At 43.8% G+C, this 461373-nt stretch carries 374 protein-coding genes, 6 tRNA genes and 5 pseudogenes (2 of these 385 only partly in view); 173 read left to right on the forward strand and 212 right to left on the reverse strand.

Annotated elements, in window-relative coordinates; genetic code table 11:
• Together AACM02_RS04315 and purD are read right to left on the reverse strand one after the other, a co-directional pair.
• Nucleotides 1–703, reverse strand: the 5' portion of a protein-coding gene (locus tag AACM02_RS04315) for a hypothetical protein (RefSeq protein WP_339116169.1). It extends 284 nt beyond the left edge of the window; 703 of the gene's 987 nt are visible here — the first part of the coding sequence; it begins with the start codon at nucleotides 701–703; its stop codon lies off the left edge, out of view.
• Nucleotides 704–744: 41 nt separating this feature from the next.
• Nucleotides 745–2016, reverse strand: a complete 1272-nt coding sequence (purD, locus tag AACM02_RS04320; RefSeq protein ID WP_332457113.1) for a phosphoribosylamine--glycine ligase — start codon at nucleotides 2014–2016, stop codon at nucleotides 745–747.
• A gap of 133 nt (nucleotides 2017–2149) precedes the next feature.
• Between purD and AACM02_RS04325 the strand changes: the two genes are divergently transcribed.
• From AACM02_RS04325 to AACM02_RS04375, 11 genes are all read left to right on the forward strand, one after another.
• Nucleotides 2150–3100, forward strand: a complete 951-nt coding sequence (locus AACM02_RS04325) for a nitronate monooxygenase family protein (protein ID WP_339116170.1) — start codon at nucleotides 2150–2152, stop codon at nucleotides 3098–3100.
• 104 nt (nucleotides 3101–3204) lie between these two features.
• A complete protein-coding gene (locus AACM02_RS04330) occupies nucleotides 3205–5346 on the forward strand; it encodes a S9 family peptidase (protein WP_332457111.1) in 2142 nt (713 codons plus the stop codon).
• Between the two features lie 61 nt (nucleotides 5347–5407).
• Complete coding sequence (locus tag AACM02_RS04335; protein WP_214025021.1) at nucleotides 5408–6235, forward strand: MBL fold metallo-hydrolase; 828 nt, start codon at nucleotides 5408–5410, stop codon at nucleotides 6233–6235.
• 12 nt (nucleotides 6236–6247) lie between these two features.
• Nucleotides 6248–7456, forward strand: a complete 1209-nt coding sequence (locus AACM02_RS04340; RefSeq protein WP_214025022.1) for a glycosyltransferase family 4 protein — start codon at nucleotides 6248–6250, stop codon at nucleotides 7454–7456.
• A 101-nt stretch (nucleotides 7457–7557) separates the two neighbouring features.
• Nucleotides 7558–8763, forward strand: coding sequence for a UDP-N-acetyl-D-mannosamine dehydrogenase (wecC, locus tag AACM02_RS04345; RefSeq protein WP_339116171.1), 1206 nt, complete (start codon nucleotides 7558–7560; stop codon nucleotides 8761–8763).
• A 4-nt stretch (nucleotides 8764–8767) separates the two neighbouring features.
• The gene (gene wecB, locus AACM02_RS04350; protein WP_332457108.1) at nucleotides 8768–9928 is read left to right on the forward strand and encodes a non-hydrolyzing UDP-N-acetylglucosamine 2-epimerase; all 1161 of its coding nucleotides are present in this window, start codon (nucleotides 8768–8770) and stop codon (nucleotides 9926–9928) included.
• A complete protein-coding gene (locus AACM02_RS04355; protein WP_339116172.1) occupies nucleotides 9925–11157 on the forward strand; it encodes a glycosyltransferase family 4 protein in 1233 nt (410 codons plus the stop codon). The genes wecB and AACM02_RS04355 overlap by 4 nt, the downstream gene beginning before the upstream one ends.
• Complete coding sequence (locus tag AACM02_RS04360) at nucleotides 11138–11863, forward strand: bifunctional 2-polyprenyl-6-hydroxyphenol methylase/3-demethylubiquinol 3-O-methyltransferase UbiG (protein ID WP_214025305.1); 726 nt, start codon at nucleotides 11138–11140, stop codon at nucleotides 11861–11863. Before AACM02_RS04355 ends, AACM02_RS04360 begins: the two co-directional genes overlap by 20 nt.
• Entirely contained in the window at nucleotides 11860–12597 is a 738-nt protein-coding gene (locus tag AACM02_RS04365) for a glycosyltransferase family 2 protein (protein WP_339116173.1), read from the forward strand. The genes AACM02_RS04360 and AACM02_RS04365 overlap by 4 nt, the downstream gene beginning before the upstream one ends.
• A 41-nt stretch (nucleotides 12598–12638) precedes the next feature.
• Nucleotides 12639–13175 (forward strand): RNA methyltransferase, encoded by a 537-nt coding sequence (locus AACM02_RS04370; protein WP_332457176.1) that lies wholly within the window; start codon nucleotides 12639–12641, stop codon nucleotides 13173–13175.
• Nucleotides 13172–13537, forward strand: a complete 366-nt coding sequence (locus AACM02_RS04375; RefSeq protein WP_332457106.1) for a DCC1-like thiol-disulfide oxidoreductase family protein — start codon at nucleotides 13172–13174, stop codon at nucleotides 13535–13537. Before AACM02_RS04370 ends, AACM02_RS04375 begins: the two co-directional genes overlap by 4 nt.
• Here the strand turns inward: AACM02_RS04375 and AACM02_RS04380 are convergent.
• Entirely contained in the window at nucleotides 13534–14802 is a 1269-nt protein-coding gene (locus AACM02_RS04380; RefSeq protein ID WP_332457105.1) for a peptidase U32 family protein, read from the reverse strand. The two genes, AACM02_RS04375 and AACM02_RS04380, sit on opposite strands and share 4 nt — an antisense overlap.
• Before the next feature lie 220 nt (nucleotides 14803–15022).
• Here AACM02_RS04380 and AACM02_RS04385 point away from each other — a divergent pair.
• The 12 genes and pseudogenes from AACM02_RS04385 to AACM02_RS04440 all read left to right on the forward strand — a co-directional run.
• Nucleotides 15023–15379 (forward strand): annotated as a pseudogene (locus AACM02_RS04385) (ecotin family protein); the annotation flags it as partial.
• A gap of 21 nt (nucleotides 15380–15400) precedes the next feature.
• Nucleotides 15401–15808: an ecotin family protein gene (locus tag AACM02_RS04390; protein WP_339117430.1), complete on the forward strand. Its 408-nt coding sequence runs from the start codon at nucleotides 15401–15403 to the stop codon at nucleotides 15806–15808.
• A gap of 218 nt (nucleotides 15809–16026) precedes the next feature.
• Nucleotides 16027–16350, forward strand: a pseudogene (gene rpsF / locus AACM02_RS04395) (30S ribosomal protein S6); the annotation flags it as partial.
• 96 nt (nucleotides 16351–16446) lie between these two features.
• Nucleotides 16447–16713, forward strand: coding sequence for a 30S ribosomal protein S18 (gene rpsR / locus AACM02_RS04400; RefSeq protein ID WP_071136196.1), 267 nt, complete (start codon nucleotides 16447–16449; stop codon nucleotides 16711–16713).
• 18 nt (nucleotides 16714–16731) lie between these two features.
• Nucleotides 16732–17175 carry a 50S ribosomal protein L9 gene (gene rplI / locus AACM02_RS04405; protein ID WP_339116174.1) on the forward strand — a complete coding sequence of 148 codons (444 nt, stop codon included), beginning with the start codon at nucleotides 16732–16734 and terminating at the stop codon, nucleotides 17173–17175.
• 116 nt (nucleotides 17176–17291) lie between these two features.
• Nucleotides 17292–20165, forward strand: coding sequence for an ATP-binding protein (locus tag AACM02_RS04410; protein ID WP_339116175.1), 2874 nt, complete (start codon nucleotides 17292–17294; stop codon nucleotides 20163–20165).
• A 239-nt stretch (nucleotides 20166–20404) separates the two neighbouring features.
• Nucleotides 20405–21280 carry a DUF2589 domain-containing protein gene (locus AACM02_RS04415; RefSeq protein ID WP_332456622.1) on the forward strand — a complete coding sequence of 292 codons (876 nt, stop codon included), beginning with the start codon at nucleotides 20405–20407 and terminating at the stop codon, nucleotides 21278–21280.
• A 4-nt stretch (nucleotides 21281–21284) separates the two neighbouring features.
• Complete coding sequence (locus AACM02_RS04420; RefSeq protein WP_339116176.1) at nucleotides 21285–21983, forward strand: hypothetical protein; 699 nt, start codon at nucleotides 21285–21287, stop codon at nucleotides 21981–21983.
• Nucleotides 21984–22568, forward strand: a complete 585-nt coding sequence (locus AACM02_RS04425; RefSeq protein WP_339116177.1) for a hypothetical protein — start codon at nucleotides 21984–21986, stop codon at nucleotides 22566–22568.
• Between the two features lie 9 nt (nucleotides 22569–22577).
• On the forward strand, nucleotides 22578–23837 hold the full coding sequence (locus tag AACM02_RS04430) for a S8 family serine peptidase (RefSeq protein ID WP_339116178.1): 1260 nt from the start codon (nucleotides 22578–22580) through the stop codon (nucleotides 23835–23837).
• 7 nt (nucleotides 23838–23844) lie between these two features.
• Nucleotides 23845–24048: a hypothetical protein gene (locus AACM02_RS04435; RefSeq protein WP_339116179.1), complete on the forward strand. Its 204-nt coding sequence runs from the start codon at nucleotides 23845–23847 to the stop codon at nucleotides 24046–24048.
• A gap of 530 nt (nucleotides 24049–24578) precedes the next feature.
• On the forward strand, nucleotides 24579–24950 hold the full coding sequence (locus AACM02_RS04440) for an AraC family transcriptional regulator (protein ID WP_332456618.1): 372 nt from the start codon (nucleotides 24579–24581) through the stop codon (nucleotides 24948–24950).
• Nucleotides 24951–25048: 98 nt separating this feature from the next.
• On the opposite strand, the gene AACM02_RS04445 is transcribed toward AACM02_RS04440, so the two are convergent.
• From AACM02_RS04445 to AACM02_RS04495, 11 genes are all read right to left on the reverse strand, one after another.
• Nucleotides 25049–26248 (reverse strand): acetate kinase, encoded by a 1200-nt coding sequence (locus AACM02_RS04445; RefSeq protein ID WP_332456617.1) that lies wholly within the window; start codon nucleotides 26246–26248, stop codon nucleotides 25049–25051.
• Between the two features lie 28 nt (nucleotides 26249–26276).
• Nucleotides 26277–27251, reverse strand: coding sequence for a 3-hydroxyacyl-CoA dehydrogenase family protein (locus tag AACM02_RS04450; protein ID WP_332456616.1), 975 nt, complete (start codon nucleotides 27249–27251; stop codon nucleotides 26277–26279).
• Between the two features lie 19 nt (nucleotides 27252–27270).
• Nucleotides 27271–28284, reverse strand: coding sequence for a phosphate acetyltransferase (pta, locus tag AACM02_RS04455; protein ID WP_332456615.1), 1014 nt, complete (start codon nucleotides 28282–28284; stop codon nucleotides 27271–27273).
• A gap of 84 nt (nucleotides 28285–28368) precedes the next feature.
• A complete protein-coding gene (argH, locus tag AACM02_RS04460) occupies nucleotides 28369–29664 on the reverse strand; it encodes an argininosuccinate lyase (RefSeq protein WP_339116180.1) in 1296 nt (431 codons plus the stop codon).
• A 44-nt stretch (nucleotides 29665–29708) separates the two neighbouring features.
• Nucleotides 29709–30776 (reverse strand): M20/M25/M40 family metallo-hydrolase, encoded by a 1068-nt coding sequence (locus AACM02_RS04465; RefSeq protein ID WP_339116181.1) that lies wholly within the window; start codon nucleotides 30774–30776, stop codon nucleotides 29709–29711.
• 14 nt (nucleotides 30777–30790) lie between these two features.
• Nucleotides 30791–31576 (reverse strand): acetylglutamate kinase, encoded by a 786-nt coding sequence (gene argB / locus AACM02_RS04470; RefSeq protein ID WP_214062068.1) that lies wholly within the window; start codon nucleotides 31574–31576, stop codon nucleotides 30791–30793.
• Nucleotides 31573–32526 carry an N-acetylornithine carbamoyltransferase gene (locus AACM02_RS04475; protein ID WP_339116182.1) on the reverse strand — a complete coding sequence of 318 codons (954 nt, stop codon included), beginning with the start codon at nucleotides 32524–32526 and terminating at the stop codon, nucleotides 31573–31575. The genes argB and AACM02_RS04475 overlap by 4 nt, the downstream gene beginning before the upstream one ends.
• A gap of 17 nt (nucleotides 32527–32543) precedes the next feature.
• Nucleotides 32544–33671 carry an aspartate aminotransferase family protein gene (locus AACM02_RS04480; RefSeq protein WP_339116183.1) on the reverse strand — a complete coding sequence of 376 codons (1128 nt, stop codon included), beginning with the start codon at nucleotides 33669–33671 and terminating at the stop codon, nucleotides 32544–32546.
• A 90-nt stretch (nucleotides 33672–33761) separates the two neighbouring features.
• Nucleotides 33762–34736 (reverse strand): N-acetyl-gamma-glutamyl-phosphate reductase, encoded by a 975-nt coding sequence (argC, locus tag AACM02_RS04485; RefSeq protein ID WP_332456611.1) that lies wholly within the window; start codon nucleotides 34734–34736, stop codon nucleotides 33762–33764.
• A gap of 14 nt (nucleotides 34737–34750) precedes the next feature.
• On the reverse strand, nucleotides 34751–35935 hold the full coding sequence (gene argG / locus AACM02_RS04490) for an argininosuccinate synthase (RefSeq protein ID WP_332456610.1): 1185 nt from the start codon (nucleotides 35933–35935) through the stop codon (nucleotides 34751–34753).
• Nucleotides 35936–36018: 83 nt separating this feature from the next.
• On the reverse strand, nucleotides 36019–36633 hold the full coding sequence (locus tag AACM02_RS04495) for a GNAT family N-acetyltransferase (RefSeq protein WP_339116184.1): 615 nt from the start codon (nucleotides 36631–36633) through the stop codon (nucleotides 36019–36021).
• Between the two features lie 409 nt (nucleotides 36634–37042).
• Here AACM02_RS04495 and AACM02_RS04500 point away from each other — a divergent pair, with 409 nt between their 5' ends.
• Nucleotides 37043–38368: a lysine 2,3-aminomutase gene (locus tag AACM02_RS04500; RefSeq protein WP_339116185.1), complete on the forward strand. Its 1326-nt coding sequence runs from the start codon at nucleotides 37043–37045 to the stop codon at nucleotides 38366–38368.
• A gap of 8 nt (nucleotides 38369–38376) precedes the next feature.
• Here the strand turns inward: AACM02_RS04500 and AACM02_RS04505 are convergent, their stop codons facing one another.
• The gene (locus AACM02_RS04505) at nucleotides 38377–39294 is read right to left on the reverse strand and encodes a hypothetical protein (RefSeq protein ID WP_339116186.1); all 918 of its coding nucleotides are present in this window, start codon (nucleotides 39292–39294) and stop codon (nucleotides 38377–38379) included.
• A gap of 81 nt (nucleotides 39295–39375) precedes the next feature.
• Complete coding sequence (locus AACM02_RS04510) at nucleotides 39376–40197, reverse strand: AraC family transcriptional regulator (RefSeq protein ID WP_332456606.1); 822 nt, start codon at nucleotides 40195–40197, stop codon at nucleotides 39376–39378.
• A gap of 387 nt (nucleotides 40198–40584) precedes the next feature.
• Between AACM02_RS04510 and AACM02_RS04515 the strand changes: the two genes are divergently transcribed.
• The 5 genes from AACM02_RS04515 to tal all read left to right on the forward strand — a co-directional run bounded on the left by AACM02_RS04515 (nucleotide 40585) and on the right by tal (nucleotide 45733).
• Entirely contained in the window at nucleotides 40585–41349 is a 765-nt protein-coding gene (locus AACM02_RS04515) for a ParA family protein (RefSeq protein WP_332456605.1), read from the forward strand.
• A 125-nt stretch (nucleotides 41350–41474) separates the two neighbouring features.
• Nucleotides 41475–42377, forward strand: coding sequence for a ParB/RepB/Spo0J family partition protein (locus tag AACM02_RS04520; RefSeq protein WP_332456604.1), 903 nt, complete (start codon nucleotides 41475–41477; stop codon nucleotides 42375–42377).
• A 5-nt stretch (nucleotides 42378–42382) separates the two neighbouring features.
• Nucleotides 42383–43024: a DUF5683 domain-containing protein gene (locus AACM02_RS04525; protein ID WP_339116187.1), complete on the forward strand. Its 642-nt coding sequence runs from the start codon at nucleotides 42383–42385 to the stop codon at nucleotides 43022–43024.
• A gap of 45 nt (nucleotides 43025–43069) precedes the next feature.
• Nucleotides 43070–44728 carry a lytic transglycosylase domain-containing protein gene (locus AACM02_RS04530; RefSeq protein ID WP_339116188.1) on the forward strand — a complete coding sequence of 553 codons (1659 nt, stop codon included), beginning with the start codon at nucleotides 43070–43072 and terminating at the stop codon, nucleotides 44726–44728.
• Nucleotides 44729–44776: 48 nt separating this feature from the next.
• Complete coding sequence (gene tal / locus AACM02_RS04535; RefSeq protein ID WP_339116189.1) at nucleotides 44777–45733, forward strand: transaldolase; 957 nt, start codon at nucleotides 44777–44779, stop codon at nucleotides 45731–45733.
• 55 nt (nucleotides 45734–45788) lie between these two features.
• Here the strand turns inward: tal and tsf are convergent, their stop codons facing one another.
• From tsf to AACM02_RS04560, 5 genes are all read right to left on the reverse strand, one after another.
• Complete coding sequence (gene tsf / locus AACM02_RS04540) at nucleotides 45789–46610, reverse strand: translation elongation factor Ts (protein WP_332456600.1); 822 nt, start codon at nucleotides 46608–46610, stop codon at nucleotides 45789–45791.
• A 147-nt stretch (nucleotides 46611–46757) separates the two neighbouring features.
• Nucleotides 46758–47618: a 30S ribosomal protein S2 gene (gene rpsB, locus AACM02_RS04545; RefSeq protein WP_339116190.1), complete on the reverse strand. Its 861-nt coding sequence runs from the start codon at nucleotides 47616–47618 to the stop codon at nucleotides 46758–46760.
• A gap of 183 nt (nucleotides 47619–47801) precedes the next feature.
• A complete protein-coding gene (gene rpsI / locus AACM02_RS04550; RefSeq protein ID WP_332456598.1) occupies nucleotides 47802–48188 on the reverse strand; it encodes a 30S ribosomal protein S9 in 387 nt (128 codons plus the stop codon).
• 4 nt (nucleotides 48189–48192) lie between these two features.
• Entirely contained in the window at nucleotides 48193–48648 is a 456-nt protein-coding gene (gene rplM / locus AACM02_RS04555; RefSeq protein ID WP_339116191.1) for a 50S ribosomal protein L13, read from the reverse strand.
• A 222-nt stretch (nucleotides 48649–48870) separates the two neighbouring features.
• Nucleotides 48871–49329, reverse strand: coding sequence for a hypothetical protein (locus AACM02_RS04560; RefSeq protein ID WP_339116192.1), 459 nt, complete (start codon nucleotides 49327–49329; stop codon nucleotides 48871–48873).
• Nucleotides 49330–49421: 92 nt separating this feature from the next.
• Here AACM02_RS04560 and AACM02_RS04565 point away from each other — a divergent pair.
• A tRNA-Arg gene (locus AACM02_RS04565) sits at nucleotides 49422–49495 on the forward strand.
• Nucleotides 49496–49556: 61 nt separating this feature from the next.
• Here AACM02_RS04565 and rbr read toward each other — a convergent pair.
• From rbr to lon, 5 genes are all read right to left on the reverse strand, one after another.
• Complete coding sequence (rbr, locus tag AACM02_RS04570; protein ID WP_332456634.1) at nucleotides 49557–50138, reverse strand: rubrerythrin; 582 nt, start codon at nucleotides 50136–50138, stop codon at nucleotides 49557–49559.
• 104 nt (nucleotides 50139–50242) lie between these two features.
• The gene (locus AACM02_RS04575) at nucleotides 50243–51250 is read right to left on the reverse strand and encodes a phosphatase PAP2 family protein (protein ID WP_339116193.1); all 1008 of its coding nucleotides are present in this window, start codon (nucleotides 51248–51250) and stop codon (nucleotides 50243–50245) included.
• A 6-nt stretch (nucleotides 51251–51256) separates the two neighbouring features.
• Entirely contained in the window at nucleotides 51257–53128 is a 1872-nt protein-coding gene (locus AACM02_RS04580; protein ID WP_332456594.1) for an ABC-F family ATP-binding cassette domain-containing protein, read from the reverse strand.
• 102 nt (nucleotides 53129–53230) lie between these two features.
• Nucleotides 53231–55279, reverse strand: a complete 2049-nt coding sequence (locus tag AACM02_RS04585) for a helix-hairpin-helix domain-containing protein (RefSeq protein ID WP_339116194.1) — start codon at nucleotides 55277–55279, stop codon at nucleotides 53231–53233.
• 99 nt (nucleotides 55280–55378) lie between these two features.
• On the reverse strand, nucleotides 55379–57847 hold the full coding sequence (gene lon, locus AACM02_RS04590; protein WP_339116195.1) for an endopeptidase La: 2469 nt from the start codon (nucleotides 57845–57847) through the stop codon (nucleotides 55379–55381).
• A gap of 188 nt (nucleotides 57848–58035) precedes the next feature.
• Between lon and AACM02_RS04595 the strand changes: the two genes are divergently transcribed.
• The 3 genes from AACM02_RS04595 (at nucleotide 58036) to AACM02_RS04605 (ending at nucleotide 61284) form a co-directional block, all read left to right on the forward strand.
• Nucleotides 58036–58695, forward strand: a complete 660-nt coding sequence (locus tag AACM02_RS04595; protein ID WP_332456591.1) for a methyltransferase — start codon at nucleotides 58036–58038, stop codon at nucleotides 58693–58695.
• Between the two features lie 81 nt (nucleotides 58696–58776).
• Entirely contained in the window at nucleotides 58777–60384 is a 1608-nt protein-coding gene (locus AACM02_RS04600) for a sialidase family protein (RefSeq protein ID WP_339117431.1), read from the forward strand.
• Between the two features lie 30 nt (nucleotides 60385–60414).
• Nucleotides 60415–61284 (forward strand): alpha/beta hydrolase, encoded by an 870-nt coding sequence (locus AACM02_RS04605; RefSeq protein WP_332456590.1) that lies wholly within the window; start codon nucleotides 60415–60417, stop codon nucleotides 61282–61284.
• A gap of 8 nt (nucleotides 61285–61292) precedes the next feature.
• On the opposite strand, the gene AACM02_RS04610 is transcribed toward AACM02_RS04605, so the two are convergent.
• The 11 genes from AACM02_RS04610 to AACM02_RS04660 form a co-directional block, all read right to left on the reverse strand.
• A complete protein-coding gene (locus AACM02_RS04610) occupies nucleotides 61293–62459 on the reverse strand; it encodes an ATP-binding protein (protein ID WP_339116196.1) in 1167 nt (388 codons plus the stop codon).
• Between the two features lie 146 nt (nucleotides 62460–62605).
• Nucleotides 62606–62818, reverse strand: a complete 213-nt coding sequence (locus AACM02_RS04615; protein ID WP_339116197.1) for a hypothetical protein — start codon at nucleotides 62816–62818, stop codon at nucleotides 62606–62608.
• Nucleotides 62819–62822: 4 nt separating this feature from the next.
• On the reverse strand, nucleotides 62823–63155 hold the full coding sequence (locus tag AACM02_RS04620) for a hypothetical protein (RefSeq protein WP_339116198.1): 333 nt from the start codon (nucleotides 63153–63155) through the stop codon (nucleotides 62823–62825).
• A 295-nt stretch (nucleotides 63156–63450) separates the two neighbouring features.
• A complete protein-coding gene (locus tag AACM02_RS04625) occupies nucleotides 63451–64176 on the reverse strand; it encodes a head GIN domain-containing protein (protein ID WP_214063620.1) in 726 nt (241 codons plus the stop codon).
• A 60-nt stretch (nucleotides 64177–64236) separates the two neighbouring features.
• On the reverse strand, nucleotides 64237–65538 hold the full coding sequence (locus tag AACM02_RS04630) for a TolC family protein (RefSeq protein ID WP_214063619.1): 1302 nt from the start codon (nucleotides 65536–65538) through the stop codon (nucleotides 64237–64239).
• Between the two features lie 5 nt (nucleotides 65539–65543).
• Complete coding sequence (locus tag AACM02_RS04635; protein WP_332456588.1) at nucleotides 65544–66647, reverse strand: efflux RND transporter periplasmic adaptor subunit; 1104 nt, start codon at nucleotides 66645–66647, stop codon at nucleotides 65544–65546.
• A 47-nt stretch (nucleotides 66648–66694) separates the two neighbouring features.
• Nucleotides 66695–68017 carry an ABC transporter permease gene (locus AACM02_RS04640; RefSeq protein ID WP_339116199.1) on the reverse strand — a complete coding sequence of 441 codons (1323 nt, stop codon included), beginning with the start codon at nucleotides 68015–68017 and terminating at the stop codon, nucleotides 66695–66697.
• 25 nt (nucleotides 68018–68042) lie between these two features.
• A complete protein-coding gene (locus tag AACM02_RS04645; RefSeq protein ID WP_339116200.1) occupies nucleotides 68043–69305 on the reverse strand; it encodes an ABC transporter permease in 1263 nt (420 codons plus the stop codon).
• 5 nt (nucleotides 69306–69310) lie between these two features.
• Nucleotides 69311–70027: an ABC transporter ATP-binding protein gene (locus tag AACM02_RS04650; protein WP_339116201.1), complete on the reverse strand. Its 717-nt coding sequence runs from the start codon at nucleotides 70025–70027 to the stop codon at nucleotides 69311–69313.
• Nucleotides 70028–70164: 137 nt separating this feature from the next.
• A complete protein-coding gene (locus AACM02_RS04655) occupies nucleotides 70165–72234 on the reverse strand; it encodes a TonB-dependent receptor domain-containing protein (RefSeq protein ID WP_339116202.1) in 2070 nt (689 codons plus the stop codon).
• Nucleotides 72235–72275: 41 nt separating this feature from the next.
• Nucleotides 72276–72920: a protein-L-isoaspartate(D-aspartate) O-methyltransferase gene (locus AACM02_RS04660; RefSeq protein WP_339116203.1), complete on the reverse strand. Its 645-nt coding sequence runs from the start codon at nucleotides 72918–72920 to the stop codon at nucleotides 72276–72278.
• A gap of 297 nt (nucleotides 72921–73217) precedes the next feature.
• On the opposite strand from AACM02_RS04660, the gene AACM02_RS04665 reads away from it, so the two are divergent.
• The 14 genes and pseudogenes from AACM02_RS04665 (at nucleotide 73218) to AACM02_RS04730 (ending at nucleotide 87426) form a co-directional block, all read left to right on the forward strand.
• Complete coding sequence (locus AACM02_RS04665) at nucleotides 73218–74189, forward strand: C40 family peptidase (protein ID WP_339116204.1); 972 nt, start codon at nucleotides 73218–73220, stop codon at nucleotides 74187–74189.
• A gap of 64 nt (nucleotides 74190–74253) precedes the next feature.
• Complete coding sequence (locus AACM02_RS04670; RefSeq protein WP_339116205.1) at nucleotides 74254–75291, forward strand: dipeptide epimerase; 1038 nt, start codon at nucleotides 74254–74256, stop codon at nucleotides 75289–75291.
• 57 nt (nucleotides 75292–75348) lie between these two features.
• The gene (locus AACM02_RS04675; protein WP_332456581.1) at nucleotides 75349–75714 is read left to right on the forward strand and encodes a DMT family protein; all 366 of its coding nucleotides are present in this window, start codon (nucleotides 75349–75351) and stop codon (nucleotides 75712–75714) included.
• A 661-nt stretch (nucleotides 75715–76375) separates the two neighbouring features.
• Nucleotides 76376–76567 (forward strand): recombinase family protein, encoded by a 192-nt coding sequence (locus AACM02_RS04680; protein WP_339116206.1) that lies wholly within the window; start codon nucleotides 76376–76378, stop codon nucleotides 76565–76567.
• A pseudogene (locus AACM02_RS04685) lies at nucleotides 76548–76667 on the forward strand (recombinase family protein); the annotation flags it as partial. The gene AACM02_RS04680 and the pseudogene AACM02_RS04685, both read left to right, overlap by 20 nt.
• Before the next feature lie 6 nt (nucleotides 76668–76673).
• Nucleotides 76674–76904 carry a helix-turn-helix domain-containing protein gene (locus AACM02_RS04690; RefSeq protein WP_339116207.1) on the forward strand — a complete coding sequence of 77 codons (231 nt, stop codon included), beginning with the start codon at nucleotides 76674–76676 and terminating at the stop codon, nucleotides 76902–76904.
• Nucleotides 76905–77164: 260 nt separating this feature from the next.
• Entirely contained in the window at nucleotides 77165–78712 is a 1548-nt protein-coding gene (locus AACM02_RS04695; RefSeq protein WP_339116208.1) for a vitamin K epoxide reductase family protein, read from the forward strand.
• Nucleotides 78713–78813: 101 nt separating this feature from the next.
• Entirely contained in the window at nucleotides 78814–79977 is a 1164-nt protein-coding gene (locus AACM02_RS04700) for an IS4 family transposase (protein WP_339116209.1), read from the forward strand.
• A gap of 129 nt (nucleotides 79978–80106) precedes the next feature.
• A complete protein-coding gene (locus AACM02_RS04705) occupies nucleotides 80107–80310 on the forward strand; it encodes a TIGR04149 family rSAM-modified RiPP (RefSeq protein WP_339116210.1) in 204 nt (67 codons plus the stop codon).
• A gap of 512 nt (nucleotides 80311–80822) precedes the next feature.
• Nucleotides 80823–81704, forward strand: a complete 882-nt coding sequence (locus AACM02_RS04710; protein WP_339116211.1) for a GLPGLI family protein — start codon at nucleotides 80823–80825, stop codon at nucleotides 81702–81704.
• 73 nt (nucleotides 81705–81777) lie between these two features.
• Entirely contained in the window at nucleotides 81778–84396 is a 2619-nt protein-coding gene (locus AACM02_RS04715) for a carboxypeptidase-like regulatory domain-containing protein (RefSeq protein ID WP_339116212.1), read from the forward strand.
• A gap of 87 nt (nucleotides 84397–84483) precedes the next feature.
• Nucleotides 84484–84705, forward strand: a complete 222-nt coding sequence (locus AACM02_RS04720) for a TIGR04149 family rSAM-modified RiPP (RefSeq protein WP_339116213.1) — start codon at nucleotides 84484–84486, stop codon at nucleotides 84703–84705.
• Between the two features lie 135 nt (nucleotides 84706–84840).
• Nucleotides 84841–85704, forward strand: coding sequence for a GLPGLI family protein (locus AACM02_RS04725; RefSeq protein ID WP_339116214.1), 864 nt, complete (start codon nucleotides 84841–84843; stop codon nucleotides 85702–85704).
• Between the two features lie 213 nt (nucleotides 85705–85917).
• Nucleotides 85918–87426 (forward strand): IS5 family transposase, encoded by a 1509-nt coding sequence (locus AACM02_RS04730; RefSeq protein ID WP_339116215.1) that lies wholly within the window; start codon nucleotides 85918–85920, stop codon nucleotides 87424–87426.
• Between the two features lie 858 nt (nucleotides 87427–88284).
• On the opposite strand, the gene AACM02_RS04735 is transcribed toward AACM02_RS04730, so the two are convergent.
• The 5 genes from AACM02_RS04735 to AACM02_RS04755 form a co-directional block, all read right to left on the reverse strand.
• Nucleotides 88285–88668 carry a DUF3037 domain-containing protein gene (locus tag AACM02_RS04735; RefSeq protein WP_332456580.1) on the reverse strand — a complete coding sequence of 128 codons (384 nt, stop codon included), beginning with the start codon at nucleotides 88666–88668 and terminating at the stop codon, nucleotides 88285–88287.
• Nucleotides 88655–89437, reverse strand: coding sequence for a HipA family kinase (locus tag AACM02_RS04740; RefSeq protein WP_332456579.1), 783 nt, complete (start codon nucleotides 89435–89437; stop codon nucleotides 88655–88657). Before AACM02_RS04740 ends, AACM02_RS04735 begins: the two co-directional genes overlap by 14 nt.
• Nucleotides 89434–89982: an isochorismatase family protein gene (locus tag AACM02_RS04745; RefSeq protein ID WP_339116216.1), complete on the reverse strand. Its 549-nt coding sequence runs from the start codon at nucleotides 89980–89982 to the stop codon at nucleotides 89434–89436. Before AACM02_RS04745 ends, AACM02_RS04740 begins: the two co-directional genes overlap by 4 nt.
• A gap of 107 nt (nucleotides 89983–90089) precedes the next feature.
• Complete coding sequence (locus tag AACM02_RS04750; protein WP_339116217.1) at nucleotides 90090–91214, reverse strand: TIGR04133 family radical SAM/SPASM protein; 1125 nt, start codon at nucleotides 91212–91214, stop codon at nucleotides 90090–90092.
• Entirely contained in the window at nucleotides 91211–91675 is a 465-nt protein-coding gene (locus tag AACM02_RS04755; RefSeq protein ID WP_339116218.1) for a radical SAM-associated putative lipoprotein, read from the reverse strand. The genes AACM02_RS04750 and AACM02_RS04755 overlap by 4 nt, the downstream gene beginning before the upstream one ends.
• Before the next feature lie 215 nt (nucleotides 91676–91890).
• Here AACM02_RS04755 and AACM02_RS04760 point away from each other — a divergent pair, with 215 nt between their 5' ends.
• On the forward strand, nucleotides 91891–94284 hold the full coding sequence (locus AACM02_RS04760) for a TonB-dependent receptor (protein ID WP_339116219.1): 2394 nt from the start codon (nucleotides 91891–91893) through the stop codon (nucleotides 94282–94284).
• Here AACM02_RS04760 and AACM02_RS04765 read toward each other — a convergent pair whose 3' ends face one another.
• Together AACM02_RS04765 and AACM02_RS04770 are read right to left on the reverse strand one after the other, a co-directional pair.
• Entirely contained in the window at nucleotides 94285–95706 is a 1422-nt protein-coding gene (locus AACM02_RS04765) for an amino acid permease (protein ID WP_339116220.1), read from the reverse strand.
• A gap of 1 nt (nucleotide 95707) precedes the next feature.
• Nucleotides 95708–96385 carry a DUF554 domain-containing protein gene (locus AACM02_RS04770; RefSeq protein ID WP_339116221.1) on the reverse strand — a complete coding sequence of 226 codons (678 nt, stop codon included), beginning with the start codon at nucleotides 96383–96385 and terminating at the stop codon, nucleotides 95708–95710.
• A 173-nt stretch (nucleotides 96386–96558) separates the two neighbouring features.
• Between AACM02_RS04770 and AACM02_RS04775 the strand changes: the two genes are divergently transcribed.
• From AACM02_RS04775 to AACM02_RS04790, 4 genes are all read left to right on the forward strand, one after another.
• Nucleotides 96559–96993: a DUF4494 domain-containing protein gene (locus AACM02_RS04775; RefSeq protein WP_339117432.1), complete on the forward strand. Its 435-nt coding sequence runs from the start codon at nucleotides 96559–96561 to the stop codon at nucleotides 96991–96993.
• Entirely contained in the window at nucleotides 96990–97652 is a 663-nt protein-coding gene (locus AACM02_RS04780) for a YggS family pyridoxal phosphate-dependent enzyme (protein ID WP_339116222.1), read from the forward strand. Before AACM02_RS04775 ends, AACM02_RS04780 begins: the two co-directional genes overlap by 4 nt.
• A 74-nt stretch (nucleotides 97653–97726) precedes the next feature.
• Nucleotides 97727–98704 carry a dihydroorotate dehydrogenase-like protein gene (locus tag AACM02_RS04785; RefSeq protein ID WP_214062991.1) on the forward strand — a complete coding sequence of 326 codons (978 nt, stop codon included), beginning with the start codon at nucleotides 97727–97729 and terminating at the stop codon, nucleotides 98702–98704.
• Complete coding sequence (locus tag AACM02_RS04790) at nucleotides 98701–99642, forward strand: hydrogen peroxide-inducible genes activator (RefSeq protein ID WP_214062990.1); 942 nt, start codon at nucleotides 98701–98703, stop codon at nucleotides 99640–99642. The genes AACM02_RS04785 and AACM02_RS04790 overlap by 4 nt, the downstream gene beginning before the upstream one ends.
• A gap of 99 nt (nucleotides 99643–99741) precedes the next feature.
• Here the strand turns inward: AACM02_RS04790 and AACM02_RS04795 are convergent, their stop codons facing one another.
• Nucleotides 99742–100020, reverse strand: a complete 279-nt coding sequence (locus tag AACM02_RS04795; RefSeq protein ID WP_332456570.1) for a hypothetical protein — start codon at nucleotides 100018–100020, stop codon at nucleotides 99742–99744.
• Between the two features lie 94 nt (nucleotides 100021–100114).
• Between AACM02_RS04795 and AACM02_RS04800 the strand changes: the two genes are divergently transcribed.
• The 4 genes from AACM02_RS04800 (at nucleotide 100115) to AACM02_RS04815 (ending at nucleotide 104974) form a co-directional block, all read left to right on the forward strand.
• Nucleotides 100115–100348 carry a hypothetical protein gene (locus tag AACM02_RS04800; RefSeq protein ID WP_238868102.1) on the forward strand — a complete coding sequence of 78 codons (234 nt, stop codon included), beginning with the start codon at nucleotides 100115–100117 and terminating at the stop codon, nucleotides 100346–100348.
• A gap of 4 nt (nucleotides 100349–100352) precedes the next feature.
• Nucleotides 100353–100625, forward strand: a complete 273-nt coding sequence (locus tag AACM02_RS04805) for a type II toxin-antitoxin system RelE/ParE family toxin (RefSeq protein WP_339116223.1) — start codon at nucleotides 100353–100355, stop codon at nucleotides 100623–100625.
• Nucleotides 100626–101441: 816 nt separating this feature from the next.
• A complete protein-coding gene (locus AACM02_RS04810; protein ID WP_339116224.1) occupies nucleotides 101442–103889 on the forward strand; it encodes a TonB-dependent receptor in 2448 nt (815 codons plus the stop codon).
• Between the two features lie 32 nt (nucleotides 103890–103921).
• On the forward strand, nucleotides 103922–104974 hold the full coding sequence (locus tag AACM02_RS04815) for a DUF4249 domain-containing protein (protein WP_339116225.1): 1053 nt from the start codon (nucleotides 103922–103924) through the stop codon (nucleotides 104972–104974).
• Between the two features lie 61 nt (nucleotides 104975–105035).
• Here AACM02_RS04815 and AACM02_RS04820 read toward each other — a convergent pair whose 3' ends face one another.
• A complete protein-coding gene (locus AACM02_RS04820) occupies nucleotides 105036–107411 on the reverse strand; it encodes a TonB-dependent receptor (protein ID WP_339116226.1) in 2376 nt (791 codons plus the stop codon).
• Nucleotides 107412–107635: 224 nt separating this feature from the next.
• Entirely contained in the window at nucleotides 107636–107986 is a 351-nt protein-coding gene (locus tag AACM02_RS04825) for a hypothetical protein (RefSeq protein ID WP_214062618.1), read from the reverse strand.
• A 109-nt stretch (nucleotides 107987–108095) separates the two neighbouring features.
• On the opposite strand from AACM02_RS04825, the gene AACM02_RS04830 reads away from it, so the two are divergent.
• From AACM02_RS04830 to acs, 4 genes are all read left to right on the forward strand, one after another.
• Nucleotides 108096–108632 (forward strand): HD domain-containing protein, encoded by a 537-nt coding sequence (locus AACM02_RS04830; protein WP_214062619.1) that lies wholly within the window; start codon nucleotides 108096–108098, stop codon nucleotides 108630–108632.
• Between the two features lie 90 nt (nucleotides 108633–108722).
• Complete coding sequence (locus AACM02_RS04835; RefSeq protein ID WP_339116227.1) at nucleotides 108723–109307, forward strand: nucleotide exchange factor GrpE; 585 nt, start codon at nucleotides 108723–108725, stop codon at nucleotides 109305–109307.
• Between the two features lies 1 nt (nucleotide 109308).
• Nucleotides 109309–110460, forward strand: coding sequence for a molecular chaperone DnaJ (dnaJ, locus tag AACM02_RS04840; RefSeq protein WP_339116228.1), 1152 nt, complete (start codon nucleotides 109309–109311; stop codon nucleotides 110458–110460).
• A 206-nt stretch (nucleotides 110461–110666) separates the two neighbouring features.
• A complete protein-coding gene (gene acs, locus AACM02_RS04845; protein ID WP_339116229.1) occupies nucleotides 110667–112571 on the forward strand; it encodes an acetate--CoA ligase in 1905 nt (634 codons plus the stop codon).
• Nucleotides 112572–112583: 12 nt separating this feature from the next.
• Here acs and AACM02_RS04850 read toward each other — a convergent pair whose 3' ends face one another.
• From AACM02_RS04850 to lysS, 22 genes are all read right to left on the reverse strand, one after another.
• Nucleotides 112584–112901: a PG0541 family transporter-associated protein gene (locus tag AACM02_RS04850; protein WP_214061991.1), complete on the reverse strand. Its 318-nt coding sequence runs from the start codon at nucleotides 112899–112901 to the stop codon at nucleotides 112584–112586.
• A 65-nt stretch (nucleotides 112902–112966) separates the two neighbouring features.
• Nucleotides 112967–116125 carry an efflux RND transporter permease subunit gene (locus AACM02_RS04855; RefSeq protein WP_339116230.1) on the reverse strand — a complete coding sequence of 1053 codons (3159 nt, stop codon included), beginning with the start codon at nucleotides 116123–116125 and terminating at the stop codon, nucleotides 112967–112969.
• Between the two features lie 13 nt (nucleotides 116126–116138).
• Complete coding sequence (locus AACM02_RS04860; protein ID WP_339116231.1) at nucleotides 116139–117194, reverse strand: efflux RND transporter periplasmic adaptor subunit; 1056 nt, start codon at nucleotides 117192–117194, stop codon at nucleotides 116139–116141.
• 50 nt (nucleotides 117195–117244) lie between these two features.
• Nucleotides 117245–118753, reverse strand: a complete 1509-nt coding sequence (locus AACM02_RS04865; protein ID WP_339116232.1) for a TolC family protein — start codon at nucleotides 118751–118753, stop codon at nucleotides 117245–117247.
• Nucleotides 118754–118883: 130 nt separating this feature from the next.
• On the reverse strand, nucleotides 118884–119651 hold the full coding sequence (locus tag AACM02_RS04870; protein WP_332456559.1) for a LytTR family DNA-binding domain-containing protein: 768 nt from the start codon (nucleotides 119649–119651) through the stop codon (nucleotides 118884–118886).
• Nucleotides 119652–119669: 18 nt separating this feature from the next.
• A complete protein-coding gene (locus tag AACM02_RS04875; RefSeq protein ID WP_339116233.1) occupies nucleotides 119670–120794 on the reverse strand; it encodes a sensor histidine kinase in 1125 nt (374 codons plus the stop codon).
• Between the two features lie 100 nt (nucleotides 120795–120894).
• Nucleotides 120895–121506 carry a porin family protein gene (locus AACM02_RS04880; protein ID WP_332456557.1) on the reverse strand — a complete coding sequence of 204 codons (612 nt, stop codon included), beginning with the start codon at nucleotides 121504–121506 and terminating at the stop codon, nucleotides 120895–120897.
• A 215-nt stretch (nucleotides 121507–121721) separates the two neighbouring features.
• Nucleotides 121722–122648 (reverse strand): dihydrodipicolinate synthase family protein, encoded by a 927-nt coding sequence (locus tag AACM02_RS04885; RefSeq protein ID WP_339116234.1) that lies wholly within the window; start codon nucleotides 122646–122648, stop codon nucleotides 121722–121724.
• 41 nt (nucleotides 122649–122689) lie between these two features.
• Entirely contained in the window at nucleotides 122690–123976 is a 1287-nt protein-coding gene (locus AACM02_RS04890; RefSeq protein WP_339116235.1) for an MFS transporter, read from the reverse strand.
• On the reverse strand, nucleotides 123966–125075 hold the full coding sequence (locus AACM02_RS04895) for a cyclically-permuted mutarotase family protein (RefSeq protein WP_339116236.1): 1110 nt from the start codon (nucleotides 125073–125075) through the stop codon (nucleotides 123966–123968). Before AACM02_RS04895 ends, AACM02_RS04890 begins: the two co-directional genes overlap by 11 nt.
• Nucleotides 125076–125229: 154 nt before the next feature.
• Nucleotides 125230–125397, reverse strand: coding sequence for a hypothetical protein (locus AACM02_RS04900; protein ID WP_339116237.1), 168 nt, complete (start codon nucleotides 125395–125397; stop codon nucleotides 125230–125232).
• Between the two features lie 124 nt (nucleotides 125398–125521).
• Entirely contained in the window at nucleotides 125522–127210 is a 1689-nt protein-coding gene (locus tag AACM02_RS04905; protein WP_339117433.1) for a hypothetical protein, read from the reverse strand.
• A gap of 49 nt (nucleotides 127211–127259) precedes the next feature.
• Nucleotides 127260–128153: an IS3 family transposase gene (locus tag AACM02_RS04910; RefSeq protein WP_339116238.1), complete on the reverse strand. Its 894-nt coding sequence runs from the start codon at nucleotides 128151–128153 to the stop codon at nucleotides 127260–127262.
• Entirely contained in the window at nucleotides 128150–128449 is a 300-nt protein-coding gene (locus tag AACM02_RS04915; protein WP_071135911.1) for a transposase, read from the reverse strand. The genes AACM02_RS04910 and AACM02_RS04915 overlap by 4 nt, the downstream gene beginning before the upstream one ends.
• A 42-nt stretch (nucleotides 128450–128491) precedes the next feature.
• Nucleotides 128492–129685 carry an AGE family epimerase/isomerase gene (locus AACM02_RS04920; protein ID WP_339116239.1) on the reverse strand — a complete coding sequence of 398 codons (1194 nt, stop codon included), beginning with the start codon at nucleotides 129683–129685 and terminating at the stop codon, nucleotides 128492–128494.
• A 203-nt stretch (nucleotides 129686–129888) separates the two neighbouring features.
• Complete coding sequence (locus AACM02_RS04925; RefSeq protein ID WP_339116240.1) at nucleotides 129889–130623, reverse strand: nucleotidyltransferase family protein; 735 nt, start codon at nucleotides 130621–130623, stop codon at nucleotides 129889–129891.
• Between the two features lie 36 nt (nucleotides 130624–130659).
• Entirely contained in the window at nucleotides 130660–132087 is a 1428-nt protein-coding gene (locus AACM02_RS04930) for a phosphotransferase (protein WP_339117434.1), read from the reverse strand.
• A 4-nt stretch (nucleotides 132088–132091) separates the two neighbouring features.
• Entirely contained in the window at nucleotides 132092–134017 is a 1926-nt protein-coding gene (locus AACM02_RS04935; RefSeq protein WP_339116241.1) for an NAD(+) synthase, read from the reverse strand.
• A gap of 69 nt (nucleotides 134018–134086) precedes the next feature.
• Nucleotides 134087–134821, reverse strand: a complete 735-nt coding sequence (locus tag AACM02_RS04940; protein ID WP_339116242.1) for an HAD family hydrolase — start codon at nucleotides 134819–134821, stop codon at nucleotides 134087–134089.
• A 66-nt stretch (nucleotides 134822–134887) separates the two neighbouring features.
• Nucleotides 134888–136231, reverse strand: a complete 1344-nt coding sequence (locus tag AACM02_RS04945; RefSeq protein ID WP_332456539.1) for a glucose-6-phosphate isomerase — start codon at nucleotides 136229–136231, stop codon at nucleotides 134888–134890.
• A 13-nt stretch (nucleotides 136232–136244) separates the two neighbouring features.
• Nucleotides 136245–137243, reverse strand: coding sequence for an NAD(P)H-dependent glycerol-3-phosphate dehydrogenase (locus tag AACM02_RS04950; protein WP_332456538.1), 999 nt, complete (start codon nucleotides 137241–137243; stop codon nucleotides 136245–136247).
• Entirely contained in the window at nucleotides 137240–138988 is a 1749-nt protein-coding gene (gene lysS / locus AACM02_RS04955) for a lysine--tRNA ligase (protein ID WP_332456537.1), read from the reverse strand. The genes AACM02_RS04950 and lysS overlap by 4 nt, the downstream gene beginning before the upstream one ends.
• A 389-nt stretch (nucleotides 138989–139377) precedes the next feature.
• On the opposite strand from lysS, the gene AACM02_RS04960 reads away from it, so the two are divergent.
• The 13 genes from AACM02_RS04960 (at nucleotide 139378) to AACM02_RS05020 (ending at nucleotide 153491) form a co-directional block, all read left to right on the forward strand.
• Nucleotides 139378–139890, forward strand: coding sequence for an NAD(P)H-dependent oxidoreductase subunit E (locus AACM02_RS04960; RefSeq protein ID WP_332456536.1), 513 nt, complete (start codon nucleotides 139378–139380; stop codon nucleotides 139888–139890).
• The gene (locus tag AACM02_RS04965) at nucleotides 139887–143021 is read left to right on the forward strand and encodes an FAD-dependent oxidoreductase (RefSeq protein WP_339116243.1); all 3135 of its coding nucleotides are present in this window, start codon (nucleotides 139887–139889) and stop codon (nucleotides 143019–143021) included. The genes AACM02_RS04960 and AACM02_RS04965 overlap by 4 nt, the downstream gene beginning before the upstream one ends.
• A gap of 17 nt (nucleotides 143022–143038) precedes the next feature.
• On the forward strand, nucleotides 143039–144796 hold the full coding sequence (locus tag AACM02_RS04970) for an NADH-dependent [FeFe] hydrogenase, group A6 (protein WP_339116244.1): 1758 nt from the start codon (nucleotides 143039–143041) through the stop codon (nucleotides 144794–144796).
• A 244-nt stretch (nucleotides 144797–145040) separates the two neighbouring features.
• Complete coding sequence (locus tag AACM02_RS04975) at nucleotides 145041–145382, forward strand: transcriptional regulator (protein ID WP_214024824.1); 342 nt, start codon at nucleotides 145041–145043, stop codon at nucleotides 145380–145382.
• 1 nt (nucleotide 145383) lies between these two features.
• Entirely contained in the window at nucleotides 145384–145794 is a 411-nt protein-coding gene (locus AACM02_RS04980) for an ATP-binding protein (RefSeq protein WP_214024823.1), read from the forward strand.
• A 41-nt stretch (nucleotides 145795–145835) separates the two neighbouring features.
• The gene (locus tag AACM02_RS04985) at nucleotides 145836–147227 is read left to right on the forward strand and encodes a [Fe-Fe] hydrogenase large subunit C-terminal domain-containing protein (RefSeq protein WP_339116245.1); all 1392 of its coding nucleotides are present in this window, start codon (nucleotides 145836–145838) and stop codon (nucleotides 147225–147227) included.
• On the forward strand, nucleotides 147208–147558 hold the full coding sequence (locus AACM02_RS04990) for a DRTGG domain-containing protein (RefSeq protein ID WP_214024821.1): 351 nt from the start codon (nucleotides 147208–147210) through the stop codon (nucleotides 147556–147558). Before AACM02_RS04985 ends, AACM02_RS04990 begins: the two co-directional genes overlap by 20 nt.
• Before the next feature lie 29 nt (nucleotides 147559–147587).
• A complete protein-coding gene (locus AACM02_RS04995) occupies nucleotides 147588–148301 on the forward strand; it encodes a PHP domain-containing protein (RefSeq protein WP_339116246.1) in 714 nt (237 codons plus the stop codon).
• Nucleotides 148294–148860 (forward strand): ATP-binding protein, encoded by a 567-nt coding sequence (locus AACM02_RS05000; RefSeq protein WP_332456531.1) that lies wholly within the window; start codon nucleotides 148294–148296, stop codon nucleotides 148858–148860. Before AACM02_RS04995 ends, AACM02_RS05000 begins: the two co-directional genes overlap by 8 nt.
• A 24-nt stretch (nucleotides 148861–148884) precedes the next feature.
• Nucleotides 148885–149286: a (2Fe-2S) ferredoxin domain-containing protein gene (locus tag AACM02_RS05005; protein WP_339116247.1), complete on the forward strand. Its 402-nt coding sequence runs from the start codon at nucleotides 148885–148887 to the stop codon at nucleotides 149284–149286.
• 16 nt (nucleotides 149287–149302) lie between these two features.
• The gene (locus AACM02_RS05010; protein WP_332456530.1) at nucleotides 149303–151141 is read left to right on the forward strand and encodes an NADH-quinone oxidoreductase subunit NuoF; all 1839 of its coding nucleotides are present in this window, start codon (nucleotides 149303–149305) and stop codon (nucleotides 151139–151141) included.
• Between the two features lie 19 nt (nucleotides 151142–151160).
• Nucleotides 151161–152936 carry an NADH-dependent [FeFe] hydrogenase, group A6 gene (locus AACM02_RS05015; RefSeq protein WP_339116248.1) on the forward strand — a complete coding sequence of 592 codons (1776 nt, stop codon included), beginning with the start codon at nucleotides 151161–151163 and terminating at the stop codon, nucleotides 152934–152936.
• 51 nt (nucleotides 152937–152987) lie between these two features.
• Nucleotides 152988–153491, forward strand: a complete 504-nt coding sequence (locus AACM02_RS05020) for an NAD(P)H-dependent oxidoreductase subunit E (RefSeq protein ID WP_332456630.1) — start codon at nucleotides 152988–152990, stop codon at nucleotides 153489–153491.
• Nucleotide 153492: 1 nt separating this feature from the next.
• Here AACM02_RS05020 and megL read toward each other — a convergent pair whose 3' ends face one another.
• Nucleotides 153493–154692: a methionine gamma-lyase gene (gene megL, locus AACM02_RS05025; RefSeq protein ID WP_339116249.1), complete on the reverse strand. Its 1200-nt coding sequence runs from the start codon at nucleotides 154690–154692 to the stop codon at nucleotides 153493–153495.
• A gap of 225 nt (nucleotides 154693–154917) precedes the next feature.
• Here megL and glyA point away from each other — a divergent pair, with 225 nt between their 5' ends.
• From glyA to AACM02_RS05040, 3 genes are all read left to right on the forward strand, one after another.
• Nucleotides 154918–156198 carry a serine hydroxymethyltransferase gene (glyA, locus tag AACM02_RS05030; RefSeq protein WP_071137653.1) on the forward strand — a complete coding sequence of 427 codons (1281 nt, stop codon included), beginning with the start codon at nucleotides 154918–154920 and terminating at the stop codon, nucleotides 156196–156198.
• Nucleotides 156199–156209: 11 nt separating this feature from the next.
• Entirely contained in the window at nucleotides 156210–158300 is a 2091-nt protein-coding gene (recG, locus tag AACM02_RS05035; protein ID WP_339116250.1) for an ATP-dependent DNA helicase RecG, read from the forward strand.
• Between the two features lie 132 nt (nucleotides 158301–158432).
• Complete coding sequence (locus AACM02_RS05040; protein WP_339116251.1) at nucleotides 158433–159569, forward strand: ATPase; 1137 nt, start codon at nucleotides 158433–158435, stop codon at nucleotides 159567–159569.
• Between the two features lie 280 nt (nucleotides 159570–159849).
• Here the strand turns inward: AACM02_RS05040 and AACM02_RS05045 are convergent.
• From AACM02_RS05045 to AACM02_RS05130, 18 genes and pseudogenes are all read right to left on the reverse strand, one after another.
• A pseudogene (locus AACM02_RS05045) lies at nucleotides 159850–160980 on the reverse strand (transposase); the annotation flags it as partial.
• Between the two features lie 111 nt (nucleotides 160981–161091).
• Nucleotides 161092–161994: an ectonucleotide pyrophosphatase/phosphodiesterase gene (locus AACM02_RS05050; RefSeq protein ID WP_339116252.1), complete on the reverse strand. Its 903-nt coding sequence runs from the start codon at nucleotides 161992–161994 to the stop codon at nucleotides 161092–161094.
• A gap of 55 nt (nucleotides 161995–162049) precedes the next feature.
• Nucleotides 162050–164236: a TIM-barrel domain-containing protein gene (locus tag AACM02_RS05055; protein WP_339116253.1), complete on the reverse strand. Its 2187-nt coding sequence runs from the start codon at nucleotides 164234–164236 to the stop codon at nucleotides 162050–162052.
• Between the two features lie 198 nt (nucleotides 164237–164434).
• Entirely contained in the window at nucleotides 164435–165796 is a 1362-nt protein-coding gene (locus AACM02_RS05060) for a Gfo/Idh/MocA family oxidoreductase (protein WP_339116254.1), read from the reverse strand.
• Between the two features lie 35 nt (nucleotides 165797–165831).
• Nucleotides 165832–168084 carry a GH92 family glycosyl hydrolase gene (locus AACM02_RS05065; protein WP_339116255.1) on the reverse strand — a complete coding sequence of 751 codons (2253 nt, stop codon included), beginning with the start codon at nucleotides 168082–168084 and terminating at the stop codon, nucleotides 165832–165834.
• Between the two features lie 7 nt (nucleotides 168085–168091).
• On the reverse strand, nucleotides 168092–170350 hold the full coding sequence (locus AACM02_RS05070) for an alpha-galactosidase (protein WP_339116256.1): 2259 nt from the start codon (nucleotides 170348–170350) through the stop codon (nucleotides 168092–168094).
• Nucleotides 170351–170422: 72 nt separating this feature from the next.
• On the reverse strand, nucleotides 170423–172450 hold the full coding sequence (locus tag AACM02_RS05075; protein WP_339116257.1) for a beta-galactosidase: 2028 nt from the start codon (nucleotides 172448–172450) through the stop codon (nucleotides 170423–170425).
• Nucleotides 172451–172560: 110 nt separating this feature from the next.
• Nucleotides 172561–174402, reverse strand: a complete 1842-nt coding sequence (locus AACM02_RS05080; protein WP_339116258.1) for a metallophosphoesterase — start codon at nucleotides 174400–174402, stop codon at nucleotides 172561–172563.
• A gap of 11 nt (nucleotides 174403–174413) precedes the next feature.
• The gene (locus AACM02_RS05085; protein WP_339116259.1) at nucleotides 174414–175079 is read right to left on the reverse strand and encodes a lysoplasmalogenase; all 666 of its coding nucleotides are present in this window, start codon (nucleotides 175077–175079) and stop codon (nucleotides 174414–174416) included.
• An 11-nt stretch (nucleotides 175080–175090) separates the two neighbouring features.
• Nucleotides 175091–176677 (reverse strand): GH39 family glycosyl hydrolase, encoded by a 1587-nt coding sequence (locus AACM02_RS05090; RefSeq protein WP_339116260.1) that lies wholly within the window; start codon nucleotides 176675–176677, stop codon nucleotides 175091–175093.
• Nucleotides 176678–176679: 2 nt separating this feature from the next.
• Nucleotides 176680–177750, reverse strand: a complete 1071-nt coding sequence (locus tag AACM02_RS05095) for a hypothetical protein (protein ID WP_339116261.1) — start codon at nucleotides 177748–177750, stop codon at nucleotides 176680–176682.
• Nucleotides 177751–177804: 54 nt separating this feature from the next.
• Nucleotides 177805–180021: a GH92 family glycosyl hydrolase gene (locus AACM02_RS05100; protein WP_339116262.1), complete on the reverse strand. Its 2217-nt coding sequence runs from the start codon at nucleotides 180019–180021 to the stop codon at nucleotides 177805–177807.
• Nucleotides 180018–182312, reverse strand: a complete 2295-nt coding sequence (locus AACM02_RS05105) for a DUF4091 domain-containing protein (protein ID WP_339116263.1) — start codon at nucleotides 182310–182312, stop codon at nucleotides 180018–180020. Before AACM02_RS05105 ends, AACM02_RS05100 begins: the two co-directional genes overlap by 4 nt.
• 78 nt (nucleotides 182313–182390) lie before the next feature.
• On the reverse strand, nucleotides 182391–184013 hold the full coding sequence (locus AACM02_RS05110) for a SusD/RagB family nutrient-binding outer membrane lipoprotein (protein ID WP_339116264.1): 1623 nt from the start codon (nucleotides 184011–184013) through the stop codon (nucleotides 182391–182393).
• An 18-nt stretch (nucleotides 184014–184031) separates the two neighbouring features.
• Nucleotides 184032–187406 carry a SusC/RagA family TonB-linked outer membrane protein gene (locus AACM02_RS05115; RefSeq protein WP_339116265.1) on the reverse strand — a complete coding sequence of 1125 codons (3375 nt, stop codon included), beginning with the start codon at nucleotides 187404–187406 and terminating at the stop codon, nucleotides 184032–184034.
• A gap of 313 nt (nucleotides 187407–187719) precedes the next feature.
• Entirely contained in the window at nucleotides 187720–189162 is a 1443-nt protein-coding gene (locus AACM02_RS05120; protein WP_339115938.1) for a transposase, read from the reverse strand.
• A 120-nt stretch (nucleotides 189163–189282) separates the two neighbouring features.
• Nucleotides 189283–190461 carry a FecR domain-containing protein gene (locus AACM02_RS05125; protein WP_339116266.1) on the reverse strand — a complete coding sequence of 393 codons (1179 nt, stop codon included), beginning with the start codon at nucleotides 190459–190461 and terminating at the stop codon, nucleotides 189283–189285.
• A gap of 84 nt (nucleotides 190462–190545) precedes the next feature.
• Nucleotides 190546–191079 (reverse strand): sigma-70 family RNA polymerase sigma factor, encoded by a 534-nt coding sequence (locus AACM02_RS05130; RefSeq protein ID WP_339116267.1) that lies wholly within the window; start codon nucleotides 191077–191079, stop codon nucleotides 190546–190548.
• A 254-nt stretch (nucleotides 191080–191333) separates the two neighbouring features.
• Here AACM02_RS05130 and AACM02_RS05135 point away from each other — a divergent pair, with 254 nt between their 5' ends.
• The 3 genes from AACM02_RS05135 (at nucleotide 191334) to AACM02_RS05145 (ending at nucleotide 196669) form a co-directional block, all read left to right on the forward strand.
• Nucleotides 191334–192854, forward strand: coding sequence for a TldD/PmbA family protein (locus tag AACM02_RS05135; RefSeq protein WP_339116268.1), 1521 nt, complete (start codon nucleotides 191334–191336; stop codon nucleotides 192852–192854).
• Entirely contained in the window at nucleotides 192851–194170 is a 1320-nt protein-coding gene (locus AACM02_RS05140; protein ID WP_339116269.1) for a TldD/PmbA family protein, read from the forward strand. Before AACM02_RS05135 ends, AACM02_RS05140 begins: the two co-directional genes overlap by 4 nt.
• Nucleotides 194171–194407: 237 nt before the next feature.
• Nucleotides 194408–196669, forward strand: coding sequence for a transglycosylase domain-containing protein (locus AACM02_RS05145; protein WP_339117435.1), 2262 nt, complete (start codon nucleotides 194408–194410; stop codon nucleotides 196667–196669).
• 26 nt (nucleotides 196670–196695) lie between these two features.
• Here AACM02_RS05145 and AACM02_RS05150 read toward each other — a convergent pair whose 3' ends face one another.
• The 6 genes from AACM02_RS05150 to serC form a co-directional block, all read right to left on the reverse strand.
• A complete protein-coding gene (locus AACM02_RS05150; protein WP_339116270.1) occupies nucleotides 196696–198003 on the reverse strand; it encodes a tetratricopeptide repeat protein in 1308 nt (435 codons plus the stop codon).
• Between the two features lie 129 nt (nucleotides 198004–198132).
• Nucleotides 198133–200646 carry a M56 family metallopeptidase gene (locus AACM02_RS05155; RefSeq protein WP_339116271.1) on the reverse strand — a complete coding sequence of 838 codons (2514 nt, stop codon included), beginning with the start codon at nucleotides 200644–200646 and terminating at the stop codon, nucleotides 198133–198135.
• 12 nt (nucleotides 200647–200658) lie between these two features.
• Nucleotides 200659–201960 (reverse strand): M56 family metallopeptidase, encoded by a 1302-nt coding sequence (locus AACM02_RS05160; protein WP_339116272.1) that lies wholly within the window; start codon nucleotides 201958–201960, stop codon nucleotides 200659–200661.
• Between the two features lie 74 nt (nucleotides 201961–202034).
• Nucleotides 202035–202397: a BlaI/MecI/CopY family transcriptional regulator gene (locus AACM02_RS05165; protein ID WP_214062023.1), complete on the reverse strand. Its 363-nt coding sequence runs from the start codon at nucleotides 202395–202397 to the stop codon at nucleotides 202035–202037.
• A 134-nt stretch (nucleotides 202398–202531) separates the two neighbouring features.
• Nucleotides 202532–203464 carry an NAD(P)-dependent oxidoreductase gene (locus AACM02_RS05170; RefSeq protein ID WP_339116273.1) on the reverse strand — a complete coding sequence of 311 codons (933 nt, stop codon included), beginning with the start codon at nucleotides 203462–203464 and terminating at the stop codon, nucleotides 202532–202534.
• A gap of 119 nt (nucleotides 203465–203583) precedes the next feature.
• Nucleotides 203584–204651 carry a 3-phosphoserine/phosphohydroxythreonine transaminase gene (gene serC, locus AACM02_RS05175; RefSeq protein WP_332456513.1) on the reverse strand — a complete coding sequence of 356 codons (1068 nt, stop codon included), beginning with the start codon at nucleotides 204649–204651 and terminating at the stop codon, nucleotides 203584–203586.
• 429 nt (nucleotides 204652–205080) lie between these two features.
• Between serC and recR the strand changes: the two genes are divergently transcribed.
• The 5 genes and pseudogenes from recR to AACM02_RS05200 all read left to right on the forward strand — a co-directional run bounded on the left by recR (nucleotide 205081) and on the right by AACM02_RS05200 (nucleotide 209030).
• Nucleotides 205081–205707 carry a recombination mediator RecR gene (gene recR, locus AACM02_RS05180; RefSeq protein ID WP_214063213.1) on the forward strand — a complete coding sequence of 209 codons (627 nt, stop codon included), beginning with the start codon at nucleotides 205081–205083 and terminating at the stop codon, nucleotides 205705–205707.
• Nucleotides 205704–206138, forward strand: a complete 435-nt coding sequence (locus AACM02_RS05185) for a hypothetical protein (RefSeq protein WP_214063214.1) — start codon at nucleotides 205704–205706, stop codon at nucleotides 206136–206138. The genes recR and AACM02_RS05185 overlap by 4 nt, the downstream gene beginning before the upstream one ends.
• Nucleotides 206135–206662: a GNAT family N-acetyltransferase gene (locus AACM02_RS05190; protein ID WP_214063215.1), complete on the forward strand. Its 528-nt coding sequence runs from the start codon at nucleotides 206135–206137 to the stop codon at nucleotides 206660–206662. The genes AACM02_RS05185 and AACM02_RS05190 overlap by 4 nt, the downstream gene beginning before the upstream one ends.
• 4 nt (nucleotides 206663–206666) lie before the next feature.
• Nucleotides 206667–207230, forward strand: a complete 564-nt coding sequence (locus AACM02_RS05195) for an L-threonylcarbamoyladenylate synthase (protein ID WP_339116274.1) — start codon at nucleotides 206667–206669, stop codon at nucleotides 207228–207230.
• Nucleotides 207231–207239: 9 nt separating this feature from the next.
• A pseudogene (locus AACM02_RS05200) lies at nucleotides 207240–209030 on the forward strand (chloride channel protein).
• 11 nt (nucleotides 209031–209041) lie between these two features.
• Here AACM02_RS05200 and AACM02_RS05205 read toward each other — a convergent pair.
• Nucleotides 209042–211300 carry a trypsin-like serine protease gene (locus tag AACM02_RS05205; RefSeq protein ID WP_339116275.1) on the reverse strand — a complete coding sequence of 753 codons (2259 nt, stop codon included), beginning with the start codon at nucleotides 211298–211300 and terminating at the stop codon, nucleotides 209042–209044.
• Between the two features lie 86 nt (nucleotides 211301–211386).
• Here AACM02_RS05205 and AACM02_RS05210 point away from each other — a divergent pair, with 86 nt between their 5' ends.
• Nucleotides 211387–212169: a TIGR02757 family protein gene (locus AACM02_RS05210; RefSeq protein WP_339116276.1), complete on the forward strand. Its 783-nt coding sequence runs from the start codon at nucleotides 211387–211389 to the stop codon at nucleotides 212167–212169.
• A 10-nt stretch (nucleotides 212170–212179) separates the two neighbouring features.
• Here the strand turns inward: AACM02_RS05210 and prfB are convergent.
• Together prfB and AACM02_RS05220 are read right to left on the reverse strand one after the other, a co-directional pair.
• Nucleotides 212180–213293 (reverse strand): peptide chain release factor 2 gene (prfB, locus tag AACM02_RS05215; protein WP_332456505.1). Its coding sequence is split into 2 segments (ribosomal slippage): nucleotides 212180–213229 and nucleotides 213231–213293, totalling 1113 coding nucleotides; the frame shifts between segments, so codons are not numbered across the junction.
• Between the two features lie 116 nt (nucleotides 213294–213409).
• Entirely contained in the window at nucleotides 213410–214384 is a 975-nt protein-coding gene (locus AACM02_RS05220) for an NlpC/P60 family protein (protein WP_339116277.1), read from the reverse strand.
• Between the two features lie 181 nt (nucleotides 214385–214565).
• Between AACM02_RS05220 and AACM02_RS05225 the strand changes: the two genes are divergently transcribed.
• The 8 genes from AACM02_RS05225 (at nucleotide 214566) to AACM02_RS05260 (ending at nucleotide 220578) form a co-directional block, all read left to right on the forward strand.
• Nucleotides 214566–215174, forward strand: a complete 609-nt coding sequence (locus tag AACM02_RS05225) for an HAD family phosphatase (protein ID WP_332456502.1) — start codon at nucleotides 214566–214568, stop codon at nucleotides 215172–215174.
• A 296-nt stretch (nucleotides 215175–215470) separates the two neighbouring features.
• Nucleotides 215471–216775 carry a methionine adenosyltransferase gene (gene metK / locus AACM02_RS05230; RefSeq protein WP_332456501.1) on the forward strand — a complete coding sequence of 435 codons (1305 nt, stop codon included), beginning with the start codon at nucleotides 215471–215473 and terminating at the stop codon, nucleotides 216773–216775.
• 6 nt (nucleotides 216776–216781) lie between these two features.
• The gene (locus AACM02_RS05235; RefSeq protein WP_339116278.1) at nucleotides 216782–217393 is read left to right on the forward strand and encodes a TIGR00730 family Rossman fold protein; all 612 of its coding nucleotides are present in this window, start codon (nucleotides 216782–216784) and stop codon (nucleotides 217391–217393) included.
• 22 nt (nucleotides 217394–217415) lie between these two features.
• Nucleotides 217416–218279 carry a DUF4271 domain-containing protein gene (locus tag AACM02_RS05240; protein WP_339116279.1) on the forward strand — a complete coding sequence of 288 codons (864 nt, stop codon included), beginning with the start codon at nucleotides 217416–217418 and terminating at the stop codon, nucleotides 218277–218279.
• Between the two features lie 6 nt (nucleotides 218280–218285).
• Nucleotides 218286–219050, forward strand: a complete 765-nt coding sequence (locus AACM02_RS05245) for a uroporphyrinogen-III synthase (RefSeq protein ID WP_339116280.1) — start codon at nucleotides 218286–218288, stop codon at nucleotides 219048–219050.
• A 134-nt stretch (nucleotides 219051–219184) separates the two neighbouring features.
• Nucleotides 219185–219595 carry a ribonuclease P protein component gene (locus AACM02_RS05250; RefSeq protein WP_332456497.1) on the forward strand — a complete coding sequence of 137 codons (411 nt, stop codon included), beginning with the start codon at nucleotides 219185–219187 and terminating at the stop codon, nucleotides 219593–219595.
• Nucleotides 219589–219864: a membrane protein insertion efficiency factor YidD gene (yidD, locus tag AACM02_RS05255; RefSeq protein ID WP_332456495.1), complete on the forward strand. Its 276-nt coding sequence runs from the start codon at nucleotides 219589–219591 to the stop codon at nucleotides 219862–219864. The genes AACM02_RS05250 and yidD overlap by 7 nt, the downstream gene beginning before the upstream one ends.
• 9 nt (nucleotides 219865–219873) lie before the next feature.
• Entirely contained in the window at nucleotides 219874–220578 is a 705-nt protein-coding gene (locus AACM02_RS05260; protein WP_339116281.1) for a TatD family hydrolase, read from the forward strand.
• A 28-nt stretch (nucleotides 220579–220606) separates the two neighbouring features.
• Here the strand turns inward: AACM02_RS05260 and AACM02_RS05265 are convergent, their stop codons facing one another.
• Together AACM02_RS05265 and AACM02_RS05270 are read right to left on the reverse strand one after the other, a co-directional pair.
• Nucleotides 220607–221230, reverse strand: coding sequence for a ribonuclease H family protein (locus tag AACM02_RS05265; RefSeq protein ID WP_332456493.1), 624 nt, complete (start codon nucleotides 221228–221230; stop codon nucleotides 220607–220609).
• 7 nt (nucleotides 221231–221237) lie between these two features.
• Nucleotides 221238–221687 (reverse strand): hypothetical protein, encoded by a 450-nt coding sequence (locus tag AACM02_RS05270; protein WP_339116282.1) that lies wholly within the window; start codon nucleotides 221685–221687, stop codon nucleotides 221238–221240.
• Between the two features lie 138 nt (nucleotides 221688–221825).
• On the opposite strand from AACM02_RS05270, the gene AACM02_RS05275 reads away from it, so the two are divergent.
• The 4 genes from AACM02_RS05275 to AACM02_RS05290 all read left to right on the forward strand — a co-directional run bounded on the left by AACM02_RS05275 (nucleotide 221826) and on the right by AACM02_RS05290 (nucleotide 225634).
• Nucleotides 221826–222992: a C1 family peptidase gene (locus AACM02_RS05275; protein WP_339116283.1), complete on the forward strand. Its 1167-nt coding sequence runs from the start codon at nucleotides 221826–221828 to the stop codon at nucleotides 222990–222992.
• 16 nt (nucleotides 222993–223008) lie between these two features.
• On the forward strand, nucleotides 223009–224322 hold the full coding sequence (murF, locus tag AACM02_RS05280; protein WP_339116284.1) for a UDP-N-acetylmuramoyl-tripeptide--D-alanyl-D-alanine ligase: 1314 nt from the start codon (nucleotides 223009–223011) through the stop codon (nucleotides 224320–224322).
• A 202-nt stretch (nucleotides 224323–224524) separates the two neighbouring features.
• The gene (locus AACM02_RS05285) at nucleotides 224525–225031 is read left to right on the forward strand and encodes a hypothetical protein (protein WP_339116285.1); all 507 of its coding nucleotides are present in this window, start codon (nucleotides 224525–224527) and stop codon (nucleotides 225029–225031) included.
• A gap of 45 nt (nucleotides 225032–225076) precedes the next feature.
• Nucleotides 225077–225634 (forward strand): hypothetical protein, encoded by a 558-nt coding sequence (locus AACM02_RS05290; RefSeq protein WP_214062696.1) that lies wholly within the window; start codon nucleotides 225077–225079, stop codon nucleotides 225632–225634.
• 3 nt (nucleotides 225635–225637) lie between these two features.
• Here the strand turns inward: AACM02_RS05290 and AACM02_RS05295 are convergent, their stop codons facing one another.
• From AACM02_RS05295 to AACM02_RS05310, 4 genes are read right to left on the reverse strand one after another with little or no spacing between them, the layout of a single operon-like run.
• Complete coding sequence (locus AACM02_RS05295) at nucleotides 225638–226771, reverse strand: metallophosphoesterase (RefSeq protein ID WP_332456488.1); 1134 nt, start codon at nucleotides 226769–226771, stop codon at nucleotides 225638–225640.
• Between the two features lie 15 nt (nucleotides 226772–226786).
• Nucleotides 226787–227899 (reverse strand): metallophosphoesterase, encoded by a 1113-nt coding sequence (locus AACM02_RS05300; protein ID WP_339116286.1) that lies wholly within the window; start codon nucleotides 227897–227899, stop codon nucleotides 226787–226789.
• 6 nt (nucleotides 227900–227905) lie between these two features.
• Nucleotides 227906–228508, reverse strand: a complete 603-nt coding sequence (locus tag AACM02_RS05305; RefSeq protein ID WP_339116287.1) for a lysine exporter LysO family protein — start codon at nucleotides 228506–228508, stop codon at nucleotides 227906–227908.
• Nucleotides 228505–228786 carry a LysO family transporter gene (locus tag AACM02_RS05310; RefSeq protein WP_214063068.1) on the reverse strand — a complete coding sequence of 94 codons (282 nt, stop codon included), beginning with the start codon at nucleotides 228784–228786 and terminating at the stop codon, nucleotides 228505–228507. Before AACM02_RS05310 ends, AACM02_RS05305 begins: the two co-directional genes overlap by 4 nt.
• Nucleotides 228787–229014: 228 nt before the next feature.
• Here AACM02_RS05310 and AACM02_RS05315 point away from each other — a divergent pair, with 228 nt between their 5' ends.
• The 5 genes from AACM02_RS05315 to AACM02_RS05335 all read left to right on the forward strand — a co-directional run bounded on the left by AACM02_RS05315 (nucleotide 229015) and on the right by AACM02_RS05335 (nucleotide 235268).
• Complete coding sequence (locus tag AACM02_RS05315; protein ID WP_339116288.1) at nucleotides 229015–231480, forward strand: TonB-dependent receptor domain-containing protein; 2466 nt, start codon at nucleotides 229015–229017, stop codon at nucleotides 231478–231480.
• 11 nt (nucleotides 231481–231491) lie between these two features.
• On the forward strand, nucleotides 231492–232169 hold the full coding sequence (trmD, locus tag AACM02_RS05320; RefSeq protein ID WP_214063483.1) for a tRNA (guanosine(37)-N1)-methyltransferase TrmD: 678 nt from the start codon (nucleotides 231492–231494) through the stop codon (nucleotides 232167–232169).
• Between the two features lie 102 nt (nucleotides 232170–232271).
• The gene (locus tag AACM02_RS05325; RefSeq protein ID WP_339116289.1) at nucleotides 232272–232637 is read left to right on the forward strand and encodes a carboxypeptidase-like regulatory domain-containing protein; all 366 of its coding nucleotides are present in this window, start codon (nucleotides 232272–232274) and stop codon (nucleotides 232635–232637) included.
• Nucleotides 232634–233698, forward strand: coding sequence for a TIGR04133 family radical SAM/SPASM protein (locus tag AACM02_RS05330; RefSeq protein ID WP_339116290.1), 1065 nt, complete (start codon nucleotides 232634–232636; stop codon nucleotides 233696–233698). The genes AACM02_RS05325 and AACM02_RS05330 overlap by 4 nt, the downstream gene beginning before the upstream one ends.
• A gap of 190 nt (nucleotides 233699–233888) precedes the next feature.
• Nucleotides 233889–235268 (forward strand): tyrosine phenol-lyase, encoded by a 1380-nt coding sequence (locus AACM02_RS05335; protein ID WP_339116291.1) that lies wholly within the window; start codon nucleotides 233889–233891, stop codon nucleotides 235266–235268.
• On the opposite strand, the gene hydE is transcribed toward AACM02_RS05335, so the two are convergent.
• From hydE to AACM02_RS05380, 9 genes are all read right to left on the reverse strand, one after another.
• Nucleotides 235217–236335, reverse strand: coding sequence for a [FeFe] hydrogenase H-cluster radical SAM maturase HydE (gene hydE, locus AACM02_RS05340; protein ID WP_339116292.1), 1119 nt, complete (start codon nucleotides 236333–236335; stop codon nucleotides 235217–235219). The two genes, AACM02_RS05335 and hydE, sit on opposite strands and share 52 nt — an antisense overlap.
• Nucleotides 236332–237513 carry a [FeFe] hydrogenase H-cluster maturation GTPase HydF gene (hydF, locus tag AACM02_RS05345; RefSeq protein ID WP_339116293.1) on the reverse strand — a complete coding sequence of 394 codons (1182 nt, stop codon included), beginning with the start codon at nucleotides 237511–237513 and terminating at the stop codon, nucleotides 236332–236334. Before hydF ends, hydE begins: the two co-directional genes overlap by 4 nt.
• An 8-nt stretch (nucleotides 237514–237521) precedes the next feature.
• Nucleotides 237522–238943 carry a [FeFe] hydrogenase H-cluster radical SAM maturase HydG gene (gene hydG / locus AACM02_RS05350; RefSeq protein ID WP_339116294.1) on the reverse strand — a complete coding sequence of 474 codons (1422 nt, stop codon included), beginning with the start codon at nucleotides 238941–238943 and terminating at the stop codon, nucleotides 237522–237524.
• A gap of 89 nt (nucleotides 238944–239032) precedes the next feature.
• Nucleotides 239033–240118 (reverse strand): TerC/Alx family metal homeostasis membrane protein, encoded by a 1086-nt coding sequence (locus AACM02_RS05355; RefSeq protein ID WP_339116295.1) that lies wholly within the window; start codon nucleotides 240116–240118, stop codon nucleotides 239033–239035.
• A 195-nt stretch (nucleotides 240119–240313) separates the two neighbouring features.
• Nucleotides 240314–241336, reverse strand: a complete 1023-nt coding sequence (locus AACM02_RS05360; RefSeq protein WP_332456477.1) for a PmoA family protein — start codon at nucleotides 241334–241336, stop codon at nucleotides 240314–240316.
• 115 nt (nucleotides 241337–241451) lie between these two features.
• A complete protein-coding gene (locus AACM02_RS05365; RefSeq protein WP_339116296.1) occupies nucleotides 241452–242834 on the reverse strand; it encodes a Gfo/Idh/MocA family oxidoreductase in 1383 nt (460 codons plus the stop codon).
• 34 nt (nucleotides 242835–242868) lie between these two features.
• A complete protein-coding gene (locus AACM02_RS05370; protein ID WP_286849356.1) occupies nucleotides 242869–244230 on the reverse strand; it encodes a Gfo/Idh/MocA family protein in 1362 nt (453 codons plus the stop codon).
• 38 nt (nucleotides 244231–244268) lie between these two features.
• On the reverse strand, nucleotides 244269–245609 hold the full coding sequence (locus AACM02_RS05375) for a Gfo/Idh/MocA family protein (RefSeq protein ID WP_214063794.1): 1341 nt from the start codon (nucleotides 245607–245609) through the stop codon (nucleotides 244269–244271).
• A gap of 4 nt (nucleotides 245610–245613) precedes the next feature.
• A complete protein-coding gene (locus AACM02_RS05380) occupies nucleotides 245614–246474 on the reverse strand; it encodes a sugar phosphate isomerase/epimerase (RefSeq protein ID WP_286849358.1) in 861 nt (286 codons plus the stop codon).
• 438 nt (nucleotides 246475–246912) lie between these two features.
• Between AACM02_RS05380 and dapA the strand changes: the two genes are divergently transcribed.
• From dapA to AACM02_RS05430, 10 genes are all read left to right on the forward strand, one after another.
• Nucleotides 246913–247821, forward strand: a complete 909-nt coding sequence (dapA, locus tag AACM02_RS05385) for a 4-hydroxy-tetrahydrodipicolinate synthase (RefSeq protein ID WP_339116297.1) — start codon at nucleotides 246913–246915, stop codon at nucleotides 247819–247821.
• Nucleotides 247822–247873: 52 nt separating this feature from the next.
• Nucleotides 247874–248479 (forward strand): riboflavin synthase, encoded by a 606-nt coding sequence (locus AACM02_RS05390; protein ID WP_214062742.1) that lies wholly within the window; start codon nucleotides 247874–247876, stop codon nucleotides 248477–248479.
• An 11-nt stretch (nucleotides 248480–248490) separates the two neighbouring features.
• On the forward strand, nucleotides 248491–249036 hold the full coding sequence (locus tag AACM02_RS05395) for a nitroreductase family protein (RefSeq protein WP_286849364.1): 546 nt from the start codon (nucleotides 248491–248493) through the stop codon (nucleotides 249034–249036).
• A 132-nt stretch (nucleotides 249037–249168) separates the two neighbouring features.
• Nucleotides 249169–250512 carry a hypothetical protein gene (locus AACM02_RS05400; protein WP_214062744.1) on the forward strand — a complete coding sequence of 448 codons (1344 nt, stop codon included), beginning with the start codon at nucleotides 249169–249171 and terminating at the stop codon, nucleotides 250510–250512.
• Between the two features lie 110 nt (nucleotides 250513–250622).
• Entirely contained in the window at nucleotides 250623–251984 is a 1362-nt protein-coding gene (locus AACM02_RS05405; RefSeq protein ID WP_332456472.1) for a hypothetical protein, read from the forward strand.
• Nucleotides 251985–251997: 13 nt separating this feature from the next.
• Nucleotides 251998–252624 (forward strand): LPS export ABC transporter periplasmic protein LptC, encoded by a 627-nt coding sequence (lptC, locus tag AACM02_RS05410; RefSeq protein WP_339116298.1) that lies wholly within the window; start codon nucleotides 251998–252000, stop codon nucleotides 252622–252624.
• A gap of 26 nt (nucleotides 252625–252650) precedes the next feature.
• Nucleotides 252651–253913 (forward strand): hemolysin family protein, encoded by a 1263-nt coding sequence (locus AACM02_RS05415; protein ID WP_214063234.1) that lies wholly within the window; start codon nucleotides 252651–252653, stop codon nucleotides 253911–253913.
• A gap of 199 nt (nucleotides 253914–254112) precedes the next feature.
• Entirely contained in the window at nucleotides 254113–255063 is a 951-nt protein-coding gene (locus tag AACM02_RS05420) for an IS30 family transposase (protein WP_238866016.1), read from the forward strand.
• A 138-nt stretch (nucleotides 255064–255201) separates the two neighbouring features.
• Nucleotides 255202–257337, forward strand: coding sequence for a peptidylprolyl isomerase (locus AACM02_RS05425; RefSeq protein WP_339116299.1), 2136 nt, complete (start codon nucleotides 255202–255204; stop codon nucleotides 257335–257337).
• 255 nt (nucleotides 257338–257592) lie between these two features.
• Nucleotides 257593–258915, forward strand: a complete 1323-nt coding sequence (locus AACM02_RS05430) for an ammonium transporter (protein WP_286849376.1) — start codon at nucleotides 257593–257595, stop codon at nucleotides 258913–258915.
• 31 nt (nucleotides 258916–258946) lie between these two features.
• Here the strand turns inward: AACM02_RS05430 and ppk1 are convergent, their stop codons facing one another.
• Both ppk1 and AACM02_RS05440 read right to left on the reverse strand, forming a co-directional pair.
• Entirely contained in the window at nucleotides 258947–261034 is a 2088-nt protein-coding gene (gene ppk1, locus AACM02_RS05435) for a polyphosphate kinase 1 (RefSeq protein WP_339116300.1), read from the reverse strand.
• Nucleotides 261035–261070: 36 nt separating this feature from the next.
• Nucleotides 261071–261433 carry a four helix bundle protein gene (locus AACM02_RS05440; protein WP_214063169.1) on the reverse strand — a complete coding sequence of 121 codons (363 nt, stop codon included), beginning with the start codon at nucleotides 261431–261433 and terminating at the stop codon, nucleotides 261071–261073.
• Between the two features lie 227 nt (nucleotides 261434–261660).
• Between AACM02_RS05440 and AACM02_RS05445 the strand changes: the two genes are divergently transcribed.
• On the forward strand, nucleotides 261661–262158 hold the full coding sequence (locus AACM02_RS05445; protein ID WP_339116301.1) for a metallophosphoesterase: 498 nt from the start codon (nucleotides 261661–261663) through the stop codon (nucleotides 262156–262158).
• Here the strand turns inward: AACM02_RS05445 and AACM02_RS05450 are convergent.
• Nucleotides 262155–262790 (reverse strand): LysE family translocator, encoded by a 636-nt coding sequence (locus tag AACM02_RS05450; RefSeq protein ID WP_214063171.1) that lies wholly within the window; start codon nucleotides 262788–262790, stop codon nucleotides 262155–262157. The genes AACM02_RS05445 and AACM02_RS05450 overlap by 4 nt on opposite strands.
• A 135-nt stretch (nucleotides 262791–262925) precedes the next feature.
• On the opposite strand from AACM02_RS05450, the gene purL reads away from it, so the two are divergent.
• The 11 genes from purL (at nucleotide 262926) to cysK (ending at nucleotide 277541) form a co-directional block, all read left to right on the forward strand.
• A complete protein-coding gene (purL, locus tag AACM02_RS05455; protein WP_339116302.1) occupies nucleotides 262926–266609 on the forward strand; it encodes a phosphoribosylformylglycinamidine synthase in 3684 nt (1227 codons plus the stop codon).
• Nucleotides 266610–266705: 96 nt separating this feature from the next.
• Nucleotides 266706–269093 carry a TonB-dependent receptor gene (locus AACM02_RS05460; protein ID WP_339116303.1) on the forward strand — a complete coding sequence of 796 codons (2388 nt, stop codon included), beginning with the start codon at nucleotides 266706–266708 and terminating at the stop codon, nucleotides 269091–269093.
• A gap of 20 nt (nucleotides 269094–269113) precedes the next feature.
• Nucleotides 269114–269860, forward strand: a complete 747-nt coding sequence (locus AACM02_RS05465) for a hypothetical protein (protein ID WP_214063350.1) — start codon at nucleotides 269114–269116, stop codon at nucleotides 269858–269860.
• 101 nt (nucleotides 269861–269961) lie between these two features.
• On the forward strand, nucleotides 269962–270363 hold the full coding sequence (locus tag AACM02_RS05470; RefSeq protein WP_339116304.1) for an acyl-CoA thioesterase: 402 nt from the start codon (nucleotides 269962–269964) through the stop codon (nucleotides 270361–270363).
• Between the two features lie 53 nt (nucleotides 270364–270416).
• Nucleotides 270417–271523, forward strand: a complete 1107-nt coding sequence (gene dprA / locus AACM02_RS05475) for a DNA-processing protein DprA (RefSeq protein ID WP_214063353.1) — start codon at nucleotides 270417–270419, stop codon at nucleotides 271521–271523.
• 90 nt (nucleotides 271524–271613) lie between these two features.
• On the forward strand, nucleotides 271614–272072 hold the full coding sequence (gene bcp, locus AACM02_RS05480) for a thioredoxin-dependent thiol peroxidase (protein WP_332456467.1): 459 nt from the start codon (nucleotides 271614–271616) through the stop codon (nucleotides 272070–272072).
• 65 nt (nucleotides 272073–272137) lie between these two features.
• A complete protein-coding gene (recA, locus tag AACM02_RS05485; protein ID WP_339116305.1) occupies nucleotides 272138–273151 on the forward strand; it encodes a recombinase RecA in 1014 nt (337 codons plus the stop codon).
• An 80-nt stretch (nucleotides 273152–273231) separates the two neighbouring features.
• Entirely contained in the window at nucleotides 273232–273417 is a 186-nt protein-coding gene (locus AACM02_RS05490) for a hypothetical protein (protein ID WP_214062531.1), read from the forward strand.
• Between the two features lie 85 nt (nucleotides 273418–273502).
• Complete coding sequence (locus AACM02_RS05495) at nucleotides 273503–275491, forward strand: DUF4954 family protein (RefSeq protein WP_339116306.1); 1989 nt, start codon at nucleotides 273503–273505, stop codon at nucleotides 275489–275491.
• Nucleotides 275492–275766: 275 nt separating this feature from the next.
• Nucleotides 275767–276588, forward strand: coding sequence for a serine O-acetyltransferase EpsC (gene epsC, locus AACM02_RS05500; protein WP_214062529.1), 822 nt, complete (start codon nucleotides 275767–275769; stop codon nucleotides 276586–276588).
• A 44-nt stretch (nucleotides 276589–276632) separates the two neighbouring features.
• Nucleotides 276633–277541 (forward strand): cysteine synthase A, encoded by a 909-nt coding sequence (cysK, locus tag AACM02_RS05505; protein ID WP_339116307.1) that lies wholly within the window; start codon nucleotides 276633–276635, stop codon nucleotides 277539–277541.
• Here the strand turns inward: cysK and mfd are convergent.
• Complete coding sequence (mfd, locus tag AACM02_RS05510) at nucleotides 277521–280847, reverse strand: transcription-repair coupling factor (RefSeq protein WP_339116308.1); 3327 nt, start codon at nucleotides 280845–280847, stop codon at nucleotides 277521–277523. The genes cysK and mfd overlap by 21 nt on opposite strands.
• Nucleotides 280848–280993: 146 nt before the next feature.
• Between mfd and AACM02_RS05515 the strand changes: the two genes are divergently transcribed.
• Together AACM02_RS05515 and glgP are read left to right on the forward strand one after the other, a co-directional pair.
• Nucleotides 280994–282643, forward strand: coding sequence for a glycosyl transferase (locus AACM02_RS05515; RefSeq protein ID WP_339116309.1), 1650 nt, complete (start codon nucleotides 280994–280996; stop codon nucleotides 282641–282643).
• Between the two features lie 157 nt (nucleotides 282644–282800).
• Complete coding sequence (gene glgP / locus AACM02_RS05520; RefSeq protein ID WP_339116310.1) at nucleotides 282801–285368, forward strand: alpha-glucan family phosphorylase; 2568 nt, start codon at nucleotides 282801–282803, stop codon at nucleotides 285366–285368.
• A 159-nt stretch (nucleotides 285369–285527) separates the two neighbouring features.
• Here glgP and AACM02_RS05525 read toward each other — a convergent pair whose 3' ends face one another.
• The 5 genes from AACM02_RS05525 to AACM02_RS05545 all read right to left on the reverse strand — a co-directional run bounded on the left by AACM02_RS05525 (nucleotide 285528) and on the right by AACM02_RS05545 (nucleotide 290596).
• Nucleotides 285528–285983 (reverse strand): AraC family transcriptional regulator, encoded by a 456-nt coding sequence (locus AACM02_RS05525; protein ID WP_332456461.1) that lies wholly within the window; start codon nucleotides 285981–285983, stop codon nucleotides 285528–285530.
• A 21-nt stretch (nucleotides 285984–286004) separates the two neighbouring features.
• Complete coding sequence (locus AACM02_RS05530) at nucleotides 286005–286400, reverse strand: hypothetical protein (protein WP_339116311.1); 396 nt, start codon at nucleotides 286398–286400, stop codon at nucleotides 286005–286007.
• 180 nt (nucleotides 286401–286580) lie between these two features.
• Nucleotides 286581–288260 (reverse strand): hypothetical protein, encoded by a 1680-nt coding sequence (locus AACM02_RS05535; protein ID WP_339116312.1) that lies wholly within the window; start codon nucleotides 288258–288260, stop codon nucleotides 286581–286583.
• Nucleotides 288261–288576: 316 nt separating this feature from the next.
• Nucleotides 288577–289338: a hypothetical protein gene (locus tag AACM02_RS05540; RefSeq protein ID WP_339116313.1), complete on the reverse strand. Its 762-nt coding sequence runs from the start codon at nucleotides 289336–289338 to the stop codon at nucleotides 288577–288579.
• Between the two features lie 190 nt (nucleotides 289339–289528).
• Nucleotides 289529–290596 carry a SusC/RagA family TonB-linked outer membrane protein gene (locus AACM02_RS05545; protein WP_339116314.1) on the reverse strand — a complete coding sequence of 356 codons (1068 nt, stop codon included), beginning with the start codon at nucleotides 290594–290596 and terminating at the stop codon, nucleotides 289529–289531.
• A gap of 75 nt (nucleotides 290597–290671) precedes the next feature.
• Between AACM02_RS05545 and AACM02_RS05550 the strand changes: the two genes are divergently transcribed.
• A complete protein-coding gene (locus AACM02_RS05550; protein ID WP_339116315.1) occupies nucleotides 290672–290977 on the forward strand; it encodes a transposase in 306 nt (101 codons plus the stop codon).
• A gap of 50 nt (nucleotides 290978–291027) precedes the next feature.
• On the forward strand, nucleotides 291028–291783 hold the full coding sequence (locus tag AACM02_RS05555) for an IS3 family transposase (RefSeq protein WP_339117436.1): 756 nt from the start codon (nucleotides 291028–291030) through the stop codon (nucleotides 291781–291783).
• Nucleotides 291784–292706: 923 nt separating this feature from the next.
• On the opposite strand, the gene AACM02_RS05560 is transcribed toward AACM02_RS05555, so the two are convergent.
• The 8 genes from AACM02_RS05560 to AACM02_RS05595 all read right to left on the reverse strand — a co-directional run bounded on the left by AACM02_RS05560 (nucleotide 292707) and on the right by AACM02_RS05595 (nucleotide 306333).
• Nucleotides 292707–294143, reverse strand: a complete 1437-nt coding sequence (locus AACM02_RS05560) for a RagB/SusD family nutrient uptake outer membrane protein (protein WP_339116316.1) — start codon at nucleotides 294141–294143, stop codon at nucleotides 292707–292709.
• Nucleotides 294144–294156: 13 nt separating this feature from the next.
• A complete protein-coding gene (locus AACM02_RS05565) occupies nucleotides 294157–297252 on the reverse strand; it encodes a TonB-dependent receptor (RefSeq protein ID WP_339116317.1) in 3096 nt (1031 codons plus the stop codon).
• A gap of 897 nt (nucleotides 297253–298149) precedes the next feature.
• Complete coding sequence (locus tag AACM02_RS05570; protein ID WP_339116318.1) at nucleotides 298150–298674, reverse strand: lipid-binding protein; 525 nt, start codon at nucleotides 298672–298674, stop codon at nucleotides 298150–298152.
• A gap of 26 nt (nucleotides 298675–298700) precedes the next feature.
• Nucleotides 298701–299390 carry a BT_2262 family domain-containing protein gene (locus AACM02_RS05575; protein ID WP_339116319.1) on the reverse strand — a complete coding sequence of 230 codons (690 nt, stop codon included), beginning with the start codon at nucleotides 299388–299390 and terminating at the stop codon, nucleotides 298701–298703.
• A gap of 24 nt (nucleotides 299391–299414) precedes the next feature.
• Nucleotides 299415–300893 carry a SusD/RagB family nutrient-binding outer membrane lipoprotein gene (locus AACM02_RS05580; RefSeq protein ID WP_339116320.1) on the reverse strand — a complete coding sequence of 493 codons (1479 nt, stop codon included), beginning with the start codon at nucleotides 300891–300893 and terminating at the stop codon, nucleotides 299415–299417.
• A 15-nt stretch (nucleotides 300894–300908) separates the two neighbouring features.
• Nucleotides 300909–304130, reverse strand: coding sequence for a SusC/RagA family TonB-linked outer membrane protein (locus AACM02_RS05585; RefSeq protein WP_339116321.1), 3222 nt, complete (start codon nucleotides 304128–304130; stop codon nucleotides 300909–300911).
• 563 nt (nucleotides 304131–304693) lie between these two features.
• Complete coding sequence (locus AACM02_RS05590; RefSeq protein WP_339116322.1) at nucleotides 304694–305716, reverse strand: FKBP-type peptidyl-prolyl cis-trans isomerase; 1023 nt, start codon at nucleotides 305714–305716, stop codon at nucleotides 304694–304696.
• Nucleotides 305717–305748: 32 nt separating this feature from the next.
• On the reverse strand, nucleotides 305749–306333 hold the full coding sequence (locus tag AACM02_RS05595) for an FKBP-type peptidyl-prolyl cis-trans isomerase (RefSeq protein ID WP_339116323.1): 585 nt from the start codon (nucleotides 306331–306333) through the stop codon (nucleotides 305749–305751).
• 121 nt (nucleotides 306334–306454) lie between these two features.
• On the opposite strand from AACM02_RS05595, the gene AACM02_RS05600 reads away from it, so the two are divergent.
• The 8 genes from AACM02_RS05600 (at nucleotide 306455) to AACM02_RS05635 (ending at nucleotide 316023) form a co-directional block, all read left to right on the forward strand.
• Nucleotides 306455–307162, forward strand: a complete 708-nt coding sequence (locus AACM02_RS05600; protein ID WP_214024799.1) for an NAD-dependent deacylase — start codon at nucleotides 306455–306457, stop codon at nucleotides 307160–307162.
• A 265-nt stretch (nucleotides 307163–307427) separates the two neighbouring features.
• The gene (gene mutS, locus AACM02_RS05605) at nucleotides 307428–310016 is read left to right on the forward strand and encodes a DNA mismatch repair protein MutS (protein ID WP_339117437.1); all 2589 of its coding nucleotides are present in this window, start codon (nucleotides 307428–307430) and stop codon (nucleotides 310014–310016) included.
• Complete coding sequence (locus AACM02_RS05610) at nucleotides 310013–310618, forward strand: thymidine kinase (RefSeq protein WP_339116324.1); 606 nt, start codon at nucleotides 310013–310015, stop codon at nucleotides 310616–310618. The genes mutS and AACM02_RS05610 overlap by 4 nt, the downstream gene beginning before the upstream one ends.
• Nucleotides 310619–310686: 68 nt before the next feature.
• Complete coding sequence (locus AACM02_RS05615) at nucleotides 310687–311157, forward strand: hypothetical protein (RefSeq protein ID WP_214024797.1); 471 nt, start codon at nucleotides 310687–310689, stop codon at nucleotides 311155–311157.
• Nucleotides 311158–311302: 145 nt separating this feature from the next.
• Nucleotides 311303–311590, forward strand: coding sequence for a type II toxin-antitoxin system RelE/ParE family toxin (locus tag AACM02_RS05620; protein WP_332457335.1), 288 nt, complete (start codon nucleotides 311303–311305; stop codon nucleotides 311588–311590).
• Entirely contained in the window at nucleotides 311571–311873 is a 303-nt protein-coding gene (locus AACM02_RS05625) for a helix-turn-helix domain-containing protein (RefSeq protein ID WP_332457334.1), read from the forward strand. Before AACM02_RS05620 ends, AACM02_RS05625 begins: the two co-directional genes overlap by 20 nt.
• Nucleotides 311874–311974: 101 nt before the next feature.
• The gene (locus tag AACM02_RS05630) at nucleotides 311975–314254 is read left to right on the forward strand and encodes an ATP-dependent helicase (protein ID WP_332457333.1); all 2280 of its coding nucleotides are present in this window, start codon (nucleotides 311975–311977) and stop codon (nucleotides 314252–314254) included.
• A 122-nt stretch (nucleotides 314255–314376) separates the two neighbouring features.
• Nucleotides 314377–316023, forward strand: coding sequence for a diphosphate--fructose-6-phosphate 1-phosphotransferase (locus AACM02_RS05635; RefSeq protein WP_214062407.1), 1647 nt, complete (start codon nucleotides 314377–314379; stop codon nucleotides 316021–316023).
• 108 nt (nucleotides 316024–316131) lie between these two features.
• Here the strand turns inward: AACM02_RS05635 and rpoC are convergent, their stop codons facing one another.
• From rpoC to AACM02_RS05805, 34 genes are all read right to left on the reverse strand, one after another.
• The gene (rpoC, locus tag AACM02_RS05640) at nucleotides 316132–320418 is read right to left on the reverse strand and encodes a DNA-directed RNA polymerase subunit beta' (RefSeq protein WP_339116325.1); all 4287 of its coding nucleotides are present in this window, start codon (nucleotides 320416–320418) and stop codon (nucleotides 316132–316134) included.
• 25 nt (nucleotides 320419–320443) lie between these two features.
• On the reverse strand, nucleotides 320444–324256 hold the full coding sequence (rpoB, locus tag AACM02_RS05645; RefSeq protein ID WP_339116326.1) for a DNA-directed RNA polymerase subunit beta: 3813 nt from the start codon (nucleotides 324254–324256) through the stop codon (nucleotides 320444–320446).
• Between the two features lie 97 nt (nucleotides 324257–324353).
• Complete coding sequence (gene rplL, locus AACM02_RS05650; protein ID WP_214062091.1) at nucleotides 324354–324731, reverse strand: 50S ribosomal protein L7/L12; 378 nt, start codon at nucleotides 324729–324731, stop codon at nucleotides 324354–324356.
• A gap of 47 nt (nucleotides 324732–324778) precedes the next feature.
• Nucleotides 324779–325303: a 50S ribosomal protein L10 gene (rplJ, locus tag AACM02_RS05655; protein ID WP_339116327.1), complete on the reverse strand. Its 525-nt coding sequence runs from the start codon at nucleotides 325301–325303 to the stop codon at nucleotides 324779–324781.
• A 21-nt stretch (nucleotides 325304–325324) separates the two neighbouring features.
• Entirely contained in the window at nucleotides 325325–326023 is a 699-nt protein-coding gene (rplA, locus tag AACM02_RS05660) for a 50S ribosomal protein L1 (protein ID WP_214024406.1), read from the reverse strand.
• A gap of 20 nt (nucleotides 326024–326043) precedes the next feature.
• Nucleotides 326044–326487 (reverse strand): 50S ribosomal protein L11, encoded by a 444-nt coding sequence (gene rplK, locus AACM02_RS05665; protein WP_214024407.1) that lies wholly within the window; start codon nucleotides 326485–326487, stop codon nucleotides 326044–326046.
• A gap of 73 nt (nucleotides 326488–326560) precedes the next feature.
• Nucleotides 326561–327103: a transcription termination/antitermination protein NusG gene (nusG, locus tag AACM02_RS05670; RefSeq protein WP_332457328.1), complete on the reverse strand. Its 543-nt coding sequence runs from the start codon at nucleotides 327101–327103 to the stop codon at nucleotides 326561–326563.
• Nucleotides 327104–327121: 18 nt separating this feature from the next.
• Nucleotides 327122–327313 (reverse strand): preprotein translocase subunit SecE, encoded by a 192-nt coding sequence (gene secE, locus AACM02_RS05675; protein WP_332457327.1) that lies wholly within the window; start codon nucleotides 327311–327313, stop codon nucleotides 327122–327124.
• 20 nt (nucleotides 327314–327333) lie between these two features.
• Nucleotides 327334–327406, reverse strand: a tRNA-Trp gene (locus AACM02_RS05680).
• A 58-nt stretch (nucleotides 327407–327464) separates the two neighbouring features.
• Nucleotides 327465–328652, reverse strand: coding sequence for an elongation factor Tu (gene tuf / locus AACM02_RS05685; RefSeq protein ID WP_339116328.1), 1188 nt, complete (start codon nucleotides 328650–328652; stop codon nucleotides 327465–327467).
• A 112-nt stretch (nucleotides 328653–328764) separates the two neighbouring features.
• Nucleotides 328765–328836 (reverse strand) — tRNA-Thr (locus AACM02_RS05690).
• A 6-nt stretch (nucleotides 328837–328842) separates the two neighbouring features.
• A tRNA-Gly gene (locus AACM02_RS05695) sits at nucleotides 328843–328915 on the reverse strand.
• Between the two features lie 69 nt (nucleotides 328916–328984).
• Nucleotides 328985–329067, reverse strand: a tRNA-Tyr gene (locus AACM02_RS05700).
• A 10-nt stretch (nucleotides 329068–329077) separates the two neighbouring features.
• Nucleotides 329078–329151 (reverse strand) — tRNA-Thr (locus AACM02_RS05705).
• Between the two features lie 107 nt (nucleotides 329152–329258).
• The gene (gene raiA, locus AACM02_RS05710) at nucleotides 329259–329555 is read right to left on the reverse strand and encodes a ribosome hibernation-promoting factor, HPF/YfiA family (RefSeq protein WP_332457325.1); all 297 of its coding nucleotides are present in this window, start codon (nucleotides 329553–329555) and stop codon (nucleotides 329259–329261) included.
• A 13-nt stretch (nucleotides 329556–329568) separates the two neighbouring features.
• On the reverse strand, nucleotides 329569–330459 hold the full coding sequence (locus tag AACM02_RS05715) for a tyrosine recombinase XerC (protein WP_339116329.1): 891 nt from the start codon (nucleotides 330457–330459) through the stop codon (nucleotides 329569–329571).
• A gap of 58 nt (nucleotides 330460–330517) precedes the next feature.
• Entirely contained in the window at nucleotides 330518–330709 is a 192-nt protein-coding gene (rpsU, locus tag AACM02_RS05720; RefSeq protein WP_332457323.1) for a 30S ribosomal protein S21, read from the reverse strand.
• A 240-nt stretch (nucleotides 330710–330949) separates the two neighbouring features.
• Entirely contained in the window at nucleotides 330950–332368 is a 1419-nt protein-coding gene (locus AACM02_RS05725; RefSeq protein WP_339116330.1) for a sialate O-acetylesterase, read from the reverse strand.
• Between the two features lie 238 nt (nucleotides 332369–332606).
• Nucleotides 332607–333497 carry a LamG domain-containing protein gene (locus AACM02_RS05730; protein WP_339116331.1) on the reverse strand — a complete coding sequence of 297 codons (891 nt, stop codon included), beginning with the start codon at nucleotides 333495–333497 and terminating at the stop codon, nucleotides 332607–332609.
• Nucleotides 333498–333661: 164 nt separating this feature from the next.
• Nucleotides 333662–334243: an LUD domain-containing protein gene (locus AACM02_RS05735; protein WP_339116332.1), complete on the reverse strand. Its 582-nt coding sequence runs from the start codon at nucleotides 334241–334243 to the stop codon at nucleotides 333662–333664.
• Nucleotides 334230–335621 (reverse strand): lactate utilization protein B, encoded by a 1392-nt coding sequence (locus AACM02_RS05740; RefSeq protein WP_339117438.1) that lies wholly within the window; start codon nucleotides 335619–335621, stop codon nucleotides 334230–334232. The genes AACM02_RS05735 and AACM02_RS05740 overlap by 14 nt, the downstream gene beginning before the upstream one ends.
• Nucleotides 335615–336355, reverse strand: a complete 741-nt coding sequence (locus AACM02_RS05745) for a (Fe-S)-binding protein (protein ID WP_339116333.1) — start codon at nucleotides 336353–336355, stop codon at nucleotides 335615–335617. The genes AACM02_RS05740 and AACM02_RS05745 overlap by 7 nt, the downstream gene beginning before the upstream one ends.
• A 42-nt stretch (nucleotides 336356–336397) precedes the next feature.
• Complete coding sequence (locus tag AACM02_RS05750) at nucleotides 336398–338227, reverse strand: sodium:solute symporter family protein (protein ID WP_339116334.1); 1830 nt, start codon at nucleotides 338225–338227, stop codon at nucleotides 336398–336400.
• A 98-nt stretch (nucleotides 338228–338325) separates the two neighbouring features.
• Nucleotides 338326–340236, reverse strand: a complete 1911-nt coding sequence (locus AACM02_RS05755) for a DUF4838 domain-containing protein (protein WP_339116335.1) — start codon at nucleotides 340234–340236, stop codon at nucleotides 338326–338328.
• 129 nt (nucleotides 340237–340365) lie between these two features.
• Nucleotides 340366–342282 (reverse strand): DUF4838 domain-containing protein, encoded by a 1917-nt coding sequence (locus AACM02_RS05760; protein WP_339116336.1) that lies wholly within the window; start codon nucleotides 342280–342282, stop codon nucleotides 340366–340368.
• Between the two features lie 9 nt (nucleotides 342283–342291).
• Nucleotides 342292–343230, reverse strand: coding sequence for a Tat pathway signal protein (locus tag AACM02_RS05765; protein ID WP_339116337.1), 939 nt, complete (start codon nucleotides 343228–343230; stop codon nucleotides 342292–342294).
• A 23-nt stretch (nucleotides 343231–343253) separates the two neighbouring features.
• Complete coding sequence (locus AACM02_RS05770; protein ID WP_339116338.1) at nucleotides 343254–344330, reverse strand: Gfo/Idh/MocA family oxidoreductase; 1077 nt, start codon at nucleotides 344328–344330, stop codon at nucleotides 343254–343256.
• An 11-nt stretch (nucleotides 344331–344341) separates the two neighbouring features.
• Entirely contained in the window at nucleotides 344342–345067 is a 726-nt protein-coding gene (locus AACM02_RS05775; RefSeq protein WP_339116339.1) for a hypothetical protein, read from the reverse strand.
• Between the two features lie 22 nt (nucleotides 345068–345089).
• A complete protein-coding gene (locus tag AACM02_RS05780) occupies nucleotides 345090–345845 on the reverse strand; it encodes a sugar isomerase domain-containing protein (RefSeq protein WP_339116340.1) in 756 nt (251 codons plus the stop codon).
• Nucleotides 345846–345856: 11 nt separating this feature from the next.
• Nucleotides 345857–346906: a hypothetical protein gene (locus tag AACM02_RS05785; protein ID WP_339116341.1), complete on the reverse strand. Its 1050-nt coding sequence runs from the start codon at nucleotides 346904–346906 to the stop codon at nucleotides 345857–345859.
• 101 nt (nucleotides 346907–347007) lie between these two features.
• A complete protein-coding gene (locus tag AACM02_RS05790; RefSeq protein WP_339116342.1) occupies nucleotides 347008–348597 on the reverse strand; it encodes a family 20 glycosylhydrolase in 1590 nt (529 codons plus the stop codon).
• Nucleotides 348598–348653: 56 nt separating this feature from the next.
• Nucleotides 348654–349709 carry a hypothetical protein gene (locus tag AACM02_RS05795; RefSeq protein WP_339116343.1) on the reverse strand — a complete coding sequence of 352 codons (1056 nt, stop codon included), beginning with the start codon at nucleotides 349707–349709 and terminating at the stop codon, nucleotides 348654–348656.
• A gap of 126 nt (nucleotides 349710–349835) precedes the next feature.
• Nucleotides 349836–351254, reverse strand: a complete 1419-nt coding sequence (locus tag AACM02_RS05800; RefSeq protein WP_339116344.1) for a RagB/SusD family nutrient uptake outer membrane protein — start codon at nucleotides 351252–351254, stop codon at nucleotides 349836–349838.
• An 11-nt stretch (nucleotides 351255–351265) separates the two neighbouring features.
• Nucleotides 351266–354370, reverse strand: a complete 3105-nt coding sequence (locus AACM02_RS05805; RefSeq protein WP_339116345.1) for a TonB-dependent receptor — start codon at nucleotides 354368–354370, stop codon at nucleotides 351266–351268.
• Between the two features lie 811 nt (nucleotides 354371–355181).
• On the opposite strand from AACM02_RS05805, the gene AACM02_RS05810 reads away from it, so the two are divergent.
• The gene (locus AACM02_RS05810) at nucleotides 355182–355925 is read left to right on the forward strand and encodes an IclR family transcriptional regulator C-terminal domain-containing protein (protein ID WP_339116346.1); all 744 of its coding nucleotides are present in this window, start codon (nucleotides 355182–355184) and stop codon (nucleotides 355923–355925) included.
• A gap of 58 nt (nucleotides 355926–355983) precedes the next feature.
• On the opposite strand, the gene AACM02_RS05815 is transcribed toward AACM02_RS05810, so the two are convergent.
• The 22 genes from AACM02_RS05815 to dnaK form a co-directional block, all read right to left on the reverse strand.
• Nucleotides 355984–356265: an RNA-binding protein gene (locus AACM02_RS05815; protein WP_214025316.1), complete on the reverse strand. Its 282-nt coding sequence runs from the start codon at nucleotides 356263–356265 to the stop codon at nucleotides 355984–355986.
• 55 nt (nucleotides 356266–356320) lie between these two features.
• Nucleotides 356321–356746: a cold-shock protein gene (locus tag AACM02_RS05820; protein WP_214025315.1), complete on the reverse strand. Its 426-nt coding sequence runs from the start codon at nucleotides 356744–356746 to the stop codon at nucleotides 356321–356323.
• Nucleotides 356747–356831: 85 nt separating this feature from the next.
• Nucleotides 356832–357962: a nitronate monooxygenase family protein gene (locus tag AACM02_RS05825; protein ID WP_339116347.1), complete on the reverse strand. Its 1131-nt coding sequence runs from the start codon at nucleotides 357960–357962 to the stop codon at nucleotides 356832–356834.
• 425 nt (nucleotides 357963–358387) lie between these two features.
• Entirely contained in the window at nucleotides 358388–358807 is a 420-nt protein-coding gene (locus AACM02_RS05830) for a hypothetical protein (protein WP_339116348.1), read from the reverse strand.
• Between the two features lie 6 nt (nucleotides 358808–358813).
• Nucleotides 358814–359500 (reverse strand): PP2C family serine/threonine-protein phosphatase, encoded by a 687-nt coding sequence (locus AACM02_RS05835; protein WP_339116349.1) that lies wholly within the window; start codon nucleotides 359498–359500, stop codon nucleotides 358814–358816.
• Between the two features lie 3 nt (nucleotides 359501–359503).
• Nucleotides 359504–364834: a methylation-associated defense system ATP-binding protein MAD8 gene (locus AACM02_RS05840; protein ID WP_339116350.1), complete on the reverse strand. Its 5331-nt coding sequence runs from the start codon at nucleotides 364832–364834 to the stop codon at nucleotides 359504–359506.
• Nucleotides 364835–364840: 6 nt separating this feature from the next.
• Nucleotides 364841–366382 carry a methylation-associated defense system protein MAD7 gene (locus AACM02_RS05845; RefSeq protein ID WP_339116351.1) on the reverse strand — a complete coding sequence of 514 codons (1542 nt, stop codon included), beginning with the start codon at nucleotides 366380–366382 and terminating at the stop codon, nucleotides 364841–364843.
• Nucleotides 366379–370461 (reverse strand): methylation-associated defense system protein kinase MAD6, encoded by a 4083-nt coding sequence (locus AACM02_RS05850; protein WP_339116352.1) that lies wholly within the window; start codon nucleotides 370459–370461, stop codon nucleotides 366379–366381. The genes AACM02_RS05845 and AACM02_RS05850 overlap by 4 nt, the downstream gene beginning before the upstream one ends.
• Nucleotides 370446–371864 carry a methylation-associated defense system restriction endonuclease subunit S MAD5 gene (locus AACM02_RS05855; RefSeq protein ID WP_339116353.1) on the reverse strand — a complete coding sequence of 473 codons (1419 nt, stop codon included), beginning with the start codon at nucleotides 371862–371864 and terminating at the stop codon, nucleotides 370446–370448. Before AACM02_RS05855 ends, AACM02_RS05850 begins: the two co-directional genes overlap by 16 nt.
• Nucleotides 371861–373933, reverse strand: coding sequence for a methylation-associated defense system DNA methyltransferase MAD2 (locus tag AACM02_RS05860; RefSeq protein ID WP_339116354.1), 2073 nt, complete (start codon nucleotides 373931–373933; stop codon nucleotides 371861–371863). Before AACM02_RS05860 ends, AACM02_RS05855 begins: the two co-directional genes overlap by 4 nt.
• A 7-nt stretch (nucleotides 373934–373940) precedes the next feature.
• Complete coding sequence (locus AACM02_RS05865) at nucleotides 373941–374789, reverse strand: nucleotidyl transferase AbiEii/AbiGii toxin family protein (RefSeq protein ID WP_339116355.1); 849 nt, start codon at nucleotides 374787–374789, stop codon at nucleotides 373941–373943.
• Entirely contained in the window at nucleotides 374767–375765 is a 999-nt protein-coding gene (locus AACM02_RS05870; protein WP_339116356.1) for a type IV toxin-antitoxin system AbiEi family antitoxin, read from the reverse strand. Before AACM02_RS05870 ends, AACM02_RS05865 begins: the two co-directional genes overlap by 23 nt.
• 314 nt (nucleotides 375766–376079) lie before the next feature.
• Nucleotides 376080–377054, reverse strand: a complete 975-nt coding sequence (locus tag AACM02_RS05875; protein ID WP_339116357.1) for a DUF5712 family protein — start codon at nucleotides 377052–377054, stop codon at nucleotides 376080–376082.
• 4 nt (nucleotides 377055–377058) lie between these two features.
• Nucleotides 377059–377643: a BfmA/BtgA family mobilization protein gene (locus AACM02_RS05880; RefSeq protein WP_339116358.1), complete on the reverse strand. Its 585-nt coding sequence runs from the start codon at nucleotides 377641–377643 to the stop codon at nucleotides 377059–377061.
• Nucleotides 377644–377852: 209 nt separating this feature from the next.
• The gene (locus AACM02_RS05885; RefSeq protein ID WP_339116359.1) at nucleotides 377853–378578 is read right to left on the reverse strand and encodes a hypothetical protein; all 726 of its coding nucleotides are present in this window, start codon (nucleotides 378576–378578) and stop codon (nucleotides 377853–377855) included.
• Complete coding sequence (locus AACM02_RS05890) at nucleotides 378532–378924, reverse strand: hypothetical protein (RefSeq protein WP_339116360.1); 393 nt, start codon at nucleotides 378922–378924, stop codon at nucleotides 378532–378534. The genes AACM02_RS05885 and AACM02_RS05890 overlap by 47 nt, the downstream gene beginning before the upstream one ends.
• A complete protein-coding gene (locus AACM02_RS05895; RefSeq protein ID WP_339116361.1) occupies nucleotides 378921–379271 on the reverse strand; it encodes a helix-turn-helix domain-containing protein in 351 nt (116 codons plus the stop codon). The genes AACM02_RS05890 and AACM02_RS05895 overlap by 4 nt, the downstream gene beginning before the upstream one ends.
• 119 nt (nucleotides 379272–379390) lie before the next feature.
• Nucleotides 379391–380149 carry an NYN domain-containing protein gene (locus tag AACM02_RS05900; protein WP_339116362.1) on the reverse strand — a complete coding sequence of 253 codons (759 nt, stop codon included), beginning with the start codon at nucleotides 380147–380149 and terminating at the stop codon, nucleotides 379391–379393.
• Nucleotides 380150–380258: 109 nt separating this feature from the next.
• Nucleotides 380259–381017 carry a hypothetical protein gene (locus tag AACM02_RS05905; protein ID WP_339116363.1) on the reverse strand — a complete coding sequence of 253 codons (759 nt, stop codon included), beginning with the start codon at nucleotides 381015–381017 and terminating at the stop codon, nucleotides 380259–380261.
• Nucleotides 381014–382273 carry a site-specific integrase gene (locus tag AACM02_RS05910; RefSeq protein WP_339116364.1) on the reverse strand — a complete coding sequence of 420 codons (1260 nt, stop codon included), beginning with the start codon at nucleotides 382271–382273 and terminating at the stop codon, nucleotides 381014–381016. Before AACM02_RS05910 ends, AACM02_RS05905 begins: the two co-directional genes overlap by 4 nt.
• Nucleotides 382270–382839: a helix-turn-helix domain-containing protein gene (locus tag AACM02_RS05915; RefSeq protein ID WP_339116365.1), complete on the reverse strand. Its 570-nt coding sequence runs from the start codon at nucleotides 382837–382839 to the stop codon at nucleotides 382270–382272. The genes AACM02_RS05910 and AACM02_RS05915 overlap by 4 nt, the downstream gene beginning before the upstream one ends.
• Nucleotides 382840–383069: 230 nt before the next feature.
• Nucleotides 383070–384992, reverse strand: coding sequence for a molecular chaperone DnaK (gene dnaK / locus AACM02_RS05920; RefSeq protein ID WP_214025313.1), 1923 nt, complete (start codon nucleotides 384990–384992; stop codon nucleotides 383070–383072).
• 222 nt (nucleotides 384993–385214) lie between these two features.
• On the opposite strand from dnaK, the gene AACM02_RS05925 reads away from it, so the two are divergent.
• Nucleotides 385215–386735 carry a DUF4301 family protein gene (locus AACM02_RS05925; RefSeq protein WP_339116366.1) on the forward strand — a complete coding sequence of 507 codons (1521 nt, stop codon included), beginning with the start codon at nucleotides 385215–385217 and terminating at the stop codon, nucleotides 386733–386735.
• Between the two features lie 40 nt (nucleotides 386736–386775).
• On the opposite strand, the gene AACM02_RS05930 is transcribed toward AACM02_RS05925, so the two are convergent.
• On the reverse strand, nucleotides 386776–389691 hold the full coding sequence (locus AACM02_RS05930; protein ID WP_339116367.1) for an insulinase family protein: 2916 nt from the start codon (nucleotides 389689–389691) through the stop codon (nucleotides 386776–386778).
• A gap of 330 nt (nucleotides 389692–390021) precedes the next feature.
• Here AACM02_RS05930 and AACM02_RS05935 point away from each other — a divergent pair, with 330 nt between their 5' ends.
• From AACM02_RS05935 to AACM02_RS05980, 10 genes are all read left to right on the forward strand, one after another.
• Nucleotides 390022–394374 (forward strand): CusA/CzcA family heavy metal efflux RND transporter, encoded by a 4353-nt coding sequence (locus AACM02_RS05935; protein ID WP_339116368.1) that lies wholly within the window; start codon nucleotides 390022–390024, stop codon nucleotides 394372–394374.
• A 49-nt stretch (nucleotides 394375–394423) separates the two neighbouring features.
• A complete protein-coding gene (locus AACM02_RS05940) occupies nucleotides 394424–395557 on the forward strand; it encodes an efflux RND transporter periplasmic adaptor subunit (protein ID WP_339116369.1) in 1134 nt (377 codons plus the stop codon).
• A gap of 103 nt (nucleotides 395558–395660) precedes the next feature.
• Nucleotides 395661–397598: an OmpA family protein gene (locus tag AACM02_RS05945; protein WP_339116370.1), complete on the forward strand. Its 1938-nt coding sequence runs from the start codon at nucleotides 395661–395663 to the stop codon at nucleotides 397596–397598.
• A 75-nt stretch (nucleotides 397599–397673) separates the two neighbouring features.
• Nucleotides 397674–398597, forward strand: a complete 924-nt coding sequence (locus AACM02_RS05950; protein ID WP_339116371.1) for a J domain-containing protein — start codon at nucleotides 397674–397676, stop codon at nucleotides 398595–398597.
• Nucleotides 398594–398887, forward strand: coding sequence for a chaperone modulator CbpM (locus tag AACM02_RS05955; RefSeq protein WP_214062720.1), 294 nt, complete (start codon nucleotides 398594–398596; stop codon nucleotides 398885–398887). The genes AACM02_RS05950 and AACM02_RS05955 overlap by 4 nt, the downstream gene beginning before the upstream one ends.
• A gap of 44 nt (nucleotides 398888–398931) precedes the next feature.
• The gene (locus AACM02_RS05960; RefSeq protein WP_339116372.1) at nucleotides 398932–399834 is read left to right on the forward strand and encodes a DUF4835 family protein; all 903 of its coding nucleotides are present in this window, start codon (nucleotides 398932–398934) and stop codon (nucleotides 399832–399834) included.
• Between the two features lie 7 nt (nucleotides 399835–399841).
• Nucleotides 399842–401500 carry a DNA repair protein RecN gene (gene recN / locus AACM02_RS05965; protein WP_339117439.1) on the forward strand — a complete coding sequence of 553 codons (1659 nt, stop codon included), beginning with the start codon at nucleotides 399842–399844 and terminating at the stop codon, nucleotides 401498–401500.
• A 45-nt stretch (nucleotides 401501–401545) separates the two neighbouring features.
• A complete protein-coding gene (gene rlmB, locus AACM02_RS05970; protein WP_339116373.1) occupies nucleotides 401546–402289 on the forward strand; it encodes a 23S rRNA (guanosine(2251)-2'-O)-methyltransferase RlmB in 744 nt (247 codons plus the stop codon).
• An 81-nt stretch (nucleotides 402290–402370) separates the two neighbouring features.
• Nucleotides 402371–402748: a RidA family protein gene (locus AACM02_RS05975; RefSeq protein ID WP_339116374.1), complete on the forward strand. Its 378-nt coding sequence runs from the start codon at nucleotides 402371–402373 to the stop codon at nucleotides 402746–402748.
• On the forward strand, nucleotides 402745–403119 hold the full coding sequence (locus tag AACM02_RS05980; RefSeq protein ID WP_286847016.1) for a YccF domain-containing protein: 375 nt from the start codon (nucleotides 402745–402747) through the stop codon (nucleotides 403117–403119). Before AACM02_RS05975 ends, AACM02_RS05980 begins: the two co-directional genes overlap by 4 nt.
• Here AACM02_RS05980 and tatC read toward each other — a convergent pair whose 3' ends face one another.
• Together tatC and AACM02_RS05990 are read right to left on the reverse strand one after the other, a co-directional pair.
• Nucleotides 403120–403947 carry a twin-arginine translocase subunit TatC gene (tatC, locus tag AACM02_RS05985; protein ID WP_286847018.1) on the reverse strand — a complete coding sequence of 276 codons (828 nt, stop codon included), beginning with the start codon at nucleotides 403945–403947 and terminating at the stop codon, nucleotides 403120–403122.
• Between the two features lie 98 nt (nucleotides 403948–404045).
• Complete coding sequence (locus tag AACM02_RS05990) at nucleotides 404046–404255, reverse strand: twin-arginine translocase TatA/TatE family subunit (RefSeq protein WP_214062638.1); 210 nt, start codon at nucleotides 404253–404255, stop codon at nucleotides 404046–404048.
• Nucleotides 404256–404534: 279 nt separating this feature from the next.
• On the opposite strand from AACM02_RS05990, the gene AACM02_RS05995 reads away from it, so the two are divergent.
• The 15 genes from AACM02_RS05995 (at nucleotide 404535) to AACM02_RS06065 (ending at nucleotide 416713) form a co-directional block, all read left to right on the forward strand.
• Nucleotides 404535–405986 carry a family 10 glycosylhydrolase gene (locus tag AACM02_RS05995; protein ID WP_339116375.1) on the forward strand — a complete coding sequence of 484 codons (1452 nt, stop codon included), beginning with the start codon at nucleotides 404535–404537 and terminating at the stop codon, nucleotides 405984–405986.
• Nucleotides 405987–406105: 119 nt separating this feature from the next.
• A complete protein-coding gene (locus tag AACM02_RS06000) occupies nucleotides 406106–406549 on the forward strand; it encodes a Fur family transcriptional regulator (protein WP_286847023.1) in 444 nt (147 codons plus the stop codon).
• Between the two features lie 380 nt (nucleotides 406550–406929).
• A complete protein-coding gene (locus tag AACM02_RS06005) occupies nucleotides 406930–408192 on the forward strand; it encodes an adenylosuccinate synthase (RefSeq protein WP_339116376.1) in 1263 nt (420 codons plus the stop codon).
• Nucleotides 408193–408212: 20 nt separating this feature from the next.
• Nucleotides 408213–408509 (forward strand): hypothetical protein, encoded by a 297-nt coding sequence (locus AACM02_RS06010; RefSeq protein ID WP_339116377.1) that lies wholly within the window; start codon nucleotides 408213–408215, stop codon nucleotides 408507–408509.
• 81 nt (nucleotides 408510–408590) lie between these two features.
• Complete coding sequence (locus AACM02_RS06015) at nucleotides 408591–409274, forward strand: zinc metallopeptidase (RefSeq protein ID WP_332456255.1); 684 nt, start codon at nucleotides 408591–408593, stop codon at nucleotides 409272–409274.
• Nucleotides 409275–409289: 15 nt separating this feature from the next.
• Complete coding sequence (locus tag AACM02_RS06020) at nucleotides 409290–409448, forward strand: hypothetical protein (protein ID WP_339116378.1); 159 nt, start codon at nucleotides 409290–409292, stop codon at nucleotides 409446–409448.
• 216 nt (nucleotides 409449–409664) lie between these two features.
• Nucleotides 409665–410381, forward strand: a complete 717-nt coding sequence (locus AACM02_RS06025) for a pirin family protein (RefSeq protein WP_339116379.1) — start codon at nucleotides 409665–409667, stop codon at nucleotides 410379–410381.
• A 67-nt stretch (nucleotides 410382–410448) separates the two neighbouring features.
• Nucleotides 410449–411399 (forward strand): TIGR01777 family oxidoreductase, encoded by a 951-nt coding sequence (locus AACM02_RS06030; RefSeq protein WP_339116380.1) that lies wholly within the window; start codon nucleotides 410449–410451, stop codon nucleotides 411397–411399.
• A gap of 3 nt (nucleotides 411400–411402) precedes the next feature.
• A complete protein-coding gene (locus AACM02_RS06035; RefSeq protein ID WP_339116381.1) occupies nucleotides 411403–411939 on the forward strand; it encodes a DUF1697 domain-containing protein in 537 nt (178 codons plus the stop codon).
• Nucleotides 411940–411947: 8 nt separating this feature from the next.
• On the forward strand, nucleotides 411948–412514 hold the full coding sequence (locus AACM02_RS06040; protein WP_214062008.1) for a YdeI family protein: 567 nt from the start codon (nucleotides 411948–411950) through the stop codon (nucleotides 412512–412514).
• 31 nt (nucleotides 412515–412545) lie between these two features.
• A complete protein-coding gene (locus tag AACM02_RS06045) occupies nucleotides 412546–412908 on the forward strand; it encodes a DUF1801 domain-containing protein (protein ID WP_339116382.1) in 363 nt (120 codons plus the stop codon).
• 1 nt (nucleotide 412909) lies between these two features.
• Nucleotides 412910–413752 carry a VOC family protein gene (locus tag AACM02_RS06050; protein ID WP_339116383.1) on the forward strand — a complete coding sequence of 281 codons (843 nt, stop codon included), beginning with the start codon at nucleotides 412910–412912 and terminating at the stop codon, nucleotides 413750–413752.
• Between the two features lie 178 nt (nucleotides 413753–413930).
• Nucleotides 413931–414365, forward strand: coding sequence for an SRPBCC domain-containing protein (locus AACM02_RS06055; RefSeq protein WP_214062011.1), 435 nt, complete (start codon nucleotides 413931–413933; stop codon nucleotides 414363–414365).
• On the forward strand, nucleotides 414355–416238 hold the full coding sequence (locus AACM02_RS06060) for a gamma-glutamyltransferase (protein ID WP_339116384.1): 1884 nt from the start codon (nucleotides 414355–414357) through the stop codon (nucleotides 416236–416238). Before AACM02_RS06055 ends, AACM02_RS06060 begins: the two co-directional genes overlap by 11 nt.
• Before the next feature lie 55 nt (nucleotides 416239–416293).
• Complete coding sequence (locus AACM02_RS06065; protein WP_214062025.1) at nucleotides 416294–416713, forward strand: VOC family protein; 420 nt, start codon at nucleotides 416294–416296, stop codon at nucleotides 416711–416713.
• A gap of 35 nt (nucleotides 416714–416748) precedes the next feature.
• On the opposite strand, the gene AACM02_RS06070 is transcribed toward AACM02_RS06065, so the two are convergent.
• The 5 genes from AACM02_RS06070 to AACM02_RS06090 all read right to left on the reverse strand — a co-directional run bounded on the left by AACM02_RS06070 (nucleotide 416749) and on the right by AACM02_RS06090 (nucleotide 424449).
• On the reverse strand, nucleotides 416749–418011 hold the full coding sequence (locus AACM02_RS06070) for a PQQ-dependent sugar dehydrogenase (RefSeq protein WP_332456263.1): 1263 nt from the start codon (nucleotides 418009–418011) through the stop codon (nucleotides 416749–416751).
• A 249-nt stretch (nucleotides 418012–418260) separates the two neighbouring features.
• Nucleotides 418261–419250 carry an aldo/keto reductase gene (locus tag AACM02_RS06075; RefSeq protein ID WP_339116385.1) on the reverse strand — a complete coding sequence of 330 codons (990 nt, stop codon included), beginning with the start codon at nucleotides 419248–419250 and terminating at the stop codon, nucleotides 418261–418263.
• Between the two features lie 104 nt (nucleotides 419251–419354).
• Complete coding sequence (locus AACM02_RS06080; protein WP_214061954.1) at nucleotides 419355–419813, reverse strand: 8-oxo-dGTP diphosphatase; 459 nt, start codon at nucleotides 419811–419813, stop codon at nucleotides 419355–419357.
• Between the two features lie 52 nt (nucleotides 419814–419865).
• A complete protein-coding gene (locus AACM02_RS06085; RefSeq protein WP_332456266.1) occupies nucleotides 419866–423111 on the reverse strand; it encodes a PDZ domain-containing protein in 3246 nt (1081 codons plus the stop codon).
• A 195-nt stretch (nucleotides 423112–423306) separates the two neighbouring features.
• A complete protein-coding gene (locus AACM02_RS06090; protein ID WP_332456267.1) occupies nucleotides 423307–424449 on the reverse strand; it encodes an iron-containing alcohol dehydrogenase in 1143 nt (380 codons plus the stop codon).
• Between the two features lie 400 nt (nucleotides 424450–424849).
• Here AACM02_RS06090 and AACM02_RS06095 point away from each other — a divergent pair, with 400 nt between their 5' ends.
• The 4 genes from AACM02_RS06095 to ovoA all read left to right on the forward strand — a co-directional run bounded on the left by AACM02_RS06095 (nucleotide 424850) and on the right by ovoA (nucleotide 430179).
• Nucleotides 424850–425416: a LemA family protein gene (locus tag AACM02_RS06095; RefSeq protein ID WP_332456268.1), complete on the forward strand. Its 567-nt coding sequence runs from the start codon at nucleotides 424850–424852 to the stop codon at nucleotides 425414–425416.
• Complete coding sequence (locus AACM02_RS06100) at nucleotides 425417–427363, forward strand: DUF2207 domain-containing protein (RefSeq protein ID WP_339116386.1); 1947 nt, start codon at nucleotides 425417–425419, stop codon at nucleotides 427361–427363. It begins immediately after the preceding gene.
• Nucleotides 427364–427414: 51 nt separating this feature from the next.
• Complete coding sequence (locus tag AACM02_RS06105) at nucleotides 427415–427984, forward strand: GNAT family N-acetyltransferase (protein WP_332456270.1); 570 nt, start codon at nucleotides 427415–427417, stop codon at nucleotides 427982–427984.
• A 71-nt stretch (nucleotides 427985–428055) separates the two neighbouring features.
• On the forward strand, nucleotides 428056–430179 hold the full coding sequence (gene ovoA, locus AACM02_RS06110) for a 5-histidylcysteine sulfoxide synthase (protein ID WP_339116387.1): 2124 nt from the start codon (nucleotides 428056–428058) through the stop codon (nucleotides 430177–430179).
• Between the two features lie 34 nt (nucleotides 430180–430213).
• Here the strand turns inward: ovoA and AACM02_RS06115 are convergent, their stop codons facing one another.
• The 4 genes from AACM02_RS06115 to gdhA all read right to left on the reverse strand — a co-directional run bounded on the left by AACM02_RS06115 (nucleotide 430214) and on the right by gdhA (nucleotide 436379).
• Nucleotides 430214–430669, reverse strand: coding sequence for a PEGA domain-containing protein (locus AACM02_RS06115; RefSeq protein WP_214024874.1), 456 nt, complete (start codon nucleotides 430667–430669; stop codon nucleotides 430214–430216).
• A gap of 117 nt (nucleotides 430670–430786) precedes the next feature.
• On the reverse strand, nucleotides 430787–433654 hold the full coding sequence (locus AACM02_RS06120; RefSeq protein ID WP_339116388.1) for a PD-(D/E)XK nuclease family protein: 2868 nt from the start codon (nucleotides 433652–433654) through the stop codon (nucleotides 430787–430789).
• Nucleotides 433655–433659: 5 nt separating this feature from the next.
• Nucleotides 433660–434907 carry an OFA family MFS transporter gene (locus tag AACM02_RS06125; RefSeq protein ID WP_339116389.1) on the reverse strand — a complete coding sequence of 416 codons (1248 nt, stop codon included), beginning with the start codon at nucleotides 434905–434907 and terminating at the stop codon, nucleotides 433660–433662.
• A gap of 134 nt (nucleotides 434908–435041) precedes the next feature.
• On the reverse strand, nucleotides 435042–436379 hold the full coding sequence (gene gdhA / locus AACM02_RS06130; protein WP_214062563.1) for an NADP-specific glutamate dehydrogenase: 1338 nt from the start codon (nucleotides 436377–436379) through the stop codon (nucleotides 435042–435044).
• 331 nt (nucleotides 436380–436710) lie between these two features.
• On the opposite strand from gdhA, the gene trmB reads away from it, so the two are divergent.
• Genes trmB through AACM02_RS06160 form a run of 6 tightly spaced genes read left to right on the forward strand, consistent with a single transcriptional unit; the run spans nucleotide 436711 to nucleotide 447491 of the window.
• Nucleotides 436711–437451 carry a tRNA (guanosine(46)-N7)-methyltransferase TrmB gene (gene trmB, locus AACM02_RS06135; RefSeq protein ID WP_214063683.1) on the forward strand — a complete coding sequence of 247 codons (741 nt, stop codon included), beginning with the start codon at nucleotides 436711–436713 and terminating at the stop codon, nucleotides 437449–437451.
• A gap of 18 nt (nucleotides 437452–437469) precedes the next feature.
• Nucleotides 437470–438579, forward strand: a complete 1110-nt coding sequence (locus AACM02_RS06140; protein WP_339116390.1) for an Mrp/NBP35 family ATP-binding protein — start codon at nucleotides 437470–437472, stop codon at nucleotides 438577–438579.
• Entirely contained in the window at nucleotides 438576–439109 is a 534-nt protein-coding gene (locus AACM02_RS06145) for an NUDIX domain-containing protein (RefSeq protein ID WP_339116391.1), read from the forward strand. Before AACM02_RS06140 ends, AACM02_RS06145 begins: the two co-directional genes overlap by 4 nt.
• A 37-nt stretch (nucleotides 439110–439146) precedes the next feature.
• Nucleotides 439147–442140 carry a tetratricopeptide repeat protein gene (locus AACM02_RS06150; RefSeq protein WP_339116392.1) on the forward strand — a complete coding sequence of 998 codons (2994 nt, stop codon included), beginning with the start codon at nucleotides 439147–439149 and terminating at the stop codon, nucleotides 442138–442140.
• A gap of 20 nt (nucleotides 442141–442160) precedes the next feature.
• Nucleotides 442161–443855: a hypothetical protein gene (locus AACM02_RS06155; protein WP_339116393.1), complete on the forward strand. Its 1695-nt coding sequence runs from the start codon at nucleotides 442161–442163 to the stop codon at nucleotides 443853–443855.
• Between the two features lie 57 nt (nucleotides 443856–443912).
• Nucleotides 443913–447491: a glycosyl hydrolase gene (locus tag AACM02_RS06160; RefSeq protein ID WP_339116394.1), complete on the forward strand. Its 3579-nt coding sequence runs from the start codon at nucleotides 443913–443915 to the stop codon at nucleotides 447489–447491.
• A 41-nt stretch (nucleotides 447492–447532) separates the two neighbouring features.
• Here AACM02_RS06160 and AACM02_RS06165 read toward each other — a convergent pair whose 3' ends face one another.
• From AACM02_RS06165 to AACM02_RS06235, 15 genes are all read right to left on the reverse strand, one after another.
• A complete protein-coding gene (locus AACM02_RS06165) occupies nucleotides 447533–447841 on the reverse strand; it encodes a hypothetical protein (protein WP_214063150.1) in 309 nt (102 codons plus the stop codon).
• 108 nt (nucleotides 447842–447949) lie between these two features.
• Nucleotides 447950–448519: a sugar O-acetyltransferase gene (locus AACM02_RS06170; RefSeq protein WP_332457194.1), complete on the reverse strand. Its 570-nt coding sequence runs from the start codon at nucleotides 448517–448519 to the stop codon at nucleotides 447950–447952.
• 130 nt (nucleotides 448520–448649) lie between these two features.
• Nucleotides 448650–449345, reverse strand: coding sequence for a sugar-binding protein (locus AACM02_RS06175; protein WP_339116395.1), 696 nt, complete (start codon nucleotides 449343–449345; stop codon nucleotides 448650–448652).
• A 30-nt stretch (nucleotides 449346–449375) separates the two neighbouring features.
• Entirely contained in the window at nucleotides 449376–450203 is an 828-nt protein-coding gene (locus AACM02_RS06180; protein ID WP_339116396.1) for a DUF4838 domain-containing protein, read from the reverse strand.
• A gap of 542 nt (nucleotides 450204–450745) precedes the next feature.
• Nucleotides 450746–451246: a secondary thiamine-phosphate synthase enzyme YjbQ gene (locus tag AACM02_RS06185; protein ID WP_214062197.1), complete on the reverse strand. Its 501-nt coding sequence runs from the start codon at nucleotides 451244–451246 to the stop codon at nucleotides 450746–450748.
• Between the two features lie 37 nt (nucleotides 451247–451283).
• On the reverse strand, nucleotides 451284–451985 hold the full coding sequence (locus tag AACM02_RS06190) for a triose-phosphate isomerase (RefSeq protein WP_339116397.1): 702 nt from the start codon (nucleotides 451983–451985) through the stop codon (nucleotides 451284–451286).
• 39 nt (nucleotides 451986–452024) lie between these two features.
• Nucleotides 452025–452630, reverse strand: coding sequence for an SIS domain-containing protein (locus AACM02_RS06195; RefSeq protein ID WP_339116398.1), 606 nt, complete (start codon nucleotides 452628–452630; stop codon nucleotides 452025–452027).
• Nucleotides 452627–454042: an L-fuculokinase gene (locus tag AACM02_RS06200; protein WP_339116399.1), complete on the reverse strand. Its 1416-nt coding sequence runs from the start codon at nucleotides 454040–454042 to the stop codon at nucleotides 452627–452629. The genes AACM02_RS06195 and AACM02_RS06200 overlap by 4 nt, the downstream gene beginning before the upstream one ends.
• 1 nt (nucleotide 454043) lies before the next feature.
• Nucleotides 454044–455360 carry a neutral/alkaline non-lysosomal ceramidase N-terminal domain-containing protein gene (locus AACM02_RS06205; RefSeq protein ID WP_339116400.1) on the reverse strand — a complete coding sequence of 439 codons (1317 nt, stop codon included), beginning with the start codon at nucleotides 455358–455360 and terminating at the stop codon, nucleotides 454044–454046.
• 13 nt (nucleotides 455361–455373) lie between these two features.
• The gene (locus AACM02_RS06210) at nucleotides 455374–456354 is read right to left on the reverse strand and encodes a hypothetical protein (RefSeq protein WP_339116401.1); all 981 of its coding nucleotides are present in this window, start codon (nucleotides 456352–456354) and stop codon (nucleotides 455374–455376) included.
• 1 nt (nucleotide 456355) lies between these two features.
• Entirely contained in the window at nucleotides 456356–457525 is a 1170-nt protein-coding gene (locus AACM02_RS06215) for an amidohydrolase family protein (RefSeq protein WP_339116402.1), read from the reverse strand.
• 41 nt (nucleotides 457526–457566) lie between these two features.
• The gene (locus AACM02_RS06220) at nucleotides 457567–458346 is read right to left on the reverse strand and encodes an SDR family oxidoreductase (RefSeq protein ID WP_339116403.1); all 780 of its coding nucleotides are present in this window, start codon (nucleotides 458344–458346) and stop codon (nucleotides 457567–457569) included.
• Between the two features lie 6 nt (nucleotides 458347–458352).
• Nucleotides 458353–459309 carry an aldo/keto reductase gene (locus AACM02_RS06225; protein WP_286879894.1) on the reverse strand — a complete coding sequence of 319 codons (957 nt, stop codon included), beginning with the start codon at nucleotides 459307–459309 and terminating at the stop codon, nucleotides 458353–458355.
• Nucleotides 459310–459361: 52 nt separating this feature from the next.
• Nucleotides 459362–460630 carry an MFS transporter gene (locus AACM02_RS06230; protein WP_339116404.1) on the reverse strand — a complete coding sequence of 423 codons (1269 nt, stop codon included), beginning with the start codon at nucleotides 460628–460630 and terminating at the stop codon, nucleotides 459362–459364.
• Nucleotides 460620–461373 carry the 3' portion of a dihydrodipicolinate synthase family protein gene (locus tag AACM02_RS06235; RefSeq protein WP_339116405.1) on the reverse strand. 119 nt of this gene lie beyond the right edge of the window, so only the last 754 of its 873 coding nucleotides appear in the window; its start codon lies off the right edge, out of view — the gene reads right to left on this strand; the stop codon is at nucleotides 460620–460622. Before AACM02_RS06235 ends, AACM02_RS06230 begins: the two co-directional genes overlap by 11 nt.

Consider the following 461373-nt stretch of genomic DNA (forward strand, 5'->3'; position numbering starts at 1 on the left):
TGAAAAACAAGAAAAGCAGCATTGTCCCGATAAAACCCCATTGCGGGACAGAAAAACCGGGCGTCCGCGTAAAGTTGTAGATCTCGGCGAAACCTTTAAAAGGTTCGATAAAGCCGGAGATGTTATCCCCAAAGACATAGAACACAAAAGCAATCCAAAACACCAGTATTATTCCAAAAATAGATGCTATAAAAGATCGGAAGTTTATTCTGCCCATCGCCGATAACCCAATTAACCACAAGGGCACAAACAATAACGCGTGGATTTGAAAGATTCCGGCAATGGCTATCAACGCACTAAACTGATAAGCAAACCGGTGGGAATGGTGGTACTGATACGATGCCAGTAACGGAAAAAGGGACCAGAGAACGAAGATGAGCCCCGGAAAATCGGGAGTCATTCTCAGAAAAAACGGATGGACACTAAATAGAATCAGCGGAACATAAAAGGGCATCGCTGTTCGCATGCGGATCACACCGTAGCGGACGTTCAATTCGGAAAGAAGATAAGATATAATGAAAACACAGAATGTGCTCGCTAAAAACGAGAGAAGGGGATTTTCGAGAAAAACAGGTTCGATATAGGGCCAGATAAAGCCGGTATTGTTTGCCGGAAAATCAGGTAAGCCCTTTTTCAAAAACATCAGAAAACGCAACGCGATGACGGTAATAGAAACAACTAGTGAAATGAATCTGGATTCCACAAAAAAAGATTTGAAGTTTCTAACCAGCAAAGTGTTCATTTTTATCTTAAGTCAAAGCCGATGTCTTTTCTGAAATAGCTGTTTTCGAAAGAGATTTTTTCGATATTTTTATAGGAATTTTCAAGCGCTTCATTCATTGTATGCCCATATGAGGTTACAGCTAAGACACGTCCGCCTGATGTTACGGGTTCGTCATTTTTTAACGTTGTCCCGGCATGAAAAACAATGGAATCCTTTATCTGTTCAATTCCCGATATTGTTTTCCCCTTTTCGTAACTGCCTGGATATCCCCCAGAAACCATCATCACGGTAACAGCGTACCTGTTATCGATTTCCACTGTTTTTGTATCCAGAGTTTCGGTGGCTACACTTACAAAAAGGTCCAGAATGTCTGACTTGACAAGCGGCAATACCACCTCCGTTTCAGGATCACCCATCCGCACATTGTATTCAATCACTTTCGGCTCACCATCTATATTAATCAACCCGAAGAAGATAAAACCCTTGTAGTCGATCTTTTCTGCCTTAATTCCGTTGACAGTGGGAAGAACAATCCGTTGTTCCACCTTTTCCATAAACTTGGCATCAGCGAAAGGAACAGGGGAAACCGCACCCATGCCCCCGGTGTTTAGCCCGGTATCACCCTCCCCAATACGTTTGTAGTCTTTGGCAACAGGCAGGATTTTGTACGACTTTCCGTCGGTCAGCACAAAAACCGAACATTCAATCCCCTTTAAGAACTCTTCGATAACCACTTTGTCGCTTGCAGAACCAAACATCCCGTTGAGCATTTCCCAAAGCAGGCGTTTGGCCTCGTTTAAATCGTCAATGATGAGCACCCCTTTTCCGGCTGCCAACCCATCGGCTTTGAGTACATAAGGAGGCTGCAATGATTCCAGAAAATAATTTCCCTCTTCAATGTTTTCTAGCCTGATCGTTTTGTATCGCGCCGTGGGGATATTGTGTCGGCTCATGAATTCTTTGGCAAAATCCTTGCTCCCTTCCAGCTGGGCCCCCTTTTGGGAAGGACCGATAACGGCAACGTGGCACACGTCCTCGTCATTGCGAAAATAATCGTAAATTCCCTGAACAAGCGGATCCTCCGGCCCAACCACGATCATGTCCACATCGTTTTCCAAAGAAAACGATTTTAACGCCTGAAAGTCTGTCGGAGAGATGGCAACGTTTGTTCCCAACGATGCAGTCCCCGCATTTCCGGGCGCAATAAACAAGTTGTTCAAGTACTTGCTGCTACGCATACGCCAGGCAAAAGCATGTTCACGCCCACCGGAGCCAAGAATTAATACGTTCATAGTCAACTGGAAGAGAAATTTACGCCAATAATCATCTGTTGGACGTACAAAACTACTAAAATTAAATTAAACAATAAACTTCTAAAAGCTTTTCTTGATAACGTTTTGAAAAAAAATTACCTTTGCGTGAATTATGGAAAAAAACAAAATTACCCAATTGTTTGGCATAAGATATCCCATCATTCAGGCCGGAATGGTTTGGTGTAGTGGATGGCGATTGGCATCGGCAGTAAGTAATTCAGGGGGATTGGGCTTGATCGGTGCAGGTTCGATGCATCCTGAAACGTTGCGTGATCACATAAAAAAATGCAAGATGGCTACCGGTAACCCTTTTGGAGTAAATATCCCGCTGATGTATCCACAAATTGAAGAGATCATGCAAATCGTGATGGATGAGAAAGTAGCCATTGTCTTCACATCGGCAGGAAATCCAAAAACGTGGACCGCAAAACTGAAAGCCGAAGGCATTATCGTCGCGCACGTGGTATCCGGTTCGAAATTTGCATTGAAATGCGTTGAAGCGGGTGTGGATGCTGTTGTTGCAGAAGGTTTTGAAGCTGGAGGGCACAACGGACGAGAAGAAACCACCACGCTAGCGCTTATTCCGCAGGTGCGAAAAGTCACCGGTTTGCCGCTTATTGCCGCCGGAGGAATAGCAACAGGCGAAGGAATGGCCGCTGTTTTTGCGCTTGGGGCCGAGGGTGTACAGGTGGGTACACGTTTTGCGCTTACTGAGGAGAGCTCAGCCAGTGATGCATTCAAGCAGAAGTGTATTTCTCTGAAAGAGGGTGACACCATACTTTCACTGAAGAAAATCAGTCCCACCCGATTGGTGAAAAATGATTTTTATCATCAGGTACAGGAATTGGAAGATAGGGGTGCATCTGCTGACGAACTTCGCTCGTTGCTGGGGCGCGGTCGTTCAAGACGCGGTATATTTGAAGGAGATCTGGTGGAGGGTGAACTGGAAATTGGACAAGTTGCATCGCTGATAGATACTGTTGTTCCTGCGGAGCAGGTGGTCGAAGGGATGATGAAAGAATATTACGAGGCAGTTGAAAAATTGAACAGGATTGTATTTTAATCTTATCCTCCCACAACTGCCGCTGACTTGCCTGCATACAGGAAGGGTTAAACCTGGAGTGATGTTCCGGCTTCGTGTGGAAGGGTTTATAAGTAAAATTATTTATGAGAAAATATTTTATTTTTCTTTTATTATCTGTTTGCACAAGCTTGCTGTTTGCCCAACAAAACAAGTTGTTCACGTTGGACGAACTTATCCCGGGAGGAAAAAACTTTTACAGTTATTATCCGCAAATAGGCGAACAATTTCAATGGCACGACGATGAGTTGATGATGCTCAGGGACGACTCCGTCTTCCGGGTCGACCCGTTGAATCCTAACCACAAAAAATTTGTTTTCCGGTTCGATGAAATCCGGAAAAAAGAAAAAGGCGGGGGAATTGTTTCCCGTGTGAGTTTTGACAGGGAAGGCAGCGATAACCTGGTATTTTCATCGGCTAAGGGCACGGGTGTGTATGACTTGAAAACCAGACAGGTAATCTTGTCTGTTGATTTTCCCGAAAACAGTGCCAACCAGGAACTTTCTCCCGACAATGTTTATCTGGCCTATACAAAAGAGAATAACTTGTATATAACGGACGGAACAGGTAAAGAGACGGCAATCACTTCGGAAGAAAACAAGGGGATTGTTTGTGGTCAGGCGGTTCACCGGGATGAGTTCGGAATTAAAGGAGGAATCTTTTGGTCACCCGGTGGAAACAAACTGGCGTTTTACCGGATGGATGAAACCATGGTTGCCAGTTATCCGGTTGTGGATATCTCTGCCCGGACCGCAACGGAGAAAAGCATTCGGTATCCGATGGCCGGAGAAAGCAGTCACGAAGTGGCGATCGGTGTTTATAACGTAAAGACCGGGCAAACCGTTTACCTGAAAACAGGTGAACCCAGGGACAAGTACCTGACAAACGTGGTTTGGAGTCCCGACGAAAAATTTATATATGTAGCCGAACTTAACCGTGAACAAAATCACTTGAAGATGAACCGGTACGACGCAGGGTCGGGTGATTTTGATAAAACACTTTTTGAAGAAACACATCCGAAGTACGTGGAGCCTGAAAATCCGGTTTTGTTTGTGAGGAACAACCCCGCTCAATTTGTCTGGCAAAGCGAACGGGACGGATTCAACCACCTGTACCTGTACGATACGTCGGGCCGATTACTGAAACAACTCACCCGGGGAGATTGGGAAGTAACGGATGTTATCGGTTTTGACGGAAAAGGACAACACCTGTTTTTTGTCTCAACCCAGCCCAGCCCTTTAGAAAGGCATGCTTACAGCGTAAATTTAAAGAGCGGAAGCATCCACCGACTCACCAATGTTCCGGGCATGCACACCATTGCCGTCAGCAATTCTGGAAGATACCTGGTCAGCCGTTATTCAGCCAGCGATAATCCCGGTAAAGTTGATATTATCGACTTGAAAAACGCCAAAACGGTTACACTAACCTCCGCTCTAAATCCTTTTGCCGGAATCAGTATGCCTCGTGTTGAACTAGGAAGCCTGAAAGCTGCCGACGGTAAAACCGATTTATTTTACCGGATGGTAAAGCCCGCTAACTTCGATGCGGCAAAGAAATACCCTGTGGCCATATATGTTTACGGTGGTCCGCATTCACAATTGGTGCAGAATCGCTGGAGATACGGTTCGGGCGGTTGGGAAACGTATATGGCACAGAAAGGATACCTTGTTTTTGTGTTGGATAACCGGGGTACATCGTTTCGAGGACGAGCCTTCGAGGATGTTACTCACCGTAGGCTTGGTGTGGAGGAGGCCAAAGACCAGATGTGCGGTGTGGAATTCTTGAAATCACTGCCTTACGTGGATGCCGGCCGGCTGGGTGTTCACGGCTGGAGCTATGGCGGATTTATGACAATTAACATGTTACTGCGCTACCCGGAGGTATTTAAGGTGGGCGTTGCCGGTGGTCCTGTGATCGATTGGAAATATTACGAAGTGATGTACGGTGAACGTTACATGGATACGCCTCAGGAGAATCCGGACGGTTACGCGAAGACAAGTTTGCTGAACAAAGCTGGTAGGCTGAAATCGAGGCTGCTTATCATTCACGGTGACGAAGATCCGGTAGTGGTGATGCAGCACAGCTTGCAGTTCTTGAAATCGTCGATTGGTGCAGGCACGCATCCCGACTTTTTCGTCTACCCCGGACACGAGCATAACATGATAGGCCGGGACCGTGTGCATCTGCACGAACACATCACACGCTATTTTGAGGATTTTTGCCGGTAGCGAAGGTAGGTCGGATTACGCACAAAAATCATAAATTGTTCGTACCTTTGTCCGTTAGAATATGCAACATAACTTATTTTCTTCCGATAAATTCTCGTTCTTCAGTTTGGGCAGCGGTAGTTGCGGTAATTGTTATTACCTGGGAAACAGCCACTACGGGATGCTTATCGATGCTGGATTGGGGCCACGTATTATCAAAAAAAGATTGGGTGATCACGGTATCGATTTTTCGTCAATTTACGCCCTTCTGGTGACACACGACCATTACGACCACATAAAATCAGCAGGGTACCTGAGCGAAAAACTTAATATACCGGTCTATGCTACAGAGAAGGTACACCGGGGCATTCGTAACTGTCCCCTTGTTAAAAACACCATCAACGGTGCAACTAAACGAATTATAGAGAAGGGAGAGTCGTTTCAGATAGAAGATTTTAGGATTACCGCTTTCGATGTCCCGCACGACAGCAGCGACAATGCCGGTTATTTTTTTGAGTTCGGTAATCACAAGCTTACACTGGCAACCGACATCGGGGCTATAACCGATGATGTAGCCTATTACGCCGGAAAAGCTAACCACCTGGTTATTGAAAGCAATTACGACGAAGAAATGCTTCTTAACGGAAGGTATCCCTATTTCCTTAAACAGCGAATCAGTAACGGAACGGGACACTTGAGCAACCGGCAGACTGCTGAGTTTTTGGCAAACAACTGTTCACCTCATCTCCGGAATATCTGGCTTTGCCACCTGAGCGGTGATAACAACAGTCCCGATCTGGCATATGAGACGGTGAAGAATGAACTTGTCGGCAAAGGTATAGAGGTGGGAGTGAATATAAATTTAGGCGTTTTCCGCCGGAATGTGTTGTCTTCGAAAATTGAATTTTAAATTCCGCTGTAAATGAAAGTATTGTACGTTTTTGGAGGAATTCCACCTTATGCCAATGCTTTGTTGAATAAGCTGGCTGATAAAGGAGTGGAAGTTGTGGTGGTTGTTCCTCCGAAAAAAAGTACAATGATTGGAAAAGGCGTAAGGGTGATTGGCCGGGAGGTGGCAAATTACAGGGTTATAACGAGTGAAGAAAGAAAATCGCTGCTGGGCAAAACCGGCTTCAGGGAACTTCCTTCCATCATATACAGAGAGAAGCCTGATATTTTTGTCGTAGGCTGGCCTTTTTTCTTGCAGTATTTCACTCAACCTGAATTAAGGAAAGCTTTAAAGGAGACCAAATCCAAATTTGTGATGCGCGAAATCCCTTTTCAGGTTCCACCCTATGGAAAACTCAGCTCCTTCTACAAAGAAAACCCTGTATACGATGAAGATATGAACCTGCTGAATAAAGGGTTGTTTTTCCACATACGGCAGAAACTCGTTGCAGAAATCAGGAAATACTGTTACTCACACGCTGATGGTGCGGTAGTCTATTCGTCTGTAGGGAAAGAGATCTTGCCTACTTATAACCTATCCGAAAAGTCGGTGTTTGTTACCTACAACTCAAACAATTCCGAGGAATTGCTCCGGATCAGACAAGAACTGTCCAAAGAACAACCTCTGTTGCCTCAAAATGATCACAGGATGATTCATATCGGAAGGTTGGTGAAATGGAAAAGGGTGGATTTATTGATGGACGCTTTTTCAAAAGTACTATCGCATTTCCCCGGTGCGGAGCTGGTGATCGTAGGAGATGGCCCCGAAATGGAAAATCTGAAAAAACAAGCCCGTGACTTGAAGATCGGCAGCCGAGTTATTTTTACCGGAGAGATTTACGATAATTTATTGATAGGAAGATACTTCTTGGCGTCATCGGTTTATGTTTTGGCAGGAATGGGGGGGTTGTCCATCAACGATGCCATGACGTTCTCCCTTCCGGTAATATGTTCGGTATGTGACGGTACCGAGCGGGATCTGGTTTACGAAGGGAGTAACGGATTCTTTTTCCGGGAAAATGATGCCGTAGATCTGTCCGAAAAGATAATTGCGCTGTTTAATGATCCCGGCTTAAGAAAAAAAATGGGAGAACATTCCTTCGAAATCATCAAAAATAAGGTCAACCTGGATACGGTCAGCGATAGGTATGTAAATGCCTACAAAACTATTTTATCGAATTGATTTGTCTTTCTCCCGTCAAAGAAAATGGGTATATATGTGGCGTTAACCGTTTTATTAGGAATTTTACGCTTATTTTTGTAGTTGAATTAATGGATTAGTATATGAAAGCTTGTTTTATTGGATTGGGTTATATAGGTTTGCCGACAGCTGTAATCGCGGCTGATAACGGTATTGAAGTAATCGGTGTAGACATTAATCCCGAAGTAGTGAAAAGTGTGAATTCCGGGAAAGTTCATTTCTCAGAACCCGGATTGGATAAGATATGCAAAAAAGTCACTTCCAACGGAAATCTTAAGGCATATACTGAGCCGCAAGCAAGTGATGTTTACGTCATTGTGGTGCCCACCCCGTTTAAAGGAAATCATGAACCCGACGTCTCGTACGTGGAGTCTGCTGTCACCACCGTTCTTCCTTACTTGAAGGAAGGAGATTTGTGTATTATTGAGTCAACATGCCCTGTGGGCACCACGGAAAAGATGGCAGAGTTGATTTATTCCGAAAAGCCTGCGTTAAAAGATAAAATCTATTTGAGTTATTGTCCTGAAAGAGTATTGCCGGGAAATACCGTTTATGAATTAATTCACAACGACCGTGTGATAGGAGGTATCGACGAAGGATCCTCGGAAAAAGCTGCCGGCTTCTACAGCCATTTTGTGAAAGGATCCCTGTACAAGACAAATGCGCGTACTGCCGAAATGTGTAAACTGACAGAGAATGCTTCTCGCGATGTGCAGATTGCTTTTGCTAACGAGCTTTCCATCATATGTGAGAAAGCCCATATCAATGTCTGGGAACTGATCGAGCTAGCCAACAAACATCCCCGTGTAAACATTCTTCAACCCGGAAGTGGGGTGGGAGGACATTGTATTGCCGTGGATCCCTATTTCATCACTTCAGAATTTCCGATTGAGTCTCAACTGATAGGAAAGGCCCGTGAAATAAACAATTACAAAGCTTTTTGGTGTTCAGAGAAAATTCTTTCCACGATGAAGGATTTCAATTTACGCGAAGGCCGGGAACCTGTTGTGGCTTTGATGGGGCTTTCTTTTAAGCCGAACATCGAAGATTTGAGGGAGTCACCTGCCAAATACATTGTCTCGAAAGTAATGCAAGGGCATAACAACGCTGATTTCTTAATCGTTGAGCCCAATATAGAGACGCATAAGGTTTTTAAGCTTACCGATTATGCGGAAGCGTATGACACGGCCGATATAGTTGCGTTTCTGGTAGCTCATAAGGAGTTTAAGAAGTTGATTTTCAGAGATGATAAGGTGATCCTTGATTTCTGTGGGGTTTTTAAAAAATGAGGGTATGCGAAAAAAAATAATGCTTGTTTTTGGAACCCGTCCCGAGGCTATAAAAATGGCTCCGTTGATTAGGGAGTTTCAGAAATATCCCGATAAATTTCATGTTCTTGTTTGTGTAACCGGGCAACACCGGCAAATGTTAGATCAGGTTCTTCGTCTGTTTGAAATAAGACCCGATTATGACTTGAATGTTATGAAAAGCAATCAGGACTTATACGACATAACATCCAGCATATTAACGGGTATGAGGGATGTGCTGAAGCAGTCGCAACCCGATTGGGTGATTGTACATGGCGACACAGCCACTTCCACGGTAACCGCGTTGGCTGCTTTTTACCAGAAAATACCGGTAGCGCATGTCGAAGCAGGGCTGAGAACACACAACATGTACAGCCCTTGGCCGGAAGAAATTAACCGTCAAATCACAAGCCGGATAGCCACATACAATTTTGCACCTACTCCCTTAAGCAAGCAGAACCTGTTGGATGAGGGAATCAAAGAAAACAGTATTTCAGTAACAGGAAATACGGTTATTGATGCGCTGTACTGGGTTACTCAAAAAATAAAAACCGATAAAAACCTTCGGAAAGAGATCGAGGAAACCCTAATCCGGAGTGGGTTGCCCGAAAAAATGGGCGGAAGCCTTACCCCGCAACTTGTATTAATTACCGGCCACAGGAGGGAAAATTTTGGTGAAGGATTTACACATATTTGCCAAGCAATAAAAACGTTATCGGAAAAGTTCCCCGAAACTCATTTCATTTACCCAATGCACCTTAATCCGAATGTGCGCGAAACCATTCGTGAGGTGTTTAGTGATGATAAGCACGAAAACCTCCATTTAATAGAACCCCTGGATTACCTGCCTTTTGTCTACCTCATGGAAAAGAGCAGGTTGATCCTGACCGACAGTGGAGGAATTCAGGAAGAAGCTCCAGGCTTAGGTAAGCCGGTTCTGGTCATGCGGGATACCACGGAGCGTCCCGAAGCACTGGAGGCCGGGACAGTCAGGCTGGTCGGAACGAACTACAGCCTGATTGTGTCAGAAACCTCCCGGCTTTTATCGGACGATAGCTATTATTATTCTATGTCAACCAGAACCAATCCATACGGTGACGGCAAGGCATGTGAACGTATCGTTGAGAAAATGTTGGAAATAGCATGAACGTACTTATAATCAGCACATCCGATATTCACGGCGGGGCAGCCATTGCAGCTTTCCGGTTGATGAATGCTCTCCGTGCCAAGGGGGTAAGGGCGAAGATGCTGGTTCGTGATAAACGTTCTGACAATGAGTATATTATGCAAGCAGGCGGCAAAATTCAAAATAACCTGCATTTTTATGGGGAGCGCGGACAAATATTTTTGCAAAACCGGTTATCGCGGGAGAACCTTTTTGATGTTTCCATCGCCAATACCGGAATTTCCGTTACCCGGCTTCCCGAATTTAAGCGAGCTGACATTATTCATCTACACTGGATCAATCAGGGGATGTTATCGATCAGCGAAATCGGAGAGATCCTTGCCAGCGGTAAAAAGGTGGTGTGGACGATGCACGATATGTGGCCCTTCACCGGAATTTGTCATCATGCCGGACCGTGTGCACGCTTTCATCATTCATGCGGAAATTGTCCATACTTGAAAGCTCCATTGGAGAACGATCTTTCTCACCGGATTTTTCGAAAAAAACAGACGGCATACGATCAGGGAAAAATAGAATTTGTGGCCTGCAGCCAGTGGCTTGGAAGGCTAGCAGAAAAAAGTCCACTTACAACAGGACGCCGGGTAGTTTCTATTCCAAACCCCATCGATACGCAAAGGTACTTTCCCAAAAATAAGGAGGAAGCAAAACAAAAACTGGGCTTACCTGCGGACAAAAGGATTATTTTGTTTGCCGCGGTTAAAGCTTCCGACAAACGAAAAGGGATGGACTACTTGATAGAAGCCGGCAAACGACTTAACAACAAAGAGGTGCTGTTTCTGATTGCCGGGACAAACGGGAACGAAATTGCACAGCAACTGCCGGCCTTGTCCGTGAATACCGGATTTGTTGCCCCGGATAGAATGCCGGATCTTTATAATGCTGCCGATGTTTTTGTGACACCTTCACTGCAGGAGAACCTACCGAATACCCTTATGGAGGCTATGTCATGCGGTACACCTTGTGTTGGATTCAATACCGGGGGAATCCCTGAAATGATTGACCACCGAAAAAACGGATATGTGGCCGAATATAAGGACGCTGATGACTTAACCCAAGGTTTGCAGTGGATCCTTTTTGAAGCTGACTTCCGGCAGCTTTCGGAAAATGCCCGAAAAAAAGTATTGTCGGAATACGCAGAGGAAATAATTGTCAACCGCTATTTAACGATTTATGCAGAACAATCCCAATAATATTACCGATCAGTCGCACTGGGAGGCATACTGGTCGGACTATCAATTTGACAAGATTCCTCGCAGCGTGGTTTTCGGAAAATTTATACCGAAACTCAGCGGAGCCAAAAGTTTTATCGAAATCGGCGGTTTTCCCGGTATTTTTGCGGCGTATTTTTACAAGCAGGGTATTCCGGATGTTACCGTACTCGACTTTTACATGAATACTGCTATCGTCCGTAAGTTTGAGGCGGTCAATAATCTTCCGGAGCATACCATCCGGTGTATTGATGGCGATTTTTTCGAAATTTCGTCCGAAAAAAAATACGATGTAGTCTTCTCATCGGGATTTATCGAACACTTTCAGGACACGCGCGACGTCATTGCACGGCACGTGGACTTGCTCTCGGAAAACGGACATTTACTCCTGCTGGTCCCTAATTTTCTCGGGTTGAACGGAAGAATACAACAATGGTTGGATAGGGAAAATCTGGAAGCACATAACCTGAAATCGATGGAGATCCCACGTTTGAAAGGCATTATGCAGGAATTCGATTTAAAGGAGGTTGAAATTGAATACCTGGGGAAGCCTATGCTTTGGCTGGAGCCGAAACCCAAAAATAAGCGTATCCGAAAATGGGTGAAAATGTTGAGTTATGCCGTTAAACTTTTTCCGGTGAAGGGACGGTTCCTTTCGCCGTTTATTGTTGTTTACGCCCGCAAATGAAATCGCTTTCCGTAATAACCGTTACCTACAACGCAGGAAAAACGTTGGAACGGACGCTGAAAAGTGTTCGCGAACAAACGTATCCGTATGTGGAACATATTATTGTGGACGGAAAATCGAAAGACAATACCCTTGCGTTGATCCAGCAGTATGAGAATCCCAAACTGAAATGGAAGAGTGAGCCGGACAACGGGTTGTACGACGCAATGAATAAAGCCGTAACGATGGCTACGGGTGACTATCTTTGCTTTTTAAATGCAGGTGATATGTTTTTTCTGCCGGAGACAGTAGAGAACATGATGAATTCTTTCGAACCCGCTTCGGCCCCTGACATCTTGTATGGTGAAACGGCTATTGTCGGTGATAACGGGGAATTTTTGTTTATGCGTCGACTAAGTGCACCCGAAACCCTTTCCTGGAAAAGTTTTAAGCAAGGAATGCTGGTGTGCCATCAGGCGTTTATGGTCAAGAAATCGATTTTTGAGCCTTACGACCTGAATTATCGTTTTTCTGCGGATGTGGACTGGTGCATCCGCATGATGAAAAAATCCCGCTACATCCGTAATACACACCTGACGCTTATTAATTACCTGAACGAGGGAATGACTACGGCCAACCGGAAGGCTTCGCTCAAGGAGCGGTACCGGATCATGGTGAAGCATTACGGACAGGTATCAACTTTCCTTCACCATGTTTGGTTTGCAGTGCGAGCCGTAATAAAACCTGAAAAATAACCTCCCCTTTCTCTTAAGTGATGGGGAGAGAAACAGAGATGATGTACAGAAGAAAACTCAACGTTGAGGAACTCAACAGAATAAGTGTTAAAGAATTTCGAGAAGCACCCAAAATCCCCTTGGTGGTGGTGTTGGACAATGTGCGCAGCCGACACAACATCGGTTCGGTTTTTCGCACATGCGATGCTTTCCGGGTGGAGGAGATTATCCTTTGTGGCATTGCTGCCCCACCGCCCGATGCCGAAATTCATAAAACGGCACTGGGTGCTGAAGATTCGGTGAAATGGAGGTATTTCGCGGAACCTATTTCGGCGATTAAAGAATTGAAAACGAACGGGTATACCGTTTTTTCCATAGAGCAGACCCGGAACAGCCTTTCGTTGGAAACCCTGACGTTGGACCGGCGGAGAAGATATGCCGTTATCCTTGGACATGAAGTACATGGTGTGCAACAGGAAGTTGTTGATGCTTCGGACAACTGCATCGAAATTCCGCAGTACGGTACCAAGCACTCACTGAATGTTTCGGTTACGGCGGGAATAGTGATTTGGGATTTTTTCAAACAACTGTCGGAATGACTGTTTACTACGATAATTGGTGCAAAAACTGCACCCGGTTGATGAACCTGATCCGTCAGTTAGATTGGTTTAATCTTATCTCATGCAGAGAGTTACGTAATGAAGAGCATACGAAAATTGCACCCGGGTTGAATCTGACTTTGGCGGAAGAGCAATTGGCATCTGTTCACAAAGGGATATGGAAATACGGATACGATTCGCTGTATCGGACTATTCTCCGGCTTCCGCTGTTCTGGTTGCTTGTTCCGGCTTTCTGGGTATTGAAAATCACCCGGTTGGGCTCTTGTTTGTATAAACAATTGGCTGTAAACAGGCATATAGTTCCGTTGCATTGCCGGCAAAAAGACTGCGAGAGGATTTAACGTTCGTGAGCTGTCCCGCGGCGTTCAGCCTTTACCATTTTGTAAAGCTGGTCGTTTGGGCGGATTTTCTCGGGCGTTTTTATCGAGAAGTGATCGCCTTTAACTGCTTCGGAAACTTGCCTCAAATGGACTCGGATATCTTCTGCCGTCACAAAAACCGCGCCGGTGGTCGGTCCGGTGATCAATAACTCATCGCCTTCCTTAACCGGTTGGGCTTCTACCAAAAATTCCGTAACGCCGATGTTCCCGAAATGCTTAATGGCTTTGCCCACATAAACTTTTCTTTTTGTTGCCCCTGAACCGTACCGGTGCGTCCATTCACCCAACCGTTGGCCGAGGTAATACCCGTCCCAGAATCCGCGATTAAAGACGGTGGCCAGCTTTTCGTTCCATGTATCGATTTTTTCCTGCGAAAACGTATCGTTGCAGTAGGCCTGGGCCGCTTCTTTGTAGCACGAGGTTACTGTCCGGACGTACTCCGGGCCGCGGGCACGGCCTTCAATTTTAAAGACCCGGACACCCGCATCCATCATCTTGTTCATGAAATGGATGGTCTTGAGGTCTTTGGGAGACATGATGTACTCGTTGTCAATTTCCAGCTCGATTTCGCTGTCCTTGTCCTTTACGATATATCCACGGCGGCAAATCTGGTTGCATGCTCCCCGGTTTGCCGACAGATTTTTTTCGTGTAAGCTTAGATAACATTTGCCTGAAACAGCCATACATAAAGCACCGTGCGCGAACATTTCTATGCGTATCAGATCACCCGACGGGCCCTTTATCTGCTGTTCGACGATGTCTTTGTGAATGGAAGCTACCTGATCGAGGTTGAGTTCGCGAGCCAACACCACCACATCGGCAAACTGGGCGTAAAACCGTAACGATTCGGTGTTGGTGATATTCAGCTGGGTAGACAAGTGTACTTCCACTCCAATGCTTCGGGCATACATCAACACCGCCACGTCTGCTGCGATGATTGCTGATAAATTGGCTTCCCTGGCTGCATTCACCACTTTTCGCATCAGCTCCATGTCGTTGTCATAAATAATGGTATTGACGGTCAGGTAACTTTTTATTTTATTTTCCCTGCAGATCTCCGCAATTTTGTGCAGGTCTTCCACGGTGAAATTGTTGGACGACTTGGCACGCATGTTCAGCCCCTCGATGCCAAAATAGATAGAATCAGCACCTCCCTGAATGGCAGCTGTCAGTGATTCGTAGGAACCTGCCGGTGACATGATTTCGTAATCGTGAATTTTTTTCATCTCTGTGATTTTTTGAGATACAAAAATACGACTTTTTACGCAATAGGCATAGAACTATTTGAATAAGGAAACGTTTAACAGATAACAAAACCCTAAAATAGCTATTATGAAAAAGTTTTATTCCCTTCTTTTCTTACTTACACTTTTGGTTTTACTTACAAACTGTTCGCAAGGGAAATCGACATCATCTGACAATCCTGATCGGTTGGATTCAATAGAGATGACTGGAATCCTGAAAAAATATCCTCATCCACAAGGTTATCAAAAATATGTCATTTCCGTGCCCGGGAAGCCTGATGAATCTCAATTTATCGTTGAGATAATCCCGGGTAAGACGATGCAAATGGATGAATGCAACGATTATAGCTTACAGGGTGAGTTTGTAGAAGATTCTTTTGCCGATGAAGATGTGTTACGCTACATTTAACGGTCGGAAGGGGAAGTGGTGCAGACGTTGCTGGGATGTGCAACAGACAGCCTGCACACCGAGTTTGCTCGTGGGATGCCGGTTTTGGTCGATTATAACAGTTTAAGACCCACGGTTGTTTATCTCCCAAAAGATATTGAATTGAAGCATACCGTGTGGAAAGTTGCCGAAATGATTCAGGTTGAGCACGATCCCGAAAATAAGCTCTTTGAAAAACGTCCTTTCGACCTGACTAAAGACAAATACGACGGTTATATATTACAATTGCCAGCAGGCTCTGAAAATTCAAAAATAGAACTTGTTGTAGGTATCACGAAAAAAGTGGATTGCAATCGGCATCGTCTTATCGACGTAACTTTCGGAGATGCCGGAGACATGAATTTTTCTCCCCACATGTTTATGATTTTTGATTCGGACGGTGAAATTGCGTCTACGCAGATGGGTTGCCCAGACAGGGAGCTGACCGGGAAATTTATCTACGGGGAAACAAGAAGGATACCGTATACAACAGATCCCCTGATTATTTTTATTCCTAAAGGATTTGAACTTCGCTACCGGATTTGGGAAAGTGTCGTATAGAAAGTAGCTTTTTCCGTGAATGTATTATTCCAGAAGTTGTTTTGTCCGGTTAAACGACGGTCACTATCTCTGTTTTCTTTATCCGAATAGTGTACGAATTTCAGTCTTTTATCTTTTTTATTGGGCTTAGGACTTTGTTTTTAGCGTATTTTATTGTATCTTTGCCGTCCGAAAAATAATTTTTCGGTTTAAATCATTAATAATTAATTCATTTTAGTATGAACAATTACGAAACCGTTTTCATTTTGACTCCCGTTTTGTCTGATGTACAGATGAAGGAAGCGGTTGAAAAATTCAAGAACCTCCTCACGGACCAAGGGGCTGAAATTGTAAACGAAGAAAACTGGGGATTACGTAAGCTGGCTTACCCCATCGACAAAAAAACAACCGGCTTTTATACGTTTCTGGAATTCAAAGCCGACCCGTCAGTGGTTGCCAGACTTGAGGTAAACTTCCGTCGCGATGAGCGTGTGATTCGTTTCTTAACCATCAAGCAGGATCATTTTGCATTTGAATACGCCGAGAAAAGACGAAACAACAAAGGCGGCAAGAAGCAGGAAGCCCGTATTCAGGATACGGCTAAAGAAACCGTTAAGGCGGGAAAAAAAGTTGAATTAGAGGAAAAGGAGGATTAAAAGATGGCTAAACAATCAGAAATCAGATATTTGACTCCCGTATCGGTGGATGTTAAAAAGAAAAAGTATTGTCGTTTCAAAAAGAACGGAATCAAGTACATCGATTACAAGGATCCCGAATTTTTGAAAAAGTTCCTGAATGAGCAGGGGAAAATTCTTCCACGCAGAATAACAGGTACATCGCTTAAATTTCAACGTCGTATCGCGCAAGCAGTTAAGAGAGCACGTCACATAGCATTGCTTCCGTACGTAACCGATTTAATGAAATAAAAAGAAGGAGGAAAAGTTATGGAAGTAATTTTAAAGGAAGATGTAGTTAATTTAGGCTACAAAGACGATATAGTAAACGTAAAGAAAGGATATGCCCGCAATTATCTTATCCCACAGGGAAAAGCCATCATTGCTACCGAATCTTCGAAAAAAGTGCTGGCGGAAAACCTGAAACAACGGGCTCATAAGCTGGAACAGATTAAAGCAGCAGCTATGGCTCTGGCCGAAAAGATGGAAGGTGTATCCCTTACCATCGGAGCAAAAACCAGTTCCACCGGAACGATTTTCGGGTCGGTTACCAACATTCAGATTGCCGATGCCTTAAAGGAAAAGGGTTTTGATGTGGAAAGAAAAACCATTGTTATAAAAGATTCTGTAAAAGAAGTAGGGAACTACGTGGCTGTCGCCAAGTTGCACAAAGAAGTGTCTGTGGAAATTCCATTTGAAGTAGTGGCAGAATAATATACAAGGAATAATATTTTTTAAAAGCTGATAAAATTTGTATTTATCAGCTTTTTTTTATTACATTTGCAACGATGCGGATATCTGTTGTTTACCGCCAAGAGACACGGAAAATAATGAATTTATTGGTAAAATACGTTCATGTTTCCCGCCAGCAGTTAACTCAGCTAACTGTTAGGGCGGTGGTTTTTTTATTTTTGACAGTTGTTTCGTGTACAAGAACGGGAAACACCACAATTGAGAGCACTGCATTTAAAGACAGTCTGGAGAAAAAAGTATATTCACGCAACTTTCCTGCCGACTCAGTATTACTCCTGCTGAACAGTTTTACGGCATCCAAAAACTACGCCGGTATTTATATCACTAGTTGTGAGCTTGGTAACAGGTATCGGGCACAATCTGACTTTTCCAATGCGATCGACTATCATCAGCAATCGTTAAATGCTGCCCTCCTCTTGAAGGATACAATTTATATTGCACAAGCTTACAACAATATTGGAACCAACCTGAGAAGGATCGGCGTCCTTCCCGAAGCGTCCGACTACCACTATCAGGCCCTTCAGATTACAGAGAGCTTTCAAGATGTCAACGATAAGGCGAACCAAAAAAACAGGGTTATGGCCCTGAATGGTATTGGTAACATCGCGCTTTCCATAAACGATTTTACCGAGGCCGAAAATAAATTCAGGGAAGCACTCAAGGGAGAAGTCACCATCGAAAGTAATCTCGGTCAGGCCATAAACTATGCCAATTTAGGAGCTATTTACCAAATGAGGAAGCAGTATGATTCGGCGTTCTATTATTACGATCTTTCTATGATTAAAAACCAATTGATTGGATCAAAATTGGGGATCGGGCTTTGTCATACGCATTTTGGCGAAATTTTTGAAGATCAAAATGAATATCAAAAAGCAGAAGATGAGTATCGGAAAGCTTATGTTGTAATGGACGGAATGGACGATAAGTGGCATTGGCTTGTCTCTTGCCTGGCCGTTTCCAGGATCAATCTTAAGTTGGACAATTTTGATGAAGCACTCAGGTATCTCGAGAAAGCTAAAGAGACTGCAGAGGAGATCAGATCTCCCGAACATTTGTCGGAAGTCTATGCTTTGTACGAGATGTACTATAGTCGGATCGGAAAATACAGAGATGCGCTAGAAAACAATAAGTTAAGCGTAATGTACCAGGACAGTATCCTTAGCATACAGAAGAATAATCAGGTAACGGATATACGCATCAATTATGAACGCGAAAAAAATTTGAAGTTTATTGATCAGTTGAACAGGGAAAGGGAGATGCAAGTGCGTGAGACCAGAATTATACTTACGGCATCTGCTGCAGCATTATTGTTATTGATATCCTTGTCTGTAACGTTGTGGTACGCTTTTTTACAACGTACCAAGAAAAATAAAACGTTGCGAAAAATAGATAGGGTTAAATCGAATTTCTTCACCAATATCACCCATGAATTCCGGACACCTTTAACAATAATACTTGGACACAGCAGGCAGCTGCAGAACAAAAAAGTCCCGCTTGAAGAAGAAAAGTATTACCTTTCTGCTATCGAGAAACAAGGTGAACAGATGCTGCGTCTGGTAAATCAGCTGCTCGATATAACTAAAATAAGTTCCGGACTGGATAAACCGGTATGGAAAAACGGTAACATTGTAACTTTTATAGGGATATTGATTGACCGGTATCGTTTATTTGCGAACGACAAGAACATATTTATCTCTTTCTATCCCCAAAGTCCACTTATTGAGATGGATTTTGTGCCTAACTATATAACCGACATTTTTCAGAATTTACTTTCCAATGCTATTAAATATACCTCAAATCACGGATTGGTTAGTGTTTTAATTACGGCCGATGAGAAGGATGTGAAATTAAAAGTGACTGATAATGGTGTGGGTATAAGCGAAGATGATTTCGAAAGAATATTCGATCTTTTTTATCAGGTGCCTAATTCGGGAGATAAGCAGGGCAGTGGGATTGGACTGGCTTTTACCAAACAGCTGGTAGAGCATATGAATGGAACCATAGAGGTGAAGAGCCAGCTTAACAAAGGCTCGGAGTTTACCGTTACACTTCCGTTAAGAACAAACGAGAAAGTGAATATCGAGAAATGGGAACCAGGCAGTGATTCACCTTATAATACAAGTTTTTCTGTAGATTGGAAAGATGAATCAAAAGCATGCCAATCAGTATTTGAGGAAGAGGTGCCTCACGTGGATGGCAAACCCTCCATTTTACTGGTAGAAGACAACCCGGATGTCCTCTTTTATGTTCAATCACTTTTAAAAGACGAGTATAACGTCATTGCAGCCGTTGACGGTGTAGACGGTATGGAAAAAGCCCTCAGGCTGATACCCGATATCATCATAACTGATGCGATGATGCCTCGTAAAGATGGATTGACCTTATGTAAAGAAGTGAAATCTTCAACAATTTTAAATCATATTCCGGTTATTGTGATCACGGCAAAGACTACTTCCGAAGATATGCTGACCGGACTTAAGTGCGGTGCAGATGTGTATATCAGAAAACCTTTTCAGCCCGAGGAACTCTTGATCAGAATTTCAAACCTGCTGGAATTTATTAAGGTCATGAAAGTAAAGTATATGAAGGCAGTATTGGAGGAAGGTTCAAAAGAACCTATGGATGCCAATATGATTTTTCTTCATAATGTTACTAATTTAATTTTCAAAAAAATATCCAATCCCAATCTGGGTCCACAACAAATAGCTGACTCATTGAATATTAGTCCTTCGCAGCTTAACCGAAAAGTGAACGCTATTTCGGGATTTTCTTCTTCCGCTTATATTCTTCATGTGAAAATTGACTACTCCAAAAAGTTACTGGCCAAGCGTGACAAAAACATTGGGGAAGTGGCTGAAGCATGTGGCTTTCTTGATGTGTCTTATTTTTCCCGAATATTCAAGAAAATTACAGGAGTTACTCCAACAGCCTATCGAAATCTGCCTCAATAACTTTTGTTTTTTTTAATGATGTTAACATGTTTACATTAAGCTTATTATGTTTTTTGCTACGTCGTTTTAGTACAAATCAAAAGAAGTTAATGTTCAAAATGTCCAAATTTTTGTCAGAATTGTCCTAATTTTTTTTCAAATCCACCCTTAATTTTATCAACGATAAGTCAGCAGATTGTACGGCTTGAATCTTTATCGCAAATAAATTCTATTGTTTTTATTATTAAAATTAATGCACGATGAAAACTTTAAAATCGGTCTTGGAACAAGACTACAGTAAAAAAACAAAAAGTGAACTGATTGAGATGCTTGCGGGGCTGGAAGATGTACTATCCCCTTCGGTATACGAACAGATTAGCGGGATTGATCCTTCTGAATTGCAGGGACTTACAAAAAAAGAAATTATAGACATTATCGACAATTTTAAAACCGGATACGACCAGAAATGGGAGAGCTCTGTCGCCAGAGCTTCATCCGATGCGTTAAAATTAATCTTCGGACAAATGGCTGAAGACGATAAGATTTTTATTACCTCAGATGCTGCCAGTGCAGATTTTGCCGCAGAGCTAGGGAGTATTGATTTCGCAACAATTATTGGTGGACCGTTGGATGCTTGCGTAAAAGCGCAATCGAACGCATCGATAAGCACCGTGAGCTTCATTAACGAGGTGGGATTTGAGACAGACACATCCGGTACAAAAAAACTTAGGATGGCGGAGTTCAAGTACAAGAAAAATGTTCCTAATCCTGAATATGATCCTGCAAATCCGGGTACTACCTCTCCGACAATTCAACAAGATTCAGAAATAAATGTACCGTTTATCGCCTTACTCAATGTACCGAGTTTCCGGATTGAATCGTGCGAGGTGGACTTCAACGTTAAGCTTAACTCTACCTACACGAAAAACGTAAGCAGTGAATTTGGTATCAATGCCGGAGCTTCTGGCGGTTGGGGGCCGGTAAAATTCAAAGTGGATGTTTCCTACAAAAGATCGTCAAGTACAGGTATTAAGGTTGAAAAAGAATATTCTTTAGGCGTCAAGGTCAGGGCAACCAACGATGAAATGCCGGCCGGTCTGGAAAAAGTACTGGGTTTATTGGGTTCAACAAACTAAGATCATGATTAAACTTTCAGACTACCTGGATTATCTCTACAGCGAGATAATCCAGGCTCGTAAAAAAGCAGATGAAAAGTCAGTTCTTGTGGCCAAAGAGTACGCCAACCACGAATACCTGAAGTTTTTTAAGGCTCCGAGATTTGCTTTTCCAGCTATAAAAATGGACATACCATTGAAAGTGAGTGATATAAGTGCTCAGTCGAAATACAACTTCAAGCTCGATGACGAGAAGTTCCTGAATGATTTAAATGAACGAATTGAGGCTGTAAATAAAGAAAAGCAACTGAACATTTCTCCTGTTACGAGAGAGCAGATACAAAATCCCGAATTTAAACAACTCTTTAAAACGCTTGAGAAAAAGGATCAAAAACTGGTTAGAAATATCGGCGACGAAGTAAAAAAACTAGATGTTTCCCCTCAAATCAAATCGTTGAGCCTTGGTGTGTTCAGGCCTCAGGATGTCACCGCTGTGACGGAGGGTCTGGAAATGAAAAGAATATTGTCAGAAGCTATAGCCAATAGTTATTCGTTGGTATCTACCAAGTTGAACGATATCTATATCGACCCGAATACCTCCGGGACGGAAGACAAGGACAAGTTGTTTATTAATCTTCATATTGAGATGGAAGAAGAGGGGCTGCGAATTAAAACGTTTACGGATAAAAATGGCCAAACAATCGAAGAAATCATTTTTGAATAGATGAAAGAATTTATCCATAACAAAGTCAGGGTTATCGACGATTTTTTTGCGGAGTTTAATCAGGTCCAAAAGTTATTTGCCGGAAAATCATTCGATTTTGAGCATCGGTTAAACGCTTTCCTGACTAGATTATCCGATTATTTTGAAAACAGAGGAGAAAGCTCTAAAGAATCGGAAGCTCTTAGGATAAGGAACATGCTCCTAACGGTAAAAAGAGGTTTTGATCCCTCCAAAATGGAAAAGATAAGTTCCGGGAAAGGAGAATTGTTGTGGGGGTTTTCTTACAACGGAATCGAGAGTCTTGACCGGTTGTTGCAGGAGGTTTACAAAAAAGAAATCACAAAACTCGATGAGGGTGAAGAAATTCTCTCCAACTTAATTCTTAACCTTTGTCAACAAGGAGTCTTATCGGACGAAAAGCTGAAAGATCTGGACACTATTCCCAAGATCGAGGTTTACTGGAGCTATCTGCTTTCTCAAAACGGAACTATTTCCGTAATAAACAAAAAACTACTCACGAATTTAATACCGGAAGATATTTACTTGCTTGTCGAAAAAGTTGTTTACAAAATCACTACTCAATGAAATAAAATTATGGCAAAAAACAGGTACATTGTTTTGCTGGACAGCCAAAACGAAAAATCGATCCGTAACGTGGAGAAAGGATTCTCCGTAAGCGTTACCTCATCGGAGTATTTATCGAAAGATAACCGCTCGTTTAACATTATCGACAATAACAATGCCGTTCTTTACAAAAACCTGGGAGTGGTAGTGGTTGACGATGTAGATGAAGAACAGCTAACCCGGTCGATAGCCGACAGTAAAAGCCCGGTTATCTATTTTGAAAAGGAAAGGGAGTTTTTTCCTGCCGATGAATTTACCTTTATTGACGATTTGAAGACAAACGTTGATCAATTGAAGAACAAAATTCTGGAACTGGAAAACTACATCCGGAGAAAACCGATTCCAAAACCGGCTGTAACGGACTTGGAGTGGGGGTTGAAAGCTATTGGAATGGGAGAAACCCAATTTTCGGGCAAAGGAATAGATGTTTGCATACTCGATACCGGATTCGATGTTTCGCATCCCGATTTTGTAGACAGGATTGTTGAAGGGAAATCCTTCATCGAAGGTGAAGATTGGGATAAAGATCCTAACGGACACGGAACACATTGTGCCGGTATTGCTTGCGGGAATGTTAGAAACGATACCGGCAAGCGGTATGGGATTGCAAAAGACAGCAACCTGAAAATAGGAAAAGTACTTTCCAACAATGGAAAGGGAACAACCAGCAGTATTATCGATGCGATTGACTGGGCTATTACTAAAAAATTCCGAATAATCTCCTTGTCCCTGGCTTCACCGGTGAAGCTGAACGAAAAGCCTTCTGTCCTTTTTGAGACTGTGGGAATCAGGGCTCTGGATAGCAATTGCCTGATTATTGCAGCTGCAGGCAATGATAGTAAAAGGCCTGCATTGCCCGTTCCGGTTTCTGCACCGGCAAACTCTCTCTCCATCATGGCTGTTGCAGCCATTGATAATCAGATGCGGGTTGCCCGGTTCTCTAACGCCGGGATCAATGCGGCTACCGGAGGCAATGTCAATGTTTGTGCGCCAGGAGTGGATGTGCTGAGTTCTTATCCGAAGAAAAGTGGAAATTCAGGAAATTATGTCTTGTTGAGTGGAACAAGTATGGCCACTCCCCATGTTTCTGGACTGGCGGCGCTTTATATGGAACAATTTCCGGATCTGAACACCCGGGAAATTTGGGAGTTACTTGAAGGCAAAGCAAAACCGATTGAAAATCTCAAATATAGGGATATCGGGAAAGGGTTGATTCAGGTTATCCAATGATAAGAATATGAAAACATACTTTGGAGTTATACAGAACGGTAGGTCTTTTAAGGAAGTTAAAATGAGATTAACCGGCTTGGGCATAAAAATAAGCAAATATTATCCAAGATTAAAGATTGTTAAGTTTGAAACTGAAAAAGAAGTTTCCGAAGCCAAATTTGATTTTTTTATTACAATAGAGGAAGAGAAAGAAGATTTCTTTATTCAATAATTTTGTGTTTTCTCCGCACATAGAGCTCCGATATTCATTGGGGCTTTTTTAATTGCTTGAAATGCAATGGTATATGAGGCAATTGAAATAATCTCCCTTCGCAGATTTATCTTTATCCAATCCAAACTTTATTCATATTTTTAGATCGTATTTAGTTGTTTATAAGTTAGTTATTCGAGAGATAATGTGTGTGGAATACAAATATGCGAAATGTTAATGCTCACTGAGTCCTAAATTTTGTGTAAATAATCCTAACGTTTTTTTCTACCTCGAATTATTTTTGTATGAGAATGGATGCATTGCCAATAAAAGGGCCCTCGATGTATCTCTTTAAAAAATTATAATGTTTAACATGCGCGATATTCTGTTGTTGGATACTTTTCAAGCCCTTTTATTATTCTTCATATAGCTTAACGGTGTCTTCGGATTTGGTTGGAAGATAAGTCCATAAGGATCTGTTCATTCTGACTGATCATCAGCACCTGTCTGTAATACCTATATTCATGTAGTAAAACAAAAAAGATAAAAACATGAAAACAGCTCTCAAAAACGAAACAAGACCGATGCGGGTGAATATGTTTTTTCTTCAAAAGGTTACCGATATTATCAACCAAAAAATATCTGACCCCGGCCTGTCTCCCGGTTCAATAGCAAAAGAGTTAAACATGAGCGTGTCTCAGCTTAATAGAAAAATTAATGCGGCTTCGGGATATTCAACCAACGCTTATATCATTCAGTTGAAAGTCAATCACGCCAAAAAACAGCTGGTTCACTTTGATAAAAATATTGGTGAAATTGCCAAGAACTGCGGTTTTATTGATCTGGCCTATTTTTCTCGTACGTTCAAAAGGCATACAGGAGTTACTCCATCACATTATCGCAATTTTGTTCAAAGAACCTGAATCGGTTGTATAAATATAAACTCTACTCTAAAATTTCCTATGTAAAAACGCCGCCAGGTGGAGGTTATCCTCTGGCGACGTTTTTTGATAGTCAAACGTTACTTCCCCAATATCTGCATGGTGTCTTTTGCGATGGTCAATTCTTCGTCGGTGGGGATGATGAGTACTTTCACTTTTGACGACGGTTTGCTGATCACAACTTCTTTCGCACGAACCGATCTGTTTAATTCTTCATCAAGTTCAATGCCCATATACTCCATGTTTTTACAAACGACACTCCGGGTAATTGCCTGGTTTTCACCAACGCCACCCGTAAATACCAAGATGTCCACTCCGCCTAAAACAGCGCTGTATGCACCTATGTATTTTTTTATGCGGTAGTCGTAAGTGTTTAGTGCCAGAATCGCTCTCGGATTGTTTTCTTTTATTCCGACCTCTATCTCACGCATATCCGATGAGATTCCTGAGATTCCCAAAACACCTGAAAATTTATTCAACAGGGTGGAAATGCCTGAAGCGCTCATGTGTTCTTTTTCCATAATATAGGATATAACCCCCGGATCCAGGTCTCCTGACCGGGTTCCCATCATCAGGCCTTCAACGGGAGTCATCCCCATACTCGTATCCACCGATTTGCCGTTTTTTATAGCCGTTATGGAAACGCCGTTACCGATATGGGCAGTGATGATTCGTTGAGATTCGTAGGGGACATTCAGGAACTCGCAGGCTCTTTTAGAAACGTACCGATGGCTCGTGCCGTGAAATCCATACCGGCGGATGCCGTATTTTTCGTAAAGCGAGTAGGGCAATCCGTAAACATAGGCATAATCGGGCATGGTCTGATGGAAGGCCGTATCAAAGACACTTACCTGTGGCGTATGGGGCAACAGTTCCTGAATGGCGTAAATACCTTTGAGGTTAGGGGGATTATGTAAGGGAGCCAACTCAATACACTCTTTCAGCATTTCTATGACCTCTTCGGTGATGAGCACGCTCTTGTTGAAACGTTCCCCGCCGTGTACCACGCGGTGTCCGACAGCATCAATTTCATCGAGTGACCGGATGCATCCGTATTTCTCACTCAACATGACACCGAAAATGTATTCAATCCCTGCACGATGCTCCAGGATTTCTCCTTCGAGCTGAACTTTCTGCCCATCGGGAAGTGTGAGTTTCAAGAATGAGCCTTTCATGCCAATCTTTTCCACACCGCCTTGTGCAATAACCTCGTTGCTTCTCATATCGAAAAGCTTGTATTTTATGGAAGAACTTCCGCAATTTAATACTAATATCTTCATTTCAACAACTTATGATTTCTGACTTTTCTCAATTAAACAACGATTTATTTTCGGAAATTACGTTTCCGTTCTCATCATAGATGTAGAAGCCCTTACTTGTCCGAACGCCAAGCTGATTGGAACGGTAAAGTTTCCACAACAACGGATTGGGTTTGTAATGTGTCTCTCCAAAATCGTTAAACATGGCTTCCATTATAGTGACAATACGTTCAATACCAATGATGTCCGCCATTCTGAAAACACCGTACCGCTGTCCGTAAATGATGGTAAACGTTTCTTCAATGCTCTGCATGCTGCTCACCCTCTCCAACAACATCTGGCAAGATTCGTTGAGCATTGTCGTCAGTAAGCGTATGCTTACATTACCGTTGCTTTCATTTATCCGGTGAGGCCGGTAATTGATAAGTTGGGCGAAAATTTCCATTCTATTGTACACCTCTTCCGATGTGTACATTCCCTTTACGATCTCGAGAATCCGGGCATCGGGATGAGATACGGGAAAATAGAGGCTGACGCAGCGCTCTTTATGAACAAGGTCAGCTGCCAATTCACTGATAATGACGGTAGGGCCGTTAGTAGCGATAATGGCATCGGGTTCCAGGATCTCATCCAGTATTTTAAAAATATTCTTTCGAACGGGTGTGCTGCGGCGTCCCGATTCTGAATATCGGGTACACTCAATGACCAGGTCGCATCCGGTAAAATCATCGTAGCTCAGTGTGGGAGTGATCCGGTTCATGATAACCTTTTTCTCCGACTGCGTCAATCCCCATTTGCTGATTTTCTGATCCATTACCCGGTTCAGTTCTTCAAAAACGATGTCGATACGTTCTTGAGATTCATCCATAAAAACCACATCCATCCCTGCCGAAGCTGTCAGGCTGATTATGGTTCGCCCTTCTTTTCCGGCCCCTACAACACCTATTCTAGAGAAGAGCGCTTTCTTCTCATGGCTTATGTTGAGTCCGTACTTCTCGATAGGTTCAATGATTAATTCACTCATTATTCTATTTTTTTGAATTCTATTTTTTTGATTTTGCAGCAATGGACTGATTCGCTGCTATGGCAACCATTTTGTAAATGTCATCAACCGAACATCCGCGGGATAAATCGTTTACCGGAGCTGCCATCCCTTGTAAAATGGGGCCAACCGCTTCGGCATTGCCTAACCGCTGGACAAGTTTGTATCCGATATTCCCGGCTTCCAACGTGGGAAAAACCAATACGTTGGCCTGCCCTGCAATCGCACTTCCGGGAGCTTTGCTTGCACCAACAGATGGAACCAGCGCAGCATCGGCTTGGAGCTCTCCGTCAATGAGCAGATCGGGAGCGATCTCTTTGGCAATGCGGGTAGCTTCCGCCACCTTATCAATCATTTCGTGCTGGGCACTTCCTTTGGTCGAAAAACTTAACATAGCCACGCGCGGTTCAACCCCAACAATGCCGCGTGCGGTTTGTGCCGATGCTATAGCAATGGATGCCAGCTCCTGTGCAGTAGGATTGGGCATGACTGCACAATCGGCAAAAATAAGGATGCCGTCTTTCCCGTATTGCGTTGTTTTCGTAAACATAATAAATGCTCCGGATACTACGCTTACTCCCGGTGATGTTTTGATGATCTGCAAAGCCGGGCGGAGCACATCGCCAGTAGTATTTTGTGCGCCGGCAATTTCGCCGTCCGCATCACCGTTTTTAATCATCAGGCATGCCAGATAGAGCGGGTCTTCCACCAAAACGGCCGCTTTCTCGGGTGTCATTCCTTTGGCCTGCCGGAGTTTCACCAACAGGTCAATGTAGGTTTGTTTTTTGTCGTGGTTCTTAGGATCGATAACGAGGGTTTTCCCAATATTTTTCAATTCAAGCTGATTAGCCAGCAAGTTAATTTCTTGCGGATCTCCGAGGAGAATTATTTCTGCCACCCCATCCCGGACAAGCTGGTCTGCAGCCTGAAGAGTGCGAGTTTCCGTCCCTTCAGGGAGAACGATTCGTTGTTTATCGGCTTTTGCACGCTCGATAATTTCGTTAATTAAGTTCATAGATTTTGTATGACGATTTGAAATTAATCATCTACAAAAGTAATAAAAAAAGCGATATGAGGCTTGCAAATGGTTAGGAGAAAATTAGCAGATTCCTTTCATTGCGTTTTCCATTTTTGTTCGAATCTCATTCGTACATAGATTTCCAATGCTTCCCGCGTGTGTGTGGTTAAGAGCAGGTTGAAAGGCAAAAGTACCTTCCTGCACCTCCAGTCCGATTTGTTTGTAAGCTTCACGGAACGGAATACCCTGTAGGACAAGTTCGTTGACTTTTTCCACCGTGAAGAGATAGCGGTATTTTTCGTCTTTCAAAATATTCTTGTTTACTGAAATATGTGAAAGCATAAAATGAGTCATTTCGAAGAGCGTGTGCAACGCTTCAAGTGCCGGAAAAAGAGTTTCTTTCAGCAATTGGAAGTCACGATGGTATCCGTGGGGCAGGTTGGTGGTCATCAGGGCGATTTCGTTGGGAAGACTTTGTAACCGATTGCTGTGCGCGCGGATAAGCTCCCAGACGTCGGGGTTCTTTTTGTGCGGCATAATACTCGATCCGGTAGTCAGGTTGTCAGGGTAGGAGATAAATCCATAATTTCCAGATAGATACATGCAGTTGTCGGCAGCCAGCTTATTAAGCGTTGATGCGAACGACGCTACGCTGAAAGCGAGGATCCTTTCGGTTTTTCCTCTTCCCATCTGTGCTGCAACCGCGTTGTAATTCAGGGTTTCGAAATCGAGTTCACGTGTGGTCATCTCTCTATCGAGCGGGAATGAACTACCGTATCCGGCAGCAGAACCGAGAGGATTCTGATTGGCAACCCGCCACGCGGAAACCAGTGTATGCATATCGTCCACGAGCGTTTCGGCGTATGCTCCGAACCACAGTCCGAAAGATGATGGCATTGCTATTTGTCCGTGGGTATATCCGGGCAGCAGGACCGATCGGTGTTTTTCACTCAGCAACTGCAATAAGTCGAAAAGCTGCAAGGCATCTGCTTTTATTTTCCGGATTTCGTCCTTGAAGAAAAGCTTCAGATCCACCAATACCTGATCGTTTCGCGAGCGCCCAGAATGGATCTTCTTCCCTGTTTCACCCAGCGTTTCGGTGAGCATTGCCTCTATTTGCGAATGGATATCTTCAGCATCGGTGTTGAGGTTGAAATTTCCTTTTTCCACTTCAGCGAGGATCTTTTGCAATTCCAGGCGCAATGTTTCTTCTTCGGTTTTTTTTAGTAATCCGATTTTTACCAACATCTTTATGTGCGCCATCGAACCCATGATATCGTATTTTGCCAGCCGCAAATCGAATTCCCGGTCCTTTCCCACCGTAAAGTTTTCTACTGACTTATCGGCATCGAAGCCTTTGTTCCAGATTTTTGCCATAGTTTCTCTTTCTAAATCTATCCGCTGATTGACGGAAGAGTTTTTTATTTGATGATTTTTGTCATTTCTTCGATAAAACGGATGTATCCGGCTATTCCGCTTTCCAGTTCGCTGACCAACACGAATTCATCGGCCTGATGGGAGCGGGCCGATTCGCCCGGACCCATTTTGATGGCCGGACAGGAAATACGCATCCAGTCCGAAGTAGTGGGGGAGACATATGTTTTCACTCCTAATTGCCCGATTGCTTTTATCAACAGGTGATCGGATGGCGTAGCCGAACTTTTGTTAGTGAGGTTTCGGGCGGAGAGTTTGCTTTTTACGTTAACCCGGAGAAGTTGCAGGATTTCCGGATTGGTGTATTGGTCGGTTGGACGGATATCCACTACAAAAGTACATTTATCCGGAACAACGTTATGTTGCGTACCGGCGGAAATCTGTGTAACGGTAAGTTTCACTTCGCCCATTGTCGGTGATATCTTGTCAAACTTAATCGATCTCATCGTCTGGATATCCTCCAGGGCGATATACAGCGCATTCACGCCCTCGTCTCTCGCCGCATGTCCGCTCACACCAGAAGCCATTCCATCGATAACCAGTAGCCCTCGCTCGGCAATGGCAGCCTGCATCCCAGTCGGTTCGCCTATAAGGGCAAAATCAATGTCCGGAAGTTCTTTTGAGAGACGAGTCATCCCGTTTGGCCCCGAATTTTCTTCTTCGCAGGATAAAACCAGCACAAGGTTAAAAGGCAGTTCCGATTCATAAAAATGCAAGAACGTTTGCAACAGACAAACTACACTTGCCCCAGCATCGTTGCTGCCTAGCCCGAAAATGTGGGTGTCGGATAAAGGCGGATTAAACGGATCGAAAGTATAGGTTGCAGCAGGCCTTACGGTATCGATATGCGAATTGAGCATTAGTGTTTGCTTCGCCATGTTGTGGTGTGGCTGACGGGCAATGATGTTGTTCCCTGACCGTTCCGTCTCTACCCCTCTTTCGGAAAGATAGCTGCACAAAAAATCACTCCGCACTTTTTCTTCGCCTGAAAAAGATTTCAGAGAAACCAATTCTTTCAGCAGGTTGGCCGAACGACGGATATATTCTTTGTTCATGGGCATCTTGACTTTTATCCAATTAACCTTGTCCCTGTTTTCTTCAGTAAATTTCTCGCATGTAGGATCACAACTTCGGATACGCCTTCCTGTATGGCGTTAAATGAATTGTCGAGCTTGGGGATCATCCCGTCGGCAATCACGCCTTGCCCTTTCAGCTGGATAAATGCTTCCCGGTTTATCAATGGGATCAGGCTGTTTTTGTCATTGATGTCCCGCAAAACACCTTCTTTTTCGAAACAGTAATACAACGTAGTGCGATAGTGCTTCGACAACGCTACGGCAAGCGATGAGGCCACTGTGTCGGCATTGGTGTTGAGCAGCGAACCGTTGCCGTCATGGGTGATTGCGCAAAAAACCGGGATAACGTCGTTTTCAATGAAAGTGGAGAGGAGTTTACCGTCCATTTTCCATGTGATGGGGTCGCCTACGAATCCGAAGTCGATGGGTTCCGGGTTCCGGCGTTCCGATGGAATACAGTTGGCATCAACTCCCGAAAGTCCGATAGCGTTGCATCCGATTTTTTGCAGGGCAGCGACGATACTTTTGTTGATCCATCCGGCATAAACCATCGTTACCAATTGCAATGTCTCGGCATCCGTAACCCGTCGGCCTTCAACCATTTTAGTCTTGATTCCCAGTCGTTCGGCCATTTTTGAAGCCATTACTCCGCCGCCGTGAACGAGCAATTTCCTTCCTTTCAACTGGTGGAAGTCATTTAGGAAACCAGTTAAAGCTTCAGGGTTATCGACAATGTTTCCGCCAATTTTTACGACAGAAAGTGAGTTGTGAAGTATCATAATGCCAGCAAGATTTCTTTCAAGACCGTTTGTGCTGAAACCACACGGTTGGCAGCTTCGGGAATGACAATCGACTGCGGACTTTCGATGACCTCATCGGTCACGATCATGTTGCGGCGTACGGGAAGGCAGTGCATAAAATAAGCATTGTTGGTAAGGGCCATTTTGGGGGTATCAACCGTCCAGGATCTGTCCGTACTTAGGATTTTTCCGTAATTCGGGTCTCGGTACGCCGCCCAGTTTTTCGCATAAATGAAGTCGGCATCCCGGTAGGCCTTTTCCTTGTCGTATTCCACGATGGCTTTGCCTACAAACTTATCGTCCAGCTCATATCCTTCCGGATGAGTGATTACAAACTCGTAATCCGTTGCGTTCATCCATTCGGCAAACGAGTTGGGGACTGCCTGGGGCAGCGCTTTCGGATGCGGTGCCCAGGTGAGGACAACCTTCGGTCGGGCCGTTTTTTTGAATTCTTCAATGGTGATAAGGTCGGCAAAACTTTGAAGCGGGTGTCGCGTGGCAGCTTCCATACTGAAAACCGGCCTCCCGGAATATTGGATAAATTGATTGATAATCACTTCGTTGTAGTCGTCCGCTTTGTTTTCAAATTGTGCAAACGAACGCACGCCGATAACGTCGCAGTACGCACCCATTACAGGAATAGCTTCGAGGATGTGTTCCGGCTTGTCGCCATCCATCACTACTCCACGCTCTGTTTCGAGCTTCCATGCCCCCTGGTTGATATCCAGCACGATAACGTTCATGCCCAGGTTTATTCCGGCTTTTTGTGTGCTTAACCGGGTGCGTAAGCTCGAATTAAAAAAGATGAGCATCAGGGTTTTGTTTTTGCCGAGATGTTGATCGACGAAAGGATTCTCTTTGACGTATCTGGCTTTTTGCAGGGCGGACGGTAAATCGCCGATATCCTGAACGCAGGTGAAATGTTTCATACCATAGACTTTTAACGTTAAACTTCCAAGAGCTTTTTTGTTTCTTTCAAAAAAATATCGATTTCTTCTTTCTTTACCGAAAGCGGGGGTAGTAAACGCATTACGTTATTTTTCGCTCCGCCTGTAAAGATATGACTTTTAAACAATAACTTGTCGCGTATATCGGAGTATTCGGGGGCTGGATCAATTCCCAGCATCAATCCCCGGCCGCGAATTTCTTTAATTCCGTTTAATTTCGATAGTTCGTCTTGCAAATAGTTACCTGCCTGGGATGCATTTTCAACCAACGCCTCGCCTTTCATCACATCCAGGACGGCTATTGCCGCAACACAGGCCAGGTGATTCCCTCCGAAAGTGGTTCCCAGCATTCCCTTTTTTGCTTCGAATTCAGGTGAGATCAACATGCCACCAATCGGAAAACCGTTACCCATTCCTTTTGCCAGGGTGATGATGTCGGGTCGGATACCGGCGTGCTGATGGGCGAAGAAACGTCCCGTGCGGCCGTATCCCGATTGAATCTCATCGAGAATAAGAACCACACGATGTTTATGGCAGGCCTTTTCAAGCTGTTGCATAAACCCGTCTTCGGGAACGAAAATTCCGGCTACGCCCTGAATTCCTTCCGCGATAACGGCTGCGACATCGCCTTTTTCCAGTTCACGCAGTATCTTGTCGGTATCGTTCAGGGGGATGAATGTTACTTCGTGCCCGGTGTTGAAAGGCGATTGGATCGACGGGTTGTCGGTTATGGCAACAGCACCCGATGTGCGTCCGTGGAACGATCCACTGAACGCGATTATTCGCTTTTTTCCCGTGTGGAAAGAGGCCAGTTTCAACGCATTTTCATTGGCTTCGGCCCCACTGTTGCAAAGAAAAAGCGAATAGTCGGGATAACCGCTTTGCTCCCCCAGCTTTTCGGCAAGCTCTGTTTGCAGGCTGTTGATAACGGAATTGGAATAAAACCCGATTTTTGCTGCCTGGTCCTGAATGGCTTTTACGTAAGCAGGATGGGAATGGCCGATGGAAATCACGGCGTGCCCCCCGTAAAAATCGAGGTATTCCACACCGTTCCTGTCCCATACGCGGCAACCCTTTGCGCGGACAGGTTCAATATTCCACAAAGAATATACGTCAAACAGATTCATTTTAATTGTGAATTATTAATTATTTGATAGCAGACTTCAGACACCAGACATACAAAAATCTTAAAGTCTGGCTTCAGTCGGCAGAGCGAATCAAAATACGCTTCCTTTTAATCTTAATCCCATGGTCTCATCCAGCCCGAACATCAGGTTCATATTCTGTACTGCTTGTCCTGATGCTCCCTTCAACAGGTTGTCAAGAACAGAAGTTATGTGAATATATCCGTTGTGAAATCCGATGTGAAGCAGGCATTTATTGGTGTTTACCACTTCTTTCAGGCTGATTGGCTCATCCGAAACGAAAACAAAAGGCGAGGTCTTGTAATACTCCTTGTAGTAATTGATCACTTCGGTTTCGGACATCAGGTTATCCCACCGGGTGTACACACTGGCGAAAATCCCCCGGGTAAAATCACCGCGCATGGGAATCCACTGTATGGGTGGCAGCACCTTGTTTCCGGCAGCTTTTAACGTTCGTTCAATTTCCGCTAAATGCTGGTGGGTAAAAGGTTTGTAAACGGAGATATTGTTGTCCCGATAACTGAAATGCGTGGTGCCCACAGGCTTTTTTCCGGCACCGGTCGATCCGGTGATGGCATGTACGTGAATGTCGTCCGTCAACTTATTCAACGCTGCCAGCGGCAGCAAAGCCAACATGATTGACGAGGAAAAACACCCCGGATTGGCCACGCTGTTTGCTTTGCGGATTTGTTCCCGATTGAGTTCGCATAACCCGAAAACAAAATTCCGCTCACCAAACACCGGATCGTTGCGAAAATCATTTCCCAGGTCAATTACCTTGCAAGCCGCAGGGATATCATTCTCGTTAAGAAAGGCACGTGAAAGTCCGTGGCCGAGGCAAAGAAAAATGACATCCGGATGTCCGGTATTGTCGGAAAACGTTATGTCGGTTTCGCCCAATAAGTCACGGTGTATACCGGCAACCGGCATTCCGGCGGAGCTCGAACTGATTACCGACTCTAACGTCACCCCGGGATGATTCAGCAGGATACGGAGCAGTTCGCCGGCAGTGTAGCCGGTCCCTCCGGCAATGGATACTTTAATCATTTTATCGATTAAGACTATTTATGAATTGTATAATATATCTTCAACGGATTCGAAATTACCTTGGTAAAACCAATGACGTCTTGTCCGGTAAACGATTTGTTCACTTCACCATACTCTCCGAAAACCGGATTCATCAAATCGTAATCCGTGCTGCAAGCCAATACCGAGAAATGGTAAGGACGAAGCTCTACATCCACTTCACCCGTAACAAACTGCTGGGTGTCATCCAAAAACGTTTCAATATTGCGCATAACGGGTTCCAGGTACTGGGCTTCATGCATCAACTGCCCGTACCAGTTCGATAGCTGATCTTTCCAATAGAGTTGTTGCTTAGTAAGCACGTGCTTTTCCAACAAGTGGTGTGCTTTTACCAGAATCAGGGGTGCCGGAGCTTCGAAGGCAACCCTTCCCTTTGTTCCGATAATGGTGTCGCCTACATGAACGTCCCTGCCAATACCGAATCGGGATGCCCATTTGTGCAGTGTGCGGATAACGTTTACGGGTGACATTTTCTCACCGTTCAGGGAAACCGGTTCTCCTTTTTCAAAACCAATCTTTATTCGCTCCACGCCGTGATCAGAGACTTGTGAGGGGTAGGCTTCTTCGGGAAGAATGCCTGATGACTTCAACGTTTCAACGCCACCAACACTTGTTCCCCACAACCCCTGGTTGATGGAATATTTCGATTTTTCCCAAGAAAAATTAAATCCGTTCGATTTCAGGTAATCAATTTCTTCCTGACGCGATAACCCTAACTCCCGGATAGGAGCGATAATCTTTACATCGGGAGCCAACACTTCAAAAACCAGGTCGAAGCGTACCTGATCATTCCCGGCACCGGTACTTCCGTGGGCAACATATTCGGCACCGATTTTTTTTACGTGTTCCAGCACCGATAGGGCCTGGAAGAAACGTTCGGAACTGACAGAAAGAGGGTAGGTGTTGTTTTTAAGAATATTGCCGAAAATCAGATACCTGATGCCTTTTTCGTAATAATCGTTTACGGCATCAATTGTTGTATGGGATAACGCTCCCAGGATCTTGGAACGCTCTTCAATGCCTTTCAGCTCTTGGTCTGAAAAACCGCCAGTGTTGACAATTACTGTATGTACCTCCAAATTGCGTTTGTTGATAAGATACGGCACACAAAATGAAGTGTCGAGACCGCCGCTGAATGCCAAAACTACTTTTTGTTTCATATATTTTAGGCTTTTTGGTTACCTGTTGTTGGCTATTGGCCCTGCATTGAACCGGAGAGGCGAACAGCAAATAACCGTGATTATTATTTTTTATACATTTTATTCGGAGCTTTCTTCTTTATGATCGGTTTCACTACTTTTTTTGCAAACGAACTGGCTGCAACTTCTTTCTGTGCCGGATCGTACAATAGCCCTGTGCAAAGGCACATTTTGTAGTTGTTGCGTTGAAGAATATCGAAATTCCGGCAACCCTGACAACCTTTCCAGAATTCTTCATCGTCGGTAAGCTCGGAAAAGGTTACCGGCTTAAAGCCCAGTTCAGTGTTCATCTTCATTACTGCCAGTCCGGTAGTAATGCTGAATATTTTAGCGTGTGGAAATAGCTTCCTGGAAAGATCAAAAATTTTTCGTTTTATTTTCCGGGCTAACCCCATGTTCCGATAATCGGGATGCACAACAAGTCCCGAGTTGGCAACAAACCGCTGGTGGCTGAACGTCTCAATATAGGCGAACCCCACTAGCTTATCCCCATCCAGCGCTATGACCGCCTTGCCGGCATTTATTTTTTCCGCGACGTACTCTGCGCTCCGTTTGGCAATACCTGTACCGCGTGCCTGAGCCGATTCGTATATTAAATCACACACTTCCTGTGCGTATTTTGCGTAAGCGGAAGTAGCTATATAAATTTCCACATCCATTTTGTGTAATAAAATTTTTTATAAATGATAAATAAAAGAAGGATTTACTTGTACGGTTGCAACGTAATAGGGTTGATTTTTACGGCTATAACCTAAAATCCGTAAAAACCGGAAGGGTTAGTGGCATCGTCGGACTAAATCCATAACGATGTATCTGGGAACGATATGTGTTAGTAATACTTTCATTGGATGTGCAAAAGTAACACTTATATTTAATAAAAACGAGAAAACGACAGGAAATTTCATCTAAAAAAATAAAATAGAAATTCTTGCCAAATTATTAAAAAAAAGCGTAAAGAGTGTTTACAAATGATGGGTTGTTTTTTGATTTCCCTATTTTTGTAAAATGATGTGAGTGATTTTTATGTCATTTGCAGTGAGTTACACATCGGAAAAATCAAGAACAAAAATGAATTACAAGAGTTATACCCGACACAATTTTACAGAGTTACCACAGATATCCAACCTATCATCCGAACAAATTGAAGCCATTCGGGTGGTAGGAAATGTTCTTCCCTTCAAGTCGAACAACTATGTAGTAGAGCAACTGATCGATTGGAACAATATACCCGACGATCCCATTTTTACGCTTACTTTCCCGAGAAAAGAGATGTTGTCGAAACAACATTACGATAAAGTGACAAATTTATTGCAATCAGGAGCAGATCCGCGGGTTGTTAAAAATGAGATAAACAAAATCAGACTGAAGTTAAATCCGAATCCGGCAGGACAGGAGAGCAACATTCCTCTGTTTGAAGGGGAGAAGCTGCACGGAATCCAGCATAAATACCGGGAAACAGTGTTGTTTTTCCCTAGCCAGGGACAAACTTGTCACGCTTATTGCACGTTTTGTTTTCGCTGGCCGCAATTTACAGGAATGAGCGAACTAAAATTTGCGATGAAGGAAGCCGCTCTGCTTCACAAATACCTGCTTAAACACCCTAAAGTTTCTGATGTGCTGTTTACCGGGGGAGATCCTTTAACGGCAAATGCAAGAATTTTATCGGCTTACATAGAACCGCTTTTATCGAAAGAGTTTAGCCATATACAAAACATACGGGTTGGTTCTAAATCACTTGCTTACTGGCCCTACCGGTTTTTGACGGATAAAGATGCCGACGACCTTCTTTTTTTATTCGAAAAAGTAAATAGAGCAGGCAAGCACCTGGCATTTCAGGCACACTTCAATCATCCCGATGAATTAATGACAGATGCTGTTAGGCGGGCGATTGAGCGGATACGGAATACCGGAACGCAGATCCGGACTCAATCACCGTTGTTACGAAACATCAATGATAATCCGGAAACCTGGTCGAAGATGTGGAAAGAGCAGGTCCGTTTGGGGCTTGTCCCGTATTATATGTTTGTTGCCCGTGATACCGGCTCGAAAGCGTTTTTTGAAGTCCCTCTGGCAAGGGCTTGGAATATCTTCAGGAAGGCTTATACGAACGTAAGCGGAATTGCCCGAACGGTTAGGGGTCCAAGCATGAGTTGCGGTCCCGGCAAGGTCCAAGTCCTGGGAGTAGCTGAAGTGAAAGGGGAGAAAGTATTTGTTCTCCGGTTTCTACAGTGCCGCAATCCCCACCTGGTGGATGTCCCTTTTTTTGCAAAATACAGCGCTTCAGCTACGTGGTTTGATGATCTTAAACCGGCTTTCGGTGAGAAAGAATTTTTCTTTGAGGAGGAAAAATTACCGGGAAAAGGAGACAGAGGCAGTACATTTTTGTGGGAATGATTAGGCTTTCACTGCTTCTGGTTCCACTTCAAATAAACATCCGCCACCGATGGATGCACTTCTTTCCTTAACATGTCGACCAATTCATTATCTTTCATCTCCTGTTGATGTTCTTTTAACGCTATCCAAAGTTCTTTAACTACTCTGCTGCCTCCGGCATTGTAAATTTGCTTCGCAGCGTGGTGAAAATTACTTTGATACCATCCGTAGTTTTTGCTAGTCATGCCTTTCCCCGCGTCATCGTAATTGTTTTCAAAGTCGACCAGGGAGGTGTAGCGGTATTCCGATGAACCCGCACCGATAACCATCTCCGGAAAAGTTTCCAAAGCAGGCAGAAGCTCAGGTTGTTTTTCCGCGACAAAAGAGTGTAGCATAATATTGACAAACAATTCACTCAGCCATTTTCTATGCATTTTTAACCCGGCTTGGGCGTGATAGGAATGGCCCATCTCGTGTAAGGCCAAGAGGTCGAAAAAAGGTTGCATGCTGTAGCTCCCATCGGTTTGGCGATAGGCATTCTGGATGCGCTCAACCAATGCTGGAGGCAATTGTTCCAATGATGGCAAGAAACTTTTCCAGAACGGATTATCTTCCGATGCCACAGCCAACCGGTAATAATCCAAGTTGTGTGGCATTCCATAAACAGGAAATCTGGCGTATTGTTCCCAGTGTTGCGGGGCGAGTATGAAAAGTGTTGTCTTTGGCGTGAAAGCGATCTCTTTCCTGAAATAAGAAACAGCGTTTTCTATAAAGGCGGCTATTTTGTCTGCCCTTTCCTTACAGCCGGGACTGAAATAATATGTTTGAGAATAGCCTGTTAATTGCTCCAGGGGTAAGTTCTTGTGTTCCTGGCTTTTGTTTTCCTGAGCAGTTGATAAACTGCAAATTAACCACAGTATGGATGCGACATAAGTTGAAATTTTCATTTAATTACAGTTTAAAGGGGATGTTAATTTCAACAAATATAGATGCTGCACCAGCCGTGTGCATAGTAAAAAATCGACACTTTAAAAGTTCAGGTCTTTTTGCATTTTAATAGCGGTATTCCGGAGTTGTTTTTCAATTTCTGACGGATTTGCCCCGGCAAAAATTTTGAAATCTTTTATCAGGTGCATCTGATCGTAGTAGCCCGATTTGTACGCGATACTTATCCAATCCATTTCGGGAAATGCTTCGTGTAGCCTGTAAGCCTTCGAAAATTTCAGGATCCGTGCATAACTCTTGGGATTCATTCCGATTCTTTCTTTACACTTTCTTTCGAATTGTTTGATGCTCAGACAAGATAGCGACGCTGTTTTTGTGATGCTTAAATTACCGTCGTTTATGTACAGCGCACGTAAGGCTTTATCGAAAGGTTGCTGTTTATTAATACTGTGCAACCGTTCCAACAGAAAGTTTTCCACAAGCCTTTTCCCAACCTCCAAGTCAGTAATTTCAGATAGTTGTTCAGTTAAGATTTTCATTTTTGATCCGAAAAGATCCCCTGCATTAAAACCTTCGTCAAGTAGTTCATACATCGGAACTTTTAGTATCCGGAACATTGCACCGGGTAGAAAATCCACGCGAATTGCTTTTAATCGGTTGTGCACTTTGATATTTACACGTGAAACTTGTGGGCCTAACAAGACACTCAAAGGTTGTTGGGTGAATTCAACCTCTCTGTTTTTATTCATTGAAATCGGATTTCTGCAATAAAAAATCAATGATTGGTAGGGAGTGGGAGGGTAGGGCGATACCGCACTCCGGGTTCCAATGGGCAGATGAGCTTCTACCGTGGAAATATTTAATACAACTTCTTGTAAGGCCGTATGCGGTATGAATGTTTTCATTTTCCTTTTTTATTACCGTCGTTTTGTCTTAGGTAAATGATATTTACTTTCCGTATAGTTATTTAAAATGATTCTATATTATATCTTTGCAAATATACTATAAGAATAGCCGAATGATACCCAACGAGATTTTTTTTTCCGAAAACAGTGCTTGTTGTTTTTTTGATGATCAATCAACTTTAGCATGTATTACGATGGCAACTATTTCCCGGGGCCGGGTAATTTCGGAAAGCATGCGTCGACCATAATCAGGAAGATGGATTTCTAACAAGGAGAATTATTCCCGGAGTACTCATTTTTTCAACAAAAAACAGAACGTTTTATTTAATTAACATAGAATTATGGGAATTATTGCTTATTTTGCTTTTTCAATTGGGAGATTATTAAATGGGCAAAATTATTGCATTGGCAAATCAGAAAGGTGGCGTGGGAAAAACCACTACTACTATTAATCTAGCAGCATCGTTGGCTGCTTTGGAAAAGAATGTGCTTGTTGTGGATGCCGATCCTCAGGCGAATGCTTCGTCGGGATTGGGTATTGATATTCGGACGTTGAAATACACGATTTACGAGGGGCTTATCGGCAAATGTAAGCCAGCTGACGCAGTGATGAAAACACCTTTTGAGAATATCGACATTCTTCCCTCACACATTAACCTGGTAGGAGCAGAGTTGGAGATGGTCCAGATGGAAAATCGTGAAAGGCGTTTGCGCGATCTGCTGAATCCGCTGCGGGCCACTTACGATTATATCCTTATCGATTGCTCCCCGTCGCTTGGTATTATAACTGTGAACGCTTTGACAGCTTCGGATTCCGTTATTATCCCCGTTCAATGTGAATATTTTGCCCTGGAAGGGTTGAGTAAGTTGCTGAACACCATCAAGATAATCAAATCGAAACTGAATACAAGCCTCGAGATTGAAGGTTTTGTGCTTACCATGTACGATTCCCGCCTGCGTTTACATAATCAAATATACGAAGAGGTAAAGAGCCACTTTAAGGAACTTGTCTTTAATACGGTTATTCAGCGAAACATCACGCTCAGTGAATCGCAGAGCCATGCTAAACCGGCGCTAATGTACGATGCCGGATCACGGGGAGCCATTAACCATATGCAGTTGGCACAGGAATTAATCGAGAAAAATGTTTAACTTTGTAATAAGAAGATTGATTAAAGATCGAAAATAGATTGATGCGGATTAACTGCTCTCAGCTTATCTCCGTTCAATCTCATTCAGTCTCGACGAAGTTTCAATCTCCATTCAATCTATAGATTATGGCAAAAAAAAACGCACTAGGAAGAGGCTTAGACGCACTTATTACTTTTAGTGAAGTTGAATCGCAAGGCTCTACGTCCATCAGTGAGGTAGAACTTTCGAAAATGTTTCCTAATCCCGACCAGCCCCGGCGTGTTTTCGATGAGGAGTCTCTTGAAGAGCTGGCTACATCCATTCGGAAAATAGGGCTCATTCAGCCGGTAACGTTGCGGCATGAGGGTGATGACTCTTACCAGATCATTGCCGGGGAACGCAGATACAGAGCCTCGTTGATGGCCGGCTTGACTTCTATCCCTGCGTACATAAAAGCTGCGGATGACGACGAGTTGATGGAGATGGCACTGGTTGAAAATATTCAGCGCGAAGACCTTAACTCCATCGAAATAGCTCTGGCTTATCAAAACCTTATTGATTCACTTTCGCTTACCCAGGAACAATTGAGCGATCGAGTGGGGAAAAAACGGGCAACCATTACCAACTACCTGAGATTGCTGAAACTCCCTGCCGAAGTACAAATGGGAGTGAAGGACAAAAAAATAGATATGGGCCATGCACGAGCATTGGTTACTATGAACGATCCGGTGGCACAGCTCTCCCTATACAACCTTATCCTGGAAGATGGATTATCGGTCAGAAGCGTGGAGAAAATTGTCCGTGAGTATGCTGAAGGAAAACCGTTGAATGAAAAATCTGGCAAAAAGAATGGTAAGAACCGGGAGAATCGTTCGGGAAGTTCCTTTGTCGATGATTTTGATGCGTTGAAGCAACACCTTTCCAACTATTTTAAAACCGATGTTCAATTCAACTGCAACAAAAACGGCAAGGGGAAAATTACGATCCCCTTTTCCTCTGCTAAAGATTTGGAACGGATTATCGGTATGTTTGATACAATGAAGAAGTAACGTTTATGCTGAAATACCGGAACATTGTTTGTTTAATATTCATCAGTGCCGCCTTTCAGTTAACAGCGCAGCAAAACACGGTTCCACAGCACCCTGACTCCATTAAAGTTGTTTCTCTCCCAGACACCATCATAGGGGAAAAAACGTTCAAACCCGATCCAAAGAAAGCCGTGATATATTCGGCCATTTTTCCGGGATTGGGGCAGATATACAACAGAAAGTACTGGAAATTGCCCATACTTTACGGTGGGTTTGTAGGGCTTTCATACGCTATATCCTGGAATAACAGCCATTATCAGGATTATTTTGATGCACAAAGGGCCTTGCTGGACGATGATCCGACCAATGATCATGTTTGGGGGAACATGTTGCCCTACGGAATGGACCCGGAAACAGCAGACAAGAATTGGTTTTCCGGAGTGTTGAAAGACAGAAAAAACTACTTCAGGTATTACCGGGATTTCAGTATAATTTTAACCGTGGCACTTTATGGGCTTGGGATTGTGGATGCCTACGTAGATGCACAATTATTTGAATTTGATGTGAGCCCCGATCTTTCGATGCGTGTGGAGCCGGTAATTTTCAAAAAGGCAGATTCAAATTACCTGGCGGATTCTTACGGATTTAGATGCAGTTTTAGTTTTTAAGATTACAACCGGAAGCTCTTTGCGGGTTTCCCTGAAAAAGAGAGAATGAAAAAGTTTTTTTTGATCCTGTTTTCGTGTGGAATAATTAGTACAACCATTGTTTTTGCACAAGAAAATTTGCACCCAAACAAAGATAATATTCAGGATAACTCCATCGTTGCACCCGAAAGCCTGAACGAACACCTGGCTACGTTACTGCATGAGTGGCAGATCGATTTTTCAAAATCGGATAACATGTGCAGGCAAGGCGCAAATGTAGTCTTTCATGATAGTGTTTACACCCAATGTCTTTATGATATGCCTACGGAGATGGAATTATCCTATAACCAGGTGGTCAGACAGTACATCGATATGTACGCCAACCGTCGACGCGATATGGTAGGATATATGCTAACTATCGGTAAATACTATTTTCCAATGTTTGAAGAAGCTCTGGATAAATACGGCTTACCTCTGGAATTAAAATATCTACCAGTAATTGAGTCGGCACTTAATCCGGTGGCTGTTTCGAGGGTGGGAGCAACGGGCTTGTGGCAGTTTATGCTGAGGACGGGACAAGGTTACGGACTTCAGATAAACAGCCTTGTTGATGAGCGCCGTGATCCGCATAAATCGACCGAGGCAGCCGCACGATACCTTAAGGATCTTTATGCAATCTACGGTGACTGGAACTTGGTTATTGCTGCTTACAACTGCGGGCCGGGCAATGTAAATAAAGCCATAGCCCGAAGCGGAGGCAAGCGCGATTACTGGCAAATCTATTACAACTTGCCGCGGGAGACCCGCGGTTATGTGCCTGCATTTATTGCAGCGAACTATATCATGAATTTTTACGATAAGCACAATATCTGTCCGATAGAGTCATTTCAGGAGATGATCGCCCTCGATACTGTACACGTGGAGAATCAGGTGCACTTTAACCAGATAGCCGAGGTTCTGGATATTCCCCTAAGTGATATCCGGCGGTGGAATCCCCAATTTAAAAAGGACAGGGTACCGGGTAACTATCAACGGTATGCACTTGTTTTGCCTATCAATAAGATGTATGCGTTTCTCGAAAAGAAAGATGAAATAATGAATTTTCGGAGAGATGACTATATTACGCATCGCGAAAATACCGATGGATATCTGGCTTCGTCAGGATCATCCGTCTCAGGAAACGGAGAAAATGTTTATTATAGGGTAAGAAGAGGGGACAACCTTTCGAAGATCGCATCCAGGAACGGAGTTACTGTCTCACAACTCCGCTCATGGAATAACTTAAGGTCTACCCGGATTTCTGCAGGCAAAAATCTTATCGTCAGGAAGAAAGCTGTTGATCCTGCCGTACTGGAGACGGATGCAGCCACGATGGCACAGCAACCCACAAATCCAGAAACTGCAACAAAGACTGTGAATGCATACTATCGGGTACGCAACGGCGATAATCTGGGCAAGATCGCTCAGAGAAATAGAGTGACGGTGGCACAGCTGAAATCGTGGAACGGATTACGGTCCGACCGGCTTTCGGTAGGAAAACAGCTGATTGTAAATAAGAAAACCGTTACCGTTGAAGAACCACAACCTGTTCAACAGACTGCTGAAACGACTACCTCGGCTAAGGATGGTTCCGGTATTATTTCCAATTACCTGAAACAGCAGCTCGAGGAAAGCACAACCGATGAAACGGAAGTTGTAACCGGTGCTTCAATGGAAGCGGAATAAGCGCTATTGCGCCATACTGTTTATTGTTAAATTTAATTTCTCAGCATTATGAACCTGCTTGAGCAACTAAAAACCTATACCCAGGTTGTTGCGGATACGGGTGATTTTTCATCGGTTGAAATTTATAAACCCGTTGACGCTACCACTAACCCTTCGTTAATCTATACTGCTTCACAGGATACCCGGTACAGACACCTGATTGACGATGCTATCGATTTTGCCCGGAAATCAACGTCAGACAGGCAGGTACAACTTCCTAAAGCCATGGATAAATTAGCCGTGAACTTTGGGTTGGAAATTTTAAAGATAGTTCCCGGGAGAGCTTCAACGGAAGTCGATGCGCGACTATCTTTCGATACGGATGCAACAGTAGTCAAGGCCCGCGAAATTATCGGATTGTACGAATCTGCAGGAACTTCCCGTGAACGGGTACTGATAAAGATTGCTTCTACGTGGGAAGGAATAAAGGCGGCGGAAATCGTTGAAAAAGAAGGAATACATTGTAACCTCACCCTCCTCTTTTCCAAGGTACAAGCTGTTGCTTGTGCCGAAGCCGGTGTACGATTAATTTCACCGTTCGTGGGAAGGATTCTCGATTGGCATAAAAAAAACCTCGGTGTAGCAGACATACCGGCTGTGGAGGATCCCGGAGTGATTTCGTTGACTGGGATATTTAATTATTACAAGAAGTTTGGTTATCCAACCCAGGTAATGGGTGCGAGCTTCCGTAATATTGACGAGATCTGCGAGCTGGCTGGATGTGATCTGCTCACTATTTCCCCGACGTTGCTCAGGGAGCTCGAAGCCACAGAGGGTATACTGACGAAAAAACTGGATGCAGATCAGGCCCGTGAAATGGCTATCGAAAAAATTACCGTTGACGAAAAAACCTTCCGGTGGATGATGAACGAAGATGCAATGGCTACCGAAAAATTGGCCGAAGGCATCCGCAACTTCACCAGAGATCTGATTAAACTGGAGAAGCAGATGGAAAAGCTGTTGTAACAAAAAAAGTAAGGGCGGAACTTAAAGTCCCGCCCTTAGCCCTTATCTCTCTTCGTTATGCGTTCAACGATACCCGTTTGAAAACGGTTACGGTAAGGTCTTTGTTGTTTTGTTTGAGATACTGATCAATGGTCAGTTTGTTATCTTTGACGTATTCCTGTTGCAGTAGTGTTGATTCTTTGTAGAACTTCTGCAAAGCGCCTTCAGCAATTCTGTCTAACAGGTTCTCCGGTTTCCCGGCTTCACGTGCTTTTTCGCGTGCAATTTCCAGTTCCTTCTCTTTAACTTCTGCCGGAATAGTATCGGGTGTTACCGAAATTGGATTCATTGCCGCTACCTGCATTGCTACGTCTTTTGCTATGTCTTCAGCCACTTCTTCCTTGTTGAATCCAACAAGGGTCGCCAACTTGTTTCCCATGTGAATATAGGAAACCACCGATGGTGCGGAAATGTGTTCAAAATAACCCAGTTCCATTTTTTCGCCGGTAGCGCCGATCTTATCCATAATTAACTGGGAAACGGTTCCGTTGGGAAGTTGGATATTCAGCAAATCCTCCAACGTCTCGGGTTTATGATCGATAGCTGCATCCAGTATCAGTTGAGTCAATGCGATGAATTCTTCATTTTTAGCAACAAAGTCGGTTTCGCATTGCAATGCTACTACTGCAGCATAGTTTCCTTGAGCTTTTGCAAGCACACACCCTTCACTTGCTTCGCGATCTTCGCGTTTGGCGGCAACTGCCTGCCCTTTTTTGCGGATAATCTCTACTGCTTTGTCAAAGTTGCCGTTTGCTTCATTTAATGCATTTTTGCAATCCATCATTCCCGCTCCTGTCATTTTACGTAAATGCTGGATTTCTGCCATTGTAACTGCCATATTTCTATGTTTTTTTAAGTTGTTTTCTTTTTAGATTTCAAAGAAGAGACCTTAGACCGCCTCGCTGGTAGATTTCAGACGTTGGAACATTGAAGCATCCAAGTGTCTGTTATCTTGACATCTGATAGCTGGCCGTTGTTGTCCGTATTATTCTTCAACGTCTGCGTCTTTAGCGTATTTGCTTACTACAGATGCATTGATAGCATCTTTGTCTTCTTTCTTAACGCGCTCTCTCTTAGCTACTTTTGATTTTCTTTCCCTGCGAGGTACTGCACCTTCCTCTTCTTGGTCTTCTGCTACGCTGGCATCGGCTTTTTCAATTTTACGCTCATCCAGGCCTTCTTTTATTGCTTCACAAAGATATCCGAGGATCATGTCTACGGCTTTTGCAGCATCATCGTTTGCAGGAATTACGAAATCAATGTCGTTCGGATCAGAGTTGGTGTCAACAATACCGAATACGGGAATGCCAAGTTTGTTTGCTTCTTTCACAGCAATCTGTTCTTTCATTACGTCAACAACGAAAAGAGCGGATGGTAGACGGGTAAGATCCTGAATCGAGCCGAGCATTTTTTCGAGTTTAGCACGCTGACGGGTGATTTGCAGTTTTTCGCGTTTCGACAACGTGTCAAATGTTCCGTCCTTAATCATCTTATCAATGTTACTCATTTTCTTCACTGCCTTGCGGATAGTGGGAAAATTGGTAAGCATGCCACCAGGCCAACGCTCTATAACGTAAGGCATATTGATGCTTTGTGCCTTTTCTTCAATAACCGGTTTTGCCTGTTTTTTAGTCGCTACGAAGAGTATTTTTTTGCCGGCTTTGGCAATTTGTTTTAAAGCCGCTGCGGCTTCTTCGGTTTTTGCAATTGTTTTGTAAAGGTCGATAATGTGAATACCGTTGCGCTCCATAAAAATATAGGGAGACATTGCAGGATTCCATTTCCTTTTCAAGTGGCCGAAGTGTGCTCCTGCCTCAAGTAGTTGGTCAAATTCTAATTTTGCCATTGTTTGTGTTGTTTTTTTATTCGTTTACATTCTTTTTCTTAGTCGAACCGTAAGGTAAATTACCGAAGCGATTATTCCCGGTAATGTCCTTACGATTTAGATACTAAACGTCACTAAGTGGAACCGGTTTGTGCGGTTCTTATATATCTTTCCGGCAAAAGAACCGGTGAATATATCCAAAAATTAACGTTTTGAGAATTGGAATCTCTTCCTTGCTCCGGGACGCCCTGGTTTTTTACGTTCAACAACGCGGGGATCGCGGGTCATAAAGCCTTCGGCTCTTAACGCAGGTTTATCTTCGGGGTTTAACTTCACCAATGCACGTGCAATAGCTAGTCTTGCTGCTTCCGATTGTCCTTTGTATCCACCGCCCTGCAGGTTGATCTTGATATCGTATTTTTCAGTCACGTTGAGTTTATTCAACGGTTGTTTCACGATGAACTGCAGAATGGATGAAGGAAAATAATTTTCAAGTTCGCGTTTGTTGATAACGATCTTGCCTGAACCTTCACTCATGAATACACGAGCTACAGCGGCTTTGCGTCTTCCAATTGAATTTATTACGTCCATCTTATTATTTGAGTGTATTAATATCTATTTGTTTGGGTTTTTGAGCTTGATGCGGATGTTCGTTTCCAGCATACACGTAAAGATTGTTCAGAATAGCATCGCCGAGTTTATTCTTCGGCAACATCCCTTTTACCACTTTTCGGAAAAGCCTGTCGGGGCTTTTTTTCATAAGATCGGCAGGAGTGGATACCTTTTGACCGCCGGGATAGCCCGAGTGACGGTAGTAAACCCTGTCTGTCCATTTATTGCCCGTGAGTTCAACTTTGTCGGCATTCACGATAATCACGTTATCACCACAATCCACGTGCGGAGTAAAGCTTGGTTTGTACTTGCCTCTCAACAGTTTTGCCACCTTAGAACTTATACGTCCTAACGATTGGCCGCTCGCATCAACCAAAACCCATTCTTTCTGAGCCGTTTCTTTGTTTACGGAAATGGTTTTATAACTTAAAGTATTCACTTTTTTTTGTTTTTAAATCGTTTAATAAAATTAAGTTCTGATTTTCGCTCCCCGTTTTGTCTGGCTAAGGGACTAAATGGCAAATAAAAAGCTATAAATCAAACTTTTAAGTAATAAATTTTAATAATCGGACTGCAAAGTTACAATAATTCAGGTAATTAACAAAGCGTTTTTAGACGAAAATATGCATAATAACTCTAATTTTTTTGAGTCTGCGCATGATTAGAATACCCGTATCTCGTCGTAAAAGGGAGATCTCCCAATAAGAACATGGATTCCGACAGAAAATCCTCTTAAATCAGATTGTTGTATGGGAAAGCTATAACCAAACTGTAACCGGGTCAGGTTAAAGAATGTAATCCCCACGCTGGGTTTAATATTTTTGGTTGATACTGATATTTCGTTGATTATGAAATGTTTCCAGGTTTTATTCAGGTGTATTTCCGGCGCAGGGGAGAATTTTCCGTTTTCTCCGTATAAGTAGGTGCCTATGCCGACAGTAAAAGGACCGTGCGAGGTGTGTCTCTGTAAATTGTGGTCTACCCGGTATTCCACCCCTAAAAATCCGGTGTGTGCCTGCATGTGATCGTAACCCAGGTTTAAAGCAAAATTATGTTGTGAAAAGATTGCACCAATAAATGCAACTAAAAATAAGACAGTTAATACGGATACTTTCTTCATAGAATCATTTTTCCTACAAATATAAAACATAAAAACATTTGTGTAGTTTTAAAAATTGATTTAACTTTGCAGGCGAAAATTACAAAAACAACGGCCCCGTAGCTTAACTGAATAGAGCATCTGACTACGGATCAGAAGGTTACAGGTTTGAATCCTGTCGGGGTCACAAAAAAAGCGCTACGAAGAGCGCTTTTTTTATTTTGCCATTTTTCGCATCACATTCTCTATCAATAATCCGCACTGTTTTTGGGTTCGAAATAGGCTTGCGGATGCAGGCAGGTCGGACAGTTTTTCGGCGGTTTCTTGCCTGTAAACACATAACCGCAGTGGCGGCAATACCATTCGATCTCTTCCTCGCGTACAAAAACAGTCCCGTCCTGTACCCTTTGCAGTAGCTTCAGGTATTTTTCCTCGTGGACTGCTTCCGCTTTGGCAATCATTCGGTACATGGTGGCAATTTCCTTGAATCCTTCTTCTTCGGCCACTTCGGCGAAATGAGGATAGAGATCGGTCCACTCTTCGTTCTCGCCTTCAGCGGCGGCTTTTAGGTTTTCCGCAGTTGTGCCGATCATTCCTGCCGGATAAGTTGCTGTAATTTCAAGCATTCCGCCTTCCAGGTATTTAAACATACGTTTTGCGTGCACCATCTCCTGGTCTGCGGTTTCCAGGAAAATGGCCGAAATTTGCTCATACCCTTCTGTTTTGGCCTGTTTTGCGAAGAATGTGTAGCGCATTCTTGCCTGAGATTCGCCTGCAAAAGATTTCAGCAGGTTCTGCTCTGTTTGGGTTCCCTTTACACTTTTCATAATTGGTTGTTTTATAAAATTTTAAAATATATTACTCTCACAAAGATACAAAATTAAATAACCGTTTTAGCGCTCAACTTATCTGCAGGTCAAAATTTAAATTATGTCTAAATAGTTGTCTGTTTTGTCGGATTTGGGCTTCCGGTCTCAACCGAACCCCGGCGGCCATATAGCTTATCGAAAGACAACGCGAACAAACCATAAAAAGCGAAGGCACTCATGAAACCGGCAAAAACATCAATCAGGTAATGCGCTTTGATATATACGGTTGCTCCGCAGAGAAGAGCGTATAACGGGAAAACAATGAACATTATTCTTTTATTATTTCTATATAACCACATCATCAGTATAGTGGATATGCCCACGTGCGAACTTGGAAATGCGGCAGTGGGCCGTTCTCCCATTGCCTGCAATACCCTGACACAACGGTTGAATAATCCATCCCCATAACCGGAAACGGGCAACAGTTCGCTGTTGTAATAAAAATAATTGCCAACATTCAAAAAAAATCCGTTTTCTGCATTCTCTGTTCCTATAACCGGAAAATAAAATTGCGGGCCGGTGACGGGAATAAAGATAAACAAGAAATAATAAAGGAAAAACGATCCCAAGAATATGAAAGTTAATTTGTCGAACTTCTCCCGTTGATAAAAGAAACAGTACAAAATGACGAACATCATCATGGGAAAATAGAAGAAATACCCCATGTAGAATGCTTCGCTAATCCACTCCGAGGAAAAATGCTTCGAAAAGGCCAGGGCCGGCTGAAACCCAAAGATAGATTGCTCTGCGGAAGCAAAAACGTGGTCCAGGTTCCCAAATATTTTATTGAATTCGTAGGTTTCAGGATACCAGTAAGTGATAAGTCCTACGGAGAAGAGGACACGGACGAAAGCCGTTGCCGGTGCAAAGTTAAGCATAGACGTGGCGGAATAGGCAAGAAACATTCCGCTGATAATTAGCATACGAGCCAACAAGAAGGAACCCGGATTATCCAGTCTGTTCCAGAGAACGATGACAATGACAGAGGTAATTGCGACATAACCGGCTGTGAGAATTTCTACTCCGAAGAAGTTCCTCTTTTTTCTGAAGGATGTATAGTTTTTCTCTGGCATAAGAAGTCAGGCGAATTCGCTCAGCTCCAGCCAGCGATAGGTCTTTTCGTCAATCAGGCTGACGACTTGCGATATGCGGTTTGATGCGTTGATTAGCTCTTCTGACGAGAGATCCCCCGATGAGAGTTGTTGTGCCAATTGTTCTTTTTCCGTTTCAAGGCGTTGGATTTCTGCCTCCAGCCCCTCAAATTCCTGTTTTTCCCTGAACGTGAGTTTGGTCTTCTCTTGTTGGACAGGTTTTTCTGAAGTTTTTATCGGCTTTGGTGGTTTTGTTTCTTCGGCAACCCGTTTGTCTTCCAATGATTTCCAGTCGCGGTATTGTGTGTAGTTCCCCGGAAAATCCTGGATCTCGGCGTCTCCGTGAAAACAGAGCAGGTGATCCACCACCTTGTCCATAAAATAGCGGTCGTGGGAAATAACGATCAGGCAGCCTTTAAATCCGATGAGGTATTCTTCCAGTATGTTGAGTGTAATGATATCGAGATCATTTGTAGGCTCGTCAAGGATCAGGAAGTTGGGGTTTTTGATAAGCACGGTACAGAGGTGCAGTCGGCGTTTTTCACCACCGCTCAGCTTGTAGACGAAATCGTGTTGCTTGGCCGGAGCAAAGAGAAAATGCTGCAGGAACTGTGATGCCGTGAGTTTGTTCCCATTGCCCAGATCTATGACTTCGGCTATTTTCTGGACGGCGTCAATGACCTTGGTCTGTTCATCAAACTGCAGCCCTTCCTGACTGTAATACCCGAAGTTCACCGTTTCTCCGATATCGAAGTTTCCTGAATCGGGTTGTTCGATCCCCAGTAACATTTTTATGAACGTCGATTTGCCGGTGCCGTTGTTACCGATAATCCCCATTTTTTCGTACCGGGTGAAAATATAGTTGAAGTCGTCGGTAATCTTAATGTCGCCAAAACTTTTGGTAATGTGGTTGGCTTCGAATATTTTTTTGCCGATATACGAACCTTTCGCCGAGAGTTTTATGTCGTTGGCTTGGTTGCGTTGTTTGACCTGCTCTTCCAGTTCGTAAAACGCGTCAATGCGCGATTTTGCTTTGGTAGCACGGGCCTGCGGTTGCCGGCGCATCCAGTCGAGCTCTTTGCGGTAGATGTTTTGTGCGCTGTCAGCTTCGGCATTCTGTACGACGATGCGTTCACCGCGCTTTTCCAGGTAATAGGCATAATTGCCTTTGTAGGAGTAGATTTGACGATCGTCAATTTCGATGATTTGCGTACATACCCTATCGAGAAAATAGCGGTCGTGAGTAACCATCAGTAAACTGATGTTCGAGCGGGAAAGATACTCCTCCAGCCATTCCACCATATCCAGATCGAGGTGGTTGGTCGGTTCGTCCAGCATGATCAGTTCCGGCTCCGAGATAAGGGTGTTTGCCAGCGCTACCCGCTTGACTTGCCCGCCGGAAAGTTCGCCGATCTTCTGATCGAGCTGAAAGATCTTCAGCTGGCTGAGAATCTGCCGGATGCGCTGTTCGTAGTCCCAGGCTTTGAGCAAATCCATTTTTGCTAAAATTTCATCCAGCTCCAGATGATTGCCGGATTCCATGATCTCTTCGTATCGCGCAATTACTTTCACCGCTTCGTTTTCGGTTTGAAAACAAGCTTCGAGTACCGTGAGTCCGGGATCAAACTGCGGCGATTGTTCCAGGTAGGCAAACCGGATATCGTTTCGGAAAACAACTCTCCCATTATCGCTGGGTTCCTTTCCGGCGATGATGTTCAGCAATGAGGTCTTTCCCGCGCCGTTTTCTGCAATCAGACCGATTTTGTCGCCTTCGGCAACCCCGAAAGAGATGTTGCGGAAAAGCATCCGATCGCCGAAGCTTTTGGTTAGCGTATCGATTTGCAATAATGGATTTGCCATAGTTGAGTAAATTTTGCCTTTGGCGATCGTCACGTTAGTGTGGACCCTGTATTTTGTGCGATAAACGCCGGTACAAAAGTACGAAACTATTTGGGATTAAACTCAAAATTGCCATTGCCAATAAGTAAACAGGTCTGTTCGGCGGTTGCCGCTGATCCGCTCTGTTCCCGAGCCTATGGTTTCACGGTCGAAATAACGTGTATGCCCGATCTTTACGGAGAATGACAGCCGGGGGGTGAAAGCATATCTGCCTGATGCTGCAAGCCTTATGCCTTTGCCGTGGAACGACGGCATATAAAAGGTCGTCAGGAGGTTTCTTTCGTAAGAATAGAGCCTGGTGGCATAGGTGTCTGATTTAAAATATCCGGCGAAGAGGTCGCCCCGGATCTTTTTGCCGCCGCGATAGCCGGCATGTTGAGAGAGCATAAACCCTTTTTCCTGTGGAAAATGTTTCCTGCAGAACAGGGAGGCATCAAAAGTAGTTCTGAAATCCCATCCGCTTTTCAGCACATGATTATACCGGAGCCTGATTTTTTGCGTGCTGTGCGGTAAAACCGTTCTGGAATTTTCGTCGGGATAGCCTGCATTCTGCTCTTTCTGTTTGATTTTATACCGCAGCTCGAAGTTGGCGTTCTGGTTCACGGCATACGTTCCCAAAAAATAGAAGTCGAATCCCGCAGACGGCTTATCCACCTGACTTTTCGGCCAGGGAAAACGGAAGAGGTCGATATACGTTGTTGCCGATACCTTTTGCAGCGGACTGAAGGTGACGCCTAAATAGAATCCGTTCTCGTTTTGAACCCGGCTCCCTTCGGAAAATGCCTGCGCATGCATTGCGTTGTAAGAAATGGGGAAATGGCGGTAAAGCGCCGACAGGGAGAAAAGCCCGGACGGGGTATATTGAATCATGTGGGTGGTTGCTGTGGCTCCGTTTCTGGCCACTGCGGTTTCCCCGGCAAACGCCAACCGGTTTAAGCGGTACGAGTAATCAATGCTTGCATTGAAATGGGACGAGTCCCGCAAACTGTAATAGTTGTATTCGCGAACAACCGGGCAATACATACGGCTATAGGCGTGATATACACCGCTCACGCCTAACTGAAGCTGCTCGTTGTGGTAGTTGATATTCACCCCCGTTACCTGTTCACGCGAATTGTTTTTTTTCTCTATTTCCGAAGGCGTTCTGTGATACCCATCGGTCTTGAACGAGGTTATTTCTCCGTCGCGGGAAAGATTGGCATCAAATCTTTTGTTGGAGTAAAAAGGGATAACGGTTATTTTCCCTGCCTGGAAGACAGCAGCTGCACCACGAAAAAATCCACTTTCGGCGGTGGAGAAATGTCGTTTAGGTCCCTGTGTCCGGCGGATAATGGTGTTGGTGCCCCAGGATTTGGAGATCATAAAGTCGTTGTTGAGTATTAATCCTTGTCCGAACGATAGGCGATAATCGCCCACGGCAAGGGTTTTAAGCTTTCCCAGTTCGCGAATGATCAGGTGCAGTCCGTAATGATCGTATCCCACGGGATAGTTTTTCTGCAAAAACGGCTCGCCGGGATCTTTTTCGCCCACCAACCCAAACTGAATTTTATCGCGATAAGTGAATGCGTATTTCATCGAAGTATAAAAATCCTCTCCCCGGTATTTCCGATTGGGATAACGCTGAAGAATGCTGTCGGCAAACTCTCCGTATCCTGCCCGGTTCTGAAGGGTCTTGTCGAACCGGGATTGAACTTCGTGTCGCCCCCGACTGAGCATTTCCTGCACCGTTGGTTGTTCTTCCTCCGCTTTGCCCGCGAAAAAAAACGGCAGGATCAGTTCTACAGTTTTAAAATCGAGAAAAGAGACATTCCGGAGTTCAAATACCGTGTAGACCGGCCGGTTCTTATCCAGAAATTCGGCTATGTGAGCCGCTTGTTCAAAATTGATCAGTGGAAACTGCTCCAGTTGTTCGCGGGAAACCCGGTTTAAATTCATGGGGTTGCCCTCCAGCATCGTTAGTTCCTGAAACATGTTTTCGATGGTGGTATCGTCCATTCCCTCTTCTGCAAGCTGTGCCAGATAGGAGCGCCAATCGTTTGATTGCGACTTGGCAAAAGAGCATTTTGCACAAAGAGTAACGGCAAGAATGATATGAAAAACCCAAAATTTCATTCATCACTGAGCTAAAAGCCGGGATTTTTACAAATATAACCTCCTCGGAACGATTTTCCCAATAATTGATGAACAAAAGTTCGGGTAAGGATAGTCGCCTTACTCTTTTTCTGCCGGAACGATAAAATTCTTGGGGTTTTCCACTTTTTCTTCCAGCAGGGCAAACTCCAGCACTTGCTTCACATCTTCCACATAGTGAAAGTTCAAACCTGCCACATACTCGGGTTTGATTTCAAGAATATCTTTTTCGTTCTCTTTGCAGAGGATGATGTCGGTAATTCCGGCACGCTTTGCTGCCAGAATTTTTTCCCGAATTCCACCAACCGGTAGTACTTTTCCCCGCAGCGTGATTTCTCCCGTCATGGCCAGATTGTTCCGCACTTTACGTTGCGTATAGGCTGAGGCCAGTGATGTGATCATGGTTATTCCCGCCGATGGCCCGTCTTTGGGCATGGCGCCTTCGGGAACGTGAATGTGCGTGTTCCAGTTCTCAAAAATAGCGGGGTCAATATCCAGCAGGTCGGCATTGGCGTGTATGTACTCCATCGCCAGCATAGCCGACTCCTTCATCACGTCGCCCAGGTTTCCGGTGAGCGTAAGTTTTGAGCCCTTTCCTCGACTCAGCGAACTTTCCACAAAAAGGATCTCTCCCCCTACGGCTGTCCAGGCCAACCCTGTAACCACTCCGGCATAGTCGTTGCCCTGGTAACGGTCTTTGCTGTATTCTTCCATGCCGAGGTACTCCGTGACATCAGTAGGTTTCAATACCTTGGGATACTCTTCATTTCCAGCTATCTTCCGGGCAATTTTCCGGGTTACCTTTGCAATTTTCTTGTCCAGTTCCCTTACCCCCGATTCGCGGGTGTAATCTTCGATGATCTTCAGTAAGGCCGGTTTAGAAATGCTGAAAGCCTTCTTCTTTATGCCGTGATTTTCCAGCTGTTTTGGGACGAGGTGACGATAGGCGATTTCTATTTTTTCATCGCTGATGTAGCCCCCAACGTTTATCAACTCCATCCTGTCGAGAAGAGGTTGGGGGATAGTGTTCAGGTTGTTTGCCGTAGCGATGAACATCACTTTTGAAAGGTCGTAATCGATGGAGAGGTAATTGTCGTGAAATGCAAAATTCTGTTCAGGATCAAGCACTTCGAGCAGCGCCGATGCCGGATCGCCCCGAAAGTCGTTACCCACTTTATCTATTTCATCCAGCACAAAAACCGGGTTTGAACTTCCTGCTTTTTGAATGTTCTGGATAATTCTTCCGGGAATGGCCCCGATATAGGTGCGGCGATGGCCGCGAATTTCAGCTTCATCGTGCAGACCACCCAGTGAAACGCGGATATACTTCCTGTTCAATGCTTCAGCAATCGATTTTCCGAGAGATGTCTTACCTACCCCGGGAGGGCCGTAAAGGCACAATATCGGAGATTTTAAATCGCCTTTCAGTTTCAAAACAGCCAGATGCTCGATAATGCGCTCTTTCACTTTTTCCATTCCAAAATGGTCGCGATCGAGAATTTTCTGTGCATTCTTCAGGTTGAAGCTGTCTTTGGTATACTCATTCCACGGCAACTCCACAATGGTCTGAAGGTAGCCGAACTGGACCGAGTAATCGGGTGACTGCGGATGTAACCTTTCCAGTTTACTGATTTCTTTTTCGAAAATATCAGCTACTTCCTGGTTCCACTTCTTCGTTTTTCCCTTTTTACGAAACTCAGCGATCTCTATTTGCTGAGTGTTGCCGCCCAGTTCTTCCTGAATGGTTTTTATCTGTTGTTGTAAGAAATATTCTTTCTGTTGCTGGTTGAGGTCCTCGCGGGTTTTCATCTGGATATTCATCTTCAACTCCAGTACTTGTGTCTCGCGGTTAAGGATCATCAGCAGCCTGTATGCTTGTTCCTTTTCGTCACTTATACTCAACAGCTCCTGTTTTTCCCTGTTTTCAATGGGCAGGTTGGTGGCACTGTAGCTTACCAACATACCGGTGAACGACTCGTGATTGATGGTTTGCAGCAGCTCCTTGGGGGGATCGCCAAGAATGTTGAGCATATGGTTCATAGCGTCCCTTATGGAATCCAGAATGGCGCTGAACTCCTTGTCGTCTTTCTCCGCTCTTTTCGATTCCAGGATCCTGTAGTTGGCCGCAAAATAGGGCTCGGTTTGCGTGAACTCTGTCCATTCGAATCTTTTCTTTGCCTGGACAATGATGCTCAGGTTGTTTTTGTCGAGCTCAATCACGCGTATTACTTCGGCGATGACACCTATTGAATATAGATCTTCCTTCTCAGGTTCTTCGACGTTGTTGTCTTTTTGACAGACCAGACCGATATAGCGGTGTTTTTTGCCCAATGCCCGGACTAACTTGAGTGACTTGCTCCGTCCTACAGAGATGGGGAGCCCGCTTCCCGGGAAAACGATGGTGTTACGTAACGGTAATATAGGAAGACTTTCCTTCAGGGAACTTTCATCGATCTCCTGGCTGCCGTCCAGGAAATCTCCGGCAATAAACGATATGACGTTGCTTTCGCTCTCTTCCGGTTTTAATACGGATAATTTATTTTGAAACATATTTATTTACTTATCTTCGGTACGGTTCAATTCATATTTTATTTCGGAAAAACAGAATATGTGTTATTTTTGTTGTCGCAATGCCTATATCTTACACCAAATTCCGTGCCAAATATTGATTTTTACCGTTTATGGGGAACAACTCTTTTAAATTTAAGCAATTTACTGTTTTTCACGACAGGTGTGCCATGAAAGTCGGCACCGATGGCGTCCTGTTGGGTGCGTGGGCAGATTTTATCGATTGCCAATCGATCCTGGACGTGGGAACGGGCTCAGGCTTAATTGCCTTAATGGCTGCACAACGAAACAGTCTGGCAAAAATTACAGCTATCGAGATGGATGCAGATGCGGCTTTGCAGGCCAGGGAGAACGTTGATAATTCTCGTTTTAAAGAGCGCATAGAGGTGTTGCCTGTTTCGTTCCGGGATTTTTTCCCAACAGTGACAGGGAAATTTGACTCGATTGTTTCCAACCCTCCTTTTTTTGTTAATTCGCTGCCATCGCCCGATCTGAAAAGAACCGGTGCCCGGCATATGGATTCGCTTACTCCGGCTGAACTTTTCAAAATGAGCAGGAAGCTTCTTAATGATACGGGAACCCTTTCGCTGATCTATCCGTTTTCGGAAAGGGACAATATAATGAACGTGTCTGAAAAAGAAAATTTCCATTTATCCCGTGAAACGGTTGTTCTTCCGACCCGGTCTGCTTCTCCCAAGCGAATTTTATTGGAGTTTACTACCCGAAGCGAAACGGAGACGGATAGGAACGAATTGGTTATTGAGGAGAAGCGTCATGTTTACACACCTGAATTTATCCACCTGGTACAGGATTTCTACCTCTATTTATGAAATGAAATTTTTATTTTTTATCTTTGCCGAATGACTTATAATCCCATTTTAATAAAAAAAATTCTGGTATTCCCCGTTTTTATGCTTTTGTCGCTGGGGTTTATGCAGGCAGGTGACACCCTTCGTGTGAAACAAACGCAAGTTCCTATATTGATAGACCGCATTGATAATGCCCTTTTTTATATCAGTATCGATGCGAGGGAGGCTGTAAAATTGACCGAATTGAAACTTAAGTTCTCCGAAAGCTCAAACCTGAACGAGGTGGAGTCTTTAAAACTCTATTATGGAGGAACCGAAGCCGTTCAGCGTAAAGGACAAACATTTTATCATCCTGTACAATACCTGTCGGGATTCACGCCGGGTAAAACCCGCGAGGCAAATCCTTCCTATTCGGTGAAGGTTGTTGAACAAAAATCGCCAGGGATCGAAGTGGTCTTTTCGGCAAATTACCCCCTTTTTCCGGGGATCAACTATTTCTGGATCAGCCTTCAGATGAAACCCACCACCTCCCTGTTGTCGAAAATTGATGTGAATCTGGTTTCAGCAAAGCTCGACGGAAGAGATGCTCCCATATCGTTTGCCAATAATACGGAAACACACCGGATGGGAGTGGGGGTTCGCCATGCAGGAGACGATGGCGTTGCCGCCTTCCGTATTCCAGGCATGGTCACCAGCAATAGAGGAACGTTGCTGGGTGTTTACGACGTCCGGTACAACAACAGTGTGGATTTACAAGAACACGTTGATATAGGGTTGAGCCGGAGTACCGACAAGGGCCAGACCTGGGAGAAGATGCGTATTCCGGTTGCGTTCGGTGAATATGGCGGATTACCCAAAGCACAGAACGGAGTAGGCGATCCTTCTATCCTGGTGGATAAAAACACCGGAACTATCTGGATTGCTGCCTTGTGGACACATGGGATGGGAAATTACAGGGCATGGCACAACTCGCAAGCCGGCATGGATGAAAAACGGACGGGGCAGCTGATATTGACAAAAAGCATGGATGACGGTAAGACCTGGTCGGAACCCATCAACATCACTTCTCAGGTAAAAGACCCTTCGTGGCATTTATTGCTGCAGGGTCCCGGAAGGGGAATCACCATGCAGGACGGAACATTGGTTTTCCCCATTCAGTTTATTGACTCTATCCGGATACCCAATGCAGGCATCATGTATAGCAAGGACAGCGGACAGACCTGGAAAATTCATCATCATGCACGGACCAACACAACGGAAGCGCAAGTGGCGGAAGTCGAGCCCGGCGTTTTGATGCTTAATATGCGCGATAATCGCGGAGGAAGCCGTGCCGTTTCCATAACGAAGGATTTAGGCAAAACTTGGACGGAGCACCCGTCAAACAGAAGCGTCTTGCAGGAACCGGTTTGCATGGCAAGCCTGATTAAAGTGGATGCCAATGAAAATGTACTGGGTAAGGATATATTGCTGTTCTCCAATCCCAACACCACCGAAGGAAGACATCACATTACCATCAAAGCCAGCCTGGACGGAGGATTATCGTTTCCCGAAGAATACCAGGTGCTGTTGGATGAAGATCCCGGTTGGGGCTACTCTTGCCTGACTGTGATTGATAAAGAAACCGTTGGAATCCTTTACGAAAGCAGCGTGGCACACATGACTTTCCAGGCAGTGAAGCTAAGGGATATTATTAAAGGTCCCAGGCAATAGATATTCAGGCTCATTTAACATCAACAACATATGAAAAAATACTTGTTTATTTTCAGCTTACTATCCACCATGGTTATGGCTCAAGAAACTCCTATCCTCCTCTTCCCCGATGGCGCTCCCGGAGAAACAACAAAAATGAAGCAAAAAGACGATCTGTCGGGCAACAAGGTAGCCGGATGTCCGGTGCTCCGCATCAGCGATGTGAGCGAGCCTACACTGACTTTTTTCCCGGCTCCTGCAGATAATAATTCGGGCGCCACCATCATTGTGAATCCGGGAGGAGGATACAATATTTTGGCATACAACCTGGAAGGGACGGAAATCTGCAAGCGGTTCAACAGCCACGGAGTTAATTGTGTGCTGGTGAAATACCGCGTGCCCCGACGCGAAGGGCTTGAAAAGCATCAGGCGCCGTTGCAGGACCTGCAGCGAGCCATTGCCTACACACGTTCGCACGCAGGTGAGTGGAAAATCGATCCAAACCGGATAGGCGTGATGGGATTCTCAGCCGGCGCCCATTTAGCGGCCATGGCGAGCACGGCGTACGATGAACGCACCTATCCGGCCGTGGATGCGGCGGACAATGCGAGCCTCCGTCCCGATTTTTGTGTCCTGATCTATCCGGCATACCTCGACGGCGAAAATTTCTCCATCTCACCCGAATTGAAAGTTACCGAAAAGACGCCGCCCACTTTCATCGTTCAAACCCAGGACGACCATCGGTTGCTCAACAGCAGCCTCTTCTACTACTATGCGCTCAAAGAAGCAAAAGCCCCTGTTGCTATGAGCTTGTATCCGTCAGGAGGGCACGGTTATGGACTGCGGAACACGGGCGATCTGGTAAATGAATGGCCTTTTCGTGTCATGAGTTGGCTGCACGATATAAAAATGGTGGAGTGATTCTTGCCTTAAAAGAGACGGTACATGTTTTTATAATTGAAGAGTTTGATCTCGGCGGTGTCGTTCTCGAAATCTCCGGCATACAAGACCGCTTTATCCGTCAACCTGTCTTTTAATAATGCATTCAGCGAACGGATTCCTGTTTCGAAATCGGGATGGTAGGTTTGGGATGATTTGATTTCAACGGCTGAATAATCGCTCCCGTTTTTGAATAGCAAGTCCACCTCAACGCCGTTGCTGTCGCGGTAAAAGAGCAAATTGCTTTCTTTACCCTGGTTGTAACGGTTTTTAAGTGCTTCCATCACGATAAAGTTTTCGAACAGGTGGCCACGCATTTTGTCCCTTGTCAGCTGCTGTTCAGTTTCTATGCCTAACAAATAACAAGCCAAACCGGTATCGCAGAAGTAGAGTTTCGGTGTTTTGGTCAACCGTTTCCTCATATTTTCATGAAAAGGAGGCAGTAGCTTGATGATATAGGATGCCTGCAAGACAGAAAGCCAGGATTTGACGGTATTGGCGGAAACACCCACTTCGCCCGACAGTTCGGAGGCATTGAACAAGCTGCCTATGCGCGCGGCACACAGCCGAAGGAATGTTTGAAACTGCATCATGTCTTTTACCTGCAATACGTCACGCACGTCTCTTTCCAGGTAGGTTTTCACATACGACGGATAGAGAAGGTCGTACCTGTTCTTTCCCGCATACAAAGCCGGAAAGAAACCGTGGAGCATGACCTCGTCCAATGTTTTTTCATCTGCCTGCTTTTTGACTTCGTTGTACGACAAGGGCATCAGCTCCAACATGCCGGTCCGTCCGGCAAGCGATTGGGTAATCTGCCTGATGACCGAGAACTGCGAGCTGCCCGAAAGCACAAAACGTTTTTCGGGATTCTCATCTACCATTCCCTGAATGTACGACAGCAAGTCGGGCGTATGCTGTACCTCATCCAAAACCATGCCCTCGGGATGGCGGCTGAGGAATCCGGTCGGGTCGTTCATCGCAAAGCGCCGGATATCCAAGTTTTCCAACGAATAATAAGGTAGCTTGTCAAAAACCTTGCGTAACAAGGTGGTTTTCCCCGATTGACGCGGTCCTGTCATCGTAATGACGGGAAAATACCGATGCATCTCGAGCATCACGGGCGTTATGTCTCTTTTGATAAATGAGTTAGTCATGCCATGTTTATGCAAATCCGAAGTTGAACTGCGAATTTACATAAATGCGCCGGATTATCCAAATAATCCACACAAAATATTCGGGAAACTTTTGGGCAATTGGCAATGGCCGCGCGATATTGTACTTCTATAATCCCAATATCCGTTTATACAAACAGCAGCACGCTCATGTTCGGCATCTTCCCCGATTCGTACAGCTCTTGAAGGTCGGGAAGCGCGCGTTTGTCAAACAGTCCCGAGCGCACCACATAGATTGTCCGGTCCGCGACACGGGCGCATAACAAGGCGTCCACGACAACGCCATAGGGTGGATTGTCCAGCAGGATATAGTCGTATGTGGCTCTTAACTCCTCCATCATTGAGTCAAGCCGCTCGCTTTTCAACAGTTCGGCCGGGTTGGGGGGCAGTGTTCCGGAAGTGATGACATCCAACCGGCTCGTTCTCTTCCTTCTTGTTCAGCAGGTATAGGTACAACTCCTCCTTTATTTTCTGCTGCCGCTCCACGCTGATCACGTATTTTTGTTGTGTGGGCACGACGAAGGCTATCTTTCCCCTGTTTTCCCGCTCCTTGTTCTTCATGTTTTCCGTCTGTATCTTTAGGCCGGCGATCAGGTTGTCCACGGCTTTGGATCTTGCCTGTAATTTGAGTTGATCGATTTTGTGCTGCTCAGTGGCGCAACCTATTGTTTTCGCCACCTTGTATCTGCCGCGACACTTGCTAATTATCTGAATGCTAACGATCCCAGAGCGGTTTTTCTTTTCTCGGATGAACATGTTGAAAAAATCGGGACACCCAAAATCAGTAAATTATTTTCATATTCCGTTGATTAACAGTGAAATAATTTGGGTGTCCCGAAAAAGTGCGGAAGACAGGAAAAATGGTGGAGTGACGGATCGTGATAGTGCCATACAAATAAAAACGGGAGCTTTCAAACAAGCGCCCGTTTTTTTGATTAGAGTTTAATCTAAAAGTAGAGTGTTATATTGTTCGTTAATCTCCTGGCCTTACTTTCCCGATTCCTCCCTTGCTGATGTTTTTGGTGCGTGGGTTGCCGTAGTAAGTGACATTCCCGATTCCGTCTGTATTGATGTCCACCGATTCTGTAGCGTGGCACGAAACATTTCCCACACCATCCGATTCGATTCGCACACGAGCGGCTTTCAGGTTTTCAAGCTTTACATTTCCCACGCCTTTTGATACGACAGATACCGAAGTGGCCGATCCCTTTATTTCTATATTCCCTACCCCTTCAGAAGTAATGTCGATATTGCCGGAGGTAAAATGTTGAGCAGCGATGTTTCCCACGCCCGTGGAGACAATCTTGAATTGAGGCGTATCCAGGGTCCCTTTCAATTCAATGTTTCCCACGCCGTTTGATTCAATAAAATTGAGGGAGGGTGAGCTTATCCTGATAACCAGTTTTCCGGATCGCCGGTTGCCGAATAGCCTTTTTAGGTTTTTCTTCATCGATAGGTTGAGTTGGCTGTTTTGTACGGTTACCACCAAGTTGTTAACCATCTCTTCGTTGCCTTCGGCGCTTACACTGTAATGGGAAGACGGAGTGTATTCTATGTTGCCGACCGTGTTTGATACCATGGCGGAAAATGCCGTCACATCGTAATTTCTGTTCGTGATACGGTTGCTTTGAGCACATGCGTTGTTCGCAAAGAGCACAAAGGAGAAAATCAATAGATTTGTAAATACGAGATGTTTCATAATGGGAGTCATTAATGTTTACATATAAGACGTTCGGTTTGCAGTTTCGGTTACAAAAAATCATTTTTTTAACAATTCCAGTATCTTTAGGCGAAAAGCATATTCGTATTTTGCCTGCGCCTGATCGGATAATGTTTGTGTGAGGTTGCTTTTCGCTTGAAAAAGTTCGTAGGAGTTAGCGCGTCCGTTATCAAATTTCTCTTGTGCGAAACGGAACGCTTCCTGTCCCGATATTTCTGATTTTTGCGTTGCTTTCCATTTGCTTTGAGCACCTAAGGCGTTGTGGTACGCCTGCTCAATGCGTTTGCGGAGATCGATTTTCACTTTATCTATCTCCAACCGGTTGTTTTCTGCGGCAAGTTCTGCCGTGCGGATACTGTTTTTTGTCTGGAATTTATTGAAGATAGGGATTCGCAGGCTGAACCCGAGCGAATTGCTCATGTTGTTCCGGATTTGAGTGTGAAACGGATCGTTCGAGCGTCCGCTCATGTTGTAGTATCCGGTTCCGAAGTTAGCGCCGAAAGAGAGGGAGGGGTAGAGTTGCGACTTAGCCATCAATACTTCTTTTTCGCTACTTTGAAGCCGGTATTCAGCTGCTTTGATTTCGGGACGGGTAAGCAACGCAGTTTGAAAAATATCGGAGGTTGAGAGTAGTACTCCTTCACTGAGAATTGACTCCACCGATGGTGCCGAGACATTAAAATCTGAAAAATCCTCCAGCTCCATAATCTGGGCCAGATCAAGCAACGCCAGCTTGAGGTTGCTTTCTGCCTGGACCCTGTTCTGTTCTTCTCGGGCACGCTGGGCTTCCAGTTCATAAATCTCGCCATGAGCCATCTTGCCACTCTTGATCAGTTCCTTCCGGCGATTCATATTGGAGTCCGTCAATTGAATTTGTTCGCTGGCAATCTGCAACAGCTCCTTTTGCAGCAGCACCTGTAGAAAAGCGGTCGCCACGCTCATTTCTATTTCGTCTTTAAACTTCTCCAGATCGGCTTCGGCAGCACTTAAATCGGCGCGTTTAGCATCGATATTGTGTTTCATCCGCAATCCGTCAAACAACGTAATGTCCGCGCCCACTCCAAACGAGCTCTGAGATGAGTTGGTGTTTTGATAGGTATTGTCAAGTCCTATAGATCGGCCAAAAACAAAGTTTTGTCCTGCGGATGCGTTTACACTGGGTAACAGATCGTTTCTTGCTTGTGAGTATGCGATTTGGCGCTGTGCCTTGCTCAGCTCTTGCTGCTTGATGTTTCTGTTGTTTTGCAAGGCAATATTGATGCACTCTTCAAGCGTATATTGCTGCGCTTGGGCCATCGTTGACAAACAACAAAAAATAGCGATAATGGTAAATGTCCTCATACTTCTTATTTCTTCGTTTCAATGATCTCATTGCCACGTACCTTATCATTCATTTTCAACCCTTCAAGGATTTCAATATTGATCCCATCAGAAAGGCCCGCTTTTACGTACTTGCGGTCAAATTCCTGTGGCTTCTCGCTTTTTACGGTATACACAAACGCCGAATCATTGCTGAACTCAACACAGCTCTCGGAAATGGAAAGCACACTGTCGCGACGGTCGAGGATGATATCGGCGTTGGCGCTGTATCCGGCACGGATAAAGACATCCGCCGGCATCTCCATGGCGGCTTTCATCTCAAAAAGGATAGCTCCGCTCTCTTCCACGCCTTTGGGAGAAACATATTCCAGTTTTGCCGGAATTTTCTTGTCCTGAATGGCTCCGATGGTGATTTCCATAGGCATATTCACAGACAGTTTTCCCACCTCGGTTTCGTCAATCTTTCCTACGAAAAGCATATCGCTCAGGTTGGCAACGGATGCGATGGTAGTGCCGTCGTTGAAGTTGTTGGACTGTATAACCGAGTTTCCTACCTTCACAGGAACATCAAGGATTGTTCCGCTCACGGTGGCACGAACGAGGGTATTGCTGTACTTGGCCGAGCTTTTGGTAATTCCCGTACGTACCAGGCTTAGGTTGTCGGTGGCTGCCCGAAGCTCTTCCTGATCGTTTCTGTACTGAAGTTGTACCTTCTCGAATTCTTCTTTCGAAATTACTTGATTTTCGTACAGTTTCCGGTCACGCTCGTAGTTGCTGCGGCTTTGATCGGCGGACAGTTGAGCTCTTTCAACGCGCGATTCAGCACCGCTCAGGTTGACCATGTCAGGAATCACCTGTATTTTGGCGATAACATCGCCGGCAACCACTTTCTCGCCCGCCTCTTTGTAAATCTCCGAGATAATACCAGACATTTGCGGTTTAATGAGAATCTCATTTCGCGGCTGTACCTTTCCGGTTGCTACCGTTCGTTTCTCGATATTGTTTCTCGTAACGGTTTCAATCCGGTACGTTTTTATTTTTGGGCGCGATTTTTGATATAAAAATACAAACGTCCAGATTACCAATAGTCCCAGGAGAACTAAACCGGCGATTTTGAGTACTTTTTTCATTTGAGTTATCGTTTGATATTTAAAGTTTGATGTTTAATTTAACACATTTATTCTTCCCGGATTGCCTCAATAGGTTTGATCATTATCGCGCGCTGGGCAGGGATAAATCCTGCAAAAGTGCCGATGACCAGCAATATCGTTAGCGAGCCTACTGCCATGCCGAATCCGATCTGAGGATCTTTGAAAAACTGATCGCCCTGACTTAGTGCAACCCCAATTGCGGACAACAGTCCGACCCCCAGCACGATTCCTCCGATCCCGGCCAGGACGGTAAGCACTATACTTTCCGTCAGCACTTGCCCGATAATGTTTGACGGCGTTGCACCCAATGCCCGACGAATGCCGATCTCTTTTGTCCGTTCCCGAACGGTGACGAGCATGATGTTGCTTACACCGATAGCGCCGGCAAGCAATGTTCCCAGTCCCACAATCCAGATGAGCGCGTTGATACCGATAAACAGGTTATTGAACATCGTAAACTGATCTTCAATATTCACCGAACCGATGGCATCCTTGTCATCGGGACTGATTTGGTGGACACTCCTGAGCGTTTCTTTAATTTTATTTTCCACCACTTTTACTTTTACTCCCGGCCGGGAGGTCGCCCCGAGAAAATGGATGATGTTGCCCTGATTAAATGCCTTTTGCATGGTGCTGAAAGGCAGGATGACCGATTCGTCGGTTGAGCCGCCGATGCTGGCGTTCGACATTTTTTGTGCCACGCCGATCACCTGAAAATAGATGCCGTTCACCTTTACCAGCTTTCCAATGGCGTCTTCTCCGGTTTGAAACAACACTTCGTAAATGCGTTCACCGATAATGCAGACCTTGCGGTTTTCGGCAATGTCTATATCGTTGATAAATCTTCCGCTGATTATTTTACTTTTTTCAATCAGGTCGTATTCGGGGTAGCACCCTTTTACCTGGTACGATCCGCCTTTTTCCCCACGAACCACATTCTTATCGTTAGAACCGCCGAAGAGCATGGGCGAGAGGTGTTGTAATTCAGGTACTTTGCTGCGGATGATCTCCACATCGCTGTTCAGCATGTCCCATCGGCGTCCCTTGCGGAACCCCTTGTACGCTTCCGATGTGTTTTGTGTCCAGAAAAAGCAGGAGTTGCCTGCAAACCCTTCCACCTGGGAGGAGATGCCTTTACTCAACGCATTTCCCGCTCCAACCATCAATACCAGCATAAACATCCCCCAGAATACCCCGAATGCCGTGAGGAAACTGCGCGATTTGTTGTGGGTAATGGTTACCCATATCTCGTACCAGCGGTCGAGGTCGAATAAAGCCCCGCCCAATCGCCTCCAAAGGGAAGTTTTGGTTACACGAATACCGTTGTCTTTTTGGAATTTGTTGTTCATTTTTTTCTTTGACGAGTTTCAGCAATCATTCCTGGCGCATGGCTTCAATCGGCTTTATTCTGACCGCTTTTCGGGCAGGCAGGTATCCGGCAATGATGCCCGCGATAATAAGGACAACGGTGGCGAAAATGGCATATCCCATATCTACGGTCGGATTTTTAAAAACCGACATCTGCACTTCGTCGGTAACGGGTTGTCCGTTGGCGGACTGTTCCATTACGAAGTTTATCAGCTCGGTTAACCCGACCCCCAGGATCATCCCGATATATCCGAAAATAGCCGTAATGATCAGCGATTCCAGAATGATGGTTTTCAGTATAGACAACGGTGATGCGCCGATAGCTTTCCGGATTCCGATCTCCCTTGTCCGCTCTTTGACGGAGACCAGCATGATATTGCTTACTCCGACAATGCCTGCAATCAGGGTGAGGATCCCGATGATGCTGACAAACAAGGTGATTCCTCCAAAAATCTTTTGCGTTTCAATATATTCGGCCTGTGAGTTGTTTACCCACAGAGCCTGCCTGTCCTCCGGATTGAAATTAAGGCTTCTTCCCAGCAAGCTACGTAGGGATTTATCGAAACGGTCATTTTCTTCTTTCGTTTCCAGTCCGTCCACGGTGAACGTAATCTGATTGAACTTCTTGTCCGGATTAAAAATAGCCTGTGCCGTTGAGAACGGAATGTAGGCGGTTGGCGTTCCCCAACGTTCTTTTTTGGTGTTTATGCCAACAACTTTAAACATCAGTTCCCCTACCTTCACGTAGTTTCCCAACGCCTTTTCTCCTTTGAAGAGCGTTTCGGCAATTTTATTGTCCAGGATAATTATTTTGTTGGTCTCTTTTACATCCAGGCCGTTGATAAAACGCCCATCGCCGGGTTTAATCACCAGCCTTTCTATTTCCCGGTAATCGGGCATTACGCCGCGTACGTTGTATGAGCCATATTCCGGACCGAAGGAGATGGTTTGTGTCCTGTCTACACGTGCAGCAATAAGACGGCTTTCGTTTACATCGGTTCTGATAAGGTCTACTTCTTTGTTCGCAAACTGCAGGTTTCGACCCGATTTAAGCCCGTTGTGTGCCATGGAGGTTGTCCCTGACCAGAGTGTTATGCGGTTTACAGCCCTGTCGCTGAAGTTTTCCATGACCCCGTTTTTCAATCCGTTCCCTGCACCCAACAAAACAATGAGGATGAAGATTCCCCAAGAAACCGAGAGTCCGGTGAGCGCCGTGCGCAGTTTATTTTTACGCAGGGTTTGAAGTATTTCCTGAAGATGGTCGTTCATGTGTGTTACGAGTTATACGTTACGGGTGTAAAGACAGTGCGTGCACCGTCTTTACGAAGTTCCGATTCTATTTCCCCGTCTTTTAGCCGGATAATACGATTGGTGGCATCGGCGACCGACTGTTCGTGAGTTACAATGACGGTAGTGATGCCCTGTCTGTTTAAATCGGAAAGGACATCCATCACTTCTACGGTGGTTTGGCTATCGAGAGCGCCAGTAGGTTCGTCGGCAAGGATCACTTTTGGATTCGATATCATAGCGCGTGCAATGGCAACCCGTTGTTTCTGCCCACCCGATAATTCGCCGGGCAAGTGGTGTGCCCAGTTTTTTAACCCCATCCTATCGAGGTGTTCCATTGCGATAGTGTTTCGCTTTTTCCGGCTGACATTTTTGTAGTAGAGAGGGAGAGCCACGTTTTCCAACGCGTTTTTGAAGTTGATCAGGTTGAACGATTGAAACACGAATCCTATCAGCTCGTTGCGGTATTTGGCTGCTTGTGTCTCGGTCAGGTTTCTGATCAGGGTACCGTTAAGGCGATATTCGCCCGAATCGTAACTGTCCAGAATTCCCATTAAATTTAATAATGTGGATTTCCCGGAACCGGAGGCTCCCATAATTGAGACGTATTCACCGGACTCAATTTCCAGATCGATATCTTTAAGGGCATGCAGAGAAATGGCTTCGGTGTGGTACGATTTGTTTATTTTTTTGAGTTTAATCATGAAGAGAATCTAATTAAATTGAAGTATTCTAATTGAATTCGGATACAACTATTCTATCAATGGAACAAAATTAATGCTTTGAATAATACTATGCAATACATAATACTAGTAAAGTTATAAAAATTATGAATAATTAACTATCTTAACGTATAACTCATGCCTCCCGTCAGCCAGAATCCCGGTTGCGGAATATTCCCAAAATCCACATGCGTGGTGTTGAAAATGTTATTGGCATTAACAAAAATGTTTATGTTGCGTAAAGCGTAATTGGCTTTGACATCCACTAATCCGAACGGTTGGAAGGCTGTTGGCTGCTCTTCTTTTATCTCGGTGATGTACTTTAAATAATTTCCGGCGCGGTCCTGCCAACGCAGGTTCCAAGATAGCGAGAGATTTTTAACAATCCGGTGTTGCACGCCAACGGTAAATTTGTGCCGCAAATAGTTAAACACATACGCCGAAACGGGGTTGTTCTGGCGGGCCTCGTCGCTTTTTTGCGACATATATTGATAGCCTATTTGTATGGACTGCAGAGGTTGTTGTTCGCCCAGCCATTGATGCATATTTACAGTGGCATCCCAACCTGCTCCGTAAGTGCCGAGGGAGGCAAGGTTTTGAGCATGGTAAAATCCATCCAGGGGGTTTAATATCCAGTCGATAAGATTATCCCCTTTGGTGTAAAAAACATTCAGGTTAGCGGTTAAAACACTGTTTTTGTATCGCCATCCAATTTCTACGGATTGTGAGTATTCGGGTGTTAATCCAGCAAAACCACGGTGTTTTCCTGCCTTGTAGTATAAGTCAGTAAAGGTAGGCATGCGTGTGGATTTGCTCCAAGACGCGTAAAGGCTCACGGCATCGTTTGTACGATAAGATACGTTTATTGCGGGATAAAAACCATTGGCTTTAAGTGTGTCGGCAAGGGCGGTGTTGTAGTTATAAAGCCCTCCTACGGAGAGTGTGAGTTTATCGAAAACAAAGTTGTGTTCGACAAAAAAGCTGATGTTCGAGCGGTTATCCCATTTGTCGTAATTACCGGATTTTTGACGCATCAAACGACCCAGGTTGCTGCTCAAGATGCCTTCGTTGCGGAATTCGCCTCCGAAACTCGTTATACCCAGATCCGAAGCATATTGCATGTTCAAGTTAAGGCCATAAACATCGCTGCGGTGGTAGTTTGGTGTTGTGTACCACGATGGTATGTCGGTTGTCCCGGGCCTGAACAAATGATACACATCGTAATGCCTGCTCCAATACAACTGCGGAATAAATTTAAGTTTTCCACCCGTTTCGCCTTTTACCGATGCGAATACTCCACGTGTGTCGTCGTATTGTTGAGGGTATGCGGCCGTGTAAAACGTGTTGGCACCGTATTTTTTATCGTTCACTCCCGCCTGGACGTCGATTGTGGAGTTGTCGAAGTTGTACCGGCTTTGCCACAGTAGGTTGACGATGTCGTAGTCGCTGTTTTTGATATATCCGCCGGAGTGTTTGTAGCCTGCCGACAAACGGTGTACGGAATTGGCCGTCTTGTATGCCCCCCGTGCTTCCGCGCCGAAAAGCCCGTGCATTCCACCTTCCGTTTTGAAGAAAGCGTTTGAGTGGGTGTCTTTCTTTGTAATGATGTTTACTCCACCTGAAAATGCGCCGGCGCCGAAAATCAACGATGATGGGCCTTGAACAATTTCTATACGCTCAATATCGGAAAGGTTGATGGGAATGTCGAAACTGTAATGTCCGGTCTGGGGATTGGTAAGGTTAACACCGTTAAGTAAAATGGCGGCCTGGTCGAATGAGCCACCCCGGAGGGATATGTCCGCCTGTACGCCGTGCGGTCCGCGTTGCAGGATATCTACGCCTGCTACGTAATTGAGAAGGTCTTCGGTGCTTCTGACGGGCGCCCGCTCAATCTCCTTGCTCGTGATTACGGTTACCAGTTTGGCTGCCATATTCAGTGGCAGTGGGGCTTTTGAAGCGGTAACCACCACTTCATCCAGTTCTTTTACGGGAATGGTGTCCGGTTTTGCCTGAATACCTGTCTTTTCCGTAGGATTTACCGATGCGGCGTGGGCACTTAATAATGCACAACCCGAAAGTACACCGATGGTGACGGATTTGTGAATACTGTTGAAAACGCTGTACGATCTTCGGGCAAATCGTTTAAAACGAAACGTTTTCCGGTCTGAAAATTGTTTTTGTCTGTTCATTTTATAAAAATTTAGAAATGAAGCGACAAAGATAGTGCATTTTATTCGTCCGTGCCTTTTTGCATAGGGACAAAAATGAAATCGCCGTGTTCGGATTCCCTGAATTTATCGTTGCTTATGCGTTTTATAACCGTCATTCTTTGTCCTTGCCGGCCGCCTATGGGTGCCACCATCCAGCCACCTATTTTGAGCTGATTCAACAGCTTTTCAGGGTTTTTTTCAGGAGCTGCCGTAACCAATATTTTGTCAAAAGGTGCATGTTGAGGTAGCCCCTCGAAACCATCACCGAAGAATAAACGGGGATAATAACCCAGCTTATTGAGTGTTTCTTTCGCTTGAAGGTGTAACTCCTGATAACGCTCTATGCTGTAAACATCAGCACCCATTTCACACAGTACGGCTGCCTGATATCCGCTTCCTGTACCAATCTCCAGTACCTTTTCGCCTGGTTTCAGCTGTAGCAGTTCCGTCTGAAAGGCTACCGTGTAAGGTTGGGAAATGGTCTGTCCTTTTTCGATAGGCAGTGGACGGTCTAGATAGGCATATTCCGCTAAACGTTCATCAATGAAAAGGTGTCTGGGAACATTACCGATGGCAGCTAAAACCCGCTTATCGGAAATGCCTTTTCTTTTAAGTCCTTCGGCAAGTTTTCTTGCTTCATTGTTGGGGTGTTGAGATGTGTCCATTACACGATTTTCGGTTTTTTCACTTTGTTTTTTTTGAGGTTGCCCACAAGCGACTGATCCTGCACAGCAAAAGCCAATTAAAATAAAGGACAGGTTTTTTTTTATCCTTGTTTTCATGTATTTTCCTCCTTTTCTTCTGAGATCAAAGATAGTGATTTTCTGTATTTTATACTAAATTTTGCCGGTATTATGCTTCAATTGAAATAAAAATTGTAAATTCGCTCTGTTAATTTATCCGGCAAAGGATGGAAAAGTAATTTCTTTGTTCCTTTTGTAGATATTTCAACATTATGTTTTATGGCTCAGCAAAGCGGTATGCAACACATTATAGAACAGGTCAGGGAAAAACATGTGCCCGATGATGCCGTTGGTGAAAAATGTTGGGGAGTGATCTACAATTCGGTAGAAAAAATGCACTCCGGCAGTTCCCATGGCAGTGAGACTGTATCGGAAGTTTTGCTGGGGATGCCAGTCAGGCTCTTGGATAAAAAGGGCGGTTGGCGACGCGTGCAGGCACCGGACGGATACGTCGGATGGGTTTCTGATGCTGTAAGAACAATGACTGAGTCAGAGCTACATGAATACAACAAAAAAGAAAAGGTGGTAGTAATTGCGTTGTATGCATTTTCCTACGAAAAAGCGGATGTTAAATCGCAAACGGTATCCGATTTAGTGATCGGGGATATGTTAGTCCTGAAAGGGATGAAAGGCCACTTCTATCGGGTAGGGTATCCCGATGGGCGTGAAGCCTATATACGGCAGTCCGATGCCAAGGAGTTGAAGAAGTGGCTGCAGGAAATGGAACTTACCCCGAAAAGCATAGTGAGGGTCGCTAGGCAATTTATGGGAATTCCTTACGTTTGGGGCGGCACTTCATTCAAGGGTTTGGATTGCAGTGGGTTGACCAAACTGGTCTATTTCCTACACGGGGTTATTCTTCAGCGGGATGCTTCGCAGCAGGTGTTGACCGGAAGACCGGTGGATGATAACGGCAATTTTTCAAACCTGGAACCGGGTGATTTGCTCTTTTTCGGGACGAAGGCGACGGCGGAAAATCCGAAAGAAAGGGTTGTCCACGTAGCCATTTATATCGGGAACCGACGGTTTATACATGCGTCGGATTATGTTCAGATAGGCAGTTTTGATCCTGCCGATCCGCTTTACGATGAATATAATGCCGGTCGTTATCTGTGTGCCCGAAGAATTATCGGTGAAGTAAACACGGACGGTATCGAAGGAGTTCCGGACAATGCTTTTTACAAACCATGAATCCAGGCAGGCAGAATTTTATCCAGACAGCGACAATGACAACGAAAAAAACAGTTCTTCCTAAATGAATTTATTCTGGGCTCCTTACGACCTTGAACTGCGGCACACGTTTACCATATCGGGTTTCTCCCGTAAAACAACGCCGGTTGTACTCACTAAACTTGAATACGACGGGCTTACGGGTTACGGTGAGGCGTCGCTACCTCCGTACTTGGGTGAGACGCAGGCTTCGGTTATTGAATTCCTGAAGAAAGTCGATCTGTCTGCCTTCCCCGATCCCTTATGTCTGGATGAGATTCTAGAATATGTGGATGGTATTTCGGTTAACAATACGGCGGCCAAAGCTTCCGTGGACATAGCGTTGCATGATTTAGCCGGGAAAATTGCCGGCGTGACGTGGTATAAGAGGTATGGACTGGACAGAATGGATGTTCCCGATACTACTTTTACCATCGGTATTGATACCGATGATGTGGTGCGTGAAAAAACACGCGAAGCAATGGGACGCTTTAACATCCTGAAGGTAAAAGTGGGCGGCCCGGACGACAAGCGTATGATTGAAGCCATCCGTTCCGTTACCGGCCTGCCGCTGGCGGTAGACGCTAACCAGGGTTGGAAAGACCGTCAAGCGGCACTCGACATGATTCACTGGATGAAGGACCAAGGGGTTGTAATGATAGAGCAGCCAATGCCTAAGTCGGATCTGGACAATATTTCCCGATTGACGGAAGAGAGTCCGCTGCCTGTTTTTGCCGACGAGTCACTCCAGCGGTTAACCGATGTTGAGCGGTTGAAGGGCGTGTTCTCGGGTATTAACATCAAGTTGATGAAATGCACTGGCATGCGCGAGGCCTGGAAGATGCGTAGAGTTGCCGAGGCATTGGGAATGAAAGTGATGATGGGATGTATGACTGAAACGTCATGTGCTATTTCTGCTGCATCTCAACTTTGTTCAGGAATGGATTTTGCCGATTTGGACGGAGCCCTGCTGATTGCTAACGATTGTTTTGACGGAGCCCGTTTGCAGAACGGCAAAATTATCGCGAACGATCTGTCGGGAATTGGTGTAGTGCCCAATCAGAAAATAAATTTTACCCGTTAAGAGGCTGTTTTAACCTGGATTTTCATTACTTTTGCGCCCGGTTTTTAAGTAACGGTTATGAATTATCTTCTCACTATCGGGCTTCTGGTCTGCTCCAATATCTTTATGATTTTTGCGTGGTACGGGCACCTCAGACTTGCTGAAAATTCGTGGTTAAGCAAACTCCCGCTTTTTGGTGTAATTGTTTTCAGCTGGCTAATCGCTTTTTTCGAATACTGCTTTCAGGTTCCGGCAAACCGGATCGGGTTTGAAGGAAACGGCGGAGCGTTTTCGCTCGTCCAGCTGAAGGTTATTCAGGAGGTTATCACATTGGTGGTTTTTGTTGTCTTCTCTTCCGTTGCTTTTCAAACCCCATTGAAGATGAATCACCTGATAGGGTTTATATTTCTGGTACTGGCAGTCTATTTTATTTTTAAAGGGTAAAGAGGACTTTGGCTCTTATTTAACGTGAGTTCGATATAATTTTAAAAGAGCATCATTTGTTTATCATCCACAAAAAAGTCGACTTTGATAGACGGCTTCTTGGGTAAAAAGCTATAAGCCAGTAAATCTGCTATCAGATTAGTGATAAAGTTGGTCCTAAGTTCAACTTAGGTCCTTGACGTAAAACACGTAAAAATGTTTTAGATTACGCATTCCGCTTAAATGGAAAGCGATCAGGATCGTCATCACTTCGCTGTCGGAAAGTCTGTTCGATTTATTTCTGCGTTTTTTGTCAGTGGACTCTCCCAAGACATATTTTTTGAGAATTCATCACTTAAATAAAAATTTTCCGTAATTTCGCTTTTACTTAGCATAGTGGTTTTTATTGATTATTTATTTGTATTTCAATACTATAAATATAATCAGTTTTTAGCTATTATGCTATTTTTGTCCATATTTCTTATATCGAACTCACGTTAAATTACTACTATTTTTTTATTATTAGGCATGTCGCCCCGATAGTTCAAAAAAACTATATGTTAATTTTTTCCGGTAATATCGTAGTTACATAAAATCACCGTTTTGTGTAACTAAAAATACTCGTATTTTTTCTTTTTTTGGTAGTTTTGTATTTTAATGAGTTTATGAAACTTCAAACAATATGGCAATAATAGGATACGCCCGTGTTAGCACCAAAGAACAAAATTTAGACTTACAGTTGGATGCGTTGAAAAAAGCTGAATGCACTGAAATTTTCTCTGAAAAATATCCGCCACTAAAGAACACCCCGAACTGGAGAATGCCTTGGCTGATCCTTAAGAAATCTTGTCAACATTGTAGACACCCTTTATAAAAGAGGGGTTGAATTCAGAAGCATTCAGGACGGGATTGATACCAGAACTCCATTAGGCAGGTATCAGTTTGCCCTTTTTGCTGCATTGGCCGAATATGAGCGTGAGATGATCGTAGAGAGAACCCGAGCCGGACTGACGGCAGCCAAAGAACGCGGACGCGTTGGCGGCCGGAAGAAAGGACTTAGCCCTGAAGTTAAAAAAGTAGCTAAAGCAGCCGCTACGTTATACAAAAAAAATGAAAACACTGTAAAAGAGATTTGCGATATTCTAAATATCAGTAAACCTACTTTATATCGATATTTGAAAAGTGAAAATGTTGAATCAAATAAAAGGTGATCTTTATTTTGAATATAATTCTAAACATGCTGTGCTAAACTTTAGTTTGAAGACATACAAATACCTACAATAGATTGTGGAGAACTTGTGAAATATGACATAATAGAACTATGGTTGCATATAGTACTTTTAAAAGTTTCACAAAATAGATAAATAATATGTTGTTAAACATATAATTTGATTTTCATTATTGTAGATATTAGCATTATTTTTATAAATTAATTCATCTTCTTGTTAGTCAACCTTGAAATTCATTTTGTATGGAAAGTAATATTTTCATATCTTTTCTGAAGTTGTTAAAGGTAAAACACACGACTTCGTTTTCTAACCAATTTTTCAATGAGCATCCTCATAAATACAATTTATTTGGTTTATCATCCATGCTTTCTGATTATGGAATAGAAAATGTCGGTCTTAAAATTTCGAATATTAACGATTTGTGTTTAATTGAAACTCCTTTCATTGCTCATGTCAAAGACGATTTTGTTATTATTGAAAAGATATTTGATAATGAAGTAAAATTCATTCAAAGGAATAAAAATTTTAAAATCTCAAAAGATGAATTTAGCAAGATATGGACAGGGAATATACTTGTTGCGGAACGCAATTTGAATTCAATAGAACCTGAATACAATAAGCACTTCAAAATACAATTTATTAAATATCTTCAGAAAACTTCTGTACTGTTTATTACTTGTTTTTTGCTTCTTATTTCTTTTATTCATTATAGAAGCTATTTTGATGTCGGACTTGTTTTACTGCTGTTAATAAATTCAATAGGTGTATATATAGGTTATTTATTGATCCTTAAGCAATTAAATATTCAAAGTAATTATGGCGATAGGATTTGCTCATTATTTAAACACAGTGATTGCAATAACATCATTGAATCCGATGCAGCCAAGCTTTTCGGAGTTTTTAGCTGGAGCGAGATAGGATTTGGTTATTTTATAGCCAATATATTGTTTATTTGTTTTCTGCCTTCCTGTATTCCTTACTTGGCATTAATCAATATCCTTTGTTTGCCATATACCTTTTGGAGTCTTTGGTATCAGAAATTCAAAGCTAAACAGTGGTGTCCTTTATGCCTTATAGTGATTACATTATTGTGGGTACTTTTTGCAATTGATCTTATCTCCGGATTTCTTTTTCCTTCACATATAACATTTTTGGATCTGGTAATCACGGGTTTAGTTTATGCGATTTCTATACTAAGTACTAATTTGGTTTTATCAATTCTGATGAAAAGTTTACAAGTAAAGCGTATAAATTATGAGATAAACCATATCAAGGCCGATGAAGACGTTTTCAGACTACTATTAAGAAAGCAACCGCGTTACGAGGTAACAAAAAACACATCGAATATATTATTAGGTAACCCAAATTCTGATTTCTTGATAACCATATTTACAAACCCGCATTGTAATCCTTGTGCAAGAATGCATAAAAAAGTGAATAATTTAATAACTAAAAATAAGAATATTTGTGTTCAATACATTTTTTCATCTTTTGATAAGGAATTAGACATATCTAATAAATTTCTTATTGGGGTGTATCAGCAGCAAAATGGGAAAGTTAAAACTATTTATGATGAATGGTTTGATAAAGGGAAGTATGATAGAGAATCCTTTTTTCAAAAATATCCTACAAAAATAGATGAAATAAATGTTTGCAATGAATTTACTAGACATGAACAATGGAAGGAAAAGTCGGGTCTAAGGGCAACCCCTACTATTTTAATAAATAGTTATAAGTTACCTGGAAATTTTAATATTGAAGATGTACAGTTTTACATTAGTGTCCACTAAAAATTCGCAAAAGCTCTTTGAAATTATTGAATATTAGATGGTTGTAGCGTCTTTTGGGGTGCGACGATTTCAATTTATCTTTGTATTGATTACAATACATTATGCATAAAGAGAAGTTCGTTTTTGCCCAATTAGTCGAGTTCCTAAATGCCGACAAGTTCAGGCATATCGTGGATAAGTACCAAGGAAACCGCTATATCAAGTCTTTCACCTGCTGGAATCAACTGCTTGTTCTCATGTTCGGCCAACTCTGCAATAGAAAAAGCCTAAGGGATCTGGCAATGGCTATTGGTGCACATCGGGGAAAAGGCTATCATCTCGGGTTTGGCAGTGATGTCAAACTAAGCAATCTATCCAAAGCAAATACCAATCGTGACTATCGGATCTTTGAAGAATTTGCATACTACATGGTTGGCAAAGCCCAATCAAAACGTATGGACAATATCTTCAAGCTGGGAGGAAAAGTCTATGCCTTTGATTCTACCACCATTGACCTATGTTTGAACGTTTATCAATGGGCTCGTTTCAGAAAGACCAGGGGAGGAGTTAAAATCCATACCCTGTTTGATCTGGAAACCCAGATTCCAACATTTTTCCATATCACTCCCGCAGCAGTCAATGATGTAAATGCCATGGATGTCATTCCCTATGAACTCGGCTCCTTCTATGTCTTCGACCGTGGCTACAATGACTTCAAACGCTTGTTTAAGATCAACGAGATTCGATCAATGTTTGTGGTGAGAGCCAAGAACAATCTGCAATGCAAGGCTGTAAGATGGAAAAGAAGGATGCCCAAAAACGTTCGCTCAGATTGTGTGGTGATATTCACCGGATATATGAGCGAAAAGCATTACCCGAAACCCTTGCGAAAAATCGTCTTCTACGACGAAGATCAAGACCGGGAGTTCACGTTTCTTACCAACGTTTTTAGCCTTGGCGCATTGCAAGTTGCACTTCTTTACAAGAACAGATGGCAGATTGAGCTGTTTTTCAAATGGATGAAACAGCATCTCAATATCCAAAAATTCTGGGGTGTAACTGAGAATGCAGTCCGTATCCAGATATACTCGGCGATCACCACTTACTGTCTTGTGGCTATCGTACATCATGATTTGAAACTCGAATGCACCGTCTATGAGATGCTTCAAATACTCAGCATGTCACTAACGGACAAGGCCAATTTAAAAGACTTGCTCAACAAATCTAACTTCAATAAAGTCAATGAACGATGCGGTTCAAGTGAACCAAGTTTGTTTGTTTTTTAATATTTATACAGTGCCAATTTTTTAGTGGACACTAGTGACAGTTTTTTACAAATTTTCTGATATGAGAAATTGTTGCATATTTAAAAACGGCAACAAGATTAATTTATAATTATTAAAAATTTTATGTGTATGAAAAAGTTAAGTAAAATCAAACTGCATGATGCGGCAGTGTTGAAAAACAGTGAAATGAAACAGATTGTTGGTGGAATTATAGGGCCGTGTGATCCATTCGCCATCACTTGCTCCGGCCTTTGCCAAACGGTATATGGCAAAGGCACTTGCATGCGAAATACCGATACATATTTATATTGTGCCTGTGTCGTAGTATCTTAATTGTGATCCAGATTGTTAACCTGTCATGGATTTAATATCTAAGCATACTTTACAGTATGCTTGGCTATTAATATTTTTGCGTGTTCAAAAATAGTTTAAAAAATGCACTGTTACACTCTGAGTATCAACATGATAACAGGAATTAGCTTTTAGTTCGTTGATTATGAGTGAAATAGGTAAATTTAACGGACTATTTTTAAATAGGTTTGTAACTTTTTATGTTACTCACATTCATTAAACTAACATCTCGAGGGGGAGGTAAAATGGAGGTATATATCCAAATTATATATCTGAAATGTTATAGGGATATTTTAACGAGCTAAAGGTTTGACTTTCAGCCTTATATTTTTATCATATTTATTTTGATACTGAACAAGTTTTAGTAAAAATCATTCAGCCAAAAACCATTACCTTAATGGTTATAAATTACGCAAAATTATTCATTTAAGATAACTAAAAGACATTATTTTCATCAAAGATGGTGAGTTTAAACTAATTTATAATTGGTCATTATGATATATCAAAAAAAATTAATTCCTGTAATTTTGTCTATTCTTTTTATAAGCATAAATCTTCAAAGTGCTAAAGTAGAAAAGAAAAATGACAAAGCCTTTTTACGTATTGTATATACTTTTACGCAAAAAGATTACACCCGAGAATCTTTGTCATCTCGAACAGATACAATGGCTTTAGATATAGGTCCAAATCTATCAGAATTTTATGATATGACGGCAATCGCGAAAGATTCATTGAAATATAGTGTTTTTCAGCCTGCCAAAGTAAAATCAGTAACTTTAATTAAAAATCCGCATATTGCTGAATCTGCAATAAACAGCAATCTAAATGGAAACAACAATGTTTTCTCCCCAAATAGTTATATTTCATTCACCATATTTAAAGACAGAGATGAAAATCACGTTTATACTCTTGATAAAGAATTAAGAATTGGAGGAATATCTGTATTCTTAGATGAGGAAATATATCCACAGCAGTGGATTATTGAGAGTGATACGATTAACATATTGAATTACCCGTGTCATATAGCAAGCACAAAATTTAGGGGGAGAGAATACGAGGTATATTTTACTCAAGAGATACCTGTCAATGAGGGTCCATGGAAGCTGTACGGCTTGCCGGGGCTTATTCTTGCTGCTAAAACAACCGATGGAATCTTTTCGTTTAAAGCAATTGGAATACAAGAAATAAACGATAGATCATTAAGTATACCTGATGTAAGAAACTCCGAAGTAATCAAAGATATAAAACAGTATAATGAATTTATTCAATCAAAAGCAAAGACTGAGTCATACATTTTCGAAAACAAAGGTAATATAACTATTGCAAATAAGTTCTCGTCAAAGAAGATTATCTTATTAGAAACAGAGGAAAATTAATAATTGAATACACCGAACCAAATAACAAAACGAAATACGCCTATATTATTATAGCAATAGAAAAGAAATAAAGATGAGGCCTATAATAACCTTTCTGCTCAGTTTTCTGTTTTCATTTTCAGTTTTCTCCCAAACAGAAATTTCTGGCCGCGTGCTTGATGCCGCTACACGAAAACCTGTTGAAGCTGCCACAGTCACACTGCATCCTGCAGGATCGACATCCATACTTACGTATTCGATGACGGATAAAGAAGGGTCTTATACTCTAAAGCGTGCCTCGATGCCCGATTCAGTTACAATATCGGTGCGCTCCATGACCATTGAAACACAATCGAAAACCGTGAAGAATAATGTTGGATCTGTGGAGTTCCTAGTAAAAGAAAAAGTAACCGAGTTGAAAGAAGTCATTGTTAAGGCTCCCAAAGTAAGACAGTTGGGCGATACTATCCATTACGATGTTTCCAGTTTTCTGGATGAAACAGACAAAAGTATTGGCGACGTGCTGAAAAAACTGCCCGGAGTGCAGGTTCTTTCATCGGGGCAAATTCTGTATCAAAATAAAGCCATCAGCAAATTTTATGTGGAGGGGCTGGATTTGCTGAAAGGCAAGTACGGGATCGCCACCAATAATATCGATGCTAAAAACGTGGCATCGGTGCAGGTGCTCGAAAACCATCAGCCCATTAAAGCGCTCAAAGACATGGAAATTCCGGAGGAGGCAGCTATCAACCTGAAACTTAAAAAATCGGCTTTAGGTGCTTTTTTTGCCACGGCGCAATTGGGTGTGGGATTGCCGTGGCCATTGTTAAGTAACGAACTGGTAGGAATGCGTTTCACCCAAAGAGAGCAGAACATGCTTGTATATAAAGGCGATAACACCGGACGGGACATTGCGCAGGAAATCATTTCTTTTTATGGCGGCACAGACGACGCCACCACTTCTTTTCTGAATGTGGTTTCACCATCGCCGCCCAACATTAACCGGCAACATTTTTTGTTCAATGATGCACATTTGGGTTCGCTCAACGATTTGCGCACGTTTAAGAAAGACCTAACGCTCACCACTAATATCAATTACTTATTTGATAAACACACAAGCGACAGCTATGTGCGCCGCGATGTTTTTGTGGACGGCAGTGAGAATATTCGTATAGAGGAAGACATGAATTCGCGTTTATTGAAACGGGAATTGGAAGGAGCAATTACACTCGAAAGCAATACCGATAATTATTTTCTCAATAATAAACTGAACCTTTCCTCAAAATGGAACGATGAATCGGGCGATGTTTGGACAGACAGAATGATTTCACAACGTTTGAAACTGCCGTCGATGCACGCGGCAAATAGTTTTGATTACGTGCGTCGTACCGGAAAAAAGCGCTTCCGGATCCAGTCGGATGTTTCATACACTACACAGGAAAACACCTTGAGTGTTTCACCTTCTATTTTTGGCAGTTTTTCGGATGCCGATTCACTTATGCGTCAGGATATTTTATATAACCGCTTTGCGACCAACACGTCGGTTTCGGGCAGCAGGGAAGGAAAGGTTTCGCTGCATTACTCAGCGGGCGTTTTCAGCAACCATTACACATTTCAATCGGCATTACACGAAGGGCTTAACGCAATGTTGCTTAGTACTGACAGTTTACGAAATCAATTCTCACGCGGCGAAATCGGTCTTCGGGTTTCTCCCGGAATGCGCGTCACAATTACCGAAAAACTGAAACCTTACTTTTCATTTCCCGTAACCTATTTACTTGTAAACAAAAACGACCAGGTTCGGAGTAATGATAGTCGTATCGGTTATTGGCTTTTTGCCCCCAATGTGTATTTGGATTATCCGTTAAGTACACGGATTACTCTTTACGGTAGCGCAAGTCACAACAACAACATCGGTGGTATGCGCGAAGACCTTATTGGGTACATGATGACTTCGTACCGGAATCTAAGCCGCAATGACGGACTGCAAAGCAAAAATTCCACTGCTAACATATATGTCAACCTGAATTATCGAAATCCGTTTACCACGCTTTTTATGACGCTTGGAGTAAACTGGATGAATAATTGGCGTAATATGCTTTATGATACACGTTATACCGGTATTTTAAGCAGTGCTACAGGTATTTTGCATCCGCATTCTGCGCAACAATTCAGTACTGGGTTTTCCATCGGAAAAAGTGTGGATGACATCAGTTCCGAATTACGGGCGAATGCCGGTTATGCACGCAATCAATCCATCGCGCTTAATCAAGGGGTTATTTCACCTTACACTTCGGATTCATACAATGTTTCTGCTTCATCTACTACCGATATCGGACAGTTTATGATCCTGAAATACAGCGCGGCATATTCGCAAAGCCGGATTCGCATTAGCAATACCCGCTTGGACCCGATGCACTATTTTACGCAAAGCCTGAATACATCTTTTATTCCTAAGAAAGGATTGATTTTTAATATCGGATTCAACCATTATTTCAATAATGCCATACAATCGTCGGCACGTTCATCGTGGTTCGGTAATATGGGCGTCAAATACAAACTTAAAAACGTTGACTTAATGCTCGATTGGACAAATATTTTCAATACAAACAAATTTATCACCTATTCTTACAGCGATATCAGCAGTTTTTATTCGGTATATAATTTACGTCCGTCGGAAGTGTTGTTAAGAGTGAGATTTAAAATTTTGTGAGTATACAATCCCAATAGATTACGAGGCAACATTAAATAATTTATTGGAAAGTATAATAAACATTGTTGCAACTAAAAAATTATTTTTATGAAAAAATTAAGTAAAATTAAACTGCATGATGCAGTTGTGTTGGACAAGAAGGAAATGAAGATCATTTACGGAGGAAGCGGTATTGGAGGAGGACGGTTTAGTTGTTATTGTTATTCAACTGGAGTTCCTTGGGAGGGATTCTATGCCACTACAGAGGCTATGATTGCATCTATTGAAATGAATTGTGGCCCTGGTGGTGGAACATGTACGGCAATCTAACTAACTTTTGAGTTTGTTTGATACTTGAATTAAGTAAAATCTGTTGTACATTTAGTATTATTTTTAAAGCACAACAGATTTTATTTAAATAATTAACTTATTTATTTTCACACATATATCTTAAGTTTATTAATAATGATTAAGAATTATTTTTTGTATATTCTGATTTTTTTTCTTTTTCCAACATTTATTTTGGATGCTCAGAATTCTCATGAGAATATTTTTAAATTTAGAGTTATTTATCAATACAATCAACAAGCATTAAAAGCAAACAAGATATTTACAATAACCGATACTATGGCTTTAGACATTGACGAATCTTATTCGGTATATTATGATAGAAATCTAGCAGCTAATGATTCGTTAACTAATCTGGCATTTTTGAAAATAAAAACCTTTGACTTTTCAACAAATCAAGAAGCTTTAGAGCAAAGGTTAGAAATAAAAGGAAAAGCAGATGAAATTACAGGAGACAGAAAAGGTGAAACTACACGGTTATTTAAAGATCGGCTTAAAAATGAAATTATTACAACAGACAGGGACCCAAAAGATTTAAAATACAAATTTATAGTATTTGAGGAAATTACTCCTAAATGGAATATTTCACAGGACACGGCAATAATTTTAAATTATTCATGTATGAAAGCTACCTCTCATTTCAGAGGACGAGATTACATCGCTTGGTTTACAACTGAAATTCCGATAAATGACGGGCCATGGAAATTTTTTGGACTTCCTGGTTTGATTTTGCAAATTGACGATACTGAGAACATTTTCAAAATTAAGGCAATCGGATTAGAAAAAATAGCTCAAATGCGTTATCAAAAACCTGATGACACCTCTAATTATGAAAAAATGACAAATTCAGAATTCAATAAGTATAAGCAAAATCAATTTAAAAAAATTTCATATGGATTTTATAAAAACCAAACCTCAATGCAATATTTTTATAATATGAAAAATCCTGTCACATATCTTAATATTGAAGTGGGAGATTGAAATATTAATATAAAAAATATCATACGTGGACACTTAGATCCACTTGATTTCTAATTGTTTATAATTGAGTTCTTTGACATTTTTGTAATCGCTTTTGTTAAGTAGGGTCTGCTAAATAATTGACATTTATGCTGATAATCAGCAAAATAATTGATATAAAATTTGTATAACTGCAAGAAATTGAGTATTTTTACTTCATAATCCTTGCATTTTATGATACGATACAAGAGCTCCAGACAGCTTTCAATTTCCGAGTTCAAGATGCCCTTCGAGGCAAAACTGGATGAGAATAACCGGTGGGTTGTTCTTTCAAAAATAGTACCCTGGGAAGAGTTCGCCCGACTTTATTACAAGAACTTCAAAAGCAATCGTGGTGCGCCCACGAAGGATGCCAGACTTGTGCTGGGGGTGATTATCATCAAGCACATCATGAAGAGTGACGACCGTGGAGTAATAGAGATGATACAGGAGAACCCCTACATGCAGTATTTTCTTGGGCTTGAGTCCTTCACTTCTGAACAGGTGATGACACCGTCACTGCTGGTCTCCATCAGAAAGCGAATCGACCTTGATGTCTTTGAATCATTGACGGACGACTTGATAAGAAAAGGGTTGAAGCTAAAAGCCGGGGCAAATCAAGAAGTGGTTGACAAGGATGCGAAGGATGAAGAAGATGATAATGATGACGATCCCGATCCGCATCCCGGGAACAAGGGGAAGCTCCAAATGGATGCAACAGTCTGTGATGCGGATATCAAGTATCCCACAGACCTGGATTTGTTGAACGAGAGCCGCCAGAAGGCAGAAGAGCTGATCGATGAGTTGTGTTTGAAACTGGGTATTAAAGATAAACCCCGTACATACAGAAGGGTTGCACGCAAGGATTTTTTGAATGTGTCGAAAATGAAGAGAAAACCTGCCAACATTTTAAGACAAGCGATACGCAAGCAGATCAACTACCTGAAACGGGATGTGCGGACTATCAACGGGATACTGGACACCATAAAGGATAAACCGATTCCCTTCGACCGGCGGCAACTAAAGTATTTTTTTGTCATCCAGCATCTGCTGGAACAACAGGAGACAATGTATAAGAAGAAGAGCCATCAAGTAGAAGATCGCATAGTGAACATTCATCAGCCACATGTTCGCCCCATCGTCCGTGGTAAAGCCAAGGCCAAGACGGAGTTTGGCGCCAAGATCAACATCAGCCTGCTGGATGGATATGCCAGGGTGGATCATTTTGACTGGGATGCCTTCAACGAGGGGCAGGATCTTCAGTCACAGGTTGAACGCTTCAGGAAGTTGACTGGGAAATATCCGGAGCTGGTTCAGGTGGATAAGATATATCTTACCCGGGAGAACAGGCGGTTTTTGAAAGAGAAAGGAATCCGCTTCACCGGGGAGCCACTGGGACGAAAGCCGGCAAAAGAGATCAAGAGCAGATACCAAAAACGTAAAGAGCGACGAGAGGCGGCGGAACGCAACCAGGTTGAAGGGAAGTTTGGTCAGGGCAAGCGTGGATATGGTTTAAATGATATCCGCGCCAGACTGTCCTCGACGTCAAACAGTTGGATAGGGGCTATCATTTTTGTGATGAACCTGATCCGGCACGTGAGAGATATTCCCCTGTCTTATTTTGTCTCTTTACTGTTGAAGCTGATGAAAGTGAGAAATATAAACATTTATCCACTCGGGCCACAATTGAATTTTTGTGCCTGACTGGAAATTAATAAGCAAACCCTATTTAAAAAATTAGATAAATGAATACGATGGCAATTTTGGCCATCGTATGTATAAGTAATCCTTTCGTGGATCTTACTTTTTACGCCCTTTGAATAGTTGTTTTTTCGTTCAGCCGGTTGAAGAATGATTCTATGGGTTGCCTGACTTTTGAAATTGCCGTGGAGAAAACAAGTCATCATAAGCCTGTTTGCGCTGCCTTTCCTGTTCGGATTGCCCCTTGACAGCCTTAAGGGGAGTTGTAAACATTTCAATATTCTGTTTCTGCTTCCTGTCATCATTGAAGTATTCAAAGTCAGAGTATATCTTGTCTCCAAAGATTACGGTATCGGAGATGTAATCATACCAGGCCTGTTTAAAAACAGTCAGATCGTTATCCCGCGCAGGTTATGATGGGCAGGGAATCGACAAGGGATATGCCCTTGTCACAATCAGCCGGCATGAATGAAGATATCAATCTTTCGGATAATACCCTGAAAGCCTCACTTAGACGGTTTAATCTGAGATTAAAGGTCTGGTATGAAGGCAATTTAGGAAACCAGGAGAAAAGATATTCTGATGCAAAGCCATGTATATCCCTGATTTGGAAATACTTTTGACAATGTCCTGCTGTAAACAGGTAGATAGATAGTCATTATTTCCTGATCGTATAAATCTGTATCAGTTTAAGCTCTTTCTTCCTGGGAATCATACTTGAAAAATAATGGGAATTATTCTTCTAAGTTAATGATTTTCAGGGGATTGAATAAATGTTTGGCGCACTGACTTCATTGATTTTGAATACTTTAACTAAATAAACTCGTGAACAGTTTCAACTACTGATTCGCATTAATATATTTATTTAACCAACTCTTCAAAGAGCCGCACAAAAGTTTTATCGAGGTCAACGGTTTTTCCGGGATGCGGGCGCGATGTCTGTAATACGGAACTGCGAACGGAGGTCAGCCAGCGGAATCGCTCGGCGATATCCAAAAGCGCAATGGGGCCACAATCTTTGTTGCCTGCGGCGATTTGCTTAAATGCATCGAGGTGGTGGATAACCTCCTCGTAATCCAGACCCGAGTGCATCAATCCAAATTTCTTCGTACAGAGGTAATACTCCAGCCGGATATACCTTTCCTTCTTCGAGAAAAGAATCAACCCAATATTGAAAAACTCTTCCCTCTCCACTCTTGGCACCAGGCGGATGACGGCATATTCGTACAACTTAACCTCTTGCATGTCGGGCTTCGTTTAAAAAGTGATGAGAATGCGTCAATCGTGTTTTCAGAAAAAGGTAGTATCTGTGGCGGATTTCTTCGGGAGTCTCATTCGTATCACGCCACTGCAACCATTCGTCAGGGATAAGCCGGGTGAGTTCGAGGAAAAAATGATCCGATAAATGTTCCTTTGCCCACCTGTCCGTTTCATCCAGTTTTGTAGCCTGCGGCAACAAGACGTGATTTTTGATGTGCGGAAAGGGGTTGAGCGCGTGTTTCTCGAAATCTTTCCAGGAATGGTGAAAATAGAACGACGCGCCGTTATCGATGATCCATAATTCACGATGCCACAACAACAGGTTGGTGTTATTAAAGGTACGGTCGATATTGGTAATAAATGCATCGAGCCACACAATTTTCGACGCCAACAACGGATCTATTTTTACAGATGGGTCGTAAGCAATCGCTCCTGAAAGATAATGCAGGCCGAGATTAAGTCCTTCGCTTCCTTTTAACAAATCCTGAATTTCTTCATCTCCTTCGGTTCGTCCGAAATCCACATCGAGACGGGCAAACACCAGTTCGGGAACATTTAATCCGAGTTTGACGGCAATTTGTCCGCCCAGCAACTCCGAAATCAACATTTTGGTGCCGTGCCCCGCACCGCGAAATTTCAACACATACTTGAAATCGTCATCAGCTTCCGCCAACGCCGGCAACGAACCACCCTCCCTCAACGGCAGGATATAACGCATTACGGTTACGGTGCGGAGTGAAAGATCCTTTTTCATGCTTCCAACGCGTTAGACTCTACCAGTACGCATCCGTTCCGGTACATTTCATCCAATGCCTTTTTATCGTCGCCCGGATGTATATTCACCGGTTTTATAGCATCGGTTATCACAAATGTGTGTAAGCCGTGGTTTACAGCATCTAGAGCCGATGCCTTTACACAATAATCGGTGGCTAACCCACACACATACAGGTTGGTGATGTTGTTTTTGCGGAGAAAATCGGAAAAGGAAACGTTGGTCGCTTCGAAAGCGGAATAGCCGTCATCTTTATTGGCGGTACCTTTTTGGAGCTTCAGGCCGATTTTTTCCGTGTTCAAGGCAGGGTGGAAGTCGGCACCGTACGTATTGGCGATGCAGTGCGGAGGCCACTTCTCAAAATGAATGGATTCCTCGGGGTGCCAGTCTTGTGATGAAATTACAAAATCGAATTTATCGATAATGCTGTTTATCACGGAAACCACTTTGTCCCCCTCTTTTACGCCCAGTGCGCCGCCGGGACAAAAATCGTTCTGGACATCCACGATCAATAATGCTTTTTTCATTGTTTTTTTATAGACTTTTTAGATAAAAGAATCAAGAGCCGAAATCGCTAATACTTTCGTGATTCCAACCTCTATAACAAAGAAAAAGCATTTGGGTTCACCCCCGATCACGTAAAGAAACTCACGGCTTTGGAGAAGATGCTCCTTTGTTTTATGGCGGGTTGTAATTTCCCCATCATCTCCAGATGGCAGTGTAGTAACTCTCCCGTTTTTTCATCCCGGAGGTGTAATCCGTTCCCCTGACAGAATTTATAGGATTTACAGGTGGCGCATTTTCCGGTTTTGGTCCATCGGCGGTCGCGCATCACCTGGTAGCGGGTGTTCCACACCGTCCAGAAATTGTCTTTGTAGATGTTGCCCTGGACATAATCGCCCCGGAGGCTGGGACACGCACTGATGTCCCCGTTTGCCAACACCGACGCAATGTGAATACCTGCCCGACAAAAGAAGGGTGCGTCACGCACCTCCATCTCGTAATCAGCCAGGTATCCCTCGCATCCGTAGCTGGCGATTATTTTCCCTTCTTTTCGGGTGTCGCGGATGAACTCCATCAATTGCACAAACTCTTCGGTGGATAATTTCAATAACGGGTTATCTTTGGCTCTTCCTTTCGGAAAAACGGTAAACAGCCGCCAGTGTTTGACTTCCAACGAAACAAGCATTGACTTTAACTTGTGGAGATCGTTGATGTTCTTTTTATTTACGCACGTCACCACGTCGTATTTCAATCCGGGCGTTCCGGCTACCCGTGAAATGGCGTTCAGTGCCCTGAGCCACGATCCTTTTTTGCCGCGAAACCACTCGTGCGACTCTTCGGTGTATCCGTCCAGGCTTACGGTTACGGAACGTAGTCCCGCTTGGAGAAGCGCATCGAGCCGCTCTTGCGACAGTCCCCAGCCGTTGGTGACGAACCCCCACGGATATCCCATGTTGTACATCTCTCTGCCTGTTTCCTCGAGATCCTTTCGTACTAGCGGTTCCCCACCGGTAATGACGACCATTGTTTTGTGCGGATTTATGTGTGGGCGGATATCCGACAGTATTTTCAGGAAATCTTCCTTGGGCATGTCGGGAACGATGTTCTCTTTGGCACAGTCGCTTCCGCAATGCACGCAATTGAAATTGCAACGCAACGTGCATTCCCAAAACAGATAAGTGAGGTTGTGCAGTTTGGCTTGTGCCTTTTTATGCTCGTGATAGAGCGAGAGGATCATGTTCTTCCGGAGTCTCATTCTTTCTTGTCCGATTTTTGTAAAGAGAAGTTTGCATCGGTCTTTTCAAAAGCACCTTGATACCAGCTTCCATCCCCTTTTTTGATTCTTTTCATTTGCGATGAGTTAACCGTCAGGGAGTCCGAGCCATACAATCCGCCATTTTCCGTTCCGTCTAAATCTTCGGCATAAATCCAGTGGTCTCCTCCCGGAAAATCATTGAATTTCAACTCAAATTCGCCATTGGCGTTGGTTTTTACCGTGTCGTTTGCCGGTGCATAGCCTGTCTTATGGATTATCCGGATATCTGTTATCGGTTTTTGAGATGATTTGTCGACCACTTTTCCTTTAAACACGAAGTCTGCGGAAGGTGTTCCGTATTCGCATCGGGGTTCAAAATAATCGCATCCGGTTATTGTTCCCAGTAAAGTGAAAAATGCAGTCAGTATCTTTGCATAGGTTTTCAGGGCAATACGTTTCATATATCAATTTTTAGTTTTGATAAATAGGGCTCATTTTATATATAGATGAAAAAAGCGCAAAAACGTTGCGCCAAAAATCGAGAAATTTTCAAAAAAACAGACATTTTGGCTGATTTTCTCCATATTGATGAAAAAAATCACTATTTGTGGTGATTGTTTCGTTTTCGATTATCGTGTTACTTTGCATGATAATTTAACAGTATATTTTTTGTCCGATGAAAAGATTAGCAATGATTGTATTGGCAGTCAGCCAGATTTTTATTTCATACTCCAGGAATATTGAACCTGAAAAAGACGACAATCCTCAGGATACGCTTAAGGTGTATTACCTGAACGAAGTGGTTGTGACCTCATCCGTAAAAGAAACCAACGAGTTGAAGAATATGCCCACTGCCGTATCTGTGGTTTCTCCGAAACAGTTGCGCGATACTCAGATTGAATCGTTGCCGGGCTTAAGCTCATTTATCCCCAACTTCTTTATCCCTTCTTACGGCTCCAAAGTCTCTACTCCCATCTACATCCGTGGTATCGGAGCAAGATTGGGAGCGCAGACGGTAAGCATGTACGTGGATAATGTGCCCAGCTTTAATCCTTCGGCATTCGATTTTGAGTTTCAAGATATTCAACGCATAGAGGTTCTCCGAGGTGCCCAGGGAACACTCTACGGACGAAATGCCATTGGGGGAATAGTGAATCTCTACACGCTGTCGCCGCTCACTTTTCAGGGTACTAACCTGACGATAGGCGGTGGAAGTTACGGCCAGTTTTCGGCAAAAGCATCAAACTACAGCAAGCTGACGGATAACTTCGGAATCTCCGTGGGTGCCTATTACAAGCGTGATGATGGGTATTTCATGAATAGCCATACCGGTAAAAAAGTAGATGCTTCTGAAAATGCCGGAGGAAGGGTGAAGCTGGATTGGGAGATTACTCCATCATTTAAAGCGTTGCTCTTCGGAAATTACGACTATGTTTCCGGAGGTGCTTTCCCGTATATGCATAAAGATTCCACCGCAGCAAACTTTAACGAGCCCTCCTCCTACAATCGTCATTTGTTTACAAACGGTTTGTCGCTGGATTATATTGGGAACGGTTACAGCGTACATTCTACCACAGGTTTTCAATACCTGAAAGACGATATGAAGATGGATCAGGATTACTCTTCCAAATCGGTATTCTCCATTCGTCAGATGCAGGAACAACACTCCCTGAGCCAGGAGATTACCGTGAAGTCCGGCACACAACGGAAATACCGCTGGGTAGTGGGTGCCTTCGGGTTCTATGACCACCGGGTGATCGATACGCCCGTCGCCATCAAAGAGGAGGGAATGGCTGCCATGCAGGGACACCTGGATGCGGCTATGCAGCGGACGGGTGCTCCGTTGAGAATTGTATACGCCAACGACAGGATTGATCTTCCCGGTATTTATACAAAACCATCCCGGGGTGCTGCGCTCTTCCACCAGTCCACGCTTACGGAGCTTTTCGGATTAGAAGGGTTGTCTGCCACTGCAGGGTTAAGGCTGGATTATGAGCACACCGGCATCGATTTTTCCACGGAAAGCGAGGGCGGTGATGTAAATCTTGTATTTAATATACCCAACCGCCCCATGCCTCCCATGTTTATAGAAGGCGATACGTTGCTGACGGGAAGTTACAGCAAAGACTTCTGGAAAATTTTGCCCAAGTTTGCACTGAAATACCAACTCTCATCCGGAGGCTTGGTTTACCTGTCGGCATCGAAAGGATATAAAACAGGAGGATACAATGAACAGGCATTCTCCAAAATATTGCAAGGTGCCCTTGCGGAATCAATCATGCGAAACGCGATGAGCGGTATGCCGGGTGGAGGAACCGGAGCTCCTGGCGGCCCGGGAACAGCAGAAGTGGTGCCGCTAGAAGAACAGCTCTCTTATGATCCGGAAACCAGCTGGACGTATGAGTTGGGAGGACGTTATGAGATGCTCGACCGGAAACTCTCACTTACCTATGCCCTGTTTTATACCCGGGTAAACAACATTCAGATCATCAAGCTGGAAGATCAGGGGACATCGGGTCGCACGGTAAAAAATGCCGGGAAATCGAAAAGCAGCGGTTTCGAACTGAGTGTGAAATATACGCCAGTGAACAATTTCTCGTTATACGGTGATTATGGATTTTCTGATGCACGATTCGTGAAATATGATGCTTCGGAGGATGTGGATTATTCTGGAAATTATGTTCCCTTTGCTCCACGACACACACTAAGCCTGGGAGCCAGTTATGTGTATGATTTTGCCAACAGTCCGCTTATTGATCGCCTGGTAGGAAACATTCAGTATGCTGGAGTCGGGAAAATTTACTGGACAGAGTCAAATAAAACCACCCCTCAAAACGGCGGTAGTGGAGAAGAGCTTTATCAACCTTTTTACGGATTGGTTAACGGCAGCATTTCTGCGGAGAAGGGTGCGTTCTCGCTTGAACTCTGGACAAAGAACCTGTTCAATACCGATTACCATTCGTTTCTTTTCGAAGCGTCGGACATGACCACCGGAAAGGTGAACCAGTTTGTGCAACGGGGATATCCTACCCGTTTCGGAGCTACCTTGCGGTACACCATCAACCGATAGTCAAAGTTGGATCCTGTCGGTCAGGATCCCTGCGATTATCCCTGTTGATCCTGCCAGGAGAAGAATAATGACAGCCCATTCCCAGTGTTTGGGCTGTTGTTTTTGTTCTCGCTTTGCAGCAATAAACAGCAGTGAACCGATACCGTAAAAGAGAACGGAAAGAAACAGGTATTTTAGGCCCACGGTATAGATCACGTAGAGAGAATAGAGGGTGCCGAGCAGTGCTATGACCAGGTGGTGGTGAGACTCTTTCCTCCATCGGCTTAGGGTAACTTTCACGGCATAAAGTGATGAGAGCAGGTAGGGAATCAGCACCAGGGTGGTGGCAATGGTAATGGCGGCAAGGTAGGTTTCGTTGAGTTGTGGCGACAGGATGGAAAGGAGAAAAAGCTGAGTGAAGCATTGTGTGAGCAGGAGAGCATTGACGGGGGTTCCTTTCCGGTTTATCTTCCGGAAGGTTTGGGGCAACACGCCGTCCTTAGCCGCGGCGTATAATGTCTCAACGGATAACAGTATCCAGGAGAGGCTGGCTCCCAGCACGGAAACCATGATCCCCAGCTTGATGATCGTGCCGCCCGCCGCCCCGATAACCGTCCGTTCCAGTATCAAGGCAAGCGGCGTCCGGGAGTCGGCCAGCTCCCGGGCTGGAACCGACGACATGGCAATGAAGGTAATCAGCATATACACAGCAAGGACAATCAGCAGGGAGAGAATGATGGTCATCCGTACGGTTTGCTGACTCTTTGCCCTGGCGGACAGGACGGAAGCTGCCTCCACACCGACAAAACACCAGAGGATCACCGCCATGGCCTCTTTTACCTGCAGCAGGGGAGAGGTGGACTCACCTGTGGATACCAGCCTGCTTTGCCAGTCTGCAACAAGAAACAGGTCGTTCCTCACCAGGAATATACCGAGGAATATAATCAGAAGAATGGGGATCAGTTTAGCGGTTGTTACAATAAAATTCAGGATGGCTCCCTCCCGGATGCCGGCCATCAGAATGGCATAGAAGAGCCACAGGAGTACCGATCCTGTCAGGAAAGCGGTGAAAGGTGAAAGTGCACGTTCTCCCAACAGGTCGTTCAGTGTCTTGAAAAAGAGTGCCAGGTAACTCACATTCCCCAACCAGCCTACCGACCAGTAGCCCCAGGCTGAGTTGAAGCCCATGTAATCGCCGAATCCATCGCGCGCGTAGGCATAAATCCCGCTTTTCAACCCGGGCTTGCGGGAAGCAAGATAGACGAACACCAACGCGAGCATAAGTGCCCCAAACCCTCCGATAACCCAGGCAATCAGAGTGCCCTGAGGATTGGCCACCCGGATAAGATCTTTTGGAGAATTGAAGATGCCGGAACCTATCATGGAGCCGAGCGCCACAAATACCAACAGCCATAATCCCAGTTTATCCTCTTTTTGTCGCATGTTATCCAAAAATCCAGATGAGCAGCACGACGACAACCAGCGACGGAAGCATATTCATGATACGGAGTTTCTTAATTCCGAGAATATTGATACCCAACCCGATCAGGAGTATGCCTCCCACGCTGGTCAGTCCGAGGATGATTTCATCGGTGAAAAGGCTCCCCGCATATCCGGCAAGCAGGGTGAGGGCAGCCTGAAAGATAAACAGGGGCAATGCTGAGAATACTACTCCCAAACCAAAAGCCGAAGCCAGCAGGATAGCCGAGAAGAAATCCATCAACGATTTCGTATAGAGTAGATCGGGCGAACCGCCGGTGCCTTCCTGGATAGTGCCGAGAATGGTCATCGAACCCACGCAAAACAGCAAAAAGGCGGTAACCAACCCCTCCGAAAATCTTTCGTTGCCGATACGAAAGCGTTTCTTCAGGTTATCGCTAATCTGCTCGGCACCCTTTTCCAGGTCCCACCATTCCCCCAGGAGGGAACCGATAGCAAGGCTGCTCACCACAATCAGGATCTTCTCCATCTCAACGGCCATATCCACGCCAATAGCCAGCGTGAAGAGGCCTATCGCCTGAAAATAAATGGTGGTCACGCGCTCCGGCATCCGTTTCTTCAACAGTAGCCCGATCACTCCGCCACACAGCACAGCAGCTGTATTTACAAGGGTTCCAATCATTTCGTTTACCAATAAATTGCAAAAGTATCAATTTTTTACGACAAAGACCCGCTTGTCGCTTTTTATCGACTAAAAAAGCGATGCCCGTAAACTTACACGACGATCGTTTCAAGGCAGAACTGCAAAAAAAATTGTACCTTTGTAACTCCATAAAAAGATTAAGAAAAAACAATATGTACAACTGGTTTGAATGCAAGGTACGATACGATAAAACCCTGGATACGGGCATGATAAAAACGGTAACCGAGCCTTACCTGGTGGATGCGATGTCGTTCACCGAAGCGGAAGCGAGGATTATTGAAGAGATGAAACCCTATATATCGGGCGATTTTACCGTTTCCGATATCAAAAGAGCGAGGTTCTCCGACACTTTTTTTAACGAGACGGGCGACCGTTATTACAAAGCAAAGCTTTATTTCATTACGCTCGATGAGAAAAGCGGTGCGGAAAAGAAAACAGCCGTGAATATGCTCGTGCAGGCCTCAGTGCTGAAAGAAGCGGTAGAGATCGTGGAAACCGAAATGAAAAAGACGATGGTGGACTACACTTTTGCGTCGGTAAACGAGACAGCCATAATGGATGTGTTTAAGTATGCTGCGGGGGAATGAACATAAAAGCCAATATCGGGAAACTGCGGGTATCGGTTCCGGCGGGTGTTAAAATTGTAGCCGTTTCCAAGTTCCATCCCAATGAAGAGATTTTGGAAGCCTACAACGGTAGCCAGCGGAGTTTCGGTGAAAGCCGTGTGCAGGAGCTTGTTGAAAAACAACCGGGTCTCCCCAGAGATATCGAATGGCATTTTATAGGCAATCTGCAGCGTAACAAGGTGAAGTTTATCGCTCCATTTATTCACCTTATACACAGTTTGGATAGTGAACGGTTGATGCTTGAAATTGAGAAGCAGGCCGCAGCTAATCATCGGACAATACCTTGTTTGTTGCAGCTACATGTAGCCGATGAAGAGACAAAATCGGGCTTTTCACCCGATGAATGCCGCCGTTTTCTTGCCCGGGGCAAGTGGCGCGACTGCACACATGTGCAACTTGCCGGTGTAATGGGTATGGCCACCTATACAGACGACCAGATGCAGGTGAGAAAAGAGTTTCGGTTGATTCGATCGCTGTTCGGTGAGTTCAAATCGGATTATTTCCCCGACGACGATCATTTTAAAGAGATTTCCATGGGAATGTCGGGCGACTACCCCATTGCTATAGAAGAAGGTGCTACGATCATCCGGGTGGGAACGTTGATTTTTGGGGAAAGGTAATATAAACAATCACTTTTATCAATTAAAATAGTTATTTTTGTCCCGCTTGATAATTGAAAAAACATTCACTCAACATGGTAAACTTACAAACAACATTCGCCGGATTGACGCTGAAGAACCCGTTTATTGCTGCCAGCAGCGGTTTAACAAACTCCTTGTCAAAAATAAAAGAGCTCGATAAAGCCGGAATTGGAGCGGTGGTGCTTAAATCCCTGTTCGAAGAACAAATAGAAAATCACACCGAAAAACTGACACAAATCTCTGATTATCCCGAGGCAGCGGACTATATCAACGCGTATATCCAGATGAACCACGTGGAGAAATACCTCGACCTGATCCGTTCGGTTAAAGCAGAATGCACTATCCCCGTTGTGGCAAGCATCAACTGTTATAAACTGACCCGATGGACGGATTTCGCCAAAAGTATTGAGGCTGCCGGGGCGGACGCTATTGAGTTGAATGTGTTTTTGCTCAACGCCGGAGAATATGGGGATACCTATTTGGAGGATTCCTACATCAGTATCGTGAAGCAATTGAAAAAAACGGTGAAAATCCCTGTTGTGGTAAAAATGGCCAAAAATATGGGTAATTTACCCGGCCTGGTCGGTAAACTGAAAGCATTGGGTACAGATGGAATTGTGCTTTTTAACCGGTTTTATCAGCTTGATATTGATATCAACAAAATGGAGATTACAGCCGGAACCGTTTTCAGCAACCCGGCCGATTTTCACGAGACACTGCGCTGGACTGCCATCGTCTCGGGACGCGTTAAAGAGATGGACATACTTTGTTCAACCGGAGTCCACTCCTGGGAAGATACCATTAAAGGAATTTTGGCTGGCGCATCGGGAGTACAGCTTTGCAGCGTGCTTTACGAGCAGGGGGTGGAGGTGATTGGTAACATGATCACGTGTGTGGAAGAATGGATGGAGCAGAATAATTACGAACGTATATCCGATTTTAAAGGAAAACTTAATTATGCCAATATTGCGAGCCCGTCACTGTACGAACGCGTTCAGTTTATGAAGTACTTTTCAAATTATCAGCAATGAACATCCAGCAACTCGAGTATATAATTGCAGTTGACAATTATCGCCATTTTTCCAAAGCGGCCGAAGCCTCATTTGTTACGCAACCCACCCTCAGTATGATGATTCAAAAGCTGGAAGATGAGTTGGGAGTGAAAATTTTTGACCGTACCCAGCTTCCGGTTCAGCCTACCGAGATAGGAAGAAAAATAATCGATCAGGCACGTGTTTCGGTCGCTCAGATAAACCAGATTAAAGAGATTATCCAGGAAGAAAAGGGCATTATAAAAGGAACATTCAGGCTGGGAATTATTCCGACTGTTTCGCCGTACCTGCTGCCGAAATTGATGGACGAACATACGCAGGGAAATTCCGATATAAGCATAGTCGTCAGGGAGCTGACAACCGATAATATCCTTCGCGGCTTGGCAAACGATTCGCTGGACGGTGGAATCCTGGCCACTCCGCTCAACGATGACTCCGTTACCGAGAGGCCCCTCTATTACGAAAGGTTTTTTGCTTATGTTTCCCCTAAAGAACGTTCGCTTTACGTTAAAAATGAGCTGGACGAGAGTGATTTAAACAACGGGAAGCTTTGGATGCTTGATGAAGTTCATTGTTTCCGGACACAGATTTTACACCTCTGCAGCATGAGAAAAAGACGCAGGTCGAATTCCATTTTTGCCTTTGAAGCAGGTAGCATCGATACGCTTATAAAAATAGTGGATGACAACGACGGGTTGACCGTTATTCCCGAAATGGCGACATATAATCTCAGTGAACAACAAAAGAAAAATGTGCGGCCGTTTAAAAACGTTACTCCCGTGCGCGAAATCAGCCTGATTACCCGGAAAGAATTTATACGGGAGCGGTTGATCCACATCATTGTGGATGAAGTAAAAAGCGCTGTTCCAAATTCACTGAAAGACCCTGCGCTGAAAAAATATGTGATTCCGTTGTAGAGATATCGTGAAATTAGAAAAACACCGTATCGAGAACGGCGATAATTTGAAGCATTTGATTAAGGACAAAGAATAAGAATCGTTCTTATATCGAGTTTTTCAGGTCGTGCTTGCCAATTCGCCGTATTGTTTTTTTAGGAGTAAATAAGACGTAAATCTCAAAGGGGTGGGTAGCTCTTTTATAATAGTATTTAGTATTTCGGAGAATTCATTCCATTCTATTTTTTCTATTAAAAATGCGTTAAGCGATTCTTTGTGCGTTATTTTATTATCCAACAATACTTGTTTATTTACCCAAATGTCTGCCAGAACGTCTTGCACAATATCCTCCGCATCCATATTGTCATAAATCCCGATAGCTATAGCGTTCTTTGACATATTGGTTTACACGAAAAAACTTTCTTTTTGAGGTAGTTGTTCTACAATTATATTTGTTATCTTTGGTTGTCTATTTCAACAAATATAATAGAATATGGAAACAGCTGTAGTCAAAAAGAAGATTCACGAATTTGTGGATAAGGCGGATGATAGAATACTGCGCATATTGGAGGCAATTATCGACACGGAAGAAGCATATGAAACATCCGTGCCCGAATCGTTTTATAAGGTGTTGGATAAAGAACGGGAACTGCACTTGAACCAAGCCACGCCCTCTTACGGTTGGAAAGAAGTGAAAGAAAGGCTGATTGAGAAGCATGGATTATAACTTGGTGTTAAAGGCGAGAGCTGAAAATGAATTGTCGGACGCTATTTCATGGTATGAGAGCCAACAGCGAGGACTTGGCTTGGCTTTTTTGAATACTATCGAAACGTATTTGAATGGTATTCAACAAAATCCTTATCAGTATCCCTTGCGAAAAATTCCCTATCGGGAAGCCGTGGTCAGGAAGTTTCCCTATATCATCATTTATGAAGTGGTTGACAATGAAGTGGTGGTGTATTCAATCTTTCATACGCACCGTAATCCTAAAAATAAAACTTGATAACTGAACGCGCATTATTGCAACACTGACAGTTTTGACGTGTAAACCAATTGAATAAAAAGGTTTGCGCATTTTTTTTGTGTGCTCGCACCCTTCTGCGAATGGTGTGTGGCGAAGTGAAAGAATGTCTGTCGGCAGGTTGATAATTACTGATTACCCGGCCACCAACTCCCAATCATCGTTCATTGAAAATAAAGTCGAGGTTTTGCGGGCGGTACAGCTCAAACTTGGTGCCGGAGCTCATAAGGGGCATTTTTTCGGTAATGGCTTACGCGGAAACAATCGAAGATAAAAACCAACGCTCGCGAATTTGTTTAACAACCCATCAGCATCCATATTTCAATTTTTTACACCATAAATAGAATCATTAAGAAAGCAGCCTTCAAAAGAATCCATCCGATGAAGAGATGAATAGAGACAGGCCACGACGCTATTTTTTTGTATTTGTTCTTCGCTCTACTTTTGTTTGTGTCGTGTGGAAAACTATCCGAGACTGATAAATCCTCACAATATGAAACTGAGATCTTTCTTACACTGAAAGGAAATGCCGAAAAGAACATCAAGGTGCTTTATGAGATCAATAAAGTATCGGATGGTGGTTTTGTGACGGATTTTCCTAAAACCTTGAAAGTTTGGGTGGATGAGAAGAAGAGATAAGTACCATTAGAACGAAATTACACCTTTTATTTTATTTTTTTAACTAAGTATCGTGCCGTGATTTTGTGCAGCTTTGTATCATTGCTGTACCGAGACACATATACCTTTCGGCAAAACAATTTCAAGCTTATCAAAATTCCAACACCATAACTAAAGGGTATGACGACATTAAAAAGGATCTTACTTTTGTTTTTTATTTTGCCGGCGCTGGGTGTGTCGGCACAGCATTACACCATTAGCGGATATATTACGGACAAGGAAACCGGCGAGCAACTGATTTCCGCTACCGTCTTTGACGAATTATCGGCTAAAGGAAACGCCACGAACAATTTTGGCTTTTTTTCCCTCACCTTGCCTAAAGGCGAGGTTTCTTTGGCCTTTTCCTATATCGGTTACCAGCCCGAAAAGCAATCGTTTGTGTTGCAACGCGACACGGTTGTCAATATTCAACTCACCTTGCAAAACGTGTTGCAAGAAGTGACCGTGGTAGGGCACCGCTCCGAAACGGGGGTGCGCGGTTCGCAAATGAGCGCCGTGGAAGTACCCATCGCACAAATCAAAAATATTCCATCGTTATTGGGTGAAAACGATATCATTAAAGCCTTGCAGCTGTTGCCCGGCGTGCAGTCGGGCACAGAAGGATCGGCCGGTTTGTATGTGCGGGGCGGTGGCCCCGATGAAAATTTGTTACTCCTGGACGGTATCCCGCTCTACAACGTGAATCACATGATGGGCTTTTTTTCCGTTTTCAACAGTGATGCGCTTAAAAACGTAACGCTTTATAAAGGTAGCTTCCCGGCACGTTTCGGAGGACGGCTTTCGTCTGTGGTGGATGTGCGCATGAAAGACGGCGACGATAAAAAGATCAGCGGGACAGCCAGCATCGGGACACTTTCGGCGAAACTCCAGGTGGAAGGGCCCATCGTGAAAGAAAAAACCACATTTAATGTTTCGTTGCGTCGTACTTACTTCGATATTTTGGCCCAGCCGCTTATCAAGTACGCAGCCAGGCAGGAGGAAGACGATACGAATTACGGTGGCGGATATTATTTTTATGACATTAACGCCAAATTTACACACAAGTTTTCCGACCGTGACCGACTCTATCTCAGTATTTACACGGGAGATGATGCCATGCATACCAAAATGCGTACAAAATCTGCCAATAGTTCAACGTATGAAAGCAAAGAATGGCAAAAAATGAACTGGGGTTGGGGCAACCTGGTTACGTCATTACGGTGGAGCCGTGTGGTGGGCAGCAAACTGTTTATGAATACTACTGCGGCATTCACGCGATACAGGTCTGACCTGAAAATGGGCTACGAAGATCAATACGTGGATAAATCCGTGACGCCCCATAAAACGAGTAAATCGGAAATTGCTCTGAAATACGATTCGGGTATCCACGATTGGACGGCTAAGGTTGACTTTGATTATACGCCCAGCCCGTCGCACGATATCAAGTTCGGCACAAACTACACGTATCACACGTTTTCACCCGATGTGTCGTCGATAAAGATAAACGATACCGACCCCAATACGCAAAAAATCGATACGATTGTGGGAAGTCCTAAAGTGTATGCGCACGAGACCATGAGCTATATCGAAGACAATATTGCGTTGGGGGAATTGTTCAAGGTGAACCTGGGTGTGCATTTTTCGTCGTTCCACGTGCAAAAGGAAAATTACTTCTCGGTGCAACCGCGTGCGGGAATGCGGGTAATGTTGGGCGAAAACTTTTCAGCAAAAGCCGGTTACGCCTATATGAACCAATATATCCATCTGCTTTCGAACAGTTCGGTGAGTCTTCCTACCGATTTGTGGGTTCCCGTTACGAAAAAGATAAAACCCATGTCGTCACACCAATATTCGGCGGGCCTGTTTTATACGGTACCGCACGTGGCCGATTTTTCCGTAGAAGGGTATTACAAAACCATGGACAACCTGTTGGAGTACAAAGATGGAGCGTCGTTCATGGGAGCATCGTCCAATTGGGAAGACAAGGTCAGTATGGGACGCGGCGTGGCTTACGGTGTGGAGTTCCTGGCGCAGCGGTCGTTTGGAAATACTTCGGGATGGTTGGGCTACACGTGGTCGAAAGCCGATCGTATTTTTGATCGGCCAGGACATGAAATAAACTTCGGAAAGGTTTTTCCTGCCAAGTACGACCGCAGGCACGATGTGAGCCTTACCCTCATGCATAAGTTCTCTGACCGGTTTGATATTTCGGGATCTTGGGTTTACAGCACGGGTAACGCTGCCACGTTCGGCTATCAGTCCTACCGCACTGTGCCCGCACCCAATTATCAGGAATCGCATTACGCCTTGCAATCTGTCACTTACGTGGAGAGCCGCAACAACTTTCGGTACAACAACTATCACCGCATGGATTTGGGCGTAAACTTTCACAAAACTACCCGACGCGGCTGGAAGCGTACGTGGAACATCAGTGTATATAACGTGTATAATCAGCTGAATCCGTTTTTCGTGTATCCTTCGTCAAAAACGGAACAGACGGGGCCAAGCGAGAGCCGTTCGAAAACGGTGCTCAAGCAGGTGTCCATCTTTCCGGTATTGCCGTCGGTGACGTATGTGGTAAGGTTTTAAACAGTTAACGGTCAATGAAACAACAATCAAAAATGAATAAAAAATCCATATTCTGTATTATTTTGCTCTGCGCACTCCTGTTCTGCGCCTGCGAAAAAGAAATCGAATTTAAAGGAGATGTAAAAAAACCGGTTCTGGTATTGAACGGTTATCTCACGCCCGATGAAAATGTAACGGTACATCTATCGAAAAGCCGTTTTGTCATGGATGACCATACGCCCTACGTATCTATCGAAAACGCTTCCGTAGAGCTATACGTGAACGGGGTGTTGAAGGAAAAGCTTGTTTACGGCAATGAGGGGAATTACGCCGGGCAATATCGTCCGCGAATTGGCGATGAGATTGAAGTCCGCGCATCGGCTCCGGGTTTCGAAGCGGTAAAAGCGAAAACCTGGATTCCGCAGGCTCCGGTGTTTGAATTGGCGGATTCTACCCTTACGCATACGGTAAAAGATGTTTCCAGCCAATTCACCGATGATCCGGGGTATACATTTAAGCAATGGGAGCATGTTAACAAGATCCGCTTACGCTTAAAAGAGGAAAAGAACGAGGAGAATTTTTATTTTATCAAAGCCGAACACAATTTGTACGATAAGGATAAGTCCATCGGAAAAGAGTTGCAAAAGGTAGAGTTGAGCAAAGTGTTGAAAGGAAACATTTCGGATACGGGTAACCCGCTCGAAGAAGTTTTGTGGGGAGAAGAAGATTCCGGTTATAAAAGGCAACTGGAGAATATTTTCTCCGATGCATTGGTGAACGGAAAAGAGCTGTTCTTTAATTTTGAATACTATGAGAACCTCAAAACCGTCATGAAAAGGCCAAATGGAAACGAAGAAATCATCAATGCCGGTGGTCCTTTCACGAAAGAATATGTTATCGCCTTATCCAGCATGTCTCCCGATTATTATCATTTTGTGGTTTCTGCCGCCAAAGCGTATAATGTGGATGAAAACCCTTTTGTGGAGCCAGTACAAGTACGGACAAACGTGGAAAACGGATTGGGGATTTTGGGTGCATATACCACCAGCCGTTTTGTTTTTCGATTCGAAAAATACACGGAGAGAGGCTATTCAATACAGTGGTAGGTTTGATCGAAACCTAAACTCCAGGAGTTGTAATTTCCTGGAGTTCAGAATTCAATATGTTTCAAAGCGTTAGTTTTATCCCTGCAAACACGCTTCGCGGAGCTGATGGACCGTAGATATAATCGGATGCCCTTCCCGCACCGGTATCGAAATCTTTTTGATAGGCATTGAAAATGTTCTGCACTCCCGCGTTCAATTGCAGCGTGGAATACTCGAGAACGGGAATGTCGTAAGACAATTTTGTATGCAACTCAAAAAAAGAATTTACCCTTTCAATTTTATTTTTCGATGCAAACCGGTCTTTGGCAGGGTCGCCTTCCCCTTTCACGTGGGGCACGTACATCTGCCCGGTATAGTTTCCCGAAAGCGTTGCTGAAAAGCGGGTCGCCGGTTTCCACGTGGTGACGAAATACCCGTAAGTATCGGGAGTGCGCATGAACTCGCGATAACCGCCTACACCTTCTATCGGTTCCTGGGCCTGGTCAAACAAGCTTTTCTGAAACGTTACCCCCAGTTGCAGATCTAACAGGCGGCCGTATGCCATTCTTCCTTCCAGGTTTATGCCGTATACTTTCGCATTTTCACCTTTGGCATTTACCACCAGTTTTTGTCCTTCCACCTCCGGGTCGTCAATGGCAGTAATCTTATTTTTCAAGTGCGTGAAAAAACCTTCCGCCAGTGCGTTTAACTGGAGGTTGTCCGTGGTGTGGTAAAAGTCAATCGAGCCACTCACGCTGCGTGAACGCTCTTCTTGCAGGTCTTTCGACAGGACACGAACGATGTGTTCTCCGCCGGCAATGTCTACGTGTAGATCTTCATCAAAATACTGCGGCGCGCGGAATCCTTCGCTATACGACAGGCGGAAGTTGACTTTCCCGTTTGGGTTATAACGGATGTTTGCCCTGGGACTGAAAATAGCCGATTTTACCAGCGAGTGCTTGTCGAGGCGGCCGCCCAGAAGAATGCTCCACCTGTCGTCTTTCCATTCATTTTGTAGAAAACCGCTCGCGGTATGGGTTTTCTGATCCACATCGTGGGTGCGGTATCCGCTTACGTCGGTCAGTGTATTGTTCAGGTACTCGGCTCCGGCAGTCAGCTCGGCAGGCATAAACAAAAGATGGTCCATGCTTCGGGTATATTGTCCACCCAGATGATGGATCAATTCGGTGGAACGCCCGAACGAGCCTAACCGGTTGTTCAGGTTGTCGATCACTTCCTGGTTTTGGTTTGACCCGGGTATTACTTCCACCGGGTCGCCCCCGCCATAATAGCTTTTGCGAAGGGTGTGCTGAGCCGAAGCGTAGAGGTTGAACTTGTTTTTCATATCTGCCGAATTTTGCACATAATTGATGCCTCCTCCGTTGATATAGTGTTCCAGTTGTTCGGTAATTTTTGACTGGAACGGTTGCAGCTTGAGGCTGTCGCCTCCGCGGCGGAACTCATGCATGTTGTGGTACTCTATGGAAAGTTTGGAGTATAGCCCTGTTTTCAGGAACGATCGAAAGCCAAACGATCGGTTTTTGAGCATGGGCATCTCGGTAAAACTGTCACCGTCGTGATCATAACCTTGGCGGTCGCGGTTTTGCCCGTAGAGCATGATTCCCGCTTTCCGGTTTTCGGTAAGGATCGATGCGTTGAACATTGTATTGTTTTCCGCAGCTTTCCCGTTGATGGACGAGAACATGTGGACAATATCCCCGCTGTTGCGGGAAGGTTCTTTCGTTATCACGTTAATAACACCGCCGATGGCTGACGAACCGAACAGTGCGGACCCTCCCCCGCGAATTACTTCAATCCGGTCGATCATGTTGGAGGGAATCTGTTCCAGCCCGTAAACACCGGTCAATGCACCATAAATGGGGCGGGAGTCAATGAGTATCTGCGAGTAAGCCCCCTCAAGGCCATTGATCCTCACCTGTGAGAAACCACAGTTCTGGCAATTGTCTTCCACACGCAAGCCGGGCTGGAAGTTTAGCGCCTGGGCTAAATTTTTTGAGTTGGTGGCTTCCAGCATCTTTACGTCCAGTACGCTTACAAGAGAGGGCGCCAGCATCCGGTTGGTTTCGTTCCGGTTGGCCGACACCACCACGGCGTTGAGCGGGATGCTTTCTTCTTCCATCTCGAAATCGATCTCCTGGGTGGTGTTGGCTATGATCTTCACCTCTTTCGTGATGGTTTTATACCCGATCATTTTTACTTCGAGTGTGAAATTGCCCGTTGGCAGGTTTTTCAGGAAGTAGTGTCCCGTTGCATCGGTTGTTGTTCCAAGGGTAGTGCCTTTCAGCTGTACAGTAACGTACGGCAAGTGCTCTTTTGTATTTTTGTCCAACACATGTCCGAAGATGTTTGCGTCAGTTTTATAGGGTTCGTTTCCCTTTGCCTGTCTCCATATAAAAAGAGTGGATAGGCATAGAAGGAGTATGTATCTTTTTTTCATAAGAATGCTATTTATTTCTACTTTCTTCATGCTGTTTTTCGCGTTCAAATCTATCCAAAAATAGACCTGAAACAGCACATGAAAAAAATCAAAACAGTTTTTTAGTTGGTTTTATTGTAACTTGAAAATTTCCGTGGCTGCCTACTTGTCGCCACGCATAAAAGATCTTGCCCGTTGTGAAAACGGACACGATTCAGAGACTGTTTCTTAAAAACAGGAGAAAATCAAGCTGCGGGAGGAGCTCTGAGGAGAGTCGGGGTTTGATTTTTAACAGGATGTAATCCTTCGTAAAGTATAGTATAGTTAATGAACGAGGATTTGGACAGTCCGGACAAATCGAAGTCGGGAATAATGTCCGATGTTATTGGCGTGTGGTAAAAATGGGCAAGAAGGAAAAGTTGATTTTCTGTATGTGTATGCTGCGCTTTCCCATCCGTTTTAAAAGGATGGGAATGGATATACGTAATTCGGTTAATGACATGGGTATGGGTGAAAAACAAAATACCGGTAACATAACTTGCGAACAAGACAAGCAGAAACCATTTTTTCGCAATATGTCGGTTGCCTTTTCCCATAACCGCGCAAAGATAAACTTTTTTTATTTTATTCGACAAGCGTTATGTGGAATATTTCCAAATAACAACCGTTTTTCTTTTCGTAATCTTTTGCTACCTTTGCAAACTTATGTATCCGCTCGAAATTATCCTCAAATATTACAAACCGGGAACAAGGTTATACGACATTTATATATCTCACGTTTCCGATGTAACCGGCAAGGCGCTGCATGTCGCACAAAAGCATCCTGAGCTGGCAATAGATGTGAAATTTCTTGAAGAAGCAGCCATGTTGCACGACATTGGCATCTTCAAAACCCGGGCACCGAATATTGCCTGCGAGGGGAGCTTGCCGTACATTTGTCACGGCTATTTAGGCAGGGAATTGCTTACCATGGAAGGGTTTCCCAGACACGGAATGGTGTGTGAACGGCACACAGGGACAGGATTGAGTTTGGAAGCCATCATCCAGAAAAAATTACCTGTTCCGCACAGGGACATGCGTCCTAAAAGCCTGGAGGAAAAAATCATCTGTTTCGCCGATAAATTTTTCTCGAAATCTCAATTGGGAAAAGAGAAACCCTTGAAAAAAATCCGGGAGAGCCTCAAGAACCACGGTACTCATCAGGTAGAGACATTTGATGAGTGGTGCGAGTTGTTTCTGTAATAGTTTGGCAAACTATTTGCAGTGATGAAGTCTGAACGATCAAGATTTTTTTATTGCTGAAAGGCAGACACATATATTTTTTAGATGATTATGAAGAAAAATAACGACTATACCGGCCCGGAAGAATTGTACGAAGACGATATGAACCTGGAGCCGGCCCGGGAGGATAAAGAGGAGGTTGAAGAACAGAAGGCCAATGTTGAAGACAATTTGTCAGATGAGGCCGACCCTGTAGAAGAACTACAGGTGAAATACGATGACTTGAACGATAACTATTTACGCCTTCATGCCGAGTTCGATAATTTCCGCAAGCGGACCCTGAAGGAAAAGGCCGACATTATCAAAAGCGGGGGAGAACGTGTACTTACGGACATGCTTCCTTTTGCCGATGATTTCGAACGTGCACTGCAAGCTCTTCATACGGCGGAAGACAAGGAGGCTATGGTGGAAGGAATGGATTTGATTTATTCGAAATTTCTGAATTTCCTGAATCAACACGGTGTAAAAGAAATTGAGGCCCTTGGACAGCCTTTTGATGCCGACAAGTTTGAAGCTATAACAACTGTCCCTGTTCAGGATAAATCGCAAAAAGGAGTGATCATCGATTGCGTGCAAAAAGGTTATCAGCTGAACGATAAAATTATCCGTTATCCGAAGGTAATTGTGGGGGAATAAGATGGCAACGAAAAGAGATTATTACGAAGTACTGGAAGTTTCAAAAACGGCTACAGCTGAAGAGATAAAAAAAGCCTATCGCAAAAAAGCCATTCAATTCCACCCCGATAAAAATCCGGGAGATGCTACAGCCGAAGAGAAATTCAAAGAAGCTGCCGAAGCCTACGAAGTACTCAGCGATCAGAACAAGCGTGCCCGTTACGACCAGTTTGGCCACGCAGGAATGGGAGGTGCTGCATCGGGTGGTGGCTTTGGGGGCGGAATGTCGATGGAGGATATTTTCTCTCAGTTTGGCGATATCTTTGGCGGTCATTTTGGCGGATTCGGCGGGTTCGGCGGATTTGGCAGGCCGGGTAGGCGTACCAACCGCGGCTCCGACCTTCGGGTAAAGGTGAAACTAGACCTGAAGGAGATTCTTAATGGGGTTGAAAAGAAGATAAAGGTGAAAAAATATGTGGCCTGTTCGCACTGCAACGGCAACGGTTCGGAAAACGGGAACTCTGTTTCCAGCTGTTCAACCTGTAACGGATCGGGCGTAGTAACGCGCGTGCAAAACACTATTCTCGGCCAGATGCAGACCACTACTACCTGTCCTTCCTGCAATGGCGAAGGAAAGACAATTTCCAAGAAGTGTGCGTATTGCAACGGCGACGGAATTGTTCTCGACGAGGAAGTGATCTCCATCAAAATCCCAGCCGGTGTGGAAGAAGGAATGCAGCTGTCTATGTCGGGGAAAGGGAATGCAGCCCGTCGAGGAGGCGTTAACGGTGATTTACTTATTTTGGTGGAGGAAGAGGAAGATCCGGACTTGATCCGAGATCACAACGATGTGATATATAACCTCTTTGTGAGTTTCCCAACGGCCGCATTGGGTGGAACGGTAGAGGTTCCCACCATTGAAGGAGTTGCCAAAGTGAAAATCGATCCCGGAACCCAGCCGGGTAAAGTGCTACGCCTGCGTAACAAGGGGCTGCCGACAATAAATGGTTACGGTACCGGTGATGAGCTTATCAACGTGAATGTTTATATTCCCGAAAACCTGAGCGATGCAGAAAAGAAAAAAATAGCAGAGATGGATAAATCGCCCAACTTTGCCCCGTCGAAGTCGGCCAGGAAGAGTGTGTTCAATAAATTCCGGAAAATGTTTGATTAGGGACAGAATTTTCACAATTATATATCCAATAAAGCAGCAGCAGGCCCATAAGGTTTGCCTGCTGTTTTTTTTAAATAACAGCTTGAATTGTTAAAACAACGACGAAAAAAGCTTAAACTGAAACAAAATGGGAGAAAAATGCGTTGAAGTGTAACAAATAATAAATATTTTTTATTTATTTGTGATTGTTAAAAATCCAGCTTAGTATGAGTAGTTATTCCATCAAATCCTTAGAACACTATTTTAAGGTGTATCGGCAGTCGGTCCGTAAACCGAAGAAATTCTGGAGTAAGATAGCAGAGAACAATTTCACCTGGTACCGGAAATGGGATAAAGTGGTGGAGTATGACATGGAGAGAGCGGAATTCACCTGGTTTAAGAATGCCAAGCTCAACATTACCAAGAATTGCATCGATCGGCACTTGGCTAACAAAGGGGATCAGTCTGCCATCATCTTCGAGCCCAATGACCCCAACGAACCGGCCCAACATTTTACCTACAGCCAGCTCTATGCTGAGGTGTCCAAGATGGCCAATGTGCTTAGAGCCCAAGGGGTGGAGAAGGGCGATCGAGTGTGTATCTACCTTCCCATGATCCCTGAACTGGCATTCAGTGTACTGGCCTGTGCACGTATCGGGGCAATACACTCCGTTGTTTTCGCCGGTTTTTCGGCCAACGCGCTCGCCACACGCATCAATGATTCTACCTGTAAGCTCCTGATCACGGCGGACGGAGGCTATCGCGGATCGAAGACCATAGACCTGAAACGGATCGTGGACGAAGCCCTCCATAAATCGCCTACCGTTGAGAAAGTGCTGGTGGTAAAGCGTACCCATCAGGAGATTGAAATGAGAGAGGGGCGGGATCTTTGGTTGCAGCCACTGCTGGACGAAGCGCCTCCTACCAGTAGGGCAGAGATGATGGACGCTGAAGATCCCCTGTTCATCCTGTATACTTCCGGATCTACCGGGAAGCCCAAGGGGATGGTGCATACTACGGCAGGTTACATGGTTTACACGGCGTACACATTCAAGAATATCTTTCAATACAATGAAGGCGACGTCTACTGGTGTACCGCCGATATCGGCTGGGTTACCGGGCATTCCTACATCATCTATGGCCCCTTGCTAAATGGGGCTACCACAGTTATTTACGAGGGAACCCCTTCCTATCCCACTCACAGTCGTTTCTGGGAGGTGGTACAGAAACACCGGGTGAACCAGTTTTATACCGCTCCAACAGCGATCCGCTCCCTGGCCAGGGAGAAAATTGAATACATTCAGGAGTTCAGACTGGACTCGCTCAAGGTGATCGGTTCGGTGGGGGAGCCGATTAACGAGGAGGCATGGCACTGGTACAACGATCATGTGGGCAACAAGCGCTGCCCGCTCGTGGATACCTGGTGGCAAACGGAAACCGGAGGGATCCTGATCTCACCTATCCCTTTCGTGACACCTACCAAGCCGACTTACGCTTCCCTTCCCTTTCCCGGAATTCAACCGGTCCTGATGGATGAGTTGCGAAACGAAATAGAACGGAACCAGCAGATCGGCCATCTCTGCATCCGCTATCCCTGGCCGGGCATGGCACGAACCATCTGGGGTGACCACCAGCGGTTCATCGATACCTACTTTACGGCGTTTCCCGGTAAATACTTCTCGGGCGATGGAGCGTTGCGTGATGAAGTGGGTTATTACCGCATCACCGGAAGGGTCGACGATGTGATCATCGTCTCGGGGCACAACCTGGGTACAGCACCCATCGAGGATGCGATCAACGAGCACCAGACAGTAGCCGAGAGCGCTATCGTGGGATTTCCGCATGAGATCAAAGGCAATGCATTGTACGGTTTCGTAGTGCTCAAAGAAACCGGGTTGTGGCGTGACCGGCAAAACCTTATGAAAGAGATCAATCAACTTATCTCCGACCAGATCGGCCCCATTGCTAAGCTGGATAAGATTCAGTTCGTAAGTGGATTACCAAAGACCCGTTCCGGAAAGATCATGCGTCGCATCCTGCGAAAAATAGCCGTGGGCGAATCAGATTTCGGCGATATCACTACATTGATCAACCCTGAAATTGTGGAAGAGATAAAAAAAGGGCGGACATAAGGATGTCCAGAACTACTTTCCGTTTTCTGATTCCGTACAGGCCAGTATATCCCAGGAAAACAAGGCTATTCGCTCGCCGTTATTGAATGCGGACCGGTTCATCCTGTTTATTGTTTCGATCAATGAGGACACTTTGTTTTTATCGCTTTCCTGTATAAATACAGAGGAATTGTACCCGGGCCAAACTGCCGTGTTTAAACGTGGCAGGCTGTAGTTGCTTTTTGCCGTTACCTGTTCCATTACCTGGTAATCAGTAATCTCTTCTTCATCAAGCAAACTGGTGACAGTCTCTAGCATACTTACGTTGCATGTAATGTATATGAATTTCATTTTGATGTTGTTTTTGTTTTTTGTTAAACATGTTCTTTTCTAATCGGGCTTTCGCCTTTCCCCGTTTATTCCAGGCTTTTTTTATTTTCCGCTTGGCGTTGTTTTTTTAATCTTGCCGTAGTGCGGTCTTTGGCCAGTGTGCGGTGATAAAGCGAGGTATACATGGCCGGAACCAGCAGTAACGTAACCAAGGTGGATACTAACAATCCTCCTATGATGGTGATTCCGAGGGGAGCATACATTTCACGTCCCATGCCGTTGCTTACGGCCATAGGCAACATGCCTAGGATGGTTGTCAGTGAAGTCATCAATACGGGGCGCAACCGTGAACGTCCGGCTTCCATTACGGCATCGCGGAGCGGATAATTACGCTTTCGCAACATGTTGGTGTAGTCCACGAGAACGATACCGTTGTTCACCACAATACCTACAAGCATGATCAGCCCGATAAACGTGGTAACGCTCAGGGTTATTCCCGTTACGAAGAACGCCAGAATGACTCCCACCAATGTAAACGGAATGGCAAACAGAATGATGAAAGGGTCTTTCATCGACTCGAATTGGGCTGCCATAACCATATAAACCAATGCAATGCCGAGGAAAAAAATCAAAAAGAGCGAGCTGAACGATGATTTCTGGTCGTTTACCTGTCCTCCGATTTCAACCGATATACCATCGGGAATTTCCGTATTGTCGATGATCTCTTGTGCAGTCTTGGTAGCTTCACCCAGCGAGACTCCGTTAAGGTCGGCAGTGGTTTTAACATATCGTTGCTGCGATTGACGCTGTATTTCCAACGGTCCCAGGCTTTCCACTATGTCGGCTATGGCGGACAGCGGAATTTGTTGTCCCAACAGGTTGGAGACCTGCATCTCTTTCAGTTTGTTCACTTCATTCCGATGTTCCGGTGCATATTGCACTACGATACCGTAGTCGTTCCCGTCTTCGCTGAAATCACCCGATTCGGCTCCGTAAAGGTTTTGCCTTACCTGCATGCCTACCATAGCGGTGTTGAGGGCCATTTGCGATGCTTTTTCCTTGTCTACGATTACCTGCACTTCCAGTTTCCCCGGATCAACGGTGGTTGCCACATCGGTAAATGCTTTTTCGGCTTGCATCTTTTCCTGAAGGTCCGATGCTACGGCGTTCAATTGGTTAAAATCGTTTCCCGAAACAATAATCTCGATGGGGCGTTTGTTTCCCGTAACCGCAGCAGCCAATGCACTACCGCCCTGCACGCGGCATTTTTCAATTTGAGGAATGCTTTCCACCCTGTCTCTGATGGCTCCGGCTATTTCGGCTGCCGTGCGGTCCCGCTTATCGGGTGGGGTAAGGTGGCAAAGTACCGTACCTACGTTTTTCCCTTCTTTAAATCCTACGGTGGTCAGGGCGCCCGTTTTTGTTTGCCCGGCAATGGAAACAGCAGCTTCATTGGCTATTTCGGGGATATCTTCGAGCATGATTTGCAAGATTTGCTGACTGATGCTGTCGGTTTGCCGGGCGCTGGTTCCTACTTCGGTTTCAAAGACAACAGAGACCGTTCCGGCATCGAAGTCGGGAATATAATCGGTGCCTATGTTTTTCCCGACGATCATCGTAAGAACAAAGACGGCAAAGGCAATGACTATGGTCAGGCTTTTGTGGAAAACAACCCAGCCCAACAACAGCTTGTACCCGTTTTCAATTTTAGTGAATACCTTTTCGCTGGCCGCATAAAATTTGGAACGATGTTGTTTTTTACCGTTGCGGGGTGCTTCCTTCAGTAATTTTGAAGAAAGCATCGGGGTGAGTGTCAGAGCGGTAAACAACGAAACAATCAAACAAACTGAAGTGAGTATGGCCAACTGTTTGAACATGATGCCCACAATTCCACCCATAAAAAGCATGGGTAGGAAAACTACTAATGTTGTGGCGGTAGAGGCGGCGATAGCCATTCCCATTTCCAGGGCACCAAAAATGGCTGCCTGTTTGGGCTTTGAACCTTTTTCTATGTGTTGGGTAATGTTTTCCAACACCACAATGGCATTGTCCACCACCATACCGATAGCAATTACCAACGCCATCAACGAAAAGATATTAATGGTGTATCCCATGGCATACATAGCGATAAAGGCACTGATAAGCGACACAGGCATGGTTATGAAAATTATCAGACTCGACTTCCATTCGCGCAGGAACATCAATACCACCAATGTGACAAATACCAGGGCATACCAGATCGAAGAAGTGAGGTTATTGACCGATTGGGTAACTACTTCGTCGGTGCTGATTATTTCGTGTACCTGAATATCGGATGGCAGCGTTTTCTGTATTTCTGCCATTTTGGCCCTTACGGCATTCACCACGGCTACCGTGTTGCTTCCGGACTGTTTCTGTATCATCAATGCTACGCCTTCACCGGTACGGTTGCGGGCAAAAGCCTCTTTTTCCATGAAGGTGTCTTCAACTTTTGCCACATCTTTCAGCCGGATTACCTGTCCGTTGAATGCTTTCAGTACGGTGTTCCCGATCTCTTCGACCGTTTCGAATTTTCCCGGCACACGTACCGAGAAATCGTAAACGCCCATGTTGATATTTCCGGCCGGCACACTGATGTTATCTGCCTTGAGCATGGTAGAGATCTGAGTAGCCGACAAACCGTAAGCCGATAACCGTTGTGGATTCACACTCACTTTTATTTCACGTTCGGGTTGTCCGAGGTATACCACGGTCCCGACACCATCCACTTTACGAAGTACTGTGGCAATGTCTTCTTCCACAATATTTTCAATGCCGTTGTAATTAACACCTGCATTTACGGCGTAGGCGAGCACAGGCATCATTGAGGAGTTTATTTTGTAAATGATGGGTTGATGTGCTGCTTGCGGCAATTTTGTTTTCGTCAACTCGATGAGGTCGCGGGCATTGTTTGCTGCGGAAGTTACATCACTGCCCCAACTGTAGCTGAGTTGGATGAACGACACATTCTCCTTAGATGTCGATTTTATTTCGCTGAGATGTTCGGCTGCCGATAATATCGTTTCCAACGGTTTGGTGACCTGTTCTTCCACTTCGTTTGCCGAGGCACCCGGATAAATGGTGATTATGGTGATGGAGGGGAACTCCATTTCGGGCATGATATCTAAAGGAAGCATTTTCAGCGATACCAGCCCTAGCATAATGATGGCTACAAAGAGCATCACCGTAGCCACTGGCCTTTTTACGCCTATTTCAGGTAATTTCATTGTTGTTGCTGTTTTATTTCACTATTTCTATTTTGGCTCCGTCTTCCAGTTTGTTTTTTCCATCGATGACAACAACTGCGCTCTTGTCGAGTTCAGGAATGCGGATAAGTTCATTTTGCGATTCGCCCCGCGTAACTTGGGTTCTGGTAACCATGTTGTCTGTATTCACAACATATACGAAATCTTCGCCTGTGCCTTGCTGGCGGTGTATCGCGTTGATGGGGACGAATATGCCTTTGGCTGCCGGCATTTCGATGGAAGCGCGGCAAAACATGCCCGGTTTCAATTTGCTCCCGTTGTTGGGGATCACCACTTCCACGGTTGATGTCCGCGTAAGGGGCGACAGTATGGGGGATATATGGGCTATCTTGCCCGAAACGCTTTCGCCGGGATAAGCATCGAAGATAACCTCAACAGTCTGCCCTTTACGGATGGCGTTAAGCTCTTTTTCGTTTATCTCAATTTTTACTTTCAGAGGATTCAATTGCACAAGTGTTGCAATACCGCTCTTTACTTTCAAATCGGGGCTTACTGAAGGTACAAACGAATAATTTTCGCCTTCATTCACCATAATATCGACCAATACCCCGCCGAAAGGGGCGATAATCGAAGTGTTTTTCTTCAACATCTCCACTTTGGTTTGGGAGGCTTCAAACTTGGCTTTTATGTGATCGTAGTCCATTACGCTGACACTGCCCTTTTCTTTCAAACGGCTGATCCTTTCGAAGTCCTTACGAATAGCTTCCAGTTCTATTTGTGCCTGAATGAGCATTTCATCGGACATCTCGGCTATTACGGCACCTTTGGACACAAAACTACCTTTTGGAAAATTAATTCTCTCCACGCGTCCCGGAATGGCTGACCCCAAATTTACTTCCTTGTTCGCTTCAGCCGTTCCTGTAAAGTTCAACACAGGGGTGTATTCCATTTCCACAACTTCTTTTACAGTAGCCATAACGGCTTTTTTTTCGTTTATTTCCGCGTTGTTGGAACCTGTTTTTTTGCTGCATCCCCCCATCAGCAGTATGGCGAAGCATGTTGCATACAGAATAGTTCTCTTGGTTTGCATAGTCTATATTTTTATCGTTTTTTTCACTCTTTCTATCGGATATCTGTTGCCTAATTGCCGACATACTTGTAAATTTCCCCGGTCGACTTTTCAAGTTCCGACCGTGTTGTTTTTATTTCTATCAATGCGTCGATGTATTCTGACGATGCGTTTTCCCACTGCACTTGAGCTTCCAGCAGTTCGGTCAGACGAGTCCTGCCTTCCAGCAGGTTTTCTTTGGCTATCTTCATGTTTTCCTCGGCTTGCGCTTTCGAAAGTTGCGTAAGCTCTGCTTTTCTGATGGATTCGTTGTACTTGTACCGGTTTTGACGAATTTGTAAATCTATCATTTCACGTGCTTCGTCAAGTTCGAGTTGCACCTTCCGCTTCTTTATATGGGCTGTATTCAGATTGTGCTTCCTTTCTCCCCAGGTGAAAATGGGCATCGAAACGACCACCCCTATGCTCCAGTCGCCACCAAATTCTTTTTTTAACCCGTTATACGGATTAGGATTCATCCATCCGTATCCTCCGGTAAGCAGGATGTCGGGCATGAATTTGGAGCGTTCTATGTTTTTTCCCGATTCCGTGATGGCGAGTTTTTCTTTGAGCATGATTATTTCGGCTCGTTTATCGATTGGATTTTCGGAGGTGATTGTACTGTAAGCGACGGATAAATCCTTATCGATTGCTTTTTCGGACAGCGTTATATCTTCGTCTTCCGTACCGATAATCTGCGCCAAAGCCATTTTGGATAATGCCAATCCATTTTCGGCTTTCATGACTTTGAGCTTGGCTTCGTTTTGACTTACTTGTGCTTTGAGCAGATCGTTACGGGTGATAATACCTTCGGTATACATGTTTTCCAGATCGGCCACCAATTGGTTAAGCAATATCTCGTACGAATTTGCCAGTCTAACCTTTTCCTGCAACGATATCGTGCGCCAATAGGCTTCATCAGTTTTGACGAGCACTTCCGCCTGGGTGAGGACTACATTTTCTTTTGCTATGTTTTCCGCATGCTGGGCGATTTTGTTGGCTTCGGTAATCTTAAATCCTGTAAAAAGCGGCTGGTTCACACTCAGTCGGGTGTAATAACTGTTCTTATTGCCAAACACTAGTTTGTCGGAAGGCAGCAAGGCATAATTTTTAAACACCGGATTTCCCGAAGCATCGAGCAGGGGCTGGCCTGTCTGTGGATTAATGACCAGTGTATTTAATGCGGTCGCCGGATCTTGCAACGATGCCGGATTGAATTCTCCCGTTTGCGGGTCGATGGCGTTGAACGGCACTACAGGCAGGAACAGATCGTTCCCAAAGGGTTTTAATGTTTTGTTGGTTCGCAAGTATCCTCCGTTAAGGCTGATGCTGGGAAGATATTTGGTGGCTGCGGCTTTTTTTGTCAGGCATGCCATTTGAGCGTCCTCCTTTGCCATACGGATTTTCTTATTCTGTTCCAGTGCCATTTTCCGGCATTCTTCCAGCGTCAGCACTTGTTGTGCGGAGATTGGCACGGCCAGGAGTGAAAAAACGGTGAGGAAACAGATAAGCAGTATTTTTTCTGAATTCATTTTTTTCATCTGTTTGTAATTTAATTCAAAAACCGGCTACAAAGGTATTGCTCTGTTGCGTGGCCTTTTGGGAAAAAATTACCCAAGTGTACTTTTTAGGGGATGAAACGTAGTAAGAAGATACCGAAGCGAAGCTTTTTTATTCCGCATTCTCCATATACCAGGCTTTAAATTCATTGCTTCGCGCGCGGCTTACAATTATCCGTTCGGGTGTTGCTACCGAAAGGTTTACCGATAACTTGCCGTTAAACCACAACGATAAGTCGGTGATGGCGCGGTGCGAGACAATGTATTGACGGTTGGCCCGATAGAAAAGTGACGGATTCAACTGGCGGAGAAATTCATCGAGGGAAATATCCATTGAATAAGACTGGCGGTTAAAACATACAATTTTCGCCATCTTGAATTCGGAATACACAAACGCGATATCTTCTGCCGCAAGCGGTATAAGTTTGTCTCTATAAGGAATAAGGAAATTTTTTTTGTAAGGGTTTTTTATTTCACGAATGGATTGTACGATTTGAGAAACAATGTCGGTATTGTTGCTTTTGGGAGAAAAGTGGGCAAGCTTGTCCAACGCCTTTTCAAGGCTTTTCCGGGTGATGGGCTTGAGCAGGTAATCGATGCTGTTTACCTCGAATGCTTTCAGGGCATATTCATCGTAAGCTGTTGTGAAGATAACCGGACAGCGGACGTCGGTTTTTTCGAAAATTGCAAAAGAGTCTCCGTCGGCAAGATGAATGTCCATAAATACGACATCGGGGTGTGTATTCAGCGAGAACCATTCTACACTTTCCTCAACGCTTTGCAGCACGGCAACAATATCGATGTTTCTTCCCGATGCTGCGATAAGCCGCTCGAGGCTACGTGCAGCAACAAATTCGTCTTCTACAATTACAGCTTTCATTGAATTAAAAGTTCAGAGTTAGATCACGGCACTGTTGGTGCGATCATAAGTCCTTATTTCCTGTTTTACCGAGTCGGGGATCTCCCTGTTTTTAATTAAGGGAATCTCCACGGCGAAAACTTTATCGTCGGAATATATTTCTATTTCCTTCCCGAACATCAACCGGTAACGTTCGTTGAGGTTAGCCAATCCCAGACCGGTAGTATTTTTTTCGCCTTGTTTGGGTTGCCGATTATTCTCAACACGTAAAGTATTGTTTTCCGTTGCTTCAATAAGAATGCATAGCGGATCCTTTCGGCTTATCACGTTGTGCTTTATTGCATTTTCTATCAATATCTGTAACCCGAAGGGGAGAATATAACACTCTTGGTAAAGTCCTGCGTGTTGTATGTGAACATTCAACCCGTCGTTGTAACGGATTTTCATCAAGTAAATATAGGATTCCACAAACTGTAACTCTTCCGAAACTTTTATCACGGAACGGTCTTGCATGGTATAACGGAACACGGCAGACAGTTGTTCTACATATTCGCGCGCACGCTCATCGTCATATCCGATAAGCCCGTTCAACGTGTTCAGTGAGTTGAAGAGGAAATGGGGGTCGGTTTGGTTTTTAAGGGCGTTATACCGGTTCTGCAGATTTTCAATAACGAGGTTCTGATTCTCAGTCATGTTCTTCTGATTTTCATTGATCAGGTAAATCAGAGCCGTGAACAAAAAAGATATGATAAGCACCGTTAAATCTTTTACATAATGGATGGTGGAATAGGCTTTGGGCGATACCTCCTCCCGAAACCACCACCACTGCATCCGGGAAAAAAAAGGACTCAAAATAGCGATTATGACAAGCAATCCTATCAGAATAAGCCAAATTTTGTACCGGCTGGCCGGAAAATGTGTTATCGCCCAAAATTGAAGCCGGAAAAGGAAATAGAGCAGAAGTGTGTTGAAAAGGAGCGTTGCGATCGACTTGACAGAAATCAAGTCGGCGGCTTTAATCCCCATTGTTTTGTCTAACGATATCGCATATATGGACGAAGAAAGCATGACGAATGCCAGGATAAAACTGATAACGATTGCAGCTGTCAACGCTGTTTTCTTGTTGTAGTTGAGGAAGAAAGGTTGTCTTTTCCGAAGTTTCATACGTCTTCTTGTTTGTATCTTCAAATGTAAGTAAAAAATGGTGCGTATGCAATTTAAAAATTTTCGCACCATTTTTTACCGGTATGGATTCTTGCGGAGTTTAGAAACGATATCCCACGCCTACACATACGGCCTGTGTACGCATTTTGGCTACATCCTTCAATGCATCCAATTGGTTCAAAAATCCGAATTGGTACCCGGCGTTCAACTGAATTCCATTGTCCAATTCATAACCCAATATTGCTCCCAGGCCAACATCCCAGCGGTTCATTGGAGTTTTACCGGCCACCTCGTCGTACAGATTCACATCAGCATCTTTGTAGCGGGCATCAAACCCGAGGCTTACGAATGGCCCTACACCTCCGTAAAACCTGCCGTTGTCCGTGGAAGTCTGTCCCAAAGCATATACCGGGATTTGCATTCCCCACTGTTTGAAGGTATCTTCAGCGGGACCGGTCTCCATTTTCGAATTCCTGTAAAAAAACATCACTTCCGGCTGAATGGCAAAGTTAGGATGCAAGTCCACTTTCATAAAGCCTCCCAAATTAGGCCCCACTTTCATTGTGCTTTTTTGAACGTCTAAATCCTTCAAAAGAAAATTAGACATGTTCATTTCGCCTTTTACCCCATAAGAAACGGAGGTTTGAGCGTTCACATTCAATAAACCTGCAGCCATTAGAAATGACAAGCATGCTAAAATTGTTTTTTTCATTTTTCTGTTGTTTTAAATTGTTTATAAACTATCTCGCTTGCAAAGGTAGCGTACAACAAAGATGACTGCCCCGAAAAAGATACTCAACCGTCTATTTTAGGTGCTGAACAGTAGAAGGAAGAACCCGAAAGAATATTTGTTACCGGCGGATGGCCGGCTTATGAAGTCAATAAAAAAACGCGACATCGATGAGCCGCGCTTCTTAACGTTTAAACTTACACTCTGTTGCACCGTTCGAAAAAACCGATCGCTTCCAGTTCTTTCCGGATGACTGCTTCTTCCTCGTCTGCTATGTTTTGAAAAGGGGTGCGGTTGATACCCAGGTCGAGTCCGATCAGTTTCATGATACGCTTTCCGGCAACGATGTTTCCCCGGTAACGGGCAATGACGTTGATCACCTCCTGTGCAAAGTTTTGGTGGGCGACCGCTTCATACAGCTTACCGTTGTTGTAGGCATCAATCACACCCACCAGCGAACGGCCGATGTAGCTGCCGGTTCCGCTGATACCGCCTTGTGCACCGCCCATTACCAACGCCGAGAGGATGGTTTCGTCCTGTCCGTGCAGCATATCGAACTTCCCGTTTTTGTATAACATGCATTGGTTATACTCGTACAGGCTCTCGTAGGTATACTTGATACCCGCCAGGTTGGGAATGCGTCCGTCTGCTGCTTTCAGAAAAGGCAGCATGGGTAGGAAGACGCCGTTCAGTGCCGGGATATGATAAAAGTAGAAGGGCAGCTCTGGTGCACCGCAGGCGATTTCTTCGCAGTACTTCACCAGCTCTTCCACCCGTCCCGCCTTGGGAAAAGGAGAAGCCATCGCTCCGATACCGAAAGCGCCGGATTCCTGCGCGTGCAGTGCCATGCGGTGGCTGTCCTTTATGCAGGTGGCCCCAACATGGACGATTACTTTGAATCCTTCCGGGGCGACTGCGATCCACTTCTCCGTCAGCTTCATACGCTCCTCTACCGTCAGCATATAGCCCTCACCCGAGGAACCGTTGATAAATACGCCGATCAGTCCGTTTTTTTGCAGCATGGCGGCATAATCTGCTATGGGGCCGAGATCTACTTCGCCTTTTTTGTCAAAGGGTGTGAAAGGCGCCACAATTAACCCTTTAATTTTTTCAAATTTTTTCATATTGTTGATTTTTAGGATGTTTTATTGTTAGATGACAGTTGTCAAATCGCTTCGCTTTTATTCTTCAATTCTTCTTGCGGATAGGTGAGGTCTTGCCGGGGTTTCAGAAACGCCAGCATCAGAACGACCGCTGTCAGTACGACGATGGCCAACTTGCTGAAATCGGTTCCCAAGCTTCCGGCATCGGTGGAACTACCGAGCATCAACGTGACAGCGTATCCGGCAAAAACTCCCATCATGTTCATGATACCGTACGCTGTGGCGCGGTATTTTTGCGGAATAATCTGGCAAAGTATCGGCATGTTGTTTGTGTCGAACATTCCGAAACCGATGCCGAAGAGCATGGCTGCGCCGATCAATCCTGTGTGGGAATGTCCGAAACCCAACAATACGAGCGAAGGGATAGTCAGGGCTAAACCGATAGTGCTCGTGTAAATACGTCCCCGGATGTTTTTCTGCACCCATCGGTCGGAGAGCGGCCCTCCGATGAGTACGCCGATAAACGAGGCTATAGCGATGGAAATGGTGGCCATGGGCCCGGCTTTTGCCATTTCAATTCCCAGATTCTCGGAAAACAGTGTCGGCAGCCAGTTTTTGGTTGCCCAACCGGGAAAACTCGGAGCCATAAAGTAGAAAAGCATGACCCAGAAAGAAACTGTACCCAGAATAATGCCGAATGACCGGAAAACAGATTCCTTTTTGATTAGCGTTCCTTGCGGGTCGGCTTTCAATCCGGCTGTTGTAGTACCCGCGTGGCCCTCCTTTTCGTGCAGCAGGAAAATAAGCAGCACGGCGTATATAATTCCGACAATTCCGAACCAGTGAAAAACGGTATTCCACGAATAATTGGCAGCAATGGTCGCTCCAAACCCACCCAGCGCCTGGCCGGTATAAAGTCCCGACATGTGGATTCCGATAGCTAGCGACCGGGTTCTCGATGTGTGAAAATCGGCAATCATAGCCAATCCCGTGGGCAGGTAAAGCGCTTCGCTGACACCCATCAGCGCACGCAGCCAGTACACCTGCTGGAAAGTTTGCGCATATCCTAACCCGTACGTTACGGCAGACCACACAAACAGGCTTCCTACAATCAGCCACTTGCGGTTGATGCGGTCGGCGATTATTCCCGCTACAGGACTCATTAAACCGTAAATGAGCAGGAAAACACCCATTACCCGTCCGAAATTCTCGGCGATGGCCAGTTCTTTAATGTCCAATTGCATGGACGATTGCATGGTGGAGAGCATCTGTCGGTCGAGGTAGTTCAGTAACGCTACAAACCACAGCAATCCGACGAGTATCCACGGATAGACTTTGTTATTTTTCATACTTTATCTCTCCTTTTATGGTTACCGGTGTACGAACGCCGGGTTTCAATTCACCCTGTACAGCATAGAACGTTTTTCCGCTGAAAGCGAGTGTTGCACCCGCGCGGGCAGTGTAGGGCGTAACCTCAATGGTTTCCCATTCGCCGGTAAACGTGTCAAATATACGACATTCGGGATTAAATTTGTAATATTCGATGGGTTGTGTCATGTAATTTTTCGAAAACTCCAGATTCAAACGGGATTTTTCTTCTGCCGAAATGGTGGTGTCGTTTCCGATGTTGTATTGCGTGGTAACAGCATCGAGAAAAATAGCGTGGTTTACACCGCCAAAACAAAGGATGTACCGGTTGTCCACTGGCATTGCCGTTGCACCGGTCAACGAAAAAGGCTCTCCGGTTTTTTCATCGACTTGGCAACCGGCTGTCTCCCATTTCTCGGCGGTGACGTCGTAACGAAGCACATCGGTGGCCATAGCCGGTTTGTTTTCGGAATCTCCTCCGAAGAAACCTCCGAACAGATACACGAATACCCGGTTTTTCTGCTCTACGGCTGCCAGCACAGGCTGAACTCGGGGCAGTCCGGGAAAATCGGGCAGAGCCGTCCAGCCCGAATCAGCTTTTGTATTGATGCAATAAAAAGTGTTTGCCGGCTTCCCGTTCCCGTTCCCTCCTCCAATAAAGACCGTATCTCCGACGGTGCACCCTGCAAAGTTATCCATGGCAGCAGGCAGTTCCGGAAACGGCTCCAGTTCTACTGCGCCGGTTTCAGGCATGGTGATTCGATAAACGCTCTTCAGCGATTGGGAAGTGGTGTTCCCGCCTATCCACAACGCACCGTCTGAAATGGGGACAGATGCACCGTAAGCCGATGAATCGGGCAAGTGTCCGATAAGTTTCCACTCATTTCCCGTTGAGTCGTACAGCATGATCTCGTTGTAAAAAGTTTTCGAACCACCCTCAAATCCGAGTTTTCCGGGAAAGTTGGCGCCTCCAGCCACGATGAGTTTTTGGTCGATAAGTGCCGCATAGGAAGCCGAAACACCTTTGGCGAGATCTCCGTACAATCCGTTAACGGGTAATTGGGTCAGTTTAAGTTTCATTTGTTTGCTGTTATTATTGTCGCCACACGAAATTAAGCATGCGACAAGAAAAACCGACAGTATTCGTGTTCTGTTTGTTCTAAAAAAAATGCTTTCTTTCATGTGTTAATTCTATTTTTTCCTGTCCGGACTATATATTAATTCTTCCACTGCACTATGCTCTTTCGGCAAAGGCGAGCATCAAGGTGTAGAAGTTGTTTTGTAGTACTTTTTGTTCGTCGTTGGGCAAAAGGCGGTCGTTCCAGATAGCGACAATCCCGTCAGCTTCCTGCTCTGCATCGGCGATGCGGTTGTTATATAGCGCAACAATACTAACAAACAATACTGTGTAGGTTGAAGCTTTTTTATACTAACGGAGAATACAAATGTTGAAAGTACACAGATGATAGGAATTAAACAGATTTACACTAACTTTATCTGCTTGTTTTGTTTTATCAATGTTATTTTTATTTTGGTAAATCTATACCTTTTTCTGATAATCCTGGTCCTCCACCTCCAGTGTATCCGCGACTTTCTCCCGATTGCCAAGGCGAAATCCAGAAGGCGTAAAGGTCGCCATTAGTGAGATAGAATTTGAGGCGGATATGTTTGCCTACTAAAGCACCTACGTTTGCATTTTTTTTCCAAACAATACGTTGTTTTGTTTTATCAATATTTTGTAAAATAATGCATTCATCTTTTGTAAAACCGTTGATGGGATTCTCTTTTTCGTCTAGTATTTCTACCAGTAGTCCTCCTTCTTGAACATCAGCGTTTACAAATAAATATTTTCCATCGAACTTAATTTTCTCTGTAGTAATAAATCCTTCTTTTTGATCAGCTCGTAACGACACAAACCCGTCTCTACGAAGTGTCCCGAGCCCTGTGGACACGTGCCCATCCCAAAAAATATTGTTTAAACGGCGACCACTTGCATAGATGTACAGAGAGTCGCCCACAATTAGGGGCATACCATTTATAGATTGCATATTCCCCCAGTTCCATGCATCTTCAGAGTTGTCAACGTTCATAATGGGTTCATAAGTAGGACGATAAAAATGAAAGCCATCGCGACTATATCCCATTCCTATTTCGTTCCTTTTTTGAATCCCAAGTTTTCCACAAACGTTATTTTCAGGACCTTTCCACATAGAATAGTATCCTAAGATGACACTTTCATAAGGCATTGCGTCAAAGTTATATATTGCTGGTTGCACATCTGGAAAAATAGGATGAGGTAATTCTTTATCTGAGGGAGTAAACCATAAAACAATGTTTTTGTCTTTAATTCCTCTTGCCAATGAGTGTGCTACACTGACAGCCATTTCAGGGTCATCATTTTCTAAATATCCTCTTGAACGTCCGTCTGCTTTTGCACCTTGTCTGAGGCTAATTACCCATTTAGAAGTAAAAGGATTATAGAAAACTGTAGTACGATCACCTACAGGTCCAGATTGTGCAACTCCTTCCGACCAACGAATGCCATCTTTAGAGTATTTAAGAATAATTTTCCATCCACCCTGATGCTTTTCCACATTGAAAAGTTTAAAGCGTTGTTCCGATTCGGAACAACTCTTGTCAAGCCATACGGTTGCAGCATCTCTGTCACATGTATCAACAATGTTAGTGCCAGGTACTACGTTCAACTCAACTTTTTTCCAATTTTTGCCATCATTCGACTCTGCATAACAAGTGTAGAAGCTTTGGTTATGTTTGTGAATAGAACCGGCTCCTGCCAAATACCACATCTTAAACTTCTGTTCAATTTCATCATACCATATTCCATCACTAAAAGGAGCTGCGTAGGGAGATCGTTCAAATGTATATTCCCATTCTTTGTCTGGTTTTAGTATGGGATTTCCTTTGTAAAGTTTTACTTTGTGAGAAACGCGCTTTAAATCAGTTTTTGCGATAAGAAAATCATCCACAAATAACTGGCGCCCTAGATTGATAGGAATAACAGTAGGTTTTTCCTCAATATAAGGCAAAGGCATTTCACGCCGTTTACCATCATCTATTATAGTAGGCGGCCATTGTTCTGGTAAGACTATTCCGTTGTGTAAAGTTTTAATACACTTTTTACTCTCATTCTTATTTTGTAAAGGAGTGCATCCCAGAATGAGAACCGCACAAAGTAAATGATAAAAATATTTCATGACATTTTTTATTAAAATCTGGACTTGCAAACTTAATTGAGACAAAAAGTTAAGCGACATTTTTAATTGAATCTTTTTTAATATTATACTGATTCCAAAATTCATCAATGGTTAAGTTTCCCAATGCTGAGAATCTTCTTTTATGATTATACCAGGATTCAATATATTCAAATACATACAAGCGCATTTGCTCTCTTGTTTTGAGTTTGGTACCATAGACCAATTCAGATTTGAAAGTTTTGAAAAAGCTTTCAGCCACGGCATTATCCCAACAATTTCCCTTTCCACTCATACTTTGTTCCAGCTTCAAGGATTTCAACAGATTGACAGTCTGTTTGCAAGCATATTGTATGCCCCGGTCAGAATGAAATATCATTCCTTCTCCAAAAGGTCTGTTCCTATTGGCCATCCTGATGGCCGGAACTACGGTATGGGATGCATTCATATGATCGCTTATGGACCATCCGATCAGTTTGCGGTCAAAAAGATCCAGCACACAGGTCAGATAAAGAAATCCATCCTTACACGGAATATACGTCAGGTCAGAGACACACGCTTTCACAGGCTCATTCTGATTAAATTCGCGATTCAACAGATTTGGAGCAACCTTATAGTTGTGAGAGGCATCCGTCGTCACTTTGAATCGTCTCGAGAGTTTGCTGCGCAAGCCCATTTTCCTCATGTGGCATGCTACAGTGGTTCTCGAGACAGGAGTTCCGGATACCTGCAAATCCTTTGCCAGCCGGGGGCTTCCATTGCGTCCCCTGGCTGCAAAATATGCATCCCTGATCTTTTCGTCCAGCTCCATATATTTGCGCTTACGTTGGCCCTCCGGATCTTTAAGCCAGCGGTAATAACTGCTCCTGGGGACTTTCAGTACTCTGCACATCACCTCGACCGTCCATTGTTTCGAGTTATATTCCTTTATAAAGAGATAGATCAACGATCTCTCTTGGAGATGATGCTCAAAGCTTTTTTTAATATGTCCCGCTCCGTTTCAGCCTCGCCAAGGCGTTTTTCCAGTTCAGCAATCCTTTTGGTATCTTCACTTAATGACTGGACACCGTGTCCGGGGAAACTGGCTTCTCCTTTCTGCTGGTATTCTTTCCGCCAACGATATAAAAGAAAGGGGGCAATACCCAATTCCTGTGCAAGCTCGGAAATATTCTTGCGTTCTAAACTGAGTTTGACCGCATTCTCTTTGAATGCCTTGTCAAAATGGGTTCTTTGTTTTCTCATATTACACAAAAATAAGCGTTTATGCTTAACTCTGTGTCCCGGCTAAGTTAGTAATTCCATTTCCAGCGTTTTCCATACTTGATACAAACCCCGTGGAACATGGAAACAGCCTTTCCATTTTCCACCCTTCAAATCGAGCAACACCTCGCCCCGACGGTTGAGGTAACCCCACCATTCGGGATGCTCCGGATCTCTGAAATGCTTCCAGGTGTAGTCGTGCACTTTTTCAAACCATGCCAGGCATTCTGGCGACCCCGTTAGCTGATAACCCTTGATGAGTGATATAAGTGTTTCAATATGCACCCACCAGAGTTTCTGGTCCCATTCCAGCTGTTGGGGAGGAAGTCCTTTACGGTCCATAAAATAAAAGATACCTCCGTATTGTTTGTCCCAACCGTAGTTAAGCATTCTTAAGGTTGTTTCTACTGCATGGTTGATGAGTTCGGGACGGTTGAGGCGTTCTCCCAAATCCATAATAAACCACATGGCTTCAATGCTGTGTCCAGGGTTGACAAGCCGTCCGTCAAACGTATCGGAAAGTGAGCCGTCTTCGTTTACGTTTTCCACGATCAGCCCTCCCAGTTCCGGGCGTAAAAAGACCTCCATAACCTCGTGAATGCACTCGTCTATGGTTTTTTTTAGAAATTCGGGATCGAGCAAATGTTCTATTTCGAGTGCAAGGTTGCAGAGAATCATTGGCAAAGAAAACGATTTCAGATTGCGTGTTCCGGCGTAAGCTTTGTTCCATTTTCCTTTGGGGTTACTGCGCCTGGAGAGTACAATATCGAATGTTCTTTTGGCTATTTCAGCATATTCTGCGTTTCCGGTTGCTTTGCTTAGCTGTCCGAAAGCCATCGTGGCGAAAGTGTACGAAAAAATATTGTAGGGCTCTGTCAACGGTTCTCCTTCGCGCGTGAGCGAGAAATACCAGTTGAGATTTCCGTCGTGTCCGTACTTTTTCAGAAATTCGCCGCCCTGTATGGCACAATCGAGCCATTCCTGCTTTTTTTCCACATTATTGTATAACATAGAAAACATCCAAACCTGGCGGCTCTGCAGCCATACAAATTTATCGGTATCGAACACATTTCCTTCCCGGTCGAAGCAAGTGAAGTATCCGCCGAACTCGTAATCTTGCGATTTACTCTGCCAGAAGGGAAGCACATTGTCCAACAGCTCGTTTTTGTACTGTAGTATTTTTTCTTCAATATTTATGACCGATATCTTAGTATCCATTTTTTCCATTTCTTACCCGTTATATAAGATTAATTAATTAATATATTATGCAAAGTAAATAAAAATAAATTGATAAAAAGAATATAATAATAAAATAATTTAATAAATATGTTGCAAAACATAATATGAGCAAAATAATGATACTCTTTATGAAAATATTTATAAAATGGTTGAAATGTTGAACAGGAAGATTTGCTTGGGTCCTATCCCCGGTATCCCAGCTTACCCGCTTTCTTCAAGGAATCTATCTTGCCAACATCTATTATCTTTAGGCTGGCAGGGGTATATCCTGTTATAGGGAGAATATTACAGGCAAACAAATAGAAATCGATAATGGAAAATTTGTCCGGGAAATCTTGCATATAGCTAAGGATGGAAGGGTGTAGGATATGGATTCCCGAGAATGCAAGTTTCTTGTAGTGGTCAGCATTGAAATCAGAAAATGGTGATTTTGTTTCTCCTGACTTTTCATTTATCCATCCGGCTAAATGATTGTTTTTGTCGAAAAGGAGATACCGCGATGTTTTCCGTTCGCTCACGACAAGCGTAGCAACAGAATTGCTATCGGTGTGAAAATGGTAAAGGTTTTGTAAATCGATATCCGAAAGAATGTCCACGTTGTGAATTAAAAACGGCTTTTCATCGTCGAAAAACCACGAGGCCTTTTTGATGCCGCCTCCGGTATCGAGAAGCGCCTGGGTTTCATCGGAGAACTCGATACGAATGCCGAAACGGTTGTTATCCTGTATATATTGCCTGATTTGTCCTGCAAAATGATGCACATTAATGATGATTTCATCAAAGCCCGCTGCTTTCAATTTCTGTATCGTATGCCACAACAACGGTTTTCCCGCTACGGGAATCAACGCTTTGGGCATGGTGTCCGTCAGGGGCTTAAGCCTCGTGCCGAGTCCGGCAGCAAAAATCATTGCTTTCATTGAGAGGTCTCCGGGTTTTGGGATTTGAGGTTAAGGCTATTTCTTTCTAAACTCCTGTTCCAGGTTCTGCTCCCGGTGAACGAGAGACACTTTGATTCCGAATTTTTTTGAGATATGTTCCGCCATTCTCTGTGCGGCGTAAACCGACCGGTGTTGTCCGCCTGTGCAGCCGAACGAGACCATGAGGCTAGTGAAGTTCCTTTCCATATATCGTTTCACGTGGCTGTCGACCAGCGGGTAAATGTTGTCTAAAAACAGTTCCATTTCGCCATCCTCCTCCAGAAACTTAATGACCTCTTCGTCCAGTCCCGTGAAATGGCTGAACCGTTCGTACTTCCCGGGATTGTTTATCGCACGGCAATCGAACACATACCCGCCGCCGTTTCCCGATACATCGTTGGGGATTCCTTTTTTGTATGCGAAGCTGAATACCCGTACCTCGAGTTCGCGTTTTTGAGTGTCGGCAAACTGTTTCAGGCCGACCATCTCGTTCAGCATTCCGGTCAGATAGGGATATTCGTCGAAACCACCCTTGAGTAGCTCCCGAAGGTTGTTGAGCGCGAACGGAATACTCTGGATAAAGTGTGGCTTCTTTTCGAAATACCCCCTGAATCCATAGGCGCCAAGGACCTGCAACGTGCGGAACAGTACGAACAGCCGGAGCTTTTCTATGAATTCGGCTTCGTCTACCTCCCTGTACTTTTTGAGTGAAGCGATGTATGTCTTGATGAGTTCATCGCGCAGGTCATCCGGGAAATTGGCTTTTGCCTGCCACAAAAACGAAGCCACATCATAGTGCACTGGACCTTTTCTCCCTCCCTGGTAGTCTATGAAGTAAGGCCGGCCGTCAACAAGCATCACGTTGCGCGACTGGAAGTCACGGTACAAAAACGTGTCCGACTCGTCCTGAAGCAGGTGTTGGGATAGTTTATCAAAATCGTTTTCCAGAAGATCTTCCTGGAATTCCATACCGGTGGTTTTTAGGAAGTTGTACTTGAAGTAATTTAAATCCCAGTGTACCGAACGGTGATTGAATTCGGCCTGAGGATAACACACGCTGAAATCGAGATCTTTAGCCCCCAGCACCTGAAAATCGGCCAACAGGGCAATGGTCTTGTGCAGTATCTCCTTTTCTTCCGTACTGAACACGCCCGTCAGTCGCCCGGCTTTCAGCGCATCGAAAAGTACGCTGTCTCCCAAATCTTCCTGGATGTAAAACATTTCATCACCGGAAACAGCGAGCACCCGGGGGGTATTTAGCCGCTGTATGTGAAAATGGCGCGAGAGTTCGATAAAAGCGTGATTCTCCTCTTTGGATTGTCCGTATACCCCTACAACAGATACTTCGTCCTGCCTTAACCGGTAATACCTGCGGTTGGATCCTGACGAAGGCAGAGGGTCTATTTTGGGGGCCGACTTTCCGGTATAGTTCTTAAATAATTGTACTAATTCTTTCATGCGGATGGTCTTAATTCTCCAGTTCTTTTAACCATACATTTACCACGGCATCGCTAGGCATACGCCAGTCGCCGCGGGGAGAGAGATTGACGGAGCCCACTTTGGGGCCGTCGGGCATGCAGGAGCGCTTGAATTGCTGGGCAAAAAAACGTTTATAGAAAACTTTCAGCCATTTCAGGATCTCTTCCGGGGAATATTGATTGACGAATGCCTGTTGTGCGATGAAATAGATTCGTTTGGGGGAATCTCCGTAACGAAGCATCCGGTGCAGGAAAAAGTCGTGTAGTTCGTATGGGCCGATGAAATGCTCGGTCTTTTGGGCAATTTTCCCCTCTTTGTCTGCCGGAAGCAGTTCCGGACTGAAGGGCGTGTCGAGGATGTCATGAAGAATTTTCCGGGGTTGGTCGCCCATCTGCGTGTCGGCAATCCAGCGTACCAGCGTCTTAACCAATGTTTTTGGAACGCTTGCGTTTACTCCGTACATCGACATGTGGTCGCCGTTGTAGGTTGCCCAACCCAACGCCAGTTCCGATAAATTTCCGGTTCCCACCACCAAACCATTGATTTTATTGGCATAATCCATCAAAATTTGTGTTCGTTCGCGCGCCTGGGCATTTTCGTAGGTGATATCGTGAAGGTTGATATCGTGTTCAATATCTTTCAGGTGTTGGGTAACGGCATTGACAATCGGGATTTCTTTTACCGTTACTCCAACTGATTTCATTAATTCCACAGCATTATTATAAGTTCTGCCGGTTGTTCCAAATCCGGGCATGGTAATCCCGATTATATTTTCGCGTGGAAGTCCGAGAAAATCAAAGGTTTTTGTAGTAACCAGCAGTGCCAGCGTAGAATCCAGTCCGCCCGAAATACCCATAGTTACTGTCTTGATTCCTGTGTGTTGTAATCGTTTTGCTAGCCCCGCCGTTTGTATGTTGAAAACTTCGCTTAAATACTCATCTTCTTTTTCCGGTGACGGGATGAAGGGATACGGGTTGAACTTCCGGTGCCATTTTCCCGTAGAAACCGCTTCCAGCGCACATTCAATCTCTGAAACAGACTCCTCCTGTGGAGGGATGAAATTGCTGTTTTTTAGCCGGTCGCCTCGTAAAGCCACGATATCGATGTCGGAAATGATCATCTCGTTATCCAGGGAGAAACGTTTCCCTTCGGCAAGCAGCGTGGCGTTTTCGGCAATGGTTGCGGCACCGGAAAAAACCAGATCGGTGGACGACTCTCCGCATCCGGCAGAAGCATAGACATACGCGGCATTGCAACGCCCCGACTGCTGTAAAACCAATGATTTCCGGTACGCGTTTTTGCCTACCAGCTCGTTGCTGGCGGAAAGGTTGAAGATGATGTCGGCACCCTGCATCGCTAGTTTCGAAGAAGGGGGCACTGGCATCCAAAGGTCTTCACAGATCTCGATTCCGAAAGACGCGAACGGCGTGTGAAAAATCATCCCGTCGGAAGAGACAGGTATGCTTTCCCCATTGATCTCGACAAAAAAATCGTTCAGGTCACGGCTTCCCGCAAACCATCGTTTCTCGTAAAACTCGTTGTTGTTGGGAATATACGTTTTGGGGACAAAACCCAATACCCCTTCGTGTGAAATAACCGCAGCCACATTGTACAAGCTGTTTTTTAGCAGCAACGGAAGTCCCACAATGGCGATGAGCGAAGGCTTCTTCTTTATGAAGCCGGCCAGCTCGAGCAGTGCTTCAACGGCCTTTTGCTGCAAAGCGGCCTGAAAGAACAGGTCTCCGCATGTATACGAGGTTATGCTTAGTTCTGGAAAGCATACGATTTGGACGTTCTCTTTTTCGGCAACATCGATCATCGATTTGATTTCCGAAACATTGTAATCGCAGTCGGCCACTTTCACCTTGGGAGATGCCGCTGCCACCCTGACAAAACCGTACTCGTTGATTTTCATAGTCGTTTCCCGTTTACGTTGTAAATTGCACAAATTTAGCTATTTTTCGCGAAATGGAATAAAACCGCTTCAGATTAAGGAGGTTATTTCCAGAATCTCGGGGAACTTGTTCAATAGTTCCTGCATGGAATGAAAAACCAAATTTGCTCCGGCATCTTTCAGGATGTTATCGTGGAGCGGCCCTGTGTTGACTCCAATGGTGAAAATCCCGGCCTTGTTCGCAGCTTCTATTCCCAGGGGGGCATTCTCGATTACCAATGCCTGGTTGGGTATCAGGTTTCCCCCTTTCTGCAGCCCCATCAAGAAAGGTTCGGGGTGTGGTTTTCCGATTTTTACATCGAAAGCCGTGACCATTGTCTCAGGGGAGAAAATACCTGGAAAGTCATGGTCCAGCCTGTCCAGCAACGAAGGTTGTCCCGATCCCGTCACCAGAACAGGTCTTAATCCGTTGGATTTTACGAAATCGAGAACTTCCCTGGCTTTGGGGATAGTCTCACCCGTATTGTATTTCACGAATAGTTCGCTTTTTCTTTCGTAGATTGCTTGAATTTCTTCCTCCGTTGCATCCCTGCCAAAATTACGTTGAAAAATAATGTGGATCGTGGATGCTCCGGTTCTGCCTTCGTGCAGGTAAAACTCTTCAGGATTGGTTTTCAGACCCAGCTCTTCCACTGTTTGCTGCCACGATTTTGCGTGAGCCGGCATGGAATTGTAGAGCACGCCGTCCATATCGAACAGGATAGCTTTCAGGTCAAACCGGATGTGGCTGTTCGCTTTTAAGTATTTTTGAAATTGTTCCTTCATATAATTAAAAAATCGCAAGACCGCCAAAAGCGGTCGAGCGATTTATCTGTTTTTGTCGTTTGATGTTTATAATCTCTCTTTTATCGCTTTGGTTTCTGCTTCGTACCCGGGTTTTTCCAGTAGTGCAAACATGTTTCGCTTGTAGGCTTCCACACCGGGTTGGTTAAATGGGTTTACATCAAGCATGTAGCCGCTGATCCCGCAGGCTTTTTCAAAGAAATAGATGAGCTGGCCGATGTAATATTCCGATAATTTTGGAATTTCGATGAGGATATTGGGGACGCCACCATCCACGTGGGCGATTAGCGTGCCCAGCTCGGCCATTTTATTTACTTCGTCCACCCGTTTTCCTTTCAGGAAGTTAAGCCCATCGAGGTTGGCTTCATCGTGTGGAATTTTGACATTTTCTTTGGGTTCCTTTACGGATAAAACCGTTTCGAAGATCGTGCGTTCACCTTCCTGGATCCATTGTCCCATCGAGTGTAAATCGGTAGTGAAATCCACTGCGGCCGGGAATATGCCTTTGCCTTCCTTGCCTTCACTCTCCCCATAAAGCTGTTTCCACCATTCGGCGAAATAGTGCAATTTCGGGTTGTAGTTTGCCAGGATCTCAATCTTCTTTCCTTTCCGGTAAAGTTCGTTGCGGATGGCTGCGTAAATGGCGGGCAGGTTAACTTCGTACGAGGTGTTGGCTCCGGTGGCTTCTTCCATATCTTTGGCGCCCCGAAGGAGTTCGCGGATGTTTATACCTGCGACGGCGATGGGCAGTAAACCAACGGGGGTAAGTACGGAGTAGCGTCCGCCCACATCATCGGGGATAACAAAAGTTTTATAGCCTTCGGTACCGGCCAACGTACGCAAGGCTCCTTTCGATGCATCGGTAATGGCCACTATTCTTCTGCATGCTTCCTCCTTACCCACTTTTCCGACAAGCAAGTCCTTGAGTAGCCTGAATGCGATGGCTGGCTCTGTAGTCGTGCCCGACTTGGATATGTTGATAATCCCGAATTGTCTTTTTTTGAGGTACTCCGTAAGTTCGTGGAGATAATCTTCCCCGATGTTGTTTCCCGCGTACAGGATAACCGGATCTTTTCTTTCGTGCTGCAGCCAGTCAAAAGAATTGGAGAGTGCGTCGATAACGGCCTTGGCTCCCAGGTAACTTCCGCCGATACCCACCACCACTACCACATCGCACCGGGTGCGGAGCGCCGTTGCGGTATCTTCGATATCCCGGATGAAGTCTTCGGTAACTGATGAAGGGAGGTTTACCCAACCCAGAAAATCGTTTCCTGCACGTGTCCCGTCGTGCAACGCCTTATTGGCCGCAGTTGCATTATCTGCCTGTTGCAGGATTTCTTTTTCGGACACGAAATCATATACATGATTGATGACCAGTTTTATTGTATCCATGTTGTATCTGTTGTTAAAAATTTTTGATCAATTCGTTAATTGCGGCCTGAGGACGAAGCTTTTCGTACAGAATTTCGTAAACCGTTTGTGCAATAGGTATTTTCACTTTGAAGTGATTGTTCATCTCCTGAATGCATTTGGCGCCGTAATAACCTTCGGCAATCATTTCCATTTCCAGTTGCGCCGTTTTTACGGAATATCCTTTTCCGATCATCGTCCCCAACGTCCTGTTACGGCTGAACTGCGAATATCCCGTGACCAGCATATCCCCTAAATAATGCTGTTCACAAATGCACCTGTCCATGGGTACGATGGCATCGAGAAAGGTTTTCATCTCTTTGGCGCATTGGGTCATCAGCACCGCCTGGAAATTATCGCCGTATTGCAATCCGGAACAAACCCCCGAAATAATGGCATAAATATTTTTAAGGACGGCAGCCAGTTCAATTCCTACCACATCATCCGATATGGAGGTGTTCATAATGCGCGAACGTATGGCTTCCGAAAGCATTTTTGCTTTCTCGGTATCGTAGCTGGCAACGGTCAGGAACGAGAGCCGTTCAAGCGCGACCTCCTCGGCGTGACAGGGGCCGGATATCACCCCGATGTTTTCCCGCGGGATTTTAAAATTACTCATCAGGTATTCGCTTACCACAATATTGTCGTTCGGTATCATGCCTTTGACGGCAGAGACCACAAATTTCCCCTTTAGTGTACTGCTCATCCATATTTTTCGCATATATTGCTTCACATAGGGAGAGGGGATAGCAATGATGATGGTGTCAGAGTCTTTGATTGCTTTTTCTATGTTCGAATAGAACGTAATCTGGGCCAGGTTGAATTTTACGTTTGTCAGGTAACTGGGGTTGCGGCCGAGTTTGTAAAAACCTTCAATCTGATCGTCGCGACGGATAAACCAATTGATGTGCTTTTCATTCATCAGCACGATTTTTGCCAGAGCCGTAGCCCACGTGCCACCGCCAAGAATAGCAATTTTTCCGAGTGAACTCATTGTGCGTTAAGTGATTCGTTTTTTTTTGCGTTCTCCACCCACGATTTAACATCTTCCACCGACGGGTTGTTCAACTCCATCTTGAATTTCTTGTTCAACCCGCAAATTTCCTGGTGCAGCTTGTTGGGGTTTACGTCTGTAAGGCTCTTCACTTCATTGTAACCCGCTTTCTGCAATACAGCAACCCACGCTTCCGGGATTCCGGTTTCAACATATTTGGACGTTGAATCCTTCTTGGTTTTTTTCTCGGGACGCATTTGCGGGAAAAGGAGTACTTCCTGAATGGTGGTTTGTCCGGTGAGCAGCATCGTAAGCCTGTCCATACCTATACCCATCCCCGATGTAGGTGGCATGCCGTATTCCAGGGCGCGCAGAAAATCCTGGTCGATAAACATGGCTTCGTCGTCGCCCTTTTCCGACAGGCGGAGCTGTTCTTCAAAGCGTTCGCGCTGGTCAATCGGATCGTTCAACTCCGAGTAGGCGTTTGCCAGTTCTTTACCGTTCACCATCAGTTCGAAGCGTTCGGTAAGCTCCGGATTAGCCCGGTGGCGTTTACACAAGGGGGACATTTCGATGGGATAATCGATGATGAATGTCGGTTGAATGTAATTTCCCTCGCACTTCTCGCCGAAGATTTCATCGATCAGTTTTCCTTTACCCATGGTTTCGTCTACCTCGATGTTCAGCTTCCTGCAAACTTCGCGCAATTGTGCCTCATCCATTCCGGTGATATCCATTCCGGTATGTTCCTTAATGGCGTCGATCATGGTGACGCGTGGATATGGCGCTTTAAAATCGATTTCCCTATCGCCGATGGTTGTCTTTGTTGTTCCCAGCACCTTCGTGGCGATCTGTTCCAGCATTTGTTCGGTAAACTCCATCATCCACTTGTAATCCTTGTAGGAGACGTAGATCTCCATTACCGTAAACTCCGGGTTGTGCGTCCGGTCCATTCCTTCATTGCGGAAGTCTCGTGAAAACTCGTAAACACCTTCAAAGCCACCTACGATCAACCGTTTCAGGTAAAGCTCGTTGGCAATGCGTAAATACAAATCAATATCCAGAGCATTGTGGTGCGTGATAAAGGGGCGGGCGGCGGCACCACCGGGGATACTCTGCAAAACGGGAGTATCCACTTCCAGGTAGCCAAATTTGTTGATGAACTCGCGCATGGCATTAAAAATACGGGTGCGCTTGATGAAAATATCTTTTACTTCGTCGTTTACCACCAGATCCACGTAGCGTTGACGGTAACGAAGTTCGGGATCGTTGAACTTGTCGTAGGCCACGCCGTCTTTCATCTTCACTACAGGAAGCGGCTTCAGCGATTTGGCCAGCACGGTCAGCGATTCGGCATGCACAGAAATTTCGCCCATCTGGGTGCGGAAAACAAATCCGGTAATTCCGATGAAATCGCCAATATCGAGCAGTTTTTTGAAAACAGTATTATAAAGTTCTTTGTCTTCTCCGGGACAGATATCGTCGCGTGTGATGTAGACCTGAATTCTTCCCTTTGAGTCTTGTAGTTCGATGAAGGACGCTTTGCCCATAATGCGGCGGTTCATGATGCGCCCTGCTATGCTTACCGGGCGTTTCTCCTCATCGTTGAATTCTTCTTTTATATCGGTGGAATAAGCGTTTACTTCGTAAAGCGCTGCGGGGTAGGGTTCAATTCCTAAATTTCTTAATTCGTTTAAACTTTGTCTGCGGATTATCTCCTGTTCACTAAGCTCTAAATGATGCATTTTGTTTTATTTTTTCGAGTTTCGCAAAAACTCCACAAAAGTACAAAATATATCGCATACTTTCCGTTTGATGTCGCTTTTTTCGTTGATGCAGGGCATGAAAAAATTGATTTTCAGCTAATTTTCCTTCTTTCGAAAAAAGGCAGTGTGGGGTAGTCCGCATGAGGTAGCAGGAAGTAATTATTCCAGCTGTTATTTAACAATAGACAACGGGCGTTTTATGTAGAATTATTCCAAATAGAAAACAGGTGTAAATAATTAAAGAAATATTTCTTTAATTACAAAGAAAATACACTACATTTGTAAAAGATGAAATGTGTGTTTAGTCGAATGACTGTTAATCTCTTACAAGTCTTAAAGGTTGATTTTGTTTAATAAAAAATGCGGGTATGGAAACACTGATAAACGCTCCCGTTACGGGGGAAATTCTCGATGAAATCATCGAAAAATACCGCGGAAAGCCTGGTATGTTGCTCACCACGTTGGAAGAAGCACAGGAGAAAAATCCCCTGAACTATCTTCCGGGTGAAACGCTGGCCGAAATATCGAAAAAACTGAAGGTGCCTTATACACAGGTCTACAGTGTAGCCACGTTTTATTCCTTCTTTAATTTAAAACCTCAAGGCAAGCATTCGATTGTCGTTTGTCGCGGTACAGCGTGTCACACAAAAGGTTCAAAAGCCTTGCTGGATGATATCGGAAAAATTTTAGGTATTAAACGTACCGGTGACGATACTGAATCATCTTTCACTACTCCCGATAACATGTTTACGATAAGGACAGTGGCCTGTTTCGGACAATGCGCACAATCGCCCGTCGTAGCCATAGACAATGTTATTTACAGTAACGTGAATTCCCGGAAATTAATGAAAATCCTGAGCAAATACACCCCACGGCTATGAAACCGTCTGAAATTGAAACCTTAAGAAAACAGCACAAGGAAAGGATCCTGCCGGCGACTCCCATGATTTTGGTTGGAATGGGGACCTGCGGTATCGGTAACGGAGCCGCTACGGTTTATCATCATTTCGAAAAGGTGCTGTCGGAGAATAACTTCGATTGTAAACTCAAGCAGGCCGGTTGTTTCGGTTTCTGCGCTGAAGAACCGATGGTGATGTTCTATCAGCCGGGCAAGCCTATGCTGGTTTACAGTAAAGTGGAAGTGAAGGATGTAAAACGCATCATTGATAATTTACATAAAAACAGGCTGTATAAAAACAAGCTGTTGTGTCGCATCGATGAATGGGATTTCCTGACTTCGGAGGTGGTATTTGGAAAGGGTTACGAAGATATTCCTCACTGGGATGAGGTACCCTTTTTTAAGGGACAGAAGAAAGTGGTGTTGCGCCATGCCGGCCTCATCGACCCTGAAGACATTTTCGATTATATTGCTGTGGGAGGATACAATGCCCTGGCAAAAGCGGTTATGGCTTATGAGCCGGCAGAAGTGGTAGAGCAAGTGATGGCGTCGAAGTTGCGTGGCCGAGGAGGGGCAGGTTTCCCTACGGGAGTAAAATGGTCAATCATGCAAAAACAGGATGCCCGGCAGAAATATGTTATCTGCAATGCGGACGAGGGCGATCCGGGCGCGTACATGAACCGTAACGAAATTGAAAGCGACCCGCACATGTTGCTCGAAGGTATGCTGATAGGTGCTTACGCCATGGGAGCAAGTGAGGGCATTGCATACGTGAGGGCAGAATATCCGCTTGCCGTAAAGCGGCTTCGGACGGCTATCGGGCAAGCTGAACAACTCGGGCTCATTGGTGAAAATATATTGGGTACCGGTTTCAGTTTCAAGATGGACATTGTTGAAGGGGCCGGAGCCTTCGTTTGCGGTGAGGAGACAGCATTGATTGCTTCCATCGAAGGGAAGGCGGGCCGACCGCTTCCGCGTCCGCCTTATCCTGCTAGCAAAGGATTGTACGGAAAACCCACCAATATCAACAACGTGGAAACCTGGTGCAACGTGCCGGTCATCATTGAAAAAGGTGCCGGATGGTTCACAGCTATGGGGACGGAAAAAAGCCCAGGAACAAAAGTGTTCTCACTGGTGGGAAAAGTGAAGAATACAGGGTTGGTAGAACTTCCTCTCGGGTCAAGGTTGGAGCAATTTGTGTTCAATATCGGGGAGGGAACAGGAACTTCCAAACGCGTAAAAGCCGTGCAGACCGGCGGGCCTTCCGGCGGTTGCATCCCGTTGGAGTTTTTTTCAACCCCGGTGGATTACGAGTCACTGGCAGGCATTGGAGCCATCATGGGTTCGGGAGGAATGGTGGTGATGGACCAGGACAACTGCATGGTTGACGTGGCGCGGTATTTTCTGGAGTTCAACGCAGGAGAATCGTGCGGAAAATGTACGCCCTGTCGTGAAGGGGCGTCACAAGCATTGGCTATTCTCACCCGCATCACCCGGGGACAAGGAACGTTCGCCGATTTAACGGTCTTGGAGCTGCTCAGCGGTGTTATCAAAGATTCGTCGCTTTGCGCTCTCGGGCAAACCGCCCCCAATCCCATTCTGACCACGTTAAAATACTTCCGGAACGAGTACGAAGAGCATATCCGGGAGAAACGGTGTCATGCAGGGACATGCGAGTCGCTGTTCATGGCTTTGTGCGAAAATAGCTGTCCGCTGCACATGAACATTCCGGGTTACATCGAACTGATTAAGGAAGACCGTGTGGAAGAAGCCTTTGAGCTTACGCTGCGCGATAATCCCCTGCCGGGAACAATAGGGAGGATTTGTCACTTCCATTGCCAAATGCGTTGCCGTCGTGAAATGCTGGACCAGCCGGTTTCGCAAGGCGAGATCCATCGGTACCTGGCTGATACCATGTACCAGCTAGGGAAAGAGAACGGGATCTACCATAAACTGATTAAAGAAAAACTTCCTCCCACCGGAAAAAGGATTGCCATTGTAGGTGCCGGGCCAGCAGGGCTTACGGCAGCCTTTTACCTGGTACGCCTCGGCCATGATATCACCGTTTACGAGGCTTTGTCCGAAGCTGGGGGAGTAGCGCGTTTCGGCATACCGCATTATCGTTTGCCGAAAGAAGTGTTGAGGAAGGAGGCCAGGCTGATAAAAAAACTGGGTGTGAAATTCAAGTTCAACCAGCGATTGGGAGACAACCTTTCCCTGGAAGAGTTAAAAAATGAGTTCGATGTCATTTATTTGGCGATAGGTGCATGGAAAAATATTGATTTGAAAATTCCGGGAGAAGATGCAAAAGGTGTTTTTGCGGGAACAACAATTCTGAAAGAGATGGCTGTGGGGAAAACACCGAAAGTGGGTGAGCGGGTTGCTATTGTCGGTGCCGGAAACGTGGCCATCGACACGGCCCGGAGTTTATTACGCCTGGGAAAGGATGTAACCATCGTTTACCGGCGTGAAAAAGGGGATATGCCTGCCAACGCCGTCGAGATATCGGAATCGGAAGAAGAAAAAATCAACTATCGTTTTATGGCTTCTCCCAACGGGATTATAACGGATAAATCGGGCAGAGTAAAAGCGCTGCACATTGAAAGGATGTCGGGTGGAAGCATCGATTCTTCCGGGAGGAAAAAACCGGTTGCCACCGGAGTATTTGAAGAAATTCCGTGTGATGCTGTTGTGCTGGCTGTCGGTGAACGGGTAGATTCCGGATTTCTGGCTGAAAAAAATATGAAGCTTACCCGGGACGGGCGAATCGTTATTGATCCGTTCACTTTTCAAACAACTGATCCGAAAGTCTACGCCGGGGGAGATGCGGTAAGCGGCCCCTCAACAGCGGCAGAGGCAATGGGGATGGCGAAGAAAGCCGCTGCTGCGATGGACAGGATGTTGACGGGTGAAAACCGGTTTTACCTGCTCTCGCCCCCGTTTGACTATCGAAACGTTGTGCCCGCAAATCCAAAACCCGCTTCGAAGAATGTTCCGAGGAGGCTTTCGGTGAAAGACCGGGTGAATAATTTCAACGAGATCTCCTGCGGATTTACGGGTGAGCAGGCCCGCAATGAGGTGGAGAGGTGCCTGAGGTGTGACGTGAAATATTAATCTGAAAAAGCTGTATTATGGAAATTAACATCAATAACCGTCCTGTTCAGGTAGCTGAAGGAGCCACCATTCTGGAAGCATGCCGTTCTGTGGGAATAGAGGTGCCTACGCTGTGTTACCTGAAAGATGTATCGCAAAATGCGTCGTGTGGCGTTTGTGTGGTGGAAGTGAAAGGTGCTAAATCGTTATTACGCTCGTGCATCACCCAGGTTACCGAGGGAATGGAAATTTCTACAAACAGCCCGAGGGCCATGCAGGCAAGAAAAGTAAATGTTGAGTTATTGCTGGCCAATCATCCTCAGGATTGTTTGATTTGTGACCGGAACGGAAACTGCGAATTGCAGGAGTTGACCCATGCATTAGGGATTAGTGCTAGGCGGTTTGTTCGCACCCGGAAGGAGCTGCTGGTAAAAGACGAAACATCGCTTTCGCTGGTGCGCAACCCGGAAAAATGCATCCTGTGCGGCCGTTGCGTTGCCGTTTGCAGCCAGATGCAGGGAGTAAAGGCAATCGATTTTTCGGGACGGGGATTAAAAAGCAAAATCTCCACTTTTCTCGATTCGGGGTTGGGGCTTGTAGCCTGTTCAAATTGCGGGCAATGCGCCCTGGTCTGCCCCACAGGAGCTATAACGGAGAGAAGTTCGGTAAGCGAAGTCTGGGCAGCCTTACAAGATCCCGGAAAGATTGTTCTGGTGCAAACCGCGCCAGCCGTGCGTGTCGGAATAGGAGAGGCTATGGGAATGCCTTACGGAAGCCTGGTTACAGGTCAAATGGTTGCCGGATTACGCCGACTCGGATTCTCGAAAGTGTTCGATACTAATTTCGCTGCCGACCTTACCATTATCGAGGAAGGGAATGAGCTGCTTCACCGCATCAGGACGGGCGGGGAGTTACCGATGATTACTTCCTGTTCGCCGGGATGGATCAAGTTTATCGAGGATTTTTATCCGGGTTTGTTGAGACACCTGTCCACCTGTAAATCACCGCAGCAGATGTTTGGCGCTGTGGCAAAAACCTATTATGCCGAAAAAACGGGAGTCGATCCGAGAAGCATCGTGGTGGTTTCCATCATGCCTTGTACAGCCAAGAAGTATGAGGCGAAACGTCCTGAAATGGACGGAGCATTCCATTACTGGAAAGAGAAACTTAAACTAAAAGATGAGGAACATTTTTTTGATGTGGATTTTTCGCTTACCACTCGCGAGCTGGCACGTATGTTCAGTGAGTCGGGGGTAAATTTTTCCAGTCTCCCGGAAGAACGGTTCGACAGCCCGTTGGGTGAATCAACCGGTGCCGCCGTAATATTTGGCGCTACCGGAGGGGTGATGGAAGCGGCACTGAGGACAGCTTATGAGGTGTATACCGGTAAAACACTACATGACGTCAATTTTACATCTGTACGGGGTTTCCAAGGAATAAAAGAGGCGGACGTAAATTTGAACGGAACGGTTATTAAGGTAGCTGTCGCCCATACACTCAAAAACGCCGGAATTTTGTTGGAACAGATTAAAAACGGCACTTCACCCTACGTGTTTATTGAAGTGATGACATGCCCGGGAGGTTGCCTTGGCGGTGGTGGACAACCCATTCCCACCAACGCGGAAACACGTGAAAAACGTGCTGAATCTATTTATTACGATGACGATCATAAAGCGATACGAAAATCACATGAAAATCCGGAGATTACCGCAATATATGCCGATTTCTTAAAAAAACCGCTGGGGGAGAAGTCGCATCACTTGCTTCACACCCATTATATGAAGAGGGAGTATTAAGTTTCAACACAGTAATTTACCCCTGAAAATTTCATTTATTTGAATAAAATGATTTACTTTGTAATAGAAACCAGACGTATTGTATTAGCTTATTGGCTACCAGTCTGTTATGAGAGTAATTGTAATTGACGATAATTATTGCTGCAAGTTTCTATTTGACAAAATAATCTTTTTTCTACCAAAAACAGAGGTGGTCTGATGTGTGCTCTGAGCAAAATGACAGGAGTTTTTAAAGTTTAATCCTATGAATTTATACACGGTAAACGAATTGGTGAAAGGTACCATTTGCCAGGAATGCAGCACGTCACAAGAATTTACTTATGCTTTTGCGTCGGACCTGATGAGTGATGTGTTGCGCTTTAATATGGAAAAGACGATACTCATTACCGGTTTATCTACGGTTCAGACATTACGGACGGCCGAGATGTCGAACATTGAGTGTATTATTTTTGCCCGCGATAAAAAAGTAACCGATGAAATGATAACACTTGCTGCTGAAAACAATATTTCGCTTATCACAACACCGCTTACGCTTTTTGAAGTTTCGGGCAGATTGTACAGCAACGGGATAAAGCCCATCTTTTGATATGCAATTCGAGTACGATATACAGGGTGGGGATTTTAGTTCAGCCGGAAAAGCGAGCTCGGACATAAAAAAAATACTCAAGCAACTGAATATTGACCCCCAGGTCGTCCGCAGGATTGCCGTTGCATTGTACGAAGCCGAAGTAAATGTGGTGGCACATGCTTACAAGGGAGTAATGAGGGTTGACCTGGATGCTCAGAAAATAAAAATTCTGCTGGAGGATGAAGGCCCCGGCATTGAAAATATTGAAAGGGCCATGCAGGAAGGTTTTTCCACAGCATCGGAGGAAGTCCGACAAATGGGATTCGGTGCAGGAATGGGATTGCCCAATATAAAGCGGAATACCGATGAAATGCACCTCACATCGGTTCCAGGCAAGGGGACTACGTTGGAGATGACAGTGAAGTTTTGAAATAGATATCAGACAGCAAAGCGGTCTGCAATCTGAAGTCAATGAAAAATATGAAGGACCGGGATTACACACACGCCATTCAGATCGATACCGACAAATGTATCGGTTGCTCACACTGTATGCAGGTTTGTCCTACCCAGGCCATCCGTATCGTAGAAGGACATGCCGGCATTATGTCTGAACGTTGTGTGGATTGCGGCGAATGCTATCGTGTCTGCCCTGTAAGGGCGATTTATGTTAAGGATGATGGCTTGTCGGTTATAAGGCACGACGCTTACCGTGTTGCGCTGGTTCCTTCGGTTTTTATCGGCCAGTTCCCGTCGGAACACACGGCTTCCGAGATTATGGAAGCGGTCAGACTAATTGGCTTCGATGAGGTACTGGAGGTGGAGCAGGCGGTGGATTTTATGAAAAAAGAATACGCGAGGTTTGCCGGCGAAGCGGAGAATGTAGTCCGGCCGGTCATCAGTTCGTTTTGTCCTGCGATTGTCAGGCTTATTCAGGTTCATTACCCGTCGCTTACCGGGCAAATACTGAAAATAAAAGCACCTCACGACATAGCCGCGCTCTATGTTCGCAAGTCAAAAGAAAAAGCCGGAATAGATCCGCGGAACATTTTTATCTGCTACGTGACGCCATGTGCTGCGAAAATTGTCGCTGCAAGGGCTCCGGTAGGCGAAAAAGTTTCCGCTATTGACGGCGCCATAGATATGAAAGAGGTATACAACCTGGTTTCAAAAACGTTGATGGAAAAAAAAGAGGCCCGGTTGTCGAAACAGTTTGCCAACATGAGTCCCGACTCCGTGAACTGGTCTTTGTCGGGAACCGAGAAACAATACTTCCGGGGCCGTGCCCTGGCTATTGACGGAATGGACAACGCCATGGAATTCTTAGACAGGCTGGAGTCGGGCAGGGTTACCGGAGTGGATTTTCTTGAAATGCGCGCTTGCGATCAGGGTTGTGCAGGTGGTATTCTTTGTCCCGGCAACCGTTTCCTGACGGTTGAACGATTGGAACAGCGGGAGAAGAAGCTGGTTCACTTGACGGAAGTGAATAAACCGGGCAAGAACGACCTGATGGATTACGCCGAAGAATTGCATCAGGTGTCTACGACCGACCCGGTTTATCCGCGCGACGGACTGCTGCTCGATGAAGATATGGAAAAGGCACTTCAGAAAATGGATCGCATCAAGAAGCTTAACTCCTATCTTCCCGGATTCGATTGTGGTGCCTGCGGTGCACCCACCTGTCGTAGCCTGGCGGAAGACATCGTTAAGGAAAAAGCGACCATTTCGTACTGCGTTTTTGTACAGCGTGTGATGGAAAAAAATTATAACCTGAGTCCCGATCAAGCTTTTCACGTCATCGAAAAGATATGGGGCAAGGATCGGCTCAAAAAATATCAACTTCAGAATGGAAAAACCGAATCTTAATAAACTGACAGAGGAGTTGGATTTCGAATGTTTGTCCGGCAAAACGTTGCTAGACAGAATTCCCCAATCGGCTTATGTTTCCGATTTGCTGAGCGATGTGATGGGAAAAGCCCGGGCCGGAATGATTTGGGTGACCTCGCAGGTTCACAAGAATATAGTAGCGGTGGCCTCGCTCAAGGAGTTGAGTGCGATTGTTATCGTGAATGAGCGTCCAGTGGAAAAAGAATTGCTGGAGCAGGCGGAAAATGAAGAGGTGGTAGTGCTGGCATCTAACCTGCCGGCATTTGAAACAGTCGGGAAATTATATAATTATTTAGCCGGCAGATGTTAGGCCGCTGCGCTGACAGAGTCCAGACCGCAATGAAACATTTCAAGGCCGACCTGCACATTCACACTTGCCTCTCTCCCTGTGGAGACTTGGAGATGAGTCCCGGCAGTATTGTGCAGACTGCCCGGGAGAAAGGGTTGGACATTATTGCCGTGACCGATCATAATTCCACCCGGAACGTGAGGCCTTGTCTCGAAATAGGGAAAGAGTTCAGCCTGTTTGTTATCCCCGGGTGCGAAGTAAATACGCAGGAAGAGGTGCATTGCTTGTGCTACTTTCCCGACCTGAAAGCACTGGACAGATTCCAACAGTATTTGGACGAGAAAATTCCGGACATCAAGAATAATCCTGAACTTTTTGGTTGCCAGGTAGCAGTGGATAAGGACAATGTGATTGTATACGAAGAGAAGAGGTCGCTCTATACGGGAATTCGGGACGATATTGAAGGTGTGCAGCAAAAAGTACATTCACTGGGAGGTGTTTTTGTCCCGGCACACATCGATCGCATGAAAAATGGCATTTACGGCCAGCTGGGATTTATTCCTGTCGATTTGCATTATGATGCCTTGGAGATTTCTAAAAGGATACATCCCGAAGATTTTCTGAGACTGCATCCCGAGCTTGTAGCGAAGAAAATCCTGCGAAGTTCCGATGCGCACTTTCTGAGCCATATTGCCAGCGTGTATACCGATTTCTACCTGGAAAGGCCGGACTGGGAAAGTTTTAAGAAAGCGTTTTATGGTTGACCTGGCCATGCATATGATGGATATCGTCCAGAACGCTGTTCGGGCAAACGCGACAAAGATCGATATCGGATTCCTGGAATACAGTCGGGATGCCACACTTACGTTTTCGGTAAATGACAACGGTTCGGGGATGACCCCCGAAACGGTAGAGAAGCTGGAGGATCCGTTCTTTACCACGCGAACCACTCGAAGGGTAGGCCTGGGAGTGCCGTTCCTGAAAATGTCGAGCGAACAGGCAGGAGGCTCTTTGAAAGTAGTATCGAGCCCAGGGGTGGGAACCCGGATTGAAGCGGTTTACAGAACCGATAATCCCGATTGCCTCCCGCTGGGTGACCTGGCCGGATACCTGGTGTTATTGCTGGTCGCCAATCCCGGTATTCGTTTCAGTTTCCGGTACAAGATGGACGAAAATGAATTTTCACTTGATACCGGGGAATGGACCGAGCAGGGGATCACGGAATTTTCGAAAAACGAAATGGCTCCGGCTGTAAAAGAATATATTCATGAAAACCTGAAAGAGTTATACAAGAACAGAAACACGGAGAGTTACTTGTGTTGAATAATTTAATTTAAACTTACTATTATGGCAGGAATTAAAACATTGGCTGACCTGAAACGCAAACAGGAGGAAGTCAAAACCCAGATCAACCTGAGGGATAAGGCCGAAAATCCCGGGTCGCAAGTGCAGGTGAAAGTGGCGATGGCCACCTGCGGTATTGCGTCGGGGGCCAAAAATGTGATGGATTTTTTCGTGCGCGAATTGCCTAAACGCGGCATAGGAGCCGTTGTGACGCAAACCGGCTGCATGGGTTATTGCTTCGCGGAGCCTACCGTGGAGATCACTATTCCCGGAAAAGACCCGATCGTATTTGGGTATGTCGACCCCGCTAAAGCGGATGAGATCATCGAACGTTATATCAAACAAGGTGAGTTGGTAGACGGAATTATACCGCAGAACTACAACACCATAACAAACACAGATTAACCGAAAATAATTACCTATGAGTCAGTACAAAATACACATACTCGTTTGTGCAGGAACAGGTTGTCAGTCGTCACAAAGTGGACTGATCTACGAAATGCTGCAGGATGAACTGGACTGGAAAGGGTTGAAAGATGAGGTTCAGGTCATTAAAACCGGATGTTTTGGGTTTTGTGAGAAAGGACCCATTGTGAAGATACTTCCCGATAATACCTTTTATACACAGGTAAAACCCGAAGATATCCGTGAAATTATTGATGAGCACATTATTAAAGGACGCAGTGTCCACCGGTTGCTCTATCTGGATCCGGAAACCGAAGAACATATTCTGGATTCAAAACACATGGGGTTTTATAAAAAACAGCTTCGTATCGCACTGCGGAATTGCGGTACCATTGACCCGGAAAATATAGACGAATCCATTGCACGCGATGCTTATCAAGCTCTTGGAAGGGCGTTGACCGAACTTACCCCCCAGGAAACTATTGATATCATTAAAAGATCAGGGCTACGCGGGCGGGGAGGTGCCGGTTTCCCGACCGGCATAAAATGGGAAATTGCCAGCAGGAACGATGCAGACCAGAAATACGTGGTGTGTAATGCTGACGAAGGCGATCCCGGTGCTTTTATGGACCGTTCGATCCTCGAGGGTGACCCTCACAGTGTTCTTGAAGCTATGGCCATCTGCGGATATTGTATCGGTGCAACAAGAGGACTGATCTATATCCGGGCGGAATATCCGTTGGCTATCAAGCGCCTGAAGATTGCGATAAAACAAGCACGTGAATACGGTTTGTTGGGTGAAAATATTTTCGGAACCGGCTTCAGTTTCGATATAAACCTTCGCTACGGCGCAGGTGCATTTGTTTGTGGGGAAGAAACCTCACTCATCCACTCGATGGAAGGGAAACGCGGGGAACCATCCAATAAGCCTCCATTCCCAGCGCAAAAAGGATATTTGGGAAAACCTACCAACGTGAACAACGTGGAGACGTTTGCCAATATTCCGGTTATCCTGTTAAAAGGAGCCGAATGGTTTTCTTCCATCGGAACCGAAAAGTCGAAAGGAACAAAAGTGTTTGCCCTTGCCGGAAAGATCAATAACGTCGGACTGATTGAAGTGCCGATGGGAATTACGCTCCGTGAAATTATTTACGAGATTGGCGGAGGCATTAAAGGCGGTAAAAAATTCAAAGCCGTGCAGACCGGGGGGCCCTCAGGCGGTTGCTTGACGGAAAAACACCTGGATACGCCCATCGATTACGAAAGCCTTACGGCTGCCGGTTCCATGATGGGGTCGGGTGGCATGATCGTGCTCGACGAAGACGATTGCATGGTTTCCGTTGCGAAATTCTACCTCGACTTTATTGTGGAAGAGTCGTGCGGAAAGTGCGCTCCCTGCCGTATCGGTAACAAACGCTTATACGAAACGCTGGAGCGGATCTGCGACGGAAAAGGAACCGGGGAAGATTTGGAAAAACTCGAAAACCTTTCCAGCGTGATTAAAGACACTTCGTTGTGCGGGCTGGGACAAACATCCCCCAATCCGGTACTGTCGACGCTGAATAATTTTCAGGAAGAGTACAGAGAACACGTCTTCGATAAAAAATGCCGGTCGGGCAAATGCAGGAACCTGCTTTATTATGTCATTGATGATGAGAACTGCGTCGGCTGCATGGCTTGTGTGCGGTCTTGCCCCGTTAATGCCATCACCGGAGCCAAGAAACAGACCCACTTTATTCATCAGGATAAATGCATCAAGTGCGGTGCCTGTATGGAGAAATGTCAATTCGATGCCATAAGCCTGAAATCGGATTACAGGATTGGCACTTCGGTGCCCGACACTGCCGACATCTAACACCTAAAAAACTAAAAATATGATAGAACTCACCATAGACAACAAAAGAATAACGGTGGAACCGGGAACCACCATTTTAAAAGCTGCCCGGCAAGCAGGTATCGAAATTCCGACGCTGTGCCACTTTGAAATGTGCGACATGGGTATAGAAAACAAACCCGGGGGATGCCGCATATGTGTGGTGGAAGTGGAAGGACGCAGGAACCTTGCTCCATCGTGTGTGACCGAGGCGCAGAACGGAATGGTCATAAACACGCACAACATCCGCGTGCTAAACGCACGAAAAACCGTGTTGAAGCTGATCATCTCAGACCATCCCTTCGATTGTCTCGTGTGTGCGAAATCGGGACAATGCGAACTGCAGCACCTGGCTACACAGTTTGGCATCCGGAGCATGCCCTACGGCGGCGAACAGTCGCACTACAGAAAAGATACCTCCCCTTCCATCATTCGCGATGTGGATAAATGTATATTGTGCCGCCGCTGCGAAATGGTTTGTAACGAAGTGCAAACCGTCGGTGCCCTTTCGGCGGTCAATCGCGGATTTATGGCAGTGGTGGCTCCTGCTTTCGAAATGAACCTCGAAAAGTCTCCCTGTACCTATTGCGGGCAGTGTGTCTCGGTTTGCCCGACGGGAGCGCTTACCGAGGTAGACCACAGCAACGAGGTGCTTCGTGCGTTATCGAATCCGAAGAAAACGGTGGTGGTGCAAACCGCACCGGCCGTACGCGCAGCGCTGGGAGAAGAATTCGGACTGGAGCCGGGAACGCTGGTCACCGGGAAGCTGGTGGCGGCACTTCGCCGGCTCGGTTTCGATTACGTTTTCGATACCGATTTCAGCGCCGACCTCACCATCATGGAAGAGGGAACGGAATTGCTGAACCGCCTCAAAGGACATTTGGCCGGAGATCCCAACGTCCGGATTCCGTTGCTGACATCCTGCTGTCCGGGTTGGGTGAATTTCTTTGAACACAATTTTCCCGATCTGTTGGATGTACCATCAACGGCAAAGTCGCCGCAGCAAATGTTTGGTGCAATTGCTAAATCCTATTTTGCCGAAAAGATCGGTGTGAGCCGTGAAGACCTGATTGTGGTTTCCATTATGCCTTGCCTGGCCAAGAAGTACGAATGCCAGCGCGACGAATTCAAGGTGGACGGCAATCCCGATGTGGATTATTCCATTTCCACGCGTGAACTGGCTGCTTTCATCAAGCAGGCAAACATCGACTTCCTGGGGTTGCCCGATGAGGAGTTCGACGACCCTCTCGGCGAATCGTCGGGTGCAGGTGTTATTTTCGGAAACACCGGAGGCGTTATCGAGGCCGCCTGTCGCACGGCTTACGAACTCTACACGGGCCAAACCCTCGATAAGGTGGAGTTTCATGAATTGCGCGGTATGGAAGGTATTCGTTCCGCAACAGTGGATTTCGACGGATTGAAACTGAATATCGGAATCGCGCACGGATTGGGTAATGCCCGTAAGTTACTGGACGAGGTCCGTGCCGGAAAATCGCAGTATCATGCCATTGAAATCATGGCTTGCCCCGGAGGATGCATCAGTGGAGGTGGACAGCCTTACACACACCTGAAGGAAGAGATACTGGTGAAACGCACCGCAGCCCTGTATACGGAAGATCAACGCAAGGCCATCCGTAAATCGCATGAGAACCCATCGATCATCAAGCTCTATAACGAGTTTTTGGGCGAGCCGGGTAGCCACAGGGCCCACAGCCTGCTCCATACGGAATATTTTCCGAAGAGCAATGAGGTAACCATTTCGTTGAACAATCATTAAAGAAAGTATATGAGCCAGAAAACAGATATAGCACCGGCAGTATTTAAATACATGCCTGAAGAGAGAGACGTGTTGAAAGTAAAGGTAAACCTGCCTCAAGAGAAGATAGACATCATTAACCGGATCTGTGAATCGTTCGATAATGATCCCGGCGAGCTGATCAACGTTTTGCACGAAGCACAGCACGAATTCGGATACCTGCCGGCAGAAGTCCAGGATGTGGTTGCGCATAACCTGAAAGTTTCCGTGGCACACGTGTATGGTGTGGTAACCTTCTATACCTATTTCACCATGATTCCCAAGGGCGAGTTTCCTATCTCCGTTTGTACGGGAACAGCCTGTTACGTGCGTGGTGCGGAAAAGGTGCTCGAAGAATTTAAGAAAGAACTGAACATAAAGGTGGGCGAAACCACACCGGATGGCAAGTTCTCCATCAATTGCCTGCGTTGTGTGGGCGCGTGCGGGCTAGCACCCGTAGTGCTGGTTGGCGAACGGGTTTACGGACGTGTTTCACCCGACGGGGTAAAGAATATTTTGGACGAGTACAGGAAATAAACTACCGTAACCCATCCAGTCCCTGCTTTAAATCGGCAATGATGTCTGTGGTATTTTCCAGCCCTACAGACAGACGGATAAGCCCGTCGCTGATGTCGCCGGCCAGCCTCTCTTCGGGTGAATACGCGGAGTGAGTCATGCTGGCCGGATGCTGAATGAGGGTTTCGGCATCCCCCAGGCTTACTGAAATGGTCAAAAGCTGCAATCTGTTAAGCAGTTTTTTGCCGGCCTCGATCCCTCCTTTTACTTCAAAAGAGATGATGGCCCCCGGTAACGACATCTGCTTTTTTGCCAGTTCAGCCTGCGGAAACGATGCTAATCCTGGAAACAGGACCGTTTCAACGGCTGCGTGCTTTTCCAGGAACTCTGCCACCTTTTGTGCGTTCTCGCAGTGTTTCTCCATCCGTATCTCAAGTGTTTTTAGCCCGCGTGCAATCAGAAAGGCATCGAAAGGGCTCAGGCTGGCTCCCGTCATGTCCTTTATACCGACAAGCCGGACCCTGTCGATAAATTCTTTCTTTCCGACAACAAAACCCGCAATGACATCGCCGTGCCCGTTAAGGTATTTGGTTGCCGAGTGAACAACAACATCCGCGCCCCATTCTATCGGACGTGTGATGTAGGGTGTGGAAAAGGTGTTGTCGACCATCAACAGGCAATCGGGTTTCCGGTGGACTATTCCCGCTATTGACGGTAAATCCGCAATGTAAAGGGTCGGGTTAGCCGGGGTTTCCAGGTAAACGAGCCGGGTGTTGGGGCGCAGGACCGATTCAATGTTCCGGGGATCGCGGATATCTACAAACGACACCTCAATACCGTATCGGGTGATTCCGTGTTTCAGGTAGGCGAAAGTGCATCCGTAAAGCGTTTTTGAGGCGATAATGTGATCGCCCTGTTCCACACACGACCAAATGGCCGATGTGATGGCGCCCATCCCCGAAGCAGCGGAAACACAGGCTTCCCCGCCTTCCAGCAACCGGACTTTTTCCTCCACCGCGCTACAGGTAGGATTGCCTAGGCGGGTGTAAATATAGCCTTCTTCTTCCAGGGTAAACCGACGTCCACCTTGTTCTGCGGTTTCAAAAGTAAATGCCGAGGTTTGATAGATAGGGTCGCAAAGGGAACCGAACGGATTTTTTTGACGGCCTCCGTGTATGGCTTTTGTTGCAAATCCCGCTTGGTTAACTGGGTAGTTGTGCATAGTGTACGGTATTTAAATAATCAAAATTACACAAATTTATAACAAATTGATTATATAATGGGAGGGAAGCAATAATTTTTTTGCCGAGTTTAAGCATTAAGTCAAGATGCCGATACTGCCGGAGAAAAGTTTCAAAAGCTAAAAACAGACAAATGTATGCATGTCACGCATATTTTGCTTAAATTTGCAGGAAAAAACGGCTAAAACAATATAAATCAACAATAGATGAAACGAGACACACAGATTTTCGAAATTATCGAACAGGAAAAATTACGTCAGTTAAAGGGAATAGAACTTATCGCTTCGGAGAACTTCGTAAGTGATCAGGTGATGCAGGCAATGGGGTCCGTCCTTACCAACAAGTATGCCGAAGGTTATCCGGGCAGGCGTTACTACGGCGGTTGCGAGGTGGTGGATTTAGGTGAGCAATTGGCTATCGACCGCCTGAAGAAGTTGTTCAATGCCGAGTGGGCCAATGTGCAACCGCACTCGGGTGCACAGGCAAATGCAGCCGTTTTTCTGGCTTGCCTGAAAGCGGGAGACAAGTTCCTCGGACTCAACCTTTCGCACGGTGGACACCTTTCACACGGTTCACCGGTAAACTTTTCCGGTTTGATGTTTCAGGCACTGGAATACAACGTCCGGGAGGACAATCAGCAAGTGGATTACGACCAATTGGAATCGGTTGCGCGTGCCGAACGCCCAAAACTGATCATCGCCGGAGCATCAGCCTATTCGCGTGAATGGGATTATGCCCGTATCCGCAAAATCGCCGATGAAATCAAGGCCCTGTTCATGGTGGATATGGCGCATCCTGCCGGACTGATCGCCGCCGGATTGCTGGACAACCCGTTAAAATATGCGCACATAGTAACCTCTACTACCCACAAAACGCTTCGCGGCCCGCGCGGAGGCATTATTTTAATGGGACAGGATTTCGAGAACCCGTGGGGGTTGAAAACGCCGAAGGGAGAAGTGAAAATGATGTCGGCACTGTTGGATTCGGCCGTTTTTCCGGGAATGCAGGGAGGTCCGCTGGAACACGTCATTGCTTCCAAAGCCGTGTCGTTTGGCGAAGCGTTGGATCCCGAATTCAAAACCTACCAGGCACAGGTGAAAAGGAATGCAGCCGTTATGGCCCAGGCATTTGCGGATAAAGGTTACAAAGTGGTGTCGGGAGGTACGGACAACCACATTGTTTTGGTGGATTTGCGGACGAAGTTCCCTGCTCTGACCGGAAAAGTGGCGGAGAAAGTGCTTGTGGAAGCCGATATCACGACCAACAAAAACATGGTCCCGTTCGATAGCCGCAGCCCGTTCCAGACCTCCGGATTGCGTTTTGGAACACCAGCAATCACGACCCGTGGAGCGAAAGAATCGCTGATGGGTGATATTGTGGAAATGATCGACACGGTGCTTGCCGACGTGGAAAACGACAAGACAATAGCATCGGTTCGTGAAAAGGTGAATGCTACTATGAAGCAATTCCCGTTGTTCGCGTGGTAGAATTGCAATAGATGATCCTTCAGACCGACATAAAATTTGTTCCGGGTGTGGGCCCCAAACGGGCGGGGATCTTAAATAAGGAACTCGACGTTTTCACGCTGGGCGATTTGCTACGCTATTATCCTTACCGGTATATCGACCGGAGCCGGATGTATTACGTGCACGAAATCGACGGTAGTATGCCGTACATCCAGCTCAAAGGGAAAATAACGGCTTTCGAAATGTTCGGTGAAGGACGGAAAAAACGGCTTGTGGCGCATTTTACCGATGGTACGGGCTTTATCGATCTGGTGTGGTTTCAGGGTATCCGGTTTGTGGAAAATAAGTACAAGGCCAATCAGGAGTATATCGTTTTCGGCAAACCCACGCTTTTCAACAACCGTTGGAACATAGCCCACCCCGATATTGATCCCTATTTGAGCGAAGCCGACCGGCCCGATGGCCTCATGGCGATGTACAACACCACGGAGAAGATGAAAAACCATTACCTGAATTCGAAAGCCGTTCAGAAAATCATCGAAAATGCGTTTGGAATGATTAACGGCAGGCTTCCGGAATCCCTCTCTGCCGATGTGGTGAAAACGGCTCATCTCATGTCGTTCCACGACGCTGTCGAGAACATTCATTTCCCCAGGAATCCCGTATTGCTGCGGGACGCCGAGTTCAGGTTGAAATTTGAGGAGTTGTTTTTTATCCAGCTTAACATCGTCCGGTATGCTGCCGACCGGAAAGACAAACTCAACGGCTTTGTTTTTAAAAGGGTGGGGAAGTATCTGAATTTGTTTTACGAGAAACACCTGCCGTTTGAACTGACCAACGCGCAAAAACGGGTAATCAAAGAGATCCGCAAGGATACGGCGTCGGGCAAGCAGATGAACCGTCTTTTGCAAGGTGATGTAGGTAGCGGGAAAACGTTGGTGGCGGTCATGTGCATGCTGATTGCGATGGATAACGGTTTCCAGTCCTGCCTGATGGCCCCTACCGAAATTTTGGCGTCACAGCACTTCGAGACTTTCCGCGGGCTGCTGTCGGACATGGATGTGAATGTGGCGTTGCTGACGGGCTCGACCCGGAAAAAAGAACGTGCAGACATCCATGCCGGATTGTTGTCGGGAGACATACACATCCTTATCGGCACCCACGCCCTTATTGAAGATGTGGTGCAATTCAACAACCTGGGATTTGTGGTTATCGACGAACAACATCGTTTTGGTGTGGCGCAGCGTGCGAAACTTTGGTCGAAGAACGAGCATCCTCCACACGTTTTGGTGATGACGGCCACCCCTATCCCCCGTACGCTCGCCATGACGGTCTACGGCGACCTCGATCTCTCCGTTATCGACGAGCTGCCGCCCGGCCGTAAGCCGGTAAAGACGGTGCATCGGTACGACAAGAACCGGGGGGCGCTCTATCAGTTTATCCGGGAACAGATCGGTGCCGGGAGACAGGCCTATATCGTCTACCCACTGATCGAGGAGAGCGAGACGCTCGACCTGAAAAACCTGGAAGAGGGATTTCTCCATATCCGGGAGGCTTTCCCGGAATTTACCGTCTGCAAGATGCACGGACGCATGAAACCTGCCGAGAAGGAGGAGGTGATGCGTCAGTTTGTGAACAACCAGGCGCAAATCATGGTCTCCACCACCGTCATTGAGGTGGGAGTCAACGTGCCCAACGCCTCGGTCATGGTGATCGAGAGTGCCCAGCGTTTTGGCCTGTCGCAGCTACATCAGCTGCGAGGCAGGGTAGGGCGTGGTGCCGACCAGTCCTACTGTATCCTGATCACCCCTTATGAACTCTCTGCCGATACCCGAAAGCGGATGGAGATCATGACCGAGAGTAACGACGGATTCGTTATCGCCGAAGCCGACCTGAAACTACGCGGTCCGGGCGACCTGGAAGGCACGCAGCAAAGCGGTATCCCCTTCAACCTTAAAATAGCCGACCTGGTACGGGATAACGCCATCCTGTTCCGCGCCCGCGAGGTTGCGGAAAGCATCATCTCCCGGGACCCCAAGCTCTCACAGCCGGAGCATCTGGTGTTGAAACAACAACTCAGCCGTTTGAGCGGAAACCGCTACGATTGGGGAAGGATTGGGTGAACACCCTGTTCAATCAAATTTCGAAGCGGATAATTTTTCGATCACTTTTTTGTGCTTGTGTTATACTTTTATAAGTTATATTTTTGTAAGTTATAAATATATAAGTTATCTTTGTCGAAATACAGGATAATTATGAATACACCATTTGTTTATGGGAAATTACCTCAACGTATCGATTTTACAGATAGGGAAAAAGAGTTGGAACGGTTGAAAAATAATTTCAATTCGCTTGTCAATACCATGATCATATCGCCTCGCCGTTGGGGTAAAACGTCTTTAGTAAAGATGGCATCCTTGTTGGCAACTCAGGAAAACAAGAAGCTTAAGGTCGTGCATATGGATGTTTTCAACATTCGGAGTGAGTATGAGTTTTACCTGTTATTGGCAAACGAAGTGTTGAAAGCAACCTCTTCCGGATGGGATGATTTAGTGAAACACACCCGATTTTTTTTGAAGCAGCTTATGCCGCAAGTTTCTTTTTCTCCCGACAAGCAGAGCAAGATATCTTTTTCTATTGGCTGGGAAGAGTTACAAAAGCATCCCGACGACATTCTCAACCTGGCGGAGAATATAGCCCAAAAAAAAGATTTGAGTATTGTCGTCTGTATTGATGAGTTTCAGAATATCGCGTCGTTTGAACATTCTGATGTATTTCAGCGGAAACTGCGGGCGCATTGGCAGACCCATCAAAAGACAGCCTATTGTTTGTATGGGAGTAAACAGCATATGTTGCTGGATGTTTTTTCGAATTACTCCATGCCTTTCTACAAATTTGGAGATATCCTGTTTTTAGAAAAAATACCGACCTCCAATTGGGTTTCGTTTATTCAAAAACGTTTTGTCGACACCCAAAAAGAGATTTTCCCGGAGGAGGCTGAACGGATTGCTCTACTGGCTGATAATCATTCTTATTACGTGCAGCAGTTAGCACAACAGGTATGGTTTCGAACGGTCAAACGTGTTACTTTGCCTATTGTGGAAAATGCGTTTGATGATATTATCAACCAGCTCAGTCTGCTTTTTGTGAATATGACTGATCTATTGAGTACAAGGCAATTGTCATTACTGAAAGCTATATTGAATAATGAAAAACAGTTAACTTCAAAAGCTACGCTGGCAAAATATGACTTGGGGACTTCTGCCAATGTGATTCAGTTGAAAAAGCGTCTTATCGACCTGGATATCATCGATGAGATGCAGGGTGGCATTCGTTTTTTGGATCCGATGTATAAACATTGGTTAGCGACACATTATTTTACAATTCGATAGACGTTATTGTTATCATTTTGCCCCATGTTTGAATTTTGTGAGATGGTGCTAAGCAGGATGGATCACAAATAATGCTTGTTTTCGCCAAACACAGGGTTGTCCCAATCAGAATCCTTGTAAGGATCGATGTAGGGTATTCCCGTGGCCGGGTCGGGTTGGCTTCTTCCAAAACATCTTTCGTCCGCTGTAAGCCTTCTGCAGTTAATTTCGTATGGATGCAGGCATGTAAACTGTCGAAAATAGGAGTTAAAACCGGTTCAAAAGATGATTTCCATTTGTTCATCATCCTTTTGAAGTTGAACCCGGCAGCTGCGGGCATCACGTTGATCTCATCCCCGGTAATTCCCTTGTAGTAATTGCGCGAGAGGCGGTGATCTTCTTTCAGGTGTTCGATTACCGGCTCAATGCCCGCACGCTTGCGGAAGTACTTTCGCTCTTTATTCTTTCGATACGTACTCAATGCTTTCTTAAAGGACTTGGGGATGTGGATGAGTGTATCCCTGACTTTACTTCTTCCCCGGTACCCCCTGTCGCAGATACCGTTTCGGGGTTTTCTTTCCGTCAACTTCTCCACTTGCTCGATAGCCTTGTCTAGCGTGTGCCCGTCAAATTCATTTCTAAAACTCAGTGCACCTGCAATTACACCGCTGCCGGTTCGTGTGATGGATGCCTTGTTTCCAAACTCGTACAGTTTATGCTCTTTCCCCTTGCTGATGCATTGCACATTAACCTTGGCGCCCAGTTTCCTTTCCACGTCGCGTACCAGCCGTCCGGCTATGGTGCGCACCTTCTTATCGGCTTTCCTGGCTTTACCCCTGTTTCGTGGGTGATTTCGGAAGCGCTGATCGTAGGAAAGATCTTTTAAAATTCGCGTGTAACTTTGGCGCAAATCCAAACTGTTCCTGTCTGCTATCTTCCAGCACCTCTTGATAATCTTCTTTGCCAGTTTGTCATCCGTGGGGAAGGTGATATTTTTCTCCTGGACAGTGGTGTCGATGTAAACGTCCTTGTCGTTCGAGTCTTTACCATTGATACGGATGCTCTCCCTTAAGATCAGCTCAATACCCTCTTTGCCGATGCGGTGACGGAAATGAACCAGTTCTGACGCTTCACAAGGAACACGAGGTTGGAATTCCTGTTCACCACAAAAATACTGGTAGTAATTGTTTTCACTCTATTGTTCCACCACGCTTTCATCCGAGAGATCTCGGATGTGTTTCAGGATCAATAATCCCACCATCAGGCGAATGGGCTTCGCCGGACGCCCGTTATCGGGGCAATACAGGGGTGAGAACTCTCTTTCAAACATCTCCCAATCAATTTTATTGGCCGGCGGGTGCTTATGATTCAATGTGCTTTCCAGTGAAAAGAACAATAAGTGTTGTGAGCGATCTTGTTGTTTTGCCAGCATGATTTTCTGCAAGATTTATATCTCAAATATACGAAAACTTGCAAAATTAACCAAGGAAAATATCTACTATTTTGCTGTATTATAGACTAATGAATGCTTTTTAAGGGTCGACTAATTAATAAAAGCATCGATTAATGGAGTTCCGGAAATGTATCCATTTAATTCAAATCCCAATAAATATGCAACCGTCGGTGCAAGATCATATATAAAGACAGGATGTTCTATTTTATATCCTTTTTTTACTTTTTTCCCTGAAATTAAAAATGGAACAATCATCTCATCGGGGTGGATACCTCCATGGCTGTGCTCAAACCCACCATGATCGGAGACTACGATAACAACTGTCTCTTCATATATACCAGATCTTTTCAAACGTTCGAGGAAGACACCTATCAGACTGTCCGCTCTTTCAATAGCAAATGCATATCCTTCGGAACGATAGCCATTGTGGTGCCCGGCGTGGTCCACATGGTCTACATGTACAAAAGTGAGATCAGGTCTTCTTTTGTCTATGAAATCACAAGCATCCTCAGTCACTATATTTTCACTACCACCCGATTTACTGACATCACATACTCCCCTTTCTATAAAATTGTTAAATTTATCCCAATGGTGAAAGGTGCCAATTACTGCATCGGGATGATGTTTGCGCGTTTCGCCAAAAATAGTGGGAAACATATCATAATCTGATTTAAATACCGGCTCCAGTAGTTTCTCTTCAACGGTCCAGCCGTTAGATCCCACGCCATGCTTTTCAACAGTGGCACCGGTTATCATCGAGCTCCAGGCAGGGCCACTCCTGCTCGGTATGACAGTCCTGGCACTCAATGTCCAGGCACCGTTTTTCATTAATTCGTTCATGTGGGGTGTTTTTGCTATTTCAAATCCGTGGGACCCTAGCCCATCAATCCCTATCACTAGCACATACGGAACTTTTCTTTTATCTCTTCCCGAAATTTGGCAAGAGTGGAATCCTACAACCCCCAACAATATCACAAAGATAATCTTTTTCATAATGCATCTTTTAATTAAATTCTGAGATGGAACTACAGTTCCTGATTTTTTATATCTATAACCGGACAACAATTTTTTTCCCTTCATACAATACTGTGTGGGTAACAGTTTTTGTTTTATTGGTTACGATTTTATCCAATTTGCCAGCAAGTACAATTTGGAAAGTGCGTTTTTTAAGACATTCCGGATAACTACCTTCTGATTCACCAATAATTAGCAGTTTCTCAGCCTCGTTATATAGAATGGGAATTTTTTGGAATTGTCCATTCTTATAGTTGAAATGCTCATTCTCGTCTTCATATAGAGTAAAGGAAGCATTGGTACCCGGGTAAACATGTAATTTAATGGGATCGGGTATTTGTTCTGTACTGTATTGCATTACCGGTCCCATGGGAATGATTGATCCACTTTTCACAAACAATGGCATTTTCTCAATAGGTGCATCTGCTTCTATCTCCTGCCCTCCAGCATATGCATTACCGGTCCAGAAATCGAACCATTGGCACCCCTTGGGTAGATAAACCCGTCGGCTGATAGCTCCCGATTCGGTAATCGGGCAAACCAGAAATTCATGACCAAACATGAATTGATCGGTGATATTGTGTGTCTTGGAGTCATGTATGAAATCAAACGGCAAAGCACGCATAAGAGTAAAACCATTGAAAGTGACTTGGGCTGAAAGAGAATAAATGTAGGGCAACAACCGATAACGCAATTCGATAAATTTGGAGAGAATTTTCTGCGTTTCTTCGCCATACGACCAAATCTCGTTCTCGCCACTGCGGTCACCAGGATAACGACGTCCATGGCTTCTAAAGATAGGACAAAAAGTGCCATATTGGAACCAACGAGTAAATAGCTCCTGGTATGTCGAGTCAGTTGGATCTCCTCCTTTATATCCACCAATGTCCGTAGTCCAGAATGGAAGTCCTGACATACAGAAATTCAATCCGGCAGGAATCTGTCTTTTCAATTCCTCAAAAGTGGCATCCACATCACCCGACCAGACGGTTGTACCAAATTGTTGCTGTCCAGTGAAACCCGATCGGGTCAACACAAATACCCGTTTGTCGGATTCTCTCACCTGTCGTTCGTAGACACCTTTTATGCTGAAGTAAGAATATGTGTTCAGATATTTTGCTGCAGCACCTAGGTAACATTTGCTTTGAATGAGATCTCTCCAATCCTCGGGTTCGGTAGCATCAAACCACCAACCATCCACCCCTTTATAGAGGTACGATTTACTGAGCAATTGATAATAGAGTCCAACGGCATCCGGGTTAAAAGCATCATATACCTGTGAATTAAAGGCTGTCATGATATCAAGTAAATAGCCCTTGCTATTTAATAATTCCCAGTTTTTGATACCCGGGGTAAAGGAGGGCCACACGGAAACCAACAATTTGCAATGATATTCTTCATGTAGCGTGTTGATCATCTCTTCGGGATCGGGAAATGTTTCTTCATCGAAGACAAAGGAGCCAAACCCCTGATCATCCCAATGATAGTAATCGAGGATAATTACATCCAGGGGAACTTTCAGTTTTCGTTGTTTCCTTACTACACCTAGTAATTCTTCTGCAGAGCTATATCGGTTGCGGCTTTGCATATAACCCAGCGCCCATCGTGGATACATGGGAACCTCTCCTGTAAGTTGGCGGTTTTGTGAAATAATTTCGTCGCAACTGTTTCCCTTGATAAAATAGTATTGTACTTTCTCCCCGACATCAGACCAGAGGTAGGAACTGTCAGCAACATCTTTGTAGACCGTACGGGAATAGTTGTCCCAAAGGATTCCGTAGCCTTCTGAAGAAAGCAGGAACGGCACCGATACTTTTGTGTTTTCCTGCACCAGTTCAATCTCCATGTTTCGAAGGTTGAGCTCACCGTGAAGGTGTTGCCCCAGTCCGTAGAGTGCCTCCTCCTGCTTCCAATGAAAATGCTGAATAACATGATGTCGCTTCCCTGTATATTCATTCTCATAGGGAATTAAATCGTTGTCTTTAGCGGTAAGTAACAACCGTTTTTTTTGGTCATAATAACTAATCTCTCCCGAAGATCGATTCACGGATATGAACAAACTGTCTGTTGATAGTGACACGGATTCCTGTTCTATTTTCACAGAATGAGCATGTCTTACCTTGTCACGATCTCTTACAATCAGACTGGGAACTGTAAGGATTGAATCGGAACAGGATACTGCCATTTTTATAACAGTGGGGCTTATTACTTCCAGTAACATTCTTTTTTTTGTTTTCCCACTTGTTCTTGCGTTGAGTTCAATCAGTACGCCATTTTCGGTTTTAATCACATTCCTGTTTGCACAACTCCAATAAAAAGAGAGCGATAGGATTAGAAAAAAATATTTTACATTTATCATCTTATACCATCATTATTTTAATTTGACTCCGCAGACATCATAAAATATGAATGTGCTGTGTTACAATCGTTGATAAGTCTTCTTTTCCTGCGGTTTGATTGAGGTCAAATCGGCTATTTTGACCGGTTCTCCCGTTGCAATACTATTACGTGCAGCAATCCCCACCAAACATGCCAACGCACCGTCTCTTGTGCCGGCACATTGTTGCAACGGATCGGAGATACCGGGTAGAAAAATCTGATCGCGCAACAAATCGTCACCTCCACCATGTCCTGAGGTACCATGAGGGACGTTGATGTATTGCCTTTTTGAAAAGTTTTTGAATAATATGATCTGATCATAATCGACATCATTGACAGGCTTTGATTCCTGTATCCATGCATCAATGCGTCCTTTTGTTCCGTTAAATGCGATCCGGTAGCCTTCGTAAGGCGAGTAGGCGGTCAACGAGTAGGATACTTGCACTCCATTCTTGTATCGAATTGAAGCAGCCATCTTGTCAAAAATATTGATGTCATTTTTAAATACACATCCATCCCTCAAATAGCCGTCATGTTTTTCATTGTCGACATATATCTTTTTGTAGTACTCGTTCCTGGTTACATCCCAATAGAAATTGCATTTTTCCGTGTGAGGACATGCACGGCAGTTTTCCGCCCTGTATGATCCGTTATTACCATAAAAGTCGAGGGATCCAAGACCGAATACAGTTTCCGGGTCACTATCGATCCACCAGTTTAGCAGGTCGAAATGGTGGCTTGCTTTATGTACCCATAGCGAACCGCTTTTTTCGACCAGCCGGTGCCAGCGTCTGAAATAATCTGCGCCATGAGAAGTGTCGAGGTACCAATGAAAATCGACAGAGGTTAAATCGCCTATTTCACCATTGCGAAGCAACTCCCACATTTTTGCACGATGTGGAGAATAACGATAATTAAATGTTACACGGCATTTCTTGCCTGTACGTTTCTCGGCATCCATGATCGCCTGTATTTTTATTTCGTCCGTGGTCATGGGCTTTTCAGTCAACACATCGGCACCAGATTCCATTCCTTTCACAATAAACTCATGATGTGTTGAGTCGACTGTAGTGACGATCAACAGTTGAGGTCTGGTCTCCTTCATCATTTTGTCAAAGTCGGTATATGTGGGACAATTTACGCCTATGATTTCACGTGCGGTTTCCAGTCGTCCCGGATTGATATCACATAATCCGACGAATTGCAATTGATCGGGATAACGTCGCACCAGATCTCTTCCCCACATGCTACATCCCCTCGAGCCTGTGCCAACCAGGGCGATTTTTAATTTATTTCCGGTATTCGTTAGCGGACGCATATTCTGTGCTCCCCAAAGTGGATTGATCAGGGTGCTCCCCGCGATCACTCCAGATGTCTTGATAAAATTTCTTCTTGTTGTCATATGATAATTCTCTTTTATTATTCCGTTCTTATAAATTATTCAGTGCCCCACTTTTTATTTGGTGTAGACCCCATCTCAAATATGAGTTCACCGCCCGCAATAAGGAGTTCATGGGTGATAAATGCGTGATGATAGGACTTCCCATTTAATTTTGCCGATTGAATGTAGATGTTCTTTTCATTCAGATTTCGGGCTTTAATCATAAACTTCCTCCCGGGGTACACTTTCGGATCAAGTTTAATCGTGACGACATCAAAAATGGGAGCTGTAAGGTTGTATCGGGTATTACCCGGACACACCTGGTATAATCCCATGGCACTCAAGGCATACCATGCGGCCATGCATCCGTAGTCGTCATCCATCTCAAGCAGATAGCCATCCGGTGAATTTTTGTAGATTTTTCTAAAGATGGGTTCAGGAAAGAAATCATGTGTCCCATAATATTGTACAACAGGTTCGGTGAGCAGTTTTCTCACCCATTTTTGTGTTAACCAGGGTGCACCTGCGTCATTGAATAGAAAGGGCGTCTGCAAGTCGATCTGGTTCCCCGCCGTATATAGATCATGATCAAAGAAGTACTCCAGTTCCTTGATGAATGCTTCTTTTCCTCCAAAAGCACCGATCAAACCGGGCACATCATGCAATACGTTCCATCGCCAATGCCATTTACTGCCTTCGTAGGTGTATTTCTCCCGATTTTCCCTTGGGTCATCCGGAAAATCAAGCCAAGTTCCATCTGCCTTCCGTGCCCTGAAAAACCGGATATCCTGATCCCATGTATTTTTCCAGTAGTGAGACCGTTTCATGAAATAGTCATGGTCGGATTGATTTTCCAACTCCCTAGCCAGTTGTGCCATACACCAGTTGTCCCAGCAATATTCTCCTGTCTGGTCGGGACGCGCCGGAATAAATCCGATCGTGTCGTACCGTTCCGGCATTTGAAGCAGGGCTTCCTTGCGCATATAAGGATATACCTCTTTCAAGTCTGTAGGGAATAAATTTTTCATGTAGGCATCTGCCATTACCATCAGCATGTGTTCGTGGCGGCATGTAAAAGGCACGCTGCATCCATCTTTTCCTTTTGCAACAAACATTACACCGTGGGCCGGGTGGTCGGTCTCAGGAAAGGGAGCCCAATTGTCGGCCTGCATATACAGATCGCGAAGAGAAGCAACAATATCTTTGTATACCGAAGGTTGAAATAAGCTGTAGAGCGGATATTTGGTGCGGAACGAATCCCAGAAAGCATACCCTCCATAATGTTTGTACCCTTCAGCCTGGTGTGTATTGCAATCCAGTCCGGGGTATGTGCCGGAGACATCCGAATAGACCACTGGCAGGAAGCAACTATGGTATAGAGCTGTGTAGAAGATTGTCTTGTCTTCTTCGTTCTTACCTTCCACTTCAATGGATCCCAGTACCTCGTTCCATTCGGCAAACGCATCTTCCTTTACTTGGTCAAAATCCCATCCGGGACAATCATGTTCCATGTTTTCGTAGGCAGCTTCCAAACCGGTGAAGGATATGCCTACCTTGAAGCGTATTTCTTCCGACGTTTGATTAAAATCGCAGACAATACCGTTTCCGACGATACCGTTAAGTGCATCACCGGCAATAAGTGTGTCGTTTTCCCAAACAGTTGTTGTTGTTATTGGCGTATTCGACTTCAACACAAAATAGAAACCATCTACCGATCCTTCAATTGTATGCTCATCTTTCAACGAAGAAATCATGCCCAACGAGCGATTTCCAGTATTGAGAAATATCTTACCATCACTCCCTTCGGGGAACGTATACCGGTGCATGCCGACATTTTGTGTTGCTGTCAATTCCGCTTTGATGTGGTCCTCCGTCAACGTTACGGCATAATATCCGGCCTTGGCAAATTCAGATGTTTTATCGATCTCCAGTACGGGATTGATAAAGAAGGTATCGGTTTTCTCCCCGGTAAAAGGCACAATGGAAATGACTCCTGCCCGATCATGAATACTTCCTCCTCCTGAACTTCCCCGGTGTAAATGGCTAAATCCTCTTACGTGTCGATCGGAATAGTCATAGCCCGAGTGGGCCAGGTTGCCGTGAGCGGTCAGGCTGCCGGGATAGGTGTCGGGGCATAATTCCACTTTCCCAAAGGGAGTCAATGCCGCCGGAAGCCAGTGGCCGTGATCACCTTGTGTGCATATAAACGGATTCAAGTATGCCGCGGGTTGTTTGTATTTTGAGCATGATATAATTAACAAACTACACAATAAAAACAGATCCCATTTGAATATCGTATTGAATTTCATATTACTTTTATTTTGAAAGTTCAATAATTTCTTGTCCATACTTTTGTAGGGATAATGTAACAGCTCCGCCTTGAAGTTCCTTTCCTGTGAAATAACCAAGATCGGCATCATTTAATAATGCTTTGAGGTGATATCTGCTATCAGGGAAAACCCATGGTATATAAATACTCTGTTTTTCAACGCCACCATTTCCCCTTAGTATTACTACTGCTCCGTATCCTTGGTTGTTAAGCTTTCCCCACCAGTGCCATCCTTCATCTGTTAATGTAGGAACTCCACTATATTGAAAGTGAGAATAAATATTATACTTTTTCTGAAGCGTGTTCACTATTGCAAAACGGTCACGGTAACGTTCTATATTTTCGGTAGTAAGTGATGTCAGATCGCCGGAAAAGGATAATGGTGCCCCCATCAACCAACTGCATATTTGTCTGTCTTGTATTTGGGGTGTCAGGCTTCCCTTGTAGTTGGTGATAGAGGCCCCAAACACCTCTATACGCTCAAGAGGTAATCCTCTATGGTCATACCAAAGCTTTCTGGCTCTGAAGCAGCCTTCTATAAGCTTTTGACTTAGGCTATCATTGTTCATGTTCCATGAATTATTTACCAGTTGACCTCTCATGCCCGCTCCCCAGTATTCATTAGGCGATGAGTGATATAAGTCAGCATGTTTCAAAACAGCAATATCTCCCGGTGGCCCGGGTGTACTCCAGTAAATTTCATGCGAAAGTTGCAAGACTATTTCCGGTCCCATTTGATGTATTTTGTCCTGAGATGCAAGTAAGCCTCGCAGTCCTCTTAAATAGGACTCTTTCAAAGTACGGCTCTCATGTCCTTTTGCCAAATCTCCATAGCATATATTACTCAAATCCTGTTTGAAATAGCTTGTTCCATAAGTTTTATTTAAATAAACGATATCGTTCACATATTTATTCCTTCCTTTTTTATAAGCGAAGCTTATTCCCAAACCTCCTGCTCGTTTTACCATCGGTACGCTAAACAATGGGACTTTTTCAAGTTCAGCATCTTCCTGTTCCATAAAAACCGAATACCACAATCCCGGCATCATATTCTTAGAACGAATATATAAATTCAATCTTTTCATATCCGGGAATTTTTCAGTGTCGGGACAAATAGTCGATATACCCCATTGGTTTGGATTACTAGTTTTTGACCAGCCTGCATCTATCTGGAAACAATTAAAACCGATACGTGAAGCTATGTCTGCAGCCTGTCTCATACTACTGTCATTAATATTAGCGCCGTAATTAGTCCAGGTACAGAATAGGGGAGCTACCATTTTTTTCAAGTTAGTCTGTAACAATACTTTTTCTTTTAGAAAATTCCGAAAATCCTTTTCTACACAACGATCAAGTGCTGTAGAGGACATTCCGTTTTTATTAAAGTTGTTCCCTGAAAACGCATATAAAAAAACCGGCTCAGATTCAAATGTTTCGTTTGGACCAACAATCCATTCAAAATAATCAGGATGGTACCCTGCAATACCCCTGTCATTTAACAACCGCAACCTGGATGGTATTTCACTGCCAATAATGATTCCTCTTGCGTTATTTCCATTACCTAAAGCAATGATGCTTGGATCTATTTCCTTTGTTTTTGGAGTTAAATGGGTGGTCGTAAAATAGTTATTAAGTTTAACTTCAAAGACGTTCAGATGCGTAATTTTAATCCAGTTTTTGCTTTTATTTATGAAATTAATTCTTTGACGAATTACCGGATAACCATCGTATATCTCATAAATCATTTCAACCAGCATGCCTTTATATTTTGTTCCGGTTACTTTATAAGTCAATGTAAGTTGTAAAGACCCTTCTGAGATACTTTTTATTTCTTGAGCCTTCAATTGTAACGATTTGTCTTTTGAATAAATCATTAAAGAATCTATCCATTGAACAGATTGTAGCGAATGGTTATTATTATGTTGTATATATAGCGCATCCGTTTGATTTTTTACAGATGCTTTCTGTTCCACATTGGTCAGCACGGTCTCTATTCCTTGTGGCTCTTTATTAGGATCTGCTTTCCATAAAGCGAAGGAGAAATAATAAGTTCCGGTAAATAATGTATCAGACTTTACATGCATCGTCACGCCAGCCGAATATTTGTCTAATGATATTTCACTACTTAATATTCCCGAATTAATTAATGCTCTCTGATTATCGTGTATTATTCTCCATTCATGACCACTCTTGTTACATGCAAGAATGATTAATAATATGATGGGAAAGAATGTTTGATATTTCATGCGATTAACATTCTTGATTTTCAATTGTGTCGTATAGGACTCTCTTTGATCATTTGCAATAATCAATATTTTCTATTCCTGTGCACCTATGATTGGAGTTGGAGAATGCGTAAACATATATGGTTTAGTTTTCCCCTGAGCCAGATCATACATCCTTTCATGTGCAACTGTGGCTGCTGTTACCAGATCATGATAGGGCAGCAAACAGATATCAAGCAATCCTATGTTGTAATTCTCACCATCGCGCCGACCCAGTAGGGCCTGGTCTGCCCATTGAAACCAGTGCATGCCAATAATCTCGGAACGGGAAAATCCATTTTCAGCATACATGCGATACGCCTTTCCCCGCTCTTTCTGTGTGAGGGTGGTTTGTAATCCGCTGGAAGGCAATCCACCGTCTAAAGCACAACCGAAGTGCCACTCACTGAGGAGTATCGGACGGCCACTTATCCGGGATATCTCTTCTGTTGGAGGAGGCACCGGGGACGTGTAGGCGCTCATCGATAATACATCAAAATAGCGGGCCGGTTTCACCAAAATATCGGTACTAATCCATGCATACCGCATACCCAGGTTCAAGTGGTTTGGATCGACCTTCTTTACCTCTTCACATACTACTTTTACATATTCATCGACCATGATAGCAGTAAATTCTCTAAAATCAATTATGGATGATTCCGATGGATATTTTTTGAAGGTTTTCAACAATATCTCATCGATGGATCTCAAAGATAAATTCCACACTATGTTAAAGGAATGGATATCTTTATATTTATCTTTCAACCATCTGACAAACTCGAGCTTACTGTAGCTCAGCTGATTTGTAGCGAACATCTCATAAGCTATCACATGATCGCCAAAAGCCCATTTTGGCTCGTTGCACAGGAAATAACCCAATAATTGTTTGTCATCTTTCAAGGGAAGCAGCTGAAGAGCATATTCTGCAGCGCTGTTACGGTATTCAGGAGCATATACATCCGGAAAATCCCTGAACAGATATACTTCGGTCGACGGGAATCCATTCATGTGGTGCACATAGGGAAGATTGCTTTCTTTTCCAAAATTCTTTTCGCTCCAGTTCCCTACCGTATTAAACCGCCATTTTTTCATCATTTTTGGTGTCGTTACCTTCCACTTCTCCAGCCATTGATCGCCGTATACGCGCATTTGATTGGCCTGGAAATAATCAATTCTTTTTAAAGGGCCCTGTAAGGAATAGATAGAGGCGAACTTTCCCTCTTTTTCAGGCATCCACTCCAACAGATCTTCCATCTCATTATATACGCATGACTGTGAGGATGTGATACAGTTGATACCTGTGCTGAGGAAAGCACAACCTTCAGGATCAACAAACCACCAACGTTTACCGTCGTGATGCACCCTGAAGAATCCGGTAGCTTCGAAACGAATGGCTTTCAACCCACCGTACTGACTCCATCCACTTGGAAAGGATGCGTGAGATATCGATTTTTCAGTTTGACGCATGTTCTTTTCCAATTGTTTTTCACTGTGTACTTTTCCCTTCCATTCACGACCAGTCCACTGACCGAATTGATCAACATATTTTTTCTGTGGAGCCTTGTAATTTTTGGGTATTTGATCGGTCAGATAAACTGATGCAATCTCAATTTCAGGAGCAAAATTGGGTTCCAATGAAGGGAAAAAACGGAGGCTGAATTGTTCCACCTCTTCCATGTCAATGCGGCTGCCTGTGAGAACCCCTTTCAGTTGACGGGGAAAACGTGGAAGGAAAATCGTTTGTGAGGTCAAATATTCAAAAGGGAAGATAACCTGCGTCTTCAGTTTTGGCAAAACTCCTATCGTGCACTTCAACCAAGGTTTGATTAATCCCTCTTTTTCTTTCCGAATGGGTTCATTTTTACGAAAAAAACAAATATCTAACAAGAGTGTGTGCGCATTGGGATGGTATATTTCACACACCATGTATTTCACTCTTGTCCAATCCACATCATTCCTTTCAATTGCTAAGTTTAACTCCCTTTTATTCCCCGATGCTTTGATATTTAATACCTGTTTTCCAAATTCATCAGACCATTTTTTTGAATGGATCAAATCGGCGTGTTCTACAGATTGTTCCAAATCAAAGTCATATCGAATTTGACTGTAAAGTAAAGTGTTGCTCAAGAACAATAGAGAGAATAATAAAGCATATTTCATACAGGCTTGTTTCAAAATGGGCTTATGATAGGTCATCTGAGATATTCATTAAATTCTATTAAATCACTGTATATCGGATTCATCCAGAGACGGAGGGTTTCACGTCTGGTAAAATCGAAGTATTGTACCTCGAAGGTATGTTCACCTTTTTCCAAAGCAACATAATTATCCATTCTGATTTCGTAATGCATTCCGTCATTGTTAATGATCTCTTTGCCGTCAACCAGCAAGCGGCTACCATCGTACGACTCCAGGAGGAATCTGTATATTTTTGTCTCAGGTACGGTGAATTTCCCCTGAAATCGTGCAGCCCAATGGTTTTCAACTCTCGGTTGTATCACATCCAGAGAAAGGGTATCTGTCATGAAAGTTTTCAAGGGTTTTAGTTTGTCAAAATCAGGAAGTACTGTATAAAAGCCCTCATAATACTCAGCTTTTATTTTTGTTTTTCTTGCTTTCTTTTGTGCCGGCATCAATGTAAGTTTTGAAAATGTACGGGTACTGGGACGACTTTCTACTCCAGCATTGTTTTTCACAAATGCAGTGAGTATGGTTGTTTCATTCAACGTCACTTGCATTTCTTCCGAGGTGGTTAACTGATATGTCCCATTTGCTTGAACGACCAAAGTGCTGTTCGGATTCGGATTTCTAACAATCACTTTTGTTTTTTCCATAAAAGAGAACGAATCACACTCAATAAGTGGAGTTGTTAACCATGTCCTGTCTTTGACTTTTTCCCAACGGTCGAATGCTAAACCTGTACTGTCAATAGCTTCGAGAGAAAGTGTATTATCCCATATCTTTATTTTGATGTAATGATGTCTGCTTTTGGTTTCGGCCATAAACCACGTCCTGGATATGGCTGCTTCATCCAGCTTGCCGCCGCCACCGCCAGTGGTAATGTACGTTACCCCTTTTTCCGTATCAATCTGTCCCTGATAAATAGGCATGGTACGCTCGTAATTATGAATATGTCCGTTGAAAACGAGATCTACCCCATAGGTTTCATACAAAGATCGAAGCTGCGTGGTGTTCGGGTCACCGGTAATGGTCTTTTGTTCGACCAGGTTATAGTATCCCGAGGAGACATAAACTGGATGGTGATGGAGTGCTATTTTCCATTGTACATCCGATGAAGCGAGTGCATTTTCAAGCATCCGATACTGTTTTGATCCGGGAAGAATATCCATATTGGTATTGACAAAAATAAACAGGGTATTTCCTTTTTTTTGCGTATAGAACCATTTGGGTTCAGGTAAATCAAAATATTGGTAATAAAAAGCACTGTTGCCTTCGTGATTTCCAAGGACGGGATAGAGTGGATAAAAACGAAACAGGTCTCGAGCCGGATAGAAGAATTCATCCGTCCAATCATCTTTATTTGGCCCATACTGTATCATATCGCCTACATGCAGTAAAAAGGTCGGACGTTCCTGTGCAATCATTTCGGAAAAATGTCCCCACATCTCGGGACTGTTTTGCGTATCGCCGATAACGGTACATACAACAGGTTGGCGGTGGAAATCGGGAACAGCATAACGACTGATAGGGCCCCATAAAGTATCCCTGCCTGCTATCGTAGCAATGCGGTAAACATACTGTTCGCCTGTTTTTAATCCATTGAAAGTCACCTTGTGCAACAATCCATTTTTGCTTTCCTGTTCTACCTGTTTAAAATTTGCTTTCAGCGTATTGTGTTCGGCAACAGCCAGGAATGCAATGGGCCTGCTTATTTCGGCTGTTTCGCACAATACATGAAATGAGGTATCGGTAACATGCTGGATATAGGGCTCAACGATGAATCTGTTCTGTCCTTGTAGCAGATGAGCAACCGGTAAGGTGAGTATCAAAAGATAAAATATTTTGCGTGTCATTGTGAATTATTTTAATTGGTGTTTATTTGATGATTCTTTTCGTTATTTGCAGTCAAGATCAATGCGAGGGTCATCAGAATGTGGGATAAATAGTAAGTGGGCATAATCAGGAAATTCGATTCGTTGATACCCGCGAATTCTCTGAAAGCAATGATCGTATCGGAAAATAGGATACTGGCGAGGCCTGACACAAACAAACATTTTGAAAGTATAGGGAATCGTATACCTGCTGCAGTAGCAAATGAAACGCACGATATTAGCAGGTAGCTAAGAACTGCTGCTATTAATATCTTGTCATCGATATAGGGATAAATTAATAAAAAGAAAAAAACAAGATATGCAACTAAGATTACATACAACACCTTTTTATTGATTTTTCCGTTTTTCAATGAAAACCATAGATATCCCAAATGCGCTACGAAGAAACAAATGATCCCATAAATAAAACGAATGGGAATCCCCTTCCTGTGACTTAGGAACCAGTCACCAATGATTGAAAATAAGAGTGCAGCAATGAAAATCCATATTTCTTTTCTCCTTTTCATGTTGTACACTATACAGAGAATAACGATACATGAAAGGGCAACGCCGAAACTAAAAAACATGCCGAAGCCATATACTGCCAACAAGGCACATATGATGGGGATTATTATCCATACGCTGTTGTATTTTCCCATTTTTTTACTTGTTACAATGTTAAGTCGATGGTGTACAAATTCATACTATGTCGGGATAAAACGACATTAAACGATAATGTACCTGAATGGTCGGATATAATAATTTCGTTTTCGAGCTCCAAATTGCTCACTTTTGCGGACCAATCAGCGGGTAGTCTACCGGGTACTGAAGGTGAACCTATTTTCAACCATTTCGCATAACTGTTATTATACTCCCTGTTCAGCTTATATATTTTAGTTTGATATTCTGTATTGGGAATCAGTCCGTTCACGTCGATCCTGAGTTGATCTGTTTTTGACAAATCATCATCGGTCTCATTAAAATTGTATACGATGAAAGCCAATTCCTTCGACCCGATGGTCGGGATAATTCCCAAGCGGTCACCCGGGACGTTGCCAATTGCCTTTAATCTCTCGGGTTGCAGTTTGGCCAATAGCTCAAATCCCGTCAATATGGGTTTGGGCGTATGACCCCCGGTAGTCAGTTCCCGGTTTCCGGTAAACATTTCATTTTTTTGATCTTCCCACGAGAAGCCCCAGTAAAGCAACATGGAAGTTTTAAAATCGTAGTTGTCTTCGAGTGCATACAGGCAGTCAATCAGCTTTGTCATGAATAAGGGTGAGAACTCATTGTTACGGTATTCAAGCTGTGGATATTGCGCTTGTGCCTTTTGAAAATTAGAACAAACACCCCACTCATTCAGATGAAAATCAATATCTTTTATACTTTCATATTTATCCAGCAAACGTTTGATCCAGTGCAACTCTTGCGAAAAACGGCTTACCTGGGGAACAATTTCCGGAGGAGCATGTAACCATCCTCCGGATAATCCATAAATATGATGGGAAATAAAATCTATGGGAGAACCTACTTCACCGGTTACAAAGTTTGTCCCTGATGTCACATGATCTAAAAATGCTTTTAATGCATACAAATTGTAAGTTGCCGGTCCACCAACCTTAAAATCCTGATCATATGATTTCACAACATCAGCAAATGTATCATAAAGCCTGAAAAAAATATGAAGATGTTCGGTTGGCCAATTGTCGGGTTCATTCCATACCTCGTAATACCAGGTTTTTAACTCTTCCTTCCCAAATGTTTCTATCAGGTTTTCCATAAAAGCTCTCATCAACTGTTCCCATTCCAACCAATCTCTCGGTTGTGCATTTTTCCCTGTAAAACCTTCATTGTTGGTGTCGTTACCCAATGGCTTAGCAAAATTGTCGGGAAAGAAATCGAATTCAACTATGGGTTTGATTCCGTGTGTGAGATAGTTTTGAAAAGTATGATTTATCTTTGAAAAATCGTAATGGTATTTTCCATCAGGATCATATACTACAATCTGGCCACCCTTATCGTCGCTGTTGAAAGTGAAATGGCTCCGTATGTATTTAATGGAATTGTAACTGCTAATTCGGGATAAAAGATACTTTCCGGCATCATCATCAGTCATTTGAAACATAAAATCGTGTCCGGCAGCTTTCCAGAAATAGTGATTGATTCCCGCTTTCTCCTGTATATTTAAAGTGAAAACAGTTTGTCCTCTTCCGATTAACGGAATAAACAACATCAATAATATAAAAACCAGCTTCATTATTACCAGATATTATGCTCAATATACGATAAAGGTACTGTTGCCATATAGATCGATGACTTACCTTCATGAGACGAATAATAGGATACCCATAGTTTATTATCGTAGAACACCATGCCGGCATAACTGCAATCCCGGTGGGAAGGTAATTCGGTTATACAGTTTAACCGGTTGTCATCACCAAGGAGATAAAGGGTCGCATGCTCCTTTTCGTATTTATACGAACGGGACGCTACAATGAACTGTTCGTCGGTATACCTGATCATCGCCGGTCCCCCAAGACGTTCTGTGGGTATCCATGTCCATTCTGTATATGGTTTGAATGATCTGCCGATATATCCTTTTCGATCCTCTTCATTATCCCCATCACGCCGGATCACCATCACCATTTCATCGCTGCGTTTAAAAGCAATAGACGCTTCGCTCGGAGATCCCGGAATGTTGAGTTTGGTAATGAATGAATAATGGGTACCATTGCTTGTCTGTACCAGATATACAGCATTGTCTGTATAGACCACTCCGTAACCTGTACCACGCCACCATGTGATACGCCATAACCAATTATGCCCGGTTGTGAAGTTTTCATCGAAGATAATCTCTTGCAAAGCGGAGAATCTTCTTGTCTGATCATCCAGAAACGACACTTGTGTATTACGACTATTGATCTGTTTTTCTTTATCCTTATCCCACTCCAGGGCACCCACAAGCAACATCAGTCGCCCTTCGGGAGTGTTCGACAGTTTCGGATCGCGCAGATCGAATCCCTCTTTGCTTATCAAAGCAAACGATATCCAGTTGTATCCATCCTCAGAAGAGAGAATTCTGATTCTTCCATTCTGTTTAGAAGGAAAGATCAAATGTGAATCAGCTTCTCTGAATGTGCAATAAAATTTCCCCTCATGCCTTATTAAATCAGTAAATGCATTGTGGTTCGCGTGATCCCATATCTTTGCGACACGAAAAACAGTTTCCTGAGAGAAGCATAAATTGGCATGAATAATAAGCAACACAGATAACATCCACATCGGGTACCATCTTCTTCTTTTTAAAAAAGTACTTTTTATAATTTCCATTTGAAATAATTTATATCAATTTCGAATATGTGGATCCATCTGATCAGCTCTTATTCAGAAGGTTTCTTTCATGCCGGAAGGAATATCTCCCGACTTACCCCACTTTTTATTGGGTACATTTCCCATTTCAAATTCCAGCACTCCACCCGACACGATGGTATCATAGGATATCCAGCATTGATCGAATTCCACTCCGTTTAGCGTGGCAGATTGGATATAGAAATTATCCTCACTCACGTTGTTTGCTTTAACCGTGAAGACGTTTCCTTTCTCCAGCTGAATCCGGTACTCGGGAAATATGGGAGACCCAATTAGATAATAAGGCATCGCAGGATCTGAGGGGAACAACCCCATGGCACTCATCACAAACCAGGAAGCCATTGCTCCTGCATCGTCATCCATGGTTTCGATATACCCTTTGGTGTCTGCCCTGAATATGCGTGATACGACGGGTGTTTCGTATAAACCATGGTTGTGGTAGCGTTGCGTTACTTCTTTGGTTGTAAAGATTCGTGCCCATTTCTGGGTCAACCAGGGCTTCCCGAGATAATTAAACAGGAAAGGGGCATGTATATCGGGTTCATTGACCATCATAAACAGGTCATTTTCAAAAAAGTACTCCAGGTCTTGGGCCAACTGCTCTTTGCCTTCGCGCAGCGACGCCAATCCCTCCACATCATGCAACACGAACCAGCGATAGTGCCACAGATGTCCCTCGTACACATGTTTTTCAAAATCCTCTACGTCTTCCACCTCTTTTCCTGCAGGAGTAAAAAAGCCACGCATCGTCCCTTCCCGATCTTTTTGCGTGGCACACCACACATTTCTATATCCAAGTGCTTTGATTCGAAACATTTCGGCATCCTCTTCTTTCCCCAATTCTTTCGCCATCAACATGGCAACATAAGCGTGGTAAAAATGTTCCAGTTGGTCACTGATACGCTCTCCCTCTGCATTCAAAGCATACTCTTTCATCCCTTCATAGGCAATTGATGCGTCGAAATCCCTGATCCCCTTATTCCAGGCATCCATTACTACCGTACTATTGAACTCCATGCGGATATGGGGTGTGGGAGAGTATTTTGCATCTCTTCCCTCCTTGTTCTTGTGTGCGTAATAGTCAACCAGTGAACGGGCAATGTTTCTGGTGTATGAAGGTTCAAGCAACGACACCAATGAATATTTTCGAAAATCATCCCAGAGACTCCATGCAGAGTAATATGTGAAGTCGGGAGCAGTTTCTTTTGTGTTCAATACCATATTAGGTTGGTTCAAAGGGCGATAGTCGCCATTTGAAGCACTTGACAAATGTGGCACCAAGTAGCTATGGTACAAATGCGTATAAAAAATAGTTTTCAATTCTTCCGAACCTCCGATCACCTCCACTTTCCGTAACATTTTTTCCCAACGACCTGCACAAAGCTTCTGTGCCTGATCAAAGTCCCATCCTTTAATCTCGTTCTGAGCCTCTTCATAGGCCAATTCCTCATCGACTGTCGACAGACCCACTTTTAGGCAAACTTGGTTTTTTCCGTTTTCGGGATATTCCAACCATACACCAATTTGTTTACCTTGTCTTTCATTTACTTTTCCACAATCTGCACCATCCCATGAAGTAAATGTTTCAAAGGGTTGATCACTGACGATGGCAAAATAGAGTGTATGATATCCCCCTCCACTGTTATGTAGTGATTTGAAATATCCTGTTATTACGTTCTCACTCTTGATATTTATTTTTGCATCCAGCATTCCTACATAACTATGTGATAGGTCAACAGCCACATAGCGATTTTTTCTTTGATCCTTAGGAAAGGTATAGCGATGAAACCCTACGTGGTCCGAGGTCGTTAACTCGACATTTACCCCCGATTCAAGCTTGACCCTGTAATAACCCGGACGGGCTTCTTCGGTACTTTTTACCAACGGCTCGCGAAACTTCTCAATCTGATTGGTAAACAGGCCTATGCCGGGTTTGATGAGCAATCCGCCTCCCTTTCCCTTGGAGCCCGCACCGGCAATACGGGTATGCGAGAATCCCTCAATCGAATCGTCCTCGTAATAGTATCCGACGTGCGAATCCCCTTCGGTTTCGGGTGAAAGGTGTACCAATCCGAATGGCATGGCTGGTCCCGGATAAAGCATGCCGTTATCTCCTTCGGTGCAGATGAACGGATCGACATAATTCAACGGATTATCATGTACTCTTATTGGAGAGGTACAACAGATAACAGACAATGTTGCAAGAAGAATGATAGGTTGTAGATATCTCATTGGCTTTTTTTAGTTTTGAATATTTCAATCATTTCAGCAATTTCCTGTCTTCTTTTTAAAAGAATATGAGGATCTTTTGCATAAACAGTATCACTGGCAACTATTTCATCACCTATATGCAGTAGCGCCTTTGCCTGTTTTACCAAAGAGGCTTCCTCAGGAGAGGCTTTTGAGACATAATTTTCCAATATCTTCATATAATCATAGTCATCCATTCCATCGCGAAGAACCGACAGTCGAATGGAAGGAACGGGCCCTGTGATGTAAGCTCTTTTATCTGTTTCGGGTTGACGGTTTGGTGGGTAGAAAAACATGCCGTCTCCATTTCCAAATTCAGCAGCACCTCCTACCGGATTATTGTATCCGCCAAAATATTGCATGGTGTTGTCCCACACAGACTGTTTTTCAGGGGATATCCCCGGTGAATCCCAGTAATTGCTACACCAGCACAACAATCCTTTTAGTCCCCATTTGTAGGATAACCAAGCCCATACACGCAGATCAACAGCATGGGGGTTATCAATAAAAAGATTCAGATGGGGTAGCTTAGGCCAGGTCATCAGGTAGGACCACATCTCACGGCCTTTGTCCATCCACGGTTTGGATGAATCGTAGTTGAATCTCGCCAAAACGGGGCAACCGATATCCGTAACATCCATGATTTCAGGGCCGGGGTTGTTCTCTGTGATCAACGTCGTCAGTTTTGGCGCAGCCTTTTTAATCATTTCCATCCCTTCCCGCACAAACCAGTAGTATTCCTGTTTCGGCTCGTCAATCCAATACAGATATTCTTTTCCAAGCCATCCCTTTTGTTCCAAGTGATCCTGCAATTGTGACAAAATAGAAGTAATCAGTTTTTCATATTCTGGTGTACCCCCTACAAAACCATTGAAATATTGAGTTGTTCTTCCATAATAATTGCCTTCTCTCAGTTCGGGGATTTTGTATCTGAAACCCGTAAAACCATATTCATCGAGATACTTTTCAGCAGCATGATCAAAATCATCAAAATTCAAGTTCACCTTTAGTTGATGAATGTCTACTTCAAAATCTCCATGAGGAAGAAGGTTTTCCTTCGTGATGACATCCTCGAAAAGAATGTTGTCAAACCATGTGGTTCCCACAGGCTCTTGTGCAGTAAGACCGTAAGGGTCGTTCAATACGGCATAAAGCTGAATGCCGGCATAAACGGCTTCTCGTGGAAAAGGACGGTATATCATCATTTCGTCTTTGTAGAAAAAAGGAAGATCCGGGTCTATGTATAGGGAATCGGCTTGCCATGATGTTGATCCGTAGAACCGCTTGAACTTGATGTCGTAAGGTAGTTCCTGGCGATTTTTATCGTAACATTTAATGGCGACAGCATACACCTGTTTTTCTTTGTGCGTTTTCACCCAGAATTTAATGTTATAGGGCTTTCTATAATCAATTTTAATCAATTCGGAATATGATGCCGGAAAGTGAGAACTGTAGTTGCGGTCATTTACCTGGAAGGAGTATCTTCCCTCAAATACAGTATCAGGGTCGTAAGTTCCGCCCGACCAGGGTATGCCGGTTACACTTTTTTTGATCTCATTGCCCTCATAGAACTCCTGTGGAGATATGCGGTATTGCCGGAAAGTCTGAAAATAGAGCTCCTGAACTTTCAAATAATCTTCGATATTTGTGAGGTTATGGTATCTTTTTACGTTGTTTCCATAAAATCCAAAAGCCGAACGCATAACAGGAGAAGGAGGAAGAGCAAAGTCCCAGACATGCAGCTTTATGGATACTTTTTGTTCCCAATTTTCGGAGCGGAAAGTCAAAGCTGAAATGTAATCTCCTTTGGGTGTGCCAGGGGGAACGTAAACAGTAATCCATAACGGAAAGCTTTCTCTTTCGTTTACCGTAAACGGCTCGCTGTAAGCCGGTAATGGATCGGGATAAAGACCGGATTTATGCTGCAATCCCGAAGCGTTTTTCACATGAACATATTCCACCAAACGAACAGACAAGTTTGAGGTATCAATTTCGTTTCCGTTTTTATCATGAAAAGCCTCTAATGTAACAGCAACGTTGCGCAGTGTTTGTCTGCCTGTGAGGACGACCTGGAATGATTCGGATTCATTTCTTGCTGAATAAATCTGAACTGTTTTTTTGACGGAAGGAGTTTTATGTTCCTGCATTATCTTATACACTCCCTCTGTCCACCAGATAGAAGCTGCCCGATCTTTTCGAAGCAGATATCCTTGCGAAAAGAGTGAAATGGCCGATAGCGTCCAAATTATACTGATCGCAAATAGCTTATTCATAACATTTTATGATATTATTCCAAAAAAGATAGGGGAAGAAAAGACTTTTCTTCCCCTTGAGAAGAGAAGTCTTTCGTATTAGTTACCATTGGGATTTACATCCCACCAGAGAGGAGTAGATTCGAGATCAGGACCGCCCAGCAATGTCACTGCTTTGGCTATTTCATCGGGTTGCCCCGTTTTTTCATCATCGGGATACGGTAATCTGGTTACAATCATACCTCTTGATACATCAATATTCGGATTCATTGAATTCTTTTTTGGATAGATTTTTGGGAGTCGTGTTCTCCGATATTCTGTCCAGGCTTCCCAACTATCCGGAAACAGTGCCAACCATTTTTGGGTCATGATCTGCTCATACTGTTTCTCACTGTTTGATGTGTATTTCACGGGGATATCTGTCATTGGTGGATCATAATAGGGATGATTATCCGGAGCGACGGGTGTTGCAAGGCTGTTTATGTAGTCCTGAATTTGGGATGCGGGAAAAGAGGCCCCTCTCCACTGTCTAATAGAGACTTCAATCCCTTTTTCATAGAACGATTGAGCGGTGCCTCCCATATTCCACCCCCTCCAGGCACCTTCGGCTTTCAGAAACCAGGTTTCGGCAGCATTACTCACGTTTATGGGAACTTCTGTAGAGACAACATTTTCTCCAACCCATCTCGGTCCGAAGTTGGAATAAAGTTTAAATGCAACAATATCCTCAGCCGTAAAACCACTGGTCAAACCATGATAACCGCCTATATTTGCCATGATTTCAGGTTGGTCAACGGTAGTCTCTTGCTTCACAACAGAAAAATACTCCTGAAGGCGGGGATCCTGGTATCCTTTCAAAACGCTTTCCATGCTAGTACTCATCGAGTTTTGATGCCATCCTCCGATACGGCACATCCCATTTTGAACACCGTTGAACGAGGGAAGATCCATGATCATGGCGTTGTCCTCATTATTTTCCATCATCACACCCTTAACCGCTGCTTCCGCTTCGGTTTTTGCCTTTTCAGGATCAACATTGGATATCCGGCAGGCTAGACGAAGGCGCATGGTGTTGGCAAATTTTATCCATTGAATAACTTCACCGTTGTAAAGGATATCCCCTGCTCCAAATACATTTAATCCGGGATTCCTGCTGACTTCGGGAGTCAGATAGTCAACTGCCGCAGTCAGATCCCTGAAAATATTGTAGTAGATGTCTTTGACACTTTCATAGGGGATTACATCTTTGCCATTGCCTGCTTCGGTATAGGGCAAGGGTCCCCAGGCATCCGCCATCCGGTGCATTACATATCCTTTCCAGATCATGGCCACGTGGTATGCAGTAGGGTTTTCATCCACAGTATTGTTCAAGATAGCCACAATAGCTGGAATGGACTGACTGTAAAAAGTCTTGAATACCGACTGCTCGTGCGATAAATGAAGTACATTTTGTTCCCTGTCAACTCCTCCGATGACTGTGTACCCGGAAAAATGATCAGAGATATTGCTTTTACCCCTGCTGTATTGATCGCTGGTGAGTAAACAGTTCCCTGAAATCTGGGCGCGTGTAAAAAGGCCTGCAAGTTCCTTGTCGGTAATTTCCATCAATTGGGTTTTATTCAGGTTGTATTTCTCAAACTGATCAGTACAAGCAAAACAGACGATGCATATCCATATCAGAGAGAATAGTTTCTCTCTTTTTATAATATTTAGATGTTTCATATTTGATGAATTTAATGGTTAAAATGATAACTTAATATTTAAACCAAAAGTGCGTGCCCCCGGCAGGAATGAGTTCTCAGCTCCTTGCCCATTTGCTCCAGTATCGTAGGTGACATCGGGATCAAACCAGTCGCATCCGTTATAAAAATATAGCAAGTTCCTCCCCACCAGTGATACCCTCACGGCGGAAATCAGTTCACTCTTAACCGCGAAATTATAACCTAATGAAAGTTCACGCAAGCGTGAATTGGTAGCTTCATGGGTAAAAAGCTCAGAGGGCCCGTTGTTTGAGCTCCTTCCTCCTACGAGTGTTCCGTACGCCTCTGCATTTATTGTCACGTCGTTAGGAGTGCCATCCTCCTTTACGCCTTCAAAAATAAATCCATCCCGTCCATATAGCGTGGCCTCACTACCTCCTGTAGACATCAGCATGGATTCTGTAGCAGATGTTCTGATTCCACCGTAATTCAAATCAATAAGAAAATTTAAATGCCAGTTCTTATAGCTGAATGAGTTGGATAATCCGCTTTGCCAGTCATAGTTATAGTTTCCAAGGTAATGGTCAGGATCGGGTGTTATGATGGGTAATCCATTGTCGGATACTATGATCCTTCCTTGCGTGTCGCGCCTGAATGTTCTTGAGTAGATCTCCCCATAGGGGCGTCCCACCTCTACCCAGCTATTTCCCAAAGAGAGATTGGGCATACTTAGTTCATACCGGTCAACCCCCTGGTATAACTCAAGTACCTTGTTTTTGTTGCGTGAAAATGTCAGATAGGAATTCCATGTAAAGTGTTTATTCTCTATCAGTTTTCCCGAAAGCATCAATTCAATCCCTTTATTCTGGATATCGCCACAATTGATTTGGGTACTGGTATATCCTGAAGTAGGTGGTGCCGTAATAGATATTAACTGATTAATGGTGTTTGATTTATACCAGGTAAAATCAAGGCCAATCCGGTTATTCCAAAACCGTAGTTCCCCTCCCAATTCCCAGGATTTGGATTTTTCAGGAACCAGTTGTTCTGCCACTTTCGTGCCACTTGTGGTGATTTGCCCAATCGGCCCGTTCGTATTTCTTCCGTAGGTCTGAAAGATGGACGCAAAGCCCACTCCATTTCCTACTTCAGCATATGATCCTCTGAATTTAGCGAACGATATGATATCGGGTAGCTTGACCATTTCAGAAAGGATGGCGGTTGCACCCACAGAAGGATAGAAATAGTCGTAAGGGGGTGGAAGCGTGGAGTTCCAATCGTTTCGTGCAGTGAGGTCGAGATAGATCATGTCTTTATAAGCCATTTGAGCCGTTCCGTAAAGACTTTGTGTTTGTACCCTCGATTCACTGTCAGTCGTAGTGTTTGATGCCCCGAAGTTCAATGCAAATTTATTTTCCACCGTCAATCCGTTTGTGGTAGCTGATTGGCCTCTTGCTTTACTGTCTTTCACCTCACCTCCGACCATTACGTTAAAGGTTAAACCGTTGGAAATTTCTTTACGAAAATTAAGCATGAAATCTGCTGTAAGATCCTGTGCTTTTCTGAAAGAGGTGTAATAATTTCCTTTCCCATCATTCACGTAGATCGCATCCCAATATATCTTTTCCTCGGCATCATCATGGATCGCATCCATGGAAACCCTAGCTTGAGCCGATAACCAGTTGGTGAATTCATATTTTAAGGATGTAAAAGCCGTGGTTCTATTGCGACTGGTAGGTGCTACCCGACGATAGAGCGACCAATAGGGATTGTTCAATGTGGACGTGCCTCCCGGTACCCAGATATTTTGTTTGAGAGATCCTTCCTCGTTGTAGTATTCAAAATCCTTCAAATCCACACTTCTGAGACTTCTTGGCATGCGCAATAAATTCTGCATGGGGCTGAAGTAGTCATCACCACTTGCAGGTCGGCTATCCATATCCTGCATAAAAGAGGTAATCTTGAAATCCATTCGTAATTTGGGGATCAACTCGGCATTAAGGCGTAAGTTGAAATTGTGTCTTTCCAGCTTGTCTGTCTTCAGCATTCCCCGTGCCGTGGTGTTACTATAGGAGAAGTAGACTGTCGATCGTTCACTGCCAGCACTGTAAGACAACGTATTGGTTAAGTTATAGCCGTTAAGAAAGAAGTCTTTCACATTATTGGGCTGTGCCTTAAGCTCAATTTCCTCACCGGTCCAGTTGGTTACTTTCTGGCCACTCATCTTCGGCCCCCAACTCATTGCAGCAATTGTGGAGGAGTAGATACCTCCTGATCCCTGTGCGTATTCGTTTTGCAAATGGGGAAACATATAGGGCACGTCTATGGTGGTGATGGAGTTGAATTCAATCTGCGGTTTACCCATTTTACCTTTTTTTGTGGTCACGATAATTGCCCCATTATTTGCTGCAGAACCGTATAGTGCTGCGGCAGCGGGTCCTTTCAGTACGTTGATGCTCTGTACGTCATCGGCATTGATGTTGGAAAACCCATCGAAAGAGTCCACTTCACGGGTTGAATTATCAGTGGAAATTGCTCCTTTGGAATTGTTATAAGGTATACCATCCACCACAATAAGAGGTTCGTTGCTGCGATTAATCGATTTGTTACCGCGTATGATAATCCTGGAACTACCTCCCACGCCAGAAGCACCTGATGAATTAGAGATGGATACTCCGGAGACCTTTCCCGATAAGGAGGTAGCCAGGCTGGGGTCACGAACATCTGATAAGGACTCCACATTGACCAGTTCGGTAGCATAACTCAGGCTACGTTTGCTTCTTTCAATTCCAAGTGCAGTGACCACTACTTCTTTAATTCCAATTAATTCCTCTTCCATCAGCACCCTGATCGTGGTTCTTCCTTCGATGGGTATCTCCTGTGTCATCATACCAACAAACGAGAAACGCAGAGCTTTCGCTTGAGATGGAATCGTGAGGCTGAATCTTCCATCCAAATCGGTTACGGTACCGATACCCACACCCACCACTACAATGCTTACACCCGGTAGAGGGTCACCCGACTTGTCAGTTACCACTCCCGTTATGGTGTTTGTTTTTTGTTGTTGAATAATATTGATGTCCGGTTGTTCAATAGCTACAGACGGAGCAGCTTCTGTGGATTTATAGACAACGATTTGTTTGTCCAATATTTTATACATGAGTCCTGTACTGGATAATACGGCATCCAGAACTTCCAATACATTTTTTGAATTGGCTTCAACGTTAACTTTCTTGTTAATCAGTTTTTCACAGTTATCCGAGAAAACGAAAACATAATCACTACCCTTTTCAATTTCTTTACAGACTTCTTTTATAGAAGCTGTTTTTGACTTGATGGTAAATTCCTGAGAATAACTGTTATCTGCTGAAGAAAACAATATGCAGAAAAACAAGAAGAACAGGGTTATTCTCATGATTTTTAGACAATGTTTAAAATTATTGAGGGGTTTTCTTCCTTCAATTGAAAGTTTATTCATATCTTTGTACGATTTTAATTATTAATAATCAAGGTAATTAAATTCAATTTGGCCGGACGGTATTCGCAGTATCGTTCGGCTTTTTTGTTTTTCGTAAATATTATCTATCTCTGTGCATAGGCTTAAAGTTTAATTGGGTTCATTAATTACTCATGTTTCGCACTTCCCTCAAACCATTGACAAAGAAATAGAAGGGAAATGCATTATTATCTATATCTCTGTACTATAACATTTTATATTTTACAATTTCTCAATCGTCCTTAACCATCACCGAACAACACAGTGCAATGATCATGGATTCTGCTTTTGGATTGGCCAACATTTTTTCAAGTAAATCATCGGCATCCATCTCCAATACCTCGCATACTGAGCAGACTAACTCGATGAACAGCCCCCATAGCCGTCTGTCGAGTGTTTCCCTGAGCACATCGGCGTTCATTGACCGATAAAGTGCCCCTTTCGACTCGTAGTTATCGTACCGGAAACGCAGTGTCAATAACAGATAGGCTATCATGCTGATGGTCGTTTCTGCTACCTGGGCGTCAAAGTTACTGGATTGACATCTTCCCAGGTTCAACAATTGCTTCGATTCTCGATTGAACACCTCCACAACCCATCTTACCTGGTAATGCCCGATCAATCCCTTGAACGTCAGTTTCGTGTCCGTCGTCAACAAAACCTTCCATTTGTCATTTTTGCCCCGACGACTAAAGAAAAGGCAGATCTCAACACCTTGGTACAGCACCCTGGCCTGTTTGTACTGGTAACCCAGGGAACGGCAGCGCCTGGGTTTGCCCAGCATGTTATTGATCTGGGCGTGAGTCAGGCTCTTACCCTGATACTCAAACTTAGTCTTTGCAAACTTGTACATCCCGATCAGGTGAACTTCCTTGTCCTTCACACTCCGGATAGCCTGTATCAACGCATCGCAAGTAAACCAGCTGTCCACCAGGACGTAATCAACACGAAGCCCGCGATAGATGGCCGTGAAAAACATCCGCAGGACCATCTGAATCTTGTTCGTGTCCAGTTCTTCCACACGTTTAGCGGTGTACGAGTCCTTGATACGCTTGCAACTGTATTGCTTGCGGATCTGCTTTTTGGTCATCCCAAACGGGCGTTCCTGCTTTTTCCCTTTTTCCCGGTGAAGACTGAAATCCAGTGGTATGGAGGACTTACCGTCCCAGTACATCATCACCAACAGCTTGAATCCAAGCACGTAGCTGTTGGTTACATGATCCCATACCTTCCCGATCTTCTCTATACGCTTCCCGGTTTTAGACAGGGTGGTGTCATCGAAGATCAGGTAACGGGATGAGGTATCATCTACATCACTATCTTTGGACGTCACCGTCAGAAAACGATGCACAAGATGCCACATAAGCATCCGCCAGCATATGATGGAACTGTTCTTCAAGCGATAGAACACATCCTTGCCCATGGTGGAACCTTCACCTGTGGGGCTGTTCAGATAGGAGTTGACCGTCTTGTCTGAACTGACCACCATGGAGACCAGCAGGGCCAGGACCATTTTAAAATCATATCCCCGGGTCTTGAACCATTTGAACTCAGAAAGACCTTCGCTTAGCTTCAACGCCTTGAAGCGGCTAAAAATATCTTCAGCGGAAACCCTGCCGGGGGTAAAGTCCGCTTTCAACTCTTGAATCTTTTTAATATCTTTGTCCTGCAGCATATTTTAATGGTTTGGTTTCCATCGCTAAGATAATCATTTTCAATGATATATTAGCTAAAATATGCTGCTTTTTTTATCTCTTATCCTCTGATTATCAACTTCATTTTTAACTGCGAAACATCAGTTAATTATAAATACTTGATTGTTGTCCTTTATGTATTTGGTTGAGGACAGAAGCCCTATTGTAGTCATGACGTTATCCAGGTTTTCCGACAGGTAGATTTTTCCGGTACAGGTGCGCCTCTGTAGATTCACATCGTTGTCAAAGTCAAAAGAGAGGTTGTAGTATCTTCCGATCTGTTTCAATACATCCGTCATAGGGGTTTTATCGAATTCCAGGTAACCATTTTTCCAACTGATAAATTGATTCACATCCACTTTTTGCCTGTTGAATGTACCGTTGTCCGAATAAGTAGCCTGTTCGCTGGGTGATAAAAAGGTTTCCTTTTTGTTTGTGGGTTGTAAGCTTACGCGGCCTTCTACCAATACAACCGATTGCGGAGAATCGGCGTATGTGGAGACGTTGAACTTGGTGCCGTAAACCTTTACGTCAAAATCGGAGGTACGTACGTGAAAAGGCTTTTTACCGTCGGGCGCCACCTCGATGTACATCTCACCCGATGCCAGCCGGACCTCACGGTTGTTTCCGGTAAATTGTGCAGGAAACTCCAATACGGAACCGGAGTTGAGCCACACTTTACTTCCGTCGGAAAGAGTGAGTGTGGAGCGTTTTCCGTACGGAACAATGAGCGTGTTCTGCTTGCTTTTAGTCAGTTCCACCGTTTTTTCCTCACTGTCGACTTGCCTGATTTTCGCTTTTCCAGTTTTATCAAATTCTACCTGTACGTCGTTTTGAAACAACAACGAATCTTCTTCCGTAATCAGCTGAATATCTTTATTGTTTAACAGATTCCCAACAATGAGCTCTTTGTCCGCTGAATAATGGACTTTTTTTTCTTGAAAAACAAAGTGGTTTAATCCAACAATAAGTAAGGCGATCGCTGCGCAGGAAGCAACGGAGAGTTGAATAAGCCGGCGGCTTTTTATTCTTTTCAACGATCGTTCGACGGTGGATTGAATTTCATTCAACAAACGTATACGTTCATCCTCGTTTAAGGTGCTTTTGTTCAGTCCGGTTGTTTTAAGGTAGTCAATGGCTTGCTGTAAGGCAATTTTTAACTCCGGGTTTTGTTTGATAAAGCCTTCCCAATGCGCTTCTAGCTCTTCATCCGGCGCTAATTGCCAGCGGATGAACTGCTTGTCTTTTAGAAAATCGGTATGTCGTGTATAAGTTGGCATCAAGATTCGCTTTATAGATAGACGATCCGGGGGAAAATTTATCCCCTGATTTTTGAAAAATCTTGTAATTTTAACATCCTTGTGTTAAGAAAGGAGAAAAAGGAAAATAAGTGTGCCGTATTTTTCGCGTAGGTTTTGCATGGCTTTTGAGAGGAGTTTTCGGCATCCGTGAACGCTTATGTTCAGCAGTTCGGAGATTTGTTCATAGTCGTATTCCTGGACGTAACGCAGGTAAACGATTTCACGTTGACGTTCAGTAAGGCTTTCGAGCATTTCCGCCAGCTGGTTTTTTATCTGTTGCTGTTCCTCCTGACCGATAAGCCGTTCTTCAATGGTAACCTGGATATTGAAAGGCGTTTCCTGCAGATCGATCGCGGATAATTCGGCATATTCTTTTCGGGCTTTATAAATATCATAAAGCCTGTTTTTAAGTGACTTGAAAAGGTAAAACTTTATATTTGAAACATCCTGAAGCAGCTTTTCACTGGCTGCAAATTTGCAAAAAACATCGTGAATGGCATCCATAATGATTCCTTTCTCAAAACCGAGGTAGAGGGCATACGTGTACAGATCGTCCACGTAACGGTTGTAGATGGATGCGATGTTTTCCTTTCTCATTTATTTTGCAAATTTTTACAAAATGAAATACAAAATAAACAAAAAAAGTGGGGGAAATGAAATTAAAACCTTGAAAAGTGAAATAAACATGAAACATGAGGAGATACTGCTTTACGGAAACGATAGCAGGGGTATGGAGTAAAAGCTCAACAGGAATATGGATGTAATGAAATCCTTGTGGTTTACGTCTAATAATAAATTATTGCGTACTTTTACATCATATTTGAAGAATAAACCAACAATAAATCTACTTTATGGACAGACGAAATTTTATCAGGACTGGCGGTCTGGCTCTTGCCGGGGCTGTGGCTGCACCCACGTTCGCATCCGATTTAACTGGAAATAAGGAAGCTGCGCCGGTTTCATCAGCGATGCAACATTTTGGTATAACCCATGCCGATGTTCGTAAAACGTTGACGGCAGCACTGGAGAAAGGCGGCGACTATGCCGATTTGTTTTTTGAGCATACGTTTACCAATAGCGTAGCACTTCAAGACGGTGCGGTAAACCGGAGTAACTCTAACATCGATTTTGGAATGGGTGTGCGTGTCCTTTCCGGAGATCAAACCGGATATGCCTACATCGAGAACGTTACTCTCGAGGAAATGCTGAAAGCTGCCCGGACAGCTGCGCGAATTGCCAGCAGCAGTGTGAAGACGAAACCGGTTTCGTTGACTGAGAGGCCGTTGAAAGCAAATTGCTACGCAATCTCCACCCCGTGGGAAGGTGTAGCACTGAAAGAGAAAACACCCTACCTGCAAAAACTGAACGACAAGATTTTTGCACTCGATAAACGGGTGCAAAAAGTATCGGCGTCGCTCAACGACAGCACTTCGCACATACTGTTTTGTAACTCAGAGGGAGTGAGTTATTACGATTACCGTCCGATGGTAACATTGAGCGCGGTTTGTATTATGGAAGAAAACGGGAGGTTTGAGAACAGTCATTCGGCGAGAGCTTACCGGAAAGGGTTCGAATTCCTGTCGGATGACATTATCGATGTAATCGCCCGAGAAGCCGTGGAAAACGCTTCCATCTTGTTCAAAGCCATCAAACCCAAAGGGGGAGAGATGCCGGTGGTTATGGGATCCGGCGGATCGGGGATTTTGTTGCACGAAGCTATCGGGCACGCGTTTGAAGCTGATTTTAACCGGAAGAATATTTCCATTTTCTCCGAACAACTCAACAAGAAGATATGCAACGAACATATCAGTGTGGTGGATGACGGAACCATCCCGTTTAACCGCGGGTCGATAAATATTGACGATGAGGGTACATACGGACAGAAAACCTACATTGTGAAGGACGGTATCCTTACCAGCTACCTGCACGACCGCATCAGCGCCAGGCATTATGGGATCGCTTCCACCGGAAACGGCCGTCGTGAATCGTTCCGGAACATGCCTATACCACGCATGCGCGCAACGTACATGGAGGCAGGAAATGTGAAGGAGTCCGACATTATCGCTTCGGTAAAGAACGGTATCTTTGTTGATAAATTCACCAACGGCCAGGTGCAGATCGGCGCGGGTGACTTCACGTTCTTCGTAAAATCGGGGTACCTTATCGAAAACGGAAAATTAACCCAACCCATCAAGGACATTAACATCATCGGTAACGGGCCGAAAGCATTGGCTGATATTACTATGGTAGCCGATAACGACAAAATAGATAACGGCACGTGGACTTGTGGAAAAGACGGACAGTCGTGTCCGGTTACCTGTGGCATGCCGTCGGCATTGGTAAGTAAATTAACGGTAGGAGGAGAGTCATGATATCAAACGAAAATAAAAAATTGGCACAATGGGCCATGGACTATGCCCTGAAGAACGGTTGCCAGGCAGCAAAAGTATCACTATACTCGGGGTCAAACACATCTTTTGAACTTCGTGATGCTCAGATGGATAAACTGCAGCAAGCCTCGGAAAGCAGGATGAGCTTGTTCCTTTATGTAGACGGACGTTACGGAACATATTCCACCAACCGGCTGGATAAGAAAGAACTGGAATCGTTTATCAGAAACGGGGTAGAATCCACGCGGTACCTGGCTGAAGACGAGGCACGCGTACTTCCCGATGCCTCCCGTTATTACAAAGGAGGAAAGCCCGACCTGCAGCTGCTTGATCCGCAGTTCAGCGCTGTAAATCCGGACAATAAGGTTGCCTTGGCACAGGCAATTGCCGAAGAAGCCTTGGGCAAGGATCCTCGAATAATTTCGGTGGAATCGTCGTATGGTGACGGAGACGGCTTTAGTTATCAGATAACCAGCAATGGATTCGAAGGTGAAACCCAACAATCGTGGTACTCACTCTCGGCAAGTGTAGCCGTGAAAGGTGAGGGCGAAGCCCGTCCGTCGTCTTATTGGTACGAATCATCACTCTATCTTGATAAACTGGTAAAGGAAGGAGTAGGCCAAAAAGCATTGGAGCGCACCCTGCAGAAAATCGGACAGAAGAAAACGAAGTCGGGCAGATACACCATGGTGGTCGATCCGATGAATTCAGGGCAGTTGCTTCGTCCGATGCTGAGTGCTATTTTTGGTTCCGCCTTGCAGCAGAAAAACTCATTCCTGCTGGATAAGCTCGGGCAGAAAGTGGGCAGTGACAAGTTTACACTCCTGGATGAGCCCCACCTTATCGGTGCGTCCGGAGCCCGGTATTTCGATAGTGAGGGTGTAGCCACAGAACGCCGGAGTGTTTTCGATAAAGGAGTACTGAAGACCTATTACATCGACACCTACAACGCCAAAAAAATGGATGTGGATCCAACCGTCGCCAATCCGTCCATTCTGGTCATGCAGCTGGGAAATAAAGACCTGAACGGCCTGATTTCCGATGTGGCCCACGGCATCCTTGTTACCGGATTCAACGGGGGGAACAGCAACAGTTCAACCGGAGATTTTTCGTACGGGATCGAGGGCTTTCTTATCGAAAAAGGTAAACTTACCTTGCCGCTTTCGGAAATGAACGTTACCGGAAACATGATCACGTTGTGGAACTCACTTGCGGAAACCGGAAACGACCCGCGGTTAAATTCGTCGTGGCGTATTCCTTCGCTGGTCTTCGAAGGGGTTGATTTTAGCGGGCTGTAAGTAGGGCTCTTCGGTCTTTTTAACACCAATAGTGACGACTTATTCAACGGTTTTGTGTAATTTTGCGGCAAAATCTGTCAAAATCAAGAACCAAGCGGTTTCAAATTAACTATGGGGAAAAAATCGGTTTCGAATAAAAAAACAAACAAGACAATGCCGCCTAAAAACGATATTGTCAAATGGCTATGGCGATTGTTCTTTCTTTTCATTGCTGTAAATGTTGTTGCTTTCCTGCTGATGTCATCCGGATTGATTGGATACCTGCCGCGTATCGATGAACTGGAAAATCCGATCGATAAATATGCCTCGCAGGTAATTTCGTCGGACGACCAACTCTTGTTTACTTATTCTCAAAGTGACGAAAACCGGATTTTTGTAAGTTATAATGAATTGTCGCCATACCTTATTCATGCATTGGTTGCCACTGAAGACAGGCGGTATTATAACCATTCGGGAATTGATTTTATCGGTTTAGGAAGGGCTGTTTTTAAGACATTGTTGCTTCAGGATGAAAGCAGCGGCGGAGGAAGTACCATCACCCAACAGCTGGCAAAATTGCTCTATTCTCCAAAAGCCAACAATAAACTTCAGCGTGTGTTTCAGAAACCCATCGAGTGGGTGATCGCTACGAAACTGGAGCGTTTTTATACCAAAGACGAGATCATCAATCTTTACCTCAATAAATACGATTTCAACTACAATGCGGTAGGGATTGAATCAGCGGCACGTACTTATTTCAATAAACGCCCCATCGATCTGAACATACAGGAGTCGGCTATGCTTGTGGGTATGTTGAAGAATTCATCGCTTTACAACCCGGTCAGGAGAGAAAACGTGACCAAAGAGCGCCGCGATGTGGTGCTTGCCCAAATGAGAAAGGCTGGACACCTGACCCTGCAGGAAGCCGATTCGATACAGAAACTCCCCATCGAACTGGATTTCAACCGTGCCGACCACGTTGCTATTCCCGCTCCCTACTATCGCCAGCATCTGGCAAAAATGATGATGGCGGTGAAGCCCGAAAGGAAAAACTATGCATCCTGGCAAGGACAGCAGTTTACAGAAGATTCGCTCGCGTGGGAGACCGATCCGTTATTCGGTTGGTGCAACAAAAACAAGAAGCCAGACGGTTCAAATTATAACGTCTATACGGATGGGTTGAAAATCTATTCCACCATCGACTCGCGCATGCAGAAATACGCCGAACAGGCCGTTCGTGAACATTTACAATACCTGCAGCCCCAGTTTGCGGCCGAGAAGCGGGGTAAAAAATATGCTCCTTACTCCAACAGCGTGGCAAACGATGTCGAAAAATTTATGCAGACGGCCATGAAGCAGACGGACCGCTACCGGATTTTAAAAAAACAAAACTGGAGTGATGAAAAGATCCTGAGTAATTTCAAAGATACTCCCGTGGATATGAAAGTCTTTTCCTGGAAGGGAGAGATAGATACCACGATGACGCCGTGGGATTCCATCCGGTACCACAAAGGTTTTCTCAGGGCTGGATTTGTAGCGATGAACCCGGTTACGGGACATGTGAAAGCGTATGTGGGCGGCCCCGACTTCGCGCATTTCAAGTACGATATGGTAAGTAGCGGTAAACGGCAAATCGGTTCAACCATAAAGCCGTATCTCTATACGTTGGCTATGGAAGAAGGATTGAGCCCCTGCGACGGGATGGTTCACGGACCAATAACCATCATGGCTGAAAACGGACAGCCGTGGAGCCCCCGAAACACACGTGGAGCGCTTGGACATTTTGTTACCATAAAATGGGGCTTGCAAAACTCGGATAACTGGGTGACTGCCTATTTGATGAGTCTGTTTTCTCCTTACGCGTTCGCCCGGATGCTGAAATCTTTCGGGTTGAAAACTCCTCCCGATCCAGTCGTCTCGCTGGCGCTAGGGCCAAATGATGCTTCGGTGTATGAGATGGCCGGTGCGTACACGGCGTTCGTCAACCGCGGGATTCGTGTTGAACCGCTGTTGGTTACCCGTATCGAGGATTCTTACGGAAACGTGGTGGCCAACTTTGTTCCCCGGATGCAGGAGATTTTCAGCGAAACGACTTCCTATAAGATGCTCGACATGCTCAAGGCCGTGGTTGACGGAGGTACGGGAGGCCGGTTGCGCCGTCTGTACAACCTGAAAGGGGAGATGGGAGCCAAAACCGGAACGACCAATAACAATTCCGATGCGTGGTTTATGTCGTTCACACCCGAGATAGTAGCATCGGCCTGGGTAGGCGGGGAGGAACCTTCCATTCACTTCGACCGTATGGCTTACGGACAGGGAGCTACTGCTGCACTGCCCATTCACGGATTGTTCTACCAGCGGGTATATGCCAATCCCGAGCTGAAATATTCCGATAACGGGAAATTTGATATTCCCGCAGATTTCCAGCCTTGCTACGATACACAACGCTATTCATCCGATTTCTACCTGGACGAGGATCCGATAGAACAGAGCGAAGGAATTGACGATTTTTTTAATTAGCGGAGAACAAAGAGTCCGGGTTACAGTTATTTATTTCCCGACTGCATAAATAACTGCTCCCGCAATTCCTTTATGCGCTTGAAACTGACTATGTAATAAATGTTTTCTGCGTTCATTTTTTCGTCTTTGGCGATGGCGAAGCTGGCGACATCGAAATCTTTGGGGGCAGTTTTCAGGAAACGTTCGTAGGTGGTGATGGCGTTTTTGTAATCTTTTGCCGTGTCGTAAGCATGTGCGATGCTGTACAAAAGATTGTGCCGGTCGGGCTGGCGCTTATATGCGGAAAAGTAATATTGTATTGCCTTGGCGTGATCGTTCGTATTTTGATAGGCCTCCGCTATCGATATGTCGAAATCGGGCAGCATTCCTGACATCTTATCTATCTTGTCCATACCTTCCTGTAATATCTCCACGGCTCTTTCCCGGTTTTTTGTTCGCCCGAGCGCTGTTCCGTAATAGTAGAACATATTCACATCATTGCGATTAAGATCATAAGCTTTGCCGAGCCATTTCACGGCTTCGTAGTACCAACCCTTGGCGTAATTGCTCATCCCCAGGAAATAGGTGGTGGTGTAGGAGCTGTCGCCTATTTCCACAATTGCTTTCAGGCGATCTATCGCTTTGTCGAACCTTCCGGAGGAATAGTTTGCCATTCCGTTAAGTTGTCCGATGGTTTTTTGGTTCGGATTAATTTCGTTCAGGTATTTTTCGGTCATAACCGCTACCGTGTCGTATCCGTCTTCTTCCATGGCGTAAAAATATTCGCAAATACGGCTAAGCGAAAGATGATCGGACGGATTTTTCTCGTATGCTTTCGTGTAAAAATAGTTTGCCCAAATGGGTTCGTGGATGTTTTGAAACGCATCACCCGTCATTCGCAGAAGCAGCGGAATTGAGTCTGACTGGAAAACCGTTTGTGTGCTCTCGATGGTTTCCTGCCAGTTACCGTTCCGATAATATGCTATCGCTTTTTTAGTCTGAAAAAACAGATTTTCAGGCGATAGACTGTCTGCTTTTATCCAATATTTTAGTGCCGATTCTGTGTCTCCGGCTTGCGATGCACATTCTGCGGCAGAGATCAACAGTGCTACATCATCGGGGTTATTCAGTAAGAGACGTTCGTAAACGGGCAGGGCATCGGTATGGTTGTAGAGTCTTTCGTGGCTTTCAGCTTTCAATAACAGATTTTCAGCGGTTTCTGGCTGGGTTTCGAGCCATTCAATGGCTTCCCGGTAACGATATTGTTGCATGAAATCGTGTGCCGTTAGCGTTTGTGCCGATACGGAAACCGACACCATCGTCAAAACAACTGAAATTGCAAATTCGGTTTTCATAAGCGGTGAGTTAAGTGTTTATGTTTAAACCGGAGAAAGCTACTCTGCACACTTTCTCCGGTTTTCGAGAACAGATTAACAAGAGATTGAGATATGAGCATCTGCCGGCTTCAAATCAGCTGATGCCTTTTATTTCTTCGAACTTCCGTATCCTACAACAACTATTGCGTTGCTGGGAGTTGGGCCTTTATACTCATCAACGCCATCGCCTTGCAGGCGGAAAACAAAGGAGGCTCCACTCGTAATGCTTGTCGCGGCTCCATTAAACTTGCCGGGGATCCAGTCAGGCATTAATTCTATCACGCGTTTAACTTCCTTGTCCAGGGACGGGTCAACAGATCTATTGAATTTAACAAAAGTGACTTTCCCCTTTGTATCGATGTTGAACACGGCATCTACAAACCCCTGAATCCCGTTCTCCTGTGCAATAACGGGATACTTAATGTTATCCGATAAGAACTTCATATAAGCATTTTCTCCTCCCGGAAATTCAGGGTTTTGTACATTTTTCGATGAGGTTTGACTTTTTTGAATGCCATCCTCCGTCTTTTTATCCAACCTGAAAACGACAGGCAGGGTAAACATTACGTTTACGGGTTGTCCGCGTTGCTTGCCCGGCTTCCACGTTGGCATCGATTCCACTACCCGGATGGCCTCGGCATCCAGTAACGGGTCAACCCCCCGTGCGATTTGTACGCTGTCTATACTGCCATCTTTCCTCACTATGAACTTGGTGATTACACGTCCCTGAATTCCTTTTTCGTGTGCCTCTTTCGGATAACGGATGTTTTCGGTAATGAAGTTCATCATGGCTGCGTTTCCACCCGGAAATTCGGGCTGTTCTTCAACTACAACAAAAGTTGCGTCACTGCTTCCAATCTTTATTACAGGATCATTCAGTTTCCCTTGAACACCCTTAGCGGCCTCGACGGTTGGTGCTTCATCCGACAACCGGAATGTAACAGGCAACGTATATCTTACCCTTACTTTGTTTCCACGCTGCGTTCCGGGGATCCACTCAGGCATTAAGCGAATAAGACGTATAGCTTCTTTGTCTAACGATGGATCTACACCACGAACAACCTGGATATCGGAAAGGCTTCCGTCTTTTTCAACAATAAACTGAGTGATTACTCGTCCTTGAATTCCATTTTCTTGTGCAATTTTTGGATATTGTAAGTTGTCAGAAATGAATTTGTTCATGGTTATATCTCCACCGGGATATTGCGGCTGGACTTCCACAACAATAAAGAGTTCGTTGCCGTTTGATTCGGCATATTCCTGTGGGGAAGGTATCGATTCTCGATGGGTTGGCCCATAGCCTACAACGACCACTTCGTCCAGGATTTTTCCTTTTTCATTGACATCTGCAGAAACCGGCGTTACAGGGCTCTGGCTCTTCCCTGCGCTGCCGCCTTGTAACCTGAAGACAATCGGCAAGGTAAACCGTACCCTGGCGGGTTTACCCTGATGTTCGCCAGATTGCCAATTAGGCATGGAGTTCAGCAACCTCACGGCTTCGGCATCCAGCGCGGCAGTTACTCCACGGATGACTTTAATATTGGAAATACTTCCGTCCTTTTCTACCACAAAGTTGGTGATAACTCTGCCTTGTTCGTTGTTTTCCTGAGCTTTAACCGGATACTTGATGCTTTCGACAAGATACTTCATAAATGCCTGGTTCCCTCCCGGGAATTCAGGATATTTCTCTACTTCTGTAAAGATTTCACTCTCTCTTTGGTTTTGGGCGTAAACACTGTTGCCTGCCATTAAAAGAAGCGCCAATGGCAGGGCAATCAGGTATTTTACCAGCTTTCGTGCCGGCGATTTGGTTTTGTTCATCATCGTGATACGTTGTTTTAAAAGTGATACATTAAAATTGTTTACAATCCGGGTAGCATTTTGGTGGTAGGTAAGGCGTAGAAGATAATATTGATAATCGCGGCTGTTTACTCCTTTTCGCAAAACACCGTTGTCGGCCAGATGTTCCAGGTTAATGGATGTTTCCCTCTTCATCAGCCAGATGATGGGGTTCCACCATAAAAATACGCAAAGCAACTCCATGAGAATAATATCAACAGAATGCCATTGGCGTGCATGCGTTTGTTCGTGCAGAAGTATCTGTTTAATTTCGGTGTCGGAATGTGAGTCGAGGTGGATGAAGATCCATCGGAAGAAAGAAAACGGTGTTATTTCATCGTATAAGTCGAATACCTCCATCCCATCAATATTCTTCCTGATGCTTTTGTGTTTTATCTGTAAAATACTGACCAGTTGCCAGGTAAAACGAGCTAAGAAGAAGACTACTCCTGCGGACAATAAGAGAAGTAAAACCTGCCACCAGTTAATGTTAATCGTGTTGACAGGTTCCGCTGTTTGACCTTCGTCTGCCAAAACAACGGCAAAAGCAGGATCTTCCACCGTTACCTGAGTAGTGTATTTCTGTGGTTTTTCAAATGAAATTATATTTTCCCAGGCAGATACGGTAATAAACGGGTAAACAAATGAAAACACTGTCGCTGCTAAAATAAAATAGCGCCTGAAAGCAAAAAATGTGTCTTTTTTCAAGAAAATAACATACAGCAAATAAAAAAATATCAGTGCTATGTTAACTTTAATGATGTATGCGCTAAGTGCTTCCATTTGTTCAGCCTCTTATTGTTGCAACCTAAAAACAACGGGTAACGTATACCTTACTCTTACTGTCTCTCCTTTTTGTGTTCCCGGTTTCCAGTTGGGCATCGACTGAATAACCCTAACGGCTTCCGCGTCCAGCAAGGGATCGACACCACGAACCACTTTCACTTCGTTGAGGCTACCGTCCTTTTCCACCACAAAATTAGTAATTATACGTCCGTGTATTCCTTTCTCCTGTGCTGTCACCGGATATTTGATGTTATCGCTCAGGAATTTCATCATGGCAGCGTTTCCGCCTGAATAAAGCGGTTGTTCTTCCACTACTTCATACACTTCGCCTTTGTATTCTTCTACCGCAGCTCCGGGTGAAGCGGCCGGAGTTTCGAGTAGAGGGCTTTCTGTTTCAGTCGTTGTATTTTCGTCGGTTTGCTTTTCTTTACTCAAACAACTGTTCAAGGTTATCAGCAGCAGAACCAGCGGAATTACAGTCAGGTACTTGGCCAGCTTCACTGCCGGCGATTGGGTTTTGTTCATCATCGTGATACGCTGTTTTAATTGTGATACATTAAAGTGATTACTTAACGGAACGGCCGTTTCGTGATAAGTCAGTTTGAGCAGGTGGTATTGGTATTCCCTGCTGTTTACACCGTGTTGAAGCACATCGTTATCGGCCAGGTATTCGAGGTTGATGACGATTTCGCGCTTCAACAGCCAGACTGCCGGATTCCACCAGAAAAAGACGGAAAGCAACTCACCCAACAACACATCTGCCGAATGCCATTGGCGGACATGGGTGCTTTCGTGGATCAGGATCTGCTGTAGCTCTTCTTCGGAGTGTGCATCCGTATTTACGATTATCCATTTGAAAAACGAGAAGGGAGTTATTTCGTGTGAAGCGTTTAGGATTTTGTATCCCGAAATAACCTCTTCCCGGCACCGGCGCCGGATCCGGACAATGGAAACGACTTGCATGATCAACCGGAAAGCAAAAAAAAGGCTTCCTAAAAGAAGTATGCTTTGAACAATAAACCTCCACGGAACCGTAAATCCGGCAGCGTCACTTTCCAGCAGAAGAGCGGTAGGTTCACCGAGTTCAATAGTCGCTTCCACGGGTTGACGTGACTGCAAGATTGAAAATAATCCACCCAGGGAATCTACTGTAAAAAGAGGATAAAGCAACGAAAACAGAACAGCCGACAATAGGTATGACCTCCGTAGCCGGATGAACGTATCGTGCCGAAAAACCGCAATATACAGCAGGTAAAAAAGCAGCAAAGCTCCGTTTACTTTGGCCAGGTATATGAAAAATTGCGTTTCCATTTTGCGTTTGATTTCAGACTTCAGAGCACAGACACGAGACGGTTAGGAGCGAAGCGGTCTGTTATCTGATGAAGCTATTTCTGTTTTTTCTCAATCAGACGAATAATTTCTTCCAGTTCCTCGGACGAAATTTTCTGCTCCTTGGCAAAGAACGACACCAGTTCTTTATACGAATTATCGAAATAGCTTTTCACTACTCCCGACAGAAAATGTCTTTTGTACGTCGCTTCCGAGATCCTTGGGGTGAAAACTTTCATGTTGCCGGAACGTGATTTATTGAGATAACCCTTGTTCTCAAGGTTGTTGAATACTGAAGCCACGGTGGTGTAGGGTAATTTAGGCTCCTCGAGCCTGTCGTGGACATCTTTTATGGCACATTCGCCAATTTGCCACACGTGGAGCATAATGTTTTCTTCCTGGGGTGTTAATCTTTCCATATCTTTTTCAATTGATAAATTTACTACGATACAAAAGTACGAATATATCGTAAATAAAGACAACTTTTTGAATTATTTATGGTTAAAAAAATAAAAATCCCGATAAAAATTCGTTATCGGGATATAGGTTGCTTTTATTTTATCGGATTTACCCTGAACGTTTCATCTCCATCGGCAAAGAATTTTACGATTTGTTCTGCTGCGGCAAGCCCTGCGTTTACGTTGGCTTCACTGGTTTGTGCCCCGCATTTTTTGGCAGATGCCAGGTAGCGGTTACCAAACTTTCGCGCCATTTTATCGTGATTCACCGGTTTAATATCGGTAGCGTATTTGAACCCCGGCCGTTCTTCCATGATACGTAACATGTCGGCTTCGTTTACCACCTCTTTGCGTGCAGTATTGATCACGATGCCTTTTTGCGGTAACTTGCTCAATAAATCGTAATCAATACTACCCCTGGTTTGGTCGTTTGCCGGCATGTGGAGCGATATGATTTCACTTTTCTCATACAACTCACCGGGCGATTGCACAGCGGTTACGTTGAATGCTTTTCCCTTTTCAGGATTGAGGGCCAGCGAAGGGGAGTAGGCCAACACTTCCATTCCGAAGCCGTTGGCGATCTTTGCGACCTGTTTTCCAATGTATCCGAAAGCGTGAAGACCCAGTCTTTTCCCTTTGAGTTCCGAACCGGTAGATCCGTCAAAACTGCAACGGGCAAGATAGAGAAGCATACCGAAAACCAGTTCGGCTACAGCATTGGAGTTTTGCCCGGGTGTATTCATCACGCAAATATTGTTGGCGGTGGCTGCATGAAGATCAACGTTGTCGTATCCGGCTCCGGCGCGGACGACAATTTTCAGGTTTCCGGCCGCATCCAGTACTTCTTTATCGACAACGTCACTGCGGACAATCATCGCATCTGCGGTTGATACAGCATGTAGAAGTTCGTTTTTGTCCGTGTATTTCTCCAGCAAAACAGTTTCATGGCCTGCATTTTCAATAATTTCCCTGATTTGTTTAACTGCAGCTGGCGCAAAGGGTTTTTCGGTTGCAATTAAAAATTTCATAATAGTTGTGGTTTAATAAGTCTGTGATTAAATTAAAAAACGCGGGGATAGGTTTCAACGTACCGGATAAAAGGTTTTGATTATCCGGTACGTTAATTGTGTGGCTTTACAAGAAACAACTAATGGTTCCTTTCGAATTCTTTCATGCAGTCAACCAGGGCTTGTACGCCTGATTTTGGCATTGCGTTGTAGATTGACGCGCGGAACCCTCCGATTGAGCGGTGTCCCTTGATGCCCGACATTCCTCTTTCAGTAGCAAATTTCTGGAACTCGGGTTCAAGTTCTTTGTATTCGTCTTTCATCACGAAGCATACGTTCATGATGGAGCGGTCTTCTTCTTTTGCCGTTCCAGTAAATATTTTACTGCTGTCGATGGCATCGTACAGCAGGGCTGCTTTTTCGAGATTGATCTTTTCCATTGCTGCCAGACCTCCCAGACCTTTCAGCCAACGAAGAGTTTCCATCGCTGAATAAATAGGCAATACGGGAGGCGTATTGAACATGGAGCCTTCTTTGATGTGTGTGCGATAGTCCAGCATGGTCGGAATCGGACGGGTGACTTTTCCCAAGAGTTCTTCCTTTACAATAACAAAGGTGACACCAGCCGGTGCCAGGTTCTTTTGTGCTCCGCCGTAAATTAAACCGTACTTGGATACATCGAGCGGACGGGAGAAAATATCGGAAGACATATCGGCAACCAGGGGTACCGGGCTGTCAATATCTTTCCGGATCTCGGTTCCGTAGATGGTGTTATTGGTGGTAATGTGAAAATAATCAGCATCCGCAGGAACAGTATAATCTTTTGGAATATAGTTGAAAAGCGCTTCCTTGGAAGAAGCAACCTCTACTATCTCCCCAAACAGTTTAGCCTCCTTAAGTGCTTTGCTGGCCCATGTTCCTGTATTCAGGTAGGCTGCCTTTTTCTCCAACAGGTTATAGGGAACCATACAGAACTGCATGCTTGCACCTCCACCGAGGAACAGTACTGAGTATCCTTCGGGAATGTCTAACAGTTCCTTAAAAAGAGCCACAGCCTCGTCAATAACTGCCTGAAAATCTTTGGACCGGTGACTGATTTCAAGAATGGACAGGCCGATTCCATTGAAATTTTTCACAGCTTCTGCCGTGTTCTCAATTGTCGACTGCGGTAAAATAGATGGACCGGCGCTAAAATTATAAATTTTCATAAAAAATAATTTTTAATGTTTTGTATTTAAAGGTTATGTGGTTTAAGTTTCAATCAAATTCAGAACAAAGATAGAAGTTTATTTGTAAGTTTCAATGCGAAAAGCTGAAAATAATTTCACTTGCCGGAGAACCCTGATAGTTCGCTGAAGACAAACTATTTGTAACACCTTGGCTCTTTTATTTTCAATCCTACTCTCGCTTAACGAAATAGTTCGATTTCATCAGACTATTTGAGTCGCCTTCGCTCCTCGATTTTCAATTCTGCGCTCGGCAAATCAAATAAATTTGCTCTGCACTCGCTTAACGAAAATGTTCATATTCATTAGGCATTTTCTCGCAGTGGCAAAGCCAAAATAAGTTTGGCTTTGCTCATTCAGCTTAACGAAAATGTTCGTATATTTGTGGTTTGAATTAGCTTATTAAAATTAATGAACTCGCAATATCCTTCAGCTTTACTAGAAAATGCAGTCAACGAATTTGCAAAATTGCCCGGTATCGGCAGAAAGACAGCACTAAGGCTTGTTTTACATTTGCTAAGGCAAGAAGATTCACAGGTTGAGGAATTTGCGCAAGCCCTGGTTACATTAAAACAGGACGTAAAGTACTGCCGCAACTGTCACAATATTTCCGACAGTGAAGTCTGTGGCATCTGCTCCGACAAATCGAGAGATGCTTCAACCCTTTGTGTCGTAGAGAATATTCGCGAGGTGATGGCCATTGAGAATACTACTCAGTTCAAAGGGTTGTATCACGTGTTGGGAGGAATTATTTCGCCCATCGATGGAATAGGCCCGTCTGACCTGCAAATTACCGGGTTGGAAGAACGTGTTAAACAGGGCGGTGTGAAAGAGGTGATTTTAGCACTGAGTGCGACCATGGAGGGAGACACGACCAACTTTTATATTTTCCGGAAGCTACACCCTTACGATGTGAAAGTGAGCATTATTGCGCGAGGTGTAGCGGTCGGTGATGAGATTGAGTATGCCGATGAGATAACGTTGGGCAGGTCTATTTTAAACAGGACACCATTTGACGAATCGTATAAATTAAAATGACAAAAACCATCAGGGAGTTAAACAGGCATTATTACATCAGTATAGTTGTTTTGGCCGTTTTCTTTTTAATTGTGATCTTTAGGGTCATAGGCTTTGGAACACCGGTTCGCGTAACGATGACTGCCGAAATGTATGCCATCGGGATAACGTTATTGCTCATTCCCGTCGCACTTAAGCTGTTTGCCGAAAAAGTAAAGAAAATTCCAAAGGGAACCGGCAAGGCTAGGACGATGAAGTACTACAAAGATGCCTGGTTGTTGAGAATGTATATCGTTAACGCGGTGACGGCGGGAAATATTTTTCTATATGCCCTGTCGCAGAGCAAAAATTTTATCTGGCTTGCGGTAATTTCTTTTATTGTTTATATGTTTTGCAAACCTTCTTGTCAAGAGTTGGAAACCGTTGTCGGGGAAAGTGAAGGCGTGAAATGAGAGACTTTTTTATCAGAGACACCCTCTTTTTAAGGCCGTTGGAACCCGAAGATCTCGATCTTCTTTACCAATGGGAAAACGACACCAGGCTGTGGAAAAACGGATCTACCCTAACACCTTTTTCCCGATTTGCCCTCCGGCAATACCTGGCGGATGCCCGGCAAGATATTTATCAGGCCCGGCAACTTCGGATGATGATTGTGGAGAAGGAAAGTAACAAGGCGGCAGGCACGATTGACCTGTACGATTTTGATCCCCTGAACGGCCGGGCCGGAGTTGGGATTTTGGTGGACGAAAATTTTCGAAAAAAAGGACATGCGTTGCAGGCATTGTTATGCATGGAGGATTATGCCTTCAGCCATTTAAAACTCCGCCAGCTTTACGCTTTTGTCCCTGCAGGAAATATACCAAGCCGGGCCTTGTTTGAAAAAGCGAATTATGAAGAAACTGCCGTTCTGCGGGACTGGATTTCTCTAAATCGCTCGTTTACCGATGTAATAGTAATGCAAAAAATCAACAAGTAAGTGTATGCAGGAAGACATTAAGAAAGCATGTGAAGTGTTGCGGAAGGGCGGTGTGATTTTGTACCCTACCGACACGATCTGGGGAATCGGATGCGATGCCACCAACGAAGATGCTGTAAAACGGGTTTACGAAATAAAGAAACGAGACGATTCAAAGTCGATGCTGGTGTTGATGGAAAATCCGGTAAAACTGCAGAATTATATCACGGATGTCCCTGACATAGCGTGGGACCTGATAGACCTCGCCGACAAACCGCTTACCATTATATACGACGGCGCCAGAAATCTGGCAGCCAACCTTATTGCGGAAGACGGATCCGTCGGGATCCGGATTACCTCGGAACTCTTTTCTGCCGAACTTTGCAAACAGTTTCGCAAGCCTATTGTGTCTACATCAGCCAACCTAAGTGGAGAAGCCTCACCTTCAACTTTCAAGGAGATTTCGGAAGAGATAAAAAACGCAGTGGATTATATTGTCACTTACCGGCAAAAAGACAAGAACAAAGCCCAACCTTCGGGTATTGTTAAACTGTCTAAAAACGGCACAATCAGTATTATCCGAAAGTAATTTAGTAGTATGATTGTCAGTGAAATATACAATAAAATACATAATTGGAGGAAGATAAACATCAAGGAACGCCATTTCTTGCTGTTTGCCTGTTTTATTGTAGGTATTCTTACCGCACTGGCAGCTTATTTGCTGAAATTGTCCATCCATTTTGTAGAGTTGTTCCTTACGAATAATTTTTCGCAAACCGGAGCCAATTATTTGTACCTGGTTTATCCTATCATCGGGATTTTGCTGGCCGGATTATTTGTCAAGTATTGGGTCAAAGACGATATCAGCCACGGAGTAACAAAAATTCTTTTCTCTATCTCACAACGAAAAAGCCGGATCAAACCTCACAACATGTACACCTCGCTGGTAGCAAGTTCCATCACTATTGGTTTTGGCGGATCGGTAGGAGCGGAGGCTCCTATTGTGTTAACAGGATCGGCTATCGGATCGAATGTGGGGCGATTTTTTAAACTCGATCAGCGGAACCTGATGTTGCTTGTAGGTTGTGGGGCTGCGGGCGCCATAGCCGGAATATTCAAGGCTCCTATTGCGGGAATTCTTTTTGTGATTGAGGTGCTTTTGCTTGATTTAACGTTATCGTCTATACTTCCTTTGTTGGTAACCGCTGTTACGGCCACTACCATATCGTATATCCTTACCGGGACGGATGCGATGTTTGCCTACTCACAGGTGGAAGCTTTTACCCTTCAGCGGATTCCTTATGTAATACTGTTGGGGATTATTTGTGGGTTTCTCTCGCTTTAGGTCACCCGAACCATGAGCTGGAGCGAGGATGTATTTTCCAGGCTGAAACCCTGGACACGGTTTGCTTTGGGCGGTGTCTCCCTCAGTATACTTATTTTTCTGTTTCCGCCTTTGTTTGGAGAAGGATATAATTCCATTGAGACGCTCCTGGCCGGAGGCCATAAATTCAATGAACTGTTAAACGGTAGTTTCTTTTATAACGCCCAAAACCGGTGGGGAATAGTTGTTTTTCTAGGATTGATATTATTCTTTAAAACCTTTGCAACCAGTGCTACCAACGGTGGAGGAGGTACCGGAGGAGTCTTTGCGCCCACGTTGTTTATGGGTTGTATTTTGGGCTTTATCTATTCTTATACGATGAACGAACTGGGATTAGTGACTTATCTTCCGCAGGAAAATTTTGCACTGATGGGGATGGCTGGGGTGATGGCCGGAGTAATGCATGCACCGCTTACCGGAACGTTTCTCATCGCTGAACTTACGGGAGGGTATGAGCTGTTTCTACCGCTGATGATTGTCTCTATTTGCTCTTATGCGACCATAGTAGTTTTTGAAAAACACAATATTTACGCAATGCGTCTGGCGAAAAGAGGTGAACTGATCACGCACCATAAGGATAAAGCAGTCCTCACTTTCCTGAAGGTCGAGGATATGCTGGAAACCAATATCCCTATTGTTCATCCCGAGATGACGTTAGGCGATATGGTAAAAGTGATATCAAGCAGCCAGAGAAATATCTTTCCGGTGGTGAACGATGATGGAACACTACAAGGGCTTGTGTTGTTGAACGATATCCGGAATATTATGTTTCGTCCGGAGCTTTACGATACTTTCAAGGTGAAGAAATTTATGGTAGGTTCGCCGGCAGAGATCAAGATCGACACTCCGATGGAGAAAGTGATGAATACTTTCGAAGATACTAAAGCATGGAACTTACCGGTTGTTGATGACAATGGAATTTACAAGGGAATTCTCTCACAATCATCTGTTTTTAATTACTACCGCGATGTATTGGTGGAAAACTACTCCGAAGAGGAGGAGTGAGTAAAATCCGGTTATCTTACCAACACCTTTAAGCTTTTATTTATTCCGTCAACATTCACTTTTACGATATAAACCCCTTTGGCCAAATGACCAACGGAGAAGGAGGCTCTGTTGATACTGCTTTCGGCCTTTTCTTCAAAGACTTTTTGTCCTGATACATAGAAAATTTCCCACGCGATCAGATCTTTGTTTGATTCAATAAAAATTCTGTTTACCGCTTTGTTGTAGTAGGCTTTTATCTCTGTTTCTTTTTGTGAAGGATCATCCGGGGCAGTCAGTCCTGTACCAATCACGTAGGGGGTAATCAGCAACGAAGTGTTGATGGGATTTTCGATGTTCTCGGAAGACCTTACCCAGCCCGTTGCATTTTTCATCCACGCAGTGGATACGATTCCCGATCCAATTTTCCTGGGTTGTACATTCAGCAGGGAAAATCCATTGGGTACCGGGCTTACATCGGTGTATGAGATAAAAAACTTTTCGGACACTTCCACTGGATCAGAGAACTTTACGTAGTTTTCTACGTTGTTCCTCATATCGCGGTAAGTTTCGTAGAAATTTCCAGCCTGATAATAACGGAACGAATAGCTGAGCGATGTTTCGTGCAGGAGTGTACCGGGCGATCCGTTGTTGTCAGCATAGATTTTGATCCGAATGTTTAGGTTTTGAATGTTGTTTGTGATGGGAGAAGTAACAAAAACACCATTGAGCCGGGCGGGTGTGGATGCGTAAAATTCTTCAGCAAACTCGTTATATCCAAACGTGTTGTTTGTCGCAAACATCGGCACAGAGTTGTAGTACGATTGAATAACGGAATCGGTGGCCACATAATTGGAACTCCGGGTGTAGGGTTGGTTCAGGTAGGGATTGAATCCGTCAATTTGTTGAAACTGGGAGTTTCCCGGGTCCAGATAACTTTTCAATGAATTCGGATTTCCTAACGAACCGGTAATGTTCCATGCCTTGTATAACGATGAGTAGACATCAGGGCCTGGGGGAGACGAGCATTGCGACTCACCGCCAGTAAGTGCCCCCAGGACTCTTTTCTCCTTGTCCAGCAAGGGAGAGCCCGACGATCCCTCTTCCGTTGCGGCCATATCCCATGCGCGAACAGCCCAGTGCCCGTTGGGTTCCATGTTGTATCTCGGGTCATCGAAAGAGCCAATTGCCAATGGATCATTTTCAATGGCTACCTTCTTTGTACCTCCATTCGGATGATGGATTCCGTGAAAAGGAGGTTGGGGAGAAGCGCTGACGTTCCATCCTAAATAATAAGGCTGGTATTCTTTCGGGGGAGTTTGCTTGAATTTCAACAGGGAGATGTCGTATCGTTCACTGATTAGGACCGAATCGGCAGAAGCCATGGTCATTTGTAACGGCCCACGTATTTCTTTATCACAAACCGGAGATTGATAGGCGAAAAAGGCCACGATGCTTCCTGCGACCATATCGTACCTGCGGTTTGCCAAAAAGGCGGGGTCGTAGTCTCTGTTGATACAATGTGTAGCCGTTAGCAGGTATGGAGATCCGTCTTCAGTCGAATTATTCACGAGCGATCCGGTGCAATAAGTGGTTCCATTGATAATAAGAGCCACTACGCCACTGCCGGGCTGAACATCTTCGGGGTAACAGACCAGGTTGGGATGGCAGGACTGCCGGGGATCTCTGGGTTCCGTTGTTCTAAACAGTCCGCGGAAATCGTGATTCACTTCTCCGATCTCTATCTCTCCTTTAAAAGCGGCATCCAACGGCTCCTGGTACTCCACGATGATCTCATCACCGGCGATGGGCTGGACGGGAAGGAGGTTTAATTCGGTATTGTTTTCCTGGGTGTATGATCCCAAGACCTCAGATTGGTCGGCGTTGTACACAAACACGTTCGCTCCTTCGGGTAAACGGAATTTCGAAAAAAGAATATTCAGGGAGTATGCTTTTCTCGACCGGATCCCCACCCGCCATATTTTTCTGTTGTCTAACGTATTGAAAGTGACACCTGAGTTATCGGGACGAAGAAATACGTGAAATTTGTGGGCAAACTCCAGGCTTTTAAACTTTTTGCCTTCGGCTTCTGAGCGTAGCATCGCTTGCTGAACATCAAACGATGGCATTTCAACAAAGGGAGTCTCCAGTCTTTGCAGGTTTCGGGTATATGCACTGGCATTTACAGGTAGCGGTCGCCCGCCGTGGCTTATCTGGGCAAAACCGGAAGAAGTAAGGAGTGATAACAGGAATGGAATGAGGATTGTTTGAATATTTTTAGGTATGGGCATACTGTTCGTAATTAAGATTGACCGTTGCAAATTTAAGACGTTTTTAATAAATAAGATTACTTTTGTGGTGTTTTATTCCGATGCACATGCTTATTTTACAGAAGAACCTGAAAGATTTCCTCGACCGGAAGGCCGACTTTTACAACAGGACATCATTTATTGAAAACGATCCAATCTTTGTGCCGCACCAGTTCACCTTGAAGCAGGACATTGAAATTATGGGCTTTTTTGCCGCTACGTTCGCTTGGGGACAACGGAAAACGATTATTCAGAAATCCATGGAGCTGGCACGGCGATTCAACGGCAAGCCCCACGAATTTATTTTGCACCATTCCGAATCCGATTTGAAACAGCTGCTGGGATTCAGGCACCGTACATTTAACGATACCGATTTACTCTGGTTCGTGGATTTTCTACACCGGCATTATAAAGAGAGTGAAAGCCTGGAAGAAGCCTTTCTCCCTGAAACCGGGTTTACGGACATGGAGGGTGCGTTGATTCATTTCGGGCAATACTTCTTCAATGCTCCCGATGCACCCGGACGCACCCGGAAACACGTGGCATCCCCGGAAAGAAATTCAACCTGCAAGCGGCTCAATATGTTCCTTCGCTGGATGGTGCGTTGCGATGGAAAAGGTGTGGATTTCGGTTTATGGAAAAGGATTCAACCGGCAGTGCTGATTTGTCCCGTTGACCTGCATGTGGACAGAACAGCTCGTCGCCTGGGTTTAGTCACACGGCGGCAAACAGACTGGAGAACAGCTGTGGAACTCTCCGAAAACCTCCGACTATTGGATGCATGTGATCCTGTAAAATACGATTTCGCCCTTTTTGGGCTCTCTATTGAGAAGGAAATATATGATCTGTAGTCCAATCGTTTTACGCTTCCCCTCCAAACTCCATAAGGTATGCTTTGATGAAATCATCCAGGTCGCCGTCCATTACGCCGGTGACGTCTGAAGTCTGGTAATTGGTGCGGTGATCTTTTACCCGCCGGTCGTCGAAGACATAACTGCGGATTTGTGAACCCCATTCTATTTTCTTTTTTCCTGCTTCGATTTGTGCTTGTGCCGTCCGGCGTTTTTCGAGTTCGATTTCATAGAGTTGTGACTTTAGCAACCGCATGGCGTTCTCACGGTTTCCCATTTGTGAGCGACTCTCGGTATTCTCGATAACAATTTCCTGCTCCTCGCCTGTGTCCGGATCCTTGTAGAGGTAATGTAGCCGTACACCGGTTTCTACCTTGTTTACGTTTTGTCCGCCTGCTCCCGATGATCGGAAGGTATCCCAGGAAATATTGGCCGGGTTTACGTAAATTTCGATGCTATCATCCACCAATGGTACCACAAAGACCGATGCAAACGACGTCATGCGCTTGCCCTGCGCGTTGTATGGGGAAACCCTGACCAGCCGATGTACACCGTTCTCGCTTTTAAGAAAGCCATAGGCAATGTCGCCTTCCACTTGTAGGGTGGCTGTTTTTATACCGGCGTCGTCGCCGTCCTGCCAGTTGGTTACAGTAGTTTTGTACCCTTTGCTTTCGCACCAGCGCTGATACATGCGGAACAACATCGACGCCCAGTCCTGGCTTTCGGTCCCGCCGGCTCCGGCGTTTATTTTCAATACCGCACCCAATTGATCCTCTTCGCGACGGAGCATGTTTTTCAGCTCCAGGTTTTCGATCAGTTCGAGTGCCCGGCCGTAATTGGTGTCTACCTCTTCTTCGCTGACTATGCCTTCTTTAACAAAATCGAATGCCAATTGTAACTCCTCGGTGGCCGATTTTACCTTGTCGTAGGCATTGAGCCAGCCTTTCAGTTCACGCACGATTTTCATCTGGGCTTCGGCAGCTTTATTGTCGTTCCAGAAATCGGGAGCTTGTGTCTTCAGTTCTTCTTCTTCGAGTTGGATAGTCTTTGCATCGATGTCAAAGATACCCCCTCAGCGCTTGCTCGCGCTCCAACACATTTTTAAGTTGGTCTGCAGTTATCATATTTTTTGAGATTGAATGATTGAATTGGTTTTTACCTTTTTTCAGGGTGCAAAAATACGCAAAATTCGCCATTAGCCAAAACATTTGTCCTGCTGAAATCTGGAGTCACCCGTTGTTCAGGGCCTGATGACAAGTTTTTCACCCGGCTTTAAAACCGTTCCAAGCTGTGGATTCCAGTCCCTTAGTTGCGCTACGGAGCAGTTGTATTTCCGGGAGATGGAGTAAAGTGTTTCACCCGGTTTTACCGGGTGTGTAATAGGTTCATTTTCAATGATTTTTGTTTCAGCGGGTTCCGGGACGGAAATTGTATCGGGACGCACCATTGTCTGAACTGCCGGCTTTATGATTTCTTTCTGCTCCTGTTTGTTTTTGGGTAAGTCGGTGAGCAATTGATTTACAGGGCGGGAATGAACAATAAGTTCCTTTGTTTCGGGATTTTGCGGGATGTCAGCTGTCTCTTTTTCGCTTTTTGTCTTAGGTGCTTCGATTAAAACCTGTTCCTTGGCTTTAGCCGAGGTGAAAGCATTTCTCCGGGTGTCGCCTTTTTTTACCTGTTTGGGCTTTTCTCGCGGAACTTTTTCAGCTATAGCCAACGCATTGTTTTCTTGCAGGATTCTTCCGCCACGCAGGTAACGGGATGCGTAATAAGGTTCGGTGGAAAGAGAGACAATAACTCCACTTGTGGTTGATGCGTGGAGAAAGCGAAACTCTCCGCCCGGAAGCAATTCTTTCACGATACCTACGTGTCCGACTCTACCGTTGCGTGCACGTCCCTCGAAGAAGACTAGATCACCCACCTGTAGATGCTCTCGCTGCCTGATGTTGGGCATCTGTCGGTCTTGTCCTGCCGAACTCGTACTCAGCCTGTACCCAAACTCCCTGAAAACAAATGAGGTGAAGCCCGAACAATCAAATGCATGTGGCCCTTTTCCGGCAAACCGGTACGGTTTGTTCAGGTACCGCATTCCATAATTGATGACCTCCTGTCCGGTGCCTGTGAGTTTTTTACTGGGCGTTACGGTTGTTTTTTTTACTCCGCAGGAAACCATTAGGACGGCAAGAAGTGTCAGCAGTACAGTTTTTTTATGCATTCATTCCGTCTTTTTGTGTGAGCTCATTTTTTTTTGTTGTGCAAAAATAGGAAAATATCCTTGATGAAGCATACGGGAATCCTTCCTTTAACTAATTATCCGAAATTTTAGGACTTGAAGAAAGCGTTGGATGTAAAGAAAAAGCACTATTTTTGCATTTTATCGCAATTAAGGCAAAACAATGGAGCAAATTAAAAACATCGTTTTCGATTTTGGTGGAGTGTTAATCGACTGGAATCCTGTATATCTTTACAGTAAGATTTTTGAAGACCGTGCCGAGATGGAGTATTTTCTGAACAATGTTTGCACGTATCCGTGGAACGTCCTTCAGGATGCCGGCCGTCCTGTCGCACTCGCAACAGCTGAAAAGCAGCAGGAGTTTCCTCAATACAAGGATGAAATTGCGATGTATTATGGCCGGTGGGCAGAAATGCTGGGTGGTGAGATTAGTGAAAACTCCCGGTTGGTGAAGCTCCTGAGCAAAAATTACAACACCTACGGACTGACCAACTGGTCGGCCGAGACCATTCCCGTGGCCATGGAGCGGTATGAATTCTTCAACTATTTAAAAGGAATGGTGGTTTCGGGTGACGAGAAAATCGTAAAACCCGACCCGAAATTGTATTATATTTTATTGGATCGATTCAGTATAGACCCTGAAGAGACGTTGTTTATCGATGATAATGCACACAACATAGATACTGCCAGACTATTGGGCTTTAGGACTATACATCTTGTTCCGGAAATGAACCTGAAGGAAGAGTTGGTGAAGATGGGGGTGTTGTTATAAATAATACTTTTTAACCTTTGGCAACACGCTATTTGTCAATTATTTCCTATCTTTGCATCCGAAAATAATCGTGTGGACAGATTTGAACTGCTTGCAACCACAGAAAAAAATGCTAAAACGCCCAGCTGTTCGCTATTTTTTCTTGCATGCACTTCCTTTTCTCTCCCGACTGGTTACGTAAATTTTATTAATCACAAAGCCGATAATCAAAGGTTTGGGATAACAGTACTTTTATGGTTTAAAAATCAAATAGCCTAGCATCCTCAATATTGATTTTGGTCCTTTTATCTTAAAAAATGAATTATTTCTTTACCTCCGAATCGGTGTCCGAGGGACACCCCGATAAAGTAGCCGATCAGATATCGGATGCTTTGCTGGACGAGTTTCTGGCATATGACCCTAACTCGAAAGTAGCTTGCGAAACGTTGGTGACAACCGGTCAGGTTGTTCTTGCCGGTGAAGTTAAATCAAATACGTATGTGGATGTTGCTGAGGTGGCGCGTAAGGTTATTGCCGGTATCGGCTACACCAAAAGCGAATACCAGTTTGAAGCTAAATCGTGTGGTGTTTTTTCGAGCATCCACGAACAATCCGACGACATAAACCGGGGGGTTGACGGCAAAGCAGACCCGATGGACCAGGGCGCCGGTGATCAGGGGATGATGTTTGGTTATGCAACAGCGGAAACCGATAACTATATGCCGTTGGCATTGGATTTGAGCCACGCATTGTTGCGCGAATTGGCTAACATCCGGAAAAACGAACTGGAACTGATGCCCTACCTCCGTCCCGATGCCAAATCGCAGGTTACCATTGAGTATTCCCCGGACGGAACTCCTGTCCGCATTGATACAATCGTGATTTCCACTCAGCACGATGAGTTTATTTATCCCGAAAGTAATACAAGGGAGGCGGTTTTAAAGGCGGATGCGGCCATGCAGCAACAAATAGCCAATGATGTGAAAACGATTCTGATTCCGCGTGTCCGTGAGAAGTATAAACATACCCGGGACATTCATAAACTTTTCGACGATAAGATAAAGTACCACATAAATCCTACCGGAAAATTCGTTATCGGTGGCCCGCACGGAGATACGGGATTGACCGGACGCAAAATCATCGTGGATACTTACGGAGGGAAAGCGTCGCACGGCGGCGGTGCATTTTCCGGGAAGGATCCGTCTAAAGTGGATCGTTCAGCAGCTTATGCGGCACGCCATATCGCCAAAAACCTGGTTGCTGCGGGAGTGGCATCTGAAGTATTGATACAGGTTTCGTACGCCATCGGTGTGGCACATCCGATGAACATTTATGTGAATACCTTCGGGAAGAGTAGGGTAGATATGGCTGATGCTGAAATCGCCGAAAAAGTAAAAACCCTGTTCGATATGCGTCCTAAGGCTATTGAGAACCGGTTGAAACTTCGTAATCCGATATATTTGGAAACGGCTTCCTACGGACATATGGGCCGTCAACCGGAAATTGTTACGAAGAAATTTGAATCTCGTTATATGCCGGAGACAGTCGTCAAGGAAGTCGAGCTTTTTACCTGGGAAAAACTGGATTATGTGGATGTAATTCAGAAAGAATTTGGGTTATAATAAAAAATGAAACGGAATTTATCTGAAAAAAATATCAGAGAGGTGGTTGTTTACTGCGCTTCGAGTCCTCACATTGGAGAAGCGTATTTCGATATTGCCCGGCAATTGGGAAAAGTCTTGGCAAATAACAACATCACGTGTATAACCGGTGGTGGAAAACAGGGATTGATGGGGGCAGTAAACGATAGTGTGCTGGAGAACGGGGGAAAAGTAAAAGGGATTATTCCACAATTTATGATCGATTCGGGGTGGTGCCATCCTCAGTTATCGGAGCTGGTTGTTACCGAATCGATGCACGAGCGTAAATTTTTGATGGCTAAGCAATCCGATGCTGCCGTTGCGCTGCCAGGCGGATTCGGGACATTGGAAGAGTTAGCGGAGATTCTCACGTGGAAGCAGTTGGGACTCTACAAAAATGCAGTTGTTATTCTCAATATAAACGGTTATTACGATCCTTTACTGGCGATGTTTGATAAAATGATCTGCGAAAAATTTCTTCATCACAATTATCGTAATTTATGGCAGGTTGTTGACTCACCAGAAAAAGCGATTGATTACCTGCAAAATGGTGAGACGTGGAACCCCTCTTTTACCAAATATGACAAAAAAGAATTGTAATTTTGTTGAAAATTTGTAAGGTGTGCCCGAAAGAATTCCCCAAATACCGGTAGATGACGTTATTGGACAATCATCCGATTCAATTCGGGTCGGATTTTTGTCGTTTGAGTATATTCCTACAGATAACACCGGGCTTTTTTTTAATGTCGACAGTTCTACTTTCTCGGTTTCATCGGGGCAAATGCCGGAGGGATTTTCCGGAGCGCTTCTTCCCTTTTCTCAAACCGTTCATAGCGTTTTTTTTCTCTTCTTTACATTCTGTTTTGTTATTGTTGCTTTCTGGTTTAACAGAGAAGGCCTTACGTTGGTGGCTAACTTCAGAAATATCTTTTCGGGAGGAATGCGAAGACGGACAATCTTTAAGGAAGAGATTACTACAACCGGAATCTGGAGCGAGTTTTTTTTGATTTTTCAAACCATCCTGATTTTAACTGTCGTTTTTTTTACTTTTTTTTGGGATAAAGGTATTTCCGGCTTATCCGTTAAAAACATGGTGTTGGTCTTTCTGGCTGTTTTTCTCGGTATTCTGCTTTTTCTCAGTATAAAATATTTAGTATACAAGTTGATAGGTTATATTTTTATTGAATGGGGTATAAGTGAGTGGACAGAAAAGTATTTCAGGGTAGTTGAACTAATGGGAGTGCTTATTTTTATTCCGGCAATGTTCTTTGTGTTTGTGCCGGGGTATGCAAAAATAGCTCTTTTTTTACTAATTATAATTTTTTTTATTATAATGATGGTGGTTTTCTGGAACCTGTTAAATGTTTTTGCTAAAAACAAAGTGGGTTTGCTTAATTATTTTTTGTACCTTTGCGCCATTGAAATCGTCCCTTTTTTTCTGCTTTACAAGGGGGTGGTTTCTTTAGTAAATATCGCAGGTAATTAATTCGTTATGGCTGTACGCAAAGTAAAAAGAGTCCTTATATCACAACCTCAACCCAGTAACGGAAAGTCTCCTTATTTCGAATTGGGAGAAAAATTTCATGTGGAATTCCAATTCAGGCCTTTTATAAAAGTGGAGAGAGTATCCCTGAAGGAATTTCGTCATCAACGTATAAACATACTCGATTTCACGGGTATTGTCATGACCTCGCGTACGGCAATAGATAATTTCTTCTCCCTTTGCGAGGAGCAAAAAATAACCATGCCTGAATCGATGAAGTATTTTTGTATATCCGAAACCGTGGCGCTTTACCTGCAAAAATACATTGTTTATCGAAAAAGAAAAATATTTTTCAGTCAGACGGGAAAAATAGAAGGGTTGAACACCGCTTTTACCAAACACTCAAAGGAAAATCTGCTTGTCCCGGTTCCAGAAGAGCATAATGAAGAGGTGCTGAATTACCTGACTTCAAAAAAGCTGAAGTTTACTCCAAGTATTATGTATCGTACGGTGAGTAATGATTATGAGGAAGGTGAAGTGCTCGACACCGATATGATTGTCTTCTTTAGCCCCATCGGTGTACAATCTTTATTGAAAAATTTTCCCGATTTTAAACAGGGTGATATGAGCATTGGTTGTTTTGGTGCGACCACTGCAAAAGCTATCTTAGACGAAGGGTTACGGCTCGATTGTGAAGCTCCTACGCCGGAATATCCGTCGATGAGTATGGCGCTTGACGCTTTTCTGAAAGAAAATCACAAAAAACACGCCTGATTTTTAGATTGGCCTGTCGGACAATTAAACTACAGGCTAAATTTCTATTTTTTTATTTCCTTAGCAATACAATCAATTGCAAAAAACAACTATCTTTGTAACAATAATTGCTTTCGGAGGAAATGCTGTTATCTATGGTTGAAGGACAACGTTTTACTTTCAAAAAAGAGGAACGTGTAACCGGCAATAAAAGGATTTCAATTCTTTTTGCTCGTGGCAGGTCCTTTCTTGTATATCCATTTAAGGTGGTCTTTTATGAATACGAGTGTATTGCCCCAGAAACTGTTTCCGTCCTGATAAGTATACCCAAAAAGAGATTGAAACGGGCAACAGCTCGCAATCGGATGAAAAGATTGGTGAGAGAAGCTTACCGGGTAAACAAAGGCTTGCTTCTATCCCATTTGTTGACGGAAAATCATCGGGTTGACATAGCATTTGTTTACGTGAAAGACGAGATTTCCGGTTATGACAAGGTGGAAAAAAGCGTGTGCAGGTCCCTGCGGGAGATATCGAATAAACTAAAAGAGGAAAAGGAAGAATGCTGAAGTTCTTAAAAAATATGCTTACACACCTGCTTCTCGCACCAGTTTATTTTTACCGGTATGCCATTTCGCCACTCTTGCCGCCCAGTTGCCGGTATACGCCCACTTGCTCGCAATACACCATAGACGCGCTTAAAAAACACGGGCCTTTTAAAGGAACGTATTTGTCTGCAAAACGCATTTTAAGCTGTAATCCATGGGGCGGATCGGGATATGACCCGGTGCCGGAACCCAGGGCTAAAAAGCAGCAAGACAAACCGAAAGCAGAGTAAACAATTTATATGGAACTATACGACGTCCACACCCACCAGATTCTTTTGGAGGACACCGATGATCCCTATCACTCGTGTATCCTCGATGTGTACCCCCTTGAGTTTGAAGTAGCCAAAGAAACGAACGACCGCCATGCTTTTTCCTGTGGAATCCATCCCTGGTATTCCGAAGACAGCGAAAATCAGATGATTTACTTGAAAGAAATTGTGGGAGACCCACGCATAGTTGCCATCGGCGAAACCGGTTTGGATAAACTGAAAGGCCCTTCCTTCGATGTTCAGATCCCTGTGTTCAAGGAACACATCGTCTTATCGGAAAAATTGGAAAAGCCGCTGATTATCCATTGTGTGAAAGCGTGGGAAGAGTTGTTACGTGTGCGCGACGAAGCCAACCCCGCCCAACCGTGGATTTTGCACGGATACCGGGGTAAACCGGAACTGACCAAGCGACTGGTTCGGGAAGGTTTCTACTTTTCAGTAGGTGACGATATAAATGTGGAATCTATGGAGCTTATTCCCATCGAAAGCCTTTTTTGCGAAACCGATGAGGATTTTATGGATATCCGTGACGTGTATGCTCAGGCTGCCCAGGCAGTGAATATGGAGCTCGAAGAGTTTGCCGAAAAAATTGCACAAAATATACACCGTATTTTCCCAACGCTAAAAGCGCCCAAGCCTTTTGATCCGGAAGAAGAGGAAGAAGAGGAGGATTGACGGGTGATGAGGCGGCTGGCTGGCTGGATTATTTTCTTCCAAAATCTGCCGGAATTTCCCCCCAGTTGTTGGTTTCCCATTTGATAACCGGGTTTTCATACGTGTTTTCCGATAACCACTTCTCGGCCCGGGTGATAAGCTCGAAAATGGGTTGGTTATGCTTGGTTTTTTCTAACTTGGTATTGCACTTTTTTCTGACCACCCACTTCATGGCATTCACGCTATCGGAATAAACCGGCAGTTTGCTGTTTTTATGTTTCAACAATGCCAGTGCGTGAACGATAGCTAAAAACTCGCCGATATTGTTGGTGCCGTCTTTCAGGGGTCCAACGTGAAAAATCTCAACTCCGTCTGCGACAAAAACACCCCGGTATTCCATTAATCCGGGATTTCCACTGCAGGCAGCATCCACCGCGATACTTTCCGTAAGATACTTTTCTTGAGACGTGGCTATTTTCCGGTTTTTGGGGCCTGTTTTTCCGATGTGCTTCCAGGGATTGTCGTTGAAAGCCGCATCTGCTTCTTCCTTCGTTTCAAATGATTTGTACCGGGCCTGTTCAAAACCCGTCACCTGTGCCTTGCACTCGTCCCACGACGAGTAAATTCCCGGCTGAACACCCTGCCAAACTACATAGAATTTCTTTTTAGCCATTACCTCGTTACATCGTGTCTAAAACATACGGTGCAATCTCATGCTGGAGATCGGGGTGGGGATCTTCGATGGAAATGATGCTGTCAACTATGAACTTCGTGTAGCCGCGCCAGGGGATGGGTGCAAAAAATTCCTTGTAATGCAGTTGTACGTTCTTCCCGCTTGAGAGCATCAACTTTTCGGCGATCTCCTTGTTTTCTACCGAAAAATCGAATTGGTTGGATTGTAGTCCTCCCGGTTTGTCTGCCCTGAATCCGGTCTGGATAAGTTTCCCTTCGTATGTCTTGAAAATCACCCCTTTATATACCAGGTAATTCAATTCACCTGATTTAACGCCCGTGCCAAAAACATAATAATAACGCACATATACAAATATGGTGAACGCAATCAGGATGATTCCGAGAAACCGTCCGAACCATTTCCTGCTTCTTCTCTTTTTGGGTTGTAGGTCGTTCATATAAATTCAGTTTTCGATTCTTCGCCAAAGGTACGTTTTTTTTGCTTTTTTAGCTATTTATTGCCCCAAAAATAAAGCCCCATCTCTCTTTTTAAGTTAACTTTGTACATCAACTATTACAACCCAAAAAATTGTCGTATGCATAAGTTAACTTTAATTGTTGTTGCTCTTTTTATTTCGGTTTCTCTTTTCTCCCAAAAATCAGTTTACACATTTACTGTAGTTAAAGAAAACCCTATAACATCGGTAAAAAATCAGGCAAGCACAAGCACCTGCTGGAGCTTTTCGGGAGTGAGCTTCCTGGAATCTGAACTATTGCGGAAAGGAAAAGGTACATTCGACCTCTCGGAGATGTATATCGTAAGAAGAAACTACGAAGACAAAGCCGAGAAGTATGTACGGACACACGGACACCTGAATTTTGCACCCGGTGGATCGTTTGCTGATGTGATAGAAACGCTCGATGAATACGGAATTGTTCCCGATGATGCTTATACCGGTTTGATCGACAGAGCGGAACGCCACGACCACGGTGAAATGGACAAGGTATTGAGTAGCTATATGAAAGGAATCATCGGAAACAATACTGTTTCAACAGTATGGAACAAAGGATTTTGCGGTATCCTGGATGCTTATCTGAAAGAAAAACCCGCTTCGTTCACTTATAACGGGAAGACCTACACACCGCAATCGTTCAAAGACTTTCTAGGGCTGGATCGGAACGATTACATTTCAATAACTTCATTCACGCATCATCCGTTTTATGCATCTTTTCCCCTTGAAGTGCCCGACAACTGGCGTTGGGCAAATTCATACAATCTGCCGGTGGATGAAATGATGGCGGCCATCGATAATGCCATTATGAAGGGTTATACGGTTGCCTGGGCATCGGATGTGAGCGAAGGCGGGTTTTCGCGTCAGGGTATAGCCATTGTGCCTGATGAAAATGCAGCAGAAAATGCCGGGACCGATCAGGCAAAATGGCTGGGTTTGCCGGAACGTGAGAGACGCTCAACCATTGCCGGAAAGGTGGGCTCTGAAGTGCTGAAAGAAAAAAATATCACGCAGGAAATGCGACAGTTGGCGTACGATAACTATCAGACTACAGACGATCACGGCATGCATATTTACGGCATTGCTAACGATCAGAACGGCAACAAATATTACCTGGTGAAAAATTCGTGGGGAAAAACAGGGCCCTACGATGGAGTGTGGTATGCGTCGGAAGCTTTTGTTCGTTACAAAACGTTGAGCATCGTTATTCACAAAGATGCACTCCCAAAAGAGACGGCGAAAAAAATATAAGTTCAGAAGGAACATTATGGAAATTTCCGCATTATACGAAATCTATAAAAAACATCCGGTAGTTACTACCGATTCCCGGGTTTGTCCGCACGATTCTATTTTCTTTGCACTCAAAGGTGAGCGCTTTAACGGCAACCAATTTGCCGAAAGTGCCATTGAAAAAGGCTGTGCTTACGCCGTTGTAGATGAGTGGGAAAATGACAAACCAGAAAACCCTCGCGTAATTGTGGTGGAAAATGTACTGGAAACTTTGCAAAAGTTGGCCAATTTTCACCGGAAGAAGCTAAAGATAACCATTGTGGGTATTACGGGCACAAACGGAAAGACGACCACGAAGGAGTTGATTGCCACCATCCTTTCCAAGGAGTTTAAGGTTGCTTTTACCCAGGGAAACTTCAATAACCACATCGGTGTGCCTCTCACATTATTGTCGATAAATAAGTCGCACGAAATTGGTGTCATAGAAATGGGTGCCAATCATCCAGGCGAAATCCGTGAATTATGTGAGATCGCCGAACCCAATATCGGATTGATCACCAACATCGGAAAAGCCCACATTGAAGGATTCGGGTCGTTGGAAAATGTAATCAGGACCAAATGCGAACTTTACGATTTTATCCGTGAACACGAAGGCAAGGTGTTTGTGAACAAAGATAATTCAACGTTGAGCGAAAAATCGGAAGGAATGGACAGGATTTTGTACGGACGTGATAACCCTGGCTTGTTTGTGTCGGGTACATTGTCGGCTGAAACACCATTCTTGCATTTCGATTGGAATTTTTTTGAACACCCTCACCGTGTGAAAACTCATCTCGTGGGAGAGTATAACCTCGATAATGCCCTGGCTGCTGCAGCCATAGGTAAATATTTTGGCATCAATGCCGAGCTTATCAGTAGCGCCCTCGAAGCTTACGAGCCTAAAAACAACCGTTCGCAATTTGAACGTACTCAGCACAACGACCTTATTATTGATGCTTACAATGCTAACCCCACAAGCATGAAAGCCATGCTTGAATTTTTCTCAAAAATCAAATCCGATTTACCTAAGGCGGTCATTTTGGGTGAGATGAAAGAATTGGGACCTATAGCCGAAGTTGAACACAGGAAAATGTTGGACTATCTGCACGGGCAGTCATTCGATAAAATTTACCTGGTTGGTTCAGTATTTACCGACGGAGTAACTGGGAGCGTCACAATGAAAAATACGTTCGTTTTTGAGCGAGTGGAACAATTGATTGAGGAGTTGGAACGACATCCTTTAGCCGGGTATTATGTCCTGCTAAAAGGGTCACACTCGGTCCAACTGGAGAAAGTTATACCATTTTTGTAAATTTGTAAAGAAGAAACACGACATGATACACTACCTACAATGCAACAACTGCGGCAATCGTAACGAGATGAAATCGGAATATGTGGTATTCTGTACATCGTGCGGACAGAAGCTCGACAATAATTTCACCCAATGGTAGCGAAGAAATCCCGGCGGAACATTTGAAGATTTTAAACGAAACGCCTGTTTCACAGAAGATCAATTGCCACCCGCAATACCGATAAAGAAAGGCAAGATACTCAAATCGAGATCTCTGAAGGAGAAAATTCTTATCGTAGTAATAACCACAATTTTTGCGGCTGTCGGTTCATGGCTTGGTAGTGCGGCTGTCACTGCACTTAAGAACAACAAAAAAACCGATGAAAAGGTACTCTCGGAACAATGGGTAAAGAAAACCTACGGAACTTATCAGTTAACTCTTGAAACACCCTGGGAGCTGAAATCTTCGACACCACCCCCGTTGCCCGAGAATATAAAAAGAATGCTGGAGAAGATGGAAACATTTGAAACGTCCATCCGTAACTTTCCTGGATTTATCCAGCGGGGAACGTATACCCAGAACGGATATCACCTTGCTTTTATTAATATAGGAATAGTGAAAGATTTAAATTACTGGCAAGTGATGGTTTTAAGCAGAAGAGACGATAAAGTTGCAGAACAGGCAGCAGAAAGAATTATCCAATCCATACAAATCAATTATCCGTCTTAGCGGATTAAAACAATAAAGAGCATATTTTTAAAAAAAATCGATATTATGAAATCATTAATTGTTGCAGCATTAATCCTTTTCGGATGCTTTTCTTTTAATGCGCATGCGCAAACCTACAAAATCAACAAACAAAAATACGATTATAAAATGTACATGCCACAACCCGGAGATCCGAATAATCCCGCGGTTATGGGGCTTGCCTCTTTCTTTATTCCGGGATTAGGACAGATGCTCAGTGGGGAAACAGGTCGTGGCCTTGCTTTTTTAGGAGGTTCAATAGCTCTGTCAGGCATTACTGTTGCCGGAGCATTAATGTCGTACGATGAAGTTACAACCTACAACCAGTTTGGATCTTTCACGGAGTATGAAACAAACCCTGCCGGTGTGGCGATAATGCTTACCGGGTTGGCTGCTACCATCGCGCTCGATGTATGGGCTATTGTCGATGCGGTAAGGGTGGCAAAAGTAAACAATATGTATATTCAGGATCTTCGCGGGAACTTGAGTTCTGTAAAAGTCGAATTGAATCCTTTTATTGATACGCACAACTATCTGGGACAGGCCAACACTTCTGCCGGCTTGTCGCTGAAAGTTACGTTTTGAAACTTACTTCTCAAATTTCACATTCAATACCACTACTTCCGAAACCGTGCCTATGCGGTATTGCGGGCCAGCTAATCCCAGTCCCGAGGTTACATAGATATGTGTGTTCCCTTTCCGGGCATACCCGTATGCCACTTCAAAAACTAAGCGTGTGGCAATATTTCCGGGAAAAGCCTGTCCGTGGTGGGTGTGTCCGTATAGCGCAATGTCGGCTCCGGCATTGACCTCTTCGTCAAGGTCGTTGGGGCTGTGGTTCAGGACGATGACCGGTTTTGATACATTCACGTTTTGCCGGTTCAAAATTTCGGATAAAGGCAACCGGTCGGAGAACACAAAATCTTCACGTCCAACCACATAAAAAGCGCTGTCAATCAGGACAGCCGAATCGCGCAGCATTTTTATGCCCGCATCGTTCAACCATTGTATTTTTCGTTCGGCTTCGTAACGGTATTCGTGGTTGCCCGTGCAGGAATATACGCCCAGAGGCGCCTGCAGCCGCCGGAGTTCCTCGTCCATCCTTTGTCCCTGAACGGGTTCGATGCTAGAGTCGAGGATATCCCCCACAAAAAGGATCAAATCGGGTTCCTGCTCCATGATTAAATCCACCATTCTTTGTGCGTCATCCCGGTTGATCAGGTATCCCAAATGTAAGTCGCCAACCATCGCAATCCTCACGGAGTCCATTTTCCCAGCTGATTTACCAACCTGTATATCCACCTGTCGTACCTCTGGATGGTTAAATTTGTAATTGCCATAAGACAACGTGAGTATTACCACTGCAAAGGAGGAGAGAAAGAGGGTGAGTTTCATCTTTGCTGGCTGGTTCAATAATTCTTTGGGACGGGTGAGTTTTTTCCGGGACGCCAGGTACAGAAAGTCACCTATCAATACCAGGCCCCCCAGGTATAGCAGGAAAAGCATCCAGCTGGTCCCCATCATGCGGATGGGATGGATAATTTCAGGAGGGAGATGGCGGTAGAATGCAAATCCCGTAAGATACACCAAAAGTTCGAAGGCGAAAATAACCATCCAAAAAGTTCGGAGGAGTTTTTTCGTTTTAAAAACATCCCAACCCTTCAGGAAAACAAGGATGTTGAGCGTGAAATGTATAATGAGTGCGACGATAAGTGAACGCATAAAAAAGTAAACAATTTAATTCTCCAAATCCAGTACCAGGTACTCCGAGCGGGTGCCAATGCGGAACTTTCCGCCCCAAATGCCCAAGCCTGAAGAAACGTAGAAATGGGTATTCTTCTTTTGAATATACCCTTGAGAGAGTTCGAAAATTTTATCTGTTATCAACGAAGCTGGAAAGACCTGTCCCCGATGTGTATGTCCGGAGAACTGAAAATCGATTCCTTCCCGCACTGCCTCATCCAGATAGTAAGGCTGATGATTGAGCAGGATAGAAAAAGTCCGGTTGTCACTGTTTTTTATCAGTTCCGGCAATGTCTTTCGGTTCTTCCGGGAATGATCTTCTCGTCCGATGATTGTTAACCCATTCGTTTGAAGCACGGAGTCACGCAATAGCGTGATTCCCGACCGGGTGTAAAAATCTGCACTGTTTTTAATACCCGAGATGTATTCGTGATTACCGGTACAGGCATAGACTCCCAAGGGTGCTTTAATTTTCAGCAATTCCCTGTCGAGCGAATGCATCCATACGGGTCGCAACTGGTTGTCAACCAAGTCTCCGCCAATAATAACCATGTCTGGATTTTCAGCATTGATCATCTCCACCCATCTGCTCAGCTCTTTCTTTGAAATGGTGTATCCCAGGTGTAAATCGCTGATACCGACAATTCTCATCGGTTTATCGATTTTTTCGGTTTTGATGGTTATGTGAGAACGTTTTTTGTTGTGATATTGCCAGTTACCGTACAAAAGTATCAACGCCGTAAGCCCCAAACCTGTAACGGCAGTTAGCGCGTTGTGATGAAAAATGCCACGAACAGTTTCTTTGTCGGCAATAGGTGCAACCCAGTTGATGATCCTGAATAAATCGACAAAGAGAATGAGCATGAAAACATACAGGAAGGCGATCATCCATGATGTCCCGAACCGATAGAAGAAGCCGGCAGTTCCCACAGGCATAGCCTCGCCAAACCGGAAAAAAATAAGCAGGCTGGCAAATCCAAGCAGAAAAATACCCATTACGACAATTCTGACCCACGCATTTGCCGGAATAAGCTGGTATATCCTGATAGCTGCATATACGTTGGCCGTTACATAGAAAAAGAGTATGGTTAGAAAAAATGATTTCATTATCTTTTACAAGGTAAGGAAAAAACTGACCCACAAAGGTACGGAAAAATCGATGACCATTCCGTGGAAAAGTGCCACAACCACATAGTCGGATCCCGAATATTTGGTGATCATGGGTAAGGTTGTGTCCATGGTGGTCGCGCCACCGGCGCAAATAGGGGATAGTTTTCCGAAATATTTTACCAGCCACGGCGTAAAAACCAGGACAATAAACTCACGCATGATGTTAGCCAACAAGGCTACCGTACCCAGTTCAGCTCCACGAAACTCGGAGATGAGGATGCTCGATAGCGAATAGTATGCAAATCCAGCCCCTACACTCAGGCAATCGATCAAGCTCCTTTCCGGGAGCAAAAGGCTCGTTAGTGCAGCTCCTGCAAACGTTCCAACGGTGGTGGCAACGGGTACTAGGGCGATCTTGAACCCGAATCGCTTCACGGCCGTAAACATGTTTTTGCCGGAACCTATCTGTACCCCAACAAAAAATAACAGTCCGTAAAGAATCCATTTCGAGATATCGTCTTTCAGCAACACGTCGGGGATGTGTCCCCAAAGAGCAAGAATGACACCCAGGGCAAAAAGCAGAAGATAGATAAGGGATTGCTTCATGAATTTTTACCCTTTCTTCTGAAAAACGTCGAGTACACCAGCCAGGCACAGAGAACAGTTCCCACAGTCGCCCCGAAACTAATGATCAATGCGTCAAGGCCGATGGTACTGAAATTTGTCACTACTTGTTCATTTGCACCTACCGAAACGCCCAGGAAAAACAACAGCAACATAATGATCAGGCTTATAACGGATCCCACATGCTTCACTTGCGGGAGTTTTCTGGCAAAATATCCCACGACAATGCCCGATAGTATGATGAGGATAATGTTGAGCATACGACTTTTGTTTTTAATTGCAAAAGTAAGAATTTTTTTAACGCTATTAGTGTAAGAAAACCGGACAATATTGCGTCTAAACAGGGTAAGAGCAAGTCCAATGTTTAAAAATGCAAAAAGAAGCATCAAAGAATACTACCTTTACTAAATTATCGTAACGGGGGTGCTTTTATAGGTTGCCTCTTGAATTTATTAACTACTTTTGCTAAAATTTTAATAAGTACCTTTATGAAACAAACTCTATTATCACTGATTCTCCTGCTAGCTTCCGTTGTGGTCTATGCGGAGGGCACTAATGTGAAAGGACAACTGGTAAGTGCGAATGATAAACAACCACTCCCTTACGCCACCGTTTCGGTTGCCAGTAAAGCGGTACCACAAAAATCCATCAAAAAATTTGCTACCGACGACAGCGGAAATTTCACCACTACGCTGCAGGCCGGAGACTATATATTCACGTTTCAGTTTGTAGGGATGAATAATTTCAACCGCAGCGTGGAGGTGAAAAACGGAGAATTGCAGGTCAATCTCGGGCAAATTGAAATGTCGGAAAGCTCTACCGAGTTGTCTGAAATCAGTGTAACCGCACAGCGTCCGTTGGTAAAGGTGGAAATCGATAAACTTACTTACAGCGCCAAAGACGATCCCGAATCATCTACCTCTAACGTGTTGGATTTGCTTCGTAAGGTACCCCTGGTAACGGTCGACGGTGAAGATAATATCCAGCTGAAAGGTTCATCAAGCTTTAAGATATACCTGAACGGGAAACCGTCAAACATGATTTCGAACAACCCGTCGCAAGTGTTGAAAAGCATGCCGGCAAACAGTATAAAGGACGTGGAAGTGATTACCGATCCCGGAGCACGATACGATGCCGAAGGCGTGGGTGGAATCATAAACATCATTACCGATAAACGGGTAGACGAAGGCTATTCGGGTTCTGTTGGAGCCAACGGCGATACGTTTGGGGGCTATGGTGGCAATGCCTATCTGTCGTTAAAATACGGCAAGTTCGGACTTACCGGAAACGGAAGTTATTTTTACCACAACAGGCCGGAGGCAAAAACATCACTTACCCGGGAAGAAATGGCTCCAAGTCCGGTAAATGAGTTGACACAGGACGGAACTTCCAAAAACTACGGAGGTGGACTGTTTTACAATACGCAGCTTAGCTACGAGCCTGATACACTGAATCTGTTTAACGTTTCTGTCGGACAATTTGGGGGGAAATTTCATTCCAATTCATCACAAGATGTCCTTTCTCAAGGCGCGAGGGATTATTCGTACCTGTTGAATAATAATTCGATAAACCATTTCGGGTCATTTACACTGACAACCGATTATCAGCGGACTTTTAAAAAGAAAGGCGAGTTACTTACTGTTTCCTACCGTTTTGAGAGGAACCCCAACGACAGTGAGTACGAAAGTGAATACAGTCAGGTTGTCAATTATTTTTACCCTAAGGGCTATCGCATGAAGAGCATCAACAATGCCGGAGGTAAAGAGCACACTGGACAAGTCGATTACGTGAATCCTCTTACCGACAAACACAGCATAGAAGTGGGATTGAAGTATATATTTCGCGATAACTCCAGCCGGGGTGACAATACTTTCCTGAATCCGGATGACGGAGGGCAATGGGAAGAGGATAAAAGCCGTAAGAATGACCTCGACCACGAACAACGGATTGCATCGGGATATGCCGGATACGGATTAAAAGCTGGAAAATTCGGTTTGAAGCTGGGGCTTCGGGGAGAAAACACTGCCCAGAAGATACATTTTATGAGTGTGCAAACCGATACGGTTGTGCATTCCGATTTCTTCGATATGGTTCCTTCTGCCGCTTTCTCCTATCAGTTGGGAATGACGAAAACCCTGCGGTGGGGTTACAATATGCGGATATCACGCCCGGGTATCTGGTACCTGAATCCCTATATAAACGATTCTGATCCCAACAACATCCGTTACGGAAATCCTAACTTGGACGCGGAACAGACCCATAATCTTAATATCAATTACGGTTCGTTTTCACAAAAAGTGAACTTCAACGCCACGCTTAGCTATTCGTTTACCCAAAACGCCATCACATCAAGAATATTTATAGATGAATATCAAGGCCGAGAAGGGGTAACTCACAATACCTACGATAATATCGGGAGAAATCAATCAATAGGGCTTGATGGATATCTTAGTTGGACGCCCACACCGGTTATCCGGATGAACGTGAACGGCTCCCTCAGTTATACCGATATTCAAAGCACGGAGAATGCCGGGGTAAGGAACAGCGGATTTTCGGGTCGCGGTTTCGGAGGGATAACATTCACATTGCCCAAAGACGTGAGGCTGAGTGCAAACGGAGGAATATTTACGAGCAACATACAACTGCAAACCACCCAATCGGCCTTTTATTTTTATTCGTTCAGCGCCATGAAAAGTTTCTTTAACAAAAAGCTGGATGTTTCCCTTAATACAACCACTCCCTTTCACAAGTACCGCGATTTCAAGCTGACAACAACGGGTGAAGGATTCGTTCAGAAAATGAATTTTCAAAACCCGATGCGCACTTTCCGCCTGAGCCTGACGTACCGTTTCGGAGACTTGAAATCTTCGGTAAGGAAAGTTCAGCGCACCATTACCAACGAGGACGTTTTGCAGGGCGGTAGTTCACAGGAAGGAACCGGTACAGGCTCTTAACCCATAACCCTATGCGAATCGATATAATTACTGTTTTGCCGGAAATGATAGAAGGAGCGCTTAATTGTTCCATTCTAAAGCGGGCGCAAGATAAAGGACTGGTGCAGTTCGGCCTGCACAACCTGCGTGATTACACGCTCGACAAGCACCGTCGTGTGGACGATTACCCTTTTGGAGGCGAAGCGGGGATGGTGTTGCAAATCGAACCGATAGACCGCTGTATCAGTCACCTGAAATCGCAGCGCGATTACGATGAGGTGATTTTCACTACGCCCGATGGCGAACAGTTTTCGCAAAAAACCGCCAACGAATTGTCGCTTCTGGAGAACCTTATCATACTTTGCGGGCACTACAAGGGTGTGGATTACCGGGTACGGGAACACCTGGTAACCCGTGAAATATCCATCGGCGATTTTGTGCTTACCGGAGGGGAACTCGCCGCAGCCATGATTGCCGATGCCGTTGTCCGGGTAATCCCCGGGGCTATTGGTGATGAGCAGTCGGCACTCTCCGATTCGTTTCAGGACAATTTGCTGGCACCCCCCGTTTATACCCGTCCCGCGGAATACAAGGGCTGGCGTGTACCCGATGTGCTTCTTTCGGGGCACGAACGTAAAATTGCAGAATGGCGGCTGGAACAGGCGCATGAACGTACAAAACGGTTGCGTCCCGATTTGCTTGGACGTTGAGCAATTAATAAAATTTAACCTTGTCTGGCGCAGCGTTTTTCTTAAAACTGCATCTGAATAAAAGAGGTCAGTCTCAAATTTGATAACCTAAAAAATAGCATTATGAGGCAAAATTGGATAAGAAACATTGTGGGCGGATTGAGTTTTACAACAGCGCTTTTTATATTTCAGGCTTGTTACGGTACGCCGCAGGATTTTGGCTTGGATGTGTTTGTAGAAGGTAAAGTAGTTTCCAAAACAACCGGCGAACCCATTAAAGGCATCAAAGTTTCGGCGGCCTCATTGCAACATACGGTGACCGACGACAAGGGGATGTTTTCTTTTTACACCGTCAAATCGGATCAGCTTCAAATCAGTTTCGAAGATGTGGATGGAGTCGACAACGGAACATTTATCAGGAAAGACAGCCTCGTCTCTATCGTGAAAGATAAAATCTACCTCGATATTAAACTGGAAAACGGGAAATGATTCCGTCTGTTAAACGCGCCTTGTTCCGGAAGTTCAAAGCGGTTGAAACGCGGCGCCACGAGCTTAGCTACCTTTTCTGGGAGTGTACGACCCGGTGCAACCTGGATTGTTTGCATTGCGGAAGCGATTGTTCAAAGCAAAGTAACTATCGGGATATGCCGATGGAAGATTTTCTGAAAGCTCTTGACACCATTAAAAACCCTGCAAAAAACCTGATGGTTGTCGTTACCGGCGGTGAACCGTTACTGAGAAAAGATCTGCCTGCGTGCGGACGTGAAATCCGCCGGCGCGGAATGCGCTGGTCCATGGTTTCTAACGGGTATTTTTACGATGAAGCGGTACATAATTCGTTACTCAACGCCGGTTTGGGAGCGCTTACCATCAGCTTGGACGGGTTGCCGGAGTCACACAACTGGTTGCGAAACAATCCGCGAAGTTTCGACAGGGCGGTCGCGGCAATCGACCTGGCAGTCCGTTCGCTCCGGTTAAACTTCGATGTGGTCACGTGTGTCAACAAAAAAAATATTTCGGAACTTTCCCTAATCAAGGAGTTTCTTAAAAGCCACAAGGTGAAGGCATGGCGGCTATTTACCATTATTCCGATAGGACGGGCGGTCCAAAACGAGGAGTTGTCGCTCTCGGATGAGGAATTTGTTTATTTGATGGATTTTATTCGGGAGTTGAGGGAGAATGAGGACGATATCGATGTGAAGTTCAGTTGCGAAGGATTTGTGGGGAAATACGAATGGAAAGTCCGGGAGAGTTTCTATTTCTGCAGGGCGGGTATCAATATCGGCTCTATCCTCATTGACGGCTCCATATCGGCTTGTCCCAATATCGATCGCTCTTTTTCACAGGGAAACATTTACACCGATAATTTCAACGACGTATGGGAACAACGTTTCAACTCTTTTCGCGACAGGAACTGGATGCGCGTGGGTCAATGCAAAGATTGCAGGCGTTTCAAGGATTGCCAGGGAAACGGTTTTCATAACTGGCACGGCAGTAAACAAAATGTATTGGTTTGCCATCGGTCGAAAATAGAAAACGCGCATTATTAATTCTTTGAACTGAAAGTCGTCATTTTGTTGGTTATTAGGAGTTTTAATTTTTACATTTCTTTTGTCATTTAGAAACTCGATTATTTCTATTTGTTAGTTATTTTTAAAAGATACACTTAAATTCTTTTGTTATTTCGTCTTTTTGTCATAATTTTGGGGTATAATGCCAATACACATTAATACCACTATTATGAATTTAAACGACTATCCTGCGGAGCCTTTCCGCATAAAAACGGTGGAAACCGTTAAAATGATCTCCCGTGAAGAGCGGGAAAAAGTTATCCAGGAAGCCGGATACAACACTTTCCTGATCAACTCCGAAGATGTGTATATTGATTTACTGACCGATAGCGGAACCAATGCCATGAGCGACAGGCAGTGGGCCGGTATGATGATGGGCGACGAAGCCTATGCCGGAAGCAAGAACTTTCATCATCTGGAACAAGTCGTGCAGGAAATTTTCGGATTCAAACACCTGGTGCCTACGCATCAGGGGCGCGGGGCTGAGAACCTGCTTTCGCAAATTGCCATTAAACCCGGGCAATTCGTGCCCGGAAACATGTATTTCACCACCACGCGTTATCACCAGGAGCGCAACGGCGGAATTTTTGTCGATATCATCCGCGATGAGGCGCACGACGCCGGATTGGACATTCCGTTTAAAGGAGACATCGACCTGAACAAACTGCAAAAACTTATCGACGAAAAAGGGGCTGAGAACATTGCCTATGTCTGCCTCGCCGTTACCGTGAATCTGGCGGGCGGGCAGCCTGTTTCCATGAAAAACATGCGGGAGGTGAGGCAACTGGCCGATAAATACAAGATTAACGTGTTTTACGATGCCACCCGATGCGTGGAGAATGCCTATTTCATCAAAGAACGGGAAGAGGGCTTTGCCGGTAAATCGATCCAGGAAATCGTCCGCGAAATGTTTAGTTATGCCGATGGTTGCACCATGAGCGGAAAGAAGGACTGTCTGGTGAATATCGGCGGTTTTTTGTGCATGAACGATGAGGACCTGTTTGCCGCTGCAAAAGAACTGGTGGTGGTTTACGAGGGAATGCCTTCATACGGCGGAATGGCCGGACGCGATATGGAAGCCATGGCTATCGGATTGCAGGAATCTACGCAAGTTGAATATATAGAGCACCGCATCAAGCAGGTCCGTTATTTGGGTGATAAACTCAAAGCGGCCGGAATTCCTATTATAGAGCCTGTTGGGGGCCACGCCGTTTTCCTGGATGCGCACCGTTTCTGCCCGCACCTCACGCAAGATCAATTCCCGGCGCAAAGCCTGGCGGCAAACCTCTACGTAGAATCGGGCGTTCGAAGCATGGAGCGAGGCATCGTTTCTGCCGGACGCGATAAAAACACGGGCAAAAACCATGCGCCCAAGTTGGAAACGGTTCGGTTAACCATTCCACGCCGTGTGTATACCTATCGTCACATGGATGTGGTGGCCGATGCGGTTATCAACCTGTATAAACACAAGGAAAAAATCAAGGGGCTTCGTTTTGTTTATGAACCCAGGCAGTTGAGGTTCTTTACGGCACGGTTTGAGGAGATCTGATGCGTTTTGTAATGCTTGGAATTTCCCTGCCTGAAATAGCCAATCTCGTGGCCTATGCTTTTAAGCTGTTGTTCGAGAAAAAGCAGGTTCTCCTCGTTACTCTGTTGCGAGACGGGCTTGTTCTGATAAAGGGAATAATCATCCCGGTACTGTTTCGGAGTGATGTTGGGCATCAGTACATTAGCGCCGATGAGGATGGCTTTTTCGCGGCCTTCCTTTTCAATGGATTGCAAGGCGGTGGTCGCGGCGATGTTGATATCGGGCATGAGGATACGCAGGAGGGCTACCATTTTAAGGCTTAAATTGAATCGTTCCCGCAGCGAAAGCAGTTCACTCTTGTTTTTGTAGAGTGGAGTCTGTGCATGTTCGATGTAGGGGCCCATACCACACATATCGATGTCGAATTGCTTCATAAACAACAAATCGTTTGCCAGGTCTTCGACAGTCTGAAACGGTAGGCCGATCATGACGCCTGTTCCTGTTTGGTAACCTATTTTTTTTAGCGATTCCAGGGCATTCAGGCGTTTGTCAAAACGGTGTGTATCATCGTCGGGATGTATTTTACGGTAAAGTTCTCCGGAGGAGGATTCGATACGGAGCAAATAGCGGCTGGCTCCGCTCTCAAACCACCGGCGATAGACCTCTTCAGGCTGTTCGCCGCAAGAGAGGGTAATGCCGATTTCCCGGTTGGTAATACGCATGGCTTCTTTCAGTAAGGAGTCGATCTTTCGGGTAAATGTATCCGACGTGAGTTCTCCGCTTTGGATGGCGACGGATCCCAATCCGTTTTCGTAGGCAAACCGGATAGCTTCCAATGCCTCATCGCAGGACAAACAGTACCGATGTGTGTGCGTGTTATCCCGGCGGATACCGCAATAATAACAATTCTTTTCGCAAATGTTGGAAAATTCGATCAGCCCGCGCAGATAAACGGTGTTGCCCACGTTCTCTTGTTTGATTTTAGCGGCATAATCAAACAAAAGTTGCTTTTCCTCACCCTCGGTGCAGAGTAGGCGGACTAAATCTTCTTGGAGAAGTTTCTGTTTATGCAATAGGGTTGGAATCATAAAAACATTCTCGTTGCCCGTTCAAAAATACCGTTTACATACGCGAGGACCATTCCGTAATTGGTGACTGGAATGTCCTTTTCCGTGAACGGTTTTATCCGGTTTATCAGTTGTTTGCGTGTAACCATGCATCCCCCACATTGGATGACGAGAGAATAATCGATGGGTGCAATCTCCGACAATCCGCCTACAACGGTGAACGATAGGTTTTTACCGGTGAAGTTCCGGAGGAGTTGCGGTATCTTCACCCGTCCGATATCGTCGCAGTTGGTTTGATGAGTGCAGCTTTCCAACATAAGGATATTATCCCCGTCTTTTAGTTTAGACAGGTGAGGAGTGCCTTGCAGGTAGTCATTGAAATCGCCTTTTTGTCGGGCAAACAGGATGCTGAAGCTTGTTAACGGAACGTTTTCGGGAATGCGTGTTGCCACATAGCCAAAGGCCTGACTGTCGGTAACAACAAGCGCTGGAGGTATACCTAGCTTCAGAAAATCGTCCAACTCGGTCTCTTTTACCACTACTGTAATGCAATGGTTATCCAGAGCATCGCGTATGGCCTGGTTTTGCGGCAGGATCAGTCGTCCTTCGGGAGCTTCGCTGTCAATGGGAGTTATGAACAATACTGTGTCCTTCGGTTTTACCAGATCGCCTATAAGCGTTCTGTGTTGTTGGCTTTCCCCGGGTATTATTTTCTTTAGTGCATCAATTATTTTCTCCGAATCTCCCGGATCTTTTGCACTGAAATCGAGAACCGTGGCATCGCTGTGGTGTTTTATTGCGGTTTTTGTGAGGGCAGCAATTTTTGACAGGTCGCTTTTGTTGTGAAGGATGAGGTAGGGGATACCGAATTTCCCAAAGTGCCGAATAAGCTCCAGTTCGTACTGTCCAAACTGATTTCCCGCAATCAGTAACACGGCGCAGTCCACTTTCTTTATCGCATCGAGTGATTTGTCGATGCGCTTTCTTCCCAATTCACCCGCATCATCAATTCCGGCGGTATCCACCAATACTACTGGGCCGATTCCAAGAATCTCGACCGATTTCTTTACCGGGTCGGTCGTCGTGCCGGGTATGTCGGATATTATAGCGGTCTCCTGCCCCGTGAGCAGGTTGATCAGTGAGCTTTTACCGGTGTTCCGGCGGCCAAAAATGCCGATATGTGGTCTGGAATTGGTCATTTCCCCAATTAAAAATACAAATCCCGTTCTCCCCGTTTTATTTTTTCTATTCTTTCACGTACCTGATGTTGTACATTTTCGTTGAGTTCGTGAATGTTTTTTTCAATCACGTCCCATCCCTTTTCTGCGGTGTGCTCCGGTGCATAGTCCATCAGGTATTCGGCCAGCGTGAGTATTGCGTTGGGAGTGCAGAACCGTTTGATGAAGCCAGGAACGGAGAACTCCATAAAGTGTTCACCCGTACGTCCCAGACGGTAGCAGGCCGTACAGAAGGACGGTAGCATATCCTGCTGAAGCAACTCGTCGATGATTTCGTTGAGTGATCGGTCGTCGTTTATACGGAATTGCCCTTTTTTGAGATCATGGTTTTGCTCCTTTTCAGCGTAACTGCCCAATTCAATTTTTGTTCCACCGTCGATTTGCGATACCCCGAACTGAATCAGTTGGTTACGAAGCTCCGCGGGTTCGCGGGCTGTAAGAATCATTCCCGTGTATGGAACAGCCAACCGGAGTATAGCTACCAACCGGGTAAAATCTTCGTCCGACACGAAATATTCATCGCCCAAATCAAGCATTGATGCGTCTTTGATCCGGGGGAACGAAATGGTGTGTGGCCCTACGTTGTAGCATGCCTCCAGATGATTGGTGTGGCGAACCAGCCCCATCACCTCGAACCTCCAGTCGTACAATCCGAAAAGTGCACCTATCCCCACATCGTCCAGTCCGGCTTCCAACGCCCGGTCGAGTGAAGTCAGGCGGTAGTCGAAATCAGCCTTTTTACCGCGTAAATGATAGGTCTTGTATGCTTCGCGGTGATAGGTTTCCTGAAACACCTGATAGGTGCCGATACCGGCTTCTTTCACCGTACGGAACCCTTCTATGTCTAGTGGGGCCGCGTTAATGTTTACACGGCGGATTTCGCCGTTGCCTTTCTTCACGCTGTATGCTATTTTTACAGTTTGGGCAATGAATTCAGGGCTGTATTGCGCATGTTCGCCGTAAACGAGAATCAATCGCTTTTGTCCATTATCTTCCAGTACTTCTATCTCTTTTACCAGTTCTTTGTCTGAGAGCGTTTTACGAACGGCATCCCTGTTAGAAGCCTTAAATCCGCAGTAAGCACAATTGTTGGAGCACTTATTGCCCACATAAAGAGGTGCGAACAGCACGATTCGGTTCCCGTAAATTTTTTTCTTAAGTTCCTTGGCTCCCTCCTTAATGAGTTGTACCGACCCCGGATCGGTAGCATTGATAAGTATGGCCACTTCTTCGAGATTCAGCCTGCTTTTTGCCAGTGATTTTTCAACCACTTCTTTCACCTTGACGGGTGTGGAGATTGTTTTGTTGAGGAAATCCCAGATCTCGCCTGTATCGATGAAGGGTTGCATCGGTGCATCGGGAATGGCGTATTTTTCCGGGGTAAATTTCATAAAATGTTTATTCACAGGGTGAACTGCAAAATTACACAATTTATTCCATCAATCACAGAACTTTCTCGTGTTCTGTACTGGAAAATCAACTAATGCATAAATTTTCCCACATGTTTGGGTTTCGACTCCTCCATTTCTTCTTTCAATTTCTGCACAGCTTCCTGAAGCTTATCGGATTCTTTTCGTTCGGAAATCAGCATGGATAAAAGGATAGAAATAATCAACGTACCGATGATAACCGCTAGCGAGACCCATGAATGGTGTGCAAAAAATTCTCCTACCGAATGCACGGAACTCAGCAGCATTTTCATGCCTATAAACAAGAGAATGAAACTCACACCTGTTTTCAAGTAACGGAACATTCCCATAATTCCTTTCAACGCGAAAAAAAGCGATATTAAGCCCATCAATGCGAAAACATTGGAAGAAATGGCAAGAAAGTTCTCTTCACTGAGTGTAAGGACGTTGTTTATACCTTCTTTTATAACGCCGATAATAGCCGGAATAGAGTCAACAGCAAACAAGATGTCGGTGGAGCCGATAACAAGCAAGGCAAGAAAAATATTGGTTAAGTGGATTTTTCCGTTTATTTGAGTGAAAAAATGAGGCGAATGTATGTCGGGATCGATGGGGAATAACCTGGAAGCTCCCTTGTACAGAATGTTCGATTTGGGATTTACGTTTTCATCTTCTTTCGAAAAAGCCATCTTGTATGCCGTCCAAATCAAAACAACACCAAATATGTAGATAATCCAGTGAAAGCGTTCTACCAGTTCCATTCCCACCAGTATAAAAAGAATTCTTAGTACAACCGAAATCAAAATTCCCAGTTTCAGTAACTTTGGTTGGTTTTTCGGATGAATGCCCATCATTGAAAAGATCAGTATAAATACGAAAAGATTATCCACGGATAACGAATATTCCGTCAAATACCCCGAGATAAATTTCGTCATCATTACAGGGCCGGTTCGCACCGTGCTTTCCGGATTCTGAGGGAAGAGAAAATAAAGAGAAGCTCCAAATGCTGTTGCTACGGAAATCCATACGGCTGTCCAGGTTAAGGATGATTTCACACTAATCGTTCTTTGGCGGTGGGAAGTCACGTATAGGTCTATTCCATACACAATGATGAAGATGGCTATAAAAGCAATCCAGTAAAGTGCTATTGCATTCATAAAAAAAGAAGAGAATTACCGTTGTTTTTTAATGGTCTCTACGATTTTAAAGGGTAGATGTTCTGCCGGATAAAAATCAGCTAAAATTACACTGAATTTCCATCCGTTATTCTTAATCCGGTTTAAATTAAGTTAAAAGCCAGGAGCATCTTCGCTTCTGGCTTTTTGATTATGTGAACGATGTGTAATCCACGGTCAATTAAAATCGTCAGAAAACCTGTTTATTTCCTGATCACTCATATCTCCGGCAATAATAACCTTGTGTTTAAAAGTTACTCTCTCACCGCTGGACAACTTCAATTCAACCGGGTCCGAATTCTTATCCACGACCTTTCCCCCCAGATTGTTGGCTGCAAATAATCCATAACCTCTTGCGTGAGACCATGCCGGATAATTAGGGTTGTTTTTATTGTCCATGATAACGATGGTGATTGTTTCGCCTTCCTTATCAGCTTTTAAAGCAACCCATTTGCTCCTTTTTCCCCAGACGTCTCCCCCTGTTAAACCTTCTGCATTTCTGTAGAATCCATTTACACCTTCGTTATTCAGGGCCGGAGTTTCTGTTACATTTCCGTTTGCATCTAAAAACTTCTCAGCTTTTTGAGTCGGTTCCTCGAAAGTTCTGTCTACCCTCAAACCGATCAGCCCTTCTTTGTTCCCTGTAAAAGTTACTTCCTTATTTGCTGTCAGTTCTGTAACTCTTTCAATCGTCCTGATATCGTTTTTCAGCCCTTCAAAGATGTAGGTCGTCTTTTCATTCAATAAAATACTTCCATTATTATCTGTCCATTTTGATTGAACAACCAATCTCCCTTTCCGGTTATCTGCTTCAATAACTTTATCAAACAAAATTATCCCATATTTATCTTTATCTTCCGGTTTTATGGAATAGGAGTTATTCCAGAAATCAAGTCCGTTTACATCCCCGAAATTAAACCATAATCCAATGTGATGTGGATGATCGGTTCTCTCAAAAGGCCTTGGATTCAAGGGGAACCCTCTTGTGATAAATTTTCCGGAGGGTGTTTTTATAGGATAAAGACATGGCTTTTCCAGGTTTTCCGGATAAATAAACGATGTAAAATAAATATCGTTTACGTATACCTCAACTGCCTTTTTTTCTTCGCTGACATTAAACCTGACGTTTGTTGAAGTGCCTTGGCAGCTTACATGCATTATCAGCGCTGCAATGATTAGGGCTTTAACTGTTTTTTTCATCTTTTGAATTATAGCAACTTATTGACTTTGTTTCGTATGTTCAATAATTGCAACAACATATGTAAAAGTTCAGTTTAATACATATTTATGGTTGTATTTAACTAAGATGATACTGTTATAACCGCTTGTATTCTTTTTTCGCTTGCGGTTTAATTGACGTCAAGCTCTCGATCATAACAGGTGCTCCTGCCGCAATACTTTTTCTGGCGGCGATTCCCACCAGGCAGGCAAGTGCTCCGTCTCTTATGCCGGCAGCCTGTTTGTATGGGTCTTCGGTGTTGGGAACAAAGATTTGATCTTTCAGCAAGGCATCTCCACCTCCATGTCCTGAGGTGCCGTGAGGTATTTGAATGTATTGCCTTTTGGAGAAGTTTTTAAACAGCACAATTTCATCAAAATTTACGTCCTTCGTAGGCCTTGATTCTTCGATCCATGCATCTATACGTCCTTTTGTTCCGTTAAAAGCGATTCTGTAGCCTTCATAGGGAGAATAGGTGGTCAGGGAGTAAGCAACCTGAACGCCGTTTTTATACCGGATTGTTGCTGCCATTTTATCGTAAATATCAACGTCGTTTTTAAACACACAACCATCCCTCAGATATCCATCGTATTTTTCATTATCGACATACAACCGCTTCATGTTTTCATTTTTCATTATATCAAAATAAAAACTACATTGACTGGTGTGGGGACAGGTGCGGCAGTTTACTGCCCTGAAAGGACCGTTTTTTCCATAAAAATTTAACTCTCCTAAAGCATATACGCTCTCAGGGTCACTATCAATCCACCAATTTAGAAGATCAAAATGATGGCTGGCTTTGTGAACCCATAAAGAACCGCTTTTTTCAACTAATCTGTGCCATCTCCTGAAGTAATCAGCACCATGAGACGTGTCCAGATACCAGTGGAAGTCGACGGAGGTGAGTTCCCCTATCTCTCCTGCCCGAAGGAGTTCCCACATCTTCACCCGGTGAGGAGAATAGCGGTAATTAAAAGTAACCCTGCACTTCTTCCCGGTTCTTTTTTCTGCATCGATTATAGCCTGCATTTTCTTCTCGTCGGTTGTCATCGGCTTTTCTACGATAATGTCGGCCCCTAATTCCATCCCCCTGATAATAAACTGATCGTGTGTATTATCTACCGTTGTTACAATTAACACTTCCGGTTTAGCCTCTTTCATCATTTTCTCAAAATCAGTGAATGTAGGGCACGAAACCCCCATCGTCTCTTTGGCTAAAACTACTCTCCCCGGATTGATATCGCAAAGCCCAACGAATTCAATGTAGTTGGGATAGCTTTGAACAACGCTTCTTCCCCACATGCCTGTTCCCCGAACACCCGTACCTACCATGGCTATTCGAGTTTTTTTTGCGGGTTGCAAAGTTTCTGCTGTAGATGCGTAAATTGGGGATGAAGGATTGATCAACGTTGTTCCTGCCATTGCCCCTGAGAGAGCCAGAAAATGTCTTCTGGACATTGAGTTTGATTCTTTTTTCATGTTATATCTGTTAAATCTTTTGATTCTCATGGAATTAATACTTGAATACTTTCCCTCCTGCCATTACCTGTTTTTGTTTTTCATCGAATGTGGCGCGTTGTCCGGTGCGTAAGGCGGCCGTAACCATGATATCGGCGATAGAGTGGTTGTAGCCTGCTTCCACGGGAGCATTTGTTTTTACATTGCCGGCCCTCACACAGTCCATCCAGTTTTTCATATGCGCATTTGTGAGCGGGTCTGAGCCTGTGTCTGAGCCTGTTTCCACACTTATCTTCGGTAATTCGAAAGTATCAAGCATAAAGGGTTTCATTCCCATATCGCCTGCGTGCCTTTCTGTCAATCCGCCATCATTGTTGATGATGTTGGTGTCCAGGTCAAGTTTCCCCCCGTTGGAGAAATACCACTCTTTTGTCCCTCCCGACGAGTTGTTTTGCCTGGAGGAATAAATTACCTGGAATCCTTCTCCCGGTTCTTTTTCTTTGGCGTGTCCATAATCAAAAACAGCAGTCATGGTATCGTAGTTGGTTCTTCCGTCGTTCCACATGTAGATCCCGCCGTTTGCCACTACCGACCGGGGATAATCCAGTTCTGAGAACCAGTGTACGGTATCGATCTGATGTGCCATCCATTGGCCGGGTATGCCGGATGAATAGGGCCAGAACAGGCGGTATTCCAGGTATTTTCGCGGATCCCACGGTTCGTAGGGGCGGTTCATCAAAAAGCGTTTCCAGTCGGTATCCTGTTCGCGGATTTCTCTGGTGAGTTGGGGTAAACGCCATCGTCCGGGCTGGTTGACGTTCCATGTCATTTCCACGGCAATGATCTTGCCGAATTTTCCCGATTTAATGTAGTCGTATGCAGCGTGGTAATTTGTTCCGCTCCGGCGTTGTGATCCAACCTGAATAACCTTGTTAGTCTCTTTGGCTGCTTTCAACGCAAAGTTAGCATCGTCCATGGTTTCAGCGAAAGGTTTTTCCACATATACATCACATCCGGCCCTGACTGCTTCGGCGGTATGAAGCGCATGTTGAAAATCTGCGGTACTGATAATTACGGCGTCGGGCTTTTGAGACCAGAGCTCATCGGTGTTTCTGGCGGTTCTGAGGTCTCCTCCGGCTTGCTCCTTGTACCAGGCTTGTCCTTCGTCTCGGCGACGATTCCAAATGTCGCAGACGGTAAAGAGTTCGAAGTTCATCTCTTTGGCATATTTGAGGAATGATTTCCCGAGTGCACCTCTGAATCGGTTGGAAAAACCCAATATGCCTACCCTCACTTTATCGTTGGAGCCGATGATATTGGCATAACTTTTAGCCGACATATTCATCGTGCTTCCCAGCGTTATTCCGGCCACACCGAGTGCCGATTTTTTTATAAAATCACGTCTTGAATTTTTCATCTCATTTAAAGCTTAAAATTGATCGTATTGAAATTAAATTATTTCAGTGTTGGCTCCCATCCGGGTTCATATTCCCGGTTCCATAGTTTCATAGCTTCCCGGTCAAACATACGCCCGGTTTTGTCATCGATATCAAAACCCTTACCGATACGATACGCTACATTGGCATAATGTACCATAGCATTACTGATGGACGCATCGTCAATGGGTGCGGTAAGTTTCGACTTACCCCTGATAGTATCGAAGAAGTTGATCACATGGCCGGTAGTCATGTCGCCACCTCCACCAAGTGCCGTACCTGCTTCACTTGAAGTAGAAGTTCTTTCTTTCATCACTTTCCCCCCTCGGTCGTAAAGAATGTATTTATCCCGGTTTACGAAGACGGTACCTTCACTGCCATAAATAATTGTTCCTCTGTCCGCTCCGTAGGTCTTGTGCCCGTTCCGGCTTTTACCATCCCACTTGATTATTTTGTCACCGGCAAAACGGAATGTAGCATCCATAGTGTCGTACATCTCCCATCCGTCGTTGGCGAAATGTCGCTTGGCGGCTTCCACTTCAACGTTTAGGGGGAAATCAACGTTCAGTGCCCAGCGTGCAACATCCAGTTCGTGTGTGGCGTTGTTGCCTGCTTCGGCCGTTCCGTAATCCCAGCCGTACCAATGCCAGTTATAATCCCAGGTCTCTTCGGTATAATCGCGGCGGGGTGCCGGCCCCTGAAACAACTCCCAATCCAGTCCGACAGGAATGGCCGCTTTTTTCTGGAGCGGTACTTCACCCCTTGTATTGGCATAAAAGGCTACTGCCTTATAGGGGTTTCCGATAACGCCGCGGTGTAGCTCCCTTATGATTTCAACGGTGTGATCCGAGGAACGTTGCTGGTTACCCATCTGCACTATCTTGTTGAATTTTTGGGCGGCTTTTACCAGAATTTCATTTTCGAACATGTTGTGGCTGCATGGTTTCTCAACATACACATGTTTGCCGGCTTTCATGGCCATTACGGAACCGGGCGTGTGCCAGTGGTCGGGTGTTGCGTTGAATACAGCATCCACTTTTTTATCGTCGAGCACCCGGCGTATATCGTTTTCGGATTTCGGTTGGTAGCTGATGTGTTTAGAAAAATTCTGCATTGCCCGGGTACGTTGCTTCTCCATCACATCACAGAGGTAAAGTAACTGTACATTAGCTCCCTTCAAGGCGATTGGTTCGTAAAACGCACTTAACCTGCGTCCCAGCCCAATGATGGCTACGTTTAACCTGTCGTTCGCTCCGATAATGCCGGCATAACTTTTTGCCGACATGTCCATTGTGCTTCCCAGTGCTATTCCTGCCACTCCGAGTGCCGATTTTTTAATAAATCCTCTTCTTGATTCCATATTTTTAATTATTGAGTTGTCTTTTTATCGTTTCCATTGCTGTCGGTATCTGGGTGTCAAAATCTATCCAGCGAGCTTCAATGGATATTTTTCCTCTATAACCCATTTTTTTAAGGGCATTGAAGTAAGGGCGAAAGTCCTCATCGTATGTACCCGGTACAGCCCTGTCCTGTTTTTCCGCAATATGAACATGCCTGATCAGCTTTCCATACTTTACAAGGGTATCCGGACTTTCGTTTTCCATTTTCATATGATACAGATCTGCCAACAGCATGAAGTGACGATGATTGATCTCTTTAACGATTTCTCCTCCTTCCGATACGGAATTGATAAAGTTGCATTCTGTAGTGTTAAGGGGTTCCAATACGATGATTATGTTGAATTTTTGAGCAATTAACGCCATTTTTTTGCCTAATTCGATGAATTGTGCCCGGCCTTTTTTGCGTGGAAATCCTTCGGGGATGGAACGTGAACCCCCACTTCCAAAGACAATTATTTCCACTCCGGCTCGTTGTGCCCTGCGGAAAGCGGTTTCTGCAAACGTTAAAATATCGTGGTGAGCAGCTTCATTACCAACGCTTTTCAGGTTTCCGGGGATAAAGCTGTTACAGGCTTTAACAGGCAAAGGGGAGTTGGCCAATTCATTCAATATTATCTCGAACTCTTCCTCGGGCTTTGTCGGTGCAAGAAATCTGGAGACACCTTCTTCCACATATGTGTATCCGTATTGCTGCATTTTTTCTCCGTTGGCAAGATTTGTACAGATTCCTATCTGAGTAGGCTTCAACTCACTTTTTACTACGTTGCATGCAGAAAAGAATACCGGAAGAAGGGCAACATAAAAACAGTGTTTTATGTGTTTCATGTGTTTCATTTTACGTGTTTGTCTCTGCAGAATTAAAAGATATGTTTGCCAAAATGTATTGCGAAGTTGAGAAAACGAACAGGAGTTTTCCCGGAAATATTCGGACAAATATAATGAAAATACTAATGTGTACGTAAACAGGATGAAATAAATAACTTGATCGACGTTAAATTATGTTAATGAGCTAGGGGTTTTTCCGGAAATATCGCCGACAAAAATAATAAAAATGCTAATGTGTACGTAAACAGAATGAAAAAACAAGTTAAGCTACAGTTAAATTTCGAATTTCAACAAAAATACCAATCCATTAAAGTGATTTCCTTTTAAAAGTAATTGTCCAATTTATGTGGATATGGTTGAAAAAAATGTAACTTTGCGATCCGAAGTATCCATATGTTGTCGGGAGGCTTTCTCAGGAAAAATGAAAGACCTGTTTTTATGTCAAAAATCAACTTAAAAGGGATAGGTGTTGCCCTGATAACACCGTTTAAAAAAGACAAATCAGTCGATTTCGATGCGTTGGGCCGGTTGATAGATTATCAGATAGATGGGGGAATTGATTACCTCGTTGCACTGGGAACTACCGCTGAAACCCCAACACTGACACGCGATGAGCGAACCGAAATTGTGCGATTCATCGTGGAGAGAAACAACAATCGTCTCCCCCTTATTGTAGGAGTTGGAGGAAACAATACCGCTGAAATCGTTCATGAACTCAAGGTATCATATTTCTCAAACATTGCAGGAGTATTATCTGTTACTCCATATTACAATAAACCCAGCCAGGAAGGGCTTTTTCAGCATTATCGTGCTTTGAGTGAGGTTTCACCACGGCCGATTATTCTGTATAATGTTCCCGGAAGAACCGGTGTGAATATGGAAGCCGAAACTACGTTGCGGCTGGCAAAATCTTGTCCGAATATTGTGGCCATCAAGGAAGCATCGGGGAAAATGGATCAGATCCTGCAAATTATTGCTGGCCGTCCCGAAGGATTCTCCGTTATCTCCGGCGACGATGGAATTGCATTTGATCTGATAAAATCCGGTGGAGTAGGAGTTATATCTGTTTTGGGAAATGCTTTGCCTAAAGAGTTTTCTGAAATGATACATCAGGCGTTAGCCGGTAATTTCAAGATGGCTGAAACGGAAAATGTGCGTTTTACAGAAGCTATCCGGTTGATTTTCAAAGATGGGAATCCTGCCGGAGTAAAATGCATGCTCAGTGAATTGGGTTACATCGAAAATGAGCTCAGGCTGCCGTTGGTTGCGGTCTGTGATGAAACCAAGCAGCAAATAATTGAAGAATTGGAGAGGTTGAAAGTTCAGGTAATAGATAAAAAGTCTTAAAGTCTGACTTCTACATCTGATTTTGTAAATCACAAATCGTAACTAAATAATTATGTTTTCCGGAATTGTTGAAGAAGCTGCAACCGTGGTTGCATTGGAAAAAGACAAGGGTAACCTGCACATCACGTTAAGGTGCTCGTTCACGAGCGAATTAAAAATCGACCAGAGCATTGCGCACAACGGAGTTTGTCTGACAGTGGTATCCATAGAGGGTGATGCATACACCGTAACCGCCATTCAGGAGACGCTCGACCGCTCCAATCTTGGATTGTTGCAGGTGGGTAGCAAGGTGAATCTTGAACGTAGCATGAAAATGGACGGCAGGTTGGACGGGCATATCGTTCAGGGGCATGTTGACCAAACTGCCGTTTGTACCGATGTAGTTGAAGCAGATGGTAGTTGGTATTACACCTTCCGGTACCGTTTCGATAAGGAGATGGCAAAGAAGGGATACCTGACGGTAGATAAAGGGTCGGTTACGGTGAATGGTGTAAGTTTAACCGTGGTGACACCCACCAAAGATACCTTTAAAGTGGCGATCATTCCTTTTACATACGAAATGACCAATTTTCATCAGATAGAAAAAGGTACAGTCGTCAACCTGGAATTCGACATTATCGGTAAATATATCAGCAGGATTGTGGCGTTGCAGTCCTAAACGACTAATGTATGGATTTTCTTGAATTTGTTTCCACCCGGCAGAGCGACCGAGCATTCGATCCCGATAGACCGGTCGAAAAAGAAAAAATTGAACGTATCCTCGAAGCTGCCCGGTTAGCACCGTCAGCATGCAATGCGCAACCCTGGCACATGGTTGTCGTGGATGATCCTGAACTGAAAAACAGAGTGGCAGATGCCACGTCTGCGCGTGCATTGGGTATGAACCATTTTACCAAGCAGGCCCCGGTCCATATTTTGTTGGTTGAGGAAAGAGTGAACCTCACATCGGGGATCGGAGGCTGGGTAAAACAAAAGGACTATGCACAAATGGACCTGGGAATAGTAGCGGCTCATGTCGTGCTGGCAGCTCATGCCGAAGGTTTGGGGTCTTGCATTGTCGGTTGGTTCAATGAGCCGAAGATGCGTGAATTGTTGTCAATCCCCGACTCTAAGAGAGTATGGCTTGACATTGTTGTCGGATACAGTACCCAAGCCGTTCGTCCCAAAAAACGCAAAACAAACGGCGAAATCATTTCTTATAATAAATACAAATAAACGCTCTTTAATCTTTTTAACACGAACTTTCTGTTCTTTTGTTGGTTGCATCGCAAAAAAACATCATCTTTGTACCCTAAAAATAAATTATGAAACAATCGACCAACGTCTTGTTGATTTTAATGAAAAAGAATGAACATAACAACTAAACGTCATCTCTCGTTACTTGTTTTCTTTACTGTCACCACCGCTATTTTTGCACAACAGGTAGGGTCTAACTCACCATACGGCAGGTACGGTTACGGCCTTTTGTCCAACCAATCGTTGGGTGCCTCCGAAGCTATGGGTGGAATCAGCTACGGACTCAGAAGAAGCCAGCAGGTGAATCCCGGAAATCCGGCATCATACTCCAAACTCGATTCACTTACGTTTATTTTTGACCTTGGTGTTTCGGGGCATTATGCTTCTTACAGCGACGGACTGAACAAGCAGAATTTTTACAACGGGAATCTCGATTATATTGCCATACAGTTTCCTGTCCTAAGCAAGGTTGGTGCCAGCATTGGGCTTTTGCCGTATTCGAAAGTAGGATATAACTATGGGCAGACACGTTCGCTTTCCGATATCGTTTACGAGGAAGTATTTCGTGGAACTGGAGGGTTGAGCCAGATTTATGCTGGAATTGCGTATGAACCCATTCCGTATTTCTCCGTTGGAGCTAACGTTTCTTATCTTTTTGGGAATTTCAGCTACAGCAGCGTGTCTGTGCCGAGAACTGCGACGGGTGCTACTATTGGTGAAGAAAAGAAAAAATATTCCATCCGGGATTTAAAATATGATTTTGGAGCACAGGTCACGTTCCCTGTCGACAAGACAAGTTCGTTTACGTTAGGAGCTGTTTTCAGTCCGAAATTAGCTTCAAAATCCGATGTTTATGCAACGGAAATGATGTTTCTGTCAGACCCTTATACCAATCCCTATCAAAATCCGAGTGAAGTGCTGCGTGATGATACTCTTTCCAGTCAGCAGTTTCATTTGCCGGCAACCTATGGATTGGGAGTAACTTATTCCAATACAAATCTGCTTGTAGGACTAGACGGAACTTTTCAGCAATGGAACGGATTGGATTATCCCGAGGTTTTAGACGGATTGACCCCTGAAAATCGGTTCAATAACGCTTACAGGATCAATGCAGGCGCAGAATACGTTGTCGATCCGTACAGCCGTGATTTTTTCAGTAGAGTACGCCTAAGGGCCGGTATTTCCTACGGAAATTCATATGCCAACGTCAGCGTTTATAATCCATCTACCAATCAAAGTGTAGGGGTTGGAGGTTTTAAAGAGTATGGAATTAACTTCGGATTGGGGTTGCCGTTCAGGGATTCTATGTCCGGAAGGTTGTCATTGCTTAATATCGGATTTGGTTACACATCCCAGCGTCCCGACTTGCCATACATGATTAAGCAAGATATGTTTAAAATTTCCTTGAACATGAATATCAATGAATTTTGGTTTTTCAAAAGACAGTTTAACTGATTTTTTGTATCTTTGTGACGTTTAAATTCAAAACAGATTAAACTTTTTATTTAACATATTGTCCTATTAACAACCAAAATCGGGATTAAAAAAAAATTAAAAAAAAGAATATGAGAAAATTATTATTATCAGGATTTCTTGCAATAGCAACCATTGCAGGTCTCAGCGCCCAGAAAGCAGGATACGATCCGGTAAAAGCTCCTTTCGGACATGGGGAAGACAGCGTAAAATGCCGTATGAATTTGAGCCTTATGACGACTTCTGCTAAGGCTGAAAATTATAAGGAAGCATTAACGCCCTGGAATGCTGTTTACGAGAACTGCCCCGCATCCAGTAGAAATATATATATATTAGGACCACGTATCTTCAAGAGTTTATATGCTTCGGAGACCGATGCTGCCAAAAAGAAACAATATCTCGATAAAACAATGGAGATATACGATACCCGACTGAAATATTATTCGGATGACAAAAAAGGTACCGTTTTGGCATACAAGGCCTATGACTATATGGAGCTGATGGGTGATAAAGCGGATTCGAAGGTCGTTTATCAATGGTTAGGGGAAGCCCTTAAGGAAATGAAATCGGAGATGGAACCTAAAGATGCTTATTCCTATTATATGGTTGCCTCACTTACTCAGTTTCTGACTGACCCGTCCAAGAAAAATCAGTATATAAGCGACTATTTTACCGTTGCCGGTTATGTAGACGAAGCTATCAGCAAAGCAAATGCCGCAAACGATAAAGCAAATGCCGATTACCTGGGATTGGTGAAGGAAGGTATCGTGAAAGCATTTGTAAGCAGTGGAGCCGGCGATTGCAAGACCCTCACGGATTACTATGCCGATAAGGTGGAACCCAACAAGGCAGACAAAGCATTTCTGAACGAAGTGATCAATGCCCTGGGATCGGTAGGTTGCAGTGAATCTGACTTGTATTTTACCGCGTCGGAATACCTTTACAAACTCGAACCTTCTGCCGGTGCAGCTATCGGGTTGGCTAACAAGAGCCTGAGAGATAAGGATTACGATACTGCCATCAAGTACTACCACGAAGGTGCCCAATTGGAAACAGACAAAAATAAAGCTTCCGATTACATGATGCAATTGGCAGGTATTTTTTCAAATCAACGTAACTTCGCCAAATCGCGCCAGGCCGCATACGATGCATTGGAATTCAATCCCAACAACGGAGAAGCGTATATCCTGATCGCACAGTTATATGCAGCATCGGCTCAAAATATTTTCCCGGAAACCGAAAAGAGAGGCCTCGTTTTCTGTGCGGCAGTTGACAAGTTACAAAAGGCCAGATCCGTTGATCCTAGCGTTAGCGGAAAAGCAAATGGCTTAATCAATACTTATTCCGGTTATTTCATGGATACCGAAACGGCTTTCATGATGGGTATCAAGGCAGGTGAGTCCGTTTTTGTCCCCGGATGGATAGGTGAGTCTACCACGGTAAGGTTGAAATAAAACCAGCGATTTGTTGAAAGAACGACAACAGATATATATATTAAAATACATAACAACCGCAGTTTTTGGGGTTGTTATGTTTCTTTTTATCGGATCGTGTGGAAAGAAAGATGAAAAGCTGGTCCATATGAAATTCGATCCGGAAACCATGCCTTCCATGGTTACGGATTCGGCCGTGCAGCTTATCTCCGACTCGGGGAAAACCCGTTATAAAATAGCAGCCGATGTGTGGGAAGTATATGACAAGGCCAAAGAACCGTTCTCTTATTTTCCCGAAGGCTTTTACCTGGAAAGATTCGATGATCGGTTTAATGTCGAAGCTACCGTTATTGCTGACACGGCCTGGCACTACAACGCAAAAAGCCTGTGGCGCGTGAAAGGGAATGTTGAGGTAAAGAATATGCAAGGGCACGAATTCAAGAGTGATGAGCTTTTTTGGGATCAAAAAACGGCTAAGATCTATTCCGATAAATATATCGAGATAAAACGGGGGGCGCTTGAACTGAAGGGATACGGTTTTGAGTCGAATCAGCAAATGACAGATTACCGGATCATGAGACCGCATGACGGCAGATTGCCGTTTGAAGAAGGACCAGTCGCAACAGACTCGGTGCAGTTACAATCTGATTCCATACAATGAGATTCAACAACCTTAATCCATAAACAATGTCTTTCACGTCGCTAATAATCGGATGGTTTATCTTACTCTTCCTGTCGGCGTTCTTCTCCGGTATGGAAGTGGCGTTTGTGTCATCGGATAAGTTGAGATTTGCGATGAGACAAAAGGACAAAGGATTTTACAACCTGATGTTGAATACCATTTATAGTCATCCGCGTCAGTTCCTGGCTACGCTTCTGCTCGGAAACCTCATGGTGCAGGTAGTTTTTATGTACCTGTCGTTGCTGGTAGCTTTCCCTTACATTCAGCAACATATTACACAAAATACTTTTGTGATTTTTCTACTTATAATCGTTGGAGCTACTCTCATTATCCTTCTTAGCGGAGAATTTCTTCCCCGGGCTGTTTTGGTACGTAAACCCAACTTCTGGGTACGCGTATTGGTTGTTCCGGCTTTCTTTTTTTACGTTCTGTTCTTTCCCGTTGCAAAAATTTTCGTCTCTTTTTCCAAAGCCGTTTTAGCTGTTTTCGGCGTGAGGTCCGACAGGACAACTGAGAATGCATTGGGCCGGCTGGAACTGGATTCGTATGTGAGAAAAGGGTTCGAAGAGATTTCTGACGAAAAAGAAGTGGATTCCGAAGTGAAAATTTTCAGGAACGCCCTCGATTTCTCTTCTATGCGCGTGCGTGATTGCATGGTGCCAAGAGCGGATATTGTGGCGATAAATGTGGACGAAGATATTGAAAAGCTGAAAGATTTGTTTATCGAGAGCGGTATTTCCAGAATTCTGGTATATCGGGAAGATATTGACGACATTATCGGATACATTCACGTTTGGGAAATGTTCGATGTCCCGCAGGACTGGACCAAGAGCATTGCCACAGTGTCTTTCGTCCCTGAAAGTATGCAGGCCAGCAAATTGATGAACGACCTCATGCAGCAGCGAAAAAGCATAGCCGTTGTAGTGGATGAGTTTGGAGGAACATCGGGTGTGGTGACTATGGAAGATCTGGTAGAGGAAATTTTCGGTGATATAGAAGATGAATATGACAACAAAGCCCGCTTTGTGAAACAGGAAGGTGATAAAGAGTTTGTGCTTTCGGGGAGGGTGGAAATTGATACCTTAAACGAAGATTATGGGCTCGATATTCCCGAATCGGAGAGTTATTCCACCGTTGCCGGGTATTTATTGCATCACACACAGCGGTTTCCTAAAACCTACGAAACAGTGATCATCGGAAAGTATATGTTCAAAATATTGAAAGTTACCGCCCGGAAAATAGAAGTGGTGCGGCTGACTATTAATTAAGGCTTTCACTCAGGAACTAAGTTCAAGATAGAAGTGCAAAAGATTTGATTACATTACACTTCTTATCTTAATTGTTTTTTTCCAAAATCCCCTTTCAAAAGTGCTTAAGGGGTTTTGAAAAAAACAATTAGTCAATCAGCAACATAAAAAAATAAAAAAGGAGACCGAAGTCTCCCTAAAATTAACTATTATGTTGCTTATGAAAAAATACAAACAGTTAACTTCAGAACAAAGATATGCTATTTATTTAGGCTTACAAAACGGAACAAGCAAGTCTGAAATAGCCAAGCAGATAAAGGTAAATATTTCTACGGTTTATAGGGAATTAAGCCGTAACAAAAACAAAACTGGAGGCTACTCATGGCGTTTGGCACAAGAGATGGCCCAAGAGCGCAAAGAACGTTTACCGGGCAATAGATCGACATCGGAGTGGATTAAACAGAAAATAATCCGTCTCATTCGCAAAGATTGGTCGCCCAAACAAATCAGCGGATATCTCGCAAAATATGATCAAATATCTATCTCTCACGAGACTATTTATCAATGGATCAGGCAAGATAAGAAATCGGGAGGAAACCTTTACAAGCACTGCCGCCACAAGCTCAAATACAGAAAAAGACCCGTAGGTTCTGCCACTAACATACCCAACAGAAAAAGTATTCGCCAAAGGCCAAAAGAGGCCGACGGAAGCCGGTTTGGAGATTTTGAAATGGACACCATAATAGGAAACGGACAAAAGGAAATAATACTGACAATGACAGAAAGAAATACAAACTTTATAATGATGAGAAAACTGCCTATGGGCAAAGACTCTAAGCAGGTTTGCAAGGAAGTCATTGCTATGTTGCTGCCTTATAAGGACAAACTGAAAACCATTACAACAGATAACGGATCCGAGTTTGCAGCACACGAACTGATAACAAAAAAGTTGAAAGTACCGGTATATTTCACTGATCCTTATTCATCGTGGCAAAAAGGAGCTGTTGAAAATGCCAATAAATTAATCCGGCAATACATCCCAAAAGGAGCAACATTTAAAGATTATTCCGATGAGAAAGTAAAAGAAATACAGCATAAACTAAACAGAAGACCAAGAGAAAAATTAGACTTTAGCAATCCTAAAATAGAGTTTTACAAAAATTATTACTAAATTGCACTTGCTGGTTGACTCTAGGGGAATCACTTTTTTCAAAAATATGGAGTTATCTTTCTAATTTTTATTAACTTTGCACTCTTGTTTAAAAGAATGTAAAATATTAATTGTTTATCAAAAACTCAGGATAGTTAAATGGCTACACTACAGAAGATTAGGGATAAGGGCGTGTTTTTGGTCGCCATTATCGGGATTGCGTTACTGGCATTTATTTTGGGAGACTTATTCACCTCGGGAAACACACTTTTTGCCAAATCGCGCGATAAAGCTTTCGTTGTAAACGGGCAGGTGATTTCTACTCAGGAATTCGCTGACAGGATTACCGAATGGGAAAGTTTTCAAAAAATGATCAGTGGACAGACTTCATTGGACGAAAATACATCTCAACAAATCCGGGAAGCGGTTTATGATCAGATGGTTCGTGAACGGATGCTCGACAACGAAGCGGCAAAACTTGGCTTAGCCGTTTCAAAAACAGAAATCAACGATCTGGTACACGGAGAAACGATATCGCCATTACTGCAACAGCTTCCTTTCTTTCTCGATCCGCAAACCGGTATGTTCGACAGGGAAGGCCTGATGCAATTCTTATCCACTGTAAACGCTCCGGTTGAGTCGCTACAGCCGGAAGAGAGAGCTGTAGTTGAGCAATACAAATCGATGTGGTTGTTCATCGAAAACATGGTAAAATATCAACGTCTTCAGGAAAAATACACTACGTTGCTTGCCAATGCCGTGATGGTGAACGATGTTGAAGCAAAAACCACTTTTGACTTGTCGCAACAAAATGCCGATATGGCCTATGTGATGAAGAGTTACTTCACCATACCCGATTCAACGGTCTCGGTTACCGATCAGGAAGTGAAATCGTTTTACGAAAAAAATAAAAACGCTTTCCGGATGAATGTCCCATTGGCCAAAATTACTTATTTTACGAAGGAGATCGTTCCCAGTGATGCTGATTTTGCCGAAATCGAAGCGCAAGCCAATGAAGCGTACCTGAAATTGGTGGAAACCGCAAATCCGGCTTCCGTAGTTGCCGATTATTCTGACATGCCGTTCAGGGATGTATATCTTTCTGCGAATTCACTGACTGAAGGTCAGAAATCATTTGTGGAGTCTGCATCTGTTTCAGACATCAAAGGCCCGGCTCGCGAAGGCGATGCATTTACTATTTATAAACTGTTGGACAAGACGGTAGCTCCCGACTCCGTTCATCTCAGAATGATGGCTATTCCCGATGCATCTATGGCGGGACAAGACAGTATCGTTACTCATTTTGTGGACAGTATTTTTAACGAGATTCAAAGCGGAAAATCATTTGCAGAAGTAGCAAACAGCTTGAATCCACAGTCTAATGGTGGTGATGTGGGCTGGGCTCGCGAGATTGATCTTGCGCAAGCTGGAATTGATGTGGTGAAAGCCGCATTCAGTGCACCGGTGGGACAGGCTTTTAAAATGACAGTTCCCGGGCAACAAATTATTCTTCAGGTGGAAGAAAAAACCGTTCCTGTTCAGAAATATAAAATTGCAACGATCAATATGCCTGTTGTCGTCAGTGAAAAAACATCGAACAACGTAGATAACGAACTCAACCAGTTTGTTTCCGATCCCAACGTAAGCAAGAACTTCAATGAACTTGCCACCCAAAAAGGATATTTTGTTATGCCGGATGCGAGTGTTTCAGCAAACGATTTTTCGTTGATGCAGATCCCGGGATCACGTCAGGTCGTTACCTGGGCGGTAAACGAGAAAAAAATGGGAACCGTGCGTAAGTTCGACATTACCAATATGCGTATAATTGCCCGTGTAGATCAGGTTTATCCGGCTGGTGTGGCCCCCTTACAGGAGGTGGCAACGAGCATTCGTTCTCGACTGAGCAACGATAAGAAAGCCGAAAAAATCATTTCCGATCTGACTGCCAAAAACCTGACCAGTCTGGATGCTTATGCTACTGAAATGCAGTCGAATGTTGATACGGTAAAATTTGTCAACTTCACTACACGGAACATTACAGGATTGGGTTTTGAGCCGACCTTGAATGCTTTCTCTGCCTATGCACCGTTGAATACACTGATACCGCCTGCCAAAGGGAATATGGGTGTCTACGTGGTTAATGTGTTGAGCAGAACCCAGGGAACTGAAACCTATGATGCCAAGGCTCAGAAAGACCTGATTCAAAGTAACAATGCATATATGTTGCAGATGCAGTCTTTGGAGACCTTAAAAAAGAAACTGAAAGTAGAAGATAACCGTTACGTTTTCTTCTAAGTTTTTCGTTTCATAACAAAACAAGAAAGAGGGTGTCTCAAAAAATATGAGGCACTCTCTTTCTTTTTGTGCCCAGGCAATAAGAGCTGTCTCTTGTAAGAGTTTTTTCGAAACATTTGAGTTGACTATATGATATAATAAATAGATAAATAATATATTTATTCTATTATAGCATTGTAAAATAAATCAAAATAATTATATTTGTGGCATATTAAGATTATATAGATAATTTAGGTTATAGAAATATTTCAAAGTATGAACGAAAAAAACTCCAAAAGAAGGTATACGGTGCCTTTTATTGTTATTGTCATTATAGCGGTTTCGGCGCTAATTCCGATGGATAAATCCACAGAATTTTCAAGCTTGGCGATAAACAATGCTGACACTGCCTGGATGCTAATAGCTTCCGCACTGGTATTTTTAATGACACCCGGGCTGGCTTTCTTTTATGGAGGAATGGTTCGGTATAAGAACCTTGTGTCTACTCTTATTCAGAGTTTTATCACGTTGGGAATAATCAGCGTTATTTGGGTTTTGATTGGCTTCAGCCTCGCTTTCGGCGATAGCCTGGGAGGCTTTATCGGAAACCCCGCATCTTTTTTCATGTTCAACAATGTGGGATTGCAGCCCAACCCTGCTTTTTCGGCAACCATTCCATTTGCCCTGTTTGCGGTGTTTCAACTCAAGTTTGCTATTATAACCCCGGCACTCATCACGGGTGGCGTTGCAGAAAGAATTCGTTTTTCGTCGTTAATGGTCTTTATAGTCTTTTTCTCCATTTTTATTTATGCGCCGTTGGCTCATTGGACCTGGCATCCCGAAGGCTTTCTTCGTAAGTGGGGTGTTCTCGACTTTGCCGGAGGGACAGTCGTACACATTTCTGCGGGGTTTGCAGCCCTTTCCGGTGCCATATTCCTGAAAAAACGAAAAGACGGTGGAACCGATAATCCCACTAATATTCCTTATATCTTACTGGGTACCGGGTTGCTTTGGTTCGGTTGGTTCGGTTTTAATGCAGGATCGGCGCTTGCTGCCAATGAACTTGCCGTCAAGGCCTTTTTGAACACAAATTTGGCATCGGCAACGGCTATGGTTACCTGGATGCTTACTGATGGCGCCAGAGGAAAAAAAAGATCGGTGGTGGGAGCTGCTGTAGGTGCGGTGGTTGGATTGGTCGCCATCACTCCTTCCGCTGGTTTTGTAACGGTGGGGCAGAGTATTTTTATCGGTTGCACAGCGTCGCTGGTGAGTTATTTTGCTACCCGGTTGAAATCGAGAAGCAGTATAGACGATACGTTGGATGTTTTTCCATGCCACGGTATCGGAGGTATAACGGGGATGATCCTCACGGGAGTATTTGCCGAAAACGTTGGCCTTATATACGGTGATCCGACCGTTTTCCTGTATCATTTGCTGGCACTGCTTATCGTAGGTGCTTTCACTTTCGGAGGCTCATTCCTGCTGTACAAACTTACCGATCTTATCCTTCCGATGCGGGTAACCGAAATTCAAGAAGAGAGAGGGCTGGATATTACACAACATGGCGAGCTGGCCACAGATGTTCCTTCGAGCTATTAGCTGAAAACGGAAATCTTCCGAGACCCTTAGCTTATTGTCCTGTAGACTGTTTCAGGTAGTCGTGGATTGCCTGTTGCGCGCGGATAGGTGTGTCATCCGGTGATGCCGTATCCCTTTTAAAGACATTATCCAGATGCTCGTTCACCCATACAGCGCTCTGGTTATCCTCCAGTTGGATCTTCAGGATATCGATGATCTGCCGCTTCAACGGCTCGGAATAAACCGGAAAAGCCACTTCGATACGACGGTGAAGGTTGCGCTGCATCCAATCGGCAGAGGTGAGGTAGATCGTTTCTTTACCACCGTTCAGGAAGTACCACACACGGGCATGTTCCAGGTAGGCATCCACAATACGCGTTACCCGGATATTCTTGCTGTAGGGTTGGTTGGGTATCAGGCAGCAGATGCCGCGGATAATCAGGTCGACCTTCACTCCTGCCTCGCTGGCACGATAGAGGGCATTGATCATCCCCTTGTCTTCCAGACTGTTCATTTTTAGGACAATATACCCCTCGCGCCCGCTCTCTACTTCTGTGATTTCCTGTTCAATCATTTGATGGATGGCGGAGAGCATGTTGAACTGGGTTACCAGCAGATGCCTGAAATCATGCATGTAGGGCTTTCCCTCCAACACGCGGAACACTTCGTCAATATCACGGATAATCTCCTTGTTGGAGGTGAGCAACCCCTTGTCGGAATAGATGCGGGCCGTTTTCTCGTTGAAGTTGCCGGTACCCAGGTAGGCATATCCCTTGATCGGGTCATCCGGATCGTTACTCCTTTTCCGCACGTAAGCCAGTTTGGCATGTACCTTCAGCCCCGGCAGGCTGTAGATTATCTTTACGCCTGCCTGTTGCATCAACTCGGAAGAGAGGTAGTTGTTTTCCTCATCAAAACGGGCTTTCAGTTCCACGAAGACGGTCACCTTCTTGCCGTTCTTGGCCGCACTGATCAGGCTGTTGATCACAGCCGAGTTTTCCGCCACACGGTATTGCGTTACTTTGATTTCCAGTACCTTCGGGTCGAAGGCGGCCTGAAGCAGGAAACGCAGCAGGTAGTTGAACGACTGGTAGGGGAAGTGCAGCAGCACATCCTGGCGGCGCAGTACCCGTAGAATCGAATTGTTGGCTTCCAGCTCGGGTACCCGCAGCGGTTGCGGCAGTGTCTGCCGGAGGCGGTCACCCACCGGGTTGGGCAACTTCATCAGGTCGGCCAGGTTCAGGTAACGTCCTGAGGGAAGCAGCTCCTCCTCTTCGATCTCATACGCCTCACAGAGATATTTTAGGAAGTAACCGGGCATGTCCTTGTCGTACTGAAAGCGGGTCACTGCCCCGATCTTACGTTTGCGTACCTTGCGCAGAATCCGCTCGGCTATATCTTTCTGATCCTCGTTCTCGAGAGAGAAGTCGGCATCGCGCGAAATCTTGATGCTGTAGCAATCCACTATTTCATAACCAGGGAAAACGCTCTGCATGTTCGCCTTGATCAGGTCGTCAATGAAGATGATATAGTGGTTACCTCCAAAGGAAGGCAGTTCCACGAAACGCGGTACCTTGGTGTAAGGAATCTTCATGATGGCGTAGGTATAGGAGGAGTTATCTCCTGTCTTTTTCTTTTTTTTCTTCACCAGGCTTACCACCTGATAGATACGCCCATCCTGGATGAAAGAGTGGATATCGTCTTTCAGGATAATCATCGGTTGCAGGTAAGGAAACACCTCTTCGTTAAAGTACTTCTCCACGTAGGCACGGTGGAAGGGCTCCACCTCATCGGTCTGATATAAAATGATATTGTTCTTTTCCAGTTCGGGAAGAATCATCTCGTTGAATATGCGGTAATATTCTTTTTCCTGCTCCGTGACTTCGTTATTGATCTCCATAAGTGTTTGCAGTGCTTCTTCTTCCGATTCGTCACGGCTGATGTTTTTCAATATTGAACTGTGGTATCCGGATACGCGGATTTTGTAAAACTCTTCCAGGTTGGAAGAGTAGATCGATAGAAATTTAATCCGCTCGTAAACCGGAAGCGATTCATCCTTTGCTTCCAGCAAGACACGGTGGTTAAACGACAGCCAGCTTATGTCGCGCTTAAAGTATTTGTAGGGTGAATTGTTGTTCATTTTTTTAGATTGAAAATAGATTGAATGAGATTGAATTTATAATTTTTTTCTCATTGCAGCTAAAATTTTCAGCAATTCTTCGCTCTCCGCATGTAACGATTTTACATAATCGGTTGTGAGTATTCCCGATGCGATTATCAAGTCGAGCCACATTTCCGTTTCATCAGCTTCTTCAACTGCTATGGTTAATTTACTGAAAAATTCTGCTTTAGATCTGCTTCGCAATGCTGCCCTATAGTTTGCGTACATTGACGTTCCCGATTTTGTGAGTTGATAATTGAGCACTTTGCCGCGTGTTTTCTCAGGCAACATTTCGGACAAAGATAAAATCTCAAGGGAAAAAGCCCTCAATCTGTCTCTTATTTCTATTTTGTAATTTATCCACTCTTGATTACTCATAGTCGGATTTTCAAGTTCTGATATACAAGAAGCAAAGCCAAGATATAACTGTATTTGGCGCTTTTTAATCTTTTTAATTAAACAATAAAATTAGTAACTTTGTTGCAATAAAAAAAGAATAAATGGGGAAATGCCCCCACTACTGCATTCAATCTATTTTCAATCTATTTTCAATCTGTTTTCAATCTGTTTTCAATCTGTTTTCAATCTACATCAATCTTAACTGAATGAAAAAAATAGGCTTACTTTCCGACACACATAATGTCTGGGACGAAAAATACGAAAATTATTTTGCCAATTGCGATGAAATCTGGCATGCGGGAGATATCGGTTCCTTGGAGTTAGCCGGAAAATTTGAGAGTCTCAAACCGTTCAGGGCGGTTTACGGAAATATCGACGATTTTTCTACACGGAGAATATATCCTGAAACGTTACGGTTTACGTTGGAAGGTGTAGATGTCCTTATGACACATATCGGAGGATATCCCGGAAAATATGACCCGAAAATCCGGTCACAACTTTTTTCAAAACCCCCTAGCCTTTTTATTTGTGGACATTCTCATATACTAAAAGTCATTTACGATAAGGAGTTAGGTTGTTTACACATGAATCCGGGTGCAGCGGGAAAATATGGTTTTCATCGGGTGAGAACGCTGTTGCGGTTTATGTTAGACAATGGAGATATCAGGGATCTGGAAGTTATCGAGATAGGAAAACACGGCTAGAGTGCAACGCCGAATATCGACATGAAAATTCCGACAACACTGATAATTATCAAAATTAACCCAATCGTTTTGTTCAGAATGGATAATCCCTTTCGGTTAAAATGCTTACGCAGCCGTGAAATAAACAAACTAAGAAAGAACCACCATATCAATGCTCCCGCGGAAATTGCCACAAGTGCCAGCATCAGGTAGCCTTTCCCTTCGGTTACGGGAGTAAACGTGAACCGGGCGTACAGGGTGATGAAAACGAAAATAATAAACACGTTGGACAGGGTGATGAAGAAGGAGGAGATAAAATCGCGAAAATGGTGTTTCGTTTCGATCTTGACCTGGGGTGTCCATCCTTTCAGGGGATTCGTACGGAAAACCACATAGCCGAAGAAAATAAGGACCACACTGCCGGTTAATTGAATCAGCAACTCGTTTTTTTTCAAGAAATCTTCCACAAGACTCATCCCAAGCAACGTGATAAGAGCATAGATCAAGTCGGAAAGCAGAGCGCCCAAACCGGTGATGAATCCGGACCACCTGCCCTTGTTTAGCGTTCGCTGTACGCACAGCATATTCACTGGTCCCATCGGCGCTGAGACCAACAGGCCGATAATAAATCCTTTTACAATAGTTTCAAACATTTGACTGCACCGAAGAAATTATGGTTTTTATGGTCGCAAAGATACCTCCATTCTTAAAACCTACAAAAAAAGATTTTGTCTCCGGTTTTACGTAGGTTTTGATTAACTTTGCAACTAAATAGAAGATAAACTCATATGATCACTTTTTTCAGAACTCCGTCGCAAAGCATCATTGCCGTTGATGCAATACATCCTATTCAGAATGAACTTCAAGAACGATTGATTTGGCTGTTCGGTAATGCGGAACCGATTCCCTTTTTCGAGATAAACGAAAAATTTACCGGTCCGCGACGCGAGATGATCACACCCTGGAGTACATGTGCTGTGGAGATTACTCAAAATATGGGAATTACCGGCATTACCCGGATAGAAGAATATTTTCCGGCCGGTGAAGTTCCGGAATACGATCCAATGCTTCAACGGATTTATAAAAAGCTTGATCAGGATATTTTTACTACCGATAAACAACCGGAATCCATTGTCCTGATCGATGATATTGAGGCTTATAATCAGCAAGAGGGGCTTGCATTGAACGAAGACGAAATTGATTACCTCAACAATGTGAGCCGGAAAATGGGCAGGAAACTTACCGATAGTGAAGTTTTCGGTTTTTCGCAGGTAAACTCGGAGCATTGCCGCCACAAAATATTTAACGGAAAATTTGTGATTGATGGAGAAGAAAAAGAAAGTTCTCTTTTTCAATTGATAAAAAAAACATCGGGCGTAAATCCCAACGCGTTGATATCGGCATATAAAGATAACGTGGCTTTCGTTCAGGGGCCAACCATCGAACAGTTTGCGCCGGCAAGCGGCGATAAACCTGATTTCTTCGAAACCCGTGAAATAGAAAGTGTCCTTTCTTTGAAAGCGGAGACACACAACTTTCCCACAACCGTAGAGCCTTTCAACGGGGCTTCTACCGGAACAGGAGGAGAAATTCGTGATCGCCTTGCGGGGGGGAAGGCTTCGCTTCCTTCTGCAGGAACAGCGGTCTACATGACCTCCTATCCCCGTATGGAAGAAGGGCGTGAGTGGGAAAAGATATTGCCGGAGCGCAGGTGGCTTTATCAAACGCCGGAGCAGATCCTGATCAAAGCCTCGAACGGGGCTTCCGATTTCGGGAATAAATACGGCCAGCCGCTTATTTGCGGTTCATTACTCACGTTTGAACACGTCGAGAATTACAAGAAATTCGGTTACGATAAAGTAATCATGCTGGCCGGAGGTGTTGGCTTTGCCAATAAGCTCAACGCGTTAAAAGGCAATCCACAGCCCGGGGAGAAAGTGATTGTGATGGGAGGGGATAATTACCGGATCGGAATGGGCGGTGGAGCCGTTTCGTCGGTAAACACCGGTGAATATTCTTCGGGAATTGAACTGAATGCCGTACAGCGTGCGAACCCAGAAATGCAGAAACGTGTGGCCAATGTCATTCGTACGTTGGCTGAATCGGAAGATAATCCCATCGTTTCCATCCACGACCACGGTGCAGGCGGGCATTTAAACTGCTTGTCGGAACTGGTGGAAAAAACCGGTGGAAAAATTGAAATGGAGAAGTTACCAGTAGGTGATCCAACTCTTTCCGCAAAAGAGATTATCGGTAACGAAAGCCAGGAGAGAATGGGTTTGTTGGTCCCTGAAAAAGACATCGACCGCATCAGGCAGATTGCTGAACGGGAACGGGCACCTTTCTACGTGGTGGGTGAAACTACAGGAGATATGAGGCTGACATTCCAGCAAGCCGATGGGAAAATGCCCATTGATATGGAGATGGAAGATTTCTTCGGAAAATCACCAAAAACGGTAATGAGCGACGCTACTGTGGAAGAGACCTATACTTCCCCCGACTACGATGAGAATAACCTGAAGACATATATAGAGAATGTGCTCAGGCTGGAAGCTGTTGCCTGCAAAGACTGGCTTACCAATAAAGTGGACCGGTCGGTGACCGGGAAAGTGGCGCGTCAGCAATGTCAGGGAGAGATTCAGCTTCCGCTGAGCGATTGCGGTGCAGTTGCACTTGACTATAGGGGATATGCCGGAGTGGCGACTTCCATCGGACATGCTCCGCAGGTAGCCTTGATCGACCCGGCTGCCGGGTCGGTAGTGGCAATAGCCGAGGCCCTGACCAACATCGTGCTCGCACCACTAAAAGATGGATTACAAAGCGTTTCGTTAAGCGCTAACTGGATGTGGCCGTGCCGTAACGAAGGAGAGGATGCCCGGTTGTATAAGGCCGTTGAAGCTTGTTCCGATTTTGCCTGCGACTTGGGAATAAACATTCCAACGGGAAAAGATTCGCTCTCCATGACGCAGAAATACGGTGACGACAAGGTGTTCTCACCGGGAACAGTAATTATTTCCGCGGCTGCAGAAGTGAAAAACATCCGTAAGATCGTTTCTCCTGCTCTGGCGTATATAAAAGGCACGTACGTTTATTATGTTGATTTTTCGTTCGATGCGTTACGCTTGGGCGGTTCAGCTTTTTTGCAGACACTGGGTAAAGTTGGCGATGAAGCACCTACCGTGAGTGATAGCGAATATTTCAAAAATGCTTTTGCTGCTGTGCAGGAGCTGGTTAATCGCGGATTGATTATCGCGGGACATGACATCTCTGCTGGGGGAATGGTTACCGCCATGCTCGAGATGTGTTTTTCCAACCCGCAGGGAGGGTTGGATGCGCGATTGGACAAGATCCGTCATTCCGACCTGATTAAGATTCTCTTTGCCGAAAATCCGGGTGTCCTTATTCAGGTGAAACACCATCACCTGGTAGAGAAAATCCTGAATGATTACGGCATTGGTTTTGCTATCGTTGCCCGCCCTATCGAAGAGCGCAGGCTGATCATCGAAAAAGGAGAATTCAAACAGGAGTTTGATATCGATGTCCTTCGGGACGTATGGTATCGCACCTCCTACCTGTTCGACAAAAAACAGAGCGGCGAGGAATGCGCCCTGGACCGGTTCAAAAATTACAAAAAACAACCGCTGCAATTTAATTTCCTGCCTTCATTTACCGGGAAAATGCAAGACCTGGATTTGAATCCCGACAGGAAAGAGCGTTCGGGACTGACCGCAGCCATCATCCGCGACAAGGGAACCAACGGAGAACGTGAAATGGCATACGCACTCTTTCTCGCCGGATTTGATGTGAAAGACGTGCACATGACCGATTTGACATCGGGACGCGAAACACTGGAAGACGTGCAATTTGCCGTTTTCTGTGGAGGGTTTTCCAATTCAGACGTTTTTGGCTCGGCAAAAGGTTGGGCAGGTGGTATCCTCTATAACGGGAAAGCCAGAAAAACCATTGAAAATTTCTATGCGCGCCCCGATACGTTAAGCCTGGGCATTTGCAACGGCTGCCAGTTATTGATGGAGTTGGGTTTGATTTATCCCGAAGCGGGGAAAGCCCATCCGAAAATGCAGCACAACAGGTCGCACAAATTTGAATCGGCATTCCTTAGCGTGGAAATTCCCCAAAACTCCTCGGTGATGCTGAAATCACTCGCCGGAACCAAACTTGGTATCTGGGTGGCACACGGCGAAGGACGTTTCGAGTTGCCTGGACAGGAGTCTGCCTACAACATCGCGGCGAAATACGTCTACGACGAGTATCCCGGAAATCCCAACGGTTCCGATTATAAAGCCGCTGCTGTTTGTTCGGCTGATGGCCGCCACTTGGCCATGATGCCGCACCTGGAGCGCACCATTTTTCCGTGGCAGAATGCCTGGTATCCTTATGAATTCCGTAAGCACGACGTTACACCCTGGATGGAGGCGTTTGTCAATGCACGGGAGTGGCTGAAAAAAAAATAGAGCTTGGGGGAGGCCTGGAGAAAACAAAAATCTTGTTTTTTTGTTAATAGTGGCATATTTATTGCCATGTATTTATAATTAGTATAAATAAAATTTATGAAAAGACTTGTTATTGTGTTTTCTTTTATTTTTATCGGATCGGTTCTCTTTGCCCAGAAAGGTATCATCAAAGGGCGTATTTTAAATGCGAAAACAAACGAGCCGATTGAATTTGCCAACATTCAGATACAAGGGACCAGTATCGGGTCTACTTCGGATTTAGATGGAAACTTTATTTTCACGGGTATCGACCCGGGTTTTGTCCGTTTAGCGGCAAGTTTTATCGGTTTTGAAACGACCGTATCTTCAGAAATTCAAGTCCAGGGAAATCAAACCACATTTATTGATATTGAGTTGCCCGAAACGGCTATTTCACTCGAAGAAGTTGTGGTTCGCCCCAACTTTAGCCTCAAACGGATAGAGAGTCCCGTTTCAATATTGACCATCGGAGTGCAGGAGATTGAAAAAAGTGCCGGCGTGAACCGTGATGTGTCAAAAGCGATGCAAACACTTCCGGGTGTGGGGGCTACGGACCCTAACCGGAACGATTTGATCGTGAGAGGTGGTGGCCCTTCAGAAAATGTTTTTTACCTCGATGGGATCGAGATCCCAATAATCAACCACTTTTCCACGCAAGGCTCGTCCGGTGGAGTTGTCGGCGTGGTTAACCCCGATTTTGTCCGGGAAATCAGTTTTTATACCGGTGCCTTTCCTGCTAACCGCACGAATGCGCTCAGCTCCGTCATGGAAATCAGGCAAAAAGAAGGCAGCCGGGACCGTGTGCATACGAAGCTCTCGGTCGGCGCATCTGATGCGGCTATTACTGTTGACGGCCCTGCCGGGACAAATTCAACGTTTATCGCATCAGCCCGGCAATCTTACCTTCAGTTGTTGTTCAAAGCTATCGGACTGCCGTTCCTGCCTACCTACAATGACTTTCAGATGAGATACAAGTACAACATTAACGCGAAGAACGAGTTGACCTTCATCGGTATCGGTGCCATAGACAACATGACGTTGAATACCGGATTGCAGGAATCCGGAACGGAATCCCAGCGCTACCTGTTGGGTTACCTTCCTGTCTACAACCAATGGAATTATACGGTTGGAACAGTATTCAAGCATTTCGGAAGCCGCTTTTTCGATACGTGGGCATTGAGCCGGAATATGCTTCGGAACAAAAACTTTAAATACCTCGATAACGATGAAAGCAAACCCAAAACACTCGATTATCTCTCCGACGAAGCCGAAAATAAACTGCGTTTTGAACGGGTTTATACGGGTTTACCCGTGAAACTTATGCTGGGGGGAGGTATCGAGTACGCTCGTTATACCAATTCAACTTTAGCTAAAGTCTTTCTGAACGGCACGGTTAATGATATAAATTACCACAACACTCAACTCGGCTTATTCGGATATCAGGCATTTGCACAAGTTTCGGACGAATACCTTAAGAACCGCCTGAAATTGTCGCTCGGGATAAGCACGGTAGGCAACAACTTCAACGACAACATGAAGGATCCCCTGAACCAGTTGTCGCCTCGATTTTCGGCTTCGTACGTGCTTACGGACAAGTGGGATTTGAATGCCAACTTCGGACGTTACGCTATGCAGCCGGCTTATACGTCGCTCGGGTTTAAAAATGCAGCAGGAGAATACGCCAATCGCAACGAAGGGGTGAAATACATCTTTTCCAACCAGGCGATTTTGGGCGTGGAGTTCCGTCCGAAGAACAACGTAAGAATGACGCTCGAAGGGTTTTACAAACAGTACGAAAATTATCCGTTGTCGGTTTCCGATGGGATTAGCCTGGCAAGCAAAGGAACGGAATACGGCCAGGTGGGCGACGAAGAAGTCTTGTCTGCCGGTAAGGGACGTGCCTACGGCGTTGAGTTTTTCAGCAAGATATTGGAATGGAACAACCTGAACGTAACTACAACATACACTTTTTTCCGCAGTGAGTTTACTGATAAGGAAGGGGTTTACAGGCCTTCGTCGTGGGATACGAAGCACTTGCTTAACCTCATTGGTAGTTATAAATTTCCGAAAAACTGGAACGTGTCTGCCCGTTGGCGTTTTGTGGGCGGTGCACCCTATACCCCCGTGGATATGGATTTATCCACAAATAAAGCGGCCTGGAACATTACCAACCGGGCATATATCGATTACAGCAACTTCAATTCGTTGCGCCTTCCCAACGCGCATCAGTTGGACATGCGTATAGATAAGGAGATCTATTACAAGAAATGGACGCTGAACCTCTATGCGGACGTGCAGAACGTCTATAACTTTAAATCGAGAAATGCGCCGATTTATACCAACAAGGATGTTGACGGTGCCGTTATGGATGATCCGGCCGATCCTGAAAACCGTCAGCGAATCCGTATAATTGACGCCTATAGTGGCACCGTATTGCCTACGGTAGGGATAATCATTAAAATGTAAACTCTAAACACGGTAAAACGATGAATCCAACAAGAAATATTCTTATGTTGCTTGTGGCATTTTTCGCCATAACTCTTTCTTCCTGCGTTTCGGTAAAAAAAGAACCCGGACAAGTTCAGGAATTCACATACGGGAAAAGAAACGGGGGAAGCCTTATCACGTTAAAATTTGAGAAAGGAAAAGAACATAATCACCCGCTTTTTGCTATCTGGTTAGCCGATTCCGAAGGTAATTTTTTGCAAACTCTTTATGTGTCCGAAAGCATCGGGACTGGGGTATTCAAACATGTGAGCCGCGAAGCCGGACGATGGATGGCGGGCGAGATTCAGCGACCGGCAGCCCTTCCTTATTGGGCTTATCAACGAAACATAAGAAATGAAGCCGGAACGTTGTTGCCGACTCCTCAACAGCCTGTCCCTGATGCTTATACAGGAGCTACGCCGTCGTCTTCTTTCGTTTTTTATCTCAACACCGACAAACCGTTGAACGGGGTTTATACGTTGTTTCTGGAATTGAACCAATCGTGGGACTGGAACGAACACTGGACAAACAACAAATTTCCCGGCGACAATGAATACAAGACCTCGAGCCAGCCGGCATTGGTTTATGTGACTAAATTAGACACAAATAGCCGGGAAGAGATGGAGTTAAAGCCGGTTGGACACAGCCATTACTCGGGCAAGGACGGAAAATTATACGATAACCTGAATACATTGTCCACCGCTCTAAAAATTGCAAACAAAATTACTGCTGTCGTTAAACCTTGATGAGGATTTGCTTTTAAAGGATTTTTGCCCGATATTGCCTTGATGCATATACTGGAATTTCGTACTTTTGTAATTATTACTTAACCCGAAGTGCGTTTTCTATGGATCCTATTTTTATATATACAATGAAGGTGCGTGATTATGAGTGTGATACGCAGGGCCACGTCAATAATGCCAACTATCAGCATTATTTTGAAGTAACACGCCATGAGTTTCTGGAGAAGGTGGGATTGAATTTTTACCAACTTCATAAACAAGGAATTGATGCTGTTGTGTCTCGTGTGGAAATCCGATACAAAGTTCCGTTAATCGGAATGGACAGGTTTATTTGTACGGTTTCCCGGCTGGAGAGGATAGGGTTGAAATATATTTTTCATCAGGAGATTGTCCGTCAATCCGATAATGTGCTTTGTGCCCGTGCAAAGATCGAAGTGGTCAACCTGGTGAACGGAAAACTTTCACAACCCGAGGTCTTTGACGAAGCGTTTAAGGAGTATATTTAGAGTAAGGAACAAGGGACAAAGAGATATTCTAAACTTTAAATCTCAATCTCATGATAACCGACAAAACCCTATATCAGATTGCGTTAACCTGTATTCAGGGCGTCGGAGTCGTACATGCACGTAACCTGATGAGGGCTGTTGGGGATGAGAAAGCCATATTTAGTGAGAAAACAGGGAGTTTGGAGAAACTGCCGGGTTTATCGCGACGTTTGATCCATGAGATCCGTAATCCGGAAGTATTGAGAAAAGCTGAAAAAGAACTGGCATTTGTTGAGAAAAACAATATTCAGACACTTTTTTATACGCAACACCATTATCCCTCCCGGTTAACTAACTGTGTTGATGCGCCTGTTTTGCTGTACGCAAAAGGCAACACCGGCTTTAATGCGCCAAAAGTGGTGAGCATAATCGGGACGCGTAATGCAACCAGATACGGATTGGAGTTTTGTCAAAAATTTGTCCGGGAATTGTCAGGGCTTTTCCCCGATATACTTGTTGTGAGTGGCCTGGCATACGGAATAGACATCTGTGCGCATCGCGCTTCGTTGCAAAATAATGTTTCAACGGTTGCGGTACTGGCACACGGATTGGATAGAGTTTATCCGTCTGTACACTGGAAAACGGCCATAGAGATGTTGGAAAGGGGAGCCTGGATTACCGAATTTCCGAGCGGCACCGAACCCGATAGATTCAATTTCGTAAAACGGAACCGTATCGTTGCCGGAATGGCAGATGCTGTGGTTGTTGTAGAATCGGGAGATAGAGGAGGTTCACTCATTACTGCAGATATCGCCAATTCCTATTATCGCGAAGTTTTTGCCATACCCGGAAGAATAACCGATGCCCGATCATCGGGATGCAATAATTTAATCGCTTCAAACAAAGCCGTATTGATGCAAAATACAGTCGCCTTCATCGAACAGATGGGGTGGGACACAGCCGAAAAACCGGAACAACCCGTGCAAAAAGAGTTGTTCCCGGACCTGAACGAAGTGGAAGAAAAAGTTTTTCGTGCGCTCAACGGGGTTGAATCCATGCACGTGAACAAGCTGGGAATCGAACTCAACTTACCGGTTTCGGAGTTGTTCTTTACATTGCTTGAGCTCGAAATGAAAAATGTTGTAAAAGCCTTGCCGGGAGGAATGTATAAATTGGTGTGAATTTTTCCCGTATCCTATTGCGGAAGGGAATCCTTTCTTATTTAAAAAATCACTATCTTTGATCTCTCTACCACAAAAAAAAGAAAAATTATGGCACTACAGATTGGAGACAAAATTCCCGAAATATTGGGTACCGGTCAGGACGGGAAAACAGTGAAATCAACTGATTTTACAGGAAAGAAACTGGCACTTTATTTCTATCCGAAAGATAACACGCCTGGATGTACGGCTCAGGCCTGCAGCCTGCGGGACGGATATCAGGACCTGAAAAAAGCCGGTTATGCAGTTGTAGGTGTGAGTGTAGACAGTGAGGATTCGCATCGGAAATTCATCGAAAAGTTTGACTTGCCCTTTCCGTTGATTGCCGATGTGGATAAAAAGCTGGTTCAGGAATTTGGTGTTTGGCAGGAAAAGAAAAATTACGGCAAAACCTATATGGGTACAGTCCGCACCACATTTTTAATTGACGAAGCCGGTATTATTCGCCATATCATTGAGGGTCGAGGTGTGGATACAAAAAACCATGCAGAGCAGATATTGAATCTGTGAGAGGAAAATCTTATGCTTCGCTTTGAGCGGCTGACAAGAAACAAATAATAAAAAACGAAAATATTATGGCAGAAAAAGAAACCCCACAAAACAGTGAGAAACTCAAAGCGCTTCGTGCGGCGATGGATAAGATTGAGAAAACCTACGGAAAGGGTGCGATCATGAAGATGGGCGAAGAAAAAGTAGAGGAAGTATCGGTTATTCCAACAGGCTCGATAGGATTGAATGCAGCCCTCGGCGTTGGCGGATATCCGCGTGGTCGGGTTATAGAGATATACGGTCCCGAATCATCGGGAAAAACCACGTTGGCCATTCACGCCATTGCCGAAGCACAAAAGGCAGGCGGTGTGGCTGCTTTCATCGATGCAGAACATGCTTTCGACCGGTTTTATGCCGAAAAACTGGGAGTAGATACCGATAACTTGCTTATCTCTCAACCCAGCAGCGGCGAAGAGGCGTTGGAGATTGCCGAGCAGTTGATTCGTTCATCGGCAGTGGATATTGTTGTGATTGACTCTGTGGCGGCGCTTACCCCCAAGAAAGAGATTGAAGGCGATATGGGCGATTCGAACGTAGGATTGCAGGCCCGGCTGATGTCGCAAGCGTTGCGTAAACTCACTTCAACGATAGGGAAGACAAATACAACCTGTGTTTTTATCAATCAGCTAAGGGAGAAAATCGGAGTGATGTTCGGCAATCCCGAAACTACCACAGGAGGTAATGCCTTGAAATTCTATGCTTCGGTTCGTTTGGATATCCGCCGTATTGGCCAGTTAAAAGATGGCGATGAAGTACACGGAAGCCAGACCCGCGTAAAAGTGGTGAAGAATAAAGTGGCACCGCCTTTCCGTAAGGCCGAATTCGATATAATGTACGGTGAGGGAATCTCACGCGAAGGAGAGATTGTGGACTTGGGTGCTGAACTGAACGTGATTAAAAAGAGCGGATCGTGGTACAGCTACAACGACTCGAAGCTGGCTCAGGGGCGCGATGCTACAAAAGCGGTTATCAAAGATAACCCCGAGTTGGCGGACGAACTCGAAAAGCTGATCTTTGAAGCGTTGAAAGAGAAAAAATAGGTCCTATTAAGTCTCTCTTCTTTCTGTGTTGGACAAACTCCGACCCGTACGGATAATTTTCATCTTTAAAATTAACGATTATGGGTAAAAAAACGCAAGGGAGCGGCTCCGCAGGGGATGCAGTGTATGGACTCGGAGTGATTGGCGCGGCCGTCTGGTACATCTCAACTGCTGCCACTTTCTGGATGGGAGTACTGGGTTTTCTGAAAGCAATTGTATGGCCTGCTTTCCTCGTCTACGAAGCTTTTAAGGCTCTGTTGGGCTGATCGCTTAAAACTAACTTTTTTACCCGTATGCCGTCGTGAGCGTCATACGGGTTTTTTCTATATTTTTGCAACAAAAATTATAGTCATGCAGGAACTAAGGAGTTTAACACCGCAAGAAATTGAACGGCTTCAAAGCCAGAATTGCGAATGTGCCGACTGGACACGTGTAAAGGTGAGTGCCGGGTTCAACCCTCACTTTATTAAAAATACCCGGTTTTCGGGAAAGATAAAGTTAGGCGTGTTGGAGAATGAGTTTGAGCTGGCGGGAGGATTAAAAAAACACTCCTGTATCAATAACGCTGTTATCCACAATTGTGAGATCGGTAACAATGTGGTAATAGAGAACATTCAAAATTACATAGCCAATTACCTCATCGGTGATGATTGCTTCATACAAAACGTGGACGTTATTCTGGTCGACGCTAAGACAGCTTTCGGAAACGGGACGGAAGTAAATGTATTGAACGAGTCGGGAGGGCGCGAAGTACATATCCACGATAAACTATCCGCTCATTTCGCTTATGTGTATTCGCTTTACAGGCATCGGCCGAACCTGATCAAGCGCATGAAGGCGATGGTCGATTATTACGCCGGAAAACATGCTTCGGATATGGGAAGCATAGGAAACGATGCCATGATTGTGAACGTGGGATACATTAAAAACGTGAGGATCGGCAGCTTTTGCAAGATCACCGGCGCCATGAAGCTGAAAAACGGCAGCATCAACAGCAACAAACAGGCACCCGTCTATGTTGGCAGGAACGTCATTGCCGAGGATTTTATTATTTCTTCGGGTTCCCGGATCGATGGTGGATGCATTATTTCCCGCTGCTTTATCGGCCAGGCATGCCACCTCGATCACGGATATTCAGCCTCCGACTCGCTCTTTTTCAGCAATTGCCAGGGAGAGAACGGCGAAGCCTGCGCCCTTTTTGCCGGGCCTTATACGGTAACCCACCATAAGTCCACATTGCTCATAGCCGGTATGTTCTCGTTTATGAACGCCGGATCGGGATCCAATCAAAGCAACCACATGTACAAGCTGGGGCCCATTCATCAGGGAATCGTTGAGCGCGGCGCTAAGACAACGAGTAATTCCTATGTGCTCTGGCCGGCAAAGGTAGGCCCTTTCTCCTTGATCTTAGGCCGGCACTACCACCACTCGGATACTTCGAACTTGCCGTTCTCTTATTTGGTGGAAAACAACAATGCGACACACCTGGCTCCGGCCATAAACCTGAAAAGTGTGGGCACCATTCGCGATGCCAAAAAATGGCCCGAACGGGACAAGAGGAAAGATCCAGACAAGCTCGATTTTATCAATTTCAACTTGTTGAGCCCCTATACCATCCAGAAAGTATTTGCCGGAGTAAGTATTTTGAAGAACTTGCAGGCAACGGCAGGCGAAACCTCCGAAATCTACACCTATCAGAGTTGTATCATCAAAAATGCTGCCTTAAAAAGAGGACTGGAGCTGTATGAAATTGTCATTCATAAATTTTTGGGAAACTCCATCATAAAAAGGCTCGAAAATACCCGTTTTGCTTCAAACGAAGAGATCAGGAATAGATTGAAACCGGATACAACGGTTGGTTCGGGCGAATGGGTGGACATTTCCGGGCTGATTGCTCCGAAATCGGAGATCGATCACCTGCTCTGTCAGATTGAAAGTGGTGAAATTACGAAGCTGAAAGAGATCAACAACGTTTTTAAACAGCTTCATGAGCAGTACTACACCTTGGAGTGGACGTGGGCATGGGAGAAAATTCAGGAGTTCTATAACTTAACTCCCGCGACGATAACGGCTGAAGACATTGTCGCTATTGTGGAAAAATGGAAAACTTCGGTGGTAAAGCTTGATGAAATGATTTACACCGATGCAAAGAAAGAGTTTTCGTTGTCTTTCAAAACCGGATTCGGTTCCGATGGGAACATCCAGGACCAGGCCATGGACTTTGAATATGTTCGCGGAGCTTTTGATAAAAATCCGTTCGTAATGGCTACCCTTAAGCACATTGAAGATAAAAAAGCGTTGGGTGACGAACTTATCGAAAGGATTAAAAATGTAAAATAAAACAGCCTGCTGTAGTTCAGATTTGTTGTTGAAGAACAGTTTTTTTATTAAATGTTATTTTTTTAGGGACAAAAATGAACAAAACAACAAATGTGGGTGTTTTCATTTCAAATAAGTTATATCTTTGCTACTTCCTAACGTAAAAAATGAATAAGAAGCGAATGCATATTTGTTGTTGCTGTTGTTGATCACCACCTCCCAATCGATTAACAAGGGCTGGCCCTCTGTTCCTTTCAGCAAACAAATAAAAATTATTCATTAAAAAAACTCTTCTTATGATAAAAAAGACTTTTGAACTTATCAATAAGTTTCAACCGTTGCCCGTACAAATCCCCATTGACAAGTGTAAGCTGGAAGAGGTGGTTAAAACGCTCTTTTCGCAAATGTTCCCTGTCTGCGAACGGATTGATATGGGTGACATTCACGAAAAGCTAAAGGATTGCGCCCGGGAATTGAGTGTAAACATTGCCCGCTTGAAGGATCAGCAGTTTGCAGACGAAGCTGTGTATAAATTCTTCAGCCGGTTTCCTGAAATTCAGGATCTTTTGTACGAAGATGCAAAATGCTACCTCAAAAATGATCCGGCAGCCAAGTCACTCGAAGAAGTAATCATCACTTATCCCGGTTTCTTTGCACTGAGTGTCTACCGGATGGCGCACGAACTGCATGTGTTGGGTGTACCTCTTATCCCGCGCCTTTTTGGTGAATATGCTCACTCAAAAGTCGGAATCGATATCCATCCCGCTGCTAAAATCGGCAAGAATTTATTTTTGGATCACGGTACTGGGATTGTGATTGGTGAGACTGCCGAAATAGGCGACAACGTGAAAATCTATCAGGGCGTAACGCTGGGAGCGCTCTACGTGGAAAAAAAACTGTCGGATGTAAAACGGCATCCCACAGTGGAAGACAATGTGGTTATTTATGCCAATGCTACCCTTTTGGGAGGGGAGACGGTTATCGGGCACGACTCAACCATTGGTGGCGGTGCGTGGTTGACACAAAGCGTTATCCCCTATTCGCTGGTTTACAACTCGGTGGATGTTAAGATCAGAACGGTAAAAAACTTTGTTCAGCCTCTTGACTTTATCATTTAAACAAAAACATATAAGGTATTCATAACATTTTAAAATTAACAACAATGAGATTTAACAACATTCTGGAATCAATCGGGAATACACCTCACGTACGTTTGAGCAAGTTGTTCCCCCATCACGAAGTATGGATTAAACTGGAAAGACAAAATCCAGTAGGGAGTATCAAAGATCGTATTGCTCTGGCAATGATTGAAGATGCGGAGAAAAAAGGGATCTTGAAGCCCGGAGGAACCATTATAGAACCCACATCGGGAAATACCGGTGTAGGGCTTTCTTTTGTCGGTGCCTACAAAGGGTATAAGGTCATTATCGTGATGCCCGAATCCATGTCGGTTGAACGACGTCGCCTGATCGGGCTTTTTGGCTCGGAACTGGTGTTGACACCCCGGGAGAAAGGGATGAAAGGTGCCATTGAGAAAGCCCTGGAGCTTCAATCCGGAATTCCGGGATCCTGGATCCCGCAACAGTTTCAAAACCAAGCCAATGTAACGGTTCATGCAGAGAAGACGGCAAAAGAGGTACTCAATGATTTTCCCGAAGGGTTTGATTACCTGATTACGGGGGTAGGTACCGGTGGCCACATTACAGGAGTGGGGAGAGAGCTAAAAAAGAAGTTTCCTTCCATTCAGGTCATTGCCGTTGAGCCGGCGGCTTCTCCCGTTATTTCCGGCGATAGTCCCGGCCCGCATACCATTCAAGGCATCGGAGCTGGCTTTATCCCCGACACGTTGGACCTGAACGTGCTCGACAGTGTCATCAAAGTATCCAACGAAGACGCCTTTATATACGCCCGTAGGCTAGCACGAGAGGAGAGTATTCTCGGAGGGATCTCCACCGGTGCGGCTATTGCTGCCGTGGCGCAGAAAGTGTCGCAACTGACCGAGAAAAAGCGGATATTGACGTTCAATTACGATACGGGAGAACGGTACTTGTCAGTGGATGGATTGTATTAGCGCAATCGCTGCCTCAACGGTTTTTACATTCCGGATGATTACCGATCGTTTTTTGCCGGCTTCCCGTAGCTGGCAGTCCCGCGGATGAGTCTGGATGAAGTTTAGCAGTTTGTCGAAAGCCGTTGAGCGGTAATAAGGCGATTCGGCATCGGAGATAAGGAAGAGGGTCATTCGGCCGGTCTTCAGGAAAATCTTTTCGATACCTAGTGATTTAGCAAGCCGGCGAAGCCGCACGATACGGATAAGCTCTTTCCCTTGTGCGGGGATTTTACCAAAACGGTCTTCCAGCCGTTGGGTAAAATCCATGATTTGTGTCTCGGATTCCATGTTGTCCAACTCGCGGTACATGGCTACCCGTTCGGCATCGTTGGGGATATAGGCTACCGGAAACATCAGCTCCAGGTCACTCGCTACGGTCACGTCGTCGACAAAATCCTCTTCCCTTTCGGCCTTCAGTTCCTGTTGTTCGCGATAGAGTTCGGTAAACTCCTCCTTGCGCAATTCCTGTACGGCTTCTGCCAGGATCTTCTGGTACGTCTCGTAGCCCAGGTCGGCAATAAATCCGCTTTGTTCTGCACCCAACAGGTTACCGGCACCCCGGATATCCAGGTCCTGCATCGCGATGTGAATGCCGCTGCCCAGCTCGGAGAAATTCTCAATAGCCTGTAACCTTCGCCGGGAATCGGTGCTGAGAGTGTAGAGCGGTGGAGCCATCAGGTAACAGAACGCTTTGCGGTTACTCCTTCCCACGCGTCCGCGAAGTTGGTGGAGGTCGCTCAGCCCAAAGTTTTGAGCGTTGATAACGATAATAGTGTTCACGTTGGGCATATCAATTCCCGATTCGATAATGGTGGTTGCCAGCAGCACATCGTACTCGTGATTCAGAAAATCGGCAATAATGGCTTCCAGTTTTTTCGGATCCATCTGTCCGTGAGCTACTGCAATACGGATGTCTTTGACCTCGCGCCTGAGCAGCGCTTCCATTTCGTAAATGTTCTGTATGCGGTTGTTGACGATAAAAACCTGCCCGTTCCGGCTCACCTCGTAGTTGATGGCCTCTTTCATCACCTCCACGTCGAACGTGTGAACCTCCGTTTGTACAGGATAACGGTTGGGGGGAGGCGTGTTTATGGTGGAAAAATCGCGAGACCCCATCAGCGAAAACTGCAACGTTCTGGGAATAGGGGTAGCGGTCATCGTGAGCGTGTCGATATTGCTTTTCAGCTGTTTCAGTTTCTCTTTGGTGGATACGCCGAACTTTTGTTCTTCGTCTATGATCAACAGGCCCAGGTCGTTGAACTGAATGTCTTTGCCTACCAGCCGGTGAGTGCCGATGATGATGTCTATCTTGCCTTCTTTCAGCTCGGAGAGGATCTGTTTTTGTTCTTTCGCCGAGCGGGCGCGGCTCAGGTAATCCACCCTTACAGGAAAATCGGACAATCTCCCGCTGAACGTCTTGTAATGCTGGGTGGCCAGCACGGTGGTCGGGACCAGCACGGCCGTCTGTTTTCCATCGGTGGCTGCTTTGAAAGCCGCACGCACGGCCACTTCCGTCTTGCCGAAGCCCACGTCGCCACACACCAGCCTGTCCATCGGGTGGTCGCTTTCCATGTCCTGCTTGATCTCTTGTGTGGTTTTTAACTGATCGGGCGTATCTTCATACATGAATGAGGCTTCCAGTTCGGTTTGCAGGTAGGTATCTCTTGAGTAGGAGAATCCCTTTTCGTTCTGTCGCTGGGCGTATAGCTTGATCAGGTCGCGGGCGATATCCTTTATTTTTGTTTTGGTCCTTTCCTTTGTCCTTTCCCACGCACCGGAGCCTAATTTGTTGAGTTGCGGAGACTCTCCTTCTTTGCCTTTGTATTTGGATATCTTATGAAGGGAATGGATGGAAACGAATACCGAATCGTTGTTCAGGTAAGTTAGCTTGATCACCTCCTGCACCGTTTCTCCGATACGAAGGCGGACCAGTCCCGCAAATTTTCCGATTCCGTGATCCAGGTGAACCACAAAGTCGCCTTGTTGAAGCTGGTTAAGCTCCTTTAATGTGAGTGCAATCTTTCCGGAGCGGGCCTTCTCGGATTTCAGGTTGTATTTGTGGAACCGGTTGAAAATCTGATGATCCGTAAAGCAGCAGATTTTCAGCGATTCGTCCGAAAACCCTTCGTGCAATGTTTTGTTTACAGGCGTGAACGGAATATCGTCGCCCCTGTCGTGGAAGATGGTGTTCAGACGCTGGTGCTGTTTTTCACTGTCGCTAAGGATGTAAAGGGTATAGTTGTTTTGCAGGAACTGGTTGAGCGAGTCCGAAATCAAATCAAAATTCTTTTGAAACAACGGTTGCGGAGTTGTTTGAAACTGCAAGATGGCATCCGGGGTGTCCGTCAGTTTCGTATCGAACCGCAGGTGTGTGAACGGTTCAATAGATGACAGGAACTCTTCTTTCGTGAGCAGGTCGGCTTTAACCAGTTCCTCGTTACTGATGTCAATGCTCAGCTCATCGTTGCAGATACTTTCAACGCGGCTTTCTATCCAGCGGATATCTTCAATCGCGATAATCGTCTCCCGGGTAACAGAGTCAAAAAGCGATGCGTTTTTGTGCTTGCTTTTACCGAATTCAGGGACGATACGGATTTCGACGAACTTCTCTACAGAAAGTTGGCTTTCAACTTCAAAGCTGCGAATGGTTTCCACCTCGTCTCCAAAGAAATCGATACGGTAAGGCAATTCGTTCGAAAAGGAAAAGACGTCCAATATACTTCCGCGAGTGGCATACTGTCCGGGTTCGTAAACGTAATCCACAGCGGTGAAACCGTAAGAGTCCAGTACTTCCGATACAAAACCGGAATCCACCTGCTCACCCACCGACAACCTCAGGGTGTTTTGCTGAAGTGTTGCCTGAGAAACCGTTTTTTCTGCCAGCGCATCGGGGTAAGATACGATGAACAACGAAGAGTCGTTGTTTTGTAAACGACTCAACACTTCGGTGCGGAGAATTTCGTTTGCCGGATCCATCTGTCCGTACTTGGCAGCACGTTTGTAAGCCGAAGGAAAGAAAAGGATGTCTTTCGTTCCCAGGATCTGTGTAACGTCGTGATAAAAATATCCTGCCGTTTCCAGGTCATTGAGGATAAAAAGAAAGGTCCGCGGTTGTTTGTTATAAAGCGTTGCCGAGAAAAGTGCACGCGAAGAACCGTGCAAACCTTTCACTAAAAGTGTTTCTACCTCTTTCAGCAATTTGTTTGCGGCCGCTACGTTGGGGTGAACCTCAAGGATCCGGAGCAATTGAGAGATGTCTGATACCATCGTTTATAAATTCGGGGCAAAGGTACAAAGAAATTACGATTTTAGATTTACGGATTGTGCCTGTGATTATGATATTTTTAAGACTTCCCTTTTCGCTTTTTCACTTTAAATCTGTATCTTTGTCTTTCAAATTACAGTTCTTTTATATGCAAATGGATGCAAAGCATACTCCCGACTACATCTTCGAAGCAAGTTGGGAAGTGTGTAACAAAGTTGGCGGTATCTACACCGTTTTATCAACGAAGGCAAATTCACTACAAAAATTATACAAAGACAAGGTTTTTTTTATCGGCCCCGATGTTTTACAACCATCGGATAATCCCTGGTTCCTGGAAGAAAAGGAACTTTACGCCGATTGGAGAAACTTTGCACGGATAAACCAGAACCTCGAGATACGTGCCGGAAGGTGGAATGTACCTGGAAATCCCATCGTTTTTCTGATTAAGTTTGACCGGTTTTTTGAACAAAAGAACAGCATCTATTCAGAGATGTGGCTCGATTTTGGGGTAGACTCCATGTATGCTTACGGAGATTACGACGAGTCATCGATGTTCGCCTATGCTTCGGGGGTGGTTATAGAAAGTTTCTATCGGTTTCACCGTTTGGAGGCGTGCCATGTCATTGCGCACTTCGATGAGTGGCAGTTAGGTATGGGAGCCTTGTACATCAAGAAATATGTTCCGAAAATTGCCACAGTTTTCACCACCCACGCCACGGGAGTAGGACGCTCTATTGCCGGAAACGGGCTCCCGCTCTACAATCACCTGAAAAATTATAACGGCGATCAGATGGCGCGCCAACTGAATATGGTGGCCAAGCATTCCATTGAGAAAAGGGCGGCACAAAGTGTGGATTGTTTCACTACGGTAAGTGATATTACGGCACAAGAGTGTTCGCAGTTTCTTCAGCGTCAGCCTGATGTGGTGACTCCCAACGGATTTGAGAAAGACTTTATCCCCAACGGATTGAACTATAGGCGTACCCGAAAAAAGGCGCGTGAAACGTTGCTGAGTGTTGCGGAGAAACTATTGGGGCATTTTGTTCATCCCGATGCACTACTGGTAGGAATTAGCGGAAGGTATGAATACAAGAACAAAGGTATCGATGTTTTTATCGATGCGTTGGACACGTTGCGCAAGATGCCTCAATTGTCCAAAGATGTGATTGCATTCATTATGATCCCTGCTTGGATAAAGGGTCCCAGGGAAGATTGGCAATCGGCACTTTATACAACTCATCAGCTGCAGGATATTGAAAACGACAAGATTGTAAATTACCTGAAATACCTTGGATTTAGCAATTCAGAGCAGGAGAGGGTAAAAGTAATTTTTGTTCCGTCTTACCTGAACGGATTCGACGGTATCTTCAATACGGATTATTACAACCTGTTAATTGGTCTGGATGTTTCTGTTTTTCCGTCCTATTACGAACCGTGGGGGTACACACCGCACGAGAGCGTTGCCTTTTCCATTCCTACCATCACGACAACGCTGGCGGGTTTTGGTGTTTGGGCAAAGAAAAATGGAGATACAGAGAAAGGTTTATCCGATGGGGTACAGGTCATTTACCGGGACGACAGCAACTATAAAGTGGTGGCAGAGGAGATTGCAGCCACCCTATACGACTTTACACTCAAAAGTATAGATCAGGTGAATGTGTTGAAAAAAATGGCTGCGGAACTTTCCGACAGGGCAGATTGGGCACATTTCATCACCTATTATCAGGAAGCTTATCGCAAAGCATTGCACAACTCTTTTATACGGTTATCGAAACCGGCAAGATACAAAGCCGATTAAATGCTTATATTTGCGAAAAAGAATAAAAACTTTTAGACGATTGGGTAGTTAGATGGTCAGACTATCTTGACGTTTAAAAGTGTAGTGGTCTGAAATTCTGATGATTTGAATTCAGACCAAAATCAACATTAAAAAATCAACATTTAAACGATAAAAAATGATTATTAAAGCGAGTTATTCAAACACTCCGGTATGGCATGATGTGCACGTACATTCAATTTTGCCGGAAGAGTTAAGGCCGTTGGAAGAAATCGCCCATAACCTTTGGTGGGTTTGGAGCGAGGAGGCAAAAGAAATTTTTGAATTGCTGGATTATGAGGAATACGAAAAGTGTGGTAAAAATCCGGTAGCGTTACTTCAAAACTTGCGTACTGAAAAAACGGAGGAAATTATGAAAAATACCGATCTGATGGCTAGAATAGGTCGGTTACATCAATCATACAAAAACTATATCGGTGTTCCTTTCGATGCAGATCGGCCCAGTATTGCTTATTTCAGCATGGAATACGGCCTGTCGCACGTGTTGAAGATTTACTCCGGTGGACTCGGCGTTCTGGCCGGTGATTACCTGAAAGAAGCAAGCGACAGCCGGGTTGATATGACTGCTGTCGGGTTCCTGTATCGCCACGGATATTTCACCCAAGCCCTTTCGGTAGACGGGCAGCAAATAGCCAACTACGAAGCCCAAAACTTTGGTTCCTTACCCATAACGCAGGTATTGGATGAGCATAACAAGCCTGTTGTCCTTGAAGTGCCTTTCCACGACAGAATCATCTATTCAAATATCTGGAAAGTATCGGTAGGGCGTATTCAGTTGTATCTGATGGATACAGATCTTGAACATAACAGCGAATATGACCGGTCCATAACCTACCAACTTTACGGAGGGGATTGGGAAAACCGCATGAAACAGGAATATTTGCTTGGCGTAGGAGGAATATTGCTTCTGAAAAGGCTAGGAATCCGGAAAGATGTGTATCACATGAACGAGGGGCATGCAGCCCTTATCAGTGCTAAGCGGTTGCGCGATTATGTGCAGGAAGAAAAACTGTCGTTCAACGAAGCGTTGGAGGTTGTACGTGCATCCACCCTTTATACGGTACACACCCCTGTTCCTGCCGGTCATGATTATTTTGAGGAGTCGCTTATCCGGAAATACATGGAACCTTTGGTCAACAAGATAGGTATCCCCTGGTATCAGTTTATGGATATGGGACGTGATAATCCGGGTACAAACGAAAAGTTCTCGATGAGTGTTTTTGCGTTGAACACCGCACAGGAATCAAACGGAGTAAGTAAACTTCACGGCCTGGTTTCTCAAGAGATGTTTCAGCCGGTCTGGAAGGGTTATTTTCCACAGGAACTCCATGTGGGCTATGTTACCAACGGTGTCCACCTGCCGACCTGGGCAACTTCATCGGTAAAGAGGATTTACGAGAATAACCTGGGCGAAGATTTTTACCAGGATCAGTCTAATCCCGAGATATGGAAAAAGGTGTATGATATCAGTGATGAGGAGATTTGGGGATTACGCATGCACTTGAAGGAGAAGCTTGTCGATTACATCAAGAGTGAGTTTGTTGATGGGTGGTTAAAAAATCAGGCTGCCCCCACCCGGATCATTTCGATGCTCGATGAAATCAGGCCGGGTTCTCTGATCATAGGATTTTCGCGCCGTTTCGCTACCTATAAACGGGCTCATTTATTGTTTTCAGATTTAGACCGTCTGGCAAAGATACTGAACAATCCCGAGCGCCCGGTTACGTTTATTTTTGCCGGCAAAGCGCATCCTGCAGATGGTGGTGGACAATCGCTCATCAAGCACATTGTGGAAATATCGCGCCGCCCCGAATTTTTAGGAAAAATAATTTTCCTCGAGAACTACGACATGCGTTTAGCTAAACGTTTGGTTTCGGGCGTTGATATCTGGCTGAACACCCCTACGCGTTTACAGGAAGCTTCGGGCACATCGGGTGAAAAAGCCATTATGAACGGCGTGTTAAACCTTTCTGTATTGGATGGCTGGTGGTACGAGGGGTATGTCGAAGGGGCCGGTTGGGCGTTAACCGCAAAACGGACTTACGAAAATCAGGCTTTCCAGGATGAACTGGATGCATCGACTCTTTACACCATGCTTGAGTCGGAGATTATCCCGCTTTATTATGCGCACAACAGCAACGGATATTCGCCTCAGTGGGTGAAGTTCGTGAAGAAATCGATTGCAGAAATAGCCCCGCATTACACGACCAAACGGATGATGGACGACTACTTCGACCGTTTTTATATGAAGCTGGCACAACGATCGAAAAAGCTTGCCGAAAATAATTATGCGAAAGCTAAGGAAATCGTTCGTTGGAAAGAAGATACCGCATCTAAATGGGACAAGATCGAAGTAATTAAACTGGAGTTTGAGCCGGTACAGGAAGTAGATATAAATAACGGAAAAAACAAGATTTACGGCGAAGTGGTTATCGACAAGAAAGATATTGCTGCCGAGTTGGGACTGGAGTGCGTGGTGGTTGACTACGACTCAACTGCCAATAAAGTTGAATTTGTTGAAAAGTACGAGTTCAACTTGTTGAAAACGGAAGGTTCCCGACTTTTCTTCCAAACCAGAGAAGCGCTAAACGACCCGGGCACACACCAGTATGCTTTGCGTATTTATCCGAAAAATCCGGATCTGCCGCACCGCATGGACTTTGCTTACGTGAAGTGGATTAGTTAAAAAAAACGCCCCGTTCTGGGGCGTTTTTGCATTGATTACATCCACAATGAAGTTTAGTTGAATTTATAAGAAGAATAGTTCGTACGGGTTTTGTATAACCGGACGTTTTTTTGTTTCATGAAAATTGCGCAACAATAACTACTCCTTTTTGCAAATTAATCAAATTGCATTTTTGTTTTCCTGCATCCTGTTTCTGAAAGGCGGGATGCCGAACTTGTTGGAGTAGGCATTCACCAAGTGTGTCAGGTTGTTGAAACCGCATATTTTTGCAATATCGGAGATCGAGAGGTCCGACTCCAATACCAGGTGTTGCACTTCTTCCATTTTGCGGTCAAGCATCCATTGATAAGGCGTTTGATTGAAGTGCTTTTTAAAATGTCGGGTAAAAGTTTTCAAACAATCGTAGTTGCATTTTTGTGCTAATTCGCTGACGTTTTTGGATTCGGGATAATTAGCGACCACACTTTCCTGAAATGAGTTCTTTTTCGAGGTGTGGGGGATGAATTTTACCAGTACAATTTCCTTTCTGGGCGATGATTTTACAAAGGCCCTTTTTCCGTCTGAAAAATTAAACGTACAGGTACTTACGTCGGAAAATACATATTTATCTACCATGGCTTCTCTTGTTTTAATGGATTACCTACCTACTGCTTCTTTTGTAAAAGTGCCTTCATAAACCTCGCTGTCCAAAATGATGCGAATGGTATATGTGGCTGCCCTCAATGTTCCAATGTTTATCACTTCGTAGCCCATTTCGTTCACATCGAAATAATACTGTGCCGAAGTTCTTCCTCCGATTATCTGCACTACGGCCGTGCCGGTAAAATCTACCACAGATATAGCAACGGTTGTCTTGCCGTCGGTGGTGGCAGCTACTTCTACGCCTGTTACCCCACGGGTTGTTCCGCCAATCTTACTAAATACAATCTTATCCTGCTGATCGTTTACCTTGTTGGTTTCGGTAACAGCAAAAGAAGAAAAGAAAAGCGTGCTACAGATTAACGCCATTGTATAAAAGAGTTTTGTTTTCATAGGAATAATTTTATTATGAATTACAGACACAAATTAATAAACAACAGACAAGAAAAACAATACCCAAGTTGAATTTTAACGGTAGAATATAGGGTAAATAATTGATAGTAAGTGTATTGATCGGATGGATTTTAACGCTACCAAAGGTGGTTGAAACGATGATTTTGCAAGAAATGTGTGCTAAGAATTGAAAAATTGAGCGGCATCGATCCCGTTTTCTGTCAATTTTTTCTTCAATTGCGATTTTCTTGCGCGAATACTTTCTATTGAAGTATTCATAAAAGTGGATATTTGCCTGTTGTCTGCCTTGCAAACCAACAGCATCAACATGATCTTTTCGTTAGCATTGAAAAGTTCCGCAGCTTCCATTGATAAGTTGGTGTATAAAGAAAATGTATTCTCGTCGGGTATCAGGTTCTTGGGCATTTCCCTCAAATCGGATTCGGCCGTATGTAATATGTTGTGCATGTTTTCGTATATCTTAGGATGTGAAGAAACATACCGTTGCGACAGGGTATTGAAATTTTCCTGTAGCGACGTAAGCCTGTTTGAAATGTACCCATACAGCTGGATAAGCCAGTCCCTTTTGTTTGCTTCTTCTTCCAGCAGCTTAGTTTCGATGGCTCGTGTTACTGCTTCGTGCTCCAACTGCATCAGTTTTATTTTTGCCTCGCGGCGGTTTTTTACGTTCAGCATAATCAAAATAGTGGCAAGCATAGCGAGCAACAAGGCTATAATAGCAATAATAAGCGTGTTCTGTTGCGATTTTAACGCGATATTTTCGGCTTCGGAAAGGTCGTATTTTTTTTCCAGTTCCATGACCTGGGTATTTAACCGGTCTTTCACCGATTTTTCATACAGATCAAAAGCTTTTTGCCGATAAGTATTGGCCAAAAGGTAATTCTGCTGTTTTTCAGCAATATTGGCTACGTTCTCATATAATAAATAATTGCCTTTATTGACTTCATCAATAATATTTTCAAGAGCTATTTGTCCATAAAGCATAGCACTATCTAGCTGATTTAATTTGCCATATCTGTCTGAGAGTGCAAAGTATAAACTGGAAAAATCAATGTCCTCTTTTTGAGATTTTGTTAGCGTTAATAATTTTTTATCGCATTCCAATGCTTTTTCAAATTCTTTTGTAGCTTCAAAATAAACCGATTGTGCATTTAAAATAAGATAATTTTTATCAGTAATTTTATCGAAAAAGAAAGAAAGAGAATCCAAGTATTTTTTCCCTGCGTCAAAATCGGATTGAGCCATTTCATTCCAGTAGATAGCCAAATAGGCATCAAAAATGTGGGTAGAATCTTTTTTCAGTTTAGCATTATGGAGCGATTCCTGAAAATACTTGTCTGCCAACACGTAACTTGCGTTATTGAAATGGGTGTTTCCCAGGAAGTAGTGGAGGATGTATCCGGTTGCCGGATCCGGGTTTTTATAGGTATGAAAAATGTGATCGGCTTTTTTTAAAGGTTCGTATACGGTGCTGTCTGTTATTCCCATGCGGGTACGGACAATGCCCTTGTACGTGAGGGCGCGGATATAGTTGTTGCTGTAGGGCTCGTGGAGGTGATAGTAGTCTGCTACCCTGGTAATCAGGGAGTCGCTTGTGAATTCAAAATAGGTTTTATCGTCCGAGATTGTTTTGAGCAGGTTGTAGTAAGCACGGTTTTCCCGTGAAAGAGTTTGCGGGTTAATGGTTTTCAGGCTGTCTGAAACAGCTTCGGGGTTATTTTCCAACAGGTTATCCCATTGTGTAAGTATTTTGTGTATTTCACCATTTTCCCGTCCATTGCAAGAAATGAAGAGCACCGCTGCAGCCGCAGCAATGACTATATATATGAAATGGCGCATTTTCTTGAAATTTATTTAAGGCAAAGATAATTTTTTTTGTTGAATTTGTTTAATAAAAAGGACAAGATTCAGATTTAATGTTGGTTTTAGTTTCTTAAAGTTTGGGATGTGCTGCTTTTATGTTGAAAGTTTAAAGTTTAGAGGTTGCAGTAACTTTTTATATGTTTCAAAAACATAAGGAGAAATTTAGATAATATTGTGTTAGGAGAAATTAGCTTCAATGTAGTTTAGCAGGAAGTGCTTAAAGTAAAAGACCCCTCGCGGTAGGCGAGGGGTAGTGAAAACATTTTATACAAATAGCGTTTTAATTACTCTCTTAAGGCATTTCCAGTACTTCATAATATCCTCCAAAGGAACGACCGTCAGGAATAACAAAGTTGGCTACAAACGTATACGTTTTACCGTCAATTTCGCAGTATTCCAAGTAACTAGGATCCCAGGATACCATACCGTAAGTCGAGTGATTATACCCCATTGGCTGTTTGGCAAATGAGATTTTCCCGTCTTTAACAGAGAATTCGATCGGATATCCTTTGTAATAACAATCCGGTAACCTGTAGTATTCTGCTTCTTCCGCTTTTTGTACTATTTGTGGCCACGATTCCTCAAAGAATTCAGAAGTGAATGTTCCGGTTCCAAGAGACTTGAACGTCAGTTTGCGTTGTGCGAAAATTTTCATTTTCTCATTGCCGTTCGGTGAAACCTGACTATCATCGGTAACTACTAGCTCAATCTCATACTTTTCACCCCCAAATTGGGTGAGGTCTGGATAAGTAAACGTTAGATACGCTTTATTTTCTCCATCGGCAAAGTCGAATTGTGCTTTTTCAGGAGTAAAAACGCCCCCTGTTTTATCCGTAATAGTTACAGGAATCGAAACTGCTCCTTTAGTGTTGCCTCTCCACAACTCAACTGTAATCTGATTATTGTCAGCCGCAATCATCGAAAAATTTACAAGAGTAGAGGGGAACGAGACTTCTGCTTTATCTCCAAGAGCATACTTTACGCCCTCTTGCTGGCAGGAACTTGCCATGAAAAGTACGGCTATTACACCAGTTAGTAATATTATTTTTTTCATAAATGTTCGTTTTAATTGTTTATTCCTCAACTCCTTTGATCGGGATTCTGATCAGTATTGGCATCCATATTCTCGTTCCCGTCAAATTCGGCTTGCGGGATCCATAAAATAAAAGCAGGCGAGGCCGGATTTGTATTTACAGTCTGGACTTTACCGGTGTGGTTCGATCCTTCAAAATCCCTGTTAAATCCTAATTTGCGCGTCCGGAATATCGTTCAAAATTAGTAAATTTAACCAGACCTTCTTCCTTCAGGTAGCCTAAAGAAAACATGTAATTGGTTTTAGTGGTACCGCCTGCTACATTCATCTGGTATTCCTGACGCAACGGATTTTTAGCCGTGGAATTATCGAGCCAGTCTTCGTTCCACTTTAGTGTCGTGCCGTCATAAATTTTACCGGTGGCATGGTCTATAAGTTCTAATGCCGAACGACTAAACGGATTATACTGCATGTTTTCTCCGAAAATTTTAGTAGGTCCGGTCGCCATTTCCTGAAGAGCAGCAGCACCGGCGTTGGCAGGAGGGACACCATTAGCCATCATTTTGTTCTTGTACATGAAATAAACGTCTTCCGTCCATTCGTAAGCGTTTAAGGTTTCGTAACGAGGTATTGCACGAGAAGAAACGCCCCAGTTAGTTTTAAAATTAATGGATACATTGCCTTCTTTCCCTTTTTTTGTAGTGATCATGACTACACCGTTTGCACCGCGTGCTCCGTATAACGCACCAGCAGATGCATCTTTGATGATAGTCATTGATTCAATGTCATTGGGATTTATAGCATTGATGGCGCCGTCATAAGGTACACCATCCACTACATACAACGGAGTTGTTGAGGCATTAATTGACCCGAAACCACGGATAATAACTGCAGCTCCTGCCCCAGGTTGTCCTGAACCGGAAGTAGTTTGTACACCTGCTGCCATACCATCCAACGCTTTGGTTACGTTGGCAACCATTCGTTTCTCTATCTTATCCGATTTGACTACAGAGGCTGAACCTGTGAAAGATTCCTTCTTAGCTGTTCCGTATGCAACAACCATTACTTCCTCCAATAGTTCTGAGTCCGTAACTAATGTTACTCTCACATTGGGACTTACAGGTACTTCCTGAGTTGTATATCCCACGTAGGAAATTACCAGTGTGCTTCCTGCTGGAGCAGTAATAGTAAAATTACCATCAGCATCGGTAATGGTTCCCTGCATTGTGCCTTTCACTTGTATAGTTGCACCAATTGCAGGATCTCCATTCTCATCCACCACGGTTCCCTATAATACTCCCAATAATTCAGACCACAGGGTAAGTTTAATAAAAAACGATTAAATTTGCTCATTATGTCAACAAGAAGAAAGAAACACAGTGCAGCTTTCAAGGCCCAGGTTGCGATAGAGGCAATCAAGGAAGCTGAAACACTTAGCGAGCTGGCCAAGCGGTTCGATGTGCATCCACAAATGATCTCCAACTGGAAACGGGAGTTCCTGGCCCGAGGAGCAGAGATATTCTCAACCAAGGCCCCAGACGAGGAGGTTGCCAAACGGGAGAAGGAATTGTATGAGAAAATAGGCCGTTTGGAGGTAGAAGTGGATTTTTGCAGGAGGGCCTCAGAGCAATTGGGGATACTGAAGTCCTCAAAAAAATAGTATCCCCGAGAGATGATTTGAGCCAACGACGCCAGTGTGAGCTTCTCGGATTGAATCGCAGCATGCAGTATTACAAGCCTGCCGTAGAGGATCCTGCAAACCTCGAACTGATGCGTCTGATGGACGAAGAATACATGGAACATCCAACAAAAGGTGTTTTGGGGATGGTTGATTTCCTGCGTGCAATGAGTATCCTGACAGGTCCGAAGCGTGTCCGTCGATTGCTTCGTAAAATGGGCATCATGGCCATTTATCCGAAACGAAACCTCAGTAAGCTTGGATTGAGCAAATACATTCATCCCTACAGGCTTAGAGGTCTTGAGGTCACGCACTCGAATCATGTATGGTGCATCGATATCACGTACATACCCATGGCAAAAGGATTCCTTTACTTGACGGCTATCATTGATGTATATAGCCGGTATATTGTTGGCTGGGACATTCACAATACGCTGGATGCTGAAAACAGCCTGAATGTGCTTCGTAAGGCAATCCTCGTGCATGGCAAGCCGGAGATTGTAAACTCTGACCAAGGCTCTCAATTTACGTGTCCAGGTTGGATAGCGTATCTTGAAAGCCAGGAGATCACTATCAGCATGGACGGGAAAGGCAGGGCGCTTGACAACGTCTGGATAGAACGCTTCTGGCGCACACTCAAACAAGAATATGTCTATATTTGTCCGGCCGGGAACGGCAACATACTGCGAAAGGGGTTGATTAAGTTTATCACCTATTACAACAACCGGCGACAGCATCAAAGCCTTGATAGAAAAACGCCCTTTTCCTGGTATGAGTATGCAGCCTGATTCGTTTCCATTGCAAACAAAGGTAATGCCTGTCCCGGAACCTGTCAAGGCTGTGACAAGCGACCTAAAGAGAACCCGTTCCAGGCACAGAGAGTGGTTTACAATGGGAACGAACTAAACTTAAAAACGAGATCCTATGGTCTGACAAGTGGGGAGTAGAACACCCCGCACTTGTGTTTGAGCTAGCATGACCCCCATTCCAATAAAGAACAGGGCTAAAAACACAGTTAGTCTTCTTTTCATAAACTCTACTTTTAAATTAAACAATTATATAAGTTTCTATTCTTTTTTTGATAAATATTTCCCAATTCCTAAAGGAAATTATAAGAAAAGTCACTGCTTTTTATGAATAAAAGACACAGAAGATTGCACAAAAAATGTGTTGCGCTTTATTCATAATAATTAACACAGATTTAATATTCATTTGATTTACAAATATAAATTAAATTTTTATCATAAAATGTTTTTTGCTATTTTTTTTGAGGTTTGTTTGTTGATTGATTGAAAAATTGAATTTGTATGTAACACTTTTATTGTTTAAGTGTTCTGATCTATGTATTAACATGTAAATTTGCCATAAAGATGTATTTACTTTTGGCTTTTCCTAATCATGTTTTCCTTTAATGTTGTGAGAGTAAAATGTAAACTGTTCAATTTTTTAAGGTCCTATTCAGAATGATGGACAAAGAAGACATGGTTTTTATTGTAGAGGCAATCCGTACCTATCGGGGGAGGTCAATATGGAGTATGTAGGAAAATGATTGCCGAGACGCAAGGATTACTTGTAACAAAATTTTTTGTCTCAATTATTTAGATGATCTTCAATAATATATTGCCAAGATTTTTTAATAAATAAAAGCGAAGTGCTTATAAAACACCTCGCTTTTAATTTATTGTAAATTAATAAGATAACAAACAATGAATCAATATCCCTTATTTTGGACTAAGTTACCTTTTGATTTTTCTACATCATAACTTGGAATAGGTAATGCAAAATAATTGCTAGGATAATCGATGGCTGTGGCTGTAGCTGCACCTCTTCCGGCAGGAATTCCCTTTTCGTTGCGGAATAAGTCGAAGCTTGAATGTCCTTCGAAAGCCAATTCACGACGTCTTTCGAGTAAGATTTCTTCAACTAAAGCCAAGTTGTTTGCAAAATCCGCTGATGTATAAGTTTTATCAGGATTTGAACGTTTGTGTATTTGGTTAAGGATCGTAATAGCTTCCTCTTTATCGGCTGAAGTTGCACCCGGTTTTTTCATTAATGCTTCTGCCTTGTTTAACAATACTTCAGCATAACGGATTATGGGTGCCCAATCGGATGAAGTTTTTCTGTATTTATTACAATACCAACTATTTTTACTACTATCGAAAAATAAGCACTCCGTCTTTCTTGCATCTTCATCCGATAATAAAGCCAGGTAAGCTTGACTTACAGATATATCAGCACGTCTGTTATATCCGTAATGTTGTCCTAGAGCGTTATTGGTATTGGGATTATCGTTACTATTCATAGCTACGGAGAAGATGACCTCACTGGAGTTTGCTGGATCGTTGGTGGACAAGAGTGTTTTTGCATCCAATTCATAACCGGTTACTTTGTCGGCATATTCAATGACTTTATCATAATTTTTCATATACAGGTAAACCCGGCTTAACATAGCGTTAGCCGCTCCTGATGTTGCTGTAGCACGTCCTTCGTAGACATCGTCTCTTGTAGCGGGTAAGTTGGTTTCTGCATATGCGAAATCTTCAATGATTTGTTTATAGCTGTCTTCAATAGAAGCACGTTTAACTTCAGGTGCTTCAGTGAATGCCGATCCACCGTCAAAAGATCTTAAGATAAGAGGAATTCCTAGATTTTCGGTTTCTTTCACGTACATTTGACCCCAAAAATTCAATGCATAGAAGTAAACAACACCTCTGATAAATTTGGCATCTGCTGCATAGGCTTTATATTCGTCATCTGTTATGACATTGTCTGACTTGGCTCTCTCTATCCCCTCTAAAAATGCATTACATTCACCTACCGTCCGGTATGCCCCTTGCCAGGCATTGGTTGTAGTAGCATCACTTGCCGTATTGCTGAAAGTTGACATTAATCCGAAGAACGTTGGCGGATTAACATCTAATCCTCGTGCATCCACATAAATCTGAGCTCTGCCTCCTAAAAATTCTGCATTTTGAAGTGCATCGTAAAGTCCCATATTGGCCGCGGCAATTTTTTCAGCATTTGTGAAAATTTGATCTGCTGAATCTCCCATATAGTATGGGTTATCATCAAGTATATCCTCTTCGCAGGCTGTTAGGAGCAACGCGGAAAATAAGACCAGATATATATAATATTTTAATTTCTTCATAATTCGAAAATTTTTATAAGTTAATATTTACACCAAAAGTAATTGTACGTGGATACGGTACTGAACGGTTATCAAAACCAACTAATCTGTTTTGGTTTCTGTTTGTGCTGACTTCCGGATCGGTTCCGCTATAGTTGGTTAATACACCTAAGTTTGACCCTCTTACAAATAAACGGGCAAGGGAAACTCCAATTTTATTACTTAAAGTAGTTGGGAAAGTATAGCCCAAAGTAATGTCTCTTAGGCGAAGAAAATCAGCTTTTTCTAACCATAATGTAGAGTTGGAAGGCAATGAGGTTCTGTCGCCATGGTATATTTTGGGAATATCCGTTTCTTGCCCCGGAGTTGTCCAACGGTCTTTAATGCGTTCAATATTATTGTTAAGCATAAAAGTCATAAGGCCAGCATTGGTCTGGTTTAAAATGTAGTTGCCGCCGCCATATTGTAACCCAATTGTTAAATCAATATCTCTAAATCTTACTGTATTGTCCAAGTTCCCGTACCACGTAGGGGTTCCGGTTTTGCCGCTCTGTACGCTTAAGTCAGCACTGCCAAGAGGAGTTGCAACACTACCGTCTTCAAATTTCCATCTTTGTGCTTGTGGAACTGCAGGATTAGGATCATAATATTTTATTTTATCGTCTTTATCGTAATATCCAGCTCTACCTGTTTGTGGGTCAACTCCCGCATAGCGATATATACGCCAAACACCCAATGGTTCACCTACAATAGCCGAAGCTGTTTCCAAAATATCATCACCGGCAAGCGCCAATACCTTGTTGTTTACGGTCGTAAGATTAAACGTAGAGGTCCATCTCCAATCTTTTGTGTCAAAATTGATGGTATTTATCTGCAATTCAATACCTTGATTACGCATTGATCCGATATTGGTTTGGATAGATGAATTCGGTATTCCTGCCAGATGCATAACAGGGGCGGCTAAGATCATATCGCTTACGTTGCTTCTCCAATAATCAAAAGAAGCATTTATTTTACCGGATAAAAATCCTGCATCGATTCCGACATCTATTTTCTCCACTCGTTCCCATTTCAGATTTTCGTTTCCGATGACATTCATGCTTACACCGTTGATGTCCGCATACTGCCCTCCGGCGTAAGTTGTCCTGTAGGCATAAGGGCCAACATTACTGTTCCCTACAATACCCCAGCTTCCTCTAAGTTTCAAATCGCTGAAAAGATTAACATTTTGCATGAATTCTTCCTGTGATATTCTCCATGCGGCAGAAGCACCCGGGAAGTAACCTCTTCTGTTAGTTTTGCTAAATCCTGAATAAGAGTCTGCCCTGAATGATGCTTCAAAAATATAACGATCTTTCCAGCTGTAATTAACACGACCGAATGAACTTGAGTTTCCCCTGGAATTCATGGTCCCCCCAGCCATTGATTCTGTAAATAGTCCGTCGAGTATATGTTGGTATGTATCGAATACAAATTCGTATGCTCCAGCGTAGATATCTTGGTATTTGCGCTTTTGATATTCCAACCCTGCCATTAATGCAAAAGTGTGATCATCAATATTAAAGTTGTAATTGGCAAAATTTTGCCAGTTCCATTGTTTAATGAATGCAATATTCTCTTGTACCAACCCGCCGTATGATCTTCCTAATCCTGAAATAGATGGATGGCTGTATTGATCTTCGAAGTTATTTAGGTGGTCAACAGCAAAGCGTGAAGTAATCTTCAGACCTTTTACAGGAGATATCTCAGCGTAAGCATTTGCTAATATACGTTCAGAAATGTTGTCATTGCGTTGTAAATTTACAGTAGCTGTAGGATGGTTGAAGGCATTCAGAAATGTATTGGCTCCATTGTAGGCATATCTGTTTGCTCCAGCCCCCAGGCGTCCGAGGTTGTCAAAATAATAACTTCCATCCGCATTAAATTCAGGAACGTTGGGTGGGGCATTATATCCCGCAATGGTTACCCCGGCGAGGTATCCGTCGGAGAGTACACCTTTATTTTTTGTGTATGAATAATTGGCAGAAATACCAATTTTCAACCATTCTGTCGTTTGCGCATCAGCATTTAAACGTACAGAACCACGATCCATTTGGTTGCCGATTGTAATTCCTTTCTGATTTGTCCAGTCTGCCGAAGCATAAACACTCATTAATTTTGTTCCACCCGAAACCGAAAGACTGTGGTTTTGTGCTAAGCCTGTTCTGAAAACACGTTCCAACCAATTTGTTTCTGTTTTGTTAGCATCCCAATCTGCAAGTTTAACGCCAGCTCCATATGTATTAGCTGCTTTTTCGTTGGTAATATCAATAAAGTCCTGAGCGTTAAGCAGATCTGGTAGTCTGGTCGCTTTTGATGTTCCAATGAAACCATTATAAGAAACGGTTGTTTTTCCTTCTCTACCTCTTTTTGTAGTTATAAGCAGTACTCCATTAGCCGCACGAGAACCGTAAAGAGCAGCAGCTGCTGCATCTTTTAATACCTCCATCGATTCAATGTCGTTGGGATTTATAGTGGCCATAGGATTAAAGCGTGTTCCATTACCGCTGTTGAATACATTTAAGTTGGTTGTTTCGGTAACGGGTACTCCATCGATAACTACAAGAGGTTGAGATGACAGTGAAATAGAGTTAGTCCCACGAATACGGATACTGACACCGTCGGCCAATAATCCGGAAGATTGCGTAATTTGCACACCTGCTGTTTTACCGGCTAACGCCTGATCGAAACTTTGCACGGGCAAGTTATTTAATTGATCTCCTTTTACAGATGTTATCGCTCCAGATAACGAGGATTTTCTCATGGTCCCGCCATATGCTGTTATAATTACTTCCTCAAGGAGTGCAGCGTCACTTGCCAAAACTATTCTTACATTCGCACTTACCGGCACTTCTTGGGTTGTATATCCTACATAGGAGACAACCAAAGTGCCTCCGGTGGGAGCGGTAATCGTAAAATTACCATTTGCATCTGTGACGGTACCCTGCGTTGTGCCTTTCACTTGAATGGTTGCACCAATCGCGGATTCTCCGGTTTCATCCACCACAATACCTCGTACTTGTGTCTGAGCCAGCACAATCCCTATTCCTAAAAAGAACAGGGATAAAAACATAGTTAGTTTTCTTTTCATAAACTCTACTTTTAAATTAAACAATTATAGTATAAATCATTTTTTCATTCTGAGACAATCGCTGTAGTAATTAAAAAACATACGTTTTTTGAGGTGGAAAAAAAAGGTATCAAAGCAAATCTTTGATGGGCTTCCTGTCGTAAGCGATTAACATAAAATAAGTTTCCTTATTTGTTTACAAATATAAATTAATTTTTTATTATTAAATTACTTTTTGCAATATTCTTTAGCATAATTAAGCCAATAATTCTAACTAAGTTGTAAGTTGTAAGTAATTTCTTCTCATAGATTCTGCATTTTGATTATTTTTAATTAAATTCAAATGATAATAAAATAATTAAAAATAATTGGAAGTTTATTCTTTTTGTATGAATAAAAAAGCATGAATCACCTTTAGGAGGGGACGTGGCTCTCTATTCATAACTGATTAGAATATATTTTAACTCAAAGTTAGTGCAAATATAAATTAAAATTTCTACACCAAATTGTTTTTTTGCATTTATTTTTATTTTTTTGTAATATTCTTTTGAAAATCGAAGTGTTTGCATTACACTTTAAAAGAAGTTGTGCATTGAATACAACAAAAACGAAGCTAGATATTTTCAAAAAAATAACTAGTTTTTTTGTGTTCAATCTACGGTCATTTTGAGTGGTTAAGTCCGTTACGAGGATTAGAAGTCAACCAGATGATACAGGTAAAAGTGTTACTTTTATAAGTTGAATTAGGAATACGCCTAATGAAAGTGAGTAATCTGAAGTATGCCTTCGGAAATACTTGTTTTTTAAAATACGGATTGTATAAAAATGAACCTATGGTCAGGGAGGTTGGAAAAAGAAAATAGGAAGAAAACTACTTTGTTTTCCTCCTACCCAATTAAATTAGATCATATTTCAGAATCACTCATCTGCCTCAAAACCGGAATAGCGATAACCGGAAACGCGATAACCATAATAACCGTATGCTTCCGGATAAGGGTCATCATCAAAGGTTACGGTAAAGACAATGCTATCGGCAGGCATCCCACTGGGTGTAGTTGCCGCTCCGAGAATTATTTTACCGTCCTCAATGGTTACCTTTGATTCATATGCTTGGTTGTCAGCATTCTCCGCAGCAAATGTCATTGTTTCGAAGTTGATATTAATCCGGGCTTTAAAATCCCAGAAATTACCGTTGTCATTGATCCACATCTCTGTAAGGCTGTTGGAAGAGGTATTATAAGTGTCAAGATGAAAATAACCGATTCCGAAGAGATCAGTATCTTCGAATACCACATTCCCTTCTGAATCAACAGCATCAGCCACCACAAACCACTCTCCAGCCATTTTCTCAGTAGCGGCACCTCCTATCTCATCTTTTTCACAAGCAGTGAACAGGATTACAAATGCCATTACGAGGATTCCTGCTAATATTCTTTTTTTCATATCAATCAATATTTGGATTTTAAAAACTATTTTGACATAGTAACATCAAAAGTATAACCTGCTTCCCAAACTGCTTTGTACGCAATTACACCTGTTACCGGATTATAGGTCCCTTCTACATTAGTGAACGAATCTCCCCAAGGATTGGACATGTCAAGGTGAATAACTTCATTATCTCCATTAATTTGGATTAATCCATTAAACATATAATCTTCTCCATAATCTCTACCTATCGCATAAAATCCAGCAATCCAATCATCTATCATGTATATACCAGGAATATGCGTAGAAGTTAATGTGACTGGATTATTACTATAGCTTTCTGTTCCACTTCTTATAACACTTGCATTATAGGTACCTGAAAGATCAGTGGTGTTGAGATTACTATCATAAACATAGACTTTCCTTCTGACGGTTTTTTTAAAGCCATCAACATTAGTTGCTGAGTAACCAATATAATAGAGCCCAGGCTCCTGTATATTTACATTTGATGAAACATTCACGTCTATTTCAACTCCGTTCTCTGTTGCAGTAGCTCCAGGATCATCAAATGCTTCACCGAGTCCAATATATACGGTTTCGTCTCCTTCCATCACTATATCAGGATAATAAGTGATATTAGTAAATCCTGCAGTTGATTCGTCTTCGCAACCTGAGAAACAAAGAATAAAGAAAACAAGTGCAAGAATACTCAATATTGTCGTTATTTTTTTCATATCAAAAAAAGTTATAATTATGTTTTACTGCGCCCAAAAAACCGGTGTTGCATCACCTTTGTCGTCAGGTGCATTGCTATTGCGGCTTATTGAGCTCTCTGCATATCTGAGACGTTGCAATACTTTACTTGCTCCCAAATCTGTATTATACTGTATTGGAGTGTAAAGAGTACCTGCAATATATAATTCAGGAGAAAATACATCGTTAGCCACACTATATATCTCTGATCCAGTAACACTACCAAATGATGGATATTTTAAGCGTCTCAATTCACACCAAGCTTCAAAATTGTTGATACCGCCAAGTGCTATCCATTTCTGGATACCAATTATTTTTTTGTAGTTTTCAGCATCCCACTGATAATGCATGTTGTAAATATTTTCCGCACCGATTGCACCGCTCATCTCAAAAGAAGCTTCAATAGCTGCTTTATAGTGTTGCTCTGCTTGAGAAGATCCATTACGAGCATAATATTCGGCAAGGAAGAATTCAATCTCAGCAACCGTAATAAGGTAAACTGGCATATCATAAGTAAAAACAGGGCGACAAAAGTAATCAGATTGATATTGATCAGATGTACTAAAGTTAGTCCCAGAAACGCCACCTGTATATACACCATCTTTATTTGGCGTGAAAAACTTTTGTGCACGAGAATCTTGACTTTCAAGCATAGTCTCCATATATGCCAAATTGGCAACTATATTAATTTGAGTAGAACCAAAATAAGTAGCATATTCTTCCTGATAAAAAGGGCTAGCTTTTCCTGATTCATCTGTCCAAATATTATCATACGCTACATCAGATGTTGGGAAATTTCCTTCGTTGATTAATGTAGCCAGAGAAGAGTTGACATCTTGTGTGTTACTCATGCGCATCAGAATTTTTAATTTTAATGCGTTTGCAAATTGAATCCATTCTTCGGCAGTTGCTGATCCGAAAAGAAAATTGGTGGTAACAACACTAGAGGGTGTTGCATTTGATAATGCTTCATCAAGTTCAGCCAGGATTCCGTTGTAGATGGTTAAACCTTCATCGTATACAGGTGAGAGGTTTCCCACATCAAGGCCTTCAGTATAGGGTACTTCGCCATAAGCATCAACCAACACCTGATAGGTGAATGCACGGAGTGTTGTTGCGGCCAAATAGGTACCCCATTCTTCAGATGCAGAGGTTTGTTCACGAATCACTTCAAGATTTTTCAGCACCCTTGCATATAATTGTGTATATGTACTACTTGATCGTGTAGCAGACATTTTGAACTGTGAATAATCCACATAATTGCTGGTTCCAAAGCTATGTGCATAGTGCTGTGCATAGTAACCACCAATGATTCGAAGGAAATTACCATAACTTGCAGCAAGATTCATCTCTGCACCGGGCAATATCATTCCAGCGTTCACATTCTCATCTGAGGGAGAATTGGGATCTGTGTTAATGTCTAGATAATCCTTACACGACGATAATCCCAAAAGGATTGAGAATAGTATGATCAATTTTTTCATATCTCGTTTCTTTCTTTAAAATTTCACATTCACGTTGAATCCGAATACTCTGCTTGAGGGATTCACATACAGTTCACCAAAATTACCTTCCAAATCGGTACCGGTTGTACTTCCTTCCGGATCAATATAGTGATTATCTGAAGGTGTCCAAACAAATGCATTGTTGACAAATGCAGATACCTCGATATCACTTAATTCAATATTATTCAGCCATCTCTTGGGTAATGAATAGGCTAATGTTATATTTCGCAATTTTGCAAAGGTTCGGTCTACCAAGTAAGCCATTCCTCCATTACCCCATCCATAGGTGTCGAAATATTTCTGATAGCTGCTGTCTGTAAGTTTTAGTGCCGTTGAGTTTTCTTTAAAGGAAGTGATGTTTCCATTATCATCTCTCTCAACTTGCACAGAATTGGGAATCACAAAAGGACGACGATCGTTATAAACCGTAACAATTCCGTTTCCGGTAAATTGCATCAGGTTCTTGGTGCGTGAGAAAAGGGCCCCACCGTAACGCACATCTAACGCTGCACTTAAAGTAAAACCATAAGCAGATAATGAAGTGCTTAATCCCCCAGTCCATTTATGATTCATATTCAATCCAGTATCTTCCACACTTGTTCCCAATACCGGCTGTCCGGCTTCGTCTACAATTAGATTACCGTAGTAATCACTGTTCTCATCGTCTACAAACTGGGGGAGATAGGTGTAGTAAGTTCCCATTGGTTTACCCTTTTCTGCATACATGTATACAGCGTCATTTCCAGCAGAAAAGTTGTAAATAGTTACTCTGCCGCCCTCCAAGCTCTCTGGCATAGAAAGTACCTCGTTGTAGTTCTTGGCAAAATTAAGATCCAGATCCCACCTGAAATTACGTGTCTGAATGGGTGTAGTTGTCAGTAATAGCTCAACCCCCCTGTTGCGAACCTCACCAAAGTTGGTCACCAGATTGGTGTATCCTGTTGACGGGTCAATAGGCAGGGTAAAGATTTGGTCACTAGTGATACGATTGTAAAATGATGCATCGATACCTGCACGACCATGGAAGAATTGCAGGTTTAAACCGGTTTCAAATTCGCTGGTCATTTCAGGGCGTAACGTCTTGCTCCCTGCTGTGGTGTTCAGAATAAAGGAGTTAGTCCCGTTCATCGGAAATGCGGCAATATCACTTCCATAATAACCGTTTGCAGCAGCCTGTACAAATCGGTCACTGGTAAGATATGGTCCGGCATCATTACCCGTTTTGCCGTAGGCCAGCCTTAGCTTTCCGAAGGAGAGCAGATCATTCTTGGGCATCAGTTCGGTAAAGAGCCAACTGAGAGTAGCACCAGGATAGTAGTAACTGTTTTTATCAGGTGGCAGTGTCGACGACCAGTCATTACGGGCTGTAAGGTTGAGGAACAACATCTCCCGATAACCCAGTGTTACATCACCGAAAAGACCAATCAGACGTCTTTTCATCTGAACTTCTGACAGATCAGTGCGAGTCGCACCATTGCTAAGATCCCAGAAATCGGTATAAAAAGTGAGTACGTCTGTTTGTCCTTGCATATAGGTGTAGTAACGTTCATTCATGTTGACACCGGCATTCGCAATGAATGAAAAATCGTCAAACACACGGTCGTAATTTACCAGGAAATCGTGGTTTAACTCGTAGGAACGTCTGAAACGGGAAAATACATAGCCGTCTTGGTTCATGTTGCTGGGGGCATAACCATAATCTTCGTTGATCAGTGCATCATCAAGCTTAATTTGAGGATAACCGATTTTCATGTCATAATCGGTGTAGTCAAATCCAAAACGATAGGTTAGGATCAAGTTGCTGAGGGGTTTTACATCAGCCTGCAATTTACCGTAGAGCTGTTTTGAATTCAATTGGTTATAGTTGTTGGCCAACGACCAGTAGGGATTGGTGATCCCGTAGGGTGTATAATAAGCTTCGGGGGTATTAAAAGGATTTGAAATGTCCTTCATATCAACAATCGATACATCACGCGGCATTTCATAAAGGCCGTCAATTACCGATGTACCCTGATAACTGCCCACCAAATCAGTTTTCGAATTGGCAAAATTGACTGATGACGAGACGGTAAACCAATCCGTCCCTTCGAAAGAAGAACGATAAGCAATGGTGTTGCGATTGTAACTATCGGCATCAGTAGGCATTATTCCGTCGTCGCTTGTATTTGAGTAGGATAGGTAATAGGTTAATTTGTTATCGTTTGAAGCTCCGCTTAAAGAAACATTGTTGTTGTAGGAAAGTCCAATATCGAAGAAATCCTTAACATTGTTCTCCCGTGCCGAATACTCATGAATCAGCTGCTGATTGTTCCAGATGGGTCCGTAGACCTGTGTTGAACCATCCAAACGAGGGCCCCAGGAACCGTTTTCAATAAAAGTCTGGGTGCCGTTCCAACCTTGCCCGAAATCGTTCTGAAAAATTGGATAAACAGACACCTGTCTTGCCTGCAGACCGCCGTTATACTGTATGGTAAAATTGCGATTGTCCCCTTTCTCTCCTTTTTTTGTTGTGATGATGATTACCCCGTTTGAAGCACGGCTACCGTATAACGCAGTTGCTGCTGCACCTTTCAATACTGTCATCGATTCAATATCATCAGAGGCTACATTGGCGACACCTCCCGCACTGATAGCATGCCCGGATGTGTTGATAGTACTGTTCTGCAGAGGCACACCATCTACTACATATAGTGGTTGGTTGTTACCATTAATTGAACTGAACCCTCGGATTATTACAGAGCTGGCGGCTCCAGGATCAGATGAAGAAGATTGCACTTGTAAACCGGCGACCTTTCCAGACAGAGAATTGGTGATATCTGTATTTCTTGCCTTTGAGATCTCATCTCCTTTGACGCTGGTGGCTGCGTAGCCCAGTGTCTTTTCTGAACGTGAGATACCCATAGCCGTTACAACCAACTCTTCCAACAACTCCGTGTCTGTTTTCAAAGTTACGTTAACACGAGCACTTACAGGAACCTCAATGGTTGTCATACCTACATAAGATATGACTAATGTGCCGTTGGCCGGTGCCGACAAGGAAAAATTTCCGTCGATATCTGTCACTGTCCCCTGAGAAGTTCCCTTAAGCTGAACAGTAGCTCCGATAACCGGTTCACCTGCTTCATCCACCACGGTACCGCGTACCTGCGTCTGAGCAGTTAGAATCCCTATCCCCACAAGGAACAAGGTAAAAAAGATAGCTAACTTTCTTTTCATAAACTCTACTTTTAAATTAAACTCTTTTCTATATCTGAAACTCATAATCGATTGTAATTTTCGAAAGAGTCGGCTTTGTGAGTATGGGCAAAGGCGGTCAAGTGAATGCTTGTCGCTTAAGAATATGCTCGTCGGCTTTTTCGATAAATCAGAAATCGTACAAATATATGTGAAAATAAAATAACACAATATATAATGTCGCGAAATTAACACAATACTTTTAAAAAAAATCAACGTAATATTTACACTTTATCGAACATTACGCTCAATAACCTCTGAAAACAAATTAATCTTAGTTTATAAGTTGCAATTTTGTTTTTCCCAAAACACCAGGTTATCAAAATAACCTAAAACGATGCAAAAATAACCTTAAAATTAGTATTGTGCAATAATTTCGTGTTAAAATCGATGATAAAACAAGTATAATACCTATTATTGAAGAATAATGATAGAGTTTGAATGGTTTTGTAGACTTTTTTTTCGTAGATCCGTATGGGTTAAAACAAAAAAACGGGACGACAAACAGCCGTCCCGTGAATAAATATAGGGTGATGTGTGATCGGTTACTTTTCTATCCCCAGTAATTCTACATCGAAGATCAATGTAGAGAAAGGTTTGATGGTTCCACGGTCTTGGGCGCCGTAAGCCAGGTTGTAGGGAACGTAGAGTTTCCATTTCGAACCGACAGGCATCAGCTTAAGCGCTTCCGTCCATCCGGGTATAACTTGTGTTACACCGAAAGTGGCCGGCTCTTTTCTATCGACACTGCTGTCGAAAACTGTTCCGTTGATTAGGGTACCGTGATAATGTACTTTCACTGTGCTGGCATCGCTTGGCATCGGACCGTTTCCTTTACGGATCACTTCGTATTGTAATCCACTGGGAAGAGTAATCACGCCTTCGCGCTTACCGTTGTCGGCCAAGAATTTTTCACCGGCAGCAATGCTGTCCTTGTACTGAACCTTCAGCTCTTCTTCCTGTTTGGCCTGTTCTTTGGCCTGAGCTTCTTCCACTTTACTCTGGATAAGTCCGTTGGCATCCATTTTTGAGATGGCAGTGCTTTGATTTTTCAATGTGCTGATTAAACCGGCCAACATCTGATCGTTGTTGATCTTTTTGGTTGAATCCTGACCAAACAGCATCGTCCCAAATTGAGGAAGCATTTGTTGAGAGATTTGATGGCCAATGCTTAATCCCTGGATATAAGCCGACTTCTCTTTTCCACCTTTCAACGATTCTTTCAATCCCTTGATGAATTCGTCGAGTTTTGGAGCATTCACCTTATTCAGTGAATCGATTTTTGCATTCATCTCTTTCTGCAATGCTTGCTTCTGGGTAGAATCAGCAGCGGCAATGCGCATTTGATAATCGTATTCGATATTGGATGCACCCTGGATAATTCCGGATTGCTCCAGGTACTGCATCAATCCGCCCTGGTCGGCCAGGTTTACGCCATAAGCATAAGATACACTATCTACATCGCTTTTTAACGATGCAGCAGGAGCAGAACTGCCGCCACCGCAAGATGTCAGCATAATTGAAAATGCTGCCAGTGCACCAAGTACAACAAAGTTTTTTTGTTTCATTTTTCTCTTTTTTTTTATTTAATGGGTTCTCTTTATTCAATCCCTAACAATTCAACATCAAAAATCAAGGTGGAGTTGGGCTCTATGGAACTCCCGGCGCCCTGGCTTCCGTAAGCTAACTCCGAAGGAATATATAACCTCCATTTGGAGCCGACGCTCATCAGTTGTAGTGCCTCTACCCAGCCCTTAATCACCTGGTTGACACCAAATACAGCAGGTTGTCCCCTTTCTACGGAACTATCAAAAACCTTGCCGTTTATCAATGTACCGTGATAATGGCACTTCACTTTTTCGGTTGCTTTGGGTTTTGGTCCTGAGCCTTCTTTAAGAATTTCGTATTGTAATCCGCTGGCAAGGGTAATAACACCGTTCTTCTTCTTGTTCTCTTCCAGAAATTTACGTCCGATTCTTAGGTTCTCACCCAGCATCTCGTTTTGCCTTTTGCTCAAATATTCCTGAATGTATTGATTGGCCTCCTGTGGGCTCATTTCTGCTGCGCCGTTGTTTATAACTTCAACGAATGCCTTTACAAACGAGTCTGTGTCAATCTGATTTAGCCCGGAATTAACAAGACTCGATGCCATACTCATTCCTAACGCGTAACTTAATTTATCCATTCAACTTTTTTCTTTTTTTCAATTTGGACACAAAAGTACGAATTTAATACGGAATAATTCTTCTTTTGGGTATAAAAAACTATATTTGTATAAGGAGGATAACCATTTAAACGGACAAAAAATGAAAAAGAAACTTGTTATACTTACCGGAGCAGGAATGAGTGCCGAAAGTGGAATATCGACGTTTCGCGATTCGGGTGGATTATGGGATAAATACCCCGTTGAAGATGTTGCCACTCCCGAAGCATTCCACAGAAATCCGGCACTTGTGTTGGAGTTTTATAATATCCGCCGGCGCGAGCTGATCCGTGCAAAGCCCAATGAGGGGCATGCCGGAATTGCAGATATGGAGAAGGATTTTGACGTTCAGGTAATTACGCAGAATATTGATAATTTGCACGAACAGGCGGGAAGTACCAAGGTACTGCACTTGCACGGTGAGTTGATGAAAGTGAGGTCTACCGGAGACGAATCGTTGATCTATGAGTTGCCGGCCGATAAACCGGAGATCAACATGGGCGATAAGTGCGAAAAGGGATATCAGCTGCGTCCGCATATCGTATGGTTTGGAGAGGCTGTACCGATGATTACCGAGGCTGCGGAATTGGCCGGGAAAGCAGATATTTTTGTGATAATAGGCACTTCAATGAATGTATATCCGGCTGCGGGATTACTGGACTATGTAAAAAAAAATGTTCCTGTTTACCTGATTGATCCCAAAGATGTGAATACCGGCCGGTACGATGTATTTCATATAAAAAAAGGGGCATCGGAGGGAGTGAAGGAGTTGCGCCAGAGATTGGGCGACCCGACGATAGGGCGAGTGTAAATCGTAAATAAAAAAATAGTATCTTTGTTATCCTTTTTCAGAAAAAAATCATTACACATTATTTAATAAAGGGATGATCCAAAATAATGTCGTATTTGCCAAGATTGAGAAAGATTAATTAAGATTGAACAAGATTGATAAACTGCCGCCCATATTCAATCTTGTTCAATCCGCCATCAATCTCATTCAATCTAAAACACAGTAATAATTTATTGGATATTTTAATTTATAGAGATTAGTGAGTAAGCAGGTAGTTGAAACCCCGATGATGAAGCAGTACAACGAGATTAAACAACAACATCCCGATGCTGTTTTACTCTTCAGGGTAGGTGATTTTTACGAGACTTTTTCGGATGATGCGATCACGGCTTCGGAGATCCTGGGAATAACGCTGACGCGCCGAGCAAACGGTGCAGCACAATTCGTGGAATTGGCCGGATTTCCGCATCACGCTCTTGATACGTATTTGCCTAAACTGGTTCGTGCGGGGAAACGTGTGGCTATCTGCGATCAGCTGGAAGACCCGAAGCTTACCAAAACGATTGTTAAGCGCGGTATCACCGAATTAGTTACGCCGGGTGTATCTATTAATGATAATGTGTTGAATCACAAGGAGAATAATTTTCTGGCAGCCGTTTATTCGGCAAACGGAAAGACGTTCGGCATCTCTTTTCTCGATATCTCAACGGGTGAGTTTCTCACTACCGAAGGTAATAAGGACGAAACAGACAAATTGCTTTCCAGCTTTTCACCCAAGGAGATTCTTGTCGAGCGGGGCAGTAAGCGCAAGTTTGGAGAATATTTCGGGTTGGACTACTTCTTTTTCGAACTTGACGATTGGATATTTACCGATGATGCAGCTCGCGAACGCTTATTAAACCATTTCAACACAAAGAACCTAAAAGGGTTTGGTGTGCAGCACCTGCTCCTTGGAATTATTGCCTCCGGAGCTGTGTTGCATTACCTGGATATAACACAGCATACGCAGATCAGCCACATTACGTCACTCAGGCAACTGGATGAAAGCCGTTACGTGCGATTGGATAAATTCACGGTGCGCAGTTTGGAACTGATTTCCACGATGAACGAAGGTGGAAAAAGTTTACTCGACATACTTGATAAGACCATCTCACCCATGGGGTCGCGCATGTTGCGCCGCTGGATGGTGTTCCCCCTCAAAGATGTCCGGCCCATAGAAGAACGCCTGGATGTGGTGGAAAACTTTTTCCGCGAAACAGCATTGAAAGAGCTGCTCGAGGAAAAACTCTCGCTTATTGGCGACTTGGAGCGAATCATATCTAAAGCGGCTGTCGGCAGGATCTCTCCTCGCGAAGTGGTACAGCTCAAGGTGGCTTTAACAGCAATAGAACCGGTACGTGAAGCCTTCCTGTCGTCCGAAAATGCCGGCCTTCAGGAGATGGGTAGGAAATTAGATCCTTGCTTCGTTATCCGGGATCGGATTGAACGGGAGATCTTTCCGGATCCGCCGGCTCTGCTGAATAAGGGGGGGGTGATTAAAAAAGGAGTGAACGGACAGTTGGATGAGCTTCGCGAAATTGCCTACTCGGGCAAAGATTACCTCCTACAGTTGCAGCAACGTAAAAGTACGGAAACGGGTATACCCTCTCTGAAGATTGCTTTCAATAATGTTTTCGGATATTACATTGAAGTGCGGAATACGCACAAAGACAAGGTCCCTGAAACGTGGATACGGAAACAAACGCTGGTAAGCGCAGAACGTTACATTACCGAGGAACTGAAAGAATATGAAGAAAAAATATTGGGTGCCGAAGAAAAAATTGTATCGCTGGAAACACAGCTATACAACGCTCTTGTGGAGAGCCTGATAGAGTATATTCCAACTATACAGGGTAACGCAACCGTTATGGCAAGGGCAGATTGCCTGTTGTCTTTTGCAAAATCAGCTTGGGAAAACAAGTATATCCGTCCCGAAATAAACGAGTCGGATGCCATAGATATCAAGAGTGGCCGCCACCCCGTAATCGAGAAACAGCTTCCGCCCGATGAGCCCTATATTGCCAACGATGTTTATCTCGACCGGGATTCACAGCAAATCATTATCATTACCGGTCCCAACATGGCTGGAAAATCGGCCTTGCTCCGCCAGACGGCGCTAATCACGATTATGGCGCAAATAGGGAGTTTCGTCCCGGCAGAATCGGCAAGGATCGGACTGGTGGACAAGATCTTTACCCGTGTCGGCGCATCGGACAATATATCGCTGGGCGAATCCACGTTTATGGTGGAAATGAACGAAGCAGCCAACATCATCAACAATATCTCGGAGCGGAGCCTTGTGCTTTTCGACGAATTAGGCCGGGGGACAAGCACCTACGATGGTATTTCTATCGCATGGTCAATAGTGGAATACATTCATGAGCATCCTCGGGCAAAAGCCAAGACTCTTTTTGCAACCCACTACCACGAGTTGAATGAGATGGAAAAATCGTTTAAAAGAATCAAAAACTACAATGTTGCTGTAAAGGAGATTGACAACAAAGTCATTTTCTTGCGAAAACTCGTGCCGGGAGGGAGTGAACACAGTTTTGGTATTCACGTTGCCAAAATGGCCGGGATGCCGCAGAGCATTACCAAACGGTCGGAAGCGATCCTGGAACAGATGGAAACAGCCAATCGCAGACAGGGCATCAAAAAGCCGATAAAGGATATTGTTGAAAAACGGGAGGGCTATCAGTTGAGTTTTTTCCAGCTGGACGACCCTGTTTTAAGCCAGGTTCGTGACGAAATACTCAATCTGGATGTCAATAACCTTACCCCTATTGAGGCTTTGAATAAATTGAATGAAATCAAGAAAATAGTGAAAGGGAAATGACGTACAACGAAAACAATCCCAACGAAACCCAGCGCAAAGGGCGTATCGAAGTCATTTGCGGTTCCATGTTCTCCGGAAAGACCGAAGAACTGCTTCGCAGGCTTCGCCGGGCGAAAATTGCCCGCCAGAAAGTGGAAATATTTAAACCGGTAATCGACGTGCGTTATTCGCAGGAGGAGGTAGTGTCGCACGACAAAAACTCTATTCTTTCAACACCCGTTGAGCATTCCAGTAACATCCTGCTGCTTGCGTCTGAAGTAGAAGTGGTGGGAGTAGACGAAGCTCAGTTTTTTGACAAAGGGCTTACCGATGTTTGCCAGCAGCTTGCCGACCAAGGTATCCGGGTAATAGTGGCTGGACTCGACATGGATTTTAAACGGATACCGTTCGGGCCGATGCCCGCCCTTTGTGCCATTGCCGATGATGTGACCAAAGTTCATGCCATCTGTGTCCGTTGCGGTTCACTGGCCTGCTATTCACACCGTATAGTGGCTGGCGAGAAACAGGTGATGTTGGGGGAAATACATGAATATCAGCCGCTTTGCAGGAAATGTTATTTGCAGGAACAGTTATTTTCTACTCCACCGGTAAACAAATTTTAAACAGGGGTGTTTATATAGACAAAAGTGTTAAATACACGGTGAGTAAATATTTATTAAAACATTAACTTATGAAACTTAGAAACTTATTTATCGTTACAGTCTTGGCTGTTACAGCCATAACCACAACTGCAAATGCTCAGAACTACAAAACCGCTTTTGGTGCCCGCTTAGGTTATGACAGCGGTATTACGCTGAAGCATTTCTTTGCGCCGGCTAGCGCATTCGAAGGTATATTGAGCGCTTCTCCGCGTTATTTTCAATTGACCGGGTTGTATGAATACCAGCAACCGCTACCGGGAGCACCCGGCCTGGACTGGTATGTGGGTTTGGGAGCTCATCTTGGAAATGTCTATTACAAGGATTATAACGGCGGTCGTTTTCTGCTAGGAGGGGATTTAATTGCAGGGCTTGAGTACGCGTTTCCAACGGCTCCCTTTGCGATTTCACTGGACTGGAAACCCTCGTTTAACTTTACCAACGACTACAACGACTACTGGTTTGCCGGGTTAGCACTTAGTTTACGCTACACGTTCAGATAAGAACCAGATTCCGGTACTTTATAAAAACCGTTCTCAACCGAGAGCGGTTTTTTTTACCATAAAAGTTGTATTATGATATAACTTTTGTTACTTTTGTCTTATGGGACGAAAAATAGTAGCTTACGGAGGATATTATGAATCGTTCATGAAAACATTAAGTAGTAATGAACGCAGAAAAATATTAAAGGCCCTGCTGCTATTTAGTGAAGAAGAAAAAATCCCGTATCATTATATTAAATATATTCGAGATTCAATTTTCGAATTTAGAGTGAGTTATGGGAATAGTGAATTTAGAATTTTCTTTATTTACGATGGAAATACAATTGTTGTATTACTCAATTGTTTTAAGAAGAAAACGCAAAAAACACCACAGAATGAAATAGAAAAAGCCATCAGATTAAAAAATGAATATTATGAAAGGAAAGAAGATTGAACTTTACGATATCAGCGCTGAATTGGAAAAAGAGTTTGGCGAACCCGGTTCACCTGAAAGGCGGCAAGCAGAACAGGAAGCATGGGAAGATTATAACGCACAGATATTGATGGATGCTCGAAAAAGTGCTCGTCTTACCCAGGAACAATTGGCAGAACGTGTTGGGGTAGATAAAGGGTACATTTCACGGGTTGAGCGCGGGTTGATTGTGCCAACCATCGGCACTTTCTATAAAATTGTAGCCGCTATGGGACTTTCGGTTGAATTACGTCCACACGCTTAAGAGAGAGTATGAACAATTATAAAAACCGTTCTCAACCGAGAGCGGTTTTTTTATGACGGTACGCTTAAAAATCGTATTTTTGTACTATATTATTCGAAAAAATGGAGCATCTCCTCAGTCAATTAAATTCCAAACAACGCGAAGCCGTTGAGTTCTGTGATGGCCCGTCGCTGATTATTGCCGGTGCCGGATCGGGAAAAACCCGTGTCCTGACCTATAAAATTGCTTACCTGCTGGAACAGGGCCTTCCGCCATATTATATACTGGCGCTGACTTTTACCAACAAGGCTGCTCGGGAAATGAAATCGCGGATTGCCGACTTGGTGGGGGAAAAGAAAGCACGTCAGTTGTGGATGGGAACGTTTCATGCCATCTTTTCACGTATATTGCGGAACGAGGCTGAACGGATTGGGTTCACTCCTAATTTTACAATTTTCGATTCTTCCGATTCCTCTAATCTGGTACGCCTAATCATTAAAGAGATGCAGCTGGACGACAAGGTGTACAGGCCGGGAGCTGTTCATAACCAGATATCGAGAGCGAAGAACGGTCTGATAACGCCTGGAATGTATGCCCAGAACAGGGAGATAATTGAGTACGACCGTGCTTCCAAACGCCCTCAACTGTTCGAAATTTACCAGCGTTACCAAAACCGGCTGAAGGCCGCCAACAGCATGGACTTTGATGATCTGTTGATGTATACCAATATCCTGCTGCGCGATAACCCCGATGTGCTGGAAGATTACCGGAACCGTTTTCAGTTTGTGCTCGTTGACGAGTATCAGGATACCAATTTCGCGCAACACCTTATCGTAAAGCAGTTGGCAGAACTGCATCACCGGGTTTGTGTGGTGGGTGATGATGCGCAAAGCATTTATTCGTTTCGCGGAGCCAATATCGACAATATCCTGAAATTTAAATCCACTTTCCCCCAGACGCAAATTTTTAAGCTAGAACAAAATTATCGGTCCACGCAAAACATTGTAAACGCTGCCAACAGTCTTATAAAAAAAAATAAGGAGCAGATCTTCAAAGAGGTTTTCTCGGAAAACGAAGAGGGTGAGAAAATTGAAGTGGTGAGTGCCTTTTCCGATTTTGAGGAGGGGCTTATCGTAGCCAATAAAATCGCACGGATGCGCTACGAAGGGCATACCGGATTTTCGGATGTTGCCATCCTTTATCGTACCAATGCCCAGTCGCGTATCTTTGAAGAGTCGCTGCGCAAGAAAAATATTCCGTATGTTATTTATGGGGGGCTTTCTTTTTATCAACGAAAGGAGATAAAAGACATCATCAGCTATTTCCGGCTTATTGTAAATCCCGGAGATGAGGAGGCGTTTCGCCGCATAGTGAACTACCCCACACGCGGAATTGGCGATGTTACGGTAGGTAAAATAAGTGAAAGCGCCCGTCTGCATAACGTCAGCTTGTGGCAGATACTCTCGTCGCCGCTGCAATATAACCTGGACGTGAATACGGGCACAGCCCGGAAACTTGCGCTGTTTCACGAACTGATAAACGGATTTATTGCCGGTAACGAAACGCAGAACGCTTATGAACTGGCTCAAACGGTACTGAAAAATACGGGTATCGTTAAGGAGGCTTACGAAGACCTGACCCCAGAAGGGATGAGCCGGGCACAAAATATTCAGGAATTGCTGAATGCCATAAACGAATTTGTGTCTGAAAGGCAGGAACAGGGAGAGGAAGACGTTCGGTTGGTGGACTTCCTTTCGGAAGTATCTCTGCTTACCGATCAAGACACCGGTGACGATGAAGGCAACGAGAAAGTCACCCTGATGACGGTGCACTCTGCCAAAGGGTTGGAATTCAATCATGTTTTTGTGGTGGGGATGGAAGAAGACCTCTTTCCGTCGAGCATGGCAAAATTCGAGCCGCGAGGTTTGGAGGAGGAACGACGCTTGTTTTATGTGGCTATCACCCGGGCAAAAAAAACGTGTACCGTTACTTTTGCCAGGAGCCGTTTTAGGAATGGAAGCACAAACGCTACACGCGAAAGCCAGTTTCTGAAGGATATCGATCCCCGCTTCCTGTTGATGGAGCAAAAGGCGTTGACCCCTGCCCGGGATGAGTTGGCCGATGGCTTTTGGGAATCGTTGCGGCAAAAAAGGGAAAGCAGCGTGTTTGTCAGACCGTCGAGCCGGATTCCTGTCAACCGGACCGAAAATTCTTCCTTGCAGCTCTCCGAAGAAGCTGGACAACTGAGAGAGGGAAACGTGATTGAACACGAACGGTTCGGCAGGGGAGTAGTCACTTCCATTGAACAATCGGGAGGAGATAAACGGGCTTTTGTGGATTTTGACTCTGCCGGACAGAAACAACTGCTGCTGAAGTTTGCTAAATTTAAAATTGTACAATGAAAATGAAGAGGATAAAAATAGCATTACCAATCGTTTGAGCATCTCAGAAAAAATTGCTAAATTTGAACTCTTTTTCAGGCAAACCATCAATAAGAAATAAATCTATTAAATATTAGAACAAAATGTCAAAAAGTGCTTTACAAATTGCAAGGGCCAGTTATGTCCCCAAGATGCCACAGGTCCTGAACGGTAATGTGCAGCCCAGAGAGGGTGCAGCTACTGCATCGGTGAGCGATCAGGAGGAGATTAAAAAACTGTTTCCCAACACGTACGGAATGCCCATCATCACTTTTGAAGAATCCCGGGGAGAAATGGGATTGGAGAATCCCGTAAATGTGGGTGTTATTCTATCCGGAGGACAAGCTCCCGGCGGGCACAACGTGATTGCCGGAATTTTCGACGGGATCAAACGGCTGAACCCTGATAGCAGGCTTTATGGGTTTATCCTGGGTCCTGCAGGACTGATAAACCACGAATATAAAGAACTTACTGCGGATATTATCGATGAATATCGAAACACGGGTGGATTTGATATTATTGGTTCGGGACGTACAAAGCTCGAAGAGAAAGAACAGTTTGACAAGGGATTGGAAATCCTGAAGAAACTCAATATCCGGGCGCTGGTTATTATTGGTGGAGACGATTCTAACACCAATGCATGTGTGCTGGCCGAATATTACAAATCCATTAATGCCGGTGTGCAGGTAATTGGCTGTCCGAAAACCATTGACGGTGACCTTAAAAACGGACAGATAGAAACATCGTTTGGCTTTGATACCGCTTGTAAGGTCTACTCCGAAGTAATTGGAAACATCCAACGCGACTGTAATTCGGCACGCAAGTACTGGCACTTCATTAAACTGATGGGACGTTCTGCCTCACACATCGCCCTGGAATGTGCGTTACAGACACAACCCAATATTTGTATCGTGTCTGAGGAAGTGGAAGCGAAGCAGCAATCGCTCGACGATGTTGTTAACGATATTGCCACCGTAGTGTTACATCGCGCAGAAAAGGGAATGAATTTTGGAACGGTGTTGATTCCGGAAGGTCTGATTGAGTTTATTCCAGCCATGAAGGCGCTGATAGCTGAGTTGAATGACTTCCTGGCACACAACCAGGCTGAGTTCGATTTGGTACGCCGTTCGGGAAAACGAGATTACATCATAGGCAAACTTTCACCTAAAAATTCCGAAATTTATGCCAGTCTTCCTGAAACGGTTGCGCGCCAGTTAACGCTAGACCGTGACCCGCACGGAAACGTACAGGTTTCTCTGATAGAAACGGAAAAACTGTTGGCGGAAATGGTGAAAACCCGGCTCGACGAGTGGAAAAAAGAAGGAAAATATTCGGGAAAATTTGCTACCATAACCCACTTTTTCGGATACGAAGGCCGTTGTGCCGCACCGTCGAATTACGATGCGGATTACTGCTACTCGTTGGGATATACTGCTTCGATGTTAGTTGCAGCAGGTAAAACAGGATACATGTCATCGGTACGCAACACAACTGCTCCCGCGTCTGAATGGATTGCCGGCGGGATACCCATTACGATGATGATGAACATGGAGCGTCGTCACGGGGAGATGAAACCGGTTATACAAAAGGCACTGGTTAAGCTCGACGGCAATCCGTTCCGGTACTTTGCCAGCCAACGGGAAAAATGGGCGATTGAGACCGATTATGTTTATCCGGGGCCCATTCAGTATTTCGGGCCGACCGAAGTATGCGATCAGCCGAGCAGAACATTGAAGCTGGAACAGCAATAACTCCCTTAACCCTACACACCTGGATAGGGGTGTAATAAACAAAACCCGCAGGTGGTTCGCACCATCCTGCGGGTTTATTTATTTAACAGCGTCGGGATACCTGTCCCGTTATGCCTCTTCTTCTACTTCCTGATACAAGGGCGAACGCCTGTTAGCATTCATCTTATCGAAATCTTCTTTTGAGCCTACAATTATTTTTTCGTACTCCCTCAAGCCGGTTCCGGCCGGAATCAAGTGACCGCAGATAACGTTCTCTTTCAACCCTTCCAGTGTATCTACTTTTCCGTTGATGGCTGCGTCGTTCAGCACCTTGGTGGTTTCCTGGAACGAAGCGGCTGACATGAAGCTGGTGGTTTGCAATGCGGCACGTGTGATACCCTGCAACACCTGATTGGCGGTTGCCGGAATTGCATCGCGGCTTTCAACCAGTTTCAGGTCGCGGCGTTTCAACGAACTGTTCTCATCGCGCAGCTTGCGAACGGTAACAATTTGTCCCGGTTCGAAGATTTGGGAATCTCCCGCATCGATGATCACTTTTTTACCCCAGATGCGGTCGTTCTCTTCCATCATCTCGTGCTTGTCTACCAATTGCTGCTCCAGGAAACGGGTATCACCCGGCTCAACCACTTCTACCTTACGCATCATCTGACGGACAATAACTTCGAAGTGCTTGTCGTTGATCTTTACACCCTGCAAACGGTATACATCCTGTACCTCGTTCACGATATACTCCTGAACTGCAGTAGGACCCATGATCGCCAAAATGTCTGCCGGAGTGATAGCACCGTCGGATAACGGCATGCCGGCACGTACAAAGTCGTTCTCCTGTACAAGTATCTGTTTTGACAGCGGAACAAGGTATTTCTTGATTTCTCCCGTTTTAGACGTGATGGAAATCTCCTGATTACCGCGTTTGATCTTACCGAACGATACTTCACCGTCAATTTCGGAAACGACAGCTGGATTGGAGGGGTTACGCGCTTCGAACAATTCGGTAACGCGAGGAAGACCTCCCGTAATGTCACCCGATTTTCCAATTGCGCGGGGAATTTTTACCAGTACGTCGCCCACTTTGATTTCGTCGTCTTCACCTTTCACGATGTGAGCGCCGAGCGGCAATGTGTACGTACGAAGTACGTCGTCGTCCTGATTCACGATATGGGCCGATGGAGCTTTTGTCTTGTCGCGCGATTCGATAATGACTTTCTCTTTCAATCCGGTTTGTTCGTCCGATTCTACTTTGTAGGTAATACCTTCCAGGAAATTTTCAAACTTGATCTTACCGGTTGCTTCGGAGATAATTACTGCGTTGAAGGGGTCCCATTCGCATATCAGGTCGCCTTTCTTCACTTTGTCGTTATCGTTGAAGTACAACTTGGAGCCGTAGGGAATATTGTGAGACAACAGGACGATCCGGGTGTTGGGGTCAATGATCCGCATTTCCACCAAACGGCTCACTACCACCTTGTAGGTTTTGCCTTCAGCGTCCTGGGTTTCCACAAAACGAAGCTCTTCGAATTCCAGGATACCGTCATACTTGGTGATTATCCTGTTTTCGGCGGCAATGTTGGAAGCGATACCTCCCACGTGGAACGTACGCAGCGTAAGCTGTGTACCCGGTTCCCCGATGGATTGCGCAGCAATAACACCCACAGCTTCTCCTTTTTGCACCATTTGTCCGGTAGCCAGGTTTCTTCCGTAGCATTTTGCACAAACACCGTGGCGGGATTCGCAGGTAAGTACCGAACGGATTTCAACGCGTTCGATGGGTGATTTGTCTATTTTTTCAGCGATCTCTTCCGTAATTTCTTCTCCGGCACTCACCAGTATTTCTCCGGTGGTGGGGTGAGGAACGTCGTGCACGGAAACTCGTCCTAGGATACGTTCGTAAAGCGAAGCAATTACCTCGTCGTTATTCTTGATGTCCGTGGCAACTAATCCGCGAAGGGTGCCGCAGTCCACTTCGTTGATGATGACGTCTTGGGAAACGTCCACCAAACGGCGGGTCAGATAACCGGCGTCGGCCGTCTTCAGTGCGGTATCGGCAAGACCCTTTCGTGCACCGTGAGTGGAGATGAAGTACTCCAATACCGAAAGTCCCTCCTTGAAGTTTGAAAGAATGGGATTTTCGATGATTTGAGCCCCTTCGGCACCGCTTTTTTGCGGTTTAGCCATCAAACCACGCATGCCGGAAAGCTGTCGGATTTGCTCGCGTGAACCACGAGCGCCCGAATCGAGCATCATGTACACGGAGTTGAATCCTTTGTCGTCTTCGGCAAGCTGCTTCATGAGGATATTCGATAACTTGGAGTTGATGTGCGTCCATGTATCGATGATCTGATTGTAGCGCTCGTTGTAGGTGATGAACCCCATGTTGTAGTTGTCCATGATCTGTTCTACCTCGTTGTAACCCTGTTGGATAAGGTCTTCCTTCTCTTTCGGGATAATCACATCTTCAAGATTGAAAGACAATCCGCCCTTGAACGCCATTTTGTACCCCAGGTCCTTGATGTCGTCCAGGTATTGGGCGGTACGCGCCACTCCGCAAGTCTTGATGACCTTTCCGATAATGTCGCGGAGCGATTTTTTCGAGAGCAATTCATTGATGTATCCCACTTCTTTTGGGATATACTCGTTGGTAATCACACGCCCAACGGTGGTTTGGTGCATTTTGCGTACGGGGTCCCCGTTTTCGTCGATATCATCAACCAAAACGTTTACCAGTGCGTGAATATCCACTTTCCCTTCGTTATACGCGATTATGGCTTCTTCTTCACCGTAGAAAGTCATGCCTTCGCCCTGTGCTCCCGGACGTATCTTTGTGATGTAATACAATCCCAATACCATGTCCTGTGAGGGAACGGTAATGGGAGCGCCGTTGGCGGGGTTAAGGATGTTGTGCGAAGCCAACATCAGTACCTGTGCTTCCAGGATAGCTTCATTGCCAAGCGGCAAGTGAACGGCCATCTGGTCACCGTCGAAGTCGGCGTTGAATGCCGTACACGATAGCGGGTGAAGCTGAATGGCTTTCCCTTCGATGAGTTTAGGCTGGAAGGCCTGAATACCCAAACGGTGAAGGGTGGGGGCCCGGTTCAGAAGGACAGGGTGTCCTTTCATCACGTACTCCAGGATATCGTAAACCACAGGTTCTTTCCTGTCAACGATTTTCTTTGCTGATTTTACCGTTTTTACAATACCGCGCTCAATGAGCTTGCGGATGATAAATGGCTTGTAGAGTTCTGCGGCCATGTCTTTGGGTATCCCGCACTCGTGCATCTTAAGCTCGGGTCCGACAACAATAACCGAACGGGCGGAATAGTCCACACGTTTACCGAGCAGGTTCTGACGGAAGCGTCCCTGTTTCCCTTTCAGACTGTCTGAAAGCGATTTCAGCGGACGGTTCGAGTCGGTTTTAATGGCGCTTGATTTGCGGGAGTTGTCGAACAAAGAGTCAACGGCTTCCTGCAACATGCGTTTTTCGTTGCGCAGGATCACGTCGGGCGCTTTAATATCGATCAACCTTTTCAGACGGTTGTTGCGGATAATTACCCGGCGGTAGAGGTCGTTGAGGTCGGAAGTGGCAAAACGTCCACCGTCCAGCGGGACCAACGGGCGTAAGTCGGGCGGAATCACAGGAATCACTTTCATGATCATCCAGTCCGGCTTATTAACGCTTTTGGATCCCCTGAAGGCTTCCACTACCTGAAGTTGTTTCAACGCTTCGTTCTTACGTTGTTGAGAGGTGTCGGTGCTTGCGCGGTGGCGCAGTTGGTTGGCCTGTTTATCCAAGTTGATTCGTTCCAACATGTCCAGGATAGCTTCTGCACCCATCTTGGCAATGAATTTGTTGGGATCGGTATCTTCCAGGAGGTGGTTATCCTTGGGGAGCGTATCCAACAAGTTGAGGTATTCTTCCTCGCTCAGCAAGTCTTTTTCAGCTACTTTGTCTTCAAGTACGCCCGGCTGGATCACCACATACCTTTCGTAATAGATGATAGAGTCCAGTTTTTTGGTAGGAATACCCAGCAGATAACCTATTTTGTTGGGTAATGACCTGAAATACCAGATGTGTGCCACCGGAACTACCAGGTGGATGTGTCCGGTACGCTCACGGCGTACTTTCTTTTCAGTAACTTCAACTCCGCAACGGTCGCAGACAATACCTTTGTAACGGATTCTCTTGTATTTGCCGCAATGGCATTCGTAATCTTTTACGGGGCCGAAAATGCGTTCGCAAAATAAACCGTCGCGCTCCGGTTTGTAGGTGCGGTAGTTGATGGTCTCAGGTTTTAACACTTCGCCGAATGAACTTTCCAGTATTTGTTCGGGAGATGCCAAACTGATGGTTATTTTTGAAAAGCTACTCTTTATTTTATTTTCTTTTCTAAATGCCATATTGTTGTTTTATAAAGAGTTATTATTAATCAAGTTCTACGCTCAATCCCAAGCCTTTAAGCTCGTGAAGCAGTACGTTCAACGATTCGGGGATGCCGGCTTGCGGCATTGCTTCTCCCTTCACGATGGATTCGTAAGCTTTTGAACGTCCGACAACGTCATCGGATTTAACGGTAAGGATTTCCTGCAGGATGTGCGACGCGCCGAAAGCCTCGAGCGCCCAAACCTCCATTTCTCCAAAACGCTGTCCCCCGAACTGGGCTTTCCCGCCGAGGGGTTGCTGCGTGATGAGCGAGTATGGGCCGATGGACCGGGCGTGCATCTTGTCTTCCACCATATGTCCGAGTTTCAACATATAAATGATGCCCACGGTAGCAGGTTGGTCAAAACGTTCGCCTGTTCCTCCGTCGTACAGGTAGGTCTTCCCGTAGCGGGGAATACCGGCTTTGTCTGTCCATTCATTCAGGTCATCTAACGATGCGCCGTCGAAAATGGGTGTTGCAAATTTTACGCCGAGTTCTTTTCCAGCCCATCCGAGCACCGTCTCGAAAATCTGCCCCAGGTTCATACGCGAAGGTACACCCAGCGGGTTCAGCACGATGTCGACCGGAGTTCCGTCGGCAAGGAAAGGCATGTCTTCCGAACGAACAATTTTTGATACGATCCCTTTGTTTCCGTGGCGTCCGGCCATTTTGTCGCCGACCTGGATTTTGCGTTTTTTAGCTACATATACTTTGGCAATCTGCATAATTCCCGAGGGAAGCTCGTCGCCGATGGTCAGGTCGAAACGCTTGCGTTTAAGTTCTGCATCCAGTTCCTTGTGCTTACGCAAGTAGTTGATGACCGTTGTGCGGATCAATTGGTTTTTGTGAGCGTCGGTTGTCCACTTGCTCAATTGAACCGACTGGTAATCGATATCCGAAAGAACCTTCAGGGTGAATTTAGCTCCTTTGGGAACAATATCCATATTGGTGTAATCCTTCACGCCGGCAGACGTCTTGCCTTCGGTAATGTGCAGGAGTTTATCGATAAGCAACTTTCTCAGTTCTTCCATCTTGTTCTCATACTCTTCGTCGAGTTTGGGAAGAAGCGCTTTGTTCGACAACTTGCTTTTGCCTTTCTTAGCGGCTTTTGAGAACAGGTTCGTATTGATAACCACACCCTTAAGTGATGGCGAAGCTTTTAGAGAAGCATCTTTCACGTCGCCTGCCTTGTCGCCAAAGATGGCGCGAAGCAGTTTTTCTTCGGGTGATGGGTCGGATTCCCCTTTCGGAGTAATTTTTCCAATCAGAATATCGCCCGGCTTAACGCGTGCACCCACACGGATAATCCCGTGTTCATCGAGATCCTTGGTGGCCTCTTCACTTACGTTGGGTATGTCGGAAGTAAGTTCCTCCAACCCACGTTTGGTTTCACGCACTTCGAGAGAGAACTCTTCCACGTGAACCGAAGTAAATACATCTTCGCTGACCAGCCTTTCGTTCAAAACAATAGCGTCTTCAAAGTTGTATCCTTTCCAGGGCATGAACGCCACTTTCAGGTTCCGGCCCAAAGCAAGCTCTCCGTTCTCCGTAGCAAAACCTTCGGTCAGGATATCGCCTTTGGAAACTTTTTGTCCCAACTTGCAAATCGGACGCAGGTCGATGGTTGTATTCTGGTTGGTTTTACGGAATTTAGGAATGTCGTAAGTCTTGATAGAATCCTCAAAACTGGCAAACTCTTCCTCCTCCGTCCTGTCGTATTTTATCTTGATGGTGGTGGCATCCACGTAAATGATCTCTCCGTTTCCTTCGGCCATCAATTGTGTACGGGAATCTTTAACCAGCCGACCTTCTATACCGGTGGCGACAATAGGAGCTTCATTTTTAATAAGCGGAACCGCCTGACGCATCATGTTCGACCCCATAAGTGCGCGGTTGGCATCGTCGTGCTCAAGGAACGGTATAAGTGATGCGGCAATAGAAGCGATCTGCATGGGCGAAACGTCCATCAGGTCCACTTCCTCGGGTGTGGCAAGCGGATAGTCAGCTTCGAGCCTCGATTTCACACGCGGTAAAATAAACTCGCCGCTCTCGTTTAACGGAGCGTTTCCTTGTGCAACCACTTTTTCTTCTTCTTCTTCCGCTGAAAGATAAACCACTTCTTCGTTCCGGGTATTAACCACACCGTCTTCAACTTTGCGATAGGGTGTTTCGATAAAGCCCAGGTCGTTGATTTTGGCGTAAACGCAGAGCGAAGAAATAAGGCCGATATTGGGCCCCTCGGGTGTTTCAATCGGACACAGACGTCCATAGTGCGTATAATGCACGTCACGCACTTCAAAACCGGCACGTTCACGTGAGAGGCCGCCGGGGCCTAACGCAGAAAGACGGCGTTTGTTCGTGATCTCTGCCAACGGATTGGTCTGATCCATGAACTGCGACAGCGCATGCGTGCCGAAGAACGTATTGATAACGGAAGAGATGGTTTTTGCATTGATCAGGTCAATGGGGGTGAACACTTCATTGTCACGCACGTTCATCCTTTCACGGATAATGCGCGCCATGCGGTTCAAGCCAACACCGAACTGAGAGTATAGTTGTTCCCCAACGGTACGGACACGCCTGTTGCTCAGGTGATCTATATCGTCCACCACCGCTTTGGAGTTCACGAGCTCGATGAGGTATTTAATAATCTCAATAATGTCTTCTTTCGTTAATACACGAATGCTCTCATCGATATCGAGACCCAGTTTTTTGTTCATTCTGTAGCGCCCCACGTCTCCCAAATCGTACCGTTTCTCGGAGAAGAAAAGGTTGTTGATCACTTCGCGTGCACTGGCATCGTCTGCCGGTTCTGCACTGCGAAGCTGACGGTAAATATGCCGGATGGCGTCAATTTCCGTATTGCTGGGGTCTTTCTGCAGGGTGTTGTATATGATGGAGTAATCGGACGAGTTGGAAGTCTCCTTGTGCAACAGGATGGAGGAGATATCCGCTTCCAGGATGTCATCGATATGCCCCTGGTCGAGAATAGTTTCCCGCTCAATGATTACTTCGTTTCTTTCTATGGAAGTTACTTCGCCGGTGTCTTCGTCCACGAAGTCTTCCATCCACGATTTCAGCACGCGGGCGGCTAGTTTTCTACCAATAACCTTTTTCAGGTTGGCTTTGCTTACTTTCACCTCTTCGGCAAGGTCGAAGATTTCAAGGATATCTTTATCGCTTTCAAAACCTATGGAGCGAAGCAAAGTGGTTACAGGTAATTTCTTTTTTCGGTCGATGTACGCATACATCACGTTGTTGATGTCCGTAGCAAATTCAATCCATGAACCTTTGAACGGTATAATCCGGGCAGAGTAGAGGAGCGTGCCGTTGGCATGTACGCTTTGACCGAAGAATACACCGGGCGAACGGTGTAATTGAGATACGATAACCCGTTCTGCTCCGTTGATGATAAAGGTGCCTTTATCGGTCATGTACGGAATGGTTCCCAGGTAAACGTCCTGAATAACGGGTGCAAAATCTTCGTGATCGGGATCGGTACAATATAAATAAAGTTTGGCCTTCAGCGGAACACTGTAGGTAAGCCCTCTGTCTATGCACTCTTCAATAGTGTAGCGTGGCGGATCGACAAAATAATCTAAAAATTCAAGGACAAAGTTATTACGGGTGTCCGCAATGGGAAAATTTTCCGTGAAAACCTTATACAATCCTTCATTTTTTCTGCTTTCGGGGGGAGCGTCAAGTTGCAAAAAATCCTGAAACGACTTGAGTTGAATTTCCAGAAAATCAGGAAAATCGAGTGGGTTTTTTGTAGACGCAAAATTGATTCGTTGGTTGGTGTTATTTGAAGACATGAGAGTAAGTTTTTGAACCTAATATGTATTGACACAAAAGGTTAAGAATCTTCCGGTAGAAGATTCCTAACCAAATTAACCTGGTTAAAGGCAAATCTTATTTAAGTTCAACTTCTGCTCCTGCCTCTTCAAGTTGTTTTTTCAAAGCGTCAGCTTCGTCTTTTGTTACACCTTTTTTGATTTCGCTGGGAGCGCCGTCAACTAAGTCCTTAGATTCTTTAAGTCCAAGTCCGGTAAGTTCTTTAACTGCTTTAACAACAGCTAGCTTAGCCTGTCCTGCGCTTTTAAGAACAACATCGAAAGATGTTTTTTCTTCCACTGCAGGAGCAGCTTCGGCAGCAGGGCCAGCAGCAACAGCAACAGCTGCAGCAGCGGGTTCAATACCGTACTCTGTTTTTAATATTTCAGCAAGTTCGTTAACTTCTTTTACTGTTAAGTTAACTAATTGTTCAGCAAATGCTTTTAAGTCTGCCATTTTTGTATTTATTAAATTGATTACTAATTCTGTTTGTTGTATGAAAATTAATTTTGCTTTTCCGACAACGTTTTCAACACTCCGTGGAGAATTGTACCGCCGGATTGGAGAGCCGAAATAACATTCTTTGCAGGTGATTGCAGAATGCTGATAACTTCTCCGATAAGTTCTGTTTTGCTCTTGATACTTACAAGGTCTTTCAGCGTATTTGCCCCGATGAAGAAGCTTTCCTGAACATAAGCACCTTTTAATGCAGGAGCTTTTTCCTTGTTTTTGTTGTATTTATCAATGAGCTTAGCAGGAGCATTGGCGTCGTTGGAAAACATGACGGCTGTGTTTCCTTTCAGTATGGGATACAGTTCTTCGTAGTTTCCTTCAAGTTTTTCCAATGCTTTACGCAACAAGGTATTCTTTACCACTAGCAGCTTAATGTCCTGTTTGGAACACTCTCTTCTGAGGATGCTTGTTTTTGCCGCGTTGAGCGTGGCAATATCAGCAAGGTAGAAGTTTTCGTATTCCTGCAGGTTAGCTGCAATCTTCTCTATAATATTGTTTTTATCTTCCTTTTTCATAGATTCTTCTTCTTTATACCATTAGATTTCGTCTACCGATTTACTGTCCACTTTTAATCCCGGACTCATCGTACTTGAAAGATAAATACTTTTAACATAGGTACCTTTTGCTGCCGTCGGTTTCAATTTGATCAACGTTTGAATAAATTCTTTTGCGTTTTCAACAATTTTTTCGGGCTCAAAAGATACTTTTCCAATAGAGGTGTGAATAATACCTGCTTTATCTACTTTAAAGTCGATTTTTCCCTGCTTTACTTCCTGAACAGCCTTAGCTACATCGGGAGTAACGGTTCCGCTCTTGGGATTAGGCATCAGTCCGCGTGGCCCTAAAATACGGCCAAGGGCACCGATCTTACCCATGATCTGCGGCTGTGTGATGATCACATCCACATCAGTCCAACCTCCTTTAATTTTCTCGATATATTCATCAAGTCCCACATGGTCGGCTCCTGCTTCTTTAGCAGCAGCTTCGACTTCGGGAGAACACAATACAAGAACTCTTACTTGTTTACCGGTTCCGTGTGGCAGAGACACAACGCCCCTGACCATCTGGTTAGCTTTTCGCGGATCTACGCCAAGGCGCACATCGATATCTACTGAAGCGTCGAATTTCGTGGTGGTAATTTCTTTCACCAGTTTCGCTGCTTCTTTCAGCGTGTAGGTTTTCCCCGCTTCAATCTTGCTCAAAGCCAACTTTTGATTTTTTGTAAGTTTACCCATGTCTTAATTGAAGTTTATAATTAATTATTGGCGGGAAATTCCCCTTTTACTGAGATACCCATGCTCCGAGCCGTTCCGGCAACCATCTTCATTGCAGATTCGAGTGTGAAGCAGTTTAAGTCGGTCATTTTTTCTTCGGCAATGGTCTTTACCTGTTCCCAGGTAATTTCCGCAACTTTTTTACGGTTAGGTTCTGCCGATCCGCTTTTTTGTTTACTGGCTTCTAACAACTGAATAGCAACGGGTGGTGTTTTAACAATAAAATCAAAAGACTTGTCGGTATAATAAGTGATTACCACAGGCAACACTTTACCGGCTTTGTCTTGAGTTCTGGCATTGAATTGCTTGCAAAACTCCATAATGTTAATCCCTTTGGAACCCAAGGCAGGTCCTACGGGGGGAGATGGGTTTGCAGCTCCTCCTTTGATTTGTAATTTTAGTTGTCCAGCAACTTCTTTAGCCATTTTCTTGATTTTAATAATTACTGTTTTCGAAACACTTGAAGAATTTACAGAATCTGCGTAACCAAATTTCTGATTATTCTTTCTCTACTTGCATATAGCCCAACTCGAGAAGTTGAGCCCGTCCGAAGATTTTAACCATCACTTTGAGTTTCTTTCTCTCATCGTTCACTTCCTCTACCACGCCTGAGAAGCTGCTGAAAGGACCGCTGGTCACTTTCACGTTTTCGCCTACGTAGTATTTTACATCCAACTCATCGCCTGCTTCCTCCAGTTCATCCATTGTACCCAGGATGCGTTTCACTTCAATTTCGCTCAACGGTTGTGGGTTGGTGGTGTTGGGAAGAAATCCGGCAACATAGTTGATGTTCTTAAGCTGGTGAATGACTTCTCCCACCAGTTCAGCCTCAATAAGTACATATCCGGGAAGATAAGCGCGTTCTTTCATCACTTTCTTTCCGTTACGTACAGTATAAGTCTTCTCTGTTGGGATGAGAACTTGTGAAACGTACTTTCCTAAATCGGTTTTTTTAATTTCTGACTCAAGATATTCTTTGACCTTATTCTCTTTTCCACTAACGGAACGCAAAACGTACCATTTCTTTTCGCTTTCAGCCATTTCTTCTCAATTCAGAATTTACAAAATACCGTAAAGAAATTTAACTATCCACTCAAAGGCAGAGTCCATGCCGAATACGATTAAAGCGATGATGACGGAAGCTATCATCACAATTATTGTACTCCCGGCTAATTCTTTGCTGGATGGCCAAGATACTTTATGAACGAGTTCGTTATAAGCATCTTTAATATATGCAACTATTTTTTTCATTGATTATTCGGATCGTTTTGCACGGGTCGAGAGACTCGAACTCCCGACACCTGGTTTTGGAGACCAGTGCTCTACCAACTGAGCTAGACCCGTAAAATACAACCCCTCCAAGCTCCTCTGATGAGGAGGCTTTTGGGAGTTGTAAAGCTTTTTAGTCTAATAAAGCAGTAATTTGTCCTGAACCTACCGTACGTCCACCTTCGCGGATAGCAAAGCGAAGACCTTCTGAGCAAGCTACCGGATAAATCAATTTCACATCAATTTCCAAGTTGTCGCCCGGCATAACCATTTCTATGCCTTCGGGTAACTCAATCTCTCCTGTTACGTCCAGGGTACGGATGTAGAATTGAGGACGGTATTTGTTGTGGAACGGTGTGTGGCGACCGCCTTCTTCTTTCTTCAGGATATAAACAGTAGCCTTGAAGTGATCGTGAGGTTTCACTGACCCCGGTTTAGCAATAACCATACCGCGTTTAATTTCATCTTTATCGATGCCGCGGAGCAACAACCCTACGTTATCACCGGCTTCACCTCTGTCAAGGATCTTGCGGAACATTTCAACTCCGGTAACCACTGATTTTCTGCCTTCTGCACCCAACCCTATGATCTGAACTTCGTCACTGGTATTGATAACACCGGTTTCGATACGGCCTGTAGCCACAGTTCCACGACCGGTGATGGAGAACACGTCTTCCACCGGCATAAGGAATGGTTTGTCAATATCGCGGGGAGGCAATTGAATCCAGTTATCTACTGCATCCATCAGCTCCATGATTTTATCTTCCCATTTCGGATTGCCGTTCAAACCACCAAGAGCAGAACCTTGAATAACGGGTGTATTGTCTCCGTCAAAATCATAGAACGAAAGTAATTCGCGCATTTCCATTTCCACCAGTTCCAACATTTCAGGGTCGTCAACCAGGTCTACTTTGTTCATGAAAACAACCAGTCTGGGAACGTTTACCTGACGCGCCAACAAGATGTGCTCGCGAGTTTGGGGCATAGGACCGTCTGTTGCAGCTACAACGATGATGGCTCCGTCCATTTGAGCAGCGCCGGTAACCATGTTTTTAACATAGTCGGCGTGACCGGGACAGTCAACGTGCGCGTAGTGGCGGTTTGCTGTTTGGTATTCAACGTGCGATGTGTTGATGGTGATACCTCTTTCCTTTTCTTCGGGTGCGTTGTCGATAGAATCGAACGAGCGCAATTCTGAAAGGCCTTTTTTGGCTAAAACGGTAGTAATAGCGGCTGTCAAGGTGGTTTTGCCGTGGTCAACGTGACCGATGGTCCCGATGTTAACATGCGGTTTCGACCTGTCAAATTTTTCTTTTGCCATAAAATATACTATTAATTAGTTTAATAAAATGTTGAATTTTCTATCTTGTACGTTTTAAAGTAGCTAAAATAAGATGCCAGACCCTCAGCACCTTCATTTTTTTCGTTCCATGAGCCGATGGCGGGAATTGAACCCGCGACCTCTTCCTTACCAAGGAAGTGCTCTACCCCTGAGCTACATAGGCGGTGAGAGCGGAAGACGGGACTCAAACCCGCGACCCTCAGCTTGGAAGGCTAATGCTCTATCGACTGAGCTACTTCCGCAACATTCAATTTACAATGTATAATCAAGAATGCATAATAAGTCTGCATTTTGCATTGTCAATTGTTTTGTGGGCAGTGATGGATTCGAACCACCGAAGGCGTAAGCCAGCTGAGTTACAGTCAGCCCCATTTGGCCACTCTGGTAACTGCCCTAAAGTTTTGAGCCTCTTGTCGGATTCGAACCAACGACCCCGAGATTACAAATCACGTGCTCTGGCCAGCTGAGCTAAAGAGGCTTATTATCTTATAATTAACCGTTCCCCTCCAAAAATAAGAGAGAAACGGTCGCAAAGGTAGTGATATTTTTTGGATAACCAAAACTTTCAAATGATTTTTTCTTCGATTATCTGTCCTTTTTCTCTTTTGTTTTTAGAATCTGTTTTTCCAATGCTTCGGCGCATAAATCAATGGCCTCTTCAAACGTGTCAGCGACTTTGCTGGCAAAGGCTTCTCCGTTTTTCAAGTTGATTTTTACAGATGCTTCCTTGTTCTTTGCAGTCTCTGGTTTGATTACTTTTAGGAGCACTTCGGTTTGAATGATGTTGTCGCTGAATTTTTCGAGCTTTTTGATCTTTTTCTCAACAAAGGTCTTCAGTTGTTCTGTCGCTTCGAAATTGATAGACTGAATACGTAATTCCATAATCTTTCCTCCTCTAATTTTTTGCTCTGGGATGAGCGTTATGATAGACTTTTTTTAGTTCTTCGAAGGTTACGTGTGTGTAAACTTCGGTAGATGCCAGACTCGAGTGGCCCAGCAGTTCCTTGACGGCATTTATTTCGGCACCGTTGTTAAGCATCTCGGTAGCGAAAGAGTGCCGCAACACGTGCGGGCTTCTTTTCGATAAGGTAGGAATGCTGTCGAGATGTTTTCGAACGATGTTGTAAATCATTTTGGGATACATGGGGTTTCCGTCTTTTTTAACAAACAGGTGTGGCGATTTGTTTTCTATTTCCCGATCCCTTGATTGTATATATTTTTTCAGTTTTTCAACGGTGTCGTCCGAAAGAGGGATGATGCGCTGCTTATTCCTTTTTCCGGTGACGCGAAGTGTTTTGGCATAGTTGTCTACGTCTGAGTTTTTTATACCGATGAGTTCTGATTTTCGCATACCGGTCACATAGAACAGCTCAATAATAAACCGGTCGCGTTGCCCTTCAAAATTATCGGGATATGCACATTCATCGTCGATAACCCGGGTCAACTCTTCATGATGAACAAAAGCAGGTAGTTTTTTTGGCGTTTTTGGACCTCTTATTTTTTCGGCGGGATTTCCGTTGGTGGCCCCGATCTTATTCAGGTAGTTAAAGAAGGTTTTTACTGCACTCAGTTTTCGGTTTGCCGACCGGGGTTTAATGCCTTCTTCTACCAGGTGGGCTATCCAGAGCCGGACAAGGTCGCTGTCGATTTGTTTCGGATCGAACTCTCCACACTCCTCCTCAATAAATTGCTGGAATTGCGTGAGGTCTGTCAAATAAGAAATCTCCGTATGAGAGGAATAATTTTTCTCATTACGGAGATGCTGTATCCATTTTTCCTTCCACATATCGTAACTCAGCCGGTTTGATATGCGAAGTTAGGAAATTTTTTTTTAATTGTGAAAATTAATCTTCGTTTTCTTGCATTTTTTGTACGTAAACGGCGTGTTGTTTTTTCTTGCGTTTTACAACTGAAGGTTTGGCAAAAGCCTGGCGTCCGCGAAGTTCTTTCACAACGCCTGTTCTTTCGTATTTACGTTTAAATTTTTTCAAGGCCCTTTCGATGTTTTCGCCTTCTTTTAATTGTACGATGATCATGTTTTTGTTTTTTTTGAGATTATTGTTTTTTGAAAAATTATACACAAATATATGCATATGTGTAATTGTCGCGGGCTAAGAGCACGTTTGCCCCGACGAGTGAAATAAATGGTTTTTTATTCTATACTGTTTTATTTCCGAGCGTTACAATAACCTCCCTTCTGTTTTGCGGGTGCAAAGATATAAAATAAAAATTTAACTGTCAATGCTATGGGCATCTATTTATATTTTTTTTACCAGTTACCAGTTGTCGGTACGGAAAGAAGAAAGGGGGAGGTTGCCTTCGACCGTAAAGATTTCTGTTGCCTCGGTATCGTTAAAGCAGTAACGGACGGCTACTGGCTTTTCTACGTTCGGAGAGAATACAAAAATCCGGTTTCCGGCAATGGCCGCTTTGGCCGGATGGAACCATTTGTTATCTCCGGCAACCTGAAACTGTAGGATCTCTTTCCCGTGCGAAGTGAGTCCCGGGCTCGAAGGAATGTCCATCGTGAGAATGGCTACGCGCCCTTCCATGGTTACGGATTGAACTTCCGGACTGCGGTAATGTATCTTGTCCATATCGTATGTTTTCGCCAATGCCCAAAGCGCCATGCGTTCGCCGGCTATTTTCTTCTTGGGGGGATGAATACAGGCGGGGCTGTCCGAATCCATCAGAACGGCCATTCCCGTGTTGGGTGTGGTTTTCATCCCTTTAGCCTGTGCTTCGCGAATAAAGCCGGAATTAAGTCCACCTCCGTAGTTGTAGGGAGCAATTTGGCAGTAATAAAACGGAAATTCACCCACTTGCCAAATCGTACGCCATTCGCGTACCATCTTGTCAAACAGCTCCACGTATCTGTCCGGTTCACCCCGGTTGGATTCGCCCTGATACCAGATAGCACCGCGGATACCGTATCCCACTATGGGGTGCAGCATTCCGTTATACAATACGGTGGGTGTCCCGTTTTGGGACTTTATGTCGGCATCGGTTGCGGGTATCTGAACATTTGGAATCACGCTTTTAATGGAAGAGGGGGTCATCCAGGCTTCGATGCGCGAACCACCCCAGCTGGTGTGGATCAGTCCGACAGGAACATCCAGCGCCTGATTCAGCAAGCGGCCGAAGTAATAGCCTGTCGCCGTGAAATCAGGTGTTGTCTCCGGTCCCGCTATTTCCCAAGTACCTTCACCGTCGGCCTGAGGGGCTGACTTGGAAGCCTTTTTCATGGTGAAGCATCGGATGCCGGGATTCCGGGAGGTGGCAATCGCTTCCGGCCCTCCCTCGATCGGTTGGTTTCCAAATCCTTTCATTGGCATCTCCATGTTGGATTGTCCAGAACAAATCCATACTTCCCCGATCAGGATATTATTCAACGTAATTGCTTTTCCGTCGCTTATGGTGATGGTATAGGGTGTATAGCCTGCTGCTGGTGTCTTTACCTTCAGCTTCCAATACCCTTGTCCGTCACTTTTTGCCGAATAGCTTTTATTGTTCCAGGAGGTGGTTACCCGTACGGAGGTGTTTGCTTTTGCCCAACCCCAGATCGCAGCCTCCGATTGTTGCTGCAATACCATATTATCACCAAAAATGACAGGCATCCTGATCTCCGCGTTCAATGAGAACAGGGCGGAAGAAAGGAATAAAATAACAAATACTCGTTTTGTAATTTTTTTCATGACACGTGAATAATGTTTCTTTATTAAATTGTTGGCAAAAATAGTCATTTTTTTTAAAATTACCGTTTGAATGGATATCTGGTGGATAAATTCACAATCATATTGAATGAGTTGGATGTGTCGGTCGTTTACGAATTCCCGTAAACGTACACTCCTGAAACACCGGTAAATGGTTCTCTTGTCATTTTTACAAAACTGAACGATCAAATATGTTGTAAATCTATAGATGTTTTACAACTTAAAGATCTTCAATGTTTTTCGGAGAGGACCTGATTCTACATATCTTATGAATTTCATCGCTGGTCAGTGCTCGATTAAATACGGCTAGTCCTCCAAGTTGTCCTTTAAAGAAATTACCCATTCCATCTCTTAACTGAACTGCACCAACTGTGAAATCAGAACCATTATTGCCCATTCCGTCAGGATAATAATAGGGATTTTTTGATTGTATCAGACCTTCTGGATATCCTTCAAATCCTTTGGTATTATCAATTAACTCGGGTTCTCTTTCTTCAAATTTACCATTTAAATAGGACCGGATAAACTCCCCATCATAGGTGAATGCGATACATTCCCATTCATTTGGAGTTACTTCCTCTTTGCTGGCTGAATAATCGATTGAAAATGGAAAAGGCGGAGTTGGTCCGCCTTTTTTTGATATGTGCCCGCACACTTGGTTTCTTCCATTATAATGAGGAAGAGAAACAAATAGTCCATATTGTCTTTTACCTCCATCTTCATATTCATTCCACATACCACCAACAAAACCAATCTGTTCTCCTGTCCATTTAACCCATGCAGCAACCGTCACTTCATTTGTTTTAATATTCAGGTCTTCAGTCTTTTCATGTGGAATAAAGAGATAATTAGTTCCGTCAAAAATAATTGAATGACCGGATAATGGACCTTCATCGATAAATTTAAGACTGTTACCAATACTGCTCTGAAGTGATAAATTAACTTTGCCTTCTGAGATAAGCTCCTTATTATCTTCTGAAAAATCCCAAAGAGCAATAAGTCCTGGATAAGAGTGAATAGAAATGAATGCTTTTGAGTGCTTTGGGTAACAAGATATCATTAAAAAACAATAAAAAAAGAGAAACGAAAACTGTAAAAATTTATATTTCATAATATGTACAATATCAATATTTTGACATTAATAAATAATTCGAACATAATTAAAAATCATGTAAACCAACAGATTAACTCTACAACTCAAAATATCCGTAATTGGTTGTTGAATAAATGCATAGAAATAATTTATTAAATTGTAATGTACGAGTATTTGTTGATTCATTTCAAAATATTTTCATGCGATAAGATTACAACCAGTTTTTTTGCGCCATGTGCACCATATACCAAATGTTGTTCTATATCAGATGTTTTAGAAGGTCCGGAAATAAATACTCCGAACCCAGAAATGGCATTATTTATTTTGAAATAAGCATCATGCATATTTCTCACTATTTGTGTAGAGTCCAAACACAACACTAATTCTTCGCTAATAAATGGAATAAGACGATTAGGGAAATTTGAATCATTGACCCAGATTGATCCGTTCTCAGCTACTCCGAATTGTCCTTCAAGAATAACAGTTTTTAGTCCTTCAAGACTCTCCTTGGAATAGGATGAAGGAAATTTTTCGAGTAACTTATTTCTTCTAAGGTCTGTTGCATTCTTAAAATTATTATGGAGGAGAAAGTTTAGTTCTTCAGTTGTGTTGACTTCAATACAATCCCCTCCTATTTGCAGCAATATTTCTTTAAAGAGAGAAACTTTATTGACTCCTTTCTCAGCGGAATAAAATGGCTCCGGTAATTTGACGGGTTTTATTTTATTTCTTTGGATGTTTAATAATATTTTATTTCTGTCCATTTTTACCTCCCTCACCGTAATTCTTATTATACCATTGCTTGAATGACTCTCGGGATGCTTCAGGAAGTTCTCTTTCTTTTCCCCAAATATTCAACCGGTTATAAATCAATTTTCGCGGAAAGTGTTCAATACACCAACGTGCTATTCTTCCAGACCAATCATACATTTTGGTTGAAGTTAATATTTTACCTGAAATTTTCATGATGCTCTTTTTTATGGGAGAGAGAACGCCCTTTTGTGACAGATCCTGTCTCCATCTGTAAAGTTGTCCATGGATGTTAATCTTAACCGGACAAACATCAGAGCAAGAGCCACACAAGGATGAAGCAAACGGAAGATCCTTGTATTTTTTGCTGTTTGAGTGTGGTGCGAGAATGGAGCCGATAGGTCCTGGTATTACATAGTGATAGCTATGTCCACCGCTTCTTCTATAGACCGGACACGTGTTCATGCATGCCCCACACCGGATACACTTCAGTGAATCCCGGTAATCTTCTTTACCAATTAGTTCTGAACGGCCATTATCCACTATTACAATGTGCATTTGTCCGCTGGTCTTAGGCTTTAGGTAGTGTGAGGTATAGGTGGTTATGTACTGTCCCGTGGCACTTCGTGCTAGCAAACGAATGAATACTGCAAGATCTGAGGTACGGGGAATTATTTTTTCAATTCCCATACAATGTATTTGAATCGGTGCAGCATGTACACCCATATCGGCATTCCCTTCATTCGTACAGACTACAATGGCTCCGTTTTCAGCTATTGCGAAATTGACGCCGGTAATTGCCACGTCAGCTTCGAGAAATTTTTGTCGCAAATGTAAACGAGCAGTTGCTGTCAGATAAGTGGGGTCGTAATTTCCTTTTTCTGAGTGAAGCTTCTGGTGAAACAACTCACTTATTTCTTCTTTCTTGACATGAATAGCGGGCATAACGATGTGACTGGGTGGTTCTTGTTTAAGTTGAATAATTCGTTCACCCAGATCGGTATCGATAATTTTAACCCCCTTTTTTTCCAGAAAAGGGTTCAGACCACACTCTTCTGTTAACATGGACTTACTTTTCACAACCTTTGAAGCGTGGTTTTCTTTAATGATTCGGTATACAATTTCATTGAGCCTTCCAGCAGTTGATGCCCAGTGAATCTGTGCGCCATTATTTATGGCTTGTTCTTCAAATTGTACCAAATAATCATTGAGTTTTGATAAGGAATGCCTTTTGATTTGCGATGCCTGTTCTCTTAATTCTTCCCAACCTGGCACATCAAGAGCCATCTTATCCCTCTTTTGACGAATCATCCAAAGGGTTTTGTCGTGCCAAGCTGCACGCTCCTCATTTTTCAAAAAACGGCCAGCTCTATGAGCATGATTTGTCATAATCGGTTGCTATTCAGAATTTCAGCGATGTGCATAAATTTTACTTCCCGCTTTTGCCTGCGGGCAATTCCTTCGAGGTGCATCAGACACGACATGTCGGTAGCTGTAATTACTTCAGCTCCATTTCGCTTGTGATCATCCAACCTGTCTTTTCCCATTTTCACGGAAATATCCGGTTGAAAAATGGAAAAGGTACCTCCAAAACCGCAGCACTCATCTTTCCTGTCAAGGTTTATAATCTCAATGCCTTTAGCATTTTTCAATAAACGATGGACTTTAGAGTAATGTTCCATAATCAATTCTGAAGGTGTCCCCAGCTTTAATCCCCTGAGACCATGACAGCTTTGATGGACACCTACTTTGTGGGGAAAAACAATCTTTAGATCATCAGTTTTCAGTATGTCCACTATAAACTCACAAAGTTCAAATGTATTTTGTCTGACTCTGATTACTTCATCGGTTTGTGGCAGAATATTGTAGTTTTCACGAACATGATATACACAACTACCTGAAGGAGAAACTACGTAATCGAATTTAGAAAAAATACGAACAAATTTGTTATATATTTGAATTGCTTCATCTTCAGCTCCGCTGTTTGCCAATGGTTGTCCGCAGCAGGTTTGTTCCGATGGATAATAAACCTCCAATCCCAGCTTTTCTAATAACTCCAGCGTGGCAATACCCACTTTAGGATAAAACTGGTCGATATAACACGGAATGAAAAGTCCAATTTGCATTGAGGTGATGTTAGCTGTTAGTTAATGTTTCGTCAAACTATTCTAATTGAAAATTTTACTCCATGATTTAAATAATGCAATTGCTGAAATGATGGTGACAACCAATAATATTGCAAATCCAAGATAATTACCATATATCAGATATCCTATTGAAAACAACATACTTAAAATTCCAACACAACTGATGCTCATACACAATAATCCAGTAGGTACATTCCAATCTTTTGTCATGCGATTTTTTTCCAGTTCAGCATGTCCCTGAGTAATTTTCTTCCATCCTGGGCCACCAGGCCTTATATTCTTATAAAAATTCACTAATATTTTATCTTCTGTGGGCCTAGTGCATAATGTAACAGTGATCCAAAGTAAACTGTTGAAAGCAATTACAAAAACAAACTTCATGGTATCCCAGAATCCCTTTTGCATCTCAAATCCGTAAAACATAACCGTTTGGTCATCGAGGAGCACAAGGCTTGTTTTTTCAAAAACTATAACAATCAATGAGAACACCATTGCGCCTATCATTGCCGATATTTCTGACCAAGCATTAATTCTCCACCAAAACCATCGCAGTAAATATATCAGTCCTGTTCCTGCTCCAATCAATAACATATATTGAAATACCTGCAATGCACTTTCTAAATAGAGCGCTAAAACGATGGATAGTACGATTAATGCAATAGTCCATATTCTCCCAACCAACACTTTCTTTTTTTCCGAAGCATTTGGATTGATAAATCGGGAATAAAAATCATTTACCAAGTATGAAGCTCCCCAGTTTATTTGAGTAGATACTGTTGACATGTATGCTGCAATTAGAGATGCCAAAACTATACCCAATACTCCGTTGGGAAGAAAATGCCTAAGCATGGCAGAATAGGCAATATCATTTTGTATATATTTGGGATTTACATCTTTAAAAACCTGAACCATCGAATCTAAATTTGGAAATATTATCAAAGAAGCCAAGCCCACCAGTATCCAGGGCCATGGTCTCACAGCAAAATGCATTACATTAAAAAAAAGAGTGCCTTTAACAGCATCTTTTTCCGATTTTGCAGACAAGATTCTTTGTGTAATATAACCTCCTCCTCCCGGCTCAGAACCCGGATACCAGGAAGCCCACCACTGTATGGTTATTGGGATGAGAAATATTGTCAATGCTGTTTGTGCGTTCGTGAAATCCGGAAAAAAACTAAGTTTGTCAACAATAATATCATTGGTGAGAAAATTTCCCAATCCCCCTATTTGAGGTGAATTTATAATGTAAAAAACTGGAATAAATGCACCTGCCATAGCAACAACAAACAAAAAGAAATCTGTCCATAAAATAGACTTAAGTCCGCCTATTGTACTGTATGCAAGAATTATTGCTGAAATTATCACTAACGCTAGTACAGGATTTATTCCCAACATCATGGCTGCAAATTTGAGTAAAGCCAGTGCCGCGCTTGCCAATATAAAAATGTTGAAAAAAAATCCCAGATAGATTGATCTGAATCCACGTAAAAAAGCAGCTTCTTTTCCGCTGTATCGAACTTCATAGAATTCAAGATCAGTCATGATCTTCGATCTATTCCATAACTTTGAATAAACAAATACAGTCAGCATCCCCGATAGTAAAAAACACCACCACTGCCAGTTTTGCGCCACGCCTCCAGAACGGACCATATCGGTTATTAGGTTTGGAGTACCGAGAGAGAACGTTGTGGCAACCATTGAAACTCCCAAAAGCCACCATGGCATATTCCGTTTAGAAAGAAAATAGCTGGTTGAATCATCTGCGCCACCTCTGCTTGTAATCATTCCAATTGCAGTTAGCAGCAACAGGAAAACTATAATTATTATCCAATCAACATAATTTATTATCATAAAAGAGTGTTTTATAAAAGAAAGAAAACTTCCTTTCTTTTTATTTGGTTACTTATTAATTGATTAAAACAGTTTTACAGTATTTTACTGAGATAGTTTCAATAAATGAAAATATTCTCAGGATTGTTCAGAAAAGCATCAACACCCGGATCGTAATACCAAGGTTCTGACTGAAGTGTTAATAGGGAAACGCTTCTAAGCCAATTTTTAAAATTCATCATATTGGGCATGTTCCCAACGCGAATAACCTCCATTTCTCTTGCTATTCTTACTGTTTCAGCCAGACGTTTAGAGTGTTCAGGCATACTAATCGTCAACTCATCATTTATCGTGTTTCGTTGATTTACATCAGAAAACAGAAGACAAAACTTTTCCAACTCAACACGGTATAATGCAGCCGGATCATCTGCAACAGCATTTTGTGCCTTATCAAACATAACCAAAGCGTTGTCGGCATATTCAGCAGTTACAAGATCAGGATTTGGACTTTCACAACCTTGATGCACATTACGGGTATTAATTTCATTATGCATGAAATTGAAATACTCCCTCATATGAGGTGCTGCTTCCCCATAGTAGGCATCCATGAATTCATCTATAAGTTTTTCCACATCAGCATCAGGTTCCCAAAACAGTACTCCCTGCACAAAAACGAACAGATCGGTAAAACTTGTAGGAACTACACACTGAACGATTCCCTTAATTCCATTAGAAGCATAAAAATTCATTTTATCAACCATGGCATAAAAGCTCCCGAAGGGCTCGTACCATACCCTGTAGCCTCTGGGATAATCATAGATATACATGTTATCAGGACATTTTTCTATCCAGCCTTGTAGTTCAGCAAAACCCTGGCTATTCTCAGGGCAGTCCAAACCATGGCTCTGGCATGGTGTTTGAGGAGGGTAGGGGCAATACATAACCATAACGTTCGGATCAGGCATCACTCTCTCGGGAGGGCGTGAGGTAGCCTCCGTGTAAGCGAGTGTCAATATTTTTTTCCCTGGGTACTTCTCGTTTACCACCCGGGCATTGTAATTGACATAGTCCATCAGCCTATCGGTCATATGATCTCCGGGTATTGCATCAAGCGCTTTGCAATTGCTGCACTGACACCAACTATTCGATCTGCCATCGCCCTGAGTGACAACAAAAGATGTTCGATTTTCCTGCTTTTCAATCAAATGGAGTAGCCTTTCTGCTCCCGTTTCACGCATCTCCATGTTCGACAAGCATAAGTGTCCAGGAGGTCCCTCACCGGGCTTAACTCGCTCACTACTCTTGTTCAAGGCAAAATACTCTGGATGCTCTTCTCCGAATAAACGATAAGGCATCATAAAACTGGCTGAATGTACCCAGTTTCTCTCCCCGGGAGCACCTAAATCACCGTGATACCCCATATCATCATTGGGGGTGTACCCCAATTTCATACTTGGCGTAATTCCCTTGAAGTAAACATCATACTTAAATATTGTCCTTAGATCATAATGAGGCTTAATAGCGAGACGCAATTCGGGTATTTTAAGCTTAGATTTGCTTGGAATAATTTCGCAATCCTCCGCGTAAAATTTCACGCCAACCTGTTTTAAAAGTTCATATACCCCGTAAACTGTTCCTAAATCACGCCATCCACATATAGCTCCCTTATTATCAGCAATGTTAATTACAAATCCATCCTCACCTATAGGGCCAAGTTCTTCTCGCGAAATCATTCCGGAACTGACTGATAACTCACCAATCGCGATAGTTCCATCGGGTACCATGGAGCTGTCAACCGTGATGACTGATAGCTCTTTACCCGTTATTTTATTTAAATAACTTGCAAGCTCTTCTGCCGCAAACTTTTCCCTATCAGATGCTGTTGTTGACACAGCAATTGTTGTTAATTCATCCTTGCTTAGGCTGATTTTCGACTTGCCGTCACCAATACCGGTAGTACAAGATGTTATCGTGATGAGGAGAGTCATGAAAAACATAAAAGCTTTTCGATCAATTTTTAAAGTTTTCATTTCATGAAATATTATTTAATATTGTATGCATGTTACTTGTTGTAAGAATCAGCAGGTTTATGTATAGTGTGTTCAAATATCAATTATGGATTTACGCCATGTTAAAAATAGTAAAAAATCTTATCTGACTTATAGTAGGAATAAATTCTCAGGTTTATCAATTAAAATATCAACTGCAGGATCATTATACCATAATTCATTTTGCAACCGTATTGGTGATACCTGATGAATCCAATCTTTAAAAGTAATTCTTCCTCCTACATTAATCATTTTATGTTTTTTAGCTATTCTGACCATTTCACCAAATCGCTTAGCATGTACAGAAAGGTCAATCGAAAGATTGTTTTTCATAATATTTCTTTGATCAATATCAGCCCAAAGAACACTGAATTTCTCGAATTCCACACGAGATAAAAGAACTGAATCATCTGCAACTGCTTTCTGTGCACGTTCAAAAATTTTCAGGGCTGAAGCTGAAAATTCAGGAGTAACAAGTTCGGGATTTGATTTTTCAGAGTGTTGATGTATATCGCGAACATCAATTTCGTTATACATGAAATCAAAGTATTCCCGGATGGATGTGGCAGCAGCTCCATAATAAGCTGACATGAATTCATCAATTAGTGCTTCAACATTCGAGTCGGGTTCCCACAGCAAATGTCCCATAACATAAATAAATAAATCTCGAAAATTTGCGGGGACAACGCAAAAGGTAATTCCACGAATATTATTGGATGAATAATAATCCATCTTGTCAACCATCGCATAGAAACCACCAAAAGGCTGATACCATCTGAAATAATTTCTCGGATAGTCGAAAATATACATGTTATTAGGATACAGGGAAAGCCAATTTTCAATATCTTTTTTTGCCCATAAGTTATTTATACAATCTAACCCATGACTATGACACTCACCGTCATAATTAGGTTCGGGGCGATGTAATGGACAATACATAACCATTACATTAGAATCTGGTGCAACTCGCACCGGTGGGCTTGCGGTTGCTGATGTATAGGCTAATGTAAGTATTTTTTTCTCAGGAAATTTTTCAGTTACTTTCCTTGCATTATAATTAACATAATCCATGAGGCGGTCAGTCATGTGAACACTTGGCTTAGAGTCAAAAGCCTTACATTCATCACACTGACACCAGTTCGTTGGCCCGCCATCCCCTTGAGTAACGACAAAATAGGATCTTTCTTTTTGCTGTTCTACAAGCAATAATAAACGTTCTGCTCCCGTTTCACGCATCTCCATATTTGACAGGCACAAATGGCCGGGAGATCCAGTTCCAGAATATCTCTGTCCATTATTATTAAGTGCAAAGTACTCTGGGTGGTCTTTACCAAATTTTCGAAATGGAATCAAATAACTTGCAGAATGAACCCAGTTTCTTCCACCTGGTGCCCCAAGATCACCATGATATCCTAAATCATCATTAGGAGTATATCCAAATTTAAGGTAGGAGTGAAACTCAGGATAGTAAACATCCATTTTAAAAATTGACCTCAGTTCATAATGAGGCTTAATAGCGAGATGCAATTCGGGTATTTTAAGCTTAGATTTGCTTGGAATAATTTCGCAATCTTCCGCGTAAAATTTCACGCCAACCTGTTTTAAAAGTTCATATACCCCGTAAACTGTTCCTAAATCACGCCATCCACATATAGCTCCCTTATTATCAGCAATGTTAATTACAAATCCATCCTCACCTATAGGGCCAAGCTCTTCTCGCGAAATCATTCCGGAACTGACTGATAACTCACCAATCGCGATAGTTCCATCGGGTACCATGGAGCTGTCAACCGTGATGACTGATAGCTCTTTACCCGTTATTTTATTTAAGTAGCTTGCCAGCTCCTCAGCTGCAAACTTTTCCCTATACGATGCTGTTGCTGACACAGCAATTGTTGTTAATTCATCCCCATTCAGACTAATTTTTGACTCTTTGCCTCCAATTCCGTTTGCACAAGATGCTAACAGAAAGCATAATAATAGTACTGCAAAGTATTCTGTCCTTGGTTTGAATAATAAGTGCTTCATGATCCCGGTTTACTTGTAATATGTTTGTTTTGCTTTCCCCAGTAATTCAATTCCTCCAATTATCCTGTCCCTGTTCTCCTCGATTGTTGGCCTCCAGAAAGTTTGTAAAAATCCAAGTAATCTGCTATCATCTATATGTTTTTTGCCGAAGGCGACTGTGCTTCCAATACTTCCAGTGTTATAGTCGTGATAACTTCCGGTGGGTATCTGATCGAACCCGTGTTTTTCAAGATCAAGGTATGCTTTAACTCGTTCTGTTCCAGGATCAAGTTCTTCCCCGTAAAACCAATTCCCCTGGACAACTGATTTAGGCATATGCTTAAAAAATTGTTCGGGTTCGTTCCATAACATGTAATCCGGCCAGATCCATGCGCGAGAACCGCTTTTTTCCACCTCTTCGACCAGGAAAAGGAAATCATTCCACCACGCCTCATTTTTCCGTATCACTATATGTTTTTGATACCTTTGATGCCCTATGCTCTCTTCATCCATGCCAAGGTGGAACAATGAGGGGGTGTCAAACAGTGTCGAGACCTCCTGTATGAGGTCCGAACAGACTTTATAATATGTTTCCGTGGACACCATCCTGGAATACTCTCTCAGCCATGTGTCGTGACCGGCAGAAAAGTTTAATTTTGGAACCGGTTCGATACCCAATGCTCTTATTTTTTTCAGTTCCTGTTTTAGTCGTGTGGTGCTCCAAGCATTATTGACTGCAATTTCAGGATGACTTTCATACTTCACCGCATCGCCCAGATCTATCACCACCATATTTACACCCTGCTTAGCCATTAAATCAATAGCGTCATTCCATAAAGCTTCACTTAATTCCAGGTTTGGCCTGAAACCACGAAAGGGCCTATGTGGTGAAATAAATTCCTCCCACATATTGAAGCTAAGATGTAGTAAACAGGCCCAAATTTTATTGTTTTTGCCAAGATTGTTCATAATTATTTTCTGTTAGATGATAACTACAAAAAGACAGGCTGGCCTGTTTCGATACTCTCATAACAAGCATTCATCGCCTCTATTGTTTTTTTATGCCACATTAAATTTATCTTAGGTGTGTTATTCTCTCTCACACAATGGATAAATTCATCCATCATTCCAATCCATTCATCAAAATAGGTGTACTGGACAGTATATCTGTCGTTGGGTGCACCGTTGTGATATACGTTAGGCCCAAAACAGTCAGCCAGCATCACTCCTTTCTCTCCGGAGATGTTGAAATTAACTTCCATCCGTTTTGGAAATACTTCCCAACCGGGCCCTGGCACTTCTAGCCGCTCTTCCAATCTTGACCATGAGGGATCCAGGAGAAAACTAACACCATTTTTCATCTTACCATTTACTAGAATGATATCCTCAACTTCTAGTTCCTCACGAATATTTGGACCGACCTCTGCAAAAATATAGTCAAACTCACTTTTAGTAAGCCATCGAATCATGTCGAATATGTGTGGGTGATCGCACAGTGCACCGCCCCTAAATCGTGTGTTGTTTGAATTTAGAGGAACTCTTTTTCCGTAACTTTCTTCCGGTACACCTTGCCATGGAAATGCCCAAACGGGAGAGAGTGTTATATTAGTAGCATTTATTCCGGATACTACTCCCAATTGATTTTCTGAGAAAAGCTTTTTCATTCTGTTTACCACGGGATTATAGTGCATTTCAAGTTCAACCTGGCATATAATTCCTGATTCTTCAACGAGTTTTATCATCTCGTCATATTCATTCATATCAAATGTAGGTATCTTCATTGATAATATATGAATACCCCTTTCGGCACACATCCTGAATTGTTCTAAATGTCTGCTGTTTCCCGAGGCCATTACTACCGCCTCTATATCCGGGTGTTTTTCAAACATCTCCTCGTCGCTCATGTAGCAGGGAACATCATAACCATATTTATAAAATATTTCCTGAACTTTTTTCGATTCAGCGGAGACAGCTACCCATTCAAATCCCGGATTATCGTTGAGTGTTTGAAAATACTTGCGTGTATGTCCGTGTGTTAAGGAGAGTATTGCAATTTTGATTGGTTTCATATTTTTACAATTTATGCAACTTTTACTTTCAATTTATTGGAATTAGACTTAAGAGCACTCTCCACCAATCGTGATAGATGATCGTGTTGTTTAATTAGATTTTCTGACTGAGTCGGATCTTTCTGGTGTTGAAAAGCAGCACGAACCCACTCCACTTGAAATTCATCCATACCAAACAATTCATTATCTACATCCTTATACTCCATGTCTCCATTCTCTGTAAATGTATAGATTGAACTCTGAGGTACTTGTGTATCAACAACAATGTCACTCGCTACGCCTCTACGTGCAATAATCTCATGTCTCTCGATTAAAGGTTTACCAGCCGGAGCCTGAACGCCTATCTCTACGCTTCCAATCGTTCCGTTTTCCAACTTTACAATTATATTCCCTGCTAAACCGTTGGTAAGAGTAGCATGGATATACGCGATTCTGCTACCTGTAATAAATTCACAAAGGTCAAATTCCCGATACATTAACGCTTCCAAGCTCCAGATATTTGGGTCTCCTAAGCTGCAAAAACGCAACATACTGACATTTTCGACAACTTCATCCGAAACAATTTTTTTTAGCTCTATAAACCTCCTGTTTAAACGCCAGGTGAGAAGAGGCATATCGTTGTCGTTTAATTCTTTATTCAAAAAGCTCCATCCCGGCAACAAATTTAGCTCAACATTAGCCTTGACTTCATATTTATGCAATAATAGTTTTACTGCATTCTCTATATTATTTACCATTGTTTTTCTCTATTTAATACAACTATAGGCATTTTACTCGGCGCCTGTATTTCTTAACATAATCTGCATTAATTTTATCGCCACCGGGAACATTGGCACTTGACCAAACTGGAGGAGTTATACCCTTATCCACACATTTTTTTATTGTAATAATCTCAAGCAGATGAGCAATATAAAAATCAACTATATTGGATACCGGTCCAAATGGTGTATCAAAACCATCAATTTTCAACAACGCATCTCCAACCGGATTATAATCATCAATACATACATCAGCAATGTCAAACAGATTTTTTTTATTGACATGGCGTATAATATGATCTTCAGGCATTTCATTCTGCCAGAATGAAGAACTCACAGCAATAACTACAGCACCTTTTTCTTTGGCTTCAAGTGCAGCATCAATAGTAGCTGGGTTAATCCCGATATTATGAAAAATAATAAACGGTTCCCCTTTTTCGATCTCGTAATATTTTACAATAGCACTACCATAATTAACAGTACGTTCCAACTCCAGGTATTTTAGCGCTTGGTTAAATACTGATAGTCCAGTCTCCATGATAGGATTGATATTCGCTAATCCACCAGCACGGAAGAACATCTCACCCATAACCAGTGTTGTATGTCCACCCCCTCCGTAAACATGGATCAACTGGTCACGTTCAATCGCTTCAACCATTAAATCTGTTGCTTTATCAATATTTTCCGATTGAGTTTCTTTCACTTTTTTCAAAAGGTCAATCGCTTTACCGAGAAATCCTAAGTCATTTATTTCCATATATTTATTAATTACAGTTTTATTTTATATTTGTCGTCAAGTACTTCTCCATATGCTTCTCCGAGCATGTCCCACATTTCAAGTGCATGAGGTGCAGCCAAAACTGTTCCGTGCCCTCCTCTATATGTCCAGGCAAAAAGGCTTTCCACTTCCATCTCCTTATAAAGGTGTACAATTTCCTTTATTTCTTCAATCTTTTCCGGTTCATTATAATAGTTCATGAGCCATCTTTGTGATCCCTTATTGTATTTTTTTGCAATATCAACTGTACGTTGCGTTATTGATTTGAAATAGCTGCGCGGTAAATTATAGTTCAATATTGTTGTGCTGAATACATCAAAAACATCCGTTTTGCCTACTTTATCCCAGTTGTCATACCCCCGGTTTTCTTTTACATAGTATGTGTTTATAGTAGCATGAACACAGCAAGTAATACGGCTCTCGGGACGTATGCTTTTAATTATTCTTGATGCTTCCGTTAGTATTTCCAACGCTTTGTTTTCTCGAAATTCAACGACCTCTTTCGTCATGATTTTCGGCATCTCATACCCATACAGATCTTCAAAATCTTTTTTACACATTGGGCAGCGACATGCCCAATCATCACCGGGTCCACCTGTAATGGAAGCATAGCTTTTAGGTAATGCATAGTGAGGTTCGTCCCAAAAGAAACCATCTGCATCTACCTGGATTGCCAGTTTTTCACAAATACCGTAGAAGTAATCCTTGAAAGCCTTTGTATTAAAACAGGCTGCTGGAAGCGGTTCTCCAGTAAAAGCAGAAACCTGCCGATTTCTCACATTGTTGGTCAGGAAATTGCTAGGAGGTTCTCCTCCAAACCATTTTCCTATACCCCAGGTATCCAAGTAGACCTTCATACCCAGGTCTTTGGCTACTTTTGTTATTTTTACTATATTGGGGAACCAGAAATCGATGTCAAACTCCGATAAAGCTAGAATTACAGCGTTACAATTGTGTTGTATCATTTCCTTAAAATCCCTTTCTGCATGTTCGGGATAATTCAATCCGTAATAACTTACGCCAGTTTCTTTTACAGCCATTTGATTATATTTTTAGAAATTATGAATATTTTTTTATAAATGTTTTTAGATCTTTCAGCAAATTTTTGCCTGTATTTGTTGTCACACCATAATGTATTGTACTATGGATAGACATCCGGACGTACCTGCCACTCGTGTATTCCGGTATTTTGGTATTTTTTAATGGGAATATCCCAGCCAATTTGTCTCAGATGACGCATACTCATTGTACCATCAAGTGATGCGTATGGAGGTGTTGACCATGCGGCCAGTGCTCCATACATCATAATTCGTAACATTTGATTGTAAGAGGGTGAGTGCCAAGTTGTACACAACAGTCCATCCAAGCTGTTTTTTCCCACAAATTCACCCAGTGATTTAATATTGTCAATATTGTGCCAGGGGCACGCCAAAACCTGGAAACCTTTATTTTTAAAATAAGGCATTGTAGGCCAAGTTTCATTCTCTTTCGGAGCACCGTATTGCCAGTCACAAATAATAATATCTTTAGGTAGTGCTTCAAGTACATCATTCATGCGTGGGGTGCCGTTAGCTACATACCCTTTCCATCGCGGATCGTTTGCTTGAATGAGCATATCATGCCACATCATCATCCGACAGTTCTTCTCTGCCAATAACTTGCGGAAATAGGTCAAATGATCAATTAGAAGGGCTTTGTAGTCTGCATGTCGGCATAAACGACACTCAGCAGCGCCATCCGCCTCATCTCCACCGATGTGATAAAATGGTGGATAATCGAAAGCCTCAAGAGTTTCAAGAACAATGTCAGTCAATAGTTTGCGCGTAGCAGGATTGCTTAAACACCATACCCATCCGTTCGGCTCAAAAAGTGATTCAAATTCCGGATAAAAATCTAGCGGAGCATGTTTACCGGAACCACCTCTACTACCTGAGGCATGTCCGAAAATATTTAATTGTGGAATCAGTGTTATCCCCAATTCTTTACCAAGTTTAACCAACCAGCGAATATCAGCTGGAGTTGCAGAATATTCCTGCCAATTAAATTCTGGATGAGAAGAGAACGGAAATGTTGCCCAAAATTCAATGATGATGTGATTGAATTTATAATAAGAGGCCCATCTTATGTACTGTTCTATCTGAACAGCCTCAGTTTCCGGAAACCAACATAGATGCAATCCTCTAAATGCCATTGCCGGTGAATCTTCAATTTCAGTTTCAGGAATGCTGTAGTAAGCAAAGTCTCCTGTTTTGCTATGTACTTCTGCCAGCTGACGAAGCGTATTGCATGCGTAGCGAATACCAATAAAATTTGAAGCAGACAATGTAACGAATGTGCCCGATGCTTTTATTTTGTACGCTTCCCCTGCAGGTACATCCAATTTTTGAATAACACTAACAGTAGGTATTATATTGAAATACTGTTTAAAGAGATCTGATGTCTTCTTTTTTACACCATTATCCGCATTTCTCAGTTCGATCTCCACAGATAATTTATCATCGAAAATTACCTCCCTGTCATCATTCAGTTTAACATTTTTAGGTCTTGGAATAAAACGTTTTAATAAAATAGGATCCGTATCTTCTTCAATAATATTTCTGTAACCCGATACTTCGGTTTTTCCTAATATGTTGATTTTTGGCAGTTTAACGGCACTAAAAGCAGTGCCGGCTCCGGCTACCGCCATACTCGACAAAAAGGTTCGACGAGAAAATATTTTCTTATTGCTCATAATTCGATTTTTAATTGTTGATACACATTATTCAAATCTCCAATACGCTTTTCAATTTATTTTTTTTCAAAAGCTCTCTTAGCTTCTCCAGTCAAATCGATAGCCTTTAGGATAGTAGGTTCGAATCTCTCGGTAGTGGGCATCCAAAATGTCTGCATAAAACCCATTAGGCGAGAATCTGAAATGTGTTTAGAGCAAAATTCAACCGTGTTGCCTATGTTTTTCGGATTTAAAGCCTTGAAATCTTGACTTGGAACAGCATGATAACTACCCGTTGGAATTTGATCGTATCCTTCAGCTTCCAAATCAAGGTATGCTTTAACGTAAGTTTGATTAGTATCAAATGCTTCCCCGTAATACCAATTACTCTGTATTACAGACTTTGGCATCATTTTGAAAAACTGTTCAGGATGATGCCAGACGTAATCCGACCAAACCCAAGGTCGAACGTTTTTCTTCATGGCTTCTGAAATATAAAAATAGAGATCACTCCACCAGAGTTCGTTTTGCCTGATAACAATGTAATCAAAATGTTTTTGGTGATTATAATCTTCCTCATCCATCCCGAAATGGATAAATCGAGGATTATCAAATAATTCAATAGCTTCGGCAATAAGATCTTTACAAACCTTGTAATATTGAGGAGTTGATATCATTTTCGCGTATTTACCAAGCCATGCGTCGTGAGTAGCGGCAAAATTTAACATAGGTATAGGTTCTATGCCTTGTTTTCTGATTTTTTCCAACTCTTCCCTTAATCTTTCAGGAGTCCATGAGTTTTTTAGAGATATTTCTGGATGGCTCCTCCATAAAACAGAATCGTCCAGGTTAATTACAACCATATTGATTCCATTATTTACCATGGATTTTATTGCATTGTCCCAGACTGATTGGTCCGGTTCAAATTCCGTTCGTAAACCTCCCCAACTTTTTATTCCTCCGGCGAAATTAAATGAAAGATGCATTAAGCATGCCCATATTTTTTCACCTGGAGGTGTAGAAGGGATATTTATTGTTTTTGAGGGAAGCGTCTGCGATATTAATGTATTGGGTGTTAGACCCACCACAGCTGCCGCTGATAATTGCTTAATAAAATTTCGTCTGTTCGTCATACCTGTTGAGTTATGTGGGAATTATTATTAATCTATTGCCTATAAGACCAATTTTGACTGAACTCAAATTTGAAGATGTTAGTTAGTCGAAAAAAAATAGTTTCGACTAACTAACATCTTGTGCTTTTAATATCCTGGATTTTGATCTGTTATCGCCTCGTTATATTCGTATTCATTAATGGGGATCGGGAAAAGGAATTTCCCATCGTGTATATTTACTCCTCTCATTTGCTGGATAATTTCTCGTGCTTTATCTTTGCCAAGCCGCCTTATGTCAAGCCATCTTTTTCCCTCTGCAAGAGTTTCGTAACCCCTTTCCTGAATACATAATTCAACAAATGAATCCACGGTATAATCCGCAATGTCAAAATCGACCGGTGATTCTACGTTCGAAGGATAACCATATGCTCTTCTGCGCACTTTGTTTAGAGCTTCCATTCCAGAAGCCGTAGGACTATTGTTTGCCCTACAAGATGCTTCAGCGTGAATCAACAAGAGGTCTGCATACCTGTATAAAGGATAGTCGTTGCTGGGAGTTAATGAGCCATAATCATTAAATTTTTTACAAAGAATCGTTCCCGGGTCATGTCCGTCATATGGATACCATCCGTATATTTTTCTCAAATCATTGTTATTCCAATTTTCATTTTGGGTATAATTCTCATTACTAGTAACAGCATAATATCCATCGTAACCAACGTATGGAACACCAACACCATGTAAATAACGAGGATAATTCCAAGGTCGCTCATTATTATACTTTATATAAAAAATTTCTTCGGATGAATTTGTAATAGCCGCACCAAATAAATTTTCAAAATCTTCCGGTTCAGAAACCTCCACCAATGAATATTTTCCTGATTTTATTACTTCATCCGATTTTGAAATTGCATTGTCATATTGACCCAAGTAAAAATAAACATCGGCAAGAAGGGCTTTGGCTGACCACTTGCTTGGATGTCCAGATACTGTTGGCGCATCAGGTAATCCACTCTCAGCAGCTTGTAAATCAAAAATTATTAATTCATATACATCTTCAACAGGAGATCTGGGTACATTAAATTCGTTAAAATTCTCCTCTGTCCTCAGAGGTATAGCACCCCAATTCCTTACTAAATGGAAGTAGGTCAATGCCCTCAGAAATTTAGCTTCCCCAATATACATGTTTTTCTCGTTATCATTTAATATTTCCCCGTTAGGAACATTTTGTATGATTAAATTTGCATTTCGAACACTAAGATAAAAGTTTGTCCAAGCACTTTGTGAACGAGTTGAATTTTGTGTATTGAGGACTACATCATATAAACCAGCATTTTCCCAACTTGCTCTCCCCTCCATAAAATCAGATAAGGTTTCAAGTAACGAAATATATTCTGCAGCAAATATGGATCTGAGTGGATTGTAAATAGCTGCCACTCCAGCCTCCACTTCCCCCGCTGTATTGTAAAAGGTTTCTACTGCTAATGCTTGTGGTTTTTCTTTTAGAAGATCATCACAAGAAATTAATAATATTGTGATAGAACAAAATAATAATATTTTTTTCATTTCTTCAATTTTTAAAAACTAATATTTATTCCAAACGTAACTGTTTTTGCCGTAGGATATGAATGGTGATCAATACCTTGAGCGAAAGAACTTGAACCTCCAGACGAATTGACTTCAGGATCCCAGCCTGAATATTTTGTCAATGTCCACAAATTTTGTGCACTCACATATAGCCTCACACTTTGTAAAAAATCAACATTCCATTTGCGAACCGGAAAATCGTATGACAACTGGATGTTTCTTAACCTTAAGTATGAGCCGTCTTCAACTATCCTATCTGAAAATCTCATACTTTGCGTTCTAGTAATTTTAGGATATTTTGCATTTGGATTCTCTGGAGTCCAATGATCGTAATATACCTCCTTATACATATTTGAACCATACCCATAGTTGAGAGAATTGTCAATTGAACTGACATTAACCAGATTATTTCCTTGGGAACCTTGGAAAAATAGAGACAGTTCAAAATTTTTAAAGTTCATAGTTGAGTTCAAACCATAAATGAAATCCGGATTCGGATCCCCAATTATAGTCTTGTCGTCTTCATTTATGATACCATCAGGTTCCAGATCTTTATACTTTTCAAACCCATTCTCATCGTAGCCATCACTTAGATATCCATAAAAAACACCCATTGCTTCACCTTCCCGAAGTAGATTTAAATTGTCCGCAATGATTAGCATGTCCTCCCAACCACCATATATATCTTGACCACCATAAAGCTTTTTGACTTTAGTTTTGTTAAATGATATATTTCCGTTTAAATCCCAGGAAAAATCACCTTCAAATACTCTTGCATTCAAGGACAATTCGATACCCTTATTTTGAATTCTACCCACGTTTTGTATTGTAGTAGTAAAACCCGATGAAGAAGGTAATTGAACGGTGTTAAGCAAATCTTTTGTTTCTTTACTATAAAAATCCGCAGAAAAAGTATATCGGTTGTTTTGGATTCCTAAGTCAAACCCGATATCAAACTGAGACGTAGTTTCCCATTTTAAATCTCCCGGAAGTCTGGTACCTGGAGCAAAAGTTGTGAATAAAGCATCCCCAAATACTGTTTTTCCTGATGATAGATTATTGAGAGTTGCATATGCGCCAATTGCCTGACTTCCAGTTACACCATAACTGGCCCTGAATTTTAAATCGGAAATTTCTTTGATATCTTGCATGAATTCCTCTTGATTAATTTTCCATGCAAAGGCGCCTGAAGGGAAAAATCCCCACTTGTTACCCTCACTGTATTTTGATGAACCGTCGCTTCTGAAATTTACGGTGAACAAATAACGATTATCAAATGAGTAGTTTAACCGTCCAAGGTAAGATAGAATAACTGATTTTGAGTACCCGGTACTAGGAATACCCGGAAGGTTTGCAGAGCCAATATTACCCGTTTTGGTTGCATCACTCAGAAATCCCGTACCGCTTCCACCGAGTGAAGTAGTTACAAAATCCTGATAGGTAAAACCTCCTAATACAGATAAATCATGTTTGTCATTAAAAACTTTATGATAATTAATCGTATTCTCATTCAAAATACTTCTAAATTGTGTTGTTGAGACAGATGCATAACCTTGTGAATTTAAGTAATTTAATGTTTGATAGTAATCACTTCGGTCGTCGCTGTTTTCAATACCTCCATATATTTTAAATGTGAGTCCGTCAATTGGTTTATAAATAAATGATAGATTTGCCAATACTTTATTTGATTTTGTAACGTCATCTCTCTCGTTAATATAATATAATGGGTTAGTTAAACCCTCTGAAACAAAAGGGTAAGCAATATGTAATTTTCTATAAGATCCATCATTATCATAAGGTGTAAGTGTTGGAGGAGCACATAATGCAACACTAATAAGTGAATTTCCGAATCGGGCTCCCCCCCAATTTTTATTGTCTAATATATTATTTGCTAGCGTTGATGAATAATTTACTTCAAATTTTTCACTAATTTTGTGATCTATATTAGCTGTCAAAGAATAACGCTTATAACCACTTCCTTTTATGATTCCATCTTGATCAAAAATGTTGCCCATGATGGCAAATTTCGTCTTTTCATTACCCCCTCTTATGTTTAATGAATGAGTTTGAATTGGAGCCGTTGAAAAAACAAAATCTTGCCAGTCAAACCCCTGGCCAAAATTGCGAATTTCATCCTCCGAAAAATAGGGTTCAAGACCATCATTTTTTCGTTGAAGATTATAAAAGTTCGCGTATTCTGTAGCATCCATCATCTCAATCTTATTTCTCAATGATTGGAAACCCAAAGACCCTTCATAATCAACTATCGTTTTTCCCTCCTTCCCTTTTTTTGTTGTTATCAATACTACGCCATTAGCCCCTCTGGAGCCATAGATTGCAACAGCAGATGCATCTTTTAAAATTTCCAGGCTCTCGATATTTGAATTGTCTAAAACGGTTGGGTTAGAGCTTGAAGATGGAAATCCATCAATTACATATAAGGGTTCATTGCTTCCCTGAATTGAATTTGTTCCTCTGATTCTAACACTTACAGCACCACCAGGTGATCCACTATTCTGTTTAACCATTACACCTGAACTGCGCCCTTGTAAGGCTTGTAAAACATTTGAGGTTGCAAAGGCGTTTATATCTTCAGCTTTCACTGAAGACACTGATCCTGTTAAATCGGATTTCTTAACCATTCCGTATCCTATTACGACCAGCTCTTCTAGAGTCTTGGTGTCTTCAATCAATACAATAGAAAAAGAGTTTCTTCTATCAGTTGGGATTTCTTGTGCTAAATATCCAATGTAAGAGATTTGTAAAATAGCATTTGACGACACTTTCAGTGAGAAATTGCCTTCAACATCTGTAACAGTACCATTAGAGGTTCCTTTCTCTACAATATTGACACCAATAATCGGTTCTCCTTGTTCATCAATTATTTTTCCAGTAATAGCCTTTTGCAATGGCTGCTGTTGTATTAGTACGTCTTTTTCGACGGTTGGTTTATTGTCTTGAGAATAAATAGGTTTAGCATGCATTTGATGAATAGACACCAACAGCAGCAGGAATATCAATTTCATGGCAAAATATATTTTGCGTAAAGAAAAATAAGTAGTGCGTGTTTTTAAATTTATTAACATAGTATTCATATTACTATTGTAATTAAAATTGATTAAAATTTTTGAATGTTTAGTTTCTAAACTACCAGATCAATTCACTGACTATGAAAAATTACAAAGTTTGTGAAAGAAAATGCTGTATTTTATTTTTATATAAATAGGTTGATTATTTGTGTTTTCAGTTCTCAAGAAATAATAATCTCAGAATTTTCTTTTTTAGGTAGTTTTATGTTACATGTGTTTTTTACTCTAAATAAAAGCTTAATTTTTCCAGACTTTTATTACGTTATTATCAGTCTTTTACGTTCAATGACAGGGAGTTTCATTTGAAAAGAAACGTCATGCTTTTAAATTAATGAGATCGGAATATAGATGTTTTCCTAGTTCTTTAAATTACATTTTCCATAGGCACTCCTCCTTAAATTTAACTAATGTTGTTGCAAAGAAATATATAATATTTTATATAGACAAATAGATTTCAATAATAAAAAACTAAAAAAAGTTAATTATAAGATTATATTACTATAAAGTTCTAATATTATGACTGAAAATTATTGCTATAATATTATTGAAATACAATAGTATAAGTGTGATTAATTAATGAAAATTGTATTGAATGAAATTTGATTCAATCAGGGTTATTTTTGATTCTAATAATTGTTCAAAAGTCAAATTATTACCAATTAAATGAAATTGATTTTATAATATTGAATTTATATGGAAAAATGTTTAACTTTGTATTTTGATTAAAACATTCTGGAGATAATATTGAAGAGACTGTTTGGATTACAAGATTTTTTGAATATTCTTTATTAAATATTTCTTCTAATTTCTTAATTATATGATACAGGTAATTAACAGAGCATTAAACATTTTAGAATTGGTTTCAAAAGAGAGAGACCGTGATTTTTCTTTAGGAGAAATTGCCAATAGCTTGAATTTGAATGCAAGTACTTGTGCGAATATTATAAAAACTTTAGTGAATAGAGGTTATCTTGAACAAAAGGGAATAAAACAAGGATATAAATTGGGAGTTCAAGCTTATTATTTAACTGGGAATTTTTCCAATAGAAAAGAGTTGCTGAAGGCCTCCGTAATTCCATTGCAAGAACTTCGGGATATATTAAACGAAAGTTGTATTCTCACAATTATGAAAGAGAATATGAGGGTTACTTTGCATAAAGAATTAAGTAGTCAGGAATTGCAAGTTGTTAGTAACGGAGAAGAGAAAAATATTTATTTGACTGCAACGGGAAGAATTGTCCTTGCATGTCAAAATATAAATACTCAGTTAGATTTTATAAAGAAATATGGTTTACCTGGATCGATGTGGCCTGAAGTGATAAATGAAAAAGATTTAATTGATGAATTAAATAAAATTAAGCGGAAACAACTGGCTATCCATTTTGATGGTGCCTTCATTGTCGGCGTTGGAGCTCCCATTTATAAAAATGGTGACGTTGTTGCTGCAATTGGAGTTTATCTTCCCGAAGTAAGATTTAATTATAAAATGCAAGAAAGAATTTTTGTGGAAATAAGTAGGACAGCCCAACTTATTAGTGAAAAAATGGAAGAGATTCATTGAATTTAAAACTTCCCGGCTACATCAATTGCAGCCGGGAAGTAATTCAATGGGTTGACAATTAATACCGTCTTCTGTTGTAACCGCCGTCGTTTCTTTCCGTTTTCGGGCGGGCCATGTTTACGGTGATTGTTTTTCCTTCAAAGTCGCTGTTGTTCAGTTCATCGATGGCTTTTTGAGCGTTAGCGTCATTTGGCATTTCTACAAACCCGAAACCCCTGGACCGACCGCTGTCTCTGTCTTTTATTATGTTGGCAGAAGAGATTTCACCGTATTCTGCGAATAATTCCTGTAAGCTCTCCGTTGTTGTGTCGTAGCTTAAATTTGATACATAAATGTTCATTTTCTTGTTTTTTTAAATTGTTGTTTAATTTTAATAATGTTTCTTTATTATTTTTCTATTCAAGGATAGTAATATTTACTGCGTTCATTCCCATTTTCCCCCGTTCCAGATCGAAAGTAACGGTATTTCCTTCCTCGATTGAGGCAAAAGCATTGTTGATATGGAAAAAATATTTTTCGCCAGAATTGGTTTTTTTTATAAATCCAAAGCCTCTGTCGGAGTTAAAAAAGTCCACTTTACCGGTCAGCGGTGTGATTTCCTCTTCTTCTTTTTTTGGCGTTGAAATGACGATACTCTCTATCGCGACTTTTTCTTGTTTTTTGGGTTCAGGTGGAGTGTCGGTAATGTTTCCGAACTCGTCCACATAGGCAATCATGTCTTCAAATGATTTACTTGCGTTGCTTTTCTTCCGATGTTCTCTGCGCTGCTGTTTTTCCTGTTTTTTTTCTTTTCTTTTCTTTTCGAATTCTTTTTTAATCATCTTATTTAATTTGCGATTATCCGAAACCGGTTTGTAATAAGGGTACACCGTTCGTTAATCGATGTTTTTTTGTTCTTTGAGTCATTTAATGCGCTATCTCCTTACCCGATAGAAATTCAGCAGCAATAAATTCTTTTTTTAGTTTTGAAATCACTTCTCTTACACTGGATATTTTTTCTGTCAGATAGGCGTTTGCTCCGGCAAATGCGTATCCACGGTTCATCCTGCCTTTTGAAGCATTATACAACGCTTTGATTATGCAATATGGGCTTTTTGAATAATCGCAGGTCTTGATACAGTGGTAAGGACACGATTTGGGTATTTCGTTGCCAGCACTGACGCTATCTAAAAAATCTCCCTGAAAAGCGCGCCCCGGCATACCCACCGGACTTTGAATAATCATCAGGTCCGATTGTAAGGAGTTGACATAAATTTGCTTAAATGCATCTGAAGCGTCACACTCATCGGTTGGCACAAAGAGACTTCCTATCTGTACGCCTGATGCGCCAAGCTGGATAAAACGAAGAATATCTTCCCCGGTAGAAATTCCGCCGGCAGCAATTACGGGAATTGTTTTCTTGTCTTTGTAACTTGTGGCAATTGCCAGCACTTCTGGAACTAGCTTTTCCAAGGAGTAATTCGCATCCTCCAGATTTTCTCTCTTAAAACCGAGGTGGCCTCCTGCTTTGGGGCCTTCTACCACAATGGCATCTGGGAGATAATCGTAATTGGTGTGCCACTTTTCGCAAATCACTTTTGCGGCACGTGCTGATGATACGATGGGAACGAGCTTTGTATCGCTTGATGTTGATAAGTAGGATGGTAAATCCAAGGGCAATCCTGCACCCGCAAAAATTATATCGGCCTTTTCAGCAATTGTGGTGCGCACCATATCGGCGAAATTTGACAAAGCAACCATGATATTTACACCGATTGTTCCTTTGGACTTCTCGCGAGATTTGCGCAATTCTTCTTTCAGTCCCCAAATACAGTCTTTCAGATAATCGCCCGGTTTTCGCCGGTATAGCAATCCTAAGCCTGCACTTGAAATCACTCCAATTCCTCCTTCGTTGGCTACCGCCGAAGCTAAGCCTGAAAGTGATATACCAACACCCATACCGCCCTGAATTATGGGTAGCATAATTTCTTTTTCTCCAATAAAAAATGATTTGAACATCTCTGTAAATGGGTGTAACGATGTTGATGTATTGCACATGAACACCTGGTTGATCCAAACAAGAAAGCTGATTTTGAGGTCGATTTAGACGATGAAAAGACTTACCCGATGAGGATAATGCAAAGCATTGCTGTGAAGGATATCAATATAAACTTGATTGTCTAGACTGCAAAGATACAACATTTTTATTGATTTTCAGTTATTTCAGAAAATGTAGTTCTGAAAAATAAAAACCGCAGCAAATCATCTGTTTGCTGCGGTTTAATAGTATTTAATAATAAACTCTATAGATTACTTCACTTCTTCAAAAGAAACCATATATGATTATCAGTTAGTTACATTCTTATGGTGCAAATGTGATACTGGTGTTGTGCATGCAAAACATCGGTTACATCATCATTTGTGATCCCTTTTAGGGAGTTTGTTCGTTTTCTGACCACCTTTTCTGACCACCTTTGTTTTGATTATCGACCCGCTTCAATAGTTGCATCAGGATATTCACGACAATCACGCAACACCGATTTACAGAAATCTACAAAGATATCATAATCTCCCCAGCCATTAGGTGGATTGAACGTTTTATATTTATCGGGATTAGCTATTAGTTCTTTTATCCCTTTTTCGAGTGGCGTAATCATCTGAGAAGCTGTACTAATCCCAACCTGCTCCGGTCTCCATAAAACCTCATACAACCCGACTGCTTTAGCCATATTGTTGAGATTGTGGGTAACACTGAGATTGGACAGCATTGCCTCCTTATAATCATCTTCTAGTTGCTCCAGTTCTTCCTTTATAGCTTGCAACTTAGTATAGGCTACATCTATATTTGCTCTGCTTTCCTGAATATCAAAGCCGTTTTTGAATAGGTATATGTCTAAGCTCATAGATTTTTAATTGATTATAATTATCGAATAGTTATCATTCATCCTGCTTTCTACAGAAGCCAAATATGACAGCAAATCCTCCGAAGTCATCTCTACAATGGCATTGAGATTGATTTGTTTATACAATCCATCAGAACAAAGAATTAGTTTATCTTTTGGAGAGTATTGCAGCATTTCTATTTGAGGAGGATTCTCCATAGCTTCGCCTGTTAAAGAGCGAGTGACAATCGAATTATATTTCCGAATTTCACTTGTTGTCAGTTTTCTACTTAAACGGAGTTCATTTATTAAGGAATGGTCAACGCTTTGAAATAGCAACTTATTGTGTTCATTGTATTGGTAGACTCGTGAATCCCCCATCCAAAAAGCAAAGGCTTTATCTTTCAGAATCAGAACAGCAGCAAAGGTTGAACCTATTTTTGAAGATAGCTTTGTTCCTTCTTCTCGCAACTTTTGGTTAGTTCTCTCACACGCAACAATTATGGATTCTTCTACTATGGCAGAAAAATCTATTTGACTAATTTGGTCAAATAATGTATCAACAACAATCTTCGCTGCCTTTTCTCCATGATTATATCCTCCCATTCCATCTGCAATGATATGAAAAGATATATCAGGACTTAACTGCTCAGATAACAAGCAGTCTTCATTTTTAGAACGTAGCCCTTTATTAGTATAGGAAATGGTATTCATCGTTTAAATAGCTTTTATCGTATCTCCGCCATGTTTGGTTACACGAGGACGTGTTGAAATTTTAATAGGTCGGTTCATTACTTGTTTGTCTGTCGATTTTGTTGCCCATAAGTAAGCTTCTCCGGGTGACAAAGCAGCCATTTCAGGTGCAGATAGCGAAGACAATTGTGTAATAGATTTCTGAACGTGTTTTACCCACTGAGGACTATTAAACTTGTGAAGTAGAACAATACTACTTAGCTCAATAATAGCGTTCGGCAGGCTCATTGGGTCTTGACTGGCAATCATCAAGGAGACTCCTTTATGTCTCATTTCACGAATAGCCGTCACAATACTATCTGTCAAATCGCTATTGTTCATATATTTATGAGCTTCATCGAAAACAATAAATTTATTAAAGGATTCTCCATCGACTTCTTTCACACCAGAGAAGATATTAAGCATCACAACGAACAACCCTAATGCTTCTTCTTTTGCGATAAGCTCATCTCGTAAATCTACAATAATCAGCCGTCCCGGCTTTAGGTATCCTTTTAATAATTCATCATCGTTAATGTACTCAGCAGCAAAATTTAAGCGTTGTTCTGCCAACGATTTCTGAGAATTTGTTAATAGGTTAGAGTTGGCAATACCCCTCCTCATCGTTTGAAGAGAAATATTATTCCGAACACTACGCATAATTGCTTTTAATTGGCGAATATATGTAGAGTCATTTCCAACCGCCCCCAATAAAAACATCCAGTCTTGAACATTTAGCTCTGTTGAATTGAAGGATATAGGCTGCACTTCTATGGAAGGATATTCTTGTTTGCGCTCTTCCAATTTGTCTTTAGGAACTAACAATACAATATCTTCGATATTATCCGGCTCTACCCCATATACTTCTTTCAACTTCTTGAGTTGTGCCTTGTCATCATTTGGGTAAATCATGGAAGTAAATTCCGGAGCGTAATCCATACTTTCACTATAATGGAAAATAACCCCTGCAAGTGGAGCTGGCAATTTATTGATATTGGGAAATTGCTTCAACACCATCTCCGATATAGTTCCTATCGTATAACTTTTACCACCACCTTGAACACCAAATAGACTGATTGTGTTTGTTTCACTCAAATCAATTGCAATAGAGCGGTCACCAGTGATTGTTTTTCCTAAAATGCCGTATTGAAGGCTATTCGTAGTCTTGCCAATTGTGATTTCATAAGACGGTTCTATATATTGCACTTCTGGTTGATCCCCTTGAGATATTTCTTTCTTATTTTTTGTACGAGCCGGTACAACTACTGGTTCTTCGACCGAAGAGATATGAGTTAAGTCACTGCCCTCCTCTGAAGTAGAATACATTTTTATCTGTGTCTCTTGTGGGGCAATCTTTTTCTCCTCTTTCGGCTTTGCGTCTACATTGTTCAATAGCAATTTTCCTGAGGTTCTCTCAGATTTTTCGAAGAAATCAATAAAGTCGACATCCTGAACAGTTTTACCTTTTGTATAAGTGTTTAATTCCGATTTATCATCCAGTATCTCATTAATAACTTTGCTTCCCATAAAGTAGAAAGTCGTATCATCCAAATACTCTTTCTTCATTCTGATTGGAGCAGAGAAATCGAAAACTATACCGAGGCTCTTAAAGCGGAGATTGTATCCAGCATTAAGTTCTGAAATGAATTTTATATAGGAGTCATAGGATTCCTGAGAGATACTTCCATATCTTTTAGCTCGTTGCAAGTAGAACAGCAAGATTGACTTCAATTCCATTGTTTTCAACTCACGATCAAGACGATCACCTTGGTTGTCGAAATGTAGTTTTAAAGCTTCAATCGTATTAAGGATTTGGCGATTCATTTTGTCTTGTAAATCTTCTTTCTCCTGTTGTCCGAGACTTTTTCTACATTTTATTTCAATTACAGTAATAACAATCTCTCTTTTTGAGGGGAGAATATCGACTAACAAATTATCTGCTCGCTCTTGACTACTATCTTTTAGAACATCAAACAAATTTTTATGCAAGTCTATCGGAATGAGAAAGGCATCTTCTAGTAGACCTTTCTTTTGTAGCATCCTTTTTGTCAAGGTAATTCCCACGATTTCAAACGCTTTATTTCTTGAACTGTTTACTTGCATTATTAATGAGCTGCCAACAGATCGCAGGTCTTCCAACAAATTAGCAAATCGGTTTTTGTCGGAAATATCAATATTAAATGCGTCAAACAAAGGAGACATAAATCCTTCTATTTCAGAAGTAGGTCTGGTTGTAAGATAGGAAGAGACTCCTGTTGTATCGTTGCTTGGCACGTAATCCAATAAATATGGAACATCCTCTTTGTTAAGACATGGCAAATCGTAAAATTCCGGCCCCATGTGTTTATCAAACGTAATAACCCAATCGGAAATATCATGAACAATTGACAATAATGCCTGATCGTTTTTTCCTAACGATAATTTCATCGCAGGAATAGAGTTCTCTCGATTTGCTGATAGCGATTCTGAAATACAGGTCTGGAATAGAGCAAACAAATCAACAATAATGCTTGCTTCTGAATTTACCGGTATCTTTAAAGGTGCGTCAGATATATATCGACTCCATGTGAATTCGTTTTCTTTTTCAGTTATCTCAATTACCGGATTGGTGATTGTTCCATTAAGATAAAACGATTGCTCTTCTTTCTCCGGTCTTATCAAATCCGTTTCGGAGGAAAAAGGATTTACTAAAAATGTGATATGTGCCTGATAACTTGAACTGTTTTTTAAAAAATCAGTAATATCATTGACGGAAAATCTTAATTTGGGGAATAAGCGATTCTCTGCTGCTTGAGAAAACGACTCTGCATTTTCTGATATTTGGTTTTCAGGATTAATCAAATCTCTTAAAGCATCACCCGGTAAAATCAGCTTATCTTCTGTAAATAAGCGTATTTCATATTGCAAATCGTATCCGGACTGCTCTAATTCGATCATTGCTCGTGCAAAAACAGCCGCATCACCCGGATTAAAGATATTGATTACCAACTTGTCGGTGTATGGGTGTTGTAGGATATAATTTTTCAAGTGACGAAGAACTAACGACAGACTTATATCGCTATCAATGCGTTTTTCTTTAGCAATATTTAGAATCGAAGCCAAATATGACTTTATCTGTCTGTGAATGTTTACAAATGCATCATTTGTGTGATTGGACGGATCTGCATAAATGCCCCAACCATAGGTCAGTTCTCCAATATATTGGTAATAGTTTGTTTTCTGAGAGTCAACCAAAACCAAAGGAGCAACTTCGGGTACAAGATCACCATAAAAAAGATTCTCCAAGTTTTTCCACCAAGTTTTTTGATAACCGATTACTTCATAAGATTGTTTTTCCCAGTTTTGAAACAAATCGAATAGATTGACTAACCATGCTAAACGGAGTGGGTGCAACGGAGTTATCAATTTTAAAGAACTGTAACTAGTGTCAGGCATTTCTACGGAAAGAGACACAACATCTAATTGCTGTAAGAAGTTTTTTATTTGCGAATCGCTACTGTTTTTTATCATCTCAGCAAACCATTTCTCATATTCGCACAGATAATCCTTTATTAACTGAATGTGATTGAAAACATCAAACGTTTCTATAACACCCGTTGATTCAGGAGCACTCTCCTGAATCGCTTTAAACAATTCAATCCTTTTTTCTTTCAGAGGCTGACTGAAAACTAACTTATCATCCGCAGAAGTGAATTGGCAGGATTGTAATTGGTGGTCGGTCGGATTTGCACTTAATTGCACTGATAAATATCCGGCAGAGTCATTGTGTTGCAAAAGACTTCGTTCTATATCAACCAGTTTTTTTGATAAAATAATTTGATAGTTATGCGAAGTATTATATTGTATATGAAATATACTGGAAAGTAGATTTCCTTCAATCCATTCTGCTCTTCGCGGCTCCGGATTATCTAAATCTTTATTATTCCTTATCTTTTCAATGCGATAATGAAAATAGGCTTCCAATCTATTATCTATTTTCGCTTTTCGTGTTTCCACTAATTCGGGTTCTTCGTCTGTCAATTTTAGATAGAACGACTCTGTATCACTTGTTAACAATACTCGGTGCTCCATTTGAAATTGGCTCTTGGTTAATCCGACGTCATTTTTGTAAGCTATTTCCCATTGTTCCTGCACAGACTCTTGTCGAAATGGGTCATCTTGATTCAGGATTGTTCCATGTTCATCTTCTGCAATCACATGGAAGAAATAGGATCCATCTTCATATTGCCCATCAGCTATTTCAAAAGAAACATCACGATAGGCTTTTATACCATCTGTTACTTTTATTTTTTTTACCTCTCCAATAGAATACATCCCATCCACATTCATGAGGATAATTCTGAAATTCTTTAAATCTTTCGATTCTCGGGGAATAGGATCGGTAAATATTCTCAATTTCAGTTTTGCCTTTTTTCCGCTTTGTATAGATAAAGAGAATCCTCCATCCTCTTTATTTTCCACCATGTCCTTGTTTGGGAGAATTTCTGCACTGACAGTTAATCGATTGCTACTTGGATCAAGAGGAATTTGCCAGTCGGCAAAATTTAGTTCCGGATATTTCTCCAGCATGTTATAACTTAGTTCATGCTTTGTTTTGCAATCGGACTCAATTTGGAGAAAACTTGCAATACTTTTCTGAAGCGTATCCGGAGGTATCGGCAACTTGATAATACGTTCAGAAACTGATACGGAAAAATCAAATAGAGACTCGCTACAGATTACATTAAAAGCTAGTCTTTTTCGAATTACCTCTATGTTTTCGATCAAATTTCTATCAGGAATCAGACCGAATAGATAAATACCATTACCTATCGATTCTTTTGTATATCCATTTAGTTCCTGATATAGAAGATACTGTATGGCAGTAGCTAAATTTATTTTATCTTTTAGATAGGCAAATAGTTCTTTTATTATTGGCTTAAACTGCTCCGGAATTTCAGAAAATATATTGTCAAGAACACGACCATCAATCGGTAGTATTGACAACTCCTTAAAGGTTGCATCTCCATAAGAATCCTCCGCACTTGTACGACTATTTACAGGAATGAGTACTAATAGCGTTATATTCAGATCATTTCTTAACTCGATTAGCTTAGTAGGAGTAATATATCTATCTCCGGATTGATTTTCAGAAAGTATATATAACGCCAATGACGGATTAAGTTCCTTTATCAGAGAGTATAATTGCTCCAACTTGTCGAGAGACAAACCGGTCACTTTCATACAATATCCGGGAGTCTCTTGCATTAGCTCATATTTATACTCCTGCACAAATAGAGCTAAAAACTTATTATAGTATAATTCAGAAAGATTCATAGCATATCAAATTTTGTAACGTGGACGAATTTTTTGTAATATGTTGGCATCGCTAAGATCGGTGTAGAAGCCTATCTGTCGTAATTTATTTTTAAAAGCTTCTACATTTTCCTTAAAAGCCAAATGCGTTTGCACATCTGTATTTACAAAACGAGCTTCATCCAATCCGTTTATAATTATTCCATAACGTTCTCTCAACTTATCAATTAGTTCATCGATAGATAATGGCTTGGATACAAATTTATTATCCTCAATTTCTAATACTAATAATTGGATAAGAGTCTCTATCAGTTTTGAACCTAATACGGCTCTTCGTGGGTGTTTCTTGCTCCTACCATCTGCTATAAATGCAGTTTCGGTATTCTTCATCGAAATTTTGTCTAAAAAAGAAGTCGTATGTTTAAATTGGTATGCTCCACGTACCTTTGTTAGACATAAAACATATTTATCAAAAAAAGAATTCTCATACTGTACAAAATCATTCAGTTGTTCTTTGTCTTCCTGCTCTGAGAAACGTCCTACTAAATCACTGAACTTAGCCATAAAAAAAGCTTCAAATGTAGCATCACGGCTTGCCAAGACAGATAATATTTCATCAAGGTCATCTGGCTTATTAATTAAAAATTGAGGCAAGGTCATCACCGCATTTATTTGCATGGTAGATTTGAAGTAGTCAAACTGGCTATTTAATGTTGCCTGCATATCGGCACAAGCGACCGAAGAGATGCGACTATCTAGATTATCGGTCACATCTACTACAATACTCCAATCATCTTCAAGCTCTTTCTTACCAGCCTTAATCATTCGAGGCAGAAAAACTATAAGTTTCTGAAAATAAAGAGACAAGTGAAATCCTATTAAGGTTTGTAAGTATTCAATAAAAATATTTCGGGGAACAATATCCTTATAGACTAACAACCGCTTAATATCATCACAAAACAAATCTGCTTGTCTTTCTAATAAGGGTTTTATTCTATTTATATTGTCAGCAGGCAATACCTCAATCGAAATATTCCGCATTAAATGCAGAATACCAACAGTGTCCACATCTAATTGAATATTACCGGCAATAGTATTACTACTACTATCCCAGCCTGCTAACAAATAATCTTTAAGACCTTGTAAAACGTTAGGTTGTTTGGAAAGCATTAAAAAAACCTGATCTGATGAATTATAGTCACGTGCATATTTTACATTCCTGATACGATAACTTTCTAAATGCATAGGACGCAAAGAGCTTATATTTTCTTTTTGCAAATTACCACGATTCACCATGTTGACTAAGTTGCTGCGTAACCAATCTTCTCCAGCCTCTTCATTGTCTTTGAATCCCTCAATATAGCCTTGTTTTTCAAGTGATTCTAAATATTTCTTTAGACTATCTATTGTATGTGTATGCCTAAGTTTTAACTTAATACGCGAACCATTGTTTCGCATAAGCATAAACAAGTTGATTAAAGTGGTATCCAGTGTAATGTTTTTCGCATCACCGGCGAAGATTAATTCATTACGAAAAATCGGATCGTATTTTGTCAGCTTTGGAATCATAAGTTATCCTTATTTAATGGTTCAATATGAATCTTCTTAGTCTCTGCTTTCAGCTTTATTGAGTAGAATTTTCGATTATTTCTGGTAACCAATAGCTCGGTATGTACTTTGCTCTGCAATAAGTTCTTAAACACTTGCAATTCAATAAATCGCCCTCTCAAGTCGTTGATTGACGGATTAAAGCCTCGTTCAATATAATCAAGCATTTCATAAAGATCGAGTGAAACCGTCAACTGAATATATTTATTTTCTTTATGGCGGAAAATCAAGCTATCATTCTCATGTTCAATAAACTGCACCAATTTTTCGTTTTTATTGGCAAGAAGTTCAAAATCGGAAAGAGCGAAACGTCGGTAACTACTACTAAAAGGGTCTTTGATTTGCGTAGAAGATAAAAGCAAGTAATTTGCAGAAATATCCCTATTCCAACCGCCTTCGCTACACGATATGGCATAGGCCAAACTATGTTTGGTTTCTTCCATATCCATTTCACTTCCATTTAATTTGCCATAAAACTTTCCAAGCGACTGATAAGGCAACCGCTTCATAAAGTCATACTGTCCTTCGAAGTAGTGGTGGCGAATAAAACTTTTATGACGGGCTTTCGATAGGCTCAAGTTACTTTTGTCTTGTTCTGAAACAATTTTCCGAATATTTCTCTCGTTAAAAGTCGGCAAAAGAGAAACTTTTCGACTTTCAAAAATTAAGTAGTCGCCTTCTTCCAAATGTTTGAAATAAAGATCTCTATCAATAGACGGAATAGCTACCTGTGCTATATCCGTTTCTCGAATAAGTTTGATTAAGCGGTCTTGTGAAGGCAATGCTTCTTCCATTTCTCTCGAAGAAATATTGAAATAATAAAACTCCCAATACACTTCTTCCGGAATTTCCTTATCATCAATTGTTTGCAGTAGTCGTACAACATTATCACACGATTGATCACGTGTCAGCATATACGCAATGAAAGAACGCAGATCGCGTATGGTAATGTGCAACTCCCGTTTATATACAATTGTCCGAATTAACCATTCCAAGCGGCTAATAACCTCATCTCCGGCAGCACTATCGTTCAATGTGTCAACATTGTACTTTATAAAACATCTTTCAGCTATTGGACAGGCGTAGCATTTTCCCCATAGTGATTTATCTGTCAATTTCTTTACTTGCGACCGCAATAGAGAATCGTTGTTGTTCGCATCTTTAGCGGTTACCGAACGAAGGTTTAGATTGATAATCATTAAACCGTCGGGAAGTTCAGTATATCCTTCTTTATAGAAGTATTCGTCAATAATATTTGCTAAGTTTGTATGATTGTTCGACGGTTCTTGTAAGAAGTCAACCAAACGTCCTTCGTTGATTGCTATAATTCGTCCTTCTTTCGCTTCTGAATAATTTTTCAATCCTTCAAATGGTTTAAAAAATTCGGTAAGCACCTCATCATTTGCTCTTTCTTCTTCATCTTGCGAGCCATCATAATTGCTTTGGAATGGAACTCCGTTAATGGAGAATATTGCTCCATTCCGATTTGAAAGTTTTTGCACATTTTCGGCAATTCCTTCCACCTGACGAATAAAAGCTGTTTTGCCATCTCCTGCATTTCCGGTTATAATAACAAGACGATATTCCCCATCTTTTATAGCAGAGAGAAGTTTTTTGTCAAGCTTTGTTTGTGTATAGGTTGCCTTGTCAAGGGCAAGCTCTTTCCATCCGGCACGCGTTCCTGCGTTCCCATGCGAACTTTGGCTATACAGGCTATTGATATAATCAACTATCGACAGTTCGGCTCCTGTATTGTCAATGATCGTTACTTGTCCGGAGTTATATAGTGCGTTTTCATCTATTTTCAGCAAAGCTTCCTGCATTTCGAGAGCCGAGGCAAAACGATTTTCACGCTTCGTGCCTATCGCTTTCATTATCCACGTCGAAAATGCGTCCGACACTTGCATATTTAAGCTATTGACGGGTGTCGGAGTTTTATCCAATGGCGGAACTGAAGATCCCGGCCAAGGATAGGCGTGAGTTAATAGTTGATAAAGTGTAACACCCAATGCAAAAGTATCGGCACTTGTATCCCAGTCCATTCTATGTCCGTTTTTCACCAAGTCTGGTGCTTGATATGGATAGGTGCCAACCCTGTCTTTATCCGCACCGGCATTGGCTGCGATATTAAAGTCAATCAACACAAAACGTTCTCGCTTATCCCAAACGATATTGCCGGGTTTAATGTCGCGGTGATAAACAGGCGGCTGTTTCGACTGGAGGTAAACCAATGCCGAAAGCATCTCTTTGGCAAGTTTATAAATATCATTCAACGGCAATCGCAAATCGCCTCTTGTATAATTGCTTAAATTCTCACCTTCAATCAGTTCCATCAATGTATAGAACATATTCTGATTGGTGGTGCCGTTGAATACAAATTTTACAATGTTATGGTGTGACAGTGTTGATAAGGCTTTATACTCATCCTCTACACTTTGTTGATTCAAGTCTTCGCTGAAAATTTTCATGGCGAAGAATTTATTCTGGAGCAAGTGTTTGGCTTTGAATACACGAGAAAAACCACCTTCGCCTAACATATCGAATAAAACTAAATCCGGCGTTACTTGGTCAGTTGGTTTCAATTCTTTCAGGCAAATAGGTTTATCTTGTTTTTCGGAGGTATTTATAACTTCTCCAAAAGCATTCGTCAGAATGAAATCAATCACCTCATCCATCTGACTCCATCGAGCAGTATCGTCTTCGAGCATGGTGTGCAAGCAAAGTTCGTCCATCCATGTAGGAAGTGCTGAATTAATATGCGAAGGCAATAGTTCGTCCGGTAATTTCCCCCCCAACCGAGCTAATTCCATAAAATTAGGGAATGGCACTTTGCCGACAATTAGCTGATAAAAGACAACTCCCAATGAATAAACATCAGTCATCGTGGAGGCATCATCCTGAAACAATTCGGCGGGTTGATATGGATTTGCCATATCCGGCGAAAGAGCTCCCATGGTATAATTCAAGTCGATATGTTTTGAAAACCACGAGCGACCAAAACCGGATAGGGCAGCATTGTCGGTCAGCAAATAAATATTGTCGGGACAAACAGCTCGGTGATAAATGTTTTGACTGTGGGCTACTTTCAGAGCATTAGCAATATCCAGCACTATTTTAATAGCATCAAGTTGCGTAAATGTTTTGCGATTGAGTTCGGAACTGAGTTTGTTTTCGTCCAAGTACTCACTTTTCTCATAAAATCGCAAACGGTCTTCACTCCATTGAAACTCTGTTTTCACAATGAATGACGAATACGGCATTTGCATCAACGCCATGTATGCGTTTTTGACTTTGTTGCTATGAAGTTCTTGTTCCGTTGGCGATTTTCCGGCTACATCTAAAATGTGTTCACGTACCTTATAGCGTCTATCGGGAAAATCTTCGGGCACACAGAGGTATTCTGTAAAGTCGTCTCCTTTTTCGAGGACTTCTTCTATTTTCAACCCGACAACTTCAGTACGTTCCTTGCGGGTACGATTCAAACTTTCGCCACTCAGATAATCAACAATGTCGCGCGCAATGGTTTGTATGACATTGGCTTGTTTGCCAACTTTCTCTGGATTGGAAATAAATTCGATTAATTCATCGCCAAGCGTATAGGTAGCACGGTAGCAATCGCTTTCGCGGTCGAGTCCGAATTTGTTTTGTCGGGGATTGCTCAAGGTAACAATACCTTCAATCCAAGCGGCTTTCCACTGAAAGTTTTTAGTTTTCAGTTTGCTGGCAAGCACGCTGGTTTTAAACCGTAAGGTTTTCAACGGATTGGCACGCTCGGAATCGTTTAAGTACCACACATGGTCGTTGCCTTCCAAATATCCGCCCCAATCTTTGTTTTCGATATTGAAAATGGCATGTGGAGCTACCACAATGCAGTCGTATTCCAGATACTGCACCCCTCCCCGCGGATTGGTATTGGCGAACTCGGCATTGGGGACAATGTAGTAACCATCAGGAAGATTGACTTCCAGAAATTTCAAAAGTCGCTCTTCGCCTGCATTTACCGGGCCGGTATTAAACTTCGGATTTATGATTGTTGCCATGATTCTATTTCTTTTTCTACAAGGGAGATTGCTTGATTTTCTTTTACATTTGCCAAATGATATAATGTGTGTGTTTTTTTTACAATTTGATCTATTTCAATCATTTGCGCCTCTTCTAAGATAGGGACAGGTATTTGTAGGAACAAACGTGGTATAGGTCTGCATAACTTTGTTCCTGCCTGCGTGTTTCTAATGAGCCTAAAACCGTAATCACTATTTAGCCAAGCAAACAAATAACCTGAAAGATATTTCTCATTTGTTTTCATCCTAATGAATTCACCAGAAACCAATTGACCTTGCAGATCTTCATTTGCAAAAATAGCACGACAAAATGTCTCACTTTCACCTAAAGTACCAACACCAGCAATCAACACTTCTCCATATTCAACCAAGCTATCTGTTTTTACTTTTCGCCGAGATATTTTTTTCCCTTTTATAATCGTATCAAAAATATCCTTCTGATTTATAAGCATTATTCCATTTTCTGAATTAACCTCTACGCGAGGGAACGAACCTGTTGAGAATATTTTTCGATCATTCAGTATTTTTTCTAATGGGATAGTTTGACAACAATCTCTTATTTGTTGTTTTGTCTTTTCTATGCGAGAAGAGTGATTGAATGCGTTGATAGTTGTGGTATCTATATTTTTAATGCTCTTAGTAAAGCATGAGGCTGTCCTTCCTTCCGAGCGTGCTCCAAAATAATCATAGTTATTTGCTGTGAGTTGTGGTAGAGCAGCATATGAAAGCAACTTACTTTTCGCTTCCTCCAACAATCGATTAGCCTCCACTCTCAAATTTGCCGACTCAACAATCAAATTATGAATTTCTTGTTGCTTGGATTCGGGGAAAAGAGGAACTGGAATATTTGCAACATGCTCAGAGTTAATATGTTTTACAACCCCTCCAAAACCTGATTGCGTTAATAAAGTATAACCGTATTTACTTGCCAAATAGGCATATAAGAAACCTGACAACAGCTTTTTGTTATCAGGAATGAGGCGAATAAGATCGTGAGTTGCAAATGTGTTCTTAAATAAGTCGTTTGTATAAACTACATTTCCCAAAGTTCCGGAACAAGAAATTAAAATCCAGTCGGAATCTAACATTAAGCGTTTCAGTCTTTTCGCTTGTTTTTTCGATACGAATTTTCCGGAATCAACACTTGATTTTGTCATATCAGAAGCTGCTATATATGGAACTCCATGTTCAGCGTCTTTGACAAATACTCGAGTGAAAATATTTCCTAAAAAAACATCTTCAGATTTCTCACCTACAGTAGTTAATGTATAAGGAGAACCCAATAGTTGTTTCTTTAACTTTATGCTTTCGCTCAAATGATAGCTTGGGTCGATTCTACCGCTATTGAGCAAAGAGTTATTTTGAATTACTGCTGTTCTCATTTTTGCAATCCTTTTAAGAATTCCTTATATGCTGCACTCACTTTTGGCAAGTCATCATCCAAGTCCTTTATCCGTTCGCTACGGCTTTTCACCACCATGTTGCCGTGTTCATCCATACTCAGCCATTCTTTTTTGTGATTGAACAGCAATTCCGCTCCATCTTCATCACGGACATATACCGGAACACCACGGCGGTCTTTCCCAACCGCTTCTACAATTGCCATAAACACATCGTAGTTTTCATCAGCAACTGCGATCAATTTTTCTTCTGCTGTTTTCTTTTGTAAGAAAAGCAAAGAAGCTTGTACACCTACTTGTGGAAGAAATGTTTCTACCGGCAAATCAACTGAAGCCAATAACTTAAAGCGTTCGAGTATCCAAGCACGAACCGACTCAGTATTCGGGTTTCCTAATATGCCGTCGGGCAGTACTATCGCCATTTTACCTCCCGGTTTCAAGAAGTTGTAGCATTGTTCAATAAACAAAACTTCGGGAGCTTCGCTTGATTTTACAGCACCATTAAAAACAAAGTTGCCATAAGCATCTTTCACCGGATTGTGCCCTAATTCGTATCGGCTCGATATACTCCGATCCACTTCCACCTTTGCTCCAAATGGCGGATTGGTAAATATCATGTCGAATTTTCCAAAAGCATTTTCTCTTGGAAACTCAAAGTTAAAATCTTTGTCCTGACTAATGTCTATGCTTTCTGCTACTTTGGGAGCAACCTTGTCTTTATCTACCAATTGCCCTTCTGGGTAATCGAGCGAATTGATATTGAATATATTAGCATGCCCATCGCCCGCCATTACCATATTCATACGAGCTGCCTTTTTCAAGTCGGGGTCGAAGTCGAAGCCGAAAAGCATTCGCTCGGCATACTTTTTCACGGCATTGTTTACTTCATACGAATTGTATTTGTCTTCGAGACGAACACCCGTCAGGTCATACATATTACCTGCTATCTTCTTTCGAACATGATCGAGTACCATGACTAAAAATCCGCCTGAACCGCATGCCGGGTCGAGCACGCGGGTATTCTGGTCGGGATCCATCATTTCTACCATGCAACGTATTACATTGCGAGGGGTAAAGAATTGCCCCGCCTCCTGTTTCAACGTATTTGAGACAATCGTTTCGTACGCCGTCCCTTTTACATCAATGGCTGCATCTAAGAAAGAGTATTTTGCCAATTCGGAAGCTACATAAGCCAATCCGCGTGGGGACAGATTAATTTGCTCATTCCCATCAAAAACTTCCTTGAACAAGTCATCGTTTTTCAATTCGTCGAATAAGCCTTTTATACGAATTGCCACTTTGTTTTGACCATCTTCGGTATTTTGTTCTTTCACTCCCACCCAGAAGCGACGACGGTAGCTGATTCCTTTCTCAGCATCCATAAAGCGACGCTTCTCATCGTATATCTTACAGAAAATAAGGTTTAGCAACTCCCAGAAAGCCGTTTTCTTCATCCCTTCATTTCCATAAATATAATCGTGGCAACGCTTGAATGTCTTTACCAACGAATCGTTTGCCGGTTTACGCGGGTGCGCCCGCTCTCCTGCTAACTCTAAATCTTGCATGGATTGACCTTTGCCGGGGAAATCGGAAATGTCGCCGGTTTGAGCTTGTCCGAAATCATCCTTTTCGCATTGGAGATAATGCAGGTCGTTTCCGTTTGTCCAAACACCAAATTCACAATCAGTCAATTCAAGATAAACTCCCAAGGTCTCGAATACTCCCTTCTTCGGGTCTTTATCCTTCACTTTGGAATCGAATACAACAGCTATGCGAATCATGTTATCCGCATCATGTGCTCTTCCGGGATCAAATATTGCAAGGTCGGCTTTGGCGCGCTTTGTTTTCCCTTCGTCATCTTCATAAGTGAAAGGGAAATCACGTTCCATATCATTCAAATCAAAGTTATACTCTTCGTTGAGCATCATAATCATTGATTGCAGCGTAAGCTCTTTCTCGCTTGCTGTTTTTATCTTTTTTGTCAGAGCACAAATCAATTGATTGTCTTCCAATACGACATCTTCTGTTGTGTTTTCCTTATTCTGTTCCATATCTTTATTATTTACTCCATTCGTTAAATGTTGATTTCAAACAAGCTAATACTTGTTCGTATTGTAAACTCGCATCCGACTCCACCAACTGGTTGATTAATTGGCTTTCTTCGGCTAGTTCAATTTCCTTGGCTAATATCTCACGGAGATATTCTAATGTTTTCTCGTTATCCCGTATCAGCAATTTGACATCTCTTGCCATAAGTTGTGCTCCGGCAACAACTTGGTCAAATTCATCCGTCTCATAGAGATCGTAATGTTCATCAACAGCTCTTTCTGTGTTAATATCCAAATAGTTTGTCAGAAGCAAAGCCATATCGTATGCATCTTTCGAACCTAACAAGTGGCGATCTTTCCATGCGACCAACTTTAATATGAATAATCCGGGAAGAGAAGCTATTTGTATAGAAAATTCTCCATCGATTTTTACCCTGATTGTTGAATTTGCCATTTCGGGAAAACCCCAAACCGACATGGCAATGGTTTCATCCGGTGGCCAGTAAATATTACCATCATCTTCTGCTACATCGCCAAATGGAACAATATCAATCACATAAATTCCTTTGTAGATAAAGCGTTGCTTTTGTTCCTTGCTTTTTGTAAAACCATCAATCTCAGGAAGGCTTTCCTCTATGGATTGAAATTGGCTCCAATCGGTTATTGCTATGGCAATATCAAGATCATCTGTTTTGCGCTCAGGAACTAAATCATGCAGATTGCTCAGTATAATATCACGAGCAGTAGCTCCGATTACATAGAAATCCACATTAATTTTGCTAAAGAAACTGTTTAGCTCTTTCAGCAAGTCTTTCAATAACGGATTTTTTAAGTTCTCACTTGAGATATTGTAGCTCATTGTTCAATATTATTTCTGCGGTTTCTATATTTCGACTATCTCCACTGCCCATAAGATCGGCGTATGTCAAAAGAGGAGAAACTGTATCGCCTACTTCTGTGTCATAAAATAAACGGAGTATTTCTATTTTTCCATTATCATCGGGGATAAGTTTTAAAGACTTACCCACAGATTGCCAAGTAGCATCCGTATAAATGGTAAAATTTGCCGGAGTAAGATTTTTCGTTATGATACCGGCAGCACATTCGCCTCCCCATAGTGTTTTCTCAGAAACAGAAGATAAATTCAGACTGCTCCAGTTTGAGTATTCAGACTTATTCATGAAATTCATTCTTTTAATGAATAACTTGGGACGAAGCACATCATTATAAGCAATAACCCAACGCTTCAGAAGCTCTATTTTGTTTTTTAGCACCTTCTTATTCTTTGTTTTCAAAAGAAATTTCGACTCAACAAGTTCTTGAACAATCGTACTTACAGAACCCAACGAGATTTCGGAAAGCTCCGAAAGCTCTCGAAATGACTTATTGATATTGTCCGGATTAACAAGCAGGCAGTATATCAGCTTTATTCCCGCTTCTTGAAAGGCACGAGGTTGGTTTGTTTTTGGGAGTCGCTCTATTCTCTTCCCTTCAACAATCAGTAATATATTATTATGTTGTATGTTACAGTTCCCTGCGGCATCAATGTAGTTAATACCCTCTTCGACAAAAGATTTTGCAATAATAGAAGGAATGTACTTAGTAATGAGAAGTACAGGAAGATTTTCCTCTCTTGAAGCATCTTTTAGCTGCTGAAGCACAACACCTTTATTTCCTTGCGTGATTTCAGGCTTCACGTCAACGATAAAACGCTCTTCTTTTATCCGAGCAACACTATTGCTTTCTCTTTTACTGTCCGAGTAAGTTATAGTAATTCCCGCATTTTCAAGCAATTTATCCTTTACTTCCTCTAATAGGACATCTTTTGTTTTCATGGAGCTTGTTCATTTTAATTAGCTGTTCATTGTCAATGAACATGCAAATATAATGAACATTATTGAATTGGCAAGAAAAAAGTTCAGTTTTAGAAGCAAATGACATCCAGAACCAACGTACTTACATATTTTTCCTCTTTTACATTTTGTAAACACCTCTTCTATGGAAAGAATAAATAAGGCAACACTTTTGCGAGAAATACTACCCGAAGTGTAGCGAAGGTGTGGAGATTTCGCGTAAAACCGCTTGCGGTTTGGTGTTGCCGTTTTATTCTTGGAATATATCTTTGTTTGCCAAATGAAAAAGGAGTTTATTAACTCGGACTTCTGCCTCTCTTCTTTTTCTTCTTGAGTTTTCGAAGCGGCAGTTCATCTTCTGGATTAGGATTGGCAATGTCCGCAGCGGTGGGGAGTATGGAGAAGAGTGAGGATAGAACATTTTGTCCTCCAATGCTATTGCTTGTTTGATTAATCGATTGTCCGGCTGCTTGGTCGTTTGGCTGGTCAAACGTTTGGCTGTTTGGCTGTATGTCCGTACCAACGTTGGTACGCTCGTGCTTTTTATTATTCTCTATTTCAGACACTAATGATTTTTTAGGCTGCTTCAATTCCTGCTCCTGCATCTGTAATTTGTCTTTTATGCTACCATTTTTCATCGTATTACAGTACACAAATGTTTCTTGCAAATCTCTCTGATAGTGGAACAACTTATCAAAACCCACCTCTGCCTGCTGAAACAAATTAGTTCTGTCGAAACCGCCTTTGATTGCTCCTTTCTTGGTGTTTTTATGGTTGGTTAGTGGCGATAGCTTCTTTTTATTCGACTGGTCTTTCCGACTGACAATCAAATGGCAGTGCATATTCAACTCATTATCTGACCTGTTGCGGTCAAAATGGATTTTACCATAGAATTTTATATCTTCTGCGGACAATCCCTTGTTGAAGTTCTTGGCATATTCAGGAATAAAGACTTCCCGAATATACCGTTTCATGGCTTCAGCCTGCTCTTGCTCACTGTTACCCATTGTTTTGAGTTCTTTTTCCGACGGACTGACGTGTATTGCATAGAATTTGGCATCCGTTTTCAAGAGCTGACCGATATTCGTATCAATATCCTCAATAACATCGGCTTTGTACAGATTTTCTTCTGTCAGATTGAAGAAGCCTTCGGTATAAATGCCTTTCTCTATGCGCTCTAAATCCTCATGTTCGAGATAATTTGCCAACTGTCGGCAACCTCCGGCATTGTTATATGTTCCTTTGGAGGGCGGTGGGAAGTCAATATTCATGCTCTTACTCGTTTATCAACTTGATAATCTCAGCCTTGAGGTTATCTTTTCGTTTGCCATCCATTACTCCACACGTTGCCAGTTCGGAATAGAGGCTAATCAGATTTAACAATTTCTGATTGTCTCGCTTTTGTTTCTCATCAATAGAAGATAATCGTTTGGTCTGACCATTTATAATCTCAGCGTGGTGTCCGAAAGTATCACTGATTTTTTGTAAGACACCGGAATTCCTTTCCCACATTGCCTCAATCTCCGACTTGATCATCTCTTCCAAGACTTTTACTACTCCATCGAAACGGACGGCTATCGAATGTGTTGCCCGAATCATCGGATTCAGTTCCTTTTCTTCAAAGTGGCGGATAAAACGTATCAGGTCATCCTGTCGTTTATTTATCTTTGCCAATTCCGTTTTGAAGGATTCCGGCGGCTCGGACGGATTGATACAAGCCTTATCCATATACTCGAAAGCGAGTTTCACAATCTCTCCTTTTTTCAGATTGTATCGCTTGCAAAGTTTATCTATCTGGCGATTGGTACTGTGGTCAATTCCAATCGTCGTTAATGCTGTTTTATTCTTATTTGGTGCCATATTATAACTTTTTTATAAGAAATCATTTTATTAATCGCCTAATCAATAGATTATTAGCGATTTTATTTATACGAGTCTTTATAAAACTCGTCTTCAATATCTTGCTGATTAACAGCAAGTAACCCCGTAGGGCAAGAGGATAGAACAGGACTTGTCCAGTTCCCTCTTGCTACATTGCTCGCGAACAGAGAGCCCATTGAAATGAAAGCTTAAACTCGACGGCTTTCACCATTCAAAGTGATAAAATTAAACATCACTTTGAGACGGTCGCCAATCATTCCGCCATAGAACTCATCGGACGAAAGTGTAGCAAAAGTGAAGTTCGTGGTGCCATGAGTAACGACTCCGACATCACTTCTCAGACTCAATAATTCGGATATGGGTCGGTTGACGTTCCCATAATCCTGAACCGTTTTGGACTCTCGCCCAAATTCATCAATGATTAACGGTCGCCGGGTAAATACACTTGCCGACTGCTTTACAATTTGCTCCTGTAATTCCACAGACTTGATAAACGTAAACAAAGGCTGATTCAGAAAAAATCTTCTCGAAATATGATTGTGAAGCATTGAGTAGGTCTCCAACAGGATAGTTTTGCCGCAACCATATTTGCCTTGCAGCATAATGCCTTTATCCAAATCGCCGGAGAAATCAGAATCATTGGTAATGTAGCAATAGAGTTGCTCAATCATTGGCTCGTTGTTTTTGTCAATGACAAAATCCTTCGCCTGATTTCGGTTGTGCAAACAAATCGTGCCAAACTCGCAAAACAAACTCTGAAAGTCAGCATAAGCCAACGGAAGATGCAAACGCAACTTCCGCATCTTTTCTTTTTCATGGGCAACAATCTCCTGAGCATCTTTCCGCAATGCCTGAAAGAATTGCTGATTAGTCGAAATCACTTCCCGTATGGACAAATCCTTTCTTTTTTCCATAAGAACTTATATTAGAGTTTTTGTATTTAGTCTTATTATTATAGGGTGAGGGTTTAAGGTCGGACTTAGGTGCTAAAATCTGATACTTAGTTTTAACCCTATGTCCGCCTCCAGAAGCATAATCTAACAGACCGGCTGCCTTTAGTCGGTCGCGTGAAGATTTCAGAACATCCAAAGAGATATTGGCATTGGCTGCCAATCGTTTGTTGGAATACTCTATCCATTCCGACCAATAGGAACGGTTAGCCAAATGAACCAAGAAGAAATACAATCGGGTATCATTTCCGCTGAAGTTCTCCTGTTCGTCCACTCGCCAGAAATTGGCTAATAAATCGAACAGGTTCATTTCCGTATGTTTTTACGCTTATTGTATTCCGTCTCAGCTTCGGACTCTATTTCCTGCAAAGTTTTCTTTTTGCCTTTAGAAATCCATTCCAGTAGTTCTTCCTCAAAGAAATAAAGTTTCTTGCCGTTCTTGTAGCAAGGAATCAGCCGCTTGCGTACAAGGGCATACACGGTAGGTTTCGCTTTGCCTATAATTCGGCAAGCTTCTTCAATATCAATCGGGATTCGTTTCTGAGGGACAATAGGTGTTTGCCCCTTTTCAACTAAAGATTTGATCTCAGCCAGTTCACTGACTAAATGCGCTACTGCCTTAGGCAGATTTTCAAAAGAAATTTCGTTTGCTTCCATAAATAATCGTTTTTATGATTTATGGTGCAAATGAAAAAAGTGTTTCTGCGGTGTCTGGACGACACTGGAGAAACACTTAGGAAACACTTAAAGTGCTGATATTATTTAGTTGATAATATTCATTTTTTATTTTTCACATAAACATGCTTTATCCGCTTGTTTTCTACATCTCGTTCCTCTATTTGGAAATCTTTTTTAAGCGATTTTATCAACGGAGTCAATTTCAAGAATCCATAATTTCGAGGGTCAAAATCAGGTTTCTTTTTCATAATTAATCCACCAACTTCAGCAAGAAAAGCCCAACCATTATCATCAGCCAAATCGTCAATTGTCGTTTTGAGTAATGTGATTATATCTTCTCCAATAACTTCTTTTTCTATTTGAGTTGTTGTATTTTCTCCTCCACTCTCTTTTTGGGATGAAGGAACAGGTTCTGCAATTCCTAAAATTTCTATATAAATAAATTTATCACAGGACACGATAAAAGGATTGGGAGTTTTCTTTTCTCCTATTCCAATGACGAGCATTCCAGACTCTCGTAATCTTGTTGCCAACCTTGTAAAATCACTATCACTAGAAACAATACAAAAACCATCAACTTTGTCACTATGCAAAATATCCATAGCGTCAATAATCATTGCAGAATCAGTTGCGTTTTTCCCTGTAGTATAGCTGTATTGCTGAATTGGAGTAATCGCATTTTCAAGAAGAGCTGGTTTCCATCCAGAAACCGTAGGCTTTGTCCAATCTCCATAAATTCTTTTAATTGTTGGGATTCCAAACTTTGCAATCTCATTCAACATCCCTTTTACGTTTGAGTAAGGTATGTTGTCTGCGTCAATTAAGACAGCTAACTTTAAATCATTATTATCTTTCATGTTTTGCACTATTTATACAGGTCACATAAATGCTATCATAATTCCCCAATACACTACATATTAAAGCATTCTTAAACTCTGTCACAAAGATAGTTATTTCTTCGAGACACTATACTTGTGTTATATGATTCAAATCACAAAAAACTTCCTGTATCTTGATCACCCCCTTCAACTCATCATCCTTCAAGTGCCGCTTGATACTCTTTACTTCCGTATCCTTGAAAATGTTAGGGAATACGATTTTCAGCAAGTTAGCAATGTCCATCTGATTCCTTGGTTTGAAATAGTTCCAGATATTCCATCCGAAATGGCGGAGATCAAGGGCGGATAGTTCTTTGACTTTAACCGGCTTCAATTCTTTTTCTTCTAACTTGTTCATATAGGCACGGACATTTCGGCAAAGAACATCAAGGTCTTCATCTGAAAGATAAAGGGCAAAAGATTTCCGAGTATAGTCCAGAGCGACATTCAGAATTTCTTCCTGTTCTTTGGCGATATTTTGCTGCAGTTCGTTCCGAATATCTTCTAAAGAGACATCCGATTCCGACATATCAATTTCAGTGTTACTTTCTTCTATCTCTGGCTCAACAGCAATAGTAGAAACTTGTCTTTGCTCTATCTTCCTGCGGAAATAAGGAATTTTAGCCAATCCGTTCCCGATCCACGGCAACATTAGGTTTTGCAATACCACGTGAATACTCAGATACACGATCACTTGGATAGCCAATACAACTACGAAAACTATGAACGCCGTAAAGCTATCAAACCCCATCGACACAGCGAATATACGAGTCAGCGTTGCAATGACCACCGCTGCACAGGCAACAATCACATATAATATAATGTATTCCAGAATGTTGTTTTTCATGACTCGGTATCTTTAAGGTTGTTCAACTGAATCGCTTGTGCTGCCTTGCTTTTCTTCTCGTCCACAACTTTTGCGTAAATCTGGGTAGTTTTCACATTGGTATGTCCGAGCATCTTGCTGACTGTGTAAATATCTGTGCCACTGGATAATTGAAGGGTCGCATACGTGTGCCGGAAGCAATGAAATGTGATTCGCTTCGTGATACCGGCGGCTTCTATCCAACGTTTCAATGGTTTGGAAATCCATGCGGGATCAGGTAAATCTTCAAAAACAAGCTGCTCCGGTTCACGAGGTTCACCGCACAAATCAAGTGCTTGTTGCGAAATAGGCATATATTCAACGCCTTTTGTTTTCTGCTGAGTAAAATGTAGTTGGGCGTGGTCGCCATTAATACTAATCTCTTTCCATTTCAATTTCTGAATATCACAATGCCGTAAGCCGGTAAGAGCCGAAAATAATGCTGCTCGTTTAAGAACATCTCGTTCGCAAGGTGTACTGGCAAGGGTGTTGAGTTCTTCAACGGTCAAATATTCACGGCGTGATTCCTGTTCTGGTATGCCTTTGATTTTTGCCGACAAATCCGTTGTCAAGTATCCATCTATAAAAGCCTGCTTCAATGCCGCTTTGAAAATAGAAAAATAGGTTACGGCAGTATTGCGAGAAATTGTTCCGCTCTTATTACCTCCACAAGGGGCAGACAAAAGATATAGCTTAAAATCTTCAGCAAAGCGATTGTCTATTTTGGAAAAAGGCAATGTGTCTCCAGCGAAGAGCTTTATTAATTCGTATGCTCGTTTCCAATTTACACGAATAGAGTCCGAACTTTGTGCATGGCGTTTCTTGGCTGTAGCATTAAAATACTCTACGAAATTTTGCTGTGAACGTTCCTTTTGTTCTACTTGTGCACTTTCCGTATCACTATACAAATCAGCATTATCGTATTCTCGTTGGCGAAGCTTGCGGATTCCATCAGCATACAGCATGGTTTCTTGGTCTTTCTCACTTCGACAAACGATTATTCCATTATCATCACGTTTAGGTTTGTAGGTTTTTGTTCCGTCAGCATCGGTTCGGGCGGTACGTTTCTTATCCCACTCTACGGTGGTAATGCAGCGATTCAAATATTCACGAATGCGTTGTGGAGTTTGCTTGCCGGGAACATTTACCGGATAGCTTTCAATGTAAACATACCATTCCTTCCGATCATCCGCCTTGCGTAATCGAACAGTGACTTTTGTGTTGGAGAGTTGTTTCATTTGCCTCCGAATATTTTATCGATTTGTTCTTTGGGAACATATACAAAGTTACCTACTTGCCGCTTTGGAATGCTGTTCCGGCGAATGGTATTCTCAACCGTTGAGGGCGACACACCATATTTTACAGAGACTTCAGTAACGGTATAACATTCACCTATCTCGTAATGCAGTTTCATCGGCTTTTCTTTTGGCTCTTCCGGAATCTCAACCGCAGTAAACATTTCTTCGAGGTGTTTCCGGCTAACTCTTGTCAGGCGTTCACCCAAATTGAAGGCAGGAACTTTTCCTGCTTTGATTAAGCGGTGAATTGTGTTTTTTGAAATTCCGAAAAGAATTGTAGCCTCCGTAATTGAAATGTAAGGGCGTGTTTGCATTTGAGCTATCTTTTCAGCCGATTGCTCCAAAATAGTTTGCTTCTTCTCTGCTTCCTTTTGCTGTCGCTTTTTCTCTTTGCCGGACTTGTTTGCACAAGCAGAGCCACAGAAACGTGTGACCACTGTTTTTGCCTCAAAGGGCTTTCCACATTGTTCGCAGATCTTCGGTATTTTCAGTTGACTAAATCCCATATTTCTATATCATCCGTTACATTATCGCTAATTAAGTATCGTTAAGACGCAATAAGGTGCGATAAGATCCACATTGTCGCCAATTAACGCCCGTTACAAATATGGTACAAATGTATGATAAAAAACAATCAAAAACAATAGCCTTCGAGAATTATTTAAAAACAAAATAGGCTGCAAACACTTGGTTTATAGCCTATTTTTATTATTTGTTGATTATTTCTAATCGCCTTTTACTTCACCTCTTCGAAGTCGACGTCGGTCACATCACCTTCCTGGCTTCCGCTTGGATTGCCTCCGGGCTGTTGCCCGCTGAAATCCTGGGGACCGGCTTGTTGTGCCCCTGCTTGTGCGTTGGCAGCATTGTACATGTCCTGGGAAGCAGCCTGAAATGCTGTGTTGAGTTCGGTCATATAGGTGTCGAGGTCGGCAATGTTTTGAGCCTTGTGGGCTTCTTTCAGCTTGTTCAGCGCGTTTTCGATAGGCGCTTTTTTGTCTGCCGGGATCTTGTCACCGTATTCTTTCAACTGTTTTTCGGTTTGGAAAATGGTTGAGTCGGCCTGATTCAGTTTGTCGATACGTTCTTTCTCTTTCTTGTCGGCTTCGGCATTGATAGCAGCTTCCTCTTTCATTCGTTTAATTTCCTCTTCGCTCAAACCCGAAGATGCTTCGATACGGATTTTCTGTTCTTTTCCAGAAGCCTTGTCTTTTGCCGAAACGTTCAGGATGCCGTTGGCATCAATATCGAAAGTAACTTCAATCTGTGGAATGCCACGCGGTGCAGGTGGAATGCCGTCGAGGTTGAACACGCCGATTTGCTTGTTGTCGCGCGCCAGAGAGCGTTCACCCTGTAATACGTTGATTTGTACAGAAGGTTGATTGTCGGCGGCAGTAGAGAACGTTTCCGACTTCTTGGTCGGAATGGTGGTGTTAGCATCAATAAGTTTTGTCATCACACCACCCAGAGTTTCGATTCCCAACGACAGCGGAGTAACGTCCAGCAACAACACGTCTTTCACTTCTCCCGTGAGGACGGCGCCCTGAATGGCTGCACCAATAGCTACTACCTCGTCGGGGTTTACACCTTTGTGCGGTGATTTTCCGAATAACCTTTCAACCAATGCCTGAACAGCAGGAATACGGGTTGAGCCCCCTACAAGGATGACTTCGTCGATATCTGAATTTGTTAATCCGGCATCTTTCATTGATGTCTGGCAGGGTGCTACACATTTTTGCAACAAGTCGTCGATCAGTTGCTCGAATTTTGCGCGGGTAAGGGTTTTTACTAAATGTTTGGGAATCCCGTTTACCGGCATAATATACGGTAAATTAATCTCCGTGCTGGTTGTGCTGGATAGTTCGATTTTTGCCTTTTCAGCCGCTTCTTTTAGTCGTTGTAACGCCATGGGGTCTTTCCGCAAGTCGAGGCCTTCATCTTTCAAAAATTCTTCGGCAAGCCAATCGATAACCCGATGGTCGAAGTCGTCTCCTCCCAGGTGAGTATCTCCATTGGTCGATTTCACCTCGAAAACACCGTCACCCAATTCCAGGATCGAAATGTCGAACGTGCCGCCTCCCAGGTCGAACACGGCAATTTTAGAGTCCTTGTGCTGTTTGTCCAGACCGTAAGCCAGGGCGGCTGCCGTAGGCTCGTTTACAATGCGGCGCACGGTTAACCCCGCAATCTCTCCGGCTTCTTTGGTAGCCTGACGTTGCGCATCGCTAAAATATGCGGGCACGGTGATTACGGCTTCTGAAACGGATTGTCCGAGATAATCCTCAGCTGTTTGTTTCATTTTCTGAAGCACGATTGCTGAAATTTCCTGCGGAGAATACAATTGTCCGTTAATGTCTACACGTGGGGTATTATTGTCGCCTCTAACTACTTTGTAGGGAACGCGTCCGATTTCTTTTTGCACCTGGTCGAATGTTTCACCCATAAACGTTTTTATGGAGTAAACGGTGTGTTTGGGGTTGGTTATTGCCTGACGTTTTGCCGGGTCGCCCACCTTTCGTTCTCCGTTTTCGACAAAAGCCACAACCGATGGTGTGGTACGTTTTCCTTCATTGTTAGGGATTACAACAGGCTCGTTGCCTTCCATCACCGAAACGCAAGAGTTTGTGGTTCCTAAGTCTATTCCTATTATTTTTCCCATAATTTATATATATGTATTTAATTGATTAATTTCTGATCCATAGCTTCTTTTTAATCATTTTCAAATCTTATGCCAAAAAACGATATTTGAAAAGAAACTGACAGATTGTCGGTAATATTTTAACAGACGTGTGGATATGTATTTAAAGTTTTTCGTTACCTTTGAAGTGTTTCTGTGAAAGATTTAAAATCGAAAATAATTTTCAACACAATATAAGACAGTATGTTTACAAAGGAAGATTTAGCGTTGTTACGGAAAAAAAATATTTCACAACAGCAAATTGATGCTCAGTTGAATTGGTTGAAGAAAGGCTTCCCTTTTCTGAAAATACTGAGTGTTGCATCGGTTGAAAAAGGGATTTTGCGTGTATCTAAAGCCGACGAGGAGGAATATCGGATGGCTTGGCGTGATTCTTTGGATGCGGGTAAAAAAGTCACCAAGTTTGTACCCGCATCGGGTGCTGCAAGCCGTATGTTTAAAGACTTGTTTACCTTTTTAGATGATGGTAATGATGTGCCTGAAACTGCTTTTGTTAAAACATTTTTCAACAATATAGGGAAGTTTGCCTTTTACGATGCGCTCAACGAAACCTGCAGGAACAATTTTGGAAAAACAGTTCCGGAACTTATTGATTCGGGCAAGTACAAACAAGTGGTGAGAGCCTTGCTCTTTCCTGACGGATTGAATTACGGGAACCTGCCCAAAGGGTTGCTTTTGTTTCACAGTTACGAAGAAGGAAATAGAACACCGGTGGGTGAACAGATGACCGAAGGTACCTTATACGCAAAAGATAAAAACGGTGTGGTGAATATTCATTTTACAGTTTCGGAAGAACACAAGGAGTTGTTTGAATTGTTGGTCGCTGCCCGGAGGTTGGGGTACGAATTAAAACTCGGTGCTAAATTCAGGGTCTCATACAGCGTTCAAAAGCCTAGCACCGATACCCTTGCCGTGGATATGGAGAATAATCCATTCCGCGATGAGGGCGGATCGTTGCTTTTCCGTCCCGGGGGACACGGTGCGCTGATCGAAAACCTGAATGACATCGATTCCGATTTTATATTCATTAAAAACATCGATAATGTTGTTCCAGACCGGTTAAAAGAAAGCGAAGCCTTATATAAACAACTTTTGGGTGGAGTGTTGGTGAAGATGCAGCAACGGGCGTTTGGCTACCTTGGAGAGTTGACTTCGGGAAAATGTAGCAACGGAAAGTTGCAGGAAATTTTGAAGTTTACCGAGAACGAACTTTGTATAACTTCTTCCGACAAATCTTTTGCCAATGAAGAAGAGTTGAGGGACTACCTGATTGCTAAACTTGATCGTCCATTTCGTGTGTGCGGCATGGTGAAGAACGAGGGTGAGCCGGGCGGTGGTCCGTTTATTGTTGAAAATCCTGACGGAACCGCTTCTTTGCAGATTCTGGAAAGTTCCCAAATCGATATAAACGATGCCAGGGCTGTGGATGCTTTCAAGCACGGGTCGCATTTCAATCCCGTGGATTTGGTTTGTGGCGTGAAGTGCTATAAAAACAACAAGTTCGATTTGACCCAATTCGTGGATAAGAACACCGGATTTATTTCGCAAAAATCCAAAAACGGAAAAGAACTGAAGGCCCTGGAGCTTCCCGGCTTGTGGAACGGTGCCATGAGCGACTGGAACACCATTTTCGTAGAGGTGCCCGTCAGTACCTTTAATCCGGTAAAAACAGTGAACGATTTGCTGCGGCGGGAACATCAGTAAAAGCATTTAGGGCGCCATTTGGCGCCATAAATGCTTTATCCTAATACCCGAACAGCTCTTCCTGCGAAACCTTTTGGATAGGCCCGTATTTCTCGAGCGCTTTCAGGTCTAAATCCGCTTCCTTGCCCAATATATAATAGGTGTACGTACGGTTTTTCACCCATTCCTCCTGGAATGCTTTTACGTCGGAGAGTGTCATGGACGGCACTTTTTCGAAAATCTCTTTTCGCCTATCCACTTTCAAGCCCAGGTCCTGTGCATAAACATAGTTCCACAGCACATCTTCCTTGATAATCCTGTTGGTGCGCAAACGGGTAATCAAGCCTTCTTTGGCCAGGTTAAACGCATTTTCTGATAACGGCATATCTTTCAGAATAAGGTGGAATGCCTGTAGTGCATCGTCCATTTTATCGTTTTGAGTAGCAATAAACGTTCGCATCGTGTAGGGGTATTTCAATTTCGACGGAGCGTTCAGGTACGCATTTGCCGAATAAGCCAGTCCGCGCGCTTCGCGCATTTCCTGAAACACGATCGCATTCATGCTTCCGCCAAAATATTCGTTGTATAATTCACGCGTAGCTTCGACTTTCGGATCAAACAGCCGGCCGTCGTTGGAAACCATTCCCAGGTAAATCTGTTTTGCATCGTATTCGGCTAAAAGCACTTTGTTCTCGTTGGTTTCTACTTGTTTGAACCGGTCGGTTTCGGGTACCGGTTTTAACTTTGCCGGGACATTGTGTAACGAATTGAGTGTGGATAGCAGTTCTTTTTCGTTTTCAGGACCATAATACATAATCCGGTGCTCAAAACCGTTGAGGCTTTTGATGCGTGTGGTCAGTTGCTGCGGATCCATCGATTTCAATTCTGCTTCCGACAATATATTGTTATCGGGAGAGTCCGCTCCCCAGGACGCATACTGGGTTAATTTGCTGAAATTAGCCCCTTGGTTGAGTTTAGCATCGCCGCGTTTCTTCAGGATATCTGCCGACAGGTTGGCGAATGCTTCTTTATTTACTTGCGGATCGGCCAGCAGCTCTTCGAAAAGCGCAAGAGCCTTGCTCATGTTTTCTGCCAGGCCATCGAGCAAAACATATACCCTTTCTGTCCCCGGAAAAACGTTGAACGAGCAAGCCAGACTGTAAAAATTGGCTTTGATCTCTTCCGGTGATTTTGTGGATGTGCCCAGGTATTTTAAATAATCGAAAGCCGTACCCAGGGCTTTATCGTGGTTATTTCCCATGTCGAACACATAAATCAGGCTGAAAATGCCGTTGGTTACATTCTGCTTGTAGAGCACGGGGATCTTTGATTTGGCAGTCAGTATTTTCATGTCCTTATCGAAGTCGAGAAACACAGGTTCAATGGGTGTGACCCTAGCGTCCTGAATTTCTTTTACGAATGTGCTTACCGCATCACGATTGGTGGCAATGGGCGTGATTTGTGGTTTGTCGATCTTTAACTCCGTGGGATCTTTTCCTTCGCGTTTATAGATTACGGCATAATTGTTGCGAAATTTTTCGTTGGCAAAATCCACGATCTGTTTTTTAGTGATTTTTGCGATACGATCGATCCGGGTTACTTCGTTGGCCCACTCCGTCCCGTTGATGAATGAGTTTACAAACCAGTTAGCCCGTCCTCCATTGCTCTCTATTCGATACATCTCGCTCAGCTTCATGTTGTTGATAGATGCAGTTATCAGTTCCTGGGGAAAATCACCTTTTTTCAGTTTTTCCACTTCTCCCAGCAACAAATCTCTTACCTGCTCAAGTGTCTGTCCTTTCTTGGGCGTGGCATTCATAACAAAAGCGCAGTGGTCTGCCATGCTGTAGGCACCCGAATATGCAGAAAGCACTTTTTGCTGCTGCAGCAGGTTCAGGTCGATTAATCCGGCTTTTCCGTTATTCATAATTAGGCTGATGATATCGAGCATGTCTTTGTCGGGTGTGGCCCATCCACCCATTCGCCAGCCGAGGGTCACGTTTTCGGCTTCCTGCCCCAACACATCCGTTTCAACCGGCTTTGTTATAGGTTGCCCGGCAGATGGTTCTATAACTGGCAGGCTGGGATTAGGTTTCATCTCTCCGAAATAGGTATCGATAATCTTGATCATTTCATCAGGATCAAAATCTCCAGCAACGCAGATAGCCATGTTGTTCGGAACGTAGTAGGTCTTGTAGTAGTTTTTAATGTTTATGATTGACGGATTCTTCAGGTGTTCTTGTGTGCCGAGCACGGTCTGTTTACCGTACGGGTGGTGAGGGAACAGTGAGGCAAGCACTTTTTCGTACACTTTCCGGCTGTCGCGGGTGAGTGACATGTTTTTCTCCTCATAAACCGTTTCCAGTTCTGTGTGAAAACCACGAATCACATTGTTTTGAAAACGGTCCGATTGTATTCTTGCCCAATTTTCGATTTGATTCGACGGTATATTTTCCGTATAAACCGTCATGTCAAAACCCGTATAGGCGTTTGTCCCTGTTGCCCCGATAGTCTTCATCAGTTTGTCGTACTCGTTGGGGATGGCTAGCTTGGATGCGGCGTAGGAGATACTGTCAATTTCCTTGTAAATGGCTCTTCTTTGGGTATCGTCTTCTGTATTCCGGTATTTCTCGAAGAGGCCTTCAATCTCTTTTAGCATCGGCTCTTCCTGCGTGTAATCCTGGGTGCCGAATTTTTTTGTGCCCTTAAACATCAGGTGTTCGAAATAATGAGCAAGGCCGGTGGTTTCTGCCGGATCGTTTTTCCCTCCCACTCGTACGGCAATATAGGTTTGTATACGGGGGGGTTCAGGATTCACGCTCATGTAAACTTTCAACCCGTTATCCAGGGTGTAAATACGTGCACTGATCGGATCATTGGGAACTGTCTTATACTTCAGATCACTGTTCTGAGAGAATACGCTCGTGGAAATAGTAGCGATTAAGACAATAATTGCGAATGAGGTAATTTTTTTCATAGGTTACAATTTAAAAATGAGTACGTTGTGGTTTTTCCCTTTTGGGAAAGCTACGATGATGTCGTACAAAGATAGTGTTATTTTGCTGCAATCACCAAATAAAACTTGAATTTTTATTGTTCAGTGAGTAGGGAGAAAACTTTAAAGGTTTATGCTACGTCTGAATTTTAAGCCGTTTATTTTTTGATAGATAAGTGGCTTTTGCGTGACTTGCTTATTTAGAACAAGAAAAAATTAAAATACTGGATAAATAAGATTTGATTTATCTTGCATTTTTTTGTTCATTTGTGTAGCTTTCAGAACATTATATGAAAACTTTTTCATGCGTTTATGTTAAACAAGATAATTCGGTTTAGTGTCAGGCACAAGCTGATAATCATACTTTTCACAATTACGATTATTGGTTTCGGAATATTTGCATTAGCCAATCTTTCCGTAGGCGCGGTTCCTGACATTACCAACAATCAGGTACAGGTAATTACCACATCAGCCAACCTTGCGACGCAAGATGTGGAGCAATACATCACTATGCCTGTGGAGTTAGCCATGGCAAACCTGCCGGGTGTGAAGGAGATACGTTCCGTATCGAAATTTGGATTATCGGTAGTCACCATTGTTTTCGATGAAAAGTTAGGTACTTACCTACCGAGACAACTGATTGCCGAAAAAATATCGGAAGCGTCTGAAAATATTCCCCAGGGCTTTGGTACACCTGTTATGGGGCCGGTTACTACTGGCCTGGGCGAGATTTACCAATACATTCTCGATGAAAAACCGGGTTATGAAAACCGTTATTCCATAACCGACTTGCGGACCATTCAGGACTGGATTGTGAAAAGACAACTGTCGGGAATTCCCGGAGTAGTGGAAGTGAATACATGGGGAGGATTTCTCAAACAATACGAGATTGCCGTTAATCCGGAGTTGATACGTAGTCAGGGAATTACGTTGATGGAGGTCTTTGATGCTATCGATAAGAACAACAACATAACCGGCGGCTCATACATCGAAAAAAACAACCAAAGTTATTTTATACGTGGCGATGGAGCTATAAAATCGCTGGAAGACATCCGAAGTATTGTGGTGAAGAACAGAAACGGAATACCGGTACTGATCGGCGATATTGCCGTAGTGCAGTTCGGACATGCGAACCGTTTTGGAGCCATTACTGCCAACGGCGAGGGCGAAAAGGTTATGGGCCAGATTATGATGCTCAAAAACGCCGATTCAAAAAAAGTAATTAAAGCTGTACACAAAAGGGTGGCAGAAGTACAAGAAACTCTTCCGGAAGGGATTTTTATCAATCCCATTGTTGATCGGAGCGAGCTTATCGGACGCACTACGATGACCGTCTTCGAAAACCTGCTGTTCGGATGCGTTATTGTAATCCTGGTGGTTTTGCTTATCCTGGGAAACCTTCGTACTGCGATGATTATCGCCTCCATCATCCCCTTGTCGTTACTTTTTACGTTGTCGTTGATGTACATTTTCGGTATTGATGCTAACCTGATGAGCCTGGGCGCACTCGACTTCGGGATTATTATTGACGGTGGGGTGATCATAGCCGAGTTTATTGCGCTTAGTCTCAATAACCACTATGATGATGCAAATAGGCTGCACGGGCAGGAAAGAAAAGACTACATCGATGAGATTACGATCAATGGCGCATCCAAAATGATGAACTCCGCTATTTTCGGACAAATCATTATCCTGATTGTTTTTGTGCCGATTATTTCGTTAACGGGAGTGGAAGGGAAAATGTTCCGTCCGATGGCACTCACGTTTTGTTTTGCCGTTATTGGGGCTTCTCTATTGGGGATGACATGGCTGCCTGTGGCATCAGCCTTGTTTATGAAACCGGGGAAAAACGGAGAAAAGAATGTCTCCCGGGTAATGCGGCTGGCTTACAAAACATACAGACCGTCCATTGAATGGGCGTGTGGACATAAAAGGATGATCGTTATCGGTGCTTTGGTTATGCTGACGGTTGCCTTGCTTCTTTTTGGTAAGCTTGGGGCAGAATTTACGCCTACGCTTGATGAAGGTGACTTTGTGATTCAGCCGGTGCTGAAAACAGGGACGTCATTGAGGAAAACCATCGAGATGACTACGCAAATGGAGGCAATATTAAAAAAGGAGTTTGTGGAAGTCGACCAGGTGGTGAGCCGTATAGGTGCTGCAGAGGTTCCCACCGATCCGATGTCGATGGAAGAGATTGACATGATCATCAAGCTCCGTCCGAAGAAAGAGTGGAAGAACGCCGGGAGTAAAGAAGAGCTTGCCGATAAGTTTAAAGAGGCCCTTTCGGTTTTTCCGGGTATCGAATACGAGTTTACACAACCCATAGAGATGAGATTCAATGAGTTGGTTACTGGAGTGCGCTCAGATATTGCTGTGAAAATTTTCGGTGAAGATTTGGATTACCTGGCGGAAAAGGCCGTGGAGATTGCAGCACAGGCCCGTATGGTAGAAGGAGCTGCCGATGTTATTGTTGAGAAAACGGTAGGCTTACCACAAATGAGGGTAACGTACAATCGCGAAAAACTGGCGTACTACGGTGTTTCCATAGAATCGCTCAACCAATACCTGTCGATGGCTTTCGGCGGACAAATTTCGGGGACGGTTTTCGAGCGGGAGCGCAGATTTGATCTGGTTGTTCGTTTTTTGGAAGATTTCCGCCAGGATATTGATAACATAAGGCAGATGTATGTGAATCTTCCCGATGGAAACCAGATACGGTTAAGTGAGTTGGCTCAAATTGAATACTCTTCCGGTCCAGCAAAAATTTCGCGTGACAATACCCGGCGGCGGGTGGTGGTGAGTGTGAATGTGCGAAACCGTGACTTGCAATCGGTGGTGCAGGATATTCAGCAAAAAGTGCAGGAGAACGTAGATTTACAATCGGGGTATTATGTGGTTTATGGAGGCCAGTATCAGAACCTTAAGAATGCATCTACCCGGTTGATGATTATTGTGCCTATCGCCCTTGCACTTATATTTTTATTGTTGAACTTCGCTTTCAATTCGTTGAAAGAAACAATAATAATCTTTTCAGCCATTCCGCTTTCTATTGTCGGAGGTATACTCCTGCTCTGGTTAAGGGGAATGCCGTTCAGCATCTCGGCCGGGGTAGGGTTTATTGCGTTGTTTGGTGTGGCTGTGCTGAACGGAATTGTTTTAATTGAACACTTTAAAGAGTTGCGCCATAAAAACGGAGGAATGAAAATGCACGACATTATTGTACAAGGCTCTGTCGACAGGCTTCGGCCCGTTGTCCTTACAGCGGCTTCTGCTGCGATGGGCTTCCTGCCTATGGCGATTTCCACATCGGCAGGAGCGGAAGTTCAACGCCCGCTGGCCACGGTTGTTATTGGTGGGTTAGCTACTTCCACTTTCCTTACGATGATTGTCTTGCCGCTGCTTTACGGATATTTTATGAATGACGAGCGCAGAGGGAGAAAAAACCGTTCAAGGAAAAGAAATGTGACGAAAGCGAAGTTTTGGCTTGTCCCGGTTTTGATGACAGTTTCTGTTACAGCTTTTCCCCAATCGAGTGAACTTTCGCTGGAGGAAGCCATCGCAACCGGAATAGCCAACAACCGGCAACTGAAAACTTTCGAATTGCAGGTACAGCGGAGCAAGGCGTTTGTCCCCACAGCTTTGAATATAGGGAAAACCGGGGTGTATTACGGCAGGGATGCCAATAACATTGCCGAAAACAATCATCCGCTGTATGTGGTCGGGGTATCGCAGGAAATAAATTTCCCTACCGTTTATGCCGCGCAATACAAGGCCAACCGGGCAGGGGTTTCGGTTTCACAAGCAGCTTATGAACTTGAACGACAAAGGCTCAGTAAGAACATAACGCAAGCGTATTATCAAGTGATATATCTGCAAAACAAACAACAACAGTATCGTTTTATCGCCGATATTTACCGCAAGTTTTCACGATCGGCTGATGCGCAATACAAGCAAGGTGAAATTGCGTACCTGGAAAAACTGAATGCAACTGCTAAACAACAACAGGTTGATATTCAGCAAAAACAAATTGACGCCGACCTGCAGATCGCTTACCGGCAGTTAAGCTTGTTTTTACAGCCCAAAGAAGATATCCGGGTTCCACTTCAGGAACTGGAGCCGGTTTTGTTGAACAAGGACATCCAGAACAATGCCGGGCTCAAACTGGCCAATGAACAACTCAGCTACGAGCGTGCCTTACTGGATGTTGAGAGAAATTTGTGGCTGCCCGATATTAGCGTCGAGGTTTTTAACGGAACGAACCGGTTCGCAAACGCGAAAAGTTATTGGGGCTGGCAGGTTGGAATTTCTGTCCCGCTGTTCTTTGGAGAACAGAAAGCCAGGGTCGCTTCGCAAAAACACAGCGTTATGATGGCCGGTTACTCCAGGCAGCAGTATGAGGTGCGGTACAACTCTACGTATGAACAACTGCGCAACGAACTCGAAAAATACCGTCAGAATATTGATTACTACCAAACGTCGGGAAAGCAGATCAGTGATGAGCTGATTAAATTTGCCACGTCAAGTTACGAAATAGGGGAGATTGACTTCTTCCGTTATATACAGAGCCTGGAAAATGCTACGCAATTGAGGTTGGATTATTTAGACAACCTGGCGAAATACAACCAGACGGTAATTGCGCTCAATTACTTGATAGTTGAGTGAACCGGCGGATAAAGGGCAAGAGGTAAGAAAAACGTAAAAAGACAGCAAGATGCGATTTTATAAACATTTCTTTTGGGGAGTTTTGGTTTCCGTAGCTCTTTTGGGTTGCGGTAACAAAAAGTCGGGTAGCGAAGCCGGAGATTCTACCGGAGATTCTGCGTTGGTAGCAATTTCCAACCGCCAGTTTGAAGCGATGCAAATGGAATTTGGTGAATTGCAGGAAGCGCAATTCCACGAAAGTGTGAAGGTGAACGGGTATGTCATCTCATCGGTAAGAGGGCAGGCCCAGGTTACCAGCCGAATTCCGGGGACGATAAGGATTATTTCCCGTGAGTTGGGTGATTTTGTCTCTGCGGGAAGTGTGCTTTGCACTGTCGAAAGTAACGATTTTATTGTGCTGCAGCAGGATTTTGCTACGATAAGCAATCAGTTCAACGAAGCAAAAAAGGCTTACGAACGATTGCAAACGCTTTATAGGGACAGCATCGCAGCCCGTAAAGATTTCATCGCTGCCAAAAGTGCTTACAACAGTTTGTTGGCACAATACAACGGGATGAAACATCGGTTGAGTCTGCTTAACGTAGATCCGGCGCAAATAGAAAAAGGGGATTTTTATCGGATACTCGAAGTCCGTTCGCCTATTGACGGATATATTACGCAGGTCAACAGTATGATCGGAGAATACGTTACGCCTGAAAAAATGCTGATGACTATTGTCAATGCCAATCAGTTCTATCTTCAACTGGATGTATACGAGAAGGATATCGCACAATTGGCTGTCGGTCAAAATATCCGGTTTTATAACTCCAGTAATCCGTCCGAGAAGTTCAGTGCGAAACTGACCAGAACAGGGAAATCTATCGATCCGGAAAAGAAAACCATTGTGTGTACAGCGCAAATAGAATCGATTAACAGCGGTTTTGTAAACAACATGTATGTTGAGGCAGAGGTGAGTGTGAAAGAATATACGGCAAAAGGGATTCCCGGGGATGCCCTTGAAGCGTTGGCGGACGGAACGTACCGGATTTATTTGCTTGAAAAGAAATCGGGAGATAATATATACCTTAAATCCGTCTCCGTCACCACTGGGTTGACATCCAACAACATGGTGGAGATAAAAACGCCGCTTCCCACACAACAGGTTTTAGTAAAAGGAGTATATAACCTTCCGGCAACGGAATAGTCCCCACGGTTTTCACACAATATTTCCGTCAAAAACGAGTTATTAAGGAAAACAACCGGATTTGGAACTAACTCGAAAAATATACCCTTTATGCCTCTTGGGGGTGCTATTACTGGTTTCGTGCCGCTCGGCAAAACTGAGCGATGCCCGTGCACAATACATTCGGGGAGAGTATTTTGTAGCTTCTGAAACCTATCGGAAAGTGTACAGGAACATTAAGCCTGATCAGCATCCGCTGCGCGGAGTGGTAGCTTACGAAATGGCGGAGGCCTATCGCCGAATGAATGTTGCTTCCCGTTCGGCTAACGCGTATGCCAATGCCATCCGGTACAAGTATCCCGATACGCTGGTTTATTTGCGGTATGCGCAAATGTTGCACAAAGAAGGAAGATACCTACAGGCACAAAAGGCTTACGAAGATTTTCTGGCTCTGGATCCGGTAAATTTATTGGGAATAAGTGGATTGCAGGGGGTGAAGGATGCGGTGGAGAAAAAGAAAGCGCCGTCGCGTTATGTAGTAAAACGGATGGACCTGTTCAACTCGAACCGCGGAGAGTTCAGTCCGGCGTTTGCTAAAGACGATGCCGTGCTTTATATCACCTCTTCGCGCGAGGATGCTCGGGGTGATTCGATCAGTAACATCACGGGGATGAAGAACAACGATATTTTCATTGTCACCAGAAACGATAAGGGCGGCTGGATGAAGCCGGAGATTTTGGAGTCGGAAATCAATACCCGGTTCGATGAAGGGACACCCTCGGTTTCCGCAGATGGCAATTACCTTTTCTATACCTTCTCTCCCGTTTATTCTCACCGGGCAACCACTCCCAAGATATACTGTTCACGACGCGGTAGCGGAAGCTGGAATGCCGGACAGGAATTGACTGTATCTGCCGACGATACGCTTTCGGTTTTCGCACATCCTTCCGTTTCTCCGTCGGGCGATTATCTCTATTTTGTTTCCGACATGCCTGGAGGATATGGCGGAAAAGATATCTGGCGGGCCAGGATGGATGGCCTCATCGTTCTATTTACGGAAAACCTGGGTCCGGAGGTAAACACGCCGGGCGATGAAATGTTTCCGTACATTAAAAACGACACGACGTTGTACTTCTCGTCTGACGGACACCCGGGGATGGGAGGACTGGACTTGTATGAAGCCAGCTTGCACGGCAGCACCAATCGGTGGAGGGTCCAGCACATGGATTTTCCCCTTAATTCGTCGATGGACGATTTTGGCATCACTTTCGAGAAAGGGAAACTCCGCGGGTTTTTCAGTTCAAACCGTAACGATGCACGCGGGCACGACCATATCTATTCGTTCGAATGCCCGGATGTCGAGATATTTGTGGAGGGTCTAGCCGTGGATACGGAAGACAACTTCATTCCCAACGTTAAAGTGTCGGTTGTTGGCGATAACGGTTTCCGGCACGAATACATTACCGGACAAGACGGAACCTACCGTTTCCGTGCGGACAAGGGTGTGAATTATCTTTTTATGGCCCGTGCAGAGGGATTCCTGAATAGGAAGAAAACGCTGAGTACATTCGTTGAGGAAAAAGATACGGTTTATTTCGTGGATTTTGAAATGATCCCTTACAACAGGCCTGTTATCCTCGAAAATATATTCTTCGATTTTGATAAAGCGGAGTTGCGTCCCGAGTCAAAAAAAGAACTGGACGGACTTATAGGATTGTTAAATGACAATCCGTCAGTAACCATCGAACTTTCCGCGCATACCGACAGGAAAGGGGCCGAAGGATACAATCAGGACCTTTCGTTACGCCGCGCACAGTCAGTGGTACGGTACCTTATCGGCAAGGGAGTGGATGAGCGGCGATTATCGGCGGCAGGTTTTGGGAAAACACAACCTAAAACGGTTTCTGCAACCATCGCGGAAAAATACGGTTTCCTGAAAGAAGGGGATAGGCTGGATGAGGCATTTATCGAAAAGCTGGCACCCGAGCAACAGGAGATTGCAGACCAGATTAACCGGCGGACAGAATTCAGGGTGACCGGCTCATCCTTTGGATTATTTTGATCGTTATATTTTCGTGTGAAGGAGCAGTAATAAAGGCGCATTTTTTGCTATATTTGTATCATAATAATTTTAAAAATGGCATATATTGATTACTACAATATTTTGGGCGTAAGTAAAAATGCGTCGGCCGATGACATTAAAAAAGCCTACCGGCAAAAGGCGCGTAAGCTGCATCCGGATTTGAATCCAAACGATAAGGAGGCGCATAGGAAATTTCAGCAACTCAACGAAGCGAACGAAGTGTTGAGCGACCCTGAAAAACGGGCAAAATACGATAAATACGGAGAAAACTGGAAACACGGCGAGGAATACGAAAAAGCGCAGCAGCAATATCAACAGCAACAGCATCAATGGGGTGGACAACAGGGGGAGCAAACTTTCTACACCGAAGGTGATTTTTCGGATACCGATTTTTCTGAGTTTTTTCATTCGATGTTTGGCGGTGGTTTTACACAAAGGGGAACCAGGCGTACGAATAGAAAGTACAAGGGGGGAGACTATCAGGCAGAGTTGCGGTTATCGCTCCGCCAAGCCATGTATACCCATCAGCAAACGCTTAACCTTGACGGGAAAAATATACGTATAACTATTCCTGCAGGGGTTACAGATGGACAAAAGATAAAGCTTGCCGGATACGGCCAGCCGGGAGTAAACGGCGGGCCTAACGGAGATTTATACATTACGTTCGTTATTGAAGACGACCCGGAATTCAAGCGGCTTGGCAACGATCTATACACGTCGGTTCATGTTGGGTTATACACGGCCGTTCTCGGTGGAGAAATGACCGTAAATACGCTTGACGGACAGGTGAAAATGAAAGTAAAGCCTGGCACACAGCCTGAAGCGAAGGTTCGCTTGAAAGGCAAAGGTTTTCCGGTATATAAAAAAGATGATCAGTTCGGCGACCTTATCGTGACAATGAAAGTAGAGGTACCCAAAAACCTCTCGTCAAAAGAGCAGGAGTTGTTTGTCGAATTATCTAAACTGAACCAACGATGAACGAAAAAAGAATTTTATACAGCGAATGCATCCGTATTTATGAAGTAGAAGGATCGTTTCTCGATTCACTGGGCGAACTGGGGTTAATTCGCTTGTTGGATTCCGGTGACTCCCGGTTTGTGGAATACGACGAGTTGGAAGAACTGGAACAATTTGTCCGCTGGCACAATGAGATGGATATTAACGCGGAAGGTATTGAGGCGCTGTATTATATGCTTGTACGGGTGAAATTGCTTCAAGATGAAATAGATAGTTTGCGGAACGAATTGCAGTTTTACCGTTCGATGTAATTGAAATAATATCAAAAAAAGGAGCCACCGTCAGGCATAAGTTTATGAAGAATGCCGTTTTTTCTGTTATTTTCTGGTTTATAGCTGTTGGTTGTACGATGGCCCAGAATCTCAATGCCACTGTCTCTGTCAACAGTTCCCAGATACAGGGAAACCGGCAGTTGTTTAATACACTCGAAGAGCAGTTGAGGATATTTATAAACGATGGAAAATGGACGGATACGCATCCTCCGGCACATGGAAAGATTGATTGTTCGTTTACCCTCGTCGTCAATGAGATGTCATCTCCTTCGTCGTTTAAGGGAGAGCTGCAGGTTCAGGCACGAAGGCCTGTTCCCGGTGCATCATACAAGACGCCGTTACTGAATTATCGTGAGCCTTCCTTTTTGTTCGATTACATGGAATATCAGTCGTTGGAGTTCAATCCCGACAATATTCCCAACAACCTGGTTGCCACCATCGCCTTTTATGTCTACCTTATTCTCGGACTCGATTATGATTCGACGTCGCCTCTGGGAGGCACGGATTGTTTCCGCCAGATGCAAATTATCGCCAGCAACGTTCAATCCAACAACTGGAGCGGATGGGAAGCATTTGGAAGTGAACGGAGCAAGTATGCCATTGCTGTTGCTTTCAACGAACCCGTATTTGAAGATTACCGGCGGATGTGGTATGATTACCACCGGGCAGGATTGGATGAAATGGCGGCAAACCGTGAAAAAGGTCGTCAAAAAGTTGTAACTTCGCTGCCCGTAATCTCTTCGATATATGACCGCCGTTCCAACTCTGTTTTGGTAACGCTTTTTGGCAATGCCAAACTGGACGAGCTGGTAAATGTCGTTACTGACCTGCCGGTGCATGAAAAGCGAGCGGCGTATGAAACGCTCCGGAATATTTATCCGACGCAGACAGCCGCTTTGGAAAGATTACAACGAACAAACCGCTAGGAAATTTATGCTGAAATCGCTTGCAATACAACATTATGCGCTGATAGATTCGCTTCATATCGATTTTGATAAGGGCTTTTCGGTTATTACCGGAGAAACCGGAGCTGGAAAATCCATTATACTGGGTGCGCTTTCGCTGATTTTGGGACAACGTGCTGATAATCGTTATATCAAGCAAAACGAGCAGAAATGTACCATCGAAGGCATTTTTGATTTTTCAAGGTATGATTTGCAAGATTTTTTTGAAGAGCGGGATTGGGAATATAATCCCGATGAATGTATCCTGCGCCGCGAAATTTGGACGAACGGAAAGTCGCGGGCTTTCGTTAACGATTCTCCTGTTTACCTGAATGACCTGAAAGACTTAGGTGATAGGTTGATAGATATTCATTCGCAGCATCAGAACCTGTCGTTAAACGACAACTTTTTTCAGTTAAACGTGTTGGATATTCTTGCCCGTACAAAAGCGGAGAAGGAGGCATACCAAAAAGTATTCAAGGAATATCAGGCGAGCCGGAAACTGTTGCTCGAACTGCAGAAGCAATCGCAAAAAAACAAGGAAGAGGAAAATTATTTTCAATTCCAGTTCGATGCATTGGCTGGTGCAAAACTACAGGCAGGAGAACAGGGCGAACTGGAAGCCGAGCTGGAAACCATAACGCATGCCGAGGAAATTAAAGCTTCGCTTTTTGCGGTAGTAGATGCACTTTCGGGTGAAGGTGGTGCTGTTGAACAAAAATTAAAATCGGTAACCGACGCGTTGAAAAGTATTCAGCATGTTTTTCCGAAAGCTGCCGAATTGGAGCAACGGGTGGAGTCGGCCTATATTGATTTAAAAGAGGTCCGGATTGAAGCCGGGAAGCATTTCGAAGAAACAGATTTCAATGCCGAGCGGCAACAACAGGTGGAGGAGCGGTTAAGTGTGATTTACGATTTACAGAAGAGGCATTCGGTAAAATCGGTTGAGGAACTGCAGGAGATACAGAAACAGTTGGATGAAAAGTTGCAAAACATCCTGTCGCTGGACGAACAAATAGAACAACTCGAAAAAGAGGTGTCTGAAAAACAACGGCTGTTGTTGCAAAAAGCAGAAGTGCTGAGTGAAAGGAGAAAATCGGCTACGCAGCCGGTAGAGAAGCAACTCACGGAAATGCTTGTTTATCTGGGAATGCCTAACGCGAGGTTCATATGCGATATTACCACCAAAAACAATCCCGATTCTAACGGCAAAGATGCTGTGAGCTTTCTGTTTTCGGCCAATAAAAACACACCGTTGCTGCCCGTTTCCCAGATTGCATCCGGCGGAGAAATCTCTCGACTGATGCTTTGCCTGAAATCGATGATCGCCGGGGCAACGACACTGCCGACGGTTATTTTCGATGAAATCGACACGGGAACTTCGGGTGAGATAGCCGATAAAATGGGTACGATCATGCGCGAGATGGCACACGATATGCAAGTAATCGCCATCACCCATTTGCCGCAAATAGCAGCCAAAGGAACAAAACATTACAACGTTTACAAAGAGGACAGTGCTGAGACTACGGCAACCTATGTGCGTTTATTGCTGAAAAACGAAAGGGTTACGGAAATCGCCCGGATGCTTAGCGGTGCGGAAGTTACTGCTCAGGCTGTTGAAAACGCCAAGGTGATGCTGGAGGCCTGAAGCTCATGTTGAAACTTTAAAGACGTAACACATAACACATAAAAGATGAAAGAGAAAGAGATGATTTTTGGCATCCGTGCCGTGATTGAAGCGGCAGAAGCCGGAAAAGATATCGACAAAGTGCTTGTTAAACGTGAATTGTCGGGTGAACTTTTCAAAGAACTGCAGGAGGTGCTACGCCGGTGCGAAATCCCCATGCAGAAAGTCCCGCTGGAGCGGATCGACAGGATAACCCGTAAAAATCATCAGGGGGTTATTGCCTTTACCTCGGCAGTTACGTACCAGAAACTAGACCAGATTGTTCCGTTTCTTTATGAGCAAGGGAAAAACCCGCTTATTGTTGTACTTGATGGAATTACCGATGTGCGTAACTTTGGCGCTATTGCCCGCACATGCGAAGTTGCGGGTGTAGATGCCATAGTGATTCCGGCGCGCGGAAGCGTATCGGTAAATGCCGATGCCATTAAAACGTCGGCCGGAGCATTACACATCATTCCGGTATGCCGGGAAAACAGCCTGAAAGACGCTGTTGTGTTCCTGAAAAACAGTGGAATAAGAGTAGTGGCCGCCACTGAGAAAGCGGCAAAAAACTATACCGTAGCAGATATGTCGGTCCCTGTAGCCATTTTAATGGGTTCGGAAGACGAAGGCGTTTCGCCCGAAATTCTGCGTGTGTGTGATGAATTGGTTAAGGTTCCGCAGTTCGGCAGCATTCAATCACTGAACGTTTCTGTGGCGGCGGGTGTGATGATTTATGAGGTGGTAAGACAAAGAGCAATAGACTATTAACTAATAATACAACCCATATTTCAACATTATAACCGGATGAATTAAAGTGGAAGGAAAGCAATATTAAGTAAACTAAATTTTATGAAAAAAGTAATTTCAACAAAACATGCTCCTGCGGCAATAGGCCCTTACAGCCAAGCAATCGAAGCAAAGGGAATGATTTTTATTTCCGGACAAACCCCTATTGATCCGTTAACAGGAGAGCTGGTCACTGGAGGAGTGAAAGAGCAAGCGGTGCAATGTTTCAAAAATATCCGGGCTATTTTGGATGAAGCCGGACTTACAACGGAAAACATCGTAAAAACTACCGTCTTCCTGGGAGACATGGCTTACTTTGCCGAGATGAACGAGGTGTACGCTTCGCAGTTCGACGGGGATTTTCCTGCCCGTTCGGCCATAGCTGCCAAAGGCTTGCCTAAAAGCTGCATGGTGGAAATTGAAGCAATTGCCGTACGATGAGGACGCTGGGAAATGTGATCTGGATTGTTTTCGGAGGCATATTTATTGCCATCGAATACGTTATTGCCAGTATTGGCCTGATGGTTACAATAATCGGTATTCCCTTCGGCCTGCAATCGCTGAAACTGGCGGAGATGGCATTGTTGCCTTTCGATAAAAAAGCAGTGCAAAATCGCACAACTTCGGGGTGCCTGGCACTTGTTATGAATATTATCTGGTTCTTTATCGGTGGGTTGCCCATTGTGCTCACACACCTGTTTTTCGGTGTTTTGTTTTACATCACCATTATCGGTATTCCTTTCGGAAACCAGCATTTCAAATTAATGAAATTAGCTTTTTCACCGTTTGGCAAAGTGATTCTGAACCGATAATTACTCAAAGACTGTCGGCAGATCCTCTTCTTCAATTTCTTCCGGTGGATCTTTTTTTACCACGAAAGCGCTTATTTCCCAAAGCATGTAAAGCGGTATGGTGACTATAATAAGTGAAAACGGGTCGCCAGACGGGGTAATTATAGCTGCCAGCACCATAGAACCTACCACTGCTTGTTTGCGGTACTTGCGGAAGAAAGACCGGTAGATGAGTCCCAAGCTGGATAAAAGCCAGAAAACAAGCGGCAACTCAAACACGACACCCATAATGAGGATGAGGGTGTAAAAATTGTTCATGTAGGAATCCAGCGAGATGGTGTTTTTAATGGCATCGCTCAATTCAAAAGTGATGAGGAACCTGAAGATCAATGGAAAAACCATAAAATAGCCAACCAGACAGCCGATCACGAACATCACTCCTCCGAATCCAAAGGCCATTTTTACCCCTTTGGTCTCGTTTTCGTAAAGAGCCGGGCTGATAAAGCGCCAGAGTTCAAACAAAATATAGGGGATGGTCAACAGGACAGCAAATGCCAGAGAAGTGGAAATATAGGTCATAAACTGCGTGGTCATGTTGATGTTCAACATTTCAACATTAAACGAGTCGGCCGAAAAATCGGGAAGGAAAGGGATGTATTTGCTGGCGCTCTCCAGGAAACGATAGGTGATAAAATCGGAAGAACTGGGTGCAAGAATTATTGAGTCGAAAATACGAGGAATAAGGATGAATCCAGCAATGGCCAAAATAAGCACTGCGCCGATAATTCGTATCAACGTCCAGCGGAATTCCTCGAGATGGTCCCAAAAGGACATTTCTTTCTCTTTCATGCAACCAACAGATTATAGAATTTAATCTCGGAAAAAATCCACAAAAACGTGGATTAATCCCGAGAACAGACGATTTTTACAATAACTGGAAAATTAGGTTACTGATTGCTTGTGGACGATGTTTTTTTGTCGGCCGGATCGGCTTTGATATCCTCTTCAATATCGTTCAGTCCTTTTTTGAAGCTGTTGATGCCTTTTCCCAACCCTTTCATAAATTCAGGGATTTTCTTTCCACCGAAAAGAATTAAGACAACCAAGATAATAATGGGAATTTCCCATCCGTTTAAATTAAAAAGCAGTGGATTCATAGGTCTTATTGTTAGTTTGATAATTTGTTTGCAAACACTATATTTTCACAAAAGTAGAATTAATTATTAAGTTTAGCAATAATATTAAGATAAAGTTTCGTAAAAAGAGCCGTGAAATGATTTTATGAGGTGGCTACTTTTTAGCGAGGTGTTGAAGTCCTGTTTCTACACAGAATTGATCGGCTTTTCCGGTTTAAAGTGTTAACATTCGAAAAATGTATACCAGCACTGCATTTTTGTTTTAAATTTGCATCGCCAAGTTTAGAACGATTATCATTAATGAATAGAACACATCTGCTTCTCATCTTTTTTCTGTTTGTTGTGATGAGAATTTTTTCTGTCAATCCCCCTGCTTCTGAAGTCAGGGCCGTCTGGTTGACAACAAATTACGGACTTGACTGGCCAAGGAACAGGATCAGTCAGGAAGTGCAAAAAAGAGAGCTGATCGCTATTCTTGATAATCTGCAAAAACACAATTTCAATACCGTAATATTTCAGGTTCGGGCAAGAGGAGAAATGTTCTATGATTCAAAAATTGAGCCGCTGGCATCGGTAATTGTTCCATCCGGATATGGGAAGCCCAAATTTGATCCGCTGGCTTTTGTCATTGAGGAGTGTCATAAGCGCGGTATGGAACTGCACGCCTGGATGGTAACCTATCCGTTGGGTTTAGACAAGCATGTGAGAAGTTTGGGTGCAAGATCGGTTACAAAAAAAAATCCATCCATAACCCGGAAGTACCGTGGCGAATGGTTTCTTGATCCGGGTAATCCAAAAACCGACGACTATCTCTTGTCCATCGTAAAGGAGATCGTTTCAAATTATGATATTGACGGGATTCATTTTGATTATATCCGGTATCCGGACAACACGGGTAAGTTTCCTGATGCTGGGATGTACAGGCTCTACGGTAAGGGGAAAACGTTATATCAATGGCGCAGGGACAACATTACCCGGTTTGTAACCAAAGCATACGACTGGGTGAAAAGTCAAAAAAAATGGGTACAGGTCAGCAGTGCCCCTCTTGGGCGGTACAGGGCGTTGGGGAATACAGGGGCTGGATGGACTGCTTTGGAAACTGTTTTTCAGGACGCCGCCATGTGGTTGAAGATTGGTAAGCATGATGCCCTTTATCCCATGATGTATTATAAGGACCATCTTTTTTATCCGTTTGTGGACGATTGGCTGGAAAACGGGAACAAGCGCATTATCGTTCCGGGATTGGGAACCTATCAGATGATTGAGCTGGGCTGGAGCCGGCAGGATATCGAGAACCAGATGGATTACACTAGGAAGAACGAGTCGGCCGGACAGGCATACTTCAGAACAGATAATGTGTTGTCGAACACAAAAGGGATCTTGAATACCCTGGAGCACTATTACCGTTATCCGGCAAAACTGCCGGCGATGACCTGGCTTTCGGATGAAATCCCTGGAGCACCGTACGACTTAACTGCCGAAAGTATAAACGGAAAACTTTTGCTTAACTGGAAAACCGATGATGCCGCGGACCGAGTCACTTATAATGTTTACAGGAGTGAATCGGAGGATTTAGATGTACACAAAGCCGAAAATATCCTCGCCACGGGATTGAGAGAACCTTTTTTTGAGTATGCAGCATCCATTGATGAAAAGGGTTATTATTATTATGTAACGGTTTCAGATTCATATCATAACGAGAGTGAAGTCTGTTATCCGGCATTTTTTGTTCATTCCGAAACGGTGAAATGAATTTAAATGTGTATCTTTAAAAAAATATCAAAAAAATAACTTCAAGCGATTGAAAAAAGAAATATTTTTGTACTATGGATAGCAGCCAGAAATTGAGAAAACAGGTGAAAGATGAGTTCATGCAGTATCTGTCTGATCGTAAGCACCGTAAAACTCCGGAGAGATTTGCCATACTCGATCATATTTACAACACAAAAGGACATTTCGACATGGATTCGTTATATAAATCCATGGTAGATGTGAATTTTCGTGTCAGCCGTGCCACACTCTATAATACCATTGAATTGCTGCTCGATTGTGGACTGGTGGTGAAACATCAGTTCGGAGGAAATATTTCGAAGTACGAACGTGCTTACGGCAACGAAAATCACGATCACATTATCTGCACCAGCTGTGGTGAAGTTTGGGAATCCAAAAACGGCAACCTTTTTACTGCGGCACAGCAGCGAAAAATTAAAAAATTTACCGTAAGTTACTACAGTATGTATATTTACGGGATTTGCAGTAAGTGCAGTCACGCCAAGAAAATAGCTTTGAGAAAACTGAATAAAGAAACTAAATAATAAAGATATTCAGACTTGTAGACTAAAAGATATTTAGAATAAGAATTGCGCATAATTTCAGGAAGTTAATTATACGGCAGAAAGCAATGGATTTCGTTACACAATGTCCTGTCTTATCAATTCCCTTAAATATTGCAGAAGGTTCTTCGAAGTACAGGACCAAAGATTTTTCGAGTTTTTGGAAATGGCGATTGGCTTTTCTTATGAGCTTGAAGCGGCAATTATTATTGCTCGAAATCTGGAATATATTGATACTGAATTGATGCATGAGAGTGTCGATAAACTTGTGAAATTACAAATAATGATTCTCTCGTTCAAAAAATAATCTAAAGTAAAGTCTATTGTCTATAAGTTTTGAGTCTTATAATCTAAAGAATAATATGAAAGTTGATGTAATTTTAGGCCTTCAATGGGGCGATGAAGGAAAAGGAAAAGTAGTAGATGTGTTAACGCCCAATTACGATATTGTGGCTCGTTTTCAGGGCGGGCCAAATGCCGGACATACGTTGGAGTTTGAAAATCAGAAATATGTACTGAGATCGATTCCGTCGGGAATTTTTCAACCCGGGAAAATCAACATTATCGGAAATGGGGTTGTGCTGGACCCGGCTCTGTTCAAGGCTGAAGTCGAAGCGTTGGAAGCATCGGGGCATGCGTTGACCGAGCGGCTGTATGTTTCCAAGAAAACTCATTTAATTCTGCCTACCCATCGGTTGTTAGACGAGGCTATGGAACAGGCTAAAGGAGATTCAAAAATAGGGACGACCGGCAAGGGAATCGGGCCGACATACACCGATAAAATAAGTCGGAACGGCTTGAGGGTAGGAGATTTATTCAATAATTTCGAAGAGAAATACAAAAAAGCTACGGCAAGACACATAGAGATGCTGGCGCAATACGATTTTGAGTACGACTTGGAAAAGATTGAAACCGAATGGTTTGCCGGAGTTGAGAAATTGAAATCATTCCAGGTTATCGATTCGGAACATTTTATCAACAAGTCACTCACATCGGGAAAGGGAGTGCTTGCTGAAGGTGCGCAAGGATCTATGCTTGATATTGATTTTGGTTCCTATCCGTTTGTTACTTCATCCAACACTATTTGCGCCGGCGCCTGTACCGGATTGGGTGTGGCTCCGCGAAAAATTGGCGAAGTGTTCGGGATTTTTAAGGCATACTGCACCCGGGTGGGAAGTGGCCCTTTCCCTACAGAACTGTTCGATAAAGACGGACAGCAGATGCGTGATCTAGGTCGTGAATACGGTTCCGTTACCGGACGTCCACGTCGTTGCGGATGGATTGACCTGGTAGCACTCCGCTATGCGATAATGCTCAATGGGGTGACCAAGCTGGTGATGATGAAAAGTGATGTGCTGGATACTTTCGAAACCATCAAGGTGTGCGTGGCTTACAACATCAACGGACAAGAAACCGAAGACTTGCCTTTCGACATTACAGGAAACATTGAACCTGTTTTCGTAGAACTGGCGGGTTGGAAGACCGATATGACGAACATGCAGTCGGAAGACGAGTTTCCCGAAGAATTTAACGCTTATCTTTCGTTTTTGGAAGAAGAGCTGGGTGTGCCTGTTGCTATTGTTTCTGTAGGGCCGAACAGAGCTCAGACAATCATCAGGGGATAAAAACATCCGATCTGGCTTACTTGGATGAGCCGTTACCTATTGCGTCGGGACAAACTATTTCTCAGGTTACTACCGTAGCCCTGCAGACCGGGTTGCCTCGATGGGCTCCTTTCAACGGGATATTAATTACCTGTGGGGCACCCAAGATTCCGGAAGAACTGCTGGGACAACTTGTGACAGGAGGAAGGATGGTAGTGCCGATAGGAGAAAAATTGCAGGAGATGGTGGTGGTTGAAAAAACCGGTGAAACGGCCTACACGACTACCGGTGAAGGCTTCTTTCGGTTTGTACCCATGCTGAAAGGAACGGTGGAGTGAAAAACAAACAGGTCTAATTCGTAGAAAACATTTTATAGCTGTTTTACGTTTAACAAAAAAACTAAATAAAAAAAGAATCGCATGAGTGCAGTTTGGTTTCTATTAATTTTAATTGCTGTAGCTGGCTTTGGTGTACAAGCTATGCTCCAGAGCCGGTTTAAAAAATATTCAAGAATTCCCCTGAGAAACGGAATGACGGGTCGTGACGTGGCAGAAAAAATGCTTCACGACAACGGCATATACGATGTCCAGGTCATTTCGGTACGCGGTCAGCTTACCGATCACTATAACCCCACCAATAAAACCATCAACCTGAGCGAACCGGTTTACGGGAGCAACAGTATCGCTGCAGCTGCAGTGGCTGCTCATGAAACAGGTCACGCCTTGCAGCACGCCAAAGGGTATGCCCCTCTGAAAATGCGTTCGGCTTTGGTACCCGTTGTCAGCGCTTCTTCAAGGTGGGTTACGTGGATATTGTTGCTTGGAATTGTAACAGTATCTACCTTCCCGGCATTGTTGTGGATGGGGATCGGCTTGTTTGCCTTGACAACCCTGTTTAGTTTTGTGACGCTTCCCGTAGAAAAAAATGCGACCAACAGGGCGTTAAGGTGGCTAAGCAGCGCCGGTGTTACCGATGTAAGCAACCACTCGCAGGCCACCGATGCTTTACGGTGGGCCGGGTATACTTATGTTGTGGCTGCATTAAGTTCGCTGGCAACTCTTCTGTATTACATCATGATTGCCATGAGCGGGAGCAGGAGATAAATTTTTAATTGACAGGTGCAAAATAATATTGGACGCGGTGCGGAGAACATTCTCGCATCGAATATAGATATTGACGAGCAGGCTATCAGTTTGTTACCGGAAAGTTGTAAAACGCTCACACTTAGGAAAGGCGAGTTTGCTTTACGTGAAGGAGAAACCTGCAAACGCGGGTAACCCAACTGCTAGGTGCTTCGGCTGAAGAGCAAGGATGATTGCTGCCTATCTGGGCATTACTCCTGAAAGTTTGAGCCGGGTGAGGGGAGAGCTGGCAGAGCGAAACTATCGCCTACGCTAAGCCTGAAGTCTTTTCTTAACATACATCAATGCACACTATAAAAAGAGCGGTTATCTTTGCATGGAGAATATTTTAAAAATCACAAAAAAGAAAAAATGAAAACAATTTATCATGCTGCAGGTAGCCGCGGCTTTGCCGATCACGGATGGCTCAAAAGTAATCATACATTCAGTTTTGCCAATTATTACAATCGCGACAGAATGCATTTTGGTGTTTTGCGGGTAATCAATGATGATTTCGTGGATAAGGGAAAAGGTTTCGGTACGCACCCGCACAACGATATGGAAATAATATCCTTGCCGCTCGAGGGTGAGCTCGAACATCGCGACAGTATGGGCAACGGAAGCATTATCCGCCAGGGAGACGTGCAGGTTATGTCGGCTGGAACAGGGATTACGCACAGTGAATTTAATGCCCGTCAGGATCAGCCGGTAAAATTCCTGCAAATCTGGGTGTTCCCGAGAGAGAAAGGCGTCAAGCCGCGTTACGATCAGGTCCGTATTGCCGATTTAGCCAAACCCAACGATTTTCAGCAAATTGTTTCTCCGAATCCGGACGGCGACGGTGTATGGATACATCAGGATGCATGGTTTCACCTCGCCAATTTTGACAAGGGGGTTACGAAAGAATATGACGTAAAGAAGAAAGGTAACGGAGTATATCTATTTGTGATTAGAGGCAAAGCCAAAGTTTCGACCCAAACGTTGAACGAGCGTGACGGTTATGGAATTTGGGATATCGGTAGTTTTACGCTTGAAGCTCTTGAGGATTCCGAGATTCTTTTGATGGAAGTCCCCATGGAATTACCTTGAAATTATGGATAAAGACGGCAACCAATTGCTGTCTTTATTTGTTTACCATGAAATTAACTACACTGCGATGAAAACAATTTTAATAACAGGTGGATCAGGTTTAATAGGAAGAAAACTTTCACGGTTGCTTGTTGAAAAAGGATACAAAGTGATTTGGCTTAGCCGTGAGCGATATGTAAAAGCTGATATACCCCGGTACAGGTGGGACTATCGTCGAAACGAAATAGAGAAAGAGGCCGTGGAACTGGCCGATATTATTGTCCACCTGGCCGGATCGAATATCGGGGAGGACTCGTGGACAAGGCAGAAAAAACAGGATATCGTGGAGAGCCGTGTTCAAACCGCACAACTCTTGCTCGACACAATAAAATCTATGGATAAAAGGCCCGAAGCTTTTATCTCGGCTTCGGCAATCGGGTATTACGGATTGAAAATAACCAACAACCTGTACTCGGAGGAGGATCCTTCCACCGAAAACGATTTTCTGAGCCGGACCTGCCGTAAATGGGAGAATGCTGCTCTCCGTTTTCAGGAAGAGCTCAATATCCGGACAGTCGTGTTGCGTACAGGATTCGTGATTTCAAAAAACAGCGATGCCTTCAGGAAAATGGTTTTGCCCACCCGTTTTGGGCTGGGTGCACCTATTGGGAGCGGCAGGCAATATTTGACGTGGGTACATATCGATGACCTTTGCCGTATGTATTTGAAAGCTATTGAAGATGTAGATATGAAAGGCGTGTACAATGCTGTTTCCCCTGAATTTATCAGTAATGCCGATTTCATGCATACGTTGGCAAATGTGATGAAACGGCCTTTTTTTATGCCGCACGTACCCTCGTTTTTAATGCGTCTGATTATGGGAGAGGCTGCCGGTATGATTCTAGGGGGAAGCCGCATTTCATCCCGGAAAATTCAAGATGCCGGTTATGAATTTCAGTATGATACTTCGGAGAAAGCGATGAAAGCTTCGTTGAAAGCCATAAAGGAGAGGGAGAACAAAAAAAGAAAAAGAAATTAACCGGTGACAAAATATATCGTGCTTCTTCGGGGCGTAACACCCACCGGGAAAAACCGGGTACCGATGGCGCAACTTCGACAGTTGCTTGCTGAGAGTGGTTTCCAGAATGTACAAACGTGGATTCAAAGCGGAAACGTGATCCTCTATTCGGAACTTTCAGTAGAAGAAGTAGTGAAGAGAGTGAATAAAATCATCAAAGAGAGCATCGGTGCCGATTTGAAAATTATCGTGAAAACGCCTGCTGAGATTGAAACGGTAATTGCTGAAAATCCTTTCGGTAAAAGATACGATATTTCCCGGGTTTTCTTTACGCTTTTCAACGATACTCCCGATATTAATCTTGTTACAGCCCTGCAAGCACAGGATTTTGGCCCAGACGAATTCATTTTCACCCCGCACGCCATTTATCTTTTCATTCCCGGCAGTGCTGCTAAAACCAAGCTCAATAACAACTTTTTCGAAAGAAAATTAAAAATTGACACCACAACCCGTAATTTTAATACGTTGTCGAAACTCATAGCTCTTAGCTCTAACCCCTAGGCCTCATAATGGAAATAACAAAAGCAGTATATTTCGATTCGCGCGAAGACTGGCGTCAATGGTTGTCGGAGAATTTTCGTAAAGAAAAGGAGATATGGCTTATCTATCCCAATAAATCGACAAGGAAACCGCGTATTTTATACAACGATGCCGTGGAGGAGGCTTTATGTTTTGGTTGGATCGACAGTACGATGAAAAAATACGATGAAACTCACACTGCTCAGCGATTCTCGCCCCGGAATCCTAAAAGTACCTACTCTCAACCCAACAGGGAACGACTTCGGTGGTTGGCAGAGAATAACTTGTTACACCCTGAAATTTACGAAAAAGTAACAAACATTTTATCGGAAGAATTTGTTTACCCATCAGATATTATCACAGCATTGCAAGCCGACAAGGAAACGTGGCAAAACTTTCAAAGATTCTCTGAAGCTTATAAAAGAATCCGGGTAGCATATGTCCACGATTCACGCAGCCGTCCCGATTTTTTTGCAAAACGTCTGGCCAACCTGTTAAAGATGACAAAGCAAAACAGAAAAATAATTGGACACGGCGGAGTGGATAAGTATTATTGAGACAATCCAGTCTTTAAAAAGAGTAAAGTCAATGAGTAGCCCCGAAAACATCGATCAATATATGGCCGGCTTTGATGCTGAAGTACGGAAAAAACTGAGAACAATTCGAGAACTGGTCCACGATACTCTTCCCGAAGGTGTGGAATCTATCAGTTACCAAATGCCTGCCTTTAAATATAACGGAAAAATTCTGGTGTATTTTGCAGCATTTAAAAACCATATCGGATTTTACGCCACGCCTGAATCCAATCTGGCATTCAAAGAAGAATTGTCGGAATACAAAACCACCAAAGGAACTATTCAATTACCTTACGACAAGCCGCTTCCGATAGAATTACTTCGCAAAATCATTTTGTTCAAAGCGGCTTCCAACGAAGTAAAAAAGAAAAAGTAATATGAACAATACCATTTATCCTTGCATTTGGTGCAACAACAACGCCCGCGAAATGGCCAATTTTTATTGCAGCACTTTTCCTGAAACCACCGTAATGGATGAAAATCCTGTGGTGGTCATGCTCGAAATGTTTGGCCAGAAACTGATGCTGCTTAACGGTGGCGACAAGTTCAACCCCAATCCGTCTATTTCGCTGATGTTTCTTACGATGTTGGAAAAGCGAGTTGAAGAGATTTGGAATAAGCTCATACAGGAAGGGAGGTCGATGATGCCGCTTGACGCCTATCCCTTTAGTCCGAAATATGGCTGGGTACAAGATAAATATGGCGTTTCGTGGCAGTTATACACGGCACGCGATGAAAACCATATCCTCCAGAAAATAGTGCCGACGCTGATGTTTACCGGTTCTCAAAACGGACGGGCAATGGAGGCCGCGCATTTGTACACATCACTTTTTCCCAATTCGGAAATCCATGGTGTAATGTACTATGCTGAAGAAAGCGGTGAGCCTGAATCCAGCGTGCAGCACGGAGAATTTTTCATCAACGATTATCTGTTGATGATGATGGATAGCTCACAGGAACACAATTTCAGTTTTTCCGAAGGTGTTTCGCTTGTGGTTGAGTGCGATTACCAGGAGGAAATCGATAACTATTGGAACGTGCTTACATCGAATGGCGGAGAGGAAAGTATGTGCGGATGGCTAAAAGATCAATTCGGAGTCAGTTGGCAAATTGTTCCTGCCGAGCTGGGTGGATGGATGAAAAAATCAACAAAGGTGATGGCAGAAGTATTGAAAATGAAAAAATTGGATATTGATACTTTGAAAAATGCCATAAAATAATAACATCTAAACATGGATCTTTTGCCGATTATGCGGTGATCGATAAACAAAGTACTTTTTTTGTTTTGTTGGAAGAACCGTCGGGTGCTGTCATCGGGATAATGCTGGGAAGTGCGTATCAATATAGAAATTTGATGATATTTTTTTGAGGTGTTTAACCGTTTATCTGAACAATCGTATGTATAAAAAGCAAATTTCAATAAACACAAGCGTTGATAAAGTGTGGAACGCACTGACGCAACCGGAAGAAATGCGAAACTGGTATTTCAGTATTTCGAATTTTGAAGCGACGGAAGGTGCCGTATTCGACTTCATTGTTTCTTTTACCGATGAAGCCGGAGAGCATAGTTTCCGTCATTTATTCAAGATACTCGAAGTGATCCCTAACGAAAAACTGAGACATACCTGGGAGCATCCCGGACATAGTGAGGGAACTTCCACGCTTACCTGGGAGCTTATTCCCGGAGAGGAGACCACTACCGTGATCCTTACACACGAGGGGAACGAAAGTTTTCTCGATGAGGGCAGCAAATATTTCACTGCGGAAAGCTACACTGCCGGATGGAACGATATTTTGCAAGGACTGAAGGACTATCTCGAAAATGAAGTTTAGAATAATCTTTTTTTCTCTCTTGGTAACGATGGCCATTTCTGCGCAGCGTACCCAGAAGCCGGAATTACACGGGAAACACTGGATGGCCATCACCGGAAAAAGCCTGGGAGCCTCGGCAGGAGCCATGATCTTTCAGCAGGGTGGTAATGCGGTGGATGCCGCCTGTGCTATGTTGGGAGCTACCTGCACGTTGTGGGATGTGCTAAGCTGGGGTGGCGAGACGCAAGCCTTGATCTACAATCCAAAAACGGGAAAGGTGATCGCTATAAATGCCCTTGGCGTTGCACCTACGGGAGCTACCGCCGGTTTCTTCAAAGATCAGGGGTGTGATTTCCCTCCCGAATACGGCCCGTTGGCTGCCGTCACACCCGGTACGGCAGGCGGTTTGTGTTATATGCTTGCCAACTACGGTACGATGAGCCTGAAGGATGTTTTGGCTCCTTCTATTGAGCTGGCGAAAGGATTCCCGGTTGATGTCCCTTTCGAAACCAGCGTCTCGAGGGACAAAGAACGATTGTCACAGTGGAAATACAGCAAAAAGGTTTTTATCACCAGACCGAGTGAAGAAAAAGAAACGCCGGTGTCGGGGGAGATTTTTGTTCAGGAGAATTTGGCGGAGACCTTGCAAAAACTTGTTGACGCAGAGCAACAGGCCCTGAAAGAAGGTATAAGCCGGAAGGAGGCCATAATGGCCGCTTACGACAGGTTCTACAAAGGAGATATTGCAGCGGAGATTGTTCGGAGCGTACGAGAACAGGGAGGGCTGTTTACGATGGAAGACCTGGCCCGCTGGAAGCCTGTTGAAGAAGAACCCCTGCACACGAATTACAAGGGAATAGATGTGTTCAAGCTGCAGTCGTGGACGCAAGGAGCGGCAATGCTGCAAAGCCTGAACATCCTGGAAAACTTCGATTTAAGGCAAATGGGGTATAACAGCCCGAAGTATATTCACACGGTTTATCAGGCCATGAACATGGCTTTTGCGGATCGTGATTTCTATTACGGTGATCCCTATGTTCATCCCGATATTCCCATCAAAGGATTATTGAGCAAGGAATATTCCAGAAAGCGGGCGTCCGAAATGTGGCATGATAAAAATAACCCGTCGGTTGGGCCCGGGGACCCGTATCCGTTCGAAGGAAAGAAAAATCCATTTATAAAGACTCTGAAGGAACGCGGATTTGACCGGGACCCGGTAGAAGACAGGGATTTTGTTCCCAAGCACGATGTCGTTTCGCTCTCAGAGATGGACTCCCTTTATCAGGACAGGTTACATCGGGGAACAACCTCAATAGTAGCTGCCGACGCTGAAGGATGGGTGGTCTCGGTCACACCTTCCGGTGGATGGATTCCTGCCTGCATCGCCGGAAGCACAGGAATAGGGTTGAGCCAGCGGATGCAGAGTTTCGTTCTCGACGAATCACTTAACCCATTCAACGTGGTGGCACCTGGAAAACGTCCGAGGGTTACGCTTACACCCAGCCTGGCGTTGAAGGAGGGAAAGCCGTTTCTGGCTTTTGCCGTACAGGGTGGAGATACACAAGAACAAAACCTGTTGCAGTTCTTCCTGAATATAGTGGAGTTTGGAATGAATACGCAGCAGGCGGCTGAAGCAGCAAATATCAACTCCAACCAGTTGTGGTTGTCGCTGGGCGGCACAAGAACTGAAGATCGTAGTCCCAGGGCAGGGCAGATTTTACTCAACACACAAACGCCCGGTCCGACCCGTCAGGAGTTAACGGCAATGGGATATATGCTGCAGTTTTCTGATCGGACAAGCGGACCAGTGAATGCCATTTATTTCGACCGGAAGAACGGGACTATGCGCGGTGGAAGCAGTAACCACGGCGAGGATTACGGAATTGCGTGGTGAGTAGTAATGATCCATTGCATCACAAGTTTGTAACAATTTAAAAATCAAAAAAATTATGGCTAAATTAAATCCTTACCTCAATTTTGACGGTACTTGCGAAGAAGCATTTCGTTTTTATAAAGTTGTTTTTGGCGGTGAATTTCTGGGAGATGTTCACAAAATGAAAGACATCCCCGGCATGGAAATACCTGAAGAAGCCAAAAACAGGATTATGCACGTAGCACTTCCTGTCGGAAATGATCTTTTAATGGGTTCTGATGTGTTTCCGGGGCAACCGTTTGTTCAGGGGAATAATAACTATATCAGCCTCTTTCCCGAAAGCAGGGAAGAGGCTGACCGTTTATTCGGAGCTTTGTCGGAAGGCGGTGAAGTGGAAATGCCTATGGCTGACCAGTTTTGGGGTGATTATTTCGGAAGCTTGAAAGATAAATTTGGAGTCTACTGGATGATTAATTATAATTCTGCAAATCAGTAATCTGTCTGGTTTATTGCCCGCTGTTCCGGGTTGTTTCATTTCTTCGCAATCCGGTACAGCCGGCCTTCATCGGTAACGGCATAAATTGCTCCATCCTTTCCATCGCCGACATCTCGAAATCGTTGATTTTCGCCGGCGAGCAGTCTTTCTTCACCGATAACTTTATTGTCTTTCAGGACTATTCGGGCTATGTATTTGCTGTTCAACCCACCTATAAACAGGTTGTTCTGCCATTCTGGAATTGCACTGGAAGAATAGAATGCCATTCCGCTGGGAGAGAGGACAGGATCCCAATAATATACCGGCTGTTCCAGTCCTTCTTTTTGCGTAGCTCCACCACTGATGGCAGCACCGCTGTATTCAATTCCATACGTGATGGTTGGCCATCCGTAATTTTTGCCGGGTTTGACCAGGTTGATTTCATCACCGCCTCGCGGCCCCATTTCCGATAACCAGAGTTCCTGGGTAAGCGGATGGATGTCGAGTCCTTGTGGATTTCGATGCCCATAGGAGTAAATCTCGGGCAATGCACCTTCTGTATTGATAAACGGATTACCGGCAACCGGTTTCCCTTCGGTGGTGATATGAATTACTTTCCCGTGTCCGGTATTGAGTAATTGTGCATTGGGCCTTGTTCTCAAATCCGATCGTTCACCGGTGGAAACGAAAATATTTCCACGCTTGTCAAAAACGATGCGGCTTCCGAAGTGCATGCTATTGTCGAAGTATGGAACGGCCCTGAAAATGATCTGAAAATTCTCGATGGTTGTTTCGTCAGCAGAGAGCTTGCCCTTACCCACTGCTGTAAGCGATCCTTGCGTTGTCTTTTCGGCAAGGGTAAAGTAAAGCATCCTGCTGGCCTCAAAATCGGGAGCCGGAGCTACGTCGAGCAACCCTCCCTGGCCCCTGTCGTCAACGGCAGGAAATCCGGAGATGGGGGGGCTGACTGTACCCTCAGTGGTGGCTATGCGCATTGTGCCTCCTTTTTCAGTGATGGCTAACCTCCCGTCAGGAAGGGCAGTGACAGCCCAGGGGCTCGCCAATCCGCTTGCAATAACCTTAGCTTCGTAGGGAGTGGTTGTTTTCACCCCTGCAATCCGGGTTTGCCCTTCAAACGCGGGCTTGTAATTTGTATTGGCTTTCCCTGTCTCTACCGGAGGCAATGTCCCCGCCTGAGGTTCTTGCTCCGTCGGTGTCTGGTCGATATCCCCTCCATCGCTATCCTTTTGTTCAACGCAGGAGGCTGACGCAAAAAACCATGCCAGCGAAATTATCGCTGCAAATTTAAAATGTTTCATTACCTGTGATCTTTAATGTTAAATTATACCCGCATTTTTGTTAAGCTAAATGAGTAAAGCCAAACTCGTTTGGGCTTTGCCATAGCGAAAAAATGCCTAATGAATATGAACTATTTCGTTAAGCGAGAGCAGAGCAAATTTATTTGATTTGCCGAGCGCAAAATTGAAAATCGAGGATCGAAGGCGACTCAAATAGTCTGATGAAATCGAATTCTTTTGTTGGAGCCGTTTTTCGTAACGGTTCCTTGTTTATGTCCTCGGGTCGAAGAACGGATAATCCTTTACGGCCAGAAATTCATTGTCTAGCAATGTTTTTTCTTTTTTCGTTAAAGGACTGTCCAGGATTTCTTCGATATTGTCTACACAGAACGAGAAATTACGAAAATCGCCCGGTGGAATAATTACGTCTGCCCCTGCCTGGAAGGTGAATTTCAGGGCTGCAATACCAAATTCCCGGTTTTCCACATCGATGGGTTTACACCACGATTTCTGGTATCTGGAGTCCTGTTTCTCGTCTTCCATCCAACGGCGGTGGATCAATCCTTTAATAGCCAAAACGCCCATTCCTCGCCTTTTTGCCTCGTTTACAGCTCCGGCTCCCCATCCGTCTAATTTAATCATTTGCCAGTTGGTGGGGAACATGATCGTGTCGAAGTCGTACATCGACATGGCCCGGATAGCCTGCTCCTGCGAGTGTGCCGAAAAACCTACTTTGCGGATCCGTCCGCGTTGTTTTTCTTTTTCTACCATCTCCATAATACCGTCTGGTCCGAAAATTTGTTCCGTATCTTTCGGCGTGCTGATGCTATGTAGTTGATATACATCAAAATAATCGGTCTGCAATAATTGCAGTGATTTCTCAAACTCCTTTTCCGCACCTTCACGTAATCGTTGAGTGGTTTTGCATGCCAGAAAATTGTCTTTCCGGTAGGGCTTTAACGAATTACCCAGCTTTTCTTCCGCATCTCCGTAACTGGGAGCCACGTCAAAGTAGTTGATCCCCCTGTCCAATGCCCAGGCCACATAGTTGTCTGAAGCCTTTTGTCCGTCCTGCATGGATACGATTCCACCATAAACTACCGGATAAACTTCGAATCCGGTTTTTCCCAGCTTTCTTTTTATTGTGCCGGTTTTCTTCGGTTTGGCCGTGGTGTCGGCAAACGTTGTGGAGACCACTCCTGAAGTGCCGATGGCTACTGCTCCGGCAATACTTTTCCTGATAAATTCTCGCTTGTCCATAGTTTTTGTTTAATGTTATAACAAATAAATATACAAAGTAGTTTAAGACATGGGCACCAAAACCTTAACTACCTGTTGGCAGGGGTTGATTCGGATAGCTTCGTCTAAAACCATTTGATGTCTGGGTTGTATCCGCTTTCATTCCATACCTGGAACCTTTCCGTGTTTTTCTCCTCAAAAAACATAGGCAGCCGGTCGATAAATCCGTCGGACAAATTTAAAACGGGTAGCTCTTCGGGGGTTACCCAGAAGACCTTTCCTTCCTCTGTTTCAGGGAGCAACTCTCCGAAGAAGTCACTTGTTTTATAATTGAAAACCAGGTGGCGATCGCCTGTTTTATCGTTGTACCAATGAACGATCCCGCACGGTCTTAAGTTGGATACCGTTAGCCCTGTCTCTTCCTTCATCTCCCGAATGGCGGCTTCCACCAGGCTTTCACCTTCTTCAACGCCGCCAGCCGGGAAACTGATCCCTTTCCAGTCTAAAACCCTGTCCTGTACCAGGACTTTATTAGTTTTCAAATCCTGGATCATGCACATGCATGTAAGGCTTACTTTTGCCATTTTGTACCCCTTGACTCAAGTTTTACTTTCTTATCTTCAATGGAACAGCCTGTCATTTAATTTCCGTTTCAATCCATTTCGACCTGTCGGGAGGAGCAGGTACGGAAACTGGTTTGCGTGGATTCTCTTTCAGTTCATTGAGCAGTACCTCCACGGCTTTTTCGATGCCGGGATCGTTACCTTTAGCCAACGCTTCGGGACGGTCAACCACCTCGATATCGGGATAAACCCCGATTCCTTCGATAATCCACTCGCCACTATTGTCATAAATACCGAAAATAGGTACGGAGATATAACCGCCGTCAACCAGGCCTGCGTTACCCGAAATGCCCACCAGTCCTCCCCAGGTACGCGTGCCGATGAGTTTCCCCTCTCCTGTTTTTTTAAAGAAGTAGGGAAAAGCATCTCCGCCTGACGATGAGTATCCGTTGATGAGCATAACCTTTGGCCCGTCGTGAGCGATTCCGGGTGTTTTCATCGGTTGGGGAAGCCCGTTGCGATGCCAGTAAACCAGTGTGCGGCGGTTGAGCAGGTCGATCATCCGGTCGGGGATAAACCCTCCTCCGTTGTAGCGGTCATCAATAATGAGGGCATCCTTATCGTTGTAGGAATACATCCCCCGGAAGAGCTCGCGGTTACCCTCGACAGCAGTGTTGGGCACGTGGATATAACCGATTTTCCCTCCCGAAAGTTTATTCACCAGGGCGCGGCGTTCATTTACCCAGTCCAGATAGCGCAGTTCGTGCTCGGAAGTAATAGTTTTCACGGTATGGGTTTTTGCTCCCGAAGCCGAAGGAGAGCTGTTTACCGTTAACTCCACATGCCTGTTGCCCCAATTTTCAAGCAATTCATACGGATTGTCATCGGTAGTGAGATTTTTACCGTTTATACTAATCAGGTAGTCACCTGCTTTTACGTCTATCCCATTTTCTGTAAGTGGCGAACGGCGGCTTTCATTCCAGTTTTCGCCTGCGTATATCTTCTTGATGACATATCGTTTAGCGGACAGGTCAGCTTCTAGTTCAGCCCCAAGCAATCCACCGTTTATCCGGTCGACCTTGGCAATGTCGCCCCAGTCCACGTATGCATGTCCGGTATTGGTTTCACTCACGATTTCGTTCAGGATATAATCCAGGTCAAAGCGGCTGGGAACGTGTGGCAACAGGGCTCCGTACTCCTTTTGTATCCTTTCCCAATCCACTCCGTGCAGGTTACTCACGTAGAAATAGTCACGAAAAATGCGGAAAGCATCGGTGTAAATCTGGTCCCATTCTTTACGCGGCTCAATTTTCATCGTCAGGTTAGTCAAGTCGATTTTGTTAGCCCCGGCTTTTTGTCCGGCCTGGTTTTTTGCTACGGCATAATCACTGCCGGAGCGGTAAATGAACGATTTTCCATTAGCGCTCAGGGTTCCGTTGCCTGCACCGTCGAGGATCTCTTCCGTTTTTTCCTCGTTGATACGGTAGCGCATGATCTTATTGCCGGAAGTGTAGAGCAATCCTTCCTCCACTGCGCCTATGATGCGGTAATTCCCCGGTTGAACGGGTAACGCCACGATACGGTTCCGGATGTTCTCAAGGTCAATTTGAACGTTCAACGGCGGTTTGTTCTTGTTCCCGGATTGGACGGAATCGGTTTTTTCACCGCCAACAGGTTCCGTATCGTTTTTGTACTGGATTAGCGTTGTACCGTCGTTTCGCAACGGTATAGCGTAAATGCGTCCTGCGTTGTTGTATAGGTAGTCGAATTCGAAACTACTGAAAGCCAGGTTGAAGTCCCTGTTGGAGGTGAAGAAGAGAAACTTTCCGTCGCGGCTGAATGTCGGTTGTCCGTCGGAGAACGAAGCGTCGGTGATTTGATGCTTCTTGCTAGTAGAAATCTGGTACAGCCACAGTGCCGACTGATAGTTTGGTGATGATTTGCTGTAGGCTACCCAATCGCCGTCGGGCGAGAAGGAATAATCACGGATCTCTTCCGCCGATGCTTCGTCAATGACGGTCTGTTTACCGGAAACGGCATCCACCAGCCAAAGTTTGAGTGTGCGGTCGCTGTACACCAGTTGCTTGTTGTTTGGGGACCATTCTGCCGTATACTTCCAGGCTTTCGAACCTTTTGTCAATTGCCTGGGTTGAGCGCCTTTCTTGTTTTCGAGCAGGTACATTTCGTATTCGCCAGTGGCATCGGAATAGTAAACGATGTTGTTCCCGTCGGGTGACCATACCGGGAAAATTTCCCGTATGCCCTGTGTGCGGGTGAGGTTTTCGATTTCACCGTTTTCTACCGGAACGGAGAAGATGTCACCCCGGGCATCGAACAGCGCACGCTTCCCCGATGGTGAAAGCGAAAAACTGCCCACGAAATCTTTCACGTTCTTAAAATAAGGCAATAGGTTGGGGTTGTCGTAATTGATGGAAACGGATATTTTATCGGAAGTTCCCGAGGCGAGGTTGAGTACATAGAGATAACCGCCGTTCTCGTACACCAGCTTTCCGTTACGGCCCGATGGCCACATCACATCGAAATCCTTGTGGTGAGTTATTTGCACGTTTTCCTTGTTTTGCGTATTGTATCGCCAGATATTCAGGCGTGTGTCCTGATCGGATGCGTAAAAAATATACTCTCCGTGCCACGTCGGCCACTGGTCGCTGCCAGCCCAATGCGTTATCTGTTGTGAGGTATGGTTCGTCAGGTCGTATGTCCACAGCTCAGTAGCACGGCCCCCTTTGTAACGTTTCCAGGTGCGGAATTCCCGGTCGACCGGAGTGAAGCAGAGCTGCAAACCGTCGGGCGATAATGTGGCAAAACCGCCGTTCACAATGGGTAGCGGCTCTTCCAAACCGCCGTTGATACTTACCGTGAAATATTTGCCGTTGCGTTCCCCGAAGGAGGTGCGGTTGGCACGGAAGAGAACACGTTTGCTGTCGGGTGTCCAGTCGAGCACCACATTGTCGAATCCACCCCGGGGTGGCATCACGCCTTCGGAATTGTAAAATGTGAGCTGGCGTGCTGTTCCACCTCCAGCGGGCATCACCCATATTTGGCGGTTTCCGGAATATTCTGCCGAGAAGGCGATCCATTTCCCGTCGGGAGAAATTTTCGGAAAAAGTTCGGTTCCCGCATGTGAGGTGAGTCGTCTGGCTTCGCCGCCCGTAGCTTGGACCGTCCAGATATCGCCGGCGTACACAAATGCAACCAGGTTCCCGTTAATGTCGGGATACCGCATCATGCGTGCATCATCTACTGCGGAAGCCCTGAAGATTAAAAGACTGACGGATAAAAAGAGGAGTAGTTTTTTCATTTTTTAATTACAGCAATTTTTTATAATCATTCCCAGAATTTATATTACTCAATTTTCGCAAGCATCAGTTTCTTAGTCTTGTACACTAGCAGCTAGATATTCAGCTTTTTTTTGCGGGAACCCATTCCGCGTGATCTTGCGTTAAAATCGAGCGTTAGTTCCAACTATAAAAGCTTGCGAAGCTTAAGTATAATATTATGAGCACGCCAGTAAAATTTCCCGTGCCACGTCGCCCGTCACGTTTTGGTTTTCACCGAACGCTACGCCACGGTCGTTAAATCGTTTGGCGATGGTTTCGATGGTTTCGTTACCGATGTTTTCTTCCGATAACCGGGTAGTCAGGCCCAGCGAACGGTAAAACTCTTCTGTTTTTTCGATGGCTTTGTCCACACGTTCCGGTTCACTACCCCCCGTTATTCCGAAAACACGCTCGCCGTACTGCAGGAGTTTTTCATGTTTTTGTTCTTTCAGTACACGAAGCGTGCCGGGCATCACAATCGCGAGCGAATGTCCGTGCGTAGTGCCATGCAGCGCAGTAAGCTCGTGTCCGATCTGATGCGTTGCCCAATCCTGCGAAATACCCATCCGGATAAAATCGTTGAGAGCCAGGGTCGCTGCCAGCATATAGTCGGCCATCAGGTCGTAATCACATGGGTTTTCCTTTATTTTCGGAGCAATCTCCATGATCGACAACAATACCCCTTCAGCCCACCTGTCCATCAGCCGTGATTGTCCCGGCGTGGTAAGGTATTGCTCCAGCACGTGCGTATAGGCATCGGCAAGTCCGCAAGCCACCTGGTGCTTGGAAAGGGAGTAGGTTACTTCCGGATCGAGGATGGAAAACTGCGGATAATCACCTCCGAAAGCAAATTTCTCCCGGGTTTCGGCGCGGGTGATAACGGCGCCACCGTTCATTTCCGATCCTGTTGCCGGTACAGTAAGGACGGATGCAAAAGGAATTTGTTTTTCAGCAACACCTTTCAGCACGATGTCCCATGCGTCTTCGTCCGATGCAATACCTGCGGCAATCAATTTTGTCCCGTCCAGCACGGATCCACCGCCTACGGCCAGCAGGTAATTGATGTTCTCGCTTTTTCCTACTTCGATGGCTTTTCGCAACGTTTCCACGTGCGGGTTGGCTTCGATTCCCCAAAATTCTATGAATTTTCGGCCTTTTAACGCGGCTTTCACTTGGTCATATATACCGTTTCGGGTGACGCTTCCGCCTCCGTAAGTGATCATCAGGTTGACCTCAGCTGGGATCAGTTCATTTAATCTGGCAATTTGTCCTTTCCCGAAAACTAGTTTGGTAGGGTTTCGAAAGATAAAATTTTTCATACGGTTATTCAGTTTTTTATTCGGTTGTAAATTTATTTGGGTGTTGTTTACTGCTCTACTGAATTTACTCAGTGGTATGGTGAACAATTCTGCAGATGTCAAAATTAAGAAAAAATATTTAACTGTTACTCGTTGAACAAGTGTAATTAATTTTTGTTTTTAAGAAAACATTCAGAAACTGTTTTGATTTTTTTTATGTCCTGTTTTATGCCTATTTTGGGATGGATTTGGAGACATTTTCTCGCTATGGCCACAGCTCAAGCAAGCTTGGCTTTACCCATTTAACTTAACGAGAATGTTCATTTATTCCTTCCGGCTTGCGTTTGGGGTAACGATAGAGATTACAAAAATTTATATACCTTTATCGCATCAACTTAAAACCAATTAAATTATATCGATTATGGGAACAGGAATTGTTGTTTTAATAGTCCTCCTTGCCTTGGCGGTAATCTTTCTGTTTTATGGCATTTCAATCTACAACAGGCTGGTTAAGCTGAGAACACTTGTTGAAGAGGCGTGGAGCGGAATAAATGTACAGTTGAAGAAACGGTACGACCTCATTCCAAACTTGGTGGAAACGGTGAAAGGATATGCCACGCACGAGAGTGAGACCTTTAATAAGGTGACGCAGGCGCGTGCCCATGCAATGAGCGCAAAAGACCTGAAATCTCAGGAAACGGCAGAGAACGACCTGAACCGGGCATTGATGAATCTGCTGGCTGTTGCTGAACAATACCCCGATTTGAAAGCCAACGAAAACTTTATGCAATTGCAGCACCAGCTTAGCCTTATTGAATCGGATATCGAAAAGTCTCGCCGGTTCTATAACGGTTCTGTCCGTGATAAGAACATTGTTATCGATACATTTCCGAGCAACATAATTGCCGGGATGTTCAACTTTACCAAATCTCTTTTCTTTGAATTGGAAAACGAACAGGAGAAAACCGCTCCACAAGTGAAATTCTGAATGCAACGCGTTTTGTGTTTTCTTTTTACCGCGCTTTTCTTTTTGTCGAGTTTTGCTCAGGAAGAAAAGGTATATACGTTCCGTTCTGAAGTGAGGGTTGATACTTCAGGATACATTTCTGTCCGGGAAGATGTGCGTGTATATGTTAAAGGGGTAATTTTTAAGCGTGGGATCACCCGTGCCTTGCCGTTGATCCGATCCGACAAGGACGGGGACAAGGTGCCTGTGGATTACGATATCGAAAGCGTGAAAAGGGATGGGGAGCCGGAAAGTTTTTTTACCGAACGGGAAGGGAGTGACAGGGTGATTTATGTTGGCAACAAGAATGTGCTTCTGGATAACGGTTGGCATGTATATACTCTTGACTACAAGACCGCCGGGCAAATCGGTTTTTTTGAAGGTTACGACGAGTTAACCTGGAATGTAAATGCGCTGTCGGATTATCCACTCGATACCGTAAGCGCCGTTATTCGGCTTCCCGAAGGTGCTAAAGTGTTGAGTTACCGTTGTTACACGGGTAGATACGGGTCGTCGGAGAGTAACTGCAGGGCCGACACGTTGCCCGATGGGTTGTTGTACCTGGAAGCTGTCAGTCTGGAACCGCAGGAAATGCTGACCGTCTCCGTTGGATTTACAAAGGGTATTGTTCGTCAGCCGGAGATGCGGAAAAGCGGATACTCCAAACCTGTCCCGGACACTTTCTTCGATAAAAATGGGTTGCCCATTGTTAGTGCCCTTATTTTTTTATTGCTGTTTGCTTATTATTTCTTCACGTGGCGGAAATACGGAATTGATCCGCCGAAGCCTGTGGTAATTCCACAATTCTCACCGCCCGAAGGATTATCTCCCGCAAGCGTAGGTATGCTTTACAAAGAAAAATATTGGGATGACCTGATAACACCCTCCATTGTGAACCTGGCCGTAAAGGGATTTTTGCGCATTAAAGAAACCGAAAGGTCATCTTTCTTGAGGCGGAAAGACCGGGTCTATACGCTCATCAGGACGAAGAAAGACGATAATATGCTTCCCCGGGAAGAAAGCACGGTTCTGCAGAACCTTTTCAAGGATGAAGATGAAGTGGTGCTTGACGGGGAATATGATTCCGGCATAGCGAACCTGATGAATTCGTTCAGGGACGATCTCAACAAACAATACAAGCCGGTATTGAAAGAAGGTGCCAACCGTAAATTTATGGTGCTGCCCTGGATTATGCTGATCCTGTATTTCAGTTCTCTGCTGTACTTTGTGAGGTTTGAGCCCGCAGATCAGATCGGTACGTTTATAGCCGTTGCCTTGGTGTCCTTTCCCGTTGTGACACTTCTATCACTGATTTTGCGGAGAATACTGAAGAAATCCAGAATCCGGTGGTTCGGTCTTGTCCTGGGAGCCGCATTGGTTGTCGGGTCGTTGAGCCTGTTGCTTTTCTTTTCTGGAAATTCCCTGTCGGTAAACGCTGTTGGATTTATTATTGGCCTCCCGCTTATAATCACTAGTTTTATAGCATATGGCTTTCTGATTAAGCGTCCGGGTGAACGGAAACTCTACCTCCAATCGCAGGTTGAAGGATTGAAAATGTATATGGATACGGCAGAAGAAAAGCAATTGCAGTTTTTTAATCCGCCAACGGTCACCCCTGAAATTTTCGAACAGTTATTGCCTTATGCCATCGCATTGGACATGGAAGATGTTTGGGGCGAGAAGTTTGAAAGCACGATATTAAGCTCTATGCAGCAGCCGCAACCCTACCAGCCGCCCTGGTATACGGGAACGGTTCTGCAGCCTGCCCGTTTTGGACATATGCTCAACAGCACCTTGTCGAATACCGTTAATCACGCAGCAACTCCTCCGCAGACATCCGGCTCAGGTGGTGGAAACTGGAGCAGCGGTTCTTTTGGCGGCGGTTTTTCTGGAATGGGCGGCGGCGGTGGCAGAGTCGGCGGCTGGTGATCCATCGAACAAGGTAGCTGGTTTGTTTGTTCAACAGTCAATCGTTGATTTATGAAAGAAGAAGCCTTGCAAATTCGTGTTTTTGGGTTGGATTTGTTCAATTATCCCAAGTTCAGGGAAAAGATCCTTGGTTTGTATTTAAACGCTTTTACGACAGGCGAACATGCTCAGTATATACCGCATGAATCAGCCGAAAGCACGCTGGATGAGATGCTCCGGAACGGTTGGGGGAATATGGCTTTTGCGGAAGGTAAACTGGCAGGTGTGCTGATCGCGTTTCCGTTGTCGTTTGACAGGGAATTTCCCCGTGATAGATGTCCGCAGGTTCCCGTTGAAACTTCCGTTTATATTGCTGAGGTAATGACGCATTCCGACTTTCGGGGAAAAGGAGTTGCCTCTGAACTGTTTGAAAGTTTTTTACAGCGGGTGAAAGATAACTATTCGGATGTGGTAATACGGGTCTGGGAGGAAAATAAGCCTGCCTTGTCGTTGTACGAAAAGTTGGGTTTTCAGCCCGTTGTGGACATAATACAGACGAAATATCGTTCTCAAAATGAGAAATTTGAAATGAGAAAGATCTATATGACGAAAGAAATAAGAAGACAGGAATTAAGAAGTTGAGAAGAGGAGAAGTCAAGAAGTCTAAAAGCGAAGCGGTCTGGGTTCCTGGTTCTATTAATCTGTTTAAAAAAATGAAAGAATTACTTACAAAAACAATTGACCTGCGTTCCGGTATGCCGGAAGAAAAGAGAAGGGAGATTCGGGAATATTTCCTGAAAACGTGGGCTGTGGACGAACTGCTTTATACGCAATTAAAGTCGGATGAAGTATTTTATCACCGGGGCGATCCCTTACGCCACATTATTCTGTTTTATCTGGGGCACACGGCTGTGTTCTTTATTAATAAACTTTTTTTGGGGAAGATTATCGATAGGCGCATTAACCCGAAATTTGAGTCCATTTTTGCCATTGGCGTGGATGAGATGAGTTGGGACGACCTCGACAACAACCATTACGATTGGCCGCCTGTTTCCGAAGTACGTCATTACCGCGACAAAGCCAAAGAAGCCATACTTCGTATTATCGATACGGCTCCGTTGTTGCTCCCTATTGATTGGGAGAGTCCTTTCTGGATAATTATGATGGGAATTGAACACGAAAGGATTCACCTGGAAACATCCTCGGTACTCATCCGGCAATTGCCGTTGGATAAGGTGGTGTCGGATTTGTTTGGCAAACGTTGCCCGGAGACGGGAAACGCTCCGCAAAATGAACTTGTCGATGTGGAAGGGGCGACGATGAAACTGGGGAAACCGAAGGATCATCCTTTTTACGGGTGGGACAACGAGTACGGAGATTATACCGAAGAGGTTGCCGGTTTTAAAGCGGCCAGATACCTTACTTCGAACCGGGAGTTTTTGGAATTCATGGAAGACGGAGGGTATGAAGCTGAAAAATACTGGACGGAAGAAGGATGGAGCTGGCGAAACTTTAAACAAGCAGAGATGCCGCTTTTCTGGCGAAAAGACGAGAACGGATACCGGTTACGGTTGGTTGCCGAAGAGGTGCTGATGCCGTGGAACTGGCCCGTTGAAGTAAATTACCTGGAAGCAAAAGCTTTCTGTAACTGGAAAAGTGAAAAAACCGGACAGGCCTACCGGTTGCCAACGGAAGCTGAATGGTACAGGTTGCATCAGGTTTCGGGATTAAAAGACGTAATGGGGTGGGAGACTACGCCGGGAAACATTAATCTTGAATATGGCACGTCGCCCTGCCCGGTGGATAAATTCCAACAGGGCGATTTTTATGACGTGCTGGGAAATGTGTGGCAATGGACGGAAACACCAATCACCGGTTTCCCCGGTTTCAAGGTACATCCCTTGTACGATGATTTTTCCACCCCCACGTTCGATGGTAAACACAACCTGATAAAAGGGGGATCATGGATTTCTACCGGGAATGAAGCTACGTTGCATTCACGTTATGCTTTTCGCCGTCATTTTTATCAGCATGCCGGATTCCGTTACGTGCAATCGGATGCTCCGCTGAATATTCAAAGCGCTGATTACGAGACCGACGAAGAAGTTACGTTATCGTGCGAGAACAATTGGGGTGATGCGTATTCACAGGAAACGAATTTCTCGAAACGTCTTGCAGAAATAGTTGTGGATGTGGCGAAAGGAAAAACCGAAAGCCGGGTTCTCGACTTGAACGCTGATACCGGACGATTGGCTTTTGAACTGGCACAGTATTTCAATGATGTTACCGCGCTGGATTTCACTGCCCGCATGATTCGTATTCCCATTCAGTTGCAGGAACAGGGATACATGCGTTATACGATGAAAGACGAAGGGGAACTGGTCCATTTTCGCGATGTGGTCTTATCGGATTTCGGACTCGAAAAAGGAAAAGGGAGCCTTCTTTTTATGCAGGCCGATGCCATGAATCTGAAACCCAATTATACGGGATACGACATTATCGTTATGCCCAACCTGTTGGAGGAACTGAGTGATCCGGGCTTGTTTTTGTCGCACATTCACGAACGGGTGAACGATGGAGGTTATCTCGTTATTGTATCTTCTTATAACTGGGATCTGTTGAGGACGCAGCGCGAAAAGTGGCTGGGTGGATTTAAGAAGGACGGAGAACCTGTAACTACACTGGATGGATTGAAAGCGATACTCGGAAATCATTTTGGGATGGAACGTGAGCCGTTTGACATGGAACTCACCGTGAGAAAAACTTCCCGCATTACCGAAAACAGGGTATTGGAAACAACGGTGTGGAAGAGGAGAAAAAGAAAAGACAATCGGTGAGATTGTCTTTTCTTTTGTAAGTATATACTGAGGATTAATCTTTCAGCACACCGGAAATGTATTCATTTCCATTTGCATCTTTTACCAATCCCTTTTGTGCAGTTGTAATATTGTCGCTTCCTGTTAGTGAAGCATTTCCTGACGGAACCAACTCGTAAGTGCGTACAGGTTTATACTTCATGGTCCACAAAAACGGGAACAGGAAGAAAATCCCACCAATGATAGCTCCCACATCGGCATCTTCATTTCTGGAAAAAGCGGTATTCAGTGTTTCATAACCTTCTTTTTCTAATCTCACCTGCGTGCTGCTTCCAACAATCTTGGTGTCGGTATGTGTGTATGGGGTAACCCCGGCATACTCGCCGTTGAGGTACACCTTTGCACCGCTTGGACTGGATTGAATAAGGGTGCTGCTGCTACAACTTGCAAATAAAATGGCTCCAGCCAACATCAACGAAATAGCTTTCGATAATAGTTTCGTTTTTTTCATTTTTGTTAAAATTTAAAATTTAAAACCAGAAAGTGTTATAGGGCAAAAGCAGTTATTTTAATCCAAAAAAGGACAGGAAAACAGGATAATTCCCAAACTGTTTTCAAGAAATTTCCGTTATTTTCTGCAAACATCCTTAAAGGCACACCATTCGCAGTTCTTTTCGTTTTGTGTTTGGACGAAAGGAATGTCTTTATCGAAGATTTCTTCTAGAAAAACATTTAATTTTTCAGTAAACGCGGATAAATAAACCGAAATATCGGTGATGGGCTCCCCTGCAAAGGTAATGGCCGGGTTGTGTTCCCTGAAAATATTCCTCAGGTAATAAACGGCAGGAGAAACCGGTAATGGACTGTTATAAAAAAGTGCATAAATAAAAACCTGCAATATCTGGTAGGGGCGATTAACTTTGGTGTTGTCGAAAAGCTGTTCAATATTCCTGAAATTTAATTCGCCTTTCCCCGATTTATAATCAATAATGCGTAATCTCCCGGCTACCTTATCTATCCGGTCGATACTTCCTTTTATATTTACCGATAAATCACCTGAAACCTGGTGGATTGACCTGAAAACGAATTCCGAATCCACATACTCAAACGGTGTGAACGATGTGTCGAACCGAAGAGTCTGCTTTACATAATCGCGCAGAATTTCTCCGATCAGGAAATGATGCCCCGTGAGTGCGCGTGGTTTATCTTTTTGCTTGAAATAATGTTCGGCAAAAGATCGCTCAATCAGGTCGGTCAGGTAATCATCGTTTTGGATTATGGCGTTCAATGTATCCGGCAGGACCGACTTGCCCCTGTAACGGTTGTAAAGGTGCTGCATAATGGCATGATACATGGTGCCGAATACATCGGACTCTACCGACTCCTGCACTTCCTTTTCTTCGGATAGTCTTTCAACGGCAGAAAAATAAAATTGCAAGGGGCAATTGATATAATTGTTGATGAGTGAAGCAGATAAGCTGGCGTCGCCGCCGGCACGAAATTTCTGTAGCTTACGCATCACTTCGGGTGTTTTCTCAACCGAGACCGGAGAAACATGAGGGGCCGAAACGTTGTAGGAAACTACGCTTTCTTTCAGATGAAAGTGCTGGCTGTATAAGTATTTCAACTGATAAAAATAGCGGCTAACCTCACCCGTCTGCATCTCTTCTGTGCGTGTGTCGTAGAGGAGGAAAATGCGTTTGGCGCGGCTTATCATCCGGTAGAAATGGTAAGCATATGTGCTGTCCTGGTGCTCGTAAGTTGGTAAGTCAAAAGCTTTACGGAGGGTGTAAGGAACAAAAGAGTTGGTGGCGTTTTTAAGTGGAAAAACACCTTCATTCATGGATAGAATGATCAGGTTTTCGAAATCTATCACGCGCGTTTCCAGTACTCCCATCACTTGCAAACCCGATAACGGCTCGCCGGAAAATGATACGCTGAGGTTTTCAGTTAATCGCTTAAATAAACGGAAATAGGTGTCAATCGACATGTTTTGCACAGATGATAACGTATCCTGCAGGCGGGTTATCGATTTGTAATACTGGACAATAAATTCCCGTTCAAGGTCAATGGAACGTGTGTCGCCCGTAAATTCCCCTTCATCCGGGTGCTTCTCGGAAGTCAGGTGTCGGTAAATTTCCGATAATATCGATTTCAGGTATTCTCCGATTTTTGTCCAATCCATTATGGGTGAGAAGATAAGCTTCAGGAAGGGATGCGTGCCAAGCTCGGAAACCGTAAGGATAACACGGTTGTGTTGTTGGATATAGGCTTTCAACTCCTCGGTTTCGGATGGCGCTATCCGGGTCACCAGGGGATGATTGAGCACCGACAGTACGAACCGGAAATAAAACGCCGTTTCGCCATCCATTGTCCTTGTGTTGTGGTGCAGCCGGGCAATGCTTTCCGTCAGGCTTGCTACGGATGAATGTTGCAACGAATACCCCATCGTGACATTTATCTTTTCGATTTCCTGAGGGATGGAATAGAGGACGGGCAGTAACAGGTTTTCGTCGGGAAGGACTATCGCCGTGTTTAATCCGGCATTGGACCCGGTAATGCTCTTGTTATTGAGCAGTTGTGAAAGCAGACGGTTCACAGTTTTTGCCTGCCCCACGCCGGAAGGAATGCCGATAAGGTTTATGTCGGGCTTTTCCGCATTCGGAATGCCTGAGCCGAATTCCAGTTTTGAAGGGAAGCGCGACAGGTTTTCCTGAATCCACCGCGATGAACGGTTTTTTTTATCGCGAACCAACGGAGATTCGTAATCCCAGTAAAAATCGGCAACACCCCTGTTCCTTAGGTACTTCATCAATTCTACTTCGGTAGGTGTGAGTGCGTTCAATCCGACAAAAACCAGTTCAGAAAAAGGCAGTTCAATGTCTTCTTTTTCTTTTGCCCTTTCTGCCACTTCCCTGAACAACATTCCCTCGTAAGCGTATCCTTTCCTGTGTAGGGTTTCGCGAAAGGCCGTGTACAACTCAAACAGAATCTGCCAAGTCTCCATAAATTCCTGCTTGGTCTCATTGCCTTCGTAGGGCATAAAAGCAGTCCAAAACCGGCGTATAGCGTTAATCTGTTCAGGGGTAAGGTAGGACAGGTCGTCATCCATCGATTTCAGGTTGTGGATGTTTCTGAACAATTGCCGGGCATCTGCCAGGTGTTTGTCCACATCGTTGAAATCGTTAAGCAATATCTCTCCCCAATAGAGGAAATCATCAAAAAGCTCTTCAGACCTTCCGATACGAATGTATTGTTCATAAAGCATTACCAGCATTTCTGTCTTGTCGGCGGTCCGGTAGGCGGAAAGCGATTCAAACAGTTCCTGGATGGTAATTATCCGGGGAGAAAAAACCGGTTTCCCTGCAATTTCAGCCAGGTATTTCTGAAAGAAAACCCCCGCACGTTTGTTCGGGAAAACGAACGACAGTTTATATATCTCATTTTCGTATTTGGAATAGAATGCTTGTGCTATGCGGAGGAGGAAGGGGGTCATGTTTTTTAATTTTCAAGATTTATGACGTCTTTTCTTCGATACAAAAAACTGGTGAAAAAACCGACAATCAACAGCCCTCCGCCCACAACAAAGGCAAACAAGCCGGCCTTCTCTGCATAGTTGTCTTTCATGAAAGCCACGATTTGCGGGCCAATAATTCCGCCCATACTCCACGCGGTAAGGAATGCGCCATACAGCGAAGGCATCAATTTACTTCCGTACATATCTTTTGTCAACGATGGCAAGACGCCAAACCCGCCACCGTAACATAACAACACAATGCAAACCAGAACAGAGAAAACAACCGGATGATGAACGAGAATAAGCAATCCGAAAATCACCGCCTGTAATGCCAGTAGAATCCGGAAAGTATACATCCTGCCTATTTTGTCGGAGATACTGCCCCAGGCAAATCGGCCCATGCCGTTGAAAACAGAACTGACAGCAATAAGCGTAGCGCCCGCAGCGGCCAGAGAAGCCATCGTTTCACCGTCAGAAAAGTTTGTACCGTCGGACATCCGCATTTTTAGTATATCTTGTAACAGAGGTGATTGAAAAGATATAAAGATCATTCCCGCTACAATATTTATCGCAAAAATTAACCAGACAACGATAAACGGTTTGCTTTGGATATGCCGGGCAATAGAGATTCTCTCCGGCTTCTTTTCATGGGTTTTATCCGGTTTGGGTAGTTGCAGAAACGATGCCAGAACAGGAATCAACACGATCATTACCGCTCCAACATAATAAAATGTAGTACTCAAATTCCCATCCGATAGTTGAAGTAAAAGGGGGGCTAAAAACTTGGACATTACCAATGCTCCGAAGCCAAACCCCATTACTACCATCCCGGTTGCCAACCCCTGTTTGTGAGTAAACCACGCAGAGACAGTTGCCACAGGGGCAACATAAGCTAATCCCAATCCTATTCCTCCCATGATTCCAAACCCGAAATAGAGTAAAAACAGGTACCGGTGGGCAAGTGCGAAACCCGAAACAAGGTATCCAAAGGCGTAAAGCGCTCCGCCGATCATTGACAATCTGCGTGGACCATAGACCGACATTTTGTTTCCAGCCCAGGCGGAGGTAACTCCCAGCATAAAAATGGATAAACTAAATGCCCAGGCAGTCTGAGCGTTGCTCCAGCCTGCAGATTCACTTATGGGATTTTGAAAATAACTCCAGGCATAAACAGTTCCCAACAACAAGTGCGTGAAAGTTCCGGTGACTGCAATCAGCCATTTTTTGCTCATGATAATGTCCGTTCACTGATAAAAGACAAAGATAAGAAATAATAGAAAAAGGTTAGCCGGTTTACGCAAAAAAGCCGCAAGGCTAAATCCTTACGGCTCTTCTGAGGTTTTCAAATAGTATTAATGATGTATCTTTATAATACGCCCTGAGCCATCATGGCATCGGCTACCTTCATAAAGCCGGCAATGTTTGCACCTTTTACGTAATTGATGTAATTATCCTCTTTTCCGTGTGCAACACACTGATCATGGATCTCGCTCATGATCTGATGCAACCACTTGTCCACTTCTTCGTTTGTCCAGGAGATGTGCATGGCGTTCTGCGTCATTTCCAATCCGGAACAGGCTACTCCTCCTGCGTTTACTGCTTTTCCGGGGCCGAACAAAATTTTGTTTTCGATAAAGAAGTCAACCGCTTCGGCCGTACAGCCCATGTTGGAAACTTCAGCAACGAGTGTAACACCATTTTGTTTTAGTCTTTTTGCATCTTCCAGGTTCAGTTCGTTCTGAATGGCACAAGGCAATGCTATATCCACTTTGCATTCCCAAGGTTTCTTGCCCGGGAAGAACCTGGCATTTGGGTACTCTTCGGCATAAGGTGCCACCACATCGTTTCCCGAATTGCGAAGTTCCAGCATATAATTGAATTTTTCGGGTGTGTTGATACCGTCTTCATCGTAGATATAGCCGTCGGGGCCTGAGATGGCAACCACCTTGGCACCTAGTTCGGTGGCCTTCATCGTAGCTCCCCAGGCAACGTTGCCAAAACCTGAAACAGCAACCGTTTTGCCCTTCAAATCGATTTTGTGGGTCTCACACATCTGATTCACGAAATACAAGGCCCCAAACCCGGTAGCTTCGGGACGAAGACGCGATCCACCAAACGAACGCCCTTTTCCAGTGAATGTTCCCGTATGTTCCCGGGCTAATTTTTTGTACATTCCGTACATGTATCCCACTTCGCGTCCACCAACACCAATATCGCCGGCAGGAACGTCGGTGTCGGGGCCTAAATCGCGCCAGAGTTCGGTTACAAAAGCCTGACAGAAACGCATGATCTCCGCTTCAGAACGCCCTTTAGGAGAAAAGTCCGATCCGCCTTTTCCACCACCCATAGGTAATGTAGTTAGTGCGTTTTTAAATGTTTGTTCGAATCCTAAGAATTTCAGTGTAGATAACGTGACGGAAGGATGGAAGCGAATACCTCCTTTATAAGGGCCTATGGCTCCGTTAAACTGAACGCGATAACCAATGTTTACATGAACTTTTCCGTTGTCGTCCACCCAAGGCACTCTGAAAGTGAAAATCCGGTCAGGCTCCACAATTCTTTCTACAATTCCTGCCTTCTCAAATTCAGGATGTTGATTGTAAACGTCCTCTATAGAAGTTAAAACTTCTTTTACTGCCTGAAGATATTCGGCCTCGCCGGGATGCTTAGCCTCAAGTTGTGTCATTATGTCATTTACTTTCATAATATAAAGAGTATTTTATAGTAATCCGCTTGACAAAGGTAAGTAATAAATTGAAACTTTATCACTTTTTTCAAAAAAAAATATTGAGATAAGATAAAAAGTATTCTTTCAAAATAGGCTGTTTTACTTTGTTAATAATCAACTGTATAGTAAAATAATAAATAACAGGAAAAAAGATTTGGATTGATGAAGTTTATTGAAATAAGGCCAATAGATTGTTTGCATCGCTTACAATTTCATACTGGAAATGGATGGTTGTTTACGGGGATGTATTGTCGTATTTAAAGTTAAATTTGTATTTTTGTATATAGAAATATGGAGAAAACCGAAAATGGGAAAAAATAAATTATCGAAGTTTGCGGATATGGCGACCTATCCGAACGTTTTTCAATATACTTTCTCTACATTACAAAATGGCGGCTTCCCACTTAAGGGGAAATGGAAAACGGATTATTTTCGAAACGATAACCCTGTAGTACTCGAGCTCGGTTGCGGAAAGGGAGAATATACGGTAGGACTGGCACAGTTCTACCCTGAGAAAAATTTTATAGGAATTGACATCAAAGGTGCCCGGATGTGGTCCGGAGCAAGACAGGCTTTGAGCGAAAACCTGACGAATGTCGCTTTCTTGCGGACTCATATCGAACTGATTCGCCATTTTTTTGCCGAAAATGAAGTATCGGAAATCTGGATCACTTTCCCTGATCCGCAGATGTCCAAGATCAATAAACGGCTTACTTCCACTCGCTTTATGAACACCTACAGTCAAATTCTTGCGGATAAAGGCGTGATTCATCTCAAAACCGACAGTAATTTCCTCTACATCTATACCAAAGCCATGATCGAAGAAAACGGCCTGGCGGCTTTAGCGGATACCGATGATTTATACCGATCCGGGACTAACGATAAAGTATTAAATATTCAGACTTTTTATGAACAACAATGGCGTGCGCGCGGTTTAAGCATCAAATACATCCGTTTCCTGTGCCCAAGAAAAGATAACTGGACGGAACCGGATATCGAAATTGAAAAAGACGAATACCGCAGTTTCGGCCGTGATGCTCAACTATAAAATTTTAAACAAAATAGTATGGCTATATATCCTCAATTAATTATCGACGCACTGAAAAATGTGCGTTACCCGGGAACGGGGCAAGATATTGTTTCTGCTGGAATGGTGGAAGACGATATCCGCATTGACGGAATGAAAGTGAGTTTCTCACTCATCACTGAAAGACAGAACGATCCGTTTGTTAAATCGCTGGTAAAGATGGCGGAACAGGCAATTTTAACATATGCCGACCCGAAGATCCAAATCAAAGGGAATATTTCAGTAAAGTCGAAACAGGCACCGCGGCCTGCATTGCCTGATCTGTTGCCCGATGTAAAAAACATTGTTGCCGTGGCATCTGGAAAAGGCGGTGTCGGTAAAAGTACCGTATGTACTAACTTAGCTATTGCACTGGCTCAAAAAGGATACAAAGTAGGGTTGCTCGATGCCGATATTTTCGGGCCATCGGTTCCCCGGATGCTTGGTGTTGAAGATGTGCCCGTTTACACTGAAAAAATGGAAGGGCGCGACTGGATCGTTCCCGTGGAGAACTATGGGGTTAAAATGCTTTCCATCGGTTTCTTTGTCAAGAAGGAAGATGCAGTGGTTTGGCGCGGAGCAATGGCCAGCAACGCACTTAAACAACTCATCACTGATGCTGACTGGGGCGAACTGGATTATTTCCTGATCGATTTTCCGCCTGGGACAAGCGATATTCATTTAACACTGGTACAAACCGTACCCATTACCGGAGCCGTTATCGTAAGTACCCCGCAGGAAGTGGCGCTGGCCGATGCTCGTAAGGGAATCAGTATGTTCACGGGTGAGAAGGTGAATGTCCCCATCCTGGGTTTGGTCGAGAACATGGCGTGGTTCACCCCTGCTGAACTACCTGAAAATAAATACTACATCTTCGGAAAAGACGGTTGTAAGCAACTGGCGGAACAAAATGGGTATGCATTGTTGGGGCAAATCCCCATCGTACAGTCCATTCGTGAGGGTGGCGACGATGGACAACCCGTGGCTCTTCAGTCCGACAGTATCACCGGCATGGCTTTTGCCCGGCTTGCCGACAATGTGGTGGAAGCGGTAGAAAAACGGAACCGTGAATTACCGAAAACAGGGATTGTGGAGATATCGAGGAAATGAAACACCCCCTGCATCAATTTCACTTCTGTCCCGAATGCGGTTCAGGAAACTTTTCCGAAAACAACTTAAAATCGAAAAAGTGTACGGACTGCGGATTTACCTATTATTTTAATTCATCGGCTGCTGTTGTGGCAATAATTGAAAATGAGAAAGGTGAAGTGCTAATTGCCCAGAGAGCAAAAGATCCGGCAAAGGGCACTTACGACCTGCCCGGCGGATTCGTAGACATGTATGAAACGGCTGAAGAGGCTATTGCCCGGGAAGTTCGGGAAGAAACAGGGTTGTTGATAACTTCGTCTAAGTACCTTTTTTCAATTCCGAATATTTACGTATATTCGGGTTTTGAAGTGCATACGATGGATCTGTTTTTCCAGTGTAAGTCGCTTGATGACAGTGTGATGACTCCTATGGATGACGTGTCGGATCTGCTTTTTATCGATAAAAGGGAGCTTCGTCCGGCTGACTTCGGACTGATTTCAATCCGTAAAGGAATTGAAAAAATATTAGAAGATGTTAGAATTAGAAAGTAGAAAATCAGAGAGAAATCTCAGTGTAACAAAGCAATATATGAAAAAAACAATCTTCGTGCTATTTTTTGCCCTTGCAACACACCTGGCAATGGCGCAGCGGACAGTCTACCACCATCAGCCCGGGAAGCTTCTCAACCAGGGTAAAGAGATGTTTCTAGAAGGAAACTACACAGGTGCCCAGGATTTGTTGTCGCAATTTATCACGGAAAGCACCGACCGTTTGCTCATCGAAGAAGCAAAATACATGATGGCTGTTTCGTCTTTTTATAAAGGGGTGAAAAACAGTGGTGAGCGAATGAAGGAGTACCTGGATGAATACCCCGAAAGCATCTACCATCATCAGGTGAAATTTCTGATCGGTTCATACCATTTCGACGAAAAAGACTGGAAGCTTGCCCGGTTTTGGTTTGACCAGGCTGACCTGGATTACCTGAAACCGTCGGAGCAGGAAGATTTTAGCTTTAGGAGCGCTTATGCAAACCTACAGCTTGACAATAAAGATGAAGCCTACCGGCTTTTTGGATTGCTTTCGCAGAACAGCAAGAAATACCGCAATGCCGGAAATTTCTACGCCGGATATATCGATTACACGAACGGTAACTACGATGCCGCTTTACGTCGTTTTGAAGGGTTGCGGAACCATCCCGAATTCGGAGAGCAGGTTGCTTTTTATTCCGCACAATCCACCTTCTTCAACAACAAACTGGATGAAGCTATCCGCCTCGCGGATTCATTCCTGAAAGCTTATCCGCGCAGTGAGCATAATACTGAAATGTATCGGGTTCTGGGTAACAGCCATTACCGCCAGGGAAGAGCAACAACTGCCATTCCCTATTACGAAAATTATTTCGGCAGCACTGCCCGTCCACTTCGGGGAGATGCCTATTTCATGGGACTTTCTTACATGGAAGCACGAAGATTCAACGAAGCTGTGCAAATGTTTCAAAAAGCAGTTGGAGAACGGGATGCGCTTACGCAAAACGCTCAGCTGCAAATTGGGCAGGCCCAGTTGAAATTAGGACAAAAACAGCAGGCACAAATGGCATTTGAAGCAGCTTCGCGCGATAATTTCGACCCGCAGGTACGCGAAACCGCCATGTTTAACTATGCGTTGCTGGCGCACGAAACCAACTTCTCTGTTTTTAGTGAATCCATTGCGCTTTTCGAAAACTTTCTCAAAGAGTTCCCAAATTCTCCATATACCGATCAGGTGAACGATATTCTGGCCGAAACTTTCCTAACCACCAAGGATTACCAGGCTGCCCTTCAAGCCATCAACCGCATATCCAGGCCCGGTCGCCGTATTTTGGAAGCAAAGCAAATGGTGCTTTTCCAGTTAGGAGCACAGGAGTTTATCAATGGAGACATGAACGCAGCCGTCCAACATTTCAACAACAGCATTGCACTGGGAAATTACGATGCTAAAGCTCGTAACAATGCCTATTACTGGCGTGGGGAGGCCTACTATCGCATGGCTAACTACCCGAATGCAGCGTCAGACTTTCAGGCATTCACTCAAAACGCATCGCCGGCAGATGAAAACTATGCCATGGGTTGGTACAACCTGGGTTACACCCGGTTCAAACAGAATCAATATTCGTCGGCTGTTACTGCTTTTCAGCAATACATCTCGGCGGAGACTAACAGAAACCGGACAGAATATGCCGATGCACACAACAGGATTGGGGATAGCTACTATTACAACCGGAGCTTTGCAGAAGCCGAGCGATTTTATACTACAGCCGCGACCATCAACCCTTCAGCAGCTGACTATGCGGCATACCAAAAAGCATTTGTGATGGGATTGCAGCGCAATTACCAGGGAAAGGCAGATGCGCTGGACGATTTGATGCGCCGTTATCCCCAATCCCAGTATTTCGATGATGCGCTTTATGAAAAAAGCCGCGCTTTGGTGATGATGAGCCGTGAGAGCGAAGCCATAAATGTTTTACAGCAGTTGATATCCGGCTATCCCAACAGCGCTTTGTCGAGCCAGGCAGGTATTCAGCTGGGGCAGTTGTATTACAACGGTGGAAATTATCAGAACAGTATATCGGCATATAAAAATGTAATTTCGAAATTTCCCGGCACAGACGATGCGAGGACAGCTCTTTTGTCGCTCGAGACCGTTTACAGTGAACTCAACGATATTCAGTCTTACGTGAATTATGCCAATTCATTGCCGGGCGGAATGCGCATCACCGTGTCGCGGCAAGATTCACTCACTTATCTGGCAGCAGAAAGTGTCTACATGCGTGGCTCAAAAGCGGAAGCGGAATCGGGCATGCAACGCTACCTGCAAAGTTATCCCAACGGTGCATACCATACCGATGCCAACTATTATCTAGGCGTTTTGGCCGATGAGAAAGGAAACAAGCAACAGGCGGCAACCTATTTCAGGAAAGTAGCAGATGCCAACAGTGCCAAGTATCTCGACGATGCGCTGATCTATGTGTCCGCCATCGAATACAACAACGGAAACCTCAACCAGGCACTGGCAGATTATTCCAGACTGGCTAACTCGGCCCGGAATCAGAGCAGTCAGCAAACGGGACAGATGGGTGTTGTCCGTACACAGTACCGGTTGAAAAGTTTTCACGAAGCCGCTCGTGCAGCAACTGCTTTCCTGGCCAATGCCAATCTGTCGCCTGAAGTAACTGCAGAAGCCCGGTACCTGCGTGGAAAATCACTACAGCAAGTCAACGAGGTGGAAAAGGCGATGGACGATTTCCAATCGCTGGCACAAGACACACGAAACATTTACGGTGCGGAAGCGCAATTTATACTTGCCGACACGTATTACCGGTGGAAGTCGTACGACAAGGCAGAGTCACAGGTGAAATCGTTTATGCAAAAAGGAACGCCGCACCAGTACTGGATGGCGCGTGCACTGATTGTCCTGTCGGATACATACAGAGCCAAAGGCGATAATTTTCAGGCCAGACAATACCTTGAAAGCCTGAAAAACAACTACAAAGGCTCCGAAGCCGATGTTCAGCAAATGATAAACGAAAGACTAAGTAATTTATAATTCACAATGAATAATTGAAAATGAAAAAGACAATATTTAGTGTAGCCCTGTTGCTTGTATCTACCGGTATTTTTGCCCAACAACAAGACTCTTTGTTACGGCGTCAGATGGAACTTCAACGTGAGTTCAACCCAACGCTGCAGGATGCCAATAAAATAAATTCATTGCCGTCCGTCCCGCAGCCGGCAATCAAGAAAGCCAATACCGGTTATTCGCCTTGGGCGGGTAGAACCACGCCACCGTTGGAAATTGCTATCCCGGATCCCGCCAACATAATGACAGAGGTTCCTTTCAGTTCGAAAAAAGGATATGTTTCGCTCGGAGCCGGAAATTATGCCAATATCGATGGGGCATTGGGCTATCGCCTTGTCGAGAATGAAAAGAGCAACCTCACGTTTAATTTTCTGCATAGCTCATCCAACGGGGATATAAATTACGTACAGGAGAGTGATCCGGCGGGTAACAAGGCTTTTTTTATGGATAATCTGGGGCAGCTCCGGTACGGGCATCTGCTCAGTGCCTTCAAACTTAATCTCAAGGCCGCGTACTCGCATAATGCATTCAATTACTACGGCAATACTTTCGGGAATGACCGCTTTTACGACAATGTAAACCAAACACTGGGCGTTTTCAACTTGGGATTGGGGGTAGAGTCCAACAAATCGGACCTTGTTAATTATCGTGGATTTTTCGATTTCAAGAATTTTGCTAGCAAATACGGTTCGGATTTGACGAGTGCCGGTTTGAAAGGAAATCACATCGACGCCGTAGTTGGACTGGGTAAGCCTTTTCAGGGTGGGGACAGCCGGGTAGGGGTTGATGGAAAGTTTCTTGGCGTTTTTTATAGTCAGGGTATGGATGATTTTACGCTGTTGGGTGCCAATCCATATGTCGCATTTGAAGGATTGAACTGGAAAGCCAGGTTGGGAGCTGATTTATTGTTTCAGATGCTGGGTGGAACAAAATTCCGGGTTGCACCAAACATTGAACTGGACCTGAAGGTTGCCGGACATTCTTCCCTTTATGCTCACATAAAAGGTGGAATTGACGGCAATACCTATTTGGATATGATGAACGAGTCGCGTTACATCACCCCTATGACACCGGTAAAATCATCCTTTTCAATTGTTGATATCGAAGCCGGAGCAAAGATTGGCGAAGTCAGTGGTTTTCGTTTCGATATTTTCGGAGGATTTAAGAAAACCGAGGATGAGCATTTCTTGGTATTAAATCAAATAGTTCAGGCAGAGACTCCCGATATGCCATCAATTAAGGAATCATTAGCCCCTCTTTATGGAAATTTTTCTCATTCTCATATTGGAGGAATGCTTCAATCCAACATCTGGTCGCCTTTAGATATTGCGTTGCGCATAAAAAAGAATTTTTATACCGTAAATGACACCGGTATCCCTGATGCAAAAGCCTATAATAAACCGGGTTTCGAAACTGATATTAGTACTACGTTTAGTGCCACGAGCAACCTGAAATTCATGCTCAACTATTATTTTGCCGGTGACAGGTGGTCCTACTTCAATGATACAAATGTACAAATAAACAACATTAACGACCTCAATTTTGGAGCCCTTTACGACATCAATGAATCCTTTGCTATTCACTTGAAAGCCAACAATCTTCTGCTCCAGAAGTACGATATCTGGTACGGATATCCGGCACAGGGTTTCAATGCGATGGGTGGGTTTACACTTAAATTCTAAATTAAAAGAGTCGGAACAACGGGCTATTACATAAAAATATCCTTAACGATACTGAAGATGAAAAACAGCACAAAAGTTGTGAAGAAAGGGTGGTTATTGATACTGCTGCTGACTATTCTGCAGCAGCCTGTCGCCGGACAATTACAAAAGGGGAAGGGTTATCCTAAGAAAGCCTACGAGAGTGACCTGCTACAACACTTTGCTGCTCCCCCAGGGGGTTACGGCAATGTTCCTTTCTACTGGTGGAACGGAGACTCGCTCAGGAAAGAACGGTTGCAGGAGCAACTGGACATCCTCTCTTCGTCAGCAGTGGATGGCTTTGCTGTTAGTTACATTCATACTTCTCCGCGCATAGATACGTTGGAGAACAGAGATGGCTACGGACTCTACGGTATGACCGAACCGGGTGTGCCTCACGTTTTTTCGGATAAATGGTGGGAGGTTTGGAATTGGTTCTCGGGTGAGGCTGGACGCCGTGGCCTGGGAGCCGGACTCGACGATTATACCGTGGGTTGGAACGGTAACGGATACTATCCCGATGAACTGGACACCGTGGCGGTATTCCGGGATTACAGCGGTGAGCTGGTGATCCGCGTGGACAGCATCAGAGGAGGAGAAACCTACAATGCCTTGCAACCAGAAAACCTGTTGACGGTAGTAGTATGGCCGGGTAAAATAGTACTTACAGACAGCGTGACAGACGGCCGTATACGATGGAGGGCTCCCGGCAAGGGAATCAGTCGCATTTACACCATTACTACAGCACCGGGTTATGTGATTCATCCCGAACATGGCAACAAATTATTGGATGTATATTTCAATCGCTTTGAGGAGAGGATGGATGATGCGGGCCGCGCGGGGATGAACTATTTTTTTCAGGATGAACTCGCATATCCGATCCACATGCTCACCTGGTCGGATGATTTCAGCGAGGAGTTTATCCGCAGAAAAGGATATGACATCGTTCCCTATCTGCCCGCTTTAAAAGAATCCATAGGTCCGGTCACTCCTCGCGTACGAATGGATTATTGCGAGGTATTGATGGATCTTTCCGAAGAACGTTACTACAAGCCTATCTATCAGTGGCATGCCGACAGAGGATTGATGTACGGTTGCGACAATCTGAGCCGGGGCAAGGACCCAATGGCATACATAGACTACTTCCGGGCCATGTCGTGGTTCACCGCTCCCGGGAACGACGCTCCCGCAAGGGGATCGAGCTTCCTCGAAACAAAAATTTCCAGTTCCATCGCTCATCTCTACAGCCGTCCTCGTACCTGGCTGGAGGCGTTCCACAGTATGGGATGGGGCAGTTCAGGAGCCTGGCTTACCGATCAGATTGACCACCACTTCGTTGCCGGAGGAAACCTGGTGTGCATGCACGGCTTGTACTATTCCACACACGGGGGATGGTGGGAGTGGGCGCCGCCCGACTTTCATTTCCGAATGCCTTACTGGCCTCACATGAAAAGGTGGCTAGACTATACCGAACGGATGAGTTTCATTCTGAGCCAGGGCTCTCATGTTTGTGATATTGCGCTAGTGTATCCAACGGAGACGATACAGGCTTATCCCGGTACGAAACCCGACGGGGTGTTTGATCTGGCCCTAAGGCTGAGCAACAGCGGACTGGATTTTGATTTTGTGGATTTTCGCTCGTTGAGGGATGCGAGTATTGAGGAGCGTGAACTGAGGATGGCGGACGAACGGTACAAAGTGCTTGTTTTGGCCGATATGGAGGCTATGCACCACTCATCCCTTACCCGGGCGCTGGCGTTTTACCGCGCCGGAGGGATTGTGCTAGCTACGGGTCGCCTGCCGAGGGCCACTTCTGCAAAAGGAGAGAAGGACCCCGAGGTAGAGGCGATACTGCGTGAACTATTTGGCCTTACTGCAGCCGAGGTAGCTGCGGGTAAGCCGGCAAAGAAACAGGTGAATGCTGCCGGCGGTGTGGGTTGGTATATCCCCGAAGCGCCGGAACGACAGGTTGCGGGGCTTATTACTCCCGACTTCCGGCCTGGGCCGGATGGGGGCAAGGTACTGCATCGCAGGGTGGGTAACAAGGATATTTATATGGTGAAGGATGTGGAAAAGGGGAGCGAATGCTTCTTCCGGGCTACGGGTCGTGTGGAGCTGTGGGATGCCCACAGCGGTACCGCACAAGCCTGTCCCGTGTTATCTCAAGATAAAGCCGGCACCCGCATCCGGATGAACAGAGAGACGGGTAACTCCTACCTGATTGTTTTCTCTCCGGGCGAACCACTGATGGCGGATGAGGGCCGCACAGCCCTCCGGCTTAGTTACGAGATACCGTTAGGGCGGGAATGGGTGACGGAGTTGCTGCCTACACTTCAGAACAAGTGGGGAGACTACCGCTTTCCGGCTTTCGACGGTATGATAGGAGCGGAGGCCCGCTCGTTCCGCTATGCCCCGGACAACGGGATGCCAGGCAACTGGATGCAACCGGACTATAATGATGCCAATTGGGAGGAGGGTATTTACGGCTATGGCCCGCAACTCATGACCCAGGCTGACGGTATAGCATGGACACCGGTCTCCTTCTCCTGGCAGTATGGTGTTTGGGACAATCCGGGTGCACAGGGATACCATGGCCTGAAAGGGAAGGTGGATGATCGTTTCTTTATATTAGACAAAGGGAAAAATCAGCGCTTTAGGACGTATGTCTATGCCCCGAAAGGTGGGGTTTACAGGATAGAATCAGACGGGGTATTACCCCAATGGATACATGTCAATGGACTGGAGGTGAAAGAGACGGTCCACCTGAAGAAGGGATGGCATGCTTTGGAGGTGCAATACGACCGGTCGGAACAGTTAGATTATAAGCCCCGCACGGGTTTGTATAACGACACGCGTCTGCGCGGAATGGTGCTCTTCTTTCCGGAGAAGACACCTCTGCCGGAGAAACCATCCCCTTATGCCGATGAGGTGTCGTCGCGCTGGGTTACAGGCAAACATCTGCTGTTTGACCCTTACGGCGGTACCCGCAACCGGTGGAACTTCCGCTTTGACGCAGTACCGGGTCTGGAGGAGATGACTCTGGTGTTGCAGGGTGAACTGACGGACCTCTGGATCGATGGAGAGAAGGCCGCACGGAGTCAGATCCTTCGTACACCCGGTAAAAGAGGTATGAACCGTTATCGGGTGACACTCAGGAAGAAGAAAGAGCGAACAGCAACGGTTGCCTTCACGGTGCGTGCGGAAAAAGGTTACCAGGGTACGGCTGTGGTGCGGGAACCGGTGACACTGAAAACTTCAACGGGACTTATGAAGAGCGGAGACTGGTCACAGGAGGGAGCGTTACGATACTATTCCGGAGGGATCCGTTACCGTCAATCATACGAACTGAATAACACCGCGGGGGCAAAGCAGATCATGCTGAAACTGGGAGAGGTGGTGGCTACCTGCGAGGTGACAGTTAACGGGCAGTCAGCTGGCGTGTTGATCAGCCCTCCCTATGAGTTGGACATTACCGGACTGGTGAAAGATGGTAAGAACGATATCGAGGTACTGGTGTACAGTACCCTGTCTAACCACTATCAGACTATCCCTACACCGTACCGGGGTGAGCCGCGGGCCGGACTTATCGGTCCGGTGTTGATGTCGGTATATGAATGAATTTACGGACTCGGGGCGAGTTTGTCCTTTTCATTCCTTAACTACATTAAGGTGTGGTTAAGGAATACCGACCGTGGTGAATTTGTTGTTGGCTGTCCCCGGTGGATTCGTTCGACAAGTTCCTGACATGTTCTGTAAGCCGGTATTACGGGGACAGAACCAAGTTCCCAGGATGTATTAACCTGAATATTTGCGTCTTTCGCATTCTGCCTGCTTCCTGCTTCCTGTGCGATACGTAGCAGTAGAAAATCGGAGTAAGAGGATACTTCGGGATCTTTCAGCGGATCTCCAAACTCAGCGAAATAGGAGAAAACCAGCCTTTTGTGTAGTTCCCTCCCCGGGAATTTCAAGGGTTGACGGAGTTTATGACTGTCCTTTCAAACAGAATGCCACAAACAATAAACGAAACATTATTTTCTTCTTTATGATTATCAGTACGCTATCGCATGCATTTTTAGCTACAGTGAATATTCGGTATCCAGCCGTTTTATTATCCTTGCGGGATTCCCTGCCGCTATTACATCGTCAGGTATATCTTTAGTAACTACGCTCCCGGCACCGATAATTGTTCTGTTACCTATGCTGACCCCCGGGCAGATGGTTGTGTTTCCTCCAATCCACACATTATTTCCGATGAAGACAGGTTTCCCAAATTCAATTCTCGTAGCTCTCTGCTTCCATTGAACCGGATGTGCAGCTGTATATATTTCTACAGAAGGACCTATCAGTACATCGTTACCGATAGTTACAGTTGTCACGTCGAGTATTGTGCAGTTATAATTGATGTAGACGTTGTTTCCGAAGTGGATGTTATATCCGTAGTCGCAGAAAAAAGGCCCTTCAATATGTACATTGTCTCCTTGCACCGGACAAAGTTCCTTCAATATCTCGGATCTCTTCCCTTTTTCGACGGGATCGATTGCGTTGTACTCCCTGCATAATCGTACAGAATTCAAATGTTCTCCGGATAATTCAGCACCTGAACCCATATACAATTCTCCACGAATCATTTTTTCCTTTTCTGTCATAAAGCTGTTTGAATGAATATAATTTTTTGCGGTAAAAATAAAACAATTTTCTCAGGTTTTGGTACTTTCTTCACAAAGAAAGAATTCGGATTTAAAAAAACTTGACTGTGCTTAGGCCTTTAAAAATAGGTCATGGCTGTTTCATTTTACATTTTCCAAATGCTGAAGGAATATGAAAATCCGGATCTTTTGTATGGGGATTTAACCAAGAGTACCAAATTACGGAATTTTCATTTTCTCCTGTAAAATCAGCCCTGAAGATGCCTAAACAAAAAACCTTATCAAGATCGATATCTATTTTTTTTAATTCTGATAATGAGATGCGTCCCTCCACAACATAGCCGGTTGACGTGATCTTACCAACAATATCACGATGATTAAAATTCCACAAATAGTTGAATTTACGATACAACTGCGCTTTATAATCCAGAATATACCCATTTGGATTTATTTCCAAACAATAGTAGGAGGATAGTTTGGAAGAAGGACTAAAAAACAATTCAACCCGATCCCCTTTCGCAACAGTTATTTCATCCGTATATTCCAAAACCGTCAGGGTTCTATCGATAACCTCGAAACAAAAATTAAAATATTTTTGAGAGAAAAAACAACGAAAAATTGTACTGTCTCGTTCTGCCGGTGCCCAGGGAGAATACAAATCAGTTAAGGTAGTTGAGCGGCTCCATTCCATTCCATCGATATCCCCGTCAATCTGAATTTCGGATGTGTGGTATTCAATAAGAAATGTATCGGGTTGTTTGAGTCGACATCCTTCACCCGACAAAAACATAACAATCAGACTGACCAAAAAATTAACGTTTCGCATCTTTTTAACGGAATTACATTAGCACTCGTTTTAGTCCCCATTTAACAAAGACCCGTATTCTTTTAATATTTCAACCGTTTCATCCTGTCCATACAGTTCAAAGTAGTGTTGATGAAGCATCCATGTGGCAAATGTTGTAAAAGAACATATCCCCAAACTCCGGTACAATTCAATATCCCGCTTGCAATAATTGGCATTCCAAGGAACTTTGTTCCATTTATTTCTGTCCCAACCAGAAAACATGGAGGCATCCAGCCAATACTCCAATACATGTGCTGTTCTTTTCGGAAAGATTTCCAAATTCTTTTTTAATGCTTTGTGCTGTTTGGAAGACAAAGAATCTTCATAGTTTCGGCCGATAGGGGCAAATTCGAGAAATATTCCTTCTTTTGGTTTTATTGTTTTCGGTGCTTCCAATGTACTCGCATAGGCTAAATGAGCTAAACTAGCCTTAGGATTCACTTTCTGGATAATCTTCAACATTCTGTTTTCGTATAACAGTGCCTGATCACTTGGTGAATAAAGGTTACATTTATCACAATGGCAAAATCCGTCGTATGAGTCATCAATCCAAAAGAAATAGCGGTTAGTGGTCGGTTGGATCCATTTGAGTAGTTCCGTTGTATTTCTTTCAACAACAAACCATGCCTCCTCAGAGGAAAAACACATATTGAGATCGCCCCTTCTTACTCCATTTGTATCCACACGAAAATATTCGGGATGGTTGTTAAATAAGGAACGGGGAAGAATCTCCTGTAGTACATGGCACTCATATTCCACCTCAATTTTATTTTTTTTGCACAAGTCAATCAATAATTGCCCATTTGGACTTTTGAGAAATATTTTCAAACTATCCAAATTCTCAGTCAGGGTGTTGGAGTGTAGCCCTATCAGGTTAATTTTCGCCCTTTTCAAAATATCAATAAGTTTGTCCGATTCGAGTGACCGTATATCACTTGGATACAGAACTACTCCGCGGAAAGTGTCCTTCGAAATTGTAGTTTCGTTACTGCTGCAAGAGATACTTAACAGTATGAGAGAGAAAAATAACAATGTAATTGAGATTATTCTATATTTCATATCTGAAAAAAAATCGTTTAATGTTTAATAAATTTAGGTTCTGCATATTGATTCCTGATCAGATGGGCATAATAGTTTATGAAATGATCGGATAACGGACAAATTTTTTTACCGGTTTTCGCACAGGCAACTTTATATACCAATGGAGCAGGTGATATCACCTGCCCATTGGTAGAGGCTTTTCCGGATCAACTCATTCGCCCTCCGAACGACCAACTAAAACATGTACTTGACAATGAGAAATCTCCGAACAAGTCTTGTCATGTTCCTTTTGTGGGTACGTCAGATTGCTTTTGAAATCTTCTGTAAGCTGTTTGATCCTATTCCCCGATAATTTGTACTTCACAGACTCTTTTTCTTTCACGGATCTGGTCCCAGTCCACAAAGTAAATGAACCCAAAATCGCCCAACGAGAGCTTTCCGTCAACCAGAGGTATGGTTTCGGAACGCCCGAAAAACACGGAACGTAAGTGGGCGTCAGTGTTAAGGCTGCCTTTCGGTTCTTCGTCCGGGAAGGTAAGCGCAAACTTAATGTGCTCCGGACCCGGATGCAAGTATTGCCCTTCGGTTCTGCATGTCGGCACCAGCTTCTCCATGATGTTGTTCAAATCCTGTTGCAGGTATTCCCTGCCGAAAAAATTGAGGTCGTGCGAACATTCCTGCGTCATCACCGAGCAGGTGGTGTGGTGCGAATAAACGACACAAATGCCGTTCTGAACGCCGGATTCATTCACAATTCTTTTTACTTCGTCCGTCACGTTGTGAAAATCCGGCCTGTGATCTTTTGACTGAAGGTCAATTGTTCCCCTGTAAAGTTTCATTTTTTTAATCTCCTTTCTTAGTTAGTTTGTAAATCAATTATTTATTTAAATCATCCCATGCTTTTCGAACGGCACCGATCATTTCATCCAGCATCGCCTCCGGATCCTCTGCTCTCATGATCCCGCTGGTGGTGCCCGTGGCGTCAGCCCCCGCCCTGATCGTCCTGTAAACATCCTGCCCGTTCTTGATTCCGGCTGCTTGTAATACCTGAATCTCCGTGTTTACCTTTTTTATGGCCGAAGTGGTTGCAATCACGTACTCCTCGTCGCTGGTCTGTCCCGTGCCGATCAATTCCGTGGGTTCAGCCACGATAATATTGGGAGAAAGATGGGCAACTGCCTCTGCCTCCCGGATGGAGTCGGCACATACCATTGAAACCAGGCCCACTTCATCCGCCCGTCTAATTGCCCGGGACAGATCAGCCAGGGTCATCGGTTTTTCGGCGTGGTTGAGAATGACACCGACAGCGCCGGCTGCTTTTAGCGCCTCTGGAAGGATGGAGCCGTTTCCCCTGCCTATCGGGACCGGATCCATGTGTTGAGCAAAAATGAGCACGTGTTCCGTCTCCCTGGCCAGCAGGTAAATATCCGACGGTTGCAGTGTTAGAATTATTCTCACATCGTACTTGACGGAAGCTTCATCGGCCGCTTTTGCCAGCCTCAGCATCCTTTCCCCATACATGTAAGCTTTGGGTCCAATTTCAAAAAATGGCGGTTTTATTGTTAATCCCTTATACATATTATTTGGTAATTTTATTTTTGGTTTCAGATACTCTATTTACCCGTTAAGCCTGCTGCCGACAGCGCCGCCCGGGTGGATTAAGGCAAACTGCTCCAACGAATACCCGGTGGTTTCCATAATGGAGGCAAGCATGGCGTCAAAAATGGCAATCGTGGCTACGAAGCTGGCCGTTGCCATGACATTCAACCCGTCACTCTCCTTCTCGATTTTCATGGGGACAACGATTTGTGAATTTTTAGCCAGGGGAGCATCCAGGTTCTCGGTAATCCCGATAAGGATCACCTCTTTTTTATTGCACACCTCGATGATGGGTAACAGCTCGGCGGTCTTTCCTCCCCGGGAGACCATCACTACCGCATCTCCCTTTTTCATGCATCCCATTCCTCCGTGGATGGCTTCCGCCGGCGACAGGAATTGTGCGTTTCTCTCGATGCAGCACAACGAGTGTGCGAACTTTTTTGCAGCGATACCGGACGACCCGCTGGCGCAGGTTATTATCTTGGGACAGCTGCTCAATACTTCAACGGCTTTTAAAAAGCTCTCTTTGTCCAGGTAATCAATGATATCCGAAATGGCCTTGCTTTCAATCCTTAAGGACTGTATTGCCCGTTGCAGGATCGCATCTTCTTTTAATTCTTTCATAATTTATTTTCCAATTTATATTTTTCTACATCTGCTGGATTTGGGTTTATCAGCTGAGCATATCTCGCCTGTTTTCCGAAAGACTCTTTCCTCTCTTCCTGTTGGATATTCCCTGTCGCTCCGATTAATGCGGCCCCCTGGCAGGCCAATTCACTGCATTCGGGTACCATAAAAACTTTATTGAGGATATCGGCCTTTATTTGCATCCACAAAAGGCTCCGGGCTCCTCCTCCTGAAGCTATTAACACCTCTGATACGTTTTCTTTATCCAGACTGCAAATCAAGTCTCGTAAACTTAAACCAGTCGATTCGAGAATCGCCCTTACAAAATGTCCGTGGGAATGCTTGTTTGTAATGTTCTGGAATCCCGAAAGTGATTCAAACTTATCAACACAGGGAGAAGCTTTTAAACCATCACTTCCCGGGGCAATGCCTTCGGCCATCTTTAACAGTTCTTCAATGGATAATTCAGGAGCAAACTTTTTTTGATACCACTCTAGTGCTGTAGCTCCATTTTCATTGAAAGCCATTTGAAAATAATATTCTTTTCTTAAGCCTGGAGCTATGTTTATTCCCGCTCTCGGAGAGAATCCTTGATGATAATTCACGCATGCCAGCACAGTGCCTGTTGATTCGGAAATTTGGGTTGAACTCGTTAAGCCAGCACCTACAGCAACAATATGGTGGTCTAATCCTCCCAGGAAGAATTTCGTGTCGGCAGACAATCCCAATTGTATAGCTCTTTCTCCGGCTAAAGTGCCGACAAAACTTCCTGTTCTTTTGGGAGAAAACAAGAATTTTTTGTTGATATTCAGTGTTTCTAATGCTTCGTTCCACCACTTTTCTTCAAGTAGATCGAACAGTCCTGTCATGGAAGATGTACTGAAGTCGCTTACTTTTTGTCCGGTTAACGAGAATGTCAGGTAGTCTGAAACGGAAGCAATGCTGTTTACCTTCTCCCAGATTTCCGGCTTGTTCTCTTGAAACCAAACTATTTTAGCTGCCATTGATTGCAAACCGGGCAAAATTCCTAATCCTGTTTTCTTTAGAAAATTAGGGTTTTCCAATAAAGAGTCCAGAACGGAAGGAATTTGTCCGGCTCTTTTGTCCGGCCACAGAATCAATGGAGTTAACGGATGATCCGTTTCATCTAACAGGATAAAGCTGTTGGCTTGCGATGAATAGGAAACAGCAATTAGCTCGTTTGGGTTGATTTCTGCCTTTTCAATTGCCCGATTAATGCATTTACGTAGTGTAACCCAAAAATCAGCGATTGGCAATTCACAGATCTTTCCATCGTCTGTTTGTTTAATAACAAGACAACGTCCCAGTCCGGCGAGATTTCCTTGTTCATCGAATATGCCTGCCTTGAAGTAACTTGTCCCTAAATCTATTCCGAGATAGAATCCCATTTCACATCGATTTTAATTCCTTGATTGTTTCGGCCAGCATTAATTTACCGGCCTTGTAATCGAAGAAAGAATTTCCAGCTTCATAATAACCTCCGTCCTGGGCTTCCTGGGTAACGAGATAACCTTGAAGTTCGCCATTGGCATAGGTTATCAAAGCGATCTCTTTAGCATGATTTTTCAGTTCAATGCCGTACTCTACAAACACCTCCCCTGGCCAGGCTACAAATTTCCATTCACCCACTTTAATTATTTGTATTTCAGCAGGTAGAGAGCTTTGGTATGCTTTTCCCAATTTGTTGTCCTGAGCTAATTTCGACAAATACAGGAGTTCTTCTGAACCAAACCAGTTCACTTCTGCCGTGCGGACCTCCTGCGGAATTTCTGAATTCTTTTTAAGCTCTTCGAAACGTTTTTTGGTTTTGTCGCGATGTTCCACTGCCCATTCAATCGAGGGAAAAGCCCGTTTGGGCAAATCGACGAATTTTTGAGCGGCTGAAACAGGTATATGGGAGGAGAAAGTCACCGTCTCCGTTAGCTTGGAGCTGATGGAATCTGCAACAATCTGTCCTATTCGTTTGGCCTCTTCAAATGTGTTGGATTTTGTCACGTGTCTCGGGCTTTGATTCCCGGCAGTCCCGGTAAAATAGATGACCGGACGGTCATTTCCTAAAACTACTTCCTGAAGGGTTTTTCGGACAAAATGCGGAAAATCACTGCTGTACAGTGTTGAGTTTTCGTGCAATATGGTAGGGTGCATGTTGCAAATCAGCATACAACTGATAAATTCATCATTGTACTTATTTTTGACAAATACTGCCGGAACATCCGTGTCTTTTGCCCACTCAGGATTGTGTCGATTGGTTCCCACACCGGTTGCGTCTCCAACAACAACGGCAATCTCAGCCAACGTTGCATTCTCAACTGCCTGGCAAGCTGCTTTTACGGTGCTCTCCTCCATGAATTTCAGGTAGTTTCTATCAACTTTTGGAACGATTGGGTCGTTCGCACTGATTACCACATCTACAGTAACTGGAGCTGAATGTGTATGTGTTGCCGCTACCAGTATATTGGAAGCCTGTATCCCGGTTTCTTTAGAAATTTCTTCTCTTATCCGAGCTGTAGATGCTTTACTCACGTATATAACGTCGTTGGAAATAAACAAAACCTGATTCTTCCCATCCGTTAAATACAAAGCTGAACTCAACAAATCATCGTGTGTGCCGGTACTCATTCTATCAACAAACGGGTAACCGAACAAGAAATGTGATTCTTGCGGGGTAATATTTACGGTTGCTGCGCCGGCTTTTAATTCAGTCATCTTTAATGTTTTTTTAATATCCTTTGTTCCAGTCTGTTTCTATGTTTTGTGCGATGGTTTCCGATACGTATACGTCGGTCCTCAATGTCTGAAGGATGGATTCGGGCACAAGCGGTGTTACCGGTCCGTGCAGTACGAGACGCGTAGTAAATCGTTGCCATGCGGTGGTTGTACCGTGTACAGTAATAGCGTGTGTGTCAAATCGGTGTTTGGCATTTATTACATCAGCGGGGCCTATTGTCGCAGCCTTTGGAGGCACTGCCGCCAAATTTCCGCTCTTGCCAAAAACACCGTGTAATGAGTTTTGAGCGAGAGTGAAAGGACTTAACGTGCAGACCCTTGCTCCCATCTGTTTCCAGTCTTCCAGGGAACCCCGGAATTCGGGCGCATCCGGTTCGATAAAGGCTAAATGGCCTGTCCACCCGGGCCCACTGTAGCATATGTCGGCCCCACCACGGTCAGCAATCATTTTACTGTAATCATGTACATTCTTGTTGGTAAATCCGACAAACTGCTCTTTTGGCGGCCTCAGCCTTTTATCCAGTTCATAATAGAAATATTTCATCATCGCGTGAGTAAAACCAAATTCCCACCCTTCAGGCGCAATATTTCCGTTTTCATCGGCGTATTCATCCATAGCAAAAGCATAGACATTCCGGCAGTCTATATTACAAGCATTGATTAATCTGGCCAGATGTCTGTAAAGCGGGGCAGGATTGGGGAGTATCATTACGAGTTTTTCCCCGGTATCCGAAGAATGCTTGATTCTTCTGAACATGTCCGTTATCCAATAATATTCGACATCTGAATCAGGTAAAACCTTAATTTTAAAATCGGGGTTTTCGTGCCTCTCTATATCCTCTCTTTTGATGGCTAACACCCTGTTGATTTCTTTTTTGTCCTTAAAGGGTACCCATTCAGAGGGATTGAAGTCGAATTGCTGATGTCCTGTATTATGCCCAGGGTCAGGCTCAAATTTTTGAGTTTGTTTCATATTATTTCCTTTCAAAAAAACATTTACCGTTTATCCATGTTCCTAAAACATCCAGATTTTCATCTAATACGACGAAATCGGCGTCGTAACCTTCCTTTAATAATCCTTTCTTATCACCGAGGCCAAGAACCTGAGCCGGATGATGGCTTACCAACTTTGATGCTTGCACCAAATCCAAATCCAGCCATTTCACGGCATTTTTTAAAGCCCGGTCCATTGTCAGGCCACTCCCTGCCAATGTGTTGTCCTTTACGGAACGTGCAGGAGCGCCTTTGTACGCAAAGCAGATATCTCCCAAATTGCCGAACGAGAATTGTCCGGGCTCTAATCCCGCACCTACGTTGGCATCTGTAACGAGACAGACCTTGCCCGGCCCTTTCCTTTTACTGATCAAAGACATTTTTGCCGCCACGGGGTCAACATGTACGCCATCCAGGATGAAATCCACACTTACCCGCTCGTCTGCCAGGATGGCTTCAACGGCTCCGCAAGGTCGCACACCGGGTTCGGAAACAGAGGGACAGGGGAATACATCGTAGAAATGAGTAGCGTGTCGAACGCCCAATTCTATGGCTAGCTGAGTTTGTTCAACTGTGGCGGCAGTGTGTGTCATAAAGACAGGGGTGCCGTTGGCTGCCATCAACGGCAACAGTTTCTCGATTCCGTCTACGTCCGGAGAAATGCTGAAAATCGCTTTATGTGGTTTCGCCGCATGAATCAGAGCATGTACCCTTCCTTCATCTGCCCCGGAGATGGCCCCGGCGCCTAAAGCTCCTGTGATCTTGAGAAACGGCCCTTCCAGGTGGAAACCCAGTACTTCCGTTCCTTCAGTTTCTGTTTTGGACAACTCCGAGAGAAACTCTGCATCTTCTCCTTTAGGCCTGGGAGCCAGTGTGGGCAAAAATCCGGTAACTCCGTATTGAGGTAAAATTTTGCAGATTTCTTTCAAATCTTCCGCACCGTTGTCCACCAGCATGCGGTGAATGCCGTGTATATGCAAATCAATGAATCCGGGCGTGATATACGATTTACCCAAATCAATCACATCACATCCCGGAGGAGATTCTCCTATATCGATAATTTTTCCTCTACTTGTTGTGAGATATCCTTTAACTACTTCAGAATCTGAAATTATAATCCCCTTGAAAGCAATTTGATTATTCCTTTGCATATGTTCAACCTTATTATTTCCGCCGATGGGGTATGGGGGTGCTACGCATGCATTCCGCCATCCATCAAAATGTTTTCTCCGTTTATATAAGCGCCGGCATCCGATGCCAACAGCACCATCAGGCCTTTTATGTCGTCGTTGTTTGCCATTCTTCCCAAAGGAACTTTTTTGTTGTAATTCTCCAGGAAGCGCTCGGGTTGATTATTGAATAAACCTCCCGGGCTAACGCAATTCACCCGTATGTTTTTCCCGGCATAAATACGGGCCAGGTACCGGGTGAGATTGATTATCCCCGCCCTGTGGAAAAAGTAATCGGGAGGCGGTATGCCCATATTCGTACCTTCGTAGTTGGAAAGATCCGGACCAAACATTCCCATCATAGAGGCAATATTTATTATACTTCCACCACCACTTTCTTCGATTAAATCTGCCATTTCACGTAAAATGTCCATAGCTCCGGTCGCATTTATACGCATGGATTCAGCAAAATTTTCAATAGAATAGTTTTCCAAATTTTTAATTGGTCTCGATACAGCATTGTTCACAAATACATCCAATCTACCGAATTGTTTCCTTATTTCTGTTTTCAAGCTCATAATTGATCCGTGGGTTCCCTGGTCCACTTGCATGGCGTGTACTTCCAATCCTCTTTCACGAAATCTTTGGGTGGTTGCTTTTATATTTTCGATATTTCGAGAAGCAATGATTACGGTTCCTTCAGCTTCTGCTAACCCTTCTACAATACAGTTCCCATACAGACCGGCACCACCAGTAACCAAGATGATCTTATTGCGTAGGTTCAATAGTTCTTTTACATTCATAACCTTTTATTTTAGCCAATTCATTTTATCCCAGTATGGTAAATTAAGAAAACCGGGATCAGGATAAGACAAATCGTTTGCACTTTTTAATGCTTCCTCATTGAGATAAATGCCGTTTGCAGCTTTCAAGGTTTGTTCCAAATAGATCATCTTGTCTAACCCTACCAAAACTGAAGATACTTCGGAATAAGAGAGTCCAAACTTGATTGCAATTTCCGGCAGACTGAGATTGGTCCGATCCAATAAAACCTCGAATTTTTCAATATGATTTTCGACATCCTTTAATGCGGGATGAAGGTTCTTGCTCCGATCACTTAAAAGCCCTTTCAGCAATATAGAACGTACAACTAAACCTACACCTTTCTGTTGTGCCAGTTCAAACAAAGAAACCTGTCTCTGATCCATTAGGTTAAAGGGCAACTGTATTACATCCCATATGCCAAGATCGATAGCCTTCTTTGTCTCTTCAACCGTATAGGTGGAGATTCCAGTCGCTTTAATTTTTCCTTGCCTCTTTAGTCTTGTGAATACATCAGCGATCTCTTTGTTATCGAGTATTTCATTATCAACCTGATGAAGCATAAAAACATCAATGAAGTCTGTTTGAAGAGCGTTCAAGCTTTCATTAAAAGAGTCTAAGATGACCTTACCTGTTTCTCCTTTCTTTGAGAGTTCGCCGTGCTGATTTCTCAGATGGCGGCATTTCGTGCAAATTATGATTTCGTTCCTCCTGTTCTTAAAAGCTTTACCAATTATTTCCTCACTAACGCCATACATCCGTGCAGTGTCAAAAAAATTGATACCGCTGTCAAGAGCAGCGTTAAGTAATCCTATGGCCGCATGCTCCGGCAGCATATCTTTCGTGCTATCAACTCCAATGCCATACGGCATGCCTATTTCGACACATCCGAATGCAATTTCTGATACTTCTATTCCGGTGTTTCCTAAAAATCTTTTTTTCATATAAACAGTAAATTACTAAACACGTTTAAAAAATTGTGATTGTTTAATGCAGTTAATTCCGTTTTTTAGCAGTTTTTAAAACCAGGAATAGAATTCCTGCACAGACAATCAATGCAATAGCACAGGCTTGATAGACTAATGAAAGACCAATTTGAACATCCCTCATTGCACCGGCAATATATACCCCTAACCCCCCAATAATTGTCGATAACATATTCAATATTCCGTATCCGGTTGCCCGGTATCTGTGATCAATGATTAAACATAACATCGGCATCATATTGGTATCAGTGAACTTACTTGTCAACGCATAGACAGCAAATGCGGATACAGTTATGCCAAGCACAGCAGTTACGCTACCTGAGAAAATAGCAGGTACTGCAAACATTAAGCCGATAAGAGGAATAATAACTCTGGCAAGCGGATTTTTCTTACTCCACCTGTCAGACAAGTATCCACCAGCCAATAAGCCTATTATCGAGGCGGGCCAGAAATATGCAGTGGCATATACTCCAGCTATACTTTGAGACAGATTAAAAGTTTCTTTGTAATACGTTGGCAGCCAGGCTACAACCATCCAGTTAACCAACCCTAAGAAACCCCAGAAAATAAGTAAATAAATGTAAGCAGATTTACTAAACAGGTTCTTTATTGCGTCAATGAAAGATATTCTGTTTTCATCTTTTTTCACATTACAATCGGAAAATGACGATATATCATTTTTAGGAGCATCTTTGAGAAACAGAAAAAGTATAACAGCATAAACAATCCCGATGATTCCAAAACTATTAAATGCCAGGTTCCAGGTATATTTTTCAGCTATCCATCCACCAATGAATCCCAGGCTAGAACCTAACATTACGCCGGCAAGGTTTATTCCGGTTGCCCGTGACTGTGTAGGGCCTCTATGATAATCGGTGATTAAAGCCAATGCTGCCGGCATGTAGAATGCCTCACTTACGCCCATCAAAGCACGAGAGACCAACAATTGATTAACAGTGGTTGCATGTCCTGTCATCCAGGTAACCAGTGACCAGACTAGCAAGCTAAATATAATTATATGACTGCGTTTAAATTTATCTGCTAAATAACCAGCAAGTGGACTCATTAACCCATACACCCATAAAAATACAGAAGTGAGCAGCCCAAATTGTGCATCGCTCATCGGTATTGAATCCATGATAGAAAACCTCATTGTGGTCAACATGTTTCGATCAATGTAGTTCAAAGCGCCCACAATGAAAAGAAACATAACAACCAGCCAAGCACCACGTGGTAAATTGTTCCCTAAAGGAGTTATTATCCCACTACTAGATTTCATTGATGTTTTTCATTAAATCAACGATCTCTTCTTTCAACTCTCCGGATATTGGCAATGTATAATCTGCATGATAATTTCCAGGGCATTTCAAAAGCTCCATTGCATAGGAATATGCTGCAAGAACATTTTCCTTTATGAATAAATTTCGCAACTTCAGAATATTGTTCAGACTTTGAAAGAGTTCCAATTCGCTATTCTGTTTTGCATACATTTTTTGCGAATTGTATGGAGTACATGTAAACATGCCGTCAAGATTTCTGCTAACTCCTGCTTTTATGGCTACATCAAACAGATCAAGATTACTGTAGTAAACTGAAAAATCATCCCTGGTCATCAGGTTGTACCGATATAATTCCATAATCAGGTTTAAGTTGCCGGTCTTTATTCCAACAATATTTTTGAAGTTAATAAGAGATTCTAATTGTGAAACGGATATTGGTGATTGTGTTACACCGGGCAAATCATATATATAAACTGGGAATTTGGATTTTCTGGCAAGTTCGGAGAAAAAACTAATAATTTCATTTGGCTTAAGTGAATAGTAAAAAGGAACTGTTGCCACCACTCCATCAATCTCCAGATCTTTCAGTGTATCTATCCTATCAAGAATTCTGGAAATTGAACAATCCATAACTCCTACCAGCAACGGAATTCTGTGGTGAACTACATCACAAGCATATTTTGCAATACCAGGGTATTCACTATTCCTTAAAGATGCCATATTTCCCATAGAACCCATGCAG

It is taken from the genome of Petrimonas sp. (assembly GCF_963921705.1).
In the GTDB taxonomy this organism is placed as follows: domain Bacteria; phylum Bacteroidota; class Bacteroidia; order Bacteroidales; family Dysgonomonadaceae; genus Petrimonas; species Petrimonas sulfuriphila.

What these genes read in the sequence shown, in the direction of transcription:
- purD (WP_332457113.1), bottom strand. Translation starts at nt 2,016, where the DNA reads ATGAACGTATTAATTCTTGGCTCCGGTGGGCGTGAACATGCTTTTGCC.
- AACM02_RS04325 (WP_339116170.1), top strand. Translation starts at nt 2,150, where the DNA reads ATGGAAAAAAACAAAATTACCCAATTGTTTGGCATAAGATATCCCATC.
- AACM02_RS04330 (WP_332457111.1), top strand. Translation starts at nt 3,205, where the DNA reads ATGAGAAAATATTTTATTTTTCTTTTATTATCTGTTTGCACAAGCTTG.
- AACM02_RS04335 (WP_214025021.1), top strand. Translation starts at nt 5,408, where the DNA reads ATGCAACATAACTTATTTTCTTCCGATAAATTCTCGTTCTTCAGTTTG.
- AACM02_RS04340 (WP_214025022.1), top strand. Translation starts at nt 6,248, where the DNA reads ATGAAAGTATTGTACGTTTTTGGAGGAATTCCACCTTATGCCAATGCT.
- wecC (WP_339116171.1), top strand. Translation starts at nt 7,558, where the DNA reads ATGAAAGCTTGTTTTATTGGATTGGGTTATATAGGTTTGCCGACAGCT.
- wecB (WP_332457108.1), top strand. Translation starts at nt 8,768, where the DNA reads ATGCGAAAAAAAATAATGCTTGTTTTTGGAACCCGTCCCGAGGCTATA.
- AACM02_RS04355 (WP_339116172.1), top strand. Translation starts at nt 9,925, where the DNA reads ATGAACGTACTTATAATCAGCACATCCGATATTCACGGCGGGGCAGCC.
- AACM02_RS04360 (WP_214025305.1), top strand. Translation starts at nt 11,138, where the DNA reads ATGCAGAACAATCCCAATAATATTACCGATCAGTCGCACTGGGAGGCA.
- AACM02_RS04365 (WP_339116173.1), top strand. Translation starts at nt 11,860, where the DNA reads ATGAAATCGCTTTCCGTAATAACCGTTACCTACAACGCAGGAAAAACG.
- AACM02_RS04370 (WP_332457176.1), top strand. Translation starts at nt 12,639, where the DNA reads ATGTACAGAAGAAAACTCAACGTTGAGGAACTCAACAGAATAAGTGTT.
- AACM02_RS04375 (WP_332457106.1), top strand. Translation starts at nt 13,172, where the DNA reads ATGACTGTTTACTACGATAATTGGTGCAAAAACTGCACCCGGTTGATG.
- AACM02_RS04380 (WP_332457105.1), bottom strand. Translation starts at nt 14,802, where the DNA reads ATGAAAAAAATTCACGATTACGAAATCATGTCACCGGCAGGTTCCTAC.
- AACM02_RS04390 (WP_339117430.1), top strand. Translation starts at nt 15,401, where the DNA reads ATGATTCAGGTTGAGCACGATCCCGAAAATAAGCTCTTTGAAAAACGT.
- rpsR (WP_071136196.1), top strand. Translation starts at nt 16,447, where the DNA reads ATGGCTAAACAATCAGAAATCAGATATTTGACTCCCGTATCGGTGGAT.
- rplI (WP_339116174.1), top strand. Translation starts at nt 16,732, where the DNA reads ATGGAAGTAATTTTAAAGGAAGATGTAGTTAATTTAGGCTACAAAGAC.
- AACM02_RS04410 (WP_339116175.1), top strand. Translation starts at nt 17,292, where the DNA reads ATGAATTTATTGGTAAAATACGTTCATGTTTCCCGCCAGCAGTTAACT.
- AACM02_RS04415 (WP_332456622.1), top strand. Translation starts at nt 20,405, where the DNA reads ATGAAAACTTTAAAATCGGTCTTGGAACAAGACTACAGTAAAAAAACA.
- AACM02_RS04420 (WP_339116176.1), top strand. Translation starts at nt 21,285, where the DNA reads ATGATTAAACTTTCAGACTACCTGGATTATCTCTACAGCGAGATAATC.
- AACM02_RS04425 (WP_339116177.1), top strand. Translation starts at nt 21,984, where the DNA reads ATGAAAGAATTTATCCATAACAAAGTCAGGGTTATCGACGATTTTTTT.
- AACM02_RS04430 (WP_339116178.1), top strand. Translation starts at nt 22,578, where the DNA reads ATGGCAAAAAACAGGTACATTGTTTTGCTGGACAGCCAAAACGAAAAA.
- AACM02_RS04435 (WP_339116179.1), top strand. Translation starts at nt 23,845, where the DNA reads ATGAAAACATACTTTGGAGTTATACAGAACGGTAGGTCTTTTAAGGAA.
- AACM02_RS04440 (WP_332456618.1), top strand. Translation starts at nt 24,579, where the DNA reads ATGAAAACAGCTCTCAAAAACGAAACAAGACCGATGCGGGTGAATATG.
- AACM02_RS04445 (WP_332456617.1), bottom strand. Translation starts at nt 26,248, where the DNA reads ATGAAGATATTAGTATTAAATTGCGGAAGTTCTTCCATAAAATACAAG.
- AACM02_RS04450 (WP_332456616.1), bottom strand. Translation starts at nt 27,251, where the DNA reads ATGAGTGAATTAATCATTGAACCTATCGAGAAGTACGGACTCAACATA.
- pta (WP_332456615.1), bottom strand. Translation starts at nt 28,284, where the DNA reads ATGAACTTAATTAACGAAATTATCGAGCGTGCAAAAGCCGATAAACAA.
- argH (WP_339116180.1), bottom strand. Translation starts at nt 29,664, where the DNA reads ATGGCAAAAATCTGGAACAAAGGCTTCGATGCCGATAAGTCAGTAGAA.
- AACM02_RS04465 (WP_339116181.1), bottom strand. Translation starts at nt 30,776, where the DNA reads ATGAACAAAGAATATATCCGTCGTTCGGCCAACCTGCTGAAAGAATTG.
- argB (WP_214062068.1), bottom strand. Translation starts at nt 31,576, where the DNA reads ATGATACTTCACAACTCACTTTCTGTCGTAAAAATTGGCGGAAACATT.
- AACM02_RS04475 (WP_339116182.1), bottom strand. Translation starts at nt 32,526, where the DNA reads ATGAAACATTTCACCTGCGTTCAGGATATCGGCGATTTACCGTCCGCC.
- AACM02_RS04480 (WP_339116183.1), bottom strand. Translation starts at nt 33,671, where the DNA reads ATGAATCTGTTTGACGTATATTCTTTGTGGAATATTGAACCTGTCCGC.
- argC (WP_332456611.1), bottom strand. Translation starts at nt 34,736, where the DNA reads ATGATTAAAGTATCCATTGCCGGAGGGACCGGCTACACTGCCGGCGAA.
- argG (WP_332456610.1), bottom strand. Translation starts at nt 35,935, where the DNA reads ATGAAACAAAAAGTAGTTTTGGCATTCAGCGGCGGTCTCGACACTTCA.
- AACM02_RS04495 (WP_339116184.1), bottom strand. Translation starts at nt 36,633, where the DNA reads ATGGATGTGGAAATTTATATAGCTACTTCCGCTTACGCAAAATACGCA.
- AACM02_RS04500 (WP_339116185.1), top strand. Translation starts at nt 37,043, where the DNA reads ATGAATTACAAGAGTTATACCCGACACAATTTTACAGAGTTACCACAG.
- AACM02_RS04505 (WP_339116186.1), bottom strand. Translation starts at nt 39,294, where the DNA reads ATGAAAATTTCAACTTATGTCGCATCCATACTGTGGTTAATTTGCAGT.
- AACM02_RS04510 (WP_332456606.1), bottom strand. Translation starts at nt 40,197, where the DNA reads ATGAAAACATTCATACCGCATACGGCCTTACAAGAAGTTGTATTAAAT.
- AACM02_RS04515 (WP_332456605.1), top strand. Translation starts at nt 40,585, where the DNA reads ATGGGCAAAATTATTGCATTGGCAAATCAGAAAGGTGGCGTGGGAAAA.
- AACM02_RS04520 (WP_332456604.1), top strand. Translation starts at nt 41,475, where the DNA reads ATGGCAAAAAAAAACGCACTAGGAAGAGGCTTAGACGCACTTATTACT.
- AACM02_RS04525 (WP_339116187.1), top strand. Translation starts at nt 42,383, where the DNA reads ATGCTGAAATACCGGAACATTGTTTGTTTAATATTCATCAGTGCCGCC.
- AACM02_RS04530 (WP_339116188.1), top strand. Translation starts at nt 43,070, where the DNA reads ATGAAAAAGTTTTTTTTGATCCTGTTTTCGTGTGGAATAATTAGTACA.
- tal (WP_339116189.1), top strand. Translation starts at nt 44,777, where the DNA reads ATGAACCTGCTTGAGCAACTAAAAACCTATACCCAGGTTGTTGCGGAT.
- tsf (WP_332456600.1), bottom strand. Translation starts at nt 46,610, where the DNA reads ATGGCAGTTACAATGGCAGAAATCCAGCATTTACGTAAAATGACAGGA.
- rpsB (WP_339116190.1), bottom strand. Translation starts at nt 47,618, where the DNA reads ATGGCAAAATTAGAATTTGACCAACTACTTGAGGCAGGAGCACACTTC.
- rpsI (WP_332456598.1), bottom strand. Translation starts at nt 48,188, where the DNA reads ATGGACGTAATAAATTCAATTGGAAGACGCAAAGCCGCTGTAGCTCGT.
- AACM02_RS04560 (WP_339116192.1), bottom strand. Translation starts at nt 49,329, where the DNA reads ATGAAGAAAGTATCCGTATTAACTGTCTTATTTTTAGTTGCATTTATT.
- AACM02_RS04575 (WP_339116193.1), bottom strand. Translation starts at nt 51,250, where the DNA reads ATGCCAGAGAAAAACTATACATCCTTCAGAAAAAAGAGGAACTTCTTC.
- AACM02_RS04580 (WP_332456594.1), bottom strand. Translation starts at nt 53,128, where the DNA reads ATGGCAAATCCATTATTGCAAATCGATACGCTAACCAAAAGCTTCGGC.
- AACM02_RS04585 (WP_339116194.1), bottom strand. Translation starts at nt 55,279, where the DNA reads ATGAAATTTTGGGTTTTTCATATCATTCTTGCCGTTACTCTTTGTGCA.
- lon (WP_339116195.1), bottom strand. Translation starts at nt 57,847, where the DNA reads ATGTTTCAAAATAAATTATCCGTATTAAAACCGGAAGAGAGCGAAAGC.
- AACM02_RS04595 (WP_332456591.1), top strand. Translation starts at nt 58,036, where the DNA reads ATGAAAGTCGGCACCGATGGCGTCCTGTTGGGTGCGTGGGCAGATTTT.
- AACM02_RS04600 (WP_339117431.1), top strand. Translation starts at nt 58,777, where the DNA reads ATGCTTTTGTCGCTGGGGTTTATGCAGGCAGGTGACACCCTTCGTGTG.
- AACM02_RS04605 (WP_332456590.1), top strand. Translation starts at nt 60,415, where the DNA reads ATGAAAAAATACTTGTTTATTTTCAGCTTACTATCCACCATGGTTATG.
- AACM02_RS04610 (WP_339116196.1), bottom strand. Translation starts at nt 62,459, where the DNA reads ATGACTAACTCATTTATCAAAAGAGACATAACGCCCGTGATGCTCGAG.
- AACM02_RS04615 (WP_339116197.1), bottom strand. Translation starts at nt 62,818, where the DNA reads ATGATGGAGGAGTTAAGAGCCACATACGACTATATCCTGCTGGACAAT.
- AACM02_RS04625 (WP_214063620.1), bottom strand. Translation starts at nt 64,176, where the DNA reads ATGAAACATCTCGTATTTACAAATCTATTGATTTTCTCCTTTGTGCTC.
- AACM02_RS04630 (WP_214063619.1), bottom strand. Translation starts at nt 65,538, where the DNA reads ATGAGGACATTTACCATTATCGCTATTTTTTGTTGTTTGTCAACGATG.
- AACM02_RS04635 (WP_332456588.1), bottom strand. Translation starts at nt 66,647, where the DNA reads ATGAAAAAAGTACTCAAAATCGCCGGTTTAGTTCTCCTGGGACTATTG.
- AACM02_RS04640 (WP_339116199.1), bottom strand. Translation starts at nt 68,017, where the DNA reads ATGAACAACAAATTCCAAAAAGACAACGGTATTCGTGTAACCAAAACT.
- AACM02_RS04645 (WP_339116200.1), bottom strand. Translation starts at nt 69,305, where the DNA reads ATGAACGACCATCTTCAGGAAATACTTCAAACCCTGCGTAAAAATAAA.
- AACM02_RS04650 (WP_339116201.1), bottom strand. Translation starts at nt 70,027, where the DNA reads ATGATTAAACTCAAAAAAATAAACAAATCGTACCACACCGAAGCCATT.
- AACM02_RS04655 (WP_339116202.1), bottom strand. Translation starts at nt 72,234, where the DNA reads ATGAACAGACAAAAACAATTTTCAGACCGGAAAACGTTTCGTTTTAAA.
- AACM02_RS04660 (WP_339116203.1), bottom strand. Translation starts at nt 72,920, where the DNA reads ATGGACACATCTCAACACCCCAACAATGAAGCAAGAAAACTTGCCGAA.
- AACM02_RS04665 (WP_339116204.1), top strand. Translation starts at nt 73,218, where the DNA reads ATGGCTCAGCAAAGCGGTATGCAACACATTATAGAACAGGTCAGGGAA.
- AACM02_RS04670 (WP_339116205.1), top strand. Translation starts at nt 74,254, where the DNA reads ATGAATTTATTCTGGGCTCCTTACGACCTTGAACTGCGGCACACGTTT.
- AACM02_RS04675 (WP_332456581.1), top strand. Translation starts at nt 75,349, where the DNA reads ATGAATTATCTTCTCACTATCGGGCTTCTGGTCTGCTCCAATATCTTT.
- AACM02_RS04680 (WP_339116206.1), top strand. Translation starts at nt 76,376, where the DNA reads ATGGCAATAATAGGATACGCCCGTGTTAGCACCAAAGAACAAAATTTA.
- AACM02_RS04690 (WP_339116207.1), top strand. Translation starts at nt 76,674, where the DNA reads ATGATCGTAGAGAGAACCCGAGCCGGACTGACGGCAGCCAAAGAACGC.
- AACM02_RS04695 (WP_339116208.1), top strand. Translation starts at nt 77,165, where the DNA reads ATGGAAAGTAATATTTTCATATCTTTTCTGAAGTTGTTAAAGGTAAAA.
- AACM02_RS04700 (WP_339116209.1), top strand. Translation starts at nt 78,814, where the DNA reads ATGCATAAAGAGAAGTTCGTTTTTGCCCAATTAGTCGAGTTCCTAAAT.
- AACM02_RS04705 (WP_339116210.1), top strand. Translation starts at nt 80,107, where the DNA reads ATGAAAAAGTTAAGTAAAATCAAACTGCATGATGCGGCAGTGTTGAAA.
- AACM02_RS04710 (WP_339116211.1), top strand. Translation starts at nt 80,823, where the DNA reads ATGATATATCAAAAAAAATTAATTCCTGTAATTTTGTCTATTCTTTTT.
- AACM02_RS04715 (WP_339116212.1), top strand. Translation starts at nt 81,778, where the DNA reads ATGAGGCCTATAATAACCTTTCTGCTCAGTTTTCTGTTTTCATTTTCA.
- AACM02_RS04720 (WP_339116213.1), top strand. Translation starts at nt 84,484, where the DNA reads ATGAAAAAATTAAGTAAAATTAAACTGCATGATGCAGTTGTGTTGGAC.
- AACM02_RS04725 (WP_339116214.1), top strand. Translation starts at nt 84,841, where the DNA reads ATGATTAAGAATTATTTTTTGTATATTCTGATTTTTTTTCTTTTTCCA.
- AACM02_RS04730 (WP_339116215.1), top strand. Translation starts at nt 85,918, where the DNA reads ATGATACGATACAAGAGCTCCAGACAGCTTTCAATTTCCGAGTTCAAG.
- AACM02_RS04735 (WP_332456580.1), bottom strand. Translation starts at nt 88,668, where the DNA reads ATGCAAGAGGTTAAGTTGTACGAATATGCCGTCATCCGCCTGGTGCCA.
- AACM02_RS04740 (WP_332456579.1), bottom strand. Translation starts at nt 89,437, where the DNA reads ATGAAAAAGGATCTTTCACTCCGCACCGTAACCGTAATGCGTTATATC.
- AACM02_RS04745 (WP_339116216.1), bottom strand. Translation starts at nt 89,982, where the DNA reads ATGAAAAAAGCATTATTGATCGTGGATGTCCAGAACGATTTTTGTCCC.
- AACM02_RS04750 (WP_339116217.1), bottom strand. Translation starts at nt 91,214, where the DNA reads ATGAGACTCCGGAAGAACATGATCCTCTCGCTCTATCACGAGCATAAA.
- AACM02_RS04755 (WP_339116218.1), bottom strand. Translation starts at nt 91,675, where the DNA reads ATGAAACGTATTGCCCTGAAAACCTATGCAAAGATACTGACTGCATTT.
- AACM02_RS04760 (WP_339116219.1), top strand. Translation starts at nt 91,891, where the DNA reads ATGAAAAGATTAGCAATGATTGTATTGGCAGTCAGCCAGATTTTTATT.
- AACM02_RS04765 (WP_339116220.1), bottom strand. Translation starts at nt 95,706, where the DNA reads ATGCGACAAAAAGAGGATAAACTGGGATTATGGCTGTTGGTATTTGTG.
- AACM02_RS04770 (WP_339116221.1), bottom strand. Translation starts at nt 96,385, where the DNA reads ATGATTGGAACCCTTGTAAATACAGCTGCTGTGCTGTGTGGCGGAGTG.
- AACM02_RS04775 (WP_339117432.1), top strand. Translation starts at nt 96,559, where the DNA reads ATGTACAACTGGTTTGAATGCAAGGTACGATACGATAAAACCCTGGAT.
- AACM02_RS04780 (WP_339116222.1), top strand. Translation starts at nt 96,990, where the DNA reads ATGAACATAAAAGCCAATATCGGGAAACTGCGGGTATCGGTTCCGGCG.
- AACM02_RS04785 (WP_214062991.1), top strand. Translation starts at nt 97,727, where the DNA reads ATGGTAAACTTACAAACAACATTCGCCGGATTGACGCTGAAGAACCCG.
- AACM02_RS04790 (WP_214062990.1), top strand. Translation starts at nt 98,701, where the DNA reads ATGAACATCCAGCAACTCGAGTATATAATTGCAGTTGACAATTATCGC.
- AACM02_RS04795 (WP_332456570.1), bottom strand. Translation starts at nt 100,020, where the DNA reads ATGTCAAAGAACGCTATAGCTATCGGGATTTATGACAATATGGATGCG.
- AACM02_RS04800 (WP_238868102.1), top strand. Translation starts at nt 100,115, where the DNA reads ATGGAAACAGCTGTAGTCAAAAAGAAGATTCACGAATTTGTGGATAAG.
- AACM02_RS04810 (WP_339116224.1), top strand. Translation starts at nt 101,442, where the DNA reads ATGACGACATTAAAAAGGATCTTACTTTTGTTTTTTATTTTGCCGGCG.
- AACM02_RS04815 (WP_339116225.1), top strand. Translation starts at nt 103,922, where the DNA reads ATGAATAAAAAATCCATATTCTGTATTATTTTGCTCTGCGCACTCCTG.
- AACM02_RS04820 (WP_339116226.1), bottom strand. Translation starts at nt 107,411, where the DNA reads ATGAAAAAAAGATACATACTCCTTCTATGCCTATCCACTCTTTTTATA.
- AACM02_RS04825 (WP_214062618.1), bottom strand. Translation starts at nt 107,986, where the DNA reads ATGGGAAAAGGCAACCGACATATTGCGAAAAAATGGTTTCTGCTTGTC.
- AACM02_RS04830 (WP_214062619.1), top strand. Translation starts at nt 108,096, where the DNA reads ATGTATCCGCTCGAAATTATCCTCAAATATTACAAACCGGGAACAAGG.
- AACM02_RS04835 (WP_339116227.1), top strand. Translation starts at nt 108,723, where the DNA reads ATGAAGAAAAATAACGACTATACCGGCCCGGAAGAATTGTACGAAGAC.
- dnaJ (WP_339116228.1), top strand. Translation starts at nt 109,309, where the DNA reads ATGGCAACGAAAAGAGATTATTACGAAGTACTGGAAGTTTCAAAAACG.
- acs (WP_339116229.1), top strand. Translation starts at nt 110,667, where the DNA reads ATGAGTAGTTATTCCATCAAATCCTTAGAACACTATTTTAAGGTGTAT.
- AACM02_RS04850 (WP_214061991.1), bottom strand. Translation starts at nt 112,901, where the DNA reads ATGAAATTCATATACATTACATGCAACGTAAGTATGCTAGAGACTGTC.
- AACM02_RS04855 (WP_339116230.1), bottom strand. Translation starts at nt 116,125, where the DNA reads ATGAAATTACCTGAAATAGGCGTAAAAAGGCCAGTGGCTACGGTGATG.
- AACM02_RS04860 (WP_339116231.1), bottom strand. Translation starts at nt 117,194, where the DNA reads ATGCAAACCAAGAGAACTATTCTGTATGCAACATGCTTCGCCATACTG.
- AACM02_RS04865 (WP_339116232.1), bottom strand. Translation starts at nt 118,753, where the DNA reads ATGAAAAAAATGAATTCAGAAAAAATACTGCTTATCTGTTTCCTCACC.
- AACM02_RS04870 (WP_332456559.1), bottom strand. Translation starts at nt 119,651, where the DNA reads ATGAAAGCTGTAATTGTAGAAGACGAATTTGTTGCTGCACGTAGCCTC.
- AACM02_RS04875 (WP_339116233.1), bottom strand. Translation starts at nt 120,794, where the DNA reads ATGAAACTTCGGAAAAGACAACCTTTCTTCCTCAACTACAACAAGAAA.
- AACM02_RS04880 (WP_332456557.1), bottom strand. Translation starts at nt 121,506, where the DNA reads ATGAAAAAAACAATTTTAGCATGCTTGTCATTTCTAATGGCTGCAGGT.
- AACM02_RS04885 (WP_339116234.1), bottom strand. Translation starts at nt 122,648, where the DNA reads ATGAAAAAATTTGAAAAAATTAAAGGGTTAATTGTGGCGCCTTTCACA.
- AACM02_RS04890 (WP_339116235.1), bottom strand. Translation starts at nt 123,976, where the DNA reads ATGAAAAATAACAAAGTCTATCCGTGGATACTCGTCGGATTGCTGTGG.
- AACM02_RS04895 (WP_339116236.1), bottom strand. Translation starts at nt 125,075, where the DNA reads ATGAAACTTAAACTGACCCAATTACCCGTTAACGGATTGTACGGAGAT.
- AACM02_RS04905 (WP_339117433.1), bottom strand. Translation starts at nt 127,210, where the DNA reads ATGAAATATTTTTATCATTTACTTTGTGCGGTTCTCATTCTGGGATGC.
- AACM02_RS04915 (WP_071135911.1), bottom strand. Translation starts at nt 128,449, where the DNA reads ATGAGAAAACAAAGAACCCATTTTGACAAGGCATTCAAAGAGAATGCG.
- AACM02_RS04920 (WP_339116239.1), bottom strand. Translation starts at nt 129,685, where the DNA reads ATGGATACTAAGATATCGGTCATAAATATTGAAGAAAAAATACTACAG.
- AACM02_RS04925 (WP_339116240.1), bottom strand. Translation starts at nt 130,623, where the DNA reads ATGAAAGCAATGATTTTTGCTGCCGGACTCGGCACGAGGCTTAAGCCC.
- AACM02_RS04935 (WP_339116241.1), bottom strand. Translation starts at nt 134,017, where the DNA reads ATGAAAATCAACGAGTACGGTTTTGTCAGGGTGGCAGCGGCATCTCCC.
- AACM02_RS04940 (WP_339116242.1), bottom strand. Translation starts at nt 134,821, where the DNA reads ATGAAGGAACAATTTCAAAAATACTTAAAAGCGAACAGCCACATCCGG.
- AACM02_RS04945 (WP_332456539.1), bottom strand. Translation starts at nt 136,231, where the DNA reads ATGGATACAATAAAACTGGTCATCAATCATGTATATGATTTCGTGTCC.
- AACM02_RS04950 (WP_332456538.1), bottom strand. Translation starts at nt 137,243, where the DNA reads ATGAGTTCACTCGGAAAAATTGCTATTCTTGGCGGTGGCACGTGGGCT.
- lysS (WP_332456537.1), bottom strand. Translation starts at nt 138,988, where the DNA reads ATGCATCATTTAGAGCTTAGTGAACAGGAGATAATCCGCAGACAAAGT.
- AACM02_RS04960 (WP_332456536.1), top strand. Translation starts at nt 139,378, where the DNA reads ATGGAAACACTGATAAACGCTCCCGTTACGGGGGAAATTCTCGATGAA.
- AACM02_RS04965 (WP_339116243.1), top strand. Translation starts at nt 139,887, where the DNA reads ATGAAACCGTCTGAAATTGAAACCTTAAGAAAACAGCACAAGGAAAGG.
- AACM02_RS04970 (WP_339116244.1), top strand. Translation starts at nt 143,039, where the DNA reads ATGGAAATTAACATCAATAACCGTCCTGTTCAGGTAGCTGAAGGAGCC.
- AACM02_RS04975 (WP_214024824.1), top strand. Translation starts at nt 145,041, where the DNA reads ATGAATTTATACACGGTAAACGAATTGGTGAAAGGTACCATTTGCCAG.
- AACM02_RS04980 (WP_214024823.1), top strand. Translation starts at nt 145,384, where the DNA reads ATGCAATTCGAGTACGATATACAGGGTGGGGATTTTAGTTCAGCCGGA.
- AACM02_RS04985 (WP_339116245.1), top strand. Translation starts at nt 145,836, where the DNA reads ATGAAAAATATGAAGGACCGGGATTACACACACGCCATTCAGATCGAT.
- AACM02_RS04990 (WP_214024821.1), top strand. Translation starts at nt 147,208, where the DNA reads ATGGAAAAACCGAATCTTAATAAACTGACAGAGGAGTTGGATTTCGAA.
- AACM02_RS04995 (WP_339116246.1), top strand. Translation starts at nt 147,588, where the DNA reads ATGAAACATTTCAAGGCCGACCTGCACATTCACACTTGCCTCTCTCCC.
- AACM02_RS05000 (WP_332456531.1), top strand. Translation starts at nt 148,294, where the DNA reads ATGGTTGACCTGGCCATGCATATGATGGATATCGTCCAGAACGCTGTT.
- AACM02_RS05005 (WP_339116247.1), top strand. Translation starts at nt 148,885, where the DNA reads ATGGCAGGAATTAAAACATTGGCTGACCTGAAACGCAAACAGGAGGAA.
- AACM02_RS05010 (WP_332456530.1), top strand. Translation starts at nt 149,303, where the DNA reads ATGAGTCAGTACAAAATACACATACTCGTTTGTGCAGGAACAGGTTGT.
- AACM02_RS05015 (WP_339116248.1), top strand. Translation starts at nt 151,161, where the DNA reads ATGATAGAACTCACCATAGACAACAAAAGAATAACGGTGGAACCGGGA.
- AACM02_RS05020 (WP_332456630.1), top strand. Translation starts at nt 152,988, where the DNA reads ATGCCTGAAGAGAGAGACGTGTTGAAAGTAAAGGTAAACCTGCCTCAA.
- megL (WP_339116249.1), bottom strand. Translation starts at nt 154,692, where the DNA reads ATGCACAACTACCCAGTTAACCAAGCGGGATTTGCAACAAAAGCCATA.
- glyA (WP_071137653.1), top strand. Translation starts at nt 154,918, where the DNA reads ATGAAACGAGACACACAGATTTTCGAAATTATCGAACAGGAAAAATTA.
- recG (WP_339116250.1), top strand. Translation starts at nt 156,210, where the DNA reads ATGATCCTTCAGACCGACATAAAATTTGTTCCGGGTGTGGGCCCCAAA.
- AACM02_RS05040 (WP_339116251.1), top strand. Translation starts at nt 158,433, where the DNA reads ATGAATACACCATTTGTTTATGGGAAATTACCTCAACGTATCGATTTT.
- AACM02_RS05050 (WP_339116252.1), bottom strand. Translation starts at nt 161,994, where the DNA reads ATGAAAAAGATTATCTTTGTGATATTGTTGGGGGTTGTAGGATTCCAC.
- AACM02_RS05055 (WP_339116253.1), bottom strand. Translation starts at nt 164,236, where the DNA reads ATGTTACTGGAAGTAATAAGCCCCACTGTTATAAAAATGGCAGTATCC.
- AACM02_RS05060 (WP_339116254.1), bottom strand. Translation starts at nt 165,796, where the DNA reads ATGACAACAAGAAGAAATTTTATCAAGACATCTGGAGTGATCGCGGGG.
- AACM02_RS05065 (WP_339116255.1), bottom strand. Translation starts at nt 168,084, where the DNA reads ATGAAATTCAATACGATATTCAAATGGGATCTGTTTTTATTGTGTAGT.
- AACM02_RS05070 (WP_339116256.1), bottom strand. Translation starts at nt 170,350, where the DNA reads ATGAAATATCAAACATTCTTTCCCATCATATTATTAATCATTCTTGCA.
- AACM02_RS05080 (WP_339116258.1), bottom strand. Translation starts at nt 174,402, where the DNA reads ATGACACGCAAAATATTTTATCTTTTGATACTCACCTTACCGGTTGCT.
- AACM02_RS05085 (WP_339116259.1), bottom strand. Translation starts at nt 175,079, where the DNA reads ATGGGAAAATACAACAGCGTATGGATAATAATCCCCATCATATGTGCC.
- AACM02_RS05090 (WP_339116260.1), bottom strand. Translation starts at nt 176,677, where the DNA reads ATGAAGCTGGTTTTTATATTATTGATGTTGTTTATTCCGTTAATCGGA.
- AACM02_RS05095 (WP_339116261.1), bottom strand. Translation starts at nt 177,750, where the DNA reads ATGGAAATTATAAAAAGTACTTTTTTAAAAAGAAGAAGATGGTACCCG.
- AACM02_RS05100 (WP_339116262.1), bottom strand. Translation starts at nt 180,021, where the DNA reads ATGAGATATCTACAACCTATCATTCTTCTTGCAACATTGTCTGTTATC.
- AACM02_RS05105 (WP_339116263.1), bottom strand. Translation starts at nt 182,312, where the DNA reads ATGAATAAGCTATTTGCGATCAGTATAATTTGGACGCTATCGGCCATT.
- AACM02_RS05110 (WP_339116264.1), bottom strand. Translation starts at nt 184,013, where the DNA reads ATGAAACATCTAAATATTATAAAAAGAGAGAAACTATTCTCTCTGATA.
- AACM02_RS05115 (WP_339116265.1), bottom strand. Translation starts at nt 187,406, where the DNA reads ATGAGAATAACCCTGTTCTTCTTGTTTTTCTGCATATTGTTTTCTTCA.
- AACM02_RS05120 (WP_339115938.1), bottom strand. Translation starts at nt 189,162, where the DNA reads ATGCTGCAGGACAAAGATATTAAAAAGATTCAAGAGTTGAAAGCGGAC.
- AACM02_RS05125 (WP_339116266.1), bottom strand. Translation starts at nt 190,461, where the DNA reads ATGCCAACTTATACACGACATACCGATTTTCTAAAAGACAAGCAGTTC.
- AACM02_RS05130 (WP_339116267.1), bottom strand. Translation starts at nt 191,079, where the DNA reads ATGAGAAAGGAAAACATCGCATCCATCTACAACCGTTACGTGGACGAT.
- AACM02_RS05135 (WP_339116268.1), top strand. Translation starts at nt 191,334, where the DNA reads ATGGACAGACGAAATTTTATCAGGACTGGCGGTCTGGCTCTTGCCGGG.
- AACM02_RS05140 (WP_339116269.1), top strand. Translation starts at nt 192,851, where the DNA reads ATGATATCAAACGAAAATAAAAAATTGGCACAATGGGCCATGGACTAT.
- AACM02_RS05145 (WP_339117435.1), top strand. Translation starts at nt 194,408, where the DNA reads ATGTCATCCGGATTGATTGGATACCTGCCGCGTATCGATGAACTGGAA.
- AACM02_RS05150 (WP_339116270.1), bottom strand. Translation starts at nt 198,003, where the DNA reads ATGAAAACCGAATTTGCAATTTCAGTTGTTTTGACGATGGTGTCGGTT.
- AACM02_RS05155 (WP_339116271.1), bottom strand. Translation starts at nt 200,646, where the DNA reads ATGGAAGCACTTAGCGCATACATCATTAAAGTTAACATAGCACTGATA.
- AACM02_RS05160 (WP_339116272.1), bottom strand. Translation starts at nt 201,960, where the DNA reads ATGGAAACGCAATTTTTCATATACCTGGCCAAAGTAAACGGAGCTTTG.
- AACM02_RS05165 (WP_214062023.1), bottom strand. Translation starts at nt 202,397, where the DNA reads ATGGAAAGATTAACACCCCAGGAAGAAAACATTATGCTCCACGTGTGG.
- AACM02_RS05170 (WP_339116273.1), bottom strand. Translation starts at nt 203,464, where the DNA reads ATGAAATTTTTAATTGCAACCGAAAAACCCTTTGCGCCAGCTGCAGTT.
- serC (WP_332456513.1), bottom strand. Translation starts at nt 204,651, where the DNA reads ATGAAAATTTATAATTTTAGCGCCGGTCCATCTATTTTACCGCAGTCG.
- recR (WP_214063213.1), top strand. Translation starts at nt 205,081, where the DNA reads ATGAACTCGCAATATCCTTCAGCTTTACTAGAAAATGCAGTCAACGAA.
- AACM02_RS05185 (WP_214063214.1), top strand. Translation starts at nt 205,704, where the DNA reads ATGACAAAAACCATCAGGGAGTTAAACAGGCATTATTACATCAGTATA.
- AACM02_RS05190 (WP_214063215.1), top strand. Translation starts at nt 206,135, where the DNA reads ATGAGAGACTTTTTTATCAGAGACACCCTCTTTTTAAGGCCGTTGGAA.
- AACM02_RS05195 (WP_339116274.1), top strand. Translation starts at nt 206,667, where the DNA reads ATGCAGGAAGACATTAAGAAAGCATGTGAAGTGTTGCGGAAGGGCGGT.
- AACM02_RS05205 (WP_339116275.1), bottom strand. Translation starts at nt 211,300, where the DNA reads ATGCCCATACCTAAAAATATTCAAACAATCCTCATTCCATTCCTGTTA.
- AACM02_RS05210 (WP_339116276.1), top strand. Translation starts at nt 211,387, where the DNA reads ATGCTTATTTTACAGAAGAACCTGAAAGATTTCCTCGACCGGAAGGCC.
- AACM02_RS05220 (WP_339116277.1), bottom strand. Translation starts at nt 214,384, where the DNA reads ATGCATAAAAAAACTGTACTGCTGACACTTCTTGCCGTCCTAATGGTT.
- AACM02_RS05225 (WP_332456502.1), top strand. Translation starts at nt 214,566, where the DNA reads ATGGAGCAAATTAAAAACATCGTTTTCGATTTTGGTGGAGTGTTAATC.
- metK (WP_332456501.1), top strand. Translation starts at nt 215,471, where the DNA reads ATGAATTATTTCTTTACCTCCGAATCGGTGTCCGAGGGACACCCCGAT.
- AACM02_RS05235 (WP_339116278.1), top strand. Translation starts at nt 216,782, where the DNA reads ATGAAACGGAATTTATCTGAAAAAAATATCAGAGAGGTGGTTGTTTAC.
- AACM02_RS05245 (WP_339116280.1), top strand. Translation starts at nt 218,286, where the DNA reads ATGGCTGTACGCAAAGTAAAAAGAGTCCTTATATCACAACCTCAACCC.
- AACM02_RS05250 (WP_332456497.1), top strand. Translation starts at nt 219,185, where the DNA reads ATGGTTGAAGGACAACGTTTTACTTTCAAAAAAGAGGAACGTGTAACC.
- yidD (WP_332456495.1), top strand. Translation starts at nt 219,589, where the DNA reads ATGCTGAAGTTCTTAAAAAATATGCTTACACACCTGCTTCTCGCACCA.
- AACM02_RS05260 (WP_339116281.1), top strand. Translation starts at nt 219,874, where the DNA reads ATGGAACTATACGACGTCCACACCCACCAGATTCTTTTGGAGGACACC.
- AACM02_RS05265 (WP_332456493.1), bottom strand. Translation starts at nt 221,230, where the DNA reads ATGGCTAAAAAGAAATTCTATGTAGTTTGGCAGGGTGTTCAGCCGGGA.
- AACM02_RS05270 (WP_339116282.1), bottom strand. Translation starts at nt 221,687, where the DNA reads ATGAACGACCTACAACCCAAAAAGAGAAGAAGCAGGAAATGGTTCGGA.
- AACM02_RS05275 (WP_339116283.1), top strand. Translation starts at nt 221,826, where the DNA reads ATGCATAAGTTAACTTTAATTGTTGTTGCTCTTTTTATTTCGGTTTCT.
- murF (WP_339116284.1), top strand. Translation starts at nt 223,009, where the DNA reads ATGGAAATTTCCGCATTATACGAAATCTATAAAAAACATCCGGTAGTT.
- AACM02_RS05290 (WP_214062696.1), top strand. Translation starts at nt 225,077, where the DNA reads ATGAAATCATTAATTGTTGCAGCATTAATCCTTTTCGGATGCTTTTCT.
- AACM02_RS05295 (WP_332456488.1), bottom strand. Translation starts at nt 226,771, where the DNA reads ATGCGTTCACTTATCGTCGCACTCATTATACATTTCACGCTCAACATC.
- AACM02_RS05300 (WP_339116286.1), bottom strand. Translation starts at nt 227,899, where the DNA reads ATGAAATCATTTTTTCTAACCATACTCTTTTTCTATGTAACGGCCAAC.
- AACM02_RS05305 (WP_339116287.1), bottom strand. Translation starts at nt 228,508, where the DNA reads ATGAAGCAATCCCTTATCTATCTTCTGCTTTTTGCCCTGGGTGTCATT.
- AACM02_RS05310 (WP_214063068.1), bottom strand. Translation starts at nt 228,786, where the DNA reads ATGCTCAACATTATCCTCATCATACTATCGGGCATTGTCGTGGGATAT.
- AACM02_RS05315 (WP_339116288.1), top strand. Translation starts at nt 229,015, where the DNA reads ATGAAACAAACTCTATTATCACTGATTCTCCTGCTAGCTTCCGTTGTG.
- trmD (WP_214063483.1), top strand. Translation starts at nt 231,492, where the DNA reads ATGCGAATCGATATAATTACTGTTTTGCCGGAAATGATAGAAGGAGCG.
- AACM02_RS05325 (WP_339116289.1), top strand. Translation starts at nt 232,272, where the DNA reads ATGAGGCAAAATTGGATAAGAAACATTGTGGGCGGATTGAGTTTTACA.
- AACM02_RS05330 (WP_339116290.1), top strand. Translation starts at nt 232,634, where the DNA reads ATGATTCCGTCTGTTAAACGCGCCTTGTTCCGGAAGTTCAAAGCGGTT.
- AACM02_RS05335 (WP_339116291.1), top strand. Translation starts at nt 233,889, where the DNA reads ATGAATTTAAACGACTATCCTGCGGAGCCTTTCCGCATAAAAACGGTG.
- hydE (WP_339116292.1), bottom strand. Translation starts at nt 236,335, where the DNA reads ATGATTCCAACCCTATTGCATAAACAGAAACTTCTCCAAGAAGATTTA.
- hydF (WP_339116293.1), bottom strand. Translation starts at nt 237,513, where the DNA reads ATGACCAATTCCAGACCACATATCGGCATTTTTGGCCGCCGGAACACC.
- hydG (WP_339116294.1), bottom strand. Translation starts at nt 238,943, where the DNA reads ATGAAATTTACCCCGGAAAAATACGCCATTCCCGATGCACCGATGCAA.
- AACM02_RS05355 (WP_339116295.1), bottom strand. Translation starts at nt 240,118, where the DNA reads ATGAATGCAATAGCACTTTACTGGATTGCTTTTATAGCCATCTTCATC.
- AACM02_RS05360 (WP_332456477.1), bottom strand. Translation starts at nt 241,336, where the DNA reads ATGAAAAAAACAGTTAAAGCCCTAATCATTGCAGCGCTGATAATGCAT.
- AACM02_RS05365 (WP_339116296.1), bottom strand. Translation starts at nt 242,834, where the DNA reads ATGAAAAAAGAATCAAACTCAATGTCCAGAAGACATTTTCTGGCTCTC.
- AACM02_RS05370 (WP_286849356.1), bottom strand. Translation starts at nt 244,230, where the DNA reads ATGAAAAATTCAAGACGTGATTTTATAAAAAAATCGGCACTCGGTGTG.
- AACM02_RS05375 (WP_214063794.1), bottom strand. Translation starts at nt 245,609, where the DNA reads ATGGAATCAAGAAGAGGATTTATTAAAAAATCGGCACTCGGAGTGGCA.
- AACM02_RS05380 (WP_286849358.1), bottom strand. Translation starts at nt 246,474, where the DNA reads ATGAAACACATAAAACACTGTTTTTATGTTGCCCTTCTTCCGGTATTC.
- dapA (WP_339116297.1), top strand. Translation starts at nt 246,913, where the DNA reads ATGTCAAAAATCAACTTAAAAGGGATAGGTGTTGCCCTGATAACACCG.
- AACM02_RS05390 (WP_214062742.1), top strand. Translation starts at nt 247,874, where the DNA reads ATGTTTTCCGGAATTGTTGAAGAAGCTGCAACCGTGGTTGCATTGGAA.
- AACM02_RS05395 (WP_286849364.1), top strand. Translation starts at nt 248,491, where the DNA reads ATGGATTTTCTTGAATTTGTTTCCACCCGGCAGAGCGACCGAGCATTC.
- AACM02_RS05400 (WP_214062744.1), top strand. Translation starts at nt 249,169, where the DNA reads ATGAACATAACAACTAAACGTCATCTCTCGTTACTTGTTTTCTTTACT.
- AACM02_RS05405 (WP_332456472.1), top strand. Translation starts at nt 250,623, where the DNA reads ATGAGAAAATTATTATTATCAGGATTTCTTGCAATAGCAACCATTGCA.
- AACM02_RS05415 (WP_214063234.1), top strand. Translation starts at nt 252,651, where the DNA reads ATGTCTTTCACGTCGCTAATAATCGGATGGTTTATCTTACTCTTCCTG.
- AACM02_RS05420 (WP_238866016.1), top strand. Translation starts at nt 254,113, where the DNA reads ATGAAAAAATACAAACAGTTAACTTCAGAACAAAGATATGCTATTTAT.
- AACM02_RS05425 (WP_339116299.1), top strand. Translation starts at nt 255,202, where the DNA reads ATGGCTACACTACAGAAGATTAGGGATAAGGGCGTGTTTTTGGTCGCC.
- AACM02_RS05430 (WP_286849376.1), top strand. Translation starts at nt 257,593, where the DNA reads ATGAACGAAAAAAACTCCAAAAGAAGGTATACGGTGCCTTTTATTGTT.
- ppk1 (WP_339116300.1), bottom strand. Translation starts at nt 261,034, where the DNA reads ATGAACAACAATTCACCCTACAAATACTTTAAGCGCGACATAAGCTGG.
- AACM02_RS05440 (WP_214063169.1), bottom strand. Translation starts at nt 261,433, where the DNA reads ATGAGTAATCAAGAGTGGATAAATTACAAAATAGAAATAAGAGACAGA.
- AACM02_RS05445 (WP_339116301.1), top strand. Translation starts at nt 261,661, where the DNA reads ATGAAAAAAATAGGCTTACTTTCCGACACACATAATGTCTGGGACGAA.
- AACM02_RS05450 (WP_214063171.1), bottom strand. Translation starts at nt 262,790, where the DNA reads ATGTTTGAAACTATTGTAAAAGGATTTATTATCGGCCTGTTGGTCTCA.
- purL (WP_339116302.1), top strand. Translation starts at nt 262,926, where the DNA reads ATGATCACTTTTTTCAGAACTCCGTCGCAAAGCATCATTGCCGTTGAT.
- AACM02_RS05460 (WP_339116303.1), top strand. Translation starts at nt 266,706, where the DNA reads ATGAAAAGACTTGTTATTGTGTTTTCTTTTATTTTTATCGGATCGGTT.
- AACM02_RS05465 (WP_214063350.1), top strand. Translation starts at nt 269,114, where the DNA reads ATGAATCCAACAAGAAATATTCTTATGTTGCTTGTGGCATTTTTCGCC.
- AACM02_RS05470 (WP_339116304.1), top strand. Translation starts at nt 269,962, where the DNA reads ATGGATCCTATTTTTATATATACAATGAAGGTGCGTGATTATGAGTGT.
- bcp (WP_332456467.1), top strand. Translation starts at nt 271,614, where the DNA reads ATGGCACTACAGATTGGAGACAAAATTCCCGAAATATTGGGTACCGGT.
- recA (WP_339116305.1), top strand. Translation starts at nt 272,138, where the DNA reads ATGGCAGAAAAAGAAACCCCACAAAACAGTGAGAAACTCAAAGCGCTT.
- AACM02_RS05490 (WP_214062531.1), top strand. Translation starts at nt 273,232, where the DNA reads ATGGGTAAAAAAACGCAAGGGAGCGGCTCCGCAGGGGATGCAGTGTAT.
- AACM02_RS05495 (WP_339116306.1), top strand. Translation starts at nt 273,503, where the DNA reads ATGCAGGAACTAAGGAGTTTAACACCGCAAGAAATTGAACGGCTTCAA.
- epsC (WP_214062529.1), top strand. Translation starts at nt 275,767, where the DNA reads ATGATAAAAAAGACTTTTGAACTTATCAATAAGTTTCAACCGTTGCCC.
- cysK (WP_339116307.1), top strand. Translation starts at nt 276,633, where the DNA reads ATGAGATTTAACAACATTCTGGAATCAATCGGGAATACACCTCACGTA.
- mfd (WP_339116308.1), bottom strand. Translation starts at nt 280,847, where the DNA reads ATGGTATCAGACATCTCTCAATTGCTCCGGATCCTTGAGGTTCACCCC.
- AACM02_RS05515 (WP_339116309.1), top strand. Translation starts at nt 280,994, where the DNA reads ATGCAAATGGATGCAAAGCATACTCCCGACTACATCTTCGAAGCAAGT.
- glgP (WP_339116310.1), top strand. Translation starts at nt 282,801, where the DNA reads ATGATTATTAAAGCGAGTTATTCAAACACTCCGGTATGGCATGATGTG.
- AACM02_RS05525 (WP_332456461.1), bottom strand. Translation starts at nt 285,983, where the DNA reads ATGGTAGATAAATATGTATTTTCCGACGTAAGTACCTGTACGTTTAAT.
- AACM02_RS05530 (WP_339116311.1), bottom strand. Translation starts at nt 286,400, where the DNA reads ATGAAAACAAAACTCTTTTATACAATGGCGTTAATCTGTAGCACGCTT.
- AACM02_RS05535 (WP_339116312.1), bottom strand. Translation starts at nt 288,260, where the DNA reads ATGCGCCATTTCATATATATAGTCATTGCTGCGGCTGCAGCGGTGCTC.
- AACM02_RS05540 (WP_339116313.1), bottom strand. Translation starts at nt 289,338, where the DNA reads ATGAAAAAAATAATATTACTAACTGGTGTAATAGCCGTACTTTTCATG.
- AACM02_RS05550 (WP_339116315.1), top strand. Translation starts at nt 290,672, where the DNA reads ATGTCAACAAGAAGAAAGAAACACAGTGCAGCTTTCAAGGCCCAGGTT.
- AACM02_RS05560 (WP_339116316.1), bottom strand. Translation starts at nt 294,143, where the DNA reads ATGAAGAAATTAAAATATTATATATATCTGGTCTTATTTTCCGCGTTG.
- AACM02_RS05565 (WP_339116317.1), bottom strand. Translation starts at nt 297,252, where the DNA reads ATGAAAAGAAAACTAACTATGTTTTTATCCCTGTTCTTTTTAGGAATA.
- AACM02_RS05570 (WP_339116318.1), bottom strand. Translation starts at nt 298,674, where the DNA reads ATGAAAAAAAGAATATTAGCAGGAATCCTCGTAATGGCATTTGTAATC.
- AACM02_RS05575 (WP_339116319.1), bottom strand. Translation starts at nt 299,390, where the DNA reads ATGAAAAAAATAACGACAATATTGAGTATTCTTGCACTTGTTTTCTTT.
- AACM02_RS05580 (WP_339116320.1), bottom strand. Translation starts at nt 300,893, where the DNA reads ATGAAAAAATTGATCATACTATTCTCAATCCTTTTGGGATTATCGTCG.
- AACM02_RS05585 (WP_339116321.1), bottom strand. Translation starts at nt 304,130, where the DNA reads ATGAAAAGAAAGTTAGCTATCTTTTTTACCTTGTTCCTTGTGGGGATA.
- AACM02_RS05590 (WP_339116322.1), bottom strand. Translation starts at nt 305,716, where the DNA reads ATGAAACAAAAAAACTTTGTTGTACTTGGTGCACTGGCAGCATTTTCA.
- AACM02_RS05595 (WP_339116323.1), bottom strand. Translation starts at nt 306,333, where the DNA reads ATGGATAAATTAAGTTACGCGTTAGGAATGAGTATGGCATCGAGTCTT.
- AACM02_RS05600 (WP_214024799.1), top strand. Translation starts at nt 306,455, where the DNA reads ATGAAAAAGAAACTTGTTATACTTACCGGAGCAGGAATGAGTGCCGAA.
- mutS (WP_339117437.1), top strand. Translation starts at nt 307,428, where the DNA reads ATGATGAAGCAGTACAACGAGATTAAACAACAACATCCCGATGCTGTT.
- AACM02_RS05610 (WP_339116324.1), top strand. Translation starts at nt 310,013, where the DNA reads ATGACGTACAACGAAAACAATCCCAACGAAACCCAGCGCAAAGGGCGT.
- AACM02_RS05615 (WP_214024797.1), top strand. Translation starts at nt 310,687, where the DNA reads ATGAAACTTAGAAACTTATTTATCGTTACAGTCTTGGCTGTTACAGCC.
- AACM02_RS05620 (WP_332457335.1), top strand. Translation starts at nt 311,303, where the DNA reads ATGAAAACATTAAGTAGTAATGAACGCAGAAAAATATTAAAGGCCCTG.
- AACM02_RS05625 (WP_332457334.1), top strand. Translation starts at nt 311,571, where the DNA reads ATGAAAGGAAAGAAGATTGAACTTTACGATATCAGCGCTGAATTGGAA.
- AACM02_RS05630 (WP_332457333.1), top strand. Translation starts at nt 311,975, where the DNA reads ATGGAGCATCTCCTCAGTCAATTAAATTCCAAACAACGCGAAGCCGTT.
- AACM02_RS05635 (WP_214062407.1), top strand. Translation starts at nt 314,377, where the DNA reads ATGTCAAAAAGTGCTTTACAAATTGCAAGGGCCAGTTATGTCCCCAAG.
- rpoC (WP_339116325.1), bottom strand. Translation starts at nt 320,418, where the DNA reads ATGGCATTTAGAAAAGAAAATAAAATAAAGAGTAGCTTTTCAAAAATA.
- rpoB (WP_339116326.1), bottom strand. Translation starts at nt 324,256, where the DNA reads ATGTCTTCAAATAACACCAACCAACGAATCAATTTTGCGTCTACAAAA.
- rplL (WP_214062091.1), bottom strand. Translation starts at nt 324,731, where the DNA reads ATGGCAGACTTAAAAGCATTTGCTGAACAATTAGTTAACTTAACAGTA.
- rplJ (WP_339116327.1), bottom strand. Translation starts at nt 325,303, where the DNA reads ATGAAAAAGGAAGATAAAAACAATATTATAGAGAAGATTGCAGCTAAC.
- rplA (WP_214024406.1), bottom strand. Translation starts at nt 326,023, where the DNA reads ATGGGTAAACTTACAAAAAATCAAAAGTTGGCTTTGAGCAAGATTGAA.
- rplK (WP_214024407.1), bottom strand. Translation starts at nt 326,487, where the DNA reads ATGGCTAAAGAAGTTGCTGGACAACTAAAATTACAAATCAAAGGAGGA.
- nusG (WP_332457328.1), bottom strand. Translation starts at nt 327,103, where the DNA reads ATGGCTGAAAGCGAAAAGAAATGGTACGTTTTGCGTTCCGTTAGTGGA.
- secE (WP_332457327.1), bottom strand. Translation starts at nt 327,313, where the DNA reads ATGAAAAAAATAGTTGCATATATTAAAGATGCTTATAACGAACTCGTT.
- tuf (WP_339116328.1), bottom strand. Translation starts at nt 328,652, where the DNA reads ATGGCAAAAGAAAAATTTGACAGGTCGAAACCGCATGTTAACATCGGG.
- raiA (WP_332457325.1), bottom strand. Translation starts at nt 329,555, where the DNA reads ATGGAATTACGTATTCAGTCTATCAATTTCGAAGCGACAGAACAACTG.
- AACM02_RS05715 (WP_339116329.1), bottom strand. Translation starts at nt 330,459, where the DNA reads ATGTGGAAGGAAAAATGGATACAGCATCTCCGTAATGAGAAAAATTAT.
- rpsU (WP_332457323.1), bottom strand. Translation starts at nt 330,709, where the DNA reads ATGATCATCGTACAATTAAAAGAAGGCGAAAACATCGAAAGGGCCTTG.
- AACM02_RS05725 (WP_339116330.1), bottom strand. Translation starts at nt 332,368, where the DNA reads ATGAAAAAAATTACAAAACGAGTATTTGTTATTTTATTCCTTTCTTCC.
- AACM02_RS05730 (WP_339116331.1), bottom strand. Translation starts at nt 333,497, where the DNA reads ATGAAATATAAATTTTTACAGTTTTCGTTTCTCTTTTTTTATTGTTTT.
- AACM02_RS05735 (WP_339116332.1), bottom strand. Translation starts at nt 334,243, where the DNA reads ATGGACAGAAATAAAATATTATTAAACATCCAAAGAAATAAAATAAAA.
- AACM02_RS05745 (WP_339116333.1), bottom strand. Translation starts at nt 336,355, where the DNA reads ATGCAAATTGGACTTTTCATTCCGTGTTATATCGACCAGTTTTATCCT.
- AACM02_RS05750 (WP_339116334.1), bottom strand. Translation starts at nt 338,227, where the DNA reads ATGATAATAAATTATGTTGATTGGATAATAATTATAGTTTTCCTGTTG.
- AACM02_RS05755 (WP_339116335.1), bottom strand. Translation starts at nt 340,236, where the DNA reads ATGAAAACTTTAAAAATTGATCGAAAAGCTTTTATGTTTTTCATGACT.
- AACM02_RS05760 (WP_339116336.1), bottom strand. Translation starts at nt 342,282, where the DNA reads ATGAAGCACTTATTATTCAAACCAAGGACAGAATACTTTGCAGTACTA.
- AACM02_RS05765 (WP_339116337.1), bottom strand. Translation starts at nt 343,230, where the DNA reads ATGAACAATCTTGGCAAAAACAATAAAATTTGGGCCTGTTTACTACAT.
- AACM02_RS05770 (WP_339116338.1), bottom strand. Translation starts at nt 344,330, where the DNA reads ATGAAACCAATCAAAATTGCAATACTCTCCTTAACACACGGACATACA.
- AACM02_RS05775 (WP_339116339.1), bottom strand. Translation starts at nt 345,067, where the DNA reads ATGGTAAATAATATAGAGAATGCAGTAAAACTATTATTGCATAAATAT.
- AACM02_RS05780 (WP_339116340.1), bottom strand. Translation starts at nt 345,845, where the DNA reads ATGGAAATAAATGACTTAGGATTTCTCGGTAAAGCGATTGACCTTTTG.
- AACM02_RS05785 (WP_339116341.1), bottom strand. Translation starts at nt 346,906, where the DNA reads ATGGCTGTAAAAGAAACTGGCGTAAGTTATTACGGATTGAATTATCCC.
- AACM02_RS05790 (WP_339116342.1), bottom strand. Translation starts at nt 348,597, where the DNA reads ATGAGCAATAAGAAAATATTTTCTCGTCGAACCTTTTTGTCGAGTATG.
- AACM02_RS05795 (WP_339116343.1), bottom strand. Translation starts at nt 349,709, where the DNA reads ATGACGAACAGACGAAATTTTATTAAGCAATTATCAGCGGCAGCTGTG.
- AACM02_RS05800 (WP_339116344.1), bottom strand. Translation starts at nt 351,254, where the DNA reads ATGAAAAAAATATTATTATTTTGTTCTATCACAATATTATTAATTTCT.
- AACM02_RS05805 (WP_339116345.1), bottom strand. Translation starts at nt 354,370, where the DNA reads ATGAATACTATGTTAATAAATTTAAAAACACGCACTACTTATTTTTCT.
- AACM02_RS05810 (WP_339116346.1), top strand. Translation starts at nt 355,182, where the DNA reads ATGATACAGGTAATTAACAGAGCATTAAACATTTTAGAATTGGTTTCA.
- AACM02_RS05815 (WP_214025316.1), bottom strand. Translation starts at nt 356,265, where the DNA reads ATGAACATTTATGTATCAAATTTAAGCTACGACACAACAACGGAGAGC.
- AACM02_RS05820 (WP_214025315.1), bottom strand. Translation starts at nt 356,746, where the DNA reads ATGATTAAAAAAGAATTCGAAAAGAAAAGAAAAGAAAAAAAACAGGAA.
- AACM02_RS05825 (WP_339116347.1), bottom strand. Translation starts at nt 357,962, where the DNA reads ATGTGCAATACATCAACATCGTTACACCCATTTACAGAGATGTTCAAA.
- AACM02_RS05830 (WP_339116348.1), bottom strand. Translation starts at nt 358,807, where the DNA reads ATGAGCTTAGACATATACCTATTCAAAAACGGCTTTGATATTCAGGAA.
- AACM02_RS05835 (WP_339116349.1), bottom strand. Translation starts at nt 359,500, where the DNA reads ATGAATACCATTTCCTATACTAATAAAGGGCTACGTTCTAAAAATGAA.
- AACM02_RS05840 (WP_339116350.1), bottom strand. Translation starts at nt 364,834, where the DNA reads ATGAATCTTTCTGAATTATACTATAATAAGTTTTTAGCTCTATTTGTG.
- AACM02_RS05845 (WP_339116351.1), bottom strand. Translation starts at nt 366,382, where the DNA reads ATGATTCCAAAGCTGACAAAATACGATCCGATTTTTCGTAATGAATTA.
- AACM02_RS05850 (WP_339116352.1), bottom strand. Translation starts at nt 370,461, where the DNA reads ATGGCAACAATCATAAATCCGAAGTTTAATACCGGCCCGGTAAATGCA.
- AACM02_RS05855 (WP_339116353.1), bottom strand. Translation starts at nt 371,864, where the DNA reads ATGAGAACAGCAGTAATTCAAAATAACTCTTTGCTCAATAGCGGTAGA.
- AACM02_RS05860 (WP_339116354.1), bottom strand. Translation starts at nt 373,933, where the DNA reads ATGGAACAGAATAAGGAAAACACAACAGAAGATGTCGTATTGGAAGAC.
- AACM02_RS05865 (WP_339116355.1), bottom strand. Translation starts at nt 374,789, where the DNA reads ATGAGCTACAATATCTCAAGTGAGAACTTAAAAAATCCGTTATTGAAA.
- AACM02_RS05870 (WP_339116356.1), bottom strand. Translation starts at nt 375,765, where the DNA reads ATGAAAACAAAAGATGTCCTATTAGAGGAAGTAAAGGATAAATTGCTT.
- AACM02_RS05875 (WP_339116357.1), bottom strand. Translation starts at nt 377,054, where the DNA reads ATGAATATTGACTTCCCACCGCCCTCCAAAGGAACATATAACAATGCC.
- AACM02_RS05880 (WP_339116358.1), bottom strand. Translation starts at nt 377,643, where the DNA reads ATGGCACCAAATAAGAATAAAACAGCATTAACGACGATTGGAATTGAC.
- AACM02_RS05885 (WP_339116359.1), bottom strand. Translation starts at nt 378,578, where the DNA reads ATGGAAAAAAGAAAGGATTTGTCCATACGGGAAGTGATTTCGACTAAT.
- AACM02_RS05890 (WP_339116360.1), bottom strand. Translation starts at nt 378,924, where the DNA reads ATGAACCTGTTCGATTTATTAGCCAATTTCTGGCGAGTGGACGAACAG.
- AACM02_RS05895 (WP_339116361.1), bottom strand. Translation starts at nt 379,271, where the DNA reads ATGGAAGCAAACGAAATTTCTTTTGAAAATCTGCCTAAGGCAGTAGCG.
- AACM02_RS05900 (WP_339116362.1), bottom strand. Translation starts at nt 380,149, where the DNA reads ATGAAAGATAATAATGATTTAAAGTTAGCTGTCTTAATTGACGCAGAC.
- AACM02_RS05905 (WP_339116363.1), bottom strand. Translation starts at nt 381,017, where the DNA reads ATGAAAAACAACATTCTGGAATACATTATATTATATGTGATTGTTGCC.
- AACM02_RS05910 (WP_339116364.1), bottom strand. Translation starts at nt 382,273, where the DNA reads ATGAAACAACTCTCCAACACAAAAGTCACTGTTCGATTACGCAAGGCG.
- AACM02_RS05915 (WP_339116365.1), bottom strand. Translation starts at nt 382,839, where the DNA reads ATGGGATTTAGTCAACTGAAAATACCGAAGATCTGCGAACAATGTGGA.
- dnaK (WP_214025313.1), bottom strand. Translation starts at nt 384,992, where the DNA reads ATGGGAAAAATAATAGGAATAGACTTAGGAACCACAAACTCTTGCGTT.
- AACM02_RS05925 (WP_339116366.1), top strand. Translation starts at nt 385,215, where the DNA reads ATGTTTACAAAGGAAGATTTAGCGTTGTTACGGAAAAAAAATATTTCA.
- AACM02_RS05930 (WP_339116367.1), bottom strand. Translation starts at nt 389,691, where the DNA reads ATGAAAAAAATTACCTCATTCGCAATTATTGTCTTAATCGCTACTATT.
- AACM02_RS05935 (WP_339116368.1), top strand. Translation starts at nt 390,022, where the DNA reads ATGTTAAACAAGATAATTCGGTTTAGTGTCAGGCACAAGCTGATAATC.
- AACM02_RS05940 (WP_339116369.1), top strand. Translation starts at nt 394,424, where the DNA reads ATGCGATTTTATAAACATTTCTTTTGGGGAGTTTTGGTTTCCGTAGCT.
- AACM02_RS05950 (WP_339116371.1), top strand. Translation starts at nt 397,674, where the DNA reads ATGGCATATATTGATTACTACAATATTTTGGGCGTAAGTAAAAATGCG.
- AACM02_RS05955 (WP_214062720.1), top strand. Translation starts at nt 398,594, where the DNA reads ATGAACGAAAAAAGAATTTTATACAGCGAATGCATCCGTATTTATGAA.
- AACM02_RS05960 (WP_339116372.1), top strand. Translation starts at nt 398,932, where the DNA reads ATGAAGAATGCCGTTTTTTCTGTTATTTTCTGGTTTATAGCTGTTGGT.
- recN (WP_339117439.1), top strand. Translation starts at nt 399,842, where the DNA reads ATGCTGAAATCGCTTGCAATACAACATTATGCGCTGATAGATTCGCTT.
- rlmB (WP_339116373.1), top strand. Translation starts at nt 401,546, where the DNA reads ATGAAAGAGAAAGAGATGATTTTTGGCATCCGTGCCGTGATTGAAGCG.
- AACM02_RS05975 (WP_339116374.1), top strand. Translation starts at nt 402,371, where the DNA reads ATGAAAAAAGTAATTTCAACAAAACATGCTCCTGCGGCAATAGGCCCT.
- AACM02_RS05980 (WP_286847016.1), top strand. Translation starts at nt 402,745, where the DNA reads ATGAGGACGCTGGGAAATGTGATCTGGATTGTTTTCGGAGGCATATTT.
- tatC (WP_286847018.1), bottom strand. Translation starts at nt 403,947, where the DNA reads ATGAAAGAGAAAGAAATGTCCTTTTGGGACCATCTCGAGGAATTCCGC.
- AACM02_RS05990 (WP_214062638.1), bottom strand. Translation starts at nt 404,255, where the DNA reads ATGAATCCACTGCTTTTTAATTTAAACGGATGGGAAATTCCCATTATT.
- AACM02_RS05995 (WP_339116375.1), top strand. Translation starts at nt 404,535, where the DNA reads ATGAATAGAACACATCTGCTTCTCATCTTTTTTCTGTTTGTTGTGATG.
- AACM02_RS06000 (WP_286847023.1), top strand. Translation starts at nt 406,106, where the DNA reads ATGCAGTATCTGTCTGATCGTAAGCACCGTAAAACTCCGGAGAGATTT.
- AACM02_RS06005 (WP_339116376.1), top strand. Translation starts at nt 406,930, where the DNA reads ATGAAAGTTGATGTAATTTTAGGCCTTCAATGGGGCGATGAAGGAAAA.
- AACM02_RS06015 (WP_332456255.1), top strand. Translation starts at nt 408,591, where the DNA reads ATGAGTGCAGTTTGGTTTCTATTAATTTTAATTGCTGTAGCTGGCTTT.
- AACM02_RS06025 (WP_339116379.1), top strand. Translation starts at nt 409,665, where the DNA reads ATGAAAACAATTTATCATGCTGCAGGTAGCCGCGGCTTTGCCGATCAC.
- AACM02_RS06030 (WP_339116380.1), top strand. Translation starts at nt 410,449, where the DNA reads ATGAAAACAATTTTAATAACAGGTGGATCAGGTTTAATAGGAAGAAAA.
- AACM02_RS06040 (WP_214062008.1), top strand. Translation starts at nt 411,948, where the DNA reads ATGGAAATAACAAAAGCAGTATATTTCGATTCGCGCGAAGACTGGCGT.
- AACM02_RS06045 (WP_339116382.1), top strand. Translation starts at nt 412,546, where the DNA reads ATGAGTAGCCCCGAAAACATCGATCAATATATGGCCGGCTTTGATGCT.
- AACM02_RS06050 (WP_339116383.1), top strand. Translation starts at nt 412,910, where the DNA reads ATGAACAATACCATTTATCCTTGCATTTGGTGCAACAACAACGCCCGC.
- AACM02_RS06055 (WP_214062011.1), top strand. Translation starts at nt 413,931, where the DNA reads ATGTATAAAAAGCAAATTTCAATAAACACAAGCGTTGATAAAGTGTGG.
- AACM02_RS06060 (WP_339116384.1), top strand. Translation starts at nt 414,355, where the DNA reads ATGAAGTTTAGAATAATCTTTTTTTCTCTCTTGGTAACGATGGCCATT.
- AACM02_RS06065 (WP_214062025.1), top strand. Translation starts at nt 416,294, where the DNA reads ATGGCTAAATTAAATCCTTACCTCAATTTTGACGGTACTTGCGAAGAA.
- AACM02_RS06070 (WP_332456263.1), bottom strand. Translation starts at nt 418,011, where the DNA reads ATGAAACATTTTAAATTTGCAGCGATAATTTCGCTGGCATGGTTTTTT.
- AACM02_RS06075 (WP_339116385.1), bottom strand. Translation starts at nt 419,250, where the DNA reads ATGGACAAGCGAGAATTTATCAGGAAAAGTATTGCCGGAGCAGTAGCC.
- AACM02_RS06080 (WP_214061954.1), bottom strand. Translation starts at nt 419,813, where the DNA reads ATGGCAAAAGTAAGCCTTACATGCATGTGCATGATCCAGGATTTGAAA.
- AACM02_RS06085 (WP_332456266.1), bottom strand. Translation starts at nt 423,111, where the DNA reads ATGAAAAAACTACTCCTCTTTTTATCCGTCAGTCTTTTAATCTTCAGG.
- AACM02_RS06090 (WP_332456267.1), bottom strand. Translation starts at nt 424,449, where the DNA reads ATGAAAAATTTTATCTTTCGAAACCCTACCAAACTAGTTTTCGGGAAA.
- AACM02_RS06095 (WP_332456268.1), top strand. Translation starts at nt 424,850, where the DNA reads ATGGGAACAGGAATTGTTGTTTTAATAGTCCTCCTTGCCTTGGCGGTA.
- AACM02_RS06100 (WP_339116386.1), top strand. Translation starts at nt 425,417, where the DNA reads ATGCAACGCGTTTTGTGTTTTCTTTTTACCGCGCTTTTCTTTTTGTCG.
- AACM02_RS06105 (WP_332456270.1), top strand. Translation starts at nt 427,415, where the DNA reads ATGAAAGAAGAAGCCTTGCAAATTCGTGTTTTTGGGTTGGATTTGTTC.
- ovoA (WP_339116387.1), top strand. Translation starts at nt 428,056, where the DNA reads ATGAAAGAATTACTTACAAAAACAATTGACCTGCGTTCCGGTATGCCG.
- AACM02_RS06115 (WP_214024874.1), bottom strand. Translation starts at nt 430,669, where the DNA reads ATGAAAAAAACGAAACTATTATCGAAAGCTATTTCGTTGATGTTGGCT.
- AACM02_RS06120 (WP_339116388.1), bottom strand. Translation starts at nt 433,654, where the DNA reads ATGACCCCCTTCCTCCTCCGCATAGCACAAGCATTCTATTCCAAATAC.
- AACM02_RS06125 (WP_339116389.1), bottom strand. Translation starts at nt 434,907, where the DNA reads ATGAGCAAAAAATGGCTGATTGCAGTCACCGGAACTTTCACGCACTTG.
- gdhA (WP_214062563.1), bottom strand. Translation starts at nt 436,379, where the DNA reads ATGAAAGTAAATGACATAATGACACAACTTGAGGCTAAGCATCCCGGC.
- trmB (WP_214063683.1), top strand. Translation starts at nt 436,711, where the DNA reads ATGGGAAAAAATAAATTATCGAAGTTTGCGGATATGGCGACCTATCCG.
- AACM02_RS06140 (WP_339116390.1), top strand. Translation starts at nt 437,470, where the DNA reads ATGGCTATATATCCTCAATTAATTATCGACGCACTGAAAAATGTGCGT.
- AACM02_RS06145 (WP_339116391.1), top strand. Translation starts at nt 438,576, where the DNA reads ATGAAACACCCCCTGCATCAATTTCACTTCTGTCCCGAATGCGGTTCA.
- AACM02_RS06150 (WP_339116392.1), top strand. Translation starts at nt 439,147, where the DNA reads ATGAAAAAAACAATCTTCGTGCTATTTTTTGCCCTTGCAACACACCTG.
- AACM02_RS06155 (WP_339116393.1), top strand. Translation starts at nt 442,161, where the DNA reads ATGAAAAAGACAATATTTAGTGTAGCCCTGTTGCTTGTATCTACCGGT.
- AACM02_RS06160 (WP_339116394.1), top strand. Translation starts at nt 443,913, where the DNA reads ATGAAAAACAGCACAAAAGTTGTGAAGAAAGGGTGGTTATTGATACTG.
- AACM02_RS06170 (WP_332457194.1), bottom strand. Translation starts at nt 448,519, where the DNA reads ATGACAGAAAAGGAAAAAATGATTCGTGGAGAATTGTATATGGGTTCA.
- AACM02_RS06175 (WP_339116395.1), bottom strand. Translation starts at nt 449,345, where the DNA reads ATGCGAAACGTTAATTTTTTGGTCAGTCTGATTGTTATGTTTTTGTCG.
- AACM02_RS06185 (WP_214062197.1), bottom strand. Translation starts at nt 451,246, where the DNA reads ATGAAACTTTACAGGGGAACAATTGACCTTCAGTCAAAAGATCACAGG.
- AACM02_RS06190 (WP_339116397.1), bottom strand. Translation starts at nt 451,985, where the DNA reads ATGTATAAGGGATTAACAATAAAACCGCCATTTTTTGAAATTGGACCC.
- AACM02_RS06195 (WP_339116398.1), bottom strand. Translation starts at nt 452,630, where the DNA reads ATGAAAGAATTAAAAGAAGATGCGATCCTGCAACGGGCAATACAGTCC.
- AACM02_RS06200 (WP_339116399.1), bottom strand. Translation starts at nt 454,042, where the DNA reads ATGGGATTCTATCTCGGAATAGATTTAGGGACAAGTTACTTCAAGGCA.
- AACM02_RS06205 (WP_339116400.1), bottom strand. Translation starts at nt 455,360, where the DNA reads ATGACTGAATTAAAAGCCGGCGCAGCAACCGTAAATATTACCCCGCAA.
- AACM02_RS06210 (WP_339116401.1), bottom strand. Translation starts at nt 456,354, where the DNA reads ATGAAACAAACTCAAAAATTTGAGCCTGACCCTGGGCATAATACAGGA.
- AACM02_RS06215 (WP_339116402.1), bottom strand. Translation starts at nt 457,525, where the DNA reads ATGCAAAGGAATAATCAAATTGCTTTCAAGGGGATTATAATTTCAGAT.
- AACM02_RS06220 (WP_339116403.1), bottom strand. Translation starts at nt 458,346, where the DNA reads ATGAATGTAAAAGAACTATTGAACCTACGCAATAAGATCATCTTGGTT.
- AACM02_RS06225 (WP_286879894.1), bottom strand. Translation starts at nt 459,309, where the DNA reads ATGAAAAAAAGATTTTTAGGAAACACCGGAATAGAAGTATCAGAAATT.
- AACM02_RS06230 (WP_339116404.1), bottom strand. Translation starts at nt 460,630, where the DNA reads ATGAAATCTAGTAGTGGGATAATAACTCCTTTAGGGAACAATTTACCA.